This is a genomic window from Kribbella sp. NBC_01484 (genome assembly GCF_036227145.1).
In the GTDB taxonomy this organism is placed as follows: domain Bacteria; phylum Actinomycetota; class Actinomycetes; order Propionibacteriales; family Kribbellaceae; genus Kribbella.
Genome location: NZ_CP109437.1, coordinates 3,903,324 through 4,358,158, shown reverse-complemented (window position 1 = coordinate 4,358,158; position 454,835 = coordinate 3,903,324). Strand labels below are relative to the sequence as shown.

The following is a 454,835-nucleotide window of genomic DNA, read 5'->3' as shown; positions in this document are numbered from 1 at the left end:
GTCGCCGGAGTACACCTCGAGGACCCGGCCGCCGACGCCGGGCTCGATCCGCATCGCGGTCACCCGGCCGGAGTCCCAGAAGTTGATCGGGTTCCGCACCCACCACAGGTCGATCTCCTCGGTGAACACCTGGAACGCGGTGGCCGGGTCGGACGCGACCTCGACGGATGCGGTGGCGGATCGTTCGGTCATGACGACTCCTTCTGCTCGACGTGTCGTTTGAACGAGCCCAGCTGCTCGCGCCAGTGCGCCTGCACCTGGTCGAGCCAGGCCTGCACCGCGACCACGGGCTCGGGGTTGAGCCGGAAGACCCGGACCCGGGCGTCGTCGGGGACCCGCTCGTCGGCGACCAGCCCGGCCGCCAGCAGGATCCGCAGATGCCGGCTCATCGCCGGCGACGAGGCTCCGGTCGCGGCCGCCAGTTGCCCGGCCCGCCGCGGCCCCTGCCCCAGCAGCTTCACCACCTGCCGCCGGGTCGGATCAGCCAGCACCTCGAAGAACCGATCCACCTGATCTTCCACCATGCCGCAATAGTTAACCGTACACAGAACTATTGTCAACGGCATGAAGAACCACCCACCTGCCTCGATGGCCGAAGGGAGCGGCGCAACGTCAGGGTTGCCCCCCGACATGGAGGGTTGCCCCCTCGGATTCCGAGTGGGCAACCCTCCAACTCGGTGGTTATCCCCTCGCTTGGGGTTGGCCCGTGGCGGCTCGGCGGGCAGAGGTCGTACGGCGGTGTGCCGCGGGGTCAGGTGGTGGGCAGCCGGGACGAGGTGGTGGGCGACAGCCGGGACGAGGTGGTGGGTAGCTGGGACGAGGTGGCAGGCGATCTGGGGATCGCCGGCTGCCAGGGAGTGATCAGTGATCTTCTGTCGACTTGACTACACGATCGTGTAGTAGTTTGCTCTTATGTGTAGCGAGAGGAGCTGACGATGGATCGACCGGTCGACGACCTGACCGCGCGGGCCCGGATCCGGGACGCGGCGATCAAGCTGTTCGGTGAGCGCGGCATCGAGGGTGCGTCGATCCGCGACATCGCCGCCGAGGCCGGCGTCTCGTCCGGCCTGGTCCGGCACCACTTCGGTTCCAAGGAAGCCCTGCGGGACGCCTGCGACCAGTACGCGCGGGAGCGGATGACCGAGATCGGTGCGGAGCTCACCGGCCAGGACGGAGTGGCCGGCCTCGACCCGGCGGCGCTGCACCCGCGCGTCTTCCCGCTGCAGCTCTACCTGGTCCGCTCGATGATGGACGGCTCGGAGACCGCGACCGCACTGTTCCTGGACGCCGTCGACGCGGTCGAGCAGTGGAGCACGAGCTACGGCATCGAGCCCAGCGACCGGCGGGCCTACGCGGCCGCGCTGGCCGCGATCAAGCTGAGCATCTTCGTGTTCCGTGACCAGGTCTCGAAGGCGCTGGGCGAGGACATCACCTCACCGGCGGGGTATGCCCGGATCGGCCAGGGCCTGATGGAGGTCTTCACCATCCCGCTGGTCACGCCGGAACAGGCAGAACAACTACGCAAACGCTCTGAGGAGAAGTGATCATGCCGGCTGCGATCAGCACGGAAGGTCTGGTCAAGACGTTCGGGCGGACGCGCGCCCTGGACGGTCTCGACCTCACGGTGCACACCGGGGAGGTGCACGGATTCCTCGGCCCGAACGGCGCGGGGAAGACCACCACGATCCGGATTCTGCTCGGGATGACCCGGGCGACAGCTGGCACCGCACGCGTGCTGGACGGCGACCCATGGTCCGATGCGACCGACCTGCACCGCCGGCTCGCGTACGTGCCCGGCGACGTGACGCTGTGGCCGAACCTGTCCGGTGGCGAAGCGATCGACCTGCTCGGCCGGATGCGCGGCGGCGTGGACAAGAAGCGCAAGGCCGACCTGCTCGACCGCTTCGATCTCGATCCGCGCAAGAAGGCCCGTGCCTACTCCAAGGGCAACCGTCAGAAGGTGGCGCTGGTCGCCGCGCTGGCCTCCGACGTCGAGCTGCTGCTCCTCGACGAGCCCACCTCGGGGCTGGACCCGTTGATGGAGGAGGTCTTCCGCGAGGTCGTCCAGGAGGTGAGCGAGCGGGACGGCCGGACGGTCCTGCTGTCCAGCCACATCCTGTCCGAGGTCGAGGCGCTCTGCGACCGGGTCACGATCATCCGCGCCGGCCGGGCCGTCGAGAGCGGCACGCTGTCCGAGCTGCGGCACCTGACCCGTACGTCGATCCAGGCCGAGCTGGTCGGAACCATGGACGGTCTGGCTCAGCTGGACGGCGTACACGATCTGCGGGTGGACGACGGGCGGGTGCGGTTCGACGTCGACACGGACGAGCTCAACCCGGTGCTCCGCCGGCTCACCGAGATCGGCGTACGGAGTCTGGTCAGTCAGCCGCCGTCGCTGGAGGAGTTGTTCCTGCGGCTGTACGAGCCGGAGGCGGTTTCGCGATGAAGACTCTTGCAGGGACCGGCGGGCTGATCAGGCTGATCCTGCGCCGCGACCGGATCGTGCTGCCGCTGTGGATCGTGCTGCTGTGCGCGATATCGATCAGCTACGTGCAGACGTACGGCGATCTGTTCCCGACGCCGGAGTCGAGACTGAAGTACGCGAGCAACGCCGGCTTCATCACCTTGTACGGCGAACTGTCCGGGACCAGCCTGGGTGAGTTCGTCACCTGGCGACTGGGCTTCGTCCCGGTGATGATCGGTTTGATCAGCCTGCTCACGGTGATCCGGCACACCCGGGTCGAGGAGGAGACCGGGCGGCGCGAGCTGCTCGGGGCGAGTGTCGTCGGCCGGCACGCGCAGTTGGCCGCGGCGCTGCTGGCGACGTTCGGCGCGAATCTGGTGCTCGGCGTACTGCTTGCCTTCGGCATGCACAGTCAGGATCTTCCCACGGCCGGATCCATTGCCCTCGGCATCGAATTCGCCGGCACCGGGTGGATGTTCGCCGCAGTCGGCGCGGTGGCCGCCCAGCTGACCGCGAGCGCCGGGACCGCGCGGGGTATCGCGATCAGCGTGCTCGGTGCGGCGTACGTCCTGCGGGCCGCCGGGGACACCAGCGCGCACGCGGACGGACCGCTGGCCTGGCTGGCCTGGCTCTCCCCGATCGCCTGGGCCCAACGGATCCATCCGTACGGCGCCAACCGGTGGTGGCTCGCCATTCTGGTGCTCGCGGCAACCGTCGTACTCGTTGCCGTTGCCCTCTATCTGTCGGTACGGCGGGATGTCGGCGCGGGACTGTTGCCGGCCAGGCTCGGTCCGGCGGAGGGGCGGCTCGGATCGCCGCTGGCGCTCGCGTGGCGGCTGCATCGCGGGCTGCTGGCGGCGTGGACAGTCGGATTCGCCTTGCTGGGCTTGCTGTTCGGTGGCGTGGCCAAGGGCGTGGGCGACATGATGCGCGACGATGCCTCGGTGCGGGAGGTGTTTCAGCGGCTCGGCGGCGCGGCCGGGCTGATCGATTCGTACTTCGCCGGAGTGATGACGATCGTCGGGCTGATCGCGTCGGCGTACGCGGTCCAGGCTACGCTGCGGTTGCGCACCGAGGAGGCGAGTGGGCGGGCCGAGCCGGTACTCGCGACCGCGACGAGCCGGCTGCGGTGGGCCGGGAGCCATCTGGCCTTCAGCTTGCTGGGTCCGGCGCTGGCTCTGCTCGCCGCAGGTGTGGCCGAGGGCATCGCCTACGGCTTGGCGATCGGCGATGTGGGCGGACAACTTCCGCGGCTGATCGGTGCGTCACTGGCGCAACTGCCGGCCGTATGGGTGCTGGCCGCGATCGCCATCGCCCTCTTTGGGCTGTTTCCGCGCCTGTCACCGGTCGCGTGGGCAGGGCCGGCGATCTGCCTGCTGATCGGACTCGTCAGTGGCGGCGTGCAGTTGGACGACTGGGTGCGGGGTATCTCGCCGTTCAGCCATCTGCCGCAACTCCCCGGCGGGTCCACGTCAGCGGGTCCGCTGATCGCGCTCCTCGCGATCGCCGCCGTACTCGGAGCCGCCGGACTCGCGGGGCTGCGCCGACGGGACATGCCGGTGGGTTAGCTCAGCGGCGGGCGTTGCGGGACCAGACGAAGGCGTACACGCCGAAGGCGGCGATACCGAGGGCGAGGATGGTGAGCAGGACGGAACCGAAGGGCTGGTCCTTGATCGTGCGGAGCGCGGTGTCCAGGCCGCCGGCCTTCTTCGGGTCGTAGGCGATCGCCGCCCAGCCGAACAGGGCGCCGACGACGATGAACGCGACCCCCTTCGAGGCGTAGCCGATCCGCCCGAGCAGGATCGTCGTCTCCGAGACCCCACCGGTCAGATCCTCGGTGAACTTCTTCGTGATCGCCTTGTAGATGTCGCGGACACCGACGCCGATGATGACCAGACCGATCACGACGACCAGCACCCGGCCCGGTCCGTTCGCCATCAGCCTTGCGCTGAGTGACTCCTGCTGACTGGTGCTCGAACCAGTGGACCCGAGCGCGACCTTCACCGCGCTGATGCCGAGGACGAGGTAGACCAGTCCGCGCCCGATCGACGACACCTTCTTCTCGAGGTCCAGGTGACCGTAGGCGAGCTCGATGGCCCGCCAGATCACCAGCGCGAACAGCCCGATCGCGACGATCCAGAGCAGGACGTCTCCGAACGGCTTGTCGGCCAGTTCCTGGAGAGCGCCTTGTTGCGATGCCTCCTGCGACGACTTGCCCCAGGCGAGTTGCAGGGCGATCCAGGCGATCAGCAGGTAGACGACGCCGTACGCGATCAGCCCGACGGTGATCGCGATGCCGTACCAACGACTGTATCTGACCTCATTGGCGGTGTTGCTTTGGCTGCTCACTCCAGATCCGGTGCCCAGAGCCGAAACGCTCTATGCGGAGACCGGGGCCGTGGCTTCCCGGTCGGCCGGGTCGATGTCGCCGTACTCGCCGGCGCGGGCGGCGCGGCGGCCGAGGGTCCAGACGTAGACGAAGAACGCGACCTCGACCAGGATGCCGACCGCGATCCGGACCGGACCGGGCAGGAACGGTGTGACAAACGCTTCGATCAGGCCGGTGACCAGGAGTACGGCGGCCAGGCCGATCGCCATACCGACCGTGGCGCGGCCGGTCTGGGCGAGGGCCTGCATCCGGGTGCGCGCGCCGGGCGCGACCCAGGCCCAGCCGAGCCGGAGCCCGGCCGCGGTCGCGACGAACACGGCGGTCAGCTCGAGCAGGCCGTGCGGCGTGATCAGGCTGAAGAACAGGCCGCCCTTGTCGTGACTGATCATCAGTCCGGCGCTGACGCCCAGGTTGAGCGCGTTGTCCCAGAGGATGAAGATCGACGGGATCAGCAAGATGCCGAGCGCGAGTACGGCGGCACTCAGCGTGGCGTTGTTGATCCAGACCCGGAGGGCGAAGTCCTGGGCCGGGTTCTCCGAGTAGTAGGACTGGAAATCGTGGTCGACCAGTTGCTGGATCTGGGCCGGCGTTGCGATCGAGTCCACCACCTCCGGGTGGACGAGGATCCGCCAGGCCGCCCAGGCCGCGACCAGGTAGAACAGCAGTCCGATGGTGAGCCACCAGCGTCTGGACGCGTAGAGGGCGGCTGGGAAGCTCACCAGGAAGTACTTCGAGATGTCACGCCAGACGGGAGCCTGTGCACCGGTCACGGCACCACGCGCGTCGGCGATGAGGCCGGAGAGGCGTCCGATGGAGACCGGATCGGCACCTGCGGCTCTGAGCGCGGCCAGGTGGGTGCCGACACGCTGGTAGAGCGTGACGAGTTCCTCCGCCTCGGCACCGGACAGGCGGCGCTGGCGGCGGGTCAGGTAGGCCAGGCGGTCCCACTGCGGCTGGTGCACCGACACGAACGCCTCGACGTCCATAGCCCGCACCTCCTCCCCTGACTGGCTCTTTGCGCTGGCAGACTAGCCCGACACAGTGTCTGACCTGGAGGGGGGCGACAGAAGTGTCTCAGCTGGTCACCGGAGAAGCGGTTGTCCTTCAGGTGCGGATCGCCCGGATGCCGACGCGGGCGCTGGCGTGCGCGATCGACGTGGTGCTGCAGGGCATCGTGCTGGTCGTCCTGATCTCGCTGCTGGCCGGCTTCCTGATCGGTGGGCAGGCGAGTGAGGCGCTCGCGGCCGCCTTGATCTTCATCGTCGTCCTGCTCGTCGTGATCGGCTACCGCGTGGTGATGGAGACGCTGACCCGCGGCCGCACGCTGGGCAAGATGGTGCTCGGCCTGAAGGTGGTCCGCGACGACGGCAGTTCGATCCGGTTCCGGCAGGCGCTGGTGCGGTCGCTGCTGTGGTTCTTCGTCGACTTCGCGCCCTGGTTCGCGGCCTGCCCGGGGATCGTGGCGAGCCTGATGAACAAGCAGGGCAAGCGCTTCGGCGACATGGTCTCCGGCACCGTCGTGATCCGCGAACGCCACCAGCCGATGGCGTCACCCCCACTCTTCGTCCCCGGCCACCTGGTCCAGTGGGCCCAGTCCCTGGAACTGTCCCGCCTCTCCGACGACCTCGCCAACGCCTCCCGCGACTACCTCGCCCGTTACACCGAACTCCAGCCCGACGCCCGGACGGACCTGGGCGACGCCCTGGCCTCCCGCATGGCTGTCGTCACCGCGCCGGCCCCACCGGTCCCCCTGATCGCGCCGGCCTACCTCTCCGCCGTACTGGCCGAACGCCGCCGCCGAGAACTCAACCGCCTGGCCACCCGACGCCCGCTCCACGCCCCGTCCTACGCCATCCCTCCAGGCCCCTTCGCCCCACCGACCCCGTACGGCGCTCTCCCGGCGCCCGCCGTCCCGGTCCCAGGACCTTTCACCGCACCACCGCCGTACGTCGACCCGCGCCCCGCCACCCTCAATCCCCAAGGCTGGGCCGCCCCAGGCAGCAACGAGCTGTAAAGCGAAGCGCCCCACCGCGGAACGGTGGGGCGCTTGCTGTGGGGGGATCAGTAGCGGTAGTGCTCCGCCTTGTAGGGGCCTTCGACGGGGACGCCGAGGTAGGCGGCCTGTTCCTTGCTGAGCTCGGTCAGCTTCACGCCCAGGGCGTCCAGGTGCAGGCGAGCGACCATCTCGTCGAGGTGCTTGGGCAGGACGTACACGTCGGTCGGGTAGTCGGCCGTCTTCACGAAGAGCTCGATCTGCGCGAGCACCTGGTTCGTGAAGGAGTTCGACATCACGAACGACGGGTGCCCGGTCGCGTTGCCCAGGTTCAGCAGGCGGCCCTCGGACAGGATGATGATCGTGTGCCCGTCGGCGAACCGGAACTCGTCGACCTGCGGCTTGATGTTGACCCGCTCGATGCCCGGGACCTTGTACAGCCCGGCCATGTCGATCTCGTTGTCGAAGTGGCCGATGTTGCCGACGATCGCCTGGTGCTTCATCGCCGCCATGTGGTCGGAGGTGATGACGTCCTTGTTGCCGGTCGTGGTGACGAAGATGTCGGCGATCCCGACCACGTCGTCGAGCGTGGTCACCTGGTAGCCGTCCATCGCGGCCTGCAGCGCGCAGATCGGGTCGATCTCGGTCACGATCACCCGCGCGCCCTGGCCCCGCAGCGACTCCGCGCAGCCCTTGCCGACGTCGCCGTACCCGCAGACGACCGCGACCTTGCCGCCGATCAGTACGTCGGTGGCCCGGTTGATGCCGTCGATCAGCGAGTGCCGGCAGCCGTACTTGTTGTCGAACTTCGACTTGGTCACCGAGTCGTTCACGTTGATCGCCGGGAACAGCAGCGCGCCGGCCTTGTGCATCTCGTACAGCCGGTGCACGCCGGTCGTGGTCTCCTCGGTGACACCCTTGATGCCCTGGCCGATGGTCGTCCACAGCTGCGGGTCCTCCCGCAGCGTGCGGGTCAGCAGCTTCAGGACGACGCCGTACTCCTCGGAGTCCGCGGTCGACGGGTCCGGCACGACACCGGCCTTCTCGAACTCGGTGCCCTTGTGGACGAGCATGGTGGCGTCGCCACCGTCGTCGAGGATCATGTTCGGGCCGTCAGCACCGGGCCACTTGAGCGCCTGCTCGGTGCACCACCAGTACTCGTCCAGCGTCTCGCCCTTCCAGGCGAAGACCGGCACCCCGGCGGGGTTCTCGGCCGACCCGGTCGGGCCGACGACGACCGCGGCGGCGGCGTGGTCCTGGGTGGAGAAGATGTTGCAGGACACCCAGCGCACGTCGGCGCCGAGAGCCACCAGCGTCTCGATCAGCACCGCGGTCTGGATCGTCATGTGCAGCGAGCCCATGATCTTCGCGCCCGCCAGCGGCTTGCTCTCGCCGTACTGGGCCCGCATCGCCATCAGGCCGGGCATCTCGTGCTCGGCCAGCCGGATCTCCTTGCGCCCGAACTCGGCCAGGCCGAGGTCCGCCACCTTGTAGTCGAACGTCATACCGGTTCCCGCTCCCCTGAAGACTGTGATTGCTTCCTGCTTGCCAGAGCCTAGAGGGCCGAGCCAGGCGGTTTGATCGCGGGGGAGGTGATTTTGACACTGAAATGTCAAGATTGCCGTATGCGCATCACCGAGGCCGCGCGCCGACTGGGCACCACCCCGCGCATGCTGCGCTACCGGGAGGCCCTCGGCCTGCTGCCGCGCTCACGCGCCGGGCACACCGCACAACGCCAGTACGACGACCGCGACCTGGCCGCCGTCCAGCTCGCCCTGGACCTCGAACGCCGGTACGACGTGACCCCGGCCGCGCTGGCGTTCGCACTCAGAGCCCTGGCCGAACCGTCCGTCGCCGCCGACATCCGCAACCTCGGCTACCGCACCGGCCGCCTCACCGCACCGCCCACGCAGTCCCAGATCGACCGCGACCGAGCGTTGCGCTGGCTGGGCCGTTCCGGCGTCCTCCCACCGAAACCGCGCTGACCCCTCGCTTCGGCGGTATCGTTCGGACTACGCTCCACTGATTCGTGAGCGGTGCTCCCCAGTCCCTGGCGCACTCCAACGGTGAACATCCGGGATGTCGACCATGACCGCAGCACCAGATTCCGACAGCTCGGCGTCGGACGAATTCCAGGCCGTTGGTGGCAAGCTCGAGCGCGGGCTGATCTGGGTGTTCATCGTCGTACCCACGCTCGCGCTACTGCCGGGGATCTTCTTCGCCTGGGGCGGCTGGATCAGCTGGCGCGACATCGTCCTCCTGGTCGTGTTCTACGTGATCACGACCACCGGCATCGGCGCCGGCTACCACCGCGGGTTCACCCACGGTTCCTTCAAGAGCAAGCGTGGCCTCAAGATCGGACTCGCGATCGCCGGCAGCCTGGCGCTCGAAGGACCGGTCGTCCGCTGGGTGGCCGACCACCGCAAACACCACAAGTTCTCCGACCGCGAGGGAGATCCGCACTCGCCCTGGCGCTACGGCACCACCGCCTGGGCGGTGACCAAGGGGTTCGTGTTCGCCCACGCCGGGTGGGTGCTCTGGGGGGAGGATCGCGCCGACCCCAAGCAGTACGCGCCAGACCTGATGAACGACCGCGACATGGCAACGATCTCGCGGCACTTCCGCGGACTGGCGGCGATCTCCCTGCTCGCGCCCGCGCTCATCGGCGGGCTGTGGGACAGGTCGTGGCACGGCGCCGCGACCGCGTTCTTCTGGGCCACCCTGGTCCGCATCGCCCTGATGCACCACGTCACGTTCTCGATCAACTCGATCTGCCATGTCACCGGCAAGAAGCCGTTCGAGGCCCGTGACAGGTCGGGGAACGTCTGGTGGCTCGCCATCCTGAGCCAGGGCGAGTCCTGGCACAACCTCCACCACGCCGACCCCACGTGCGCACGCCACGGCGTCCTCAGGGGCCAGGTCGACATCAACGCCTGGCTGATCAAGTGGTTCGAGCGATTCGGCTGGGCGTACGACGTCAGGTGGCCGAACCAGGAACGCTTGGCGAAGAAGCTCTCGGGCTGAGGGTCAGTGCGAGGGCGCCTCGGGGACGGCGGGGCGCTCGTCGGCGACGTAGTTCTCGTGGTAGACGTCCGGCTCGAGGTAGATGTGCACCGACATCGGTTCGGCGGCGCGGATGGCGCGCTCGGCCGCATCGATGGTCTCGGCGACGACGGCCGCGTCGGTGGTCGGCGCGACGCCGATCTTGGCCGCGATCAGCACCTCTTCGGGGCCGAGGTGCAGGGTCTTGATGTGGATCAGCCGCTGCACACCGGCAGTGTTCTCGATCGCGTCGACGATCCTCTGCTGGGCCTCCCGGGTCGCGGACTCGCCGAGCAGGAGCGACTTCATCTCGATCGCGAGGAAGATCGCCACACAGACCAGCAGCGCGCCGATCGCCATCGAACCCAGGCCGTCGAACACACCGTTGCCGGTGACAAGGGTCAGGGTGACGCCGATCAGCGCCAGCACCAGACCGGTAAGCGCGGCGAAGTCCTCCAGCAGGATCACCGGCAGCTCGGGAGCCCGGGCGTTGCGGACGAACCTGATCCAGGGCACCTGGCCGCGTAGCTTGTTCGATTCCGTGATCGCGGTCCGGAACGACAGCGACTCCATCACGATCGCGATCAGCAGCACCGCGATCGGGACCCACTTCCAGCTGTCGATCCCATGCGGGTCGTGCACCTTGTGGTAGCCCTCGTACAGCGCGAACAGACCACCGACGCTGAACAGCACGATCGCCACGATGAAGGAGTAGACGTACCGCTCCCGGCCGAACCCGAACTGGTGCAGGTCGTCGGCTTCACGCTGGGCCCGCTTGCTGCCGACCAGCAGCAGCACCTGGTTGCCGGCGTCGGCGAGCGAGTGGATCGCCTCGGCCAGCATCGAGGCCGACTGGGTCAGTGCCCAGGCGGCGAACTTGGTGACGGCGATCCCGGTGTTCGCCAGCAATGCCGCCACCACGGCCTTGTTACCGCCACCAGCCATTTTCTCCAGGTCCTCCGTACGAAATCAGCGCGCGGACACGACGAACGCCGTGCCGGAACCACGCAAGATACAGGGTCCTTCGGGTCCCGTGGCGAACGCGGACTGACCGGCGGACAACGTCACAGCGGAGTCTTTACCCAGAGCATCGACTGTCCCCGCGACGCAGCAGATGATCCGCGGCCCGACGCCGTCGATCGTCCGCTCGTCATTGTCCAGATCGACCCGGTGGACAGCGAAGTACTCACATCCGGTCTCGTACGCCGACACCCCGTCGGCCACCGGCGTCGCGGTCAGCACCGGATCGGCGAGCGGCTCGAAGTCGACCACCGACACCAACTCCGGTACGTCGACGTGCTTGCTGGTCAGCCCACCCCGCAGGACGTTGTCCGAGTTCGCCATCACTTCGAACCCGAGTCCCCGCAGATACGCGTGCACGTTCCCGGCCGGCAGGTACACCGCCTCGAAACGCTCCAGGCGCACCCGGTTCAGCAGCAGGGCCGCCAGTACGCCGGGATCGTCCGGGAAGTCCTCGCACAGTCGCGTCATCGTCTCCCGCTCCAGCGCGAAGGCCTCGCCCGCGTAGCTCGTGCAGGCCTCCGCCAGGGCCGCGACCAGTGGGCGGATGGAATCCCGGTCGCTGCTCATGAACTGCGTGAACGCCTCGCGGAGCTTCCCGTCCCGGAGCAGGTCGGTGAGCTCCTCGAACCCGATCGGTTGTAGCGCGTCCAGCAACGCCACGGTCGCCTCGAGCGGCCGGAACCCGACCAGCGCGTCGAACGGCTCGAGCGCGATCAGGATCTCCGGCTTCGGCCACGCGTCCTTGTAGTTCCGGTCGTCCGCGTCCCGCGGGATCCCGTCCGCCTCGTCCCGCGCGTACCCGTCGATCGCCTGCTCCCGCGACGGGTGTGCCTGGATCGACAACGGCTGCGCGGCCGCCAGCAACTTGGCCAGGAACGGGAACCGGCCCTCGAACCGCTCGGCCGTCTCCTCCCCCAGTACGTCGCTCGGCCCGGCGGACACCACGTCGTACAGGGAGTCGCCGGACGGGAGCACGGACGGCGCGGACTCGTGCGCACCCATCCACAGCTCGGCCTGGGGCTTGCCGTCCGGCTCCACCCCGGTCAGCTCGGGGATCGCGGTCCGCGACCCCCAGGCGTAGTCCCGGATGGTGTTCTGCAGCCGCGCTACCACGCTGGGTCCTCCGAGGGATTCCCCGGTTCGACAGGGTCCATGTCGCCGGCGGCGCCGTAGCGGCCGAGGCCGAGACCCAGGTACGCCGCGGCATAGCGGCCGTGCTGGGTCAGAGCGGCGTACCTGGCGATGTCGGTGCCGTCGGCCTGGGTCACGACGTTCACCCGCACGTCGTGAGCCTCCGCCTTGGACTCCAGCTTGCGGCGGTGCTCGGCGACGCCTGGGTCGTCCACACCGTCATCCAGGATGACCAGGGCCGGCCGCAGCTCCGCCGGCTTGTCGAAGGGATCCGCGAACAGGTCCCGCGGCGGCTGGTTGAGCACCGGCAGCAGGTGACCGGCGTCGGCGGCCAGAGCGGGCCGGCCACTCGCCAGCCGGAAGGCCTCGACCACACGCCGGGCAGCACGCGCGGCGAGGACAGAGCCACCCCACACCAGCGGCAAAGCGTCCGCCAGCACCAACGCCAAGTCCTTGGCCGGGTTGGACGCCACGTCGTTGTTGGGCGAGCACTCGATCGCCACCTCGTCCAGCAGCGCCGCGACCGCCTTGTGGTCCACCTCCGGACCGAGGTCCATCTGATGCAGGGCCTGCAGTACGGCGACAGCCGAGGCCAACTGGTCATCGGACTGGGACGGCAACCGGATGGCGTGCCGCAGACCGGCTGACGCGATCGCGACGGGCGAGTCGGCCGGCGTTGCCACCATCAGGCCACAACCCCGTCGTGCTGCCTCGCCGGCGGCCGACACCGCGTCCGAGTCCTCGGAGACGCCACTCAGGACGATCACCAGGTCCAGCGGACCGGCCCACCCGGGCAGACCGGGACCAGGCCAGGCGAGGAACGGCACCGGGCACACCGGCTCGAGCACAGCCCGGACCAGGCGGGCGTCGCGGCCGGCGGCAACGACAGCCCGCGGGCGGAAGCCATCGGACTCCAGCTTGGACAGCACGTCCGCGGCCGCTTCCAGCTCGGCCCGGACCCGGGCCCCGGCCATCGCCAGCCGGCGGAGCAGGTGGTCGGCCGCCCGGAGCGAGGCCGGGTCGTCCAGCCGCGTGTCGTCGAAGACGCTCATCAGTTGTCCGGGCTCTCGGACTGCTCTGCCCGGGTGTCCCGCGCCTCGTCGATCAGCAGCACCGGGATGTCGTCGCGGACCGGGTAGGCCAGCGCGCAGGCGATGTTGGTGCAGACCAGCTCGTTCGCCTCGTCGTCCACGCGGAACTCCGACCGGCACTTCGGGCAGACCAGGATGCTCAGCAGGTCCGGGTCCAGATTGACTGCCATTCAGTTCTCCTCCACCGATGCACCGGTGATCAGGGCCAGTACTTCATCGCGGACGCGTTCCATGGTGGCGCGGTCCGCGGCCTCGACGTTCAGCCGCAGCAGCGGTTCCGTGTTCGACGCACGGACGTTGAACCACCACTGTCCCGCCGACACGGTCAGACCGTCCAGGTGGTCAACGGTAATGCCGTCCCGACCGCCGTAGGTGTCTTCAATGGCCGCCACGGTGGCGGCGGCGTCGTCGACCTTGTTGTTCAGCTCGCCGGACGCGACGTACCGCTCGTACTCGGCGAACAGCTCGCTGGCCGGCTTGTCCTGCTCACCGAGCGCGGCCAGCACGTGCAGTGCGGCCAGCATGCCGGTGTCGGCCCGCCAGAAGTCCCGGAAGTAGTAGTGCGCGGAGTGCTCGCCGCCGAACACCGCGTCGGTCTCGGCCATCTTCTGCTTGATGTACGAGTGCCCGACCCGGGACCGGATCGGCGTCCCGCCGTGCTCGGTGATCAACTCCGGCACGGCCTTGGAGGTGATCAGGTTGTGGATGACCGCCGAGCCCGGGTGCTTGGCCAGCTCGCGAACCGCGACCGCCCCGGTGATCGCACTCGGCGAGATCGGGTCGCCCAACTCGTCGATCACGAAGCAGCGGTCCGCGTCGCCGTCGAAGGCCAGGCCGAGGTCGGCGCCGACCTCGCGCACCTTGGCCTGCAGGTCGACCAGGTTCTTCGGGTCCAACGGGTTGGCCTCGTGGTTCGGGAAGTTGCCGTCCAGCTCGAAGTACAGTGGGACGATCGTGACCGGGCCGGTGGCGAACACGGCCGGGACGGTGTGGCCGCCCATGCCGTTGCCGGCGTCGACGACGACGGTGAGCGGGCGGATCCCGCTCAGGTCGACGAGGTCGTGCAGGTGGTCGGCGTACGCGGTGAGCAGGTCCTTCTGCCGGACATGGCCCGGAGTGGCGACGGTCGCCGGGCCTTCGGTCAGGGTCTTGGCGACCAGGTCGGCGATGTCGCGCAGGCCCGAGTCCGAGCCGACCGGCGCGGCGCCGGCACGGCACATCTTGATGCCGTTGTACTGCGCCGGGTTGTGGCTGGCGGTGAACATGGCGCCGGGCAGGTCGAGCCGGCCGGAGGCGAAGTACAGCAGGTCGGTCGAGGCCAGGCCGATGTCGATCACGTCCGCGCCGGTGCTGGTGACGCCTTCGGCGAACGCGGCCGCCAGTCCCGGGCTGGACGGCCGCATGTCGTAACCGACCACGACCGCCCCCGGGCCACCGAGAACGTCCAGGACCTCGACGAACGCGGCGCCGGCCGCCCGGGCCACCGACTCGTCCAACTGGTCCGGGACGACGCCTCGCACGTCGTACGCCTTGAAGATCGCCGCAACGTCAGCCATGCGTGGACCCTATCCGGCCCACGGCGAGATTCGTATTTCAGGCTCTGTTCATGCTCGCTCGAACCAGCCGATGTCCTTGCGGTGGTGGACCTGCGGGAGCTGGCGCGGGCTGCTCGGGGCCGCCCAGCGAGCCGCGTTGGCGATGATCTGCTGGACCTCCGGCTGGTGGTAGGTCGGGAACTCCTGGTCACCCGGCCGGAAGTAGAACACCCGGCCCTGGCCGCGGCGGTAGCAGCAGCCGGAGCGGAACACCTCGCCACCGGTGAAGGAGCTGACGAACACCAGCTCGTCGGGCTGCGGGATGTCGAACAGCTCGCCGTACATCTCCTCCCGCTCGATCACCAGCGGGTGCGGGATGCCCTGCGCGATCGGGTGCCCGGCCGCGACCGTCCAGATCAGCTCGCGGTCGTTCTCGGCCCGCCAGTCCAGCGAGCAGGTGGTGCCCATCAGCCGGATGAAGATCTTGCTGAAGTGCGCCGAGTGCAGCGCGATCAGGCCCATCCCGGACAGCACGTGCCGCTGCACCCGCTCGACGATCGCGTCGTCGACGTCGCCGTGCGCCGCGTGACCCCACCAGGTGAGCACGTCGGTCTCGGCGAGCACCTCCTCGGTGAGACCGTGCTCGGGCTGCTGCAGCCAGGCCGTCCGGACGGCCACGTCCTCGCCGAGCTTGGCGCGCAGCGCCGCGGCGATCGTCTCGTGCATCGTGTCGGGGTAGATCTTGCGCACGGACTCGTCGCGGCCCTCGTGCACGTTCTCGCCCCAGACGGTGACGCGAATCGGATCAGTCATGCAGCACAACCTCTCGTCCCGCCTTCGCCGAGGCGTAGCAGGCGTCGATGACCTCGGTCCGCAGCAGCGCCTCGGACCCGTTGTGAGCGGCCCAGTCGCCGCTCCGGACGATCTTGACGAACTCCCGCACCACCGCGCGGTGGCCGAGCCCGGGCCCGGTGGCCGGTTTCACCTCGGCCGGTACGCCGGCGACGTCGGTGAAGATCCGCAGCGTGTCGACGGTGGTGTAGTTCTGTACCTCGATCTTGGCGCCGCCCTCGGTGCCGAACAGCTCGATGCCGAAGTTGTCGCCCGGCGCCCGGAAGGTGGCCCAGCTCGTCTCCAGCTGCAGCGCCCCGCCGCCCTGCAGCCGCAGGTACGCCGTGGCCAGGTCCTCGACCTCGAACTTCGAACCGAGCGTGTCGACCGTCGGCCGCTCCGGGCTGCTCACACTGCCCTTGCCGCGCGGACCGAGCTCGGCGAACGTGTTCGCCGAGACCGTGGTCACCTGCGGCTCGCCCAGCAGGTACAGCGCGAGATCGAGGATGTGCACACCCAGGTCGATCAGCGGGCCGCCGCCGGACAGCTCGCGGTTGGTGAACCAGCCGCCCATGCCCGGGATGCCGTTGCGGCGCATCCAGTGCGCCTTCGCGTAGTAGATCCGGCCCAGCTGGCCCTCGTCGATCTGGTGCTTCAGCGCCGCGACGTCGCCACGCTCGCGGTGGTTGAAGACCACCTTGAGCACCCGGCCGGCCTGCTTCGAGGCCTCGACCATCGCGGCGCCCTCGGCCACCGTCCGGGCCAGCGGCTTCTCGGACAGCACGTGCAGGCCCATCTCCAGTGCCTTCAGCGCGATCGGGGCGTGCAGCTGCGTCGGCGTACCGATGCTGACTGCTTCCAGTCCGTCGGTGTCGAGCAGGTCCTCCCACTTCTCGTAGAGATGCGGTACGCCGTGCTTCTCACCGAGGCTGGTCAGGAGGTCCTTCTCCAGCCCGGCCAGCGCCACCACCTCGACGTCCGGCAACTCGGAGAACGCCTCCAGCGCCGTCCGCCCGGCGAAGCCCAGCCCGACAACCCCGACCCGTAGTTTTTGATCGTTCACACTCACGATCCTCTCGCAATGACAACGAAGGTCACAAACCCCTTCCCACACTACGGAACATCTTCGAACACCAGCGAGTCGACTGGTTCCATCGTGGTCATGGGGCCTCCCGCCCTGGATTGAGGAGCGTAGGGAGCGAAGCGACCGGAGCGACGAGGGAAGGGCGGGAGCCAAGGCCCCATGACCCGCCGGCGCCGAAGGCCCGGCCAAAAGCTCAGTCGTCGTCTACGTCGAAGTCGGGGTCGATCTGCTCGGGGGAGAGCGCCAGTACGTCGGCCAGCTCGAGGACCAGCGCGGACCGGACCAGCCAGGCCAGGCCGGTGGCGGAGCGCTCGGCGCGGAGCTCGATCGGGCGGCGGAACACCACGATCCGGTACGGCTCGTGCGAGGTGCCGCCGGTGGAGTGGGTGAGCGGGATCTCGGTCGCGTCGAGCTCCAGGTTCGGCACGTCCTCGATGGCGAACTCGACCCGGGCGACGACCTGCGGCAGCCGTTTCTCCAGGCGGGTCACCTCGATCGCGACCACCTCGTCGAACTGGGCCGCGGCCGATCGCTGCAGCGGCAGACCGCGCGGCGCGAACTTGCTCGGCCGGCTGATCGGCCCGAGCATTCCGCGGCCGTGGCGGTCGATGTGCCTGCGATGACGGCGAGCCTCGGTCACGCGCTCAGCCTAGTGGGGGTAACGTCTGGTCGTGAGCATCGCCAGGATCTGTTCGCGCGCCGCCTGTCATAAGTCGGCGGTGTCGACGCTCACGTATGTGTACGCCGACTCCACCTGTGTGCTCGGCCCGTTGGCGACCTACGCCGAACCGCACTGCTACGACCTGTGTGCCGATCACGCCGACCGGCTGACCGCACCGAACGGCTGGGAAGTGATCCGGCTCGCTCCGGACCCGGCCGCGGCCGGACCGTCGTCGGACGATCTGGAAGCCCTGGCCAACGCGGTCCGCGAGGCAGCTCGCCCGCTGCCTCGCCAGGAGCCCGGCACCGGTGGTCCTGGTGCACCGGTCGAGATCGCCCGCCGGCGCCACCTGCGTATGCTCCAGGATCCCGGCGCGAACACCTCCGAGGGCTGACTACCTCAGCGCGGCCCGCACATCCGGCTGCGCGCCCAGCTGGGCCTGGAACACCAGCGACGTGCTCAGCGGCCATGCGGCGACCTGAGCCACGTCTTCCTTGTCCGCCTTGGCCGCCGGCATCAACGTGACCCCAGCCACGACCGTGCCCCGCGTCTGCTGGACCATCAGGTCCGTCGGCCGCGGCTGCGCCGGCAACGGGATCGCAGTGGTCGCGCCGCCGATGATGTCGAGCGCTCGGGTCTGCAGCGCCCGCCCGGCCAGGTCGCGCAGCTCGAACTTCACACTGCCCGTCTTACCCGGTGCGGTGACCTCCAGGACGGCCGGCTGCTGATGCGCCGGCAGAACCAGGTACGCCGGTCCCGTGAGCGCCTCGGCCGACCCGAGCGAAGCGAAGTCCGTCCCACTCGCGTCCGACATCCGCATCGACGCGGTCACCGGCTGGTCCGAGGTCACGGTGATCGCGCTGGGATCACGATTCAGCACCGGGTCCAGGATGACCGTCTTCACCGAGCCGGCGTCCACCTGCACAGTCTCCAGACCGGCCGGCTTGAACGGGCCGTTCGGCCCGTGCACGGTCAGGCTTGCCGTCGCCTGCAGATCCGATGGGTTCGCGATCGACAGGATCCGCGCTCCGGCACCCGGCGCCACGGCCGGCACGAACACCTTGGTCGCGGGCGGGGCCGAGGGGTTCAGCCAGTCCACACCGGCCGGCTTGGTGCCGTTGCTCGCGTTGTCCCGCAGCGCGGGCGAGACCCGGCCACCAGTGGACTCGACGTGCAGCGCGACGTCCCGCAGGTTGGTCGCGACCTGACCGAGGAACAGCTCGGTCGTCTGCCGCGCCCGTACGACGATCCCCCGCGCAGCCGGCAGGTCCTGCGGACCGGTCCGCGCATACATGGTGACGTTCACCTCGGCGTTGACGCTGTCCAGGTTCGTCAGCACCAGCACATCGCGCCGGCCACTCGCTCCGGACGCTCCGACGAACCAGAAGTCCGAACCGGGCGCCTGGCACGTCACGCTCGCCATACCCTGGTTCACGCCCTCGGTGGCGGTCGTCGTACTCGTGCCGACGGTGCCGGCGGCGAGCGGGCCGGTGCCCTGGATCGACAGCGGCTCCGGCTTCGTCGCCGGAGCGGTCGAACCGATCTTGCCGCGCACCAGCAGCGAGCCGACCGGGTCGGCCTTGGCCGCCAGTGGGGTGATCGACAGCGGCGCCTCGGTGCCGGACGCGGTCGGCGTGCCTTCGGGCAGCGTCGGCGACACCGCGTTCACCACGCTCGTCAGCTTCCCGCCGGTCGCGAGCACCGGGCAGGACAACGCCGTACGGTTCACCACCGCGGGCGCGGGGGCGACTGCGGCCTCCGGACTCGTCACCGGCTCCTTGGGGTGCGTCACCACCGCGAGCCCGCCGATCACGGCCATCGCCAGCACCACGGCTCCGAGCCGGACGAGCGGGTTCGCCAGCAACCGGATCACCGGTCCCTCCTCGCGTGGGTGCCGTGCGGGACGGCGACAGTACGGCGAACCGTCGGCAGACAGAAGACCAGCGCGATGATCCAGCCGATGATGCCGAGCAGCCGCCACAGCGTGTGGGTCTGGTCCTGCAACGGCGACGTGCCTTCGATCTTCGTCCGGTCCACCAGCCAGGACGCGTCTCCGTCCTCGGCACTGGCCCGGGTCAGACCGGGCAGCGAGTCGAGGGTCGACTGCAGCGTCGGATCCAGCGGTCCGGGCAGGTAGACGTAGTCGACCGCCAATCCGGCCAACTGCCGCCCTTCCTCACCGGTGCCACCGCCACCGAGGGTCGCCAGGACGTCGCCGATCGGCTTGGTCTGCTCCGCGGTCGGCGCGGCTTCCAGCGCCCCCATCCGCGGGCCACCGTTCTTCACCAGCGAGAACCGCATCTCGCCACCCGGCGCCTTGCGCACGACCAGGATGGACGCGTTGTCCGGCGGATCCTGCGACGACACCAGGTACGCCGGCAGGTCCTGCGCGGGTCCGCGCCACAGCGGCCCGTCCATCCCGCGGACCAGCCAGAACCCGGCCGTCACGATCGTCGTCACCAGCACGAACCCGAGCACGCCCTGCACGATGATCGCGGTGGACTTGCCGACCGAGTCCCAGGCGACCGCGACCGCGATGATCCATCCGGCCGTCATCAGGAACATCAGCGGCCCACTGCCACCACCCAGCCGGCTCGCGACCAGCGTCGCGGCCAGACCGGCCAGTGCGGCGAACCATCCGAGCAACTCGTACCGCTGCCGCGACGAACGCAGCAGACTGATCATCGCGACCAGAATCAGCGGTACGGCGAACCACCACGGTGCCGGCGCTCCGATCGGCGTACCGGTCAGCAGATGCGGCAGGCTGTCGCCGGGACCGACCGCGGCGGTCGGCGGTCCGCCGGCCTCCTGCCCCAGCCGCGACGGATGCAGCACAAGCTGGATCGTCCACGGCAACACGAGCAACAGACCCAGTACGACGGAGAAGACCAACTGGCGGCTCTGCCGGCGCCAACCGAGTCCGATCACCGCACCGAGGACCAGGAGGACGCTGACCAGCAGTCCGAGCGCCGGGGTGAACGCGAAGAGCACGGCCTGACAGATTCCGGCGAACCACGCGGCCCGCCAACTGCCTTGGATGACCACACGACGCCGCCGGGCGATGGTGTGCACGGCAGCACCGAGCAGCGGCAGCACGATCGCCGCCACGCACGTCCCGATCCGGCCCTGCGTGATCGCGCCGTTCGTGAACACAGCGATCCCGTACGCCGCGGCACCCCAGGCTCGTGCGACACGGTCGACGACGAACGAGCGCAGCAACGCCCACGCAGACAGAGCGGCCAGCGGAACAGCGCCGAGCAACAACAGGTTCGCCGCACCGGACGGGCCGAACATGACCGTCGAGAACGCCCAGAACTGCGCCAGCCAGGCCGGCGGCGTCACACCGGGCGGAGCTGAAGCGGCCGCGTGCCAGAGCGCACCGAGGCTCTCGTGCGCCGGCAGCAAGAGGTTGGACCGGAGGACACCGCCACCGATCAGACTGCGGCCCGCGACCAGCGCACCGATCGCCAGGACGACCCACGCCACCAGGAACGGGCGGCGGATCAGCTGACGACGCCAGCGCGGCTGGTCGACGGCGACCCGCGCCGTGGACTTGGCCCGGCGTGCTGTCGTGACGACCTGCTCTTCCGGCTCGTCCGCCCAGGCTTCGCGGATCCGCTCGGAGATCGTGCTGGTCGTCTCTTCCAGGTTGTGCCGCAGTGCGTTCACCGACCGGGAGAAGAGTCCCTTGATGTCGTCGTACGGGACCCGATCGAGGTTGCGGCGGTTCTTGCGGGCCTGGGTCCAGCCGCCGGCCAGCAGCGTGCCGAGCAATGCGGTCCACTCGTCGACCGCACCGGATGGTGTCTTGCCGAGGAGGAACCACACCGATCGCAGCACGGTGCCGAACAGGAAGCGCAGGATCAGTAGCGGCAGCAGCCTGCCGGGCGCGTTCGCGAGAACGGTGTAGTAGGCGTGTGCGCGGTCGAGCTGGTACGCGTGCCGACGGGTGCCGGCCAGCGCGCGCTCGCCGGTCGCCGCCGCTTGCGCGTGGTAGACGACCGCGTCCGGCGCGACGCCGACATGGAACCCGGCGCGGCTCGCCCGCCAGCCGAAGTCGATGTCGTCGCGGAACATCGGCAACCGCGGATCGAAGCCGTGCAAGGCCTCCCAGACGTCGCGGCGGACCAGCATGCCGGCCGAGCTGACCGCGAGGACGTTCCGCGGCTGATCGTGCTGGCCCTGGTCGAGCTCACCGATCTCGATGCCGGTGTCCCGGCGGCCGCCGAGCGAGGTGCTGACGCCGACCTCGAGCAGTTCACGGTCCCGCGGCCAGAGCCGCAGCTTCGGGCCCCAGACGCCGGTGGCCGGCGACATCGTGGCCTGGAGCAACAATTTCTCCAGGGCCTTCGGGGCCGGGGCGCAGTCGTCGTGCAGCAGCCACAACCACTCGACCACAGGCATGTGGCCGTCGTCGCCGTACGGGCCGACGGCCGAGGGGATCGGGGCGAACCCGACCGCCTCGAGACCGCGGGCCACGGCCACGCCGAAACCGGTGCGTGCGGAGACGCTGACGACGGGTTCGACGCCGGGCATCGCGGCCAGCAGTTCGGCCGTCTCGTCGGTGGATCCGGTGTCGACCGCGATCAGCCGGTCGGGCCGTGGGTTGAGCGCCCACAGCGCCTCGGACAGCCGGGGCAGCCAGGCGGCGCCTTCATGGCCGACCACCACCGCGGTGACGACATGCCGGACCCGCGGGCGACCCATCGGGTCGTCGATGTGATCGGTCGGGAAGTCGACGGAGTCGAAGAATTCCCAGCCGGCCGGAGCTTCTTGTTCCATGCGGAGCTGTGACACCTCGATGGTTACGGACGGTTCTCACCACAACCAGAGTCGCGGCGAGGACTCACCATACAGCCGTCACCCTGAGCCTCAACCCACTCACCCGCACGCGGAGGACGTACTCCGCTCTTCCCCGGGACAGCCGCGGGCCCCGGCGACGTGTTCGTCGGCGGGGCCTCGCGGAAAGTCCTGGATGAAGTTGTGTGCCGGGTTCTGACCGTCAGACGGCCTTTTTCTTCAGCTTGCGGCGTTCCCGCTCCGACAGGCCGCCCCAGATTCCGAAGCGTTCGTCGTTCTGCAGTGCGTACTCGAGGCACTCGCCCCGCACGTCACAACCGAGGCACACCTTCTTCGCCTCGCGGGTGGATCCGCCTTTCTCCGGGAAGAAAGCCTCTGCGTCGGTCTGGGCGCACAGTGCCCGTTCCTGCCAGTTCGGCTCCTCCTCGATCGCTTCACCGTCGACAATCGCCATCAGCTCTGTCACGGTACGACCTCCTCGACCCTGTTCGTTCCCCTGTACATGTGGGTTTGCGGTCCACATGCCTGACCTCGTCCGTCCTGCGCTCTGCAACGGTCCCCGATACCGAGTGTCCAACGAACGACACGGTTGAAATTACATTCCTGCAATCCACGAAAGTCAAGCCGTGGTCTGCTATTGGCACTATCCGCAACACGGCTGCAAAAGAACGAGAGGCCTGCGTGCACAGGCCTCTCGCACCGATCTACGCCCTCCCGAAGCGCCCCGAAACAGTTTCGGGACGACTTCGGCAAAGGCTTGCTGCCTTGTCAGGAAGGCTGCGACCACCAACCCTGCTGTTCCTGACCCTGCTGGTTCTGGTCGTTCTTCTCCGGCTCGGTCACGCGCGGGTCGACCCGGGTCTCGTCAGCGGCCTCGGTCTCGGGCTGCTCCGGCTGTGCGCTCGGCTGCGGCTCGGCGGCCGGAGTCTCCTCCGCCTGCCAGGCCTGCTCCTGCTGCCACGCCTGCTGAGCCTCGGGCTGCTCGTGTGAGCCTTCCTCGCGGGCGGCGTGCTCGCCCTGGCCGGCCCACTCCTGCTGACCCTGCTGGCCGTACTCCTGGCCGCTCCACTGCTGCTGCTGACCGGCGTCGCCACCGCTCCACTGCTGCTGCTCCTGCGGCCACTGCTGGCCCTGGTCCTGGCCGCCCCACTGCTGCTGGCCTTCGGCGCTCCACGCCTGCGTCGGCTCGACGCCCTGGCCTTCAGCGGACCAGGCCTGCTCGGCCGGCTGCTGCGGCTGCTCGCCGTGCTGCTGAGCCTCGGCATCGCCGGCGGACCAGGCCTGCTGCTCGCCCTGGTTCCAGCTCTGCTCCTGCGGCCACTGCTGCTGCTCGCCCTGAGCCGTCGCGTAACCACCGGCAGCGCCGGCCGCTCCGGCCGCGGCGCCATAGCCGCCGTACTGGCCCTGACCCTGGTCGTACTGACCGTATTGACCCTGCTGGCCCTGCGGCTGGCCGTAGCCACCCTGCTGGCCGTACGGCGCCTGCTGGCCGTACTGCTGCTGGCCGTACGGCGCCTGGCCCTGGGGCGCGAACTGACCCGGCTTCGGCGCGCGGACCGGCGCCGGCAGGGCCTGGTAGGTCTTGAGGATGTAGAGACCGGCGGCGCCGTACAGAGCCAGGCCACCGAGCGCGTAGATGAACCCGACGACCTTGATGCCGGCGCTGCTGGTCTCGTTGAAGCCGGCGAACGCCGTGATCAGGCCGATCAGCGCGGCCACACCGGTGATCACCAGCGCGGCCAGGGCCACGGTCCGGGCGTTCGGCGTCCGTTCACCCGCCTCGTTCACCAGCCAGACCGATCCCACCAGCGAGAGCAGGAGCAGCACTGCGCCGAAGGACGGCGGGGTGAGAATGCCTTGCACGCCTCCGGCGGCGGCAGTGAAGCCGGCGCCGCCGACGAACAGCCGGATCAGCGATGCCAGGACGATCAGGCCGGCGAATGCGAGCAGGATGTACGCGACCGGCTCTCTGAGCTTCTTGGTTGCGTCGGTGACCACGAGGGCTCCTCGGATGTTGGGGGCCGTACAACTGAGCTGTGCGGATGGTTCGGACCCACCGCAGCATAGTCGTGCGGTGGTCCGACCGATTGACGACTCGTGCAGACTCTTCCCATGCGATTGACAGTGCTCAGCGGTGGCATCGGCGGATCCACCTTCCTGCGCGGGCTGCTGAAGGCCCGCCCGGACGCCGAGATCACCGTGGTGGGGAACACCGCGGACGACATCACCCTGTTCGGGCTGCGGGTGTGTCCGGACCTCGACACGGTGATGTACACGCTCGGTGGCGGCATCTCGGCCGAACGCGGCTGGGGCCGGGAGGACGAGACCTGGGTGATCAAGGAGGAGCTCGCGGCGTACGGCGTCGAGCCGACCTGGTTCGGCCTCGGCGACCGGGACGTAGCGACCCACCTGGTCCGGACTCAGATGCTCGACGCCGGCTACGGGCTGACCGCGGTCACCGAGGCGCTGTGCGCGCGCTGGAAGCTCCCGGTCCGGCTGCTCCCGATGAGTGACGACCGGGTCGAGACCCACGTGGTGGTGGACGACCCGGAGCAGCCCGGGCGGCGCAAGGCGATCCACTTCCAGGAGTACTGGGTCCGCTGGCAGGCCCAGATCCCCGCGCACCAGATCGTCGCGGTCGGCCAGGAGAAGGCCAAGCCCGCGCCCGGCGTGCTGGAGGCTATCGCGGACTGCGACGTCCTGATCGTGCCGCCGTCCAACCCCGTCGTCTCGGTCGGCACGATCCTCGGCGTACCGGGGATCCGGGACGCGGTCCGGGAGACCGCCGCGCCGGTCATCGGGCTGTCGCCGATCATCGGCACCGGCCCGGTCCGCGGGATGGCCGACAAGGTGCTGGCCACCGTCGGTGTGGCCTCGACCGCCTCGGCCGTGGCCCGGTACTACGGTTCGCGCGCGTCCGGCGGCGTACTGGACGGCTGGCTGATCGACACGTCGGACGCGATCCAGGCGGATTCGATCGCCGGAGCCGGAATTCACGTCCAGGCGGTGCCGTTGTGGATGACGGACGAGTCCACCACCGCCGCGATGGCCGATGCGGCGCTGAACCTCGCGGAGGCCGTACGGCGATGAGGAAGCACCTGGAAGTCTTCCCGGTGACCGGACTGCCCGAGGTGGCGGCCGGGGACGACCTGGCGGCACTGATCGGCGACGGGACGGACCTGCGGGACGGCGATGTCGTCTCCGTCACGTCCAAGATCGTCAGCAAGGCCGAGGGACGCCTGACCCACGGCACCCGGCAGGAGGCGATCGACACCGAGCTCGTGCGGGTCGTGGCCCAGCGCGGCGAGACCCGGATCGTCCAGACCCGGCACGGCCTGGTCATGGCCGCGGCCGGCACCGATACGTCCAACACCGCCCCCGGCACGGTCCTGCTGCTCCCGGTCGACCCCGACGAGTCGGCCCGGCAGCTGCGGACCGCCCTGAAGCAGCGGTACGACGTCAACGTCGGCATCGTGATCACTGACACGTTGGGCCGCCCGTGGCGCACCGGACAGACCGACCTGGCCATCGGTGCGGCCGGAGTCCGCGTGGTGGAAGACCTTCGCGGTACGACGGACAGCCATGGCAACGTCCTCGCGGTGACGGAGCCGGCTCTGGCCGACGAGATCGCCAGTGCGAGCGAGTTGGTCAAGGGCAAGGCGGACGGCGTCCCTGTCGCGGTGGTGCGCGGGCTGCAGGACGCCGTACTCCCGACTGGGGAGCACGGGCCTGGGGCGCGGGCGCTGGTGCGCGACGCCGACCAGGACATGTTCAGTCTCGGGACTCGTGAGGCGGCGCGGGCCGCCGTACTGGAGCGTCTGGCGCCGACCGGTCCGCGTGAGGTCGACCCGGCGCTGTGGGCCGGACTGCTGGATGAGGTCGAGGACATTCACCTCGAGCTGCTGGACAACGCTGTCACGGTCTTCGGCGACGAGCCGGTCGCGGTCGGCGTGATCGCCGAGCGGCTCGCCGTACTGCTGCACGCCGAGGGGTACGGCGTCACCGTCCGGACCGGACCGGGCAGTGAGGCGACTGTCACGTTCGGCTCACGGTCCAGGTAGTTTTCTAGGCAACCTCTCAGGGTCACCTCGTACACTGCTCCCGCACGGCGGCGCGGTGGCCGCCCTGATCCGGGAAGACCAACACAGTGGGTAAAGCGTCGTCGCAGAAGCAGTCGCGTCGCGAGATGATCGAGAAGATGCAACGGGACCAGGCCCGAACGGACCGGAACCGGACCATCCTCATCGTGGTCGCGTCGATCGTGGTCGGCCTGGCCATCATCGCCTACCCGGCGGTCCGGCTGATCCAGGACTCCCAGACCAAGAACCAGGCCGCCACCGAGCTCGGCGTGGCCGCGTCGGCCGCGTCCTGCGAGGCGCCGACCAACGACGAGGCCGCCGGCACCCAGGACCACAAGCCCGACGGCACGGTGATCAACTACTCGGTGTCGCCGCCGTCGTCCGGCTCGCACTACGCGGTCTGGGCGCCGTTCAACAAGAAGTTCTACACACTCGACGACCGGCCGCCGATCCCGAACCTGGTGCACAACCTGGAGCACGGGTACACGATCCTCTGGTACAAGGACTCCCTGCCGAAGGACCAGATCGACCAGATCGAGAAGATCTCCAAGGCGAAGCTGCCGGACAGCTCGTCGGGCAAGTTCATCGCAGCGCCGTTCCGGGAGACCGACGGCAAGCCGTGGCCGGACGGGAAGAGCATCGCGTTCTCGCACTGGAGCGGCAACGCCCAGGGCCAGGACAAGGCCTTCGGCCACCGCCAGTTCTGCGGCTCCGTCAGCGGTGACGCCCTCAAACAGTTCATGGACAAGTACCCGTCCACCGACGCCCAGGAGCCCGCCGGCGGCTGAGCTCCCAACTCGTGTACATCGAACGCCCCCGCGGAGCCGCTTCCGCCGGGGCGTTCGTCGTACCCCGACCATTCGACGGATATCCGCCGCTCTCGTCGGTTCCGTGGGTGTTCCCGTGCCGTCGACCGGATCGCCAGGCCATCACAACGAGGCCAGGACGAAGACCTCCCACGGACGACCGCAGCGTCTCGGCGATTGTGATGGCCTGCAGGTCCGCCACACCCCAGGCAACCGACAGAACGAGGCCGACTGCCGGGACCCGAAGGAGGCGAACGAACCAAAACAGGGACCTGAGACACGCTGCGGGGGCCTGGGACAGGTTGTGAGGTGTCCCAGGTCCCGACAGGGTGTCCGCACCCCCGCCAGCGCAACGACCCCCGCCGGCCTCCGGGCGGTGTGTGGGGTCAGATGTAGCGCTCGGCGTGGTCGGATTGGACTTGGGCTACCAGGTCCTTGACGCGTTCGCCGTCGGCGAGGGGGCAGACCATGGTGACGTCCTGGGTGTGGACGATGATGTGGCTGCGCAGGCCGACCGCGGCGACCAGGTGGTCGGGGTCGTCGGTGACAACGATGTTGTCGTGGGAGTCGAGCAGGCAGCTGAGCGTCGTCCCGTCCGTACGGTTGCCGTTGGCATCGGCGTCGTACGTGCCGGCCAGTGCGGCCCAGGAGCCGACATCGAGCCAGTGCACCGGCATCGGTACGACTACCACGTCCGCGTCCACCTTGCCCTGCGAGGCCGGCTCCATCACCGCGTAGTCGACGCTGATCTTGCGCAGGTTCGGGTAGATCTCGGCCAAGGTCGCATCACGCGACGGGGTGTCCCAGACCGACGCGACCTGACGCAGCCGCGCGGCCGACTCGGGCAGCAGTTCGTCCAGCACGCTCAGCACGGTCTCGGCCCGCCAGACGAACATGCCGGAGTTCCACCAGAACCGCCCGGTGGCCAGGTACTCCTCGGCGGTCGCCCGATCCGGCTTCTCCCGGAACCGGTCGACGGCGAAGGCCCTGGTCCCCTCGATCGGCTCGCCGCGCTCGATGTACCCGAGCCCGGTGTGCGGATGGGTCGGCTCGATCCCGAACGTCACCAGCGACCGGGAACGTTGCTCGACGACGGCGAAACCGTTCTCGATCGCGGTCCGGAACTCGTCCTCCGGACTGATCAGGTGATCCGATCCGACGAACGCCACCACCGCGTCGGGGTCGTTGCGCGCCACCACCGCAGAGGCCAGGCCGACCGCGTTCGCGGTGTCCCGGCGGGCCGGCTCGCCGATGATGTTGTGCTCGCCGAGCTCGGGCAGCTCGGTGCGGACCACCTCGGTGTACGCGCCGACCGTGCACACATAGATGTTCTCCGGCTCGACCAAGCCGCGCAGCCGGTTGTACGCCACCCGGAGCAACGACTGTCCGGCTGCCAGCGGCAGCACCTGCTTCGGCCGGTCGTCTCTGGACAGCGGCCACAACCGTGTCCCCGAACCACCGGCCAGGATCACCACGTTTCGCATGAGGAGAGACCCTACCGGTCGTGACCAGACGGTGGCGGAAGCTTGAGGTGGGCGAGGTCCGGTGGGACAGGTGTGGTGGTCCGCCAGAACAGGTCGGACTCGCCGTCGAGGGCGGTCGCGGGCGCGTCGGTGAGCCGGAAGCGGTCCCGCAGCCGGCCGTAGAAATCGGTGGGAGCCAACCGGACCAGTCGCAGCCGCCGAGTCGAGCCGTAGACGCCGATCCAGTCGCCCGGATCGAGGACGCCGCGGAGCTGCCCGTCGATGCTGACCGCGGCCTGACCGGAGTGCGGGAGGACCCGGAGCGCGACCGGCTCGTCCGGCGCCGTGACAACCGTTCGATTGAAGGTCATGTGCGGTGCGACCGGAGTGAACACGATCGCTTCGGTGCTCGGCGACAGGATCGGCCCACCCGCCGCGAAGCTGTACGCCGTCGACCCGGTCGGCGTCGCCACGATCACCGCATCCGCGGAGTACGACGCCAGCAGCCGGCCGGCCAGATACACACCCAGCGCCACCTGATGGTCGCGCGCCAGCTTCTCGAGGACGACGTCGTTCAGCGCGGTCACGTCCAGCGCCACCCCCCAGCCGTCACCCTCGGCGGTCTCCGGGCGGACCGCCGGCGGCGGAAGGGCAGGGCCATGTCCGTAGCGCAGCAACGACTCGATGCCACTCGGGATCTCCAGTGGACGCGACGCCCGCATGGTCAGCGTCATCCGCTCCTCGTAGGTCGCACCGCCGTGGTGCACCGCCTCCAGAGCGGCCTCCACGTCGCGGCACGCGACCTCGGTCAGGAACCCGACCTTGCCGAGATCGACCCCGAGCACCGCCGCGTCGTTCTTCGCCGCGATCCGGGCACCGCGCAGGAACGTGCCGTCACCGCCCAGCGTGACCACGAGATCCGGGTTCCCGGCGTGGTGCAGCTCGTCCATCCCGCCGCGCCGTTCCTCGTGCGCCTTCCAGACGTCGATGTCGGTGCAGCCGATGTCGTGTCTGGTCGCCCACTGACGCACGGTCTCGGCGGTCTGCACAGCCACCGGACGCCCCTGATGAACGACAAGCCCAAGCCGCCTGATCGGCACGACGGTCCTCCTCCGGACGGTTCCTGCCTCCACCGTAGCCGCCCTAGCGATCCGGTGATTCCGCCTTCGCGGCTTTGACGATCGGGTCGGTCTCGTCGTCGAACTCCCCGATCACCTCCTCGAGCAGATCCTCCAACGCCACCACCCCGACCGGCCGATCCTCGTCCCGTACGACGGCCAGCTGCGAACGCCGATCGCGCATCGTCCGGATCGCGGTCGCCACCGGCGTACTCGCGGCCAGCTCGAGGGGCGCCGTCATCAGGTCCGACGCGCGCAACGTCGTACCGCCGCTCGTGGTCGCGCGCGCCGCGTCACGGACGTGCACGATGCCGCAGATCGTCGTACCCGAACTGACGACCGCGAGGCGGGAGCGGCCCTCGCGGCGGCTGGTCAGCTCGACGTCGCGGGCGGACGCGGCCGCGGGAACCGTCGCCAGCTGGGCGATCGGAGTCATCACCTGGGCGACCGTGGTGTTCTGCAGCGCGAGCATCGCGGTGAGCAGGTTGTGCTCTGGTTCGTCCAGCGTGCCGTGTTCCCGGGAGGACTCGATCAGCAGGCGGAGCTCGTCGGGCCCGTGCGCGTTGGCCAGCTCGTTCTGCGGGGTCACCTTCGCCAGCCGGACGCAGAGGTTCGCGAGCCAGTTCAGCACGATCAGCAGCGGGCGGAAGACGTACGTGAAGGCGCGGAACGGGAGAGCGAGCGCCAGCGCGGACCGCTCGGGATTGCTGATCGCCCACGACTTCGGCGCCATCTCACCGAGAAGCACGTGCAGCAGGGCGATCACGGCGACGGCGATGATCAACGCGATCACCTGACCGGCGCGCTCGGGGACGTGCGCCAGCTCGAACAACGGGTGCAGCAGACTGGCCACCGCCGGCTCGGCCAGCGAACCGAGTCCCAACGTGCACAACGTGATGCCGAGCTGCGCACCGGCGAGCATCAGCGACAGCTCACTCACCCCGGCGATCGCGGCCCGAGCCGAGCGGTTGCCGGCCGCGGCCGCCTCCTCGAGCCGATGCCGCTTCGACGCGACCAGCGCGAACTCCGCGGCGACGAAGAAGCCGTTCAGGGCCAGCAGGATCACCGAGATGATCAGGGCGAGCGGCGTACTCATGCCAACCGCTCTATCAGGACCAGACCCGGCACGTGGCGCTCGATGGTCTGGACCGTCAGCCGGACGAACTCGGCCGGGACCGGCCGGCCGTCATGGTCGATGCGGTGCCGCAGTTCCACCATGAGCTCGTCGCCGATCGCGGGGATCCGGCCGAGCCGGGCCATCACGAGGCCGGACAGGGTCTCGTAGTCGTCACCCTCGGGCAGCGCGACGCCGGTGGCCGCCCGGACCTCGTCGAGCCGCCATCGGGCCGACACCACCCACGATCCGTCGCCGCCCGGAACGAGGCCGCTCTCGGGCAGGTCGTCCTCGTCGTGGATCTCGCCGACCAGTTCCTCGGCGATGTCCTCGAGCGACACGATCCCGGCGAATCCGCCGTACTCGTCCACGACGATCGCGAGCTGACGGCGGGCGGTCCGCAGCCGTTCCAGTACGCCGGGCAACGGCAAGGTCTCGGGTACGACGACCGGCGGCGAAGCCAGCGAGCCGACCGCGATGTGCGCCCGGTCGGCCGGTTCGAGCTCGACCACGTCGCCGATCGCGACCACGCCGAGCACCTCGTCGACCGAGTCGGCGATCACCGGGAACCGGCTGTGCCCGGTGTCCTGCAGCTCGACCACCCGGGTGAGCGGCTCGTCCCGATGCATGATGATGACGTCGACACGCGGGACCATCGCCTCCCCGGCCGTCCGGCCGCGGAAATCGAGGCCGCGGTCGAGCAGCCGCATGGTGTCCTCGTCCAGCAACCCCTGCTCGTAGGACGTGACGATGATGCGGTCGAGCTCCTGCGCGGTCGCGCCCTGCGGCAGTTCCTCGACCGGTTCGATGCCGACCCGGCGCAGGATCCGGTTCGAGGCCGAGTCGAACACCCGGATCAGCGGGCCGGCGATGGTCAGGTACAGCAGCGTCGACCGGGCCAGCCGGAGCGCGATCGCCTCGGCCTTCGCGATGGCCAGGTTCTTCGGCGCCAGCTCGCCCAGCACCATCTGGATGATCGTTGCCAACAGCAACGCCAGGATGACCGAGACGGACACGCTCACGGCCTGTGGCACCCCGGCCGAGCCGAGCAGATCCTCCAGGCCCGCACCGAGATAGGGCTCGGCGAAGTACCCGGCCAGCAGCGCGGTGATGGTGATGCCGACCTGCGCGCCGGACAGCACGAACGACAGCCGCGACGTGACCTTCAGCGCCCGCGCCGCCGCCGGGTCACCGTCCTCGGCCAGCGTCCGCAGCCGGCTCCGGTCGACCGCGACGTACGCGAACTCCTGGGACACGAAGTAGCCAGTGGCAACGGTCAGCACCAGGATCAGAGCCAGGCCGCCCAGGATCAACATGTCCTGACCTTATGAGAACTCCGGCTGCTGGAGTACTGCGGGGTGATTTCACCGCGTGGACGGCTTCCACGGGAGGATTTTGCCGTCGCGGACGAGTTCGCCGTACATCGCGGGATCGGTGCGGTCGGTCAGGATGACGTCGACGATCGGCTTGACCGCCTCGGCCGGGGACTTCGCCTGGCTGAAGTCATCGAACCACGGCCGGGACGCGCGGGTGTCCACCAGCCCCGGACAGACCGACGCGACCAGCGTCCCGTCCTCGAGGTCCCGCGTACGGCGATCCGCGGCGACGGCCCGTACAGCGGCCACCTGAGCCACCTTCGACGGGAAGTTGATCCACTCCGGCCAGCCCTTCTCCTCGGCCGTCCCGTCGTGAATCGCGGCCCGCCAATCCTCGACCGCCTGCTCGACCTCGTCCAGCGTCACCCCGTCGAACCGCCCCCACAGCGGCTCCGGCAACTGCTCCAGCGTCCCCAGCGAACTGGCCACCACGATCAGCCGGCCACCCGGCCGCAGAATCGGCCCGAACTCCCGCAACACAGCCTGAGCCCCGAGGTTGGCGACATCGATGAACACATCAGCCTGCTCAGCCTGCGTCCGATCCGGGTGCAGCGGCCCGACGGCGTTGGAGATCACGATGTCGACCGCCCCCAGCTCACGGGCCAGCGCCGCCACGGCCTCCGCATCCGTCACATCCAGCACCCGCCCCTCGATCCGAGCCATCCCCGCCTCGGAGTCAGCCAGCTCGGCCACGGCGGTAGCTACCCGATCTGGGTCACGGCCGGTCAGAAGCACCAGGTCCTCTTCGTTCATGCGGATGGCTAGTTCTCGGACGAAGGCGTAGCCGATGCCTTGGTTGGCGCCGGTGACGAGTGCGATGCGTTGTTCTCTCATGTGACCAAACGTAGATGCGGTGCGAGTATGACTCCAACGAATCTTTGGCACACGTGGTATGCGTAAACATCATGGACTTCACCGATGTCTCACTGGTGGCGTTGCGAGTGTTCCGGGAGGTCGCGGAACGCGGCACGTTCACGGCGGCCGCGACCGCGCTCGGCTACACCCAGTCGGCTGTGTCGCGACAGATCGCGTCGCTGGAACGAGCAGCGGGCGCGCCGCTGCTAGAGCGGCGGCGAGAAGGCGTGCTGCTGACGGCAGCGGGTCAAGTCGTACTGCGGAATGCCGCCGGCGTGCTGGATCAGCTCGACGCGACGGCCCGCGAGCTCGCCGGGCTCCCCGCAGCCGGTGGAACTGTCCGGCTGGGCTGGTTCCCGAGCGCGGGCGCCGTTCTGTTGCCGCAGGCAATCAGTGCGCTACGCCGCGGCCATCCGGCGATCACGGTCACGACCCGGGAGGGATCCACCCCCGCGCTGGTCCGGGCGCTGCGGGCGGGAACTGTGGACCTGGCGTTGCTGGCGTCGGCACCGCCGTTCCGGCCACCGGACGCGGAGTCGCCGGCGTTGAAGCTGGAGACGCTGGCCGAGCGGAGTCTGCGGCTGGCGGTGCCGGCCAGTCATCCGCTCGCGGCCCACGACTCGGTGGACGTGGCCGACCTGCGGGGTCAGCGGTGGATCGCCGGGCCTGCGTCCGGCGAGGAGTTGCTGATGGGCGTCTGGCCCGGGCTCGACGAGCGGCCGGTGATCGCGCACACGGTGCGCGACTGGCTGGCTAAGTTGCAGCTGGTCGCGGCCGGTGCCGGGCTGACCACGATCTCCGCGTCGATGGCGTCGGCCGCACCGGCGGGTGTCCGCGTGGTCACCGTCCGCGGCGGACCGAAGGAGCTACGGCGCACCATCCTGGCCCGCCTCCCCGGCCGCCTCTCAGAGCCCGCGACGCTCCTCGCCAACGCCCTCCGAGCCGCCGCCCTCGACATCAACCCGCCCGACTGACTCGGCCGGCCCGTCCGACGGCGGCGGCTGAGGTGCGGTGACCTGCGCCGGCTTGTCGTCGTCGTCCTCGGATCTGGCCTTGTTGAACTCGTTCAGCGCGCGCGCCGCATTGCGCGACAGCTCAGGCAGCTTCTTCGCGCCGAACAGCAGAATGACGATGACCAGGATGACGATCCATTCGCCGCCCTGTGGCAGCTCGAGCTGTGGCACCATGACAAGCCTTCTTTCCGCGAATCCCCTCACCACGGTACGTCGGCGCCGGAAACGTAGGGTGGGCCATATGTCACGAGTCCTTCCCGAGCTGTTCGGAACCGCGGTCCGCCGGGATGGCGCCGGTCCCTTCCTCACCTACTACGACGACGCGACCGGTGAACGGATCGAGCTGAGCGCCCTCACCACCGCGAACTGGGTCGCCAAGACCGCCAACCTGCTGGTCGACGAGTACGACCTGGAGCCCGGCGAGACCGTCGCGATCGGCCTGCCGCCGCATTGGCTCGGCGTGGTCTGGGCGCTGTCGACCTGGTCGGTCGGCGCTGCCCTCACCAGCGGTACCGGCTCCCTCGCGATCACCGGCCCGGACCTGACCGTCCGCGGCGAGCGGGAGACCATCGCATCGGCGCTGCTCCCGCTGGGCGGCCGGTTCCGCGAGCCGCTGCCGGACGGCATCCACGACTACGGCGCCGAGGTCTACAACCACCCGGACGTGTTCGTCCCGTTCGACCCGCCGGCTCCGTCGTCACCGGCGTACGACGACCTCACCCACGAAGACCTGATCGGTACGGCGGAACCCGTCGCCGACCGGATCCTCGTCACCCGGGACCTGACCACGCGGGACGGGGTGGCACTGCTGGTCGGGGTGATCTCCGGAGGTGGTTCGATCGTCCTCTGCCGCAACCTGGATGCCGCCAAGCTGGAGCGCCGGGTCACGGACGAGAAGGTCGACCGAGTGCTGGAGGGATGACGTGCGGCGATTCGAAGGACGGGTGGCTCTGGTCACCGCGGGTGCGCAGGGGATCGGGGCCGCGGTGGCCCGGCGGCTGGCGGACGAAGGCGCCTCCGTCGTGGTCACCGATCTGCAGGAGGAGAAGGTCGCCGAGGTCGCGGCCGGGATCGGCGAGCAGGCGCTCGGCCTGCGCCTCGATGTGACCAGCCGGGACGACGTCGACGCGGCGGTGGCGGCCGCGGTGGATCGGTTCGGCCGGCTGGACGTCGTGGTGAACAACGCCGGCGGCTGCATCGTGACGTCCGTGCCGGAGGACGCGACCGCCGAGGAGTGGCACCGGCAACTCGACCTCACGCTGGTCGGCGCGTCCCGGTGCATCCAGGCCGCGCTCCCCCACCTGGTCAGGACTCGCGGCAACGTGGTGACGATCAGCTCGGTGAACGGCCTGGCCGCCTTCGGCAACATCGAGTACTCCGCGGCCAAGGCGGGCCAGATCGCGATGACCGTCAACTACGCGGCCCGGTACGGCGAGCTGGGCGTCCGGTTCAATATCGTTGCCCCCGGCACCATTCGGACGCCGAACTGGGACAACCAGCCGGGCACCCTGGAGCGGTTCTCGAAGATGTATCCGCTCGGCCGGGTCGGCGAGCCCGAGGACATCGCCGCCGCGGTCGCCTTCCTGGCCTCCGACGACGCCGCCTGGATCACCGGTCACACGCTCCCGGTCGAAGGCGGCGTACTCACCGGCCCCCGCGGCGAGATGAACCTGACCCCGTCCGGCTCCTTCAGGAAGGAGTACCCGGGGCTCTGAACAGCAGCTCGGCCTGGGCCAGGGCGGCGGGGTCGCCAGTGGTGCGGTACACACCGCGCAGGGCGTGCGCCTGCTCGAGTTTGTTGCCGAAGGCACCCCAGTCCGCGGCCGCCCGGGCGAACGCGGCGGCCGCCGCCTTCGTGTCGCCGCGGTGTTCGGCGAGCAGCGCCTGGGCGGTCGTCGCCGAGTACTCGCGCATCGGCAGCACCGGCTCCACGAAGTCCGTGAGCACAGCGCCCGCCTCGGCATGACCCGCGGCGAGCGCCGCCCGCACCAATGAGGGCAGCCGGGCGTCGAACTCGAGGCTGCCGCGCAGGTCGGACAATGACGCGAGCAACTGGAGAACCTCCAGTACGCCGTCCTGGTCGCCGTCCCGAGCCCGGGTGGTCACCGCGGGCGATCCCGCGACGACGATCAGGTCCGGCCAGCCCGCATCCACCGCCAGCCGGAACGCCTCCTCGGCCGGATCGCGCGCGCCCGCGAGACCGGACTCGGCTTCCGCCACCGCCAGGGCCGACAGCACTTCGATGCGCCGCAGGGTGGTGAACGCCGGTCCGGGGTGCTCCAGCTTGGCCCGGCAGGCCGCGATCGCCTCGTCCGGCCGGCCCGTCTCGATCATCAGCTGCAGAACCGTACAGCCGATCTGCTGCTCCATCTCGGCCAGCCGCCGCCGAGCGGCGAAGTCGCGAGCGGTGTCGAGCTCGCCCAAGGCGACGACCGGTCCCTCGATCTGCCACAGCACCCAGCCGTAGTTCAGCCAAGCCACCGCCGCGTCGCGCCCCTGCCCGAGCTCGAGCAGCGCGGCCAGCGCCTCCTTCACGTCGACCAGCCCGCCGGTGTCGCCCTGACCGACCCGGGCGAGCCCCCGGGCCTCGAGAGCCCGTTGCGGTACGGCGTACCCGTGCTCGGCGGCCATCCGCAGGGCACGGTCCGCCGAGGCGATCGCATCCTCACTACGGCTCGCGACCAGCCGGATGCTCGCCTGCCCGGACAGCAACTGCACGAGGTCCGCGCTCGGCCCGAGCTCCTCGAGCATCGCGACCGCCCGGTCGACCGTGGCCAGGCTCTCCTCCATGCTGTTCAGCGCGTACGTCGACGCTCGCAACGTGAGCGCGAGTCCGCGGATGTCGCCGATGGCCTCGAATCCGGCGATCGCCTCGCGGTAGGCGGTCCGCGCGTTGTCGAGCCGGCCGGCCAGGAACGCCGCCCAGCCCCAGCGCGCCAGAACCGCCGGACGTTCAGGATCGCCGGGTGGGGTGAGGCCGAGCGCGCGGTCGAGCAGGGCGATCGCCTCGCTGGTGTCCAGGTTCATCGCCAGCTCGGCGGCCATCAGCTGATAGCGGCGGGCTCGTGGCGCGATCGTCGCGACCGCATCCGTCTCGCCGAGTGCGGCGGCCAGATCGAGTGCGGTGGTGAGGTGATAGGCGATCAGGTTCGGGGTCTCGGCCTGGCAGGCCGGGCAGCGCAGCTCCAGCCAGCCGGCAGCGGCGAGGTGCCGCGCCGAGCGGGCCGCCCGCGGCACCTGGCTGTAGGCGACATCGCGGGTCAGTGCGTGCCAGAAGGTGTACTCGTGCTGGCCCAGCATCGACGACCGCCGGACCGGGCGCACCAGCTCCTTACGAGCCAACTCCTGCAGTGCTTGGACGACCTCCGCCGGGTCCCGGCCGGACAGGGCCGCGACGGCTTCGGCCCAGAACACCCGGCCGATCACGGCCGCATCCGCGAGCAGCGCCTTGCGATCGGACTCCAGCGTGTCCAGCCGAGCCGCGATCAGCGCGGCGATGCCGGCGGGCAGCTCGACGGAGGCGGCCCGGTCCGGGCCGCAGTCGGCGACGATCCGGGCGAGTTCTTCGGCATACAAGGGGTTGCCGTCGGCCCGCCGTACCAGGCGACGGCGGGTCTGGTCCGGGACGTCCTGACCGGCGAACATCTCGATCAGGAGTTGGTCGGTCTCGGCTGCCGTCAGCGGCGAGAGGCCGATGGTCAGCGAGTTCTGTACGCCGCGGGTCCACTGCGGTCCGCGTTCGAGCAACTCCGGGCGGGCGGTCACGACGACCAGCAGCGGCAGGTCGGTCAGCCACTCGGCCAGATGATCGACGAAGGCGAGCATCGCGTCCGTCGCCCAGTGCAGATCCTCGAACACCAGGACCACGGGCGACTGTTCGGCGAACGACTCCAGCAATTGGCGCCAGGCCGCGAACGACTCCTCCTGCGCCACCGACTCCGCCGGCGTGGAGCGCTCGACGCCGACCAGTGGTCCGACCCGGGCCCGCAACCAGGCCCGGTCCGCGCCGTCCGGAAGGATCGCATCGAGCTTCTCCGCCACCTGGGTCGGCAGGTCGGTGTCGAGGATCCCCGCCTGGACCTTGAAGATCTCCGCGATCGGCCCGAACGGCGTCTCGCCGTACGGCACTGATCGGCCCTCGCGCCAGCCGACGAGTTCGTCGTGCCGGTCCAGCCAGGCGCCGAGCTCCGCGACCAGGCGCGACTTGCCGATGCCCGGCTCGCCGAGGAGTGTGACGAACTGCGGCACCCGCTCCGCGACGGCCTTCTCGAACGTCGTGCACAGCAAGGTCAGATCGCGCTGCCGGCCGACCATCGGCGTACTGAGGTCGCGGATCACGTCCGCGCCGAACCGGGCCCGCGGCGGGCCGGCCTGCCAGCGGTCGAGCGGGTGGCTGATTCCCTTCGCCACAACGGGTTCCAGCGCCTCGTAGCCGAACACGCGACTCGTCGCGTCGTAGGTGCCGGGTCCGACCACGACCGCGCCGACCGGCGCCGACGCCTGCAACCGGGCGGCCGTGTTGACGACCATGCCGGTGACGAACGGTTCGCCGAGCTCGGGTCGCGCGGTCAGCTGGACCAGTGCTTCACCGGTCTCGATCCCGATCCGGACCTCCAGCGGCCCGTCCGGCAGTTCGCGTACCGCGTCGAGGATGGCCAAGCCGGCCCGGATCGCCCGCTCGGCGTCGTCCTCCCGGGTCCGCGGCGCACCGAAGACCGCCAGGATGGCGTCCCCGGCGAACTTCTCGACCGTCCCGCCGTACCGCTCGACGGTCTGCCGCAGCGTCGAGTGGTACGGCGCCAGCCACCGGCGGACGTCTTCGGGGTCGGCGGACTCCGACGCGGTGGTGAAGCCGACCAGGTCGCAGAACAGCACCGAGACAACCTTCCGTTCCTCGGTCATGGGGCCTCCCGGCCTGGACTGAGGAGCGCAGGGAGCGAAGCGACTGGAGTGACGAGGGAAGGCCGGGAGCCAGAGCCCCAGGACCCGCCGCGCCGGAGGCGTGGCATCAACACGGTCATCGCCGTTCCCGCGCGCTCGAACCTATCGGCTCAGTTGTCGGACTCGAGGCGGCGGATGCGGGCCGTCAGGGCCTTGAGCAGGGCCTGGGCGACGTCCGGGTTCTCCCGCACGACCGGCTCGAACGCCAGCGCGGACAGCGCGAACGTGCCCAGCCCGTCCGGCCCGGCGACCACGGTCGCGGACCGCGGCAGGCCGTCGATCAGCGAGATCTCACCGAAGTAGTCCCCGACCTTGAGCGGCTCGCGGACGACACCGTTGACCTCGACGTCGGCCGAACCCTCGAGCACCACCTGCAGGCCGGTGTCGTCGGCCCCCTGCTCGATCACGTGCTGGCCGGCCGGGACGGTCAGCCGGGTGCCACGCTCGATCAGGTCGGACAGCGTGTCCTCGGACAGCCCCTCGAAGAGATCGATCTTCCCCAGGAAATGCGGCAGGCTCTCGTAACTCATGGATCGCACCCCTCGATCGGTGCCCGCACCGGGCAGCTCAGTGAACTGCGCCACAGGCTACAACCGGCGGGCACCGCTCACCACGATCAGAGGTCAGCTCTTCGGCCAGGCTTCCCAGGCGGTGGCGAACATTTCGTCGACGGTGTAGGTGTTCTTCCAGCCCAGGTCGCGGGCGGCCAGTGTGCCGTCGGCGACGACGCGGGACGGGTCGCCGGGGCGGCGAGGGCCTTCGGCCGGGGTGAAGTCGATGCCGGTGACGCGGCGGGCGGCGTCCATGATCTGGCGGACCGACGTGCCGGTGCCGCTGCCCAGGTTGTAGACGGGCTCCAGGCTCGTCCCGGCGTCCAGCGCGCCGGCGGCGGCGACGTGCGCACGGGCTAGGTCGGCGACGTGGACGTAGTCCTTGACCGACGTGCCGTCCGGCGTCGGGTGGTCGTTGCCGTAGATCTGCGGCACCTTCCCCTGGGCCAGGAGGCCGCAGACGATCGGGAACAGGTTGTACGGGCTGGCGTCGTACACCTTCATGTCACCGGACCCGACCACGTTGAAGTAGCGCAGCGACGTGTGGTGCAGCTCGGTCGCGGCGGCCTGGTCCCGGAGCAACCACTCCCCGACCAGCTTCGACTCGCCGTACGGGCTCTGCGGGTCCGGCGGCGTCTGCTCGGTCACCAGCTCGTCCTTCGGCGTGCCGTAGACGCCGGCGCTCGACGAGAACACGAGGTTGCGGATCTCCTTGTCAGCCATCGCCTCCAGCAGTGACACCATCGCGGTCACGTTCTGCGTGTAGGTGTGCAGCGGGCGGTCGACCGAGACCCCGGCGTACTTGAACCCGGCCAGGTGCACGACCCCGCTGACCCCGTCCAGCGCACCGCGGACCGCCGTACCGTCCAGCAGGTTGGCCTGGACGAACGGGACGCCGTCCGGCACGAACTCGGCCTTCCCGCTGGACAGGTCGTCGATCACGACCACGTCGATCCCGTCGGCCAGGAACGCCCGCACCACATGCGCCCCGATATACCCAGCACCACCAGTCACAAGCCATGTCATGGTCACGATCGTGCCATCACATCGCAAGCCAGGGCGCGCAGACGGGCCGAAGCCGTACCATGGGCCATGATCGGACTGGTCCTCGCCGCCGGGGCGGGTCGGCGGTTGCGCCCGTACACGGACATGTTGCCTAAGGCACTCGTTCCGATCGGTCCTGATACGACCGTTCTCGACCTCACGCTGGCCAACTATGCGGCGGTCGGCATCACCGACGTCGCGATCGTGGTCGGCTTCGCCGCGGCAGCGATCGAGGCCCGCGTCACGGACCTGCAGCAGCGGTACGGCGTCACCCTCGAGCTGATCCGGAACGACAAGGCCGAGGTGTGGAACAACGCATACTCGTTGTGGTGCGCGCGCGATCACCTCGGCTCCGGGGCGATGCTGGCGAACGGCGACACCGTGCATCCGGCCTCGGTCCAGCAGGCGTTGCTCGACGCCCGCGGCAACAACCGCCGGATCATCCTCGCCGTCGACACCGAGAAGTCCTTGGCGGAGGAGGAGATGAAGGTGATCTGCTCAGAGCACGCCGGCGTCGAGCGCATCACCAAGCTGATGGACCCGGCCACCGCCACCGGCGAGTACATCGGCGTCACCCTGATCGAGCCCGCCGCCGCGACCGACCTCGCCGCCGCCCTCTGCAAGACCTGGGAGCGCGACCCGCATCTCTACTACGAGGACGCCTACCAACTCCTCGTCGACCAGGGCCTCAGGATCGACGTCGCTCCGATCGGCACCGTCGACTGGGTCGAGATCGACAACCACGCCGACCTGACCCGGGCGCGGGAGATCGTATGCCGCTCTTAGCCCGGATGATCCCGGCACCGCTCGTTGTGGACGTGCGGCGGGGAGCGCTGTGCGAGCTGGCGAAGATCCTGGCCGACCAGCGGATCTCGCCCTCCGGCCGGGTGGCGATCGCGGTCGGGCCGACCCATGGTCCGGTCATCCGGGAGACCTTCCAGCCCGGGCTCGCGGGCGCGGACTGGTTCACCGTGGACGGCTGCACGATCAACGCCGCGATCAGGCTGGTCGAGCAGATCCGCCCGCAGCAGTACGACGCGATCGTCGGGATCGGCGGTGGCACGGTGCTGGACGTGACCAAGTTCGCCGCGGCCCGGCTCGGGTTGCCGATGGTCGCGGTGGCCACGAACCTCGCACACGACGGCATCGCCTCACCGATCAGCACGCTGGACAACGACGCCGGTCGCGGCTCGTACAGCGTGCCTGCGCCGATCGCGGTGCTGGTGGACCTCGACCTGATCGGCCAAGCACCACCTCGATCGGTCCGCAGCGGCATCGGCGACATCGTCTCGAACCTGTCCGCGACCGCTGACTGGGAGGCCGCACACCGGCTGCGCGGGGAGGCGATCGACGGTTTCGCGGTCTCGCTGGCCCGGACCGCCGCACAAGCGGTGATGGATCATCGCGGCGGGGTCGGTGACGACGCGTTCCTCACCACTCTGGCCGAGGGCCTGGTGCTGTCCGGGATGGCGATGGTGGTGGCGGGCAACTCACGGCCGGCCTCCGGGGCCTGCCACGAGATCTCCCACGCCATCGATCTGCACTATCCGGGCCGACGGGCCTTCCACGGTGAGCAAGTCGGACTGGGGGCAGCTTTCGCGTGGTTCCTGCGCGGCGACGCGGACCACTTCAACGCGACCGTCGACTGCCTGCATCGCCATGGGTTGCCGGTACGACCCGCAGACCTCGGGTTCAGCCTGGACGAGTTCGCCGAGATCGTCTGCTACGCGCCGCTGACCCGCCCCGGCCGCTTCACCGTCCTCGAGGAGTCGGTCCTCACCCCCGAACGGACCGCGGCCAAGGTCGCCGAGTTCGACGAACACGTCTGCGCCCGGACCCGGGAGATCGTCCGGGGCTGACCGGTCCGGACCTTTCGACGGAGATCGACAGGCAGGCCGAGTCGAACGCTCTAGGAGATGGTCGCCAACCAGAAGTAGATGAGTTCGGCCCAGCTGACCTCACCCGGCGCCACGTCCGCGGCGAACTGCTCGGCGCTCGGGAAGTTCTTCAGTACCTCGAAGGTGCGTCCGTCGGACAGCCGCCGCGTCTGGTAAGTGTCGCCGTCCGGCATGGTCCGCGTGATCGGATGGTTGCTGCCTTCCACATACCGGTTGTCGGCGAAGATCACCACGCCACCGGGCTCGACGCGATCGATCAACGCTCGCGCGAACCGCCGTACGTCGGCCCGCGGCACATGTGACCAGAAGAACCCGGCGAAGATCGCGTCGAACCGGCCCGGTACGGCACCGAGGTCGTAGGCATCCGCCACGTGGAAGCGCACCTCGCCCGGCCCGTACGAACGGGTCCGGGCGACGGCGAGCGTCTCGTCGTTCACATCCGTCGCCAGCACCGACTGGGCCGAGGCCGACAGAGCCGTCGTCCAGTAGCCCGTGCCGGCGGCGATCTCCAGGACCGACCTGCCGGCCACCAACGGTGGTAGGAGGGCGCGCAGGCGAGCCAGGTCCTCCTGCCGTTCCGGCTTGTCGTAGACCGCGTCGTACTCGGTGGCGCGGTCCCGGTAGTAGTCGGCCAGGTCGCTCATCGGTCAGCTCCTCACCACCGCACGGACCTTCGGGGTCAGGAGGAAGGCGCCGGCGTAGAGCAGGGCGGCGACGATCAGGAGGCCGTCGAAGCCGATGATCAGCGCGGCGTACTCGAGGCAGCCGCCGAGCATGGCGCCGAGGAGGTTCGCACCGAACGACGCGGTGCCGTCGGCGGTGTCGGTGAAGCGCTTGGCGAAGATGACGTTCGCGGCGAAGATCGGCAGGAACGCGATCAGTACGGCGACCAACGCCCGCAGGCCGACCGGCATCCCCAGCAACCAGCCGTCCGGGAACACCCAGGCCAACGCGAGCCCACCGAACAGGACGCCGTACATGATCTTCACCGGTGGCGTCTTGAACCGTCTCGTCACTTCGACGGCGGCCAGCACGGCGACCAGCACCCCGGCGAACACGATCGCGTTCACCACCCACGTCGTACCGAAGAGCAAGGCGAACCCGGTGATGCTCTTCGTCTCCAGCAGCATGAAGCCGGCGCCGAGCAGGAACAGGTCGGCGTACGGGCGCATCCGCCGGTACGACGATCCCCCGCCGGCGATCCCGACTCCGATCAGACCGGCGACCAGGATCAGCCCGAGCGTGACCAGGTAGAGCGACGGGATCCGGTCCGTCAACAGATAGAGGAACGGCCGGTTGTCTGTCGCGGGCGGCGGCGTGATCGACGTCGGACCGGCCCACTCACCCTGGCAGGTCTGGTCGGCGGAGGTGAGCCCGACCGTCACCACGGCCTGCTGCAGTTCGTCGCCGACCTTGTCCACACACGGCTTGTGCCCGAACGCCTTCTGTGCGGTCGATGCGAGCCGATCGATCAGCCAGGTCTCGCGGTAGAAGTTGTACATCGCGAACGCGCCACCCGGATTGAGGTGGTCACGGGCGGACTTGAACGCCTGCTCGGTGAACAGGTAGCTCTCCAGTCGCAGCGAGCTCGCGCCGTTCACCAGCGTCAGCGAGTCCGGCAGTGCCAGCAGGATCAGGTCGTACTTCTTGTCCGTCCGGGACAGGAACGCCCGCCCGTCGTCGATGTGCGACGTCACCCGCGGGTCCTGGTACGGCCGGTCCGGGTGCAGCGCCTTCCCGATGTCGCGGATCCGCGGGTCGATCTCGACCGCGTCCACATGCGTCGCGCCCTTCTTCAGCGCGATCGCCACGTCCGACCCGGAACCGGCACCGATGATCAGCACATTCTTCGGCGTCTTGCCGACGTTGGCCCGCTCGTACGGCAGTCCGTACTGCGACTCCCACTGCAGCCGCGCGTCGGCCGGGATCGCCTGCTGGTGCGGTACGCCGTTCACCGTGATCGTCACCAGTGGCACACCCTCATAGCTGGTCTGCTTCGTCTGCACCTTGTAGTACGGCGACCAGCTGTTCTCCGGCCGGGTCGACTCGTGGAAGAGCACGCCGACCATCACCAGCAGCGGCGCGAGCACCATCGCGGCGCTCAGCCCGAGAGCGACGACACTACGACCGGTCGCGGCGACCCCGGATCGTTGCCGCGGGATCATCAGCGCGCCGAACATCACCGTGACGATCAGACCCCACCAGATCGGCGGCGCCCCCAGGAACGACAGCCCGGTGAAACTCGCGATCCCGACCAGGCTCCCGATCAGGTCGTACCGGTACGCCGTCAGTCGCGGCAACTCGGCGAAACACCGGCCGACCAGCTCGGCCGGACCGGCCAGCACCACCGCGGCGGCGACGAAGATGATCGGCAGGATCACCCAGGTCGGCGGGCCGGTGGTGTTCAGGCTGGTGAAGTAGATGACGCTGGACGAGGTGCCGCGGTTGACCGTGACCGGCTTCCAGGCGATCACCAGGACCAGCAGCCCGAGCATGATCGGTGAGTAGTAGGGCAGCCGTTTCGCCCGCCCGGATCGGAGGATGCCGATCCCGATGCCGAGGAACGAGCCGAGCAGCACGAAGTTCGAGAAGTAGCTCAGATGGACCACGTTCGAGCCGGTCCAGCGGATCAGCGCGAGCTCGACGAAGAGCATCAGCGCACTGGACGCGACGAGTCTGGTCCGAACCCCGAGGGGGCTCGGCCACTTCGACGTTGTGACCTGATCCGTAGAGGAGTCGACTGCCATGCGGGGCGACGTTACCGGATATCGAAGTGGTGTGCGTCACCCCGCACTCGGCAGTGACAGAGGGTCAGTGGCGGGCGGCGGGCTTCGGTAGCTCGCAGCCGGCCTTGTTCAGGTCGATGGTGCGGGTCGCGGTCAGGCAGGTGTAGAGCCACCAGGTCTGCTGGCCGTACGCCGCGCCCTGCTCGACCGTGACGTTGCCGTCGGTGTCGACCTCGCACGGGTTGTTCACCGTGCAGCGCTCGCCGTCCTCGTTACCGGTGTTGTTGATGCCGATCACCTCACCGGTGGACGTGCTGACGACCGGTGATCCCGACGTACCGCCGATCGTCTCGCAACCGGGCTGCTCGTACTTGATCGAGTTCTGCCAGGTCCAGTCGCCCTCGCGCAGTTGCGGGATGGTCGCCTGCACCGAGCAGGTGTAGATCCGCTTCCAGTAGCCGGAAACGACCGCCATCCCGGCGCCGTTCGCCGGGCCCTGCTTGGCCAGCGTGAGCGGCGAGACCTTGAGGCGGCTCTTGATCGAGGCGTAGGTCTCGTTCACCTCGTAGACGATCATGTCGGTCTTCGTCATCGTGCCGAACAGGATCCGCGCGGCACGGACAGTGCCGGCCCGGCTGGAGTCCGGCCGGAGCAGCGTGATCGAGCGGGTCGACGCACGGTTCACCAGCACCTGGCCGGGCTGCAGGAACCCGCCCTCGTAGCAGTGCCCGTTGGATGCTCCTATAGATGTCAAGCGGTGGCCGGTTGCTGGTTTGGTGTGGGCTGTGTTTGGCGGAGGGTGTAGTAGATCTCGCGGGCGATGAGTCGTTTGAGGCAGCGGATGGTGTCTTTCTTGGAGAGGCCGTCGGCGGTGCGTTTCGCGAGGTAGGTGTGGGTGCGGGGGTCCCAGCGGAGTCGGTTGATGACGATCATGTAGAGGGCTTTGTTGGCTTGGCGGTCGCCGCCGCGGTTGAGGCGGTGGCGCTGTGTTTGACCTGAGGACGCGGGGATGGGTGCGGCGCCGCAGAGCATCGCGAAGGCGCCTTCGGAGTGGATCCGTTCGGGGTTGTGGCCGGCGGTGACCAGGAGTTGGCCGGCGGTGTCGGGGCCGACTCCGGTGAGCTGGAGAAGGGCGGGGTTGATCGTTTCGATCAGGGTGGTGATGAGTGTGTCGAGTTCGGCGATCTCTTCTTGGGCGGTTGTGTAGCGGCGTGCCAGTGAACGCAGCGCCGTTTTGACGGCTTGTTCCGGGGTGCCGATCTGGGTGGAATCGGGCCTTAGGTTGTGGCAGGTGTGGATCAGGCGGGCGGTGGTGAGACCGCGCAGCTGGTCGCGCAGGGCGTGGGGTGCGGTCACGATCAAGGCTTTGATCTGGCGCATGCAGCCGGCACGTTGGTCGACGGCGCTGGTGCGGGCGACTCGCAGGTTCCGCAGCGCCTCGACCTGGCTGTCGCGGGATTTGGGGGTTCCGGTGCGTACTTTGCCCAGGGCGGCGCGGGCGGCGGCCTCGGCGTCGATCGGGTCGGATTTGCCGGCCCGGCGGCGGGTCTTGCGGTTCGGCCGATCGATCTCGACGACCGTGATGCCTTGTTCGCTCAGGTAGGTCGTGAGGCCGGCCCCGTAGGCGCCCGTGCCCTCCACTCCGGCCAGGACCAGCAGTCCGAACGACTGCAGCCAGGCCAGCAGCGCGGCATAGCCGGCCCGGGTGGTGGGAAACGTGGCATGGCCGAGCATCCGGCCGGTCTGATCGACCGCGGCCGCGGTGTGAGTATCCCGGTGGGTGTCGACACCACCGGTGATCTCGAGCTGAGGTTGGGCGCCTGCTCGTGGCATCGTGGTACTGCCGTCCTTCCACTGGCTAGGGATGAGGGCGGCACGCACCAGCCGAGGCGAGCGGACAAGACAGTGATGGGTGCCTGCTGGCACAGGCTCCTATGAAGTCACAGACCCTCGTCCGGTGAGTGCACGTGACCCCCGCAGCGGTCGACCGACATATCCAATTCAAGACCCGAAGTCAGTGAGTGGTCGAGTCAGGACGACCACTGCAGGGGACCACACCCATCATCCTCACTGTGAGTACGAGCGCCTTGTCGGTGCTGGCGGATTCGGCGTACCGGACCAACGAGGCGGAGCAGTTGCTGAGCGCGGCGATCCCGGTGAAGTCGGCACCGGGCGCCTGCACCGCAGGTTCGAATGCCTGCGCAGTACTGGTGCCGAGAAGGGTGACGGTGACGGCCGCGGTGGCAGCCAGAAGCGTACGGAACAGTTTCATGGGCGGTTTCCTGTCCTCACTGAAGGTGCGTGCAGCACTTCGTAACGCATCCACCCATCGACCACCATCACAACTGCGTGAAACCGATCGGCGACAGGGTGTGTGCACGGGTTTTCCTGCGCTGAGTGAAAGGGCTGCTACTCTTCGTCTCCGGATCCGCCTCGGCTCGAACCTTCACCGCCCCCGGCACGTCGTACCGGGCGAGGGTGGGAACCACAAGGTACGGTCGACTGCAGTATTGGCCGCCGTGCTGCGTGAATCTGCGAACGGAAGGACGTCATGCCGCAGGAGAAGCCTGACCTGCGCAATCTCGGCGAGCCGGTGCGGTTCAAGCGGGCGTTGACGCTGGTGCTGATGACACTGGTGCTGCCGGGATCGGCGCAGATCGCGGCCGGCAGCAAGCGGGCCGGCCGCTGGGCCTGGCGGGTGGTCGCCGGGCTGATCGCGATCGTCGTGTTCCTGGTGCTGCTGGGGCTGGTCTGGCGGTCCGGCACGATCAACCTGATGGCTCGGCCGGGCACGCTGCGGATCGTCCAGGTGCTGCTGATCCTGCTCGCGATCGGGTGGGCCGGGCTGTTCATCGACGCCTACCGGCTCGGCCGTCCGCTGAGTCTGGAGCGCAACCACCGGCTCGTCACCAGCATCCTCGACGGCGTCCTCATCCTGGCCGTGGTCAGTGCGCTGATCTACGGCAGCACGATCGTGAACGCGCAGCGCGACTTCGTCGCGAGCGTGTTCGGCAACGGGCAGAAGTCGAAGGCCGAGAAGGGCCGCTACAACGTGCTGCTGCTCGGCGGCGACTCCGGCGCGGACCGGATCGGCACCCGGCCGGACAGCATCACGCTGGCCAGCATCAACGCGGACACCGGCCGGACCGTCCTCATCGGCCTGCCGCGGAACCTGTCGAAGGTTCCGTTCCCGGCCGGTACGGCGATGGCCAAGCAGTTCCCGGACGGCTTCCATTGGAAGAACTGTGGCGCCGAGTGCCTGATCAACGCCGTCTACACCTACGCCTCCAACCACAAAGACCTCTTCCCCGGCGACCCGCACCCCGGCGTGACCGCGACCAAGCAGGCGGTCGAGGCGGTGACCGGGATGAAGGTCAACTACTACGTGCTGATCGACCTGGCCGGGTTCCGTGACCTGCTCAACGCGGTCGGCGGCATCACCCTGGACATCGGCAAGCGGGTCCCGATCGGCGGCGGCAGCTCACCGATCAAGGGCTACATCGAAGCCGGCCAGAACCAGCACCTGGACGGTTACCACGCGCTCTGGTTCGCCCGGTCCCGGGCCGAGTCGTCGGACTACGAGCGGATGACCCGGCAGAAGTGCGTGATGTCGGCCATGCTGAACCAGCTGTCTCCACAGACCGTGCTGACCAAGTTCCAGGGCATCGCGTCGGCCAGCAAAGAAGTGGTCCAGACCGACATCCCGGCCGGTGAGCTGGGCACTTTCACCGACCTCGCGCTGGACGCGAAGAAGCTGCCGGTGTCAAGCTTCTCCGCGGTCCCACCCTTGATCCACACCGGTGATCCCGACTTCGCACTGATCCGCACCAAGGTCGCGGAGGCCGTCGCGAAGTCGGAAGCGCTGGACAAGGCGGGCTCGGGGGGAGACGGTAAGACTTCGAACACTCCCCGTAGTACGACGAGCAAGCCGACCACCAGTACGACGAAGAAGCCGAGCACGCCGAAACCCGGCAGCTCACCGACCACACCCGCCACCGGCGTCGACGACGTCGCTTCGATCTGTAAGGCCTGACCTGATATGCCGCTGTCCCACTGGCCGCCCGTGTCCGTCGTGATGCCCGTGCTGAACGAGGAACGTCACCTCGAGGAGGCGGTCGGCCGCGTTCTCGACCAGGACTATCCGGGTGAGCTCGAGGTCGTGCTCGCCATCGGCCCGAGCAAGGACCGGACCCAGGAGATCGCGGACAAGCTGGCCGACCGCGACCCGCGGATCAGCATCGTGCCGAACCCGACCGGCAAGACCCCGGCCGCGCTGAACGTCGGTATCGCGCACGCCAAGCACGACATCCTGGTCCGGGTCGACGGGCACGGCGCCCTCACCGACGGCTACATCACCCGCGCGGTCGAGGTCCTCGACGAGAGCGGAGCCGACAACGTCGGCGGCGTGATGGCGGCCGAAGGCCGGACACCGACCGAGATGGCTGTGGCGTGTGCGTACCGGTCCCGGCTGGGTCTGGGTGCGTCGACGTTCCACCAGGGCGGCAAGGCCGGGCCGGCCGACACCGTTTATCTGGGCGTCTTCCGGCGGGCCGCGCTCGAGCGGGTCGGCGGCTTCGACGAGACCATGCACCGGGCCCAGGACTGGGAGCTGAACTACCGGATCCGCAAGACCGGTGGCCTGATCTGGTTCAGCCCGGACCTGTCCGTCACCTACCGGCCGCGGTCATCGCTGTCCGCGGTGGCGAAGCAGTTCTTCCACACCGGCCAGTGGCGCCGCGAGGTGATCCGCCGGCACCCCGAGACCGCGAACAAGCGCTACCTGGCGCCGCCGATCGCGGTGATCCTGCTGGCCATCGGCACGATCCTCGGCATCATCGGCCTGATCAGCGGCGTCAGCTGGCTCGACCTGGGCTTCCTGGCCCCGCTCGGCTACGCCGTGCTGCTCGTGGCCGGTTCCGCGGTCGAGGGCCGCTACCTGCCCTGGCGGGCCCAGCTCTGGATGCCGCTGGTCTGCGCGACCATGCACGTCTCCTGGGGCCTGGGCTTCCTGCTGGGCCTCCGCGAGCGGCCGCGGGCCTAGGGCGTGTCCCCTAGCTCCTGGTCTCCTTGATGTAGGCGTCGACCACTTCGTCCACGGGACCGTCGAGACGCAGTACGCCGGCGTCCAGCCACAGGGCGCGATTACACGTGTCGCGGACGACGTCCAGGCTGTGGCTGACCAGGAAGACCGTACCGGCCTGGTCGCGCAGCTCACGGATCTTGCGCTCGGACCGGATCCGGAACTCGGCGTCCCCGGTCGCCAGCGCCTCGTCCACGAGCAGGATGTCGTGCGTCTTCGCCGATGCGATCGCGAACTTCAGCCGCGCCGCCATCCCGGACGAGTACGTCGACATCGGCAGGTCGATGAAGTCGCCGATCCCGGAGAACTCGACGATCTCGTCGTACCGGCGCTGGATCTCGGCCGGTGACATGCCCATCGCCAGACAGCCGAGGACGACGTTCCGGTCGCCGGTGAGGTCGTTCATCATCGCCGCGTTGACGCCGAGCAACGACGGCCGGCCGCCGGTGTAGATCACGCCGTCCGCGGGCGGCAGCAGGCCGGCGACCGCGCGCAGCAGCGTCGACTTGCCGGAACCGTTGCGGCCGATCACGCCGATAGCGTCGCCCTTGTAGGCGGTGAAGCTGACGTTCTTGACCGCGTGCACCTCGCGGATCGTCGGCCGGTCCTGCCGCTTCAGGATCCGCCGGAACGCGGTCGCCGCCGTACCCTTGCCGCCCTGGCCGGAGATCACCTTGTAGACGATGTCGACCTGGTCGGCGATGACGGTCGGCTCAGCCTCGCCCATATCGGTCCTCCGCCCGCCAGAAGTAGACGAACCCGAAGGCCAGCATCACGAACGACCAGACGATCGCGATCGACCACGCGTGCGGCAGTTCGTTCTGCTTGTGCTCCTCCAGCAGGGATCGCCGGACGATGTCGATGTAGGCCGAGATCGGGTTGAACGCGAGCACCTGGACGACCCAGCCCGGCGCGTTCGCCTGCTCGAGCTTGGCGGGCAGCGAGAAGAAGATGCCGGAGGCATACAGCCAGGTGCGGGTGATGAACGGCAACAACTGGCTGACATCGGCCACGAACGTGCCGACCCGCGCGAAGACCAGTGTGATCCCGATGTTGAACATGACCTGCAGCAGCAGGGCCGGTACGACGAGCAGCCAGTGCCAGGCGAATCCGTCGGTGAAGCCGACGATCACGAGCAGGATGCCCAGTGAGACGAGCATCTGGTTCAGCTCGTTCAGCACGTAGGCCAGCGGGAGCGTCGCCCGCGGGAAGTGCAGCGTGCGGATCAGCGACAGATTCAGCGCCAGCGACCGCGAGCCTTCGGTCATGCAGCGCTGGGTGAACGTGAAGACGAAGATCCCGGTCAGCAGGAACGCGACGTAGTTGTCGATCCCGTTCTTGGTGCCGAGCAGCACACCGAACGCGAGGTAGTAGACCGCAGCGTTGAGCAGCGGTGTCAGCACCTGCCAGAGCGAGCCGAGGCGGGCTCCGGCGTACATGGCGTAGGTGCGTGCGGTGGCATAGCTGAGGACGAACTGGCGACGGCTCCACAGCTCGCGCAAGTACGAGCCGAGAGGAGGGCGGATCGAGCTCTTGGAGAGTCCGTGGCGTTCGGCCAGTGCCGCCGCCGGGTCGGTCACCCAGGTCGGCCCGGTCATGGGGCCTCCAACACTGCGGCGGTCGGCATTGCGCCAATGTACTGCGCTCTGTGATCCGCTCGTGACGCAGGTCAGCCCACTAAGCGGGTTCTCAGTTTCGCCAGCTCCGCGGTGGTGAGACCACCGTGCCGCAGGTATGCCTCCGGCCCGCCGTACTTTTCGTCGAGATGCCGCAGAATCGCGACCAGCGACTCGGCCCGGGTGTCGCGGAACTCGATCATCTCCGGATGCAACGCGGTGTCCGGCTCGGCGGCGAGTTGCTCCTCCAGCCACGGGGAGAGTCGCTCCTGGGTGCGGAAGTAGTCGGCGACGATCTCGTCCTCGGGTACGCCGGCGATGCTCAGCGCCAGCGCGACGACCATGCCGGTGCGGTCCTTCCCGCCGTGGCAGTGCACCACGACCGCGCCGTCCGGCTCGTCCGCGATCGCCTTGACCGCGGCCGCGAACAACTCCGGCCGCCGGTCGAGCATCCAGGTGCACGCCGCGACGATCGTCGGCTGCCCGTGGTCCGGGTCGGCCGGATCCTGCAGCGGCTGCCGGACCGCCAGCGGCGTCCCGGTGAACGGCGTCGGCGCGGTCGCCACCTCGCCGTCGCCGCGCAGATCCAGGATCCGGCTGACGCCGGAACGCCGTACCGCGTCGACGCCGTGGGGGGTCAGGTACTGCAGGCTCTCCGAGCGGATCAGCACGCCTTCGCGGATGGTGCGGCCGTCGGCGGTCGGCAGTCCACCGACGTCGCGGGCGTTGCGGCAACCGGGCCAGTCGAGGTCCATCAGCGATCCTGCGGGCGATCCGGGTTCGGGCCTGGGTTGTACGGCGGGGGTGTGGGGAAGGTGGTGTTCGGCGGCGGCGGGTAGTTGCCGGGGGCACCTGGTGGTGGCTGCATCGGGAACGTGCCGCCCGGGCGGTTGCGGCGGCGGTTCTTGACCAGGCCGATCGTGAGCAGGACGCCACCGAGGATGAAGAAGACCAGGAAGGAGCCGATGGCCCCGAAGATCGACAACACGAACTTGCCGACCGACATCCCCGGCCCGGCCGCGTACGTCGCTGAGGTCTGGTCGTCGGTGCACGAGATGCTGTAGTCGCCCGCCGGGACGGGGTCCACCGAGCGGGCGACGACGTACCAACTGTCGCCGTTGATCGTGATCGTCTCCGACCCGGTCGGCGGCTTGAGCGGCACGTCGGCCCCCGAGGAGTCCTGCGCCTTGCACGGCGGCGTGGGCACCGGCACGGACGCATAGATCGTCAGGCCGTCCTTCTTCAGATGGATCACGCCGCTCTCGATCGGCTGCGGCGACCTCGGCGCCGTCACGACGATCCGCCAGACGAAGAACCCGGTCAGCACGACACCGATCACGAAGCACGCGATCGCGATCCAGATCAGGGTCTTCTTCGCCGCCGGCGGCTGCCCGGGATAGGTGCTCATGCGAGCACGCTATCCGTTCCGGCTACGGTACGCCGAGGAGCCGCAGGCCGGCCGCGGTCGCAGCGGCTGCCACCACGACCAGCACGAACGGAGCCTTGCGCCAGGCCAGGATGCCGCCGACCAGCACGCCGGCCGGGCGAGCCACCCCGGCCGGGCCGTGGCCGTCCATCAGCGCGGAGGTCGCGACGAGTGCGGTGAGCAGGACGATCGCCGCCGCGGCCAGGATCTGCTGGGCCCGGTCGGGGATCTCGAACCGGCTGCGCAGCATCGGCCCGGCGAACCGCAGCGAAAAGGTGCCTACGGCAAGGATCATGATGGCCGCCAGTACGAGTGGGGTGTTGGTCATCATCGCGAGACCTCCAGTGCGGGCTTCTCTGTGCGGTAGAACAGCACGCCGACCAAGGCAAGCAGCACCGGAAGACCCGCGGGCAGGAAGGGCGTCGCCGCCAGCGCGACCACGGCCCCGATGAGTGCCGCCGTACGGGTCGCACGGTCGCGCAGGGCCGGCAGGACCAGTGCCAACAGGACCGCGGGGAAGGCCGCGTCCAGACCGAACACGTCGGTGTCGGTGATCACGGAGCCAGCCAGGCCGCCGATGACGACGCCGACGTTCCAGCAGAGGAAGATGCCGATCCCGCCGGCCCAGTACGCGGCCCGCTTCTGCTGTGGATCGTCCTGCCCCATGGCGAAGGCGACGTTCTCGTCGGTCATCACGTGGCTGCCCGGCAGGCGCCGCCAGCCGCCGCCGATCAGGTCGCTGACCGCCAGGCCGAACGCGACGTGCCGCGTGTTCACCAGGAGGCCGGCGATCATCGCCGCGATCGGATTGCCACCGGCCGCCACGATCCCCACGAAGAGGAACTGCGACGCGCCCGCGAACACCACGATCGACAACAGCACCGGCACCCACAACGGCAGGCCGCCGCCGACGCTGATCGCGCCGTAGGAGAGACCGACGACGCCGTCGGCCAGGCAGACCAGGCCGATGTCGCGGGCCAGTCCACGATCGAGTGTTCGCCAGATCGAACGCATGAGCATTATGATGAACAACCTTCCACCCGTTCGTCAAGCCGAACAACCAGACCGATGGAGCGAACACCGATGGATACCGAGCCTGCCTCCGGGGATCGCGGCACCAAGGCGCCGCTCGACGTGATCGCGGCCTCCCTGCGCCGCCACCGCGCCCGCGCCGGCCTGTCGCTGAGCGAGGTGGCCAAACGCGCCGGCGTCGCCAAGTCGACGCTGTCCCAGCTGGAGTCCGGCACCGGCAACCCGAGCGTCGAAACCCTGTGGGCACTGGCCGTCGCTCTGGACACGCCGTTCGCCGCGCTCCTCGATCCACCGCGACCGAAGGTCCAGATCATCCGCGCCGGGGACGGCCCGGTGATCTACTCCGACCAGGCCGACTACAGCGCGACACTCGTGGCCTCCAGCCCGCCCAACGCCCGCCGCGACATCTATCGCATCGCCGCCTCCCCCGGCCCGGGCCGGAAGTCCGACCCGCACATGCCCGGCGTGGTCGAGCACGTCATCCTCGGCTCCGGCCGAGCCCTGGTCGGCCCGGCCGACGACCCCATCGAACTGAACCCGGGCGACTACGTCGCCTACCCAGGCGACCTCCCCCACATCTTCCAGGCCCTCGAGGAGGGCACGATGGCGACGCTTGTTTCCGAGCACGTGTAACGTTAAGCGCTCGGCTACACCGGCATGCAGACCCACCGCGACGGCGTGGGCATGTTCATCTATTCGCTCTGGAACTCCACGGCCTGGCGGGTCGGCGACGCCGGCACCTACTGCATCCAGTTCCAGGAGGACGGCACCGGTGGCAGTTGCCGTCTCGACCAATCGCCGGTTGCCGGACACACCTACGCCTTCGCGGTCGCCAGTGAGGGCAGCGGCTGGTACGGCGTGACTGTCCGCGACCTCACCGCCGGTACGTCGTTCAAGCTCGGCAGCCTGCAGACCGGTAACGGCAACGCCATCAGTACGTCGGGCATGGTCAGCTGGACCGAGTACTTCGACTGGAACAACGACCAAGCCACCTGCGACGACGAGCCGTACTCGAAGCTGACGATGACCGCGCCGACGAGCGGCAGTCAGACGGCACACTTCACCGGCAGTTCGGAGAGCAGCGGCTGCGCGGCCGACAGTCAGGTGACGATCTCCGGCTCCACCGCCGTCCAGGAGAACGGGATCGGCAACTCGTCATCCGGCGAGATCCGCGGCAGCGGCGGATGCCTGGACGTGTCCGGCAGCGACAGCACGACGGTCCTGCTCTACAGCTGCACCGGCGGGAACAACCAGAACTGGGTGCACGCCGAGAACCACAGCCTGCACGCCCTGTTCAGTTGCCTCGACGCCAGCGCCACCCAGGCCGGCGCCGTCATCGTCTACAGCTGCCATGGCGGCACCAACCAGCAGTGGACCCAGCCCGGTGACGGGACGATCCGTTCGAACGGGCTCTGCCTCACCGCGCCAGTTGCCCTGGGCAACGCAGTAACTGTTGCCGCATGCAACAACTCTGCCAGTCAGCGCTGGACCACGCCGGCCTGAACGCGGGGCGCCCGGGACCACAGTGGTCCCGGGCCCCCCGTCGTACCGGACCGGTCAGAGTTTGCGGCCGACTCCGCCGGCGATGCACTCCTCGACCTGGTTGAGCGGCTTGACCCGCGGGCCGTCCGGCCACCAGTCGTCGCACAGCACCAGACCCGGCGGGACCAGCTCCTGGTCGGGGAACAACTCGAGCAGCTGCTTGCGGGTGCGGAAGACGCCGCTCTTCATCGGGCTGTGGACGAACTTCTCCTCCATCATCCGCGCGACCTGCGAGTGCTCCGGCGTCTCCGGGTCGAAGAAGTGCGCGATCACCGTGTACGACCCCGGGACGACCGCGTCGACGTACTTCTGCATGATCTGCGGGCCGTCGTTGCCGATGTAGTGATGCAGCGTGCCGTTCTGGATCAGGGCGATCGGCTGGCTGAAGTCGAGGAAGTCGTTCACCTCCGACAGGCTCAGGACGTCGTCGGGGTCGAAGATGTCGGCGCTGACGAACCGGGTGTTCTCGTTCTCCTCGAGCAGCGCGCGGCCGTGCGCGAGCACCACCGGGTCGTTGTCGATGTAGAGCACCTTCGCCTCCGGCAGCAGCCGCTGCACCACCTGGTGGGTGTTCTCCGCCGTCGGCAGGCCCGAGCCGCAGTCCAGGTACTGCGTGATGCCCGCCTGGCTGGCCAGGAACCGGCAGGCCCGGATCAGGAAGTTCCGATTCGACCAGGCCAGGTCGTTGACCTGGGGCGCGACCGTGGCGACCTGGCGGAGCACTTCGCGGTCGATCTCGAAGTTGTCCTTGCCGTTCAGCGCGGCGTCGTACACCCGGGCGATACTGGCGCGGGTGGTGTCGACGCCCACCGGGATCGAGCTGGGTGCCTTGGTGGCATCGGGCATCAGTGGGGCCTCGCAGATGATCGGGATGTCTGTAGTTCCGACTCTACTGACAGTAGGGTCGCGTGAACACATGGTGTTAGCGCGCCGGGCTGGACGAAATCACAATCTGTTGTGAAATGATCTACTGCTGCACCGGGACACAGGCTGCTGGGAGGCGAGGCGTGACGGAACCGGGCGCGTACGGCGGTCCGACCGCCCTGCGCATCATGCTCGGCGTACACCTGCGCCGCCTGCGCGAGGAAGCCGGGATCACCCGGACCGACGCGGGCTGGGCGATCCGCGGCTCGGAGTCGAAGATCAGCCGGCTTGAGCTCGGCCGGGTCGGGTTCAAGGTCCGCGACGTCGACGACCTGCTCACGCTCTACAAGCTGAAGGACGGCGAGGAGCGCGACCGGCTGCTCAACCTGGCCCGCGAGGCGAACAACCCGGGCTGGTGGCAACGGTACGACGACCTGACGCCGAACTGGTTCCACTCCTACCTCGGCCTGGAGATGGCCGCGGACCTGATCCGAACGTTCGAGCTCCAGTTCATCCCCGGCCTGCTGCAGACCCCCGACTACGCCCGGGCCGTGGTCCAGCTCGGCCGGCAGGACATGCCGTTGTCGCGGTCCGAGCAGGAGCGCCTGGTCACGTTGCGGATGAGCCGCCAGGAAGTGCTCACCCGGCAACGGCCGGCCCGGCTCTGGGCGGTCGTCGACGAGGCCGTACTCCGCCGGCCGATCGGCAGCAAGGCAGTGCTCAAAGGCCAACTGGAGTACTTGATCGAGGCCTCCCGGCGGCATAACGTCACGCTGCAGATCATCCCGTTCGACAAGGGCGGCTACACCGCGACCGGCGGCGCGTTCACGCTGCTGCGGTACAACGACAGCGACCTGCCGGACATCGTGTACATCGAACACTTGACCAGCGCCGTCTACCTCGACAAGCGCGAGGAACTCGACGCGTACGTCGTCACCATGGACGCGCTGTCCATCACGGCCGCCCAGCCCCGCGAGACCGAACGCATCCTCCGCGAGGCAATCGCCGTCCTGTAGTACAACGGCTGGGGTTGTGATGGTGGCTTCGGCGGCGACGAGTTGCCGAGGGGTGCTCGCTGACCTGGAGTGGGGAGCTGGGTCAGGCGGTGGGGGCCTTGAACACGTTATTTCGTGTTCAAGGCCCCTCTTTGGGGTCCACGGCCTCGCGTTTGTGACCGCTGCGCGGCGTATCGGCGGCGGCGTGATTCCAGTGGGGTTCGCCAGGTCTGACGTGCGGCGCGGACCGCTGCCACTCACCAATCTCCGTCGATGACCTCAACCGGCGAGGGCGCGTGGTTGTGCTCCGGGTCCGGGGCGCATGGCGACCTCGCGCGGTGCCGGCTGATGGCCCGCCTCGCAGCGGAGTACGACGCTCACGTGTTCACCGCAGTCGCCGCGGTGGCGGGGCTCGATCGGTGGACCGCCGTCGAGCGGGAGGTACTGATCGCCCCACTGGATCATCGCGACCAGCACCGGATAGAGGTCCAGTCCGGCCTGGTTGAGGCGGTACTCGTACCGCTCCCGCTGGCCGGGCAGGCGATAGGGCTGGCGGCGGATCAGGCCGCGCTCGATCAGCGCCGCGAGCCGATCGGTCAGCACCTGGCGCGGGATCCCGGCCCGGGCCCGGATGTCCTCGAACCGCCGGACTCCGACGAACAACTCGCGAAGCACGTGAAAGGTCCACTTGTCGCCGAGGATCTCCATCGTCCGGGAGATCGTGCAGTTCTCGGTCGACCAGCGCATCGCCTCGGGCACCTCGTCAGTCATGTGACGATGATAAGTCCGCTTGACAGACTCAGCCAAGTCCGGTCAGGCTGAATCCGTGAACCAGACTCAGAAGATCGACCGGACCCGCGATCCGCGGCCGCCGGCGACGCGGACGCCGCTCGTCCGCCGGGCCGGTGAACCGGACACGGACGAGCTGGCCCGGATGCTGATCGGAATGACGGACCTCAGCCTCCACTTCCGCTTCCAGACCGCGATCGGCCGGCCACTCCGGCCTGCGCTCCTGCTCCGGATGCTGTGCCCGACCGGCGCCGCGTTCGTCGCCACCCGCGACACCACGATCGTCGGCCACGCGATGTGGGCCTGGGCGCCCGGCGAGGCCACCGCCGAACTGGCCGCGATCATCGCCGAGGCCGACCAGAACCGCGGACTGGGGATCCGGATGCTGTCGATCGCGGCCGCGGACGCCATCGCGGCCGGCGCGCGGCACTTCCTGTTCGTCGTTGGCGCGGCCAACGACCGGACCCTCCGGATGGTCCGCCGCCGCTGGCCCGAGGCAACCGCGGAGCGCGACGGCACGCTCGTCAACTTCGTTGGCCCGGCCCGCCTACCGGACCAACCGGAAGAACGCACGGATGTCGTCGACGAGAAGGTCCGGCGCCTCGAGCGCGGCGAAATGCCCGCCCCGGGTGAACTCCGACCAGTGGACGATCCGGTGCCGGCGATCTAGCACCCGGCGGATCGCGGGATCCGTCGGGAAGACCGCCACCCCGGTCGGCACACCCGGCCTGAGGTCGTCGGCCGCGGCGCGATTCTCGTAGTACAGGCTGGCCGATGACGCGCTCGTGTTGGTGAACCAGTAGATGGAGACATCCGTCAGCAGATGGTCGAGCTCGACCGCGTCCTCGGGCAGCGCGTGCGCCGGATCCGTCCACTCCCAGAACTTCTCCACGATCCAGGCCAACTGCCCGACCGGCGAATCACTCAACCCGAACGACACCGTCTGCGGCCGGGTGCCTTGCAACTCCGCGTATCCCGTCCCGACCGCACGCAGCTGCTCGGCCGCCGCCAGTCGCGCGCGCTCGGCGTCGTTCAACTGCTCGACATCACCAGGCTCGAGCGCCGGATAGGCCAGTCCCCCGTTGATATGTACACCGACGACATGCGTTGGATCGACCTGCCCGACCAGCGGTGACACGACCGACCCGGTGTCCCCACCCTGCGCGCCGTACCGCTCGTACCCCAGGCGCGCCATCAGCTCGGCCCACGCCCGCGCGATCCGGTCGTGGTTCCAGCCGGTCGACTCGAGTGGTATCGAGAACCCATGCCCGGGCACGGACGGCGCCACGATGTGGAAGGCGTCCCGCGGATCCCCGCCGTACGACGCCGGATCGGTAAGCGGGCCGAGGATCGGCAGAAACTCCGCGATCGACCCCGGCCAGCCGTGGGTGAGGATCAACGGCAGCGCGTCGGCCTGCGGCGATCGCACGTGCAGGAAGTGAATCGTCTGCCCGTCGATCCGCGTCGTGTACTGCGGATACGCGTTCAGCCGCGCCTCCCACCGCTGCCAGTCGTACGCCTTCCACCGCTCCACGACCTGGCGGAGATAGTCGACCGGCACCCCGCGATCCCACCCGCCCCCAGGTAGTTGCCCCGGCCAACGAATCCGTCCCAGCCGCTCGGCCAGATCCACCAAGGCTCCGTCCGGCACCTCGATCCTGAACTCCCGCATGCACCGAACCTATGCGGAATAGCCCGGCCGCACCCGGGGTTGTCCAGAAGATGATCCTCGTGACGGGTGCGACCGGGAACGTCGGCCGAGCTGTGATGACCCAGCTGAACCCGGGTGAAGCCCGAGCACTCCTCCGGAGCACCGGCGCCGACCTCGCCCGGCCGGAGACCCTGACCACAGCACTCGACGGCGTCGACACAGTCTTCCTGGTCTGGCCGTTCCTCACCCCCGACGGCGCGGGCGAGACCCTCGACGTGATCGCCCGGCATGCGCGCCGCGTGATCTACCTGTCCTCGTCGGCCGTGCGATTCGGCCGCGACACCGACCCGATCACGCGACTGCACGCCGACCTCGAAGCAGCCGTCCAGGCGACCGGTCTCGAGTGGACGATCCTGCGGGCCGACACCTTCGCGTCGAACGCACTCGGCTGGGCCGCGCAACTCCGCGCCGGTGACGTCGTGCGCGGTCCGGGCAGCGCCGCGACCGCGGTGATCGATCCCGCCGACATCGCGGCCGCCGCCGTACGCGTCCTGCTCGACGCCCAGCCGGGCACCACGCACACCCTGACCGGCCCGGAGGTCCTGAGCCGCGCCGATCAGGTGCGCATCCTCGGTACGGCGCTGGGCCGCGAACTCACCTTCGCCCCGACGCCGTTCGACGACGCCCGGGCGCAACTGCTCGCGGACGGTCGCCCGCCGGCGCTCGTGGAGGCGCTCATCGACAGCGCCGAGAACCGGCCGCGGTCCGACCTCGTCACGAGTGCGGTGCAGGAGTTGACCGGCCGGCCCGCACGGAGCTTCCGCGAGTGGGCCGACCGGAACCTCAACGCCTACAGTTGATCAGTTCTCCCGGCAACCGGTCCAGACCGGTGCAGCGGCGCCGGCGCGGACCGCCGACGCGAGAGTTTCCTGATCGTGAAGATTCCCGGCGGCCAGGTGGCGCATACTGAAGGTGCTATGGATTCCTTCCGCGCGACGACGCGTCGTCACCTGTCCACGAGCCCGTTCAAACCCCGCGTGCCCGACCCGGTCAAGGTTTTCGAGGTCGGCCAGCGAGTGTCCCACGACAAGGAAGGCCTGGGCCGGATCACCTCGGTCGACGGCGGCTACGCGGTAGTCGTCGACTTCGGTGCCGGGAAGCTCATGCGCATCCTCGCCCCGTTCCCCAAACTCCACGCCCTCTGAGGAACCCGACCGCCCACACCGTCACGGTGTGGGCGGTTGCTGTCTGTCTGGCAGGCGTCAGCGAATCGGGTCGAGGAACGCGAGCGTCCGGCTGGTGAGCAGCTTCGCCGCGGCCTCGTCGTACCCGGGCAGTGACGAGTCGGCGAACAGGTGCTCCTTGCCGGGGTAGAGGAACAGCTCGGCCTCGTCGGTGGACGCGACCAGGGCACGGGCGGCGTCCAGGTCACCGCCTTCCTCGGTGAAGAGCGGATCCTCGTCCATGCCGTGCACCTGGACCGGGACGCCCGCAGGCCACCCACCGAACTCCTCCGCCGGCAGGCACGAGTAGAAGAACAGCGCTCCGGTCGCCCCGGGGCGGGTCTGCGCAAGCTGCTGGGCCGCCATCACGCCGAGCGAGAAACCGGCGTAGACGAGCCGGTCGCCGAGGCCCTGTGCGGCCTGGACGCCGCGCTCGTTGACGACCCCGAACCCCGTTGTCCTCGCATACTCCAGGCCTTCGTCGAGCGTCGCGTACGTATGCCCTTCGTACATGTCAGGCAGGTGGACGGTGTGACCCGCTTGGCGCAGTTCCTCGGCGAACGACTTCACCCCGTCGGTGAGTCCCTGCGCGTGGTGGTACAGCACGACCTCGGCCATCGTCAGCTCCAATGATCCAAATATCTCGAACAATCCGCGATGCTAGTCTATTCGGATCATGCCGATCAACAGCCCGGTGCCGGATTACGAGCTGGCAGACACCATCGAGCTGACCACCGCGGAGCAGGTGCGCGCGATCAGCGACCCGTTGCGGACGACGATCCTCGGCCTGCTGCACGAGCGGGCCGCGACCGTGACCGAGCTGGCCACCGCGGTCAAACGCCCGAAGAGCACGGTCGCGCACCACGTGAAGGTGCTGACCGACGCCGGCATCCTGCGCGTCGTCCGGACCCGTCGCGTCCGGGCGATCGAGGAGCGGTTCTACGGCCGGGCCGCGCGGATGTTCTACATCGGTCTCGGCCGCCAGGGCGGGGAACTGCCGCACGACTTCAACGACTTCGAGGTCGCGGCCGAGGAGTCCAAACCGGCGTACGACGCGGGCCAGATGTACTCGTTCATCCGGCACGCCCGGATCCCGGAGGAGCGGGCGGCCGAGTTCTGGCGCGAGGTCGACCGCCTGATCCACCACTTCGACAAGCTGCCGCGATCCGGCGACACGACGTACGGCTTCACCGTTGGCCTCTACCCGATCCTCGACTACCCGACCCTGCCCCCGGCCGCGGACGAGGAGCGGTAGCCGGTTGGGGTGACGCCGGCCAGTTGACGGAAGACGCGGGCGAAGTGCTGGCTGGAGCTGAAACCCAGGCTGAGGGCGAGTGCCGTGATGGTCACGTCACTGGTTTCGAGGAGTTGCCGCGCGCGGTCGATCCGGCGCTCGTTGAGGTAGCGGTGCGGGGGCTGACCAAGCTGGTCGACGAACAGTTCGGCCAGGTACGAGGGCGCGAGGCCGACGCGATCCGCCAACTGCCGCAGTGTCCACCGCTCGTGGAACTCCTGATCCAGTAGCCGTTTGACGGTCCGCACCGCAGGATGCATCGCGAGCTGCGGTACGGCGGTCGGCGTCATCGACCGTGCGACCGCAAGCACGAGCTGGTCGACCGCGAGAGCCAGGCCGGCGTCGGCGTACTCGTAGCGCGTGGTGAGCTCGCGGACCAGTTGCGCGAAGGCATACCCGAGTTCTCCCGCCTCCCGGTGCACCACGGTCTTCGGCCACGACATCGCCAGCGCCGGTTGGCGTCGTACGACGGGTTCGAGGTCGATGGCGGCGAAGTAGAAGTGGTGGTTGCCGGAGCGCCCGGCCAGGTGATGCTCGAGGTTCGGCGGTACGGCGAACAGGTGGCCGGGCTGGAGGACATAGCTCTCGGCGCCGGCCACCCAGTGTGTGATGCCGTGCAGTTGCAGGTAGATCTCCCAGACCGGATGGTCGTGCGGCTCGATCAGGAACTGTTCGGGGACCCACTGCTCGCCGGCGTGTACGAGGCCGCTGACCGGGTCCCGCACGTCGGCGTGGAAGCCGGCGCGCAGGCCGCTCGGCCGGGACAAGGACACCTGAAGATTGTGTCCAGTCGCCTGAACAACGGCAACGCTTCCGGCCGGTCGGCTATCTACGGTTCTCGCATGCTTCCAAGACCCGAAGACATCGCCTTCTACCGTGACCACGGCTACTGGATCTCGCCGGTGATCGTGCCGCCCGAGGTGCTCGACGCGGCCGAGCGCGGGATGGAGCGCTTCTACGCCGGCGACCACGATCACGCCCTTGCGGACCTGCCTGCGACTCGTGGCTGGCAGCCGTCCGACGGCGACGTACTGCGGAAGAACGACTACGCCTCGCTCCGGGTGGACGAACTGGCGGCGCTGGTCCGGCACCCCGCGATCGGCGCGACCGCGGCCGCATTGTCCGGTGCGGACGGGATCCGGCTGTGGCACGACCAGCTCCTACGGAAGCCGGTCGGCGGCTCGGCCCGCGTGGGGTGGCACACCGATCGGCAGTACTGGCAGTCCTGTACATCGGACGACATGCTCACCGCGTGGGTCGGTTTCCATGACGTGGACGAGGTCAACGGCGCCGTTTCGTTCCTGCCCGGCAGTCACCGCTGGGACATCACCGGCCTGGACTTCTTCTCCCAGGACGCGGCCGCCCTCGAGGCCTCGATCGTCGCCCAGGGCTTCGACCCGACCCCCGTCGTACCCCGCATGCGCCGCGGCCAGGTCAGCTTCCACCACTGCCGCACCGTCCACAGCAGCTCGGCCAACCGAGGTACGGAGCCACGCCGCTCACTCGCCATCCACCTCCAGCCCACCGACAACCACTGGCGCCCCGGCTCGACCCACCCGAACGACACCCTCGTTCGCCACAACCCCGACCCCGACTACACGGACCCGGCGATCCAGCCTGTGCTCTGGCCACGCTGAAGGGTCTATCGGCCCGGCTCCGACTAGACCTCCGGCTCTGCCGCTCGCCCGTACCGCCCCGAAGAGTGGAAGCGATGGGCTACGGCAGGCCCCCGGCGAAGGAGGTCAGTGATGGGCAGGCTTGACGATCGAGTGGCAATGGTGACCGGCGCAGCCAGCGGAATCGGGAAAGCGACAGTCTGGCGGCTGGCCGCGGAGGGGGCCGCGGTACTGCTGACGGACATCGCCGTGGAGGCAGGCGAGGCCGTGGCGGAGGCGTTGCGCGACTCCGGAGCACGCGCGGTGTTCGTCCGGCACGACGTCGCGAGCGAGGTCGACTGGGAGAACGCCTGCACCCGGGCCGCGGCGGAGTTCGGCGGGATCGACATCCTCGTCAACAACGCCGGTATCGGCGACCTGGCCACCATCGAGGAGACCACGCTGAAGGACTGGCAGCACACCATCGACATCGACCAGACTGGCGTCTTCCTGGGGATGCGGACGGCTGCGCCGTACCTGAAGGCATCCGGTCACGCGTCGGTGATCAACATCAGCTCGATCTTCGGCGTCAGCGGTGGCTTCGGCACCTCGCCGGCTTACCACGCGGCCAAGGGTGCGGTCCGGACGCTGACCAAGAACGCCGCCCTGCACTGGGCCGTGGACGGCATCCGGGTCAACTCGATCCATCCCGGGTTCATCGACACCCCGATCCTCGACTCGACCCGGAACACGCCGTTCTGGGACACCATGGTCCAGTTGACGCCGATGGGACGGCTCGGGCGGCCGGACGAGATCGCCGCGGGCGTGGCGTACCTGGCCAGTGACGACGCGTCCTTCGTCACCGGCCTGGAGCTGAGCATCGACGGCGGCTACCTGGCGCGTTGAGGTGACCGCGATCGAGTACCTGGCCGGCTGTGGCATCGCGGACATCACCGGTGAGCCGGCCGGGGCGGGCATGCTCGGGTACGGCAAGTCCTGGCAGCGCAGTGACGGGATCCAGCTGCGACTGCGGTCGCGCGCCTTCGTCATCGTGCATCCGGCGAGCGGCCGCCGGGTGCTGCTCGTCGTCAACGACCTGCCGATGATCTTCGACAGCATCCATCGCGCGGTGCTCCGCCGGCTGTCCGAGCGGTACGGCGATCTCTACACCGAGCACAACACCATGATCACCGCGACCCACACGCACAGCGGACCCGGCGGCTACTCGCATCACCGGCTGTACCACTCGAACACCGGCGGCTTCCGGCCGAAGACCTTCGCCGCGATCGTCGACGGGATCACCGAGGCGGCCGGGCTGGCCCACGACGATCTGGCACCGGCCACCCTCACCCTCGCGCACGGCGAACTGCGGGACGCCAGCGCCAACCGGTCGAAAGTTGCCTTTGACAACAACCCGGCGGCGGAGCGGGCACTGTTCCCGGACGGGATCGACCCACGGACCACGCTGCTGCGGATCGAGCGCGGCGGCGAGCCGGTCGCGGCGATCAACTGGTTCGGGGTCCACAACACCAGCATGACCAACGCCAACACCCTGATCAGCGGCGACAACAAGGGGTACGCCGCCTACCACTGGGAACGATTGGTGACCGGTGTCGACTACACCGACCGCCGGCCGGGCGACTTCGTCGTGGCCTTCGCCCAGACCAACGCCGGCGACCTGACGCCGAACCTTGACCTGCGCCCCGGTCACGGTCCGACCGCGGACGAGGTCGAGAACACCCGGCTGATCGGCCTCCGGCAGTATGAGGCCGCCGCGGCACTGATGACCTGCCCGGGCCGGACCGTGACCGGAGGAATCGACCATCGGCTCACCCATGTCGACCTCGGCACGCTCGTGGTCCGGCCCGAGTTCACCGGCGACGGGCGCGAGCACCGCACCGGCAACCCGGTCGGTGGCGCGGCCGCACTGGCCGGAAGTCATGAGGACGGCCCGGCGTTCGGCGGCTTCCAGGAAGGCCGGAATCCCTTCTGGGACGGGCTTTCCAAGCTCGTCTACACCTGCGCTCCCCGGCTTCGTGACGTCCAGGCGCCGAAGGGCATGGTGGTCGGCGGCCGTGCCCTCGACCTGCTCGGACCGTACGTCGCCCGGCGCGGGCCGATCCAGTTGCTGCGGATCGGGCCGCTGTACCTGATCGGCATCCCGGCCGAGGTGACGGTGGTCGCCGGCCTGCGCCTGCGTCGTACCGTCGCCGCCATCGTCGGCGCCGATCCCGCCGACGTGCTGGTCGCCGGCTACAGCAACGGCTACCTGCACTATGTGACCACGCCGGAGGAGTACGACACTCAGCAGTACGAGGGCGGCAGCACCTTGTTCGGGCGCTGGACGTTGCCCGGTCTACAACAGGTCGCCGCCGGTCTGGCTACTGCGATGCGGGAAGGTGTCCCAGCGCCGTACGGCGACCCCGAGCCGGATCTGAGCCATCGGCAGCGGGAGGCCCGGCCCCGGATCCCGCCCGACGTGCCCCCGCCGGGTCATCAGTTCGGCGACGTTCTCGTCGAACCACGACGGAGCTACCGCCCGGGCGATCTGGTGACGGCAGCCTTCGCCGCGGCGTACCCGAACAACGACCTGCGCCGCAACGGCACCTACCTCGAAGTGCTACGGCGTGACCGGGCCCGCTGGCGACGGGTCGCCGACGACGGCGACTGGTCGACCACGTTCCGGTGGCGTCGCGACCGGACCGGTCAGGTGGCCGTTGTCACGTGGACGGTGCCCGTTGACGCTCCGGCCGGCGAGTACCGGATCCGCTGCCACGGACAGGCCCTTCGGCCCTACTCGGGCACGTCCCAGGTGTTCAGGATCGAGACCGAGGGAGGACACCATGGAGCTGCGGGCCAGACTGCCGCGCCGGGACGGACGGCTGGTCGCTGACGTCCCCGACGAACGGGCCATCATGCCGTTCATCATGCGCGGCCGGACCGAGTCCACGGTGTACTTCGAGCAGGCCGTCGACTGCACCGCGGCCGAGGAATGGGTCCGGCGCTGGAACGCCGCCGGTGGGCCGCGGCTGAGCGTCTTCCTGCTGGTGCTGCACGCCGTGGCCCGGATGCTGCACGCGCGCCCGCGGATGAACAGGTTCATCGCGAGGCGACGGCTCTACGATCGCGACGGTGTCTACCTGTCGTTCGGCGCGAAGCGGGCGATGACCGACGACGCTCCGCTGGAGATGCTGAAGCGGCGGTTCGAGCCGGACGAGAGCCTGGCCGCGATGGTGTGCGGACTGACCGACGCGGTCGCCGGCGCGCGGTCGGGCAACGGCTCCGACGTCGACAAGGAACTCAAGCTGTTCCTGGCGCTGCCGACTCCGGTGCTGGACGTCGCCGTCAGCCTGTTCCACTGGCTCGATGCCCGCGGCGCCCTGCCGAGCGGGCTGACCCGCTCGGACCCGATGTACTCGTCGGCGGTGGTGTCCAACCTGGGCAGCCTGAAGACCGACGCCGCCTACCACCACCTGTACGAGCACGGGAACTGCCCGCTGTTCCTGGTCGTCGGCCGGATCCGGCCGACCCCGGTGGCCGAGGACGACGGTGCCGTCCGGGTCCGCGATGTGCTGCCACTGCGCTGGACCTTCGACGAGCGGATCGAGGACGGCCTGTACGCCGCCCGGTCCGCGGACTGGCTGCGCTGCGTGCTGGAAGACCCGTTCCACCACTTCGGCGCGCCGGAGGACGCCGTACGACAGGAGTCCGGCCATGCGTCAGGTTGACGACCTGGGTGCGATGTACCTGGCCGCGGAGAACAGCCGGGTGACGACGCACACCGCGGCGCTGGTCACCGTCGATCCCAGCGCGCTGCCCGACGGCCGGCTGACGGTTGGGATGGTGCGTGCCATGGTGCGCGATCGGCTGCACCTGATCGCGCCGTTCCGCTGGCGACTGGTCAGGGTGCCGCTCGGCCTCGACCGTCCCTACTGGGCCGAGACCGGCGTCGACCTCGACTTCCACGTCCGGGAGACGGCACTGCCGCCACCGGGCGACGAGGCACAACTGCGAGAGCAGGTCGCGCGGATCTTCTCGCGCCAGCTGGACCGGTCGCGCCCGCTCTGGGAGATGTACCTGATCCAAGGACTCGCGCACGGCCGTGCGGCCGTGCTGACAAAGGTTCACCACGCCGCTGCCGACGGCCGGACCGGAGCGCAGATCCTCTCCATCCTGACCGATCCGGTCCCGCATCCCGACCTGCCACCGGGTGCGGAGCAGGTCGTCACCTCACCGCCGCCGAACACCACGGCGATGCTGATCCACGGCTTGGTGGACCTCGTCCGCCAGCCGTTGCGGGCCTGGGCGGATCTCCCGGGAGTCCTGACCGGCCTGGAGGAGCAACCGATCTTCGGGGCACCGCGGACGTCGTTCAACCGGCGGGTGTCCCCGCACCGTCGGATCGGCCTCGCCACCATGACGCTGAATGACGTCAAGCGGGTCAAGAACCGCTTCACAGTGAGCGTCAACGACGTCGTCATGGCGATCGCGGCAGGCGCCCTGCGTCGCTGGCTGCTGGAACACGACGAACTACCCGCGGATCCACTGACCGCCGTCGTACCGGTATCGCTGCGCGGATCCGGCCCGAGCTCGTACGGCAACCAGCTCAGCGCGGTCGTGGTCCGGATCCCCACCGACGAACCCGAGCCGGACGGCCGGGTGAACGCCGCGCATCAGGCCATGCTCACCGCATTGCGTGATCACCGTGCAACCGCCCCGGATACGCTGGCCGACACGATCCGGCTGGTGTCGCCGGTGCTGGTCGGGCTGACCGCGCAACTGCTCACCGGCCTGAACACCTGGGCACCGCTCACGCCGGCGATGAACGTGAACATCTCGAACGTCCCCGGACCACCCGACCAGCTGTACTTCGCCGGCGCCCGGGTGGAGTCGATGGTTCCGCTGGCCGGGATCACCGACGGTCTCGGCCTGAACATCACGGTGATGAGTTACCACGGCGAGCTCACCGCGGGCATCGTCGCCGATCGCGATCAGGTGCCGGACGTCCAACGCATCGCGGACTGGATGGCGGAGGAACTGGCCGTCCTGCTCAAGCAGGTGGACGACTGACCGGCCGCAACTTCGCCAACGTCCCCGCCACGACGTAGTGAACGACGGGATCGGTCCCCATCCCGTTGTGAGTACTGCGAACCTCGACCTGCTCGGCCGCCGGGTCGAGGCACGCCCGCCAGTCCACCACCGCATCCTCGCGGGAGTACACCGACACGAAGGGCAACGACGCGGGCCAGGGCGACGTGAGCAGCGCCGACGTCCGCTCGGCGCACCCGCCGGTCAGGCAGTCGGGCGAGAGGACCCAGGGCCACGCGCAGACGTTGAGCCGGGCGATCAGATCGACCTGCGCGATCAGGGATCGGGTCGTCGGCAACTGATGCAGCAGCGGAGACGCCAAGGTGATCAGGCCGGCCACGAGGTCGGGCCGGCGGACAGCCAGCATCCGGGCGAGGGTGCCGCCCCGGCTCTGTCCGACGAGCGCGACCGGCCGGCCGGACTCGTCGGCCACCTCCTCGAGACGTCGCTCGAGCAGGTCCACCAGCATCTCGGTGCATCCGCAGTTGAGCACGAGCCCGCTGCCGAAGGTGGCGTGTCCGGCCCGGCGCAACTGCCGTGCGAGCGGAATCATCGACCAGTCACCGGCAAGGAATCCGGGCACCGTCAGCACCGGCACCTGCTCGGACTCGTGCGGGTCGACGGCCGGCACCGGCGGCGCGACCACCCGCGCGTACGTGAGCCAGCCCAGCAACTCGCGCCGGCGCCGGCCGGCCGGCGGCGTGAAGGGTTCCCAGCTCGAGACCACAGGCATCGTCGTTCACACTCCTGTCTCGAAGTGTAAATCGGCCTGAGCGGATCGAGGGCAGGCGCGATGTGGCCTTTGGTCACGGGACCTACGGCCCTGGGCCGCGCCGTGCCGCCGGAGCACGATCGTGAGCGGGACCACGGTGAGGAGGGATACGCCGATGACGCAGACGCTGCGGCCATTTCCCGCGTTCGCGACCTACCCGACCCAGCATTGTGTGACCGGGTCGCTGAAGCACATCTACGACCACCATGGCCATCCGATCTCCGAGGAGATGCTGCTCGGGCTCGGCCGTGGGCTCGGTTTCGTCTACTTCCACTTCAAGGACACCGATCCCTTCTACGGCGGCCGCGCCAACCACGCGAGCCCTCGAGAGGAAGGGCTGGAGAAGACCGCCGGCCGGCGCACCGGAGTCCTCGTGGAGTCCCACGCCACGACGAGTCCACGGGTCGCCGAGACCAAGCTGCGGGAGCTTCTCGACGCGGGCGAACCGGTCCTCGTGTACCTGGACATGGGCTTCCTGCCGTACTTCGACCTGCCCGCGGGCTACCACTTCGGTGGACATGTCGTGGTGGTGGCCGGCTACGACCCGGAGACCGGCCAGGTGCTCGTCGCCGACCGGGATCAGGAGTTGCACCCGGTCGACCGGGACGTGCTCGAGAAGGCGCGCGGCTCGGAGTTCAAGCCGTTCCCGCCGCGGCACACCTGGTACACCTTCGACTTCGCCGGTGCGCGGGACCCGGCGCCGGCCGAGATCGCGGCGGCGATCGACGAGGTCTGCCGCGGGATGCTGTCGCCGCCGATCGCGAACTTCGGCGTGCCCGGGATCCGGAAGGCGATCCGCGAGACCGTGCGCTGGCCCGACGTACTCGCGCCCGACGCACTGCGCCGTACGTGCTTCAGTACCGCGATGTTCATCGACCGTCGCGGCGGTACCGGCGGCGGCATCTTCCGCTATCTGTACGCGCGCTTCCTCGCCGAGGCGGCCGCGATCACCAGCGAGCCGCGGCTGGCCGTTCTGGGCACCGAGCTGACCGCAATCGGCGACCGCTGGGAGGAGGTCGCCGCGGCGTTCTCGCTGGCGGCGCAGGCCGGCGACCCCGCAGACCTGCTGACGGCGGCGATCCGCCCGATGAGCGACATCGCCGACCTGGAGCAGGACTTCTGGCAGCGCCTCGGCACTGTGAGGCCCTCGTCTTGATAAAACGGACCGCGGTCCGGTAACGTCCTGGGTATGGACATGGATCGAGGGCTCGACCTTGTTTCCGAGCTCGGCCGGCAGGATCACTGGCTGGCCGTGCTCGTTACCCGTCGCCGCTCTGGTGAGCCGGCCACCTCGGTGGTGAACGCCGGGGTGCTGGAGCATCCGCTCACCGGCGAGCGGGTTGTGGCGTTCGTCGCGCGCGGACGGACGGCGAAGCTCGCCAATCTGCGCCGCGACCCGCAAGCCACGTTGGTGTTTCGCGCGGGCTGGGAGTGGGTCGGGGTCACCGGACCGGTCGAGCTCGCCGGACCGGACGACGCCCTGCCCGGCCTCGACGCGGAGCAGTTGCGGTTGTTCTTGCGCGACATCTACCACGCTGCCGGCGGCAACCACCCGGATCTCGACGAATACGACCGCGCCATGGCGGCAGATCGCCGTACGGCGGTTCTGCTCAGGCCGGAGCGGTTCACCAGCAACCCGGCGGGCGCCGATCACGAGGAGGACGAATGACCGCGACGACGGCCGCACCGGGGACGATCCAGGTCTGGTCGGACCTGCTCTGCCCGTTCGCCCATGTCGCGATTCATCGGCTTCGGGCGGCGCGGGCGCGGCTCGGGCTCGATGATCAGGTGCGACTCGACCATCACACGTTCGCGCTCGAGCTGTTCAACGGGCCGCATTCCCGGCCGGGCACCGACAGCGAGGCGGTCGGCCTTGGCCAGTTGGAGCCGGAGGCAGGTTTCCGGCTGTGGACGAAGCCGGACTGGACGTATCCCTCGACAGTGTTGCTCGCCGCCGAGGCCGTGCACGCGGCCAAGGAGCAGGGGCTGCGGCAGTCGGAGGATCTCGACCACGCGCTGCGGCGGGCGTTCTGGCTGGAGTCGCGGTCGATCGGGCATCGCCAGGTCATCCTCGATGTCGCCGCGGAGGTGGACACGGTCGACAGTGTTGCGCTGGGCGCGGCTCTCGACGATGGTCGGGCCCGGTCCGCGGTCATGGCCGACCACGCGGTCGCCGTGACGGACGCCGTACAAGGAAGTCCGCACCTGTTCCTGCCGGACGGGAGCGGTGTCCACAACCCCGGCATCACGGTGCATTGGGTCGGGCCGTGGGCGTCCGGCTATCCCGTTGCCCAGGACAACGATCCCGGCTGGGCCGACCGGTTGCTGAAGCAGGTCGCGTGATCGACGAGGCCAACGGGGTGGAGCTTCGGCGCATCGTGGTGGGTTACCTGGACACCAATTGCTGGGTGGTGAGACCACTCGGCGGCCGCGAGGCGCTGATCGTCGATCCCGGTGACGAACCGCGCCGGATCGCCGCGGCGGTGTCCGATCTCGACGTGACCGGCATCGTGATCACTCATGCCCACGCCGACCACGTCCTCGCTGTCGCCGCGCTGGCCGGGGAGTTCGGCGTACCGATCGTCGGTCACCCGGACGAAGCCCGGGTCTGGGCTGCCGAGCTCGACTACCTCGCCCAGCACGGCCATTTGGACGCCGGCACCGCGACACCCGATTTCGTTGCTAGCGGCAACCTCCCGCGACCGTCCCCGGACCTGCGACTCTGGGACGGTCAGCTGGATCACTACAGCAGCAGGCTCTCCGTGGGTCCGTTGACGGTCGAACTGCTGCACACTCCCGGCCACACCCCAGGCAGCCTGTGTCTCAGCCTTCCCGGTCACCTACTCAGCGGCGACACCCTGTTCCCCGGCGGCCCCGGCCTCACCGGTCCCCAATGGCCGCTGTCCGACTTCACCGCGATCATCGCCTCGGTCCAGCGTCTGCTCGAGCTGCCGCCCGACACGGTGGTCCATCCCGGCCACGGCTCCGACACCACCGTCGCCGCCGAACGTCCCCACCTCGACGCCTGGCGGGCCCGCGGCTGGTAGACAGTCCTGGTATCGATCTCACCAGGAGGCAGTAGTGGAGACCGTCGAGTTGACCGGGGCCGGAATGGTCGTGTCGCGGATTGTGCTGGGGCTGATGCGGATCAAGCAGCTCAGCGACGGCGAGATCCGCGAGCTCGTCGGCGCGGCGCGGGACGCCGGGGTGACGATGTTCGATCACGCGGACATCTACGGCGGCCCGCACGGCTGCGAGCAGCGGTACGGCGAGGCCCAGCCGGTCCCGAGTTCGGAGCGGGACCAGGTGACCATCCAGTCCAAGGTGGGCATCCGGGCCGGCTTCTTCGACTCGTCCCGCGCGCACATCGTGTCGAGCGTCGAGCAGTCCCTGGCGGCGCTGCGGACCGACTACCTGGACCTGTTGCTGATCCACCGCCCGGACACGCTGGTCGAACCTGACGAGGTCGCCGCCGCGTTCGACGAACTCCACGCCGGCGGCAAGGTCGCGGCGTTCGGCGTCTCGAACCACACGCCCGCGCAGCTGGAGCTGCTGGCCAGGTCGGTCCGGCAACCACTCGTCGTCAACCAGCTGCAGTTCAGCGTGGCGAACGCCGCGCTCGTCGCGCAGGGCCTGGCCGCCAACATCACCGGCCTCGACCAGTCCGCCGACCGCGATCTCGGCGTCCTCGACTACAGCCGGCTGAAGGACATCACCATCCAGACCTGGGGATCCCTCCAGAAGCCGCCGCCGGGTGGGGTGTTCCTCGGCGACCGGGAGAACTACCCCGACCTCAACGACGCCCTCGACCAACTCGCCCACGACCACGGCACCACACCCACCGCGATCGCCGTCGCCTGGATCGCCCGCCACCCCGCCCGCATGCAGATCGTCGTCGGCACCACGAACCCCGCCCGCCTCCGCGAAGCCGCCGCGGGCGCGACCGTCGACCTCACTCGCGAGGAGTGGTACCGCTTGTTCACCGCCGCCGGTCACACGCTCCCGTAACAAATCCGCGCCGCCGGGCATCTGGTCAAGCAGAGGCCAAGGATGGTGCGAGATGTTCAAGGCAATCATCCAGTCGCTCGGCAAGGTCCCCGCCACCTTCGGCGACGACGTCTACTTCCGCGGCAAGGACCCGGGCGCCCCACTCACCGGCGAGTGACTCCGACTGTCCCCCGCGGACGGCGCGTGTCTCTCAGGTGATCGGAGCGAAGGTGTCGAGCCGGCCGGGGATCTCCCGGCGCTGCTGGTCGCGCTCGGCCGATGTGACGTGGTGGGCCACGATGGCGACCGGGCAGGGCAGCTCCGCGATGGTCCGGCGGGCGACGGGATCGCCGATGGGCAGCGGACCGGCGTGCGCGCCGACGATGATCAGGGCGGCGTGTTCACTCTCCCTGGCCAGCGCGGCCACGACCGGCCGGGTCGTGAGGAGGCGGGTGACCTTCACCTGCGGGAACTCCTCGTCCCATCCGGCCAGCGTCTCGGCGACCGTCAGGCCGGCACGCTCCGTCCAGGCGTCGTCGGCCGGCAGTCGATAGGGCAGGTGGTGGGAGTGGACCACCGTCAGCCCGGCGCGGCGGTCCGCGGCGGTCCGGAAGGCGAACTCGACGGCCGCGAGCGACAACGGTGTGCCGTCGATCCCCACAGCGATGCTGTGCTCGGCCGGATTCGACTTCCAAGGGGTCGGGACCACGATCACCGGGCACCGCAAATGTCCGGCCAGGGCGAGGTTGCCCTGCGCGGAGATCAGTGCGGCCGGTCCGTTGTCGTGGTCTCGCCCGACCACCAGGACCCGGGCCTCGCGAGCGGCCGTTCGCAGGACCTTGAGGCGCGACCCTTCCATCGCAATGTTCTTGATCACCAGGTCTCGGCCGTACCGGCGCCTCACCTGGTCGGCCGCATCCCGCAGCGCCGCCGCCGCGTCCTCCGAAGGCGATGCCTGCTGATGCGGAGGCGTCATCGGCGGGTAGGTGCCGTAGTTGTAGAACGGCGCGACGAGGACCAGGTCGGCGCCGGCATGAAGCGCGTCCTGAGCGGCGTAGTCGACTACGCGCAGCCCATCGCTGCTGCCGTCGACCTCGACCACGACCGGTCCGGTCCGTGTCCAGCTGTTCATCCTGCCTCCTCCCGGCTATCTAGAGCCTGTTCCGTCAGGAGCGCGCAGCGCAGAGTCGTCCGGCCCTCGGCGCAGGGGCCGGACGGCATGTTCGACCGGGCTCCGGCCGCTGCGAGCGACTCGCGGGGATTGACGGTCTACGTAGTGTGGGTACATGACCCACCCGGTGGCCGGCGGTCGGCATACGTGGGACGAAGGCGCCCTAGAGTTCACCGGGTTGTCCCGGGTGCGGCTCGACGCATTGCTCCAGGAACTTCTGGTCCGGGTCGACGAGATCCTGGCCTCCCAGGAGCGCCTGCGCGCGTTGCTCGACGCTGTCGTGGGGATCGGTGCGGATCTGGATCTGAACAGCACGCTGGACCGGATCGTCGCCGCGGCCTGTGAGCTGGTCGGCGCCCGCTACGGTGCGCTCGGCGTCGTGCGGCGTGACGGCGAACGACTCTCGCGGTTCATCACCCGCGGCATCGCCGCGGACCAGATCGCCGAGATCGGCCCCTACCCGGAAGGGCACGGGATTCTCGGACTGCTGATCGAACATCCCGAGGCACTGCGGCTGGACGACCTGTCCGAGCATCCGCAGTCCTACGGATTCCCCGCCAATCATCCGCCGATGAAGAGCTTCCTCGGTGTACCGATCCGGAGCGGGGATCGCATCTTCGGCAACCTGTACCTGACGGAGAAGGCCGAAGGCGCCGACTTCACCGACGACGACGAACACGCGGTGACGGCACTGGCCGCGGCGGCCGGAGTGGTGATCGACAATGCCCGCCTGTACGCCGACACCGAACGCCGACGCCGCTGGCACGAGGTGACCGCCGAGATCACCCAGCTGATGCTGGACGACTTCGACCCCCAGGAGGCGCTGCAGCTGATCGCGAGCCGCGCTCGCGAGGTGTCTCGCTCGCTGGTAGGGGTGATCCTGCTGGTCGATGGCGATGATCTGGTCGTCCAGGCCGTCGATTCTCCACCGGACTTCCAGCGCTACATCGGCCGCCGTTTCCCGGCGAACCTGCCGGTGCTGGCCGACGCGCTCCAGGGTGATGAGCAGGTCGTGATCGAGGACGTCGCCGAGCTGGCGAAGGAGGCCGGTCTGCTGACGGAGGTACCGGAGCTCGAACTGGTCGGCCGCACCATCCTCGCGCCCCTCCCACCAGGCAGCCACAGCACCGGTGGTCTCCTCGCCGTCGCAGCCGCCCAGGGCGCGGTGCTGGGGGTGACGCCGGGCACCGATCTGGTGCGGATGTTCGCCAACCAGGTCACTCTGGCCCTCGACCGCAAACAGGCCCAGCGCGATCAGTCGACGCTCGCCGTCCTGGAGGACCGCGACCGCATCGCGCGGGACCTGCACGACCTGGTCATTCAGCGGCTCTTCGCCACCGGTCTGCAACTGCAGGGCATGCACCGGCTGGTCGGTCCCGACGCCCAGCAACGGATCAGCCGCGCGGTCGAGGACATCGACTCCACCATCCATGACCTGCGCGGCGCGATCTTCGAACTTCACCACCAGCCCGACCAGAGCTCGTTGCGCGCCGACGTCTACGCACTGGTCAACGACTACACCCAACCGCTCGGCTTCCGTCCACACCTCACCTGCACCGGCCCGATCGACACCGCCATACCGGACGACGCCCGGCCCCAGATCCTTGCGACGCTGCGGGAATCGCTGTCGAACGTCGTACGCCACGCCCAGGCCTCCGACGTCAGAGTCGACCTGACCGTGACGGGCCAGGGCGCGACACTTCGGGTCGCCGACAATGGCATCGGCATCTCCGCGGCCGGCCGGCGAAGCGGACTCCAGAACCTCGAGGACCGCGCCACTGCCGTCGGCGGATCAATCGAGGTCACACCGAACCACCCGCACGGTACGGTGGTCGAACTTCACGCCCCGCTGTGAACCACCAGACGTCCCGTAACCCCGGCCGAGGCAAGGACGTCTACTTCGGCTGGGTGGACTGGAAGGCGGGCATCACGTCCCGGGCGAAGAGGCGCATCTGGTCGATCAGTTCGTCGACCGTGGTGCCGACGAACAGGGTCGCGCAGAAATGCTCCAGCCCGGCCTCGCGGTAGGCCTCGACCTTGGCGCACACCTCGTCCGGCGTACCGATCAGGTTCGCGTCGAAGTAGGCGTCCAGGCTTATCCCTTTGGTCATCGTCGTACCGAGCGACCTGCGGAACAGGTCGAACGCGGACCGTTCGAACCGCTCGCGAACTTGATCCCGGGTGTCGCCCAGGCAGACGACCGACTGCAGCGCGGTGACGATCTCCGACGGGTCACGTCCGGCCGCGCGGGCGTACGCCGCGACCTTCTCCCGCCCGGCGCGAATCTTGTCCGGGCCGACCTTCGCCGGAAGCCAGCCGTCGCACAGTTCACCCGCGCGGCGCAGCGAGCCCTCCACGTTGCCGCCGGAGTAGATCGGCAACGGGTTCTGCACCGGCTTCGGATACGACTCCACGTCGTCGAAGCGCCGATACTTGCCGGCGTACGAGAAGCGCCGGTCGTTCCACAGGCCCCGGAGCGCTTCGATGCCCTCCGCGGCCACCACGGCCCGCGAGGCATCGGCGAGGTCGGGGACAACGCCCTCGAACTCGTCGCGATACCCGCCGACCGCGACCCCGAGGATCACCCGGCCGTTGCTGAGCTGGTCGAGCGTGGCGACCTGCTTCGCGAGCAGGACCGGATCACGCATCGGCAGGACCAGGATTCCGGTGGTGAGCCGGATCACCGACGTCCTGGCAGCGATGTTCGACAAGGTGATCAACGGCTCGTAGAAGTCCGGCGGCTCCGTCCATGCCTCCCGGATGAAGCGCATGGTGCTCAGGTGATCGTTGCCGCCGACGTCGTAGTACCCGAGCTGCTCGGCCTCCAGCGCTACCCGGATCACGTCTTGAGCAGTCGCGAACGGGGTTGGATACATCATCCCGGCCAGGCAGGTGGGGGTTTCGACTCCGAACTTCAGGGACCGGACTTCTGTCGTCGCCGGCTGTTCTGGGCTTCTCCGCATGGTTGAGACGCTAGGGATCCGGTCGCTCGGAGGCATCTGCCGGATGACTGGTCCTCAGTCGTCCGGCGGCGTGTCGAGAGGCAAGTGGGTGAGTTCGATCCGGGACCGGATCGACAGCTTCCGGTAGACCTTCTGAAGGTGGTAGGCGACCGTGCGAGGGCTCAGGAAGAGCCGGGCGCCGATCTCCCGGTTGTTCGCCCCCTGCCGAGCCAACCGGACGACCTGCACTTCCTGTGGGGTGAGACTGTCGAGCAGCGGAGCTCGCACCGCACGGCCGGTGACCCCCGCTGCCCTGAGCTCGCTCGCGGCTCGATCGCTCCATGGCGCCGCACCGAGCTGATCGAACGTGCCGGCGGCGGCCCGCAACGGGATCCTGGCCTCGGCAGGACGACGTTGCCGTCGCAGCCATTCGCCGTACAGAAGCTGGGTTCGTGCTCGGTCGAACGGTCTGGGCTGACCCCCGCGGGTCGCTGCGTCGTGCATCTCCAGCGCCTGTTGGTACAGCTTGCCCGTGGTCGTGTCGTCGTCGGCCAGGAGTGCACGGCAGCGCAGCTCGACCGCACGAGCGGCGGGCCGGCCGCTGTCGGTCGCCCACGCGCTGAGCCGGGCCAGCCGGTCGATGACGTCCTCACGACGATCGATCCGGGCCGCTGCCTCGATGAGGTCGGGCATCTGCCGAACCGAGATCAACGGGTGCTCGGCCGTCCTGGTTTCCTGGAAGATCGGCAACTCCAGCGCTTCCTCGGGCCGGCCGCGACCGAGATCGCACAGGCACAGCGCCCACCGGCCGATCGCCACCACCGGCGCCACCCGGTGCACCTCGGCGTGGCCCAGCGCGTGGCTCGCCAGGTGCCGACAGCGTTCCGCATCGCCGGTCACCGCTTCCAGCCAGGCGAGCAGCGCCTCGAAGTGGCAGGTCCGGTTCTGCTGTCCGAGCACGGTCGACAACTCCAGGCCTTCGGTCGCGTTCGCCCGGGCATAGCGGTAGCGGCCGGTCAGCAGCTCGACAGTGGCCAGGATCTGCAGTGACAGCACGAGCAGACCGAGCTGACCGCTTGTCCGGCAGACTCGCACCGCGGTTTCGGCCGCGACGAGCGCCGCGTCGTCATCGGCCAGCGACAGGTCGGCGGCCGCTTGCAGCACCAACTCCGCCGGTGAGCGGCTCTCGGCAGCTGCGTCGTACGACGCCGGGAGGCCAAGCGGCTCGCCTCCGGTCAGGACCTCGAGCCGATCCGACAACTCGAGCACCACGCGCACAGCCGACCGCGTCGGGCTGCCGGCCGGAAGGTGCAGGGTATGCAGCTCACGGACGGCCTCCCGCGACCAGCCGCGGTCGTTGGCGAACCAGGCATTCCGCACCGCGTCGACCAGCAGCAGGGCTGCGAGTTCGGGGTCCGCAGCGGCGATCTCGCCGATATCCATCAGCAGCAGCGTGTGCGTCGTCATGGGCGAGCCGCTGTCGAAGCTGATGCTCGCGCTGACCCGGCGGTTGCGAGCCCGCAGCAGCGGATCGGTGGACAGCCGGTCCGACTGGACAACGAGTCGTTCGGCGCGGCCGGGCTGCCCGGCGAGGTTCGCGGCCTGTGCCGCCGCGGACAGGCGGCTCGCGCGCTCGCTCGTCGATTCGGTCAACCAGGCTGCCTTCTCGAAGGCAGTGGACGCGGTGCCCGGCCCGCCACGCTGCAAGGCCCGCTGCGCGCAGCGGTCGAGCTCCGCCGCAATCCGCTCATCGGGGCCGGTGACGGTCGCCGCAAGATGCCAGGCTCGCCGATCGGGCTCGAGTTCCGGGTCCAGCACGCCCGCAAGCCTGCGATGCGCGTCGATACGATCGCTCACCCTGGCTGCGTTGTAGACCGCCGCGCGCAGCAATGGATGGCGGAACACGATCCGCCGGCCGCTGACAGCATCCTCGGTCCGTACCAAACCGGCAGCCTCAGCCGGCTGAAGGGATGCCGGATCCAGGCCGCACCGGCGGGCCGCTCGCAGTACGACCGCGAGGTCACAACTCTCCTCCGCCGCACTGAGGAGGAGGATGGCCCTGGTCGACTCAGGCAGCTTGTGCAGTTGGCCCTGATAGATCGCCTGCAGCCGCTCGGGCAATGGCAGCGGCCCGGCAAGTGGCTCGATCCCGGCTCGCTGTGCGGGAGACAATGCGGCCGGGAGCTCCGTCAGCGCCAGCGGGTTCGCCGAGGTCTCCTCGATCACGCGCCGGATCACGTCGCCGGTCAGGTCGGGATGACGCTGCGCCAGCAGTGCGGTCGCGGCGGCGCTGTCGAGACCGGCCAGCCTGACCTCAGGCGCGGCCGGAAACCAGACCGTCTCCTGATCCCGAACGGCGAACAGCAGCCCGATCCGCTCGGCCACCAGCCGACCTGCGACGAACCGCAGCGTGTCGGCCGATGGTTCGTCCAGCCACTGAGCATCGTCGATCAGGCAGAGCAGCGGACGCTCTTCCACGGCCTCGGACAACAGGGTCAGCGCACCGAGTCCCACCAGCATCCGGTCCACCTCGCCGGAGGGGATCACACCGAAGGCACCACGCAGCGCCAGTGCCTGCGGCTCCGGCAGATCGTCGACGCGATCGAGCAGCGGGCGGAGGAGCTGGTAGAGGCCGGCGAAGGGCAGCTCGGCCTCGCTCTGTACGCCGTACCCGCGAAGCACCTGTACGTCGTCGCCACCGCAGCCGGCGGCGTGGTCCAGCAGCACGGACCTGCCGGAGCCGACCTCGCCACGAATCACCAGGTGGCCCGGAACTCCGTCCACCAGGTCCGCGACCAAGCGATCGATCCGTTGCAGCTCCCGGCTCCGGCCGAACAACATGATCGAAACCTACTGTGCCGCGGTCCGGGCCGGCTCGCCGCCGAGCGGGAGGGCTGCGGATGAGCGTCGTACGCGCGTGGCGAGGTGCTGCCGGAACGCGCCGAGCGAGAAGAGCGCGAGTCCGCCGAGGCACCAGACGCCCAGGACGATCAGCGGCCGCCCGGCGTCGGCGCCGTCGAAGAAGGCCACGGACCGCAGCGCCGAACCCGTCGCGCCGGGCGGCAGGAGCTGACCGAAGGCGCCCCAGCCCGCCGGCAGCAGCTCCGGCGCACTGGCGAGGCCGGACAAGGGATTGCCGACCAGCAGCAGGAACGCCGCTCCGGGACCGAACGACCGCAGCCCGCCGAGCCGCGCCAGGCCGAGCAACGTGAACACGATCGATCCGATGCCGAGGGCAACTACGCCGGCGTTCGCCCAGAACTCTCCGGTCAGAGCTCCGAGCCAGTACTGGTCGACCGTTGTCAGGGCGAGTCCGCCGAGGATGCAGAACGCCGTACCTGCGGCCAGTCGCTTCACCGGGGACCGCAGCAACCGCGACAGTCCCAGGCTTCCGGCGATTCCACCCAGGAGAAGGGGGAACGCGCCCGCCGACAGACCTCCGCCCCGAGGGTCGTCGGCCGGAGCGGGTACGACGTCGGTGACCTGCGGCGGGCCGGCCCTGGTACCGCCGAGCCGGTCGGCGAGCTGTGAGAGCAGTTGGGCAACCGCGGGGCTGGCCGCGCTGGCGGTGAGCACCTCGGTCCCACTCGGCTCGACGAGGATCGCGCCGTACGCGTCCCGGCCCGCGATCGCCGTCGTCGCTGCCTTGCGGTCGGAGACCACGGTCGGCTCGAACACCCCCGGTGCGTCGAGTTGGAGCGTCATGAGAACGAATCTGGTGGCCTCCGCGGATCCGGCCACGACGATCGGCACGTCTCTGGGCTGGGACCGTACGGCGGGCCAGGTGAAGGCGATGAGGACAACGGTCAGGGCGCAGACCAAGAGTGCGACGACCGCTGGGATCTTGGGCTGGCCGGGCAGTGCGGCGTGGCGGCCGTGGACGGTCATGACATACCTCCTGACTCCTGAGCGAGTGAGGGTGCGAGCACCGCCTGGAGACCGCTCTGCAGGGTCTGTGCGGTGACATCCGGCAGCATCACGCGCTGCAGGAAGAAGCCCGGCAGCAGCGCCATCATCGCCGCGCCGACCGCCTCGGCGGGAACGTCGGCTGCGAGCCGTTCCTCGCGGCGGTAACCGCGGGCCAGGCGGGTGAAGGCCTCGCGGATCAACGACAGCTGGGCCTGCACCAGGACCGCGAGCTCGGGCGAGCGGGCCGCCTCACCCCAGACCTGGAGGGCGAGGCGGGCCACGTCCATCGCGTCGTCGTGGTTCTGCAAGACGGTGAAGATCTCGCCGATCACCTGGTCCAGCGGGGGCAGCGGAGTCCGGTGCATCATCAGCTCGATGGTGTCGGCGACCGCGGCGAGGTTCTCCCGGGCGATGGCGGTGACCAGGTCGTTCTTCTTCGGGAAGTAGTGGTACACCGCGCCCGCCGACAGCTCGGCCTCCCGGACCACGTCACGCATGGAGGTGGCGTGGAAACCCTTACGGATGAAGCAGGCGCGCGCCGCCGCGAGGACTTCGCGGCGGCGCTGTTCGAGGTACTCCTCGGATACTCGTGGCATGTCTGGAAAAATATCGGTCGGACGACCGGTTTACTAGGAATCCGGACGAAGACTGGTCACTTGACGGATGCCGGCCGGCCTCACGCGGCCGGCGCGTCCTGCTCCTCGTCGCGAGGGAAGAAGGGCAGCTCGAGGTAGACGCGATCGGCGGCGGCGAGGATCTTCGCGGCGTCGTCGACCGGCGGGTGGATGGCCTGGTTGATGCCCTTCTTGACGGCCCCTCCCTCAGCGCCCGACGCCATCACCCTGCGATCCCAGCCCCGGGTGAAGACCCCACCGGCACCGCCGAGGTCCAGGCAGGTGACGTACGGACCTGGGGTGAAGTCGCGCAGCGGCAGGTCGAGCAGGTCGGCCGCCGCGTTGTACCCGGCGACCTTGCCGAGCGGAGTGGCGTGCTGGCAGGCCTGCATGACCGTGTGCTCGGCGTCGAACGCCGCCGCGGCCGTGTCCCCGGCGACGAACACCGCGGGAAGAGCACGCAGCCGGTGGTCCACCGGCACCCGGCCGAGGTCGTCGAGCTCGGCGGAGATCTGACGGGTCAGCTCGCTGGCCCGCATCCCCACGGACCAGACGACGGCGTCCGCCTCGACCCGGCTGCCGTCGGACAGTACGGCGTACCCGTCGCCGACCTCGGTCACGGTCGTCGCGAGCCGTCGTTCGACGCCCAGTTCGTCGAGCGCGGCCTCGATCACCTCGCGCGGTCCCGGGCCGAGCTGCGCTCCGACGACGTCCGACTGGTCCACCAGCAGCACCCGGCCGCGGGCGGCCAGTTCGGTCGCGGCCTCCAGGCCGACGAACCCGGCGCCGACGACCACGACGGAGTAATCATCGCGGTCGCGCAGCCGGCCGGTGAGCCGCCGGGCGCCGTCCAGGGTGTCGATGTCGAAGAGCCGTTCCGCGCCGGGCAGACCCTCGGGCTGAACGAGCTTGCTGCCCGCCGCCAGCACCAGCCGGTCGTAGCCGATCTCGTTGCCGTCGGCCACCACTACGCGGCGCTCGGTGTCGATCGTGCTGACCGACGCCCGCACGTGCTCGACGCCGATCGGGTCGAGGATCCGGCGGAGTTCCACCGTGGCCAGCTCCGGCTCCGGTTCGTACAGGCGAGGGCGTAGTACCAGCTGCTCGTTCGGCGCGATGAGCGTGATGCGCAGGTCCGCGTCGCCGCCTGCGAGGGCTGCGCCCGCCGCGCTCCACACACCCGCGAAACCGCCCCCGATGATCACAACGTGTGCCACTTTCTCGTCCTCTCCCAGCCTCGCTCCCCCCGCGGATCGGGGGTTCGGCAGGGAGACAACACGGCGGCGTCAGATGTGACCGAGCTGAGCCAGCTTGTCGGGATTGACCAGTCGCCGGAACGCCGTGATCCGCCCGCCGGCGAGCTCCACGGTGTCGAGCCAGACGATCCTGCCGCCGCGGTACGTCGCCAGCGCCGGCTGCCCGTTCACCTCGATGATCCGGGACTCGTCCGGACGCCTGAGCTCGATCTGCCTGGCCGTCAGCAGCGCGATCGTCTCGGCACCGGTGACCAGCTTCCGTGCGGCGGTCACCTTGCCACCGCCGTCGGCGGTGTAGACGGCCTCGGGGTCGAGCAACGCGACCAGCCCGGCCATGTCGCCGGCGTCGGCCGCTGCTTTGAATGCCTGAAGCACCCGTTCGGTCTCGGCCCTGGATGCCCGGGGCCGCTCCTCGACCGCGGCGACCCGCGCCCGCGCGCGGGAGGCGAGCTTGCGGCTGGCGGCAGGCGTCGAGCCGAGCACCTCGGCGATCCGGCCGAACGGGAGGTCGAAGACGTCGTGGAGCACCAGTGCGACGCGTTCGGCGGGGGTCAGCGTCTCCATCACCACGAGCATCGCGGTGCTCACCGACTCGTCCGTGAGCACCTGGTCGGCGGTGTCCGGCCCGGTCAGCAGCGGTTCGGGCAACCAGGGTCCGACGTAGGACTCACGCCGTACGCGCGCCGACTTCAGCACGTTGTACGACGTCCGGGCGGCCAGCGTGACCAGCCAGGCCCGCAGGTCGCGCACCTCGGACAGGTCGGCGTCAGCGGCCCGCAACCAGACGTCCTGCGTCACGTCCTCGGCCTCGGTCACGGTCCCGAGAATCCGGTACGCCGCCCCGAAGACCGCCGGCCGATGCGACACCCAGTCCGCTTCCGCCAACGTGCCGGTCAGGTCCACCCTCGACCTCCTGCCCCCGCTCAGACCAATAGTCAGCCTCCGATTCTAGGCAAGGCCGACCGGTGGGGCCTTGGAGCCTGACAACGGTCTGCCGGGGTGTCGGCTGACACCCCGGCAGCTTTCCGCGTGGTTCAGCTCCGCGCGGACGTGTTCCGGCCGGTCAGCGTGGATGCGATGACGACCAGAATGGCCGCGATCGCGATGGCCACGAGCCAGCGCACCCAGTCGACGCCGGGGCTGCCGTTGCCGCCGAACGCGGTGTAGACGAACCATCCGATGATCACCCCGCCGATCCCGCACAGGATGGTGAGCCAGATCGGGATGTTGTCCTTGTTGCCGGGCGCGACGAACTTTCCGAGCAGGCCGATGATGATGCCCGCGACGATGACTCCGATGATCTCCATGGTTCCGTTCCTCTTGTAGCTCCGGATCGCCGCGGTGATGACCGCAGCGACCACCCTGTGCCCAAGCAACAAACCGGCTCATCACAATGCACAGTGTCTTCGGTGCGGGGCGTCGGCGATGCACTTCAAGCCGTGGGGGCCGGCGCCGTTCCTGCCGATGCCCGCGGCCGGGCTGTGTGACCGGCCGGTGACGGGAGAGCAGGTTTGGGCCGACCAGGCCCACTTCGGGCACGAGTTCCGGGCGTTCACCGGGCTCACGCCGACCCGGTACGTCGAAGTCCGGCGGCGGTTCCTGCCCGAATATCCCGGCCACGCGCTGGACGGCTGGCCGCTGCCGGCCGATTGATTTCTTACAAGAGCGACAGCTCACAACACGCTAATTTGGGGGCACCCCAGAGCAGAGGAGAGCCCCGTGGGCAAGGTGGTCATGTACAGCTCGGTGTCGGTGGACGGCTTCGTCGCGGACGAGAACGACCAGCCCGGACCGCTGTTCGACTGGTTGTCCAGTGGTGACGTGCCGTTGGACGAGAGCGGCGTGCTGAAGGTGTCGCAGACGTCGTACGACTACACTCGGCCGTACTGGGACCAGATCGGGGTGACAGTCGTCGGCCGCCGCGTCTTCGACATGACGGACGGCTGGGACGGGAAGCCTCCGGGCGGGATGGACCACATGGTCGTCGTGACGCACCGGCCAGAGCCCGAGGGCTGGGACCCCGCGGCGCCGTTTCACTTCGTCGACGGCGTCGAGGCAGCCATGGCCAAGGCGCAGGAGCTTGCGGGTGACCGCATAGTCGAGGTCGCCGCCGGCGACGTCGGTGGCCAGGTGCTTGCCGCAGGTCTGGTCGACGAGGTGCGCATGGACGTCGTACCCGTCGTGTTCGGGTCCGGCAAGCGCTACTTCGGGTCGGTCCACGCGCAGCACCTGTTGGAGGATCCTGACGTGGTGATTCAGGGCAACCGGGTGCTTCACCTGCGCTATCGGGTGCGCCGTTGACCGATCTGAGTCGACTGTGAAGAGCCAACAAACCGACCTCGCGCCGCCCAGGAAGAGACCGGGACAGAACTGGTTGTCCTCGAATTGTCGAAAACCCTCTGACGGAAATTCTCTGATCCACTTTCCATCGCTCCGGGTTTTTGCTTCCTTGCTCACCGTGACACAGCACGACAAAATTCAATTACCCGCGAAATATGTGCGCACGGCCGTTTCGGCGCTAGCATCCTCCGCACTGTGGAAACTGTGATTGCATACGTCTCCGATCGATCCGACGACAATCAGCGAGCTGCCGCGGGCCTCCGACGGGTCGAGGCCTACTACAGCGGCCTCTGGCGTGAGGAGGCCGTCCATCAGGGACATGATGCGGAGACGGTCGGGCTGCACGTCTGGGATCGCCGCGAACGCGACTGCCTCTGACCCTCCTGGCAGGACAGCGGCGATCTCCGGGTAGCGAGTCTGCATGCGCCGCTCGGGTACGAGCGGATCGTCGGCGACGTCCCGCTGAACGACGCCCCTGGGCGGTTGGCGCGCGCAGTTCTCCAGGCGCCCGGCCGATTCCTGGATCTGGCCCCGCCGTTCACGATGGCCGTCCTGGACCCGGCCGACGAACGACTCGAGCTGTTCACCGACTCCATCGGAGTGGGCCGTCTGTTCCAGCTCCGGCTGCCTGACGGCTGGGTCTGGAGCAACCGGCCGGTCGCCGCGCTCTTGTTCGCGGGCGTCGCGGCCAGGGTGGCTGAGCGGGGTTGGCGCTACGCGGCCGCTTGCGGCTGGTTCATGGGCGACACCACGCCGTACGACGGGGTCCTGGCCGTGCCGGGCGCGACCCGGATCGTCGCCGAGGGCAGGCATCGCCGATGTACCGTCAGCCATGTCGAGATCAGCAGCGTCTGGTCGGGTGCAGGTCGAGCGCCGACGCCACCCCAGTCGAGTTGCAAAGGCGCACATGCCAGACTTGTACCGTGTATTCGACTTCCGATCGCCGGGATGCGGTCTTTCCGATCGCTGGGGAAATTGTTGAGGATTTGATCCAACAGGCCCAGGTGTCCGATCGATGGCTACGGCAGAGCGTCTTGCCAAAGATGTCCGTCGGAGCACTAGCCTGCCACCTGGGGCAGCAGCTGGTGCGCGCCGCAGAACTCCTCCAAGCTACAACCGACATCCCACCACTGAACTCGGTCGACGAGCACTATCATCGCGCTGCATGGGTGATGTCGAGCTCTCCGGATGACGCGGTCAACGACCGCACCACGGACGAGGCCGAGGCTGCGCTTGGCGTAGCTGCGCTCAGGACTCGAGTCGACGAGGCACTCGCGACGCTGCGGACGCTGCTCGCAAGCCGTACCGCTGCTGATGTGGTCCTGATTCCCTGGCAAGGTTGGTCCTTGCGCCGGGATGACTTCTTGCTTACCCGCATGCTGGAGATCGTCGTTCACACCGACGACCTTGCGCTGAGTCTTGAAGTCCCGACGCCGGCATTCCCGGAGGAAGTCTTCGCGCCTGTCCGCGACCTGCTGGTGCGCCTGGCCGAGCGCCGACATGGTCAGTCAGCGTTGATCAGCACTCTTACCCGCGGGGAACGCTCGCAAGTCATCTCCGCTTTCTAGCACCGCAGCTTCTCGAATTTCTCACACCGCAGGTTCTGGGACCGGTGGCGCCATTTGCTGACCATTTCCTGGTGTCTCCGCTACCCGACAGGACCTGGGCGACTTCGCGCGCCATGCGGCACGAGCAGACGTCGACCGCCAACGCTCGTTGCCACGGCTGTGTGTCAGAGGTTAGGCATCACCTGCTCGAAGAACGGGCGATCGGAGCAGAAGGTTGGCTGGAGTTGGGAGAACTCGCGGGCCGTGACCCATCTGGCGTCGCTGACCTCTCCGGGATGGGTGACCAGGTCGCCTTCTTCGGGTTCGGCGGTTCACCAGTGGAGGACGAACGCGGCGTCTTCAGTCTGTGATTCCCAAACCTTGGCGATGGGTGTCACCTTCAGGCCGACTTCCTCGCGTACCTCCCTGACCAGGGCTTCCGCCTGCGTTTCGCCAGGATCGAGCTTGCCGCTGAGTGGTACCCAGTAGCCCGGTAGCCGGGCGGCTGGGCCGCGCTGAATGACGAGCACCCGCTCGCATCGTCGCACCACAGCGACAATCGCCTCTCGCTGATCCATTACATACCTCCGGTGGCTGCTTCGAGGGTGTCGACAGTCCGTCCGGCACGGCTCGCCGCTCAGCGGATGAGCGGGGAGCCGGGAGTACGGACATCGGGTGTCAGGCGTTCGAGGATGTCGTCAGCTTCTGTAGGCAGTCGCTGATCAGGCGGGTCGTGTATCTGCTGTGGGTTGTTGCAGGCCGAAGGCCCGGGCGAAGGAGCGGGCTTCGCCGGCGAGCTTGAGGGGTGCGAGGGCGAGGGCCAACTCGATCCAGCGATCCAACGTCCTTTCGTCTCCCCATGCCTGCAGTGAGTCCACGTACGCACGCCGTACCGGACCGGTCAGGTGCACGAGCTCGGCATCTCGCAGCAGGCGGTGAAGTGAGAAGAACGGGCAGCCGACCATCGCCTCTTCCCAATTGAGGAGGACGATCGAAGCATCGTCGTCGCGGACCAGAGCGTTGGTGTCCTGTACGTCGGGATGGTCGATGCTCACGGGCGCCTGAGCGAGTTCCTCGGCCCGCCGGCGTGGGCAACGCCTCGACGAGAGCGGTGACAAGGCGTGGATCGACATCGCCCGTTCGGCCGACGTCGGGTTTGGCTTCCCCGGTGGACTGAGCCCAGTCGTTCGGCTGGGCTCAGTTCCTGTGGGCGGACCGGCTCGGTGTCCTAGACCTCGAACTGGCCGTGCTCCAGGAAGTACCGCGCCGCTTCCGATGTGCCCTCGTGGAGGGCCTGCTGGGCCGCCGCACGGACCGCTGCAGTGGTGGTCGGATCGGCGAGCATTCGCAAGATGGCGAACCTGTCGTCTTCGAACTGGGCGATGCGGCAGCCGGTCTCCAGGAAGGCGCGCAGGACAGTCGGCGTGCCGTCGTTGAGAGCCTGCTGCACCGCCGTACTGACGCCGCGGTCGTTGTACACGTTGGCAAAGTAGAGGGTTCTAAGGACGGCGAACCTGTCGTCCTCGGCTCGGGCCGGCCAGCGGTCGGTGGTCAGGAAGTTGCGCTGGTCCTCGACGGTGCCGTTCAAGGCCTCCTGCGCGGCGGCCTCGACCTCGTAGCCCGTGCTCGGGTCGCCGATGATGCGCAAGATCGTGATCCGCACATCGTCGTCGGACATCTCGTCCACCGGCGTGGTCACGACGAAGGTGTCCGTGGGCGCCTGGCAAGCGGTCGGGGCGCCGACCGGCTCGGCGGCGAACGCAGCGGTGGTTGTCAGAAGCACTGGCGTCAACGCGATTGCCGCGACAGCCAGGACAGCTTTGGTTCGTCTCACTTGTGGACCTTCCTTGTAAGCCTCGAGAGCACGAGAACTCTCTTCGTGCCGTCGACAGGTGCGTGGCGTTGGTTCCTGCGTGTGGCGGCCTGGTTTGCGACGGCCGCGGTTGCGCCCCGACCGTGGTCAGCTCGAAGTGGATCGCGAGTACGGCGTGAGGACTGTCGAGGCGACGTACGTGCGATCCCGCAGCGGTGAGCGTCCAGTCGCGGAGGAGTTCAGGCACTCGACAGTTGTGGCATCCGGAGCTTCCCGGCACCAGAGATATAGCGTATTGCTTCATGATCGAGTACGAGCTCGCGGGCAACGACCTCGGCGAAGTACGGTTCGCGATCTCACCGCTGAACGAGTTGGCCCTGTCCCTGCGGACCCTGCGCGACCCCGGCCGATTCCCGCTCCAGCTGCCCTGGCTACGGGCAACCGGGCCGGCCCGGGCCGGCCTCGACCTGCAACTGCTCCGCGCCCTGACCAACGAGTCGCTGTGGACGCCGGACTTCCTCACCCCACGGCCCTACACACCGCTGGGCAGGATCGACGACGAACTGGCGGCGCTCACGGGCACCCCGGCCGGCGTCGTACGCGCGGACCTGGCGCAGATCCATCCGGCCACGCTTCCGCCGGCACTACGGGGTCGATCAGACAAGGTACTCGACCGCGTGCTGGCAGCGCTGCGGGACTACTGGCAGGCCTGTTTCGAGCCGCACTGGGCGCGGATGCGGACAGTGCTCGAGGCCGACGTCGTCTACCGCGGCCGGGTCACCGCCCAGGCCGGTCTCGCGGCGATGTTCGCCGGCATCGACCCACATGTACGCCTGGACGGCACCGTCCTGCGGGTACGGCTGCGCAGCGACTACTCCTACCGCACCTCGACCGCCGGCCGCGGCCTGACGCTCACTCCCTCGCTCTTCAGCCGACGCGGATCGGTGCCCATCTCCCCCGACGAGCCGCCGCACCTCATCTACCCGGCACGCGGCCTGGGAACGCTCTGGGAGGCCGAGACGAGTACGCCGCCAGCGGCCCTGGTTGGCCTGGTCGGCCGTGTCCGGGCCCGCCTGTTAGGACTGCTCGAGACGCCGACGTCGTCAACCGAGCTTGCTGTGCGCCTGAAGGTCACAACGACCGCGGTCAACCAGCATCTGCGCGCACTGCGGGCAGCCGGCCTGCTGATCTCGGCGCGGCACGGCCGCTCGGTCCTCTACCGCCGCTCGGACCTCGGTGACCGGCTCGTCCGAGGGATGTAGCTGCAATCGCCTGTGAGTCGGGCGATGACGATCTTCGGCGAACCTGGCCACGACCCGGAGCACCTGGAGCAGAAGGTCGCGATGATCGCGGCAGTGAACCAGCCCGGCGCCGTCGGCATCAAGCTCCGCGGCCCGGTCAGCGAGCACGACCAGCAGGCATTGGCCGAAGGCGTCGCGGCGATGAACACGACCCGCAGCCGGCAGGCTTGGCTCAACCACCTCATCGAGGCGCAGCTGATCATCTGGCTGGCCGATGCCACCGGACAGAGCCGCGCCGACATCATCCAGCGCCTCGCGATTCAACTCGGATCCGTCATCCCACCCGAACCACCGGGTTGAGCGGCGCTGACCGGTGGGGTCCGAAGACCGCCTGACGAACGCCGGCGTAGCGCGTGCAGCCATCGAACGGGCCAGGACGTCCGACCGGCTCGCGCCGCGCGGACGAGACGATGCCGCTCCGCCTGAGCGAGCAGTTCGTCCTGCCGGGCTTCGGCCATCGCCTTGCCGATGTAGGGATGCATGAGTTCCTCCGTTCCGAGCGGAGCGACAGCCGCTCCTTGGACGAGCAGGCAGCGGTACGGCGGCGCGAATCGGCGTCCGGCGCCCATCTCGGCGAGTCGTCGCGGTCGGATGCCATCGCTGCCTCCTCGTCGGTCAATGCGTCTCAGCCGTCGTCGCCCTCCCGGCTCGCGGGCCGGTGCGGGCGCGTCGGCCGGCAGCCGCCGCAACTCCTCCCAGGCCCGCATCCCTCGCGCAGCCCGCGGACTCGGAAGAACTCGTTCGGCGCGTGCAGCCTCTCCATGGCCCGGTGCTGGCTATCGGCTGGGGAGCGATCGCGGTAGCCCGAACCACGGCAGCACGCTGGCCTCGAAGCGGGTCATGCCGCAGATCCGGCCGCCGGCAAGGGTGAGCACGTAGAAGGCGGTCGCGTGGCGGATTCCGGCCGGGCCGCGCAGGTATGCCCCGAACGCGGGCTGGCCGTTGGCTCGGGCCGGCACGAGGTCGAACCTGCGGCCCGCGGCGAACTGGCGGGCGCAGTAGCGGGCCACGAGTTCTCGGCCCTCGTATCCGAAGGGCTCCGGAGGCATCGCGATGAAGACGTCGTCGGTCAGCAGGGCCACCAGCGCGTCGAGGTCGGCCGACTCCCACGCGCGGGCGAACATGGCCACGACCGCGTCCTCGGCGGGCGAGCCAGCGGCGGGCGGCGGCTGGTGGCCGGCGGCCGGCTGCTCGCGGCGCTGCAGGCTAGCGCGGGCTCGTTTGAGGGCGCTGTTGACCGATTGGACGGTCACCTCCAGCATGCCGGCTACCTCGCTGGCGTGGAATCCGAGGACGTCGCGCAAGATGACGACGGCAACCTGGCGGGGCGGAAGCATCTGCAGGGCGGCCACGAAGGCCAGCGAGATGGCTTCGCTCTGCTCGTAGCGGGCCTCCGGCCCGAGCGGCTGGTCGACGGCGCCCTCGAGGAACGCGTCAGGAAACGGCTGCAGCCAGGCGGCCTCGTCGCGCGGGGTCGGCACGGGCGGTTGGAACTGCGACATATCCCACTCCCTGGCCGGGCGCCGGCTTGCCGCGCGGCGCGCGTTGAGGCACCGGTTGGTGGCGATCTTGTACAGCCAGGTGCGCAGCGATGCGCGTTCCTCGGTGAACCCGCCGATGCCTTGCCAGGCGGCCAGCATCGTCTCCTGGACGGCGTCCTCGGCGTCGGCGAAGGATCCGAGCATCCGGTAGCAGTGCACCTGTAGCTCCCGCCGGTGGGACTCGGCCAGCTCCCGGAACGCCTCGCCATCCCCGGCCCGCGCCCGTGAGAGCAGATCGGCTGTCACCATCCTGCACTCCTTCCTTCCGCACCTTGTCGTGCCTCTGCCCGGTATATACACCGCCCATGGCGCGAACTGGGCGGCTCGCGGGCGCCCAGTTTCCCGGTGCCGCGGTGTATGCACTAGCGACCGCCCGGACGATCCGCCCACCGGATCGTGCCGCGGCAGCTGGAAACGACCCTGGAGGTTGACGATGGAATCGTCCGCATCGGCCGGGCGCGTGGCGTTCGCCGTTCTCGATCGCCGCCGCCGCGGGCGCTGCTGAACGTGCAAGTCCCAGGCACGCATGGGAAAGCAGCCACCCGCAGGAACCACGTAAGCAGGACGCTCGCTCGTGTGTTCGCCGGCTGGCGGACGGGCCTGCCGCGGCCCGTCATCGTTCTTCAGGCTGGGACCGCGGTCAACTACTTCGGCACTGGACTGATCCTTCCCTTCGAGATCATCTACCTGCACCAGGCCCGCGGCTTCCCGACGGCGACGGCGGGGCTGGTGCTGGCGGCGGTCATGGGCACGGCGGCGGTCGTAACGCCCTTTTCGGGTGCGCTGCTCGATCGTTTCCGCGCGAAGCCGATCCTGATCATCGGCAATCTCGCGAGCGCACTGGGCTACGCGGGCTTCGCATTCGTCGACCGTCCCTGGCAAGCCTTCGTCTGCTCGGCCGTCGGCGGCGCCGGATTCGGAGTCGCGAGCACCGCGAACCAGGTTCTGAGCCTGACCCTGGTCTCAGCGGAGCAGCGCGCCTCCTCGATCGCGCTCCGCCGAGTCGCAGGCAACTTCGGTCTTGGCAGCGGCGCGACGGTTGCGGGCTTCATCGTCGCTTCCGCCAATGACCTCCGCGCGTTCCAGGCGCTCTACCTCTTCGACGGCGCCACGTTCGCTGTCTTCGCGCTGGTTGTGCTCGTGGGGATCCCGAATGCTCGCCTTGCGAATGCTGCGTCCGCGAGTGACAGGGGAACAGGCTTCCGATCAGTTGCTCACGATCGGCTCTTCCTCATCCTGATCGCCGCCAACATCGTGCTCATAATGACCGGCGGCGCGCTCTTTTCCAACATCCTCGCGCCGTTTGCGAAGGCGCACACGCCTGTCGGGCCGGACGAGATCGGCGTTGTCTTCTTCATCAACACCTTCTTCATCGTCGTCGCGCAGATTCCAGCCACACGGGTCGTCAAGCGGATGCGCCGCACACACGCTCTTGCCGCGACCAGCGCGCTATTTGCCATCGGCCTGCTCGCGGTCCTGCTCGCAACGCTAACGAGCTCGACGCTCAGCGCTACCATCGTCTTGGCCGGGGTCGCGATCGTGATCGCGATCGGTGAGTGCGCGCAGTTCATCGTGCTCGGCACAATCGTCGCCGACCTCGCACCGCCGCATCTGCTCGGCCGCTACATGTCGCTCTACGGCCTCAGCTTCACGGCAGGCGTGGCGCTGGGCCCCGCGGTCGGCGGCGCGCTGCTCGCAACGTCACCCAACGCCATCTGGTGGGGTGGCGCCTTGGCGGCAGCACTGATCGGAGCCGGCTTGCTGCGACTCGGCGACCGGATACCCGACCCGCTCTTGCAGGCGCAACGCCCTCCCCGCCTGCCACAGCTAGATGAATAGAACGGAGATGGAATGTCACTGGCGACCTGCTCGAGCTCGTCGCACGCGCCGCCAACGCAGCCAAGACGAGAACGCCCCAACCACCCAGCAAGCACGCCGACTAACCGGCAACCCGGACGAGATCATGAAGGAACTCATCGGCCCCGACCAGTGACCTCTTCCGTGTCAGAGAGAGCCTCCGCGGTGTGATCGGGCAACCCAGATCGCAACTTCCTGCAATCCGCGTAACGGTGGCGCGGCCACCTCGATACATGGGCGAGCGAGGACCTCTCCGGTTCTCGCCGTACCGATTCGAGGAACCTCTTGCGTGCGATCTTGCGAGCCATGGCACCGATCGTGCTGGCGGCCGTCTGCCTGACCTCGGCCCTACCGGCCACCGCGGTCCCCGTCCCGCGCGGCATCGCCCGGGCGGCGAAGCTCCCGTCGACCCCGCTGGACATCAAGCTGACCGGCACCCTCACGGGTGTCGACCTCAGCTGGACCGCGGCGCCGGACGCGAACGACGATGCCGTCAACGGCTACGTCATCCACCGCGTCGTCGACGGCGTCGACACCGTCCTGCCCTGGGAGCCCGCGTGGAACTCGAGCGGGTACGAGTGGCACGAGTCCGAGCGCATCCCCGGCGCGACCTACGCGGTCGCGGCGACCAACGCCGAGGGCGAAGGCCCGGCCAGTACGCCGATCATGCTGCCGCCGACGCACCGGGCGATCACGGTCGGCCACACGATCCGGCTGGAGAACGGCAACACCAGGACGTTCGCGGGCCAGATCGCCGTACCCGGCGGCAAGCAGGTCGTGCCGCTGGCACCGGACGGTCCGACCCAGGTGATCGGCGAGGTCGTCGCCGCCTCACTCGACGGCCGGGAGATCGCCTTCGCCAAGGGGCAGAACAGTCTGTGGCGAGTGCGGGCCGACATCCCGCACGCGACGCCGGTGCAGATCCTCGACGGTTCGTCCGGCATCATCCGGCTGGCCTGGTCGCCGGACGGGGCGCAGCTCGCTTTCGAGCGGCTCCAGCCCGACGGCGGCTCGTGCGTCGAGATCGTCGCCGCGACCGGCGGTACGCCGATCCGGGTCGGCTGCAACATGCTGATGCCGACCTGGCTGAGCCGCGCGCAGCTGATCGTCAAGGATCGCAACAGTGGGCTCCTCGAGTACGTCGAGGCCAAGGCCAACGGCGTCGTACTCGGCACCATCGCCGGCACCGCGCAGAGCACCATGCCGTCGGTGTCCCCGGATCACCGCTGGATCGCCTACCTCGACGGCAATGCGCCCGCACTCATCCCGGTCAGCGGCGGTGCGCCGAAGCTCGGCACCGCATCCGAACTCCGGCCGGACGGCATCACCTGGTCACCCGACGGCGCCGAGGTGCTGGTGGCTCAGCCCATCCGCTTCGGCGGCAGCGCACTCGTGACCCAGTCGGTCGGTGCCGACGGCTTCCTCGGAGCGGGCGAGACCATCTTCCGCACCCAGCCGTCGGACCGAATCGGATCGGCCGTCTGGCAGGGACCGCGCGTGGTCATCCCGCCGATGTCCGGCGCGGTGCGCCCCGACCTGAGCATCCCGTTCGGCACTACCGGGCTGGCCACACCCGTGACCACGACGTGTCAGTTCGACGGCTCACCGGCCGCTCCATGTTCTTCGCCGTACCAGACGAGTGGCGCCTGGGTCGGTGTGCACCAGTTCCTGGTGAAGGCGGTCGACGCTGACGGCCACGCCAGCGTCGCGCACCAGTCCGTGCTGGTCGACGTGACCGCACCCAACGTGCGGATAACCAGCCCGGTCCTCGACGTGACGAAGGCAGCGACCGCGACCGTGACCTACACCGCCACGGACAACAGTGGCCTGCCGGTAGCGTCGTACGACACCCGCTGGCGGATCGCACCGACGGCCGGGAACTTCGGCGCCTACGCCCCGGTCAAGTCCGGTACGACGGCCACCTCGGTGCTGATCGGCCTCGCGGCGGGATACGAGTACTGCGTGTCGGTCCGGGCGCGGGATGCCGTCGGCAACGTGTCCGGCTGGACTGCCGATCGGTGCGTCTCCAGGCCGTCGGACGACCGCGCCATGGGTGCCGCGACGGGCTGGACCCGCGCCAGCCATCAGCTGTACTACCTGGGCACCGCGACCGTCACCACGAGAAACGGAATCTCCGTCTCGCGCAGCAGCGTGCAGGCCAAACGCCTGTTCCTGATCGCGACGAAGTGCGGGACGTGCGGCAGCCTGAACGTCTACTACAACGGAAAGTCGGTCGGCATCGTCAACCTGAGCTACGAAGCGACCGTATACCAGGCGATCGTGCCGCTCCCGGTGCCGGCGAGCTTCCTGACCGGTTCGGTGCTGCTGACGACCCGGACTGCGGGCAAGGTCTACCAGATCGACGGCCTGGCTGTCCGTCGTACCTGAGTCGCGAGGCCCGGCGCTTCGGCTCCGGGCCTCTTGACTGTCCGGTGTCACCCTGCTCGCCGACGTACCGGACACCGGAGGCCACCTCACCAGCCATCGCTCGATCTTCAAGCCTCGGAACATCGCGCTCGAGCGCGCCGCGGTCACCGCCTCCGCAGTATGACTGTTCGGCTCTCTTCGCTTGGCTAGGTCCTGAGCCGGCTGTACGAGGGATTCGTGTTGGGAGCCAGGTACGCCCTCGGCCCATTCATCAATCTCGCGCCGTGCGGGGTGCCGGGTGCACCGCGGCGAGGCGGATCAGCATCTCGGTGACGGCGTGCAGGTCCCGTTGTGACCGGGCCCGGTCGTGGTCGCTGAGGTACTGCACGACGATCCCCATGACGCTGCCGACGAGGACCCGGGCGAGGGTGTCGAAGGGCACGGCGCAGACCTCGCCGGCGTTGCTCGCGGCCTTCTGGATCCACTCGGCCACGATCCGGGTGTAGCTCTCGATCTGCCACCGCGCCTGGTCTTCGAGGCCGGGGGTGCGCAGGGCGTAGACAAACAACTCGTGCCGCATGAGGGCCAGTTGAGGGTCGTTCACGACGAGCCGCCGCCAGTAGACGTCCAGCCCGTGCCGGATGGCGTGGTCGAGGCCGGCATCGGTTTCGGCCGCGCTGAAGACCGCGGAGACCTCGTCGGTGACGTCGCTGATCACCGCGGTGATCAGCAGTTCCTTGGACGGGAAGACGTAGTGCAGCGTCCCCAGCGGCACCTTCGCCTCGGCGGCAACAGCCCGCAGGGTCGCGCCGGAAACGCCGTCGCGGGACAGCACGGCTCGGGCCGCGGCCACGAGCTGACCGCGCCGCTCGGACGCCTTCACGTGCGCCATCATGCACCTCGCATCTAATTCGGTCGTTCGACCAAGTGTCGCAGATCACGCCCCGCCGATTTTAGCTCTGACCTTAGCAGACCGTACCATCAGACTTAGTCGGTCAACCGACCAACTTCCTGGGATCTGGGCCTACACCCGGCGCTGGCCCAAACCACATAAGGACACCTCACCATGAAGAAGATCTTCCTCGGCGCGGTCGCCGTGGCCGCCGTGGCCGTGCCGCTAGCCTTCGCCGGATCGGCCAACGCCGCCGTCACCGGCCCGTACACCACCGGCTTCACCGGGGTGACCATCGACAAGACCGCCGGGGCGAGCGACAGCAACTGGCGGATGACCGGTGGCTACGACGCCGCAATCACCGACGGCCGCGACTCGGCGCTGCGGATCAGCAACGCGGTCACGTCCGGCAGCTTCGGCGACCAGCTGTTCAGCCCCACGCTCGCGGTCCCGGCCACCGAGACCGGGCCGGCGCGAACGTTCACCGCGTCCTTCGTGCTCGAGCCGACCCCGTATCAGGACGGCCTGCGGGTGACGGTCAGTCCTGACAACGGCCAGGGCGGCCGGGGCGGCTTCCTCGCGATCGAGCACAAGAACGGCGCCATCGACCTGGTCAGCCAGGGGTCGTTCCTTAACGCCAATAACGAGGTCCAGTGGACAGAGACGACGGTGGCCACCGGGCTCGACCCGAGCAAGCCGCACACCGTGAAGCTCAAGCTCGTCAAGAAGCCTGACACGAAGAAGTCGACCAACAACGACGTGTTCTCGGTGCAGGTCGACGGCAAGCCGGTCAAGAACACCACGTTCGAGGCCTACTACAAGGCAACCGGCGAGGACGAGTACAAGACCGACACGCTGATGTTCCGCCTCAGCGGCACCGCAGGCCCGCAGCTCGTCAACGGCCACGGCCTGCTGATCGACGACGTCACCATCGCGACCTCCTGACCCCAGCGGCGAGTCGTTCGCCGGGTGGGTCAACCCGGCGCACCCGTTCGGCTACGTCACCAGCACTGGTGACCTGACGGTGAAGATCGGCGACAAGACCGCCGCCCTGCCGAACACCCCGCTCCGGCGCTCGCCGGCTGATCCATCCGCACCACAGCAGCCCCCGGCCCACCCGGGTCGAGGGGCTGCTTCATGCAGCGCCACCGACGTCGTACCGCCCCCGAGGCCTCACCCCGGTCTAGTCCGAGCAAGGACCGACCACCACGCATCATTCACGAGAGGGGAGACACCAATGTCTCCGCAGTATCCGCAGGACCCGAACCGACCACCGCCCGGCTACGTGCTCAAGAAGAAGACCCACAAGTTCCGTAACTTCGTCGTCCTGCCGTTCGTTGGCCTGATCGCTCTGATCGTCGTCATCTCGGTGGCCGCCAGCGGTGGGGGCGGTGGCACGAGCCCGAGCGCCTCGACCGACGACTCGTCCGTCGGTGCCCCGCAGACGCGGAACGACCCGCGTCAGGTCACCCCGGGCAAGGCGTTCACGATCGGCAAGCACACGCTGGCCAGAGGCTGGAAGGTCGACTACCAGGAGTTCGGCGGCTCGCAGGTCGTCGGCACGGTGACCAACACCAGCAAGTCGACGTCCACGGCGTTCTTCAGCATCAAGTTCCTGAAGGGCGCGACCGTCCTGGCCAACTTCAACTGCAGCACCGAGGAGCTGGAGCCGAACCAGTCCCAGGCGGTCGAGTGCTACAACTCGGTGACCACGACCAAGCGGGTGACCGGCTGGGACAAGGTCACGGCCGAAGCAACGCTCTGATCAAGGCGGGGCGCTGGCAGTTGGTAGCCAGGAGTAACGACCGGGTTCGATTCCCGGCGTCCCACGATCTGCACTCCGGCGAGGTGAGCCGATCGCTCAAAGACGCTGCCCGCACGCTGGCTCGACCCGTCGAGGCCACCCGTGAGCTGGTGGCCGACGGCCACCTACCGCTCGCCCCAGGTACGAAGTCCATGGCCTACCCGGCCGCACGTGCCGGCGAGCAGGCACGCGTTCGCTCACCCACCGATCCGCCGGCTACTACATCAGCACCAAAGACGCCGCGGAACGTCTCGGGCTCACCGCCCTCTACGTGAGTCAGATGTCCGCCGAGGAAAACTGCCGGCCATCCCGTGGACGAAGCGTTCGACACTGCCGTGGAAGCGCCCCGATGGCACGGTGCGGGCCGTGGAGCTCATGTTCGCCTGGACGGTTGGGAAGCAGATCCGAGGTCGGAACTACGACGAGACGATTTGGAAGCCCGCGCTAGCGACGGTCGGCGTCATCCCGCCACCTACTCGGGACAACCGCGGTCGTCGTCACTACATCACGGACCGCAAGACCGGCATGCATGCCCTGCGCCATCATTTCGCCAGCGTGGCGCTCCACAACGGCGTCAACATCAAGGAGCTCGCCTAGTACCTGGGTCATCACGATCCCGGCTTCACACTTCGCCTTTACACCCATCTTCTGCCGTCGTCACATGACCGTGCTCGCTTGGCCGTCGACCGTCGCTTGGCAGGGCTTCTCGTTCGGCTGACGGAGCAGGCACGGAGCAGCGGCGACTCCGCCGCAGCCTGACCTCCAGCGGACCAGGCCGCCCGCGGGAGCTCAATATGAGCCTGACCTGCGGAAACGTCGTCAGCCGAGACCCTTCAGCAGCTGCCGCGCCATGACGATGCGCTGGACCTGGTTGGTGCCTTCGTAGATCTGGGTGATCTTGGCGTCGCGCATCATGCGTTCGACCGGGTAGTCGTGGGTGTAGCCGTAGCCGCCGAGGAGCTGGACGGCGTCGGTGGTGACGGCCATCGCGACGTCGGAGGCGAAGCACTTGGCGGCGGCGCCGAAGTAGGTCAGGTCCTTGTCACCACGCTCCGAGCGGGCGGCCGCGGCGTACGTGAGCTGCCGGGCGGCCTCGATCTTCATGCCCATGTCGGCGAGCATGAACTGCAGGCCCTGGAACTCCGCGATCGCCTTGCCGAACTGCTTGCGCTCCTGCACGTACCCGAGCGCGTAGTCCAGCGCACCCTGGGCGATCCCGAGCGCCTGCGCGGCGATCGTCACGCGGGTGTGGTCGAGCGTCGCCATCGCGGTGCCGAACCCGGTGTCCGGGTCCCCGATCAGCCGCGACGCCGGGATCCGCACGTTGTCGAAGTACACCTCGCGGGTCGGCGAACCCTTGATGCCGAGCTTCTTCTCCGGCGCACCGAAGGAGACACCGTCGTCGGACTTCTCGACCACGAAGGCGGAGATCCCCTTCGACCGCGCGGCCGGATCGGTCACCGCGAACACCGTGTAGAAGTCGCTGACGCCGGCGTTGGTGATCCAGCGCTTCACGCCGTTCAGCACGTACGAGTCGCCGTCGAGCACCGCCCGCGTCTTCATCGAGACGGCGTCCGAACCGGCCTCGGGCTCCGACAGGCAGTACGAGAACATCGAGTCGCCCGCCGCAACCGGCGGCAGGTAGCGCTGCTTGACCTCCTCCGACCCGGACAGCAGCAGCGGCAGTGAGCCGAGCTTGTTCACCGCGGGGATCAGCGAGGTCGAGGCGCACGCCCGGGCGACCTCCTCGATCACGATCACGGTCGCGAGCGCGTCCGCCCCGGCGCCGCCGTACTGCTCCGGGATGTGCGGCGCGTGGAAGTCTGAGGCCTTCAAGGCGTCGTACGACGCTTTCGGGAACTCCGCGAGTTCGTCCACGTCACCGGCGTGCGGGGCCACCTTGGCGTCGCAGACGTCGCGGACGGCGTCCCGGATCGCCTGGTGCTCCTCGGACAGCGCGTACAGGTCGAATGAGTTACTCACGAGTCGCACTGTACGACGCAGGCCCGCCGCTCGGCAGCCGTCGGACGCCGAAAGTGACCAACAGCGCACGCCCTGGTGGGCCCTCGGACATGAGCCGGTCACCGGGTGATAACCGTGGTGGGTAGAGTCCCGGACATGAGTGAAGCGACCTCCCGCCCCCTGCGGATCGCCGTGATCGGTACCAGCTACCTCGGGGCGAACACCGCCGCGGGGATGGCCGAGTTCGGTTTCGACGTCGTCGGGGTCGAGATCGACGAGCACCGGCTGAAGCTGCTGAACGACGGCAAGGCCCCGCTGTACGAGCCCGGGCTGGACCCGCTGCTGAAGAAGCACGTCGACTCCGGCCGGCTGCGGTTCACCAAGGACTACCGCGAGATCGCGGACTGGGCCGACGTGCACTTCATCAGCGTCGGCACGCCGCAACTCGAGGGCAGCGAGGCGGCCGACCTGACCCAGGTCAACTCGGTCGTCGACATGCTCGCGCCGCTGCTGACCCGGCCGACACTGGTGGTGGGCCGGTCGACGGTCCCGGTCGGTACGGCGAAGCACATCGAGCAGCGTCTCCACACCGAGGCCCCGGCGGGCACGGCGGTCGAGCTCGCCTGGCAGCCCGAGTTCCTGCGCGAGGCCCACGGCGTGGACGACACGCTGCACCCGGACCGGCTCGTGTTCGGCGTGGAGTCGGCGACCGCGGAGGCCCGGCTGCGTGAGGTCTTCGCCACCCCGATCGCCGAGGGTTCGCCGGTGGTCGTGTGCAACCGGCCGACCGCGGAGCTGGTGAAGGGCGGCGCGAACGCCTTCCTGGCCACGAAGATCTCCTTCATCAACGCGCTCGCCGAGCTGGCCGACGCGGCCGGTGCGGATGTCACCCAACTCGCCGACGCGCTCGGGTACGACAGGCGGATCGGCCGCGGCATGCTGAACGCCGGCCCTGGGTACGGCGGCGGCTGCCTGCCGAAGGACCTACGCGCGTTCATGCACCGGGCCGGTGAGCTCGGCGTCGAAGAGGTGATCACGCTGCTGCGTGAGGTCGACGACATCAACCAGCACCGCCGCGCCCGGATCGTCGACGTCACCCACGAGGTGCTCGGCGGCGAGTGGGTCGGCAAGAACGTCACCGTCCTCGGCGCCGCGTTCAAGGCTGGTACGGACGACGTCCGCGACTCGCCCGCGCTCGACGTGGCCGGCCGGATCCAGCTGCACGGCGCGAACGTCACCGTCTACGACCCGGAGGCGATGGAGAACGCCCGTAAGGTCCGCCCGACGCTGCGCTACGCCGCCTCCGCCACCGAGGCCTGCGAAGGCGCCCACGCCGTCCTCCACCTCACCGAGTGGCCCGAGTTCCGCGAACTCGACCCCGCCGCCCTCCGCGGCGTCGTCGAACACCCCGTCGTCATCGACGCCCGCCTCCTCCTCGACGCCGCCCAATGGCGCGCCGCCGGCTGGACCTACCGAGCCCCCGGCAAGCCCTAGTGTCCCGTGACAGTTGCGTTGCGCAGGACGGGGCGGGTCAGGACGACGAGACCGGTGAGGGCGGCGGCCACGGAAATGCCGAGGCAGACACCGGTGATGCCTACCCCGCTCACATCCGAGAGACTGCCGAGCACCGGGTTCATCACGACGAGCGCGAGGCTCTGACACAGCACGACGACAGATTGCAGGCGGGACTGGTACTCACGCTCGACGGAGTTCATCAAGAGCGGCAGCACGTGACCGGTGAACGTGCCGACGCCGATCCCACTGAGCACGCCGGCCGCGAAGGCCAACGGCAACGGGTCGAGTACGGACAGACCTAGCAGGCCCGCGGCGGCTACCAGCAGGCCGATGCCTGCGAACACACCCGGCCGTGGAAACGCGCCACGCATGAGGATGCGCACCGCGATCACTCCCACCCCCAGACTCCGGCTCGCGACGAGCAGACCCGCGGTCGCCGCGTCCCAGCCGTGCGACCGGGCGAGCAGCGGGAACAGCAACGCATCCAGCGGTATCAGCAACCCGGCCGCCACCGTCATCGTGATCAGCAGCGCGCGGGTGAGCGGGCGCCCGAAAGCGACCCTGATGCCGGCTGCGATCGACCGCAGCATGCCGGACGGCATCCGTCCGGGCGGGGCGATCGTCCCGCGCAGCAGGATCAGGACGATGATCATGGCGAGGAAGGTGAGGGAGTCGAAGGCGGCGGCGGCCTTGAGGCCGGCCCAGCTGACCAGGACGCCGCCGACGGCGGTGCCGGTGACGGCGAAGACGACGCCGGTGACCTGGAAGCTGGCCAGTGCGCGCGGAACCTGCTCCGGTGGGACGAGCAGGCGCGGCATGGAGCGCGACGACGGCAGGAAGAACGCGTCGATCACGCCGACGACGAGGGCCAGCACGACCAGCAGCCAGACCGGCTCGCCCACGGCCAGCGAGGCCGGGACGAGCGCGGCGGTCACCAGGAACATCGCCGTACAGCTGGCCAGCAGGACGCGGGGGGCGCCGAAGCGGTCGCCGACCGCGCCGCCGACCAGGAGCAGGGCGGCACGGGGTGCGGCGGCGAGCAGCAGGATCAGACCGGCGACGCGGCCGCCGTGCTGGCTGGCCGACCATCCGATGGCGAACGTCATCGTCAGGTCGCCCAGGAGGGACACGGCAGCACCGAACAGCCAGATCCAGTAACGGACCGGGATGCGCTGCGTGTCCGGTTCAGTGGGCGGAGTCACGATCGACGACCTTAGACGACATCGGGTGGGATCTCATGACTACCCGTCCCCGGCTGTGGAAAACCAGTTACAAGACTAGCCTTTACGCAGCTCTGCCGCGCCGTCACGCACAGTACTGCCCTTCGCCCGGGCCAGGTCGGCCAGGGACTCCTGGAAGGCGATCATCCGGTCCCGCAGCTTCTCGTCGGACGCGGCCAGGATCCGGACCGCGAGCAGGCCGGCGTTGCGCGCGTTGCCGATCGACACCGTCGCCACCGGGACCCCGGCCGGCATCTGCACGATCGACAGCAGCGAGTCCATCCCGTCCAGGTACTTGAGCGGCACGGGTACGCCGATCACCGGCAACGGAGTCACCGACGCGAGCATGCCGGGCAGGTGCGCGGCCCCGCCGGCGCCCGCGATCAGCACCTTCAGTCCCCGCTCGTGTGCTGACCGTCCGTAGTCGATCATCTCCACCGGCATCCGGTGCGCCGAGATGACGTCTGCCTCAAAGGGCACGTCGAATTCGTCACACACCTCGGCCGCGGCCTTCATCGTCGGCCAGTCCGAGTCCGACCCCATCACGATGCCAACACTCATGGTCATTCCTATTCGTCGATGGTGCCGGTCAGATAGGCCGCCGCGTGCCGGGCGCGTTCACGGGTCTGCTCGAGGTCGTCGCCGTACGCCGTCACGTGGCCGATCTTGCGACCCGGCTTCACCGACTTCCCGTAGAAGTGGACCTTCAGCCCGGGGTCGCGGGCCAGGCAGTGCAACAGCCCGCGGTGCATGTCCTGGACGTCGCCGCCGAGCACGTTGACCATCACGGTGTACGGCGCTCGCGCGGCCGGCGATCCGAGTGGCAGATCCAGCACTGCCCGCAGGTGGTTCTCGAACTGGGACGTGATCGCGCCCTCGATCGACCAGTGACCGGTGTTGTGCGGGCGCATCGCGAGCTCGTTGACCAGCAGCCGGCCGTCGCGGGCCTCGAACATCTCGACCGCGAGGATGCCGACGACACCGAGCTCACCGGCGATCTTCAGCGCCGTCTGCTGGGCCTGCGCGGCCCTCTCCGGCGCCAGACCGGGCGCGGGCGCGGTGACCTCGACGCAGATGCCGTCCTTCTGGACCGACTCGACGATCGGGTATGCGACCGCCTGGCCGTGCGGCGAGCGGGCGACGATCGCGGACAGCTCGCGGACGAAGTCGACCTTCTCCTCGGCCAGGATCGGTACGCCGCTGCCGAACGCGACCGCGATCGCGTCGTCGTCCGGACCGTCCACGAACCAGACGCCCTTGCCGTCGTACCCGCCGCGGGTGGTCTTGAGGATGATCGGGAATCCGCCGACCCGCTTGGCGAAGTCCACGACGTCCGCTCGTGTCTCGACCACCTGGTGTTCCGGTGAGGGCGCGTCGAAAGTGTCGAGCCGGCGCCGCATCATCGCCTTGTCCTGGGCGTGCACCAGCGCGTCCGGACCGGGATGGACCTTGATGCCATCCGCCTCGAGCGCGTGCAGCAGGTCGGTCGGGACGTGCTCGTGGTCGAACGTGACCACATCACACTCCGCGGCGAACCGCCGTACCGTCTCCGGGTCCTTGTAGTCGCCGACGGGCGCGTCCGCGACCGCCTGGGCCGCGGACACAGTCGGGCCCTCGGCCAGCACGCGGAGCTGGATGCCGAGCGCGATGGCGGTCTCCTGCGTCATCCGGGCCAGCTGACCGCCGCCGACCATGCCGACGACAGGCGTACCGACGGGGAGGTCGTTTCGTTCGAACTTCACAGCCTGGAGCCTAATGTCCATACATCACCGCGCGAACGGCGGCCACCGTGACACCCCTGGCACGCGCGGTGGATTTCAGGGTCGGCCCGGTCGGCAGGTACCGTGGGAAGCTGCCCTCCCCGTTGCGGTGTGATCACAGAAGGTTACAGAGACCGTTGAAACTCGTCACCACGATGTATCGCCAGTTCGAACACCTGGTGCACGAAGTGGCCAAGTTCGGTCTGGTCGGTCTGCTGGGTCTGGCCGTGGACCTTCCGATCTACAACTGGCTGGTCTTCGACAACCCGCTGGTGCTCGCCGACTCCGGCGTGGGCATGCTGCACGACAAGCCGCTGACCGCGAAGCTGATCTCGACGACGGTGGCGACCGTCGCGACCTACTTCGGGAACCGGTACTGGACCTGGCGGCACCGTGAGCGCAGCGGACTCCGCCGCGAGTACGTGCTCTTCTTCGTGCTGAACGGCATCGGCCTGCTGATCGCGGCCGGCTGCCTGGCCTTCTCCCGGTACGTGCTCGACCTGCACAGCTGGCTGTCCGACAACATCGCCGCGAACTTCATCGGCCTGGGACTCGGCACCTTGTTCCGGTTCTGGTCCTACCGCAAGTTCGTCTTCCGCGAGGAGATCGCGCTCGACGAGGCCGAGCACACCCCGGTCCCCGAGTCCCCCGCTGCCCTCGACGACGAAAACACCGGCGACCTCCCCGTAGTCCGCTAACTGTCCTCGTCACTCTCCGAACGGCGGCGTGCTGCCGGCATTGCCGTCCGACCAGTGGAAGTAGACCGGGTCGGCGAAGGTGCTCGGGACCTTGCCGAGTGACTGGATGACCGTGGTCGCGCCGGTGGCATGGCCGACGGCGTACAGGTTGCCGGTGTGGGTGTCCCGGTCGATGCCGAGCAGCAGGGTGCCGTACTGGCCACACTTCTGCGCGATCAGCGTTTCGAAGCCCTGCCAGGTCTTACTCCGCACCTGCTTCACGATCGGTTTCATCGGCGCGCCGGCCGGGATGTGGATCGTGTACAGCGCACCACCCCGGGTGTTCGCGAGGAACGTGTCGTAGGTCTTGGTGGTGCTGATCAGCGTCATCGACTTCACGGCGGCGAAGCCGGCGGCCGAGACCTTGTTCCGCCAGACGCCGTTGCTGTCGACGGACCAGCGGAACAGCGTGCCGTCGTTGCGGAGTCCGTATGCGTTGGTTCGCCGAACCACCGTGTCGGCGTACGCGGTCGTGTCGAGGGCGACGAAGGTCCCCCAGCCGCCACCGATCCGCCTCACCCCACCGTCGATGACGGCGTCGTCCCCGGCCGAGTAGCTGGCGACATACAGCGCATCCCCCAGGACGCTGTAGCCCGACACGAAGACGACGCTGATCCCGTCATCGCCCAGCGACATCGAGGAGCTGATCCGGACTGCTCCATCGGGGTACACACCGCGCCCCAGGATGACGCCGGCCGAGGCCGTGGGCGGCGTTGCCGCGAACGCGCCCTGCTCCTTGTGGTCACCCCCGGCCGTCACCGACCCCACCGCCACCGGGCAGCCCCCCGCCGACGCCGCGCTTGGCGATGCAGCTGCGCTCGGCGTGGCGGCGGCCGTCCCGGGGATCAAGCCGGCCGCCACGAGCAAAGCTGCTGTTGTCGTTCCGAGGAGGTTCCTCATCGTGCACCGTCCCTTGTGTCTACCTGACCAGATGCTCGGTGGAGGACGTTGGTTATGCCAACTGGACGTGTGAAGATGCGGGCGTGACCGAGTTCGCCGTTCGTCCGGCCGTGTCCGAGGACTACGAAGAGGTAGCTGCCCTGTTCGGCGGGGCGATGATGTTCGAGCCGTCGCCCGATGACCTGCGCCGGAGACTGTTCGAACCCGACCGGGCGCTGGTGGCGACCGACGGCCCGGAGATCATCGGCACCACGCGGGCGTTGACCCGCGATCTGTCCGTGCCGGGTGCCGTGGTGCCCGCGGCGCACGTGACCGGGGTCGGCGTCCGGGCGACTCATCGGCGGCGCGGTGTCATGTCCGAGTTGATCACCCGGCAGCTGCGTGAGGTGCCGGAGGCGATCGCAGTGCTCTGGGCCAGCGAGCCCGGCATCTACGGGCGATTCGGGTACGGCGCTGCCGCATGGGGAACGTCGTACGAGATCGACTTGCACCGGGTCGGACCGCCCGACGTCAGACTTCGTCCGGGCGAGGTGAGCGAGCTGGCCGCGGACGCCGCGCTGAAGGAGCTCGCGCCACTCCTGCGGAGCATGCAGGAACGGCGACCGGGCGTCTCCGGTCGCTCGGAGCTCGAATGGCAGAAGCACCTCGAGGACAAGAAGGACGATCGCGACGGACGGACCGCCCGCCAGATCCTGGTCCACCGTGACGAGACCGGCGCCGTGGACGGGTACGCGCTGTGGCGCGGCAAGATGAACTGGACCGTGACCGGTCCGGCCAACGAGGTGCTGCTCGAAGAGCTGGTCGCGATCAACCCGGCCGCGTACGGCGCGCTGTGGCACCACCTGCTGACACTGGACCTGGCCGCCACCCTCGGATTCGGGTACGCCGCCATCGACGAGCCGATCCAGCAACTCGTCAGCACCCCGACCGCGCTCAACCGGCGAGTGAACGAGTCCCTCTGGCTCCGTGTGACGGACGTCGTCCGAGCCCTCGAACAGCGTCGGTACGCCGTCGCCGTGGACCTCGTGTTCGACCTGACCGACGACCTGATCCCGGCGAACGCCGGGCGCTTCCGCCTGACCGCCGACGGCGCCGAGGTGCATTGTGAACGCACCGAGGATCCCGCCGACCTGAGTCTCGCCGTGACCGAACTCGGCGCGGCCTACCTCGGCGGCCGCCCCCTCGCCGAATTCGCCGCCACCGGCCGCGTCACCGAACACACCCCAGGCGCCCTGACCACCGCCACGGCGGCCTTCGTCTGGCCGGTCGCCCCGCTCACCATCGAGATCTTCTGACCGACAGGCTCTAGCGGTCGTTGTCGTCTGAGCTGAACAGCGTCTGGCCGTCGTCCGGGCCAGGCTGCGGTTGCTGCTTCGGCTCGGCGCGGCGGCGCATGTGGTCCGGCGGCTCCTCTTCGGCGAGGATGCCGTCACCGGGCCGGCCCTCCGGACCGCCGAAGAGCAGGTCGGACATCTGCAGGTGAACGTGCTCGACATGCGGTACGTCGGGCAGGACGACCTGGCCACGCTCGCCGGCGGACTCGATGTGCAGGGTCCCGCAGCCGAGGATCCGGTCGATCAGGCCGTGCTCGTAGGACACGTCGTTGATCCGCATCAGCGGGATGTCCCGCCCGGTCCGGGTGAGGATGCCGTGCCGGGTGATCAGCCGGCGATTCGTCACCGTGTACGTCGAGAAGAACCAGTTCAGGAACGGCTTCAGCGCAAAGGCCGCCAGGATCACCACGCCGACCGCGAGAATCGCGATCCGGCCCGGCGTCTGCAGGGATCCGGACGGCACGATCGCGGCCAGGAAACCGCCCAGCCCCGCCACCAGCAGCAGCAGGAACACCGGGAAGATCAGCGCCTTCCAGTGCGTCCGGGTGCTGACGACGACGTACTCGTCCTCACCCAACAACTTCGCCGAGATCGCCATGCCCCCAGTGTCACAGTTCCCGGGTTCGGTTGTCCCCCCGCGACACGATGGTTGAAGCCTTCACAAAATGCATAGCCCGTTGTCCCGCCAGCTGCTGAGCCAGTACGACTCCGCGTACGACCCGGACGTCAGTTCCTCGGTGGCCGGCGGCGGTGCCCTGGTCGGGCTGTTCCTCACCCTCGGCATCGTCTACTTCGCGATCATGATGTTCGGGGTGTTCAACATCCGGGTGCCCGCCGAGGGCTGGGCGCCGGAGGGGTTCGATCCGGCGACGGTCAAGCAGAAGCCACTGATGACCACGGCCAATGTCTCGGCCGCGAACGCGATCAAGACCCCGCAGTTCTGGCTGCTGTGGGTGGTCCTGTTCTGCAACGTCACCGCAGGAATCGGCATCCTCGAGCAGGCCAGCCCGATGATCCAGGACTTCTTCCGCGGCGCGGACGGCAAGTCCAGCGTCGCGGTCGCGGCGGCGGCCGGGTTCGTCGGCCTGCTGTCGATCTTCAACATGGCCGGCCGGTTCGGCTGGTCCAGCACGTCGGACGTGATCGGCCGCAAGCCCATGTACACGATCTATCTGGGCATCGGCATCATCGCCTACTTCCTGCTCGCCACGGTCGGGCACAACAACACCGCGATCTTCGTGCTGCTGGCCGCGGTGATCATCTCGTTCTACGGCGGTGGGTTCGCGACGGTTCCGGCGTACCTGCGGGATCTGTTCGGCGGCTTCCAGGTGGGCGCGATCCATGGCCGGCTGCTGACCGCGTGGTCGGCGGCGGGCATCGCCGGGCCGCTGATCGTGAACGGCTTCCTGGACAAGGAGGGCAAGCCCGGCACGCTGACGGCCGCGGCGTACCGGCCGGCGCTGTTCACGATGGTCGGCGTCCTGGCCGTCGGCCTCGTCGCCAACCTGCTGATCCGTCAGGTGTCCGACCGGTTCCACGAGAAGTCCGAGTCCACGCTGGAGGCCGCGCGATGAGTCAGTCCGTACGCCTGGTGATCTCCTGGCTCCTCGTCGCCGTCCTCCTCGGGTACGGCGTCATCGAAACCCTGATCACCGCGGCGAAGATCTTCACCAGTTAGGCGAAAACGATCAAGCACGGCGAGCCTGGCGGCGGCACGATGGTCCTATGACTGACGTGTTCGCCGCCTTCGTCGACGTGCTGGCGGATGCGCTGGACGATCACGAGGCGACCGGGATCGATCTGGCCGCGCGGGTCCAGCTGTCCCGGTCGCAGCTCGACCGGGTGGTGACGGCCGCGGCGGGCGAGCGACCAGGCGCGTTCCGGCGCCGGATCCTGCTGGAGCGGTCCGCGTACCGGCTGCTGACCGCGCCGGGCCACATCCTCGACGTCGCAGTCGAGGCCGGCTACGGATCCCACGAGGCGTTCACGCGCGCCTTCAGCCGGGCGTACGGCGTCGCGCCGGCGGCCTGGCGGGGTCGTCCGGACCGGATCCGGATCGACGCGCCGAGTGGCATCCACTTCCACCCACCGAACGGCCTGCGGGTGCCGGCCAGGGACAAGGTGACCTCCATGGATCTTCTCCGCACGATGGTCGACCACCACGTCTGGCTGCTCGGCCAGATGTGCGACCAGGCGTCGACGCTGACCGACGACCAACTGGACACTCGGATCGAGATCTCCGTCGAGGGCATCGACGCCGACCCGACCCTGCGCTCGCTGCTGTCCCGCCTGATCGGTCAGCTGGGAATGTGGCACGCGGCGCTTGCCGGGCAGGAGTACGACTTCTCTGTGGAGCAAGGCGAAAGTGTCCAGAGCATGCGGCGACGTCTCGACGAGGTCGGCCCGGCGTTCGCGGCCGAGGTCGGTGAGCTCTGCGCCCAGAACCGTCTCGACGAACTCATCGTCTGCCCCGGCGAATCGGTCGAGGTCTACACCGCCGGCGCGATGATCGCGCACGTCATCACGTTCGCGTCGTACCGCCGTACGCTCGTCGCCGGTGCTCTGCACGACGCCGGCTGCGACGACCTCGACAGCGGCGACCCCATCCGCTGGATCACCCGGACAACCTGATGCCCGCCCGGCTGGTCGCGGTCAACGTCGTCCACGAACTCATCCGCGGACCGACCCGCTGGACCGCGATCGACAAGCGCCCGGTGAGCGGCCTGGTCGCCGTCGACGAGCTCGGCCTGACCGGCGACCGGCAGTGCGACACCCGGTACCACGGCGGGCCGGACAAAGCGCTCTACGCGTACGCCGAGGAGGACGCCGCCTGGTGGTCGACCGAGCTGGACCGCGACATCACACCGGGGCTGTTCGGCGAGAATCTGACCACCCGCGGCCTGGACATCACCAACGCCCTGATCGGCGAACGCTGGCGGATCGGCGGACCGAAGACCGGCATCCTGGTCGAGGTCCGGAGCCCGCGCACGCCGTGCGGGAATCTGGCGGCCCGGATGGGCATCCCGAAGTTCCACCATCGGTTCGTGGCGACGGGCCGGGTCGGGGCCTACCTCAAGGTGCTGTCCGCCGGCTCGGTCCGGGCCGGCAACCGGATCGTCGTCGACTACCGCCCCGACCACGGGCGGACGATCGGTGCGGTGTCAGGACGCGCGTAGGTGGGTCACGTCGCCCGCCGCCAACGGGCGCGGACCGTCGGCGGTGTCGACGATCAGCCGGCCGTCGTCGGCCAGGTCGCGGGCAGTGCCTTCGAGGAAGGTGCCGTCGGGCAGCTCTACCCGAACGGCGCGGCCCAGCGTGGCGGACAGCTCGCGGTACTCCGGGAGGATCGTGGCCGGGTCACCGTCCGCCTCGACCCACGCGAGGTAGCGCGTGGCGAGCTCCCGCAGTACGGCGCTCAGCACAGTGGCCCGATCGGTCGTGGCCGCCTTTTCGAGGGCCATCGAGGTCGCCGCGGGATGTGGCTTCTCGGCCTCGCGCAGGGTCACGTTGAGGCCGATACCGACCACAGCGGCCGGCCCCTCCACGCGCTCGAGCAGAATGCCCGCCAGCTTCCGGTCCTCGACAAGTACGTCGTTCGGCCACTTCACGAGAGCCGGGATCTCCCCCACCTGCCGTACGGCGGCGGCCACCGCCAACGGGACCAGGAGACCCAGCCACGGCCACCGAGCCGCAGCCACAGCTGTCGGACGCAGCAACGCGGACATCAGCAGGGCAGAGCGCGCCGGAGTGGTCCACGTCCGCCCCAGCCGCCCGCGACCGGATGACTGCAACTCAGCAGCCACCACCAACCCCTCGGCCGCCCCGTCAGCCGCCGCAGCCGCCACGACCGCATTGGTCGACGGTGTCTCCGCGAGTACGTCGATCTGCGTCCACAGCGAGCCGGGACGTACCAGGCGCCCTCGCAGGAACCGTGCGTCGAGTGGCGGCCGGTCCAGGTCGCTGAACATCAGCCGGTGTTCTGCAGGCCGGCGGCGACACCCGAGACGGTCAGCAACAGCAGCCGCCGCTGGCGGACGATCTGCTCCTCGTCCACCGAGTCATCGGTGCGCAGCGTCCGCAGCGCCCGCAACTGCAGGTAGCTGAGAGCGTCGACGTACGGGTTCCGCAGCTCGACGGCTCGGCCCAGCACGCGCCGCCCAGCTAGCAGCCGGTCCTGGTCGAGCACCTTGAGCACCCACTCCGTGGTGAGTGCGTGCTCGTCGAGCATCAACTGCGACAGGTCCGGCCGATCGCCCAACTCCAGATAGCGGCTCAGGATGCGCCGGTCCGTCTTCGCCAGCGACATCTCGGCGTTCTCCAGCATCACCTGGAACAGCGGCCAGTTCTGGTTGGCGTCTCGCAGTACGGCGACATCCCCGACAGCCGAGAGCGCCGAGCCGAGGCCGTACCAGCCGGGGGCGTTCACACGGGCCTGCGACCAGGCGAACACCCACGGGATCGCGCGCAGGTCCTCCAGCGACGACACCGCCACCCCACGCCGGGCGGGCCGCGACCCGAGCGGCAGCTGACCGAGCTCCTCCAGCGGAGTCACCCGGCCGAACCACTCCGCGAAGCCATCCGCCTTCACCAACCGGTGGTACGCCGTACGCGCTGCCTCGTCGAGGGTCTTCTCCACCACGGAGAACCGATCGGCCGCCGCGGCAGCCCGCTCCTCGACAGCCGGCGTGGACGCCAGCAAGGTCGCCGCGGTCACCTGCTCGATGTGCCGCTGTGCGATCGCCGCGTTGCCATAGCGCGCCGGGATCGCCTCACCCTGCTCGGTGAGCTTGAAGCGCCCGGCCACCGACCCAGGAGCCTGAGCCAGTACGGCGCGGTTCGCCGGGCCACCGCCACGACCCAGGGCGCCACCCCGACCGTGGAACAGGGTCAGCCGGATCGCATTGCGCTGTGCCCACGCGGTGATCCGCGCCTGAGCGTCGTACAGGGCCAGCGTCGCCGACACGGGACCGACGTCCTTGGCGGAGTCGGAGTACCCGAGCATGACCTCGAAGCGCCGGTCGTTGGCGGTGAGCCGGTGCCGGACCCGGGTGAGCTGGATCGCGTTGTCCAGCACCTCCACCGAGTTCTGCAGGTCTTCACCGGTTTCGAACAGCGGTACGACGTCCAGCTCGATCGGACGCCCGTCCAGTGCGGCATCCGCCAACTCGTAGACGGCTGCGAGGTCACCGGCGTTGCGTGTGAACGAAACGACGTACCGACGGCAGGCCTCGGGGCCGAAGCGCTGCTGGATCTGACCGATCACCCGCAGCGTCGCCAGCACCTCCTCGGTCTGGTCGGAAAGCTCGCCGCCGCCGAGCACCTCTTCTAGCGCCTTGGTGTGGACCGAGGAGTGCTGACGGACCTCCAACTCGGCCAGATGGAAGCCGAACGAGTTCACCTGCCAGATGAGCTGCTGAAGCTCGCCGTACGCCTGGCGTAGTGCACCTGCGGTCACCAGGGAGTCCTGCAGGACCTTGAGCTCGTGGAGGAAGTCGGAAGCCCGCGGGTAGCCGAAGTCCGCGTCGCGAGCCCGGGTCGCGGCGAGCCGGCGCGCGGCGAGGAGCAGGAGCTGCCGGTGCGGCTCAGCGGGCGAACGGGCCTCGATGTCCGCGATCAGCTCCGGGTTGACCGCCCGCGCGTCCTCTAGGATGCGGCGGACCGGTGCGGACGGCGGAGTGGTCGCCGCGTCCAGGGTGAGCGCCCGGCCGAGGACTTCGGTGGCCTGTTCGAGAGCCCGCAGGACGTGGTCGGCCTGGATCTGCATGGCCTCGCGGGTGATCGCGGCGGTGACGTTCGGGTTGCCGTCGCGGTCGCCGCCGATCCACGAGCCGAGCCGGACGAACGGCGCCACCACCGGCTGCTTCACCCCGGCTGCGTCGCCGGCCAGCGCGTCGTCCAGCCGCCGGTAGACGTTGCCGACGACATCGAAGAGCGTCTCCTCGAACACGGCCATCGCGGACCGGACCTCGTCCAGCGGCGACGGCCGGCTGGTGCGGAGCTGCGACGTACGCCAGAGGATGTCGACCTGCTCGATCAGGCGGCGGCGGTTCTCCGCCAGCTCGCTGTCGCCGGTCCGTGGGTCGCCGCGCTCGTCCAGCAGCGACGAGATGCGCCGGATCGTCGCCAGGACGGCGCGGCGCCGGGCCTCGGTCGGGTGCGCGGTCAGCACCGGGCGGAACTCGAGCCCGTTGAGCAGCGCGCGGGCCTGCTGCTCGCCGCTGTCGGTGGCGATCTGCTCGACCGCTTGGGCCAGCTCGGACACGGCGGGGGCGTCGCCGGACCGGTCCCGCGCGCGCAGTACCCGGGCGCGGTGCAGTTCCTCGCTGAGGTTGGTCAGGTGGAAGTAGCAGGTGAACGCGCGCGCGACGTCCTCGGCCCGCTCGTGCGGCCAGGAAGCGACGAGCTGCTCGGCCGCCGCCCCGTCGCCGGCGATGGTCAGCTCCCGGAGCTTCTCGACGTCGTCGAGCAGCGGTTGTCCGGCGTACTCGACCAGCACCTTGCCGAGAAGCTCGCCGAGCAGGCGGACGTCGGCCCGAAGTTCTTCGGGCACCTCGAACCGCGCGCGGGTACGGGTCTCACTACCGGTCTCGGTCACGTTCGCCCACCCTATCGGGGCGGACCCGTCATCGCCGCAGAGTCCGCCAGCTGGAAGCCCGATCGTGACCGTGCGCTCAGCTACTGCACAGTACGGCGGGGCTGGGGAGGATCCCTGCCCGAATCGGGTGTGCCCGAATCGGGTGCAGGATCCTCCCCACTCGGCGATCAGACGTTGCCGAAGCCGCCGCCGACGACCTGGGAGACGACCTTGGCCAGTTCCACTGGGGTGCGCTCGGTGCCGTCGACGACGAGCATCCGGGCGCAGGCCTCGGTCATCGAGGCGAGCAACTCGGCCAGGACCGGCAGGTTCGCATCCGGGTCGGTGACGCCGGGCAGGGACTGCAGGAGGGTCAGCCGCAGGCCCTCGACCAGGAAGGCACGGGCGGCCCGGACGCGCTCGGCCACCGCGGGCGCGGCGCCGTACTGGGCGCCGAAGACGATCCGCCAGGACTGCGGGTTCTTCGCCGCGGTGGTGAGGAAGGCGGTCAGGCCCTCGAGGACGTGCTCCTCGGGGGTGCCCACACTCGGGTCGGCGGGGAGCGCGGAGACGATCGAGGCGACCAGATGCTGCTCTTCCCGGGCGAGCAGGGCCAGGAGCAGCTCGTCGCGGTTCGCGAAGCTGTCGTAGACGACGGGTTTGGTGACGCCGGCCGCGTCCGCCACCGACTGCATCGTCGTACCGGCGTAGCCGTTCGCGGAGAACACCTCGAGGGCGGCGTCCAGGATCATCGGGCGCCGGCGCTCCGGGCCGAGATGCGCCGCCCGGCGGCGTTTCTCCAAGTCCCCGACCACTTGACAAACCTACCAGATCGTAGGAAATTCCTACGGTCTGGTAGGAACTGCCCGGGGGTGGTCGCGATGGCCGAGCGAGGCAGTGCCGGCTGGCTCGAGTCCGAAGGTCTCACCACCCTGGACGCGAGTGAGCTGGCCCGGATGGTCGACCGGACTTCGGAGCGGGAGCTTCGGCATCGGCTCATCGGGGGTGTGCGAGAGGTCGCGTTGCGCGAGATCTTTCGCCGGATGCCGGAGTACCTCCGACCCGCCCGTGCAGCCGGGTTCGACGCTGTGGTCGCCTGGCAGATCACGGGGGCGGGCGGGGACGGTCGGCCGGACGAGGTGGACGAACTGTGGATCCGGATCCGCGACGGCCGCTGCACGGTGCTCGCCGATCAGCCGGAGGCCGCGGACATCTCCATCCGCACCGACCCCGCCACCCTGCTGCGCGTCGTCACCGGCAACGAGGACCCGGTCCTCGCGGTCCTCAAACAGCGCCTCTCGGTCCGCGGCGACCTGGCCCTGGCCGCCCGCCTCACCAAGCTCTTCGCCGTCGGCCCGGCCTGACCGGTCTCCCCCGGCTTTCCACCGCCTGGGGTCACCTGCTCGGGACGTCGGTGGTGCGGGCGGTCGACTGCTCCGTCGCATGAGCCCCGCCGCGTCGGGCCGCGGTCGCCGGCCCCTGAGGTACTCGCGCGGCCCCGGCAGCAGGCGCCTGATGATCAAGCACAGCCCGCAACGCCGCCACATCCTGATCGGACGCCCGCCCCCCATCCCCCCGCCCAGCCGAACCCGACTGCCCCGCCTGCGGGTACCACGGCTGCTGCTGAGCCTGCTGCGGGTAATGCGGCGACTGCGGCTGCTGCGGGTACTGCTGCTGCTGCGGGTACTGCTGCTGCTGCGGGTACTGCTGCTGCTGCGGGTACTGCTGCTGCTGCGGGGACTGCGGTTGCTGCCACCACACCTGCCGCGCCTGCGATCGCGGAGCTTGCGCCTGCTGAGGCCGGTACTGCCCAGCCGCATGCTGCTGTCCGTGCGGCTGCGGCGGGTATTGCTGCTGCGGGGACTGCGGCTGCTGAGGCTGCTGGGTCTGCGGCTGTTGCCAAGGCTGCTGCGGTCGCGGAGGCTGCGCCGGCGACTGCTGCTGTGGCTGGTACTGCCCCGGCGTCTGCTGCCACTGCGGCTGTTGCGGGTACTGCTGGGGATGCGGCTGCTGCGGGTACTGCCCCGCCGCCTGCTGCCACTGGGGCTGCGGCTGGGCTTGGGCCTGCTGCGGATACTGCTGCTGGCTCTGCGGCTGCTGCCAAGCCTGCTGGCTCTGCGGCTGCTGCCAAGACTCATGCGGCCGCGGAGGCTGCGGCGTTGCGGCCTGCTGAGGCTGGTACTGCCCAGGCGGCTGCTGCCACTGCGGCTGCTGCGGATGCCGTTGCACCTGCGGTTGCGGCGGATGCGCTTGCTGCGAGTACTGCTGGGCTTGCGGCTGCGGCGAAGCCTGCGTGGGCTGCTGCCAGGCGGACGGCTGTTGCTGTGGCTGATACTGCCCAGGCATCTGCTGCTGTGGCCCGTACTGGCCCGGCGCCTGTTGTTGCGGCTGCCGAGGCGGGTACTGCGGACGCGGCGGAACCTGCGTGGGCTGCTGCCAGGCGGACGGCTGTTGCTGTGGCTGATACTGCCCAGGCCCCTGCTGCTGTGGCCGGTACCGGCCCGGCGCCGGTTGTTGTGGCTGGTGCTGGGATGGCGGGGGCTGCTGATGCCTGGGGGCTTGTTGCCACGGCTGCGGCTGGGCCGGCTGGTGCGGCTGGTGCGGTTGCTGTGGTCGCAGCGGTGGGGTTGGCGCCTGCTGCGGTTGCAGTATCGGGAACTGCCGCTGCTGGCCAGGTTGCTGTTGAGGGACCGCCTGCTGGCCGGGGTGCTGAGGGGCGGCTTGTTGACCTGGCTGTTGTAGGCGGGGCAACTGCAGGGTTGGTTGTTCGCGGGTGGCGGATTGTTGCCGGGTGGTTTGGAGTTGCTGGGTTTGCTGCTGTTCCAGGAGGGCGCGGTAGTGGTTCTCGGTGCTTCGGACGGTGTCTGAGGCGGCGTCGGCGATTTCGAGGCCGCGGCTGCGGGAGATGGATCGGAGGTTGGGGGCGGTGCTCGTACTCATGGACTGCAGGTCCGCGAAACCCCGGTCGATCTGAGTGGCGAGCTGCTGGCGGACCGCCTCCTCCTGATCGGCGGGGACCAGCTTGGGCAGGTCCGAGTGGTCGAACAGCACGTCGGCCGCCGCACGCGCCTTCGACCTCGGGGGCTGGCCGGCCATCCGGCTCAGCACCTCGTTGCCGGACAGGTTGGCCTCGGCGCCGACCTGGTCGGCGAACGCGCGCGCTGCCGGTTCGTACGCGGGGTACGAGTGCGGCCCGCGGACCGCCTTCACCTGAGCAGCCAGGTCCGGCGGCAGCACGCGGTCGGCGATCTGGTCGAGCTGGCCCTGGCTCCAGGCCTCGGTGACGCCTTCCTCGAGCGGCCTGAACTCCATCGGCCCCAGGTCGGCATTCCAGCGGGCGTGGGTGAAACCCTCCGGGCCGGCCAGATGGTTGAACTCGTGCGCGACCGTCTTCAGCGCGTTCCGGCGCTCGATCCACTGCTGCTCGGTGGCCGGCTGCCCCCTGGTCGCATACATCTGCTGCAGCGGCTCGACCACCAGTTCCCGGTTGAGCTCCACCTTCCCATTGGGGTACGCCGCACCGCGGTAGGTCTCCTCGGTGGTGTAGTTCAGCGTCCCGTTCCAGAGCGACGTACGCGAGCCCGACTCGGCCGAGACCGCGTCCCGGACACGTTCCCAGAGCCCGTTGCCGAGATCAGGGACCTCGCTGTCGGCGCTGCGGACCATCCGCTCCGCCATCTCAGTCCACCCCGGACCCCAGGTCGATCATCGTGATGATCTGAACCAGGGTCTCGTTCATCTCCAGGGCGGCGTCGCGCTCACCGACGGTCGGAGCGGCGCCCGCGATCCGGGCGATCTCGGCCATCCCGGCCTTCGCACGAGCGCGGCGCTCGGCCGGCGTACCGTCCGGCCGCGATGCCTCCAGCAGTACGTCGGAAGCCCGCCGGACCGCCTCGCTCTCCGGGGTCCGGGCTTCGGTGACCAGGTCGTCGAGCGTCGTCAGGTAGCGGATCGCCTTCGCCCGGTCGGCGTCGTCCGGTACGGTCGCCGCCTGTTCACGCAGCCATTCGACGGCCGCGGCCAGCTCGTCCGGATCCGTGAGCTCGCTTCCCCAGGCGCGAACGATCCGGCGGCGCTCGACGTCGAAGTCCCCGTACTCCATCCGGCTATTCTCTCATTCGTTTGATGAACCATCAGCGAGTGCCGACCTCGGTCGGCACGGTCAGCGGTCGCGGGCCGGCAGGTTCGGCCCGGACGAGCCGGCGGTGCGAGACGCCGGGGTCGTGCTCGGAGCACCGATCCGGCCCGCCGGCGCCATCGCGGGATCAGTGGCGAACCTGGCGTCCGCCGAGGCCACGATCGCGGCCAGCGACTCGTTCATCTCCAGCACCGCGTCACGCTCGGCGGCGGTCGGGGCCGCGGCGGCGATCCGCGTGATCTCGGCCATTGCGGCCTCGGCACGAGCCCGTCGCTCGGCCGGCGTACCCTCCGGCCCGGACGCCTGGAGCAGTACGCCCGAAGCCCGCCGGACCGGCTCGCTCTCCGGCTCCCCGGCCTCGGAGACCAGGTCGTCCAGCGTCGTCAGGTAGCGCATCGCACGGTCGCGGTCCGCGTCACCGGGGACGGTCGCCGCCTGCTCACGCAACCGCTCGACAGCCGCGGCCAGTTGCGCCGGGTCGGTGATCTCACGCCCCCACGCATGGACGATCCGGCGACGTTCGGCGTCGAACTCGGCGTACTCCACCCGCCAATGGTGGCACCCAGCAGGTTCGCTCGGTCAGCGGTCGTAGTCGTACGCCGTCTCCGCGACCGGTTCCCGGGGTTCGAGCACACCCGCGCACCCGGCAACCACCTCGGTCAGCGCCGCGCGGATCTCCGGCCGCGGGTCGTGCGCTCCAGGCGCCGGGGCCGGCCGGCCCGGAATGTCGAGGCCGGCTGCGAGCGGGCCGAGCCGCCTCTGATCGGACCACGTGACACGTGCCACGATCCGGTCGCCGGTCGCGAGTGACCTGGTGCCGGTGTCCTCGACCACGAGGTGGTTGATACTGCGGATGAGGTTCACCACATTCGCGTCCGCCACGCCGGAAACCTACCGATGACCCGGTTTCAGCGGGACCGTTGCGGTGGACGTCACAGCCCGCGAACGGCTACCGGACAGTTAGGCTGCCCGCTTATGGGAGAGACCGTGAACATCCACACCACCGCCGGGAAGATCGCGGACCTCGAGCACCGGCTCGACGAGGCCGTCCACGCCGGGTCGGAGCGCGCGGTGGAGAAGCAGCACACCCGCGGGAAGAAGACCGCCCGGGAGCGGATCGCCCTGCTGCTGGACGAGGGCTCCTTCTCCGAGCTGGACGAGTTCGCCAGGCACCGCTCGACGAGCTTCGGCCTGGACGGCAACCGCCCGTACGGCGACGGCGTGGTGACCGGGTTCGGCACCATCGACGGCCGCCAGGTGTGCGTGTTCGCGCAGGACTTCACCGTCTTCGGCGGCAGCCTGGGCGAGGTCTTCGGCGAGAAGATCGTCAAGGTGATGGACCTGGCCACCAAGATCGGCTGCCCGCTGATCGGCATCAACGACTCCGGCGGCGCGCGGATCCAGGAGGGCGTGGTCAGCCTCGGCCTGTACGGCGAGATCTTCCGCCGCAACGTCCGTGCCTCGGGCGTGATCCCGCAGATCTCCCTGATCATGGGCCCGTGTGCCGGCGGCGCGGTCTACTCCCCCGCGGTCACCGACTTCACCGTGATGGTGGACGAGTCGTCGTACATGTTCATCACCGGCCCTGACGTGATCAAGACCGTCACCGGCGAGGACGTCAGCCAGGAGGAGCTCGGCGGCGCCCGGACGCACAACACCAAGTCCGGCAACGCGCACTACCTCGGCAGCGACGAGGAGGACGCGATCGAGTGGGTGAAGGCCCTGGTCGGTCACCTCCCGCAGAACAACCTCGAGGACCCGCCGGTGTACGACGCCCCGGCCGACCTGGAGCTGACCGAGACCGACCTGGCCCTGGACACGCTGATCCCGGACTCGCCGAACCAGCCGTACGACATGCACACCGCGATCGAGGCGGTGATCGACGACGGCGAGTTCCTCGAGGTGCAGACGCTGTTCGCGCCGAACATCATCGTCGGCTTCGGCCGGGTCGAGGGCCGCCCGGTCGGCGTGGTCGCGAACCAGCCGATGCAGTACGCCGGCACCCTGGACATCGACGCGTCCGAGAAGGCGGCCCGGTTCGTCCGCACCTGCGACGCGTTCAACGTGCCGATCCTGACCTTCGTCGACGTACCGGGCTTCCTGCCCGGCACCGACCAGGAGTGGAACGGCATCATCCGCCGCGGCGCCAAGCTGATCTACGCCTACGCCGAGGCGACCGTCCCGATGATCACCGTGATCACCCGCAAGGCCTACGGCGGCGCGTACGACGTGATGGGTTCGAAGCACCTGGGCGCGGACATGAACATCGCCTGGCCGACGGCGCAGATCGCGGTGATGGGCGCACAGGGCGCGGTGAACATCCTGTACCGGCGCGAACTGGCCGGCGCCGAGGACCCGGAGTCCCGCCGGCAACAGCTGATCACGGAGTACGAGGACCACCTGGCGAACCCGTACATCGCGGCCGAGCGCGGCTACATCGACGCCGTCGTCAAGCCGAGCGAGACCCGCGCCGAGATCGTCCGCGGCCTGCGTCTGCTCCGCACCAAGCGCGACACCCTCCCACCCAAGAAGCACGGCAACATCCCCCTCTAGCGGCGATTACGTCCGAAGATCCGAGGCCTATAGGCCACACTTCTTCGGACGTAACGAGAAAGGAGTGCTCGATGAGCGAGCAGGTACTGCGGGTGGTCAAGGGCGATCCGACACCGGAGGAACTCGCGGCCCTGGTCGCCGTCGTCGCGGCCCGCGCCGCCGCTCCGTCCGCCACCGCAGAGCCCGAGCGCCCAAGCAACTGGGCCACGTACTGGCGCAACGCCCGCCACGCCCTCTATCCCGGCCCGAACCGCTGGCGGGCCAGCGCCCACCCGTGACACTGGACGTATGGCCAAGTACGAGGTAAACCCGGCGGCAGTCGAGCTGGCGCAGCGTCTGATCGAGGCACGGCAGTACGTGCTGGACAGCGACTGGGGTGAGGTGCAGCCCCGGGCGGACGACCAGAACGCGTTCCTGGACAAGCACAGCTGGGCGGAGTACGCCGCCTGGCACCTCGGACTGACCGAGGGCGCCGGCGACGAGACCAAGGCCCGCTATGCCTTCGTGCTCGGCGATTTCCGCCGGATCCACCGCACCGCGCTGATCGCCTGCGTCTACCGAGCGGCCGAGTGGCGCCACAAGTCCGTGGAACTGGCCGCGCACGACCTGCTTCAGCAACTGGACGCCCAGGCCGGGCTGACCGCCTAGGGGTACTCGGCCGCAAGTCACGGCCGGATCGAGAGCTCCGGCGCGCGGACAACGCCAGCCGGAACCGCTGAGCACCCCCGAGAGCCGTGGCCACAACCCCCGCAGTGGGGAACATTCCAGTCACCTACAGCACATTTGTTTCCCCACACCCGAAGCACAGCCACCCCGCAGCCGGGCACAGGCCAGTCACTGGTCAAAGGCGTCAGGTACGGCGGAATCGGACCAGCGGGTAGATCGGGATCTGGTCGGTGGTGCGGAGTGGGCCGGGGAACGTGGTCGCGCCGTCGAGGGTCAGGCCGTGGCGGGCGGCCTGGGCGACGAGGTGGGTGAGCGCGTCCTGGGCGCGGGACTCGTCCGGGACACGGCCGTCGGCGTACCGGCCGGCGTCGGACTTCTCGGTCGTCGTGATGAAGACGCCGCCCGGACGCAGCACCCGCGCGACCTCGGCGATGACCGGCTCGCTGTCGTCGAGCAGGTGCAGCAGCCAGATCGCGACGACCGCGTCGCAGCGGCGGTCAGCGATCGGGAGCTCCGTCGCGCTCGCGGCCGCGACGTGACCGGGTAGCCGGATCCGCGCCTGGCGCAGCATCGCGGTGGACAGGTCGACACCGTGCACGAGGTTGCCTCGGGCAACGAGTTCGGCGCCGACGATGCCGGTGCCGACGGCGAGTTCGAGGACGCGGCCGCCCTTCGGCAGCAGCGAGTCGACCGCCTCGGCGGCGGCCTGGGCGCGGGTGGCGCCGCCGCGGGTCTCGTCGTACGTCGCCGCCACGGACTCGTCGTACGTGAACGGGGTCGACGTCTGCCAGAGGGCGGGCCACGAGATGCCGACCTCGATGAGCATCCGGCGGAGCAGCGGCAGGGAGAGGCCGACGACGTTGTGGTAGTCGCCCTCGATGGCCGAGACGAAGGGACCGCCGAGACCGTCGACGGTGAAGGAACCGGCGACCACGAGCGGCTCGCCGGTCGCGACGTACGCGTCGATCTCCTCGTCGGTGAGCTCGGCGAAGTGGACGGTGGTGGACGCGAGCTCGCGGAGTTCCTGCTTCGAGTTCGTGTCGATCAGGCAGTGACCGGTGTGCAGTACGCCGGAGCGCCCGCGCATCGACCGGAGTCGTTCGCGCGCGACCTCCGGCGTACCGGGCTTGCCGTAGGCGACACCGTCGAACTCGAGGACCGAGTCGCAGCCGAGCACGGTCGCGTGGTCGTCCAGGCTCGCGACGACGGCGCGCGCCTTCAGCGTGGCCAGCAGGCGGGCGAGCTCACCCGGGGTCTCCGCGGTGATGTGGTCCTCGTCGACACCGGAAACGATCACCTCCGGCTCGACGCCGGCGCCGCGCATCGTCTGCAGCCGCGCCGGCGAGGCCGAGGCGAGGACGAACCGCGGCTTCACAACTTGGCCAGGGCCCGCCGCAGCGGGTCCAGCCCGATCGACCCCAGGTTCAGCGCGTCCGAGTGGAACGTCCGCAGATCGAACGCGGATCCCTTGCGCTGCTTGGCTTCCTCGCGCGCCTGCAGCCAGATCCGCTCCCCGACCTTGTACGACGGCGCCTGCCCGGGCCAGCCGAGATAGCGGTTCAGCTCGGCCCGCAGGAACTCGGTCTCCATCCGGCAGTGTGCGCGCAGGAACTCGAACCCGAGGTCGGCGTTCCACCGCTCGCCCGGATGCCAGCCGAACGGGTTGTCGCGCGGGATCTCCAGCTCCAGGTGCATGCCGATGTCGACGATCACCCGGGCCGCCCGGAACCCCTGCGCATCGAGCATGCCGAAGCGCGCGCCGGGGTCCTCGAGGTAACCCAGTTCCTCCATCAGGCGTTCGGCGTACAAGGCCCAGCCCTCGCCGTGGCCGGAGACCCAGCAGGCGATCCGCTGCCAGCGGTTCAGCAGGTCCGTGCGCAGCATCGTCTGCGCGCACTGGAGGTGATGCCCGGGCACACCCTCGTGGTAGACCGTGGTGACCTCACGCCAGGTGGCGAAGTCCTCGACGCCGTTGGGCACCGCCCACCACATCCGGCCCGGCCGGGTGGTCAGGTCCTCGCTCGGCGGCGTGTAGTAGATCGAGCCGTCCGAGGTCGGCGCGATCATGCACTCGAGCGCGCGGATCTCGGCGGGGATGTCGAAGTGCGTGCCGCCCAGCTCGGCCACGGCCGCGTCGGACATCTGCTGCATCCAGTCCCGGAACGCGTCCTTGCCGTGGATCTTGCGGCCCGGGTCGTCGTCCAGCAGCGCGGCGGCCGCCTCGATGCTGCGGTCGCCGCCGTTCAGGCCGGCCGCGATCGCCTGCATGTCCGTCTCGATCCGGGCCAGTTCCTCCCAGCCCCAGGCGTACGTCTCTTCGAAGTCGATCGCCGCACCGAGGAAGTCGCGCGAGGCCAGCTCGTACACCTCGCGGCCGCACGCGTCCCGCTGCGGCGCCCGCGGCGCGAGCTCGGCGGTCAGCCAGGCACCGAACTCCTCGTACGCCTTACGCGCCGACGCGGCCGCGGCCTCCACGGTCGCCTTGACCGCGTGGTCCGGCGCTTGCGCGGCGAGGCCGGCGAAGAAGTCGTCACCGTCGGCGCCGGTCCAGCTGGCGATCCGGGCGGCCAGGTCGTTCACCTGGCGCAGCGCCGACACCCGGCCCTTGCCGGCCTGCTCGAGCAGGGTGTCGCGGTACCCTTCGAGGGCCGTGCCGACCTGACTGAGCCGGATCGCGATCGTCTCCCAGTCCTGATCCGTTGCGGTCGGCATCAAGTCGAACACCTGCCGGATCTCGGCCGGGACCGAGGCGATCGCGTTCAGCTGGTGCTGCGGGACGCCGGCCTCGAACCGCTCGAGCTCCAGCCCGAGCCGCTCCAGGAACGCGTCCTTGGCGACCTCCTCACGCGGACTGCCGGGCTCGATCGCCTGCGCTGCGGCGACGGACCGCCGGGTCAACTCGGCCAGTGCCTCGAACCCGGACGGCGTGTAGTCCGGCAGTTCGTGGTCGTGGCCCGCGATCCCCATGAAGGTGGCGGCGGTCGGCGACAGAGCGACGTACTGCTCGAGGTGCCGGTCGGCGAGCTGGTCGATCGGGCTGTTCGGCGTACTGGCCGGGATGCTGGCTTCGGTCACCTGGCCGACCCTACCCCGCGGGGGGCCGCTGAGCTGACCTGTTTGTTGCCGATACTGTGGGCGGTCGCTGTCCACGTACAGCGTTGCTTCGAGAAGGGAACGGCGTTGAGCCAGACACCGTTCGGCGGACCGCCCGGCCAGAATCAGCCGTATCCGCCGTACCAGCAGCCGGGTCCGCCGCCTGGTCCACCATCTGGCCCGCCACCGGGGCCGCCGCCTGGTCCTTACGGTCCGCCGCCGGGCCAGTACGGCGTACCGCAGTACGGGCACTCGATGGCGCCACAGCAGGGACCCGGATTCAGCTGGGGACCCAACTTCGGGCCGCCGCCCGGTCCGGGTGGACCCGGTGGGCACGGGTTCCAGCCGGGCTGGCAGCCGCAGCGGCCGAAGAAGAAGTCCAAGGGCCCGCTGATCGCGATCCTCAGCCTCGTCGGCGTGGCCGTCGTCGGCGCGTGGGCCTTCGGCGTGATCAAGAAGAACGCCGACAACACCTACACGCCGCCGGTCAGCTCGCGCCGGTACACACCGGAGCCGACCACCACGTCGGAGCCGACCGAGGAGCCCACCGGTGAGCCGACCACGACGACCTCGACGTCCACGCAGGGCCCGTCCGACTCGACGATCGTCGCCAAGAACGCGCTCTACAAGGTCGGCCAGATGCGCACGGTCAACTGCAAGGAGCCCCGCGTCCGGCCGACCAACGCCCACAACGCGGCGGCGTACTGGGCCGCAATCGAGCCCTGCCTGGACAAGTCCTGGGCGCCGCTGGTTGCGAAGGCGGGCTACACCTTCCGGGCGCCGAAGATGCTCTACTGGTCGGGCACCAGCGTCCACAGCCCGTGCGGCGACGGACCGGTGAACGTCCCCTTCTACTGCTCCGGCAACCACATGATGTACATGAAGGTCGACGTCTTCGTGAAGACCTACAACGAGTACCCGGACGCGGAATCCAAGGCCTACGCCCGGATGTGGTATTCGCGGTCGATCGCGCACGAGTACGGGCACAGCGTGCAGTACATGACCGGGATCCTGCAGGCATCCAGCAAGATGCGGTACGAGCAGACCGACTACGCCGGCCAGATGCGGATGACGCGCCGGATGGAACTGCAGGCGAATTGCTTCGCCGGTGTCTTCCTGGCCGCGAACAAGCGCAGCTACCCGATCAACGGCCTGATGCTCAGCGTGTGGAAGAAGTGGGTCGTCACCGCCGGCGACAAGCCCGAGGAGGGCGACCACGGCAGCGTCGCCAGCCAGGCGCGCTTCATGGGCAAGTCCTTCACCAACGCGAATCCCGCGTCCTGCAACACGTTCGCGGCCTCACCGGCCAACGTCAGTTAGGTCAGCTCCGGCGGCGCGACCTGCCGCCAGGAGTCGAGCAGGATGTCGCGCAGTTCGCCGGCATCCTCGAGCGCGGCGAGGCGGGCTCGAACCCAGTTCGAACCCGCCTCGTGCGGCGGAACCCAGAACTTCTCGGGTTCCGCCGCGATCAGCTCTTCCCGCTCCAGCCGCGGGCACCGCACCGCGAACGACGTCTGATCGTCCGGGACCGTGATGAACATCCGGCCGGCCACGTCGAAGGTCGGGTGCCCCCACCGTTGCTTCTCCACCGTCTCCGGGAAGGACAGCGCGATCCGTCGTACGTCGTCAGCGTCGAGCACGCCGACACTTTAAGCGGTGCGCTTCCGGCCGGGTAGGAGGAGTGCGACGACCGCGCCGACGGCGACGATGGCGGCGCCGGTCCAGACCGCGGGGACCAGTCCGTCGGCGTACCGGGCCGGGGACTCGTAGGAGCCGGCCGAGGCGAAGACCGAGGCCAGGACGGCGACGCCCATCGCGACACCGACCTCGCGGATGGTGTTGTTCGTGCCGGATGCCACGCCACGGTCGGCGTCGGACGCACTCGCCATCACGACACTCGCCGCCGGCGCGAAGGTCAGCCCCATCCCGACACCGGCCAGGACGAACGGGATGACCATCTCGCCGTACTGTGTCGTGGCTGTCGTGATCAGAGCCAGCCAGCCGAGCCCCACGGCAAGGAGCACCTGTCCGGTCGTGATCAGGAGGCGCGGCCCGACCCGGTCGACGATCAGGCCGGCGATCGGTGCGACCACCATCGGCGCCATCGTCCACGGCAGGGTCCGGACGCCCGACTCCAGCGGGCTGTAGCCCTGCACGACCTGGAAGAACTGCGCCAGCAGGAAGACCGAGCCGAACACGCCCACCGAGAACGTGAACGAGGTGAAGTTCACGACGCTGAACGCCCGGACCGAGAACAACCGCAGCGGCAGCATCGGAGCCGCCGTACGCCGCTCCCAGCCGACGAACGCGGCCAGCAACGCCACACCGGCGACCAGCGAGCCCAGGACGCTACCCGACGTCCAGCCGTCGCCGGCACCGTGCACGACACCCCAGACGATCGACAGTACGCCGGCCGCTGCCAGGACCAACCCGATCAGATCCAGGCGCTTCGCCGGACCCTTCGACTCGGTCAGAACGCGCGCGGCGAGCAGTACGGCGACCACACCGACCGGCACGTTCAGCCAGAAGATCCACTGCCAGTTCAGGCCGTCGACGACGGCTCCACCGACGACCGGACCAACGGCCACACCGAGTCCGGAGATGCCACCCCAGATCCCGATCGCGGCACTGCGCATCTTGTCCGGTACGGCGCCGGCCAGCAACGTCAGCGACAACGGCATCACGGCCGCCGCGCCGACACCCTGGATCGCCCGCGACCCGATCAGCATCCACGGCTCGGTCGCCATCGCGCAGGCCGCCGAGGCCAGGGTGAACAGAGCGATCCCGGCCAGGAACACCCGCCGCCGGCCGAGCCGGTCGCCGATGGCCGCCATCGTCAGCAGCAAGGCGGCGAAGGACAGCGTGTACGCGTTCACGAACCACTGCAGATCGGACAGCGACGCGCCGAGCTCGGTTTTGATCACGGGCAGCGCGTTCGTCACGACCAGGTTGTCCAGCGTGACCATGAAGGTGGGAATCCCCACCGCGGCGAGAACGGCGCCAAGCCCGTAGCTGCGGGTTCGCCCGGTCCGCAGCGGCTCATCGAGAGCGGTCGACGACATCTCAATCTCCTAGTTGTAATTGACTGATAACAAGTTCGGTGAGACCAAAGTATGCATCCGCTGATAACATGTCAAGCGACGAGAGGAGCTCGCATGGCGACGAAGGTGCGACTGACCGCCAAGGAGCGGGGTGTGGAGGTGCTGGAGGCGGCGGTCCGGGCGTTCGCCGCATCTGGTTACGAGGGCACCAAGACGGACGAGATCGCGCGGATGGCGGGAGTCTCGCAGCCCTACGTGATCCGGTTGTTCGGGACCAAGCAGCAACTGTTCGTCGCCGCGGTCCAGTCCGTCTGCGAGCGGATCGAACAGATCTTCCGCGAGGCGGCCGCGGAGTCGCCCGACCTGCACCACCTCGGCCGCAACTACAAACGGCTGCTGTCCGAGCCCGAGCTCCTGCTGGTCCTCCTGCACGGCTTCTCCGCCAGCCGCGAACCGGCCATCGGCGACTGCGTCCGTGAACGCTTCGGCGGCATCTACCGCCTGGTCCGCGAACTCACCGGCGCATCGCCCGAGGAGGTCCGCGAGTTCCTGGCCACCGGCATGCTCCTCACCGTCATGTCAGCCATGCAGGTCCTCGGCCCCGACGCCATCAACCTCCCCTGGGCCAAAGAACTCACCGAAACCCTCGGCTCCGACTAACCCACGCCTGCTCCCGCGGCCACTCCTTCGTCGCGCCTGCTCCGCGCGCTCCCACCTACCCAGGTCGCGCACCACAGCGCTTCACCGACCACACCGTGGTCCCGGGCTCAGTGGTTGGCTCAACCCGACCGAGCGAGTGTCACGGTCTGTGGAGGGGAGTCGCGCCGACCCAGCGGTGGTAGGCGTCGAGGTCGACGTTGCTGCCGCACACGATGGTGACGACGTGCCGGCCGGCGAAGCGATCGGGGTCCTCGAGGATCGCCGCGATGCCGAGCGCGGCAGACGGTTCGACGACGAGGCCGGCGTGTTCGAGGAGCAGCCGCATACCCGTGATGATCGACGTCTCCCGGACCAGGACCGCGTCGTCAGCGACCACGAGGAGGTCGTCCAGGACGGCCGGGATGGGATACCGACCCGCGACGCCGTCGGCGATGGTGTCGGTCGAGTCGGTGGTGACCACACAGCGTTGGTGCCACGAGTGTGTCAACGCCGGTGCGCCCAGCGGCTGCACGCAGATCACCTGGACCTCCGGCGCCAAGGCCTTCATCACATGACCTACGCCGGTCGCCAGCGCACCGCCGCCGAGAGCAATCAGCACGGTGTCGAACGACGGCGCGGCGTCCACCAGTTCCATGCCGATGGTTGCCGCGCCCTCGCAGGTTTCGAGGTCCAGGCTGTCTTCGAGCAGCCGGATGCCGTCGTACCGCGCGATGGCCGCCGCACGCTCGCGAGCCAGCTCGTGGTCGCCGTCCACCAGCTCCAACTTGGCGCCCAACGCGCGAATGCGATCGAGCTTGGCCGCGGTCGCGAAGCGAGATGCCACGACGGTGACGTCGAGCCCGCGTCCGCGTCCGGACCAGGCGAGAGCTTGGCCGAGGTTGCCCGCGCTGGCGCACACCACGGCTCGCGAACCACGATCTGCGAGCTGGGTCGCGACCAGCTCGGTGCCGCGGGCCTTGAAACTGCGGACCGGGTTCGCGGTTTCGAGCTTGATGCTCACCGCGCAGCCGAGGGCGGGCTCCAGAGCCTCGCAGCGGTACAACGGAGTGTCGAGAAAGACCGGGTCGATCACCCGACGAGCCGCCCGGATCCGACCGGTGTCGAGTCGTGTCTCCTGCACGCGACGGGAGTGTAGCCTGAGCGGCGCTCACGCCGGGCAGGTCCCAGTACGGCGACGATCGTGCGCGAACACACCACCTGGTGGGGCTGAACCAACCACCGAGTCCGGGACCACGGTGTGGCCGGTGAAGCGCGACAGCGCGCAACCTGGGGTGGGTGGGGCGCGCGGAGCGGGCGCGACGAAGGAGTGTGGGCCACCGCAGGACGAGTGTGGTCAGCGCCGTCTCTTCATCACCACCACCGCCGCCGGCGAGCCGCAGTCGGGGGGCCGCGAGGTGGTGGGCCGGGACGGGATATTTCGGCTCTTCTGCTGGATGTGTGGGTGATGCGAGTGTGGGTCGGGTTGGGATGTGCAGGGTCGACAGGACGTGCCGGTGCAGGAGTGCGGCTCGGGCGAGGCATTCACGCCTGAGATCGGCTGGCCCGGCCAGGGCTGGGGCCGACACCTCCTGTCGACCTTGCACGTCCCAGCCTCCAATTGCGCCCCATCAGCCTCCGACCGCACCCAACCGACCGCACCGAACCGAACCGAACCGACCGCACTGACCGGACCGAACCGACCGCACTGGGGGGCCGGGCGGGGCGGGAGTCGGGGTGGGTTTCGTGGGGTTGACGGTGGGATCGGTGCGGATCTGCGGGACCTGGGACACCAGCTGGGGTCGTCGGACAGGTTGTGCCGTGTCCGCGGTCCCTGGCACCTGTCCGAGGTCGCACCGATCCCGCCGTCGGCCCGGGGGCCTCACACAGCACGTGGTGGCCGGGATCTGACATTGCAGATCCCCACCCACCACAAGCTGTCTCAGGTCAACCGATCCGGCCCCCGACGAGGACGCGGCACGTCGGCCACCACCCACACATTGGGCAGGAGAGCCGTCATTTCTTGTGCCAGCACCCTCAGAAGGTGTCCCAACCTCCGGGAGGTGGTCGGGTCGGCGTTCAACCGAATCGATGAGATCGCATTCGGCATCCTTGACTGTCCAAGATTCTTGACACAGCTCAGTGGCCGCGGGAGCACGCGTGAGCGACCACATCAAGCGGTGGGGTTGGGCCAACCACCACGCCCCGAAAACCACGGTGTGGTTGATGAAGCGCGATAGCGCGCAACCTGGGGTGGGTGGGAGCGCGCGGAGCGGACGCGACGAAGGAGCGGCCGCGGAAGCACACGCGACGAAGAAGTGGCCGCGGAAGCGCACGTGGCGAGCACAGTCCTCGGCATGACGATCCTGGTGACCGGCGCGACCGGGCCATCCTCGAGAACGGCGGCGCCGATCCAGTCGGCGCTCTGTCAGCGGGTGCCGGCGAGGTGGGAGTGGACTGCGGAGATCACGACTGAGCCTTCTCCGACGGCGGAGGCGACGCGTTTGACGGAGCCGGCGCGGACGTCGCCGACGGCGTACAGGCCGGGTACTGAGGTTTCGAAGGATCCTCGGGTTGTGACGAATCCTTTGTCGTCGAGTTCTACGCCGACGTCGGAGAGCCATGCGGTGCGTGGGACCGCGCCGATCATCAAGAACAATCCGCCTGCCTCGAGCCGGACGTCTTGTTGGCTGCGGTCGTCCCGCCAGGTCAGTTCGGTGACGCGGTCTGCACCGGCAACGGAGGTCAGCTGCGACTGGGGGTGGACGGTGATCCGTTCGTGGTGAGCGATCCGCTGCTCGAGGTAGGTCGACATGGTCTCGGCGAGGCTGTCGCGGCGAATGAGGATGTGTACCTGGTTGGCCTGCTGGGCGAGGAACAGTGCGGCTTGGCCGGCCGAATTGGCGCCTCCGACCACCACCACGTTTCGTCCGAAGCATGCCCGCGCTTCGAGTTCGGTTGCGGCATAGTAGACGCCGCGACCCTCGAACTCGGCGACACCTGGGATCCCCAATCGGCGGTACTGGACACCGCTCGCGATGACGACGGCCCGGGCTGCGACATCTTGCTCGTCATCGAGCCGGACCCGGAATCCGCCCGGGGTCTGCGAGAGCTCTGTCACCGATCGAGGTGAGACCAACCGGGCCCCGAACTTCACCGCCTACAGCATCGCCGACCGAGCCAGCTCACTGCCGGATATCCCGCGTGGGAATCCGGGGTAGTTCTCGATCCGCGACGACGTGCCGGCCTGCCCACCCAAAGCGACGTCTTCGACGATGACAACGTCGAGTCCTTCGGATGCGCCGTACACGGCAGCGGCCAAGCCCGCTGGGCCGGCGCCGACGATCAGCAGATCGCAACGTGCTTGGTCGGAGATCGCACACAGATCGAGACCGATGGCGGTAGCCAGTTCGCGCGTCGTCGGCTCGGCCAGGATCCGACGTCGGCCGGTCACCACGGCCGTCCCCTTGTCCGGGAGTGCACACGTCGCCGCGATCTCGGCCCAAGCGGCCGGGTTCGAGCGCAGCACCGTCCGATAGGGAACGTGATTGCGCTCGGCGAACTGCTGCAGCCGGTGCAGGTCGCGGTCGTCGTCGCCGGCGAGCACGAGGCCGCCCTCGCCGATACGGGTCAGCAGGCGTCGTCGCGCATCGAAGGCGGACAGCAGCACGTCACCCAGCTCGACGGAGGTCGCCACGAGCCGTCGCAGATCCTCGATCGGCACCCGCAACACCACACTGTCGGGCATCGCGACGCCCGCGAGGAAGGCCGGCTGTCCCATCAGCATGCCGAGTTCGCCGACGAAGTCGCCGGCTTCCACCACGAACACGACCCGGTCGTCCCGCCGATCCACGAGACCGACTCTACCCGCGAGTACGAGGTGCAGGTCGTAGCCGTCGCCGGCATCCCACAACACCTCGCCGGCCTCGGGACGGATCACCTCGCCGACCGACTCCAACAGCCCTCGGACCTGCTCGCCGAACTCGGGCCAAGCCTGATCGTCGACAGCATCCGCACGGTGGGAGGAGTATCGCGTCCGCTCGTCGGCCGCTGGAGTGGTGCTCATGTAGCTACCCCCAGTACTAGTCGCGGCCGAGTCTTTGGCCGGCGGCGAACCAGATGGTCACGGTTGCGAGGAGGAGTGCGCCGACGGTGATCAACAGTGAGCCTGGCACGTCTGCGCCCTGCACCAGCGCGGCCGCCACCGCGACCACCGGGACGATGAGCGCAGCGATTGCCCCGGGCAACCACCAGCGACGGAGGGCGTCCCGGTGGACCCGCGCGTACGACGGGACCTGGGCGGCGAACGCGGTCGCCAGATGCACCACCACTAACGCGATCGCGGTGACGGCGAGGCTCCAGCTCAGCTCGCCCGGCGCCCGCATCAACCAGCCGGCCGGGACGACCAGCAGGAAGATCAACCCGGCCGGCGAATCCGGCAACGCCACCGTTGCCACCAGCATCGGCACCGCGACCAGCGGGATCAGATCGGCCTGGTCCCACGACTGCACCGCCGGCACCACGAGCGCGACGGTCCCCGCGGCCGCGATCACCAACCGCACCAGCAGCACAGCACGCCCCGACGCACGCACCTGCGCCAACCACGAGCTGATTCTTTCCGCGATGCTCATCGACGTCCTCGCTTCGCTCCGGGCGCCGATGAGGCACGAAGCGGGCAGTGCTTGATGATGAACTCGCTTCGCTCGTTCATGATCTCATCCTCGGGGCCGAGGCCAGCCTGGACGCGTCCCGCAGTACCTCGTCCAAGGTCCCGGCGCCTCGCCACGGCACCGTCGGTACGCCGAGATCGCTGAGCCGATCGAGGTCGCGGCGGCGCTCGAGCAGGCGCAGTCGCCAAGCCAGCGGCCAGGTCCGCGAGTCGTGCTCTTCGAGGTCGATGATCGACGCGATGTCCGGCGGCAACGTGTCCACGGCGATCACCGTGCATCCCGAGTGGACGAGCGTCACGACGTACCCGAGCATCACCTGGCGGAGCAGCGGGCTGAGCACCAGCACCAGGCTGTCGGACCTGATCCGGTTCCGCCGGGCCAACTGCTGTTCGTCCTGTTGGCGGCCCTTGCGGTCGGCGTGGACGAGCGTGTCGAGGATCCGGCGCAGGTGCCCGCGACCGCTGCCGGAGCGTACGCCGCGGACCAGGTTCCCGGTGTCGATCAGCCGGACCCGGTCGCCGTGCCGCAGGTAGTGCTCGGCGATCGACGCGGCCGCGCGGACCGCGGTGTCGAGACTGCTCGACCGCCCGTCGATCCCTTCGCTGATCCCGATCTCGCCGCCGGTGTCGAGCAGGATCACCACCTCGGTGTCGCGGTCCGACCACGTCGAGGTCACATGCAGCTCGCGGGTCCGCGCGGACACGGACCAGTTGATCCGCCGCAACCGGTCGCCGGTGCGGAACGGCCGGACACCGGCCAGCTCGGTCCCTTCCCCCGGTCGCCGGGATCGGTGCAGTCCCACCAGTCCGGCCGGCCGCGGTACGGAGTCGATCGCCTCGAAGCCCTCACGCAGCGGCAGCGTGGTCACCGCCAGCGGCTCCGCCGACGTCACCTGGAGCCGGTACGCGCCGAGCGCCGATGTCGCCGCGACCGTTGGTCGCTCCAACGCACGCAGGCCCCACCGCTTCGACCGCAGCCCGACCTCGAGCGTCACCGCGCCGTCCGTCACCGGCTCCGCGATCGCCGCCTGCGGCGGGTCGTACTGGAACCACTCGGACCGGGGCAGCGCCGCCACGATCAGATCGATGTCCGGGTCAACGGTCCCGGACACCCGCAGCCGGTACGTCGTCGCCTGGCCCTCGAACAACACGTCCGCATCGAGTTCGGTGCGCACCTCGGGCTGTTCTCGTGGCCGGAAGTACCGCCCCCACACGGCGACGAATGCCAGCGGCAGCCCGAACACCGCCGCGTCCGGCCGCCGCAGCAACACCGCGATGGCGAGCAACACCGCGGCCGCGCAGATCGCGCGGACCTGCGCATGGGTCGGTCGCCACCTCATCAGCGGGAAGCGCCGACCACGGTCGGCGGTGTCGCGACTGTGCCGAGCACCGTGCGCACCACGGTCGCGCCGGTGACCTCGTGCAGCCAGAGCTCGGGCCGCACGGTGATCCGGTGCGCCAGGGCAGGTACGGCGACGGCCTTCACATCCTCTGGTACGACGTAGTCCCGGCCGTGGATCACGGCGTACGCACGGGCTGTCAGAAGCAGCGCCAGCGAACCACGAGGTGATGCACCGACCAGGACCTGCGAGTCCCGACGGGTCGCGGACGCGAGGTCGACGCAGTACTGACCGACGGTGTCGTCGACGGTGACCGACTCGACCGTGCGTTGGGCGGCGAGCAGTCCGGCCGCGTCGGTGACGGCGTCGACCGTCTGGTCCTCCTGCCGGCGGCTCATCCGGCGACGCAGTACCTCCCACTCCTCCGCGGCGCTCGGGTAGCCGAAGCCGATCCGCAGCATGAAGCGGTCGAGCTGCGCCTCGGGGAGCGGATAGGTGCCTTCGTACTCGACCGGATTCGCGGTCGCGAGCACGTGGAACGGCGTGGGCAGCGGGAAGGTCTGACCCTCGACCGTGACCTGGTGCTCCTGCATCGACTCGAGCAGCGCGGCCTGGGTCTTCGGTGGGGTCCGGTTGATCTCGTCGGCCAGTAGCAGGCCGGTGAAGATCGGACCGGGCCGGAAGACGAACTCCGAATCCTTCTGGTCGTACACGAACGCGCCGGTCACGTCCGACGGCAACAGGTCCGGCGTGAACTGCACCCGCCGGAACTCCAGCCCGAGCGCCTGCGCGAACGACCGGGCCGCCAGCGTCTTCGCCAGGCCCGGGTAGTCCTCCAGCAGCACGTGCCCGCCCGCGAGGATGCCGGCCAGCACCAGCTCCAGCGCCTCGGACTTGCCGACGACAGCCTGGCTCACCCGCTCCAGCACCCGCTGGCTCAGGTCGGACACCTCGCCGAGCGTCAGCTCGCGGCCAGTTCCCCCGAGCGGCTGCTCGCGATCAGTCACAGTTCCTCACAGGTTCTCGATGGTATGGATCGCGTACTCGATCTCGTCGAGGGACGCGGTACGTTTCTCGTCGCCGGTGATCAGGCCCCAGAGCCGGTCGCCGGTGATCGCGCGGGCGCGGTCCGGCTCGAACGTGGGATCGACGCCGTGGCGGTGGACCAGGCGATCGGTGGTGAGCTCGAGCAGCAGCGGACGGACCCGGCGGGCGAACGTCTGCGAACCCTCGCCGGCCCGGCGCTCGCGGCTGGACTCCTGCAGCCAGGTGGCGATGAACTGGGTCCGGTTGTCGTTGCTCCGGGCCCGCATCGCCGCCAGCTGCTCGTCGTGGCGGGTCGGCCAGCTGGTCTCGAGTACCTCCGGGGCGATCAGCCGGATCGCCAGCGACCCGAACCCGATCGCCAGGGCGGCGGCCACGAACCACAACGGCCGCGGCGCCATCCCCGCTGCCCCGAACACGCCGACCAGCAGCAGGCTCGCCAGCACGGTGATCCCGACATGCTGGACAAGCACCTTGTTCAGCCGCATCGACCGGCCCCGGCGCTTCCCGGGCTCCGGCGGCGGACCCTTCTCCTCCAACGGCGACCATCGGTACGACGTCATGACGTCACTTCCACGGTGTGTGCGACAGCCAACTCGTCCCGCAGCCGCAGAAGGGCAGCCCGGGCCTCGGTGCGGGCCGGTTCGGACGAACCGTGCGTGGAGTAACGAGCCTCGCGGTACAACTCACCGAGGCGGTTCAGCTGCGGCTCGGAGATCCCCCCGACACCCAGGACCCGGACGGTGAACTCGGCCGGGGTCTCCGACGGATCGCGGGCCACCCCCGCGGACGCGGCCGCCTCCTCCAGCGCGACCCAGCAAGCGATCACCGCATCGGTCGCCGTCCCGGAGTCGATCCGGGACAACCCCGTGTCGACCGCCTCGGCAAGCCGCTCGGCCTTCACCCGCTCCCACTCGGCGTCGGCCACCTCGGCCTGCGGCAACTCGACCTTGCGGATGACGCGGTAGATCCACCGGCCCAGGAACAGCGCGATCGCGGCGATCACCAGGTAGACCAGCGCCTGCCACAAGGCCTTCAGCCACTCCGGCATCGGCCGTGGCTTCACCTGACGCTGCCGCGGCGGCCCGATCGGTGTCGGCGCCGACACGGACTGGGTCGGCGTGAAGGTCGGCAGTGGACGCGGGCTCGAGCGCAGCGTGCTCTCGCTCAGCGGCCGGACCGGACCGCCCGCCGACGCAAGCACCACGAAACCGGCCGCAGCGACCCCGACGAGCAGGACTGCGGCCAGCGCGAGCGCGCCTCGACGCTGCGTCTGCATCTGGGAAGGCTAACCGATCAGAAGCCCGTGTCGAGGAACGGTAGGCGAGATGTGGAAAACGCTTCCGAGGTCGCGGCCAGTGCTCCGGCCGTGTGCTCCTCGACCAGTCCGGCCCGGCCGAGCCGCGCCAGCGATGGCCGGCCGAGGTAGACGGCCCCGAGCTCGCGGACATCGACGGTCAGATCGGCCGCGCGCGTGCTCGGCTCGCACGTGGCACCGTCCGGCCCTCCGGACAGCTGCCACTTGCCCACGTTCCACGGCAGGAAGCCGTCGGTGACGTCGAGAACGACGTCGATGTCCCGCGCGTACGTCCGCGCCGCGAGCGCACGGCCGACGTCGACCGTCCGCACCCACAGGCCGTCCCCGGTGCGCGGCGACGGTGCGCGAGGATCGAGCAGAAGATCGAGCAGCGGGTCGTCCGACGCGACCATCGCGCAGCGGGTCTCACTCAGCAGGTCGGGCTCGAGCAGGTAGCGCCAGAGCGCGGCATGCGACGCGAGGTCCACGGCATGCACGCGGTCGACCTGCACGTACCCCTTCTCGGCGCGCTTCGTCCGGTAGTGCGCGAACCCGGTCACCTCGCCGTCGCGCTCGGCCAGCACACACCGGCGCTTCGACCCGTTCGCCGGATCAATCATCACGTTCTCACTGATGACGTATTCGTTCCACCGATCGTCGTGCTGGAACATCCCCGGCCGCTCTTCCGCGAGCCGATTGCGCAACGCCGCGCAGGTGGCCAGCGTCTCGCGCACGTCGACGTACCTGATCCGTACGTCGTCGATTCCGGCCACCGGCCGCAGTTCGCGCGACACCTTCGGTACGACGATCTCCTGGTGATCGGCCGCCAGTCCGTAGCCGAAGCGGCCGTAGATGACCGCCTCGCTCGCGGTCAGCGCGGCCAGCGGCTCGGTCCCGGCCTCGTGGATCTCGGTCAGTTGCGCGCGCATCAGGTCGCGCAGGATGCCGCGCCGCCGATGCGTCGGCCGGACCCCGACCAGGGTCACCCCGCCCACCGGCACCTGCGCGCCCGGCACCGTCATCCGGAACGAGAACGCCCCGGTGTGACCGACCAGTTGGCCGTCGTCGGTCGCGGCTGTGCTCCGGTCGGCCTCCCAGACGCGCCGCTCCGCCTCTAATTGCGTCTCGGTCCAAGGCGCCGCGAACGCCAAGTCGAGGAGCTCCACGAGCTCGTCCCACCCACCCTTGAACCGCCCGATCTCGATCGCCATAACCCCTTGCCTACCAGACCGCAGATCCCCCGCCCACCGAATTCGCGGCCTGACGACAGGAGGTAGTGCCCCTCCGCCGCCCGTGGACCGGCCCGCTCAGGCTCACGATCCACCGGTCCGCCCGACTACCTCCTGTCGTTGAGGACCACTCAAGTGCGTTGTGTGCCGGCACCGGAAAATTCCTGTGGTGGTGGGAAAGTCGCGGCCGCCGGGCTCTGGACTGATGAAAATCGTTTTCATATACTCGGGGAATGACCGCCGCCCAAGGGAAGACTCCGTTGTCCCTGCTCGCCGGGCTCTCCACGACGCTCCGCGAGCCGGTGCTCGACGCCATGACGGAAGCACAGTGACCGTGGTCGTGCAGCAGGACGAGCTGCCTCGGCGAGGTGTGCTGATGCCGGATCGGCGCAACGTCGCGGAGCTGACCGCACGACAGATCGAGTACGCCGACGTGTGCGTACTCGCGAACGCTCATCGCGGCGCGGCACCCGAGCGACTGCACAACCTGCTGGCAGGACCTCGACGACCCGTTCGCCGGACTGCTCTAGCCCAGCAGAGGTAGACGGTCCGCGTGCGGGCCGAGCATGTCCACGTCGTCCTCGTCGAGCGGCAGCCGGCCGGTTGCCTTCAGGACGTACGTCGTGGTGTCCCAGCCGATCACGTCCCACGCGGCCGAGCCGAACAGGCCGTCCAGCGTCCGGGCCGTCACCTGCAGCGCCTCCGGATCCGGTTCGGGCGCGTCCGGCAGGCCGACGATCAGGTCGAGATGGTGAACCGTCGACTCGAGCACCAAAGTCGCGACGAAGTCCTTCGCGTTCAGCACATGGCCCTGCGTCTCGACCCGATGACCCTTCACGGCCAGTCCGACCGCCGCGGCCCGCACCGCCGCCTCGGACACCTCACGCCAGTGCTGGACCAGCAGGCCAGGCTTTCGGTACGCCGCCGCGACGCCACGGACGAACTTCGTATCCGGCTCCGCATCGCTCTCGGACCGGGGTGGGAAGTCCTGCCAGTACGTGACGAAATCCCGATCCGGGTCAGCGGTGGCCGGGCTGGCGAATGCGATCAGTGCCCGCTGAGCGTCGTACAGGAGATGGACCAGCAGTGGACCGACCGGCATACCGGCGCATCTGGTCTCCCGCTCGAAGTCCGCGTCGGCCAAACCCTGCACGGTCTCGGTCAGCCGCCCATAGGTCCGCCCCAGCGTCGCCGCCAGCCCCAACGGCAGTGCCCCTCGCTCGGGTGCCTTCATCCAGGCCCTCCTCGGTCTGTCCTCTCCGAACCTAACCCGAGGAGGCGCCTGCGTGTTCCTATGAACGAGCCGTGTCCAGGTGGGCAGCAGCGATGCCCTCGAGGTGGTTGAGGTCGGAGGAGACGGTGGCGAAGGAGTAGCCCTGGGCCAGCCGGCGCTTCGCGGAGTCGCCGTCGAAGGTGTGGATGCCGGCCGCGATCCCGGCCGCGGCGGCGGTCCGGGCGATCAGCTCGACCGCCTCCTCGAACGGACCGTCGATCTCCGGGTCACCCGGGAAGCGGGCACCCAGCGCGAGTCCGAGGTCCGACGGCCCGACGTACACGCCGTCCAGGCCGGGCGTCGCGCAGATCTCCGCCACGTTCTTCAGGCCGAGCGGCGTCTCGATCATCGCGAGTACGACGGTCGCCGCGTTGGAGTCGGCCGGGACCGGGCCGATGCGCAGGGACGCCCGCGTCGGGCCGAACGAGCGCCCGCCGACCGGCGGATACTTCGCCGCCTGGACTGCCCGAGCCACGTCGTCCGAGGTGTCGATCAGCGGCACGATCACGCCGGCCGCACCAGCGTCCAGTGCACGCCCGATCGGAGTCGGGTCGTTCGCCTCGACGCGCACCAGCCCGACGGTCTCGCCCGAGCCGATCGCCGCACCGGCGTCGATCGCGAGCAACCCGGTCAGCAGACCTTGGTACCCGATCAGGCCGTGCTGCCCGTCGAGCACGACATAGTCGTACCCCAGCCGCGCGATCCGCTCGGTCGCCGGCGGCGCATCCAGCGTCACCCAGTAACCAACCAGCTTCTCCCGGCCCCGGATCTTCCTCGCGAAATCGTTTGCAGTCACACACTTCACCCTAGCGGGCCACCGCCGGCAAAACCGCTCGCGTGACCGATCGGTGGACGAATGGATGAGCGCATGCCGACCACCGAGCACTTGGCGCAATGGTCTGGTCGCCTATCTCGCGGGCATCGGCCAACGGCTGAAGGATTTCTAGACCGGCGGGACGCCGTGGCGGCGGTGGGAGAATGTCCGGTCTTTGGACTGGGCGGCGGCGAGGCGGGCGATCAGCTCGTCACGGAGGTTCTCCGGCTCGACGATGGCGTCGATGACGAGGTCGGCGGCGAGGCGGAGGATGTCGATGTCGGTCTCGTACTCCTCACGCAGCCGGGACACGTACTCGACCCGTTCGCCCTCGTCCGCGATCTCCTGGATCTTGTTGTAGTACACGGCGTTGATCGCCGCCTCCGGACCCATCACGGCGATCTTCGCGGTCGGCAGTGCGATACACGCGTCCGGCGAGAAGCCGGGTCCACACATCGCGTAGAGCCCCGCGCCGTACGCCTTCCGCACGATCACGGACACCGTCGGCACGGTCGCCTCCGACACCGCGGTGATCATCTTCGCGCCGTGCCGGATGATGCCGGCCCGCTCGACCTCGCTGCCGATCATGAAGCCCGGTACGTCGCACAGGTACACCAGCGGCACGTTGAACGCGTCGCACAGCCAGATGAACCGGGCCGCCTTATCCGCCGAGTCGACGAACAGCACGCCGCCCTTGACGGCCGGCTGGTTCGCCACGATCCCGACCACCTGACCGGCCAGCAGGCCGAACCCGGTGACGAGCTCCGGCGCGTACGCCGGTTTGACCTCGAAGAACGTGTCCGCGTCGAGGAGCGCGTCGATCACGTCGTGGATGTCGAACCCGACGCTCTCCTCGGCCGGCACCAGATCCCGGGTGAAGTCGCGCGCCGGCGGCGACGCGTCGTACGACGGAGGCCGCGACTGCCACGAACCGGGCAGGTAGGAGAAGAACTGCTTGGCGAGGTCGATCGCCTCGGTGTCGTCGGTGGCGAGCAGGTCACCGCAGCCGGACACACTGGTGTGCATCCGCGCGCCGCCCATCTCCTCCAGCGTCACCTTCTCGCCGACCACCATCTCGGCCATCCGGGGCGAGCCCAGGTACATCGAGGCGTTGCCGTCGACCATGATCACGATGTCGCAGAACGCCGGGATGTACGCGCCACCCGCGGCCGATGGGCCGAACAGGCAGCAGATCTGTGGGACCTTGCCGGACAGCGCGACCTGGTTGTGGAAGATCCGGCCGGCGCCGCGACGGCCGGGGAACAGGTCGACCTGGTCGGTGATCCGCGCGCCGGCCGAGTCGATCAGCCAGAAGATCGGCAGCTCGTCGCGGAGCGCGACCTCGGTGATGCGAACGATCTTCTCCACCGTCCGGGCACCCCACGAGCCGGCCTTGACGGTCGGGTCGTTCGCGACCAGCAGCGCCGGGCGGCCGTCGACCAGCGCGCGGCCGGTCACCACGCCGTCGGCCGGCAGGCCGGGGTTCAGCGCGTTCGCGAGCTGGGCGTCCTCAACGAAGCTGCCCTCGTCGACGAGCAGTGCGATCCGGTCCCGGACGTACAGCTTGTTCTGACTCGCGAGCTTCGCCGCCGCCTTCTCCGGCGGCGCCAGCGTCGCCTCGCGCGCTGCCTTCACCTCGGTCCAGTGGTCCCTCATATCTGCCTTTCTACCTGTTACGTCCGAAGAAGCGAGGGTTATAGGCCACAGTTCTTCGGACGCAAGGGATCATTCGACCGGGAGGCCGAGGCTGCGGGCGATCAGCATCCGCTGGACTTCCGACGTACCCTCGCCGATCTCGAGGATCTTGGCGTCGCGGTAGAACCGGGTGACCGGGTACTCCTCCATGAAGCCGTAGCCGCCGAAGACCTGGGTGGCGATCCGCGTCGCCGTCACCGCGGACTCGGTCGCGTAGAGCTTGGCCACCGACGCGGCCTGCTTGAAGTCGGCCATCGAGGCGCCGGCGTCCTTCAGTGCGGCGGCCCGGTAGACGAGCAGCTCGGCCGCGTCGGCCATCACCTTCAGGTCCGCGATCTGGAAGGCGACGCCCTGCTTGCGCCCGATCGGACCACCGAACGTCTGCCGCTCACCGGCGTACTGGACCGACATCTCCAAGCACGCCCGGATGCACCCGAGCGCGACCGCCGCGATCGCGACCCGCCCGTCGTCCAGCGTCGCGAGGAACTGCGCGAACCCCTTGCCGCGCTGGCCGAGCAGGTTCCCCTCGGGCACCCGGCAGCCGACGAGGGAGAGCGGATGTGTGTCCGAAGCGTGCCAGCCGAGCTTGTCGTACGCCGCCTCGGCGACGAAGCCCGGCGTACCACTCGGGACGATGATCGTGGAGATCTCCGCCTTGCCGTCCGCCTTCTCGCCGGTCCGCGCGGTCACGGTCACGCAGGAGGTGATGCTGGAACCGGAGTTGGTGATGAACTGCTTCGAGCCGTCGATCACCCACTCGCCGCCGTCGAGGACCGCGCGCGTCTTGGTCGCGCCCGCGTCCGACCCGGATTCGGGCTCGGTCAGCCCGAACCCGGCCAGCTTCTGGCCCGCGACCAGGTCGGGCAACCAGGTGGCCTTCTGCTCCTCGGTGCCGAAGGTGAGGATCGGGTTGATCCCCAGCCCCACCGCCGCCTCGAGCGTGATGCCCATCGACTGGTCCACCCGGGAGATCTCCTCGATCGCCACGCACAGACTCGTGAAGTCGCCGCCCGCACCGCCGTACTCCTCCGGGGCGGTCAGGCCGAACAGGCCGAGCTTCCCCATCTTCTGCACGACCTCCACCGGGAAGTAGTGCTTGCGGTCCCACTCGGCGGCGTGCGGCGCGATCTCCGCCTCGGCGAAGTCGCGGACGCTGTGGCGGAACTCGCGATGTTCCTCGGACAGCTCGAACATGAGGCACTCCTTGTGCTTGACGCTTACGTAAACGTAAAGCAACCTGGGGTGTGTGCACAATATCCGGGTGCCCGCTGAGACCTGGTCGATCGCCGAACTGGCCGCCGAGTACGACGTCACGCTGCGGACGATCCGGTTCTACGAGGACCGCGGCCTGCTCACGCCCGAGCGCCGCGGCACCCTGCGTGTCTACCACCCCCGCGACAAGGTCCGCCTCGGCCTGATCCTGCGCGGCAAACGCCTCGGCTTCTCCCTCGACGAGATCGCCACCATCGTCGACATGTACGACGCCGAACCCGGCGAGGAGGGCCAGCTCGAGTACCTCCTCACCCAGATCACCCACCGCCGAGCCGACCTCGAACAACGCCGCCACGACATCGACGAAACCCTCCGCGAACTCGCCGAAGTAGAAGCCCGCTGCCACGCGGACCTGGACTCCCTCCGGTCGGCCGCCGGAGCAGGGGCAGCCCGGCCGGACGGCGTACCGACCAACGGGTAGTACCCCCGCATCGACCGAACACCGAGCGGCGTGGCAGACGGGTGGCAGGGGAAATAAGGCACCACTACCCGTTCGTCGGTACAGGCTCACGCCTGGTTTTCCAGGATCTCTTTCGCGCGGTCGAGGGCGGCGACCTCGGAGTTCATCGACTGCTGGACCGGCTTGGTCATCAGGAGTTTCTTCAGGCCGGACAGGCCGGCGGACAGTTTGAGGGTGACCTCGGTCCCGTCGTCCACCGCCTCGAACCGGTAGTCGCCAACCGGGCGCACCGGCCCGGCGGTGACCTCGAACGCCAGATGACTGTCCGGCTCGTACGCCGTCACCCGGAAGTCCGACGGAATCGGCCGGCCACCCGGCCCGGCGACCCGCTGCCGGTACGTCATCCCCGGACCGATCGGACCGTTCCGGGCGATCTCCTTGACCGCGGGACGCCACTGCGGGTCGTTCTCGCTGTCCGCGAAGTACGCGAACACGGCTGCCGGCGGCCGCTGGATCCGGACCGTGTGCTCAGCCTCAGGCATGACGCCTCCGAAACTAGGTGATCTTCCGCCGCCCGAACTCCAAACAGGCAAGTGGTGCACCCACACCTCCACGATGCTCCCCCTGCACCCGGCACGCAACCAGCCTCCTCACCGTCCGTGACCGGCTTAGGGCGACCTCAAAACTCTTCACGCCTGTTGACGACTTCGGTCGACTCAACGAGCGCGACTGGTGCAGGTTCGACAGGAGGTGTCTGCTCTTCACGGCACGACACGCCGGGACTGAGTGCTCGCCCGGGCTGAATTGACCGACATCTCCTGTCGATCTGCACACCCTTGGTTCGTGTAGAGGGCGAGAACACGGACCAAGGAGGCAGTTATGGGTGAGATCACGGTGGTTTGCAGTTTGACGTTGGATGGCGTGATGCAGGGGCCGGGGCGGGTGGATGAGGATGTGCGTGGGGGCTTCCAGTACGGCGGGTGGGGGACGCCGTACAGCGAGGACTCGATGGGGCGTGTGCTGCAGCGGCGGGCTGGGGTCCAGGGTGGGATGCTGCTCGGGCGGCGGACGTACGAGGACTTCGCGGGCTTCTGGCCGAAGCAGGAGGACAACCCCTACACGGACGCGCTGAACAAGCAGCAGAAGTACGTCGTCTCGTCGACGCTGACGGACCCCGATTGGGTCAACACCCACGTGATCGGTCTGGACGGCGTCGCGAAGCTGAAGAGCGAGCAGAACCTCATCGTCCTCGGCAGCGGCGAACTGGTCCGATCCATCCCGGAGCTGATCGACGTCTACATCCTGCTGATCCACCCGCTCGTGCTCGGCACCGGCCGCCACCTCTTCGGCAACCTGCACCAGCCCCTCACCCTCACCCACTCCGAAACCACCACCACTGGAGTGGTTATCGCCGAATACAAGCCCGGCACCGTACCGAGCAACGGGTAGTAGTCAGTGGTCAGCGCACCATCACGCCGTGGCCACGCATCCGGCCAGGCCGAATCGCCCACCACTACCCGTTCCTCGGTACCCAACGGCCTCGTAGCGGCGGAGGGCCAAGTCGGCCAGGCGGGGATCGGCACCTAGCGGCGGGGTCACCGGACGTCCGGCGGCCAGCCGGCGGACGCGGTCGGCGAAGAAGCCGGGCGCCAGCAGGTACGTCGCGACCGCCACCTCCCCCGGGGTCCGCGACAGGACCGAGGCGAGGCGTTCACCCGCACCGGAGACGTAGCCGACGGAGACCGGGCGGTCGACGCGAGCGGAGAGCAGATCCGCTGTCTCGGAGCAGTCGGCGAGGGCGCGGGGGTCCGAGGAGCCGGCCGCAGCGAGGACCACGTGGTCGACGCAACCGAGGTTGCCGAGGCGATCGGCGAGGATCTCCGCCAGGACAGGCGATGGTCCGAGGGCCGGCGCCGTGCGGACCCGGCCGGGATACCGATCCGCCTCGGCAGCTACGTCGACGTAGACGTGGTAGCCGCCGGACAGCAACAGTGGCACCACCACGGCTTGGTTGCTATCAGCAACAACACGGGCGACCAGCCCCGGCAGCGCGGGTACGTCGACGTCGACGAAGCCGAGCGAGACCGGTACGTCGGGACGCCGCCGGGCCATCATCCGGATGAGTTCGCGGACCTCGCGTATGCCCCGAGGGTCCGCCGTCCCGTGAGCCGCGGCGATCAGGTCCACGCCAGCCGCCCGCCCGGTCGGGCCGGCGACCAGGTCGACGCCAGCCGTCCGCTGGGTCGGGCCGGTGATCATGTCGGTACCCCGGCAGGTTCCACGGCGAGCCGGTAGCCGCGCCGCACCACGGTCCGCACCAGCTCGGGCCGGCCGACCGCCGTGCGCAAACGGTTAACCGTCACCTCAACCGCGTGGACGTCCTCGGCACCAGGGAGCACCGCCAGCAACGCGGGCCGCGACACCACATCGCCGCCTGCTGCGACGAGCGCGGCCAGTACGGCGCGTGGACCCGGACCGAGCGGCAACACCACACCGTCGAGCACCGCCGCTCCGCCGCGGATCACCAACTGCCCGAACTCCGTCTCGATCGACCGGGCGTTGTCATCGGTGAGCCGGTCGGTCACGATCCGGATCAGCGCACCCAGTCGGTAGCGGTCCGGCACCAGAGGCTCCAAACCCAACGCCACAAAGGGTCCAGCGGTCACCGGTCCGACGCAGGCGTTCAGCACCCGACCTGCCCGCAGCGACGAAATCAGAGCGTCGTACTGCCCAGTCAGGGCTGCAGCGTCCAGCATGGCCTGGGCACCCGGCGCAGATGTGTGCACCACCGCGTCCACGATCCCTGTGCAGACCTGACCGATCATCCGCTCGACAACGGCCGGGTCAGGCGCCGGACCCCAGCGGTACACCTCCAGCCCGCGGACCGACGCCCCGGCCGACCGCAGTGCGTCCTGCAGCGACGGGTCCGACAACCCATGCAGTTGTACGACGATCTTCCGGCCGTTGACCCCTTGGTCACGAAGCCACTGCACCACCTCGGCGGTGGTCTCCGACCGAGCGGACCAGTGCTCGACCAGTCCGGCGGCCCGGATCGCACCCCGGGCCTTCGGACCACGGGCGAGGAGGCGCGACTGCTCCAGGGTGCCGAGCAGATCCGCGGCCAGCCCGGCGGTGTCCGCGGCCTCGATCCAGCCGCGGAAGCCGACCGCGGTGGTGACGACGACGTCGTCCGGCGGGTTCGCGATCACCCGCCGGGACGCCTCGATCAGCGCGTGGTCGTCGGCGACCGGCACGATCTGCAGCGTCGGTGCGTGCAGCACCTTCGCGCCCCGCCGCTCGAACGAGGCGACCAGGTCCTCCGCCCGCCGATGGGCGGTGATCGCGATCGTGCAGCCACTGAGTGGCCCGGGCCTAGTCATCACCGAGATTCACCGTGACCTGTCCGTCGACCACGTCGACCTGGTACACCGGAAGAGACACCGACGGATCGTCGAGGCACGAGCCGGTGCGCAGATCGAAGACCTGCTTGAACATCGGCGACGCGACCGTCGGCACGTCACCGCGGCTGCCGACGATACCCCGCGACATCACGTTCGCCCCACTGAACGGGTCCTGGTTGCCGATGGCAAACACTTCACCGTCGTGCGTCCGGAACAACGCGATCTGCAGGTCCCCGATCAGGGCCGCGACACCGCGCTCCGGCAGCAGGACGTCGTACCGGCAGACGACCGTATGACTCATCGCAGTGACGCTCATCGGTGTCCTCGCTTCGCTCCGGGCGCCGATGAGGCACGGAGCGCGCTGTGCTTGATTGTGAACTCGCTTCGCTCCTTCACTGGCGTACCTCCAATCGGGGGCCGGCCAGCAGGACCGGCTCCAGCTGTCCGCGTTCGGCCGGGGTGGCGGGCCGCGGCTGGTTGCGCTCGACCACGTACCGCAGGTCGGCGTCGGGCTGGTCCGGCGCGTTCACGAACGAGACGAACCGGGCCAGCTTGTCGGGGTCGTTCAGGGTCGCCTGCCATTCGTCGACATACGAGTCGACGTGCCTGGCCATCGCGGCGTCCAGGTCCGCGGCGATGCCCAGGCTGTCGTTCAGTACGACGTCCCGCACGTGATCCAGGCCGCCTTCGAGCTCACGCATCCACACCGCGGTCCGCTGCAGCCGGTCGCCGGTGCGGATGTAGTACATGAGGAAGCGATCGATCGCCTGGAACAGCTCCGCGTCGGTCAGGTCGGACGCGAGCAGCTCCGCGTGCCGGGGTGTCATCCCGCCGTTCCCACCGACGTACAGGTTCCAGCCCTTCTCGGTCGCGATCACGCCGACGTCCTTGCCGCGCGCCTCGGCGCACTCGCGAGCACAACCGGAGACACCGAGCTTGAGCTTGTGCGGCGACCGCAGACCGCGGTAGCGAAGCTCCAGCGCGATCGCCATCCCCACCGAGTCCTGTACGCCGTACCGGCACCAGGTGGACCCGACACACGACTTCACGGTCCGCAGCGCCTTGCCGTAGGCGTGACCGGATTCGAAGCCGGCGTCGACCAGCCGCTTCCAGATCGCCGGCAGCTGTTCGATCCGGGCACCGAACAGGTCGACCCGCTGACCACCGGTGATCTTCGTGTAGAGGCCGAAGTCGCGGGCGACCTCGCCGATCGTGATCAGGCCCGCCGGGGTGATCTCGCCGCCGGGGATCCGCGGGACGACGGAGTACGTGCCGTCCTTCTGCATGTTGGCCATCACGTGGTCGTTGGTGTCCTGCAGCGTCGCCCGCTCGCCGTCGAGGACGTGACCGGCCGGGTCCAGGCTGGCCAGGATCGACGCGACCACCGGCTTGCAGATGTCGCACCCCCGGCCGGTCCCATGCCGCTCGACGATCTCGCTGAACGTGCGCAGTTCCGTCACCCGGACCACGTCGAACAACTCGGCCCGCGACAGTGCGAAGTGCTCGCACAACGCCTTGCTGACCTCGACACCGGCCTTGGTGAGCTCGGTGTTGAGCAGGTTCTTCACGATCGGCAGGCAGGAACCGCAGCTGGTCCCGGCGCGCGTCATGCCACACACCGATTTGATGTCGCTGCAGCCCTCGTCACGTACGGCGCAACGGATCGTGCCCGCGGACACGTTGTTGCACGAACACACCGGCGCGTCGTCCGGCAGCTCGAGCTGGACCGGGCCGGCACCTTCCGGCAAGAGGAACGCGGCCGGATCCGCGCCGAGCTCCCGGCCCACCATCGGGCGAAGTCCGGAGTACGCCGACGCGTCGCCGACCAGGATCCCGCCGAGCAGAGTGCGCGCGTCGTCGGACAGCACGAGCTTCTTGTAGACGCCGGCCACCGGGTCGGCGTACACGATGTCCAACGCGCCTTCGGTCGCGCCGAACGCGTCACCGAAGCTCGCCACGTCGACACCAAGGAGCTTCAGCTTGGTCGAGGTGTCCGCACCCGGGAAGGTCGCCTGGCCGCCGAGAAGCCGGTCGGTGACGATCTCGGCCATCGTGTAGCCGGGGGCAACCAATCCCCAGACGCGGCCTTCGATACAAGCGACTTCGCCGATCGCCCAGACCCCGGGGACCGACGTCCGGCAGGCCTCGTCGACCACGACGCCGCCGCGCTCGCCAATCTGCAGACCGGCCGCGCGGCCGAGTTCGTCGCGCGGGCGGACGCCGGTCGCGAAGACGACCACGTCGGCCGGGAGATCGGGGCCTTCGGCAACGGCCATCGCGCGGGCCGCACCTTGCGAGGTGAGCTTGACCCGGGTCGTCTGCGTCGAGGTCATCACGTCGACGTCCAGGCCGCGAATCAGCCGGGCAAGTGCGCTGCCGCCTCCCTCGTCGACCTGCAACGGCATCAGGCGGGGCGCGAACTCGACCACTTTGGTCGCGGCGCCGAGGGCCCGGAGCGCGCCGGCCGCTTCCAGGCCGAGCAGACCGCCACCGACGACCACACCATGGACGTCCTTGCCTTCGTCCTTGAGTCGCTCGACGTACACGCGCAGTGCGGCGACGTCGTCGACAGTGCGGTAGACGAAGCAACCCTGGGCATCACTGTTCTTCACCGGCGGCACGAAGGCCGACGAACCCGTCGCCAGGACCAGTTCGTCGTACCCGAGCTGCTCGCCCCGCGCGGTCGTCACGGTCTTGGCCACGCTGTCGAACGCGGCGACCTCCACTCCCTTGCGCAAGGTCACGGCCGGGTCGTCCCACAGTTCCGGGTCGCCGAGGGAGAGGTCGTGCGGGTCGCGGCCGGAGAAGTAGCTGGTCAGCGCCACCCGGTCGTACGGGAGCCGCGGCTCCTCGGCCAGCACGGTGATGCGGTACGTGATCTCGCTGTCGCGGGAACGCAGGGCCTCCACGAGCCGGTGCGCGACCATGCCACCGCCTACCACCACAACGTGCCGGGCCTTGTTCAGCTCTGCCATCGTCGCCCTCCTGCTCGGGACTGGTTCGGTCTCGCCGCGACGGAAGCGGTCGAGCAGATCGCCGACGGCGCCGGTGCAACTGCCGCACCCGGTCGTCGCCCGCGTCGTGGCGGCGATGCCGGCGACACTGTCGGCACCCCCACGCCAGGCCGCCTCGATCGCGGCCCGGGTGACGCCGTTGCACCTGCACACGGTCGCCACCTTCTTCTTCGGTACGACGGGTTCGGCCAGCAACCCGTCCGCCACCACCGGCGTCCCCCGATCCGCCAGCAACACCAGCTCCGCGGCCACCTCCGGCGCACCCACCGCCACGGCCGACCGGACGATCCCGTCTCGCAGGACGGCCCGCACATATCGCGTGCCGTCCTCCAGTCGCACCACCTCGCCGTCCTCGTCCTTGTTGCCGAGGACAAGCACGTCGAGTCCACCCGCAGTGAGCCGGACGACATCGAAGGCCGGCAGGCTCGGACCGGTGTCGCCGGAGAACCCCGGCGCGTCGCCGTCCCGCTCGCCGCTCAGCCGCGTCGCGAGCACCTCCGCGTGCGACCACGCCGACACGACGGTCCCGCTCAGTCGCCCGTCGACCTCGGCACAGTCCCCGATCGCGTGCACCCGTGGGTCGTCGGGGCTGGTCAGAGTCCGGTCGACCACGATCCCGGTCCGCACGGTCAGCCCGGTCGCCAGCTCGGTCCGCGGCTTCACCCCGCACGCGACCACCAGCAACTCGCCGAACACCTGCCGTCCGCTCCGCAGGTTGAGCGCCCGGAACCGCCCGTCGCGAACATCTGTCCCGGCGAGGCTCGTGTTGAGCAGCACCTCGACGCCCAACTCCCGCACCGCCCGCGTCAGCAGGCGACCGGCCGAAAGCCGAATGCTCTTGTCCAGCAGGGCTTCGCCGTCATGCACCAACGTGACCGCGACACCCCGCTCCCGCAGCGCACAAGCAGTCTCGATGCCCAGCACACCCCCGCCAAGCACCACCGCCCGCCGCGCCCGGCCGGCTGACTCGACCACCGCACGCGCATCTCCCACCGACCGCAACGTGAAGATGCCGGCCGCCTCGACCAGCTCGGGTGGCACCAACGGCGCCGCACCCGTCGCGAAGACCAACCGGTCGTACTCCCACTCGCGACCACCGGAATCCACCACCACCCGCCGGCCTCGATCCACGGCGACCGCAGCCACCGGCACCTCGTCCCCGACCACGGGTTCCGCGCGGCCGGCGACGTACTCGGTCAACCGGGTCCGGTTGTACGACGGTTCATCGCCCAGGACGGTCACGTCGTACGTCGGCAGCAGCTCGGCCAGTCGGCGACCCGACATCCCGCCGCCGATGATCACGACCCTTTCGGTCATGGGGCCTCCCGGCCTGGACTGAGGAGCGCAGGGAGCGAAGCGACTGGAGCGACGAGGGAAGGCCGGGAGCCAAGGCCCCATGACACTGCCGGCGCCGAAGGCCCGGCCAAAAGCACAGCGGTGACTTCTACGGCACACGCTTTGAATTCGGGCATCCGGGAGACTGGGTCGAGCGCATCGTTGGTGAGCTCGTTGACCGCGCCGGCACCACCGAAGTGGAAAGGCACGAAGACTGTGTCCGGCCGGACGTCGGCCGTCACCCGCGCCGGGAGCACCATTGACCCGCGATCCGTCCGCAACCGGACCGGAAGCCCGTCCGCGATCCCCAGCTGTGCGGCCACGCGCGGATGGATCTCCGCGAACACCTCCGGCTCCGCCTCGGCCAACTCCGGCACCCGGCGCGTCTGCGCCCCACTCTGGTAGTGCTGCAACAACCGCCCGGTCACCAGGTACATCGGCGCGGTCGCGTTCAGGTCGTCGGCAACCGGCCGGTGATCCACCGGTACGACGTGCGCACGGCCATCCGGTGTGGCGAAGCCGTCCGCGAACAACCGCGGCGTCCCTGGGTGCCCCTCGAACGGGACCGGCCAGAACAACGCCTCCCCCGCGTCGATCCGCTCCCACGTGATCCCCGAGTAGTCCGCCTTCCCACCCTGGCTGGCCAGGCGCAGCTCGTCGAACACCTCACCCGGATCGGTCGAGAACGCCGCACTACAACCAAGCCGCGAGGCCAAGCCGGCAAACACAGCTAGGTCGCTCCGCACCTCACCAGGCGGTGCGATAGCAGCCCGCCGCCGCAGCACCCGCCCTTCGAGGGACGTCATCGTCCCCTCTTCCTCAGCCCACTGCGTGACCGGAAAGACGACATCCGCCAACAGAGCGGTCTCAGACGGTACGACGTCCGCCACCACCAGCAGGTCGAGAGCTGAGAGCCGCTCACGCACGGAGGCCAACCGTGGCGCCGACACCAGCAGGTTGCTCCCGTGGACGAGCAGTGCCTTCGGGCCGCCCGTCGTACCAAGAGCATTGATGAGTTCGACCGCGCTCTTTCCGGGCCCGGGGAGTTCGGAAGGATCCACACCCCACACGCCGGCCACGTGCGCACGAGCCGCCGGATGGGCGATGCTGCGGTAACCGGGAAGTTGATCCGCCTTCTGCCCGTGCTCCCGGCCGCCCTGACCGTTCCCCTGACCAGTGATGCAGCCGTAGCCACTGCCCAGCCGTCCGGGCAACCCGAGAGCCAGTGCGAGGTTGATGCAGGCCGTCACGGTGTCGGTGCCCTTGCTGTGCTGCTCAGCACCACGACCGGTCAGGATGAACGCCCCAGCACCACCGTGCACCGGTGCGGCCGCCGCAAGCACCCGAGCAGCCCGGCGAATGGTTGCCGCCGGCACGCCAGTCACCCGCTCCGCCCGCTCGGGCCACCAGGACGCGGTCGAGCGGAACAACACCTCCGCGTCGTCGACCCGCTCGTTCAGGTACGCCGTGTCCGCCAGACCCTCCTGCAGTACGACGTGAGTCAGCGCGAGCATGAGCGCCAGATCCGACCCCGGAGTCGCCTGCAGGTGGATCCCGGCACCGTCCTCGGTCAGGCCGGCCGTCGCCGAGCGACGCGGGTCGACGACCAGAAGCCCACCCGCGTCCCTGGCGCCCCGCAGATGCGCGACCGCCGGCGGCATCGTCTCGGCGATGTTGCTGCCGACCAGCAGGACGGCACCAGCACCGCCCAGATCGGCCAGCGGGAACGGCAGCCCACGGTCGATGCCGAAGGCCCGGTTGGTCGCAGCCGCGGCGGACGACATGCAGAACCGGCCGTTGTAGTCCACGTTCGCGGTCTTCAGCGCAACCCGGGCGAACTTGCCCAGCGCGTAGGCCTTCTCGTTGGTGAGACCGCCACCACCGAACACAGCGACCGAGTCATGGCCATGGTCGCGCTGCAGCGATCGGATGCGATCGGCAACGAAGTCCAGCGCCGCGTCCCAGCTCGTCTCCACCAAGTTGCCCGCCGCGTCGCGCACCAGTGGCATGGTGAGCCGGTCCGGCACCGTGAGTACGTCGGAAGCCGTCCACCCCTTGCGGCACAACCCACCCCGGTTGGTCGGGAAGTCGCGTGGCCGTACCTCCACTGCACCTGGCCGGTCGACCGGGTGCAGGGTGGTCGCGCACTGCAGAGCGCAGTACGGGCAATGAGTGGGGACACCCTTCACACGCGCTCCCGGCTGAGCGGGCCACCCTTGCGCAGGTAGCAGAAGTACGTGACGGCCACGCAGAGGACGTAGAAGCCGCAGAAGACGTACAGCGCCGGGACCAGGGAGCCGAAGTGACTCGTCGACATCGCGAACCCACGCGGGACCAGGAAGCCGCCGTACGCGCCGACCGCGGAGGCAATCCCGATGCAGGCCGCCGCCTCCCGCCGGGCCCGGCCCGGATCGCCCGGCGTGGTCAGCCGGAACACCGCGGGGATCATCCGGTACGTCGATCCGTTCCCAGCGCCGCTCGCCACGAACAGGACCAGGAAGCTGATCAGGAACGCGGTGAAGCTGCCCGAGTTCAGCGACACGATCGCGGCCAGGATGCCGAGGCCCATCACCACGAACGCGCACACCGTCACCCGGGCGCCGCCGACCCGGTCCGACAGCTTGCCGCCGAACGGCCGTGCGACCGAGCCGACCAGCGCGCCGAGGAACGCGATGTGCGCCACCGTGATCTCGGGGAACGTGGTCTTGATCAGCAGCGGGAACGCCGCCCCGAACCCGATGAACGAGCCGAACGTGCCGATGTAGAGGAACGAGATGATCCAGGTGTGCGGCCGCTTCGCCGCCGCGATCGAGGCGCGGAACGACGAGGTCGCGGCAGACAGGTTGGACATCAGCTTCCAGGCCAGGAACGCCGCCAACAGGATCAGCGGGATCCACATCAGGCCGGCCCGGTTCAGCGACAGCCCGGCGCCGGCGACGATCACGATCGGCACCAGCAACTGGACCACGGCGACGCCGAGGTTGCCGCCGGCCGCGTTGATGCCGAGCGCGAAGCCCTTCTCCTTCTCCGGGTAGAAGAACGAGATGTTCGTCATGCTGCTGGCGAAGTTGCCGCCGCCGACACCGGCGGTGGCCGCGACCAGCGCCATCACCCAGAACGGCGTGTCCGGCCTGGTCATGAAGTAGGCCAGCCCGCTGGTCGGGATCAGCAGCAACAGCGCGGAGACGACGGTCCAGTTCCGCCCACCGAACCTCGGTACGGCGAACGTGTAGGGCAGTCGCAGCGTCGCGCCGACCAGACTGGGTAGCGCGACCAGCCAGAAGAGCTGGTTCGTGTCATAGCCGAAGCCGGCCTTGGGCATCGAGACCACGACGATGCTCCACAGCTGCCAGACCGAGAAGCCGAGGAACTCGGCGAAGATGGACGGCCACAGGTTGCGCCGCGCCACCGCGCGGCCCTTCGCGGCCCAGAATCCGGCGTCCTCCGGGTCCCAGACATCGATCCAGCGCCCGCGCCGCGGCACCTCGACGGTGCCCACCGCACCGGTCCGGTCGCGGGGAGTGACGACCTCCGGCCGTGTCTCGAGCGTCATCGTGCGTCTCCGATCATCCGACCTGTTCGATTAGGCCAGGACGCTATGACCGGGGTGTTTCCACGTAGTCATCTTGTTGTTACGCCGCCGAAACGGCTCCCGCACACCCGGCGCCGGGTGGTGAGAGAAGAAGGAACCGGCCTGGGTACTGTGCCGGTACCGACAGGCGGAGGGGACAGCATGAAAGAGGAGAAGAGCCGGGCCGGCGGTCGCTGGAAGTGGCGGGCGGCGATCGCGGCGGTGCTGATCGGCTGGCTGGTGCTGGGCGCGCTGGGCGGCCCGACGGTGGGCAAGCTCAGTGAGGTCCAGGAGAACGACAACGCCAACTTCCTTCCGAAACAGGCCGAGTCGACGTTGGTCGCCAACGAGTCAGCCAAGTTCGTCGACTCCAAGGCCCTGCCGTACTTCGTCCTGATCGTGCGCGACTCCGGAATCACCCCGCAGGACGTGGCCAACGCCAACGCGTTCCTCGCCAAGGTCCCGACGATGGAGCTCGGCGGCGGAAAGACCATCGGCGACTACCTCGCCGCGCCCGCCAAGACGGTGATCCCGTCGGAGGACAAGAAGGCGCTGCTGCTCACCGTCGAGATCGACGGTGAGCGCGCCGACGAGGTGGTCAAGTCGGGCGAGACCGTGCTGTTCGCGGTCGCCGACACGATGCGCACCAACATCAAACAAGACCTCACACCCACTGGTCTGACGGTCTACGTCACCGGCCCGGGCGGTGTCTTCGCGGACTTCGTCGTGGCGTTCAGCGGGATCGACGGGATCCTGCTCGGGGTCGCGCTCGCGGTCGTGTTCATCATCCTGCTGATCGTCTATCGCAGCCCGATCCTGCCCATCGCGGTCCTGCTGACCGCCGTCTTCGGTCTCGCTCTGGCCGCGCTCGTCGTCTATCCATTGGCCAAGCACGGCGTACTGGAACTGAACGGGCAGAGTCAGGGCATCCTGTTCATCCTCGTCGTCGGCGCCGCGACCGACTACTCGCTGCTGCTGGTCTCGCGCTACAAGGAAGAGCTGCACGACTACGAGAGCAAGTACCAGGCGATGCTGGTCGCCTGGCGCGCGGCGATCGAGCCGATCGCGGCCAGCGCGGCGACGGTCATCCTCGGGCTGCTCTGCCTGCTGCTGTCGCAACTCGGCAGCACCAAGGGCCTCGGCCCGGTCGGCGCGATCGGCATCGCCGGAGCGCTGATCGCGGCGATGACCTTCCTGCCCGCGATCCTGCTCGCGTTCGGCCGGCGGATCTTCTGGCCGTCCATCCCGCGTCTCGACCACGTGCACGCCAGCGACCAGGTCGGCGGCCGCAAGCTGTGGGGTCGCGTCTCCGGGCTGGTCGGCCGGCGCCCCCGCCGGGTCTGGGTGGTCAGCATGCTGGCGCTGCTCGCCTGCGCGGCGTTCCTGCCGACATTCAAGGCGAGCGGCATCTCCCAGGAGGACCTGTTCCTCGACGAGGTCGAGTCCGTCACCGGCCAGCAGGAGCTCGCCAAGCACTTCGACGCCGGCGCCGGTACGCCGGTCCAGATCCTGACCCCGGCCGCCCAGGCGGACCAGGTGGTGCAGACCGCGTCGAAGGTCGACGGCGTCGGTACGGCGTCCGCGTCGCCGGCCCCCGGCGTACCGCCGAAGGTTGTCGACGGCAAGGTCCTGGTCCAGGCGACGCTGACGGTGCCGGCCGACTCACCCGAGGCGACCAAGGTGGTCCAGCATCTGCGCACCGAACTGGACCATGTCAGCCCCGACATCCTGGTGGGCGGCAACACCGCGATCAACCTCGACGTCCTCGACGCGAGCAAGCGGGACCTGCGGGTGATCATCCCGGCCATCCTCGCGCTGATCTTCGTCGTACTGACGCTGTTGCTGCGCTCGCTCGTCGCCGCCGTCCTGCTGGTGGTCGCGAACGTGCTGTCCTTCGGCGCGACCGTCGGGGTGAGCGCGCTGGTGTTCAACCACGTCTTCAAGTTCCCGGGCGCGGATCCGAACATCCCGCTGTACGCGTTCGTCTTCCTGGTGGCCCTGGGCATCGACTACTCGATCTTCCTGATGACCAGGGTGCGGGAGGAATCCAAGGAACAGGGCACCAGACCCGGCATCCTGGTCGGCCTCGCGGTCACCGGCGGCGTGATCACCTCAGCCGGCGTCGTCCTCGCGGCCACCTTCTCCGCCCTCGCGGTGCTCCCCATCCTCTTCCTCGTCCAGATCGCCTTCATGGTCGCCTTCGGCGTCCTCCTGGACACCACCATCGTCCGCTCCCTCCTCGTCCCGTCCCTCGCCTACGACGTCGGCCCACGCGTCTGGTGGCCAAGCACCTTGAAAAACCAAGACTGACCCGCGCTTCGCCAGGGACCGTGGGACGGGCCGGGTGGGGTCTGTCGCACTGGTGCGAGGAGGGTTTTACCCCGGTTCGGGAGGAAAACCCTCCCCAAACCGGCAGAAAACCCTCCACCCGAACAGAACGGAGCGCGTCGGCAGTCCACCCCGTCCCACAGCGGGTGAGGCTGGGACCGACCAGGAGCACCACCCAACGCGCTCCGAAACGACCCACATCCGGCAGAAGAGCCGGAATAGCTTGTGTCAACCTGCCCCAGACCTCTACGTGGGTGACCTCTCCTCGTGATGCTCGCCTTCTCTCGTTCGCTTTGTAGCCTTTGGTTCATGGAGACGTTCGAGGGGACGATTGTGGTGAATGACGGGGGTGGGGCGTGGGTGGGGGTGCCTGGGGAGGTCGTTGCCGCGCTCGGAGGTGGTGGGCGGATTCCGGTGCAGGCGACGTTCGACGGGATCGCGTATCGGGGGTCGATCGCGTCGATGGGTGGGTGTATGGCGCTGGGGATCCTGAAGAGTATTCGGGGTGAGTTGGGGAAGGGGGCTGGTGATCCGGTGACCGTGACGCTGGTGCGAGACGCGGCCGAGCGGACGGTGGAGGTGCCGGCGGATCTCGCCGCGGCGCTGCAGGAGGCCGGGTTGCGGAAGGCATTCGATGCGCTCAGCTACAGCCATCGGCGGGAGCATGTGAACGCGATCAACGACGCCAAGAAGCCGGAGACGCGGGTACGGCGGATCAGCAAGGCACTCGAGATGCTCGAGTCTTCTTGAGCTCAGGTCTTCTTGAGTGATGCGAGTTCGGTGCGGTTGGCGACGCCGAGTTTCGCGTACACGTGTGCCAGGTGCGTCTTCACCGTGCCCCGGCTGATGAACAGCCGCTCGCCGATCTCCGGGTTGCTCAGCCCTTCCACCGCGAGCGCGACGACCTGCTCCTCGGTCGGCGTCAGACTCGCCCACCCACTCGACGGACGGCCCCTCGCTCCCCTGGTACGACGCGCATACGCAACAGCCTCGTCCAGCGACAACGGCGCTTCGTCGACCCCCATTGGCTCCGGTCCATCGGCCGGCGCAGGCAAACCGGCCGGGGCGGGTCGACCGGCCGGGGCTGTGTAGCCGAGGGCAGTGCGTGCGGCGGCGGCCGCGGCCGTCAGCCGGGTTGCGTCGGCGGGGCGGTTGGTGTGGTTTGCCAGCAGGGCGAGGGATTCGAGGCTGTCGACCAGTTGTGTGCGCAGGCCATGGTCGAGTCTTGTGGTCAGCGACTCGTGCAGGAGGTCGGCGGCCTTCTCGGGTTGTTCGGTGATCAGGCATCGCCCCAGTTGGTCGAGCGCTTCGGCGAGGATCTTCGGCAGGCCGTACTCCCGGGAAAGACTCACCCCACGGTCGGCGGTCTCGATCGCCTCCGCCGTGTGTCCACCCGCCTGCAGCGCGGCGGCGTACGTCGGGAGGAGCATCGCCGGCACATATGTCTGCGCCATCGGGCTGTCCGGATCCACAATGGGCCGCATCCACTCGACAGCGGTCTTGTGGTCGCCTTTCCACAGTGACAGCACGCCCATCACCTGACCGAGGTTCGGGACCACCGCCGCGTCGACCAGATCGAGGAGCGGCTGCATCAACGCGTACGCCTCGTCAAGCCGCCCCGACCGAGCCAGCAACGTCGCCAACTGACCGCGGGCCGTCCCGACACGATGGAAGTCGGCCAGCGGCTCGGCCGTTGCGAGGGCCTGTCCGGCCACCTCGATCGCCTGTCGCAGCTCGCCGGTCGACGCAAGGCTCTCGGACCGCACCAACAGCAACGTGGTTGCGATACCGCGCTCCCCGCGGGCGAGCAGGCCCGGCGTGACGATCTCGAGCATCGCACGCAGCTCGTCGTGCCGGTCCCACAGCGCCAGCAACACGCACTGGAGCGCGAGGTTGGCGTCGCGAGCGGCGTCGTCGCCGATCCCCTCGGCCAGGAGACGTCCTTCCTCGGTCAGGTCCCACGCGTCCTGGAATCCGGTGAAGAACTTGCCGACCGCAACCAAAGCGAGCAGCAACGACCGCAGCCGATCGGCACCGAGCTCGGTCGCCAACCCGAGACCCCGGCCGGCCGCGTCGTACCCGAACGGGTCGACGGTGTCGGCGACGGACGCGTATCCGTACAGCAAACGGGCCTGCAGCAACGACCTCTCGTCCGGCGCGGAGTCGATCGCGCACCGGAGAATCCCGATACCCTCGGAGCCCGTCGCCTGCAGGTTCCACATCCAGGGCAACGCGGCGGCCAGCCGGCGGCCGCGTTCGGTGTCGCTGCGGGACAGTCCGTGGTCCAGTGCCGCGCGGTAGTTCTCTCGATCGGGCTCGATCAGCGCTCGCCACTTGTCCCGATCGCTGTCCAGCAACGGCTCTGCCGCCTCGGCCACGGCGAGGTAATGATCGAGCTGCAGATCACGGACGGCGTCCTCCTCATTCGCGTCCCGCAGCCGCGCACCGGCGTACTCGCGGATGGTCTCGAGCAGCCGGTACCGTCCGGCCTCGGCGACAACAAGCGATTTGTCGACAAGCCGCCCGAAGATCTCCAGTACGCCGTCCCGTCCGCACACGGCCCGCGCTGCGTCCAAGGTGAACCCGCCGGCGAACACGGCCAGCCGGCGGAACACGTGCCGCTCGTCCGCATCGAGCAGCTCATGACTCCAGTCGATCGACGCGGCCAGCGTCTGCTGCCGGGCCGCGACACCACGGACGTTCTTCGTCAGCAGGCCGAACCGGTCGTCCAGGCCGGACTCGATCTGCTCCGGCGTCAGCGTGCGTACCCAGGCCGCGGCCAGCTCCAACGCCAACGGCATCCCGTCCAGGCGGACGCAGATCGATCGGATCGCCTGCTCCGACTCGGGAAACTCGGCTCCGGCTCGTTCCACGAAGAGTGTCCGCGCCTCGTCCGGCGCGAGGGCGGGCACGCGCCAGATCGCCTCGCCTGGGATGTCCAGCGGTTCGCGGCTCGTCGCGAGTACGGAGATCTCGGGACACGCGGTCTGCAGCGCGACCACGAACTCCGCGACGGCGTCGATGATCTGCTCGCAGTTGTCCAGGCAGATCAGGGCTTGCTTGATCCGCAACTGACCGATCAGCAGGCGGGTGCGATCGCCGGCCTCGACCAGCACGCCGACCGCGGTCGCGACCACCTCCGTGATCTGCTTGCCCTCGGTGACCGCGGCGAGGTCGACCCACCAGACGCCGTCCGGCCAGCGTTCTGCCAACTGCGCCGCGGACTGAGCGGCCAGCCGGGTCTTGCCGCTGCCGCCTGGGCCGGTCAGCGTCACGAGGCGGTTCCCGGACAGCTGCGTCCGCAGAGCGGCCAGTTGGGTCTGCCGGCCGACGAAGCTGGTGAACATCACCGGCAGGTTGTTCGGCACCCGATCCAGCGAGCGCAGCGGCCCGGTCGTCTCCGTGAGCTCGAAGATCCGCTCCGGCGACCCGAGATCCTTCAGTCGGTGAAGGCCGAGATCGGTGACGTCGGGCAGGCCGGCCGCGGCGGTTGCGGTCAGCAACGTCTGCCCGGGATTCGCGATCTCCAGCAGTTGCTCGGCATGCCTGACCGCCGCACCGGTCGCCGAGCCTGTGTGTACGGCGATCCGCAGCAACTCGGCCGCCGGCGCGCCGGATGCGGCCGCGCGCAACGTCCGCGCTGCGGAGACCGCGGTCGCCGGGTCATCGAAGACCACGATCGGCCCGGCGGCGTCACGCCGTACCAGCTTCTCGCCGTGCAGTTCGTCGACCAGCCCGGCCAGCCGGACGTAAGCAGGCGCACTCGCGGCACCGGCGTACGATGCGAGTACCACCGTCACCCCACTCATGTCCGGCAGTCTGCCATCCACCTGTGTCGGGTCGCCTGTGTCGGCAGTCTTCGTTAACCTCCGCAGAAAGGGGGCCGAGGAAGTGAGGAGCCGATGGCAGACATCACGACCACTGACCACGGAAAGTTCGCACTGCCCACCAAGAACCTGCCCGCACCGCAGGTCCGCGACCTCCCCGAACCGCCCACCAAGACCTGGAAGATCGTCGGCCCCGGTATGGTCGGCGCCGGGGTCGGGCTGGCCTCGGGTGAGTTCATCCTCTGGCCGTACATCTCCAGTCAGGTCGGACTGGTGTTCCTCTGGGGCGCCGTCGTCGGTGTGGTGATCCAGTGGTTCCTGAACATGGAGATCGAGCGGTACACGCTGGCCACTGGTGAGACAGCGTTGACCGGCTTCAACCGGTACGGCAAGCACTGGGGCCTGTTCTTCGCGATCATGACCTACTTCGCGAACATGTGGCCCGGCTGGGCGACCAGCTCGGCGGCGATGCTGACCTATCTGTTCGGCGCCGGCGACCCGCGCTGGATCGCGATCGGCATCCTGCTGGTGATCGGCGTGATCCTGACCTTCGCGCCGGTCGTCTACGTGATGCTCGAGCGGCTGATCGCGGTGAAGATCGCCGCCGTCGCGCTGCTCGTCGTCCTGGCGCTCGTCTTCGCCATCCGCGGCAAGACGTACAGCGCGCTCGGCGACGCGGTCACCCACCCGCAGTTCCCGGTCGACCAGCTCGGGTTCGCGCTGGTGATGGGTGCGATCGCGTACGCCGGAGCCGGTGGCGGCCAGAATCTCGTCCAGAGCAACTGGATCCGGGACAAGGGCTTCGGGATGGGGCAGCACGTGCCTCGGCTGACGTCTCCGGTCACCGGTGAGACCGAGGCCGACCCGACCGCGAACGGCTACACCTTCACCCCCGACGAGGCCAACATGGCCCGCTGGCGGCGCTGGTGGAAGTTCGCCAACATCGAGCAGGCCGCGACGTTCGTGGCGATCACCGTGCTGACGATCGTGTTCACCTCGATGCTCGCGCACGCGACGCTGTTCGGTAACCCCGACGTCAAGAACAACATCAGCTTCCTGAAGATCGAGGGCACGACCCTGCAGTCCCTGGTCGGCGGCTGGTTCGGCTACCTGTTCTGGGCGATCGGCGCGTTCGCGCTGTTCGCGGCCGCGGCCGGGATCGTCGACTACACGTCCCGGCTGGCCTCGGACATGATCAAGTCCCGCTACCTGCGCGAATCGAAGGTCACCGAGTCCAAGTTGTACTTCTGGCTGGTCTGGGGACTGGTTGCCTTCGGCATCCTCGTGCTGCTGGCCGGGCTGGACCAGCCGCTGGTGCTGCTGGTGATCTCCGCGTGCACCGCCGGCACGATGATGTTCGTGTACTCCGGCCTGCTCTGGTGGATGAACTCCCGGGCCCTGCCGAAGGCGATCCGGATCACGACCTGGCGCACCGCCGTGCTGTGGTTCTCGTTCCTGGCCTTCGGCTTCCTGGCCGTCTTCACTGTGATCGACCAGCTCAAGAAGCTGTAACCGGTGGGGCCCGGGGTATCGCCGTACCCCGGGCCTGCCGGCTCATCCAGCCAAGAAGTCCGTGATCGCCTGCTCGGCCGCGGTACGCCGTTCCACCGTGACGCCACTGCTGTCCCGGACCTTCCGGTACAGCTCCGCGGACGCGTTCAACGCCCGCAGGCAATCGCCCCGATCCGCGATCGCCACGGTCGCCCGGAACTCCGGGACCAACTCCGGCGCCAGCGTCTCCAACCGCCGTACGCGGGTAGGCTTCGACGTCCGGCCCAGGGTCGCGAGCGGCGCGATCGCGGCCGAGCGGATCGCGTCCAGCGCCTCCACCGCCTCGAAGAGTTCACCGCGGGCGATCTTCACCGCCGTGTAGTGCACCCACACCCAGAACCGGTCCTCGATCCACTGCGGATCGACCTGCGGCCACCTCGGCTGCGACGTGCTGTAGGCGCGATCGACCGTGCCGTCCCGCTGCCACAGCACGACACCGTCCTCGACCCGGTCCCGCAGGTCGTCCGCCGTGACGAACTTCAGATCGACGTGCACAAGCGGCGGCCCGAAGAGCGCGATCAGCAACCGCGGCTCACCGACATGCTCCCCGGTGAAGCTCGCCAGCAACGTCCCAAGCCGCCCGGCGAACTCCGGTGCTTCCGCCAGGCACTCCTGCTGTCCGTCCGCCGTGCACACCAGCACGAGATCCAGATCCGAATACTCGTCACTGGTTCCGGTCGCGATCGACCCACCGGCGATCACCGCCGACATCCGGCTGTCACCAGCGGCCGCAGCCACCACCGCATCGGCGATCTCACGCAGATGCTCCGGAATTCGATGCATGGCTCCTCCTCAGCGGCTGATCAGCAGGATCAGGCGGACGACGAACGACAGCGCTAGTACAGCGACACACGCGATCCGCCACGGGGTCGTACTCCGCCGCAACGGCAGGAACAGCGACAGCACCACCGGCAGCGCCGCGATGCCTTCCCACGTGTTCGAAATGTCGAGCGCGTGGTCGATTCGCCGGCCGCACTCAGGGTCGTCGAACAGACAGTCGTCGCTCACACCGCCGTAATGCTTGAGCTCCACGACACCGAGCACCACGTTGGCGATGACAACAGCGAACGCCGTCACCCGCCACACCCGGTCCTTCGTGCGTACGTCGTCCTCCGTCAGCACAGCCGCCCTCCTCATCGGTGGTCAGCAGGCCATCATCGCGTGCAGACCACCGAGTCGACGACCGAGTTTCCTCAGCGGCGAGGGCCGTAGGCCTCGGGCGCTCCGTTCGCGGTGGTGAACAGGGAGTAGACCGAGGTGGTCGCGGTGAGGAAGAGGCGGTTGCGTTTGGCGCCGCCCCAGGTGAGGTTGGAGACGGTCTCGGGGACGAGGAGCTTGCCGAGCAGCGTGCCGTCGGGGTGGTAGATGTGTACGCCGTCGGCAGCGGAAGCCCAGATGCGGCCCTCGGTGTCGAGCCGGATGCCGTCGAAGATCCCGTTGCCGCATTCGGCGAACAGTTCGCCGCCGGACAACTTGTCGCCGTCGACGGTGAAGACGCGGAGCGTCCCCTCCTCCGAGTCGGCGATGTAGAGCAACGATTCGTCGAGCGAGAACGCCAGTCCGTTCGGCCGGTTGAAGTCGTCGGCGACCCGGGTCAGCACCCCGTCCGGCGAGATCCGGTAAACGTGGCAACCACCCGTCTCGATCGCGCCCTTGTACCCCTCGTAGTCACTGTCGATCCCGTACGCCGGATCCGTGAACCAGACCGAGCCGTCGCGCTTGACGACCACGTCGTTCGGGCTGTTCAGCCGCTTGCCGTCGTACTCCGAAGCCAGCACGGTGACCGCGCCGTGGTGCTCGGTCCGGCTCACGCGGCGGTTGCCGTGCTCGCAGCTGACCAGGCGGCCCTCGGTGTCGCGGGTGTGCCCGTTCGTGTTCCCGGCCGGCTGCCGGAAGACCGAGACCTGGTACGACGTCTCGTCCCAGCGCAGGATGCGGTCGTTCGGGATGTCGCTCCAGAGCAGATAGCGGCCGGCCGGCGAGTACACGGGACCTTCCACCCACCGGCCGCCGGTCCACAGGCGTTCGAGCAGGCTGTCCCCGCGGATCCCGGCGAACCGGTCGTCCAGCGCCTCCCAGACGGCTGGTGCGGTCCCCGCCAACGGTTCGAGAATGCCCGTCATCACCACTCCTCGCGAACTCGGCTGCAAGTCATCGACGAGCCTATGCGCTTCCGGCGCGAGCCGCCCCCGCCCGCCCGCCGTTTGGACCTCCCACTGTGCTGATCAGTTGCCTGTTGCGTTGAGCAACCACGACCAGACCGAAGTGGTGGCGGTGATGAACAGGCGGTTGTTCTTCGGGCCGCCGAAGGTCAGGTTGGACACGACATCCGGCAGCAGGAGCTTGCCGATCAGCGTGCCGTCCGGGGCGAAGCAGTGCACGCCTTCGTGTGTCGCCGCCCAGACCCGGCCGGCGCTGTCCAGCCTGATGCCGTCGAACATGCCCGCCTCGCACGGCGCGAACACCTCGCCCCCGGTCAGCTTCTCGCCGTCCACGCCGAACCGGCGGATGTGCTTGCCCGGGGTGTCGACGACGTACAACTGGTTCTCGTCAAGGGAGAACGCGAGGCCGTTCGGGCGAATGAAGTCGTCCGCGACCACGGTCAGCGCGCCGTCCGGGGCGATCCGGTAGACGTGGCAACCGTCGATCTCCTGCTCGGCCGCGTGGCCCTCGTAGTTCGAGGTGATGCCGTACGGCGGGTCCGTGAACCAGATCGAGCCGTCGCTGCGCACGACCACATCGTTCGGGCTATTGAGGCGGTTGCCGTCCAGGTGTGAAGCGAGCACCGTGCGGCTCCCGTCGTACTCGGTCCGGATGACGCTGCGGTCGCCTTGGGAGCAGCTGATCAGGCGGCCGGTGCGGTCGATCGTGTTGCCGTTGATGTAGCCGGACGGATCACGGAACACGCTCACCTGACCGGAGACCTCGTCCCAGCGGAGCAGCCGGTCGTTCGGGATGTCGCTGAAGATCAGGCAGCGCCAGGCCGGTGTGTACACCGGTCCTTCCAGCCAGCGACCGCCGTCGTACAGGCACTCGACGTACTCGTCGCCGGCCACGGTGAACCGGTCGTCGAGCTTCACCAGCTCGGCCCGAATACGCGGTGGGGTAGGTGTGAGGATGATGGGCATGTTCAGAACTGTATCCTGTTACACTCGCGCTGAACAGGATGAGATTCGGAGAGAGCTATAGATGACCATAGATGATCTGGATCGCAAGCTCCTCGCCGCCTTGCAGGACGACGCGGGGCAGTCGTACGCCGCGTTGGGCCAGGCGGTCGGCCTTTCGGCGGGCTCGGCGCACGAACGGGTGCGCAAACTGAAGGCGGCCGGTGTGATCCGGCGGACCACGGTCGAGGTGGATCCGGCCGCTCTCGGTCAGGGCGTGCTGGCCTTTGTCCTACTCGACGCGAGCGCCTGGATGGGCGACGAGCCGACGCTGCACGCTCTTCGTACGATTCCGGCGGTCCAGGAGGCGCACATCATCGCCGGGCCGGCGTCCGTCCTGGTGAAGGTGCGGACGGCGACCACCGAGGACCTGCAGGCGACCCTGCGCGCGTTGCACCAGATCGACGGCGTGACCAGCACGCAGACGATCGTCGTCCTCGAGTCGTACTTCGAGCGCCCGCCCGCCGTGATGTGAGGAACGCCCTGTCTCCTTCGAAGGCTGGTTGACCCTAGACTCGGGCCAGCCGAAGGGAGTCAGCTGTGTCCGACAGCAAGCAGATCACCAAGGTGCTGGTCGCCAACCGGGGCGAGATCGCCGTCCGGGTCGTCCGGGCCGCCGCCGACGCGGGCCTGGCCAGTGTCGCCGTGTACGCCGACCAGGACCGGGACGCGCTGTTCGTCCGGCTCGCCGACGAGGCGTACTCCCTCGACGGGTCCACACCGGCCGACTCCTACCTGAACATCGCCAAGATCCTCGACGTCGCGGCCCGCTCGGGTGCGGACGCCGTACATCCCGGCTACGGTTTCCTGGCCGAGAACGCCGACTTCGCCCAGGCCGTCCTCGACGCCGGGCTGATCTGGATCGGCCCGCCGCCGTCGGCGATCGACTCGCTCGGCGACAAGGTGAAGGCGCGGCACATCGCCGACAAGGTCGGCGCGCCGCAGGTCCCCGGTACGCCGGACCCGGTCGCCGACGCCTCGGAGGTGATCGCGTTCGCCGAGGAATACGGCCTGCCGATCGCGATCAAGGCGGCGTACGGCGGTGGCGGCCGCGGGATGAAGGTCGCCCGCACGCTGGAGGAGGTGCCGGAGCTGTTCGAGTCCGCGACGCGTGAGGCCGTCAGCGCGTTCGGACGCGGCGAGTGCTTCGTCGAGCGGTACCTGGACAAGCCGCGCCACGTCGAGACCCAGTGCCTGGCCGATGCCCACGGCAACGTTGTGGTGGTGTCGACACGGGACTGCTCGCTGCAGCGCCGGTACCAGAAGCTGGTCGAGGAGGCTCCTGCTCCGTTCTTGTCGTCCGAGCAGATGGAGACTTTGTACTCGGCGTCGAAGGCGATCCTGCGGGAGGCCGGATATGTCGGGGCGGGGACATGTGAGTTCCTGGTCGGGCAGGACGGGCTGATCTCGTTCCTCGAGGTGAACACCCGGCTGCAGGTCGAGCACCCGGTCTCCGAGGAGGTCACCGGGCTGGACCTGGTCCGGGAGATGTTCCGGATCGCCAACGGCGAGGAGCTCGGGTACGACGATCCCGTCGTGTCGGGGCACTCGATCGAGTTCCGGATCAACGCGGAGGACGGCGGGCGAGGATTCCTGCCCGCTCCGGGCACGCTGACCCGCTGGCACGCACCCTCCGGTCCCGGCATACGGCTCGACGGCGGCTACGACCAGGGCGAGACCGTCCCCGGCGCCTTCGACTCCTTGGTGGCCAAGCTGATCGTCACCGGTCGCGATCGGACCCAGGCGCTGGAACGGTCCCGCCGGGCCCTGCGTGAGTTCGTCGTCGAGGGCATGCCGACGGTCATCCCGTTCCACGCGGCCGTCGTGTCGGACCCCGCCTTCGTGGGCACCGACGGCTTCAAGGTCCACACGCGCTGGATCGAAACCGAGTACGACAACCAGCTCACGCCGTACGAGGGTCCGACCGCCGAGGTCGAGGAGACCGGCGAACGCGAGCGGGTCACCGTCGAGGTCGGCGGCAAACGCCTCGAGGTCGTCCTCCCCGCCGGCCTCGGCGCAGGTGCCGCACCCGCCGCCGGCAAGAAGAAGCCGGCCCGCCGAGCCGGCAGCTCCGGCAAGGGTGCCGCCGCCTCTGGTGACTCGCTCACCTCGCCGATGCAAGGCACCATCGTCAAGATCGCCGTCGAAGAAGGCGCCACCGTCGCCGAAGGCGACCTCGTCGTCGTACTCGAAGCCATGAAAATGGAACAACCCCTCAACGCCCACAAGTCCGGCACCATCACCGGCCTGACCGCCGAAGTAGGCGCGACGGTCTCCGCCGGCGCCACCCTCTGCGAAATCAAGGACTGACCGCCGGCGGTGCGGCGGGCCTGGAAGCCGTCGAGGACGGTTTGCAGCCGGATTGACAGACAGTTCTCAGGTTGACGCTGTAGGTTCCCTGCAGGCATCTCGGTGAGGAGGGTACTGCATGTCCAAGAAGACCCATCAGCATCAGCTGGCGCAGCGGAAGGCCAAACGGCAGGCCGAGCGGGAAGCTGAGCGGCGACGGCAGCGGCGAAACCTGGGGATCACCATCACGGCGATCGCCGCGGTGGTAGTGGTCGTGGTCGGGGTCTTCGTGGTGATCGGGACCGGCGGCAGCAGCGATACTCCCGCGGCCGCGCCGACCGAGCTGCCCTCGTCGGCCGGGCCGGACAACAAGGCGACGAACATCCCGACCGCGCTCGCGGCGCCGCTGAAGCGGCCGACGCCGTTGCCGGCGCAGGTGAGCTGCGCGTACAAGAAGAGCGCCGAGCCGGCCAGCAAGCCGGTGAACCCGCCGGCCGACGGCAAGACCAAGGCGTCGGGCACGTCGAAGGTCAGCCTGAACACGTCGATCGGCGACCTGCAGCTCACGCTGGACAGCGCGCTGGCGCCGTGCACGGTGAAGAACTTCCTCAGCCTGGTCGGGCAGAAGTTCTTCGACAACACCAAGTGCCACCGGCTCACGGTCGGCGAAGGCCTCCAGGTCCTGCAGTGTGGCGACCCGACCGGCACCGGTGGTGGCGGTCCGGGCTACAGCTTCGCGGACGAGGTCTTCCCGACGCTGAAGTACGGCCGCGGTGTGCTCGCGATGGCGAACTCCGGGGCGAACACGAATGGCAGTCAGTTCTTCATCGTGTACGGCGATGCGTCCGGACTCGGCCCGCAGTACACGGCCTTCGGCACCGTCGACGAGGCCGGCCTCAAGCTGATCGACAAGGTCGCGAAGACGGGCGTCACCCCGCAGCAGGGTCCCACCGACGGAACCCCCATCACTCCGGTGGAGATCAAAACGGCAACAGCCGCAGCCTGACCTTCGTTACGTCCGAAGAAGCGAGCGCTATAGGCCTCACTTCTTCGGACGTAACTGCTTGGGGTCAGGCGAGGAGGCCGTACTTGGAGCGGGGCCAGGCGAGGAGGGCGTGGACTTGGGTGATGCCGGCTTGCTGGAGGAGTTCGACCGAGCCGTCCTTGAAGTGGTACAGGTTGGTGGCCGGGTCGCGGGTGGTGTTCCAGTTGTCGTCGGCGTACGCCTGCATGGCCTGCCGGTAACGCGGGTCCGGCGCCACCGAGTCGAGGATCAACAGGTTCTTGAACCAGATCGAGTTGAAGGCCGCACCCTGCTTGGCCAGCATCTCCGGCGTGCTGTAGAACGCCAGCGACGCCTTCGCGACGGACTTGGCGTCCTCCAGGTACTGCCGGTTGCCGGTCGCCTTGAAGAGCAGGACGCCCGCACCGAGCATCACGCCCTGGTTGTAGCTCCACTGGGTCTTCTCGACATTGCCGGCCAGGTCGATGTGGTCCCAGTACAAGCCGTTCGGCGCCAGCATGCAGTCCTGCGCCCACTTGTACATCGTCTGAGCCCACGTCAGGTACGACCGGTCCCGCGTCAGCAGGTACAGATGCGCACCGAGCTCAGCACCCGGCCCGTTCGACACCGTGTTGCGGTCCTGGCTCCACGGCGCCTGGGTCCAGTAGACGCCACCTGCACAGGGGTGTGACGGATCCGTGTCCCACCCGTGGACGACGAGCGTGAAGATGTCCTTGGCCCGAGCCAGCGCAGCGCGGTCACCAGTCCGCTTGTATCGCTGGATCAGGTTCAGTCCGATCCACTCGTTGTCGTCGTAGAACTTGTCCCCGCCCTGACCCAGCGGCGGGCGGACATACGAGTCGTAGCCCGTCGGCGTCGTACCGGCGTTCCAGTACGGCTCGTACGCCGCGATCCGCCGGTCGGCCTCGTCGGACGCCTTCCGGCCGGCACCCGGCACACCCGCCAGGTCCTCCGCTGCGATCGCCGCCTGCGAGTACGGCCAGACGTACGAGTACGGGTTGGTCTGGGTGTTCGGGTACTCCTCGAGCAACAGTCCGTTGCCCGCGTCGAAGTACTTGTTGATCGCGTCGTACGACGCCTGTGCACGAGCCGCCGGATTCGTCCCGGCGTCGGCCGCGGCCATGTTCAGCGAGCCGAGGACGGCGACCGCGAGCACCCCGGCCCCGATTCGAGTTGATATACCAATTTGTCGGCGCATCGACTGTGATCCTCCTGGGCGGTGGTGATTGACATCGATGTCACGTTCTAACCGGCCCAGGGATGCGCCGTCAATGGCTCAGCGATCAGCACCGACGACGAGATCAGTTGGCATATCAAGAGGACTGACCGGGAACGCGATCCAGCCCGACCGCAGATGCAGCCGGATCCGCACCTGATCGGCGGTCAGCACCCGCCGCCCCTTCGACCCGACCGCCTCCACGGTGAGGGCCCGGCCGCCCGACGGGCCGACGCCGGTCCGCTTCAGCACCCGCAGGCTCCGGATCGACCCCACATCGAAGACCGCCCGCACCTCCGCCGCCGTCCGGGTCACCGTCCAGGTCACGTTGGGATTCCCGTTGTTCGGATACGCGTCCCAGCTGTCCGCCTTCATCACCTGGTACGGCACCTCACCGGCCGCCGTCGCCCCGCCGTTCGAGGAGGAGAACTCCGCGATGATCGGCTTCCCCTTGTACAGCCTGATCTGCCCCGCGGTCGCCGCGACGGCCGTGTTCGTCGACGCCTTCTCCGAGTCGTACCCGCCGTACACCTGGCACGACGTGGTGTCACACAGGTCGTACGCCTTTCGCGCGGCCCGGCTCCGGTGGAACACCGAATAGGTGCGTGCGGCAACGGCCTGCGCCTGCAGGGCGGCCGGACGCCAACTGGACAAGGCTTCTCGCGGTACGACGCCACGCAGGTAGTAGTCGAGCGACACGACATTCACCGTGTCGAGGTGTGCACCGGAGACGTCGATGGCCCGGAGCGCGCCGCGATACCGGCGTACCGCTCCACTCGGCAGGATCAACCCGGTCACGGCGGCACCGTCGAACTGCGCCATGCCGCTGAACGTCTTCCACAGCGTCCATTTCCGGGTCTTCGCGTCGAACGAGCTGACCTTGGTGCCGTGGTCGCCGGACGGATCGATCGACCACTGGTTCCGGGTCGACGCCTTGGGCAACGTGTAGACCGTGCCGGCGGTCAGATCGCGGACGCGAAGGTGGTTGACCGTGCCGACCCGGACGCCGTCGGTGGTGTCCGCGCTGATCCGGACCCGGATGCTGCCGGTCGCCTTTCCGGTCGTCGTGCCGGGGTAGTAGAAGTCGAGGATCTGCCGGACCGACTTCCCGGCGATGGCCGCGCCCTGGGCGCCGTACTGCGACATCCCGCGGCCGTGCCCGAATCCACGGCCACTGATGGTCGTGCCGGCGGCAGCGGCTTTCGGATCGACCGGGCTCGCCTGCGCGCTCGCGCTGGTCAGGGCGGAGGACAGGACGACGGCGGCGATCGCACGCTTCTTCATGACGCTCTCCCGTACTGGACGTAGACCTCGCCCTGGGGTTGGTTGTAGATGAGCCAGCCGCGCTGGAACTTCTGCTTCAGGCCGCCCTTGACCGCGTACAGGTCGGTGACCGGCAGCCCGAGGCGCGCGCTGCCGCTTCCGGCTCACCATGGATGGCATCGGGTACGGCGCTCTGCTCGCCTCGGGCTGGATCACGCCGGACGCCTGAGGCTCGTCGGCGTCGCTGGCGAGTACGCCGGGCTGGATGAGGATCACCTTGGCGTCGCTGACCGTCGTACCGCTCCTGGTCACGGCACTCGCCTGTGGTGGCGGGGCGGGGAGAACCAGGGCGAGGCCTGTCGCCGCGAGGGTGAGGAGTCGGGAGGTCTTGCCCATGGAACAGCCTTCCGGCGGGGATACGACGGTTCGCTGGGCGGCGCTCATCGATTATGCGCGCAGGGTGACCGCTTTCCCGGCATTGCGTCACCCTGCGTGGCGAGACAGCCTTTGCGGAGTTGGATAGGCTCTCCGTAAAGCCATTGAGAGAGGCCCGACATGGACTTCATCCTGATCATCGCCATCGTGGTGATCGCGGTGCTGGCGTATCGCTCGTACCGTCGGACCCAGCTGCAGTCCCGCAAGCAGCACGAGATCACCGCCGGCGAACTCGAGTCGGTGAAGCGCACCGCCGATGAGGACATCACCCGGTTCGGCGAGGAGCTGCAGGACCTCGACCTGGAAATGGTCGGCAAGGACCTCGGCGACGGAGCGCGGCAGGACTACCAGCGCGCGCTGGACTCCTACGAGTCCGCGAAGCAGGCGGTCGGTCAGGTCACCCAGGCCGACCAGATCAAACACGTGATCGAGATCCTCGAGGACGGCCGGTACGCCGCGACCTGTGTGCGCGCCCGTGTGGCCGGTGAGCCGCTCCCGCAGCGTCGCCCGTCCTGCTTCTTCAACCCGCAGCACGGCCCGTCCGTGGCCGACGTGATGTGGGCGCCGCCGGGTGGCGCGCCGCGCGAGGTGCCGGCCTGTGCGGCGGACGCCGAGCGGGTCCGTGCCGGCGCCGAGCCGGACGTCCGCAAGGTCATGGTCGGCCCGCAGCGGGTGCCGTACTGGGAGGCCGGCCCGGCCTACTCGCCGTACGCGCAGGGCATGTTCGGCGGCATCGGTGGTATCGCGACCGGTCTGTTCCTCGGTACGGCGCTCGGCGGCATGTTCAACGGAGGCGGCTACGGCGACTACGCGGCCGGCTACGACGCCGGCATGGCCGACGGCGGCGATGGCGGTGGTGACGGTGGCGACGGCGGTGGCGACTTCAACATGGGCGACAGCGGCGGCGGCGACTCCGGCGGCTGGGACTTCGGCGGCGGGGGCGACTTCGGCGGCGGAGATTTCGGCGGCGGCGACTTCTGACCTGAAACCCCCGAGCCCCGGTGACCCGACGGTCACCGGGGCTCAGTCTTTCATCGGCCACGGCCGACGAGCCGGTCAGCAGTGCAAGGCTTGCAAGGTGACGGGAAGGACGGTGCTCGAGCCCGGGCGCAGGACCACATCGACCGACGCCGGCCGGAAGTCCGGCGCAGCCACCACGACCCGTGCCTTGACTCCCGCACCACGCACCCAGACGGCGTAGCCGCCGTCCATCCCGCTGGTTAACGTCCAGGAATCCGTCCGCCGGTCGATCGCGACAGTTGCCCCAGGCAACGGCGTCGCCTCGCCGGTGCAGGACCGGCCGGTCACGGTGCCGGAGAGCCGGGCCCAGTTCGCCGGCGCCCGCGCGGTCAGCGTGACGTCGACCGAGGGACCGGCGTACGGCGTGTCGTCGCGGACCGACAGCGCGGACCGGTAGATCCCTGGCTGGGAGAGCGTCGCGGAGTCGGCCGTCAGCGTGATGGTCGCGCTTGCCTTCGGGGCCAGCGTGCCGCTGCCGACCGACTCCGTCAGCCACGCCGCATCGGTGCCGTCCTCGGCACACTGGTCGTAGCCGGGCAGGACCTCGGAATAGGGGACCTGGCGAGCGTCGTGGAGTCCGCCGACGCGGTACAGGCCGCAGGCCGCGGCGCCGCGATAGAGGGCGTTGGTGGTGTTCGGCAGCGCCGTCCAGTGGTCGGTTCGGGGCGAGTACGCGAAGGCCTCGTTGGTCAGCACAGTCGAGTCCACAGCGACGCCACCGGTGACGGCCAGCACTCCGTTGGCAACCGTGTAGCTGCTCGCCCACAGATCGAGCGGCAGGTCCGCGACCCGTGTCCAGGTATTCGTTCCCGGGTCGTAGACGTAGCTGTGGGCGGTGCTCTGCGGTCCGGTGCCGGAACTGTCCATGCCCAGACCGCCGGCGCAGTACACCTTGCCGTCGATGCCGCCGCACGACGGCCAGGAGATCGACTCGGGGTACGGCGCGACTGTGTCGAACTTGTTGTGCGCCACGTCGTACGCCAGCACGTCGGTCGTGGAGCTCTGGCACTCGCCGGCACACCCACCGACCGAGTACACCTTGCCGTCGAGGACCGCCGAGCCGACCGCACCCCACGGCTTGGGGTTGGCGGCACCGGTGCTCCAGCGGTCGGCCGCCGGGTCGTAGATCAGCGTCGCAGCGGCCGCGAGATCCTGCGGCCCCCATCCACCGACCACATACAACTTGCCGTCGACGAAGCCGGAGGCGGCCTTGCGTCGCGACTCCGGCATGTCCGCGAACCGCTGCCACTGCAGTGTCGACGGGTCGTACACGTACGACGCCGCGGCGACCTGACCGGCGGCGAGTCCGCCGACCGAGTACACCAGACCGTCCTGGCTGGCGACGGCGTTGTCGCTCACCGCCACGGGATAGTTGGCCGTGGGCATCCACAACCCGGCCACTGACTGCTTCGGGGCCACCTGAGCACCGCCACGGGTTGCGGCACCACCGAGGGTGTGGCCGGGCTCGGGGTGGATCGGTTCACGGCGGACCGGCGTACCGGCTGTCGTCCGGCCGAATCCCGCGGTACGGCCCGCTCCTTGCAGCTCGAAACCACGCTGGACATCGGCCAGCGAGTACGACGCCGGCGCCGTGCCCTCGTTGGTGATGGTGAGCTCGCGCTGGGCCGACTTGCCGAGTTCGACCGTCACGTCGACCGCGGACTGGCGCACGGTGAGCAGGCCCGCCGGCAGCGAGAAGTTCAGCGGCTTCGCCCAGTCGGTCTGGACCGTGACCGGCTTCGTCTGCTGCTGGTAACCGTGCATCGTGGCGGCGACCCGCTCGGCGCCTACCGGTGCGAACAACCAGTAGAACCCGTCCGGCAGGGCGGGATCGTCCGGTGTCGTGACGGTCGTCGCGGTCTGCCCGGCGCGGGTGAGGGTCGCCCCGTTGACCGGCTGCTTGGTGTTCGCGTCCGTAACGAGGCCTTCCACCAGCCCACCGCGCTCCTTGTTGCACTGGGCGTCGTACCCAAGTGCCTTGCAGGTCTGGGTATCGATCGGTACGGCGACGTCCTGCACCAGGTCGTCAGTCAGCTTCACGTCCACGGTGGTCGAGGTGTAACCGCCGTACACGGGCTCGACCTTCAGCTTGTGGGTCGTCCCAACGGGCAGGTCGATCGTGTAGCGGCCGGTGGCCGGCTTGGTGAACCACACCCCGGGCACACCCTCGATCCTCAGCCTGGCGTAGAGCGGCCAGCCGTGACCCGAGCCGTCCCGGACCAGCCCGCTCAGGGTCGCCCGCGGAGTGACGGCGAGCTGGAGATCCTTCGTGATCGTGGTCTGCTTCTCGACCTGGACCGTGAAGACCTCGGTGTCGTAGCCGAAACCCTGCGCCGTCACGTCATGGTCGCCCGCGTCGAGATACAGCTGGTACCGGCCCGCGGCGTCGGTCGTCACGACGTTGCTGTCGGGAGCGCTGAGGCTGATGCCGGCAATCGGCTTCCCGCCGCTGTCGGTGACGGTGCCGGTGAGGAGGCCGGCATCCGGGCGTGGTGAGCCGGAGACCGCTGCGGCAACGTCCAGCATCCCTTCGCCGTACACGTTGTTGTCAGCCGCGGTACCGCCGCAACTGAGGTCGTCGTGGTCGTGCGCGGTCCGGTCGAGGACGGCCCGGGTCGCGGTCACGTCGCCGATCAGGGCCGGTGCGGCCGACCAGAGCAGCGCGACGGCACCGCTGAGGTGCGGTGCGGCCATCGACGTACCGCTGTAGTAGGCGTACCGATCGCCGGGAACGCTGGACAGGATCATCTGACCCGGCGCGACGATGTCGGGCTTGATCCCCTCGACCGCCGGGTTGCCGCGCGAGGAGTAGCTCGCCACCGCACCCTTGTTGTCCACCGCGCCGACTGCGTAGGCCTCCGGGTAGTCACCGGGTGAGCCGACCGTGGAACAGGCCGGACCGTTGTTGCCCGCGGAGTACGTCGTGAAGATCCCGGCGGCGACCCATTGCCGGACCCACTCCTCGAACCACGGGTCGCGGGCCGGACTGGACCAGGAGTTGTTGATGATGTTCGGCCGCTTCGACGGGTCGGGGTCGGAGCCGTCCAGCTTGGTCGGCGCCAGCATCCACTGCGCGCTCAGGGCCAGGGTGAGATCGTCGCACCCGTCCGTCGCGCAGCCCTTCGCCGAGATCCAGCGGGCGCCAGGAGCGACTCCGACCTGATGACCGGCGTGGTCGTCGCCGACCATGGTGCCGATGGTGTGTGTCCCGTGCCCGACGTTGTCGCACGGCGCGTCGGTGCCGCACGCATGCCCCGGGTCGTACCAGTTGTAGTCGTGGTCGAAGGTGCCATCGCCGTTGGCGCCGCGGTACGACGAGACCAGCGCAGGGTGGTCGTACTGCGCACCGGAATCGATGCTCCCGACCACGACGCCCTGGCCGGTCGCGTGGTAGCGGCTCCACACCTGGTCGGCATGGATGGCCGAGACACCCCACTCGACACCGGCGGTGACCGCGGCCTTCGGCTCGACCTGCGGCTCCGGGAGCGCGTACGTCGTCGGCGTCCGCAGGGACACCACCTTCGGATCGGCGGCGAGCTTCGCCGCGAGCTCCCTACTGCCGTTGCGGACGTAGATCGAGTTGTCGATGTAGAGCGGGATGTAGTCGGTCTTCGCGGCCCGCAGCAGCTTGGTCGCGCCGGCCTGATCGTCATCGGCCTTGGCGCGCAACGCGGAGACGACAGCCTTGCCGCGCTCGGTCCAGTCGGCGACCCGCGCGGCGGAGGTCAGCTCGGGCTGCCGCTCGAACCGGACCCAGAAGTCCGACCGGCCGTCCGCGAGCCTGACCGCGAGCTTAGGCTCGAGCTTGTCCGGCTGCACGGCGCGGGCGGCCGGGACGTTGACCGCTGACACGGCCAGCAGGACCGGCGACATCACCCCGATCAGGATGCTGCGAAGGCGTCGCCGGAGCGGCGGGGAGAAGGGCACGGGTCCTCCAGTGAACTGGGCGTAGCGTGATCCTCGCCAGCCGCCGGCCCCGGCGACAAGGCACTGCACTGGCCTGAATCCGCCATGTCGCCTCCCTGCCATGTTGCTCCCGGCAACCAATTGAGCAACCACTGAGCCGGCCCAGTACCGGCTGCGTGGGCCGGTACCGTTGCCAGGCTCCCCGGCAGCGCGGTGCATCGTGGCCGTGGTTGCGGCTTTGCGGAAATAAATCGTCACTGGGCGCACATTTGTTTCCGGAGATCGCCCAGCCCTGACCACCCGAGCCGGTTCGCGTGGCTTGGCGCAACTTTCTGGCCCGTGGCGGTATCGAGGTGATCAGAGACCCTCCCGAAAGGACCCTGCCCGACTATGAGCCTGAAGCGAACTTCCGCGGTGGCGACGTCCGCCCTGCTGCTGGGCGGCCTGGCCGCCGTCCAAGCCGGTACGGCGGAAGCGACGACGTCCGCGGCCTGCACGATGACCGTCGGATCCATCACGAGTGGCGGCGACATCGGCTCCTCGGCCATCACGGCCTCGTCGCCGGTCGCCGCCAAGCAGAGCACCGGGGTACACATATTCTCCCCCGGTATCGCGAAGATCAGCACCACCTGGACCCGGCGGCCGAAGTCGTCGTCCGGTGACCTGACCTCGGGTGAGGTCCTGCTCAACACGACGCTGTACAGCGCGTGGTACGGGACGGACACCACGGGCAAGCCGATCACCGGGCTGAGCAACGCCGGCAAGAACTACGGCGGCTACATCGTGGACGAGCGAACCTCGTACCTGCCGTCGGGCCCGGAGATGGCGACCTACCGGCTCCGGAGCGACGGAGTCCTGTACCGCTTCGACCACCACTGGACGAACTTCCCCTACGACACCGTCTACCACTACAACGGCTTCGCGGCCGTGAAGACGATGGCGCTGATCAGCGAGACCAAGACGTACGACACGTTCCTCGCGAACACCCGCGCCGGCGCGCTCTACACGATCCACATCCCGAAGAACGCCGCGCTCAAGCCGGTCGTCACGAAGATCCGCACGTCCACCTGGCAGACCTTCGAGTCCCTGGTCACAGAGCGGTGCGGCAACCAGAGCACGCTGCTGACCGCGATCGACAAGGACACCGGTTCCGCCTACCTGTACGCCGTCGGCCACGCCACCGGTGCGTCCACCGTGATCAAGGGCCTCGGCAAGGTCCCCGGCACCTACAAGGACTCCGTCTACTACCGCCACACCACCGAAGGGGTCGCACCGCTGAACGGCGAGTGAGCCGCCGGCCCTGATCGGCGCCGGCCCTGATCAGCATCGGCCCTGATCCGCGCCGGCCCTGACCCGCGCCGGCCTGATCCGTGCCGTTTGCCGGGCCTCCGCGCCGTACCGGGCCTTGCCGGGCCCGGGCGGCGCGGCCTACCGTCGAGAGCGTGCACGAGCTCGCCATCACGGAGAGCATTGTCGATGCGATCGTCGAGAAGATCGGCGACGGACCGGTCGCCGCCGTCCGGCTGGAGATCGGCCGGCTGTCCGGGGTGGTGACGGACTCGATCCGGTTCTGCTTCGGGATCGTGGCCGACGGCACCGGGCTGGCGGGGGCCCGGCTGGACATCGACGAGCCGCCGGGCCGGGCGTACTGTCGGGACTGCCGGCGGGAGTTCGCGCTCGACGATCCGATCATGCTGTGCGACTGCGGCAGTGCCGATCTCGAGATCCTGGCCGGCCGCGAGCTGCGGATCGTCTCGGTGGAGGTGCAGTGACATGTGCAGCACCTGCGGCTGTTCCGACGAGGCCGCCACCCGGGTATCCCTGGTCGACGGTCCTGAGCCGGTCCACACGCACGACCATCCACACGACCACGACCACCAGCACCCGCACCAGCACCAGCACCAGCACGAGCACGGGACCAGGACAGTGCTGCTCGAGCAGGACATCCTGGCGAAGAACGATCTGCTCGCCGCGGCCAACCGGCACCGCCTGACCGAGCACGCGATCACCGCGATCAACCTGATGAGCTCACCGGGCTCCGGCAAGACGACCCTGCTGGAGCGCACCGTCGGCGACCTCGCCGGTCGCCGCGAGACCCTGGTCATCGAGGGCGACCAGGAGACCTGGCTGGACGCCGAGCGGATCCGCGCGACCGGCAGCAGGGTGGTGCAGATCAACACCGGCGCCGGCTGTCACCTGGACGCGGAGATGCTCGACCGCGGTCTGCTCGAGCTCGCCCCGCCCGACGGTTCGCTGGTCTTCGTCGAGAACGTCGGCAACCTGGTCTGCCCGGCCCTGTTCGACCTCGGCGAGTCGGCCCGGGTGGTGATCATCTCGGTCACCGAGGGCGCGGACAAACCGGCGAAGTACCCGTACATGTTCCGCACCGCCGACCTCGTCCTGCTGAACAAGATCGACCTGCTCCCGTACGTCGACTTCGACATCGACCTGTGTCTGGACCTGATCCGCCGGCTGCAGCCGGACGTCGAGCTGCTCCCGATCTCCGCGACCCGCGGCGACGGCCTCGACGCCTGGCACAGCTGGCTGGCAGCCCGCTAACAGATCCTCGGCAGCTGCTCCCCGATCGGTGTGTCGACCACCCGAGTCGCACCGAAGGCCGTCTTCGTCACGACCATCCCCGGATGCGCCTCCACACACTCGCCGATCACCGCCGCGTCCGCACCCAGCGGATCCGCCCGCATCGCCTCGAGTACGGCGTCCGCGTCGTCCCGGGCCACGATCGCGAGCAACTTGCCCTCGTTCGCGACGTACAGCGGATCCAGCCCGAGGAACGCGCAGGCGTTGGCGACCGTCTCCGGCACCGGCAGCGCGCTCTCGATCAGCTCGATGCCGACCCCGGCCGACTTGGCGATCTCGTTCAGCGAGGTCGCCACGCCACCCCGGGTCGGATCGCGCAGGACATGCAGATCGGTGCAGACAGCAAGCATCGCCGCCACCAACCCGTTCAGCGGGGCGCAGTCGCTGACCACCTCGGTGCCGAACGAGATCCCCTCGCGCACGCTCATGATCGCGATCCCGTGCACCCCGATCTGGCCACTGACGATGACCACATCCCCTGGGGCCGCTCGCTGCGGCCGGATGTCCACGCCGGCCGGGACCAGCCCGACACCGGCGGTGTTGATGTAGACGCCATCGCCATGACCCGCGTCGACCACCTTGGTGTCGCCGGTCGCGACGGTCACGCCGGCCCGGCGCGCGGCAGCCCCGAGGTCTGTCGCGATCCGGCCGACCACCGTCAACTCGACGCCCTCCTCGAGGATGAAGCCGCAGGACAGGTACGCCGCCTGCGCGCCACTCATCGCGAGATCGTTGACCGTGCCGTTGACGGCGAGGTCTCCGATGCTGCCGCCCGGGAAGAACAACGGCTGCACGACGAACGAGTCGGTCGAGAACGCCAACCGGGCCTCGCCGAGCGTGAACACGGCAGAGTCCGTCAGGCCCCCGAGCACCGGATTCGCGAACGCGGGCAGGAAGAGATGCTCGACCAACTCGCCCGACATCTGTCCGCCGCCCCCGTGGCCCATCACGACCGCAGGGTGATCGCGTAACGGCAGCGGACAGGTCCATCCGTCGAAGTCCGGCGGATGGGGCATCGCGGGATCCGGCAACATCACCTGTTCAGCCACCGGTCATCACCACCTCTGCAGGCGTCTCCAGCCGGCGGTAGAGGTAGTACGCCGCACACGCGCCCTCACTCGACACCATCGTCGCGCCGAGCGGGTTGCGTGGTGTGCACAGCGTCCCGAACGCCGAGCACTCGTGCGGCTTGATCAGCCCTTGCAAGACTTCACCACTGCGGCACACCGTCGACTCCTGGGTGGTGATGTCGCGTACCTGGAAGCGGTACTCGGCGTCGTACTCGCGGTACCGCTCGGACAACCGCCAGCCGCTCTGCGGGATCATCCCGATCCCCCGCCAGGCCCGGTCGGTGGTCTCGAACACGTCGGCCAGCATCGCCTTCGCGGCCGGGTTGCCCTCGTCGCGGACCGCCCGCCGGTACGCGTTCTCGACCACGTGCTCGCCCTTCTCGAGCTGGCTGACCGTGCGCAGGATCCCGGCCAGGATGTCCAGCGGCTCGAACCCGGTGACCACGATCGGTACGCCGTACCTGTCCGCGAGCTCGGGGTATTCCGCCGTACCCATCACGCTGCAGACGTGGCCGGCGGCAAGGAAGCCCTGGACCCGGCAGCTGGGTGACTGCATGATCGCCTCGATCGCCGGCGGCACCCGGACGTGCGAGACGAGCAGGCTGAAGTTCGGGATGCCGAGTTTCTTGGCCTGGTAGACGGTCATCGCGTTCGGCGGCGCGGTGGTCTCGAAGCCGATGCCGAAGAAGACCACCTGCTTGTCCGGGTGCTGCTGGGCCAGCCGGAGCGCGTCGAGCGGCGAGTAGACCACCCGGACGTCACCGCCCTGGCTCTTGATCCGGAACAGGTCGCGCCCGCTGCCGGGCACCCGCAGCATGTCGCCGAACGAGCAGAAGATCACGCCCGGCTGGGACGCGATCTCGAGCGCCTTGTCGATGATCTCCAGCGGGGTGACGCAGACCGGGCAGCCTGGGCCGTGGATCATCTCGACGCCGTCCGGCAGCAACTGGTCGATGCCGTGCCGGACGATCGTGTGCGTCTGGCCGCCGCAGACCTCCATCATCGCCCACGGTTTCGTCGCCGTGGCGTGGATCTGGTCGACCAGCTTCCTGGCCAGGACCGGATCGCTGAACTCGTCGAGGTACTTCATCCCGTCACGTCCCCCATCTCGTCGGCGCGCTCCCACTCGGTCCCGGGCGGCCGGCGCTCACCGGCCTGCCGCGCCGCCAGTCCCCACTGGTCGCCGAACTCCTCCTCCAGCGCGCCGAGCTGGCGGTACAGCTCGAGCGACTGCATCGCGGATTCCTCGTCCAGGCGCTGCAACGCGAAGCCGACGTGGACGATGGTGTACTCACCCACCTCCAGATCGGGCAGATACTCCAGGCAGACGTCCTTCAGCACACCGCCGAAGTCCACCCGGCCCATCCGGGTACCGTCCTCCTCCCGGATCTCCACGACCTTCCCCGGTACGGCTAGACACATGATGTCCCCTCCCTGCGGGCGCGGGCCGCGACCGCCAGCTGTCCCAGCGCGAGTCCGGCGTCCGTCGGGGGTACCCGGCGGTGGCGCAGGACGGTGAAACCGGCCGCGGTCAGTGCCGCGGTAGTTGCCGATAGCAACACTCGGTTGACGAACACACCGCCGGACAGGGCGACGGTGGACAGTCCTCGGGCGGCGCGGGCCCGCTCGGCCAGCGTCACCATCAACTCGGCGAGGGCCTGGTGGAAGCGGGCGCCCACGACGCCCGGCGCCACCCCGGCCAGCACATCCCGGACGACGCCGGCCAGCACCGGCGCCGGATCGATCTCCTCCGCCGCGATCGCGAACTCGTACGCACCGAGCCCCCGATCGGCCGAGGTCAGTCCCTCCAGCTCGATCGCGGCCTGCGCCTCGTACCCGGCCCGGTGACACACCCCGGCCAGCGACGAGACCGCATCGAACAACCTGCCCATGCTGGACGTCGGCGCACACGCGATGTCCTTGGTCAGCTGGGCGTCGAGCAGCTCCAGCTCCGCGCCGCCACAGGCGCGCACCGACGGCAGACGCGGATCCCAGGGCAGCCTGGCGGCGCGCAAATGCGACAACGCCATCCGGCACGGATTGCGAACCCCCGCGTCGCCGCCCGGTAGCGGCACGTACTTGAGGTGTGCGTCCCGGACGAATCCGTCATAGTCGGCCAGCAGTACTTCGCCACCCCAGACCGCACCGTCGTCCCCGAACCCGGTCCCGTCGAAGGCGAACCCGATGACCTTGCCGAAGTGGCGATGCTCAGCCATCACCGACGCGAGGTGCGCGTGATGGTGCTGGACCCCGATCACCTCTCGACCGGCCGCGTTCAGCTGTGCCCACTGCCGGGACCGGTACGACGGATGCTTGTCCGTCACGAGCACCTCGGGCCGGACCCCGGTCAGTTGCTCGAGGTGCTGCTCAGCCCGTTCGAAGGCCTCCAGCGTGGCCAGGTCGTCCATGTCCCCGACGTGCGCCGAGAGCCAGGCGTACTGCCCGTCGCCGAGGCAGAACGTGTTCTTCAGATCCCCGCCGACCGCCAGCGCGGGCCGGACCGGGACCGGCAGGTCGATCGGGAACGGCGCATACCCGCGCGACCGCCGGATCGGCAGCTCTGTCCCGTCCACGCTCCGTACGACGGAGTCGTCGCACGGCACGTGGATCGGGCGGTCGTGACCGAGCCAGGCGTCCGCCAGGCCGGCCAGTCGGGTCTCGGCCTCGTCGTCGTTCGTGACGATCGGCTCACCGGTCAGGTTGCCGCTCGTCATCACCAGCACACACGGGCCGGGCTGGTCGAACAGCAGCTGGTGCAACGGCGTGTACGGCAGCATCACGCCTAGATCGGGGTTGCCGGGGGCAACGGCTTCGGCGACGGCCGCACCGGGCCGGCGCCGCAGCAGCACGATCGGATGCCGGATGCCGGTGAGCAGTTCCTCCTCCGCGGCGTCGACCAACGCGATCCGCCGGGCCGCGTCGAGATCGGCGGCCATGACGGCGAACGGCTTGTCACCACGGTCCTTACGCTTCCGCAGGGTGGTCACCACCGCCTGGTCGCCGGCGTCGCAGACCAGGTGGTATCCGCCGAGCCCCTTGACCGCCAGGATCGCGCCGTCGATCAGGAGCGCGTGCGCGGCTGCCAGCGCGTCCTCGTCGTACGCTGTCTCGAGGCCGGGCTGGACCAGCTGCAACTGGGGACCACAGGCGGGGCAGGCGATCGGCTGGGCGTGGAACCTGCGGTCGGCCGGATCGGCGTACTCGCGGGCACAGTCCGGGCAGAGCGGGAAGCCGGCCATCGTGGTGGCCGGCCGGTCGTAGGGCAGACCGGTGATGATCGTGAACCGCGGACCGCAGTTCGTGCAGCTGATGAACGGATGCCGGTAGCGCCGGTCGGACGGGTCGGCGAACTCGGCCAGGCAGTCCGCGCAGGTCGCGACATCCGGAGAGACCAGCGTCCGGCCCGTTCCGGCGATGGAGTCGCGGATGACAAACTCGGTCCCGCCGACCGGCGGCCACGCTTCCAGGGCCACGGTCGCCACCACGGCCAGGGGCGGCGCGTCGGTGCCCACGCGTTGCCCGAACGCGGTGACCGCGGCGGCCGGTCCCTCGACCTCCGCGATCACTCCGGCGGCGGTGTTGCCGACCTGGCCGGACAGCCCGAGCTCACGGGCCAGCGAATAGACGAACGGACGGAAGCCGACGCCCTGCACGACGCCGGTGACCAGCACGCGGCTGCGAACACGCTCTGAATCGTTCGTGAGGCTCACCCCGGCGGGCGAAGAAATGACGAATTCCACGATCAGCGGACAATTCGCACACTAAACCCGGACCCGGACGCACGCCAGATCACGGCCCGAAGATCTCGTGCACCCTGCGGAGGTCCCGCAGTCGCGGTTCGGTGTCGCCGCGCAGCCACCGGCTGATGGTCCGCACCGACACCCCGATCCGCTGCGCGGCCGCCTGTTGCGACAGTCCCTGACCGCGCAGGACCCCGTTCAGCCAGTCCGCGAAGGGCTCCGACGCGGGCTGCACCCGGCGGACGCCGGCGCCGTGCAGCACCTCGACCTCCACGCCGTCGGGGAAGATCCGCACGGTCACGTCGAAGACGCCGTCCTTCGGCCCGGCGGCGGCCAGCAGCGCGGTGGTGATCGCGTCGTACAGGGCCCGGTTCTCCTCGGGTTCGAGGGTGACCGGGTCGAGAGCCTCGCGGACGAACTGCTCGGCGTCCGGGATCGAGCCGGGCCGCGCCGGGAACGCGTGCGACACGACGACCACCGGCGAGACGAACACCTCGCGGGCGGCATCGTCCATTGACCAAGAATACCGGCGGAGCACCGCGAGAAAGCGCTCTCAGAATTGTCCGGGAATCCGGGAATCCGGGATTTCCGGACACCGCCATAAATACCTGACACAAGTGTCTGTCGGACCGATCGTGACCGACGTACGGTCGAAAAAGCGGCCGGGCCGTTCCCGGTCAGGGAGGGCGGGGTCGTGTCCACCACACTGGAACCGGATCAGGCGCAGGAGACCGACGAGGGTGTGGTGCACATCCTCTGGATGAACGGCGGACTGAGCTGCGACGGCGACTCGGTGGCCCTGACCGCAGCCACCCAGCCCAGTATCGAGGAGATCGTCCTCGGCGCCCTGCCCGGGCTGCCGAAGATCGCGGTGCACTGGCCGCTGATCGACTTCGAGTGCGGCCCGGAGACCGGCGCCGACAACTTCATCGCCTGGTGGCACAAGGCCGACCGCGGTGAGCTGGAGCCGTTCGTCCTGGTGGTCGAGGGTTCGATCCCGAACGAGGCGATCCATGCGGAGGGCTACTGGGCCGGCTTCGGCAACAACCCGGCCACCGGGCAACCGATGAAGACGTCCGAGTGGCTGGACCGCCTCGCCCCGAAAGCCACCGCGGTGGTTGCCGTCGGCACCTGTGCGACGTACGGCGGGATCCACGCGATGGCCGGTAATCCGACCGGCGCAATGGGCGTACCCGACTACCTGGGCTGGAGCTGGAAATCCAAGGCCGGCCTGCCGATCGTCTGTGTGCCAGGTTGCCCGATCCACCCCGACAACCTGTCCGAGACGCTCGTCTATCTCCTGTACCAGGTGGCCGGGCAGGCCCCGATGATCCCGCTCGACGCCGAACTGCGACCGCAATGGCTGTTCGGCCGGACCGTGCACGAGGGCTGCGACCGGGCCGGGTACTACGAGCAGGGCGACTTCGCCAAGGAGTACGGCTCGCCCAAGTGCCTGGTGAAGCTGGGCTGCTGGGGCCCGGTGGTCAACTGCAACGTGCCCAAGCGCGGCTGGATCAACGGCGTCGGCGGCTGCCCGAACGTCGGCGGCATCTGCATCGCCTGCACGATGCCCGGCTTCCCGGACAAGTTCATGCCGTTCATGGACGAGCCGCCCGGCAGCAGGGTCTCCACCGCCGCGAGCACGGTCTACGGCACGGTGATCCGCCGGCTGCGCAAGTTCACCCAGAACACCAGCAACAAGGAACCCAAGTGGCGGCGCAAGGGGTCCGACCTCGCCACCGGTTACGAGAAGGTCTGGTAACGCCATGACCACCACCGACCCGAAGGTCAAACCTGCCGCGAGTGACTCGAAGAGCTCCGACGTCGTCGAGATGGCGTGGGACCCGATCACCCGGATCGTCGGCAGCCTGGGCATCTACGCATCAGTCGACTTCAAGCAGAAGACCGTCCAGGAGTGCCACAGCACGTCGTCGATCTTCCGTGGCTACAGCATCTTCATGAAGGGCAAGGACCCGCGCGACGCCCACTTCATCACCAGCCGGATCTGCGGGATCTGCGGCGACAACCACGCCACCTGTTCGGTCTACGCGCAGAACATGGCGTACGGCGTCGCGCCGCCACACCTCGGTGAGTGGATCATCAACCTCGGCGAGGCCGCGGAGTACATGTTCGACCACAACATCTTCCAGGAGAACCTGGTCGGGGTGGACTACTGCGAGCGGATGGTGAAGGAGACCAACCCGGGCGTGCTGGAGCTGGCGAACCGCACCGAGGCACCGCACGCCGGCGACCACGGCTACCGGACCATCGGCGACATCATGCGCTCGCTGAACCCGCTGGAGGGCGACTTCTACCGCGAGGCGCTGCACGTCAGCCGCTACACGCGCGAGATGTTCTGCCTGATGGAGGGCCGCCACGTCCACCCGTCGACGCTCTACCCCGGCGGGGTCGGCACGGTCGCCACGATCCAGCTCTTCACCGACTACCTGACCCGGCTGATGCGCTACATCGAGTTCATGAAGAAGGTCGTGCCGCTGCACGACGACCTGTTCGACTTCTTCTACGAAGCGTTGCCGGGCTACGAGCACGTCGGCGAGCGGCGGATCCTGCTCGGCTGCTGGGGCAGCCTGAACGACCCGGCGATCTGCGACTTCAAGTACCAGAACATGGAGGCGTGGGGCCGGCGGATGTTCGTCACCCCGGGCGTGGTGGTGGACGGCAAGCTGGTCACCAACAGCCTGGTCGACATCAACCTCGGCCTGCGGATCCTGCTCGGCAGCTCGTACTACGACGACTGGGCCGACGGCAGTCACGAGAAGTTCGTCGACATCGACCCGCTCGGCAACCCGATCGACGTCCGGCACCCGTGGAACCAGCACACGCTGCCGAAGCCGCAGAAGCGCGACTTCTCCAACGCCTACAGCTGGACGATGTCGCCGCGCTGGTTCGACGGCAAGGACCACCTGGCCCTCGACACCGGCGGCGGCCCGATCGCCCGCCTGTGGTCGACGGCCCTGTCCGGCCTGGTCAACACCGACTACATCCAGGCCACCGGGCACAGTGTGAAGATCCAGCTGCCGCGGACGGCACTGAAGCCGGCCACGGAGTACGAGTGGAAGATCCCGCGCTGGAGCAACGCGATCGAGCGGAACCGGGCCCGGACGTACTTCCAGGCCTACGCGGCCGCGCTCGCGCTGCACTTCTGCGAGAAGGCGATGGCCGAGGTCCGGGCCGGCCAGACCGAGACCTGGACGCCGTTCAAGGTGCCTGACGAGGCGATCTCCTGCGGCTTCACCGAGGCGGTCCGCGGTGTGCTCTCGCACCACATGGTGATCCGCGACGGCAAGATCGCGAACTACCACCCGTACCCGCCGACCCCGTGGAACGGCAGCGTCCGGGACTCCTACGGCACGCCCGGCCCGTACGAGGACGCGGTCCAGAACACGCCGATCTTCGAGGAGAATCCGCCGGACCGGTTCAAGGGCATCGACATCATGCGTGCGGTCCGCAGCTTCGACCCCTGCCTGCCGTGCGGTGTGCACATGTTCGTCGGCAACGGACGGGAGAAGACCCACCTGCATTCCCCCTCGATCGCGGTCAAGCCTTACTGACCTGGAGCTGCTATGGACCGGCACGACGTCCAGGAGTTGAGTGAACGGATCGACGTCCTGCTGGACGAGGTCCAGCGGCGCGCCGATCCGGCCCTGGCCGCGAAGGTGGAGGAGCTGGTCCGCGCGGTGCTCGCATTGCACGGCGCCGGCCTCGAACAACTGCTGAACCTGCTGGACGAGCCGCAGGTTCGGCAGTTGGTCGGGGACGACCTGGTCGCGGGGCTCCTGTTGCTGCACGACCTCCACCCCGACGACGTCGCGACCCGGATCCAGGGCGCGCTGGACTCGGTCCGGCCGTACCTCGGCTCGCACGCCGGCGGCATCGACTACCTCGGCATCGACGACGACGGAGTCGTCCACCTGAGCCTGCAGGGCAGCTGTGACGGCTGCCCGGGTTCGACCGCCACCGTCCGGCTGACGGTCGAGAACGCCGTCCTGGACGCCGCGCCGGAGGCCGTCGCGGTCGACGTCGCGGGCATGGTCAAGGAGAAGCAGAGCCTTCTGACCATCGAGCCGTTCCGCCCCCACCGGGACGGCTGGCACCAGCTGGACCTGGTCCCACCCCTCGACCAGGTCCAGCACCTGACCGTCGGTGGCCTCGACGTGCTGGTGGCCAACCTGGCCGGCACGTTCTTTGCCTACCGCAACAATTGCCCGATGTGCTCTTCCGCCCTGCACCACGGGCAGTTGGACGGCGACCGGCTCACGTGTCCACGCTGCACCGCGGAGTACGACGTACGCCTGGCCGGGCGGGCGCTCGCACCTGAGGGGGCGCCGCCGCTCGAAGCGCTGCCGCTGCTGCCGGAAGGCGCGGGCTGGAAGGTCGCGATCCCGGGGGTGCAGCCGGCGTGAGGCCATCGCCGACGCTGCGATCACTCGCGCAGAAGAAGCAGCAGCCGACCGTCGATCCGGTCGCGGTGCTCCGTGAGTTCACCGGTGGTGTGCGCGAGCAGGCCGCGCCGGGTGAGCAGTGCGAGATGTGCGCCGTGCCGATCGGACCTGAGCACTCGCACCTGGCCGACGTGCCGGGGCACCGGCTGCTGTGCACCTGCCGGGCCTGCTACCTGTTGTTCACCGAGGGCGGCGCGTCGCACGGGCACTACCGCGCGGTGCCGGATCGCTACCAGTCCAACCCGGACTTCACGCTGTCCCCGGCGCAGTGGGACGCGATGGGGTTCCCGGTGAACCTGGCGTTCCTCTTCTACCAGTCCGATCAGTCCCGGTACGTCGCCTTCTACCCGAGCCCGGGTGGTGCCACCGAGTCGCTGCTCGACCTGGCCGGCTGGGACGAGGTCGTGGCCGGCAATCCCCGGCTGCAGAGTCTCGTCCCTGATGTCGAGGCCGTGCTGTTGCGCCGGCTGGACGACGGGTTCGCGTGCTACCTGGTCCCGATCGACGCCTGCTACGAGCTGGTCGGGATCGTCCGCCAGTACTGGGAGGGCTTCGCCGGCGGCGAGGACGTCTGGCGGCGGATCGACGACTTCTTCGCGCGGATCCAGGAGCGCAGCCGTGGTTGACCTGGACTTCACCTGTACCGACGCGGAGGCCGACCGCTACGCGGCCACCCCGGCCATCCGGATGCGACTGCGGATCGAGGAGACGACCGGTACGCCGGTGCACGCGCTGGCGTTGCGCTGCCAGATCAGGATCGAGCCGATCCGCCGCCGCTACAACGACGAGGAGGCCGAGGGGCTCGCGGATCTGTTCGGCGACCGCGCTCGCTGGGGCGAGACCTTGAAGCCGCTGCAGCTGGCGTTCGTCACCCAGATGGTGCCGGGCTTCACCGGCGCGACCGAGGTCGACCTGAATCTGCCCTGCAGCTACGACTTCGACGTCGCCGCGAACAAGTACCTGTACGCCGTGCGCGAAGGCGGCGTACCGCTGCTGATGTTGTTCAACGGGACGATCTTCACCGGCCGTCCCGGCACTCTCTCCGTGACGCCGGTCGCCTGGCAGAAGGAGGCGACGTACCAGCTGCCGGTGGCGGTGTGGCGGGACGCGATGGACCAGCACTTCCCGGGTGCCGCGTGGCTGCGGTTGCGGCAGGACGTTTTCGACCGCTTGTACCGCTATCGCGCCCGGGAGGCGTTGCCCGGTTGGGACGACGCGATCGAGCGGCTGCTGAAGGAGCAGCTGGAATGAACAGGTTCGACGCGGTCCAGCAGATCGCGGATGCGTTGTTGTTCGAAGGCTATGTCCTGTATCCCTATCGCGCGTCGGACGGGAAGAACCGGGTGCGCTGGCAGTTCGGCGTGCTGATGCCGCCGGACTACTGCGTGGTGGATCCGTCCGAGCGGGGCTGGTCGCAGACCGAGTGCCTGCTCGACGGCGACGCGGCCGTGCTCTCGGTGCGCGTACGGTTCCTGCAGGCGCAGCGCCGTACGGTCCTCGATGCCGACGAGGTCGAGGTCGCCTCACTGCAGACCGATCAGGCGACCTACCTGCCGTGGGACGAGGCCGTGGTGCGGACCGTCGATCTCCGGGCGGACCTGACAGAGCTGCCGCAGCTGGTGCCGTTCCGGATCCCCGGCGGCACCGAGACCGAGGCCGTCGGGACGGCCGGCTTCCTCCGCCGGACCCGGTTGCCGGTCACCGGGACCGTTGCCTTGACCATCAAACCGCTGCCCGGCCCGTACGGCGCCGCGCGGCTGCGGATCCGGGTCGAGAACAACACGCCGGACAGCAGCTCGGAACGCGTCGGAGCGCTACGGCAGGCGTTGATCGCCCACCACGTCCTGGTCGCCGCCGAGGGCTGCCGCTTCCTCTCGCTACTGGAACCACCCGAGTGGGCCACCGCGTATGCGGCCGGTTGCGACAACGTCGGCCTGTACCCGGTCCTGGCCGGCGACTTGCTGCTGTCCTCGCCGATCATCCTCTACGACCACCCGCGGATCGCGCCGGAGAGTCAGGGCGATCTGTTCGACGCCACCGAGATCGACGAGATCCTCAGCCTGCGCGCGATGACGCTGACCGACGACGAGAAGCGCGAGGTCCGCGGCACCGACCAGCGCGCGGCCGAACTGCTGGCCCGGGTCGACTCGATGCCGCCGGAGCTGATGGACCGGCTGCACGGCACGATCCGCTACCTGCGCAAGGTGACCGAGCCGGAGCCACCGCCGCCCGACACGCCGTGGTGGGATCCGGGCAACGACAGCACGGTTTCGCCGGAGACGGACACGGTGCTGGTCGGTGGAGTTGCCGTTGGCAACGGTTCACGGGTGCGGCTGCGGCCCGGGATCCGGCGGGCGGACGCCCAGGACATGTTCCTCACCGGCCGCCTCGGCACGGTGGTCGCCGTACTGTCCGACGTCGACGGCGAGACCCACGTCGCGGTCGCACTGGACGGCGAGGAGGGCGAGATCCAGCGGGCGCACGGCCGCTACCTGTACTTCAGCCCGGACGAACTCGAGCCCTTGGTAGGTGCAGGATGACGATTCTCGTGGCCGGACTGGGCAACGTGTTCTGCAGTGACGACGCCTTTGGTGTCTCGGTCGTCGAAGAGCTCGCCCGGCGCAGCCTGCCGGCCGGGGTCGAGGTGCGGGACTTCGGGATCCGCGGCATCCACCTGGCCTACCAGCTGCTCGAGCCGTACGACCTCGTCGTTCTGATCGACGCGGTCGAGCGGGGCGGCCCGCCGGGGACGCTGTACGTGATCGAGGCCGAGCCGGCCGCCGAGCCCGGGCCGGAGGTGAGCATGGACGCCCACGACCTCGGTCCGGACGCCGTGCTCTCGCTTGTACCGCGACTCGGTGGCACCGTGGGACGTGTGGTCGTGGTCGGGTGCGAGCCGGCGGGTATCGACGCCGGGATCGGGCTGTCACCGTCCGTGCAGGACGCGGTCGGGACCGCGGCGCAGCTGGTGATCGACCTGGTCACCGGGAAGGTCGCCGTACCGGCTGACGGGCCGGTCGGCGTGACGGAGGGGAAGTTGTGATGCGTTGGATGCTGGTGGCAGTCGTGGTCGTCGTCCTCGTCGTCCTGGGGTACTACGGCATCGAGGACATGCGGCGGTACTACCGGCTGAGGGGCATGTAGCCCGATGTGCCTGGGCATCCCGGGCCGGGTGGTGGACTGCCCGGAGGGCGCGGACCTCGGCCGGGTCGAGGTGGCGGGCGTCGTCCGGGAGATCAACCTGTCCCTGCTCGACGGCCCGTTCGTCCCCGGTGAGTACGTGCTGATCCACAGCGGCTTCGCGCTCGAGCGGATGTCGCGGGAGCGGGCCGCCGACGCGCTGGCGTTCTTCGGGGCCGAGCTGTGACCGGACCGGCGCTGTTCGTCCGGTACGCGTTCGCCCCCAACCGGCTCGGGTACTGCGGCCCCGCCGACGCCGGTGCCCTGCTCGAGTACGGCGCTCTGGGCCGGGTGGACAACGGCTTCCGCGCGCTGGCGCGGCAGTTCGAGGGCGCCTGGCCACAACTGCGCCGGATCGCCGCAGCCACCGGTACGGCGGATCCGCTCGACCGCGAGGTGGTCGAGGCGTACTGGATCGGCAACCGGCTGCTCGACCGGGCCGGCGACGCCGGAGGCGGGCTGCCACATCACAGCTTCGCGGTGTTCTGCCTGTACCCGTGGGCAGACCTGCTCGACGACGAACGCAGTACGGCGCAAGCCCTGCGCGTGCTCGACCAGTGCCGGATCCGCTGGGGACAGGTGATGGCGGACACCGGCGAGCAGGTCGTGGTCGAGTCGCGTCCGCTGGAATGGGACGGCCTGCGGCTCCTCCTCGGTTCACCACGCCAGGAGACCGCGATCCGTGGCTTCGACGGCGTCGACCTGATCGAGCCGCTGGCCCCGGGCGACTGGGTCTCGCTGCACTGGGGCTGGGTCTGCGACCGGCTGACGCCGGCCCAGTTGGTTGCTCTACGCCACTATTCGGCCCATCACCTGCGGCTGGTGAACGAGCGGTTGGGTCAACGGCGCGGGGGGCGCGCGGGGATATCCGGGCCGAGGATCCAGTGACTGTCCGGCTGGCCGACGACGCCCGCTGAGTTCAGCACGGCGGGCCGGGCCACCGGTCGGTTCGTCGGCAGGCCGGACCGGTCGGGCTCCCAGCGAGCCGGATCTTCGGTCAGGCCGAGCAAATAGGTGACCGTGCAATCGAGTGCCACGGCGAGCTCAGGCAGCCGGACCACGTCGACACCGGCGCCGTGCTCGAAACTGGACAGGGTCTTGTTGGTGGTGCGGATCCCGCGGCGGGCCAGTCGGCTGACCAGTTGCTTCTGGGTCAGGCCGAGTTGTAGCCGGCGGGCACGGAGCCGATGGCTGACGACCAGATGCCGGTCGACAGCGACCTCGCTGCGATCCTCGAACATGGGCTACCCCCTGCAGCCACGATCCACCGGCCCCCGCGACCGCGTCAATCGCCCGGGCGGCCGGAATCCATCTCGGCGAGGGCATGCACGGTGTAGCGGGCGAAGTTGAACACCGGCGCCCGGCCGAGCAAGCGCTCGAACTCCTCGTGCGAGTCCACCTCGTAGATCCACGCACCACCGTGCGATCCGACCACGTGATACCGCGCCAGCACCTTCCCCTCGCGCTCGAGGCGCTCGCCGTACTCCGGCATCGCGCCGACGGACCGGGCCATCTCCGGGGAGAGCAGGCTCAGCTCCATCTGCCAGAGCACCAGGAACTTCATGAGCGGAGGTGCAGCCTTCGGGCGGCCTCGGCGACCGAGCCGGAGACGGACGGGTAGACGGTGAAGGCCTGGGCGACCTGGTCCACGGTGAGGCGGGCACCGACGGCCAGCGAGATCGGGTGGATGAGTTCGCTGGCGCGCGGGGCGACCACCACGCCGCCGACCACGATGCCGGTGTTGGGCAGGCAGAACAGCTTCACGAAACCGTCCCGGACGCCCTGCATCTTGGCCCGGGCGTTGTCGGCGAGCGGCACCTTCACGACCATCGCCGTACTGCCGCCGGCGTCGACCACCGCCTGGGTCAGGCCGACGGTGGCGATCTCCGGGGCGGTGAAGACGTTCGCCGACACGGTCGACTGGTCCAGCGGGGTGACCGCGTCGCCGAGCGCGTGGGCCATCGCGATCCGGCCCTGCATGGCGGCGACCGAAGCGAGCATGAGTACGCCGGTGCAGTCGCCGGCCGAGTAGACGCCACGGGCCGTGGTCCGGGACACCCGGTCGACCTGGACGAAGCCGCCGTCGGTCAGCGACACGCCCGACTCGACGAGATTCATGTCGTCGGTGTTCGGCAGCGATCCGACCGCGAGCAGCGCATGCGAGCCCTCGACCGTGCGGCCGTCGGTCAGGGTCACCACGACGCCGTCGCCCTGCCGCTTGACCGACTCGGCCCGGGATTTGCTCAGCACGGTCAGGCCGCGCCGCTTGAACACGTCCTCCAGGACCGCGGCCGCGTCAGCGTCCTCACCGGGGAGCACCCGGTCCCGCGACGAGACCAGGACGACGTCACTGCCGAGAGCGTCGTACGCGCTGGCGAACTCCGCGCCGGTGACGCCGGAGCCGACCACGATCAGCCGCTCGGGCAGCTCGTCGAGCTCGTAGACCTGCTCCCAGGTCAGGATCCGCTCGCCGTCCGGCTCCGAGCCCTGGAGGATGCGCGGCCTTGCACCGGTGGCGATCAGGATCACGTCCGCGTCCAGCCGCTCGTCGCCGACGACCACGGCCTCGGGCCCGTCCAGCCGGCCGCGGCCCTTGACGATCCGGACCTTGTCGCGGTCCAGCCGGCGCTCGATGCCCTCCGACTGGGCGGTGGCCAGCGCCTTCACGCGCTTGTTGACGACCGACAGGTCGACACGGACCGCGTTGGCCGGGTCTGCATTGTCACTGGCCCCATCGCCTGTAACTCTGACCCCGAGCTCGCCGGCCGCCTCCACCTCGGTCATCACCTCCGCGGTGGCGATCAGGGTCTTGCTCGGGACGGCGTCGGTGAGCACGGCGGATCCGCCGATCCCGCCGGAATCGACAACCGTCACCTCGCCCCCGAGCTGGGCGGCCGCACTGGCCGCTTCGTACCCGCCGGGACCGCCTCCGATGATCACAACTCGCGCCACGGGAGGTCATTCTTCCGTATCCTGTGTCTCCGTGACCCTGTACGCCGCGTTTGCGTCGAATCTGGACCCGAACCTGATGGCCGAGCGGTGCCCGTACTCGCCCCTGCGCGGGACCGGCTGGCTCCACGGCTGGCGCCTCACCTTCGGCGGCGAGGAGCTCGGCTGGGAGGGCGCCATGGCCACCGTGGTCGAGGACCCGTCCGACCCGGCCAACCAGGTCTTCGTCGCGCTGTACGACGTCCATCCCAAGGACGTCGAGCGGCTGGACGAGTGGGAGTGGATCGACCACGACGTCTACAGCAAGATCCAGGTCCGGGTGCAGACCCTGGACGGCGAGCAGCTGGCCTGGATGTACGTCCTGAACGCCTACGAGGGCGGCCTGCCGTCGGCCCGCTACCTCGGCATCCTCGCCGAGGCCGCCGAGGCCGCCGGCGCCCCCGACGACTACGTGGCCGACCTGCGCGCGAGACCCTGCCAGTCGTCCGGGCATTAGCTATCGTGCGGAGGTGACCGTTGACCTCCGTAGTGCGGCCGAAGCCTGGCTGAGCGAAGATCCCGACCCCGACACTCGCGCCGAGCTCCAGCAGTTGCTGGCGGCCGGTGACACCGCCGAGCTGGCCGACCGGTTCGCCGGCACCCTCGAGTTCGGTACGGCGGGACTCCGCGGTGCCGTCGGGGCCGGACCGAACCGGATGAACCGGGTGGTCGTGATCCGCGCCGCCGCGGGCCTCTGCGCCTACCTGAAGGGCAAGGGCCTCACCAACGGCCCGGTCCTGATCGGGTACGACGCCCGGCACAAGTCGGACGTGTTCGCGCAGGACACGGCCGCGGTGGTCCGGGGCGCCGGGCTGGACGCCGTACTGCTGGATCGGCCGACGCCGACCCCGGTGATCGCCTTCGGGATCCGGCATCTGAAGGCTGTCGCCGGAGTGGTCGTGACGGCGTCGCACAACCCGCCGCAGGACAACGGCTACAAGGTCTACCTGGGCGACGGGTCGCAGATCGTCCCGCCCGCGGACGCGGAGATCGCGGCCGCCATCGCGGCGGTCGGCCCGCTGGACACGGTGCCGCGCGGCGACGACTGGCAGACGACCGGCGACGACCTGCTGAACGCCTACCTGGACCGGATCGCCGGGCTGGTGCCGGCGGACGCGCCGCGGGACCTGAGCGTCGCCTACACGCCGCTGCACGGGGTAGGCCGGCTGCTGGTCGAGGGCGCGGTCGCTCGCGCGGGGTTCGCCCTACCGGCGGTGGTGGCATCGCAGGCGGACCCGGATCCAGACTTTCCGACCGTCTCCTTCCCGAACCCGGAGGAGCCGGGCGCGATCGACGCGGCGCTCGAGCTGGCCCGGTCGATGAACGCGGACATCGCCGTCGCGAACGACCCGGACGCCGACCGGTGTGCGGTCGCCATCCCCGACGCCTCGGCCGACGCCGGTTGGCGGATGCTGCGCGGGGACGAGCTGGGCGCGCTGCTCGGTGAGTTCCTGCTGTCCGCACAGCCCGACGGGGTCGCCGCGTGCTCGATCGTCTCGTCGTCCCTGCTCGGCAAGATCGCGGCGTCGTACGGCGTGCGGTATGTCGAGACGCTGACCGGATTCAAGTGGATCGGGCGGGTGCCGGACCTCGTCTTCGGTTATGAGGAGGCGCTCGGGTACTGCGTCGACCCGGTCGCGGTGAAGGACAAGGACGGGATCTCCACACTGGTCCGCGTCCTGCAACTAGCCGCGCGGGCCAAGTCCGAGGGGCGCACGTTGCAGGATCTGCTGGACGACCTCGCGGTCAAGTACGGCCTGCACGCCACGGACCAGCTGTCCGCGCGGGTCGAGGACCTGTCGCTGATCAAGACCGCGATGGACCGGCTCCGCGCCACTGCGCCCGCGTCGCTGGGCGCCTACACGGTCGAGCGGATCGACGATCTCGGCCAGGGCTCGGAGTCACTGCCCCCGACCGACGGGCTGCGCTACACGCTGTCGGACGGCGCCCGGGTTGTCGTCCGGCCGTCGGGCACCGAGCCGAAGCTGAAGTGCTACTTGGAGGTGGTCGTCCCGGTCAGCACCGACGTGACCGCAGCGCGCACCGAGGCGGCCGTCGCCTTGGCCGGCATCAAGGCCGATCTGGCTGCCGCGGCAGGTATCTGAAAACGCGTGAAACGCCAGCCGCTGGCCGTCGTGGTCAGCGGCTGACGTTCGAAGGAACGAGAGCACCTGGCGGGTGGCTCCCGCGGAGGTCAGCGGGCGGCGGCCGCCGCGGCCTCGGCCTCTTCGGTGCGCAGCGAGCTCTGCAGCGAGGCGTGCAGGATCCGCAGCGTGCTGGTCGACTGCATCAGCGCGTCCCGCTCGTCCGGGTTCCGGTTGGCGAGGTTGGAGATCTCGTTGATGCTCGCCTCGATCCGGGCGATCCGGTCCGCGACCGAACCCTCCTGGCTGCTTGCCTTGCGGATCGCGTCGGACGTGACCGTCCAGACGTCCTCCTTGTCGTTGGTCCGCCGGGACATGTCGACCATCTGGGCCAGCGCGGCGAGGTCGTGGTCGACCTGGGTCCGCTCCACCGGCACGATGATCCCGGCAGTCGCCTGGCGCAGGCGGGTGACGTGACCGGACAGCTCCGACCAGCTGCACCGACCGCTCTTGATCTTGTCCAGCACCTTCGCGTACTCGGTGTTGAACTCGTCGTAGTTCACTGTCCTTGACTCCTGCCGTTCGACGCTCGACTCGGAAACTGTACGGCGTGCGATCCCGAAACAAGTAACCACACGATCGCAGATCGTGCAGGTGTCTCCAAAACGCAACAGCCGCCCGGTACGGCAACGCGTACCGGGCGGCTGGGTTACGTTACTGCTCCGACCCCGAGACTGCTCGGACCTCGAGCGTGCTGAAGGTCAGGCGACGTACGTCGAGGTCGCGTTGAAGGTGTTGCAGTTGCCCGCGACGGTGTAGGTGTGCCTCGCATTGAAGCCGGAAGTCGACCAGAACGCGTGGTTCTTCGGCGAGCCGTGGTCACGGACGCCACCCGGCTGGTCGCCCATGTGGCTGACCAGGTAGTTGAACTGCACCAGCAGGCCACCGCTCATCGGGTAGTACAGCTTGTTCGCGCCGATGTAAGCGGCGCCCAGGCAGGAGGCCTGCAGCTCGCGGCGACGGCTCTCCTCGAGCCGCGCGGCGTTGGTGCTGAAGGCGTTCTGGCGCGTCCAGGACGCGTTCAGGATGCCGGTCAGGAACTGGACGTGGTGACCGTACTCGTGCGCCATCATCTGCGTCGCCCACGCCCGTGCGTAGGTCGGGTTCGAATTCCACTGCGCGATGATCTGCGACGCCGGGATGTAGATGACGCCGCCGTTCCCGCTGCAGTAGTACCCGGTCGTGTTGTTCACGACACCGCAGAGGGTGTTGATCTTGGTGGCGGTGGTGACGACCAGCTTCGGCTTCACCTTGTACGCCGCGCCGGCCGCCTTCAGCGGGACGGCCCAGGCCGCGTACATGCAGTTCCACAGCTGGGTGTCGTAGGCCTGGACGCCCGCCAGGGTGCGGAGCGAGACGTTGACCTCCTTGCACTTCGACGGCGTGATCGCCGGCGTCTTGTAGAGCCGGTTGTAGCGGACGATGTTCGTCGTCGAGGACATGGTCGTCAGGGCGGCACCCGCCGGCGGCCTGCTGACCGCCTGGTTCGGGGTCTCGGCCGGCTGCGGCAGGACCGGGGTGGCTGCAGCCGCAGCCGGGGCGGCCTGCGCGTTCGGAAGTGCCAGGGCTGCGAACCCGGCCAGGGCAGCGACACCGGCCAGGCCACGCAGGGTGGTGCGGGAGAGGTTGAACATAGCTCCGCTCTCGATGATGAAGGGACCTGTCGTGCCCATCCTGGAGTGAACAGGGGTTCATGTCGGGGTGGACACGGGCTCTGACGCCGCGACCCGCGCCAGAGTTCCCCTCAATCGGCGAGTTTCGCCCCCAGAAACCGCAACTGGTCAGGAAGCATGCGCCGCCAGTAACCGGCGGTGTGCGCCCCCGCCTGCTCCCCACCCGCCGCGTGCAACTCCATCCGCAAGTCCTTCGCCGCCCCCGCGAACGGATCGTCCCGCCCACAATCGATGCGCACAGCAACATCCTTGAAGTCGTCCCGGCGACCCAGAACCTGGTTGTCACCGAAGTCACCTGCCCCGTCGAACGCACCCGGAGCAGCGTCGCCGAAGTGACGCCAGAGCGCCGGACTCAGCGCACCGACCGCAACCGCTGTTCGATCCACGGGGACCTCTCGCTGCAGGAAGTCGCGAGCGGCGAACAGCAGGGCGCCGTACCCGCCCATGGACCAGCCGAGCAGGGCGTATCGCTCGGTCCGCAGTCCACGTTTCGCCAGCAGCGGCAGCAACTCCTGGTCGAGCATGACGATCGGGTCGTCCCCGGTGAGCCGCTCATGCCAATAGTTGGCCTGCCCACCGTCCACGGTCGCGAGCGCGAACGGCGGCGAGCCGGCCTGGACGGCGGACGTCAGGTAGCGGTCGATGCCGAGGTCGTTGACCGCGGACGTGTGGTCGCCGCCACGACCGTGCAAAACGAGCACGACCGGCAACTCCGCCGACGGACTGACCCCGTGGGGATAGATGACGCTGTACCCAACCGTCGTACGGCGAGCAGCGGACGCGAAGGTGTCCGCCACAACCAGGCCTGCCGGGACGTCGGGGACGACGCCGTCGCGCCCGTTCAGGCCGAGGGTTTTGTGGATGCGCGCTCGGCCTGGGAGGGCTCCTGTTTCCAGGGCGGTGACTGTTGCGGCGCTGGTGACGGCAGCGGCGGCTGCCGTGCGGAGGAGCGCACGGCGGGACAGCAGCGGCATCAGCGCAGCAGCGCCGCCACTACGGCGACGACAGCGAGGACTCCGATGGCGATCAGCTCCGGGCGGGCCCAGCTGGTGACCACCTCGCCACCGGCCTGTTCGCCGTACTGGTTCATGTGGGCCTCGATCCGGTCGACGACGAAGTCGGCGCGGGAGATCGAGCTGTCTTCCGGGAGCCTGGCTCCGCCGACCCGTTGCTTGCGAACGTCACGCATGACGAGTACGACGCCGGGAGCCCGGAACTTGTTGTCGCCGGCGTGCACGCGCAGGATGTCGGCGACGTCGACCCCGGTCACCTCGGACCACGGGATCTCATGGTCGCGCAGATGGTTACGGAGCAGGATGTGCTCAGGGCTGAGAGTGACCGACGGGCGGATCAGGAAGACGTACGCGAGCACCATCACGATGCCGATCACACAAGCGACCAGGAGACCGCTGGCACTCCGCCACTCCACCACGATGTCGATCAGCGCCAGGACGCCGATCCCGACCACCAGGAACCCGGTGATCCGGTTCGACGTCGACAGGTACCGCTCGGTGTCAGATGACTTCGACTTCACCAGCACAAAGTAACCGGCATGGTGGAACGGCACTAGACTGCCCAGGGTGACCACTCTCGACAGCGGCGTCGACTCGTTGGCCGACGTGACCTCGTCCGAGGACCGGCTGCGCCGGTTCCTGCTCGGCCTGCCGGGCGTCGACCAGGTCGGCGCCGAGGCCAGGGCCGCCACCCTGAGCACCCGGTCGATCAAGACGACTGCCAAGGCCTACGCACTCGACCTGGCGATCCGGATGATCGATCTGACCACACTCGAGGGGCAGGACACCCCGGGCAAGGTGCGGGCCCTGTGCGCGAAGGCGAAACGGCCCGACCCGGCCGATCCGACCGCGCCGCCGGTCGCCGCGGTCTGTGTGTACCCGGACCTGGTGGCCACGGCCAAGCACGAGCTGCGCGGCTCGGGGATCAACGTGGCGAGTGTCGCAACCGCCTTCCCCAGTGGGCGTTCGAGCCTCCCGATCAAGATCCAGGACACCAAGGACGCGGTCGCCGCGGGCGCCGACGAGGTGGACATGGTGATCGACCGCGGCGCGTTCCTGTCCGGGCGGTACGGCCTGGTCTTCGACGAGATCGCCGCGATCCGCGAGGCGGCCGGCGACGCGCACCTGAAGGTGATCCTGGAGACCGGCGAGCTGGTCACCTACGACAACGTCCGGCGCGCGTCCTGGCTGGCGATGCTGGCCGGCGCGGACTTCATCAAGACCTCGACCGGCAAGGTGTCCCCCGCGGCGACGTTGCCGGTGACGCTGGTGATGCTGGAGGCGGTCCGCGACTACCACGAGTCCACCGGCCTGCACATCGGCGTCAAGCCGGCCGGCGGCATCCGGACCGCGAAGGACGCGATCAAGTACCTGGTCACGGTCAACGAGACGGCCGGACCGGACTGGTTGGACCCGGAGCTGTTCCGCTTCGGGGCGTCCAGCCTGCTGAACGACCTGCTGATGCAACGCACCAAGCTGGCCACCGGGCACTACCCCGGCCCCGACTACTTCACGCTGGACTGAGGCATGAGCAGATTCGAGTACGCACCGGCCCCGGAATCGCGGGCCATCGTCGACATCAAGTCGTCGTACGGGCTCTTCATCAACGGCCAGTTCGTCGACGCCACGGACGGGAAGCCGTTCAAGTCGATCAGCCCGTCCTCGGAGGAGGTGCTCGCGGAGATCAGCGAGGCCGGTCCGGTCGATGTCGACAAGGCGGTGAAGGCGGCCCGCAAGGCGTTCGAGAAGGTCTGGGGCCCGATGGCCGGGCGGGACCGGGCGAAGTACCTGTTCCGGATCGCGCGGCTGATCCAGGAGCGTGCGCGGGAACTGGCGGTGCTGGAGTCGCTGGACAACGGCAAGCCGATCCGCGAGTCGCGTGACGTCGACATCCCGCTGGTGGCCGCGCACTTCTTCTACTACGCGGGCTGGGCGGACAAGCTCGAGTACGCCGGAGTCGGCGACGACCCGCGGCCGTGGGGTGTCGCGGGCCAGGTGATCCCGTGGAACTTCCCGATGCTGATGCTGGCGTGGAAGATCGCCCCGGCGCTGGCCGCCGGCAACACCGTGGTGCTGAAGCCGGCCGAGACGACGCCGCTGACCGCGCTGGCGTTCGCGGAGATCTGCCAGCAGGCGGACCTGCCACCGGGCGTGGTGAACATCGTCACCGGCGCCGGCCGGACCGGGCAGGCTCTGGTCGAGCACCCGGACGTCGACAAGGTCGCGTTCACCGGATCGACCGCCGTCGGCCGGGCGATCGCGAAGTCGGTCGCGGGCTCGGACAAGGCGGTCACGCTCGAGCTCGGCGGCAAGGCGGCGAACATCGTCTTCGAGGACGCGCCGATCGACCAGACCATCGAGGGCATCGTCAACGGCATCTTCTTCAACCAGGGCCACGTCTGCTGCGCGGGCTCGCGGCTGCTGGTCCAGGAGAGCGTGTACGACGAGGTACTGTCCCGGCTGAAGCGCCGGATGGGCACGCTGCGCGTCGGCGACCCGCTGGACAAGAACACCGACATCGGCGCGATCAACTCGTCGGCCCAGCTGGCCAAGATCCGCGAGCTGTCCCAGATCGGCGAGGACGAGGGCGCCGAGCGCTGGTCGCCGGAGTGCGAGCTGCCGCCGCAGGGCTACTGGTTCCCGCCGACCGTGTTCACCGGCGTGTCCCAGGCGCACCGGATCGCCCGGGAGGAGATCTTCGGCCCGGTGCTGTCCGTGCTCACCTTCCGCACCCCGGCCGAGGCCGTGGAGAAGGCGAACAACACGCCGTTCGGGCTGTCCGCCGGGATCTGGACCGACAAGGGCTCCCGGATCCTGTGGATGGCCAACCAGCTGCGCGCCGGCGTGGTCTGGGCCAACACGTTCAACCGCTTCGACCCGACCTCGCCGTTCGGCGGCTACAAGGAGTCGGGCTACGGCCGCGAGGGCGGTCGCCACGGTCTGGAGGCCTACCTTGCCCACTAAGGACAACTCGAGGCTCGAGGTGCGCAAGACCTACAAGCTCTACGTCGGCGGCGCCTTCCCCCGCAGCGAGTCCGGCCGGTCGTACGTCGTGAACGATGCCAAGGGCAAGTTCCTGGCGAACGCGTCGCAGGCCTCCCGCAAGGACGCCCGGGACGCGGTGGTCGCGGCCCGCAAGGCGTTCGGCGGCTGGTCGGCACGCACGGCGTACAACCGCGGCCAGGTGCTCTACCGGATCGCCGAGGTGATGGAGGGCCGGCACGAGCAGTTCAGTGCCGAGGTGGCGTCGTCGGAGGGTCTGTCGATCAGCAAGGCCCGCGCGGTCGTGGACGCGTCGATCGACCGCTGGGTCTGGTACGCCGGCTGGGCCGACAAGCTGGCCCAGGTGGTCGGATCCAGCAACCCGGTGGCCGGCCCGTACTTCGACTTCTCGTTGCCCGAGGCAACCGGTGTGGTCGCGGTGCTGGCGCCGCAGGACTCCAGCCTGCTCGGCCTGACCAGCGTGATCGCGCCCGCGATCGTCTCCGGCAACACGGTCGTCGCGGTCTCGTCGTACGCGCGTCCGTTGCCGGCCGTGACGCTGGGCGAGGTGATGGCGACGTCCGACGTACCGGGCGGCGTGGTGAACATCCTCACCGGCTCCGCGTCCGAGGTCGGCCCGTGGCTGGCGTCGCACATGGACGTGAATGCCATCGACCTGTGCGGGATCGAGGAGCCGGACGAGGCCCGCGACCTGGAGGCCGCGGCGGCCGACAATCTCAAGCGGGTGCGCCGCCCGGCCGAGGAGGACTGGACCGAGTCTCCGGGCCTGTCCCGCCTCACGCAGTACCTGGAACTGAAGACCGTCTGGCATCCGATCGGCGTCTAAATCGATCCCGCCTGGGCCGGAAGCGTCGTACAGTCGCCGCATGGTGCAGCCTGGTGACAAAGTCGCGATCGTCTCACCGTCCCGTGGGCTGCCGGAGATCTTTCCCGGGCCCTACGAGCTCGGCCTGCGGCGGTTGCGCGACGACTTCGGCCTGATCCCGGTCGAGTATCCGACGACCCGTGTGCTCGGGGCCTCCCCGCAGGCACGGGCGGCCGACCTGCACGCGGCCTGGTCGGATCCGTCGATTCGCGCGGTGATCGCGACCATCGGCGGCGACGACCAGCTCACCGTGCTGAAGCACCTCGATCCCGGGGTTTTCCAGGCGAACCCGAAGCCGTTCTTCGGGTACAGCGACAACACGAATCTGCTCAACTTCCTGTACTCGTTGGGCTTGCCGGCCTTTCACGGCGGCAGCGTGATGGTCCAGTTCGGCCGCGGCGGCGCGATGCACCCCGACTCCGAGCGGTCGCTGCGGGCCGCGCTCTTCACGCCGGGCGAGTTCGAGCTGACGCCGGCCGCGGAGTGGACCGACCACGACCGCGACTGGGCCGATGCGGTCAACCTGGAGACCGAGCCGCCGATGTTCCCGGGCACCGGCTGGATCTGGCAGGGCACGGAGCCCGTCAGCGGGAAACTCTGGGGCGGCAACCTGGAGATCCTCGACTGGCAACTGTCCGCCAACCGGTGGATGCTGCCCACGGACTCCTACGGCGGCGTGCTGTTCCTGGAGACCAGCGAGGAGATGCCCGGCTCCGAGATGGTCTACCGGATCCTGCGCAACTTCGGCGAACGCGGCCTGCTCGAGCGTTTCGACGCGGTCCTCTGGGGCCGCCCGAAGTCCTGGTCGCTGGAGAACCACTTCACGCCCGAGCAGTCCGTCGCCTACATCACCGGTCAGTACCTCGCGGTCGACCGGGCCCTCGCCGAGTACAACCCGGACGCGCTCGTGGTCAAAGGCCTCGACATCAGCCACACCGACCCTCAACTGGTCCTCCCGTACGGCGGCCAGGTCCGGATCGACCCAGCCGCCGAACGGATCACCGTCACCTACTAACCGCACCTGCAGTCACAGACGACCGCGGGATCCCGGTCCACCGCCACCCACCGGTGAGATCGCGTACCGCGGTCAGCGTCGGCGCGGTTGGCGGGGCCGGGGCTGCTGTGGCGGTTGTTTCGGCGGCTGCCGACGCGCCGAGTGTGTTTTTGGAGGGTTTTGGGTGGAGGCAGGTGGTTTGGGGAGGGTTTTACCCCCGCAGAGGGACAAAACCCTCCCATGTCCACGCCGCGCCCGGGACCGCCGGCCTGCACGCCCGTACCACCCAACGGACACCTGCCCGGATCTGGTCGCATCTCACCGACCGAACAGGAACCAGCCTCCGACGCTTGCGGCCACGAACACCACCGGCAGCGAGAGTAGGAACCAGGCCCGGTTGCGGCGCCGGCGGCGTACCGGCGGGTCGGTGGCGACGGTCGTCGGGGGGGTGTCGTCGGTGATGCTGGTCCGCTCCTCGGCCCGCAGCGGCGCTTCCTGTTCGAGCCGGTAGGCCTCCGCCTCGAACCGCTCGGCCAGTGTGTCGGCACGCTCCCAGCGGTCGGGGACCCGGTACGCGAGGGCCCGGGTGAGGATGTCGTCGAGCTGACCGACCGCGCCGTGCAGCATCGGCCGCAAGCTCGGCGGCGGCAGGTCCGGATCGCGGTTGAGCACATCCCCGATCGAACCCGCGGAGTACGGCGGATGCCCGGTCAGCAGCGCATACGTCACCGCGCCGACCGCGTAGATGTCCGCCCGCTCGTCGAATCCACCGTCACCGCGACCCTGCTCAGGAGCCATGTACGACGGAGTGCCGACGGCCTGGGTCAGTCCGGAGGCCTCCGCGGCGCGCTTGGCCAGGCCGAGATCGGCGAGCACTATGCGGTGCGTACCGCCGCCGGACTCGTCACCCTGGTTGGGCCGGAGCAGCAGGTTCGCCGGGGTGACATCACGGTGGACAACACCCTCGCTGTGCAACGCGGCGACCGCCCGCGCCAGGTCCGCTCCCCACCACAACGCGTCGACGGCATCCAGCGGCCCATGCTGCAGCACGTCGCCTAGCGTGCCACCGCCGACGTAGTCCATCACGAAGTACGGACGCCCGTCCGGGAGCTTGCCCAGGTCGAAGACCCGGACCACCCGGTCGCTGGCGATCCGGCGCATCAGCCGCGCCTCGGACAGGAAGCGTTCCCGCACGTCGGCGCGCGACGCCCAGTTGTCGGCGAGGATCTTGACCGCCACGTCCACGTCGAGGTCGTCGTCGTACCCACGCCAGACGGTCGCGAACGCGCCCGCGCCGATCTTGTCCTGCAGCCGGTACCTCCCGATGGCATCCATCCCGGCTATTGTCGTGCACAGTCGAGCTAAGCGACGAAACATACACTCTGAGGGAGCATGAACGAGGATCTGGAACACCTGGCGGCACGCGCCGCCGCGGGGGACCAATCCCTGCTTCCGCAGATCCTGCAGGCGATCCGGCCGCAGGTGCAGCGCCGGGTGGCCAAGTTCCTGCCGTACCGCGAGGACGCCGAAGAGGCGGTCCAAGACACCCTGCTCCAGGTGGCCAACAAGATCCACACCTTCAGAGGCACCGGCAGCTTCGCCGGCTGGGTCACGATCGTGGCCACCAACCAGGCCCGGCAGACCTACCGATCGCTGAAGCGGCGCGCGGTCGAGCAGTCCGCCGAGGTCCTCCCGGAGTCCGTCGACCCGCGGACGACGTCGGTGATCGCGGGCTCCCGCCTGGACCTGCTCGAAGCGCTTGAGTCACTCGAGTCCAGCCATCCCCAGCTGGTCCAGCCGCTGGTCCTGCGCGACCTGGGCGCGCTGTCGTACGCCGAGATCGCCGACGAGCTCGATGTCCCGCTCGGCACGGTCAAGGCCCGCATCCACCAGGCCCGCAAGGCCGTCGCCGAACGCCTCACTGTGCGCTGACCCAACTCTGGCGGATCTAGCCGAAGGTACGGCGTACCTCCACCGCCCGCCGGAGATCGTCGAGGAAGTTCGCCGTCTGCCGGCGGATGCCCGGGACCACGCTCTCGTCCGCGATCAGCGCCTCGGCCGGCCCGATCAGCTCGGCGTCGATCGCGAACCGCGGCGCGATCCGGTGCACGGTCAGCGAGACCACCATGCCGGCCCGGATCTCCCCGGTCCGCGCGATGTCGGTGAAGAACCGCTTGACGTACGGCGCAGTGATCGCAGCCTGACCCGGATGCCAGAAGCCCTCGGCCGCGGCCAGCAGTTCCTTCACCCCGACCGACGAGTCGGTCATGATCCGCGTCCAGGCCGCTTCCTTGCCGTCGGGCAGAGCTGCCCGGCAGCGTGCGGCCTGGTTGACACCTTCGGTCGACTTGTCGCGCGCCAGCTCGGCATCGATGTCCTTCGCCCCGAGTTCGTTCAGCCGCACGAGTCGCAGGACCAGCGACCACCGCAGATCCGCGTCGATCTCCAGACCGGCCGGGATGCCGGCACCGTCGAGCCACGACTTCAGCAACTCCGCGTCGTCCGTGGTCACGATGAACCCGCGGGCGGTGACCAGCTGCAGACTGCTGCCCGGTGCACTGCTCGCCAGCTTGTTGCTCAGAGCATCAGCGACCGGAGCGCGGTACTCGTCGTAGTCCAGGTAGCCGCCGAGGACCCGGTCCTCCAGCCAGCGCACGAGCGAGCCGACGGCGATGTCGCTGTCCTCGTGCTGGATGGTGGCGAGGAACAGGTCGAGCGCCAGCCGCGGATCGAGCTCGGCGTCCGCGGTCGTGTCACGGATCGAGTTCCAGATCACGGCCCGCGTGGTGTCGTCGGCGATCTTCGGGAGCACCGCCGGGAGATTGGCCAGGCTGGTGGCGTCGAGCCGGATCTTGGCCCACGTGTCGTCGTTGGCATCCGGCACGATCACGGCGCTGTCGTTGCTGAGGGCAACTTCTACGGTGTCCTGGTCGAGCACGACGTCGACCAGGGTCGCCGCGCCGGTTTCGTCGTACCCACCGATGCTCAGCTTGTGCAGGCGGCGGGAAGCGTCCGGGCTCGTGCGGTGCAGGACGACTCCACTCGGCGTGCGTTCGACCGTGATCGTGTCCAGGCCGGACGTGCGCAACCACTGCTGGGACCAGTTGTCCAGGTCGTCGGCGCCGGCCTCGGTGAGCTTCTCGATGAATTCGTGCAGGTCGGCGTTGCCGTACTCGTGCGCCTCCAGGTGCGCGTTGACGCCCTTCAGGAACACGTCGTCGCCGAGGTACTTGGCCAGCTGCTTGAGGACGGCGGCACCCTTCGCGTACGAGATCCCGTCGAAGTCGTCGAGCGACTGGCGGGCGTCCTTCAGGCTGTCCGGCGCGACCGGATGCGTCGAGCTGCTCTGGTCGGTCTGCAGGCCCCACCACTTGCGGACGAAGGCGAAGTCGGTCCAGTTGCCGCCGTAGCTGGTCGCGTCCTCGGACACCCGGTGCGCCATGTACTCGGCGAACGACTCGTTCAGCCACATGTCGTTCCACCACTTCATGGTGACCAGGTCGCCGAACCACATGTGCGCCATCTCGTGCACGATGATCCGCGCCCGCGTGCTGCGTTCCGCCTCGGTGGCCTGGCTGCGGAAGACCAGGTGGTCGGCGAGCGTCACGCAGCCCGGGTTCTCCATCGCGCCGAGGTTGAAGTCCGGCACGAACGCCTGCCAGTACTCGCCGAACGGGTACCGCTGCCGGAACATCCGGTGGTACTCGTCGAACGCCTCCCGGGTGGTCCGGAACAGGTCCTCGGCATCGCGGTCCAGGTGCGGCTTCAACGACTGCCGGCAGGCCAATCCGAGCGGGATCCCGTCGTGCTCACTCCGGATCAGGTGATACGGGCCCGCGACAATCGTGACGAAGTACGTCGACAGCGGCTTGGTCTCCGCCAGCGTCCACTCCCCCGGCGCGACCTGCGTGGCGGCGCCGTTGCCCAGCACCACCCAGTCCTCGGGACACTTCACGCTGATCGTGTACGGCGCTTTGAGGTCAGGCTGGTCGAAACACGGGAAGTAGCGCGGCGCCGACTCCAGCGACGACATGCCGTAGGTGTAGACCCGCCCGTCGGCCGCGTCGACGGACCGCTGCAGACCCTCGCCATCCGCGGAGTACTTCAGTTCGGCGGTCACCACCAACTCGTTCTCCGCCTGCAGACCGCTCAGCGGAAACCGGCCGCCGTCCAGCAGACCGACGTCGAGCGAGGCGCCGTTCAGCTCGACCGCGCGCAGCCGTTCGGGTTTCACGTCCACCCAACTGCTGTCACTCGCCGCCCCGAAGCGGATCCGGCTGGTCGTCACGAACGTGTCACCCGATCCGGTCAGGTCGAACTCCACCTGGTACGACCGCACGGTCAGATCCACCGCCCGTCGCCGGGCCTCGTCCACAGTCAAAGCGCGCATGCGGAGAACGCTATCTCGCCGACCCAATCACTGGTTGCGAACCGCGGCCGCCGCCAGTGTCGCCACCGCCCGGATCTGCTCATCCTCGGTACTCTCCAGCACCCTGGCGATCAGCTCCGCATCCTCCGGCTCCGCCAAGCTCGTCAAGACATTCAACGCACTCAGATGATCGAAGCCGGCCCGGATCTCCTCGTCCGCTTCGACCGGTGGCCGGGACAGGATCTCCCGCGCGACCAACCGCACCTCACCACCGAGCGGCTCCAGCGGATTCCCACCACTCAACCGCGTGTACGACGCCGCCACCTGATACATGTTCAGCGCCCGGCACACAGTTGCCACGTTGTCGCTGTGCAACAACGCCGCAAACGCCTGCAGCGGAATATCCGGCCCACTCATGCCTGCACCGTATTCGACCGCTACCCCTGGAAGAACTTCAGCATCTGCTGCGCCGCGTCCGGTCCGCTCATCAGCCGCGCCACGGCAGCCGACCGCTTGGCGACCGCGGCGCAGCGGGTCTGCATGACCGGCTCGTAAACGGCCACCGCCTTGTCCAGGTCGTCAGGGTTCGCGGCGACGGCGCGGCCGAGCTCGGCCGCGTCGAGCATTGCCTGGTTCGCCCCCTCTCCCACCGGTGGCATCAGGTGCGCGGCGTCGCCGAGCAGAGTGATCCCGGGCCGCGGCGACCAGGTCATGTCGATCGGCAGCACATGGGTCTGACGGACCACGAACGGCAGCTCGCAGGCCTCGACGAGGCGGTGGAAGCGCGGATGCCAGCCGTCGAGCAGCGCGGCGATCGTCGCGGGATCAGCCTCGAGCACCGGCTCCGGGCGATGCACCACCAGACCGACCCGGATGGTGCCGTCGCCGTTGCGCTGGGCAGCCACGGTCTGGCTCGGACCAATGGCCCAGTAGTTCCCCCTTCCCACCATCGCCGCGAGCTCCGGCTGGGTCCGATCGGCATCGTGGATGGAACCCTCGATCGCCGTCGTACCGGCATACGTGGGACGTACGTCGGTGAGCAGGGCGCGGACGCCGGAGTTTGCGCCGTCGGCGCCGACGAGGAGGTCGCACTCGGCGGACGTGCCGTCGGCGAACCGGACGACGTACCCACCACCGGGTCGCGGGTCGGCGCCGGCGAAGCTTCGGCCCCAGGAGATCGCGCCGGCCGGAAGCGAGTCGAGCAGCAGGTCGCGCAAGTCGCTGCGATCGATCTCGGGCCGCGCCATCGGCGCATCGTCCGCAGTGTCCTCCTGCAGCAACAACGTGCCGGTGTGATCCAGCAGGCGAAAGTCCTGGCCTTCCCGGCGGCCGACGGCGAGGAACTGCTCTTCCAGGCCGGCTTTGCGGAGTGCGAGCTGGCCGGTGTCCGTGTGCAGGTCGAGCATCCCGCCTTGGGTCCGTGCGGCCCGGGAGGCGTCGCGTTCGTACACGACCGCGTCGACGCCGTGGACGTGCAGGATCCGCGCGAGGGTGAGGCCGCCGGGACCGGCCCCGATGATCGCGATCATGCCTACTCCGTTCGATACACCGTATCTGACCGATACACCGTATCGTACGATGCGATGTATCGTCTCCGATGTGACGAATGAACCGGTGTGGGAACGGCCCGAGCCGACCGAGCGGCGCGCCCTGAGCCCGTTGAGCCGGGAGCGGATCGTGCGCGCCGCGCTGAGCCTGGCCGACGCCGAGGGCCTGGAGGCGGTGTCGCTACGCAAGGTGGCCGCCGCCCTGGACGCCGGCCCGATGCGCCTCTACCGGTACGCCGGCACGAAGGAGGAACTGCTCGAGCTGATGGCCGACGCGGTGTACGCCGAGATCCCGGCACCGACCGGTTCGACCTGGCGGGACATCTTCCGCTCCATCGCCCACAGCAGGCGGCAGGCTGCCCTCCGGCACGAGTGGTTCGCGGACCTGCTCGGCGGCCGCCCGCAGCTCGGCCCCGCCGCCCTGGCCAGCCTGGAAGCGTCCCTCGCCGCTCTCCGCGCGACTCGGGCGTTTCCTGATTCGACCGCGGTCATGAATGCCCTCGAAGCCCTGTCCTGCTTCCTGGTCGGCGCCGTCCGGAAGGAGATCACCGCCCTGCGCGACGAACGTGCCACCGGCCTCGACGAACACGGCTGGCGGGTCTCGACCGGCCCCTACCTCACCCGCATGCTTGCCACCGGCAATTACCCGGCGCTGGCCGAGACGATCCGCGAAGCCGGCCACCTCGACGCCGCCGCGGCCTTCGACCTCGGCCTCGAATACCTCCTCGACGGCATCGAGGCCAACCTGCCCTAGGTCGTCGCGGCCGCGTGCAGATGGGTTGCGAGGAGGTATGCGGGCTCCGGAGTGTTCGCGGCGTAGCAGAGTAGGTGCTGGCGGGTGGACCAAGAGTCCTGGAGTGGACAGATGTCGAGTGCGGCGATCGCCGCGACGGCTCGGCGCGGAACGATGGCCAGGCCGGCGCCCGCCGTGGCCAGCGTGATCAGGGTGTGCAGGTTCGGTACGACGGTGCGGTAGCGGGGTGCCGGGGCGTGCGGGCCGAGGCGTTCGTCCATCCACTGGGTGAGTGGGGAGTTGCGGTCGAGACCGACCAGGGGATGTTCGGCGACTTCGGCGTACGCGATGGAGGTGCGGCCGGACAGGGTGCCGCCGGCCTGGCCGATCACGACCAGGGAGTCGTCGGCGAGCGGTTCGGTGCGGAGGTCGGTGGGTTCGTCGTCGAGGATGACGCCGAGGTCGGCCTCTCCGGCGGCGAGGATACGGACGCTGCGGACTGTGCGCCGTTCGCTGACGTTCACGTCGTACTCCGGATGGTCGCGGAGGAACGTGGCGAGCGCGACCGGCACGAGTTGGTGCATGGCCGAGCCACCTGCGACCAGGCGGATCGGCGCGGACCGCGAGACGGCGTACGACGCGACGGCGCTGTCCAGGCGGGTGGTCTCGGCGAGCACCTCGCGGGCGTGCCGGGCCAGGGTGGCGCCCGCGGGAGTGAGCCGGACGCCACGGCGCTCGCGGACCAGCAGGGGTACGCCGGCCTGCGCTTCGAGCGCTCTGACCCGCGCACTGGCCGAAGGCAGGCTGAGGTGCATCACCCGCGCGCCGCCGGTGATCGAGCCCTCTGCTGCGACGTGAGTGAAGAGCCGGAGGTCGTCCAGGTCGTACCGCATGGCCTCAGCCTACGTCTCCGCCTTAGGCTGACTACGGGGATCGCGCATTGTGGAGTGCCGACCGAGCCGTGATCCTCGAAGGGTGCTGCTGATCCTCCTGGCCGGTGTCGCGGCCGGCGCGCTGAACGCCGTCGGCGGCGGCGGGAGCTTCGTGGCGCTGTCCGCCCTGGTCGCGGCCGGGATGCCGCCGGTCACCGCGAACGCGACCACCACCGTCGCGCTGCTGCCCGGGAACGCGACCAGCGCGTGGGTCTACCGGCGCGATGTGGAGGGCTTCGCCCGGCCGTCCCCGCGCCGGCTGACACTGGCGAGCGTGCTCGGCGGGGCGATCGGCGCCGGGTTGCTCTTGTTGTTGCCGTCGGCATCTTTCGAGGCGGCAGTGCCGTGGTTGCTGGCGTTCGCGACCGTCGTCCTCGCGTTCGGCAGGCGGCTGACCCAGGCGCTCCGGCTCGGCACGCCCGGGCCGGCGGCGATCCTGGCCGGGCAGTTCGTGCTGTCCATCTACGGCGGGTACTTCGGCGGCGCGGTCGGGCTGATGATGCTCGCGTTCTGGACCGCGACGACGACCCTCGACCCGGCCCGCGGCAACCCGCTCCGCGTCATCCAGGTCGCGGCCGTCTACCTGACCGCGGCCGTCATCTTCTTGTTCGCCGCCGACGTCCTGGCCCAGCCCCTACAGCTGGTCGTGCTCCTGGCCGGCGCCATCCTCGGCGGCTACACCGGAGCTCACCTGGTCCGCAGGCTTCCGTCCGCCGTACTGCGTTCGCTCGTCCTCACCACGGCAGTCGCGATGACCGCGCTCTTCTTCGTCCGGGCGTTCCGATGAACCGGGCCCAGCTTGCGATGGCCTACCAGGCATGCGAAGTGGCCGACCTGGCCCGGGACGCCGTCAGGCTTGACGATCCCGCCGAGGCGATCGCCCAGGCGGAGCTTGTCTTCGCCGCCGCACAGCAGTTGTTGAGGGCTGCGACTCGGCTCGCCCAGTCCGGGCGTCCCACCGACGCCTTGCAGCTCTTCGCCTACGAGTACCCCGAGGAGGCGGCCGCCGACATCACCGACTGGCTCCGCCGCTCCCCGGCTCACGACCCGGCAGCCGGTCCCGCTCATGGCGGAGGTAGAGACCCGTCGCCGTCGACACACCCGTGAGCAGCCACACCGCCACGCCTGCGTCGTCGGCCACCCCGATGACAGGCAGCAGGTCCGGCAGGATGTCGATCGGCGATACCAGGTACACCAGGGCCAGCACCCAGAGGAACATCCGGCGCTGTGGCAACTCCCCATAGGTCCCGCGCCGCGCGGCCCGGATCAACCGCGGCAACGCCTTGGCCCGGTCGACCACGTTGCCGACCGGCACCGGCTCGCCGCGGGCGATCTTCCGCCGCCGCACCTGCCGCCGCCGCACGATCCCCAGCGCGCCGACCACCAGGCCCAGCACCAGCAGGCCCACTCCGACCACGACAGCCGGCAGCCCGACGACATCCCCGTCCTCGAACACGAGAGTCAGGACCCCGATCAAGGCCAGCAGTCCACCGAAGTACGCCATCCACCAACTGTAGGGGTCCTCGGCCTTACAGGCCCTTCAGGACGGAGACAGGGGCTTGAACTCAGGGAAGCCGGGAGAACCACAGGAGGGCGGCCAACGACCGGAAAGGAGAGCGAAAGTCCGCCGAAAGAGCAGGCCTGACCTCAAGGATCGCCTCGCCACCTTGGTTGCGTGCGACTACTGGTGGTGGAGGACGAGGAAGGCCTGGTCAGTGCGCTGCGCTCCGGACTCGGCCGGGCCGGGTACGCCGTCGACGCAGCGACGACCGGGGCCGAGGCGATGGAGAAGCTCGCGACCACGGCGTACGACCTGGCGATCCTGGACATCACGCTGCCGGACACCAGCGGCCTGGACCTGTGCCGCGCGGTCCGCCGCGGCGAGATCGAGGTCGCGTCCGGCCGGGAGCTGCGGGTCCTGATGCTGACCGCGCGCGCCTCGCTCGCCGACCGGGTCCGCGGGCTCGACGAGGGCGCCGACGACGACCTGACCAAGCCGTTCGCACTGGTCGAACTGCTCGCCCGGATCCGTGCGCTGCTCCGTCGCGACGTCACCAACGGCAGCACGCAGTTGCACGTCGGCGACCTCGTCCTGGACTCGTCCCGCCACCTCGCGACCCGGGCCGGCCGCGAACTCCCGCTGACGTTGAAGGAGTTCGGCGTACTGCGTTATCTGATGTCGCAGCCCGGACACGTCGTGTCGGCGGAGGAACTGCTCGAGCACGTCTGGGACGAGAACGCGGACCCGTTCACCCAGAGCGTCCGGGTGACCGTCGGCACGCTGCGCCGCAAGCTCACCCAGGACGGCGAGGAACCCGTGCTGGAAACGGTGATCGGCCGGGGCTACCGGCTCAGAGGTGACTCATGAAGCTCAAGCGACCGCCGTGGACCCAGACGATCCGGTTCCGCCTCACGCTGACGTATTCCGCCGTACTGATCGCGCTGTCGGCGTTGCTGCTGGGTGGGGTGTACCTCGCGCTGTCGCAGATCCTCGATCCGAAGCCGCTGAACCAGATCGAGGTCCAGAAGTACTACAAGGATCACCAGGGCAACCTCCATCTCAAGCAGGGTCAGGTGATCCAGGCCGCCGAGATCTCCAGCTTCCAGTCCGCGGTGAACTACCAGACCCTGCAGAGCCTGCGGAACTACTCGGTCGCGGGCATGGCCGGCCTGTTCCTGGTCAGTCTCGGCACCGGCTGGTGGTTGTCGGGCCGAGTGCTCCGGCCGGTACGACGGATCACCGCGACGGCCCAGGAGATCTCGGCGACCGACCTGTCCCGCCGGATCGCTTTGGACGGACCGCGGGACGAACTGCGGAACCTGGCCGACACCGTCGACGACATGCTCAGCCGGCTCGAGTCGGCGTTCGTGGCGCAACGCCAGCTGGTCGACGACGCGTCGCACGAGTTGCGCAATCCGCTGGCGGTGATCCAGGCGAACGTCGACGCCGTACTCGCGCACGACGACACGCCACCGGAGGATCGCGCGCAGGCGACCGCGATCGTGAGCCGGGCGATCCAGCGGATGACGCGGTTGGTCGAGGACCTGCTCGCGTCGGCGCGGCGGTCGTCGCCGGCGTTCGTCGACGCGGACGTGGACCTCGCCGCGATCGCGGGTGAGGCGGCCGAGGAGTACGAACTGCTCGCGGCCGATCGCGAGCTTCACGTCGTACGGCGGCTCGCCCCCGGACCGACCGCGGCCGGGGACGCGTCGGCGCTCCAGCGCGCGGTCGACAACCTGCTGTCGAACGCGGTCCGGCTCGCCCGCGGCGGAAGCGAACTCGTCCTCGCCGTGGGACGTCGCAACGGCTGGGCCTGGATCGCCGTCCGCGACGAGGGCCCGGGGATCGCCGCGGACGACGCCGATCGCGTCTTCGATCGCTTCTTCCGCGCCGGCCACCGGCAGCACCCGGCCACCGTCCCCTCCAGCGGCGAACGCCGATCGGGCCTCGGTCTCGCCATCGTCCGCCAGATCGCCGAATCCCACGGCGGCACCGTCGCCCTGCACTCCGACCTAGGCGTCGGCAGCACCTTCGTCCTCTGGCTCCCCGAACGCTCCCTCACCAACACGACCCACCGAGCCCCCACCCCACCCCCCGAAGACCCGCTCGGCCCACGCCCCTAACGCCCCACGCCGCCCCGCGCGCCCGCCGGCCGCCGCCCGGCCGACGTCGTGGCGACTTTGTGCACCGTTGCCGCATCGCGCGTCGGCGTGTCGCGCGGACACGGTGCACAAAGTCGCCAGCAGAGGGGCAGCCGCGGTCGCTGGCGCCGCGGCCGGCCGTCGGGCGGGGGTGGTAACGCTCGGGCGCGGGGGGCCGATAACCGGGGCAGACCGCCCGACCACCTGGAGATCGCGTGCCGAAGCTGAAGTTGGGTGCTGTGATCTACGGGCTCGTCGCTGTCGGCTTGGCCGTTGGTGTCGTCTTGACCCTTCGGCACTACGGCGCGTATGCCGAGGTCCACGGCGCACCCCTTGCCGCAACGGTCGTCGTGCTCGCGGCAACGGCCCTGCTCTTGGCGGTCGGCGCGGTGACCCGGCGTGGCCTCGTCGCCGACGACGGACCGTGGATCTGCCGGCACGGCTGGATAGTGCTGTTCGGGTTGACCGCCGCTGGTTGGGTCTCTGCGTTTCTCAGCAACCAGGACGTCCCGATGTGGCCGACAGGTCCTACCCCGTTCCTCCCCCACTTCATCCGCAGGCAGCAGGAGTCGTACTACGACGGTGTCGCCGAGGCGGAGCGGGAGATCGCGGCTGTCAGAGCAGAGCCTGACGAAGTGCGTCCCCCTGGGTCTTGAACCAGTGGTTGGTTCGGTCGGTGAGTTCGGCTTCGCCGGTCGTCCAGCGTTGGTGGAACCACGGGTGGCCGGTCTCGGCGCCGCGGCGGACGTAGTCCATGCACCAGATGTGGTTGTGCGCGGCCGCGAGGTGCCGGTGGAGATCCTCGAGGCGGCCTCGGTCGACGGCGCCTCCCTGAGCCGCACGCTCCGGTCCGTGGTCGCGCCGGTCGTCACGCCGGGGATCGCGGCGGCCGCCCTGATCTGCTTCATCTTCAGCTGGAACGAGCTGCTGTTCGCCCGGGTTCTGACCGGCACAGTGGCGCAGACGGCTCCGGTGTTCTTGACTGGGTTCGTGACCAGCCAAGGATTGTTCCTCGCCAAAGTCTGTGCCGCCTCGATCGTGGTGTCGCTGCCGGTGCTGATCGCCGGGTTCGCCGCCCAGGACAAGCTCGTCCAGCGCCTGTCGCTGGGGGCGGTCAAGTGACTGTGCTGACCATCGACGCTTTAGGTGCTGTCGGCAACGAGGTCGGCGTGCCCGGCTACGACCGTACGGCGGTCAGCCCCGGCATCGTGCACTTCGGGGTCGGCGGCTTCCACCGGGCCCACCAGGCGATGTACCTCGACCGGCTGATGAACGACGGCAAGGCGCTGGACTGGGGCATCGTCGGAGTCGGCGTACTCCCGCAGGACAAGCGGATGTACGACGTTCTGGAGGCCCAAGATCACCTGTACACGCTGGTGATCAAGCACCCGGACGGGACCTTCGAGCCGCGGGTGATCGGGTCGATCGTCGACTACCTGTTCGCGCCGGACGACCCGTCCGCCGTCCTGGATCGGCTCGTCGACCCGGCCACCCGGATCGTGTCGCTGACGATCACCGAGGGCGGGTACAACGTGAACCAGGTGACCGGTGAGCTCGACACCTCCGATCCCGGGCTCACCGCCGATCTCGTACCCGGCGCCGTGCCGGTCAGTGTCTTCGGGTTCATCGTCGAGGCGCTGGCCCGGCGGCGGGCGGCCGGGATCCCGCCGTTCACCGTGATGTCTTGCGACAACATCCCCGGCAACGGTCACGTCGCGCGGAAGATGCTCGCCGGCTTCGCCCGGCTCAAGGACCCGGATATCGCCGACTTCCTCGAGACCGAGGTGCGGTTCCCGAACTGCATGGTCGACCGGATCACGCCGGTGACCACCGACGCCGACCGGTCCGCGCTGGCCGAGCGGTTCGGGGTCGAGGACGGCTGGCCGGTGGTGTGCGAGCCGTTCACGCAGTGGGTGCTCGAGGATGACTTCGGCGGCGATCGGCCGCCGTACGAGGATGTCGGCGTACAGATCGTCGGTGACGTCGAGCCGTACGAGCTGATGAAACTGCGGCTGCTGAACGCGAGCCACCAGGCGCTGTGCTACCTCGGGTACCTGGCCGGCTACCGGTACGCGCACGAGGTGTGCCAGGACAAGCTCTTCGTCGACTTCCTGCTCGGTTACATGGACGACGAGGGGACGCCGACGCTGCCGCCGGTCCCCGGGGTGGACCTCGACCGCTACAAGCACCAGCTGATCGAGCGGTTCGCGAACCCCGAGGTCCGCGACACCCTCGCGCGACTGTGCGGCGAGAGCTCGGACCGGATCCCGAAGTGGCTGCTTCCAGTGGTCCGTGAGCAGTTGGCGGCCGGGCGAGAGATCAAGCGCTCGGTCCTGGTGGTCGCGTCCTGGGCCCGGTACGCCGAAGCCGTCGACGAGGACGGGCAGTCGATCGAAGTGGTGGACCGGTTGCGCGACAAGCTGGTCGAGCGGGCTCAGCACAACCGCGAGGACCCGCTGGTGTTCATCTCCGACCCGGATCTCTTCGGCGACCTCGCCTCCGACGATCGGTTCGTCACGCAGTACGAGGCCGCCCTCCAGTCGCTCCACGAGACCGGCGCCCGCGCCACTCTCGAAGCGATCCAGGCACGGCCTTAGTCTGGGAGCCATGACTGAGCAGAGACTGGTGGCCGGTGTGGACTGCTCCACCCAGGCGACCAAGGTCGTCGTATGCGATGCCGAGACCGGAGCCGTACTGCGGGAAGGCCGGGCACCGCACCCGGACGGGACCCAGGTGGACCCGGCCGAGTGGTGGAAGGCGTGGGAGATCGCGTCCGACGGACTGCTCGACGGGGTCGAGACGATCTCGGTCGGTGGCCAGCAGCACGGCATGGTCCTGCTGGACGAGGCCGGCGAGGTCGTCCACCCGGCGGTGTTGTGGAACGACACCAGCTCGGCGGACGCGACGGTCGAGCTCGTCGACGAGCTCGGTGGTCCGGGCGCGTGGGCCGAGGCGGTCGGTTCGGTGCCGGTGCCGAGCTTCACGGTGACCAAGCTGCGCTGGGTGCGCGACAAGGAGGCCGCTGCCCGTGCGGCGGCCGTCGTCCTGCCGCACGACTGGATGACGCACCGGCTGGCGGCCGATCGGCACGGTATCGAGGGCATCACCACGGACCGCGGCGACGCGTCCGGGACCGGCTGGTGGTCCCCGGCCACGAACAGCTACCGGCCCGACCTGGTCGAGCTTGCCTTCGGCCGGCAGCTCGCCCTACCGCGCGTCGCCGGCCCGGCCGAGATCGTCGGCCGGACCGCTTTCGGTGCGGCCATCGCGGCGGGCACCGGAGACAACGCGGCCGCCGCACTCGGTCTCGATCTGCAGCCCGGTGACGTGGCCGTCTCCCTCGGCACGAGTGGTACGGCGTTCGCCCGTTCGGCGCACCCGACCGCCGACCCGACCGGCCTGGTGGCCGGCTTCGCCGACGCCACCGGCGAGTACCTGCCGCTGGTCTGCACCCTGAACGCCGCCCGGGTGCTGTCCGCCACCGCGGAGCTTCTCGGCCTCGATCTCGATGCCTTCAACGACGCCGCCCTGGCGTCCCCCGGGAGCAACGGTCTGGTCCTGCTGCCCTACCTCGACGGTGAGCGCACTCCCGACCTGCCGCACTCGACAGGCCTGATCTACGGCCTCACCCGCGCCACGATGCAACCCGCGACGATGGCCCGCGCGGCCGTCGAAGGTCTGCTCTGCGGTCTGGCCGACGCCGTCGACGCGCTCCGTGCACAGGGACTGCCCGTCCAGCGGGTCCTCCTGCTCGGCGGGGCAGCCAAGTCACGTGCCGTCCAGGCGCTCGCTCCGGCGCTGCTCGGGGCCGAGGTCACGCTCCCTGAGCCGGCCGAGTACGTCGCCTTGGGCGCCGCCCGGCAGGCCGCCTGGGCGCTGTCCGGCGCGGACACCCCGCCGACCTGGCAGGTCCCGGTCGGCAAGCCCGAGCCCTCGGTCATGACGGACGCCCAGGCTGCCCAGGTCCGGGCCCTGTACGAACAGGTCCTGACGAACACCCGGCCCTTGCTGTCGGCGCCGTACAACCAGTAGCCGGGGCGAGTGTCAGAATGCTCCGGTGAGTTCACGGGTGGTGTTGCTGGCCGGGCCGTCGGGGGCGGGGAAGTCCCGGCTGGCCGAGCAGGTGGCGCTGCCCGTGGTCCGGCTGGACGACTTCTACCGCGACGGCGACGACGAGGCGATGCCGCGCTCGCCGCTCGGCATCGTGGACTGGGACGACCCGCGGTCGTGGGACGGTGACCGCGCCGTCGCCGCACTCGAGCAACTGTGTACGACGGGCACCGCGGAGCTGCCGATCTACGACATCGCCGCCGACGGCACCGTCGGTCACCGGCCGGTCACCACCGCGGGTTCCCCGCTGATCGTTGCCGAGGGCATCTTCGCCGACCAGATCGCCGGTGCGCTGCGCGAGCGCGGCCTGCTCGCCACCGCCATCTGCGTCCGGCACCACCGCCTGGTCACCTTCGTCCGGAGGTTCCAGCGCGACCTGCGCGAACACCGCAAGCCGCCGCTAACGCTGCTCCGGCGCGGTCTGCTGCTGCTCCGCGACGATCCGCAGGTGGTCCGCCGCTGCGTCGAGGCCGGTTGCGAACCCCTGCATCCCCAGGCCGCCCGCCGCCGGATCGAGACGCTTGTCACGCACGCCCGGTCGGGTTGATTCCGGATCGTTCTCCTGGTGTTCACCTTGCTCTGATGGCATCTGGCTCGCAACCAGCTGTGTTCTCGGGGCGAGTAGCCGGACGGAGAGGGACCGTGACGCGGACTGCGCCAGGAATCGCCGCTGTAGTGGCCGCGCTCTTGCTCGGCGCGCCGGCCTGCGGGAACGACAGCGGCGGCACGGGCGGCAGCCTGCAGAATCCCGCCGCGAAGAAGTCGGCCCTGGCCGCGCCGGCGGACAAGAAGCCGAAGAGCGCCCTCGCCGGCCTGGTCGTGCTGCCCCGCGGATACGTCGACGGCACCCAGAACTTCACCGGCCCGTTCACCGCGACCGCCTTCCTGGTCAACTGGTCCGCCGAGCCCGCGACCGACCGGGCGTTGCTGCTCAACGCCGCCTTCACCGAGGGCTACCGGGCGACCCGGCTCAGCCCGGACAAGAAGAAGCGGTTCACCCTGCAACTGTTCAAGACCGGCTCCGCGGCCAAGGCGAGAGTCCTGCAGCGGGGCTTCTGGAGCCAGGAGACCCACGAGCGCTCCTTCGACGTACCGGACGCGCTCAGCGACGCCCGCGTCGCGTACGACGGCGGTCTCAACCAGTCCGTGGCCATCGCCGAGGTCAGCTTCGTCGCCGGCGCCCTGGTCGCCGAGCTCGGCGTCCAGCAGACCGGTGCCCTCGGCACCGACCTCCGGCCGGACACCGGCCTGCTCACGAGCCTCGCCAAGGAGCAGCGCGCCCGCCTCACGGCGACCTCGAGCTGAGCTCAGCCGATCCGCTCGATCACCAACGGCCCGTGCTCGTACGCTGTCGACACCTCGACGGCATCGGTCAACGCTTCCAGGGCTCGTTCGAAGCGGGCTGGGTCATCCGCGTGCAGGGTGAGCAAAGGCTGCCCCTCGCGGACCTCGTCGCCCGGCTTGGCGTGCAACTCGACGCCTGCGACGGCGGACACGGGGTCCTCCTTGCGAGCCCGCCCGGCGCCGAGGCGCCAGGCCGCGACACCGACCGCGAGCGCGTCCAGCTTCGAGAGCACTCCGGAGGCAGGAGCCGGTACGACGTGCTGCTCGGGGGCAACCGGGAGTTCGGCGGACGGGTCGCCGCCCTGGGCCGCGATCATCGTGCGCCAGACGTCCATCGCCGTACCGTCGCGAAGCTTCTCGGCCGGATCCAGGTCGGTGACGCCCGCCGCGGCGAGCATCTCGGTGGCCAGGGCCAGGGTCAGCTCGACCACGTCGGCCGGACCGCCGCCGGCCAGGACCTCGACCGACTCGCGGACCTCCAGCGCGTTCCCGGCGGTCAGGCCGAGCGGAACCGACATGTCGGTGAGCAAGGCAACGGTCTTCACGCCCGCGTCGGTGCCCAGGGCAACCATGGTCCCGGCGAGCTCCCGCGCGTCGGCCAGGTCCTTCATGAACGCGCCGGAGCCGACTTTCACGTCCAGCACCAACGCGCCCGTGCCCTCGGCGATCTTCTTGCTCATGATCGAGCTGGCGATCAGCGGGATCGCCTCGACCGTGCCGGTCACGTCCCGGAGCGCGTAGAGCTTCTTGTCGGCGGGCGCGAGGCCGTCTCCGGCCGCGCAGATCACCGCGCCGACCTCGTCCAGCTGGCGCATCAGCTCGTCGTTCGAGAGCGCGGCCCGCCAGCCGGGGATCGACTCGAGCTTGTCCAGCGTGCCGCCGGTGTGACCGAGGCCGCGACCGGACAGCTGCGGCACCGCGACGCCGCACGCAGCCACCAAAGGGGCCAACGGCAACGTGATCTTGTCGCCCACACCGCCGGTCGAGTGCTTGTCTGCGGTCGGCCGGGACAGCTTGCCGAAATCCATCCGCTCGCCGGACGCGATCATCGCCGCGGTCCAGCGGGCGATCTCGCGGCGGTTCATCCCGTTCAGCAGGATCGCCATCGCCAGTGCCGACATCTGCTCGTCCGCGACGTCGCCGCGGGTGTACGCGTCGATCACCCAGTCGATCTGGCCGTCGCTCAGCTCGCCCCGGTCCCGCTTGGTGCGGATCACGTCGACAGCGTCGAAGCTCATCAGTTCTCCAGATCGTCCGGCCCGAACGCGTCGGGCAACAACTCACGCAGCGGCTTGCTCCCGGTCGCCGTCTCGATCAGCAACTCCGGTCCACCGTTCTCGTGGAGCAACTGCCGGCAACGCCCGCACGGCGTCAGTAACTTTTCGTTGTGGTCGACGCAGGTGAACGCAACCAACCGCCCACCGCCGGTCCGGTACAGCTCACTGACCAGCCCGCACTCGGCGCACAACGTCAGCCCGTACGACGCGTTCTCCACGTTGCACCCGGCAACGACCCGGCCGTCGTCCACCAGCGCGGCCGCCCCCACCGCATACCCCGAGTATGGCGCATACGCCCGCCGCATCACCTCAACCGCGGTCGCCCGCAGCAGCTCCCAGTCCACATCCACTCCCACAGCATCCCCCATCCCACGACCCCGTGCCGTCCCCACCCTGTCACCACTCTCGTGGGTCAGCCCACGAGATGGTGGGTTGACCCACCGGATTCCGATTGGCCAACCCACCCGCTGGTGGGCTGACCCACCAGACGAGTGCGGACGGCGGACGGCTGTGAGTTACTCGGTGACGTAGGGCTCACCATCCGCCTTCGGGGCTCGGACGCGGCCGACCAGTCCGGCGACCGCGATGATCGTCGCGAGGTACGGCGCCATCAGCAGGAGCTCGCCCGGGATCGGGGTCTGGATGATCTGGAGCTGGGACTGCAACTGGGTCGCGAAGCCGAAGAACAGCGCCGCGACCATCGCGCCGATCGGGTGCCAGCGGCCCATGATCAGAGCGGCCAGCGCGATGAACCCGTTGCCCGCGGTCATCTCCTTGCTGAACGAACCGGCGTACCCGACCGTGAAGAACGCACCGCCGAGCCCGGCCAGCACGCCGCCCCAGAGGACCGCGGAGTACCGGACGCGCTTGACCTTGATGCCGACCGTGTCGGCGGCCTTCGGGTGCTCGCCGACCGCGCGGACCCGCAGGCCCCACCGGGTCTGGAACAGCACGAAGGTGACCACCGCGACCGCGAGGTAGGTCAGGTAGACCAGGATCGTCTGGTTGAACAGGATCGGCCCGATGAACGGGATGTCGCCCAGACCGGGGATCTTGATCGCGGACAGCACGGTCGGTGTGTTCAGCTTCTCTGCGTTCGACTGCAAGAACTGGTCGAACAGATAGCCGGTGATACCGGTCGCGAACACCACCAGGACGACGCCGAGCACGACCTGGTTGACCAGGTACTTGATCGAGAACACCGCGAGCAGCCACGCCATCACCACGCCGGTCACGGCCGCCGCGATCAACGCCAGCGCGGCGCTGTTCGTCGTACTCGAGACCACCGCGGCCGTGAATGCGCCGACCAGGAACTGGCCCTCGATGGCGATGTTGATGACACCGGACCGCTCACACAGCACACCGCTGAGCGCACCGAGGATCAACGGGGTCGCGAAGTTCAGCGTGCCCTGGAACTGGTTGGCCAGCGGGAACGTCTTGCCCGCGGCGGCCCAGCACAGGAACGAGCCGATGAAGCAGATCCCGAGCAGGGTGGCCAGGTAGCCGGAGTACGACTGCGGGACGCGGCGCAGGAGGTACGCGCCTGCGGCGATCACACCGAGGATGCCGAGCACCAGTGCGGCGAACTGCGCGGGAATGCCGAGCAGGTTGTGCTGCAGGTCGCCGGAGGTCAGCTGGAACGTCGCCTTGCCGCCCTTGGTGAAGATCGCCAGGCCGAGCCCGATCAGCGCGAACACCACCATCAGGCCCCCGACGCGCAACCGCCGGGTTCGTTCGGCCGGCGCCTCGATGACCTGAGGCTTGGCCGGCGCCGCGGGTACCGCGTCGGGTGTGGTCTCGCTCATCCGTTCCAGCCTTTCGCGAGGACGGGGCCTGTTCCGCGTTCCTTCGGCAGGAACCGGAAGATCGAGCGCACCAGCGCCGGAGCTGCGACGAACAATACGATCACGGCCTGCAGCACCGTGGTCAGGGTGAGCGGGGTCTGGGTGATCAGCTGCATCTGCAGACCGCCCGCGTTCAGCGCACCGAAGAGCAGACCCGCCAGCACGGTGCCGACCGGCGTACCGCGACCGAGCAGCGCGACCGTGATCGCATCGAACCCGATCGACGCCGCGACGCCGTCGGTCAGCGGCAGGTCGGTGCCCAGCACCTGCTGGGTGCCGGCCAGACCGGCCAGTGCGCCGGCCACGACCATCGCGACGATGTACGCGCGGCCCACCGACATCCCCGCGGTCCGGGAGGCGTCCGGGTTCGAGCCCACGGCCCGCAGTTCGAAGCCGATGGTGGACCGGTTGAGCAACCACCAGACGAAGATCGCGGCGAGCACCGAGAGGATGAAGCCGCCGTGCAACCGGGTATCGCCGAACTGCGGGTACTGCGCGTTGTGGTCGACGATCGGCGAGATCGGGTCGGTCCGACCCGGCCGCCGGAAGGCCGTGGTGGTGAGCAGCCAGGCGAGCAGGTAGATCGCGACATAGTTGAGCATGATCGTCACGATCACCTCGTGCGCCCCGGTCCGGGCCTTCAGCAGGCCGACGACACCGCCCCAGAGCGCGCCGCCGAGCAGACCGGCGATGATCGCCACGATGAGGTGCAGGACGGGCGGCAGATGCCAGGCGAAACCGACGTATGCGGCGAGGATCGCGCCCATGATCAGCTGGCCCTGGGCACCGATGTTGAACAGACCGGTGCGGAACGCCAGCGAGACCGCCAGGCCGCCGCAGATCAGAGGTGTTGCCTGGGTCAACGATTCGCTGATCGGGGTGATCCCGCCCAGCGCGCCGACGGCGAGGGCCTTGTAGGCCTCGCCGACCGCGGACGCGGCCGCGGTGACCGTGTCCATCGGCGCGGCACCGAAGTACCCGACGGCCGCCTTCACGCCCTCGTCACCGATGATGATCAGCACGGCGCCGACGATCAGCGCCAGCACGATCGCGCTCAGCGAGACCAGCGCCTGGACCGCCCAGTTGGGCAGGCCGGAGAGCCGCTCCTTCGTGGAGGGTGCCGGCGCCGGGGCCGGCTCGGTGGTGGTGTCAGTACTCATCTAGATGGTTCCCAACGTGGTCGGGTTCTCGATCGCGACGTCGTGCGCCTCGGATCTGGAGGCGCCGGCCATCATCAGACCGAGCTCGTCGCGCGGGGTGTCGGCCGGTACGACGCCGACCACCTTGCCGCGGTACATCACCGCGACCCGGTCGGTGAGCGAGGCGATCTCGTCCAGCTCGGTGGACACGATCAGCACGGCGGTCCCGTTGTCGCGTTCCTTCACGATCCGGGCGTGCAGGAACTCGATCGAGCCCACGTCCACCCCTCGGGTCGGCTGCGACGCGACCAGCAGCTTCAGCGGCCGGGACAGCTCGCGGGCCAGCACCACCTTCTGCTGGTTGCCGCCGGACAGCGACGAGACCGGCAGTTCGATGCCCTGGGTGCGGATGTCGAACTCCTCCACCCGGGCCTGCGCGTTGCTGGCGATCTCGTCGGTCCGCAGGGCCAGCCCGTTGCCGAACGGCGCCTTGCGGAACAGATCGAGGACCAGGTTCTCGGCGACCGTGAACGAGCCGACGAAGCCGTCGTGCGCGCGGTCCTCCGGGACGTATCCGATCCCGGCGTCCAGCCGCTGTCTGGTCGTCCGCCCGGTCAGATCCACGCCGTCCAGCGAGATCTTGCCGGTCGCGATCTCGGTCAGCCCCAGCAGCGCCTCGGCGAGCTCGGTCTGACCGTTGCCCTGGACACCGGCCACGGCGAGGATCTCGCCGGCGCGCACCTCGAGGCTGACGTCGTCGACCGCGGTGAAGCCCCGCTCGTCGATCACGGTCAGGCCCTCGACCCGCAGGACGACGTCCTGCGGCTGGGCCGGCGCCTTGTCGACCACCAGATCGACCGCCCGGCCGACCATCAGCTCGGCGAGTTGCTCCTCGGTCTCGGACGGCTCGGCCTGGCCGACCACCTTGCCGCGGCGGATCACGGTGATCTTGTCCGCGATCGCCTTCACCTCTTTGAGCTTGTGGGTGATGAAGACGATCGAGGTGCCGTTCTCCTTGAGCTGGCGCATCACGCCGATCAGCTCGTCGATCTCGGCCGGGGTGAGCACCGCGGTCGGCTCGTCCAGGATCAGCACGCTGGCTTCGTTGGCGAGCGCCTTGATGATCTCCACCCGCTGCTGCACGCCGACCGGGATGTCCTCGACCAGCGCCTCGGGGTCGACCTCGAACCCGTACCGGTCGGACAGCTCGGTGACGAGCGCGTGCGCCTTCTTCCGGTCCAGGACGCCGCCGGCGTGGGTGTTCTCCCGGCCGAGCATGATGTTCTCGGCGACGGTGAACACCGGGACCAGCATGAAGTGCTGGTGCACCATGCCGATCCCCTGCTTGATCGCATCGCTCGGCGAGGTGATCCGGACCTTCTCGCCGTCGATCACGATCTCGCCCGAGTCGGGCTGCAGCAGCCCGTAGAGCATGTTCATCAGCGTGCTCTTGCCGGCACCGTTCTCACCGAGCAGACAATGGATCTCGCCCGGTTCGATGACGAGATCGATGTGGTCGTTGGCGACCAGCGAGCCGAAGCTCTTGGTCAGGCCGGACAGCTCCAGGTGCATGCGGGCAGCCTCCCCTTCAGACGGCGAGCCAGGCTCTTCACACCGCGAGCCAGGCTCTTCGAACCGCGAGCCAGGAAGGCGACCGTGGGTCTGCTGCCTTCCTGGCTCGCACCGTACTACGCGAATGCGCCGTGGTTCAGGACGCCTTGGGCTGTACCTTCGACTGAATCATGATCTTGCCGCTGATGATGTCGGCCTTGATCTGGTCCAGTTCGGACTTCACGTCCGCCGGGACCTTGCTGTCGAAGTCGTGGAACGGCGCGATCGCCGTACCGCCGTTCTGCAGCGTTCCGGTGAACTGGGTGTTGTCGAACTTGTTGTCGACGACCGAGAGCACCGCGTCCTTGACCGCGACGTCCATGCCCTTCTCGACGCTGCTCATCAGCACCGGGCAGTACTCTTCCGCGCTCACGCAGCCGTCGGTGTCGACCCAGATCGCGTTCACCTTGCCGTTGCTGGCCTTGGCCGCCTGCAGACCGCCCAGACCGGACGGGCCGGCCACCGGGAAGAGAACGTCGGCGCCCTGGGTGATCAGGTTCTGCGCGTTGTTCTGGCCCTTGGCCTTGTCCTCGAAGTCGCCGGTGAACAGGCCCTTCTGCTTGGCGTCGTCCCAGCCCAGCACCTGGACGTTCTTGCCCTTCTGCTGGTTGTAGTAGCGCACACCCTCGGCGAAGCCGTCCATGAAGATCGTCACGGTCGGGATGTTCAGACCGCCGAACGTGCCGACCTTGCCGGACTTCGTCATCGCGGCGGCCAGGTAGCCGGCCTGGAAGCTGGACTGCGCGGTGTTGAACAGCAGCGGCTTCAGGTTCGCGATCGGTGCCTTCGGTGCCGAGTCGACGATCGCGAACTTGATGTCCGGATTCGCCTTGGCGGCCGCCTCGGTGGCGTCCTCGAGCTTGAAGCCGACGGCGACGATGACGTTGCACTTGGCGTTGACCATCGCGGTCATGTTCGTCGTGTAGTCGTTGTCGGACTTCGACTCGGCCTTGACCTCGGTCAGGCCGCGCTCCTTGACGGCGTCCTGCAGACCCTTGTACGAGGTCTGGTTGAACGACTTGTCGTCGAAGCCACCCGAGTCGGAGACCATGCAGGCCTTGAAGTCCTTGTTGGCGCTGCTGCCGCCAGAGCTGCTCTCGGTCGGCTTGCTGCCACACGCGGCGACGGCGAGCGTCAGTACGCCCACGATCGCCGTACCCCGCACGTACTTCTTCACCGGATGTCTCCTTCGTCAACCAGAGTTGTTCCCGGCACGCCTTCCCCCACGTGCCGCATCCGCAGACTATAGGGTGCGGTCCGACCTTCTTTGAACGTCAAGAGGGCCTCGATACCGGAAAGTGACCGGCACTTCCGTCACATTTCGACAACTCCTCCGGTCTGGTCACCGCCTGCTGAGCGTACGTCACGGTGCGCACGTTCCGTGCTTGCGTTCACGGTCCGTGGTCGTCACGATCGGTGACCGGCGTGGACACCTCCCGGAGTACGTCGTCCGTGGATGTCACAATCGCGGGATGAGTCATCAGCTGCTGGTCGCCGACGTCCTCGCCCGCGTCGAGGCCGTGCGCGAGGAGATGGTCGAGGTACGGCGTGATCTGCACGCGCACCCGGAGCTCGGCTGGCGCGAGGTGCGTACGACGGAGATCCTCGAGCGGAGGCTGATCGAGGCGGGGCTGTCGCCGCGGGTGCTACCGACCGGGACCGGACTCATCTGCGACATCGGCTCCGGCGACAGCTGTGTCGCACTGCGGGCCGACATCGACGCGCTGCCGGTGCCGGACGCGGTGGAGGCTCCGTGGCGGTCGACGATCGACGGAGTCGCGCACGCGTGCGGTCACGACGTACACACCTCTGCTCTGCTGGGCGCGGGCCTGGTGCTGGCGGGGATGGCGCGCGACGAGCAGCTGGACCGGCGGGTGCGACTGCTCTTCCAGCCGGCCGAGGAAGTGATGCCGGGCGGAGCACTCGGCGTCATCGCGGCCGGCGGACTCGACGGGGTCCGCCGTATTTATGGCCTGCACTGCGATCCGCGCCTGCAGGTCGGACAGATCGGCCTGCGTGTCGGCGCCCTGACCGCGGCCGCGGACCGGATCCTGGTCCGGCTGACCGGGCCTGGGGGTCATACGTCCCGCCCACATCTGACCGGCGATCTCGTCTACGCGCTCGCGACCCTGGTCACCGAACTTCCGGCCGCCCTCTCCCGGCGTGTCGACCCCCGCGCCGGCATGTCCCTCGTCTGGGGCCGCATCACCTCGGGCTCCGCCGCCAACGCGATCCCCGCCCGCGGCGAGGCCGAAGGCACCCTCCGCTGCCTCGACGTCAACGCCTGGCGCCTCGCGGCCGAGCTCATCCCGTCGCTGGCTTCCCAGCTGGTCGCGCCGTACGGCGTCGAGGTCGACACCGAGGTCACCCACGGCGTCCCCCCGGTGATGAACGACCCGACCGCGATCGACGTACTCCACAACGCCGTCCACCAGACCCTCGGCGCCGGCGCGATCGCCCCCACCGACCAGTCCCTCGGCGGCGAGGACTTCGCCTGGTACCTGGAAGACACCCCCGGCGCGATGGCCCGCCTAGGCGTCCGCCGACCCGCCCAGGAAACGGCCGCCGACCTCCACACCCCCGGCTTCGACCCCTCCGAAGAAGTCATCTCGCTCGGCACGACAATCCTCACCTCGGCCGCCCTGCTGGATTGACTTGTCCACAGGACGAGCTCAGCGCGGTTGCCCGCGCGCATCTGCTCGGGCAGGCTGACGACACGATCAGCCGTGGTGGATGTTGGTGGGACAAGAGTAGGATGATGGTGTGACAGAGAAGAACAAGCTCTCGGTGACGGTTGACCAAGAGGTCGTGGAGGCCGCCCGGGTTGCTGTGTCTTCGGGGCGGGTTGGCAGTGTGAGCGCCTGGGTGAACGAGGCTTTGCACCGCCAGATGGATCACGAGCAGAGGCTTCGAGGGCTGGACCGATTCCTGGCCGCCTACGAAACCGAGCACGGGGAGATCGAGCCGGCAGAGCTGGCGGAGGCTGTCCGCTCGACGCGAGCCGGGGCGACCGTTGTCCGAGGCAAGCATTCGCACGGCGCCGCATGACCCTGATCCTCGACGCGGGCGCGTTCGCGGCCGTTGAACGTCGCGACCGGACCGTCATGGCTCTCCTCAAAGCCGAACTGCTGGCCGGGCGTACGCCGGTGACGCACGGCGGTGTCGTCGGACAGGTCTGGCGTGGAGGTTCCGGCCGACAGGCACCGATAGTCCAACTACTCGACGGCGTCCAGGTCGAGCCGTTGGACGACGGCCTCGGCCGAAGAGCCGGCGTACTCCTGAAGCTCACCGGTGGACGAGACGTGATCGACGCAGCAGTGATCCTCCTGGCACGTGACGGCGACCTCGTCCTCACGTCCCATCCCGGCGACCTCACCGCGCTGGCCGCCGAGGCGGACATCCACCTGGATCTTGCGACTGTCTGACTAGAAGGTGTCGGCGGGGACGTAGCTGCCCCAGACGTCTCGGAGGGTGTTGCAGACTTCGCCTACGGTGGCTCGGGCTTTGAGGGCTTGTTTCATGGGGTAGAGGCAGTTGTCGGCGCCTTGGGCGGTCTTCTTCAGGGCGGCCAGGGCTTCGTCGACGGCGGACTGGTCGCGGTCGGCGCGGAGAGCGGCGAGGCGGTCGACCTGCTGGGCCTCGATGGCGGGGTCGACGCGGAGCGGTTCGTACGGCTCCTCCTCGGCGATCCGGAACTTGTTCATGCCGACGACGACCCGCTCGGCCGAGTCGATCTCCTGGGCGATGCGGTACGCGGACCGCTCGATCTCCTGCTTCTGGAAGCCCTTCTCGATCGCGGCGACGGCACCGCCGTACTCCTCGACCTGGTCCATCAGCTCGACCGCGGCCGCCTCGACCTCGTCGGTCAGCGACTCGACGACGTACGAACCGGCGAAGGGGTCGACGGTCGCGGTGATATCGGTCTCGTACGCGAGCACCTGCTGGGTGCGCAGTGCGAGCCGGGCCGCCTTCTCGGTCGGCAGCGCGATCGCCTCGTCGTACGAGTTCGTGTGCAGGGACTGCGTGCCCCCGAGTACGGCGGCCAGCCCTTGGATCGCGACGCGGACGAGATTGATCTCGGGCTGCTGCGCGGTCAGCTGCACGCCGGCGGTCTGGGTGTGGAACCGCAGCATCAGTGACTTGGGGTTCTTGGCACCGAAGGAATCCCGCATCACCCGCGCCCAGATCCGCCGCGCGGCGCGGAACTTCGCCACCTCCTCGAGCAGCGTGGTCCGGGCGACGAAGAAGAACGACAACCGCGGCGCGAACTCGTCCACGTCCAGCCCGGACGCGACCGCGGCCCGGACGTACTCGATCCCGTCGGCGAGCGTGAACGCGATCTCCTGCGCGGGCGTCGCCCCGGCCTCGGCCATGTGGTAGCCGGAGATCGAGATCGTGTTCCAGCGCGGCAGTTCCGTCTGGCAGTAGGCGAAGATGTCGCTGATCAGCCGCAGCGACTCCTTCGGCGGATAGATGTAGGTGCCGCGGGCAATGTATTCCTTCAGTACGTCGTTCTGGATCGTGCCGGTGAGCTTGTCACCGGCCACCCCCTGCTCCTCGGCGACCAGTTGGTACAGCAGCAACAGCACCGAGCCCGGCGCGTTGATCGTCATCGAGGTGGACACCTGGTCCAGCGGGATCTTGTCGAACAGCACCCGCATGTCGTCGATAGAGTCGATCGCCACCCCGACCTTGCCGACCTCACCGTGCGCGATCGTCGCGTCGGAGTCGTACCCCATCTGGGTCGGCAGGTCGAACGCGACCGACAGGCCCATGGTTCCGTGGTCGATCAGCTGGTGGTACCGCTGGTTCGACTCCGCCGCCGTCCCGAAGCCGGCGTACTGGCGCATGGTCCAGGGCCGCTGGGTGTACATCGTCGGGTACACCCCGCGGGTGTACGGGAACTTCCCCGGCTCGCCCAGCTTCTGGTCCGGCGCGAACCCGTCCAGCGCCTCGGGTCCGTACACCGGCGCGATCTCGAACCCCGACTCACTCCGATGACTCATCCTCCCACCGTAGGCCGAACCACACCTCCACTGGTATGCACCAGCGCACGCGACCGATGTGTGCTCCAGCACAACCGGAAACGTTTTTGCGGCGTGGTGGGATTCCTTCTAAGCTGTGGCGGCTTCGGGGGAAGAGGTTTCCGCCTACCAACCCGGAGTTTTCTTGATGCGCGCGCGTGGACTCGCCCTCGGGGGCCTGGCTCTGATCACCCTGGCATCGGTCGGCATTGTGCTCGCCAGGCCGAGTTCGGCCGACGAGCCGCCGCTGGTGAAGAGCGTCGGCACCCAACTGCCGGTGCAGGACCTCCGCGCGATGGAACTCGACGAAGCGCGCGGCCGGCTGTACTTCGCGCAGGGCGCCGGCAGCACTCTCCCGCTCGTGATCACCGACCTGGACGGCGTGCTGCAGACGAAGCTGACTGCGGTGACCGGCGCCTCCGACGTGGTTCTCAGCAACGACCACCAGCAGCTCCTGGTGACTCAGGACTACGACCGCGTGACCGCTCTGGACGCCGACACATTGGTGCCATCGGCAACGTACGACGCTCCCAAGGGGGCCTGCGTCTACAGCGCCGAACCCGCCGGGGACAAGATCGTCGCCGCCTTCCTGGACTGCGGCCTCGGCACGTCCGGCCTGCTGATCTGGTCCGCGCCGGGCACCGCTGCGACGGTCTACACCGACGGCCCCAACTACCACCCGATCATCGCCGGCGCGGCCAACGGACTGCTGGTCGCCGGCGACACCGGGTACTCACCGGTCACGACGTACGTCATCGACGTCTCGGGCGCGACGCCGACCATCGTCAGCAGGCGCGCGGACACCGGCTCGAACCTGATCGACTACGCCATCAGCCCCGACGGCACCGAGGTCGTCGAGACCGTCGGAAACCCCTACGAGCACCACTCCTACAAGCTCCCCGACCTCTCCGACGCGACCGTGTACCCGAGTGGCGTCTACCCGGCCGACGCTGCCTGGTCCGGCGACAGCTCGACGGTCGCCGCCGGCCGCTCGAGCACCGCCTCCAACGACGCCGACGTGCTGTTCTATGCCAAGGGCACCACGACCCCGACGTACGCCGTCGACTTCCGCGCCGACGACGAACTCTGGAAGGGCACTCTGCTGCTCAACTCCACCGGCACCCGGGCCTGGGCGGTGACGTACGACGACACGTACCAGAATGTTCAGCTCCTCCACTCCTTCGGCCCGGGACACCCGCCGAAAGCGCCGGCGACCGACATCCACGTCGCTGCGCGCACCGGCTCCGGCAAGGACAAGTCCACGGCGTACGTCACCGTCACGTGGACGTCGCCGTACTCGCGCCCCGGAAGCTCCACCAACCAGCAGTTCATGCAGCTCTACGCCACTCCGGCGGGCTCGACCGCCCGTCTCATCGGCAACCCCGAGCTGACGACTGCCGGCACCTTCACCGCTACGTATGCCCTCCCGCGCGGAACCACCACGTTCACCGCCCGCTACAAGGACTTCGAGAACTGGTACCCGGAGGCCACCGTCACCACGACGCTCACCCGCTGACCGCGCTGTTCACGGGGCACTCACCAAGTACCGCCTCGTGGTCACGTGCCCGTCACCCGGCGGCCCTGCACGCGTCGACAGGGAATCGACGCGGTGTCACGAAGGTGTCGCCGAGGGTTCATGCGCGCTGGGGAACCTCCGAGGTGTGCGCATCGTGATGGTGGCTGAGACCTTCCTGCCGCAGATCAACGGCGTGGCGAACACGGCTCGCCACGTCGCCGATCGGCTGCGTGCCCGCGGGCACGAACTGCTGATCATTGCCCCCGGCCCCGGACCCGGCAGCTACGCGGGCGTGCCCGTGATCCGGGCCCGCAGCTTCCGGACCCCGGGCTACAAGGAGTTCCCGGTCGGTCTGCCCGATCCCTCGATCGAGCGGGCGATGGCCGAGTTCAGGCCGGACCTCGTCCACCTCGCGTCGCCGTTCATCATCGGCGCGTACGGGCTGCGCAGTGCGCGCAAGCTCGGGCTGCCGACGGTCGCGATCTTCCAGACCGACATCGCCGGCTTCGCCCGCCAGTACCCCTGGTTCGCTGCCGCGGATCGCGGGATCTGGCGCTGGGTACGGCGTACTCACTCGCGGGCCGACCGCACACTCGCACCGTCCACCGCGTCGGTCGACGCGCTGGTCCAGGGCGGCGTACCCCGGGTCCACCTGTGGGGCCGTGGCGTGAACCTGGACCTCTTCGATCCCGAGCACCGCAACGAGAACTGGCGCCGGGAGATCTCCCCTGACGGCAAGCCGATCGTCGGGTACGTCGGCCGGCTGGCCGCGGAGAAGAAGGTCCGCCGGCTCGCCGAGCTGACCGGCCTGGGCTGCCGGATCGTCATCGTCGGCGACGGCCCGGATCGCGCCTCCCTGGAGAACTCCTTGCCTGACGCAACCTTCCTGGGAATGCGCCGGGGCGCCGACCTGGCCGCGATCTTCGCCGGGCTGGACGTCTTCGTGCACACGGGCGAACACGAGACGTTCTGCCAGACGATCCAGGAGGCGCAGGCGTCCGGTGTCGCGACCGTCGGCCCGGCCGCGGGCGGCCCGCTCGACCTGATCAAACCCGGCGAGAACGGCCTGCTGTTCGAGCCGGGTCGGCCCGGATCGCTGCGGCAGGCGGTCAAAACCCTGCTCGACTACCCGACGGCCCGCGGCCGGATGGCGGCGAGCGGCCTGGAACGCGTGCAGTCCCGGACCTGGCCGGCGGTGGTCGACGATCTGGTCGACCGGCACTACGCCGAGGTCCTGCGCGAGGCCGCAGCCGTCCGGCGGGTCGCATGACCGGGCTGCGGATCGCCCAGCTGGCCAACTTCGTCGGCCCCACGTCGGGAGGGATGCGCACCGCGATCGAGCACGTCGGTCAGGGGTACGTCGAAGCCGGCGCCGAGCGGATCGTGATCACCCCGGGCGAACGGGACGTCGTGATCGAGACCGAGTTCGGCACCGTGGTCCGAATGAAGGCCCCGAAGGTCGGCGGCGGTTACCGCCTGATCACCGACCCCTGGAAGGTGATCGAGACCCTCGAACGCTTCCGGCCGACCACCGTGGAGATCTCGGACAAGTCGACACTCCTGCCGGTGGCCCGCTGGGCCCGCAAGAACGACATCGGCTCGATCCTGTTCAGCCACGAGCGCCTGGACGCGATGCTCTCCCTCCGCACCGGCCGCCAGCTCGGAGTGGCGGCCGGCGTCGGCGCGCTCTACAAACTTCTCAGCCGCACGTACGACGCGGTCGTGGTGACCTCGCGTTACGCGGCGGCCGAGTTCGACGAGGTGACCACTCCGCTGGTCCGGATCCCGCTCGGCGTCGACCTCGACACCTTCCACCCGTCACTCGCCGAGCCGGTCGACGACGGCGTACTCAAGCTGGTGCACGCCGGCCGGCTGTCCCGTGAGAAAAGCCCGCACCTCGCGGTCGCCACCGCCGCCGAGCTGTACCGCCGCGGCGTCAACCTGCGCATGGACGTCTACGGCACCGGCCCTCATCTCGACGAGCTCCTCGAGATCGCCGGCTCCGCGCCGGTCACGTTCCACGGGTACGTCGACGGCCGCCGGACGCTGGCCACGCACCTGGCCGAGGCCGACATCGCCCTGTCGGTGTGCCCGGGCGAGACGTTCGGACTGGCCGTACTGGAAGCCCTCGCCGCGGGCACCCCGGTCGTCACCGCGAACACGGGCGGCGCGCGCGAACTCGTCGACGAGACCTGCGGCCGCTGGGCCCCGGCCAACCCGGCCGCCCTGGCCAACGCCGTACTCGCCCTCGCGCAGCTCCCAGGCCGCAGAGCCGCCGCCCGCCACCGCGCCGAGCGCTACGACTGGAACTCCTGCATCCACCACATGCTCGCCCTCCACACCCGCCTCGCCGAGGGCCGCCTCGCGGCCTGATTGCACAAAGCTGCAGCCGGGTTGCGGTGAAGACCGCAATCGCGATATCTCTTTCCTTTCTCGTCGGTGTGTCTCGGGGCGCGCCGGAATCCCCTGCCAGGAGATTTGATGCGCCGCGCCCGCATGCCCGCCCTGTCCCGCCCTGCCCTCTTCCGCACCGCCCTGGCCGCCGCTCTCGCGGCCATCACCATCCCCTTCATCGCCCACGCCGCTTTCGGCGACGAGACCGTCATCACTCCGACCGCGCAGGTCTTCCCGACCAGCACCGGCATCGGCGTCACCTGGGACCCGGTCGACGCCTCCGCCTACCGCGTCGAACGCAAACAATCCACCACCGACTGGCAAGACATCAGCGGCACGCTGGGTTCGTCGACAACCACCTGGATCGACGAGTCCCTGGCCGCGGGCGCCACCGCCGACTACCGCGTAGTCGCCACCACCCCCGATCCGGCCACGAGCGCCGCCGTCACCGCCACCCGAGCCACCGAAACCCCATCCGTCGGCGACACCGACGTACTAGCCCTGGACGGCCGCCGGAGCGACGGCGTCACCTGGCTCCAGGACGAGACTGCCGGTCCCGTCACCGCCTCCGCGCCCGCCGACGGCACCCGGACGTTGACCGCCGGATCACTCAAGCTGAAGATGCCGGCTTTCCTGGCCGGGCCCGGGTACTACGAGGTGCCGATCGAGCTGACCCAGGGCGCGCGCACCTGCACGACCACGGGCGTGTTCCGGGTCAAGGAGCTGAGCTACACCCCTGACCTGCAACTCGAGACGTTCGCATCCTCCCTGGGTGCCTCATGCCCGGGCGCCGAGAGTACTGCGGTCCTCGAGATCCGCTTCAAGAGCACCCTCGGTTACAGCCTGCTGTCCATCGCGCCGGAGAAGCTCGACGCCGGCCGGGTGATGATCGGCAGCACCAAGAGCATTCCGCTCACACTGAAGAACACCGGCAACGAACCGCTCCAGTTCGGCCAGATCTACCTCAGCGGCAACGACGTGTGGAAGATCGCCGACCGGGACTGCTGGATGTCCCTGGCGCCCGGCGCGTCGTGCACCCTGACGCTGAAGTTCGAGGCGCTCGGGGACTACGGCAGAGGTGACTTCTCGGACCGGCTGGTGATCGTCACATCCAACTCCACCCAGGCGCACAACGTCCTGATGACCGGCACCTCGATCTCGCTGCCCAAGGCGCCGGACGCCTTCAACGTCGTTCCCACCTACACCGGCGTCTCGCTGAGCTGGCAGACGTGGAAGATCGCCGGCGGCACCCCGGTCCGCGGCTACTTCCTGCACCGGTACCTGAACGGCACGGAGACCACGCAGTGGATCGCCCCCGACCAGTTCCCCAAGGAGTGGATGAGCCTCAGCGAATCCGCTCCGAAGCCGGGCACCACCTACGCGCTCTCGATCGTCAACGAGGTGGGTGAAGGCCCGGCCGGGCCACCCAAGGCACCTGGGCGCGCGACGGACCAGATCGCTCTGACCGACGGCCGGCCGAGTGACCTGATGGCGGCGACCCTCGGGGGCTACATCGTGCCTTTCGCGAACAGCAACTCGGTCACACCGAAGGAATCCGTCGCCGCCGCACCGGACGGCCGTTCGCTCGCCTATGTGACGACCAACGGCGACAAGGAGCTGTGGACCCAGCGCTTCGACCCGAGCGGATCCGGTACGGCGGTCAAGGTGTGGACGACGCCGGCGGCGATCACCCACCTCTCCTGGTCGCCGGACGGAACCCGGATCGCCTTCCAGTCCCCCGAGAACGACCTGCCGTGTGTGTACACGATCGCTGCCACGGGCGGCACGCCGGAGAAGGTCGCATGTGACGTCACCAGCCCGAGCTGGATGCCGGACGCGCGGACACTGGTCGTGACCGATCGCCGGTTCGACGGTGACGACCGGTTCGCCCGGATCCAGGCGGCACCAGGCGGCACGCGAGTGGCGACGCTGCCGGCACCGACGGCAGCAGCGGACGGCTCGCCGGTGCGAGTGTCGCCCGACGGAAAGCTGGTCGCGTTCGGCTCCGATCGCACCATCAAGTTCGTCGACTTCTACTCCAGCAAGGTGTTGTCGAGTCTGCCGCTGGACGCCACGGTCCGCTCGATCAGCTGGAACCCGTACGGGGGCACTCTGCTGGCACTGACCGGGAGTGGGCAGATGTTCCAGCTCAACAGCGACAGACTGGACATCGATCCGTACAAACTGCAGAACGAGTATGTCGAGGGCCTGCGCCTCGACCTCGCCTGGCAGCAGCTCGGGCTGACGATCGGGCAGACGCCGGCGGTGGTGGGTCCGCAGACCTCCGTCACCTTCGACTCGTCGGCGCTGATGCCGGGGACGACGTTCAGCTGCGGCCTCCCGCTGCGGAACTTGGGCCCGTGCACCTCGCCCTTCACAGCAACGGACCTGCAGTCGGGCGACAACCTGCTGATCATCGCCGCCAAGGAGCCCGACGGCCGGGTGACCAGGGCGTTCCGCATCCTCACCGCGGACGCGACCGGGCCGGTCGCTCGGATGACTGGGCCGGCTTATCAGTCGTCGGTGGCGGCTACGGCGAAGCTCACCGTGGCGGCTACGGATGCCAGTGGGGTCGCGTCGTACGACGTACGATACCGGCGGGCGTCGTTTGCCGGGCCGTACAGCGCCTACATCCAGCCGTGGACGAACACGACCGCCACCTCGATGGATCTCGCGGTGGCGGCCGGTTACGAGTACTGCGCTTCGGTGCGGGCGAAGGACAAGCTCGGGAATGTGGGCGACTGGAGTGCCGAGCGGTGTTTCTCCCGGCCGCTCGACGATCGGTCCATGACGATGGCAACGACCGGGTGGGCGCGGGGTGCGTCCTCAAAGTTCTACTTCGGGACCGATACGCAGACCACCGCGTCCGGGAAGGCGCTGACGCGGACGGTGCAGGGCAAGCGGTTCTTCCTGATCGCGACCCGCTGCCCGAGCTGTGGATCGGTCGCTGTATATGCGGGCAACAAGTACCTGACCACCGTGAACCTCGCCTATCCGACGACGCACTACCAGGTCGTGCTCGGGCTGCCGGTGCAGAGCACACTCTTCAGCGGCACGCTGACCTTCAGGACGGTCTCAACCGGCAAACTCGTCCAGATCGACGGCCTCGCGGTCGGCCGCACCTGAGGTGCAGCTCGACAGGATGTATACGCCCACTCAGGCCCTTCGGCAGCGCATCCTGAGCGTGCCTGCCGGCGCAGTGGGCGTATACGTCCTGTCCTTGTGCACCGATCAGGTCAGGTGGTCGTAGTCGCCTCGGACCCAGGCGGCGTGGCGGTCGGCTGAGCGGCGTACGACTGCCTTGGCGTCGACCGGGATCACCGAGCCGAAGTTGTTGTAGAGGCGGTCGTAGGCGAAGGGGTCGAGGGAGCGGGCGACTCGGTCGACGACCGCGCCGGACAGTGGGATGCGGTTCGGGTAGCTGCGCATGAAGCTGACCGAGGTGCGGTCCGGGTTGGCGAAGATGGTGTCGCCGGACAGGATCACACCTTTGCCCTCGGCACCGTTCGCCCAGTGCACCACCGCGCTGCCCGGGAAGTGCCCGCCCGGCTGGATCACGGTCACGCCGGGCAGCGGGGTCAGCTTGCCCGACCAGGTCCGGATCACCGGGTCCTGCCGGGCCACCCACTCGGCATCCGCCTCGGACACGTAGACCGGCACGTCGCCGAGCCGGTGACTCCACTCGACCTGAACGCCGTACATGTGCGGGTGGCTGGCGATGATCGCGACCACGTCGCCCAGCTCGCGGACCCGGCGTACGGCGTCGTCGTCGACGTACCCGATCGGGTCCCAGAGCAGGTTGCCCTCGGCGGTCCGCAGCAGCATCGACTGCTGACCGATTCCGACCGGCGGCTTCGAGCGGACGCCGTACAGGTCCGGCTCGACCTCCTCGATGGTGACCTCGGTGCCGGCCGCGGCCAGGTCCTCGAGCGTGGTCCAGTGCTGGCCGTCGGCCGGCACCCACTGCCGCTCGTCGGCGCAGATCGCGCAGACCTCGACCTGCTCGGAGTGCTCGACCGCGCAGGTCGCACAGATCCAGAAACTCACCGTGTTCTCCCCTTCGTCGGACACCGACGCGACCGATCTCACACGGATCGCGATCGATGTCACATCTGTCAGGACATTTCACCTCACGCAGCGGGTCTAGCATCGAGACGATCTGGCGTTCTCGACAAGGAGGATCTGGTGCCCAGCAAACCAGCCGGCACGCTGTATCGCGGCCGGGAGGGCATGTGGTCATGGGTCGCGCACCGGATCACCGGCGTGGGGATCTTCTTCTTCCTGCTGGTGCACGTGCTGGACACCGCGCTGGTCCGGGTCTCCCCGGAGGCCTACAACGAGGTCATCGGCACCTACAAGAACCCGATCGTCGGCCTCCTCGAGGTCGGGCTGGTGGCGGCGGTCCTGTTCCACGCGTTCAACGGCATCCGGCTGATCCTGGTGGACTTCTGGGCCAAGGGCCCGCGCTACCAGCGGCAGCTGATGATCGGCGTCGGGGTGATCTGGGTGGTGCTGTTCGTGCCGTTCGTCATCCGGCATCTGACCCACGTGTTCGGAGGCTGAGATGGCTGAACCTCTTGGCACCTCAGGGATCGCGGCGCCCCGATCCAGCTCCCGCTCGCGCTCGCTGAAGGGCGGCGGTCGGAACCGGTCCGGCCAGACCAACTTCGAGCTGTACAGCTGGCTGTTCATGCGGCTGTCCGGGCTCGCCCTCGTCATCCTGGTGCTCGGCCACCTGTTCGTGAACCTGATGCTCGGCGGCGGGATCACCGCGCTGGACTTCGGCTTCGTGGCCGGCAAGTGGGCCAACCCGCTCTGGCAGGTCTGGGATCTGCTGATGCTGTGGCTGGCGATGCTGCACGGCAGCAACGGGCTGCGCACGATCATCAACGACTACGCCGAGAAGGACCAGACCCGGTTCTGGCTCAAGGCCCTGCTGATCACCGCGGCGCTCGTGATCGTCGTCCTCGGCACCCTGGTCATCTTCACCTTCGACCCCTGCCTCGACCCGAACAGCACGCTGTCGGTCTGTAAGTAAGGCTGCAATTTCTGGAAGGACTGGCATGCAGCAACATCAGTACGACGTGATCATCGTCGGCGCAGGTGGTGCCGGGATGCGCGCGGCTCTCGAGTCCAGCAAGCGCACCCGCACCGCCGTCCTCACCAAGCTCTACCCGACCCGCTCGCACACCGGCGCGGCCCAGGGCGGCATGTGCGCCGCGCTGGCCAACGTCGAGGAGGACAACTGGGAGTGGCACACCTTCGACACGGTCAAGGGTGGTGACTTCCTGGTCGACCAGGACGCGGCCGAGGTGATGTGCCGCGAGGCCGTCGACGCGGTCCTCGACCTGGAGAAGATGGGCCTGCCGTTCAACCGGACCGCCGAGGGCAAGATCGACCAGCGGTTCTTCGGCGGCCACACCCGCAACCACGGCGAGGCCGTCGTACGGCGTTCCTGCTTCGCGGCGGACCGCACCGGCCACATGATCCTACAGACGCTGTACCAGCAGTGCATCAAGCAGAACGTCGAGTTCTTCAACGAGTACTACGTCCTCGACCTGCTGATGACCGACGGCAAGGCGAGCGGCGTGGTCGCCTACGAGCTGGCCACCGGCGAGCTGCACGTGTTCTCGGCCAAGTCGGTCATCTTCGCGTCCGGCGGGTTCGGCAAGGTGTTCCGGACCACGTCCAACGCGCACACACTGACCGGCGACGGGATGGGCATCGTCTGGCGCAAGGGCCTGCCGCTGGAGGACATGGAGTTCTTCCAGTTCCACCCGACCGGCCTGGCGGGTCTCGGCGTACTGCTGTCCGAGGCCGCGCGTGGTGAGGGCGGCATCCTGCGGAACAAGGACAACGAGCGGTTCATGGAGCGGTACGCCCCGACCGTGAAGGATCTGGCGCCGCGGGACATGGTCGCCCGCGCGATGGCGAACGAGGTCCGTGAGGGCCGCGGCTGCGGTCCGGACGGCGCGTACGTGATGCTCGACCTGACCCACCTGGAGCCGGCGCACATCGACGCCAAGCTGCCGGACATCACGGAGTTCGCTCGGACCTACCTGGGCGTGGAGCCGTACACCGAGCAGATCCCGGTGTTCCCGACCGCGCACTACGCGATGGGCGGCATCCCGACCAACATCAAGGGCGAGGCGCTGGCCGACAACGACACCGTGATCCCCGGCCTGTACGCCGCGGGTGAGGTCGCCTGCGTGTCCGTGCACGGCGCGAACCGCCTGGGCACGAACTCGCTGCTCGACATCAACGTGTTCGGCCGGCGGGCCGGGATCGCGGCCGCCGAGTACGCCGAGACCGCGGTCTTCGAGGAGCTGCCGGATGACCCGTCGGCGTACGTCGTCGACCTGGTCGAGGGACTGCGCAACTCCACCGGGGGCGAGCGGATCGCGGCGATCCGGGGCGACCTGCAGGCGACGATGGACCTGAACGCGCAGGTGTACCGGACCGAGGGCTCGCTGAAGCAGGCGCTGGTCGACATCGAGGCGCTCAAGCTGCGGTTCACCCAGGTCGGCGTCCAGGACAAGGGCAAGCGGTTCAACACCGACCTGCTGGAGGCGGTCGAGCTCGGCTTCCTGCTCGACCTGGCCGAGGTGCTGGTCGTGTCCGCGCTGGCCCGCAAGGAGTCCCGCGGCGGTCACTTCCGGGAGGATTACGCGACCCGCGACGACGTGAACTTCATGCGGCACACGATGGCGTACCGCGAGATCGATGGCGAGGGCAACGAGAACATCCGGCTCGACTACAAACCGGTCGTCCAGACCCGTTACAAGCCGATGGAGCGGAAGTACTGATGGACGTCAAGGTCAAGATCCTGCGTTACAACCCCGAGGTCGTCGACGAGGCCGAGTGGAAGACGTACGCCGTCACCCTGCAGCCGACCGACCGGGTGCTGGACGCGCTGCACAAGATCAAGTGGGAGCAGGACGGCACGCTCACCTTCCGGCGGTCCTGCGGGCACGGTGTCTGCGGCTCGGACGCGATGCGGATCAACGGCCGCAACCGGCTGGCCTGCAAGACGCTGATCAAGGACCTGAACCCCGACAAGGAGATCACCGTCGAGCCGATCAAGGGCCTGCCGGTGCTCAAGGACCTGGTCGTCGACATGGAGCCGTTCTTCGACGCGTACCGCGCGGTGATGCCGTTCCTGGTCACCAGCGGCCACGAGCCGACCCGGGAGCGGATCCAGTCGCAGGCCGACCGGGACCGCTTCGACGACACCACCAAGTGCATCCTGTGCGCCGCTTGTACGACGTCCTGCCCGGTGTTCTGGTCCGACGGCCAGTACTTCGGCCCGCAGGCGATCGTCGGCGCGCACCGGTTCATCTTCGACAGCCGTGACGAGGGTACCGAGCAGCGGCTGGAGATCCTGAACGACAAGGAAGGCGTCTGGCGCTGCCGGACCACCTTCAACTGCACCGACGCCTGCCCCCGCGGCATCGAGGTCACCAAGGCCATCCAGGAAGTGAAGCGAGCGCTCATTTTCCGACGCGTCTGACGGGACGTAGACTTCACTGCGCAACCAGCCTCTGGCCCCGTGACGTCGAAGGGTCAGAGGCTGATCGCTACCCCGGGGGTGACATTGCTGCGTCTGCGCGCGTACTTCGACCGCTCCTACCCTCGCTTGATCGAGCGGTTGGAGCGTCTCGGCGTACCTCGGCGCTGGCCGCCGTTGCTCATCGTCGGCGTCGTGGCGGCCACGATGTCCGTCGTTCTCGCGGCCGTCGTCTGGATCACCGGCCGGAGCGGGCCCAGTGATCCACCGATCGCGATCCTGCCCGCGGCCGCCCTCAAGGACGGGAACTCCGTGGTGACCGCGGGGACCGCACAGCTACGCTCGGTCGCGATGGTGACGCGGAACCGGTGGGCGGCCGGCTGGGCCGAGTGCGCGACGGGTCCGCAGTGCCGGTACTCGGCGGTGATCGACCGGGACGGCGCGAAGGCGACCGCGCCGGAATGGCCGGTGCCGTACGCGACGCTGCGGACCGGGGACGAGGCGATCGCGGTCGCCCCGCCCGCGGAGGGCACCCTGACCGGGGACGCGACCTTGCTGTTCCGGTTGACGTACGACGGCCCGGTGACGTCGAGACTGCAGTACGTCCTGCCCACCCGGACCTTCCGCAGCGGCGAGATCCTCACCGACCAGATCGTGCCGGGCCGGATCGTCGTGGTGAACCTCGAGGACTCGACCGTCCGGATGCTGGAGACCTCGGCGACGAGGTCGCCGGCCTGCGACACCGGCGGACGGTGCTGGGCGCTGACCGGGATCGGCCGGACGGACATCGTCTGGACCGACGACGGCGGCGCGACCTGGGGCTCGGCGCCGCTGGACGCGACGAACCAGGGCGGACGGCTCGCGGTCAGCCCGGACGGCAAGACCCTCGTGGCGACCGCGGTCACCATCGGCAGTCTGTCCGAGACGGTCTCGACGATGCGGATCTCGACCGATCGGGGCGCCCGCTGGACGACGGTGCGGAACACTCCGTGGAGCCTGAACGCAGGCCCCGTCGTCTTGAACGACGGCACCGCCCTGGTGCTCGGCGGCCGCTCCGGCGACCCGACACCGCACCTGTACCGGATCAGCGACGGGCAGGGCCGCCCCGACCGCGGATCCCCCGGCGTGCTCGCCCACCTGTCCGGCGACGCCCACCTGCTCTACGGCCCCGAGGTCTCCAAGCGTCACACCACCCGCCTCGCCCTCAGCACGGACGGCGGCACCACCTGGGAGTACGTCGTACCCCGCTAGCTCAAGGGTGTTTGGTGGCGCCCTTGAGGACCTTGTCGACGGCGTTCTTCGGTCCGTAGACGGCGATCCCGACCAGGTCGAGCTCACCCGTGGACACTGCCTTCACGGCGGCGCGATTGTCGCGGTCGTTGCCGGTAGCAAACAAGTCCTGGGTGAACACCGAGTGTTCGATCTCCCGCTGGAGTGCCCGCTGATGCGCCGTCGCCATGAACTCCTTGCTGCCCTCGAACACCATCACCGGCTGCCGGAACATCGGCAGATACCGGGTCCCGTCGGCGTCCTCGTACGGCTCCCCGACCACCTCGGGACGAGTCCCGGCGATACCGCTCACCAGGAACGCGGCGACGTTGAGGCGCTGCCACACCGCCAGGTCGTCACGCAGTAGCACAGCGATCTTCGTGTCGAACCGGATCGGCTCAGCTTCGTCAGTCATGACACCAGACTGGCCCGGCACCCCACCGGTCGGCTTGTACGTTCTTGACCAGTTCAGCAGTACGGCGGGTTCGAGGTGACGGCGGTCGCCACGCGGAGGAAGAGGTTGAAGAGCCGGTAGAGGTGGAGCATGTCGCCCTCGACGGCGACCGTGCGGTCGTCGCGGCGGGTGACGCCGGGGATGGCGGTCAGGTGGGAGGCGACGGAGGCCGATTGCCAGCGGACCGCCAGGTGACGGGTCGTGGCCAAGTCGGTGGTGATGCCGGGGAGATTGCGGAGGGCTTCGGTGGTGGAGGCTTCGATCGCGGCGCGGGCCTCGGCGACGGGAACCAGTTGGGCGGCGAAGCGATCCCTGGCGAACTTGACCGGGACGGTGGCGACCGCCGGGTCCCACGCCTTCATCTCGGCGCAGGCGGTGTCGTCGCCGGTGAGGAGCGCGACCGGTACGCCGTACGCGGACGAGGCGGCGTGGAAGAGGCCGATCTCGCCGGTGGGGTCGTCGTCCAGCCAGATGTCCTCGATCTCGTGGCCCATGAAGCTGTGGCTGAGGACGCCGAGGACGCCGGCGCGGGCGTGGAAGCCGACACAGAGGACGGCGTCGTACTCGCCGGTCAGGCCCTCGATCATGCCCATCGGCTTCGGCCGGCCCTTGATCAGCGTGGCGCGCGGGTCGAGCAGGTCCGGGAGGATGTTGCGCATCGGGCCGTGGGCGTCGTTCACCAGGACGGCCGTCGCGCCCGCGTCGTACGCGCCCCGGACGGCGGCGTTCACGTCCTCGGTCATCAGCACGCGGCCGCGTTCGTAGTCCCGGCCGGGCGGCTGGACGTCCTCCGCGTCGACGAGTCCGGTGATGCCTTCCATGTCCGCGCTCAGGTAAACCTTCACGGGACGCAAGCGTATGTTCTTAGGTATGAGCGGCGGCGCTGAGGTCCGGGCGTGGCGGCCCGGGCTGAGTGGGGTCGTCGAGGTCCTGCACGCGCATTTCCGGTCGCATGCGTACCCGAGTCACACCCACGACGCGTGGACCGTGCTGATCGTCGACGAGGGCGTCGTCCGCTACGACCTGGACCACCGCGAGCACGGCCTGGCCCAGGCACAGGTCTCACTGCTGCCGCCGCATGTGCCGCACGACGGCCGGTCGGTCCGGCCGGAGGGGTTCCGCAAACGGGTGCTCTACCTGGAGCCCGATCGGCTCGGCGACGGTCTGATCGGCGCGGCCGTCGACCAGCCCGAGTACGTCGATCCGCTGCTCAGGCACCGGCTTCACCAGTTGCACGGCGTGCTGCTCGACGGCAAGGAGGACCTGGAGGCGCAGAGCCGGCTGACGCTGATCGAGGAACGCCTCACCCAGCACCTCCGCCGGAACGTGCTCGATCCGCCTGATCGGAGCGATCCCACGGTCGCCTCGCGGCTGCGCGACGTACTGGATGCCAACGTGCCGGCCGGGATCACACTGGATGACGCGGCCAAGTTGGTGCACGCGCATCCGGCCCATCTGGTCCGGGCGTTCAGCCGGGAGTTCGGGATGCCGCCGCACCGGTACCTGACCGGGCGGCGGGTGGACCTGGCGCGACGGTACCTGCTCGACGGCTTTCCGGCCGCCGAGGTCGCCGCGCTGGCCGGCTTCTACGACCAGTCCCATCTGAACCGGCACTTCCGGAAGATGCTCGGGGTCACACCGTCGAGTTTTGTGAAGCGTTGACCCGGGACGCCTTGTAGGCCCGGACACCCCAGGTGCCGAGCAGGGCAGCGATCAGCAGGTTGACGATGATCAGGATCGTGTGGGCGACGTAGTACCCGGTCGGACGGCCTTCGGTGTCGGCCAGCGCCTTGATGAAACGCAGGTAGGTGACCACGTTCCAGACCGCGATGCCGAGCAGGATCAGTGCGTGCTTGCGTTCGAGTTTCACCTGCTCATTGTCCCCGACCGTGAGAACGGGGCGGCCGCGCCTCACTCGGTCGCCCCGCCGGAGCGGAGATCTCACCCCACCGACCCTCGTCCATGGCTCGTCGAGCAGCAAGACATCGCAAGCTACTCACGGGTCACCACAAGGGTTTCCCTGCGGACTCAGGGGCTGGGGCGGTCGACCATCCGGAGGAGCTGGGTGCGGTTGGCGACACCGAAGCGGCGGTAGAGGCGGGTGAGCTGGGACTCGACCGCCTTCACCGACAGGTAGAGCGCGGCGGCGATCTCGCGGTTCGTGGAGCCGTCGCGGACCATCGCGACGATCTGCTGCTCGTTGTCGGTCAGCTCCGACGGCTGCCGGCTGCGGCTCGGTACGTCGAGGCGGGCGAGCTCGGTCTCGGCGACCTCGCGCCACGCGGGAGCGCCGTACGCCTCGAACTGCTCGATCGCGTCCAGGAACGCCGTCCGCGCGACCGAACGGCGGCGCGCCTGCCGGGCGACCCGCCCGCGGGTGAGCTCACAGCGGGCCAGGTCCAGCGGGTACACGCGGTCGCCCGCCGTACTGATCGTTTCCTCCAGCAGGTCCAGGGCCGCGGCCGGATCGCCCTGCTTGGCGATCAGCAGCGCCTCTGACCGGGCCAGCCCGACCCGCACGACCGCACGGTCCAGGTTGTCCGCGCGGGTCCGGATGTCGGCGATCAACGCGGCGGCGTCCTCCAGCCGGCCGGCCGCGACGAGCGCCTCCGCGTAGTCCGCGTGCCACGGGATCACCGCCGGGTCGAACGGCATCGCCGCCTCCCCCGACTGCGCGATCGCGTCGAACGACTCCACCGCACGCTGCGGATCCCCGGTCAGTACGGCGATCAGCCCGAGGCTGGCCAGCGCCGGGCCGGTCCATTCGTCGTTCCCGACCAGCCGGACACCCTCGAGCGCCGCCTCCGCCAGCTGGCGACCCATCGCCGCCGCGCCACCGGCCCACTCGGCGCGGCTCGCGATGATCATGCCGACCTCGGCCTCTTCGCCGATGTCCTGCATCAGCTGGTAGCACTCGTGCCCGGCGGCCAACGCGTCCGCGCCGCGCCCGCTGCGCTCGTAGATCGCGGTCGCGGAGATCAGTACGGACGCCAGCCACCGCATCGCGCCGTTGTCGCGGACCTCGTCGACCAGTGCGGTGATCGCGGCGATCGCCTCGTCCGTGCGGCCGCGGAACAGTTCCCGCATCGCGGCCATCTGCCGCGCGTTCACCACGGTCTTGGTCAGTGGCAGCCCACCGGCCAGCTCGGCGGCCTGCTGCAGCAACGCGTCCGCGGTCTGCTCGGCGTCGCGCGCGATCTGCACCGAGCTCGCGGCGCTCAGCGCGTCCACCAGCGCCTCGGTGTCACCGGACGCGCGGGCCAGAGCCTCGGCGACGCGCGCGTCCTCCTGCGCCTCGTCGAGCCGGCGATCGAAGTACTCGCTGTGGCTGCGCATGATCCGCACCCGCGCCTCGAGCCGCTGGTCGCCGAGTGACGCCTGGAAGGCCTCGTCCAGCAGCTCGACGCGACGGTCCCGGTCCGGCCAGGCCGCGTCCGCCAGCAGCAACAGCGCGAGCACCTTGTTCTCCGGCGTGGTCGCCGCCTGGACGGCGAGCCGCGCCATGTCGGCCGACTCGGCGAGATGACCGGCGGCCGCGGCGTCGTCAGCGGCCCGGGTCAGTCGTCGGGCCCGCTCGTCCGGCAGGGTGATCGGCGTACGCTCCGCCGCCAGGCGCCACAGCGTCGCGGCAGCACCGGGCGCACCCCGGCCGGCTGCGACCGTGGCGGCCTCTTCGATCGTGGCGGCAAGCTCGGGGTCGGCCTCCTGGGTCGCGAGCGCGCGGTGGGTCGCGTTCTCCACCGGTTCGTCGACCACGGCCGCCAGCTGGGCGTGGGCCTGGCGACGGGATGCTGACGTGGCTTCGGCGTACACGAACTCCCGGAGCAGCGGGTGGGAGAACCGCAACCGCTCGGAGGAGACGTCGATCAGTCCGAGCGCCTCCGCCTCCGCGAGCTCGGTGTCGATCGGCCGGTCCAAGGACTGTGCGAGCTGAGTCGTGGTCGGGCGTGGCGACGACGCTGCGTGCAGGAGGAGCTCGTGCGTGGCGGGGCTGAGGTCGGACAGGCGGTCGCCGAGCAGGGTCTTGAGCCGGCTCGACACCGGCAGCGGGTCGTTGGGCGAGACGCCTTCCGGATGACGCAGTACGGCGCGACCGAGCTCGAGCGCCATGAACGGGTTGCCGGCGCTCGCGGTGAAGATGCGCCGCGCCGTACGAACCGGGAGCGGGCTGGACAAGCGCTGCCGGAGCAGGCCGAGCACGTCGGGCTCGGTGAGCGGCGGGACCTCCAACTGGAGGACCGGCTCGGGGCAGGCCTCGGCCATCATCGGGAGGTCGCCGTCAGCCACCTGCTCGGTAGCGAGCATATGCACGCCCTCGGACAGTCGCCGGGCACAGAACGTCAGCACTTCCAGGCTCGACGGATCCACCCACTGGATGTCGTCCACGACGAGCAGGACCGGTCCGCCCGCGGCCAGACGGCGGAGGACATGCAGTACGGCGAGGCGCACGGCCAGCTCGTCACGGACGGTGTCGGGCGCGCTGGCCTTGAGCAGGGCGACCTCGAGCGGCTGGCGCAGGTGGTCGGGCAGCACCTGCCAGGCGAGCTCGAGCTGGTTGGAGAGGAGGTCGAGGAGGGTGACGTACGGGAGGCCGGCTTCGGACTGGGACGGTGCGGCGCTGAGAATCCGGCAGCCGGCCCGGGCCCGGTCCGCGACGAGGGCGCGGCCGAGGGCCGACTTGCCGATCCCGGTCGGGCCGTAGAGCAGCACACTGCCGCTGGTCTCGAGCTGCTTGTTCGCACGCTCGACCAGCCCGGCGCGCCCGACCAGCTCGTCGTCAGTCATCGATCCACCACAAACTCCTCGAAGGTTTACCCTCGCCGATTATCACAGTGAACGACCGTCCGACACGGCGAGTGTCACATGAGGAAACCATCCCGTCACCATCCTGTCACCCGTCGCTGCCCAGATCAGAGCAGTCAGGGCGGCACGATCGTGCCGGGGCACTGATGGCCCACGCGGTCGCGACAAAGTTCAACCGCCTGCCGCGCAAGACCACGACAAGCGGTTGAAAGTTGCTGGTCCACCTGGATTCGAGCCCGCGAACCTCGGACCCGACTCGCCCCGCTGCCAGCCGCCCTGCGGAGCTGAGCACCTGGCCGAGCGTCGGGGGCTCGGACAGGAAATGGTGGCCTGGGACTGGTTATTTCCTGTCCGAGGCCCCGACGCCCCGGCCTCACCCCCGACACCTGGCCAACCGCAGGCGACCAGCGGTCCGCCCGACCGAGGCCGACCTGGGCGGCCTGCGCGGCCGCGCTGGGCGGGCGGGGCCGGGCAGGGCCCGGCGTTGGGGGCTTGGACAGGAACTGGTGGCCTGCGACTGGTTATTTCCTGTCTCGGGCCCCGTTGTCCTGGCCCAGGTCCCGAGAGCCGGCCGGCGGGAACAGCAAACAGCCGCGCGAGGAACGTCGGAGGGGTTGTCGAGGAATCAGGCGAGGAAGGCTCTCAGCAGGGCGGCCGTCCCGGACAGGTGCTCCTGCATCGCGCGCCGCGCCGCCTCGGGATCGTCGGCGAGGATGGCGTCGACGATCGCCTGATGCTGGTCGTTCGAGTGCTGGATATTCCTTTCCAGCAAGGGGATCGCGTCCAGGAGTTCGTTCAGGCGCATGCGAACGTCGGCGGTTGCGGACGTCAGCGACGGTGAGCCGGTCACCTCCGCAATGGCCAAATGCAGCCGGGAGTCGAGGCGGCGGTAGTCGGCCAGTGTCGCGGCGGACGTCTCCGCCAGGCAGCGGCACAAGTGCTCCCGCTCGGCCTCCGACAACGCCCGCGCGGCGGCGGCTTCGGCGGCACCGGTTTCGAGCGCGGAACGCAGTACGAGCGCGTCGTCCAGCCCATCGCCCAACTCTCGAGCCAGACGTTTCGCGGGTGTACGTCGGGGCTTCGGCAGGTGCTCGTTGACGAAGGTTCCGCCGTACCGGCCGCGCCGGGACTCGACGTACCCGGCCTCGGCGAGCGCGTGGATCGCCTCGCGGAGGGTGACCCGGCTGACGTTCAGGCGGGCGGCCAGGTCGCGTTCGGACGGCAGCCGGTCGCCCGGGACGACGACGCCGAGCTTGATTGCCTGCAGCAACCGCTCGACCGCCTCCTCGAACGGGTTCCCGGTCCGCACCGGCCGGAACACCGCGTCGTCTGCCTGGCCAATCATGATCTCAGCCTAGAGCGGAGTCACATAGGCGCCTGAGATTCCTCCGTCGACGAGGAAGGTGTTGGCGGTGATGAAGGAGGCGTCGTCGCTGGCCAGGAAGGCGACCGCGGCCGCGATCTCCTCCGGCTCCCCGAACCGGCCCATCGGGACGTGCACCAACCGGCGCTGCGCCCGCTCCGGGTCCTTCGCGAACAGCTCGGTCAGCAGCGGCGTGTTCACCGGTCCCGGGCAGAGCGCGTTGACCCGGATCCCCTGCCGGGCGAACTCGACCCCGAGCTCGCGGCTCATCGCCAGTACGCCGCCCTTGGACGCGGAGTACGAGATCTGCGACGTGGCCGCGCCCATCACCGCGACGAACGACGCGGTGTTGATGATCGAGCCCCTGCCCTGCCGTTGCATGTAAGGGATCGCGGCCTTGCAGCACAGATACACCGAGGTCAGGTTGACCTCCTGGACCTTCCGCCACGCCTCCAGCCCGGTGTCCAGGATCGAGGCGTCGTCGGGCGGCGAGATGCCCGCGTTGTTGAACGCGATGTCCACGCTGCCATAGGTGTCGAAGGCCTGCTTGAACAAGTTGTCCACCGCGGCCGCGTCGGTGACGTCGGTCGCGACGAACAGCCCGCCGGCCTCGTCCGCAGCGGCTTTGCCGGCGGCGGGGTCGAGGTCGCCGACCACGACCTTGGCTCCCTCGGCGGCGAGCCGCCGTACCGTGGCCAGGCCGATCCCGCTCGCGCCGCCCGTCACCACCGCGACGCGACCCTCGAGCCGGCTCGCCTTCACGTCACTCATTCAGTCCTCCGTGCTGATGAAGATGTTCTTGGTCTCGGTGAACGCGGCCAGCGCGTCCGGACCGAGCTCGCGGCCGAGCCCGGACTGCTTGTAGCCGCCGAACGGCGTCGAGTACCGGACCGACGAGTTCGAGTTGACCGACAGGTTGCCGGCCTCGACGCCGCGGCTCACCCGCAGCGCGCGGCCGACGTCCCGGGTCCAGATCGAGCCGGACAGCCCGTACTCGCTGTCGTTCGCGATCCGCACGGCGTCCGCCTCGTCCGTGAACGGGATCACCGCGACCACCGGCCCGAAGATCTCCTCCCTGATCGCCCGGTCGCCGGCAGCTGCGAGGACGGTCGGTGGGAACCAGAACCCAGGGCCAGTCGGCGCCGTCCCTTGGATCGCTGGATTGTCGACAAACGACGCGACCCGCTCGAGCTGACCTCGGGAGATCAACGGCCCCATCTCCGTCAGCGGATCACTCGGGTCCCCGACCTTGAAGCTCTTCACCGCCGGCTCGAGCAACTCCATGAAGCGGTCGTACGCCGACCGCTCGACCAGGATCCGCGATCGCGCACAACAGTCCTGCCCGGCGTTGTCGAACACGCCGTACGGCGCCTGGGCCGCGGCCTTCTCGAGATCCGCGTCGGCGAAGACGATGTTGGCCGATTTCCCCCCGAGCTCCAGCGTCACCCGCTTCACCTGGTCGGCACAGCCCGCCATGATCTGCTTCCCGACCACGGTCGACCCGGTGAAAACCACCTTGCGTACGGCGGGATGCGTGACGAACCGCTGTCCGACGACGGTGCCCTTGCCCGGCACGACCTCGAACACACCCGGCGGCAGCCCTGCCTCCAACGCCAACTCGCCGATTCTCAGAGCGGTCAACGGTGTGAGCTCGGCCGGCTTGAGGACAACAGTGTTGCCAGCGGCAAGGGCCGGGGCGAAACCCCAGCCGGCGATGGGCATCGGGAAGTTCCACGGCACGATCACGCCGACCACACCGAGCGGCTCCTGGAAGGTGATATCGATGCCCCCGGCAACAGGTATCTGCCGGCCGAACAGGCGTTCCGGCGCGGCCGAGTAATACGTGAGCACGTCGCGGACGTTGCCCGCTTCCCAACGGGCGTTGCCGATGGTGTGGCCGGCGTTCTCGACCTCCAGCGCGGCGAGGTTCTCCAGATCGGCGTCGACCGCGTCGGCGAACCGGCGGAGCAGCCGGCCACGATCCGCCGGGGTGACGTCCCGCCAGGTTTCGAAGGCCTTGGCGGCACGGGCGATCGCCTCGTCCGCCTCCTGCTCGGTGGCCAGGGCGATCGTGCGGACCACTTTCTCGGTGGCCGGGTTGATCACGTCGTACGTCATGCTGTGCTCCTGGTTGCGGCGATCAGTGCGGTGAACAGCCGCAGATCATCGGGGTTCTCCTCCGGGTGCCACTGCACTCCGAGGGCGAACGCGTGGCCGTCCACCTCGACCGCCTCGACGGTCCCGTCACCGGCCCGGGCGGTGACGGTCAGGCCCGGCGCGAGTACGTCGATGGCCTGGTGGTGGTAGCAGCGCACGCCGGCGCGGTCGCCGAGGATCCGGCCTGCGAGCGAGTCGGGCTCGAGCTTGACCTCGGTCGTGCCGAAGACCGCGGGCGAAGGGCGGTGCTCGTCGTGCGTGATCACGTCGGGCAGGTGCTGGTGCAGCGTCCCGCCGAGCGTGACGTTGAGCATCTGCAGACCGCGGCAGATCGCGAGCAACGGGAGATCCCGGTCGAGTGCGCCCTGGATCAGCGTGCGCTCATGCTCGTCCCGGCCGGGCCTGGTGTCGACCGTTTCCGGATGCGGCGTCGCGTCGTACGACGCTGGATCGACGTCGCACCCGCCGGCGACGATCAGGCCGTCGAGGAGATCCAGGACGGTCGGATCGGTCCCGACTGGCGGCAGTAGCAGCGGCACCCCTCCGGCCGCGGCCACCGCATCCAGGTAGACGCGCGGCAGCAGCGCGGCGTCACGCTCCCAGATCCCCCAGATCGTCGGCTCCAGGTATGTCGTGATGCCGATCCTCGGATTGCCGACGGTCCTGTTGTCGACGGGTTGATTGTCGACAACAGGACGATCAGAGTCGTTCGAAGCCACGGATCCGCTCCCAGTCGGTGACGGCGGCGTCGTACGCGTCGAGCTCGACCCGCGCGGTGTTGGTGTAGTGGTCGACCATCTCGTCGCCGAACGCCTCCCGGGCGAGCTTCGAGCCGGTGAACAGCGCGGCCGCCTCGCGCAGCGTGGACGGGACGTGGTCCTTGTCGGACTCGTACGCGTTGCCCGCCAGCAGCGGCTCGAGGTCCAGCTCGTTCTCGATGCCGTGCAGGCCGGAGGCGATGATCGCGGCGACCGCGAGATACGGGTTCACGTCGCCGCCGGGGAGGCGGTTCTCCACCCGGAGCGAGTCGCCGTGACCGACCACGCGGAGCGAGCAGGTCCGGTTGTCCAGCCCCCAGGCGACCGTGGTCGGCGCGAAGCTGCCGCGGACGAAGCGCTTGTACGAGTTGATGTTCGGCGCGAGCAGATAGGTGAACTCGGGCAGGCACGCGAGCTGGCCGGCGATGAACCGCTCCATCAGCTCGGAGAACCCGTGGTCCCGGTCGCCCGCGAGTACGGCGTCACCGTCGGTGGAGCGGAAGCTGAGGTGGATATGACACGAGTTGCCCTCGCGTTCGTCGTACTTCGCCATGAAGGTCAGGCTCTTGCCGTGCTTCGCGGCGATCTCCTTCGCACCGGTCTTGTAGATCGAGTGGTTGTCGCAGGTCACCAAGGCCTCGTCGTACCGGAAGGCGATCTCGTGCTGGCCGAGGTTGCACTCCCCCTTCGCGGACTCGACGTACAGGCCGGCGCCGGTCATGGCTTTGCGGATGTCTCGCAGCAGTGGTTCGATCCGCGCGGTGCCGAGGAGGGAGTAGTCGACGTTGTACTGATTCGCCGGGGTGAGGTCGCGGTAGCGCTTGTCCCAGGCCGACTCGAACGTGTCGTCGAAGACGATGAACTCCAGCTCGGTCCCGACGTACGCCCTCAGATTCTTCTCGGCCAGGCGCTCCAGTTGCTTCCGCAGCACCTGCCGGGGCGAGGCCACCACGGGCGTCCCATCCAGCCACTGCACGTCACACAGCACCATCGCCGTACCTTCGAGCCACGGCACCAGCCGGAGGGTGTCGAGATCAGGCGCCATCACCATGTCGCCGTACCCCCGCTCCCAGGACGACATCGCGTAACCGCCCACGGTGTTCATGTCCACGTCGACCGCGAGCAGGTAGTTGCACCCCTCGGTCCCGTGCTTCAGCACCTCCTCCAGGAAGTACCGCCCCCCACACCGCTTCCCCTGCAACCGCCCCTGCATATCCGTGATCGCGACGAGCACAGTGTCGACCTGCCCGCGAGCCACGAGATCCCGCAACTCCTGCACACCCAACCTGCCACCGCTCACGACCACTCCCGGCATTCTATTGGTCTACCGTCAGTCCATTGACTCAAGCCTCAGCACAGTTGTCAACGCGGCGTGGTGGTGCCGTGGCACTGTGCGGACAGTGAACGGCTAGGCACTGTGCGGGATCGTGGGGAAGATCTCGGGATTCGGCCGCACCGCCCAAGCGGCCCGATCTCGGAGGACGCACTATGCGGTTTTCACTTCCTTCCCCGCCCCACCGCCCCGGTCCTTTCATCACCCGTCCCCGCGCCCTGGCCGTGTTGATCGCCGGTACGGCGCTCGCGTTCAGCCCACTCGGAGGCCAGGCGACCGCGCAGTTGCCAGCCGACCAGGTGGGGAAGCCGTGTCTCACGCCGGCCGAGGGTCCCTCGGCTCGTGGTGGGTTCGGCGCCGACCACCGGGAGTTGTCGGCGGCCGAGCAGAAGGCGATCGATGCCAAGACGGCGGAGATCCTCAAGGCCAAGGCGGCCCGTGGACTGGCTCCCAAGGCCGGCACGCTGGCTGCGGCGAGCGTTCCGGTCTACGTCCACGTGATGCGGAGCAGCTCCGGCGCCGGCGACGTGACAGCGACCCAGATCAACCAGCAGATCGCCGAGCTGAACCAGGACTACGCCGGCGGCGAGTCGTCGCAGGCCGCGAACACCGGCTTCACGTTCTACCTGGCCGGCACCGACCGGTACGACAACAGCACCTGGCACCGCGACGGCCAGAGCACGACGTACCGGTCACAAACGCGCAAGGGCGGCAAGAACGCCCTGAACATCTGGCTGGTCGACTTCTCCTACCTTGGCATCGCGACGTTCCCGTGGGACTACGCGAGCAACCCGTCGATCGACGGCATCCGGGTGCAGTACAGCTCGCTGCCCGGCGGCTCCGCGACCAACTTCAACCTCGGCAAGACCGCGTCCCACGAGGCCGGCCACTGGTTCGGGCTTTACCACACGTTCCAGGGCGGTTGCACGAGCACGAACGACTCCGTGGCCGACACGCCGGCCCAGAGCAGCGCCAGCAGCGGCTGCCCGACCGGCCGGGATTCCTGCTCACTGCCGGGCGTGGACCCCATCCACAACTACATGGACTACTCCTACGACTCCTGCTACAACCAGTTCACTCCGGGCCAGAGCACCCGCGTCAGCAACATGTGGACTGCCTATCGGGCATGAGACCCGACTGTGACATCTGCCCCAGGCGGCAACTAGAGTGCGGCCGATGCGTTTGCTTCTGACGGGCTGCGCGGCCGCCGCACTGGTGGTCACCGGACCTCTGACAGCGACCGCCGCCGACCAGGGCTCACAAGGCCCGGTCGGCGGCGACCTGCTGACCGCGAAGCCGACGGTCGTCGCCGACGGGGCGGCACCGCCGGCCGTCCAGGCGTCCGCGTACGTCGTCGCCGACCTCGACACCGGCGCCGTACTGGCCGCCAAGGCACCGCATGCCAAGCTGCGGCCCGCCAGCACGCTCAAGACCCTGACGGCCCTGGTCCTGCTGCCACGGCTGAAGAAGACCGACCAAGTAGTCGGTACAGATGCCGACGCCGGGATCATCGGCAGCAAGGTCGGTGTCTACCCGGGACTGACGTACACGGTCGACCTGCTCTTCCAGGGCATGTTCCTGGCCTCCGGGAACGACGCGGTGCACGCACTGTGCGCGCACGACCAGGGCGGCATACCGGCGACCATCCAGCGGATGAACCAGAAGGCCGCCGAGATCGGGGCACTCGACACCCACGTGACCGACCCGACCGGCCTCGACGCCGACGGGCAGTACTCCAGCGCCTACGACCTGGCCCTGTTCGCACAGAACGGCCTGGGCCGCCCGGACTTCGCGAAGTATGCGTCGACGAAGTACACGGCCTTCCCGAACGCAGGCAAGGGCAAGGGCACCTACCAGGTCGCGAACCAGAACAAACTGCTGTTCAGCTACGACGGCGCACTGGGCGTCAAGACCGGCTACACCACGCTGGCCCGCAACACGTTCGTCGGAGCGGCCCGACGCAACGGGCACACGCTGGTGGTGACCATGATGAACGCGCCGCACGGCATCACCGAGGACGCCAGCAACTTGCTCACCTGGACGTTCGACAACTACGGCAAGCTCACCCCGGTCGGCAGCCTGGTCAAGCCCGCGGTGAAGCCCAAGTCCGCACCCCAGCCCGCTGACGGCAAGAAGACCGAATCCTCCGGTACGACGCACCCGCCGCGCAGCCGCACAGTCCTGAACCCTGGCCAGGCCGTCCAATCCCTGGCCTTCCGCGTCCCCGCCTGGGCGTACGCCGGCCCGCCCGTACTGCTCCTGGGCCTCTTCCTCCGCCGCCCACGCACCCTGCGCCGGCGCCGGCACTGAGGCCTAACGCCGAAGCGAGCGAGCGGCCCTGCCGACCTGCGCGGCCAGAATGGACACGGTGACGCCCAGGACTGCACCGGCGGCGACCGCCACCGTGTCGGCTTTCCGCTGCGGCACCGGCACCACCTTGTAGCGCTTCCCAGGCGGCCCCAGCAGCAGCGGCTCCTCGACCGGCTCTGGCTCCACCGGCTCCGGCTCGGGCTCGACCTCGCCCGGAGCACGGGCGTCCAGGGTCGCCTCCTTGGTCCACGCCGCGATGACCATGATCGCGCGCGTCAGCAGGTAGATCCACACCAACAACGCCAGCGGCAGGGCCAGAGTGCCGTACGCCGCGTTCGTCCCGATGACGTGGGTCACATACAGACTGCCGAGCTTCTGCGCGAGGTAGTACAGGATGCCGCCGGCCAGTGCTGCGATCAGCGCGACCTTCCCCGGCAGGATGATCCCCGGCAGGGCCGTCTGCAGGTAGAGGATCAGGATGGCACCTGTCACGATGCCTAACACGACGCTGCAGACGGTCAGAAAGCTCCCGTCCAGATTCGTCCGGTCGACGATCCGCTGCGTCAGCGCGGACAGAACCGACGAGACACCGGTGGAAATCAAGGCGATCAGGCCCAGACCGACGAGGGCGACGAAGTCCCAGAGCTTGACCACCACGAAGTTGCCGGGCTGGTCGTCCAATTCGTGCATCGACCGGATCGAGGCCCGCATCGAGTCGATCCAGCCGAGCCCGGCGAACAGCAGCGCGACAGCGGAGATCAGTCCGATGGTGCCGGCGTGGGCGATCAGCGAGTCGATGTCGATCTGGTTGTCGATGCCGGGCAGGTTCTGGTGCAGAGTGTCCTTCAGCGTGTCGACCGCTTCGTCGCCGAGCAGCACACCGGTGATCGCCGCGGCCAGCACGATCAGCGGGAACATCGACAGGAACCCGAAGAAGGTCGTTGCCCCGGCCAACCGGTTGCCCCGGCAGTTGCCGTACCGCTGCCAGGCCCGCCACACCTGGGTCTTGCCGAACCACTGCCACGCCGCCTTGATGATCCCCATACCGCTCCTGTACCCGAGAGTGCCGGGCCTAGCCTGCCAGCCGGCTAGGTCGCCGTGGATTAGGTTGCCAGTGGGAAGGCACGCTGCGGCCGCCACACGCCGTCGGCGCCGTGCTCGTAGCGGCTGAAGAACTCGACGTCGAACGAGCAGTCGTATTCGGCCAGGGCGTCGTACGCACGGTCCAGCGCATCCTTGTCCAGGTCATGGGCGACGGTGACATGGGGGTGGTACGGGAACCGCAGCTCGACCTCGAGCGGGCCGGACCGGACCTGGGACTGCAGCACCTCGCAGGACGAGATGCCCTCGGCCAGCGGGACGAACACGACCGGCGAGATCGGCCGGAAGGTCGCCGTACCGCGCAGGCGGATCCGGAAGCTCGGGAACCGGGCGGCCACCGCGAGCAGGTGCTCGTCGATCCGGCGCAGGTCGGCGTCGTCGATCTCGGTCGGCGGCAGCAGGGTCACGTGGGTGGGGATCGACGCGGCCATCGGATCGCCGAACTCGGCCCGGTACTTCTGCAGCTCCGAGCCGTAGGGTTCCGCGATCGGGATCGCGACACCGATCGTCGCCATCCGGGGCCTACCGGCCCACTGCCGGACCGGGCACGAAGCCCAGCCGGTCGTAGACCCGTTGCAGGGTCGGCTCGGTGACCGCGCGGGCACGCTCGGCGCCGGCGGCCAGGATCCCGTCCAGCTGCGCCGTGTCGTCGAGATAGCCCAGCGTCTTCTCCCGGAACGGCGTGACGAACTCGACCACGACCTCGGCCAGATCCTTCTTGAAGTCGCCGTACCCGCGGCCGGCGTACTCGTCCTCGAGCTCGCTGATCTTGCGGCCGGTCAGGGCCGAGTAGATGGTCAGCAGGTTGGCCACGCCGGCCTTGTTCTCCGGGTCGAAGACGACGTCGCGGCCGGAGTCGGTGACCGCGGAGCGGATCTTCTTCGCGCTCACCTTCGGGTCGTCCAGCAGGTCGATGATCCCGGCCGGGGACGAGCTCGACTTGCTCATCTTGGCGCTCGGATCCTGCAGGTCCCCGATTTTCGCGGTCTCCTTCACGATGTACGGCTCCGGCAGCCGGAACGTCTTGCCGAACCGGTGGTTGAACCGCTGGGCCAGGTCGCGGGTCAGCTCCAGGTGCTGGCGCTGGTCCTCGCCGACCGGGACGCGGTCGGCCTGGTAGATCAGGATGTCCGCGGCCTGCAGGATCGGGTACGTGAACAGGCCGACCGTGGCACGGTCTGCGCCGCCCTTCGCGGACTTGTCCTTGAACTGCGTCATCCGGCTGGCCTCGCCGAACCCGGTCAGGCAGCCGAGCACCCAGGCCAGCTGGGCGTGCTCGGGCACGTGCGACTGGACGAACAGGGTCGAGCGCTCCGGATCGATGCCGGCCGCGAGCAGTTGCGCGACCGAGCGGCGGGTCCGCTCCCGCAGCGCCTTCGGCTCGTACTCCACCGTGATCGCGTGCAGATCGACGACGCAGTAGAACGCGTCGTGGTCGTCCTGCAGGGCCACCCACTGTCGCAACGCGCCGAGGTAGTTGCCGAAGTGGAAGGAGTCCGCCGTCGGCTGGATCCCGGACAGCACCCGAGGGCGACGCTGGGAACCGGCTGCGGAGGGGTCAGACGCAGCTAGGGACATGCACCCGATTCTGCCAGCGCCTCCAGTCCACGCCACACCGGGGCGGACCACTCGCCCCATAGACTCGGCCCTATGACTTCTCGTACGGCCGTCGTCCTCCCCGGCGGGCAGAACGGCCCGGCCGCTCCGCTGCCGATGTTCGCCTCCGACGCGGCCGAACACCGGGGTGCGAGCGTGCAGCCCGTGTGGTGGGACGAGCCCGATCGCCCGCTCAGCCTCACCGAGGCAGAGCGCGGTCCCTGGGTCCTGCCACAGGCTGCGAAGGCCCTGGCAGCCGCCACCGGCGACGTGCTGCTGATCGGCAAGTCGCTCGGCACTCACGCCTCCGTGCTGGCCGCCGAGCGAGGACTGCCGGCGGTCTGGCTCACACCTGTGCTGACGAGCGACTGGGTGGTCGACGGCCTCCGCCGGTCGACCGCGCCGTTCCTGCTGGTCGGCGGTACGGCGGACCCGTTGTGGGACTCGACTCTCGCTCGTGAGCTCACGCCGTACGTGCTGGAAGTGCCGGAGGCGGACCACGGGATGTATGTGCCGGGCCGGCTCGCGGAGTCGGCTGCCGTGCTGGGCCAGGTGGCCACTGCCGTGGAGGACTTTCTCGACCAGGTCGTCTGGCTCTAGGTCACCAGGACCAGCCGCGGGACGCCAGTTCCTGTTCCTCCAGCCAGCGTTTGGCTTCGCCGCGCTTCAGGTCGCCCTCTTCGGAGACGCCGGCCATCCGGCAGGCCTCGTCGAGGAGGTCGTCGTACGCCGCCTCGAGGGCCATCAGCTTGTGAGCCTTCGCGTACATCCGGGTGGCCTCGACCCGGCGGATCTCCCCGGCGAGATGACCGAGCCTGGTCTGCAGACGCAGGGTGTCGAACGGATCGGGCTCAGGGGCGGGCCGAGGGTGGATCCGCCCCGCGAGACCGTTCACCGACCGCTGCAGACGGCGGCGCCAGCGCGAGGGCGGCGGCTGCGGCAGCAGGAGGTTGAGCAGCACGCAGAGCCCCAGGAACACGAGCAACACCACTACCCACGCCATCGATCTCACCTGCCACCTTCGAGGGTAGTTCGGCGCGCGGCGGACGGCGATAGTGTTTTTGCCCTATCCGGTCGAAGTTAGATTGCCGTAACCCAATCAGTCCCGGTGGTACTTGGTGACTGCTTTGTCTTGTTTGGTTCGGTCGGCGGCGGACTGGATGCGGGCGGTCCATTCGGACAGTTGCAGGCCGCCGGCGAGGAATTGGCCCGTGACCTGGGCGGCGGTTTCGGCGAAGGCGGGGTACCAGCTGTCGAAGTACCACGTGATCACCTGGTCGCCGGCTGCGGTGAGCAGGTCGCGGGCCGAGCGCAGCGCCGTACCGATCTCCAGGCCGTCGGCCGCGCCGCGGACGATCGTGAGCTGGTTGGACTCCGAGGTGACCTGGGCCGCGACGTCCTTCGAGAGTGTGGCCCGCAGGTATTCCAGGCCGCCGGCCTTGTTCTTCGCCTGCTCCGGCACCAGGTACGGCGCGGTCGCCGCGACGTGGAGACCCCGGCCCAGCGCCGCCGACCCGTCCAGGGCTGGTACGCCGATCAGGGTCAGCCCGAAGTTCTGCGGGATCAGCGCCTTCATCTCGTTCTCGAGCCAGTTGCCGCACGGCAGCAGACCGGCCTTCGAGGCCAGGAAGCGCTTCTGCGAGCCGATGTGGTCGAAGCCGGCGCTGCCCGGCGCGATCAGCCCGCGTTTCACGAGCTCGCCGACCGCGGTGATCGCGCGGGTGACGCTCTCGTCCTTCCAGGCGCCGTCGTCGAGGTTGTCGATCCGCTTCACCACGTCGTGGCCGCCGGCCTTGGCGGCGAGGGTGAGCACCATTTCGAGCACGTAGTACGGATGCGCGCCCGCGTAGACGAACGGGCCGAGGCCGGCCGCCTTCATATCGGTGCCGAGGGCAAGCAGTTCCGGCCAGGTGCGGGGCACGTCCCAGCCGTTGCGCTGGAACAGACTGGCCGAGTACCACAGGCCGTACACAGTGGCGACGTAGTTGACGGTCCGCTGGGTCCCGTCGTACTGCCCGGCGTCCAGCATCCCCGGGAGCAGGCTGTCCTCGACCTTCGCGTTCGCGTTGTCCCAGGCCGGTGCGTTGAGCAACGATCGCAGATCCGCCAGCTGGTTCGCCTTCACCAGCCGGCCGAGCTCCAGCGCCTGGTCCCCGGCGCTCAGCACCACATCCGGCGGATTCCCCGCCGCGAACCGCGGCAACAGCGCATTCGCGAGCTGCGCGTTCACCGTCGGCGACACCGTGGCGCTCGCGTACTTCTTCCGGTACGCCGCGGCCGCGAAGCCGCCGTACTCCTCGCCGACCGCGACGTCGACGGGCGCGGATCCGTCGACCATGAACGGGTTGCCGGGCGACGCGGTCGGGGTGCTCGTCGTACCCGACGAGCACCCGCTCAGGACCGCTCCGGCCAGCGCGCTCTGCAACAACGTCCGCCGTGTCAGCATCACGGCACGCTACCTACTTCACGCCGCCGGCGGTGACGGAGACCTGCAGTTGACGCTGGAAGATGATGTAGACCACCAGAACCGGCGCCACAGTGATCACCACGGCCGCGAACAGGGCGCCGAAGTCCACCGCATAACCGGCTTGCGATGCGAACGAGGCCATGCCCTGCGAGAGCACGTAGTTCTTCGAGTCGGTGTTCAGGGCAACGGGGAGCAGGAACTGGTTCCACAACCCCAGGAAGTTGAAGATGGCGACCGACGCCATCCCCGGCCGCGCCATCGGCAGCATCACCGAGAAGAACGATCGCCACTCACCTGCCCCGTCGATTTGCGCCGCCTCGTAGACCTCGCCCGGCAGCGCCTTGAAGAAGCTGTGCAGGAAGAAGACGGTGAACGGCAGCGCGAACGCGACGTAGGTGATGATCAACCCGGGCAGGGTGTTGAGCAGCGCGAGGTTCTTCAGCACGAAGAACAGCGGCACGATCGCGAGGAAGACTGGGAACGTCAGCCCAGCCAGCATGGAGTAGTAGATCAGCCGGTTGCCGCGGAACGAGAACCTGGCGAGCACGTACGCGCACATGGCACCCAGGATCATCACCAGCACCAGCGCGGAGCCCACGACGACCACCGTGTTCGCGAAGTAGCGACCGATGCCGGCCGTCGTCCAGGCGCTGGCGTAGTTGCTGAATTGCAGTTTGCCCGGCAACGACAGTGGGTTGCCCAGGATCTCCTGCGTCGTCTTGAACGAGGACAGCAGCGTCCACAGCAGCGGCAGGATCACCAACAGCGACCACAGGATCAGCGCGATGTGGGCGGTCGTGGCAACGCGCTTGCCCTCCGGGGCCTGCTTGTCGGGCGCGCGGGACCCGGCGACGAATTCGGCCCGGTCGGCGGTGGTTGTCATCGGCGTACCTTCACCTTCCGCTCACGTCCGCCGGTCAGGGCGTTCACCACGAAGACCACGAGCGCGAACAGCAGCGTCACTGTGGCCAGGACCACGCCCATCGCCGTCGAGTAACCGAACTGCCCCTTGGTGAAGGCCGTGGTGAACAGTTGCTGGGGCATGACCAGCGTCGAGTTCTGCGGGCCGCCGCCGGGGTTCAGCGCCTGCATGTAGACGAAGGCGTCGAGGGCGGCGATGCCGAGATAGATGTAGGCCGTCTGCACGTTGTCGCGGATCAGCGGCACCGTCAGGAACACCGCGGTACGGAACCGGCCGGCGCCGTCGATCCGGGCAGCCTCGAACACTTCGGGGTCGATGCCCCGGATGGCCGCGATGAACAGCACCATGTAGAAGCCGACGAAGCCCCAGATCATCACGAACATCGACACCGGCATCGCGGTCCGCGCGTCACCGAGCCACGCGTAGTTCTCGAACTGGTGCAGCCCGATCTTCGACAGCACCGCGTCCAGCAAGCCCGAGCCCGGCGTGAACACCTGTGCCCAGATCAGGCCGATCACGATCGCGGGGATCACGTACGGGAAGAACGAGACGATCCGGTAGAAGCCGGAGTTGCGCAGTCCGCGGACGGTCCCGGTGCCCGAGCCGCCGATCGTCACCAGCGTGGCAAGGGTCAGCGCCAGCACGATCGTCACGATCGGCACGACGATCGCCAGCTCGATGTTGTTGCGCACGGCCTTCAGGAAGATGTCGTCGTGGAACAGCTTGACGTAGTTGTCGAAGCCGACGAAGTTCATCTTCGAGCTGAACCCGGACCAGTCGGTCAGCGAGTACCACAGCGCCTGCACGAACGGAGAGACCACGAAGATCACGAAGATCGCCAGCGGCAGGCCGAGGAAGACGACCATGAAGCTGACCCGGTCGAAGGTCAGCGGCCGGCGCCGCCGGGGGGCGGACCGCTTGGGTCCGCCCCCCGGCACGACATTGTGCGACACGGTCACGCCGTGACCGGGATCTTCTTGACGGAGCTGTCGTTGCGCACCTTGTCCGTGATCTCCTGCAGGCCCTTCGTCAGGCCAGCTGCGTCGAGCTGGCCGGACAGGAACGAGTTCCAGACCACGAGGTTGTCGGTGTTCATGCCGTACAGGCTGACGAACTGGTAGTCGAAGATGTTCGTGCCGGCGGCGTCCAGCATCGCGATCTGCGACTGCAGCGCGGTCGAACCGAAACCGTCCGCGGGAACAAGACCCTTGACGATCGTCGGCGCCAGCCGCGTCTTGGCGAAGTTGGTCGCCGCCTCCTTGGACAGCATGGCCCGCAGGATCTCCTTGCCGCCGGCAACGTTCTTGCCCTTGGACGGGACGATGAACGGCTCACCGGCCGCACTGCGCAGCGCCGCGTACGGCAGCTTCGGGCTCTCGGTCAGCGTGGGCTCGGGGATGCCCTTCATCTGGAACCCGCTCTTGGTGGCCTTCTTCATCTCGTTCTCGATCCACGAGCCCGAGGGGTAGAGGATGGCCTGCTGGTCGTTGCTCCACTTCGCCTGGGCGGCGGTGAACTGGGTGCCGGCGCCGCCGGGGACGAAGTAGCCGTTCTTGACCATGGTCTCCAGGGCCTTGAAGACGCTCTGGAGCTGCGGCTGCGACCAGCAGTTCTCCTCCAGGTTCCCCAGCGCCAGCCGGACCTCGTCGCCACCCTCCTTGATCGCGGAGTCGACGGCCAGGGTGTGGTAGTAGGTCGCGGCTTCCTTGCCCCAGACGAACAGGTACTTGCCCTTCGCCTTGGCCTTGGCGCCGAGGTCGAGCAGCGCGTCGTAGGTCTTCGGCAGCTCCCAGCTGTTCTCCTTGAACAGGCTCTCGGAGTACCACAGGCCGTAGAGGGTGAGCACGTAGTTCATGGCGACGAACTTGCCGTCGAAGGTACCGGGGACCTTGGCGCCGGGGTACAGGGTGTCGGCGATCTTCGTGCCCTCGTAGTTGTTGGCCTCGAAGACGTCGTCCAGCGGCGCGAGCTGGTCCAGGATCGTGCCGAAGCCGATCTGGGCCTTGCCGGAGTTGTCGATCAGGTCCGGCGGGTTGCCACCGACGAAGCGCGGCTGCAGCTGCTGGGCGATCTCGGTGGACGGAGCAACCTTGACCGTCGAGCCCGCTTGCTTCTGCTGAACGAGGTTGGCCGCGAACGTCACGTAGTCGTAGCCGTACCCACCATTGAAGATCACCGCCTCAACGGCCGACTTCTCCGCCATGCCGAACGGGTTGTCCGCGGTCTTGTCGGCGCCGCCACCGCTGGAACCGCTGTCGTTGCTGCCGCTACCGGCACAGGCGGCCAGAAGCGTGCTGCCGCCGGTCGCCAGCAAGGTGCCGACCGCTGCGCGCTGCAGGAACAGGCGCCGCGACAGGTTGTTGGGAGTGGTCATAGTCCTGCCTTCCAAGGAGTGTTTCACGCAGTACGCCGGATGCGACCGGCATACCGTGCTTCAAGGGCGTGGTTGTGTTCGTCGCCACCGGGGATGTTCGCGGACAGGTAGACCGGCGGCGTCTCGCCGGCGTCGGTCATCCGGCGCAGTACCTCGGCGACCAGCATCTGGGCGATCAGCGCGGCGGTGATGGACGACACCGCGCAGACCTTGCCACCGCCGTCGGGCAGGTCGAGCACGGAGTCGCCGTACGGCGCGTGGTTGTCCAGTACGACGTCGGCGAAGTCGATCAGCTTCTTGCCGGACGGGTGGCGCGAGTCCACCCCGCCGGTGTGCTGCAGCGAGGTGATCGCGATCAGCGGGTGGCCCTTCTCCTTCACCACCGACGCCAGCTCGACGATCGAACCGTTCACGCCGGAGTTGGAGGCGATCACAAACAGGTCCCCCGGCCGAGCCGCGGACAGCTCATAAAGCTTCCGGGAGTACGACGGGTCACGCTCGAGCTCAGCACTGCCGAGCAACTCGGCGGGCTCGCCGCCGAGCAGGACAAGATCGCGCAGCGCGATCCGGTTGGTCGCGATCAGGCCGCCGGCGCGGCCGGCGATCTCCATCGCCAGCGCCTCGGAGTGGCCGGAACCGAAGGCCTGGATGACGCCGTCGGCGCGCAGCGCCGTGGTCATCAGGTCCGCGGCCTGCTGGATCGGTCCGTCGATCTGCTCGGTGACCGCGGCCAGGATCGGCGTCAGCGTGTGTACATATGCCTGCGCGCTCAGACCACCGGACTCTGCCGGTCCCCCGTGCTTACTGCTGGCCATCAGCGGCCCCCACCCCTCGATTAACCTGTTCGCTACGACACTCCCGGTGCCGACAAGTGCGCAACTTTGCGGTTTGCTGGACAGAACTTTTCTTACCTGGCAGCTAAAGTCAAGGCCGATCTCACTCTTCTCGCCGGATCGGAACCGTTGCGTAACCTTGTTCTCTTGTGCTTGCTGAGAGGCTCTTTTGAGCAGTTTGGAGCATTGCGTATGTCGGTCGAACGCCCGCTGCGGGAACCTGCCGACCCAGTGGTCTTGATGCCAGCGACGGCACTGGTGCTGGGCGGCGACCTCGGCGGCACCTCCACCCGGATCGTGATCGCGGACCCTGACGGCAACGTAGTCGGCCGGGGTGCCGCCGCGGGCGGAAACCCGACCAGTCATCCCGCAAGTGCGGCGGCCAACTTCGGTCAGGCGCTTCACGCGGCACTGGCCGGACTGGACCCGACCGCGGTCAAAGCAGCGGTGGTCGGCGTCGCCGGCGGCTCGGCGCTGGCGCGGCCCGACGTGGCAGCCCAGTTCGACGCCGCCTGGTCCGGCGTCGGCCTGACCATCAAGCCCGACTTCATCGGCGATCTCGAAGTGGCCTTCGCCTCCGGTACGGCGGAACCGGACGGGACCGTGCTGATCGCGGGGACCGGGAGCAACGCCGGTCTGATGCGCAACCACCAGTTGGTGCGGACCGCCGACGGGCACGGCTGGCTGCTCGGCGACGACGGGTCCGGATTCTGGCTCGGCCGGGAAGCAGTGCGCAGTGTGCTGCTCGCACTGGATCTGGGCGAACCACTCGGCCTGCTCGGGCAATCCGTCGTACAGGCGATCCTGCCCGATCGGGACGAGCATGCGATCGCGCTGCGCGAGGGATACGACGTACTGCGTGACGATTTGATCCGCACGGTGAACAGCCGGCCACCGGTCCTGCTCGCAGAGTTGGCACGGACCGTGGTGGCGGCGTACGAGCAGAACGACGAAACGGCACGCGCTCTGGTGAAACGCGCAGCCGAACTGCTCACAGCGACAGTCGGCCGGCTCCGGACAACGTCGGACAAAGGCCCGATGGTGCTCGCGGGCAGTGTCGCGGGCGAAGCCTCACCGGTCGGCCGCCTGATCAGGGATGCCATCCATCAGCACTTCTCCGGTGAGGTCCTGACCGCCAGGGACGGGGTCGGCGGCGCCACCTGGCTGGCCCTCGGCGCCCTCGACCCCGCCCTCGCGACCGGGGAGAACCACACCCGACTGGTCAGTTAGTCGAAGACCGAGGCCGGGCGGACCTCCACCGCGACGAACTGAGCCTCCGGGATGGTGGCCGCGATCTCCTCCGCCCGCTCAGGGGTGGCGACGTCGATGAGGAAGACGCCGGCGAGTTGCTCCTTGGCCTCGGAGTACGGGCCGTCGGTGGTCGCCCGGACGCCCTTGCGGACCCGGACGACCCGCGTGCTGGACGGCGGCTCGAGCGGCACGGCCGTGACCAGCTCACCGGAGGTGTCCAACTCGTCGAGCAGGCTGTTCAGCTGAGCCTCCAGGGCATCGCGGGCCTTCTTCGGCAGCGCCTGGCCCTCGTCGGTGTACAGGAACGACGGGTGTCCCCAGGTGATCGGGTTGCTGTGGATGAGCAGCAGGTACTTCATGACTTGTTCCTTTCGGAGTCTGAGTGGATCTTCGCAGCAGAGGTCGGAGGCGGCCGGCAGGACTCGACATTTCACCTCCGGGCAAAACCTCGCGCCCGGCGGTGCCAGATGACGAACTCGCTCCGCTCGTTCGAATGTCGACTCCGTCCGCGGGCCTCCGACGTACCGCTCGCCAAGACCCCGACGAACCTAAGGTGAGCGATATGGACGAGACGGACCTCCGGCTGGCGGACGGCCGCACCCTGCACGTGTACGACAGCGCGCCCGGCGACACCGCCCGGCTGACGGTCGTCTGGCACCACGGCACGCCGAACCTGGGCGTCCCGCCGGAGCCGCTGTTCGAAGCCGGCGACTGGCTCGGCATCCGCTGGGTCTCGTTCGACCGGCCCGGGTACGGCGGTTCGACGCCGGCACCCGGACGCACGATGGCCTCGGTCGCGGCCGATCTGACCACAGTCGTGGACGCACTCGGGGTCGGCACTTTCGCGCTGATGGGCTACTCGGGCGGCGGCTCGTACGCCCTCGGCTCGGCCGCGGTCCTCGGCGAGCGGGTCGAGGCCGTCGCCACCTTCGCGGCCATCGCGCCGTACGACGCCGAAGGTCTCGACTGGTACGACGGGATGATCCCGTCCGGGCTGGCGTCACTCCGGGCCGCGGCCGCGGGGAGGTCGGCGAAGGAGCGCCACGAGGCGTCGGGAGTGGAGTACGACCCGGAGTTCACCGAGGCGGACCTGGCCATGTTCGACGGGCCGTGGGGCTGGCTGGGGTCGGTCGCGGGTGACAAGTCGATGCCGAACGGTCCGGACGGGCTGATCGACGATGACTGTTCCTACGTAGTGCCCTGGGGCTGCGCCCCGGCCACGATCACCGCTCCGACCCTCCTCGTCCACGGCACCGACGACGGCATCATCCCCAGCGCCCACGGCCGCTGGCTGGCCGACCACCTGCGCACCGCCGACCTCGACCTCCGTCCCGGCCTCGGCCACATCTCCGTCCTGGCCCACGCCGAGGACGCCCTCGAGTGGATCCGCGAACAGACCGGCTGACCGTACCGACGAACGGGTAGTGGTCGACCCCGGCCAGGCAGCCTAGGGCGCGAACCATCGCTCTCGGGCGAGGCGACGCCCACCACCACCCGTGCTTCGGTACACGCGACAACATTCCAAGCAACGGCTTGACATCCGATTCAGGCTGTCGCATATTCCAAGCATGTCTTTGGAGAAGGATCCACGGCGGACGCGGTTACTGGCCGATCCGCTGGCTATTCGGGCGATGGCCCATCCGGTCCGGCTGGACCTGCAGTCGCTGCTCGGGCGGGAAGGGCCGATGACCGCGGCCGACGCGGCCCGGCGGCTCGGCATCAGCCAGGCGCTGGCGTCGCATCACCTGCGGCAGCTGGCGAAGTACGACTTCGTCGAACCGGCGCCGGGCAAGGACAACCGGGAACGGCCGTGGCGGCTGGTGTCGACCTCGCAGTCCTGGCGAGACGCCGCCACGACGCCCGAGGGGGCGGCGGCAGCCGACGTCCTCGAGCAACTGCTGGCCGAGCAAGCGCTGGAGCGTCTCAGCCAATGGCAGCAGGAACGCACGACCGAGGACGCGGTCTGGCGGGACAACTCGGGCATCGGGCAGAGCGGGTTCTATCTGACCGCCGAGGAACTGTCCGAGCTCGTCACCCAGATCGACGCGTTGCTGCAGCGGTACGTCGACGAGCGGCCGATCGACGACAAGTCCACCCGCCCGCCGGGCAGCCGCCATGTCTCCATCACGCAGATCGTCACCATCACACCTGAGGAGCAGTGATGAAGGACCTGTGGAGTGTCCTCGCACGGCAGCGCGACTACCGGCTGATGCTGAGCGCCGGGCTGATCTCGCTGATCGGCGACTGGCTGCTGCGGACCGGGCTCGCGTTCCAGGTGTATGTGCTGACCGGATCCACGCTGGCCTCCGGCGGGCTGCTGCTGGCGTCGTTCGTGCCGCCGGTCGTGCTCGGCTCGCTGGCCGGAGTCTTCGTCGATCGCTGGGACCGGCGGAAGACGATGATCGTGACGAACGTACTCAACGCGCTGGTGTTGCTGCCGTTGCTCGCCGTCCGGGACGAGAGCGCGATCTGGATCGTGTACGGCGTCGTCCTCGCGCAGAGCTGTTTGCAGCAGTTCTTCAGCCCGGCCGAGCAGTCGCTGGTGCCGGTGCTGGTCGAGTCCGAGCAACTGGTGACGGCCAACGCCTTGAACGGTCAGATCCGCGACATCGCCCGCTTGGTCGGCGCCGCCCTGGGCGGCGTGCTCGCGGCGCTCGGTGGTCTCACCCTGCTCGCGTTGGCCGATGCCGGCACCTTCTTGATTGCCGTCGTTCTGGTCGCCGGCATGCGGCATCGTCGCACCCCACATGAGCACGACGAAGCGAGCGCGGCCGAGGAGGCCGGCGGGGCGATCCGCCGTCTGCGGGCCGAGTGGACCGAAGGTCTCCGGCTGTGCGTCGCGGGCCAGGCGATGCGGCTGTTGTTCGTCTTCTGCCTCGTCACCGGTGTCGGCGAAGGGATCATGAGCACGCTGTTCGCACCCTTCGTCAGCTCCGAGCTGGGTGGTGACGGTACGGCGTACGGCCTGATCGTCTCGTCGCAGGCGATCGGCGGCATCGTCGGCGGCCTGGTCGCCGCGGCCATCGGGTCACGGTTGCCTGCAGCAACAATGTGGGGCGTCGGTGCCTTCTTCTTCGGCCTGGTCGACCTGACGCTGTTCTGCTACCCGCTGATCTCGGACAGCCTGATCCCGGCCTTCGCCTGCATGATCGTCGTCGGACTCCCTGGCGCCTTCACGGTCGCCGGCATGATGACGGTGTTCCAGAACCTCACCCAGGACGGCACCCGCGGCCGCATCTTCGGCGCGATCACCGCCACCGAGTCCGTCGCCGTCCTGGTCGGCATCACCTCGGCCGGCTTCCTCGGCGACGCCGTCGGCATCATCCCCGTCCTGGTCTTCCAGGGCCTCGGCTACGTCGTCGGCGGCCTGGTCATCCTCAGTCGCCGGCAGGTGCTGGCTCCTCGGCCGGAACCGGCTCCTCCCCTGCCGGTTTGAGGCGATGGATCCGGACCCGGGCCACCCGGCGGCCGTCCATCTCGATGACGGTGAGCGTGTGACCGTCGACGCGGGCCTCGTCACCGGTGGACGGCACCTTGCCGAGTTGGGCGGCGAGGAAGCCGCCGACGGTTTCGTAGGGGCCGTCGGGCAGCTCGACGCCGGTCTCGTCGGCGAAGTCGTCGAGGTTGAGCAGGCCGTCGACCTCGATGTCGCCGCTGCGCAACCGGGTGGTCTCGCCGGACTCCTCGTCGTACTCGTCCTTGATGTCGCCGATCAGTTCCTCGACCAGGTCCTCCAGCGTGACGATGCCCGCCGTACCGCCGTACTCGTCCAGGACGATGGCCAGGTGGGTCGACACCCGGCGCATCTCGGTCAGCGTGGGCAGCAGCTTCGCGGTGTCCGGCAGCATCAGCACCTCGCGGGCCAGGTCGCCGACCCGGACCGAACGAGACGCGACCGCGGGGTCGAACAGGTCCCGGACGTGCACGAAGCCGACGATGTCGTCGGCCGAGCCGTTCATCACCGGGTAGCGCGAGTGCGGCCGCTCGGCGGCGAACTTGACCGCCTTGTACGCCGGCATCTCCGCGTCGACGAAGTCCACCTCGGTGCGCGGCAGCATCAGCTCGCGGAGCTGCCGGCCGCCGGCCTCGAACACGTCGTCGACGATCCGGCGCTCCTCCTCGCCGAGCGACTCGTGCGCGGAGACCAGGTCGCGTAGCTCCTCGTCGGACATCACCTCGCGGTTCGCGTTCGGGTCACCGCCGAGGGCTCGGACCACCAGGTCGGTCGACCTGGACAGCAGCCAGATGACCGGGCGGGCGCCGGAGGCGATCTTGTCGACCAGCGGCGCCAGGCCGAGCGCGAACGTCTCGGCCCGCTGCAGCGCGAGCCGCTTGGCCGCGAGCTCGCCGATCACGATCGAGACGTAGGAGATGCAGATCGTGATCAGCACCAGGGCGACCGTGTTGGCCACCGACTCGGGCAGGCCCAGCTTCTGCAGGTGCGGGGACAGGCCGTCGGCGAGCGTCGCGCCACCGAAGGCGGCGGACAGGAACCCCATCAGGGTCACGCCGATCTGGACGGCGGACAGGAACCGGTTCGGGTTGGCGGCCACCTTGGCCACGATCTCGCCGCGCCGGCCGCGGTGCGACAGCGACTTGAGCTGGCTCTCGCGCAGCGAGACGAGCGCCATCTCGGCCGCGGCGAAGACCCCGCCGATCAGCACGAAGACCAGGATCAGGGCGATGTTGAGCAGGGTGACATTCATGGTTCGGAGTTCCTAACGCCCTCTCGTCGTACGTCGAGAGGGCGTGCGTTGGGCGTAGTCGTCCATCCGACAAGCCTAGCGGTGGCCCGTACCATGCTGCATGTTCGAGTTTGTTGGTTTACGATGATTCCTGGCCGTCCACGTCGTACGGCCGGGAGGGTCAACCGATGAAGACACCGCGCGGGGTACGCCGGACCGACACCAGGCTGTCCGACGGACGCGAGCTGATCTACTACGACCCGGCCGACGCGCCGGTTCGGGTGCCGCTCGAGGACACCCGCGGACTGCCCGCCCCGCAACCACAGGTCGAGCTGCGGACCGACCCGCTGACCGGTGATGTGATCACCTACGCGACCCACCGCAACACCCGCACCTACCTGCCGCCGGCCGACCAGTGCCCGCTGTGCGCGAGCAAGCCGGGCAACCCGACCGAGATCCCGGACCACGACTACAACGTGGCCGTGTTCGAGAACCGGTTCCCCTCCTTCGCCGGCCCGGGCCGGACCGAGGTGGTCTGCTTCACCAGCGACCACAACCAGTCGTTCACGCACTTGTCCCAGGGCCAGGCCCGGCTGGTGGTCGACACCTGGGCCGACCGGACCGCCGAGCTGGGCGCCCGCGACGACGTCGAGCTCGTCTTCCCGTTCGAGAACCGCGGCCGTGAGATCGGCGTGACGCTCAGCCACCCGCACGGCCAGATCTACGCCTTCCCGTTCCTGCCGCCGCGGATGCGCACCCTGATGGCGCGGGCCCGGCAGCACCAGGAAGTTGCCGGCAGCAACCTGTTCGCCGACGTCCTGGCCGCCGAGCGGAAGGAGGGCAGCCGGGTGATCGCCGCGAACGGCAACTGGACCGCGTTCGTGCCCGAGGCCGCCCGCTGGCCGGTCGAGGTGCACCTCTACCCACACCGTCAGGTCTTCGGCATCGACGAGCTGTCGGTCGGCGAGCGCGACGACTTCGCCGAGCTGTACCTCGACGTACTCCAACGACTCGACGGCCTGTACGGCGATCCGCTGCCCTACATCGCGGCCTGGCACCAGGCCCCGGTCCGGATCGATCGCGAGCTCGGCTACCTCCATCTCGAGGTGTTGTCGATCCGCCGGGCCGCGGACAAGATCAAGTACCTGGCCGGCTCGGAGTCCGGGATGGGCGCGTTCATCAGCGACACCCGGCCCGAGGACGTGGCCGAGACCCTGCGGAAGGTGGGTTCGTGAGTTTCCAGGACGTTTTCGGTACGGCGCCGGACGGCAGTTGGCGCGCTCCCGGCCGGGTCAACCTGATCGGCGAGCACACCGACTACAACGACGGCCTGGTCCTCCCGATCGCCCTGCCGAACCGGATCGTGGTGACCGCCTCGCAGCGCGACGACGGCCGGATCGCGGTCGCGTCCACCGGGCACAAGGGCATCACCGAGTTCGCCATCGACGAACTGACTCCGGGCTCCGTCAGTGACTGGGCGGCGTACCCGGCCGGTGCGGCCTGGATCCTGCGCGAGTCCGGCTACGCGATCGGCGGCGCCAACCTCCTGGTGGACTCCGACCTGCCCTCCGGCGCCGGCCTCTCGTCGTCCGCGGCACTCCTCTGCGCGACCTCCGTCGCCCTGCTCGGCCTGCGCGGCATCGAGGTCGACCCCGCCGAGGTCGCGCGGCTCGCCCAGCGCGCCGAGAACCAGTACGTCGGCGCCCCGGTCGGCCTGATGGACCAGATGGCGTCCATGTGCTGCACCGCCGGTCATGCCCTGTACTTCGACATCCGCGCGATGTCCACCGACCAGATCCCGTTCGACCCGGTGGCCGACGACCTCGCGCTGCTGGTCGTCGATGTGAAGGCACCCCACCGGCACGTCGACGGCGAGTACGCCGCCCGCCGGAAGAGCTGTGAGCAGGCCGCCGCCGAGCTCGGCGTACCGGCCCTGCGGTCGATCGCGTACGACGACCTCGACGACGCACTCGCCCGGTTGAGCGACGACGTCGTACGGCGCCGGGTGCGGCACGTGGTCACCGAGATCCGCCGGGTCGAGGAAGCGGTGGCGTTGATGCGGGCCGGTCGGCTGCAGGAGGTCGGGCCGTTGTTCACCGCGTCGCACGCGTCGCTGCGGGACGACTTCGAGATCACCGTGCCCGAGCTGGACGTCGCCGTCGACACCGCGCTCGAGGCCGGTGCGCTCGGCGCCCGGATGACCGGCGGCGGCTTCGGTGGCTGCATCATCGCGCTGGTTGTGGCGGACGCGGCCGAGTCCGTCCTCGCGGCGATCGAGAAAGCCTTTGCGGAGCACGGTTTCACCGCACCCAGCGCCCTCGCGGCGACCCCGTCAGCCCGAGCGTCGCGCCTCAACTAGGAGGCGAGGATCAGCTCGCAGCCGGTGTCCCGCATGGCTTTGCGGGCGGCGGTGGACAGTCCGCTGTCGGTGACGATGACGTCGAGGTCGGCCCAGGTGGCGAAGGTGCTCAACCCGACCGTTCCCCACTTGGTGTGGTCCGCGACCACGACCACCTCGCGGCTCGCGGCGATGAAGGACCGGTTGGTCTCGGCTTCCATCAGGTTCGGCGTACTCAGTCCGTGCTCGGCGTCGACGCCGTGCGCGCCGAGGAACAGCAGATCGAGATGCAGCGACGCCAGGGCGGCGGTAGCGATCGGGCCGACCAATGCGTCCGAAGGAGTGCGGATACCGCCGATCAGGACCACCGTGCGATCCGAGCGGCTGTTGCCGTGGAACACATCCGCGATCCGCGCCGAGTTCGTGACGACTGTCAAGTTCTCCACCCGCAGCAACTGACGAGCCAGCGCGTACGTCGTCGTACCGGCACCGATCCCGATCGCGCTGTCCGGCTGGACCCGGCCGGCCGCCTCGGCCGCGATCGCCTGCTTGGCCGCGGACTCCTGCGTCAGCTTGGCGTCGAACCCGGGCTCGTGCGCGCTGCGCAGCCCGACCGACGTGGCGCCGCCGTGCACCTTGTGCAGTAACCCGCTGGAGTCGAGCGCGTCCAGATCGCGCCGGATCGTCATGTCCGACACCCCGAACCGATCGACCAGCTCGGCGACCGTGATCGCGCCGCGACTGTTGACCTCGGCAACGATCGTGGCCTGCCGCTGGGCGGCCAGCTGCCCACCCCGGCCCCGCGACGGCTCCGTTCCGGCTGCGTTCACGTCCACAGCCTAGTGTCGAAACCCGCCGCTGTCAGGGAAATGACGTTGCCTCGCCGGTGGCACCGCGTCACCCTGAAGCATGCGATTTCCCGAGGACGTTCCGGTCCTGACCGACGGCGTGGTGACGCTGCGTGCGCATACGACGGACGACATCGAGTGCGTGTACGACATGTGCCAGGACCCGGAGATGCAGCGCTGGACCACCATCCCAGTGCCCTACGACCGCCAGAACGCGGTGAACTTCGTGACCGAGATCGTGCCGATGGGCTGGCGGGACGGTGGCTCCTGGGCCTGGGCGATCGAGTACGACGGTCGCTTCAGCGGCACCGTCGACCTGCACGACGGGCAGGGCGGGGTCGGCGAGATCGGGTTCTCGGTCGCGCCCTGGGCCCGGGGTGCCGGGGTGATGACGCGGGCGGTCAAGCTGGTCGTACGGCACGCGTTCGACGTCTTCGGCTGGGACCGGGTGATCTGGCGGGCGTTCACCGGCAACTACGCGTCGCGCCGGGTCGCGTGGAAGTGCGGGTTCCGCGGCGTGGTCGTCGTACCGGGTGGTGGGCTGGCGCGGGACGTCCGGCGGGACGAATGGATCGCCACGATCGGCCGCGACGACGAGCTCGAGCCGCAGGGCAACTGGTGGTCGGTGCCGGAGCTCGAGGGTGGCGGGATCCGGTTGCGTGCGTTCCAGCCGGCGGACGCACCGCGGATCACGGAGGCGTGCAACGACGAGCGGACGCAGTACTGGCTGGCCGGCCTGCCGTCGCCGTACCAGCTGAGCGACGCCGAAGGGTTCATGCGGAGCCGACAGGACGCCCTCGCGAGTGGCGAAGGAGTGCCGTGGGCGATCGCGGACGCGGCTTCGGATCAGCTGCTCGGCTGCGTGAGTGTCTTCGATCTGAACAACCGGATCGACAAGACGATGGGCGAGATCGGCTACTGGCTGCACCCCGATGCGCGCGGCCGCAAGGTGATGTCGACCGCGGTCGGGCTGGTGATCGAGCATGCCTTCCGGCCGGTCGCCGACGGCGGTCTGGGGCGACGCCGGCTGGTGCTGTTCGCTGCCGAGGGCAACACCGCCTCGGCGCACGTTGCCGAGGTCAACGGCTTCACCGCGGTGAGCACCGAGCGACTGGCCTCGCCACGGCGCGACGGCGAGTTCCTGAACCTCCTCGGCTTCGACCTCCTCGCCACCGACCCCCGCCCCTGACCCTTCGACTCGCCACCGACCGGCCCCGCGCGACCCCGGCCATTTGAGGGGAGATCCCCTGAAGTTGCCCCTTCTCCCGTCGCATACCGACAGGCGAAGGGACCAGCTCAGGGGATCTCCCCGGAAGTTGCCCCTTCTCCCCTCGCGTACAGAGGGAGAAGGGACCAGCTGAGGGGATCTCCCCTCAAATGGCCGGGAGGTGGAGGGGGTGGGCGGTGGGTTGCGACGGGGCTGGTGGAAGCGGCAATGGTGACCCCTTGGAAACGACGGAATACGGCCAGTTGGTGACAGACGACACAAGTTCCCCTCGCCGTGGCGCGATCCGGCTGCTTGAATCGACGGGTGAGAGATCGTGAGGAGCTCGTCCGCCGCTGGCAGGCCGGGTGGTCGGTTTCGAGGGGCTGGACCACCGTGGAGGACGACAACGACGGCATTCTGACCGTCCGTGCGGGTGAGGAGAACCGCCCGACGGAGTATGTCGTTCTGGATGCCGATGACAAACCCGAACGGGTCGAACGGGCCGCCGAGCTGGCGCTGGCCGGCGGCGGCGGTCGTGGGGCCGGCTGGATCACGCTGGCCACCGACGACAAGGAAGCCCGGATCGAGCAGCTCGAGGATCTCGGTCTCGAGGTCCAGCAGGACCAGGACTGGCTGATGACGATCCAGCTGTCGGAGCAGCCGGCCCTGAAACTGCCTGAGCGCTATGCCCTGCACACCGAGCTCGAGTCCGACCTGATCATCACTCGCGCGACGCTGCACGGTGGTGTGGTGTCGAGCGGGCGGATGGCCGTGGTCGGCGAGGACGCGGTCGCGGACCGGATCGAAACCGACCCGGCGCACCGGCGGCGCGGTCTCGGCAGTGCCGTGATGGCCTCGCTGGTCGAGACGGCCGCGGCCCAGGGCGCCAAGCGCGGCATCCTGATCGCGTCGATCGACGGCCTGCGGCTGTATCGCAGTCTGGGCTGGAAGGTCGTCGCGGACATCGTCATCGCGCGCTCACGCTGATACGCAGGCGTTTCAAACGGCTGAGATAGTCAAAGGTTCGTGAAGTGCGGCCCGGCCCGGGAGTGCGCAAGCGCTGACCTGGGCAAGGCTGCTCACCATGACGAACCACAAGCGGTCACTCAGTAGTGGAGTGGCCGGACCTCTCATCGCTTCGTTGTCGGCCTTGGTCCTGCTGGCCGGCATCGGATGGTTCGTCCTGCGTGACACCGGCGGGCGTCAGGTCACCAGCCAGGAGAGCCCGGTGACGTCGGTTACCTCGGCGTCCGACGACGCCCCGATGTCGACCCCGGTGACCCCGATCCGTCCGACCACTCCGTCGTACACACCTCGTCGTGCGACGCCGACGCCGACACCGACGCGGTCGAGGACGAAGAGCCCGACGCCGGCACCGACCCGATCGAGTACGGCGCCCAGCCGAGGCGGCACGCGGTCCCCGAAACCGTCGCCGAAGCCGAGCCACACCGCCACCCCGGCACCGAAGCCGACCAACCCTTCCGGCGGGTCGGGGACCGCCGAGGCGCAGGTGCTTGCCCTGACCAACCAAGAGCGCGCCAAGTCCGGTTGTGGGCCGCTGCGGATGAACAGCGCACTGACGAAGGCGGCCGAGGCGCACGCGGCCGACATGGTCGACGAGCACTTCTTCGCCCACGACAGCCTGGACGGCCGCAGCCCGTTCGACCGGATGAAGGCGGCCGGGTTCAAGGGCGGCGCGATGGCCGAGAACATTGCCGTCGGCTACTCCAGTGCCGCCGCGGTCGTGAAGGGCTGGATGAACAGCCCGGGGCACCGGCAGAACATCCTCAACTGCACCTACACGCTGATCGGCATCGGCTACGACTCCGGCCAGGTGAAGCCCGAGTGGGGCAACGGAAGCTGGGTGCAGGACTTCGGCGGCTGACCCGTTCAGGACCCGTTCGTCAATCGTTTCCCGGAAACCTTCGGGGAACGTTAAGAGCCGTCGCGAACCTGTAACAGTGACCTTACCCATCGGTTAAGGTCACTGTTCGGTGACCAGGGGGGACCTGGCAGCAACCACGGGGAACGACGAAGAAGCACTCGGTACGACGAAAAACGAAGAGGATTCGCCCACCCATGACGGATTCGCCTACCCCCCGGCGACACCGCGGCAGCCGACGTGCTCCCCGACGCAGTCGTGGCCTGATCGGCCCGACCGTCAGCGCGCTGTCCGTGCTGCTCGCCATCGGCCCGGTGGTCTGGCTGATGTCTCGCGACCACTCGACCGTGGACGACGCGGCCAAGGTGCTGAACGTCTCTGAGGACACGCGCAACGACTCCGCCCCGTCCGGGGCCGACGGCACCACGACTGCCGCCGTACCCGGTGCGACCGTGACCAACACCTTGCCGAACGGCGTGGTCACCTCCGTCGTCGGTACGCCGGCCCTCGGGTCGGCGGCGTCCACGTCCACGTCGGGCACCCCGGCCACCAGCGGCTCCCCGGGCAACACCGCCACGAGTGCCGTCACCACCCCGGTCCCGACCGGTGGCGTGTCGACCATGACACCGACGGCGCCGCGGACCCCGAACAGCACCAGAACAAATCCGAAGCCGTCGCGCAGTACGCCGACGAAGACGCGGACCACCGAGCCGACGCCGAGGGACACCACGCAGCCGCCGACCAGTGGTGGCGGCACCAACGCGCAGGAGCGCCAGGTGCTCGACTACACGAACCAGATCCGTGAGCAGCAGGGCTGCGGCCCGCTCCGGCTGGACAGCGCGCTGGTCAAGGCGGCCGGGAAGCAGGCGTCGGACATGGTCCGTCGCCACTACATGGACCACACGAACCCCGACGGGCAGGACCCGGGCGACCGGATGGCGGCCGCCGGGTACCGCGGTTCCAGCTGGGGCGAGAACATCGCCGCCGGCTACGACACCGCACAGAAGGTCGTCGCGGCCTGGATGCAGAGCGACGGCCACCGCAAGAACATCCTGAACTGCCGGTTCACCTCGATCGGCATCGGCTACGACCCGGGCCAGGTCAAGCCGGACTGGGGACCGGGCAGCTGGGTCCAGGACTTCGGGCGCAGTTGAGTGCAGGCGCCCGATGAGACTTCGAGATCGTCATTGTGCCGAACACACCGAGTGTGGCGGAGATGTTGTCTCACGGCCACAATGTCCGGCCGGTTCATGGTCGGTCACTGCGGGTAGATCCGTCCTTGTCATGTCGCCGGACCGTCCTGGGGGGCTCCGGTGAGACGACTGACGAGGCACGTCTTGGGGGCGAGACAGTGAAGGGAACAACGACATAATGTCCGACTCCGGCAGCAGCCGGTACAAGCCACGCAGGAAGGCGACCCGCGCCGCCTCGCGCTCGTCGCGGTCCGGCAACCGGTCCACCCCTGCGGCGGAAACCCCGCCACCACCGGCCCCGCCCGAACCACCCCGGTACGCACCTCGCGGCAGTGACGAGTCCCCGTTCTGGGCGACCGCACAGTCCGCGGGCGCCGCCAACGAGTCCCCGTTCTGGGCCGATGCCCAGTCCCGCCCGGCCACCCCGCAGTACGCGCCGCGACCGTCCATCCCCAGCTACACCCCACCGGACGCGGACTCCGGCCTGGGTGCCCGCTCCCGCCCCGCCGGCGGTAGCCCCTCGTGGGTCGCTCAATCCATCGCCGGCACCGAGCCCGAGCAGGCCCCCCGCCCCGGCCGCCGAGCCGCCGGCCGCCGAAGCCGGGGATCAGCCGACGCGGACACCCCAGCAGACCTCGGCGAAACCGCCGGCACCTGGTCCTCGCGCCGCAGCACTACGGACGCCCAGTCAGCAACCCTCGGCGACACCGCCGGCACCTGGTCGGCCCGCCGCGCCAGTACGTCGGAGAACTCCGCGGCCGCCGACGCCCGGACCCCAGGGCGTGGCGACACCGCCGGCACTTGGTCCTCGCGCGGCGCAGGCACTTCGGACCCGCAAAGCACCGGCCTTGGTGACACGGCTGGCGCTTGGTCGTCGCGACGTGCTGGTGACGACGCTGACGGTCGGAGCTCGCGACTCGGTGGTGTGAGCGACGACTGGGCATCACTTGGTGGCCCGGCTGCTGGTGCTGCGTCGACGAGAGCGGCCGGCACGACCGATGGCCGTACGTCGGACTCGACAGGCGAACGCGGGACCTCAGGGCTCGGTTCGTCGGGTGACGCATGGGCTGCTGGGCTCGGCACTGCTGCCGGGACCGGAATCGCCGGTGCTGAGTCGGCCAGCGCTGCGGGTACGGCTGGACAGACGGCTGCTGGTTCGACTGCAGGTCCGGCGGGCGGCTCTGGTGGTCGCGCGGGTGGTCGTGGTGGGTCCGGCGACGGTTCTGGTTCCGGCGGGCGTGGGTCTTCCGGGCCCGGCCGGGGTGGATCGCGCGCGGCGGCGAGGTCGGCGGCGGCCGGGAAGTCGGCGCGGACCCGCCGGACCGTGGTCGCGATCGCGTCCGTGGTGCTGGTGATCACGCCGATCTCGTGGATTCTCCTGCACCAGCCGCAGAACGACCCGGCCGACGCCTCGGTCCCGATCGTCACCCGGACCGACGACACCTACATCACCCCGACGACCAAGCCGGTGGTCGCTCCCCCGACCGCCCACCCCAGCACCCCACCCACGGCGACCCGGACGCCAACCCCAACCCCGACGGACTCGGCCTCCCCCACCGAAACCCCGTCCACCGTCAGCCCGACCGACGACCCCACCGCGTCCCCCACCAAGGACGGCAAGACCACAGAACCAACCACAGCCCCAACCTCCCCAGGCCGCACCGTCAGCACAAAGCGGCCGACCACCCCACCAACCACCACGGCACCGCCGCCTCCGCCGCCCGTGGACGGTCAGATGACGGGCGACGAGCTACAGCTGTTCAACCTGATCGACAACGCTCGCGTCGACAACGGCTGCGCTCGCCTCAAGCAGGACCCGAACCTCACCGGAAGCGCACGCGCCGAGGCCGGCGACCGTGCTTCGTCCGGCAGCAACCTCAACTCGGGGACGGGCGCCGGCGGCGACAACATGACCGCGCAGCAGGCGTTCGACCGAATGATGAACAACAGCAGGAGCACGATCTTGAATTGCGGGCTCACCACGCTAGGTGTGGGAGCCCAGGGATCGCCCCACGACAGCGGCGTCCTGTGCCCACTGCTGTGTTCGAAGAAGACCCGTGTCGCGTGGGTGGCTGACTTCTCGTAAGACGCGGCGGCACTTTTGCAGGCGGGGGTGCGACCATGGGTGGACGGCTCATGGTCCACCTACCTGCGGAGGCTGGATGTTCGGGGAACGTGATGATCTGGATCCGGCTCTCCCCGCGCACTTCGGGATTCCGCCGGACGCATTGGCCGACGAGCGGCCGGATCCGCGCCCGGAGGAGGCCCGCAAGATGGGCCTGAGCCGGCACACCGAGGAAGGCGCCGTCCTGTACTTCGCGTCCTCGCTGAGCCGCGACAAGCCCCGGCACCGGATGATCGCCTGGATCCTCCTGATCACCTTCGCGGCCCCGGCCGTCTACATGCTGTTCCTGCTGCTATAGCGCCCCGAACTCCTGCCGATGCCGCTGCGGCGTCGTGCCCAGCAGCGCGTGGAAGTGGTGACGCAGCGCCGCGCTGCTGCCGAACCCGCTCTCGCCGGCGACCCGCTCGACCGGATGGTCGGTCGTCTCCAGCAACAACCGGGCCCGGTCCAGCCGCTGGCGCAGCAACCATGCCTGCCCGGAGATCCCGGTCCGCGCGCGAAACTGCCGAGTGAACGTACGCCGCGACAACGCCACCGCGGTCGCCCATTCGTCCAGCGTCACGGGCTGATCGAGCCGCGCGCGGGCCCACACCATCGCCTTCTCGATCACGTCGTCGCTGGGATCGGGCGGCACCGGAACCGGGATGTACTGCGCCTGCGAACCACTGCGATGCGGCGCGACCACGATGTCCCGGGCCAACCGCTCGGCCACCTCGACCCCGTGATGCGTCCGGACGAGGTGCAGACAGCAGTCGAGCGACGCCGCCGTACCCGCGGACGTGATGAGGTCACCCAGATCCGACCACAGCACGTCCGCCCGGACCGTGAGCTCCGGATGCCGTGCCTGCAACTCATCCGCCCACCGCCAGTGCGTCACCACCTCCCGCCCGTCCGCGATCCCACTCGCCGCGACCAGGAACGCCCCGATACACAGACCGACCACGGTCGCTCCCCGCGCGTGCGCCCGGCGGATCGCGTCGATCAGTACGGCGGACGGCTCGCGACCGGGATGCCAACTCGGCAGCACCACCACATCCGCCTCGTCCATCACGTCGAGCCCGCGATCGACAGTCACCCCGAAGCCGGCGTTCGTCCGCAGCGATCCCGGTTCCTCGGCACAGACGAGTACGTCGTACTGACTCGGCGGACCGTGGCGATCACCGAGGACCAGGCAGGGCACGGACAGGTGGAACGGACTGATCCCGTCGTACGCGAGGACGGCGACTGTGCGCATGGGACCAGTATGGCCCGATCTTCAGGAACTGTGGCTCGCGGGCCAATGGTGGATCGGCGCGCCGGAACCGAAGATCGTGGACATGAAGATCACGCACATCGGCGGCCCGACCGCCGTCGTCAGCCTTGGCGGGCTGACGTTCCTGACCGACCCCGCCTTCGACGAGCCCCGGGACTACCAGCTGCCCGGCCGGGTGATGACCAAGCTGACCGGCCCGGCGATCCCGGCCGCGGAGCTCGGTCCGGTCGACGTCGTCCTGCTCTCGCATGACCAGCACAAGGACAACCTCGACGACGCGGGCCGCGCCCTGCTCCCGTCGGTCCCGACGGTGCTGTCGACCCCAGGGGCGGCCACCCGGATTCCCGGCGTACGAGCGTTGGAGAACTGGGAGTCCATCGAACTGCCGCGTCCGGATGGCGGCGTCGTCACGGTGACCGGCGTACCCGCACTGCACGGTCCGGAGGGCGCCGAGGCGGTGCTCGGTGTCGTCACCGGATTCGTGCTGACCGGTGCGGACCTGCCGACCGTGTACGTGTCCGGCGACAATGCGTCGATCGGCCTGGTCAAGGAGATCGCCGATCGCTTCGCGCCGATCGACGTGGCAGTCCTCTTCGCCGGTGGCGCCCGGACCACGCTGCTCGACGGCGCGGCGCTCACGCTGACCTCGGAGGCCGCGGTCGAGGCCGCACACCTCCTCGGCTCCGCGACCATCGTGCCCGTCCACACCGAGGGCTGGGCGCACTTCACCGAGGGCCCGGACCAGTTCCTCAAGGCCTTCGGCGAAGCCGGCCTGGCCGCCCGCGTCAGGATGCTCGAGCACGGGGTCGCGACACCGGTCGGTTGAGCCCTTGACGAGCACGCAGCGTGACGACTACCGTGCGACGGCCGGGGGGAACCGGCAGCCATGTTGATCAGGCCCGGGGGGAATTCGGGCCCACTGCCCAGGGGGAATCTTTTGTTCGCACGACGCTTCAACCTGCTCGTTTCCGGGTTCGCCGCTGCCGCGGTGACGGTCGCCGCGGCGGTCGTCGCACCGTTGTCCGCGTCAGCGGCGATCACGGTCGTGCTGAGCGGGATCCAGTACGACCCGCCCGGTCCGGACTACCGCACCAACGCGCAGCTGAACCAGGAGTTCTTCACGATCCGCAACATCAGCAGCAGGCCAATCAACCTGTCCGGGTTCCGTGTGCTGGACGTTGCGAACCATGTCTTCGCCTTCCCGCGCGGCTACGTCCTCGCCGGCCAGACGACGGCGATCGTCCGCACCGGTAAGAACCGCAACCGCGCGCAGACCCTGTACTGGAACCAGGGCAACTACATCTGGAACAACACCGGCGACACCGCCCGGTTCCAGACGCCGGCCGGCAAGACGTTCGACACCTGCACCTACAAGGCCGTCACCGGCCGCGCCCGCGTCGCCTGCTAGTACCGCGTCAAGCACCATCTCGGACGGGTGGAGGCTGATGGTGGTGCCTCCCGCGCGAACCAGGTCGGACCGTGCGCGTTGCCAGGTAGCTCCACCTGGTACGACGGATGCGCCGAACCCGCGGGGCGTCGACAGTTCGCAGCCGATGCCGGCAGCGGCGAAAGTACCCGGCGCACAAGTCTGCGGGCTAACGGCGGTTGGGGGCCGGGTCGGGGCCGGCCGGGATCCATTCGTGCACGAGGATCTCGTCGCCGACGTGAAGGGTGCCTTCGGCAAGCACCGCGGCCTTCATGCCGAAGCTGACCCCGCCGCCGTAGTCGGGCTGCCGCCGGTACGACGCGAGCGTCCGGGTCGGCTCGGGACCACACTTCTCGCCCGTCGACTGGTCGACGGTCGGGACCGCGCAGCGGATCGAGCGGGCCGAGTAGCCGATCTCGACCGAACCCGCGGACATCCGCAGGACCCTGTCCTCGGTATGCGGTTCCGGCCAGCCGGCCACGACGATGTTCGGGCGGAAGCGGTTCATGGGGATGGCGTCGCCACCTCGCTCGACGATCCGCTCGTTCAGCCCGTCCAGCGATGACAGGGACGTGATCATCAGCGCGTGCGCATCGCCGAAGCCGGTCTGGCCATGATGCACACCCCAGCCGGGCCGATCGTGCTCGGGCGTCACCCGGACCAGCGTGGCCGGCTTGCCGAGCCGCTCGGTGAACCACTCGTCCGCGGCCGGGTCCTGGACGACACCTAGCCCGAACCATTTCCCGAACAGGCTGACGTCGCGCCGCTTGCCGTCGTACTGGATCGGGATCTCGAGGTCCGGCGCGCCAGGGCCGGACAGCCGGATGGCGTCGCCGGCGAGCTCCGCGCGCAGTGCTGCCATCGCGGGCAGGCTGCGTTGACTGAGGAAGGTGCCGTCGGGCTCGACGAGCATGAAGTTCCGGTCGTTCCGCAGTCCCGCCGGACCCACCTCGGCCTGATCCACGGACACCCCGGAGAGCCCCTTGACGGGGTAGTAGGTCAGTGCGGCAATCCTCGCGACGGACATTGGCCAATCGTAACTTGACTCCTGTCACTTGATTTGTTTGTTCATGTTGAATTATGTTTGATCGCGAGGAGGTCACCATGGACCTGGAAGCGTTCGCGGGCGCCCTGCAGCGAGTCCGGCGGCAGGCGGGTTTGACCTATCGAGAGCTCGCCGACCACGCGCACTACTCGCACGCGCACCTGGTCCGCGCGACCAGCGGCCGGCAGTTGCCGTCCTGGGATGTGACGACCGCGTTCCTGACCGGCTGCGGTGTGCCGGCTGAGCTGCTCCCGGTGTGGCGACGGTACTGGGAGGCCGCGAGCCGCGATCCACAGGACGTCGTCGAACTGCTGCAGACCGCCGAGACGCTGGAGGACCTGGGAGCGGCGCTGTCCGCGCTCGCCCGGCCGAGGTCCCTGCGCACGTTGGAGCGGCTCACCGGCATCCCCAGGACCACCATCCAAGGCTGGTTACAGGGCAGCCGGCTGGCCCGCCGGGATCGGCTCGACCACCTCGTGCGCGCGATCGGTGCGACGCCCGACGAGCGGGCGGCGGTTGCGCAAGCCCTCGACCGGCTCAGCTCCGGAAGACTGCGGGCGGCGCCTGCGGCGTGACGAACCCTTCCGCATCGCTCAGCGGCGCCGCCTTCCCGGCCAGCTCGCTCAGCGGCATCACGTCGTACGGCGGCTGGGCCCGGCCGCCGGCCGTGGTCAGGTCGGGGACGGGCTGGGGCGACGCGACCAGGATGACGTTCCCGAATCCCTTGCCTCGCAGGATCTTCCGCTCGGCGAGCACCACGCCGTCGCCGATCACGGCCCGCACGGTGGCCGCCGTACGACGGATGAACGGCAGGCCGGCGGTTCCGTCGATCAGGTTCGCGACCAGTACGCCGGAGGGCCGCAGGACGCGGGCGCACTCGGTGAAGAACTCGGTGGTGACCAGGTTCGCCGGGACCGCCTCGTGCTCGAACGCGTCCAGGATCAGCAGGTCCATCGAGTCGTCGTACAGCTCGGTGATGCCGGCCCGGCCGGTGACGCCGCGCACCTTGATGCCGGAGCGCTTCGGCAGCGGCAGCGCCTCGCGGACGAACTCGGTCAGGTCCTCGTCGGGTTCGAGGACGATCTGCCGGGAGCGGGGGCGCGTCGTGGCGACGTACCGCGGCAGGCTGAGCGCCGCGCCGCCCACGTGGACGACGGCGACCGGCTGACGCCGGGGTGCCACCGCGTCGACGACGTCACCGATCCGGCGCATGTACTCGAACGACAGATGGGCGGGATCCGCAAGGTCCACCTGCGACTGCAGAGATCCGTCGACCCGCAGCACGAACGTCCCGTCGGCCGCTGCCTCAACGCTCGCGATCCCAGAGCCGACCCTGTGTTCCACCCACCCATCCTCTCAACCGCGCACTCCCGCCTGCCGAGCGACCTTGAGAAGCCACCAACCAATTTGCCGGGCGAAAAATGGTCGGTGGATGCTCAAAGTGGAGTTTGAGGGGGTGTGAGGAAGTACTCGGTGCCCCAGCGTTGGGTCGGTGGGCGTGGCTTGCTAGCGTCCGAAGCACCCACAAGCACAGAAGGAGCGTGTCGTGAGCACTACACCGGTGAAGGTGGCCGTTACCGGGGCCGCTGGTCAGATCGGCTACAGCCTGCTGTTCCGGATCGCGAGCGGCGCACTGCTCGGGCCGGACACGCCGGTCGAGCTGCGGCTGCTGGAGATCACCCCGGCGCTGAAGGCGCTCGAGGGGGTCGTGATGGAGCTCGACGACTCCGCGTTCCCGACGCTGGCCGGCGTGGAGATCGGCGACGACCCGAACGTCATCTTCGACGGTGCGAACGTCGCACTGCTGGTGGGCGCGCGGCCACGGACCAAGGGGATGGAGCGCGGCGACCTGCTCGAGGCGAACGGCGCGATCTTCACCGTCCAGGGCAAGGCGCTGAACGAGCACGCCGCGGACGACATCCGGATCACCGTCACCGGCAACCCGGCCAACACCAACGCGCTGATCGCGAAGAGCAACGCGCCGGACATCCCGGCCGAGCGGTTCGCCGCGCTGACCCGGCTGGACCACAACCGTGCGCTGGCCCAGCTGGCGAAGAAGACCGGTACGCACGTCACCGACCTGAAGAAGATGACGATCTGGGGCAACCACTCCGCGACCCAGTACCCGGACATCTTCCACGCCGAGGTGGCCGGCAAGAACGCGGCCGAGGTCGTGAACGACCAGAACTGGCTGGAGAACGACTTCATCCCGACCGTGCAGAAGCGCGGCGCCGCGATCATCGAGGCCCGCGGCGCGTCGTCGGCCGCGTCCGCCGCGGCCGCCACCATCGACCACACCCGCGACTGGCTGCGCGGCTCGGCCGATGGCGACTGGCTGTCGATGGCGGTCGTCTCCGACGGCTCGTACGGCGTCCCTGAGGGCCTGATCTCCTCCTTCCCGGTCACCACGAAGGACGGCAACTGGGAGATCGTCCAGGGCCTCGAGATCGACGACTTCTCCCGCGGCCGCATCGACGCCAGCACCGCCGAGCTCGGCGAAGAGCGCGACGCAGTCGCGGCTCTCAACCTCCTCGGCTGACCCCAACCCCCGCGAAGGCCCCCGGGACCACGTCCCGGGGGTCTTCGCGCGTCCTAGTGGAGTTAAAGCGCCGCGGGCGGCGCGACCGACGCGTCCGCCTGGCCTGAACGGACCAGCGCGTCGGCGACGAAACCGTTGGCCTTGAGCTCCTCGACCACACCATGCAGGTAGGCAACCGTCTCGGGGCTGCGCGTCTTCGTGGTGCCGACGGCCTGCCGGATCTCCATGAAGCGTTCGTCGATCAGCCGGACATCGGGGTTCTCGGCAACGAACCGCGCGATCGGCTGCCGGATGCCGGCGGTCGCCTCCAGCCCCTCGGCGCGGAAGATGTCGACGCCTTCGTCACCTCGCACAACCGTTGCCTGCTGCAACGTCCGGGTCAGGTACAGGTCGTACGCCGATCCCTGCTTCACGCCGATCCGGACACCCGGGCCGTCCACCTCGTCGACGGTGGTAAGCGGTGAGTCTGCCGGAACGGCGAAGACCCCTTCGATCACGACGTAGGGCGCCGTGAACGCGACCTCACCGGCCCGCGCCGGGTCGATCGCGAGGAAGCAGATGTCCGCCTGCCCGGAGGTCATCGCCTCGAAGGACTTCCGGGCCGCGTCGAAACAGACCAGCTCGGGCGGCACGTCAAGTCGCCGCGCAAGCTCCCGCGCAATGTCGACGGTTACCCCGGCCGGCTCCTCCGGCGTCCCTTGGGCCAGCACCGGATTCCCCAGATTGATAGACGCCCGCAACACCCCAGTCGGCGCCAAATCCTCACGAACACTCGTCATACCCGCGACCCTATGTGTGGTTCCAGGAGAAGGTGAACCGGTACGACACCTGGTGGCCGTTGTCGCGGGTGTTGCTGTCGGGCTGCCAGCCGGTCGATGCGTAGAAGCGTTGGCCCCGGTCGTAGTCGGCCAGGGTCCAGAGGATGGCTTCCGGGTAGCCGGCGGCCAGTTCGTCGAGGGCTTTGTGCATGAGTGCCGTACCGATGCCGGTCCGCCAGTACGTCGGATCCACGGCGATCGTGTCGAGCTCGCCCAGCTGTGGATCCAGCGGATCCCGGCTCGGGCCGACGCCGACCAGCCCGGCGACGACACCATCGTATTCCGCGACCCACCAGTTGCCCTCCGCCAACTCTCCTGCCCACCGGGCGACCCGGCCCTCGTCGAGAGCGATCGGCGGCATCAGCCCGACGAACCCCGCATTCCATGAGTCGACGTAGACCTCGACGACCCGTAGCGCATCGTCGGCTGACGCTGGACGGATGGTGATCGGCACCAGGCCGATTATGCCGGGCGCGCGAGTCAGTTCGGGACGATGAGGCCGAGGGTGGCGATGGACAGGCCTACCAGGACGAGGAGCGTGGTGTCGAACATGCGGCCGCGGACGCGGAGGAGGCCGGCTGCGTTGTCGCTGAGGAACGCGCGGAGGAAGCCGGCGAGGACGACGCCGGCGGCGAACACCAGCACGCCGTTGCGCCAGTCATAGAACGTGAGTACGACGAGGCCGGTCAGGCCGACCAGCAGCGACAGCACGAGAGGCCATTCGCTCCGGCGTCGAGCCTCTCCCGCCATCAGCACGTCACGCCCGCTTCGGCCGGCCGGGTCATCAGGCCAGGCTCGCTTCGGCGGCCTCGACGACGTTGGTGAGCAGCATCGCGCGGGTCATCGGGCCGATGCCGCCGGGCATCGGGGCGATCCACGCCGCCTGCTCGCGGGCGGCGGGCTCGATGTCGCCGACGATCTTGCCCTCGGCACTGCGGCTGGTGCCGACGTCGAGCAGTACGGCGCCCGGCTTCACCATGTCGGCGGTGATCAGGCCGGCCGATCCGGCCGCTGCGATCACGATGTCGCCGGTGCGGACGACCGCGGCGAGGTCGGTGGTGCCGGTGTGGCACTGCGTCACGGTCGCGTTCTCGGACTTGCGGGTGAACAGCAGCCCCATCGGCCGGCCCGCGGTCACCCCGCGGCCGACGACGACCACGTGGGCTCCGGCGATCGGTACGTCGTACCGCCGCAGGATCTCAACACAGCCCTTCGGGGTGCACGGCAAGGGACCGTCCTGGCCGAGCACGAGCTTGCCGAGGCTGACCGGGTGCAGACCGTCGGCGTCCTTGGCCGGGTCGATCAGGCCGAGGATCTCGTTGGTGTCGACGTGCTTCGGCAGCGGCAGCTGGACGATGAAGCCGGTGCACTCCGGGTTCTCGTTGAGCTCGCGGACCTTCGCGGCGATCTCGTCCTGGGTCGCGGTGTCCGGCAGCTCGACCTGGATCGACGAGATCCCGACCGCCGCGCAGTCGCGGTGCTTGCCGGCCACGTAGGCCCGGCTGCCCGGGTCGTCTCCGACCAGGATCGTGCCGAGCCCGGGCACCACACCCTGCTCGGCCAGCTTCGCGACCCGGACCTTCAACTCGTCCTTGATCGCCGCCGCCGTGGCCTTACCGTCCAGAATCTGCGCCGTCACGCCACCAGAGTCTGCCATGCGGCGGCAGGGTGGGGACCGCCAGGCCATCACAATCGGCGCTCGGCCGGGCGCCCACGCGGGACACCCGACCGAGCTGTGCAGTTGTGATGGGCTGGCGGTTCGTCAGCTCACCAGTTCGTACACGGTGGTATTGCCCACCGTGGTCGCCGTGAAGTTGGCGGCGACCCAGGACTGGATCTGGCTGGCGGCGGAGGAGTTGCCGCCGGCGCCGCCGCCGCTTTGGCCGCCGGAGATGTAGTAGGCGATCTTGCCTTCGGCGACCCATTCCCTGAACTGGGCCAGAGTCGGGGCGTCGTCGGTGCCGCTGAAGCCGCCGATGGCGATGACGGACTTCCCGGTGGCGAGCTCGAGCGACGCCGCCGACTGGGACCCGCTGGTCGCGGCGGCCCAGGTGGTGGTCGTCTTCGCCAGCAAGGCAGTCAGCGCGCTGCTCGCAGAGGCATTACCGCCCATCCCGCCACCACCCTGCTGCTGGGTCGTTGTGGTTGGACCTGAGCGGCTGGGTGGGGTTCCGCCAGATCCGCCGGGGCCACCGCCGTCGCCTGTGCGCATGCCGCCACCCATAGCGCTGGTGCTCGGGCCTGAGGTCGGGATCGAGCCGCTGTGCGTCTGCGAAGCCGTCGACACCGCGTATGCCGTACTCCCGAGACCGAGCGACACCACGAGCGCGAGCACCACAGCCGGGAGCAACCGTCGCACGTACCGGCCGCCGATCACGAGCGCTGCACCGATCACGCCGGCCGCGAGTACAACGTACTTCGCCCACGGCATGAAGTCCGCCGTACGGGCGAGCAACACGTAGTCCCACGCGCCTGTCGCCAGCACCATCGCGGCCAGCGTCAGCCGCGCCGACAGCGAAGCCCGTTGCTGCCAAGCGATCCACACACCAATCGCCACCAGCCCGGCGATCGCCGGTGCCAGCGCGATCGCGTAGTACGGATGCACCGTCCCACTCATGAAGCTGAAGACCGCCGCGGTCACGAGCAACCACCCGCCCCACAGCACGAGCCCGGCCCGCAAGCGATCCGTCCGCGGCGCGCGACGCGTCAGCCACAACCCACCGACCAACGCGATCAAATGCCGCAGGCAACAACCACGAGATCTCGGTCCCGAACGCGTCTCCGAACATCCGCGTGATCCCCGCACTCCCGCCGAAGCCGGTAGTCCCGTTGCCACCACCACCGCCGTTGCCCGAACCGCCCAGCAGTCGCCCGAGCCCGTTGTAACCAAGGGCAAGCTCCAGCATCGAATTGTTGGTCGACCCACCGATATCAGGGCGACTCGACGCGGGCCACAGTTCCACCAGCGCGACGTACCAGCCGGCACTCACGATCACCGCGCCCAACGCACCCAGCAGATGCAGCAACCGGCGGCGCAGCGACGTCGGCGCCGCGATCAGATACACCAGCCCGAACGCCGGCAGCACCAGGAACGCCTGCATCATCTTGGTCAGGAACGCGAACCCGATCGCCACCCCGGCCAAGGCGAGCCACCGCGCCGACGCCTTGTCCAGCGACCGTACGACGAAGTACGCCGCCGCCACCATGAGCAGCACGAGCAGCGCATCTGGGTTGTTGAACCGGAACATCAGTACGGCGACCGGAGTCAACGCGAGCGTCGTCCCGGCGATCAGCCCGGCCGCCGGCCCGGCGAGGCGCTTCACCGTCAGATAGAGCAGCCCGACGGCAGCGATCCCCATCAGCGCCTGCGGTGCCAGCACAGTGAAGCTGTTGAACCCGAAGATCCGCGCGAAGGCGGTCGCGACCCACAGCGCCGCCGGCGGCTTGTCGACCGTGATCGCATTTCCCGCATCGAGCGATCCGAACAGCCACGCCTTCCAGCTCTGCGTCCCGGCGAGCTCGGCCGCGGCGTAGAAGCTGTTGCCCTCACTGGAAGCGGTCAGATTCCAGAGGTAGAGGAAGGCCGTGCCGATCAGGAGGCCGAGTGCGGCCGGCCGGACGTACGCCGCTTGTCCGGCCGGCCCGCGGATGACCCGACGGACGCGACCCGGTGGACGCGCCGGCGGGTCGGGGCTCACGCTGTGGGTGCGGGGTGGGTCGAGCAGGCTCGTCATCGGTCGTCTCCAGTCACGTCGAGGGGTTCCACTGGAACGATGGCAAGCGGGTCTTCGGTCACCCTGCGCGTTCGCTGGGAGGTCGCTGTGAGCCGGGAATGCCCACCGTCTTGCCGCGGTTGGGCCATATAGTTTATTCTTGAACTACCCGAGCGAGGAGAAGACATGCCCGCCGTGACCGTCAGCGACATCACTGTGCTGCCCCGCGTCCATCAGCCCGATCCGGCCGTCGCGAACGAGCGGGCGGTGAAGTCGGTGACGTCGGCGCCGAGCGGCTTCGAGGGCGAAGGATTCCCGGTCCGGCGGGCGTTCGCCGGAGTCGATCTGCGAGACCTCGACCCGTTCATCCACATGGACCAGATGGGAGAGGTCGAGTACGCGCCGGGTGAGCCCAAGGGCACACCGTGGCACCCGCACCGGGGCTTCGAGACCGTCACGTACATGCTCGACGGGATCATGGAGCACCAGGACTCCAACGGCGGTGGCGGTGTCATCTCCAACGGCGACACCCAGTGGATGACCGCCGGCAGTGGGCTCCTGCACATCGAGACCCCGCCGGAGCACCTGGTGCTGAGCGGTGGCCTGTTCCACGGCATCCAGCTCTGGGTGAACCTGCCGAAGGCACTGAAGTGGGCACCGCCGCGCTACCAGGACATCCGCGGTGGTGACTCGGCCCTGCTGTCCACCCCCGACGGCGGTGCGCTGATTCGCGTGATCGCGGGCTCGGTCGACGGCCACGACGGCCCCGGCTCGACCCACACCCCGATCACCTTGGTGCACGCGACCGTCAGCCCCGGTGCCGAACTGGTGCTTCCGTGGCAGCCGGACTACAACGCGCTCGTCTACGTCCTCGCCGGTCAGGGCACGGTCGGCGCCGAGCGGCGCCCGATCCGCAAAGGCCAGCTGGCCGCCTTCGGCCCCGGCGACACGATCCGCACGGCGGCCGGTACGACGCAACCGCAGGCCGAACCGAATCTCGACGTACTGGTCCTCGGCGGCCGCCCGATCCGCGAGCCGGTCGCGATGGCCGGTCCGTTCGTGATGAATACCCGCGCCGAGGTCATCCAGGCCTTCGAGGACTTCCAGGCCGGCAAGCTCGGCAGCATCCCCGCCGTCCACGGCGCCCCGACGGAACTGCGCAGTACGGACTAACCCTCGGGATAGAACAAGAACAGGGTGCAGCCCTGGGTCGTCTGCGGGACGTGGGTCGACCCGGCCGGGCAGTGGATGAAGGAGCCGGCCGGGTAGTCGCGCGTACCGTCGTTGAACACCCCGTCCACGACGAAGACCTCCTCGGGTCCGGGGTCGTGGACGTCGATGCCCTCCCAGCTGGTCCCGGGGTCCATCTGCAGGACATACGCCGCCGCGACCGGACCGCGCCACAACGGCCGCAACCGGATGCCGGGGAAGAGCTCGCGCACGGGCGCATCGTGGACAGAGGCCGATTCGAAGGTCTGCATACCTCGATCATGCAGTTGTCCACAGGCTTGTCCCCAGTGTCTGGATAGTCCTGATCGGGTACTTTTCTGCCATGAGTCCGCATCGCGTCGTCGCCCTCGTGACGGCACCCCAGGCGAGCTTCGAGCTGGGGTGTGCGGCCGCGGTGTTCCGCGACGAGCGCTACCGCTTCAGCGTGTGCACCGACCGGCCCGGCGCGATCCGGACCACCGAGGGTTTCGACATGCTGGTCGGGTCCGGCCTGCGCGCTCTCGACCGCGCGGACACGATCATCGTGCCGGGCTGGCTGCCGATCGACCGGGAGCCGTCCACCGCCGTACTCCGTGCACTCGGCCGGGCGCATCGACGCGGCGCGCGACTGGTCAGCATCTGCTCGGGGGCGTTCGCGCTGGCCGCGACCGGGTTGCTCGACGGCCGCCGGATCACCACCCATTGGCGGATGGCCGACGACCTGCAGCGCCGGTTCCCGGCCGTCCAGGTCGATCCGGACGTGCTCTACATCGACCACGGCGACATCGCCACCAGCGCCGGCTCCGGCACGGGGATCGACCTGTGCCTCCAACTCGTCCGCAACGACCACGGCGCCGCGTACGCCGCGCAGGTCGCGCGGCGGATGGTGATGCCGCCGCATCGCGAGGGTGGCCAGGTCCAGTACCGGACCGAGGCTCCGCAGTCCACCCAATCCCTGGGCGTCGTGCTCGACTGGGCAACGGACCACCTCGCCGACCCGATCACCGTCGACGACCTGGCGGCGCGGCTCAACGTCTCACCACGCACTCTCGCCCGCCGCTTCGACGAGCAACTCGGTACGGCGCCGGGCCAATGGCTCCTCGCTCAGCGCATCGCCAGAACCCGTGTCCTGCTGGAGGAAACCGAGCTTGCGGTGGAGACCATCGCAGCCCGCGTCGGGTTGTCGTCGGCAACCAACCTCCGCCGCCGCTTCCGGACCGCCCTGCGGACGACGCCGAGTGCGTACCGTCGCGCCTTCCAGGAGGCTGGTCAACTCGGCAGACGCTGAACGGGCCGGCTGGTCCGGGGTCCGGTCAAGGTGGCGATCGTTCGGGCCGTGTCGTCGTACAAGGAGCGCGCGTGGTCGGGTGACAGGCCGATCGCGGTCAAGCCGAGGCGGCCGTCGATCGCGAGGCAGGACAACATGTGCAGGACCACGCCTGTTCCGCTGCGCCGGTCGAACTGGAGTCCCGCGTCGGAGACCGCTCGGATCACGTCCACCGGCGAGAGACCGAGCCAGTTCGGGTCGATCAGGTTGTCGGTCGCGGTGTAGCACCTGGACGTTCCGTCGACGGCGCGCCAGCTCCCGTGTTCAGGCTGGTACTGCCCGGGTACCAGGTGTCGCAGAGCGCTGTAGGGATGGGTCGTACCGCCTTTGCGGAGATTGATCTCCAGCGCGTACAGGCTCCATCGCCCGGCCTCGTCGGCCGCCGCCATGAAGTCGGCGCCCAGCCTGCCGACCACGCCGTGGTCGGCGAGCGATCGTCCGATCGCGAGCCCGTGCGCCGCGAGGTCCGGCGAGTACGCCGGGTTCGCGGGGAACCGGCAGCCGGAGTAGATCTGATGCGTCGCGCCACCCAGCACCTGCTCGTGTGTCGACACCACCACTACGTCGCCGTACGGCGAGATGTCGAGCTGGACACTCGGACTGGCCGCGGCCGCGCCGGTGACGAGCTCCTCCACCACCGCGCCGTGCGCGAGGTCGGCCTGGTACCAGGCCGGGGTCGCCTCGAGCTGGGACCGGATCTCCGCGTCGGTCAACTCGCGGCCGGTGGCGTCGCACAGGTCGACGACGACGTTGCCGTCGCCTGCGCCGCTGTCGTCGTGCTTGACGACGACCCCCAACGCGTCCGGCCGCTGCGCGCGAATGCCTCTGACGGCCGCGCAGACGTCATCGATCGAGCACACCCCTTCGCAACCGGCCAAGACCGGCACGCCCGCCTCCCGGAACAGCCGGCGCCCCGCACTCTTGAACCCGAGCGGCCACAGCCCGGGCATCGTTCCGTTGATGGGGGTGTCGAGCCGGATCGCGATCTCGATCTCGTGATCGGTCACGTTCCACGGCTCGATGAAGGCCGGCCGGCCACCGATCAGCGCACGGATCCGGCGCAGCAGGTCGGGCCGGTCCAGCAGCTTCTCCGCGACCGAGCGGTGGCTGAGGTCGTCGACAGCGAGGATCCGGAGACGGTCCCGGTAGTCGATACGACGCGACACCGGCACGAGGCTGACGTAGTACTCGAGCACCTCCCGCGACGGTGCCTCGGAACAGACGAAGACCATCTCGCAACGCTCGACGCGCGGCAACATCAGCGACGCGAGGAGATAGCGATGCTCGAGCGCGGGAAGCCGGGAGGCGTAGTGCGACAGGAACGACTCGCCGAGGCTGAACGACGGAAGGACAACGAGGACGTGTGGTGGTCCGCCCGGGCGGTTCATCGACCAAACCGCCCCGAGCCCACGCTGCAGCTCCCTGATGTCGCTCATCACCGCCCACCCCACGGCCAGCGTACGCCGGGTCTGTGGGCCCTAGGAGGCGTTGTCGAGGTCGATGTAGTAGGCGATCCGCGGGTCGTCCGGGTCGGCGCCGTACGTCTCGACGAAACGGCGGGCGGCCGGCGGTCCGCCGTACTGGGGATTGAGTTCACCGCGGAGGCTCTTGAACATCAGCGCGAGGTCGATGTACCGATCACCGGTGCCGAGGCGGCTGAGGTCGAGGATGCCGGTGAAGCGCAGCGTCGCCGGGTCGATGAAGACGTTGGGCGCCGCGTAGTCGCCATGCGTGACGGCGTCGCCTGCACCCGGGAACGGCGACCTGAACGGGCAGTCCGTCAGCTCGTCCAGCGCGCGCAGCCCGTCGGCGATCGCACTCAACACACCCGGTCGATCGCGCGCCGGCCACGGCTGGGACGCGTCGCGGCCGGTGAGTTCGGTGGTCAGCAGCCAATTGTTGCCACGATCAACTATCCGGGGGCAGGGGAAGCCGGTCGAACCGAGCCAGGCGAGCCGGTCGGCCTCGGCGTCGATGCCCGGTCCGGCCTTGTAATACAGGCGTTGCGGGCCGCGATCGAGCCGGACGACGGTCGCCGCGGAGTTACCGAGGTGGATCGGCTCGGCACCGTCAGCACCGAACCGATCCACCAGCGCATCAAGATCCACTCACCGAAGGTTACGGTGCAACGCCGAGATCAGCTCCCCATTTCCGGTGTCGCCGTCGAGCGACCAGATCATCGCGCCGCCGAGATCGCGCTGCGAGATGTACTGCGCCTTGCGCTGCATCTCGACCGGGTCGTCCCAGGTCCAGAACGTCGTACCGTCGAACAGCCAGGCGAACCCGGCCTTGTTGTCCCGGTAGACGCTGTAGTTGGATAGTGTCGCCTTGAGCAGGCGGTAGTCCTCCGTACCGGCTTCGTACGTTGCCGGCGCGGGGCCGGTCGAGGGCTGGAACAGGCCGTGGTTCTGGTCCGTGACGCCGGTCCAGCCGTGGGAGTAGAACGGCACCCCCATCACGAGTTTGCTGCGCGGCGCACCCCGGGACAGATATGAGTCGATCGTCACCTGCGAGCTGAACTCCGGTGTGGTCGGATCACCCTTGGGTCCGTCGATCGCGGACTGCTGGTTCGTCAGCTGCTCCCACGGACCGTGGTAGTCGTAACCCTGCGTCGTACCGAAGGTCAGGTCCTTGAACAGCTGGCGGACCTCGAAACCCTTGTCGATCATCGTGGGATTCGCCGGCAGGAACGCGGTCAGGTTGTAGCGACCGGGCCGCGACAAACGGTCCAGTTGCTTGCGGTACTCGTGCACCAGGGCGGTGAAGTTCTGCTTGTCCTCGGGCCGGATCACGTTGCCCGGGTTGCCCTCGCTGGCAGGCCACTCCCAGTCGAGGTCGACGCCGTCGAAGATCCCCTTCGCCGCGCCGGCGGGCAGGCCGGGCAGGTTGCCCTTCAGCCACATGTCCAGGCAGGACTTCACGTGCGCGGCTCGCGAGGCAGGCGTGAGGGCGGCGTCGGAGAAGTGCGCCGAGCCGGTCCAGCCGCCGAGTGAGATGCTGATCCGCAGCTTCGGGAACTTCTGCTTCAGCTGCTTGAGCTGGTTGAGGTTGCCGTTGAGCACCTGACCGGGCTCGTCGGCCGTGCCGTTCACGCTCTGCTCGGCGCTGAACGGGCGCTGGTAGTCGGCCCACGGATCGCTGCTCACGCAGTTCCCCTGGGCGTCGAGGAATCCGAACGCGTAGTTGATCTGGGTCAGCCGGGCGGCGGACCCGTTCTTGACCAGATCGCTGACCAGGAAGTTCCGGTCGTACCCACTCCAGTTGGTGTAGTACCCAACCACTCGCTTGCTGCTGTGCGCTTCGGCCGGTACGGCGATGGCCCCCGCCATCACGACCGCGGCCGTCACCAGCAGCCCCACACTCCGACGCTTCATCGAACCCCCAGCGGACCACCTCAGCGGGACAGATGCGGTCACCCTAGGCCCGTTCCGGCGATTTACACAATGTCTCTGCGAAAACTAATCTGGCCTCGTGATCAGACCCGCCACCGAGGCCGACGCCGACGTCGTCACAGCCATCGCCCAAGCGGCCTTCGAGCACTACATCCCGCGCATCGGAGTCCCGCCGATCCCGATGCTGCTCGACTACCCGGCCGCGATCCGCGCCGGCAAGGTCTGGGCCGCGACCGACGACGCTGTGGTCGTCGGCTTCGTCCTACTGGAAGACGAGCCGGACGCCTTGCTACTCGACGTACTCGCAGTCTCCCCGGCAGCCCAGGGCCGTGGCATCGGCTCGCACCTGCTCACCTTCGTCGAGACCGAGGCACGCCGCCGTGGCTACACCCGCATCACCCTCTACACCAACGAGGCCATGACCGAGAACCTCGCCTACTACCCCCGCAACGGCTACGTCGAAACCACCCGCGAAACCGTAGCCGACCGCCACCGCGTGTTCTTCCAGAAGACCCTGTGATGCCTTTGAGTTAGTGGAAGAAGTGGCGGGTGCCGGTGAAGTACATGGTGATGCCGGCCTTCTGGGCGGCTTCGATGGCTGCTTCGTCGCGGATGGAGCCGCCGGGCTGGACCACTGCTTTGACGCCGCCTTCGATGAGGACCTCGAGGCCGTCGGGGAACGGGAAGAAGGCGTCGGACGCGGCGACGGAGCCGGTGGCGCGGTCGCCGGCGCGGGAGACGGCCAGGCGGCAGGAGTCGACGCGGTTGACCTGGCCCATGCCGACGCCGACCGAGGCGCCGTCGGAAGCCAGCAGGATCGCGTTGGACTTGACCGCACGGCAGGCCTTCCACGCGAAGGCCAGGTCCGCCAGCACCTCGGGTGACGCGGCCTCGCCGGCCGCGAGCGTCCACGCGGACGGGTCGTCGCCGGGAGCCTGGAACCGGTCGGTGTGCTGCAGCAGCAGGCCGCCACTCACCGCGCGCATCTCCACCTGCTCGGCCGAGGACAGAGCCGGCGCGACCAGCAACCGGATGTTCTTCTTGCCCTGCAGGATCTCGACCGCACCGTCCTCGTACGCCGGCGCCACCAGCACCTCGGTGAAGATCTCCGCGACCTGCTTGGCCATCTCCACCGAGACCGGCCGGTTCGTCGCGATCACACCGCCGTACGCCGAGACCGGGTCGCACTCGTGGGCCCGCCGGTGTGCCTCGGCGATGTCCTTGCCGACCGCGATGCCACACGGGTTCGCGTGCTTGATGATCGCGACCGCCGGCTCGCTGAAGTCGTACGCCGTACGGCGAGCAGCGTCGGCGTCGACGTAGTTGTTGTACGACATCTCCTTGCCGTGCAACTGCTCCGCGGCCGCCAGACCACCCCGGCCGTTCACGTACAACGCGGCCGGCTGATGCGGGTTCTCGCCGTACCGCAGCACGGCCGCCTTCTCCCAGGTCGCGCCGACCCACTCGGGGAAGCCGGTGCCCTCGGAGGTGTCGGTCAGCGCGCTGCCCATCCAGGACGCAACGGCAACGTCGTACGACGCCGTGTGCACAAAGGCATCCACCGCCAGCCGCTGCCGCTGCTCCAGCGAGAAGCCACCTGCGGCCAACGCCTCCAGAACCTCGCCATAGCGCGACGGAGACACCACCACCGCGACGTTGGCGTGGTTCTTCGCGGCACCGCGGACCATCGAGGGACCGCCGATGTCGATCTGCTCGATGCACTCATCCACCGACGCGCCGGATGCGACGGTCTCGGTGAACGGGTACAGGTTGCTCACCAGCAGATCGAACGGCTCGACCCGCATCTCGGCCAACTGCTCGACGTGCTCGGTCTTGCGGACGTCGGCCAGCAGACCGGCGTGCACCTTCGGGTGCAGCGTCTTGACCCGCCCGTCCAGGCACTCCGGGAACCCGGTCAGCTCCTCGACCTTGGTCACGGGTACGCCGGCCGCCGCGATCCGGCCCGCGGTGGAACCGGTCGACACGATCTGGACGCCGGCCTCGGACAGCGCCTTCGCGAGCTCCTCCAGACCCGTCTTGTCGTAGACGCTGATCAGCGCCCGGCGGATCGGCCTGCGGTCGGTGCTCACTTCAGTCGAACCTTTCGTCCAGTGATGGTCCAGCCCTCGCGGACCAGGCGGCCGACCCACTCCACCAGCTGGCGGCGTTCGACCTCCTTGATCCGTTCGGTCAGGGTTTCTTCGGTGTCGTCGTCCTCGACCGGTACGACGACCTGCGCGATGATCGGCCCGGTGTCGACGCCGCCGTCCACGAAGAACAGCGTCGCCCCGGCCACCTTGACGCCGTACTCGAGCGCGTCCCGGGGCCCGTGGATCCCGGGGAACGCGGGCAGCAGTGCGTTGTGGGTGTTGATGTACCGGTCGCCGAAGGCGGCCAGGAAGTCGTCACCGACCAGCTTCAGGAACCCGGCCGACACCACCAGGTCGGGCTTGTGCTCCGCGACCGACGCGGTCAGCGCGCGGTCCCAGTCGGACCGCTCGGCGTACTCCTTGACCTTGTGTACGAAGGTCGGCACCCCGGCGTTCGCGGCCCGGTCCAGCCCGGCGATCCCGTCCCGGTCGGCGCCGACGCCGACGACCTGAGCGCCGTACGCCGGATCGGCGCAGGCATCGAGCAGGGCCTGCAGGTTCGACCCCGAGCCCGACACGAGCACGACGAGGCGCGCAGGATCGGGAGTGGGCGCAACGGGGTCTGTCACGCGGGAAACCTTATCGCTCGGCGTCGGCCTCGCTGTCGGCCGGTCGGCGGGACGCGACCACCGCGGCCGTGATCGAGGCCCCGATCGCCATCCCCGCGGCCAGTACGCCGGCCGCCGCCAGCGCCCCCGGGATCCCGACAGCAGCCATCCGGCCAGGCCCCGCCGAGCCGCCGGACATCGCCATCAGCACGTAGAGCAACACGGCGGCGAGCAGGGCTGCCATACCGCCACGCAGGGCGAACGCATCCCAGCCCAGCGCCTCAGCGTCCTGATCCGCGAGTCCACGCCGCACCACGACCAGTCCGGCGACCGCGCCGGCGACCAGCGGCACCACAGCCGTCAGGACGAGCAGGTACGACGGTGTCGCCCCATCCGCGGGTACGGCGGCCAGCAGCGGAAGCGCAGGCAGGTTCCCGACATCCACTCCGGTCGGAGCGATCGTCGTACCCACTCCCAGCTGGAATCCGGGTCCGGCGAGGAAGGCGACGACGTAAAGGATCATGTTCGGCACCAGCATCAGGCAGATGGCGAACAGCACCACCGACCCGATCACGCCGGCGTCCAGGAGCTCCAGCATCCCGGTGATCCGGGAGAAGTGGATCGCCAGCAGTACGGCGTACAGGATCGAGGCGATCGCTATCACGGTCAGTACGGCGGCGATCGCGGCCGGCACGGCGTCCCGCAGACCGCTGGGAGTCGCGTCGGCGAGGTCGGCGCCCGCACCGGACTCGACCAGTACGCCGAGGGTCCCGGCCACCAGCGCGATCGACGCGGCACCGAGGAACGCGGACAGCGGACTGACCTTGAGCGGACCGTCCGCCGTGAGCAACGCCACCACGAGCGCACCGAGGCCGTAGACGACGGCGAAGGTCCCGGACAGCAGGATGAGGTCCCGGGTCCGGTCCGCGGCGCTGGTGCGGGCGGCGGACTTGCCACCGCGATACAGACACCAGCCGAAGAACAGGGTCAGGCCGAGCGGCGCGACGGTGAGAGAACCGGTGCCGAGTGTCACACCGGCCTTGTGAGCGACCAACCAGGCCGATGCGCCCGCGCGGATCGCTCCGGAGGCGCCGCCGAAGGTCGCGGCCAGCCAGCCGATCACAGCGACCGCGGCACAGGTGAGCAGGCCGGTCAGCAGGCAGGCGCCGGCGGAGATCACGGCCGACACGACCACCGGCTTGGTCGGGGCGGCGACCGGATCCGAAGCGGGGGCGGGCCCGGGCGCCTGGTGTGGTCCGCCGTCACGGGCGCCCGGACGGCTCAGCATGTCGGTCATCTGACTCCCATCGTCCCCCCGGCGCTGGACACCACTCGTCCTGACACGCCGGATATGGAAGACTTCAGCCCGCTTGCTCACGCTCGGTTCGCAGGCCCTCGCCTGCGAGTAGCTGACGGTGGGCGGTGTGGGCCCACCGGGTACTGTCGGGTGGAATCAGTCAGGAGGTCGAGCTTTGGCCGGTTCCCACCGCGCACAGCGCGGCGGCGGTCGCGCCGCTGCACGGGAAGCGCGCCGGCAGAAGGCGCGCAAGCGGAACCAGACGATCGCCGCGGGAGCAGCGGTCGTGGTGCTGGTCGGCGGCGGCGGAGTCGCGGCGCTGAACGCGTTCGGCGGCGACAACTCGCCCGGCCAGAAGGTCGGCAGCGGCCCGTCCGACGACAAGTCGTCCGACGCGAACGTGCTCGCCGACGACAAGGTGCTGCTCGACGCCGCCACCGCGAAGCCGCTGGCCGCGACCGGCACCTGGGCGGTCGCCAAGACCTCCGACGGCAGCACCGCGCCGGAGAAGGCGTTCGTCTGCCAGTCCCAGCGGTTCGCCGACCCGGCCGGGCTGCGCACCTGGGTGCGCACCTTCCAGAACGCGACCACCAAGGACACCGCGGTGCAGTACGTCGAGGTGTCCAACGACAAGGCCGCCGCCGGCAAGGCGTACACCTCGGTCGTCGGCTGGCTGAGCCAGTGCTCGGTCCCGAAGACCCGGCTCACGACCAGCTACGTCACAACCGGGGTCGGTGAGCGCGGCGTGATCGCGGTGTTCGGCCAGCCGTCCGGCACCAAGACGCGGTACAAGACGATCGCGGTCACACTGGCCGGTCAGGCCACGATGGTGCTCGAACACGACACCCTCGCAGCCACGCCGCCCCCGCCAGGTCCGATCCTGGCCACGGCGAACGTCGCGGCGAAGCGGATCTGCGCCCAGTCCGGCGGCTGCGGCGCCGGGGCGCCGGTGGCGAGACCGGGCCTGCTGCCGAGCAGCGAGGCGCCCGGGTTCATGGCGCCGGTCGACCTGCCGGTGCTGGACGAGATCGACAAGCCCTGGGTGAGCGCACCGGCCAAGACCGGCGGCGGCACCGGCTGCGAGCGGATGAACTTCACGAAGGCGAAGGCGACGAAGTTCGGCTCACTCACCTACGTGACGCCGGAGGCGGACGTGCCGACCGTGTTCGGCCTCGACGACACGATCGCGAAGTTCGCCACGCCGACGGCGGCGGGCGCGTTCGTCGCGCAGGTCCGCAAGAACGTGGACGGCTGCGAGAAGGACGTCTCGACCGCGAAGGTGAAGTCGACCGGCACGATCGCGTCCGGCACGATCAAGGGCGAGAGCTGGCAGGCGTCGTACGACACCGGCGGTGGGAACAAGTTCACCTACCGGATCGGCATCGCCGGGTCCGGCGACCGCGCGGTCTACCTGGTGTTCCCGGTGCTCAAGGACCTGGACATCTCGGACACGGCGTTCAACGAGACGCTGACCCGCGCGGCCGAGCGCTCCTCGACGTACAAATGAGAACGGGACCCGTGGCTGCGGGTCCCGTTCTCTGAACGCCTGGGTTACTTGGTCAGGCCCTGCATGATCTCGCGCATCAGATTGGCGGTCTCGCTCGGCGTCTTGCCGACCTTCACACCGACGGCCTCGAGCGCCTCCTGCTTCGCGGCCGCGGTGCCGGACGAACCGGACACGATCGCGCCCGCGTGACCCATCGTCTTGCCCTCCGGCGCGGTGAACCCGGCCACGTACCCGACGACCGGCTTGGTCACGTTCTCCTTGATGAACGCGGCCGCCCGCTCCTCGGCGTCACCACCGATCTCACCGATCATCACGATCGCGTCGGTGTCCGGGTCGTCCTGGAACGCCCGCAGCGCGTCGATGTGCGTCGTCCCGATGATCGGGTCACCACCGATGCCGATCGCGGTCGAGAACCCGAAGTCCTGCAACTCGTACATCATCTGGTAGGTCAGCGTGCCCGACTTCGACACCAGGCCGATCCGGCCCTGGCCGGCGATGCTGGCCGGGATGATGCCCGCGTTCGACTCGCCCGGCGTGATGATGCCGGGGCAGTTCGGCCCGATGATCCGGGTGGTGCCGGACGCCTGCGCGGCGGCGAAGAACGCGGCGGTGTCGTGCACCGGCACGCCCTCGGTGATCACCACGACCAGCGGTACGGCGGCCTCGATCGCCTCCAGCACCGCGTCCTTGGTGAACTTCGGCGGCACGAAGACGACCGACACGTTCGCGCCGGTCTCCTTGACGGCGTCCGCGACGGTGCCGAACACCGGCACCGGCTTGCCGTCGAAGTCCTGGCTCTGGCCCGCCTTGCGCGGGTTCACGCCGCCGACGATGTTGGTGCCGGAGGCAAGCATCCGGGTGGTGTGCTTGGTGCCCTCGGAGCCGGTCATGCCCTGGACGATGACCTTGCTGTCCTTGGTCAGGAAGATAGACATTGTTCGGCGATCCCTTACTTCGCAGCCAGCTCGGCGGCGCGCCTGGCGGCGCCGTCCATGGTGTCGACCCGCTCCAGACCGGCCAGGCCGGCCTCGTCGAGGATCCGGCGGCCCTCCTCGGCGTTGTTGCCGTCCAGCCGGACGACCAGCGGCTTGCTGACGTGCTCGTCGCGACTGGCGAGCAGCTCGAACGCCTGCACGATGCCGTTCGCGACCGCGTCGCAGGCGGTGATGCCGCCGAAGACGTTGACGAACACGCTCTCCACCTGCGGGTCGGAGATGATGATCTCCAGGCCGTTCGCCATCACCTCGGCGCTCGCACCGCCGCCGATGTCCAGGAAGTTCGCCGGCTTCACGCCGCCGACCTCCTCACCGGCGTACGCGACGACGTCGAGCGTGGACATGACCAGGCCGGCGCCGTTGCCGATGATCCCGACCGAGCCGTCGAGCTTGACGTAGTTCAGGCCCTTGGCCTTGGCCGCGGCCTCCAGCGGGTCGGCCGCCGCGATGTCCTCGAACTCGGCGTGGTCCGGGTGCCGGAAGTCCGCGTTCTCGTCCAGGGTGACCTTGCCGTCCAGCGCCTCGACGTTGCCGTCCTCGAGCTTGACCAGCGGGTTCACCTCGACCAGCGACGCGTCCTCGGCGAGGAAGACGTCGTACAGCTTGACGATCTCCGGTACGACGGCGTCGATCACGTCGGCCGGGTACTTCGCGGCCACGGCGATCTCGCGGGCCAACGCCTCGTCCACCCCGGTGGCCGGGTCGATCGAGATCTGCGCGACCGCGTCCGGGTTGGTGTGCGCGACCTCCTCGATCTCCATGCCGCCGGCGGCCGACGCGATGCAGAGGTAGTTGCGGTTCGCCCGGTCGACCAGGAAGGAGAAGTAGTACTCCTCCGCGATCGCCGCGGCCGGGACGATGTTCAGGATCTTGACGACGTGACCCTTGATATCCAGGCCGAGGATCTCGCGGGCCTTCTCCTCCGCCTCGTCCGGGCTGCTCGCCAGCTTGACGCCGCCGGCCTTGCCACGGCCGCCGGTCTTCACCTGGGCCTTCACGACCACCCGGCCACCGATCTTCTCGGCCGCCGCGCGGGCTTCCTCCGGAGTCGTCACGACCTCACCCACGGTCGTCCGCACTCCGTGCTTGGCGAAGACCGTCTTCGCCTGGTATTCCATCAAGTCCACGACTGTGGTCCCTCTCTCGCACCTGTTCGAGTAGGCCGCGGCAGGCGGGCTGTTCCCGGAAGAGGGCACGGTCGCCGGCGCGTTCCGTCGGCCTGAGACTAGCCACCCCGGCGGCCCCGGCAACAGGCGGGGTACACGCTGAGACGACTGTCACAGGTCCTCGTGCCCGCATGTCAGGCTAGTGCGCATGACCGATCCAGTAACCAGACCAGCTGACGAGTGGTGGCGTAGCGCCGTCGTCTACCAGGTGTACCCGCGTTCCTTCGCCGATGCCAGTGGTGACGGGACCGGCGACGTGAACGGGATCCGGGCCCGGCTGCCGTATCTGGCCGACCTCGGCGTCGACGCGATCTGGATCAGCCCCTGGTACCCGTCCCCGCTGCTCGACGGCGGGTACGACGTGTCCGACTACCGGGACATCAACCCCGAGTTCGGCACCCTGGCGGACGCGGACGCCCTGATCACCGAGGCACACGCGCTCGGGCTGCGGATCCTGATCGACCTGGTGCCGAACCACTGCTCCTGGGAGCACCCGTGGTTCAAGGCCGCGCTGGCGGCCGGCAAGGGTTCCGCGGAGCGCGACCTGTTCTGGTTCCGCGACGGCAAGGAGGGCGGGCTGCCGCCGACCAACTGGCCGGCCGCGTTCGGTGGCGGCGCCTGGCAGCAGATCGAGGACGGGCAGTGGTACCTGCACCTGTTCGACATCTCGCAGCCGGACTGGAACTGGGACAACCCGAAGGTGATCGAGGAGTTCGACTCGATCCTGCGGTTCTGGTTCGACCGCGGCGTCGACGGCTTCCGGATCGACGTGGCCGACTCGATGGCGAAGGACCGGGCGCTGCCCGACGTACCGCTGCACAACGGTCAGCCGACGCGGGAGAAGTACGTCGGCAACCCGTTCTACGACCAGCCGGGCGTGCACACCATCCACCAGCGGTGGCGGGCCATCGCCGACGAGTACGCCGATACTCCGCAGGGACCCCGGGTGTTCGTGGCCGAGGCGTGGTTGTCGCCGGCCGAGCGGCTGGCGCGGTACGTGCGGTCGCACGAACTGCATTCCGCCTTCAACTTCGACGTACTGCAGTGTGCCTGGGACGCGAAGGCGTTGCGCGAGGTAATCGACCACACCACGGACAACCTGTGGGCGGTCGGGGCACCGGCGACCTGGGTGCTGAGCAACCACGACACGATCCGGCACCGCACCCGGTACGGCCGGGACCAGCGGGACGCGTTGGAGGGTGCGGGCGTCGTACCGACCGATCTCGAGCTCGGCCGCCGCCGCGCCCGGGCCGCCGCGCTCCTCGAGCTCGCTCTTCCGGGCGGGGCCTACATCTACCAAGGCGACGAGCTCAGCCTGCCCGAGGTCGAGGACCTGCCCGAAGACGTCCTCGACGACCCCACCTGGGAACGCTCGGGCCACACGGTCCGCGGTCGCGATGGATGCCGCGTGCCCATCCCGTGGTCAGGCTCGGAGCCGCCGTTCGGCTTCGGCCCCGGCACCGGACAGCCCTGGCTCCCCCAGCCGTCCGACTGGTCCGCCCTGACCGCTGAGGCGCAGGCACCCGAGCCGGACAGCCACCTCAACCTCTACAAGTCGGCCCTCCGCATCCGTCGCGAGCACCCGGCCCTGGGTGAGGGCCGCCTCGCCTGGGACCAGGACGCCGCCCCCGGCGTCCTCTCCTTCACCCGCGACCCAGGCTTCCGCTGCGTGGTCAATCTCGGTGACACCCCCATCGAGCTCCGCGCCCACCAACGGATCCTGCTCAGCAGCGAGCCGGTCCCCGACGGGCAGCTGCCAACGGATGCCGCCGCCTGGCTGAAGCTCTGAAAACACTCTGAGAAACAAGGAAACGGCCGGAGGGACCCGGCCGTTTCTTGTAGCTGCTAGCGGAACCGAGCGCGATCCTGACGATCCCATCGGTCCCGGTCCTCCCGGTCGCGGCGGTCCCGCTCCTCGCGGTCCCGCCGATCCCGGTCTTCGCGATCCCGCCGATCCCGGTCCTCCCGGTCCCGGCGGTCCCGCTCCGCCGCCTGCCGGCGGAACCAGCTCACTTCACGCCACCTGCCGTGAGGCCGGCCACGATACGGCGCTGGAACAGCAGGACGGCGATCACCAGCGGAATCGTCACCACCACACCGGCGGCCATCTGGCTGCCGAACGGTTGGTCACGTCCCGACGCACCGGTGAACTGCGAGATCACCACGTTGGCGGTCTGGAACTCCTTCTTGTTCACCATGCTCAGCGCGATCAGGAACTCGTTCCAGGCCGCGATGAAGGTGATGATCGCGGTGGTGAACACACCCGGTGCGGCCAGCGGCAGGATCACCTTGCGGAACGCCTGGGCCGGCGTACAGCCGTCCACCATCGCGGCCTGCTCGAGCTCTCGCGGCATCTGCCGGAAGAACGCGGTCAGGAGCCACACCGCCAGTGGCAGCGCGAACGACAGGCTGGGCACGATCATCGCCTGGTAGGTGTTGATCCAGTTGATGTTGACGAACAGCTTCTTCAGCGGGATCACCAGCGAGATCCCCGGGAACATCGAGGTGATGATGATGATCCCCAGCACGAAGTTCTTGCCCCGGAACTCCAGCCGGGCCAGTGTGTAGGCCGCCACCATCCCGATGACCAGCGTCAGGACCGTCACCGTCCCGGCCACGATCAGGCTGTTCAGCAGACCACGCTGGAACCCGGTGCCGGGCTTGAACACGTCCGAGTAGTTGGTAAACGAAATGGGCGACGGGATGGCCGAGTTGTCGAACTGGTCGGTCGGCCGGCGCAGCGACGACACCACCATCCAGAAGAACGGCAGCAGGCAGTAGAGCACGATCACCGCGACACCGAGCAGCGGCAGCCAGCGCCGGTACCACGGCGCCTCGGCCGCCTTGACGTCGATCACCCTTGGGGCCTTGGCCTTCTCAGCAACAACAGTCATCATTCACCTCCTAAGCCGCCACCGGCGGTCAGTCCGGCCACCGGAGCGCCTGGGTCCGCCTGCCTGGCCCGGCCTCGCCCGTTCCTCGCGTTCTTCTTCGGCTTCCGCTGGATGTTGTCACCGAACACGTCGGCACCGAGCAGCTTCACGAACACGTACGCGACCACGGCGACGTAGATGAACAGCAACGTCGCGTACGCCGCCGCCGGCCCGTACCGGGTCTGGTTGGCTTCGAGGTATGCCAGGATCGACAGCGTCTCGACCGACTCCTTGTTCGGGCCGACCAGCACGAACGGCAGGTCGAAGATCCGCAGCGTGTCGAGGATGCGGAACAGCACTGCCACCAGCAGTGCCGGCTTCACCAGCGGCATGGTGATCCGGCTGAACGTCTGCCAGACGGAGGCGCCGTCCACCTTCGCCGCCTCGTACACGTCGGTCGGAATCGTCTGCAGGCCCGCGAGCACCAGCAGCCCGATGAACGGCGCGGTCTTCCAGGTGTCGGCGACGATGACTGACGCCACCGACTGCCAGCCCTCGGTGGACCACAGGATCTGGGTGCCGAGCACGTTGTTGGCGATACCGTCGGCCTGGAAGATCCACTTCCACAGGATCGCCGAGACGACGGTCGGGATCGCCCACGGGACGAGGATGCTGGCGCGCACGACGCCGCGGCCCCTGAACGCCTTGTGCATCACCAGGGCCATCGCGACACCCAGCACGGTCTCCAGGACCACACACGCGACGGTGAAGAACGTGGTGTTCCAGAAAGCGTTCCAGAATCGGGCGCCGGTCTCGCCGGAGAAGATCGCCGTGTAGTTGTCGAGACCCACGAATTTGGAGCCCTGGACGATGAAGCCCGACGCGTCGATCTGTTGACCGCTCGTGTACAGCGACTCGCGCAACGCCGCGATGATCGGCAGACCGACGACGAGGATCAGCACGATCATGGTCGGCGACAGCAGCAACGCGGCCAGCCGGCCGGTGCCCTCGTTGAACGAGCTCCGCTTGGGCTTCTTGGTGGTCTCCGGTGTCGGTCGCTCTGCGACCGGGACGGATGTACTCACCTCTGCCTCCTTCTCTCCGCCCACCTGCGGCGGGCAGCGACAGGCCGGGGCCGGCACGTAGCTGTGAAGCTGCGCGCCGGCCCCGCCGCTTCGGTCATTGCGTGATGAGCGAGCTCAACTTGGTCTGCAGCTGGGTCAACGCGTCCTTCGGCGTCGTCGTGCCGGTCAGAGCGCCGTACGCCGCCTCCTGGATCGCGGTGGTGACGTCGCCGTACTTGACCACCTTCGGCCGCGACTTCGCGCCCTCGATCGAGGCCTTCAGCGGAGCCAGGTACGGGAACTCCTTGTTCAGCGTGGGGTCGTCGTACAGCGAGGCCCAGGTCGGCGCCTGCGACGTCTTCTCGATGTTCGCCTTCTGCCGGTCCTCGCTGGACATGAACTTGATGAAGTCCGCCGCGGTCGCCTTGTTCTTGGCGAACTCCGAGATCGCGTAGTTGTGACCACCCAGGGTGGACACGCCCGGACCGGTCTGGCCCGGCAGCGGCGCGACCGCGAACTTGCCGGCGACCTTCGACGAGCCGTCGGTCTTGCCGGCCAGCGCGTACACGTACGGCCAGTTGCGGTGGAAGAGCAGGTTGCCCTCCTGGAACGCCCGGCGGCCTTCCTCTTCCTTGTAGGTGATGGCGGCCTTCGGGATGAAGCCCGTCTTGAAGCCCTCGGTCAGCGCGGTCAGACCGGCCAGCGCCTGCGGGGTGTCCACGTTCGGCTTGCCGTCGTCACCGACGACGACCCCACCGGCACCGTTGACGGCCTCGGAGAAGTTGACGGTCAGGCCTTCGTACTTCTCGAACTGGCCCGAGTAGCAGCCGATGTTCTTAGCCTCCGGCAGTGCCTTCACCTTGGCACAGGCGGAGACCATCTCTTCCCAGGTCTTCGGCGGCTTCAGACCGACCTTGTCCAGCAGGTCCTTGCGGTAGTACAGCAGACCGCCGTCGGACGTGACCGGAATGCCGTACAGCTTGTCGCGGTACTTGGCGGTGTCGACCGTTGACGGCAGCAACTTCCCCAGGTCCGGGAACTGGCTCGGCTGCAACTCGGTGACCCAGCGGTTGGCCGCGAACTCGGCGGTCCAGACCACATCCATGTTCAGCACGCTGAACGCGTCGGACTTGTTCTGCGCGTTCGAGATCATCTGCGCGCGCTGCTGGTCCGCGGACTCAGGCAGCTCCGACACAGTGACCTTCTCGTCCGGGTGCTGCGAGTTCCACGCAGCGACCTGGTTCGTCAGGTTTCCGGACGTGTCCTTACCGGTGGCAAACGTGATCGGGCCGCGACCCTCAAGCGCTCCCCCGGTCGAGGTACCTCCGCTGCTCTGATCGTTCCCGCCACCACACGCGGATGCGAGCAGCACCAGGCCGCCGGCGACGGCCAATGCGACCGCCTTGCGTGTGTGTGATCGTTCAAACCTCATCGTTACCTGCCCTCTCCCGATTGGGACATCGCTTGGTCCTGCGTCAGCGGGTCACAGTCCCCCACCGCGCTGCGATCCCGCATGTCCGGACAGTAACCGACAACGGGGGTGATGTGTCCTGAGCCACACCCCTGCCGCTGGACAGCCTCTGAAACGGACAGCCGCATGGCTGTATGCGACCGCGATTCGACAGTCCGCACAACCGGGTGGTTCTTAACGATTCGGTATTACCGGGCAGTAACCTACCTGAACGGACAGTACTCGTTCAGATCGACTCCAGGCAGTCGCCATCACGCTCCGGAGCGAATCCGCGCCTCAGGAAGTGGAGGCCGATGCGTCGCCGACGTTGCCGCGGACCCACTCGACGATCTCGGTGGTCGTGGCGCCCGGGGTGAAGATCTTGTGCACGCCGAGCTCGGCCAGCGGCACCAGGTCGGCATCCGGGATGATGCCGCCGCCGAACACCACGATGTCCTCGGCCTCGCGCTCGACCAGCAGCTCGCGGACCCGCTTGAACAGGGTCATGTGCGCACCGGACAGCACCGACAGCCCGATCGCGTCGGCGTCCTCGGCGATCGCGGTCTCGACGATCTGCTCCGGGGTCTGGTGCAGGCCGGTGTAGATGACCTCCATGCCGGCGTCTCGCAGCGCCCGGGCGACCACCTTCGCGCCGCGGTCGTGGCCGTCCAGGCCAGGCTTGGCGACGACGACGCGCAGAGGACTCGTAGCAGGCATGTTGGCAGGCTAACCGGTCCGTACCTCACGGATAAGACACGGAGGTGTGTGTTCCCCGCCACGCGCGAAGGGATCCGGTTACCTTGGAAGAGATCGGACCGTTCGGGGGGTCTGGTTTTGGTGTGAGGAGTCGCCCATGACTACCTGGCAGGACGACGTCCGCGGCGCGCTCGACGGACTCGCGTACGGCGCCCGCTCCGCCCTCTCGCCGCGCGTGCTGCACGGCGCGGCCGTGGAGATCGGCTGGCTCACCACCCACCTGGCGATGTATCCGCTCGGTCTGGTCGGCGGCTCCGGCGCCCCGGCCCAGCGACTCACCCTGGCCGGCCTGACTCCGGCCCAGCGCAGCCTGCTGGTCAGCGACGTCCGCGCCGCCGGTACGCCGATCCTGCTGGCGCACGGGATCATCGACAACCACACGATCTTCGCGCTGATGCGCCGGCAGCTCCACCGGCGCGGTTTCAGCAGCATCCACACGTTCTCGTACTCACCCCTGACGCTGGACGTACGCCGTACCGCCGAGCGGATGGGTCAGGAGATCGAGGCGATCTGTGCGGCCTCCGGGTCGGACAAGATCCACGTCATCGGGCACAGCCTCGGCGGACTGATCGCGCGGTACTACGCCCAGCGGCTCGGCGGTGACGAGCGAGTGCACACCTGCGTCACGCTCGGGACGCCGCACCAGGGCACGATGGCGGCCCGGCTGCTGCCGTGGCCGCTGGTCAAGCAGGTGCGGCCGGACAGCGACCTGATGGCCGAACTGGCCGAGCCGGCGCCGGACTGCCGGACCAGGTTCGTCGCGTTCTACAGCGACGTCGACCAGTTGATCGTGCCGCAGCGGCGGGCCCGGATCCGGCACCCGGATCTGGTCGCGAGTAACGTGCGGGTCCGCGGCGTGGGCCACCTGTCCCTGCCGTTCCACGGCGAGGTCGTGCACCAGATCACCGCGGCGCTGGCCCACCTGGACGAGGCCGAGGCACCTGACCGAACCGCCTGAGACCAACCTGCCTGACCGGGCAGCTAACCAGACGCCCAGAGCCGATGCACGTGCAGGCGCTCATGCAAAAGTTTCGTGAAGGTGGCGAGGAAAAGTGGGTGGCGGGGTTTGTGGCCTCGTGACTGATCCGTTATCGTGCGTGAGTCCCCAGCGGGAATAAACCCCCGCCGAGGACGGACGAAGCCCCTCCCCTGTGACCGAAAGGCCACGTTGTGTCCCAGCACGGTGTCGCGGGAGACCGCGTCACGCCCGGCAACGCTGCGCGCAAACCCGGCGCAGGACGTCATAGTGCCAAGCATCGCGTCGCCAGGCGTAACACTCCGAGTAGTACCCAGATCGTCGGTCTGACCGCAGCGCTTGCTGCAGCGGCGGGAGCTGTCGGTTTCAGCCACAGCTCGCTCGCCTCGCCGACCCAGGCGAACTCGGCGGTGAACCTTGCCGCATCGAGCTTGGACAACGGGCAACTGTCCGGCATCACCACCGCGCGGATCCAGGCCCGTCAGCTCGCCACCCGGGACTCCTCCCGGGTCCAGCTGGCCGGCAACGACACGAACAAGAAGCAGGCCGCGGCCGCCCAGCTGGCGAAGGCCCGGGCCGCCAAGCTCACCGCCACCCAGGCCCTCACCACCAAGCGCGCGACCGCGCTGGCCGCCGCGAAGGCGAAGGCCGACGCCGACGCGAAGAAGGCCCGCGAGTCGGCCACCCGCTGCGAGATCATGGTCACCGGCTACCACATCACCGCCACCTTCGGTCAGGGCGGCACCCGCTGGGCGCACAACCACACCGGCCTGGACTTCGCCGCGCCGATGGGCACGCCGATCCACAGCGTGATGAAGGGCGTGGTGATCTTCGCCGACTGGGCCGGGCCGTACGGCCGCCAGGTCCAGGTCCGGCACGAGGACGGCACCGTCACCTGGTACAACCACATGTCGAAGTTCAGCGTGTCGGTCGGCGAGACCGTGTACGCCGGTGACCAGGTCGGCGCGATCGGGATGACCGGCAACACCACCGGCCCGCACCTGCACTTCGAGGTCCACCCGGACGGCGGCGAGGCGATCGACCCCACACCGTGGCTCCGCAACCACTGCGGGCTGGACCCCTACACCGCGGGCTGACCCGGTAAACCTCAGCACCACCACGTCGTACCTGACTAAGCTGCAGCGCATGCGTCCGGCACCTGGCGAGGTCCTGCATTTCTCCGAAGACCCGACCATCGAGGTCTTCCGGCCGTACGTCGCGAAGACGGCCGGACAAGTCACTCCCTACGTGTGGGCCGTCGGCCACGACCGGGCCCCCGACTACTGGTTCCCGCGGCAGTGCCCCCGCGCGATGGCGTGGGTGGGCCTCTCGACCACTCCCGAGGACCGCGACCGCATCATCGGCGCTGGCTCCGGCACTCGTGTGCACGCGGTCGAATTCGGCTGGTTGGACGCGATGCGATCCGTCGACCTGTACGCCTACCGCCTCCCCGCGGACGACTTCGAGGAACATGACGCCGCGGTCGTCGCGACCACCGAGGTCCGGCCAGTCGGCCCACCCGAACGCGTCGGCGATCTGTTCGAACTGCACGACGAGGCCGGTATCCAGCTGCGCCTGCTGAACCGGCTGCACGACTTCTGGGCTGAGACCGTCGCCAGCACCCTCGAGTGGAGCGGCATCCGGCTCCGCAACGCCCGGCCATGACGTCGTACGCCGGACTCGCCGAAGTCGCGTGGACCTGGGTGCTCGACCAGGTGCAGTGGGACGACGACGGCCCGTGGATCCCGGAGGCGGCCGGTGGCGAGAAGCCGGACGAGTACCGCGACGGCATGCACAGCGGCATCGGCGGGCTCGCCCACACCCTCGCGGAGATCAGACTCACCCGCCCGTGGACCCCCGACGAACAACACCTGGCCGACGCCATCGCCGACCGCATCCGCACCACCATCCCGGGCGAAACGAGCATCACCTACTTCGACGGTCTGATCAGCGCGAGCGGCGTACTGACCGCGCTGAACGAGCCCGGCTCGGCCGCAGCCGTGGAGCGGGCCGCCGAGATCGCCACTCCCGACGGCTGGCCGGAGAGCTTCCTCCAGAAGGACGCGTACCTCCCGGATGCCGTCGCGAACGACGCGACGCTCGGCACCGCGGCCGCATTGCTCGGCGCTCTCTGGGCGCACCGCCACGGCGAGGACGCACAGCCGCTGGCCGATCGGGCCGCCGACCTCCTGCTGGGTGAGCAGGAGGAGTTGCCGACCGGTCTCAACTGGCAGTTCGTGTCTCGTCGGTTCCTGCAGGAGCAACCCCTGCAGATGCCGAACTTCTCGCACGGGTTGGCGGGGATTGCGGCTGCTCTGGCGGTGGCTGGTGTGGAGTTCGAGCGGCCGGAGTTGGTGGACGCGGGGCGGCGCGGGGCCGAGCACCTCGTCACGCTGGGGATCCTTGACGACAAGGGGTTCCGGGTGCCGCGGGTGATTCCGTGGTCGGAGCGGCACGGCGACGAGTTCACCTACAACTGGTGCCATGGCGGCGCTGGTACGGCGTTGCTGTTCAGCGCACTCGAGTACGCCGGAGTCGACCAAGTGGCTGGTGATTCGCCGCTGACCTGGCGCCGGCGCTGCCTGGACGGCGTCCGGAACTCCGGGATCCCCGAACGCCTCTACCCCGGCTTCTGGGACAACGACGGACGCTGCTGCGGTACGGCGGGAGTCGGCGATGCGTTCCTGGACGCGTGGCATCGCGACGGCGATCCACAGGACCTGGAGTTCGCCGTACGGCTCGCGGATGCCGTGGTGGAGCGGGCGATCCACGACGGCCCGTCGGCGTACTGGCGTTTCATCGAGCACCGCAATGACGAGCCGCTGTTGCCGCCGGGCGTCGGGTGGATGCAGGGCGCGGCCGGTATCGCGGCGTTCCTGTTCCGGATCGAGCGGGTGCTCGACGGCAGCCACGAGGCGGTCGAGCGGATGGACAACTGGTGGGCGCTCAGACGGTGAGGACCACCTTGGCCCGGGCGTGCTCGGCTTCCAGATAGCGGAGCGCGTCGGCCGCGGCTGACAGTGGGTAGGTCCGGTCGATGGCCGGCACGAGCTTCCCGGACTCGGCCAGTTCGGACAGCGCCATGAGGTTGGCCTTGTTGATCGTCGGCTTCAAGAGGACCACGCGCTGGCTGACGAACGGGGCCGAGACCATTCCTTTGACCATCAGGCCGACCGGGCCGAACAGGCTGCCGCCGGTGAACACGCCACCGCCGGACAGCACGAGGGTGCCGTTCCGGACCAGAATCCGCCGGAGGGCGGTCAGGGACCGATTGCCGACGAGATCGAGCACCACGTCGTACCGGCGGCCGGTGCGGCTGAAGTCGGCGGTGGTGTAGTCGATGACGTCGTCGGCACCGATCGACCGGATGAGCTCCACGTTCCTGGTGCTGCATACGCCGGTCACCTCGGCACCCAGTGCCTTGGCGATCTGGACCGCAAAGGTGCCGACGCCGCCCGAGGCACCGTTGATCAGGATCTGCTGCCCTGGCTGGAGCTTGGCGACGTCACGCAGGCCGACCAGCGCGGTGGTCGCGGCCAGCGGGATCGCCGCCGCCTGCTCGTAGCTGAGGTTGGCCGGCTTCGCCGCGACCGCATCCTCCGGTACGGCGAGGTACTCGGCGAAGGCGCCGATGGCATCGCCGTAGACCTCGTCGCCGACGCGGACGCCGGTCACCGACGGGCCGACCGCCTCGACCCGGCCGGCGAAGTCGGTCCCCCGGATGCGGACGTTCGGCCGGCGCAGGCCCAGGTCGGCTGACGGGCGGGCGACGTACGGGTCGCCCCGCAGGACATGCCAGTCGCGGGCGTTGAGCGCCGCGGCGTGAACCCGGACCAGTACCTCCCGGTCGCCCGGTACCGGCTGGTCGACGTCGGTGAACTCTAGGACGTCGGGTGATCCGTACTGGTCCTGAACGATGGCCTTCATGTCCGCCCCTTACGTTGTAAGTCTTACGGCGAGGCTGACTTACGGCGTAAGAATCGTCAAGGGCTCAAGGGATGGGAAGTCAGCGGAGCCGGTCGAGACCGTCGAGGATGAGATCGAGGGCGAACTCGAACTCGGCTTGATCGTCACACCAGCCCAGGGTGGAGTCCGGATCGTCGTGAGCGACCTCGCTCAGCATGCCGACCAGGTTCGGGAGCTGATCGGCCAGGTCCACGAGCATCCGGTCGGACTCCGCTCCGGCGCCGGCGGACGGATCGAACAGTTCCTGCGAGAAGCCCAGAGCCCTGCTGCCCAAGGCATGCAGCGCGTGGTGGACGAGGTCGTAGGAGAAGCCGCCGGCGTGCATCAGCCCGACCAGCCGGTCGTGGTAGCGGACGACCTCCGGACTCATCGTCGTCCGCGTCTCGAAGAGGCGTGGGGCCCACGGGTGCCGCAGCATGATCTCGCGCGCGGACAGGATCCGCCGGCGCATGGCCGTCTTCCACTCCGCCGCCGGAAGGTCGATCCGGTCCACGACGTCGTTGATCTCCGTCATCACCAGCTCGACGATGCCGTCCAGCAAGGCTGCCTTGCTGGACACGTGGTAGTACAGCGACATCGCCTCGGCGCCGAGCGCGTCACCGATCCGGCGCATCGTGACGGCGTCGAGCCCGTCGGTGTCGGCGATCGCGACCGCGGCCCGGAGCACCCGGTCCCGGCTCAGCGGAGTGCGCGGCTCAGACGCCTGGGTTGCCACCTGTATCCCCTTCCCACGCTGGATTCGTACAGCGTAAGGCAGGGTCAGCGCTGCCAGACCTCGGCGGTGGTCAGGAACGCGGACGAGCCGGGCTTGTCCGGGGACCCGTCGACCTGGACGAAGCCGGGGACCGAGGCGCCGCCGATCGAGACCGTCGCGGAGCGGACCGGAGCGATCACCAGGCTCAGGCTGTGGTTGCCCTCGGCGAGCGGGAAGTTCTCGGTCGCGAACAACCGGCGGTCGAGGACACCGCCCATCTCGATCTGGATGTCGGCCGCCTTGGCGCTGAGGCCGTCGGCGAGGTTCATCGAGACCTGGACCAGGTCGCGCTCGACCGCGGGCTCGTGCCAGGGCAGGCCCTGCACCTCGAGGAACGAGCGGACGAAGTACCGCTCCAGCCAGGACGCCAGGTCGACGTCCTCGGACACCACCCGGACGATCCCGTCGAACCAGAGGACCACCGCCGTACCGGAGCCGCGGATGGACCAGTCGACCATCCAGATCGACGCGTACGCGGTGACCTTGCCGGTCTCGTCGAACAGCCGCAGCCCAGGGTTGGCCCCCGCCAGGATGATCCGGCGGTTGCTACCCGAGGACTTGGACATGAGGGAGGACGCTTCCGGGAGGGGCCGAAGAGCCTTGATTGTCTCAATCTCCGGCCGGGACGCAATGTAAACGTCCAAAACCTTGACGGAGATATGGCCCGGCCGTCAGATCTTCTCTACCGGTGCGTAGCGCAGCAGCAACCTCTTGACACCCTCTGAGCCGAAGTCAATGTCTGCCTGGGCTTGCTGACCGTCGCCGCGAACGACCACGACCGTGCCCATGCCGAAGGTGTCGTGGACCACGCGGTCACCCGGGTTGAGGCTGATCACCGGCTTGTCGGACGCCGTCCGCCGCGGTGGCTCGTAGCGACTCGAGATGCCGCTGCCCCGGGTCGTCCCGGTGCCGGACCAACGGGTAATCGCGGACTCGTCGCGGCGCCAGTCGAGCAACTCGGCCGGGATCTCCTCGAGGAACCGGGACGGCGGGTTGTGCTGCGGAGCGCCGTACGCCGAGCGCACAGCGGCTCGCGAGATCGCCAGTCGCTGCCGGGCCCGGGTGATGCCGACGTACGCGAGCCGGCGCTCCTCCTCGAGCTCCTTCAGGTCGGTCAGCGACCGCGAGTGCGGGAAGACGCCGTCCTCCATCCCGGTCAGGAACACCACCGGGAACTCCAGGCCCTTCGCGGTGTGCAGCGTCATCAGCGTGACCACGCCGCCGTCGTCGGCCGCGTCCGGGATCTGGTCCGCGTCGGCGACCAGCGCGACCCGCTCCAGGAACGCCTGCAGGTCGGCTGCCTCGCCGGCCGCGGTCCGCTCCTCGACGAACTCGCGCGCGACCGAGATGAATTCGTCCAGGTTCTCCAGGCGGGTCTCGTCCTGGGGATCCGGTGACTTCTGCAGCTCCTCGTAGTACCCGGAGCGGTGCAGTGCGACGTCCAGGATGTCGTCCGGGGGGGCACCCGAGTCGACCATCGCGGTCAGCTCGTCGACGATGTCGATGAAGGACTGGACGGCGTTCACCGAGCGACTCGCCATCGCCGGGGCGTCCTGGGCACGACGGAGCGCCTGGGCGAACGAGATCCGGTCCCGGGCGGCGAGCGCCTCGACGGCGGCCTCGGCCCGATCGCCGATGCCGCGCTTGGGCACGTTCAGGATCCGGCGCAGCGAGACGGTGTCCTCGGGGTTGGTCAGGATGCGCAGGTACGCGAGCGCGTCGCGGACCTCCTTGCGCTCGTAGAACCGGACGCCGCCGACCACCTTGTACGGATGGCCGGTGCGGATGAAGACCTCTTCGAAGACCCGGGACTGCGCGTTGGTCCGGTAGAAGACCGCGACATCGGACGGCTTCACCCCGTCGGCGTCGGTCAGCCGGTCGATCTCGTCGGCGACGAACTGCGCCTCGTCGTGCTCGTTGTCGGCGACGTACACCGCGATCTGCTCGCCCTGGCCCTGGTCGGACCAGAGGTTCTTCGCCATCCGGCCCTCGTTGCGGCTGATCACCGCGTTCGCCGCGGTCAGGATGTTCTGGGTGGAGCGGTAGTTCTGCTCGAGCAGGATCGTCTCGGCGCCGGTGAAGTCCTCCTCGAAGGCGAGGATGTTGCGGATCGTCGCACCGCGGAACGCGTAGATCGACTGGTCGGAGTCGCCGACCACCATCAGCTCGGCCGGCGGCGCGGTCGGGCCGTTGTAGTTCGGCTCGTCCTCGCCGCAGAGCTCGCGGATCAGCGAGTACTGCGCATGGTTGGTGTCCTGGTACTCGTCGACGAGCACGTGACGGAAGCGGCGGCGATAGTACTCACGGACTTCGGGGAAGGCCTGCAGCAGGTTGACCGTGGTCATCAGCAGGTCGTCGAAGTCCAGCGCGTTCGCCTGGGCCAGCCGCTCCTGGTAGATCCGGTAGCACTCGGCGTACGTCTCCTCGAGGTGGTTCGAGGTCTTCGCCGCGGCCGTCTCGTGGTCGATCAGCTCGTTCTTCTGGGTGCTGATCCAGTTCAGCACGGCCCGCGGGTTGTACCGCTTCACGTCCAGGTCGAGCTCGCGGCAGACCAGCGTCATCAGCCGGCGCGAGTCGGTGTCGTCGTAGATCGAGAACGTCGAGCTGATCCCGAACCGCTTGATGTCGCGACGCAGGATCCGGACGCAGGACGAGTGGAAGGTGGAGACCCACATCAGCTTCGCCCGCGGACCGACCAGCTCCACCACACGCTCGCGCATCTCGGCGGCGGCCTTGTTGGTGAAGGTGATCGCGAGGATCGATCCCGGGTGCGCGTCGCGGGCCGCCAGCAGGTAGGCGATCCGCCGGGTCAGCACCCGGGTCTTGCCGGATCCCGCACCGGCCACCACCAGCAGCGGCTTGCCGGCGTGCACGACGGCGGCCCGTTGCTGCGGATTGAGCCCGTCCAGCAGCGATTCCGGGTCGGTCCGATGCTTGGTGGGCTCCTCCAGCGGCACCGGGAGCTCGTCAGGCGAGAACAGCGTAGTCATCACCCAACACCTTAGGCGCTCGCTCCGACACTTACCGAACGCCGGTTCGAACCGCGCGTCACACCCTCTATCGTGGGTGGTCATGGCGCACCCGGTTTTCGCTCGGTTGTACGCGCGAGTGCGGCCGACGCTGGACCAGCAGGGCGTGGCCGAGCACCGGCGGCGGCTGCTGCGCGACCTGGCCGGCCGGGTGCTCGAGGTCGGCGCCGGCGACGGCGGCAACTTCGCCCACTACCCGCCGGAGGTGACCGAGGTGGTGGCGGTCGAGCCGGAGGCGTACCTACGCGCCAAGGCCGTGCGACACGCGACCACCGCGCCGGTCCGGGTGGAAGTCGTCAACAGTACGGCGGAACGGCTGCCGCTCGACGACGGCGCTGTCGATGCCGTCGTCGCGTCGCTGGTGTTGTGCTCGGTCCCGGACCAGGCGGTTGCGCTCGCCGAGGCCTTCCGGGTGCTGCGACCAGGTGGCGAGCTGCGGTTCTACGAGCACGTCGTCGCCACATCCGGCCGGCTGCGCGGCGTACAGAAGGTCCTCGACGCGACTATCTATCCACCGCTGTCCGGCGGCTGCCACCTGCACCGCGACACCGCCGCCGCCATCACGACGGCCGGCTTCACCATCACCACACTCGACCGCTTCAACTTCCCACCCACCGGCCCCAACCCGGCCGCCCCTCACATCCTCGGCCGCGCACTCCGCCCGGACAGCTGAGCGGGATCTTCTGTGGGCAGACTTGCCGTCAGCAGAAAAGCTGGGGTGAGGCCGGTCCGCCCGGTCAGGGTTGAGGACATGGCAGAAGACAACAAACCACCGCTGTTCAACGAGGCGGCCCGGCAACGATTGTTCGGGCAGCGGATCGTCGTACTGGACGGAACCCTCGACGACGACAACGGGACCTTGCTGGCGACCCAGATCCTGACCCTGGCCGCCGAGGACCCGGACGCCGACATCGCCTTGTGGATCCACTCGCTCGGCGGTTCGGTGCCGTCGATGCTCGCGATCCGCGACGTGATCCGGCTGGTGCCGTGCGACGTGTCGACGCTGGCGATCGGACTGGCCTGCAGCGCCGGGCAGTTCCTGCTGTCGGCCGGTACGCCGGGCAAACGCTACGCACTGCGGCACGCCAGGGTTCTGATGCACCAGGGATCGGCCGGCATCGGCGGGTCCGCGGTGGAGATCGAGATCCAGGCCAACGACCTGCGGCACATCCGGGACACCGTCCTGGCGCTGATCGCCGAGGACACCGGGCAGCCGTTCGACGTCGTGCACGAGGACTCCCTGCACGACCACTGGTACACCGCCGAACAGGCCCGTCAGTACGGCTTCATCGACCACATCGTCGAGTCGTTCGACCAAGTGATGCCCCAACCGAAGGCGGCCGCGTAATGAACGAACGAAGTGAGTTCACCATCAAGCACAGCGCATCTCGTGTCTCATCCGCGCCCGGAGCGAAGCGAGGACGTGGATGAGCAGCTACACGATTCCCAACGTGATCGCCCAGCACCCGCGGGGCGAGCGGATCATGGACGTCTACTCGCACCTGCTCAGCGAGCGCATCATCTACCTCGGTACGGCGATCGACGCGGGCGTCGCGAACGCGTTGATCGCCCAGCTGCTGCATCTCGAGGTGGACAAGCCGGAGCAGGAGATCAACCTCTACATCAACTGCGAGGGCGGCGACATGACCGCGATGCTCGCGATCTACGACACCATGCAGTACATCCAGTCGCCGGTCGCGACGTTCTGCGTCGGTCAGGCGATCGCGGCCGGTGCGGTCCTGCTGGCCGGGGGTGCCACCGGGCGTCGCGCCGTACTGCCGCATGCCCGGGTCGTCCTGCACCAGCCGGCCGCGCGCGGGCAGGGCACGATCCCGGACCTGATCCTGCAGGCCGACGAGGTGGTCCGGGTCCGCGGGCAGGTGGAGTCGATCCTGGCGCGCCACACCGGGCAGACGGTCGAGCAGCTGCGGCACGACACGGACCGGGACCACGTGCTGACGGCTGAAGAGGCACGGCATTACGGCATCATCGACCATGTGATCGTGGAGCGGGCGCCGATCGCGGCGCTCGCGTGATCATCCGGCGGCCGGCGTGATCATCCGGCGGCGGCGATGACCTTGTCGGCGACGGCGGCGTGGTGGACGTGGTCAGCCTGCGGGCGGCCGACGCGGTTGGTGAGGTAGGCGTAGGCGATCCGCCGGTCGGGGTCGGCCCAGCCGATGCAGCAGTAGCTGCCGTTGTGACCGAACGTCCGCGGGCCGCTCGTCGTCCCCAGCGGTGTGGTCCCTCCGGGGACCGACCGCGGGCCGCCGAGCTGGAACCCCTGTGACCACCGGACCGGTGCCCGCGCGGTCCGGTCGATCTCACCGTCGCTGCTGGGCTCGACAGCGAGCGCGATCGACTCCGGCCGCAGGATCCGGCCGGCCGGCCCGACTCCGCCGTACAGCAGGGCCTGGTACAGCGCGGCCAGGTCCCGTGCGGTGGCGGAGATCCCGGCCGAGGGTATGACGGCCGCGCGCGTGCTGTAACGGTTCACCACCGACTGGACGAATGGGCCGACGGGTCCGCCGGCCCGCACCGGGACATGCCGGGGCCACTCGTCGGCGGGGAGTCCGAGGAAGGTGTCGGTGACGGCGAGTGGTTCGAGCACTGAGCGCCAGAGCAGCTCGTCGATCGGTTGGCGGCTGCAGCGCTGGGCGACTTCGCCGAGGATGAACCCGAAGGCCAGCGGGCTGTACGCGACCGTGTCGATCGGCCACTGCGGGCGAGCCTCCTCGATCCGCTGCAGTGACCGATGCCAGTCGGTCATCGCGCGGGCCTCACCCAGGTACGAGCCCGCGTGGGACACACCGGAGCGGTGCCGCAGCACCTGGCGCACGGTGATCTCCCGCTTGCCGTTGTCCGCGAACTCGGGCCAGTACGCCGCCACCGCGTCGTCCAGGTGGAGCAGACCGGACTCGACGAGCTGGTGGATCACGATCGCGACGTACGGCTTGCTCGCGGAGAAGAGCCAGAACAACGCGTCCGGCGGACAGCCGAAGCTCCGGTCGATCACCACCTGCCCGTCGCGGAGGACACACAGTTGGGCGATCGCGCCACGGGCCTCGACCAGCTCGATCGCCTCACCCAGCCGGGCAGCGTCCAGCCCGACGTCTTGTGGTTCGCACGCGCCGCCGAGTTCCATCGATCCCTCCCACGACCAGCTTGCCGTGCCAGGCAAGAGGCTAGGGTCGGTGCTGTGAGTGTGCCTGAGGGGAATCCGCGACCGGACCACGAGATCGAGCGAGTGCTGGCGGTGGTCGCGCACCCGGACGACATCGACTTCGGCGGGGCCGGCACGGTCGCGTTGTGGACCAAGGCCGGGATCGAGGTGCACTACTGCATCGTCACCGACGGTCAGGAGGGTGGCTTCGAGCCGGAGCGGGACCGGGCCGAGATCCCCGCGGTCCGCCGGGCCGAGCAGACCACGGCCGCCCGGCACGTCGGCGTCACCGACCTGCACTTCCTCGGGTACGCCGATGGATCGGTCGAGCCGACGCGCGACCTGGTCCGCGACATCAGCCGGCTGATCCGCCAGGTCCGGCCGCAGCGGCTGCTGACCCAGTCACCGGAGCGTTGGTGGGCCCGGCTCCCGGTGTCCCACCCCGACCACCTCGCGACCGCGGAGGCGACCGTACGCGCGTTCTACCCGGCAGCCGGGAACCCCTACGCCTTCCCCGAGCTCACCGAGGAGGCCTGGAACGTCGACGAGCTCTGGATGTTCGGGCACCCCGAGCGCAACCACTACGTCGACATCACCGACACCTTCGACCAGAAGCTCGCCGCCCTGATGTCGCACACCAGCCAGCACCGCGACCCCGACACCCTTCCCGGCCACATGCGCACCTGGTCCGCCCAGATCGCCGCCGGCGCCGGCCTCCCCCCGAACCACTACGCCGAAGCCTTCACCGTCATCCGCCTGCCCTAATCCCATTTGCACACGTACGCCGGACCAGCGAGGGTGCGTGCATGACGATTTCTCATGCGGTGGTTGGTGACGGGCCGGCGGTGTTGCTGGTGCATGCCGGGGTGGCGGATGCGCGGATGTGGGCTCGGCAGGTGGCGGAGCTGCAGCAGGACCACCGGGTGATCACGGTCGATCTGCGGGGGTACGGCGAGACCCCGTTGGAGGCCGGCGCCAAGTACTCGGATGCGGGTGATGTGCTCGCGCTGCTCGACGAGTTGGGCGTCGACTCGGTACAGGCCGTGGGAGCGTCGTTCGGCGGGTACGTCGTGCAGCAGATGGCCAGCCGGGCGCCGGAGCGGTTCAGCCGGCTGGTGCTGATCTGCGCGCCGACCGACAACGTCGAGCCGACCGAGGACCTGCGCGCGGTCTGGGCCGAGGAGAACAAGCTGATCGAGGCCGCCGATGTCGACGGCGCGACCGACCTGATGGTGCGGAGCTGGATCGGGCCGGACGCGGATGACGACGCGCGAGAGCTGCTCCGGACCATGCAGAAGCGGGCCTACGAACTCCAGCTGGCCGCAGGTGACGACGTGGAGAACGAGGAGTACGCCGTCGAGCCGGAGAAGATCAGCGCGCCCGTGCGATTGATCACGGGCGCGCATGACTTCCAGTTCTTCGCGAACTGCGCGACGTACCTCGCCGAACGCCTGCCGGACGTCGAGCGGATCGACCTCCCGTGGGCCGGCCACCTGCCGACCCTCGAGCGTCCGGCGGCTGCGCCCGGGCTGATCCGCGCGCATTTCTGAGTAATCACTGAGAAGGTGCGCCTGAGTAGACGCTGAGTTTCCATTGACGGCCCCGCCTACAATTCTTGTATGCGCGAAAGAGCCGTACTCGCGATCACCAAGTTAGCGGCCGCGATGTGTCGCCTGCTCGGCAGCGGCGGCCAGTCACTGCCCGGGACGATCGCCGATCGACTCGATCCGCAATTGCTCGGAAGATTGTCCGCGAAATTGCCGAACGGGATCATTCTGGTCACCGGCACGAACGGAAAGACCTCAACCACCAAACTGATCGCCGCGGCATTACGCAGCAACGGCGAGCAGGTGCTGACGAACAGCACCGGCGCAAACCTGCGCAGTGGTGTCACGTCGGCCTTGATCGGGGCGGCCGATCTGGACGGACGGATCGGCGCGACGATCGGTCTGTTCGAGGTCGACGAGGCCTGCCTGCGCCTCGTCGCACCCGAGGTCCGGCCGCGGCAGATCGTGGTACTGAATCTGTTCCGCGACCAACTCGACCGTTATGGCGAAGTGGACACCACTGCCGCACTGCTCGTCGAGGGAATCGCCGCGACCGACGCGCGAGTCTGCCTGAACGCCGACGACGCATTGGTCGCGAGTCTGGCCGATTCGGCGGCCGACCCGGGAATGGCCACCTACTTCGGGATCGAACGACTTCCGAGCCGGCCGGAGACGGCGCCGAAAGCCGTCACCGACTCCGACCGCTGCCCGAAGTGTGGCACTCGGCTACGGTTCAGCCGGACCTTCTACAGCCACCTCGGGCATTACGCCTGCCCGCGCGGCGACTTTTCCCGGCCGACTCCCGGCGTCGCGGTCACCAGCGTCGAGCACACCGATCCCGAAGGCACCGACTTCACCGTGACCGCCGACGGCGTACCGGTGAAGATGAGGTCCGGACTGTCGGGAACCTACAACCTCTACAACGCGGTGGCGGCCGTCAGTGTGACGACCGGACTGGGTCTCGACCCGGTCGTGACCGGGCGCGCACTCGAGACCACCGAAGCGGCGTTCGGCCGGGTGGAGAAGGTCGACGTCCAGGGCAGAACCCTGTGGCTGCTGCTGATCAAGAACCCGACCGGATTCACCCAGGTGCTGGACACGTTCCTGATCGGGCGGCGGCGACCGCGGGTGATGATGGCGGTCAACGACCTGGCCGCGGACGGCCGCGACGTCTCCTGGTTGTGGGACGTGCCGCTCGAGGCGCTGGCCTCCACACGACCCGAGGTCGTCACGGCGGGGAGCCGGGCGCAGGACATGGCGCTGCGGATGCACTACGCCGGCACCGAGGTCTCGGTGGCGGCCAGCTTCGACGACGGGATCGCCAGCCTGCTGACCGGCTTGCCGCCCGGGGGCGACGCCTACATTCTGCCGACCTACACCGCGATGCTGCAGATCCGCAAGGTGCTCGGCCGGCTCGCACCCCTTCAGGACGCGCACGCATGAGATCACTACGGATCGCCCACCTCTATCCCCGCGACCTGAACGTCTACGGCGACCTGGGAAATGTCATCACGCTGGTGAAACGACTGGAATGGCGCGGTTACCGGGCCGAGGTGCTACCGGTCGAGGCCGGCCGGCCGGTGGATTTCTCCAGCGTCGATCTCGTCTTCGGCGGCGGTGGCCAGGATTCCGGGCAACTGGTTTCCGCCGGAGATCTTCTGGAACGCGGCCCGGAATTACACCGGATGGTCGACGACGGCGTTCCGATGTTGTTGGTCTGCGGCAGTTACCAACTCTTCGGCCGGGAATTCACCACCAGCGACGGACGACATGTTCCGGGGCTCGGAATTTTCCGGTCGGCGACCGTCGGCGGCCCGCACAGAATGATCGGGAACATTGTCCTGGAAAGCCCGTTCGGACGGCTGGTCGGATTCGAGAACCATTCCGGCCGGACCGTGCTCGACCCGGGCCAGGAGGCGCTGGGCACGGTTGTGCAGGGATTCGGGAACAACGGCTCGAGCGGCGAAGAGGGAGCGGTCACCGGCAACGCCATCGGCACGTACCTGCACGGCCCTGTCCTGCCCAAGAACCCGGTCCTCGCGGACCACCTCCTGCTAACCGCGCTGAGGCGGCGGTACGGCGTCGAGGAGCTGCGGCCGTTGAACGACGAGCTGGAGCTGCGCGCGGCGAACGTCGCAGCCAGCCGCCCGCAGGGACGGGCGGCGACGCTCCGGCCCAGGCACCGGCCGCTCCACCGCATTGTCGCGGCGCTGCGGAGCCTCTGAACGACACGACGTCCCCGGACCCGGCCCGGGGACGTCGTCAGGGAATCGTCAGTCGGCCAGCGCGCCCATCGGGTCCCAGGCCGGGAGCACGATCGGCTCGTCGTCGAGTCGCGCCTGCAACTCGGCCGGCAGGGCGGACCGCCGGACGGCGATCTCGAAGACGTGCTCGCCGAACCACGAGTCGTTCATGGTCCAGAAGCCGCTGTCCGCCTTCTCGTCACCCCAGCTGTTCTCCACCCGCCAGCGCCGTGGCTCGCCGTCGACCACGTCGACACCGGTCAACAGCATCGCGTGCGTCATCAGCGTCTCGTGGTGCACCAGCCGCTCGGCCTTGTTCAGGCTGAACTCGGTGTCGTAGACCGAGCCGTAGTCGTACAGCTTGGCGTCCCAGTAGCCGAGGTCGGCGTTCATCTGCTTGCCGACGTCGCATCCGAACCAGACCGGCTCGCCGCCGACGATCGCGTCCTGGGTAAGCCGCTTCATCAGGTCGATGTCGACGTTCAGGTACACCACCGGCGGGGCGTCGATGACGTTGCCGAGGTAGTCGACGGTGAAGGTCCGGCCGACCGGGCTGGTCTCGCGCGGGTCGTGCACCAGGCAGACGTACTCCTCGACCGGGAGCTGCACGTACGCCGCGGCGAACTCGGCCGGCGTGGTCCAGCCGTCGCGGTGGAAGCCCTTGTCGCTGTCCTTCCACTGCCACAGGAACTTCTGCGGCGGCGTGCCGAGGTGGATGCTGAGCACCCGGTGCACCGTGGTCAGGATCTCCTGCTTGCGATCGCGTCGCGCCTCCGCGCCGTCCAGCGCCCGGAGGTCGCGAGCGCCCTGCCGGAGCACCTTGCGCAGGATGTCGTTCATCTGCCCGGTCGAGGACGAGCTCTCGGTCTCCGGCATCGCCGTCTTCGGCACCAGGCCGTGCTTGCGGACCACCGCGATGAACATGTTCCACTGGCCGCCGTCACCGATCGGGTCGGACAGCAGGTGCGCCACCGTCCGGTCGTCGGCGTCGCGGTCCGCGGTGTCGATGATCGCCTCGAGGAAGAAGTTGGCCCGCTCGAACTTGTCCCAGAACAGCACGTAGTTCTGGGAGAACTCGAAGTCCTTGACCCCGAGCTTCGCGGCCGCGCCGGCGCGCAGCAGGTTCAGCCCGGCGAACAGCCAGCAACGGCCGCTCTTCTTCTGGTTCGTCACCTTCCAGTCATCCAGCAGGTGGGACACCGAGTGGTCGATCGAGGTGACCACCTGTCGGTCCAGGGCGATGGCGTTGACCGGCGTCTGCGTGACGGCGTTCTGCATCACCCGGTACTGCGGGTTCGACGCGAACTCCTTCTCGAAGAGCGCGAGCTGTTCGGCTGTGAGATTCCGCTCCATAGCAGTCGACGGTATAACAGCGACCAAGCCGGTACCGCCTCAGCCGGGGTGGCGAATCCACGCCCTGTCCGGAATCCGCCACCGGCGAGCCCTTGCGTTATGCTAAATGAAAACGACATTCAACAAAGGAGAGGTGTCCCATGCCTCGTCGTCCGGCCCCGACCGGCAAGCGCAAGCCGAAGCAGAATCCGCTCGATCGCGACGGCATCACCTACATCGACTACAAGGACACCGCGCTGCTGCGGAAGTTCATCTCCGACCGCGGCAAGATCCGGTCCCGCCGGGTGACCGGGTTGTCGGTGCAGCAGCAGAAGCAGATCGCCCGCGCGATCAAGAACGCGCGCGAGATGGCGCTCCTGCCCTACACCTCGGCGAACCGCTGACCGGTCAGACCAGCCGGCGGTCGGTCGCCCAGCGGGTCAGTTCGTGGCGGTTGGAGAGCTGGAGTTTGCGCAGCACCGAGGAGACGTGGGTCTCGACGGTCTTCACCGAGATGAAGAGCTCGCGGGCGACCTCCTTGTAGGCGTAGCCGCGGGCGATCAGGCGCAGGACCTCGCGCTCGCGCTGGGAGAGGCGGTCGAGGTCCTCGTCGACGGAGGCGATGTCGATCGCGCCGGAGAAGGCGTCGAGGACGAAGCCGGCCAGCCGCGGCGAGAAGACCGCGTCACCGTCGGCCACGCGGTTGATCGCGTCGACGAGCTCGGTGCCGCTGATGTTCTTCGTCACATAGCCACGCGCGCCGGCCCGGATCACGCCGATCACGTCCTCGGCCGCGTCCGACACCGACAGCGCCAGGAACTTGATGTCCGGGTGCCGCTGGTGCACCTGCTTCATCACCTCGATGCCACCGCCGCCGGGCAGGTGCACATCCAGGAGTACGACGTCTGGCTCGGTGCCCACGATCGCCTTCACCGCGGTGTCGACGTCTGATCCCTCCCCGACGATGTCGACCGACGCGCCGATCTCGCTGCGCACCCCGGCCCGGAACATGTCGTGATCGTCGACGACGACAACGCGCCTGCTGCTCATCTGTCCATCTCCAGTCGCACTTCGGTCCCTGTCTCCGGATCGGACCGCACCGTTGCGCGGCCGCCGTGCCGTTCCATCCTGCCCATCACACTGTGCCGCAGTCCGAGCCGATCGTCGGGCACCTCGTCGACCTCGAAGCCCTTGCCCCGGTCCCGGACGAACATCTCCGCCCGGTCCCCGTCCACCTCGACGAACACGTCGATCTTCGCCGCACCCGAGTGCTTGGCCGCGTTCACCATCGACTCCCGCGCGGCCCGGACCATCGCCGACAGTCCTTCGGTCAGGTCGCAGTCCCCGACCGTGACCACCTCGACCGGTACGCCGTGCGAGTCCTCGACCTCGGCAGCGGCCCGCTTGGCGGCGCCGGCGAGTGTCTGGTCGGTGTTGTCGTCCTCGTCGTACAGCCAGGACCGCAGTTCACGCTCCTGCGAGCGCGCCAGCCGGGCCACAGCGCGGGGGTCGTCGGCCTGCTTCTGGATCAGCGCCAGCGTCTGCAGCACCGAGTCGTGCAGGTGGGCGGCCATGTCGGCGCGCTCCTGCGACCGGACCCGCTCGGCACGCTCCGTGTTCAGGTCGCGGGTCAGCCGGTGCACCCACGGCCCCGCGATGACACCGATCCCGACCACGGCCAGCAGCAACGCGACCAGTACGTCGCCGACCATCGAGAGCCGGCCGTTCTGCACCAGGAACACGGTGATCGCGGTGCCGATCAGGATCAGGCCGACGGCGATCCGGATCAGCGACTTCCAGCCGCCCTTGCCGAGCACGACGCCGAGGATCGGGACGCGGACGTCCCGGGCCCACTGGGCCTTCTGGCTCTCGTCGGCCTGCCGCCAGATCAGTGCCAGACCGGTGCCGGCGAACACCAGTGGCCAGAACAACTTCCCGGCGATCCCGAGCCCGGCGACCTGCAGCAGGAGCAGCAGCCCGATCCCGATCGCCACCAGGGCCGTCACCTGGCCGCGGCTCTTCTCCCGCTTCCGCGCCTTGGCCTCGGTCACCGGCGGTGGCTCGTCGGAGCGCATTCCACTTCGGGTGTGCGCGGCCAGCCCCGGCGCGGCCGGCACGGTCGCCGGCGCGAGCGGCATCAGGAACCACAACGCCGCATAGATCAGTACGCCGAACCCACCGAACACCGTGGTCGCGATCAGCACCAACCGGACGACGGTGTCGGACACACCCAGGTGATCCGCGACCCCGCCGGCCACACCGGCGATGACCCGTCCCTCCGTACGGCGGTACGCCCGGCGGACCGGTGGCGCCTCGGACGGCTGCCGCGGCTGCCCGGGTTGCCCGGCCGGACCGGAGTACGCCGGCCCAGTCGGCCCGCCGTTCGCCGGCCCGGCGGATCCCTGTCCGGATTGGCCGCCGAAAGCCTGACCACCGGCACCTTGTCCCGTCTGAGCGCCGGCTGCGGCCTGGCGGGCGGCGTACGCTGCGTAAGGGCCTTGATACTGCCCGGGTCCCTGCGGACCCCACCCCTTGTACTGCCACGGGCTCCCGTCAGACGTGCCCTGCCCAGGCGGCGACGCGGGAGGGCCTCCGTTCGCGGAGGTCCCGCCCGGAGGCGCGGCTGCTGGCTGGCTCATCACAACGATCGTCACACGCCACGAGGGCCGACACCAGCAGGCTTGTCCCCGGCTGTCTCCTCAGCACCCGTCCGGCGCGGTCAGGGTCCCCTCGGGGAGAACCCCGAGCCGAGGGCCTCGTGGCACCCGTCAGGCCCGAGGACTCCGGGGTGCTCAGGGGGCATCCCCGATGTGATCAGGCCGCCGAACGCGCCACTATCGATGACATGGAGCAGAACCAGAATGAACCCGGTGGGTTCGACCGCAGCCGCCTGCAGAACATGCAGAGCTGGCAGCGGAGCCGGTCGGACCGGTGGGTGGCCGGCGTCTGCGGCGGTATCGGCCGCGCGCTGAACATCGACCCGGTCCTGGTCCGCGTGGTGATGGCGGTCCTCATCATCAGCGGTCCCGGGGTCATCTTCTACATCGCCGCCTGGGTGCTGATGCCCGACGAGGGCAGCGAGCGCTCGGCGGCGCAGGGTCTGCTCGGCGACCGGGTCCGGCCCGACCACCCGTGGCTGTGGCCGATCGTGATCGGCGTCTGTGTGTTCGTCGCCATCGCGATGATGTCGTCGTTCAACGTCGGCCGGTTCGTCCCCGGCCCGCTGATCGTGCTCGCCGTGATCTGGCTGGCCGCCAAGCATCGCAAGGGCGAGCGCCGGCGCGGCCAGGGGAACGGTCCGGGCACCACTTGGACCGCTCCTGGGACGAACTGGACCGGCCGCCCGCAGGACACCACACCGACGACCGGCGCCTCCCCGGCTGGTCAGCAGCCGGCCGCATCGGCGTACATGCCTCCTCAGACCGGCCCGTCAGCTCCCCCGGCGGGCCCGTCGTCCTCGGCCACGCAGAGACCCCAGGACCGCACCGTCGAACCGGTCCAGGCTGTGTGGACCGAGGACGACCCCCTCGGCCTGTACGTCGACGAGCCGCCGACCGCACCGCCGACGCAGGCGAGCACCGCCGAGCCGCCGGCGAAGGGTGTCCGCGGGATCAAGTCGATCATCGTCGTACTGACCGGGATCGCGATCGGGATCGCCGCGCTCGCTGGTGCTCCGACGGCGACCATGCTGGTCATCGGCGTGGCCACGCTCGGCGCGGGCATGCTGATCGGTGGATTCGTCGGCCGCACGCTGGCCCTGCTGCCGCTGGGCATCCTGCTCGCGATCGGTGCCTTGGTGAGCACCGTGTTCCCGAACGTGCCGCGAGACTTCGCCGATGTGAACTTCACCGCGACGAGCACGGACACGGTCACGGCGACCAGCAACAGTTACAACTTCGACGCCGGGCAGGTGACGCTCGACCTGACCAAGGCGACTTTCGCACCGGGTGCCAGGGTCGACGTGAACGGCGGGGTCGGCGAGGTCATCGTCAAGGTCCCGCAGAACGTGGACGTCCAGGGCACGATGTCGACCGAGATGGGCGAGGTCATCGGACTCAACAACGCGAAGCAGGACGGGCATAATGCCCAAATGACGGTCAACGACCTGGGCGCGGACGCGAAGGCCGGTCCGTCGACTCTCACCGTCGACCTGCACCTGAAGCTGGGCAGCATCACAGTGGAGCGCGGATGAAGCAGCCTCGACGCAAGGCGAAGCCGGATGTGCCGGGGGTCGTTGCCGGCACCGTCCTGACCGGCGCCGCGACCATCTGGATGCTGAACGACAGCGGCGTCCTGCAGACCGACGACCTCGGCGTCACCGGCGCCCTCCTGCTGGTCACCGCCGGCGTCATCGGCCTGGCCGCCTCGCACCGCGGCTGAGGCCGGCGCCCGGCGCGTAGTTGCCAGCGGCATCTTGTCGCCGGCAGCCTCCGGACCGGTCGGGCCAGGGCCCTCGGCTAGGCTTGTGGACTGTCTGCCGGCGTCTGCCGGGGGGCGAGTACCCGAGGGGTCCGGGTGAAGCGGGCCCCGTGGTCAAGGAGTTTCGATGGTGCGCGGCACCGTGAAGTGGTTCAACGCCGACAAGGGCTACGGCTTCCTCGCCGTCGACGGCCAGGACGACGTGTTCGTCCACTGGAGCAAGATCGTCTCCGACGGTTACAAGACCCTGGAGGACGGCCAGCAGGTCGACTTCCAGATCGTCGACGGGCCGAAGGGCCGCGAGGCCGACACCGTCACCCCCGTCTGACCGGCCGCCGGACCCGGGTTTCCGGACTGCACCGGGAGTCGCCAACCGGTAGCCTGTCGTCTCACCGTGTGAGGGGTTGAGATGTGACAGAGCCGGTACCCGTGATCCGCAAGCTCGAGCAGGCGCTCGCCGACGACGACTTCGCCTGGTCGCTGCTGCTCGTCGGCGAGGACCAGACCGACAAGCTCGCCACGCTGACCGGCGACCTGCGCGGACCGTTCTCGAAGACCGGCGACGGCAAGCAGATCACCTCCGGCTTCTCCTACTGGGGCATCGGCCCGACGATCGCCTGGGCGAACGCCACCAACGACCCGTTCTACCTGGTCATGAAGGCCGGCGCGGAGTCCTTCCTGCGGCACTGGCGCAAGGTCCGGCCGCACGTCGAGAACGGCGGCTTCCACCTGGTCAGCCTCGGCGTCGGCACCGGGGTCAAGGACCGCACGATCCTCGGCGACATGCGCCGGCAGAACCGGGAGATGTTCTACATCCCGGTCGACATGAGCTCGGAGATGCTGCGGATGGGCACCCTGGAGCCGGTCCGCGGCGCCCGGTTCCCGATGTCCCAGGTGCTGCCGGTGCAGCTCGACTTCTCCATCGCCGACAACATCGACGAGCTCGCCCAGCTGCTGTCCCGGCTGATCGGCGACGACCCGATCCTGTTCACACTGACCGGCAACACGCTGGCCAACTTCGAGAGCGACGAGGAGCTGCTCAGCACGCTCACCCGGGCGCTGCGTCCGCAGGACCGGCTGCTCCTCGAGGTGGCCACCACCAGCAGCCTGGACGCCGACGCCGCGAAGGCGGCCGCCGACGAGTACCACCAGACCCGGGCCTTCGCGGAGTTCGTCACCAGCGCGCTGCGCTACAACACCGACCTGACCATCGACAACGACCGGATCGACTTCCGCGGTGAGGTCGAGACCGACGACGCCCTGCGGGTGAAGATCGTCTGGCAGAACAACACCGGCGAACCGATCGTGATGGGCCTGCCCGACCACACCGAGGTGGTGCTCGAGCCGGAGGACACGATCCTGCTCTACACCACCCGCAAGTTCTCCACCGAACGGCTGAAGAAGCTCACCGCCGCCTGCGACCTGACGCCGATCGAGCACGCCCACTCCGGCTTCCGCCACACCCGCCGCCCGAGCCCGTTCGGCCTCGACCTGCTCCTGCTCGCCCCCGGCACCGCCGAGGTCACCACCGCCACCACCCTCGCCGACGACATCTGGTCGACATGACCTCAGCCGGCGCGCCCGACCCCGGCCTGCCGAGAGAGCGGCGGCGGGTCCTGGCCCGGCTCCGACGGCTACGGCTGGTGTTGCCGCCGGTGGACTCGCGGTGGGTGGCGAACCGGCGGATGATCGTCACCGCGGTCAGCTACGGCCTGCTCGCCCTGGCGTTCGTGCTGGGCGTGGTCTGGTTCATCTCGCCGGGCAACTCGCGGTGGGAGCCGGCGGTCAACTCGCTCACCCTGGTCGCCGGGCTGACCGGCATCTTCGTCGAGCGGCTGACGGCCGAGGCGGAACGCCGTACCGAGGTGCTGCGCGCGGTTGCGGACGAGCTGCGGGACAACACCCGGCTGCTCGGCGACGAGCGGTTCTCGCCGAACACGCCGACCACGCGGCAGGTGTACCCACGGCTGGTCGTGTCCGCGGTCGACCTGGCGCTGGTCTCGGGTGCGCTCGGGCTGCATCGCGACGCCGAGCTGGTCGGCCTGCTGCACCGGTGGCGGGACACCGTGCACCTGTTCAACCGGCGGCTCGATCTGACCGAGATCAGTACGTTCTCCAACACGATCTCGGCAGCCGAGCTGGCCGCGTTCCACCGGGCCCTCCACCGCGAGAACAGCTACTTCGCGGCCACCCGGGAGATGCTCGAGAACCTGCTCACCCGGCTGCCCACCACGTAACGGCCGACGCCGTAACCTGGGCTCGTCCTGCCAGTACCGGCAAATCCGGCTGAGCGGTTGACTTCGTCGCGCCGGGAGGGATTCACTTTCGGACAGGACCGTAAATACGGCACCCCGGAGGCACTCGCATGCGACCAGTCCGCTCCCTCGTCGCGGTGGCGCTCGCCGCCGTTCTCGTCACCACTCCGACTACTCCTGCCCAGGCTGGGCACAATCCACCGGTGGGCACGCTCGTCTCACTCGGCACCCCGCTGTCCGACGTACTCCTGATCGGTGGCACCGTCGCGCCCGGCCCGAACGGCAAGACCGCGATCTGGAACGTGTCGACCGGCAGCCCGGCGTACCTGAACGCCATCGACCCGGCCACCGGCGCCAGCCTGCTGTCCGCCGCCCTGCCCGGCGCCGACGGCAGCTACGCGGTCGCAGCGACCCCGGACGGCACGATCTACGCCGGCACCTACAACAACGGCCACCTCTACCGCCTGCGCCCCGGTGGCACGGTCGAGGACCTCGGCCGGCCGATCGCGAGTGAGACATTCATCTGGCGCATCACGACCGATGACCAGGGCAACGTGTACGGCGGCACGTTCCCGAACGGCAAGGTGTTCCGGTACGACGACAAGACCGGCGCCGTCCGCGACTACGGCACGGTGAAACCCGGCCAGACGTACGTCAAGAGCATCGACTACGCGGACGGCAAGATCTACACCGGTTCGCTGCCGGATGCGCACATCATGGAGGTCGACGCCACGACAGGCGCGATCACCGAGCTGCCCTCGCCACCCGGGCTCGGTGACCCGGCCGACAAGGTCGTCTACGACCTGAACGCCCGCGGCGGCCGGGTCTACGCCCGGATCAGCACCGCGTTCCCCGGCCCGCTGTACGTCTGGGACATCGCGAGCCGGACCTGGGTCGACGAGATCCCGAACGCGCACGGCCTGGACATCTCGCCGATCGGCGCGGACGGCTCGTTGTACCTGATCCAGAACAGCGAACTGAAGAAGTACGACCCGGCCACCAAGACCCTGACCGGCACCGGCCTGACCTTCACCGGCCGGATCCAGAACACCCGCTCGATCGGGTACGCCGACCTCGGCCTGCCCGACTACCCGGGCACGAGCGTGGTCGGCACGCTCTGGCGCGGCGAGGAGTTCCGCTACAACCCGCAGACCGGCAAGTCCGAGATCTTCCAGACCCAGGTACGGCGGGAGCCGATCGAGATCCTGTCCGTGGCCGGAGGCAAGGACAAGATCTACGCCGGCGGCTTCCTCAACGGCGGCGTGTCTGTGGTCGACCCGTCCACCGGTGCGGCCACCTTCAACCGGTTCTCGCAGGTCGAGGCGCTGATGGAGGGCTCCGACGGCAAGCTGTGGATCGGCGCCTACCCCGAGGCCCGGCTCTACGCCTACGACCAGACCCAGCCCTGGAGCAGCCCGGAGTACTCCCCCGGACCGCCCGGTACGCCGGACAACCCCACGCAGCTGCTCAACCTCAAGCCAGACCTCCTGCAGACCCGGGCCCGCGCCCTGGCCGAGGTGAACGGAAAGATCGCGGTCGGCACCGTCCCCGACGGCGACCGGCTCGGCGGCGCACTGGTCATCTACGACCCGAAGACCAACACGGCGCAGAAGTACCGCAACGTGGTGCAGGACGAGTGCGTCTTCGGCCTGACCGCCCGCCAGGGCATCGTCTACGGCGGTACGTCGATCGTCGGCGGACTCTCCACCACGCCGCCGACCCGGGACGCGGGCACCGTGTTCGCCTGGGACGTGGCCAAGTCCAAGAAGCTGTGGGAAACCGTCCCCGTGCCCGGCGCGGCCACGGTATCCTCCGTGACGTTCGGCCCGGACGGGCTGCTCTGGGGCGTGGCCGGCAAGACCGTCTTCGCCGTCGATCCACACTCCGGCAAGATGCTCACATCCTTCGCGCTCGGGACCACCAACTCCAGCGGCGACATCGTCGCGACCCCGGACGCGGTGTACGTGAGCATCGACCTGAACAAGATCTACCGGATCGCACCGGGGAAGAAGCAGACCCCGACGCTGTTCCTCGAGCACGCGCACCGGCGGCTCGGGGTCCGCGGCGATCACCAACTGCTGCTCACCAGCGGCTCCGAGCTGTTCCGAGTTGATATCAGCCGTTGACAGCCCAAATTCGACCCGGCTACTTTCGGTCCTGACCGTTATTCGGTGCAACACTTTCCGGCCCTGACTTCCGGACACCCTGGGGGTGTGATGATTTCGACCGTTCGCCGCATCGCGGCACCACTCATGGCGCTCGTACTCGCCGCCGCGCTCAGTTCCTGCGGCAACGACGACTCGGGCTCCTCGTCGGAGAAGAAGAGCGTCACGCTCTGGATGTACCCGGTGATCGCCGATCAGGCGACGAGCGACGCCTACTGGAAGAAGGTCGAGACCGACTTCGAGGCGGCCAACTCCGGGATCGACCTGAAGATCGAGATGCAGCCGTGGGCGAACCGCGAGGAGAAGCTCACCGCCGCATTCTCGGGCAAGAAGGGTCCGGACGTGCTGTTGATGATCCCGGACCAGATTCCGCAGTACGTGAACAGTGGCTCGCTGGAGCCGATCGACGACGTGGTCGAGCCGGAGAAGGACACCTTCCTGCCGGCCGCGGTCCCAGGTCTGACCGTCGACGGCAAGGCGTACGGCGCACCGATCTACCACACCGTCACGACCACGATGTACAACAAGGCGATCCTGACCAAGGCCGGGATCAGCACGCCGCCGGAGACCTGGGACGAGATCAAGGCGGCGGCTCCCAAGATCAAGGCCGCCGGGTTCTCCACGCTGGACTACTCGGCCTCGCCGGAGGCGACGCTGAACCTCAGCTTCTACCCGCTGCTGTGGCAGGCCGGCGGCAAGGTGTTCGCCGACGACGGCAAGAGCGTGGCGTTCAACCAGGCCCCGGGGCTGGAGGCCCTGACCTTCCTGAAGGGCCTGTGGGACGAGGGCGCGATCTCGAAGACCGCGCTGAGCAGCGTGAACACGATCGCCGACTCGGCGCTCGGCAAGGGGCAGGTCGCGATGGCGTATACCAGCGTCCCGGCGGACGCCGCCACGGTCGGCAAGACGTGGGGTGCGGCCAACGTCGAGATCGGCGCGCCGCTGACCGACAAGTTGCAGGTCGGGTACGGGATCCCGGGTGGTCTCGTGATGAACGCCGCGACCGGCAACCCCGACGCCGCGAAGAAGTTCCTGTCGTTCATGATTCAGCCGGCCCAGCTTGACGCGCTCAGCAAGGCGTCCGGCTACTACTCGCCGCGCAAGGACGGGAAGTACGAGTCGACGGACCCGAACGCCGCGAAGTTCAAGGACGCGTTGCAGTACGCCGTACCGGGTGAGGCGAACCCGTCGGCGCGCCAGGTGATGTCGATGTTGAGCACCGAGATCCAGGCCGTGCTGACCGGCAAGAAGCAGCCGCAGCAGGCGCTGGACGACGCCGCCAAGCAGGCCAACGACCTGCTCTCGAGGCAACGTTGACGAACACTCTGCCGACAGCGTCGGCCGCGGGTCGGGCGGGACCCGCGGCCGGCCGGTCGGCACGGACGTCCCGCTCACGCGGTGGACCCCGGCGCAGGCCGTGGATCGGGTTGCTGTTCGTCGCCCCGATGCTCCTGCTGTTCCTGCTGTTCCGGTTCCTGCCGACGATCGGCGCCCTGCTGCTGTCGCTCACCGACTACCGGATCAGCGGCAAGTGGGATTTCATTGCCTTTGACAACTACACGCGGCTGTTCTCGGACCACGTGTTCCACGAGGCGCTGGTGGTGACGATCACCTACACGGTGATCTTCGTCCCGCTGACCGTGCTGCTGTCGCTCGGGACCGCCGTACTGCTGCACCAGGTGGTCTGGAAGCGCGGCTTCTTCCGGGGCGTCTTCTTCCTTCCGTACGTGACCAGCATCGTGCTCGCCGCGGTGATCTGGAAGTGGATCTACGACGCCCAGGACGGCCTGCTGAACGCCGTCCTCGGGCTGGTCAGCGTCGGGCCGGTCGATTTCCTCGGTCAATCGGGCACGGTGCTGCCGTCGATCGCGGTGACGTCTGCCTGGAAGGGCTTCGGCTACTCGATGCTGATCCTGCTCGCCGGGCTGCAGGCGGTGCCGAAGTCGTACCTGGAGGCCGCGATGATCGACGGCGCCGGCACCTGGCAGCGGTTCCGCTACATCACGCTGCCGCAGCTGCGTCCGGTGTTGTTCTTCGTGCTGGTGATCGAGACCATCGGCGCGTTCCAGGTCTTCGACGCGATGTACGTGATGACCGGCGGCGGCCCGGTCCGCTCCAGCTATTCGCTCGTCTACTTCCTGTACGACAGCGGATTCAAGTACTTCGACTTCGGCTACGCCAGCGCGATCGGCCTGGTCCTGTTCCTGATCGTGCTGATCGTCTCGCTCGTGCAGCGCCGGCTCGTCGGGAGGGACGACTGATGGTGAACGTGCTCGAACGACCGCCGGTGCGCGAGCTGACCGAGGCTCCGACCGCCGCGCGGCGTCAGGTCGCCCGCCTGACGCTGCCGACCTTGCTGGCGCTGACCGCGATCGTCACGATCGTGCCGTTCGCGGCGATGGTCCTGGTCGCGTTCGCGCCCCCGAGCGGCCAGACCTTCCCGGACGCGCTCAACCCGGCCCACTGGACCTTCGAGAACTTCTCCAAGGTCTTGTCCAGCTCCGACATCCCCCGCTGGACGGTCAACTCGCTGCTGTACTCGCTGGTCTCCGTCGTCTGCGTGCTGCTGTTCGCCTCGATGGCCGGCTACGCGTTCGCGAAGAAGAAGTTCCCCGGCCGGGAGATCCTGTTCTGGGCCTTCCTGGCCACGCTGATGGTCCCGTTCCAGGCGACGCTGATCCCGTCGTACATCCTGGTCTCGCGGCTCGACTGGGTGGACAGCTACTGGGGCCTGATCGTGCCCACGCTGGCGAACTCGCAGGCCGTGTTCCTGATGCGGCAGTTCATCAGCCAGTTGCCGGACGAGCTGTTCGAAGCCGCCGAGATCGACGGCGCCGCGGAGTGGCGGATCTTCACGATGATCGTGCTGCCGCTCATCCGCCCGGTGCTCGCGACCCTCGGGATCTTCGTGTTCCTGTGGCACTGGAACGACTTCCTCTGGCCGCTGGTGATCGGCCAGTCCGGCACGATGCAGACCCTCACCGTCGGCCTGGCCACACTGCAGACCCAGGCAGTCCCGATCAACCAGATCATGGCCGGCGCCACCATCACCGTCGTACCAAGCCTGCTGGTGTTCGGCCTGCTACAGCGCTACCTCACCGACAGCATTGCCATGAGCGGCCTCAAGGCCTGAGGCCGCCCACGCATGCGCGCCGACGAGTCTCAGTCGAAGAAGTAGGGGTACGGAACAGATTCGGGCAGGCTCGCGACATCGAGGCGTTCCATCTGCTCGGTGGTCAGCGAGAACTCCGCGGCGCCAACGAGATCGTCGAGGTACGCCGACGTACGCGGACCGATGATCGGTGCGGTGACGCCCGGGCGCTGCATCAGCCAGCGGACCGCGACCTGCGGGAGGGTACGGCCGGCCTCCGCCGCGACCGCGGTCAGTTCGTCGATCACGTGCCAGGTGTGCTCGTTGCCATACCGGTCCCAGGAGTGCGTCCCGGGAGTGGAGACCTTGCTGTCCGCGGGCGGCGCGGTCATGCCGCGCTGGAACGCGCCTGACAACCACCCCGAGCGCAGAGGGGACCAGGTGATGACGCCGAGGCCCTCGTTCCGGCAGACCGGGAGCAGCTCCCACTCAGGAGAGCGATCGAGCAACGTGTAGAGCGGCTGGAGGCTGGCGAGCGGCTCCCAGCCATGCTGGGTGCACAGGTCGACGGCCTTCTGCAGTTGCCAGCCGCGGAAGTTGCTGACCCCGATGTAGCGGACCTTGCCGGACCGCACGAGACCGTCGAGGGTCGACAAGCTCTCGGTGAGCGGAGTGCTGTCGTCCCAAAGATGGAGCTGGTAGAGGTCGATGTAGTCAGTACCCAGTCGCCGCAGGCTCGCGTCAACGGCATCGAGAATGTGCTTGCGGGACAGGCCCCGATCAGTCGGCCGTGGTCCGGCAGGCCCCCAGACCTTGGTCGCGATGACGTAGTCCGCACGCCGCTGCGTCTTCAGCCACCGTCCAAGAACCTCCTCCGACGCGCCGTCGCCGTACACGTTGGCGGTGTCGATGAACGTACCGCCCGCATCGGTGAACACCTGCAGGATCTTCCGGCTGTCGCTCTCGTCCGTCCGGGAGCCGAACATCATCGCGCCCAGACACAGTTCGCTGACCTTGAGCCCGGTGGCTCCGAGGTTTCTGTAGTCCATTCCCCCGACGCTAGGTGCTGGAGTGCACTCCAGCTCAAGTCGCTATTCCATGGAGGGCGGACGTGGCCGCGATCACCGTGGTGTGCCGCCTGCGGACTTGCGCTCGAGCATGACGCGCATCTCGTCGCCGTGGACGGTGAGGGCCCAGATGACCAGGACGTCGACGGCGATCGTGATCGTCGACCAGATCGGGTACGCCGCGAGGAAGGCGATGTTCACCAGGATGCTCAGCACCGCGACCACCACCCCGACGATCCGCCCCCAGAGGCGGCCGTTGAGCAGCGCGATCCCGGACCCGAGCACGAGCAACGCGACGACCAGATGGATCCAGCCCCAGACCGTGTAGTCGAGGTGGATCGCGAGACTTCGTTTCCGCACCAGGAAGTACGTGTCGTCGAACAGCGCGATGAACCCCTGAAACGCGTGGATCATCCCCAGCACGATCATCATCACGCCGGCGAACAGGATCCACCCGACCCAACGACTCGGCCACTCGGGAACCTCGACCTCCCCCGGCCGCCGGTGCGTTCCGAGGTTGTCCTCCGGCTCCGACATCGCGACCTCCTCCGAGTGGAACCACCCTCTCCGATCCCTCAGGCTACGACGATCAGGCCGCCCCGCGCGTCCCCGAGACGACTGCGGTCACATTGACTGCGCACAACGGCATCTCCCGGGCGGCGGCGCCGACCAGCACCCATCTCCCGGGGCTTCGGACAGGGCCCGGTGGGCTTGAACAAGCTATTTCCTGTCCTCACCCCCGAGTGGATGTCCCAAGCCCCACGAGCCGGCGGCCGCCCGCGGGGGGCGACTACAACAGTTCGCCGAAGGATTCGATTGCTTTGAGGGCGTCTGATTGGGGCATGCCGGGTGGTTGGATGCGGAGGATGATGCCGTCGGCGCCCATCTCCTCGTAGTGCGCCAGCCGCTCAGCACACTCGGCGGGCGAGCCGATCACGCTGCGGGCGGTGATGTCGTCCCAGCCCTGGGTGTAGCGGCTCGCGTCCGCCGACGTACGTTTCCAGCCGGTGTAGGCGTCGTACAGGTCGCGCAGCGGCTCCTCGAGCGCCTGCCGCGCGTCCTGCGACGTCGGCGCGCAGAAGCCCTCCCGGCAGAGGATCACCTCGGCGCCGAGCGTGCCCTCGCCGCGCGGGTGGGAGTGGTACTCGGCGATCTTGGCCGGGAGGTCGGAGTCGAGTTCGTTGAACGACGTGGTCCAGCCGTCGCACATCCGAGCGGTGCGCTCGAGCATCGCGGACACCCGGCCGCCGTTCCACAGCTTCGGGCGCGGGCTCTGCAGCGGTCGCGGCGACAGGAACGCTTCCCGGATGCTGGTGAACTTGCCGTCGTACGTAACCTCGTCCTCAGTCCACAACCGCGTCAGGATCGTCAGGCACTCCTCGAACCGCGCGACCCGCTCGGCCTGCGTCACGCCGTACAGGGCGAACTCCTCCGGCCGGTAGCCGAGCACGAAGCCCGCGGTCAGCCGGCCGCCCGACAGCACGTCGATGTGCGCAAGCATCTCGGCCAGAACGACGGGGTCGTACAGCGGCGCGACGATGCCGGCGGTGGCGATGCCGATCCGCTCGGTCCGGGCGGCGAGCCAGGTCAGCGACGTGAGGATCTCGTGGTACCCGGGCCGGTGCAGGTGCCGCTCGCCGAGCACGATCCACTCGAAGCCGGCCTGCTCGGCCAGCCGCGCCTGCTCGACCGCGTCCTCGAGCGACGGCCGCTCGTCGGGGGTGCCGTAGAGGTTCAGATAGAGACCCAGCCGCATCGGCGGTGCCGCCTTCCGTTGACAGAGAGCGCTCCCGGTATTTACGGTCTTGACCGTAAATGCTTTCGGATCAGATTGCGACCCTAGGAGCCGGAATTGAGTGTTGCATCGCATCCGGTCGGGTTGCCGACCGGCCCAGAATCAGCCGCAGGGTCAGCGGCCGGGCGGATCAGCGCGATCGAGACCCGGGTGGTCAGCGCGCGGTACCGCCGGCCGTTCCAGATCAGCAGTGGGATCAGCACCGAACTGGTCAGCCTGGTCGTCGCGATCCACACCGCCGACGGCGCGATCGGGATCGGCGAGACCTCACCGATGACGGCGTACACCGGCGAGACGCTGGCCGGGGTCACCGCCGCCATCGAGGAGTACCTCGCGCCCGCCCTGATCGGTCGTGATCCGCTCGACCGGGCCGGTGCGCATGTGGTGATGGACACCGTCCTGCGTGGCCAGCAGGTGGCCAAGGCCGGCCTCGACATCGCGCTCTACGACTTGGCCGGGCGCCTGAGTGGCTGGCCGGTGCACGCGCTGCTCGGTGGCAGCATCAGAGAGCGCGTGCAGACGACCTGGGTGGTCGGGCTCGGCACGCTCGACGAGATGGCCGCCGAGGCAGCGCAGTACGCGGCTAAGGGCTTCCGGCATCTGAAGGTCAAGGGCGGCCATGAGCCGGCCAAGGACCTCGAACTGATCCGTGCGGTCCGTGCGGTCATCCCCGCCGACGCAGAGCTCTGTTTGGACGCCAACGAGGGGTACGACGCGACCACTGCGCTGCCGTATCTCGCCAAGATGACCGACGCCGGCCTGACACTGCTGGAGCAGCCGCTGCCACGCTGGGACCTTGCCGGGCTCGTGCGGCTGCGTGAGCGTCTCGACGTACGCGTCATGGTCGACGAGAGCATGCACTCGCTGCATGACGCTCTGGAGATCGCGCGGCGCGGCGCGGCCGACGTACTGAACATCAAGATCCTCAAGGTCGGCGGACTGCATCGCGCCCTGCAGATCGCGAACGTTGCCGAGGCGGCCGGGCTCGCGGTGAAGGTAGGCTCCATGCCGGAGCTGGGCGTGGCCACACTGGCCGCGGTGCACCTGGCCGCCGCCGTACCGGGCGCCACCGTCGCGGCCGATCTGGTCGGGCCGTTGATGGTCGACGAGGACCCGCTGGCCCCGAGCGTGTTCGCCGACTGCGACGGCTGGATCGACGTACCGAAGCGCCCAGGCCTCGGCCACGACGTCTGAGAGGTCCACATGCACCCACTCGTCGAGCAACTCCGCGGCACACTGCTCCCCGCGGTCGTCACCCCGATGGACTCCGACGGCGTCGTCGCGTACGACGCTCTGACCGCGTACGCCGGTGCTCTCACGGCAGAGTCCATCGGTGGGCTCGCGGTGTGGGCCCATACCGGGCGTGGGCTCTACCTGTCTCCGGCTGACCGGTCGAAAGTGCTGGAGACGTGGCGGGAGGCTACTGACGTCCCGATTGTCGCGGGAGTCGGCGTACCGCGGTCTTCTTCGGCGCAAAGCCTGCAGGAGGCGGCAGACGCGACAGTGACGATGGCGCTGCAGGCCGCTGCGGGTGGGGCCGACGCGGTGATGGTCTATCCGCTGGCTGCACTGGGTTTGTTGCCGGACGGGCATGCACAGGCCGTGGCGCTGCACGAGCGGGTGGCGGCGGAGAGTGGGCTGCCACTGGTCGGCTTCTACCTGCATGGCGAGGCTGGTGGGTATCCGTACCCGCCGGCGCTGATCCGCGATCTGTTGAGCCTGGACTCCATGCTCGGGGTGAAGACTGCCACGCTGGATCGCGCTATCGGGTGTCAGGACGCCATCTGGGCGGGACGCGGGACTGGCAAGCTGCTGATCACCGGTGAGGACCGGATGTACGGGCCTTCGTTCATGTGGGGCGCGGATACGGCACTGGTTGGGATCGCCGCAGCGCAGGTCCCGCTGTCGGCCACCGTGCTGTCGGCTTGGACGTCAGGAGACCACGCTGGCTTCCTGACCGCGTCCGACCGGCTGGACCGGTTCGCGGCCGCGACCTTCTACGCACCCATCGAGGGCTACGTCCAGCGCATGCTCTGGGCGGCAGTCTGGGAGGGGCTGATCCCCGAAGAGGCGTCGTACGACCCCTACGGACCTCCGCTGCCAGCCGGCGAGCGCGACGTGGTGATCCGCTGCCTCGAGGAGCTCAATAGCTAGGTAGTGGGGTGGCGCGCTCCCTCCACGCTCCACCACACCGACGCCGTCGCGACCGCCTCCGGGTGGCGGCAATTGTGGTCTTGACCGAAACTAGGAGAGACCGGCTTGAACGTCAAGTGCCCGGGGTCGGCTGCGCTATTCTGCGAGTTGAGGGCCAGACCAGAAGTCGAAGGAGTGCCGTGCAGATCAGCTCAGCCTCGGGCGCGGTGGCCTGATGGCACTCATGGTCGGCGTCGTCGGCCCGGAGGACCTGGTGCAGCGCGTGATCGCGGTCGGCCCCCCGAGCGGCGCGACCCTGCTCCCACTTCCCTACCGCCACGAGACCGAGGCCGTCGAGCTGGTCGAGCAGGCGCACGAGCAGGTCGACGCCCTGCTGTTCACCGGCGTCGTGCCGTACACGATCGCCACCGAGGCCGGCGTGATCGACCGGCCGGCGATGTACGTGTCGTACGACGGCGCCACGCTGCTCCGGGCCCTGGTCGAGCTGCTGCGGCTCGGTCACAACGTCACCCAGTTCTCGATCGACACATTGCGCCGCAGTGAGGTGCTGGAGACGCTGATCGAGGCCAAGCTGCCGACCGACCAGATCCACGTGCTGCCGTACCGGCCTGGCCTCACCTCCGACGACATCGTCGCGTTCCACCGGATCGCGCGCGACAAGCACGACACGAAGGTCGCAATCAGCTGCCTGGGCTCAGCTTTCCACCTGCTCGAGAACGAGATGCCCTCGGTCCGGCTGGCCCCGTCGCGATACTCGATCCGCTCGACCCTGCAGGCCCTGGTCCTGACCACGACCGGGCAACACGTCGGGGACGCGCAGGTCGCGCTCGGCGTGATCGCCCTGCCCGAGCCGGACGACGCCCTGGCCGGCGACCTGATCACGCTCGGCGGCAGCCTGGCGGCGCTGCCGGACGGGCGGCACCTGGTCGTCACCACCCGCGGCCTGCTCGAGCAGGCGACCGAACAGTTCACGCGGATGCCCTTACTCGACCACCTCGCGGCGCGGCACAGTACGGCGTACGTCGGTTTCGGCGTCGGACGTACGGCGGCGGAGGCGGAAGCGCTCGCCCGTCGCGCAGTCAGCCGGGCCGAGTCGATCGGCGCGGTCGCCGGCGTCGTGTCGATGTCCGACGACGTCGAGATCGTGATCGAACCCACCGGCGACCAGCCCGCCACCACCCGCGGCACCGAAAGCCTCCCGCTCCTGGCCCGCCGCGTCGGCCTCAACACCCAAACCCTGGCCCGCATGCGCGAACTCACCGCCACCCTCCCCGACGGCCTCACCACCCAAGACGTCGCCGACCACCTCGCCGTCCAACTCCGGACGGCGCGACGCGTCCTGAAACGCCTGGAACGAGCCGGCCTGGCCGCCCCCACCGGCACCCAACAACACGGCCGCACCGGCCGCCCACCCACCGTCTACCTCATCCGCCTCTAACCGCATCCGTCCCCTCTGATGGGCCTCCACCACCATCTGATGGGTAGACCCATCCGGCGGTGGGTTCACCCAGCGGAATTCGGTTGGCCAACCCGCCCGGAGATGGGTGAGCCCATCAGAGGGGGTGGTGGGGGTGGATGACGGTGACGCCGGCGGGGGTACCGTGCGAGAGGGCGGCGAGGGCCGCCGGGGTTTGTTCCAGCGTGATGGTGTGGGTGATCAGGTCGGCCGGCTTGAGGTTGCCCTGGGCAACTAGGTTCAGGAGCTCCGGGTAGGCGTGGGCGGGCATGCCGTGGCTGCCTAGCCATTGGAGTTCCTGGCCGATGAGGCGGCTGACGTCTAGCTGGACGCCGGAGGGGAGGAGGCCGACCTGGAGGTGGCGGCCTCGGGGGCGGAGGGCCTGCAGGGATTGTTGGACGATGTCGTTGGAGCCTAGGGCGTCCATCGTCACGTGAGCGCCGCCGGCGGTGAGGTCGCGGATCTCCTGGACGGTGTCCGGTGACGCCACCAGCAGGTCGGTGGCGCCGTACTCGCGGGCCAGCTTCAACGCCGACGGGTTGGTGTCGACTGCAATCACCCGGGCGCCCAGGGACGCGGCGATCATCACGGCGGAGAGGCCGACGCCGCCGCAGCCGAAGATCGCGACGGTTTCGCCGGCGGTGAGCCGGCCGACCTGGCGGATGGCGCGGAACGACGTGGCGAAGCGGCAGCCCAGCCCCGCCGCGGTGGCGAAATCCAGCTCATCGGGCAGGCGGACCAGGTTGACCTGTGCATATGGCACGGCGACGTACTCGGCGAAGGAGCCCCAATAGGTGAAGCCTGGCTGTTCCTGCCGAACGCAGACCTGCTGGTTGCCCTCACGGCACTGCTCACAGGACCCGCACGCGCAGATGAACGGCGTCGTCACCCGGTCGCCAACCTGCCACCCCGTGACTCCCGCACCGACGGCGGCGATCGTCCCGGCGAGCTCATGACCAGGCACGTGGGGCAGCACGATGTCCGCGTCGTGGCCCATCCACCCGTGCCAGTCACTCCGGCACAGCCCGGTCGCCTCGACCTTCAGGACGACCGCACCCTCCGCCGGCTCAGGCCGCGGAACCTCGTGTACGACGGGCAGAACGCCGTACTCCTCGATGACGACAGCGCGCACCAAGGCATCGTAGTCAGCCGACGCAGAACTCGTTGCCCTCGGGATCGAGCATCACAATGTGGCCGAGGACGTCGGGACCGTAGAACTCCTCGCGCACCTGCACAGCACCGAGCCCCACCAACTCGACCGCCTTCCTCCGCATCCGGTCGGCGGTCACGTCGTCACGGGTCGGGCCCGCCACGCGGATGTCGATGTGCAGCCGGTTCTTCGAGGTCTTGGGCTCGGGCACCCGGAGGAACCCGATCGCCGGCCCGACGTCGTCGGGGTCCACGATCGAGGCTCCGTCCGGGTCGTCGTACCCGGGCTCGAAGATGTAGCCGAGTGCCGCCGCCCAGAACTCCGCCAGCCGCTGCGGCTCGGCCGCGTCCCCACCAAGGGTCCAGTTGGTCGCCATGGCGGGAACGCTAGCGCGCATTCCGGACGATCCACGCCCGGATGAACAGATCAGCCGCCGGCGACCGCCGGGATGATCGAGACCTGCCCGCCGTCCTTGATCGACGTCTGCAGGCCGTCGGCGAAGCGTACGTCGTCATCGTCGACGTACACGTTCACGAACCGGCGCAGCTCGCCCGACTCGTCGAGGACCCGGCCCTTGATGCCCGGGTACGAGCCGTCCAGCGAGTCGAGCACCTCGATCAGCGTGGAGCCCTCGGCGGACACCTCGGACACGCCCTGGGTGTAGGGCCGCAGGATGGTCGGGACGCGAACGCTCACACTCACTGCAGGCCTGCCTTCACGAAGGCGTCGTACGACGCGGGGATGGTCACCTTGGGGCCGACCCGGTCGGCCACGGCGTCGAGCGTCTTCAGCCCGTCACCGGAGTTGATGATCACGGTCTCGGCCTCGGGGTCGAGCTGCCCGGTGGCGATCAGCTTCTTCAGCGTCGCGACCGTCACGCCGCCCGCGGTCTCGGCGAAGATGCCCTCGGTCCGGGCCAGCAACTGGATGCCCTCGATGACTTCCTCGTCGCTGACGTCCTCGATCGCTCCACCGGTACGGCGGGCGACGTCGAGCACATACGGTCCGTCAGCCGGGTTCCCGATCGCCAGCGACTTGGCGATGGTGTCCGGGCGAACAGGCTTGACCACGTCGTGGCCATCCCGGAACGCCTGCGCCACGGGCGAGCACCCGGTCGCCTGAGCGCCGTACACCTTGTAGTCGGTGGCGTCGACCAGGCCGAGCTTGCCGAGCTCGGTGAAGCCTTTGTCGATCTTGGTCAGCTGCGAGCCGGACGCGACCGGGATCACGATCTGCTGCGGCAACCGCCAGCCGAGCTGCTCGGCGATCTCGAAGGCCAGGGTCTTCGAGCCTTCGGAGTAGTACGGCCGCACGTTGACGTTGACGAACGCCCAGCCCTCCTCCTCACCGGCGATCTCGGAGGCCAGCTTGTTCACGTCGTCGTAGTTGCCCTCGACGGCGACCAGGGTCCCGCCGTACACGGCGGTGGTGATCACCTTCGGGCGCTCGAGGTCGTGCGGGATGAACACGACCGAGCGGATGCCGGCGCGGGCGGCGGCCGCCGCGACGGCGTTGGCCAGGTTGCCGGTGGAGGGGCAGGCGAAGACCGTCATGCCGAGCTCGCGGGTGGCGCTCAGGGCGGACGCGACCACGCGGTCCTTGAAGGAGTGGGTCGGGTTGCCGGAGTCGTCCTTCACCCACAGCTTGCGCAGCCCCAGCTCGCGGGCCAGGTTCTGCGCGTCGACGAGCCGGGTGTAGCCGGGCTCGGTGTTCGGGAAGCTGGCCACGTCGACCGGGACGGGCAGCAAGGGCTGGTAGCGCCAGATGTTCTTGGGACCGGCCTCGATCTGCTCCCGCGTGATCGTCGGGTACTCGTACCCGACCTCGAGCGGACCGAAGCACTCCATACAGGCGTAGAACGGACCGAGCGGCGACTTCGCCCCGCAGGCGCGACAGCTCAGGTGCGTACCGTTGCCGAAGGCACCTTCGCGGATCGTGTGGGTGGCGGCGGTCAGGCTCATGAGTGAGGTTCCCCTCTCATCTTCCCCGGAACCGGATCTCGGCACGGGACGGATTTGGCACCGTTCCGCCGCGAGGGCCCCGGACTGGGACCTCAACGGGGAGGGTTGCCGGGACTTCAACGGGCCGTTTCCCTCAGTCCCTCTGGATGAGCTCCCCCGAGATTACCCAATAGGGTCCATATTGTGTCTTCCGTTCCCACTATCCGAGACGCTCGATCTCAGCCCTGCAGCTCCGGGAAGGCTCGAGCGCTCAGGGAGTCCGGCCCCGGCGCTGGTCGAGCATCCGCATCATCGGCGTCGCCGCGACACCGTGAACGACCACGCTCAGTACGACGGTGAAACCGACCGTCGCCCACAACCAGGGCAGGTCGGTGTGGAACGCGGCGCCGGCGTACGCCAGATAGAACACGGACCCGACACCACGCACTCCGAATGCGGCCGTCACCCATCGTTCGGAGCGGCGCATCGGAGTCCCGGCCAGCGCGACCCACGCGGTCACCGGTCGGATCACCAGCACCAGCAGCAGTCCCAGCGCGGCGCCGGCCACGGTCAGCGGACGGAGCAGTCCAGCCGTGATCGCCGATCCGAGCAGCAGCAGAATCCCCCAGGTCAGGATGTGCTCGAGTTGCTCGACGAATCCGTGCAGTTCCTCGTGGAAGTCGTGCTGCCGCTCGGCCGCCCGGAGCGCCAGCGCCGCGACGAACACGGCCAGGAAGCCGTAGCCGTGGAGCACCTGGGCGAGGCCGTAGACACCTAGTGTCATCGCGAGGGCCAGCACGGGTTCGCGTGAGTCGGCCAGGCGGAAGGTCCGCGAAGGCGCGGAAAAGGCCATCCGGCCGAGCAACCAGCCCACGCCCGCACCTACCGCCACGCCGATCGCGATCCGGCCGACCAGGTCCCAGGCGAACCACTCGAGCGCCCAATTGCCTACAGATCCCTTGGTGACGGCGAACACCGCGGCGTACACGAACGGGAAGGCCAGACCGTCGTTCAGACCCGCCTCCGAGGTGAGTGCGAAGCGGACCTCGTCGTCCTCCTCCTGCTCGGCGCCCGCGCCGGTCGACGGCCCCTGCACCTGGACGTCCGAGGCGAGCACTGGATCGGTCGGGGCGAGGACTGCGCCCAGCAGCAGCGCGGTCGCCGGGGCCAGCCCGAGCAGCCAGCCGGCGCCGGCCACGGCGGCGATGCAGGCGGGCATGGCCACCAGCAGGAGGCGCCAGGTCACCATCCACCGGCGCCATCCGATCGGCCGGTCGATCGCCAGTCCGACGCCCATCAACGCGACCAGGATCGTCAGCTCGGCGAGATGCTTGACGATCCCGGTCTCCACGATCGGGCTCAGGTGGGTACGGTCGACGGCCAGGCCCAGCAGTACGCCGGCGCCGAGGAACCCGATCGGCGCCGAGACGGCGTACCGGCGGAGCATGCGGGGCAGGATCGCCCCGAGCAACAGGGCCAGCCCCGCCACCAGGTAGAGCCCGTCCCCGTTGATCGTCATGGTGGCGATCCTGTGCCCCTGGCGGAGTTACCTCAAGCGATGCGTTGCGCCGGGCGTGTGCGTGGGCAGCGCCATGCGCGGGCCGTAGCGGGGATGGCCGATGCCGGTGAGCTCCAACAGGCGCTGGACGCGGAAGCGATGACCGCGGTAGGGCTCGATGAGTTCGGCGCAGCCCTCGTCGTCGAGCTCTTCGCCGATGAGGGCGTAGGAGACATCGCGGGACACGTGATAGTCCGCGAACGAGAACGCGTCGGCGTCGCCGTGGGCGCGCTGCCGCACCTCGGCCGCGGTCCACACCCCGACGCCCGGGAGTGATCGGAGCCGCCGCTCGATCTCGGCCGAGTCGGTCAGCTCGAGCGTCCGCTCCAGCGCCTTTGCTCGCGTCGCCGCTGTCACGACCACGCGGGACCGGCGGTTCTCCACGCCGGCCCGCAGCCACTGCCACGACGGGATCAGCCGCCACTCCTCCGGCGCCGGCGGCACCATCATCACGCGGCCGTCCGGCGCAGTCGGGCCCGGCGCGGGTTCGCCGTACTCACGGAGCAGGACGCGCCAGGCGCGGAAGGCCTCCTTGCCAGTGACGACCTGCTCGATCCCGGCGGCGGCCATCGCCTCGAACACCGCCCGCGTCCGCGGCACCCGGACATGCGGGAACCGCCGCGCCGCGTCCACCAGCGCGCGGTGCTCCGGCAACGGCTCGAACCCGTCCCAGCTGTCCGCGTCGCCCAGCAACTCCGGCACCCCCTCGAGCGCCCACGCAGCCCCCGGCCCCCAGGCCTCGGCCTCCACTTCCCCGGCGTACGGCGTCAGCCGCAACAGCACCGGTCCATCCGGCGTCCGAGTAGCCCGCCACACGGTCCGTCGCCCCGGATCGAACACGTACGCCGGGTCGCCCGGCCCCTTCCGCAGCCCTCCGATCACCGAATGCGGATCCACCACCCGCCCAGCCCGCCAGACCCGCACCACCGAACTCACCCGCCAAGTCTTACTCACCCCACGGACAACTAGCGGATCGGCGTCGCCACCCCGGCCAACCGCTCGCGCATCCACGGGTAGGGATCGACCAACGGCTCGCGGGTGGAGAGTGCGTTCTGCACGAGTTCGGCGAGGCGATCACCCATCACGTAATGCCGCCCTTTGGTCTCACCGACCGAGCGCAGCAGCCCCAGTTCGGTGAGCCTCGCCAGGTCGCGGCTGGCTGTCCGCTCCTCGATGCCCGCTCGGCGGACGTACGTCGAGCGGCGCATACGGAAGCCGAGCGACGCGTCGAACAGCTCGTCAGCGACGCGCTCCGCCAAGCCGAACTGCGAGATCAGCTCATCGAAGGCCAGCCACAGCTTGCCCGCCTCCCGGTACCGCCGCCGTACCGTCTGCGCCTGGATGTGATGCGCGCGCAGGTTGAACTTGACCCAGAGTGCGGCCGACCGCTCGGGATGCCACGCGCCCGCGCCGGTCGCGGCCAGCACTCGGTAGTAGTCCTCGGTGTTGCCGCCCAGCCACTCCTCGATGCTGGAGAATGCCGGCTCGCCAATTCCTCCGCGGGACAAGACAAGCGTCTGCAGGGCTCTGGCCATCCGGCCGTTGCCGTCCCGGAACGGATGGATCATCACCAGGTTCAGGTGCGCCATCGCCGCGTCCACGAGGGGATCCACCGCTCCGTCGGCGTCCAGCCCGGCCATCAGCTCGGCCACGAGATCGGGCACCTCGTCCGCGGGCGGACCCTCGTAGACGTTCTCGCCGGTGGTCTCGTCATGCACGTAGACGACACCCTGCCGATAGCTGCCCGGACTCTTGGCCAGGTCGTGGCTCAGCATCATGAAGTGCATGCCACGGACGGCGGACACGTCCAGCCGGAAGTCCGCGTCCTTCGCCATCGCCAGCACGTAGCCGAGCGCCTGCCGGTATCCCCGGATCTCGGCGAACGTAGGTTCGTCAGTGCTCAACGCCTCCTCGTCATCCAACGCGGCCACCGCGTCGTCGAGCTTGACGTCGTAGCCCTCGATGCTGTTGGAGCCCTGGATCGCCCGCGCGAGCATGCTCCGCCGCAGCCCGCCGGCCCAGCGCCGAGGCACGCGGAGGATGTCCGTGAGCTCGGATCGGAACGCGTGGATCTGCTCGAGGACCTGTCGATCCTCGAGATCCGGCTCCGGCGTGCTGAAGATGGTCACTGTCCGCGATGTCTCAATGTCTTAATTCTTAGGACATCGTACGCCGAGGTCCTAATGATTGCGACATCGAGACAAAGCGCAGTCACCGAGCCGATACTGAGGCCCATGACCGGGTGGCAGCGCGTGAAGGTGGTGGGGAACTTCGTCAACCTGACGACCTTGGTGGGGCTTGCGGTCGGGGTGATCGGGCGGGCCCGGGTCAGTCGGGGGCCGCGGGGGTTGTACTTCGCGAACGGGTACAAGCTGGGGTTTCCGATCGCGGGGGCGTTCACGATCGGTAACGTCGTCCTGAGCAAGAACGAGCGCACGTACTTCGACGACGCGGCGCTGGTGCGGCACGAGGAGCGGCACTCGTGGCAGTACTTCTGCCTGCTCGGGTTACCGATGTTCCCGCTGTACGTCGTCGGCGTGGTGATCTCGTTCCTGCTCACCGGCGACCCGGCCTCGCGCAACCCGTTCGAGCGACTGGCCAGCCTCAAGGACGGTGGCTATGTCGAACGGCCGATCCAGCCGATCGGCAAGACCGTGACGCAGGCGTTCAGCGTGCTGCGATCGCGTCCGAAAGGGCCGTGAGGACAGTCACCACACCCGTGGGGTCGTCCACCACGATGTCCGCGGCCTGGATCAGCTCGGTCGCGTTGGACGAGCGAGTGGCCAGCAGTACGGCGCGCAGCCCGGTCTTGCGATGCTCTTCGACCGCCCGGAACGCAGCCAGGTCGCCCAGGTCGTCACCGGCGTACAGGATCGACCGGGCACCCGTGGACTCGATCAGCCGTCGGAGCGCGATGCCCTTGTCGATACCCGGTGGCCGGAGCTCCAGGACCAGGTTGCCGGGCTCCAGGCGCAACTCGGTCGACTCGGCCAGCTCGGTCAGCGGCGTACGCAGTCTGTCCAGCGCACCGGTCGGGTCGGCGAGCCGGCGCGTGTGAACGGCCAGCGAGCTTTCCTTGTCCTCCACGTGGGCGTCCGGCACGCCTGCCTGGCGCAGCAGCTCCGGCAGCCGGGAGCGCGCTTCGGCAACACCGGCCGGGACCGGGTCACTGGTCACCATCCCGGTCGCCGCGTCCCACCGCTCCAGCCCGTAGTGCCCCAGTACGACGAGGCTCCCGAGGCCGGGATGGCCCGTCACACCGGTGAGCTCGGTCGCCACGAGCGCCGGACGGCCGGTGACGATCGCCACCTGCTTCACCGAGCGGGCCAGCCGGGCCAATGCGTCGAGGGAGCCCTCGACCGGCCGGGACATGGCCGGATCCTCGACCAGCGGCGAGAGTACGCCGTCGAAGTCGGCGGAGATGACCGCGGTGGCCGGGTCGGCGACGATCGCCTCCCACCCCTCGCGACCGGCGTCGGTCTGGATGACCGGAGTACTCATCCCGCGTAGTCCGAGGTCAGGATCACGGTGAGGCGGTCCTTCTTCATGTTGTCCAGCGCGCCCTTGGTCCGGCTGACGCCGATGTCACGGGCGAGCTGGTTGGCGGCGTCGAGCATGCCCGGCGGGTAGTAGACGGTGCTCTCGGCGATCTTGCCGTGCCAGTTGTCGGCGCCGGCCACGGTCCAGCCCGCCTGCCGGGCGCGGCCCGCGACCGAGTCGGCCAGGCCCTTCCGCGGGGTGTTGTTGTAGATCTCCGCGGCCGGTCGCTCAGCCGGCGGGATGGTCGTCGGCTGGGTTGCCGGAGGTTGGGTCGCCGGCGGCTGGGTCGGCTGCGAGCTCGGCTCGGTGGTCGGCGTGGACGACGGGGCCTGTGTAGGCGTGGTGGCCGGCGCGGTCGGCTTCGACGACGGCCCGGGGATGCTGGCGGCGATCGTCGACGGCCCGGACGTGGGCTTCGTGCTCGGCTTCGGGGTGGTCGCGCCCGCCGGCTCGTCGGCCAGGCTGTCGTGTCCGCGCGTACCGAACAGCACCAGGAGACCGGCCACGATCGCGACGACCGCGGCCACAGCGACGAGCGACGAGAGCACCTGCCCCCGGTCGTCGCCCTTCGGGCGGAACATGGTCAGACCTCGATACCCAAGCGGCGTGCGGAGCGGGCGCGCTGACGGGCCGCGCGGAGGCGGCGCAGGCGCTTGACCAACAGCGGGTCGTGAGCGAGAGCCTCGGGCCGGTCGATCAACGCGTTCAGGACCTGGTAGTAGCGGGTGGCCGACATCTGGAACTGGTCCCGGATCGCCTGCTCCTTGGCGCCGGCGTACTTCCACCAGTGCCGCTCGAACGCGAGGATTGCCCCGTCACGCTCGGAGAGTCCGGCAATGACCGGCGGCGCAGCTTCGGCGGGGCCGGGAGAGCTGGCGTTGGCGCTGTCCATTTGCTGGTAACTCCTGTGCGGTCGGTGATCGTCCGTCCGCGCTCCACACTACGGGTTGAACAACAGCGATGTCATTCACCGTCGAACGACACGAAGCGTGTCGTTGAGCGGACAGCCGGGCGCGGTCAACTCTGGCAGGATGAAAGGGGTGAGCTCAACTCTCTCCAGCGTGGCGCTGGTGGAAGAGCTGCAGGCCAAAAGCCGTGAGGTGGACCCGCTGGTCAACGCCATCTGCACGCCCAACCCCGCCGCTCTCACCCATGCCGCCCAACTCGACACGGAGCGTGGCGAAGGCCGGGTCCGTGGCCCGCTGCACGGCGTACCGGTCCTGGTCAAGGACAACATCGACACCGCCGACCTGCCGACCACGGCCGGCTCCCTGGCGCTGGCCGATCAGCCACCGCCACCGGACGACGCCCCGCTGGTAGGGCGGCTCCGTGAAGCGGGCTGTGTCGTCCTGGGCAAGACCAACCTGAGCGAGTGGGCCAACTTCCGCGGCTCGGCGTCCTCCTCCGGCTGGAGCGCGTACGGCGGTCTGACGCGCAACCCGTACGCCCTGAACCGCTCGGCCGGCGGCTCCTCGAGCGGATCGGGCGCAGCGGTCGCCGCAGGGCTCGCCGACTACGCGATCGGCACCGAGACCAACGGTTCGATCGTCTGCCCGGCCGCACTGAACGGCATCGTCGGCCTGAAGCCCACAGTGGGCCTGATCCCGCAGCAGGGCATCGTTCCGATCTCACACTCGCAGGACACCGCCGGACCGATGACCAGGACCGTCACCCAGGCGGCAGCCCTGCTCTCGGTGATGACCGGTAGCAGGACCGACTACACCGAGCATTGCCGTGGTGCCGACCTCCGCGACATGCGGATCGGCGTACCGCGCGGTCCGCTCTGGGGCTACTCGATCGGCCTCGACCAGGTCACCGAGCAGGCGCTGGAGACGCTCAGCCGCTGTGGAGCCACCCTGGTCGACCAGCTGTCGTTGCCGACGCCTGGTGGCGACGAGGACCAGCTCCAGGTGCTGGCCCACGAGCTCAAGGTCGACATGACGGCGTACCTGGCCACCCGGGCGCCCGGCGGTCCGCGCACGCTGGAGGACTTGATCGCGTTCAACCGGGAACATGCGGACGTCGAGCTGCAGTGGTTCGGCCAGGAGCTGTTCGAGCGGGCCGCAGCCACGGAGGGGCTGAGTTCCCCGATCTATGTCGCCTCCCGGTTGACGGCTCTCCGGGCCGGCCGGGACGGGATCGACGGCCTGCTCCGGGACAACCAGCTCGACGCGCTGGTCTGCCCGTCGTACTCCCCGGCCTGGACCATCGACCTGGTCAACGGAGACCACGTGCTCGGCAGCTCGTCCTCCCACGCCGCCCTGGCCGGCTATCCGCTGCTCTCGGTGCCGTCCGGGCTGGTTGCCGGATTGCCCGTCGGGATCACGTTCAGTGGCACCGCGCGGAGTGATGCCACGCTCATTCGCTTGGCTCACGCCTTCGAAACAGCGAGAATCGCAGCAGACGGACCGTTCCCGACCCCGGAGTTAACCCAGTGGGTGTAGATCGCGTCAGGTGGGGCATCGTTGCTACGGGCAACATCTCCACGTCGTTCACGAGGGATCTGAAGCTACTCGCCGACGACGCCGAGGTGACCGCGGTCGCGTCCCGTTCCCAGACCAGCGCGGACCGGTTCGCCGCCGAGTTCGGCGTCGAGCAGGGGTACGGCGACTACCGCCGGCTGATCGACTCGGGCACCGTCGACGTGATCTACATCGGTACGCCACACCCACAGCACTACGCGATCGCCCGTGCCGCGTTACAGGCCGGAGTCGCAGTGCTCTGCGAGAAGCCGGTCACGCTGACCGCCGAGCAGGCCCGCGACCTGATCGCGGTCGCCACCGAGCACAAGACGCTGTTCGCCGAGGCGATGTGGATGCGGACCAACCCGGTCATCCAGGCCTTCTTCAAGGATCTGGACAGCGGTGTGATCGGCGAGCCGCAGCAAGTGGTCGCGGACTTCGCCTTCTACAAGCCGTCGTTGCCCACCCGCCTGCTCGACCCCGCGCTCGGCGGTGGCTCGCTGATGGACGGCGGCATCTATCCCATGACGTTCGCCTATATGGCTCTGGGGCGCCCGGCCGAACTGAAGGCCGTCGGCTCGCTCAACGACGACGGCATCGACCTGAACGTGGCGATGGCCTGGCGCTACGACTCCGGCGCGGTCGCCGCGCTCACCTGCGGGCTGCGGTCGCAGAACCCGTGGGTGGCGTCGGTGAGTGGCCCCGAGGGCAGTCTGCAGTTGCCACACCGCTTCCACCACCCCGAGTACTACGTGCGCAGTACGGCTGCCGGGGCGGAGCGGATCGACGTACCGGTGCATGGCCTTGGGTACCACTACGAAGCCACCGCAGTGATGCAGGCGCTGCGCGACGGACGGACCGAGGTGCCGTCGCTGCCCCATGCCTCGACACTCGAGATCCTCGAACTGCTCGACGAGACCCGGAGCCAGATCGGGGTCCGCTACCCCGGTGACGACGACGACCTGAGTGGATGACGCTGATATGCCGAACGGACGAAGTTCCTTCGTGGTGGTGGCCAACCGGCTACCGGTCGACCGGATCGAGATGCCCGACGGCAGTACGGCGTGGCGCCGCAGCCCTGGTGGACTGGTCACCGCCCTGGCGCCGGTGATGCAGCGGCACCACGGCGCGTGGATCGGCTGGACCGGGAGCGCGGACGAGAAGGTGGACCCGTTCGAGGCCGACGGGATGCACCTGGTGCCGGTGATGCTGTCGGCCGAGGACGTGCAGTTGTACTACGAGGGCTTCTCCAACGCCACGCTCTGGCCGCTGTACCACGACGTGATCGTGGCGCCGGAGTTCCACCGGGAGTGGTGGGAGTCGTACGTGGCGGTGAACCGCCGGTTCGCCGAGGCCGCCGCGGACGCCGCCGACGACGGCGCGGACGTCTGGGTGCACGACTACCAGCTGCAGCTGGTTCCGGCGATGCTGCGCCGGCTGCGGCCCGACGTACGGATCGGGTTCTTCCTGCACATCCCGTTCCCGCCGACCGAGCTGTTCGCGCAGATGCCGTGGCGGCGGCAGATCCTGGACGGGCTGATGGGCGCGGACCTGGTCGGCTTCCAGCGACCCGGCGCCGCTTCGAACTTCGCCCGTCTGGCCCGCAACCGGATGGGCCTGCGGACTCGCGGCGACCGCATCCACCTGCCCGACGACCGGATCGTCCGGGCCAAGGCGTTCCCGATCTCCATCGACGTCGGCGAGCTGGAGAACCTCGCCCGCAAGCCGGAGACCGCGGCCCGCGCCGCCGAGATGCGCCAGGAGGTCGGCAACCCCGCGCACATCCTGCTCGGCGTCGACCGGCTCGACTACACCAAGGGCATCCGGCAGCGGCTGCGTGCGTTCGGCGAGCTGCTGGACGAGAAGCGCGTGTCGGTCGACGATGCCGTGTTCATCCAGGTGGCGACGCCGTCGCGGGAGCGCGTGGAGCAGTACCGCGTACTTCGGGACGAGATCGAGCTGCTGGTCGGCCGGATCAACGGCGAACACGGCCGGATCGGCACGCCGGCGATCAACTACCTGCACACGTCGTACTCGCGGACCGAGATGGCCGCACTGTTCCGGGCCGCGGACGTCGCCGTGGTGACCCCGCTCCGCGACGGCATGAACCTGGTCGCCAAGGAGTACGTCGCCACCCGGTACGACGACACCGGCGCACTGGTGCTGAGCGAGTTCGCCGGCGCGGCGGACGAGTTCCGGCAGGCGTTCCTGGTGAACCCGCACGACATCAACGGCATGAAGGACACCATCGTCGACGCGATGAACACCGACGACCGCCAGCTCGGCCGCCGGATGAAGGCGATGCGCAAGCACCTGGCCGCGCACGACGTGAACGTGTGGGCGGCGAGCTTCCTGAAGGCGCTGCATGACGAAGACTGAGCATGACGAAGACTGACGGCCGGGTGCTCGCGCTCGATCTCGGTACGTCGTCGTCCCGCGCCCTCGTGTTGTCCGCCGACGACGCAGCACCGCTGCCCGGTGCTCTGGCCCGGCACAAGATCTCACCCACCTACGCCACCGGCGGCTCGGCGACCCTGGATCTGCACGAGTACGTCGAGGGCCTGCTGGGCTGCCTGGACGAGCTCCAGCAGAACGGTCACCTTGACGGCATCGCCGCGATCGTGCTGTCCTCGCAGTGGCACTCGATCGTTGCCCTCGACAACAAAGGTGACGCGCTGACGCCGGTGATCACCTGGGCGGACACGCGATCCGTCGACCTCGACCTGGGCTCGTCGTTCGACGAGCACGCCTTCCACGCCCGCACCGGCGCCTGGCTGCACCGGCTCTACTGGACCCGGCGGATCCCTTGGCTGTTGTCATCGTCGTCCCCGGCGACGTTCGCCGGCCTGCCCGACCTGGTGCTGGAGCGGCTGACCGGCGAGCGCGTCACCTCGGTGTCGGTCGCCTCCGGGACCGGCACGCTCGACCTCGCCACGGGCTTGTACGACGACGAGGCGCTCGAGATCGCCCAGGTCAAGGCCGACCGGCTGCCACCGATCGTTCCGACCGGATGGACCGGGACGTTGTCCGCCGAGTACGGACGCCGCTGGCCCGGGCTGGTCGGCGTACCGGTGCATCCGCCGACCGGAGACGGCGCCGCGTCGAACGTCGGGTCCGGTGGGTACGACGAGACCACTGCGGCGGTGACCGTGGGGACGTCGGCCGCCGTACGTGTTGTGCATCCGATCGACGATGCACCGGAGCTGCCCTGGGAGCTCTGGCGCTACCGGGTCGACGACAAGCGGGCGGTGACCGGGATGGCGTTCTCGGCGGCTGGGAACGTGTACGCCTGGCTGACCAGCCTGCTGCGACTGGAGTCCGACGAGCCGGTCGGCGTACCGATCGGAGCGTCCCGGGTGATCGCGATCCCGTTCATGGCCGGGACCAGGCCGCCGGCGACCGTGCCGAGCGGGTCCGGGGTGTTCTTCGGCCTGTCCTTCGACGACGACGCCTCCGGCGTGCTGGCCGGGGCATTGCAGGGCGCGGCGCTGGAGGTCGACCGCGGCCTGCGGATGCTCGATGCGGTGTTCGGGCGGCAACTGGACGTCGTACTGGGCGGCGGCAGCATCGACGCATCCGCCTGGTTACGCCGCTGCGCGACCGCGACGTTCGCCCGCCCCACGACGGTCTGTGCCGAGGCCGAAGTCGGCGCCCGCGGCGCGGCAGCCGTGGCCCTCGGGTTGTCTCCCGCGCCTGGCGGCGCACACCTCACCCCGGTGGATGCCGAGGTCGAGCGAGTCGCGGCGCTGCGGTCGCGGTACGAGCGCCTGCGCGAACTCGCAATCCAGGCCTCACACGTCTAATACCGCGTCTGGTACCGCGTCTGCGTCGACTGGGGAGGGAAATGTGCCCTCACGGGGGTAAAACCCTCCCCGGACCGGCCCGGGGCCGGGCAGGTGACGGTCGCCACTGACAGGGTCGGGGGCCAGGCTGGATCATGGCGCGCATGCTGCGGGAGATGATGAAGTCGAAGGTGCACCGGGCGACGGTGACGCAGGCCGATCTGGATTACGTCGGGTCGTGCACGCTGGACGCCGAGCTGATGGCGGCGGCCGACCTGCTGCCCGGCGAGAAGGTCGACATCGTCGACATCACCAACGGGAACCGGTTGTCGACGTACCTGATCGAGGGGCCGCGGGGGTCCGGGGTGGTCGGGATCAACGGGGCCGCGGCGCACCTGATCCATCCGGGCGATCTGGTCATCCTGATCGCGTACGGGATGTTCGACACCACGGAGGCGAAGGTGTTCGAGCCGAGCGTAGTCTTCGTGGACGAGCACAATGCGATCACCCGCATCGGCTCGGACCCCGCCGAGGCGCTGCCCGACAGCGGCACGCTCCGCGGTGACCATTTGCACACCAAGCGCTGAACGCAGACCGCGCGCCGAGATGAGGACTGGTCGACCATGACCGACACGACTGAGACGACCGCAGCCGAGAACGCCGCGACCGAGAGCGCCGCCCCGAAGACCGCGTCCCACGACAACGAGCCGAGCCCGAAGCTTCGCGCGTTCATGAACTCGGGCTGGGCCGATTCCGAGCGGCAGGACGTGACGCTCAGCGACGTGGGCGTGTGGGCGGCGAAGCGGCGGGATGCGCTGTCGCAGGCGTTCCCCGGGGAGCGGCTCGTCGTCCCGGCGGGCACCTACAAGGTCCGCTCGAACGACACCGACTACGTGTTCCGCCCGCACACCGACTACGTCTGGCTGGCCGGCGACCAGACCTCGGACGCCGTGCTGGTGCTGGAGCCGAACGGCACCAGCGGCCACGACTCCGTCCTGTACTTCCGCCCGCGCGCCGACCGTGGCGAGGGCGAGGAGTTCTGGCGCGACCGGATGTACGGCGAACTCTGGGCCGGCCGGCGTCCGTCGCTGACCGAGACCGCCAAGGAGTTCGGCATCGAGACCCGGCACGTCGACCGGCTCGCGGACGCGCTCAAGAGCGATGTGCCGACCCGCGTCCGGCGAGGTGAGGACGCCTCACTCACGTCCGTGCTCAGCGGCGCGAAGACCGACGCGGACCGTGACCAGGAACTCGCCGCCATGCTGTCCAAGCTCCGGCTCGTCAAGGACCCGTTCGAGCTCGAGCAGCTCCGCGACGCGGTCGCGATCACGCACCGCGGCTTCTCCGACGTACTCGCGGAGATGGACAAGGTCCGCGAGTACGGCGAACGCTGGATCGAGGGCACGTTCTGGCGCCGGGCCCGGGCTGAGGGCAACGACGTCGGGTACACCTCGATCGCCGCGGCCGGACCGCACGCGACCACGCTGCACTGGATCGAGAACGACGGCGCAGTGGCCGACGGCACGCTGATGCTGCTCGACATGGGTGTGGAGAACCGCCGGCTCTACACCGCGGACATCACCCGCACGCTGCCGGTGAACGGCGAGTTCACCCCGCGCCAGCGCGACCTCTACCAACTGGTGCTGGACGCGCAGAACGCGGGCATCGCCGCGGTCCGGCCGGGCGCCGCGTTCCGCGCCGCGCACGAGGCCGCGATGGAGGTCATCGTGCACGGTCTCGACGCGATGGACCTGCTGCCGGTCTCGGCGGAGGAGGCGCTGGACCCGGAGAGCAGGCTGTACCAGCGGTACACGCTGCACGGGGTCAGCCACATGCTCGGTCTCGACGTCCACGACTGCGCGGCGGCACGCAGCGAGTTCTTCGGCAAGGGCGAGCTGGAGACCGGCTATGTGCTGACGGTCGAGCCGGGCCTGTACTTCCAGGCCGACGACCTGACCGTGCCGGAGGACCTGCGCGGTATCGGCATCCGGATCGAGGACGACATCCTGGTCACCGACGACGGTGCCGAGAACCTCTCCGAAGCCATGCCCCGCGACATCGAAGGCCTCCAGAACTGGATGGCCTCCTAGCCAAGCACCAGCAACTACCCGGCAGCTCGCCGCCCAGGCGGCGAGCTGCCGTTCGTTTGTCACCAGATGCGGACGCGGTTCTCGGGGGACAGCCACATGCCGTCGGCCTCGGTGATGCCGTAGGTCTGGTGGAACTCGTCGATGTTCTTCACCACCGCGTTGCAGCGGAACTCCGGCGGCGAGTGCGGGTCGATCGCCAGCCGCCGCGCCGCCTCTTCGGGCCGCGTCTTCGTCGACCAGGCGTGCGCCCACGACACGAAGAACCGCTCGCTCCCACGCAGCCCGCCGACCTCCGGCGCCTCGCCACCGTCCAGCGACAGCTGGTAGGCGACGTACGCGATCGACAGCCCGCCCAGGTCGCCGATGTTCTCGCCCAGCGTGAGCTTGCCGTTCACGTGCTGCCCGGGCGTCTCGTCCGGCGACAGGACGTCGTACTGCGCGACGAGCTTGTCGGTGCGCTGCTCGAACGCGGCGCGGTCCTCGTCGGTCCACCAGTCGTTCAGGTTGCCCTCGCCGTCGTACCGCGAACCCTGGTCGTCGAACCCGTGGCCGATCTCGTGCCCGATCACGGCGCCGATCGCGCCGTAGTTGACCGCGTCGTCGGCGTCCAGGTCGAAGAACGGCGGCTGCAGGATGCCGGCCGGGAAGACGATCTCGTTCATCCGCGGGTTGTAGTACGCGTTGACCGTCTGCGGCGTCATCTTCCACTCGTTCCGGTCCACCGGCTGCCCGAGCTTGGCCAGGTCGCGCGCGGTCTCCACCGCGACCGACCGGCGTACGTTCCCGAACAGGTCGGCCGGGTCGACGTCGAGCGCGCCGTAGTCCTTCCACTCGTCCGGGTAGCCGATCTTCGGCACGAACGTCCCAAGCTTGTCGAGCGCCCGCTGCCGGGTGTCCGGACCCATCCAGTCCAGCGCCTCGATCCGCTGCCGGTACGCCTCGACCAGGTTCTGGACGAGCTCGACCATGCGGGCCTTGGCGGCCGGCGGGAAGTGCTCGGCGACGTACAGCTTGCCGAGCGCCTCGCCCAGCGCGGACTCGACCGCGCCGACGCCGCGCTTCCACCGCTCGCGCAGCTCGGGCGCACCGGTCAGCGTCTTGCCGTAGAAGGCGAAGTTCTCATCGACGAAGGCCGTGCTCAGCAGTGGCGCCGCGCTGTGCACGATGCGCCAGCTCAGCCACTCCTTCCACCGGTCCAGCTCGATCTCCTGCAACGCCGCGGCGGCCGCGGTGAAGAAGTCGGGCTCGCGAACGACGACCTCTGCGAAGGCGCTCTCCGGTGCGCCGGCACCCGTCAGCCACGTCGACCAGTCGAAGCCGGGGGTCAGCTCTTCCAGCCCGGCCCGGTCGACCTTGTTGTAGGTCAGCTGGACGTCGCGGTTCTTGACCCGGTCCCAGTGCGCGCCGGCGACCCGGGTCTCCAGCTCCATGATCCGCTCCGCGGCACCGGCCGGATCGGGCAGCCCCGCGAGCTCGAGCATCCGCGTCACGTGCGCGACGTACGCCGTACGCACCTCGGCGAAGCTGTCTTCGCGGTAGTACGACTCGTCGGGCAGGCTGAGACCGCCCTGGGTGAGGTAGACGATGTTCTCGTCGGACTTCTTGGCGTCGGCGTCGACCCAGTAATGGAAGACTCCCGGCACGCCCTGCAGCTCGAGCTGTCCGAGGGCCGCGACCAGGCCGGGCAGGTCCTCGACCCCGCGGACCAGGGCGAGCTGCTCGGCGATCGGCTCGGCGCCGAGTCGCTCGATCGCCTCCTCGTCCATGAAGCTGCTGTACAGATCAGCGATCTTCCGCGGCTCGCTGCCCTCGGGATGCCCGGCTGCGACGGACTTCTCCACGATCGCGCGGACGTCCTGCTCGGCGGTGTCCCAGAGCGCGTGGAAGGCGCCGTAGATGGCCTTGTCCGCCGGAATCTCGTGCTCCTCCAGCCACGGCCCGTTCGCATAGCGGTACAGGTCGTCCTGCGGCCGCACCGTGCCGGACAGACTCGAACTGTCGATCCCTGCTGTCATCCCTGCCCCTTGTCGCGTGTGGAGTATCTGCCAGCGAACATACCCGGTTGCCGCCCGGGCTGTTATGAACTTTCCACAGGCCCGGCTCGTTGTCCTGGTAAAGGACCGGATCAGGAGGACCCCGCCATGTCGCACCTCGTCCGCCGCCTCGCCACGCTGGTGAGCGTGCCCGCACTGATGCTGGGTCTGGTGAGCACCTCGGTCGCCACCGCCGCGCCCACAACCGGAGCGCCCACCAAGCTCAACCTGCCCGACGGGTTCCAGCCGGAAGGCATCGCGATCGCCCGCGGTACGGCGTACTTCGGCTCCCGCGCCGACGGGGACATCTTCGCCGTCGACCTGAAGACCGGCACCGGCAAGGTGATCAGCCAAGGGCCGGGCACCGGCTCGCTCGGAATGAAGGTGGACCACTTCGGCCGGCTGTTCGTCGCCGGTGCCGGCGGTGGCAACGGACGGGTGATCGACACCCGGACGGGGCGCGTTCTGGCCAGCTATACCTTCACCACGTCGGCGGACACGTTCGTGAACGACGTGATCCTGAGCAAGAACGCGGCCTGGTTCACCGACTCGCGGCAGCCGGTGCTCTACAAGCTCCCGCTCGGCCGGCACGGCAAGCTGCCCGCGAAGGCCCAGACCCTCCCACTGAGTGGCGACTACCAGCACACCGCGGGCACCAACGCGAACGGCATCGCCCTGACCCCGGACGGCCGCGCGCTGATCATCGTGCAGTCCTCGACCGGCTTCCTGTTCCGGGTCGACCCACGGACCGGAGTCACCAGGCGGATCGACATCGGCGACGCCGTGATGACGAACGGCGACGGCCTGCTGCTGATCGGCCGGACCCTGTTCGTCGTCCAGAACCTACTGAACAAGGTCGCCGTCCTCACGCTGAACCAGTCCGGCACCAAGGGCACGCTGGTCCGGGAGGTCACCAGCCCGGACTTCGACGTACCGACGACCGCCGCGGCCTTCGGCGACCGGCTCTACCTGCCGAACGCCCGGTTCACCACGCCGCCGACGCCGACCACGGCGTACTGGGCCACAGCGATCTCAGCGACGACCAAGCCGATCAAGCACGCGGTCGACGAAGGCGAGTGCGACCGCATCCGGTTCCTGGCGCCGGCGCAGTAGTCAGGAGACAGTGCGGAGGTCGCCCCGGGCCGCGGCTTTGAGGCGACTTCCGCAGGACAGGCGGACGGAGTAGTTGGCCGGGATCGAGAGGGGCTCACCGGTCTGCGGGTTGCGGCCGGTGCGCGGGGCGCGCAGCACGCGCTCGATGCTCAGCAGGCCGGTCAGCGAGACCTTGTCGCCCTTATGTACGGCTTCGGTGACGACATCGCCCAGCGCGTCGAGGACCTTCTCGGCCTGGTTCCGTGGAATGCCCGCCTTCTGCGCCACCCCGGCGACCAACTCGTTGCGGTTCACAGCTCTCCTCAGACTCGACCAACCCTTCGATCGGCACCTTAAGCCGAAATGATTGTCGTTAGCGAGAAGCATCCGCATTCCGGTCAAACCCGGAGCCGAGGGAACTTTGCCGCCGGAGTGACCGTCTTCAGAGGCCGTCCTGATCGTGCCAGTGGTTCTGCCAGCGCCCGTCGATGGCGTCGTCGGCGAACTGGTAGCGGATGTCGGTCGACAGCCGCATCTCAGTCGACACGTTGTCCAGGGCCGCGTGGATCGTGTGGGCGGTGTGGATGACCACGTCACCGGCCGCGTAGTCGGTGACCAGCCAGTTGGCGTTGTACTGCACGGCCAGGCCGGGCAGGTCCGCAGTCATCGAGGCGGCGGGTCGCTTGAGCGTGCCGGCGGCCTCCTCCGCGAGCACTCGGTGGTGGCTGCCCTCCAGATAGGTCAGACCGCCTCTGCTGACCGGACAATCGCCGAGCGGGATCCACGCCGACAGCACTTGGTCGCTGCCCCCTCTGAGGTACACCAGGTCATAGTGCGCCTGCGTCGCCGTACCGATGCCGTTCTCGCCCGGCGCGGTCTGCCGGATGATCTTCCGCTTGTGCAGAAACGGCTCCCCGCCGAGGAACCACTCGAACCACCCCTTGAGCGCCGGCTGCGCACAGAAGGCGGCGTACTCCGGTCCCGGCACGATCTGGTCGAAGAGCACCTTCCGGTACGACGGTCTATCGGCAGCAGCACCGGTCAGCCCGAAGTAGTACTCCCGGAAGCCCTGCACCACCTCAGCGTCCAGCAACCCCGTCAGGTACAGGTATCCGTCCCGCCGCAACCGCTCCCGCAACCCGTGCAGCTCACCCCGCTCCCTCTCCGGCACGACGCTCAGTTCCCCGACCCGCCGTTCATCCAGCACGTACCCATTCGAAGTCAGCACGTCCACAATTCCACCGCACGCCGTCAACCATCGGAATGGACATCGGCGATCACTTCTTGGACTCTTGTTCCGTGCCGAACTGGTCGATCTACCTGACTCCAGGTGCGACTGAACGCCAACTTGGACTCTGCTGCCTCGGTGCCGGCGAGCAGGACAACCGGCCTGGCGCCACGCCGGAACGCGCCCTCGGTTGCCATGCCCTGGTCTGGCTCAAGGAGGGCCGCGGCCAGTTGCTGCACGGCCCCGATCGTCAGCTCTACGAAGTGCGAGCACCCGCGATGCTCTGGCTCTACCCCGGCGTTCTGCACGGCTATCGGCCGACGACTCGCTGGCGACAAGTGTGGACACTCTTCAGCGGTCCCGCGACCGCAGCGCTCACAACACTCGGCCATCTGGACATCAGCCAACCGGTCCGCCGGTTCGCCGACCCACGGCCGGTCGATCGCGCTTTCACTCGACTCCTACGCGTCAGCACGACGCACAACGCAGTACAGACCGTCGCAGCGTTGTATGACCTCATAGCTCGGGCGGCGCCTTCGTCTGGTGACGGGGTGGCTGCGCAACTGGCAGAGCTCGCTTGCACCCCGATGACCGTTCAGGACTATGCCGCCGAGCTCGGACTCAGCGTGAAGGAGTTGCGCGAGGCGGTGCGCCGTACCACTGGCTCAACACCGCAGGAACTGGTCTTGACCACAAGACTCAACACTGCAAAGAGTTTGCTCGCCGAGGAGGACCTGTCGGTCGCCGCGATCGCCCGGCAGGTCGGGTACGACGATCCCGCCTACTTCACCCGCTTGTTCACCGCACGAGTAGGGGTTTCGCCGCGCGCGTTCCGGCGGTTTGGTTCGGTCTCGGGGCGAAAATCCTCCTTCTGAAGGAGGCGGTGCCGACTTTCCGACGTGTAAAACCGTTCAGTGGGGTGACGTGCGCAGACGCCGGCACCGATACGGTCGTGGGTATGAGTCAACCGCAGCCCATCGACCCGCGATACGCGAACCGGCCGCCGCAGGCCCGCCCGAAGAAGCGGCGCAACTGGTTCCTCCGCACCGTCGGACTGATCGTCCTGCTGTTCATCCTCATGCTGGTCGCGGTCCCGCTGTACGCGTGGAGCCGGATCGACAAGATCGACGCGATGCCGACCGGCAGCAGGCCGGCCGAGACGTCCGGTACGACGTACCTGATGGTCGGATCGGACGCCCGCGAGGACCTCACCCGCGCCGAGCGCGCGCGGCTCCACACCGGCTCGGACGCCGGGCCGCCCCGGACCGACTCCATCATGGTGATGCACGTCCCCGACTCCGGGCCGACGGTCCTGATCAGCATCCCGCGCGACAGCGCGGTCAACATCCCAGGGGTGTCGGGCAAGCAGAAGATCAACGCCGCCTTCAACAAGGGCCCGGCGCTGCTGATCGAGACGATCGAGAACGTGACCGGGCTCCGGATCGACCACTACGTCGAGGTCGGCTTCGGCGGCTTCGCCTCGGTGATCGACAGCATCGGCGGCATCAACATGTGCTTGCCCAAGGCAATGAAGGACCCCCAGGCGCACATCAACCTGCCGGCCGGCTGCCAGCAGCTCAACGGCGTGAACGCGCTCGGCTACGTCCGCTCCCGGCACGCCGACGGCAACAACGACTTCGGCCGGGTCGAGCGGCAGCGCGCGATGGTCGGCGCGGTGGCGAAGAAGGCCAGCTCGCCGACGACGTTCCTGAACCCGATCCGCTACTACAGCGTCGCCACCAAGGGTGTGGACGCGCTGACCGTCGACAAGGACATGAGCCTGTTCGACTTCATCCGGTTCGCCCGCGGCATGCGGGCCGTCTCCGGGAGCGGCGGCATCACCCTGACCGTCCCGATCAGCGATGACAACTACCAGTTGGGCCAGAACCGGGGTGTCGCGGTGAAGTGGGACACCGCCAAGGCCAAGGCTCTCTTCAACGCCCTCAAGTCCGGCAACACGACAGGTCTGAAGAGCAGTTGACCGTCCTTGTCCATGCCGTGGTGAGCCTGGGCATGCTCGTCGTCGTACCGCTCGGGCTCACCCTCCTGCCGACGCGAACCACCAGCCCCCGCTGGTGGTTCGCGTTCGCTGTGCCCGGGGTGATCTCGCTCTGGCTGCCGCGCGGCGCCGTGTCCATCACACTCGCGGCGATCTATCTCGCGGGTACGCTCGTCCTGATCACCCTCGCTGCTCGTCACTTCCTTCACTACAAGGTGATCCGGCCCCGCGAGATCGCGCTCTACACCGCACTCGCCACTCCGTCCATCGCCGCACTCGCACTGGTTGCCGAGCGATCGTCGTACGAACTGTTCGGCTTCAACCTGACGGTTCTGTCCCTCACAGTCGCCCACTTCCACTTCGCCGGCTTCGCGGCCGCGCTCATCGCCTATCTGGTGGCGGACTCACTGACTCCCGCAACCACTGCGGCCGCAATCAGCGTTCCCCTCGGCACTGGCGTCGTACTGCTCGGCTTCTTCCTGGGTGACCCGGTGGAACTCGCGGGAGCCGCCGTGCTGACGACTGGCATGTGGCTGGTCGGCTGGAATCTCTGGCGACGGTCACATCAAGCAGACCGAGCCACAGCGGCCCTCCTGATCGTCTCGGCGTCCGTGCTCGTGGTGACGATGCTGCTGGCACTCAGTTGGGCCTTGGGGCATGTCGTAGACACGCCTTATCTACCGTTGGAGTGGATGGCCGCCACGCACGGGCTGGCGAACGCGATCGGGTTCGCGCTCTGCGGGCTGCTGGCCTGGCGACGACTTGGGGAGGGTGTTCGATGAAGCTCGACGACTTGGCGGCACTGCGGTTCAACTACGACGTGGTCGGCTCCACCCGGTACGACGAGACGCCGCCGGGCTACCACCGACTCGAGTACCGGACCCGGATCGGTGCGGGGGGTGAGGTGTTCGCCCGAGCCGGAGAGGCGCTGCTGAACTGGCGCATGCACCGGGCTGCTGGCTTGCCGATGACGGCGACCGACACACCCCCGACGATCGGCACCAACAGCCTCGGCCGCCTCGGCGCCGGCATGCTGATCGGCCGCCTCCGCACCATGACCCCGCTCGGCATGGTCGGCCTCCCGGTCCCCTGCCGGGTCGTCTGGACCGTGGACGAGCCCGACCGCATCGGCTTCGCGTACGGCACCCTCGAAGGCCACCCGGAGTCCGGCGAGGAGTCCTTCGTCGTCACCAGCGACCCCGACGGCATCCACTTCACCATCCGCGCCTACAGCCGCGCCGCCACCTGGTACACCCGCCTGGCCGGCCCCGCCACCCGCACAGCCCAACAACTGGCCGCCCGGCGCTACGCCCGCGCCCTCCAAACCCTCTCCACTCCCTAGCAAAGGCCCCGCAAGCTCATACCTTTGCGGGGCCGGGTCCTTTGTACCAGTCGCTTCAAATGGATCAGATGACCAACACGCCAACAAAACAAGACGATCGGCCACCCTCCCATCGACCGTGGACTCGCTCGCTGGCTGGCTAAGGGGTCGACGCGTAGGTAAGGTCGCCGGAGTGTCGACATGGACCACGCCCGAGCGACCCGAGCCGCCGAACAACCCGATCGACGAGCGGGCCGCGCTCGAGGACCGCCTCGAGTTCCAGCGCACGACATTACTGCTGAAATGTGGCGGGCTGACGCCGGAACAACTGGCGCTGCGGTCGGTGCCGCCGTCGACGCTCTCACTGCTCGGCCTTGTTCGGCACCTTTCTGCAGTCGAGGCATGGTTCCATGCGTACGATGGCCAACCGGACCACATGTACTTCTGGGACTACGTGCCGGGATCGAGAGAAGGCTCCGACGCGGTCGACAGCGCGCGTGCCGCCGACGACCTGGCCAGCTACCAAGCGAGTGTCGCCCGGTCGCGTGAGGCCGTGGCCGGCCGCAGTCTCGACGAAGCCATGCCCGGCGAGGACTACACGCTGCGGTGGATCTACCTGCACATGATCGAGGAGTACGCGCGCCACAACGGCCACGCGGACTTCCTCCGCGAACGCATCGACGGCGCCACGGGCGAATAGCCTGCCGCGGAGGCTGACCGACACGCGAACGCCAGAGGACCACCCTGGATGCACCGCGGTGCGGCGTGCTGCGAAACTGTGGTGGGTGAGCCCGAAGACGTTGTCGGATCTGGTTGCCCCGGACTGGGCGGAAGCACTCTCGCCGGTCGAGGACACAATCACCAAGATGGGTGAGTTTCTGCGTGGCGAGATCGCCGCCGGCCGCCCGTACCTGCCCGCGGGTGAGAACGTCCTCAGGGCGTTCAAGAGACCGTTGGGGCAGGTGAGGGTGCTGATCGTCGGGCAGGATCCGTATCCGACGCCGGGGCACCCGGTCGGGCTCAGCTTCTCGGTGGCGCCTGATGTGCGGCCGATCCCGCGGAGCCTGGCCAACATCTACCGCGAGTTGATGGCGGACGTCGGCGTGCCGGCTCCGTCGAACGGCGACCTGACGCCGTGGACCGAGCAGGGCGTGCTGCTGCTGAACAGAGTGCTGACCGTGCAGCCGGGCAAGTCGGGCTCGCACCGCGGCAAGGGCTGGGAGACCGTCACCGAACAGGCCATCCACGCACTGGTGAAGCGCGGCGGCCCACTCGTCGCGATCCTCTGGGGCCGCGACGCCCAGACGCTCAAGCCGATGCTCGGGAGTACGCCGTACGTCGAGAGCGCGCACCCGAGTCCGATGTCCGCCGATCGTGGCTTCTTCGGCTCCCGCCCGTTCAGCCGGGTCAACGCCCTCCTGGTCGAACAAGGCGCCACCCCGATCGACTGGCGCCTCCCGTAGTCAGTGCCATGCTGCGGGCATGGCACGTTACGTGATAGACGCCCCCACTCTTCTGCACCTCGTGGCCGATGGCTCGACCATCGATCCCACTCATCAACTGGTCGCACCCAACGCGATCCGGTCGGACGCCCTGCAGTTACTGCTGCGTGAGGTCCAGCAAGGGGCGCGCTCCGTGAAGGAGGCGCTGCAACTGCACGAGCGCATGACGGAGCTCAAGATCCGCACGCTGGGCGACCGGGTGTCCCGGCGGACCGCGTGGGACATCGCCCTCGAGCGTGACTGGGACACCCTCCGGGACGCCGAGTATCTGGCCGTGACCAAACTCCAGGCCGACGCCCTGATCACCGTGGATCCCGAGTTGGCCGCCAAGGCGGACGGCGCGGTCCCGCTCGCCGATCTCCGGGACCTGCTCAGCGCCGGGTAACCGCTCTCCTAAGGAGTCCCCTTGAAGTATGCCGCCGCCTGGGCCGCCATCGCCTGTGAGGTGCTCGAAACCCCGTACCCGTACGGCGCCGCGCACGCGTCCAGTGGTCCGGACGACGTCGACGTGACCCCGCAGCGCCTCCACCCGGCGTTCCACGGGTCCTACGACTGGCACTCCAGCGCACACATGCAGTGGTCGCTGGTCCGGTTGCTCACGCTGGCACCGGACCAGGCCGGCCCGCGCCCGATCGAGGTCCTGGATCAGCGCCTCACCCCCGAGGCGATCGCGACCGAGGTCGCGTACCTGCGCGAGCGTCCGGCGTACGAACGCCCGTACGGCTGGGCCTGGGCGGCGATGCTGGTCGCCGCCGCCCGTAAGTTGCCTGGGGCAAAGAACTGGGCGGCAGCCCTCAGTCCGCTCGGCGACGTCATCGCCGACCTCGTCCTCGGCTGGCTGCCACGCCAGGCGTACCCGGTCCGCCACGGCGTCCACCTCAACACCGCATTCGCCATGGCCCTGCTGCTGGAGGCGTACGACGACCTGCACCGGCCGGACGTGGTCGACGCGATCCGGTCCCGTGCGCTCGAGTGGTTCGGCCAGGACACGGCGTACGACACGCGCTTCGAGCCGTCCGGCACCGACTTCCTGTCGCCGGCGCTGACCGAGGCGGAGTTGATGCGCCGAGTCCTCCCGGCCGACGAGTTCAGCACCTGGCTGTCCGCGTTCCTGCCAGGTCTCGGCGTCGATGCACACCAGCATCTGCTCGAGGTGCCCGTCACCGACAACTCCGGCGATGGTCAACTGGCACACCTGTCCGGCCTGGCCTTGTCGCGGGCCTGGCAGCTTCGCACCCTCGCGCCGGCACTACCCGACGTCGCAGAGGTATTGCGCGAGGGCGCCGACCGTCAGATCAAGGCAGTGCTGCCGATGGTGACCGGCGGAGACTTCATGTCGACCCATTGGCTGGTGTCGTTCGCCCTGCTCGCCGATCAGGCGTAGACACTCCGCACCAACTGGTACTGACTCACCCTCGCCGATTGACACCCGCGTCGGTCCGCCGTACGGTCTCGCCTTAATAGGAAACCTTCCTAACAGTTCGGGACGGACCGCGAGCCGACCACGCGAGGGCGACGGCGGGAGGCAGGGTTAGCTCATGGCAACGACACCCGGAACGCCGCGCCTGCTCCGCGCGATGAACGACCGCGCCGCCCTCGACCTGCTGCTCAGCCAGGGCCCGCTCTCCCGCACCACCCTGGGCAACCTCACCGGCCTGTCCAAGCCCACCGCGTCCCAGCTGCTCGCGCGCCTGGAGGCCGCCGGCCTGGTCCGCGCCAGCGGCACCTCCGCCGGCCGTCCGGGCCCGAACGCGCAGCTGTACGAGATCAACGGCGGTATCGCGTACGTCGGCGGCCTCGACGTCACGCCGGCCCGGATACGCTCGGCCGTCGCGGACCTCACCGGCAAGGTCGTCGGCACCTACGAGCTGCCCACCCCCGGCCGGAGCGCCAAGGGCACCGTCGACCGCGTGCTCAAGGCGCTCGACGGAGCGGCCGGCGAAGCGGGCCTGAACCGGGAGCGGCTGCACCGCGTCTCGATCGGCACTCCGGGTGGCTTCGACCCGACCACCGGCCGGCTGCGGTACGCGACCCACCTGCCCGGCTGGCACGCCCCGCACCTGCTCGAGGAGCTGGCGGCGGCGATCGCCGTACCGCTGGAGGTCGAGAACGACGTCAACCTGGCCGCCGTCGCCGAGCAGCGGGTCGGCCATGCCCGCGACAGCGACAACTTCGTGCTGTTGTGGGGCGAGGAAGGCATCGGCGCGGCGATCGTGATCAACGGCCGGCTGCACCGCGGAGCGACCGGCGGCGCCGGCGAGGTCGCGTTCCTGCCGTTGCCCGGTACGCCGCTGGTCCGCAACGTCGGCCGCAGCAACGCCGGCGGTTTCCAGGAGCTCGCCGGTGGCGAACCTGTGCTGGAGCTGGCCCGCGCGCACGGCTTGAAGGCACGTACGCCGGAGGCCGCGATCGCAGCCGCATTGCAGACCGAGGGCGCCGGCGATGCGGTGCTGAGCGAGTTCGCACACCGGCTGGCCGTCGGTCTGGCCGCGATCGTCGCGGTCGTCGATCCGGAACTGATCGTGCTGGCGGGCGGCGTGATCACCGCCGGCGGCGAACGCCTGCGCAGTCTCGTCCAGGACGAGCTGGCCGATCTCGCCGTACCGCGGCCGCGGTTGCTGATGACCGCGCTCGGCACCGACCCCGTGGTCTCCGGAGCACTCCAGTCCGCCCTGAGCACCACCCGCGACGAAGTCTTCGACACCGCGGGTCCACCGATCCCCTAGGAGTCAAACGGTGAAACTCACAGTCGTTGGTGGCGGATCCACCTACACGCCGGAACTCGTCGACGGCTTCGCGCGGCTGCGGGACACGCTGCCGGTGTCCGAGCTGGTGCTCGTCGATCCAGCGGCCGATCGGCTCGAGCTGGTCGGTGGCCTGGCCCGCCGGATCCTCGCAAAACAAGGGCATCCCGGCCGGGTGATCACCACGTCCGACCTCGACGCGGGCATCGACGGTGCGGACGCAGTACTGCTGCAACTGCGCGTTGGCGGACAGGCCGCGCGCAACGAGGACGAGACGTGGCCGCTCGAGTGCGGTTGCGTCGGCCAGGAGACGACCGGGGCCGGTGGTCTGGCGAAGGCGCTGCGCACGGTTCCCGTCGTACTGGACATCGCCGAGCGGGTACGGCGTACCAACCCGGACGCGTGGATCATCGACTTCACCAATCCGGTGGGGATCGTGACGCGGGCGCTGCTGTCGCACGGACACAAGGCGGTCGGGTTGTGCAACGTGGCCATCGGGTTCCAGCGGAACTTCGCGCGGATGCTGGGGGTGACACCGGAGGAGGTGTCGCTGGACCACGTCGGACTGAACCATCTGACCTGGGAGCGCGCCGTCCGGGTCAACGGCGAGGACATGCTGCCGACGCTGCTCGCCGAGCACATGGCTGAGCTGTCTGACGACCTGTACATGCCGCCTGAGTTGCTGCGGCAGCTCGGCGTCGTTCCGTCGTACTACCTGCGCTACTACTACTCACACGACGAGGTTGTGCAGGAGCTGCTGACCAAGCCGTCTCGCGCGGCTGAGGTGGCAGCACTCGAGAAGCAGTTGCTGGACCTGTACGCCGACCCGATGCTCGACGAGAAGCCCGCACTGCTGGAGAAGCGAGGCGGTGCGTACTACTCCGAGGCGGCCGTCGCACTCGCGTCGTCACTGCTGAACAACACGGGTGACGTGCAGGTGGTGAACACACTCAACAACGGCACGTTCCCCTTCCTGCCTGATGATGCTGTCATTGAGGTGCCGGCGACGGTCGGCGCCGAGGGTACGACGCCTGAGCCGGTCAGCGCTCTGGAGCCTTTGTACGCCGGTCTGGTCAGTCATGTGACTGCTTACGAGGACCTGGCGCTCGAGGCTGCCGTGAAGGGTGGATCGGAGCGGGTGTTCGAGGCCCTGCTGGCGCATCCGCTGGTCGGGCAGATCTCCATCGCGCGCGAACTGACGGACAAGCTCCTGGCCCACAACCGGGCGTACCTGCCATGGGCGTGACGGTTCCCGGAGGCGTGCTCGCCTTCGACGCGGGGAACAGCAAGACGGACGTGGCCCTGGTGGCGGCGGACGGGACAGTCCTCGGTACGGCGCGTGGTGGTGGGTTCGAGCCGCAGAAAGTTGGACCCGACGCCGCGGTGGCGGGCTTGGAGCCGATGATCCGGGCCGCGGCCGCGGAGGCCGGCCTGCGGCTCGACTCGGTGCCGCTGGTGCAGCAGATCTCCGCCTGCCTGGCGAACGCGGACATGCCGATCGAGGAGCAGTGGCTGACCGCCGCCTTCGAGGCGCGCGGTTGGGCGGAGTCGGTGTACGTCACCAATGACACGTTTGCTTTGCTGCGCTCGGGTGTGGACGAACCGCGGGGTGTCGCGGTGGTGTGTGGTGCGGGGATCAACTGCTCCGGGATGCTGCCGGACGGGCGGACCGCCCGGTTCCCGGCGTTGGGCAAGCTGACCGGCGATTGGGGCGGTGGAGCCCAGTTGGCCGAGGAGGCGTTCTGGTCGGCGTCCCGCGCTGATGACGGCCGTGGTCCGGCGACCGCGCTGCTCACCGCACTACCGGCGCACTTCGGGCTCCCTTCGCTGGCCGCGCTGATCGAGGCGTTCCACTTCGGTGAGCTGCCGGAATCGCGACAACTGGAGGCGGCGCCGGTGCTGTTCGAGGTCGCGGCAGCCGGAGATGTTGTTGCCCTTGGCATCATTCAGCAGCAGGCCGAGGAGATCGTCGCGATGGCGCTCAGCGCGTTGCGCCGGCTCGAGCTGCTCGGCGAACCTGTCCATGTGGTCCTCGGTGGCGGGGTGCTCGCCGGCGGACACTCGGTCCTGCTCGATCGCGTCGTACGCCTGCTGGCGGAGGTGGCACCGAAGGCGATCCCGCGGGTGGTCGACGTACCGCCTGTCGTCGGGGCGGCTCTGCTGGGACTCGACCACACCGCCGCCGGGTCCGCGGCCCAGGCCCGGCTGCGGGCCACCTTCGTCGTCCGGGTGGCTTGAAAAGGGGCTTGGTCGAGGTGTAATCATGATTACATGAGTACAGAGCATGAGAAAGTGCGGGGCTGGCTGACCGGCCGGCTGCCGAAGGAGTGGTTCGAGGGCGAGCCGGAGCTGAGCGTCGACCGGGACGAGATCCTGATCGTCGGACGGATCCTGGCGCCGGAGCAGGCCGACGGCGTGAGCGACGCCGAGCGGTCGGCGGCCGAGGACGGCCGGATCAAGCAGTTCCGCGAGGACACCCGGGAGCGCCGGATCGAGATCGCCCGCGAACTCGAGCACGCCACCCGCCGCAAGGTCGCCTGGGGCGTCCGGTGCGGCGACACCAAGACGGTCTTCACGTCCCTGTCCGCCCCCGTGATGACCCGCCTCCGCCAGCCCGAACGCCAGGTCCTCGACACCCTCGTCGACGCCGGCGTGGCCCGCTCCCGCAGCGACGCCCTCGGCTGGTGCGTCAAACTCGTCGCCCAGCACAGCGAAACCTGGCTCGCCGACCTCCGCGACGCCATGACCAAAGTAGAAACCGTCCGCCAAGCCGGCCCCGACACCCAGAGCTGACCGCGAAGAGGCGACGGGCGGCAACCCTGGGATTGCCGCCCGCCTGGCTGGTGCACTTGTGGTTACTGACCGCCCGGCCAGTTGCCGTTGGAGGGAGTGCCGTTGGACCAGCCCTGGGAAGCGCCGTGGGTGGCCGGCGGCTGGGGGTCGGCCGGGTAACCCGCCGTACCGTTCGAGGCCGTCTCGTTGCCGGTGGCACCGCGCATGATCGCGGCCAGGAAGTTCGCGAACAGCGCGGCCAGGCAGATGATCACGATCGCCGCGAAGATCCGCGGGATGTAGCCGAGCATGTCGCTCATGAAGTTCGAGATCTCCGGTACGCCGAGCGCGGAGGCGAACATCGTGAAGCTGATCAGGAACACGAACCAGAACACGACCTTGCCCAGCATCGCCGAAGCGGTCAGCCCCGTGCCGGACCGCTGCAGCACGCCGGACACGCCGGCTCGTTCCATCCACTGGTCGAACCCGACCCGGCCGAGCAGCTTGCCGACGAGCTTCCCGAGCACCTTGGCGACGAAGTAGCCGACCACCAGGATGACGAGACCGCCGAGCAGGTTCGGGATGAACGACAGCAGTTTGCTGAAGGCATCTTCGAACGGTTGGGTGAAGTCGATCGCTAACGCGAACATCGGATCTTCCTTCCGGACTGGGCCCGCATCCGCCGCCGCGCAACACCGCACACGACCCCGGCACGGGCGGATGCAGTGGTGTCCAGTATCACTCGTACCCTTCGTTGCATACGGCAAACAGTCGCCTCCGGCGCGTATTCCAGCGGAAAGTGTTTGCATAAGGCAAGTACCGTCGAGGTGCTTCGGTAGTTACCCCGGTCGCTGAACCGCGTCAGCCACTTGAGATCCTGGTGTCATGACCGATGTTGTGATCCGCCGCGCCACCGCCGCCGACGTCGCCGGGATCGTCGCGATGATCGCCGACGACCAGCTCGGCGCCGTCCGCGAGTCCGTCGACGACCTGACACCGTACCTGCACGCGTTCGAACTCATCGACGGCGACCCGAACCAAGTCCTGGTGGTTGCCGAACGCGACGACGAACTGATCGGCACGCTCCAGCTCACGATCATCCCCGGCCTGTCCCGCCGCGGCTCCTCCCGCGGCCTGATCGAGGCCGTCCGCGTCGCCGCCCCGGCGCGCGGCTCCGGCCTCGGTACGACGCTGATCGAGTGGGCGATCGAAGAATCCCGCACCCGCGGCTGCACCCTGGTCCAACTGACCTCCGACAAGACCCGCACCGCCGCCCACCGCTTCTACGACCGCCTGGGCTTCACCAACTCCCACGAGGGCTTCAAACTCAAGCTCAACTAACCTGCTTCGCCGGCGCCGCCCAGGTGTTGCACGCCCCGGGACCCTCAGCCTTGAAAGCGGCGCGTGCCCACGTCCTGTTGGTCTTCGGAGATCCGTACCCGCGTTCCGTCGCGGGCGCGTCGGCGTCGTCACCACTGAACGCGTGGTACTCGTAGTCTTCGAGTCGTTCGCCGTACACCTGGAGCGTCTTCTGGTTCGCCCCGAAGAACGCTGCCGCGAAGCACGAGGCCTGCAACTCGTTCCGCCGCGACTCCGCGACCCGGGCCGTCTCGGACTTCGCCGCGAAGAAGCGATCGTCGTACGCGGACGACATCCCCGACGTCGCTTGCAGGTGATGTCCGTACTCGTGCGCCATCGTGTACTCGACCGCGACCCGCGACGACTCCTGGCTGTCCGCCGACTTCGCGATGTACTGGGTCCAGTCGAGATAGATTCCCCGGTCGTCGTCGCAATAGAAGGCCACGGTGTCCGTATCCATCGGCCCACAGGGTGATGGGGTTCCGCGCGGGGCAGCGTGGACGGCATTGACCGGAAAGAGTTTGAACCCCGCTCGCTCCACCGCCGGCGTCCACGACCTGGTCAAGCAGCCGACGATCGACGACGCGTAACGCATCACCGCCTGCTTGGTTGCCAGCCGGGCGCTGGAGCGTGGGCACCGCACCGCAGCCGCCTGACCGCCGTCGTACAACTGGTTCCGCCGCAGTACTTGCTCGGTCTCCATCGCCAATCCGTCGTCGTCCGTGGGGACAGCAACCGTGGGAGTTGGTCTGACTGCGGGTCTCGGTGTGGGCGAAGGGATTGGCGTCGGGGTCGGCGTGGTGACGGACGAGGGTACTGGGTTCGCGGCGGCGGGAGTGGTGTGGTGTCCGCAGGCTGTGGTGACGGATGCGGCCAGTACGGCGAGCAGCACGAGTGTGGCTGGTTTGGGCATCAACTGACGCGCTTTGGGGGTGCCGTGAAGGTGTTGCAGGCGGCGGGGGTGGTGGCGGTGAAGGCTTTGAGCGTCCAGTAGGCGTGGCTTTTGCGGGATCCGTGGTCTCGGATGTGGGCGTCGTTGTACTCGTCACCTACGTGGCGGACGATGTTCTGCCAGATGGCCAGGCGGCGGCCGGTGAGTTGGAAGGTGGATTTGTTAGCGCCCAGGAAGGCGGCGCCCAGGCAGCTGGCCTGGAGTTCCTTGCGGCGTTGGACTTCCAGTTGGCCGGCTTGGGTCCTGCCGCGGTACAGCTCGTTGTACAGCGTGAGGATGCCGACCGAGTGCTGGACGTGATGTCCGTACTCGTGCGCGAGCAACTGCTCGAAGTCGATCAGGTTCTCGACCGGGTCGTCCGCGCCGAGGAAGGTGTCGTAGTCGAAGCAGATCTGTCCGGTCAGGCCACCCTGGCGGTAGAACGCGTCGACGTTCGCCAGGGGATTCGCACACTCGGGCGTGGCGGACAGGTGGTGCAGGCTGTAGGCGAAGATCTTCGGCGGCACGAGGTACGCGTCGGAACGCTCGACCACCGGCGCCCAGGCCTTGTCCATGCAGGTGACGAACACCCGGGCGTACGCGAGCATCCCCGCCTTGGTGGTCAGGTTCGGCCGCGGCAACACACACTGCACCGCCGGCACCTTCCCCGCCAGGTACAGCTTGTTCTTCAGCACCCCGTCACTCAGATCCATCGTCCGCGGATCAGAAGGACTCGCCACCGAAGCGGTCGGCGTGACCGAAGGCGTCGGTGTCGGCGTAGAAGCGACCGAGTGCGCAGCGTCCGCCACCACAGGCTTGTTGGCCCGTCCACACCCCCCAGTCACCACCACAGCCAGTACGGCGACAACGGCCAGCCCTGCCCGCTTCGCCGTACCAGACATCAACTCACCTTTTTCGCGGGCGCGCTGAACGTGTTGCAGGAGGCCGGGCTGGCGGACTTGAACGCCGGCTCGGACCACAGCCAGTGGCTCTTACGGGAACCGTGGTCGCGGACCTTCTTCGGGTTGTACTCGTCGCCGGTGTGCTGGCTCTCCCACTCCCACAGGTTCAGCTTCTCGCCGCTGAGACCGAGCGACTTCTTGTTCGCACCGAGGAACGCCGCGCCCAGGCAGTCCGCCTGCAACTCCTCGCGACGGCTCCACTCGAGTTTCTCCGCCTTCGTCTTGGCCCACCCTCCGCGGGACCAGGCCGCCGTGAGGATCTCGGTCATGTTCTGGACGTGGTGGCCGTACTCGTGCGCCATCGTGTCCATCATCCAGATTCTGGCGGCCAGCGGACTGTTCTTGTAATACGCGAGATCCTCCTTCCAGCTGATGTTGATGGTCTCGTCGGAGGGGCAGTAGTACGCCACGCTCTCCTCGCCGGTGCAGTCGTTCGCCGCCACCTGGTTGGTTTGCAGGAGCACCTTCGGTGAGCGGAACTCGTAGCCGGCCTTCTTCACCACCGGCGCCCAGGCGTTGTTCAAGCAGGGGAGGAGAGCCTTGTAGTAGTTGAGGATCGCGGACTGGGAGTTCGGCTTGATCGCCGGCTCTTTGCACGTCACGGCGGGAAGCTTGCCGACGGTGTAGAGCTTGTTCTGGCGGAGGCGGACCAGGTCGGGAACCACCGGGACCGTGACGGTCTTGGTGGGGTCCGGCGGGATCGGCATGGGGAGCTGCGACTTCTTCACCGAGGGTTGCGCCAGGGGGTTGTCGACGGTGTTGCCGTAGGAGTCGATGAGTTTGAAGCCGGCGACGGTGGCGCCGGTGAGGATGATCAGGACGAGCGCGGAGAGGCCGGCGATGACGGCGCGCGAGTAGTGGCGCGGAGGTTTGACCGGCGGGGGTTCGGCGGAGAACTGGGCGGCCGCGCGGGTCGGATTCGAGTGCCAGCCGACCGGCCGGGGGCCGCCGGTACGGCGGGTGCCCTTCAACGGGGTCCGGTGAGCACCCGTGAGCGGTGCCATGGGCGGTCCGCTGTAGTCGCCGGTCGCGTCGGGGTCCGTCGGGAGCGGGCGGGCCTTGTGACGAAGGGTCGAGTCGGGTGCGGAGATCGAGCGGGCCTTGCCGAGGCCGAGGGGCTGCTGGCGGTTCGCGGCGAGTGGGCGCGCCGCGGCCAGGTCGCTCTCGGTCAGCACGTCACCGGCTCCACCCGGCAGGAAGTGTCCCGGTTTGGGCGAGCCTCCCGCCGTACCCACGCCGGTGTCCGCGTTCTCCTCAGGCATCGGTGGTCCTCATCGTCGTCTCGTCAGCTGACCTGGGCGGGTGCCGCCACGAAAGTGTTGCAGGTCGCGGGATCGGTGCTGGCGAAGCCCCGGTTCATCCACAGGGTGAGGCTCTTGGCGGAGCCGTGGTCGCGGACCTTGTCCTTGGTGTTTTCGTCGCCGCCGTGCTGGATCAGCGAGGTCCATTGCCGGAGCAGCTCGCCGCGCAGCGGGAAGCTCGCCTTGGCCGCGCCGAAGAAGACGGCCGAGAAGCAGTTCGACTGCAGGGCCCTCCGCCGGTCCTGCTCCAGCTGCCCGGCCGGGTTGGCCGCGGTGTCGCGGAGGTTGTCGGAGGCATCGAAGATCCCGGTCAGGTTCTGCAGGTGCGCGCCGTACACGAACCCGAGCGACTGAGCCATGTCGGCCCGGGCCAGCGCCTTGTGCGTCGGGTAGTGGTCCATCAGGTCCTGCCACGGCATGGTGACGCTGCCGCCCTGCTCGTCCGGACAGTACGACGAGACCTCCTTCTGTACGCCGCACGCCGTCTCCTGGCCTTCGTCGAAGACGATCAGCCGCGGCGACCGGAACTCGAAGCCGGCCTTGGTGACGATCGGCTCCCACACCTTGTCCATGCAGGCGATCAGGGTCTGGTAGTACGAGCGGACGTTCTCCTTGGAGGTCGGCCGGTACGCGGGCTCCTGGCACCTGACCACCGGCAGCTTGCCGGCCGTGTAGAGCGGGTTCTTCGTGACCACGTCGGCGTCCGGCGTGACCTTGCGCGTCGGTTCGGTGGTGGCCCCGTCGCTCGGGCGGACGGACGGCGAACCCATCGGGTTGGCGACGAAATCGTCGTACGACGTGAGCACCTTGGCGGCGAACGCGACTCCGCCCCCGACGATCAGTAGCGCCGCGACGACGACCGCGGCGACCAGCGCCTTCGACCGCTTCTTCGGGACGAACGGGATCGGCTCGGGGTGGAAGACGGCCCGGTACGCCGCGGCCGCCGGGTCATCGGGTGGCGGCGGACCGAGGCGGGTGCCGGACAGGCGCTTCGAGTCGATCCGCGAGCCGGACAACTGCGGGGGCGTCGGTGGCGCCTCCCCACTCAACCGCCGCGTCGGCGCGGCCAACGGCGCCGCCACTGCCGGCTTGGATTCGGCGCTGTCGGCTCCTTGCTCACCCTCGCCGCCCGGCAAGAAATGGCCGGGCTTGGGCGCCGGCTTGTCCGCCATCATGTCCCCGCTTCTCCCCAGTACCGGACTCCGCCGGTTCCACCCACATGTCAACCTGGCCGGGGACACCCCCTGTCCCGGACCGACGCAAGATGCTAAGCCCTCGACCGGCATCCGGGATACCGCTTGCAGCTATTGACATCGTTCCGCTACCCAACCCGACCGAGAACCTACTCCCAGTAACCACACGCAGGAGCCGCGCATGAACGTCTTGGAAACCTTTGCCCTGACAGGCAAGCGGGCGCTGATCACCGGCGGGAACCGCGGTCTCGGTCGCGCGTTCGCCCTCGCGCTGGCCGAGGCCGGCGCCGACGTCGCGATCGCCGCCCGCGACACCGACCGCAACGCGGCGGTCGCCGCGGAGATCGAGGCGCGCGGCCGGCGTGGTCTCGCGCTCCAGGCCGACATCACCGACCCGGACGACGTACGCCGTCTCGTCGCCGACGTCACCACCGAGTTCGGCGGGATCGACATCCTGGTGAACAACGCCGGGATCGCGATCCATCGCCCGTCGCTCGACGTGCCGCCGGAGGAGTGGCAGCAGGTCCTCGACCTCAACCTGACGGCGCTGTGGAACTGCAGTACGGCGGTGGCCCGCGAGATGATCGACGCCGGCGGCGGGGCGATCGTCAACGTCGGCAGCATGTCCGCCCAGATCGTGAACCGTCCGCAGTGGCAGGCGTCGTACAACGCGTCCAAGGCGGCCGTACATCACCTGACCCGCAGTCTCGCCGCCGAGTGGGCGCCGTACGGGATCCGGGTGAACGCGTTGGCTCCTGGCTACGTGAAGACCGATATGTCGCCGGTCGACGAGCCCGAGTTCCAGCAGCACTGGATCCTCGACGCGCCCCAGCAGCGCTATGCCACGCCCGAAGAGATCGCTCCGTCCGTCGTCTATCTGGCCAGCCCGGCGTCATCCTTCATGACTGGCTCGGTGCTTCTGGTCGACGGCGGCTACTCGGTCTACTGACGCCGGCGGTGCGACTCTTGGAGTGTGGAACCGGCAGAGGCACTGGCGTTGTGGGACGACTTCCCGGTTGACCGTCAGCCGCGGCCGATCGTGTTGATGAGTTATGCGATCGGGCCGGGCGCGCTCCCGATGGTGGAGGACAAGGTGTCCGTCCTCCACCATGCGGCGGTCGTGTCGGACGTCGAACTGCCGCCTGGCCTGCTGGAGGCGCTCCAGCCGAACCCCGCGCCGCACTGGCACGTCGATCCTGTCCGGGTGCGCTCGGTTCGGCGGGTCTACCCGGAGTTCCGAACGGACCGCGGGCACCGGCCGCTTCCGGCGTACCGCATTGAGTTCGAGGGCGTCGCAACCCGGCGCTCACTGGAGCCGAAGTTCAAAGGATCCGGGGTCCGCTCGATGCTCGCACTCGATCCGGACGTCGAGGCAACCACCTGGTGGCCGGCGGTTTTCGATTCGTCCTATCGCGGTGGACTACGCGGCCTTCCACCCGCCGTCCTGACCGATGGCGGGCGAACGATCAGACTGATCGTCCACGGGTCCCCGCCGGCCTACACCGACGTCCAGGTCTCCGCAGTCCTCGAAACTCCCATCGCCGTACTCCTCCAAATCCAGTCCACCCCCTACGACTGGGTCGAGGTCATCCCCGCAGTCGCCGTCGGACGCCTGGTCACCGCCACTCTCACCAGGCCGCTGGGAGCCCGAGTACTCCTCCAAGCAGACGGCATCCCCATCAGCGTCGTCCCCGGGTGACGACAGATGCCGGGGGCAACCATCGGGGGCGCGGAAAATGCCAGGACCATCCGGTTTTGCTGGGTCTAGGGTGTGGCAATGGTGGAGTTGAAGCGGCACGGGTATCCGCGGTCCAACGGGTATGACGCCGAGTGGGTGCTGGCCGGGGACATGGGCCCGCATCCACTGTGGTTGTTGGAGGACCTGGCGCGGGACCTCGAGTTGCGGCCGGGGATGCGGGTACTGGATCTCGGGTCGGGGAAGGGGACGACGTCGGTGTTCCTGGCCCGCGAGTACGGCGTACACGTGTGGGCTGCGGATCTGTGGGTCGACCCGACCGAGGCGGCCGCGCACATCGCGGCGCAGGGCGTCGACGGGGTCGTGACGGTGAAGGCGGAGGCGCACACGCTGCCCTTCGCGCACGGGTTCTTCGACGCGATCGTGTGCATCGACGCCTACGAGTACTTCGGGACCGCGGACGGCTATCTCGCCTACATCACGCAGTTCCTCAAGCCGGGCGGCCAGCTCGGCGTCGCCACCCCGGCACTGCGGAAGGAGATCCGCGAGCTCGGCCACATCCCGGGCCACATCAAGACGCTGGTCGGCTGGGAAGCGCTGGCTTGGCACACGGCTGACTGGTGGCGGTTCCAGTGGGAGATCACCGAGCTCGTCGAGGTCACCGCGGCACGACTGCAGGAGTCCGGGTGGGCGGACTGGCTGGCCTGGTCGCACGCGGTCTCGGAGTACCGCGGCACGCGCAAGGGCGCACTCGACATGCTCGAGGCCGACCAGGGCGAGTTCCTGACCTTCGCCATCCTCGCCGCGCGCAAACCGTAGCCGCCTGTCGCCCGTAGGCCCGCAGTGAGGGATGCTGGGGGCATGAGTTGGGCTGTGTACGCGGTGCGAGGGCCAGGAGGCGTACGTCGCCTCGACGACATGCCGGTCGACTACGAGCCACCATCGGTCGGTACGGCGACCGACGTGATGGCCGTGGTTCGCGAGCTGGTGCCGGACGTGGATACGAGCAAACCGTCCTGGCTGGCGCTGCGGAGCCCGGAGTACGACGTCGAGATGACCATCGGCAAGGGCGTCGAGGTCCGCGACATCACGTTCTACCTGAACGACGGCCCGCGCTCGATCCCGATCGTGATGGAGATCAGCCGGCGGCTCGGCGTCACGCCGTACGACACCGAGTCCGGCAACTTCCTCACCGAGGAGTCCCGGCCGCCGGTGCCGCCGCCGCTCAGCGACGACGAGATCAAGATGAACAAGCCGAAGTGGTGGAAGTTCGGCCGCAAGTAACGCTCACCTGCGGTTCCCGACGGGCTTTCGCGGGAGCTAGTATCAGGGCGATCGTACAGGGCGATTGCCCGAGAGGATCGGCCCGTGACGTCTCCAGCAGCTGCTCGTGGGCACGAGGTTCGGCAGCGGTTGCTCGCGGCCGGGGCGGAGCTGATCCCGGAGCGCGGCTGGTCCGCGGTGAGCACCCGGATCCTGGCCGACCGCGCCGGCGTCACGCCGAGCGTTGTGCACTATCACTTCCCGTCCGTGCAGGCGGTGCTCACCGAGTCGGTCGTCACCACGATGCGTCAGATGCTGGCCGACACCGACGAGGTCTTCGGGTCCGCGGAGACTCCGGCCGAGGCTGTCGACGCCATAGTCGCGTCGGTCGAGCAGTACGACGGCACCGACCCGATGTCGCTGCTGTTCGTCGAGGCCTACCTGGCCGCCACCCGCGACGAGCGGCTACGCGAGCAGCTCGCGGCGATGGTGGCGGACTTCCGGGGCCGCCTGGAGGACTGGCTGCGGATCCGTCAGGTGCCCGACCCGGCCGCGACCGCCGCCGTACTCGCGGCCGCCGTCGACGGCCTGCTCCTGCATCGGGCTCTCGGCTCGAGAAGCGACGGCACGGCCCACGTCCTCCGAAGACTGGTGAGTTGATCTGCGCCGCGGGCATCGCTGGCCTCGCTCTCGCCCACCGACTGGCGACCGTCGGCCGGGAGGTGACCGTGCTTTGACCACACCACGGGTCTCCGCGCCCGGGGCCACCTGATCTTCGGGCCTGGGTACGACGCGATGGGCGTGCTTCTCGCCCTCGAAGAGGTCGCGTACCGCACCAGCGAAGCCGTCCTGGTCGACGAGCAGGACCGCCGACGGGCCGGGATCGACATCCTGCAGGTCGCCGAGGTGACCTGCTCAGCGTCATCCGCCGCCCAGACCTCGAGCGGGTACTGCGGGAGCTCTTCTCACCCGACCGGCACGAGGAGCACGTTCCGGCCGACCTCGACCTCCGGCACGGCGCGACCCTGACCAGCATGACGAATCGGCCTGACGGCGTACGCATCGGGCTTGCGGAGGGGGCGACGCTGGACGCGTACGTGCTGATAGGTGCCGACGGCATCGATTCCGCCGTACGCCGGCTGGTCTTCGGGCCGGAGACGTCGTGCCTGCGGCATCTCGGCTTCCCTACAGCCGCTTAGACCTTCGACGCACCGCACATCCACGCCGAGGTCGCGGGCGGTTCTGCCTGACCCGACACGATCGGCAGCCAGTTCGGCTTCTGCTGCGGGACGGCGGGTCGCGTCCTTCGCCGTCCACCGTACGGCGGACCCGTCGCCGCCGGCGGACTCACGGGCCGCGATCAAGGCGGCGTACCGGCAGCGTGGGCACGCGCCGAGACCGTGTCCATGTCGAGTGCGATGCGTCCAGATGGTGTCGCGATGCCGACCTGGAAGCGGGTGCCGGCGCCGACGTCCACGAAGTCCCGCTCGGATCGCTTGATGACGAGATCAGCACCCAGCCTTGTCCGTTACCGCGAGGCCCTGCGGCTGGGCGCCGACCTCGGCTGGGTCGCGCCGGAGGCGCTGTGTCCGGACGAGGACGAGATCTACTGGAACCAGGTCGCGCGGATCGTGATGCCACGGTGGAGCTCCGGGCGGGTCGGGCAGAAGCGGCGGGCGCAGCAGGAACGGCAGGCGCAGCAGGAACGGCAGGCGCAGCAGGAACGGCAGGCGCAGCAGGAACGGCAGGCGCAGCAGGAACGGCAGGCGCAGCAGGAACGGCAGGCGCAGCAGGAACGGCGGGCGCAGCAGGAACTGGTGGGGATGCGAGCTACGCGGTCTCGCTGCTCGCCGGGCAGGGCGTGTCGCGGGGGACCGCAGGCGCTTGCGTACTCGCGGACCTGCTGGTGAACACGGAAGCCGATCGAAGCCGGGCCGACCGAGTACGAGCAGACCCGGCGGCCGGTCATCGAGGAGAAGAAACGCGTCGGCCGCTAAGCAGCACGCTGGTTCCTGCGAGACTCGCGGACGGAACTGCCGGCCCGACGTGCGCTCCTGCTGATTCTTCGCCCGCGAGGTCTCCGCATGCTCCTCCCGGCCGCGATCACCGGCAAACCGACCATACTGATCCAGGACCTCCGGCCGCCCCGGTGAACCTCAGCTCGGCTTACCCAACTCCGCAGTCGTTCCGATGTGATGTTTCCCCTTGTGGATAAGGGCTTTCGGGGTCTCGTCGGATTTGCCGCAGCCTCATGGCGGTGCGTAGAATCGCACACATGTTCGAAGGAGACCTGGCGACGCTTTCGACGGCCGACCTGCTGGCCTCGGCCGCCGACCACGACGCCGAGGCCCGGCGGGTCGACGCGCGGCGCCTGGAACATGCCCAGGTCTATGCCGATCGTTTCCATCCTGACGCGTGCCCGGTCCGCCCGGGCCGCCGTGCCTGCGACGGCCGCGAACGGGCGGTGGTGCTGGGTGGCGACGGGTGCCCGGAGATCTTGGAGTTCGCGATCGCCGAGTTCGCGGTCATGCTGGGGATCTCACCCCGGGTCGCGGCGAACTACATCGGTCAGGCGTTGGCGTTGCGGCACCGGTTCCCGTTCACCTGGGCGCGGGTCCTGGCCGGTGAGGCGACTGCGTGGAAGGCGTGCCGGATCGTGGCCGAGTGCGTGAAGTTGTCCGAGGACGCCGCCCGGTACGTCGACCGGCGGGCCGCATCCCTGATCGATTCCATCACCCCGTACCGGCTGAACAAGATCGTCCAGGCCGCGAAGATGCACGCCGATGCCGACCTGGCGCGGGCCGAGGCCGCCGAGACGGCCCGCGAACGGGGCGTGTTCGTCGGCCGCGCGGATGAGCACGGCACCAAGACCATGTACATCAAAGCCGCCGCCGGTGCAGTCATCCGCACCAAGGCGACCCTCGACGCGATCGCCGACGCCCTCAAAACCTTCGGCGACACCCGGTCGGTCCAGCACCGGCGCGCCGACGCCGTCGGCATCATCGCCGACCCCCGCTACGCCCAAGAACTCCTCACCCAAGCCCGCACCCACCGCCTCGACACCACGACCCCAGATACCACCAGCGCCGCCCCGGACACCACCGCTCAGGACAACACGGCCCCGGACGCCACCGGCGCATCAGACACGACCGCTCCGGGCACCACTGTCCCGAGCACCGCTCGTGGCACTAACGCTTCGCGCACCACCGCTCCAGGCACCACCGCTTCGCGCACCACCGCTCCAGGCACCACCGCTTCGCGCACCACCGCTCAGGACGCCACCACCTCGGGCGCCACCAACCACAGCGCCGCCCCGGCCGATGCCCGCGCCGACTACCCTGACCACGCCGGCCGTCGCATCGACCCCGCGGCTCCGGCCGCGGCGCGCAGAGATGGTGCGGACCCCGGCGTGGGATCCAGTGCCGGACGGGATGACGAGGACCTGCTCGACCATCCAGCCAATGATTGGGGCGAAGTCGGCGCGGAGGACGAGGCCGACCGCGACGCACCCCACCCAAGCGCCAGCGACCTGCCCGACCCCCTCGACGCACCACCCCAGAGGGTTGTCGAACGCTTCGACCCGTCCGACCCCGGCCTGCACCTCGACCCCGACGACGGCGAACCCCTGAACGCCGCCGCCCAACGCGCCCTGCACACCCGCCTCGCCCAAATCAAGCACGACGCCTACACCAACCCCACCAGCCGACGAACCCGTCCGGGCCAGACCCAGATCTACGTCCACCTCACCGACCACACCCTCGCCACCGGCACCGGCACCGGCGTACTCCGCGCCGAGGGCATCGGCCCGCTGCTCGCCGACCAGCTGGCCGAACTCATCGGCTACGGCCCGTACACTGTGAAGCCGGTCATCGACCTCAACGACGCCGTCAGTGTCGACGCCTACGAGATCCCCGACCGGATCCGCGAACGCATCAAACTCACCCACCCCGTCGAACTCTTCCCGTTCGGCACCCAAGAAACCCACCCCGGCATGGACCTGGACCACCTCCAGCCCTACGACCCCCTCGGCCCACCCGGCCAAACCAGCACCACCAACCTCGCACCGCTCGGCCGCTTCGGCCACCGGGTCAAAACCCACGCCCACGGCTGGACCGTCCACCGCCTCGACCACCAGACCCTGGAATGGACCACACCCCACGGCTTCACATTCCACGTCGACCCCACCGGCACCCACCGAGTCCAGGTCACAGAGGATGGGTAGCGACCAGGGTGCCGATCTTGTTGATGCGGTGTTCGGGGTTGCCGAGTTCGTCGTGCCAGAAGTTGCCCGCGGCGTGATCCTCGGGCGTCGCACAGGTGGAGATCGTGATCATCGCCCGAGTCGGCGTCACGCCTGGACGGCCCGGCACGGCGGCGTTCTGCTGGGCCAGCTCGGCCGACTTGCGGAACGAGATCGTCATCGTCCGGTTCACCACGTAGTCGTACACGGTCCCGCCCGCGGTGATCAGGATGTGGTCGCCGTTCACCAGCTCGGTCGCCCGGCCGAGCGGCCGCCCATGACTCGTCCGATGCCCGGTGATGATGAAGTTCCCCACGTCGCCCGGCCCGACGCCGCCCCTCGGCCCGCGCGGACTGGCGGCGACGCCGCGATTCTGGATCACAGTCCCAGGCCCGTCATCCGCCGTACCCACGTAAGCAACGACCCGCAGTCCACGGACGCCGATCGCCGGAATCGTCATGGTCGTCACACCTGAAACCGTGGGCTTCGACGTAGGTGAAGGCTTGGGTGAGGGACTGCTGGGCGCCGCGGTCGGCGTCGAAGACGAGCGGGTGGGCGTGGCAGTAGGCGACGCCCCGCCGGCCGGCGCAACATCACTGCACCCCACCAGCCCGGCCGCCGCGACGAGCAACCCCACCACCAGCCTCACCCTCCGACGGTAAGCCGTCAGACCGAAAGCCGCGCGAAAACCTCAGAGGACGGTAAGCACGGCCGGCCCGAGCCGGAGGGTGCCGGAGGTCAGCGGGGTGGTGCGTATGCCGCCGTGGCCGCGGAGAGCCCGGAACGCGCCGGGAGCGAGGACAACGTCCATCCAGCCGCACGGATTGGCGGGACGGTTGGCCTGGAAGGTGATCGCGCCCGCGCCGGAGTCGAGGGTGAAGCGGCGGCCGTCGACGCGCGTGCCGTCGGGCGTCCGATGGGCGGCGAGGGTGTCGATCGGGAAGCCGCGAACCACGATGTTGCGGCGCATCAGCAAGGGATCAGGCGCCGCCGGCAGTCCCAGGTCGCGAGCCAGCTCGTCCAGCGAGGCGGCGTCCAGGAAGGTGACCGCCGCGTTCCGGTGCACCTTCTGCGCGAAGTAGCGATCCCCCACGATCCCCAGTTCCGCCCGGATCTCGACCTCCGCCCGCCCCACCGGCTCCGGATCCGGCTCTGGACCGTCCTGCGGCCGCCCCTCGAAGGCGTGCACAGGCGAGACCATCAACGCGACGATCTCGACCGGGATGCCCACGCGGTCAACGGTACGGCGGTCAGCCCCAGGTGAGCGGGTCGAGGAGGCGGTAGAAGTACAGACGGCGCTCGTCGGGCTCCGGAAGTCCGTACGCCGCGAGGAACGGCGCGGGATCGGCCGACCACTCGTCGTGCAGCTGGATGGTGGTGAGCGCCAGGTCGGAGTAGCGGTCTGCGATGCCGAGGCGGCCGAGGTCGATCAGGCCGGTGACGTCCAGCGTCACCGGGTCGAAGAAGACGTTCGGGAGGCACGCGTCGCCGTGGCACACGACCGGCTCCGCGACCGACTCGACATAGGGGCGCTCGGCAACTACTTGCGCCAGGAGCTCGGTCGGCTTCAGTAATCGCCACTCGTCGGTGAGGAAGGCCGGGTTCACCGCGTCCCGCCGTACGACGTCCTCGGCCAGCGCGATCACCGACGACAGCGGGCGCTCGAACGGGCAGTCGGTCAGCGAATGCAGGTCGCGCAGGACGCGACCCAGACTCTCGGCAGCCGCCAGATGAGCCGCCGGCGGGAGTGAATCGCCGGGAACACCAGGCACCGCGGTCGTCATCAGGCGCGCCCCATCCGCCGACTCCACCCAATCCACCACCGTCGCACCGGGCAGACCCGTGCCGGCGAGCCACTCCGCCCGGTCACGCTCGGCCCGCAACTCGGCCACATCGGCCACCCCGCAGCACTTCGCGAAGACGTCGCCGCGCCGGTACACCGACATGGCGGACTCCCCCGCCGGCACCGGCTCCCAGCCGATCAAGCGGGGTCGACCCTGGAGGAGTCGCGGACGATGAGTTGCCAGGGGAAGTCGAAGGTTTCGCCGGGGGCGCCTTCGCGGTCTGTGAGGCGGCCGACGATGATCCGGGTCAGCGCGTCGTTGAAGCCGACCGGGCCGACCGTCGACAGCGACGGATCCAGATGCTCACCCTCAGGCGTGTTCCCGACGCCGACCACGGCCAGATCCCGGGGTACGTCGATCCGCAGTCGATGGGCTGCCCGGACGGCGGCGATCGCGGCGAAGTCCGTCGTACAGTAGAGCGCCGTCGGGCGATCGGGCCTGCTCAGCAACGCCATCGCGGCCCGGTAGGCGCCCTCCGGGTGCGGTTCGAAGACCTCGATGTCGTCATTGCGGATCGGCTTGCCGGCTGCCCGGAGCGTGTTCAGATACGCGTCGAACCGAGCGGATCCGGACGTCCGCGACGTGAGCGCGCCGACCCGGTCGTGGTGCTCGAGCAGGTGTTCCACAGCAAGGTGACAGCGCGGCTCGGCGCCGGACCGGATCACGTCGAAGCCACGCGGCTCGAGCGTCTCACTGAAGGCGACGATCTGAACACCCTGCGCCGCGAACGCCTCCAGTTCCGCGATCTGCGCCGGATCCGTACTGACGCTGTCGATGAAGATCACGTCGGGCGTCCGGTTCGACAGCACTGTCCGCCAGTCGCCGTCGGCCACGATCAGCGCGGTCTTACCGAGCGGGCTGACCGCGGCGCTGACGGTCTCCGCGACCGCCTGCGACCAGGGGTCGGCCAGCACGCTCAGTGACAGCAGGACCAGGTCGGACTTGCCGGTCCGGATCGCGCGGGCCGCGTCGTTGCGGCGGTACCCGAGCCGCGACGCCGCCTCGCGGACCCGCTCCGCGGTCGAGTCCTTGATGGTGTGGCTGCGGTGCCGCCCGGACAGCACGTAGGACACGGTCGCGACCGAAACGCCCGCTTCCTTCGCGACCATCCGGAGAGTCGGCCGGTCCTGTGTGTGCCCCATCGACATACGGTCGATTCTCGCAGACGGCATCAGCCCTTGACGGCTCCCGTGATGACGCCCTTGGTGAAGTGTCGCTGCAGGAACGGGTAAACCATCGCGATCGGGACCAGCGCGACCACCACCACGGCCATCTGCAGCGACTGCGGCTGGGGCAGCGGTTCCACCCCGAGCTGATCCGCCGAGAGCGACTTGCCTTGCAGGACGTAGGTCCGCAGGATCACCTGCACCGGCCACTTCGACGTGTCGTTCAGGTAGAGCAGCGCGTTGAAGAAGGCGTTCCAGAACCCGACCGCGTAGAACAGCCCGACGACCGCGATCACCGCCTTCGACAACGGCATCACGATCCGCCGGAGGATGGTGAAGTCGCTCGCGCCGTCGATCCGCGCGCTCTCCAGCAACTCACCCGGCACGTTCATGAAGAAGGTGCGCAGGACAACGAAGTTGAACGCGCCCAACGCGCCCGGCAGGATCAGCGACCACAGACTGTCGAGCAGCCCGAGTTGCTTCACCACCAGGAACATCGGGATGATCCCCGGCGCGAACAGCAAAGTGAACAACACCATCAGCAGCACCGGCCGGCCGAACAGCACCGGCCGCGAGGTCGCGTACGCCAACGCGATCGTGACCGCCAGTGCGATCGCCGTACCGACGAGCGTCACGAAGACGCTGACCAGGATCGCCCGGCCCATCAACCCGCCGCTGAACAACGTCTGGTACGCCTTCAGCGTCGGATGCGACGGCCACAACACATAGCCGCCCGCGTCGATGATGTCCTTGTCACTGGCCAGCGACGTCGAGATCACCACCAGGATGGGGACCACGATCACCAGCGCGAATCCGCCGAGTACGACGCCCTTGATCGACTGGTAGAACGGCGCCGGCTTCTCTTTCCACACTGGTCTCACGAGTCACCACGCTTCTGGAAGATCCCTGGTTCACCGAGCCGGTGCGCGAGCGAGTTCGCACCCCACAACAGCAACGCCCCGACCACGCCCTTGGCCAACCCGGCCGCGGCTCCACTGCTCCAGTCGCCGCCGACGACACCCGCGTAGTACGTGAAGGTGTCCAGTACTTCGGCCGCACCCGGGCCGACCGAGTCACGCTGCAGGATGAACTGCTCGAACCCGACGCTCAGGATGTCGCCGATCCGCAGGATCAGCAGCAGCACGATGACGGTGCGCAGCGACGGCAGCGTGATGTGCCACAGCCGCCGCCAGCGGCCGGCGCCGTCCGCGGCGGCCGCCTCGTACAACGAGACGTCCACGGTGGTCAGCGCGGCGAGGAAGATGATCATCGCCCAGCCGGCGTCCTTCCAGACCAGCTGTGCGACCACCAGCAGCGGGAAGGTGTCCGGGTTCGTCATGAACGGGATCGGGTTCAGGCCCGCGTTCCGCAGCAGATTGTTGACGAACCCGGCTCCGCCGAGCGACTGCTGGAAGAGCGTGACGACCAGCACCCAGGACAGGAAGTGCGGCAGGTAGGCGATCGTCTGGAACCACCGCCGGAACCGGTTGCTGACCAGCGAATCGACGATCAGCGCCAGCCCGATCGGCACCGGGAAGAACAGCAGCAGTTGTACGGCGGCCAGCAGCAGCGTGTTCCGCAACGCGTCCCAGAAGTCCGGGTTGCCGTACAGGTTGACGAAGTTCTGCAACCCGTTCCACTCGCTGTGCATGATGCCGAGGTACGGCTGGAAATCCTGGAACGCGACCACGTTGCCGAGCACCGGCAGGTAGAAGAACACCAGCAGGAACACGACACCCGGGATCATCAGCAGCACCATCTGCCAGTCCCGGCGCCACTTCGCCGCGAAGGGCAGACCGGCCTTGACCGGCCTGGTCGAGGCAGCTCGCTTCAGCATCGATCAGGACACCGGCACGCTGGCGGGCAGGACGGCGGCGAACTCGTCGCGCATCTTGTCGCCGCCACCGGACTTCCAGCGCTTGAGGGCCGCGTCGTACGCGTCGATCTTCTGCCGGCCGGTGACGATGTCGACAATCGTGTCGCGGAACGCCGCGGTCAGCTTCGGGCCGAGCTTGCTCGACGTGTCGGAGTACGTGCCGGCGGTCGGGTTGCGCATCGCGTGCTCGAGCAACTTCTGCTCGGTCGCGTAGATCTTCTTGGTGTCTTCCGGGTATGCCGGGTTGAAGATCACGCTCTCCGGTGCGTTCATGATCTGCAGCGCGCTGACCAGACCGGGCGCCTGCTGGGTGCCGGCCTTGGTCAGCACCGGGTTCTGCTGCGCGTCCAGCTGGTACTGCTGGCCCTCGACGCCGAAGTTCTTCTGCAGGTACTCCTTGGTGCCGAACGGTGCGGACAGGTAGTCCATCAGCGCGAGCAGTTCGCGGATCCGGCCCTCGTCGGTCTTCTTGAACGGCGTGAACCCGACCGTCCCGTAGCCCATGTCGTAGACCGGCTTCGCCTTGCCGTCATGGCCGAACGGGATCATCGTGTCGACGAACAGCGTCGGGTCCAGCGCGCGGAAGTCCGACGTCGCCCGCGGGCCGACCGTGACCTGCGCGGCGATTTGACCGTTCACGGTCTTCGGGGTGGCGTCGGCCAGGTTGAGGTCCGGGTAGAACACCTTGGCCGCCCACAGCTTGGCGGCGTACTCGACCGCGGCCCGGTAGTTGTCGGTCTCGTACAGGTGGGTCAGCGAGCGGTCGGAGTTCACCCGCCAGCCGTTCGGGGCGCCGAACCACTCGCCGAACATGTGCAGCATGTTGATGATGGCCGGCTCGAGCGCGTAGTTGGTGCCGTTCGTCAGTTCCTTGCACTTGGCAAAGAACTCGTCGGCGCTGGAGCACTGCAGGCCGCCGACCTTCTCCCAGGTGCGCGGGTTGCCCATCATCACCTGACCGAACGGCGTCGACGGGATCGGCGCGCCCCAGATCTTCCCGTTCACCACGGCGGTCCGCCACGAGGCCGGCTTCAGCGCGGCCAGGTTCGGGTACTCCAGGACGGCGTCGCCGGACAGGTACTTGGTCAGGTCCTGGAACTTCGCCTCGAGCATCGGGCCGATGTTCGGAATGCCCTGGTTCGGCGGCAGCCACATCAGGTCCGGCAGCGAGTCGCTGGCCAGCAGCGTGGCGAACTTCTCCGGGTAGCCCGGGTCTGTCCCGATGGTGAGCCGCAACTCGGCGCCGAGCGCCTGGTTCAGCGACTGCCACATCCGGTTGCTGCCCATCGGCGGCGGGGGTGTCGCGAACGTCTCGGTCAGCGCGGTCACCGCGTTCTTCAGCGGCGGCGTCTTCACGCTCGAGATCGCGTCCGCCGGGAACTTCAGGAACCCCGGCTCGAGCCCCGACTCCGCGCCCGGCAGATCGGGCCGCAGCCCTTCGAAGGGCTTGTACGTCGGGAGCTTCAGCTCGCTGGACGCCTTCGCACCGCCGTTCGCCGTACCGCCGTCACCGCAGGCAGCGAGTGTGGGCCCGGCAACCACGGCGGCCCCGGTCACCTGCAGGAATCGCCGACGACTGATCATAGCTGCTCCAAGTCATGTGAAAGTGCTCACTAACACTCACTTAAACGTTAACCGGGACCGTAAACCTGACCCGCCCCTCGATGCAAGGCGCAGGCACGAACTGTGTTGTTTTTGTCGGCCACGCCAAAAACCGACGGCCGCGGGTCCGAGAACCCGCGGCCGCCGGCCGGTTACTACCTCAGTACGTCGTCAGCAACGCACCAGCAGGCTGGTCAGCGCCGTGCAGGTGTGGCTGTCGCTGTTGTTGCCCGCGACCGGGTCGTTCGGCAAGCTCGCCGAACGCTGAGCCGACGCGATCAGCCGGCCGACCGTGAGCAGTCTGGCGTCGGCCGTGAACGTCCGGGTGACGCTGGCACCACTGGCCAGCGACGGGATGTCACAGTTGACCGACCTCGTCGTCCCGACCCGGGCGCACGTCGTCCCGACGTACACCAGCGGGGACGGGAAGGTCCCGACCACCCGGATGCCGGTCGCATCGGCCGGCCCGTTGTTCTTGATCGTGACCGTGTAGGTGATCCGCGAGACGACGAGCGACTTCACCGATGCGCTCAGCGACACCGCGACGTCGGCGTCCTGGTGGGCCGGCTCGATCGTCAGCGACGGTCCGTCGATGATCTCGAACGCGTAGTTCTCCCCGATGAATTGGTGCTGCAGCTGGATGGTCCCGGCCGGAGCGTCGTCCTTCACCCGGAACGTCCAGTTCAGCGTCACGGACTGGCCGGCCTTCACCTCGTGGAAGCCGCCCCGGATGCTGCTGCCCAGGACGTCGCAGGCGTAGGCCTCCGGGCAGGACACGATGTCGATCAGGCTGGGCAGCGACGCCGGCTCCTTGGCGTACAGCCCCGCCTTCGCGCCGATGATGTCGAAGTCGCGGTCGTTGTTCAGTGTCTGCGTGATCGTGAAGGTCTGCCCCGGAGCGACCGAGGTTGTACTGACCGAGATCACACTCGACGGTGGCGCGGCCACCGCCATCTGTGCGCCGGTCACCAGACCGGCCCCCACCAGCGCCGTTACCAGCGCAGCACGAAACGTCCTCAAAGCATGCACAGTAAAGCCCCCCAGTTCGATGAACCCCAGTTAAACTTCTACCCCCACAGACCGCCGATGGCGGTGAGAGCAGTATGGAGTCCCCTCACGGCCTGCACAACCGCTCGGCGGGTCCGATCCTTGCGGGAGGCAAGGATCACGCCTGGCTCAGCCGACCGGGAGGCGGTTGAGGAGATCCTCGACCCGCTCGGAGCGGCCTTCCCGCCGGTGCCGCTCCCACTCCTCGCGGGTCAGCGCGTCGCCGACGAGCTCGAGCGCCTCCGCCAACTCCTCCTCCAGATAGGGGTTGGCAATCTCCAGGCGCTCACCCATCGCCTCCTCCGCGCCGAACAGGTGCGCGGCTCCGACTGGATCCCCTTTCCGCACGAGGATGCTCATCATGGTGTTGGAGAACGCCATCGTCAGGCTCGGACTGCCCAAGGCCACGACGGTCGTGACCAGCCCACGGGCCAGCTCGCTCGCCTCGTCGACCCGCCCCGCGAGCGCGAGGAGGTAGGCCAGGTTCTGCCCCTGCAAGGCGATCTCGTGAACGTCACCGATCGACTCGTTGATCGCGAGCGACTCCCGGAGCAGCGTCTCCGCCCGATCGAGTCGGCCCAACTCCTCCTCGACCCCGCCGAGGTTGCCCAGTGCGCGAGCCAGCCTGCCTTTGTCATCGAGACCGCGGTGTAGCTCCACAGCCTCCGACAGGGTGCGTTGCGCCGCCTCGAGATCGCCTTGGTGGCGTTGCGCCGTACCGAGGAGGCTCATCGCGAACGCGACCCCGGATCGGTCGCCCAAGGTCTTGGCCATCTCGAGGCTTCTGGTGGCCAGCTCGTGGGCACGGCTGGTTTCCCCTTGCAGGAGCAGGAGATTGCTCAATCCTCGCAGGCAGGCGGCGAGGTCCGTGGACGGTGTGTCGCCGACTCGGGCAACGAGTTGTTCGTGCCATTCCCGGCTCTCGGCGATGTACCCGCCGAGGAGCCAGACCCAGCCGAGCGCTGCGCAGAGGCGGAGACCGGTCTCGAGGTCTTGCCGGACTGCCCAGCCGAGTGCGGCACGGCAGTTGTCCAGGTCGGTCTCGGCGAGTTCGAGCGCCGTGTAGTACGTGGATTCCTTCAGGGCTTGGAGATTCTCGGCGAGCTCGGCGTAGTACGACGCGTGGGCCCCGCGCATCGCGTCGGCCTCGTCCGTGGCTGCGAGCTCGTCGGCGGCGTACTGCCGGATCGTCTGCAACAACTCGATCCTGGTGATGCTCTCAGGGCCTTCGGACAGGCTGACCAGATGGGCGTCCTGGAGTTCGGCGATCGCGTCGAGCGGGTCGGTGCCGGTGGCAACGGCTTCGACCGCCGCGAGATCGGCGCCGCCGGAGAAGACGGCCAGCCGGCGGAACAGCTGCCGATGCTCGGGACTGAGCAGGTCGTAGGACCAGGCGATCGTCCCGCGCAGCGTGCGCTGCCGCGCCGGCGTCACGCTGCTCGTCGAGGCGATGTCGAGGGTCTGGTCGACGCGGGCCAGCAACTCCTTGACACTCAGCACCCGGATCCGGGGCGCACACAACTCGATCGCGAGCGGGAGCCCGTCCAACCGGCGGCAGATCGCGACCACGTCGGCCACGTTGCCCGGCGTCAGCGTGAATCCGGGCTGTACGGCCTGCGCGCGCTGGACGAAGAGCTGGACGGCGGCGGAGTTCTCGGCCAGCGTCTCGTCGTACGGCACAGTGAGGGGCGCCACGGAGTGCTGATGCTCGCCGACCAGCCCGAGCGGGCGCCGCGAGGTCACGACGACCTTCACGTGCGCCGCGCCTTCGATGATCTCGGCAACGATCTTGTCGGCACCCGCGAGTTGCTCGAGGTTGTCGAGAACGAGCAGCAGCGTGCGTTGGGCCAGGTAGGCGACGATCCGCCCACGCTCCCGTGGCGGTATGTCGAGCGCCTCGGCGATCGACGTCCACATCACCTGCTCGGACGTCACGGACGCGAGCGGGACGAAGTACACGCCGCCTGGGAACCGGTGTGTCAGTCCGCCTGCGATTCCCACCGCCAGTCGCGTCTTGCCCGAGCCACCCGGGCCGGTCAGCGTGACCAACCGGACGTCCGGTTGGTCGAGGAGGTCCATGACGCGGGTCAGGTCCGACTCCCGGCCGAGGAGTGGAGTGGCCGGGACCGGAAGGCTGGTCGCCGTACCGAGGCTGCGCGGTGGCGGGAAGTCCGCCTGGAGTCCGGCGCCGGTGACTTGGAGCAGGTGCTCTGGTTCGGGGATGTCCTTCAGGTGGTGGGTGCCGAGATTGCGGAGGGTGACGCCGTCGGGGAGTTGGGTGAGCTGCCCAGTGACCGCGGACACGATCACCTGCCCACCGTGCGCCGCGGCCGCGATCCGGGCCGCGAGGTGGACGTCCATCCCCCAGTAGTCGCCGTCGTGCACCCCGGGCGTACCGGTGTGAATGCCCATCCGCACCCGCAGCCGCTCACCACCTGGCCAACACTGCGCCTCGAGCCCGCGCTGCCCCTCCACCGCCGCCGCGACCGCGTCCCCAGCACGCGGAAACACGACAAAGAAGCTGTCCCCCTCGGTCCCCTGCTCGACCCCGCCGTACGCCGTCCACACGGCACGCAGAATCCGCCGATGGCTCTCCAGCGCGTCCAGATACCTGTCCCCCAAGCGCCGCAGCAACACGGTCGATCCCTCGATGTCCGAGAACAACATCGCCACCATCGCCCCACCCATGCCGCCCAGTCTCAACGGTCAGACCACCGCCGTCGAGAGTCTGCGCTCTGCGTACGCCGCACAACTTCACGTCACCGCAACAGCCGGGCAACTTATCCCGGTCACGCTGGAGGCATGGAACCGTTGCGTACGGCGCTCACCGGCGGGCTGGCGTGTGATGTGTGCGGGCGACTTCCGCATCCGCGACGACTCCGGTTGACGGTGGCCAAACGGCTGGCGATCTTCCCCGTCGAGTTCGCACTGCACGCGATCGTCCTGGCGCTACACCCGTCGTACCTAATCGCGGTGAGCGCCTTGGTGGTCGTGACGACCGCCCTGGTGATCTGGGTGATCGAGCCGTCCACGATGCGGCTCCTGCGGTCCTGGCTGCACGCGCCGCGCACCCGGCCGGCCGCGGGACTCGGCGCGCTGTGGCGGATCCGCGTCACGCTCGACGACCGGACCGGCGCGTTGGAACGCCTGACGCACCACCTGACCGATCTGGACGCGAACATCCTCGGCCTGCACGTCCACCCGCTCGACGACGGCGTCCGCGACGAACTGGTCGTCTCGACCCCGGATCCGATCGACCCAGACTCGTTGCTGACGGCAATCGAAGCCGCCGGTGGCCGGGACGCCCACGCGTGGCCGACCACCACCCTCGCCCTGGTCGACGGCCAGACGAAGGCGCTGAGCTTGTCGGCCCGCGTGGTCGGCGACCCGGGCGAGCTCCCGCACGCGGTCGCCGAACTCCTCGGCGCCCGCCTCGTCACCGACCACGTCACGTTGGCCGCGCCGCTCCCGGCCGACGGCACCGTCCTCAAGATCCCGTCCCCCTGGACCGGCCTGTTCGCGTTCACTCGCGCAGGCGAGCCGTTCACTCCGGCCGAGTCGGCCCGAGCCCACCGCCTGGCGGAGCTCGCCGAGCTCGCGCTCACTAGGCGTTGAGCGGGTTGGTCGCCTTGCCGTCGAGCCAGAGGACGTTGGTGGGGTCGCCGTGCGGGCCCTTGCGGCCGACGTGCTTGTCGCTGATGCCCGGACCGTTCTTGATCACGTGGACGATCGCCATCGCGTGCCCGCGGCCGAGGTCGTAGTCCTCCTTGAGCCAGTCGCAGATCACACCGGCCTTCACGCCGGCAGCGTCGTACCCGCGCGCCTTCGCCTGCTCGACCAGCTCCCGCGGCGTCAGGCCGGTCTTCTCCTCGATCTTGTCCAGATACGCCTGAAACGACATCTCGCTGCCTCTCCCTGGTGGTCGTCGTACACACCTGCGTCGAGCGACCACCCCGGAAATCGACAGGCCCGGTCAAGAAGTCTGCAGGCCGTACTTCTTCAGCGCCGCGGTCAGCCGTCCCGAGTCCTGCGCCTCCACCAGCTCGGTCGACACCTCCCGGAGCTTGACGTTCGCGTCCATCGAGCACCGCTTCAGGACCTCGAACGCCACGTTCGACGCGAGCCCGTATCGATGCATCAGGATGCCTTGGGCCTGACCGATCACCGTCCGGGTCGTGATCGCGGACCGCAACTGGTCGACTAGAGTCCGGCTGTCGTTGAACAGCTGCACGTTGTCGAACGCGACCCCGGCGTGCAGGGCGAACAGCAGCACGACGTCGTACGACGTACTCCCGAAGGCATCCGGCGTCGCCGAGAACAGGCTGAAGGCGGCCGCGGCCCCGGTCTGCGCGGGCAGCGGGAGGAACAGGCAACTGCGATAGCCCGCGTTGATCGCGCTCGCGGCGAACTCCGGCCAACGGTGGTCCGACGCCAGGTCACCGATCCGGTGCGGTTCGCCGTACGCCATCGCGTCGTACACCGGACCGTCCGCCGCGATCAGCCGCTCGGCGAGGGCGGCCCGGGCCGGCTCAGAGAGCTCATCCGCGGTGCTGTGGTAGCGCGCGACCATCTCCGCCGTACCGTCGACGAGCACGCTGATGCATGCCTCCTCGCAGTCGGGCACGGTCCGCACCACCCGGTTGACGAACCGGCCCAGCGTCGTGGCGACATCGTCGTCCTCGACGAGTCGACTGACCTCGGCCAACTCTTGCGCCAGTTCCAGAATCCCCTCCGCCATGACCCCATCATGGGCCATCCGGGCCGTTCTGGGTCCGACGCCCCAAACGGCGCGTTAGTGTCGATGAATGGCCGACCATCGACTGACTGCGAAGGGGCACGCCACCCGAGCCCGGATCCTCGCGGCCGCGGCGGACCTGGTGCATCGGCGCGGCGTCGCCGGTACCCAGCTCGAGGACATCCGGCGGGTCGCCGGGGTGAGCGGTTCGCAGCTGACGCACTACTTCCGCGACAAGCCGACGCTGATCGACGACGTCATCGGCTGGCAGGCGGAAACCCTGCTGGATCGGGAGCCCGCGCTCGACTCCATCGCGGCCTGGCATCGTTGGGCCGACCGCGTCGTGGCGCGGCAGACCGCCCGCAGGTTCGAGGGCGGCTGCGATTTCGGCTCACTCGCCGGTCAGCTCGCCGAGTCGCGCCCCGAGACCCGCGCCCGCCTCGCCGCCGGCTATCAGCGCTGGCTCGACCGTTTCCGGACCCATCTGCGGACCATGCGCGACAACGGCATACTCCGGCCGGACGCCGATCCCGATTACCTGGCCAACACGATCCTCGCCGCGATGCAGGGCGGCGCACTGCTGACCCAAACCCTCCGCCGCCCTGAACCGCTCCGCGATTCACTCAACGCGGCGTTGGTGACGCTCGACTCCTTCAGCAGTCAGTACAGCGGCAGCTGAGCGATCGATGTCCGACTCGTCGGTGGTCCAGTTACAGACCGAGATGCGCATCGCGGCCTTGCCCTGCCAGGTGGTGCCTGACATCCAGCACGTGCCTTCCTGCTGCACCGCGCTGACCACTCGCCGGGTGAGCGCGTCGTCGTCGCCGAAGCGGACCAGTACTTGGTTGAGTACGACGTCGTTCAGTACGGCGACCTCGTTCGCGGCCAGCGTGTCCGCGAACCGGCGAGCCATCGCGTGACACCGATCCACGATCTCGGCGATCCCGGATCGGCCGAGCGCGCGGATCGCGGCGTACACAGGGAAACCGCGCGCCCGCCGGGAGAACTCGGGGTTGAAGTCGAGCGAGTCACGCTGCCCGTTCTCGTCCTGGATCAGGTACGCCGCTCTGATCGACATCGCCGCGCGGTGCGGCTCCGGATGAGCGCAGAGGACGAGGCCGGAGTCGTACGGGACGTTCAGCCACTTGTGCGCGTCGGTCGCCCAGGAGTCGGCGCGGTCGATGCCGGCGACCAGCGGCCGCAGCTCGGGACTGACCGCGGCCCAGAGACCGAAGGCGCCGTCGACGTGGACCCACGCGCCGGCCGCGTGCGCCAGGTCGCAGATCTCGGCGATCGGGTCGAAGGCACCGGTGTTCACGTTGCCGGCCTGGGCACAAACGATCTGCGGTCCTTCTGTTTCCAGCGCGGCCGCCAGCGCGTCCGCCCGCATCCTGCCCTGATCGTCGACATCGATCGGCACGATGCAACTGGTCCCCAACCCGAGGAAGCGCAGCGCCCGGTCGATCGTGTCGTGCCGCTCGGCGCCGGCGAGGACCCGGATAGTTGGTGCACCGATGAGGCCTTGGCTCTCCACGTCCCAGCCCGTGCGCCGCAGTACTTCGTGGCGGGCAGCCGCCAGGCCAGTGAAGTTGGCCATCTGGGCGCCGGTGACGAAGCCGACCGACGTACCTGCGGGCAGGCCGAACAGCTCGACCAGCCAGTTCGCCGCGACTTCCTCGACCACGGCCGCGGCGGGTGCGGCGGCGTACAGGCCCGCGTTCTGATCCCACACCGTGGTGAGCCAGTCGGCGGCGAGCGCCGCGGGCGTCGCGCCGCCGAACACGAACCCGAAGAAGCGGCCGCTGCCACTCGGCAACAGCCCGTCCTCGACCCCCTTCGCGAGGTGCGCGACCACGTCCCGGGGATCGCTCGGCCCGGTGGGCAGCGGACCGCCGAGCGCGTCGTGCAGCTCGGCCGCCGTCGCCCGCGGGCCGACCCGGCGCTCGGGGAGCCCGGTCAGGTACGTCGTCGCCCGCTCGAACGCTTCCGTGAGCGGCCCTTCCCAATCCACCATGCCTCATTTGTACGCCGGGATCGTGTGATGCAGCGTGTGACGGCATTACAGTTCGCTCAGGCGTTGGGAGGATGCGTATGGCGCGGGTGGTCACGGGGAGTCGCTGGACGGCGATTGCCGGTTATGCGCTGGTCGGCGCGGCGACCCAGCTGGTCTGGCTGAACTTCGCCGGCGTGACCACGGTCGCCGCCGCCCGGTACGGCGTCTCCGAAAGCGCGATCGGCTGGCTCGCCCAGGTCTTCCCCCTGCTGTACGTCGTACTCGCGATCCCCTGCGGTCTGATCCTGGACCGCTGGTTCCGGGCCGGCCTGATCGCGGGCGCCGTACTGACCGCGCTCGGTGCCTGCGTACGGCTGATCGGTGACGACTTCGGCTGGCTGCTGGCCGGGCAGATCATCGCCTCGATCGCCCAGCCGCTGGTGCTGAACGCGGTCACCGGTATCACCGGCCACTATCTGGCCGAGAAGGACCGCCCGACCGGCATCGCGGTCGGCACCGCCAGCATCTTCTTCGGCATGGTGATCGCGTTCCTGCTCTCCGCGGTCTTCACCACGGCTTCGTCGCTGCCGACGATGCTGGCCGTGGCCGCCGTGTTCTGCGTGGTGGCAGCGCTGCTCCTCATCGTTGCCCTGCGCAAGCAAGGTCCGTTCGAGATGGGCAGGCACCGACCGGATCGCGGCGCGCTGCGAGTCGCCTGGGGTGATCCGCTGATCCGCCGGCTGTGTGTACTGGCGATCTTCCCCTTCGGCGTCTTCGTTGCCATGAGCACCTTCGCGCAGGCGCTGCTGGAGCCGGCCGGGGTGAGCGGCGGTACGGCGAGCACGATCCTGCTGGTCAATGTCATCGCGGGTGTCCTCGGCTGCGCGGTGATCCCGATCCTGGTCGTACGGCGCCGCGCCGAGTCGGCTCTCCTCGTCGTGAGTCTCAGCTGCACCGCGGCCGCCTGCGTCCTGCTCGCGCTGGCGCCCGGCGTCGTGACGGGCTTCGCCGCCATCACGCTGATCGGGTTCCTCCTGCTCCCCGCTCTCCCGATCGTGCTCGAGCTCGTGGAACGCCGTACCGGGGAGGCCGAAGGCACCGCGGCCGGCCTGATCTGGATGGCCGGCAACCTGGGCGGCCTGCTGGTCGCGGTCGTGGTCGGGCTGCTCGTCGACCACCCGTCCGCGGCGTTCCTGGTGATGGCGGCCATCGCGCTCATCGCCGTACCCGGGGCTCGCGCTCTCCGCCGGCCGATCGCCGAACTCCGAGCGCTGTCGCAGTCGTAGCCAGCAGTCCACCGACGCCTGCGGCTACGAACGTGACACGTGCATTCGTGTGCTGAAGGAGGAGGCCGCCGAAGACATACGAGATCCCGGCTGCCAGGCCGATCGCGCCGTACAGGTTGCCGAAGACGCGGCTCCGGAGGTGTGGGGGGACGACCCGTTGCAGGTGCGTGTTGATCCCCACGTCGACGCCGGCGATGCCGAGTCCGCGGATGACCTGGAACGCGAGCGCAGCCCAGATCGCCCAGGCGAGGCCGGTGAACAGGTTGCCGATGCTGCTCACGGCGAACCCTGTGACCATCAGTGCAGGCATGCTGAATCTAGTCGCGTACTTCGCCAGGAGGGCGAACCCCGTCACGAGCCCGATGCCGACTCCGGCGTACAGGATCGCCGCGGCCGAGTCACTGCCGTGCAACTCGTCCTTGCCCAGGAACACCATCGCGACGTCGTCGACCCCACTGAACGCGACCACGGCGAAGAACCCGAGACCGATCACGCGAATCGCCTTCGTCCGCCAGATGTACCCCAGGCCGTCGCGCGCATCTTTGAGGAGGCTGTGGCCCGACAGCTCTGCTTTTGGCATCTTCGGCAATCGGCTCAGCAGCACCGCCGACACGAAGAACGTCGCCGCATCGATCAGCAGGATCCCGCGCACATCGGTGATCAGGAACAACGCCGCCGCGATCAACGGCCCGACGGCCTCCAGCCCATTGGTCCCCGCCCCCAGCGCCGAGTTGGCCGCCTCCAACTCCTCGTCCTTGACCAACGCCGGCACCGCACTCCGCGAACTCGCCTGGAACACCTGCGCGGTGATGCTCCGTACGGCGACCAGCACCAGCAACACCGGTAACGGGGGCAACACCACCGCCATCACCACAACCAGCGCCCCTTGCACCAGATCGCACGAGACCATCACCCTCTTGAGGTCGAACCGGTCCCCGATGGCTCCCGCGAACGCCCCGAACAAACCCGGCGTGAAGTCCCCCGCCAACAACAGCAACGCCACCGCCAGCGCCGCGCCCGTAGCCCCCTCGACGTATAGGAGCAGGGCCACCAGCCCGAGCGAGTCTCCCAAGAAGGACACCGACCGAGCCACCCACAGCACCCGAAACCCCACCGACCCCCGCCACACCCCCCACACGATCCCTTACTATGGTCCGGCACAACACCCGCCGGTGTGGCGCAACTGGCAGCGCACCGCTCTTGTAAAGCGGTGGTTAGGGGTTCGAGTCCCCTCACCGGCTCTCTGACCTGGGAAGATGCGTTGCGGGGCAGGCTCGTGAGGGGTTCAAGTGACCGCTTACTGACCGCTTTGACATCCTGATCACTCCATCGCAGGGCGTTCCGTCGGTTGCCGATCCTGCTCATGAATGCCCCTCAATGCGTCGTCCAGGAGGCTCGCTGCCTCCGGATTTCGAGCCCGCCGACCGACGTACTCGTCGACTGTGGTCGAGATCCTTGAGTGCCCAAGCTGGTCCGCAATCTTCCGCGGCGTCTGACCAGAGTCCTCGAGGATCGTCGCGGTCGTCTTCCGGAAGACATGGGCGGTGACCCAAGCCATCTCGTCTGCCAGTGACCGCATGCCGGCCAGCTCGGTCAGCTCCAGCAACACTGCACGGTCGCGCGTGTTCAGCCGGTACGCGTCGGCCAAAGCGACCGCTTCCTCCGGCTCCAGTCTCACCCGGCCGGTCTCGATCAGGCTGATCCGTGTCTTCCGCCAGCCGAGCTTCTCGACGATCTGCGTTTGCGCGAAGCCAGCGTGCCGCCGATGCGCTTTCAGCGTCTGCCCCAGTTCCGTTCGTCGCTGACCACCGACTGGCCGCCGGGCGTTTCGCAGCGCACGCTGGACGTTGTGCGAGTCCCGGAATCCGCCCTTGGAGTCCGGAAACACTGGGGAGTCGAGGGCCGTCCCGGGCTTCCAGCGCGCGAGCACCATCTCCAGAGCCCATCGCGGCAGCACAAGAACCCGCTCACCAGCGGCGGACTTGACCCGACGGCGAACCAGCCCCTGCCCCTTCAGCCGCTGAACCTGGTAGCTGCAGTCGACCTGTCCCGTCTCGCGATTGATGTCGTTCCAGGTGACAGCCAACGCCTCACTGATCCGCTCACCGGTTGCCAGCATGAACTTGCACAGATCCACCAGATCAGCTCGAACTGCCCGCTCATCCTGTCGCAGCAGCTCGAACCAAGCCTCCCTCTCGTCCTCCTCCAACGCCCGCGGCGCCCGACGCCGCGTCTTCCCCCGAATCTTGATTTCCCGAACAGGATTCGCCGCCAATGCCCCATGCCGGACCGCCATAGACAATGACCCCGACAAGATGCTCTTGCAGGTCTTGGCGCTAGCCACGCCGACCTCGTTCCGGATCGCCTGAATCACGTCGTTCACCCGCGGCGTCGTCAACTCAACCAGCCGAATCTCGGCAATCCGAGGCACGAGATTCTTGTCGCACTGATACCGGTACGTCTGATGCGTCCCTGGCGCCAGAACGTCCTGCTCTCCAAGCTCCTTCACCTCAGCGAGGAACAACTCAACCGCCACCGCAACCCGACTCTCAGGCTTGATCTCCGCAGACCCGCTCAGCCGCGTACGAGTCTTCAACATCGCCCGGAGCTTGTTCTCCGCCTCAGTCGCGGACTTCCCCCATGCAGCCACCCGCCGAGTCCGACCATCGACGTCCCGATACCGGGCCTTAGCTTCGAACTTCTTCGGACGCCCCCTACCATCGCTGCGTACGGCCCGCGAAGAAATCTTCCCCCAGGTCCCCAACGGCAACCACTGCTTCGCCACGCACACCTCCACCTCACATCGGCACGCCACCCGTCCGAGGTCATGCCTGCGGAGGCTCAACGAATGACGCGACGCGGCGCGACTAATGGCTGCGCCCAGGTCGATCCATCCTCGGGATCGACGGCGGCGGCCTGATACGGCCCCTGGGCCGTCACTATCCGGGCTGATGTCCAGGGCTCCTGGACGTCACGTTCTGGTTTCGGCTCCCACCCAGTACGCCGACGCTCACGCAGGGAAGTTGTCGTCGGCAACAGGAGAAATGAGAGACGACGCTGGATCGACAGTTCGGTGCACCGGAACACGATCCTGCTGACCGGTAGTCAGACGATCCCGTCGACGCCGATCCACGGTGCGCAGTGGAGCCTGGTCAACCAGGCCGCCGTGCCGGGCGCGGAGGCGTACGGGCCGCAGGTCACCGATCCGGACGGGCTGCGCCGCTGCTTCGCGCATTCCCCGGTCGGTGCGGTGTTCGCGTTCAACAACTTCATCGCGGCGATGTCTGCGCCGGACGACCCGACGGGCGCCAAGACATTCCCGGTGCTGCAGCGCATCATGACTGCCGGCGAGAACCGTGACCGCTACATCGAGTGGCTGAAGACGGCCGACGACCCGGGCAGCAGCGGCGGTGGTGTCCAGCTGGTCGGGTTCAAGGTCCTCGACGCCACCACGGACCGAGTGACCATGCTGGTCGCTGGTGAGGCCGGTGGCGGGTTCGCATCGTCGACCTGGACGCTGGTGTGGCAGACCGACGACTGGAAGGTCGTCGCGCCGCAGCCTGGGGAGAAGGCCGGCGACCCCTACACCACCTTGCAGGACCTGACCGGCTTCGTGCCGTGGCGGGGCGCCTGATGCTCCCGCTGGTTCCGAACCCATTCGACAACCTGAAGAACGCGGCCGCGAACGTCGCCGAGAACTGGCTGATCGACCTGGCCGGGAAGACCGGGCAGTCCGCGCAGGTGTTCCTGGAGAAGTCCGCGACATTCTGGGTGACCGGCCTCAAGACGCCCCAGTTGACATATGAAACCGCGCAGAACCCCTACACCCCGGCCAGCACGGTCGGCTACTTGTGGTCGCATCTGCACTGGTACGTCGCGGGGCTGGCGATCTTCTCGATCCTGTTCGCGGCCGGGAAGATGGCCTGGCAGCGCAACGGCGCCCCGGCCCGGGAGCTGCTGCAGTCGATCCTCACCCTGGTCGTGGTCTCGGGGGCCGGAGTCGCGGCGATCTCGCTGGCGACAACGGCCAGCGACGAGGCTGCCTCGTACATCCTCAGCGACGCGACCAAGACACCAGACGGGAAGCCAACGACCTTCCAGGTCGCGTTCGGGCAGATGTTCACCCAGCCGAACCCGACCAGCCCCACCGCGGTGCTGCTGATCATCTTGTACGGGCTGATCCTGGTCAGCACGTTCATCCAGATCGCGCTGCTCCTCATCCGCGGCGGCATGCTGTTCCTGCTCGCCGGCGTCTTGCCGTTGACGGCCGCGGCCACCAACACCGAGACCGGGCGGCAGTGGTTCCGCAAAGCGGTGGCGTGGACGATCGCGTTCGTCCTCTACAAACCCGTGGCGGCGATCGTCTACGCGACGGCGTTTCAGCTGACCCGCGAAGGGACCGACACCGTCCCGGCCGGGGCGCTCGCGCCTGCGGCCGGTGATCAGCTGATGAAGATCGTCACCGGCCTGGTGATGTGCCTGCTGGCGGTCTTCGCGCTGCCCGCGCTGATGCGGTTCACCGCCCCGGCCGTCGCGGCCGCGGCCGGTGGCGGCGGCGGCGCGGTCGCCGCACTGGGCGGCGCGCTCGGCATGGGCGCGAAGGCTGCCATGAGCCGCTCCGGCGGCCGCAGCAGCGGAAGCAGCAGCGGCGGCGGCCGGTCGGGTGGCGGCAAGGGTCAGTCGGAGTCGTCGGCCAGAAGCGGCCCGCAGGGCAACAGCAAACCTGCCGGGACCGCTGCGTCGTCGAGCCAGGCAGCGGGCAAGGCCACGAAGGCCGCGGCCGGTGGACCGGCCGGTGCGGTCGCAGCTGCCGTTGCGGAAGGCATCAAGAAGGCACCGCAGGCGGTGAACAACGCCGTCAGCAGCTCTGCCGGCGAAGACACCGCCGGCGCCTCGTCGCCGCGGACGCCGAGCAAGCCCGGCCCGGGTCGTCAGGGTCCGCCACAGTCGGGACCCAGCGGCGGACAGAACGGCAAACCTCCATCGAACCCACCACCATCCACCCCTCCGACCACGGAAGGACCGTCCGGTGGCAAACGTAAGTAGCGCTCCACGGACCTACGGCAACTGGCGCAAGCCGCTGTCCACCGGCCTGGGCAAGCTCGGTCTGCTCGGCACGATCGCGCTGCTGATGCTGTGCGTCGTGATCGTGCTGACCCAGCAGGTCGCCGGGCTGTTCGCCGCGATGTTGGTCGCGATGGTCGGCGGCCTGGTGCTGCTCGGCCTGATCCTGAAGGACAAGCACGACTTGTCCGCCGCGCAGCGGATCGGTCCCCGGGTCGGGTACCGGATCGCCGCGCGCACCCGGGGCCGGCTCTACCGGTCCGGGCCGATCGGCCGGGCCGGCTGGGGCACCTACCAGCTGCCCGGTCTGCTCGCGGCGACCCGCCTGATCGAGGCCAAGGACTCCTACGACCGGCCGTTCGCGATCGTGTGCTGGCCGCGGCTCGGGCACTACGCGGTCGTCATCTCCTGCGAACCAGACGGTGCCGGCCAGGTCGACCAGGAGCAGGTCGACAACTGGGTCGCCGGGTGGAGCGCGTGGCTGACCAGCCTGGGCCACGAGGACGGCCTCGTCGGCGCCTCGGTGACCGTCGAGACCACCCCGGACACTGGGTACCGGCTCGGCGCCGAGGTCCGGCACAACACGACAGCGGACGCGCCCGCCGTGGCGCGGCAGATGCTGGCCGAGGTCGTCGACACCTACCCGCGCGGTGCCGCGCAGGTGAAGGCGTGGATCACGCTGACGTTCTCCGCACAGACCCGCTCCGGTCGCCGCGTCGACGCCGACGAGATGGTCCTCGAGCTCGGCACCCGGTTGCCGAACCTCACCCAGGGCCTGGCCAGCAGCGGCGCCGGCAGCGCCCGTCCGACGACCGCGCAGGAGTTGTGCGAGGTCATCCGCACCGCCTACGACCCGGTCGCCGCGACGCTGATCGACGAGGCCAAGGCGATGGGGCAGCGCACGAAGCTGCGGTGGAGTGACGTCGGCCCGGCAGCACACCAGGTGTTCTGGGACAAGTACCGCCACGACGCCGCCTGGTCGGTGTCGTGGGCGATGACCGTCGCACCCCGTGGCGAGGTCTACGAGACCGTGCTGCAGCCACTGCTCGCACCCCATAAGGCGATCGACCGCAAACGCGTCACCATCCTCTACAAGGTCCTCGACCCCGGACTCGCGGCTCGGATCGTCGAGGCGGACATCCGCTCCAGCTCGTTCCGGGTGAACTCGACCGACCGGCCCTCCGCGCGGCTGCAGAACGACCAGCAGGCCGCAGAGAAGACTGCGCAGGAAGAAGCCCGCGGCGCCGGCCTGGTCGACTTTGGGCTCGTCGTCACCGCGACCGTCACCGACCCCGCCGCGCTCCCGGACGCGGTCGCCGCCGTCGACCGGCTCGGGTCGCAGTCCCGGATCCTGCTGCGCCCGGTGTACGGGTCGCAGGACTCGGCCTTCGTGACCGCGCTGCCGCTCGGCATCGTCCCCGAGTCGCACCTGATGGTGCCCGACACCATCCGCGGGGCACTGTGAAGGCCGACCGCCGACGCGGCGGCAGAGCCCGCACCGAGCGGCTCGACCTGGTCGCGAAACCACCCCGACGCCCACTCGACCCCGGCGCCCGCGGCTGGTCGACGCCAGGCGGGGGAGCAACGACCTACCTGCAGCCGCCACCGCGGTGGCGCGGCACCTCGATCCAGGTGTGCGGGCTATGGCCGTTCCCGGTCGGCAGCGGCGCCCCCATGATCGGCGTACCGCTCGGGCGCAGCCTCAGGAACGACGCGACGATCTGCTGCGACCCGATCAGCTGGTTCATGCGCGCCAAGCTGATCCTCAACCCGTCGGCCACCATCCTCGGCAACCCCGGCCTCGGGAAGTCCACCGTCGTACGCCGGATGGTCCTCGGCCTGGCCGGATACGGCGTCCAGCCGCTCATCCTCGGCGACCTCAAACCCGACTACCGCGACCTGATCGAAGCCCTCGGTGGCCAGGTCATCGACCACGCGCCCGGCCGCGGCAACCTCAACGTCCTCGACCCCGGCGAGGCGATGGCCGCCGCCGAGCGCGCGGTCGGGTCACAGCGCACCTGGCTGATCTCCGGCCCGGCAGCGCCGCGCGAACACCGTCAGCGGCCTCATCACCATCCTGGGCGCCGGCAGCCCACCGACCGACCGGGAAGAGGCCGTGATCGGCCGGGCGATGGAGATCCTCGACAGCCGCCACCACGGCGTACCGGTGCTGCACGACCTGCTCCAGGTCGTGAAGGACGCCCCCGAAGACGTCCGCGCCGCCGCCCTCGACCGCGGCGACATCGCCCGCTACCGCGACCTCACCGAAGGCCTCGAAGCGACCCTGACCAGCCTCGCCGAGGGCACCTCGAAACTCGGCACGATCTTCTCCCGCCACACCACCCAGCCGATGCGCCGCGACAGCCCGGTCGCGTTCGACCTGTCCGGCATCGACGACGGCCAACTCGACCTCCAGGCCGCCGCATTGCTCGCGTGCTGGTCGAACGGGTTCGCCACCGTCAACGTCTCCCAGGTCCTGGCCGACGCCGGCCTCGAACCCCGCCGCAACTACTTCGTCGTCCTCGACGAACTGTGGCGGGCGCTGCGGTCCGGGCGCGGGATCGTCGACCGGATCGACGCCCTCACCCGGCTCAACCGGCAACGCGGCGTCGGGCAGGTGATGGTGTCCCACACCATGTCCGACCTGCTCGCCCTGCCGGCCGAGGAAGACCGGATGAAAGCCAAGGGTTTCGTCGAACGCTCCGGCATGGTGATCTGCGGAGGCCTGCCCCGCTCGGAGATGGACCAGCTGACCGAGGTCGTGAAGCTCACCGAGGCCGAGATCGACATGGTCTCCAGTTGGCAGGACCCGGCCGCCTGGTCCGCGCACGAGGACGGCGAGGGCGATCCGCCCGGCCTGGGGAACTTCCTGATCAAGGTCGGCGGCCGTACCGGGATCCCGATCCACGTCGACCTGACCCCGGTCGAACGCGCCCTCAACGACACCAACAAGCGCTGGCGCGACGCCGACGCGGTCGCCGAACTGACCGATGAGCTGGCCGACACCCTCACCGAAGGTGCCGGGGTCAGTCTGGACGGCACGCTTGAGGAGGTGTACTGACCCGTGGTGCAACGCGAACGCGACCCCAACAGCCTGCTCGCACCACAAAACGTCGCCGCGATCATCCTCATCGGCGTCGTCTTCGCCGCCGGCGCGATCGCCTGGGGGTCACTCAAGCTCGGGATGGCCTGGGCCGGTACGACGGCCGACGTACCGAACAACCCGCTCAACCTGCTCCTGCTGCTGTTCGCCGGCCGGATCCTATGGCCGCGTGAAGCGACCTATTCCGCCGGAATCATCGCCGCGGCCGTCGTACTGCTCACGATCGGCGTACTGGTGCCGGTGACCCGGCTGCGGAGCCGCCGGACCCGGGTCGATCCCGCGTCACGGCACCTCGGCCGCGGCCGCGACATCGCCGCCACCTCGAAGACCAGTGTGGTCGCCACCGCGCAGCGGCTCGGCGTCATCGCCGACAACCCAGGGGTGTTCCTCGGCCAGACCGTTGCCTCCGGCGCCGACGTGTTCGGCGCCTACGAGGACATGATCGTCGACATCGCCGGCCCCCGGACCGGGAAGACCACCTCGCTGGCCGTACCGGTCATCGCCGACGCACCCGGCGCGGTGATCGTCACCTCCAACAAACGCGACATCCTCGACGCCACCCGCGGCCTGCGCGAAGGCGACGACGAGGTGTGGGTGTTCGACCCCCAGCAGGTCGCCGCCGAGCAACCGACCTGGTGGTGGAACCCGCTCAGCTACGTCGTCGACGACGACACCGCCCGCGAACTCGCCCAGCACTTCGCCTACGCATCCCGGCCCGCCGACGCGCGGGCCGACGCGTTCTTCGACAACGCCGGCCTCCAGCTACTCGCCGGCCTGCTGCTCGCCGGCGCCCGCGGCGGACACCCGGTCAGCCGGGTCCACTCCTGGCTGACCAACGTCAACAGCACCCAGCCCGAGCAGCTGCTGCGCGACCACGGCGACATCACCATGGCCGAAGCCGTCGAAGCCATCCGCACCGCCCCCGAACGGCAGCGCGGCGGCGTGTTCGGCACCGCCCAACAGATGGCCAGCTGCCTCGGCTCCAGCCGGATCGCGCCCTGGGTCAACCCCCGACCCGCCCCGCGCCCGGAGTTCAACCCGCACCACTTCGTCCGCCGCGGCGGCACCCTCTACAGCCTGTCCCGCGAAGGCGCCGGCAACGCCGGGCCGCTCGTCACCGCGCTCACCGCCGCCCTCGTCAAAGCCGCCGAGGACTACGCCACCACCCGCCCCGGCGGCCGCCTCCCCGTCCCGATGATCGGCGTCCTCGACGAGGCCGCGAACGTCTGCCGGTGGAAAGACCTGCCCGACCTCTACAGCCACTACGGCTCCCGCGGCATCGTGCTCATCACCATTCTGCAGTCCTGGGCCCAAGGCGTGGGCTGTTGGGGCGAGCGCGGCATGGAGAAACTCTGGTCGGCCGCGAACCGCCGCATCTACGGCGGTGGCGTCGACGACGCCGCGTTCCTCGACCGGCTCAGCAAGCTCATCGGCGACCGCGAACTGCTGCGCTCCTCGACCTCGACCAGCAAGCAAGGCACCTCGGTCAACCGGCAGCTGCAGCGCGAACAGATCCTCGACATCGCCGAGCTCGCAGCACTGCCCGCCGGCCGCGCGATCGTGTTCTCGTCCGGGGTCGCGTGCGACCCTGATCAGGTCGATCCCCTGGATGGACCGGCCGTACGCCGACCGCGTCCGCGCCTCCCTCGCGCGGCACGACCCCGGCGCACGGAACGTCATCAACCCGACCATCGCGCCGACAGGAGAGCCCTCGTGACGCTGCCCGACACCGAATGGGACGACCCGGCGTACGGCGACGACGCCCACGTCGCTCCCGAGGACGCTGGTCCCGTTGACCGGCGGCGGTTCGGTCGGCGATCTGCCGCATCAGTCGCCTCGGGCACCTGATGTGCTGCTCGAATGACATTGGTCATCAGAGGGTGAAGGAAGGCGTGAGGAGTCACCAGCTGGACTCGGAGTTCGGCGTCGACGAGCTCTGTCCGGAGACGATAGAACTCAGCCCGTGCGCGGCGCTGCGATTCCTCACCCGCGTTCTCATCGCGCCGGTGCCACACATCGATGCCAGCCACCCGGAACCGAACCGCTGCACCGCCGAACGATGCATAGGCATCTAGTCGCTCCTGCCGGGCCCGTTCTCGAGAACCCAGCGTGTACATGTGCTCATTGGTGCGGCGCTGGAAGATGTATGTGAGAGCTGATCCCGTCAGCGTGCCGAGCACGGCGATGATCGCGGCAAATGCAGGTTCCACCCCAGGGATTTCAACGCCCAGCCAGCACCCTTGTACAGAACGACGCCCCACATTCACCGACTCGAACCGAGCCGAGATGCTGTGTGCAGTATCGCCACGGACCCGCCAACGAGAGCATCCACGCTCGGGGAACGGCGCAATGGCACACGACAAGTCCGAAGGCGCGAGGATCGCTTGTCATGAGCGCGCGAACCACACACGAGAGCCCAGCTGAGTCCGTCCTAGTGACGCCGGCGCCAGGCACGGCGCCGGTTTAGGGCACCGCTGGGGCGGTCTCTTCGAGGACATCGAACCGCAGCGCCCGGCTGGGCGGCCGCAGGAACGGGCTGCGCTGGCGCTGCGACCACAGCACTGGGTTTCCAAGGATGTCGCGGGCCAGCCGGTGGCGGCGCTGCAGGACGACACCGATGGACGGGATGGTGGCCGGCTCGATCTCGTGGATGAGCTCGCCACCATCGGTGGTCCGCACGCGCAGCACCTCCGCCGCAGCGGCGGCCGTGAGCTTCGGCTCGACGCCGGACAGGTCGGCCAACCGACGTTGGACGAATCGGCGGCGACCGTCCCGGTCGACTACCTCGTACGGATGCCAGAAGGGCGCCACGTTCCTGCCCGGCCGATAGGCGTACGTAGGCGTCTCCGCGGGTTCCCCTGAGCGCTCCTCGGGGTCCGAGGTCACAGATCCGCTCACCTCTTGCCCGTCGACCCGACACTCGACGGCCCAGAGGACGTTGGAGTACTCGTCCAGCCCCAGCAGCACCTCCTCGACGGGCTGACCCTCGATCGGGCTCATGGCCCGCAGCCAGACCACCAGCGAGGACGTGGTGAAGCCACTCGTTCGGAAGAGATTCCAGTCTGCGGGCGGGGTCACCGGATAGACGTCGCCGAACGAGTCGGTCACGGTCACCGACGACAGCGTGACAACGGAACCGACAGAGCCGTCAACGGGGAACAGGAACCAGTCGTCGCCGTGCGTCGAGATCAGCTCGATCAGCAGCGTCGTCGCGAAGTGGCTGCTGTCTGGCGGGTAGCCAGCGATGTCGACCGCTGCGTCCTCTATCTCCCACCAGCGGCTGTTCGGCGCCCCGGGGTAATGCAGTGCGATCGGGTACGCCTGGCCGGGCAGGACTTCCCCGCCTGCGAGCGGACCGGTGGCGGAGGCGGAGAACCAGTCGACCCTCCCGCCGCGGTGCCGCGACAGCTCCAGCGACGCAGCCTGCCCCGCCAGGGGGAACGCCGCCGCGTACACCAGCTCCGCCGGATCCCACCGCGACGGTCGTTCTGGCGGGGTCCCGAAGCCGGCGAGGTCGGCGGCCGAGAGCCCCAGCCCGCCGGGCGAACGCCAGGCCGCCAGGCCGTCCAACGCTCCGGCCAGCTGCTCGTAGGGCGGCGGCGGATGGGTCAGCAGGTACTTCGGGTCGACGAGCTGCAGGTCGACGGCGTGATCGCGAGCCACTGCGGCGCCGACCCGGATCCGTCGCCCGATCGTCCACCAGCTCTCGACCTCGGCCTCGACGATTGCTTCAGCCGGTACGACGGTCGGGTCATCGAGCGGCAGGTCCGCCGCCGGCAACAATGAGGTGTGGACGCTGTCGTGGTTGACCAGCACGGGAGTCGTCGCGTTCTCCCCTTGGTGCTCGCCCATCTGCCACTGCCGGGAGAGGAACCAGACTGGATCGTGGATCGCAGCGGCGAACCCGGCAGCCAGGCTCCGGCGGGTCGGGTCCGGCTCCAGCCGGAAGTAGGTCTCGTAACGGTCGGCCATCAGAAGACCGTCCCGTCGAGCCTGATGCCGGTGTCCCCGGTCGACGGCAGCATCGACGTCGGTACGGCGGCGAGCAGCTCACCCAGGTCTTCCGGCCGAGCCGCCCGGGCGTGGGCGAGCTGACGGGTCTCGGCCAGCACCCGCACCAGCCCGGCCGTGTCGGCGGGAGCGCCATAGGTCTCGGACAGGTCGTGCGGCACGGCAAGCAGGATCGCCTGCGGCGGCCGGGCCGCGGGTGCGTTGAAGCCGAACGCGGCGGTGGTCGCCTGTCGCCGCCGCGGCACCGTCTCGCTCCAGCTGTCGATCAGGCCGACTGCGGCGTCTGCGCCCGGTCCGGCATCCCAGACATCTACCAACCCGTAACCCGCGACAAACCGGGGCAGCGTCTCGCTTGGATCGCCACCAGGTGCGGTCCGCCGGATTGCGAGGGCAGCCAGCGCCGCCGTGCGCCAGTGGTCGTCGGGTGCGCTGGACGTCGGGGTGAACCCGGAGCCGTCGCCCACGAGCGCGGACAGCTGCAACGCCTCCAGCCGAGCGAGCTGCGGGCGGACCGCGGCAACGACCGGCAGCCAGCCCGCATCGAGTGCATCGTCTGGAGCAGCCGAAAGGCCGGTGATGCCGAGCAGCGATGCAAGCGGCATGCGGCCGAGCACCGCGAGCTGCCCCTCCGGAGCCGCGAGCTCGGCGATCGAGCGGCCGATCGGTTCCCGGGCGTCCGCCGCCGGCGCCGCCCGCAACCGTGCGCCGAGCGCCGCGGCGGCCTGGATGGTCAGGCCGGGCAGGAGGGCCGGATCTTCCGGCTGGACCCCGTCCAGCAGCGCCGCGTACAGGGCAGGTCGCTCGGCCTTGCTCACCATCGGGGTGATGCCGAAGCGCAAGGCCGCCCGCAGCGCGACGATCTCAGCGGCCGGATCGGCTGCGGCCGCCAACAGGTCCAGCGTCGACTGCGCCAAGGCGCGCAGGGCCGCGTACCGGTCCTTGAGCTCCGCCAGCATCGCCGCGTCCAGAGCGGCGATCACCGCGGGGTCATCGGCTGGGACGTTGCGGGACAGATCGCTCGCCAGCGCCGGCTGGGTGCCGCAGGCGCGCACCAGGCTGGCCGCCCTTCGGTGGAACTCCGGACCGGTGCCAGACGACGGCGCAGCGCCGAGCCGGTGCCCGGCCATCCCGCTGAGCAGTTCTGTCGAGAGGGCGAGCGTGTCAGCCGGCTCCAGCCCGAGGTCGGCCAGCGTAGCGACCGCCGCGCCATCGGACCAGGTCCACGCCGCAGCCGGGCCGATCGTCGAGACGAGCGCGGCGGCGATCGACGCGTCCGCGAGGACCGCCGGCGACGCATTTGGTCCCGCCGGGACGTACGGCAGCGCGCTCAGCACCGCTGTCGTCAACCCGTCGCCGCCGAGCGGGGTCTCGGTGAACGCGAGGCTCGGCGGCCCGGCCAGTCCGGCAGCGGCATCCATCGCAGCGCCAGCCAGATCCGCCCGTCCACTCACCACCTGGTGCACGCCCTCGGCCACCAGCAGGTCTCCGTACGCGTCAAGACCGTCACGCAACGCCTCCAGCGCCACCCGCTGGTCTCCGGACACTGGCACCGGAGGGCCGGCCGACAACAGCGCCGGCAAGGCCGCGAACCCCGAGCAGACCCGGCCAGCCTCGTCCTGGCCGGTGTGCATCGGGAACATCGACCGCAGGGTCCGGACTGGTTCGGCCGCCCCGATCACGCGCTCGACCTGCCGACCAACCACTTCGTGGATGTGTGCGCCGATCCGCACCTCCTCGGCCAGCTCCTCGGCGAGCCGGACCCGGTCCGAGTCGAGCTGCATAGACCACTGGTCCCGCCCGCCCGGATCCACCAACCGGTCGGTGACCGCCTTATCGCGCAGGATCACCGCGGTGAGCGCCTGCGCGTGCGAGGGCGCATGCAGGAGTCCACCTATGGTCGGTCCCGGTGAGCCGAGGATCGGGCCGTCCACCCACCCATAGACGCCGAGGCGGAACCTGGTGTCCGGTCGGCCGGCGAGATAGGCCAGCCGCCGACCAGCCATCCCGACCAACCAGGGGTCGGCCCGGTGCGTCGCGGTGTCCAAGGTCGCACGCAGCGCCCGCTCGAGCTGGGCGACGACGTCCGGCGGCGACTCCGACATCATGATCTTGTACAGCACTTCCAGGCCATCCCGGTGCACCCGCCGGAGAAAGCCGGCCGGATGATCGTCCGGGTCGCCGTCGGCCCACGTACGTCCCAGCTCGCGCAGCCGGGTGGGGAGTGCCGTGTCCCCGAGTGGCTCCTCCAGCAGCGCATCGGCCGACCCGGTGTTCACAAGGACGTTCGTCGCGGTCGCCAGGAGCGTCGACAGCAGCAGCAGTCGGACCAGCAGGCTGTCCGGCAGGACGTCGTGCCACTCCTCACGAGCGGCGTCATACGGGAAGAACGGCGCGCGCACCAGCACGTCGAGTAGCTGGGCCAGTCCGGCCTCGACGGACATCGCCGGAACCGGGTTGCCTTCGTCGTCGACCCGACCCTCGTCCCAGAACCAGGGCGGCCACACGGTTGGCGCGACGAGGGGGATCTTGACCGGGTCGACTTCGTCGGCAGACAAGTAGAAGCGCGCGGGCTCGCGACTAAACAGCTCCTGGGCGACGCGGTAGACCTCGCGGACCGTGTCGTTGAACAGATCCGCATCGGTGCCAGTCGTCGCGTCGTAGAGCGCGGCCCACAGCTGGGTCGGCAGGAACAGCCGGTACGCATAGCCCGCCGACCCGGCGTCGCGACCAAGCAGCTCCATCAGGCCGTCGGTGTCGGCGCCGACGGCAGTGCCGCGGGCCAGTGCCGCAGACGCCGACGCGGTCCGCATCGTCAGGAGCGTCGGCAGCATCCGCTCCTCGCAGGCCGCGAGGTCGCCTTCTTCGGTTGCCGGCCGCCATGCGCTCATCTGGGCGGTCGGCAACAAACCGTACGGCTGGTCCGCGATCCGTACCGGTGGCAGCGGACCCTCCGGGCGCAGCAGATCGGCCGCCCACGCGCCGAGCCGCTCGGCCTCTTCGCCAAAGCCCCAGACATCACGCAGGTGGTGCCCCCACAGCGCGGGCCACAGCGCTCGCACCAGCACCTGGTCGAGCCCGCTCAGCCCCGCCTCGGACGGGATCGAGGGAAGCGCCGCGTCGTCCCCGGTCAGGTGTCGACCGAGCTCTCGAGCCGGTATGCCGGACAGCCGGCGCGCCGCGACACTGCGCCAGCCACCCGCGTCGTGGCCGAGGCTGACGGCTTGCGTGCCGTCCACGGCGTTCGTCGGGACGCCGAGGGGCAGCGTGGCGAGTTCGCCGGCATCCACCTGGGCGCGGAAGTGCTCCGCCGGGTTTTCTGCGGTCAGGCCGACCGCGTAGACCACCGCGATGTCCGACGGCCCGCGACCGTCCGGGAGGATGATCTCCAGTCCGAGGCCGACCTCGCGAGCAGCTGCGAACGACACCCACCACCGGTCGGCCTGGTCGACCAGGGTCCCGTCGTCCAGCACCCGGCGTCCGACCACGTCAAACACCAGCGCCGACGTGTCGACCGCCGAGGTCGCGAGCAGCGTCGGAGGCTGTCCGGTGAACGCGCACCAGATCTCGATCTCCGTGGGGTAGCCACCGATCCGGTTCGGCGGCGACTGGTGGTCCACGCCGGTCGCGCCGACCGCCACCGCGTCGTCCACGACCGAGGGTGGCGCAGCGCCGACGAGCCACGCGGCCCGGGCCGGCGACACCTGCGTGCAGAAGGTCTCCCAGGCAGTCGGCACGAGATCGCGGGACAGCCAGTCGGCGGGCGGCAGCGCCCGGTCAGCCGGCCCGAGGGCGTCGTAAGTGTCCTGCCACATCGCGGTGAGCAGCCGGATCTCGCTCGGGGTTGGGTCCGGGTCGTCCCGCCGCACCGACGCCTCGTCCGGGACGATCCGCAGCAGCATGGTCCAGTCCGCGCCGGCCTGACGGAACAGCGTCTCGAGCCGGAGCGGCAGCAGCACAGCGACGTCCCGAACCAGCGCTGGTCGGTCCTCCGCCGAAATCGACAACCGTGCTCGTACGGCGGACGCGACTAACTGGTCGAGCGTGTCGTCGCCGACGATCGTGCGAATCGCGGGCAGCTCGGACGGCCCCGGCCGCCTGCCGGCCATGGCCGCCAGCACGAGCTCGGCGGCGCCGGCGCTGAGCGGGGCACCGGACATCGCCCGCCGCACCGGGTCCGCCGCCACGACCGCCACGAGGTCGTCGGCGTTGAGCGGACCGGACAGCCACGCCAGGAGGGTCAGCTCGGCATCCAGGTCGGGGAGGTCCGTAGCTGCGGCGAGTAGAGCAGCTTCGTTGGCGGCTTCCGGGCCGACGGCATCCCACGATGCCAGCTCGGCCTGCAACGCAGGGACGCCAGGGTCGTCCGGGTGGAGGGCGTCCAGCTGCGCCTGGAGGTCGGCCCGCGTGGCCGTGATCTCGGCGACCGCGTCGGAGAGCGCCTGCAGCCGGCGGCTGAGGTAGCTCACTGCAGCTCCAGCCCTTTAGATTTGAGAAAGCTCCCAGACGTCGCCACCCGGGTCGGTTTGTCGATGGTGTCGAACGCGAACTGCGCTGCGGGAGTGAGCCCGCCTAGCGCCGCGCCGGACGGGGCGACCCGCCGGAACCGCAGCTCGGAGGGCGGCTCGTCCAGGACCAGCCAGTACTGGTCAAGCTTGGCCGGGTCTATGTCGAACGCGAAAAACACGACGTCCGGGGCCAGCGCACCCTGGAAGATCGGCCCGAGGAACTGCCGGTCAGCCTTGTCCGCCGCGGCGAAGCTAAAGGACGGCGTGGCGGTCAGCGCATCGTCCACGTCCGCCGTCGCAGGTCCCGGGGGTTTCACCAGGTAAACCATCGTCCTCGGATAGCGGCGGAACAGGTCGGTCCGGAAGACGATGACGAGATCACGCTTGCCGGTGGTGTCGCCCGGTTGCAGCACCTGATGGTCCAGGTCCCCGAGCTCCGAGCCCGCCCGCCAGGTCGCCAGCGGGCGGATCTCCGCCTCGGGGAGCCCGGTCTCGAAGTTGATGTGCCGCCAGAACATCAGGAGCGGCGTGGCCCGCCGGTCGATCGGCATGTTGCGCCAGTGCAGCTCGTTCTGCAGCTGCGTGTTCAGCCCGACCAGGTAGGCGTCGATGAACGTCGGGTTGGTCTGCATGGCCACCACGGAGTGCTTCTGCAGGGTGCCGATCCCCGGCAGGATCCACTCCTTGGCGCGGTCTCGCAGTAACGTCCAGGTGGGGAAGTCCAGCCCGACCGGCACCTCGAGCGGCCCGAGGTCGTCGAGGGCGATCCCCGTGATGCGGGCCTGGATCCGGCGCAGCGCCGGAGGTTCGGCACCGTAGGGGTCGATGGCTGCGGCGACGGCGTCGGAGATCAAACCGAGGTCCGCTGGCGCACAAGGCAGCGGCTGGGGTGGACGCAGCACTTCGGCGAGGAATTCTCGGATCGAGTCCATGTCGAGGCGGCGGTCTGGTCCGACGAGCGGTGGGTCGCGGACGATGCCGGGCGGCAGCTCGGCCAGCGGGGGTAGGCGGAGTGACCTGGCGACCGAGTCGACGTGCGGTGTGCCCGCTGGGGTGCCGGCTGGAGGTGGGCATCGGTTCGCCGCTGCGATCAGAGCTGGCCGACTGACGAACCCGGTCGTGGTGTGCCGGGTCCAGGCTGCCCCACGGCGGAGCAGCCGCCGGGCGGCCGATGAGAACAGCGCGGCCTCGAGCGGGCTGGCCCCGCCGACCAGTGCTCCCAAGGCGCTGCCGGACGGCGTCCGCAGGCGGCGCATCAGGGGGGCGAACGTGTCCAGCCGACGGATCGGGTCGGCTGGCAGCCGGCGGCTCCACAGCGACCGTGCCGCAGAGAGGCCGAGAGCCAGCTGCCCGATCAGGTGACCGGCGAGGTCGAGTCCACCGAGCTGCCGGGCGGCGGCGTCCACGAGCTCGTCCTGCGCCTCGAGGCCCATCCAGAGCCCGAGCCCGGCGGTGCCGCGGAAGCGGGGATCGGCGTTCAGCGTGGCGGTCCACGTCGTCGCGTCAAGGTCGGCCACCCATGGTCGGCCGTATGACGGCATCGTGAGGATCGAGCGTCCCAGCGGGTCCGACAGCGCCCGGGCCGCCGCGACGAAGAGCGCCAGGTCAGCCCGCGCCGCTGATTCCGGTGCCCCGTCCGGGTCCGTGCCGAGCGTGGTGATCGCTCCGCGTACCTCCAGGTCGGCCTGGACCTCCCCGCGCGCGTACGTTAGCGGGGCGCGACCGAGCTTGCCCACCGACCGCGGTGTGATCTGGAACGCGAGCGTCTCGAAGTCGCCCGCCTCGGCGGTCCAGAACCGCCAGGAGTAGAGCACAGGCAGTGCGGCCGGCTGCCTGCCGCGATCCGGGTCCCACGCCGGCTGTCCGGTGTCGTCGTAGGCGGGCACCACGACCGCGACGTACTCGGTCGCCGGGTAGAGCTCGCGGCGTGACAACAGGCGGGACGTGCGCCGACGACCGTCGTCCTGCACGTGTGCCCAGCGGTGAGAGTCGGCGAGCGGGTGCGCGGTGAGCACCGACGGCTGCAGCACCGCGACGGTCGTCCCGGCCAGCCGGAGCTCCGCGGCCGTCCCCACGAGCACGACCAGCCACGGCGACAGCCGGTCCGCGGCAGCCGTCGCCGGGGTGTACCGCCAGGGCAGGTCCGGATCGCGGAAGTCGACGTGGACGAACTTGGTGGTCTCGGCGTCCCGGGCCAGCGGTCGTGGCGCGACCCCAAGGACGGACCCGGGCCTGAGGGCGGCGACGTCGCGCGCGGCGACGAGATGGAAGGGCACCGCCCCGGCTGCGACGTCGGGTCCGTGTAGGTCCCGCAGGGTCAGCGGCAGTGACCCCACCAGGCGCCCGTCCTTGGGGGTCGGGTCGGCGACGAGGTCGTACATCGGCGACCGCTGCCAGCTGAAGAAGGTCAGGTCGCTCACAGCGGGACCACCACGTCCGCGCTAGGCACCGGCATCGAGCCCGGCTGTTGCCGGGACAGCTGGAAAGCCTGGAACGGCGTCTGTGCTGACGCGGTCACCGAGCCCGTCGCGCTCACCAGGTCGAACGTCTCCGATGTCACGGCCACAACGGCCGGTGTCACAGGCATCGGTGGCGTGCCCTCCCGGGCCTGCAGCGCCGCGGAGAGCGCTTCGGTCATGTACGACCCTACGGTGGCCGTGAGCTTCAGCCCCTCGACCGGCCGCTTGATCAGATCGATCTTGGGGGGGTACGGCGTGGGGTTCGGGGCGATCCGGTCGCCGGCACTCCCTAGCCGTACACCGGACCGCAGCTCCTGGAAGGTGGCGTTGTTCAGCGACTGCGACGCCTTGAGGTCGAGCGAGGTGAACCTGCCCGGGCTGAACCAGTCCCGCTCCTCGGTGATCGTCCAGCCCGGAGGTGCCTCGAGTTGCAACTGGTGCGAGCCGGCCAGCGGGGCGCCCTCGAACCGGTCGACGAGCGTATCCAGCGGCGCCCGCTTCTGCTCCCAGATCAGGCTGCCGAGCGGTGACACGAGGACGCCAGCGACAGGTGCTTCAGGCTTCAGCACGACGCCGGCATCGAAGCCGTCCGCCCGCAGGTTCTCCAGCTTGGCCAGCTCGGGCTCCATCGCCCGGACGATGCTCAGCACCGGATCGATCTTGTCCCCGACCGAGCCGCCGAGTTCGACCGTGATGCTGCCGGAGACCTTGAGAAAGAGCAGCCGGACAGTCGCCTCGCCATGCACCACCAGCGGTCCTGGCCCACTCAGCCGGCCGCGGATGTCCACACTGCACAGCGAGACGTCGAAGACCTCGACCGAGAAGCCGGCCGCGAACTCGATGTCGAACATGAAGGGGCGGAATTGGATCAGCGCGTCGAAGGTCAGGTAGCCGTGTGCACTGATCGGGCCGAGCTCGAGGCCGGCCTCCACGTGCGCGCCGAGCTGCAGCGTGTTGGAGGTGAATGCGGTGTAGAGCTCGAGCCGCAGGTAGACCCGGGCGACCACGCTCACATCGAGCACTGCGCCGACACGCGGGATCGCCGGCAGGTTCAGCGGGCCAGGGTCGAACCGCGGGTGGAAGCCACCGATCGACAGCAAGATGTACGGGTTGTCGCCGTACGACAGGCGAAATGCCATCCCACCGGTGAGTCGGAAGATGCCGAGCGCGTGGGAGTTCACCAGGTAGGCGTCCAGCGACAACAGCCGCTGTTCGAAGTCCAGGACGCCGAGGAAGTCCATCCTCAAGTACAGCAGCGCGAATGTCTCATCGGCGCCGATCAGCACCTTGATCGAGCCGAGGATGATGATCTTGGAGGGACCCGGCAGCTCGATCAGGACTGCCACATCGAGCCGGACGATGGGTGCCAGCCAGCCGATCTGGAAGGTAGGCCCGACGACGAACGTGTCGGCGGCGACGGGGAAGAACGCGTCCAGGTCGCCGAGCAGCGTCGGTGCGTTCGCCACCGGGTCGTCGCAGAACAGCACGTTGCCAGCCGCCCCGCTGGCCAGCCGTTCCCGCAACAGATCGGTGTTGGCGCGTCGGTTCAGCCCCACCAGCCCGCCGATGCCGGTGACGGCGAAGCCGAACCCGAGCTGGATCCCCGGCCAGAACCGCACACCGAGCACAGCGACGAATGACATACCCGCGCCCGGCGCATGCTCGACGATGCCGTACGCGGTCACGCCGAGAAACGAAAGCTTGAAATGCAGGACGCCGGCGTACCGGTCACCGGCCAGGTCGACCGAGAGGTATCCACCGCCCTGCATGACTCCTGCGTCCATCTCGACGCCGAGCCCGACTGGCGGGCGGAACCCTAGGTCCAGCTGTGCCGGGCCGAGGTTGCCGCCGCCGCCTGGAAAGTCCAGCGTCGCCGACAACCCGATGCGCTCGATGAGCACGTCCAACGGCCCGAGTCCGACGTGAACCGTGGCGGTGAGCTCGACGGGGATCCCGCCACGCGCGCTGGGTGCGAGCCCGATATAGACGGTCTGCAGCTCGATCGGGCCGAGCCAGCGGTTCACCGGGAACCGCGCGGTCAGGTCGTCGCTGCCACCCAGGTAGGCCTGGCCGCCGGCCCAGCCGATCCTGAGGTCGACGTCCGCCTGGACCGCATCCTTCGGGATCAGCGCTCCGATCAACGCGCCGGCTTCGCTCACGTCGAGCAAGAATGTCGCGCCAGTCAGCCCGATCTCGACGAAGGGCTGCGGTGCTGCACCCGTACCGGGTCGTACGCCGATGTCGAGCGTGAGCGCGGTGTACTCCACCCGGGATCCGCCGGGAATCGACAACAGCGTCGTGGGCTGGTCGCCGCCGGCGATGGTCAACCGCAGCGAGACCCGCCTCGTCAGCGCGCTGAGCGGACCGTCGCCGAAGACGCCGACCTTGACGTCGACCGAGCCTGGGCGGACGTTGACAGCAACCCCGGCCTGCACGTCAGCGAGGCCATCGACGTCCAGCCCTACAGACTCGGAGACGGCGAACTGTGCCTTGGTGCTGCCGCGGACGTACGGCACGAATCCGACCCCTCCATCGGCACCTGCCGATGGGCGCAGGCCGTAAACCGAGACCCCAACGTCGACGGCTGCGGGGCCGAACCCCTTGAGCAGGCTGGCGAACAGCTGCAGCTTGGGGTCGGCGTCCGCCTCAGGCAGCGACCGCCCCGTAAGTCGCTCCTCGGCCCGTCGCGGCAGCGGCCGGGTCTGCACCGGCAGACCGACCAGTCCCAGCAGGCCGCCGATCGTTAGTGCCAGCGCGTCTACGGCGAGGTCGGGCGTCCCCCAGCCGAAGGTCTCCCGCACCAGCCGCACGGGATCGGTGAGCAGCAGGGCGAGGCGGTCCCAGCGAACGATATGACGCAGGTGTGCGGTCCGGAAGTTCGTTGGATCTGCGTCGAACGGCTGCAGCACGAAGATGCCGGCCATCGCGCCGACGGCGAACGCCGGCGGAGCGGAGGTCGAGACCGTCCGCATCACGACGAGGTCGAAGAGTCGGGGGAAGAACTGCCCGGCGATGTCCGTGCGGGCTAGCCAGTCGGGGCTCGCCTCGAAGCCCGCCGCGACGTTGCGCAGCCGGGACACGAGGTCAGGCACGGCCGTCGCCAACCCGGCGTACGCGGCTCCGACCTCGATCGACGTCCCGGAGACCCGAGCAGTGGTCAGCGCATCGAGCCGGTCGAGGACGGCGGAGAAGTCGATTCCACCGAGACCGGGGTCAGCGATGCCGGGTGGTGGCGCGAAGCCGAGCGCGGCCAGCAGTCGTTCCGCGCCACTCGGTGAGGCGATCGTGGCCTGGAGATCATCTAGACCTCCGGCGAGGACGGCGAGCGCCTGCTCCAACGTGCTGGCCACGTCACACGTCCAGCTTGGTCGTCGAGTCCTCGGTCCATTCGCCGTTCATGAAGTCGAAGCTGCGCGTCTTCTTGACCACACCCAGCTCCGGTGCCTTTCCGAGGAGCGCGGTCAGGTGCTTGCGCGGCTTGTCCAGCACCTTGTCGACGGTCGGCCAAGGCAGGATCGACCCCTGCCCCTCAATCGAGGGGTCGGTTTTCAGCTGGTCCAGCTTGGCCTGCGCCCGTCCGGTCCACAGTGGCAACCAGCCGCCGGCCGGAGCCGGCCCGGCGAGGTTGAGCGCATCCGGGTCGGGCGCTCCAGCGTCGTTGTCGAAGCCGAGATGCTCGGCCCACAGCCGCCGGCGGAGTAGATCGACGAGGGGATGCTGCAGCATGCCGGGCTCGGGCAGGACGACGAGGTTGACCTCGGTGTTGCGCACGTCCTCGGGCTGCGCGTCATGAAGCAGCTGGAAGAAGTCCAGCGAGGCGCCGTCGAGATTGGCCGATCCGGCGGTGGCCCACCGGTCGTCGATGATGCCGACCTTCGTGTGCACGTAGTTCGGGACGATGCGCGGACGCGGCTCGCCCGCCTGGGTGGGCTCGTGCGTCCATCGGGTGAAGACTCCCAGCCGCTGCAGTGCCGGTGGTGCCAGGCTCTTGCGCATCCGGGTGATCAGGGCGGTCTGCCAGGTCGGGTAGAACGGGACGTCCGGGCCGATGTTGATCAGCATGATGACCTCGAGCGCGGCGCGCTGCGGGTCTTTCAGCGCGAGGATCAGGGCGTTGGCGATCGCATCGTTCGTGAAGTACTGGTTCTCGAGATAGATGTAGCTCTCGGCCACCGCAATCGCCCGCAGGTACGCCTCCAGCACACCCTTCTCCCCGGCCGCCGGATCAGGGAAGCGGCCACCGTCCAGCGTGCGAACCACCTGAAGCGTGGCGGTGCCGTCGCCTCCAACGGCCGGGCCCGGCCGCGCGATCGCCGGGATGGGTGCGTCTGGCTGCACGAGGTTCCAGTGCAGCCGGAACGCCTCGTGCAGATCGGCGACCGCGGGCCCGCGCACAGCCGCGCTCACGTCGTGGATCGGAGTCGCGTCCGCCGCTCCGCGGCGCGGGTCGTTGATCGGATGGCTGCCGTAACCGCCGAAGTAGGATTGCATGAACGGCGAGCCCAGGTTGACGGCCTCCACGCCATCGACGATCGCGATCTTGGCGTGCGTCGGACCCATCGCGGCGGTCGGCGTGCCGTGCGGCTCGATGGTGGGTTGACCCGCCTGCTTGAAATAGCGCTTCACCTCGTCGGCGGTGGTGGCCACGCCCCACTCTTGAAGCAACCCGAAAACGAGCAGGACAAGAATTGCTCCCACCACCGGGATGAGCAGCAGACCGAGCACCACGAGGTGGCGCTCGACGACCGGCTGACTGATCAAGATCCTGACCTTGACGCCTCCGGTCCGCGCCTTGAGCTCCAAGATCCGCTCCGGGCGTGCGTCGTCCCACCGGATGCTGCGAGGCGAGTCAGCGGTCGGCGGCGGACTGGCGAACTCGAACACGATCACCGGCGTCTCGTCGCCCGGGTCCGCGTGGAACCTCTTGGGAACGTCGTACTGCATCTGCATGAACTCGATCGAGGACGTCGCCCGATCGAGCAGCCTGCCGAGGTGCCGCCACGCCTCGACGTTGTCGACCAGCCAGCTGACGGCGTTCCCCGAGCTCACGAACGCCGCCGTGCCCGTGCCGAGGGTCACTTGGAGACCCTCGGCCTCCGCGGGTGGGACGATGAAGTCCGGGAGGGCGTGCACGGGCACCGCCTCGTCATCGAACGCTGCGCGGGCGAGCTCCCGGCCGGCCCGGTCGGTCACCTGGACCAGCAGGCGGCGCGCCGGCAGCCCGAGAGTTCCATCTGCGCCGTACACCAGTGCGAAACGACCGTCGGCATCGGTGATCTGGCTGGTCAGCAGGAGATCGGCAAGCACCGCGGACAGGTCCGTGACCGTCACCCGCAAACCCACCCATGGCAGGCCACCCACGCCCCGCAGGACGCGGCCCGTCGTCGACGTGCTCACGCTCGCCCCCACACCGTCGAGTTAGCCAACTGGCACTCTCGACATAGCAACTCTCACTGACCATTGACGACGCGTCAAGGTCAAGATCCCGCGTGGCCGCAACGCCGCGCCGGTCTCCCGCGGGCCAGTCGATGACCACGCAACCAATTCGGGTGTCGGCGTCGCCGGTAGCAGCGCCATGAAACCGCGCGCGCCCACGCCAGTCCATGAATGCAGCGCCATCAGAAAGTCGAGCGGCTGCCGCATCCCTACCCCCGAAGGAGATGAGCCTCGACCTGCTCACTTCCGGATCGCCACACCGACACTCGGGCGCCCTCAGCGGCCACCCTCAACCAGGCTTAGATCCGCAGACCCAGATTGTTGGCGTCACTCCCCGCTGGCTGCGGCATCATGGTGATCATGCCACTCGCGTCCCGGCTGTTCGCAGACCCTCGCAATGCTGAACTCGAGACATGCCTCGTCGAGGATGCCGCGCATATCCTCGTGGGTGCGCGCGGAGCCCATGTCGCGTGCATCCAGATCGCGCTTAGCCTTCTCAGCGACGGTGCCGTCTTCCTCGTTATCGACGGTGTGTACGGGCAGGCGACGGCCGCTGCAGTCTTCGACTACAAGGACGCCCGCCACATCCTCGGCACAGGTCAGGTGACCCCTGACGAAATCGTCGGCAAACGAACGCTGCAGAGCCTTGACGATGAGATGTCGATCTTCGAGGAACAGGCAACTGCGACCGACGAGTTCGTCTCGACGACCGTTCTCGGTGCGCCGCACGATCACTCGTCCTGCGCCTTGTCCAGCTTCTCGGCGCCGGGCTCCGGCGGTCGCGTAAACCACTTCGGCCTTCCGGTGAATCCTCTTCCAGGGCGGAGCATCAACATCGGCGGCGAACACGAGACGGACTACCTCGGGTTCGAGGACTTCGTTACGGATCCAGCAGTCATCGGGCCGCCGAGGCCGCTCACCAGAACACTGCGCGACCATTCGGTGCAGAACATCTGCCTGCGGGATACGCCCATCTCGATGAACCAGTCGACGGCCGCGGGTCGCGACGAGATACTCCGCATCGCAGCCCCCGGCTGCCGCGTCACGTTCTGCGGGGACGTGCAGCAATTCCGTCCAGAACTGCAATCGCTGGGCAGAGTCGACCTTCAATTCCTGATGGCGGATCCGCGCTTCCTGACCCCGCCGACAGCGACCGCGGACGCACTGGTCATCACAACTCCGTGAGCAGGCAGCAATCCTCTGCCCCTGACGCTGCCGTCAAACGCGTCCACCACAAGGTCGCATCTAGTCTCCGATGACTCTGTCGTGACGCCCCTGCCGTGCGTGAAATCGGGGTGGTCACGCTGCGAGGCGTTGGAAATCCCATCTGAACGGCGACGGGGTGCCGCAGGCGGACGAGATCTCAGCGAACGTGGACAGGTTCTTCTTCACCTGCCACTAACCGGTGGGAGCTCCGGTCGTAAAGCCTGGACTCGAAGAGTGTCGTCAAGCGCGGGTTTTGAGCGGATCGCCCCCAGCAACTGTTGGGCGCGGGCTCGGCCGGCAAGTCGCCCGGTTAGGGTGTCGATAGCCGCGTTATGTAGAAACAAATGAGCGTTTGCTAATTACGTGCGATATGGCGGGCCTACGGCTCGAGCTTTGGTACGGAACCAACGGCGAAGCCGAAGCGTCTACAGAACATGGCTGAAGAGTCCGAATTGGGCGCCCTTGGCGTGCTCTACGCCGCCGAGCGAGCTGATCTAGCCGCGGCCAGCAGCACTGGCGTAAGCCTTCTGGCCTTGGGACTCACATACTTCCTTGCAACGCTCTCCCTGCTGTCCGGTGAGATTGCGAAGAGTGCTGGTGCGTGGGCCGTGGTGCTGTCGCCGTTGCCCCTATTCCTGTTGATCCTTCACGGACTGATCCAAGGCTTCATGCAGTCGACACGATGGCGATCGGCGCTGATCCTCGAAGCGCGCCTCGCTCAGCACCTCGGCAGAGTCCAACCGGGATCGACGTCTGACATCGCGATGAGGTCGGGCTGCATGCGAGCCGTCGAACGACCGATCTCATGCCGATCAGCCTCGTGATGACTGTGGTCTTCCTCGGGTTGTACTTGCTCGTTTTCGGCCAGACCGCTGTGATGCTCTCTCGTGCGGCGAGCCTGCCTGGTGATGGCACAGTGCCGGTGATCGTGGGCGTATGCGTCTATGCCGCTTTGATGGTCGTCGCAGCCGGCGTGTCGACCAGCGTCTTTCGCATGCCTGCATTCCCAGAAAGATCAGCGCCGGCGAACACGCCTGCTGGGCCGCAGTCGACGAAGCGCCGCTCGCGGAAGGGGGCGCACGGACCCAGTAAGAGTTGATGACCACCGGTGTCCAAGCGTCTCGTCCTGCGATGCCAGCGACCAGGTGTTGAAAATCGATCGATTCTCAACACACCCGATGGTGCGCGGCGATGGCTGGCGCCGTCACGGAGCTGCGCTTTGCTCGTTGCTGATGACAACGTCGCGAGGTACGCACGCGCGAGTCCGCGCCGGTGAGGTCCACGCCGGCTCACACCTCGTGCGCTGACCCGCGATGTCCGTCTGGCGGCGCCGTCTCCTGCCCGGCGGCTCGGGCGTCATCTGAGGCCGCACTCACGTGCCGCGATCTGACAAGTGGAGGTCAGCGGTTCAAGACCGCCCCAATACTTCTGACCTGGGCCTTATGACTCAGGGGCTCATCTGAACCTTGAACAACCCTCGGACACTGCTCACTACAAGCGTCCCGTCGAGTCCGACCGTGATGCCAGTGACGGGGACCCCGGTGCCTATCTCGACCGCGAGGGTGACGTTGGGTGTGAGCGTCCAGACCCGCACGGTCGCGTCGTCGCCGCCGGTGACCACGATGGGCCGGCCGTCCAGCTCGCCGACTGCGACCGCGGTCACCGGCCCGACGTAACCCGTCAGGAGTTCGCCGTACTGGTCGCCGGTGCGCAGATCCCACACCCGCACCGTCCCGTCGAAGCCGCCTCCACCGGTGACCGCGATGGGCCGGCCGTCCAGCTCGCCGACTGCGACCGCATACACCGGCCCGACGTGGCCCGTCAGGGGATCGCCGTGTTGGTGGCCGGTGCGCAGATCCCACACCCGCACCGTCGCGTCGTCGCCGCCGGTGACCGCGATGGGCCGGCCGTCCAGCTCGCCGACTGCGACCGCGGTCACCGGCCCGACGTGGCCCGTCAGAGGGTCACCGTGTTGGTGGCCGGTGCGCAGATCCCACACCCGCACCGTCGCGTCGTCGCCGCCGGTGACCGCGATGGGCCGGCCGTCCAGCTCGCCGACTGCGACCGCATACAGCGGCCCCACGTGGCCCGTCAGGAGATCGCCGTACTGGTGGCCGGTGCGCAGATCCCACACCCGCACCGTCGCGTCGCCGCCGCCGGTGACCGCGATGGGCCGGCCGTCCAGCTCGCCGACTGCGACCGCATACACCGGCCCCACGTGGCCCGTCAGGAGATCGCCGTACTGGTGGCCGGTGCGCAGATCCCACACCCGCACCGTCGCGTCGCCGCCGTCGGTGACCGCGATGGGCCGGCCGTCCAGCTCGCCGACTGCGACCGCATACACCGGCCCCACGTGACCCGTCAGAGGGTCACCGTGTTGGTGGCCGGTGCGCAGATCCCACACCCGCACCGTCGCGTCGCCTCCGCCGGTGACCGCGATGGGCCGGCCGTCCAGCTCGCCGACTGCGACCGCGGTCACCGACCCGACGTGGCCCGTCAGGAGATCGCCGTACTGGTGGCCGGTGCGCAGATCCCACACCCGCACCGTCGCGTCGCCTCCGCCGGTGACCGCGATGGACCGGCCGTCCAGCTCGCCGACTGCGACCGCATACACCGGCCCCACGTGACCCGTCAGGAGATCGCCGTACTGGTCGCCGGTGCGCAGATCCCACACCCGCACCGTCGCGTCGCCTCCGCCGGTGACCGCGATGGGCCGGCCGTCCAGCTCGCCGACTGCGACCGCGGTCACCGGCCCGACGTGGCCCGTCAGAGGGTCACCGTGTTGGTGGCCGGTGCGCAGATCCCACACCCGCACCGTCCCGTCGAAGCCGCCGCCGCCGGTGACCGCGATGGACTGGCCGTCCAGCTCGCCGACTGCGACCGCGGTCACCGGCCCCACGTGACCCGTCAGGGGATCGCCGTGTTGGTGGCCGGTGCGCAGATCCCACACCCGCACCGTCGCGTCGCCTCCACCGGTGACCGCGATGGGCCGGCCGTCCAGCTCGCCGACTGCGACCGCACGCACCGGCCCCACGTGGCCCGTCAGAGGGTCACCGTGTTGGTGGCCGGTGCTCAAATCCCACACCCGCACCGTCCCGTCGCCGCCGTCGGTGACCGAGATGGGCCGGCCGTCCAGCTCGCCGACTGCGACCGCGGTCACCGGCCACGCGTCGCCCGTCAGGGGATCGCCGTGTTGGTGGCCGGTGCGCAGATCCCACACCCGCACCGTCGCGTCCCAGCTGCCGGTGGCCGCGATCGGCCGGCCGGCCAGCTCGCCGAGTCCGATCGAGCTCACGGGCCCTTGGTGACGGCCGAGGATCAGGTGGCGGGCTTCGGGCGAGGACTGCGCCCAGGGAATTGTCCACGGCATTGCGTAGGGCAGTTCAGTGATTCGGTCCCCGAGGGCTGTGGCACCGCGTTGCCGGGCGGCGAGTTGTAGTTGGGCGGCGGCCCGCCCTGGGGTCTGGCCGTCTAGCAGGTGTAGTGCAGTCTGATAGGCGGCGGCCGCCAACTCCGCGGCAGGGTCAGCGACGGTGGACAGGGCGGGGAGCAGCCGTTCGGGTGCGGCGGCGAGCAGGAAGCCGGGGTCTTGGATCAGGTCGTCCAGTGCTCCGCAGGCCGCGGCGTGGGTGGCCAGGTGGGTGCGAATGTACGGGTGGGCTGCGGACCAGTCGTGAACGGTCCCTGGCGCGGCCACAGGTACGTGTCGTATGAGGGCAGCGGTGATCGCCTGCTGGGCGGCGACCGCGTTATCGGTGCGCAGGTGGTCGGTGAACTCCTGGTGGTACAGCCGGTAAACCGACCGGTCCTGCTCGACCGCCTCCGCGATATAGGCGCCAGCCTGTTCAAGCGCCCAGGCGACGTCGCCGTCGGTGTAGTCGTGACCGGCCAGCGCGCTGGCGAGGGCTGGCCATAGCTGACGGGGCAACCCTGCCCCTTCAGTCCAGGCCAGCGGCGTCAGCAGGGCACGCACTCGACCTTCCTGATCGCCATAGCGGGCAAGGTCGCGATCGAAGGCCGTACCGACATCGCGCCATCGGTGCCTGTCAGCCCACACCTGCTCCGCGGTAAGGATGTGGGAGAAGTTTGCCAGGGTGCGGGCCGCGACCTGGGCGACCAGGAAGCTTGGCCCGGCGATCTTTGCCACCTCCACTGCGGCGGCCCGGGCCGCGTCCAGGTGACCCCGGTAGGGGGTAGGGGATGCCGGATCGTCAGCGGCCAGCAAGACGCTGGTCACATAGTCGGCGACGTCGTTTGCTTCCAGATGCACCGGATCGTCAAGGTCGATCTCAACCCGGTCTGAGGGGAGCGCCGCCAGCCATGGCCGCCGAGTTGCAACAATCAGCCGCGGACCGGTGCCTGTCGCTGCGGCGGCCTGGAGCGGCGTGACGAAGTCGGCGATGACCGCGTGCGGGTCGGCCGCCTCGTCAAGGGCGTCCAACACAAGAACGGCCTGAGGTCGGCGCGACCTGATCGCCGCAATCGGGTCGTCTCCGGCAGCGCATCCGAGTACGTCCGCGAGCTCGGACCTGAGATCGGTGGCCGTCTTTGCGCGAGCCAGCAGGGCCGCGGTGATCGACCCCAGTGGCGGGACCGTGTCAGGCGCGCCATCGTCCACGGGAACCATGGCTTGAGATTGGGGGTCGGAAAGCATCACCAACCGGCCCAGCAGCGCTGACTTGCCCGAGCCTGGGTCCGCAGTCACTACCCGCAGTCGGGTGTCGGCGGCCGGATCCGCCAACCATGCCGCCAGCTCCCCTAGGGCCTGGGCGCGGCCGGTGAAGTACCAGCCGGCCTGGGCCGCGACCTCCACGCCACGGGCCTTAGGCCCCCAATGCGCGGACAGCTCCTCGGCGCGACGTTGCAGCCAGGCCCTCGTCTCCAGGGTCACTCCGATGGGCGCGGCGGGCTCGTATCTGGGGTTAGGCAGGAACGGCGCCAACCCCCTCGCCAGATGCGTGGGAGTCTGACTGGCCTGTTGCCGAAACCCCCGCTCCTCCAGGATCGTGTTGATCCGGTCGACCAGATCCTCCAACCCGATGTAGCGCTGAAGCGCGCCGGCCGCCTGCTGTAGATCCTGGGCCGCCTGCACAAACGCGGAAGCAAACGCTGCCTGATCGGCCTCCTCCCGGCTCCGTGAGGCCGTCAAGACCCAAACTCCTTCGTACCGGCCATCCAGCCTCTGCGTGGCCGCCATCCGCGCGCCCACCTCCACGGCGTTGAACGCACCCTGCCCGGCGTAGCAGGTATCTAGGATCATCAGCAGCCGCCGGACCTTAGGCTCACCCCCCAGTGCCTTGACCATGAAATCGGCAGGCAGCGCAGTGGCCTCGTAGCTGCCCTGCACCGTGTTGGCCGCCAGCAGGTAATGGAAACTGGCGTCGGTGTCGCCGTGGCCGGAATAGTAGAAGACCGCGGTGTCGGAAGCCTGACGTTGATCGTTGTTCAGCCATCCACCCAGCAATGCCCGCAACGCATCGCTGGTCGGGTCGTGACGCAGCTCGGGAAGCTGCTCCAGGTACCCCTGGCCGGTGAAGAACTCGACCATCGTGCGCAGATCCGCGGGCACCGACTCCAGACGATCCTCCTTCAGTCTGTAGTTCTCGGTGCCGGCCGCGATCAGGAACCGTCGCCCGGGATCGACCGTCATCGGAATCCTGCCGCGATCGCCCGCCCGGTCTCGGCAGCGGTCAGGTACGGCGACACCTCATGCGCCTTGCTGCCGTTGTGCACCGCGACATCAAGCACCCTCCCCCCGAACAGGGGACTCAACTGCTTGACCAGCGCCACGACATCGCCGCCGTCCGCGATGTTGGTCCACGACACCGCCCCCGCCGGGAACAGACCTCGACCGTCCACCGGAGCCGGCCGCAGCCGGTCGAAAACGAGGTTGCGGATGCCCAACGGGCACCCCAGCGTCACCAAGGCGACGTCGGCCCCGGGCCGCGCGCACAACGCCTCATAAGCCACCACCGACCCCAGCGAGTGACCCACCAACACCCTGGTGTCCTCGCCCATCATGTCCGTCACACGAGCCTGCACCTTTGCACGAACCGCATCGTCGGTTAGGTACAGGTGCACCTGCTTGATCAGCCCGATCAGCAGCGACTCAGCCACACCAGTGAAGAAACGGGAGTAGCTCAACGCGTTCAGCGCCCGTTGCACCGCTCGAGGTGTGCGCAGCTTGGTCTGGTCGTCAGGGCCAGCCACTGAAGCATCGGTCTCGGCAGCCTCCCGCCACCACGCCTCCAACAACTCCGACTCGAACCCATTCTCGACATCGCCGGCTCCGTACCGGGCTTCGCCCGATCCTTTCCGCCCCGCCTGGCGGAAGACGTCGCCGTAAAACGCAACCCCGATGTCGGACTCCGCCGGCCGTTGCCCGCCAGCCAGCGCGACCCCATCGCGCAGCGCCGGCACCCACACCTGCCGCAAGACATTCGGGCCGCGGACCTGTTGGCCGATTCCATGCACCGCCACAATCCGAGGCATCCACCCCACCCATTTCCTGCAAGCTCAAGCACCGTACGGATTGGTCACTAACTATGCCACCGACGCGGTCGTAGTAGGCGTCGATGAAATCGCAAGGCCCGCTGCGCCGAGCCAGTTCGCCAGATCGCTACGACGTCTTGGATCAAGCGGACGGCACCGGGGAGCCCTCTAGCGTCCTGCTTCTGAAGTTCGTTGCGTAAGTTGACAACGCACGTCGGCAGGATTCTCTCTATCCCAACATGACAACTGTGTAGCCGCCGAAGATTTGGCCTTGTTGGCTTGCGGTTACTCGGTAGACGTGGGCTTCGCCGGGGGCGGGTGGCTCGTCCGTGGTATGGAAGACGACCTGCTGATGATCGTCGGCCACCTCGTGCTGGGCCGCTCCGCCGTCCAGGCCTGTGCCGGTTCCGATCGGCCGCGGAGCGCCGAGTAGTGCCACGCCGGTCGGCGCGGCCTGGCCCGGGAACTGTCCTCTGACGCCGGTGCGCAACTGCAACCAGGCCATCTCGTGCGGTGCGGCGCGCTGGACCGCCACACTGGCCGGCTCGCCGTACAGGGGGCCGACCTCGAGCGTCATCGGGGCTGGCAGGATCAGCGCTCCCGGCAACGCCCGGTTCTGCTGTCCGGCGGCGATGACGTGAATGTTGCGCTGGGCAACGTGGCGGTTGAGGGCGGCGTCCCACTCCGGCGTACCGATCCCGTCCGACGTCTCGTCCCAGACGCGAACCACCAGACACTCGTGCCCACCGTTCACGAAGGTCGGCACCCAGGCATCCGGGCAGCGCACCACCGCATGGGATCGGGCGCTGCCGCGGGCACCCAACGCGACTGTCGCTTGACCGATCAGGTGAGCACTTCCCGGTCCGATCCCGAGCGTCGGATCGCACCAGTAGAACTCCACGACGACACCGGGAGCCTGACTGATTCCGAAGTTCCACACGTGGGCGTAGAGGGTGTTCGGTTGACCGGCCAGCGCGGTCTGCCCGAGCTGTGGCGGCACCGGGGGCGCCTGGCCGGGCTCGACGCCGGCCAGCAACAGGATGTCCGGGCTCTCCCAGAACGGCCCAACCACGGGACGGGCGCCGAGATCGCCGGGGTTGGCTCGCATGAACAGGAACGGCAGGTAGAGGTCCCCGCGCTGGCCCGGCCACTGGTTGGGTGGCTTGTCGTCGAAGTTCCCGGGGTTGAGGTAGCCGCCGGGCACCTGACCAGTCGAGGTCCCACAGTGCCTACCCGGACGGTTCGGGTTCCTCCAGCCGACATCGGTGCCGTCCTTGCCTCCGTGGTCGCCGTCGTCCGGGCAGTCTGGCTTGTCGTGGTCCGGATGGCACCGCTGGCAGTCGTGGTGGCGGTCGCAGCAACAGTGGTCGCCGTGCTGGTGCTGGTGGTGGTGATCCCAGTGATCGTGATGGTGCTGGTGGTGGCCGCAGTCGCAGTGCCGGTGCTTGCTCATTGGGGCTCTCCGTCCGGGTCGTCAGCTCGGCCGATGATGATCGGCGGGCTGGGCGGATCGACATACCGCAACTGCAACGGAGTGGTGCCACCGTCCCAGCCGACTGTGTCGCCCTGCGGCGGTACGACGGGTTTGCGGTATTTGATCCCCATCCCCGCGGTGCCGAGCTCCTCGCCGCGAATCCAGTCCCAGGTCAGATACGCGTACGCGCGGTCGGAGTCGAGGTTGAACTGAGTGTCGTACTCGGTCGGGTTCGCCAGCCGGCCGATCAGGTACGCCGAGAACGGCACCGGATCGCCGAGCGGGCTTCGCCGTACCTGGGCCTTGCCGATGTGCTGCTCGTTCAGGAGGTCGGTCTGCCAAGGAGTTTGCGCGTGCTCGTAGTTGTACCGACCGTTCGGATCGTGCCCGGCGTCGGTGCGGAAGAAGACCTGGTCCGGACGTGATCCCTCAGGGTAGGGACCGGGGCGCATCGGACGGTAGGCCTGAGAGTTCACCGACGGATCGGACTTCGACGGGTCGTAGGTCTCCGTCGGTGTCGGTACCTCGAAGTTCACGCCACCGCTCTCGAACTCCGAGATCAACGGGTAGGCCCACGGGCGCCGGTACTCCCACTCGTCCGGCGTCGAGCCGTCGGCGTGGTATTGAAGCACCGGGTAGAACGGCATTCGCGGGTCGCGGACCGAGTGGCTGACGATCACATCCTCTGCCGTGTCGAGGTGGCCGAGCGGGTCGATCGCGTCCGCCAGGGCCTGCGCGAAAGCGCCGTCGATGGTGCCGCCGAGCGTGATCAGTGGCAGGTCGATCTCGTTCGGCAGCCGCAGTTCGCCGTCGGGGTAGCGCTGCTCGGAGTGCGGCATCAGCAGACCCGTGTGAGTCATCACGTTGTGGGTCTTCATTGCGATGTCCCAGACCATCATCGCGAGCTCGTAGAGGCCGAGCCGGAGCGGATAGGTGAGCGGGCTGAGGGCCATCTTGATCAGGTCACCCACGAGCTCGATGGCCGCGCCCACCTCCTTGATCACCCATTCCACCAGCGCGACGAACACCGCGCAGACATCCTCGATCGGGTTGTCGCCGGTCACACCAGAGAAGTCGGGCGGTTGCAGCAGATTGGTGAAGTCCGAGGCCGGCGGCATGATCACGAAGTCCGGCTTGCGTGGTTTCTGCAGCTCCCAGGACCCGTTGAAGTTGAGCTTGTACAGCGTGATCATCAGTCGGTACGCCGTACGCACCTCCCAGGGCAGCGGGAAACCGCGTGGTACGTCGAACGGCGGTGGTGGCGCGATCCCGTCCAGGATCTCCTGGAACGGCCGGTCGAGACCGTGTCCGGTGACGGTCCGGACAACGTTGGTCAGCATGCCTTGATCGATCTGCTGCTGGAACGCGTCGCCGAGATAGATCTGTGGATGCGGATGGTCCTCGAACGTCTCCTTCAGCGCCGCCACGATCGCCTCCGCGAGCCACAGCGGCATCTCCCCGTCGACGTCGAGCGCCTCGTCTCGTTCGTCCGGGTCGGTGGGCAGTGGCGCGGGCCGCTGCTCGCCCTGCGGGTCGTCCGGCGTGAGCTGGACCGCGAACCAGAGCGCCGACATCGACAGATCGGGGTAGTCCTCGGTCTTGCCCCAGGGATCTTCGGGGATCGTGCCGCCCGGCCCGCTCTGGCTGTAGTTCCAGGCGTCGATGTGATTCTCGATCAGGTGATGCCGGGTCGCGTGGTCGCGGTACGGGCCGCCGCACTGCTCGTTGACGAACGAATGCGCGATCGTGTCGGTGCCCACGTGCACGATCCAGCCGAGCGCGAACGCCAGCATCTGCTGGAACCGCTCACCGCCGTACTCCGAACCGTCGTGCATCGCCTCGGCCTGCCTCACCAGAGCCTGGCAAGTCGTTGACGTCCGCCGGTAGTGGCTCATGTCGCTCCACAGGAACGAGTCCTCGGACCACCCCTTCTGGATGCAGGTGTTCATCATTCCCCAGATGTCGACGAAGGTGCTGAGCTCCTGTTCGCCGATGTTCACGATCGCGAGCTTCAGCTCCTCCAACGCGACCTTGAACTGGCTCAGCAGACCGCCGGTCAGGTCGTCGAGCACCTCGGACGCTGCGTCAACGAGCGGGCCGATCGTCTTGTTCCAGGCCTTGACGAAGTCCTGCCAGATCTTGTCCAGCTTGATCAGGAATCGGATGATCCCGGCCATCGTCGAGGAGACCTCGTCGAGGATGATCAGCAGCGGCTCCCAGTCGTTCTCGGCCGCCATGTCGAAGTAGTAGAAGGTGGCCAGCGCCAGCATGATCTGGTCTGAGCGCGGCCCGAGCAGATCGTTGCTCCAGTCCTGGCTGAAGAAGAAGAGGTCAGGCCCGATCGCCCCGATCGCGGTGAACTTCTCCCAGTCCCGCATCACCTGCCCGCAGAACTCCGGTGGGTAGTGACCGACGGCCACGCCACCCTCGCCAAGGTCCGGCCAGTCATCGAATTCCCCACTGAGCAGCAGATCCGAGACGCGCCGCGCCGCATAGATATGAGTGAAATGCCCAGGCATCGTGCCCCCTCGCCGAGCGTCGACATCGCCCGGCCACATGTCCTACGCGGCACCCCTACCGCCGGACCCTTCCGCTCAGCTTGCTCCGGCAGACCAGACCACACAAGTCCTGCGCGCCTCATTTAGCAACCGATTCGTCCAGCGGTCAAATTCACCTCGTAGTTGGTTCACAGAAGGCAGACAACGTCGAGCCCGGCCTGACGGTGGTTATTCTCAATTGCGACCGTGGACGGTTCTCATTCCAACTTGAGCCCGGCGAACTTGTTGTTAGCTGCCTTGGAGCCGGCTTTGACGAGCGGCTGATGATCCAAGGCCGGTCCGGCGACAATCACGAAACGAAGCCACGATCGCGCAGGTGACGAGGGAAGCTGAGGTGGGACTGGTTCTGTGGCGGAGGCCCTCAGCGATCCTCTGGCCGCTGGTCGAGCTGAGTGGTCCCCGTAAGGAGTGACGGTGCAGCAAGGTCGGTGTCGTCCAGGGTTTGGGTGCCGATAGACGGCGTTATGTTAACTACTCGGCATGTGCCCTCTTGCCCACTTATGCAGTGATGATAGTGTAGGTTTATGGCAAGGTATCGCGACATCGCCCAGGACCTCAAGGCCCGGATCGCCAGCGGCGAGTTCGCTCCCGGCGATCAGCTCCCGTCGATCGCTGCGCTGCAGGAGCACTACGACGTGCCCGGCCTCAACACAATCCGGCAAGCCCAGCAACTTCTGGTCGACGACGGCCTGGTCGAAACCCGGCAAGGCATCGGCTCGTTCGTACTGCGCGCTGAACCGGTCCCGCGGCCGGTCGACGTGCTCGCCGAGTTGCGGGCCGCACGATCCGGGCTCAACCGCGCGATCGCCGCGCTCGAAAAAGCCGAGGACGCGTGATGACCCCAAGGTCGAGCTGGGCCGACGGTCGCGTCGACGCGCTGCTCGCCGCGCTGGACGAACTCGGCATGTCCGTCTCCCGTGCAGCCGCGACGGAACTCATCCAGGAACGCGTGCAATGGGTGTCATCCCAGATGAGGATCTCCCCCACCGCCGGACGGCGCTACCTCGCCGACGACGCGCTGGCCGACCTCGCCCGCACCATGGTCGTCTCGTTCGCGGACGAGACGCCTGGCGCCGAGGTCATCGAATCTGCCCGCACCGCCGCCGTGCCGCTACCGATCGTCGGCCACTGCATCGCCGGTCTCGCCGAAGCCATCCAGATCCGACTTTGCGAACTCGACGACATCGAGCACCTGCGCACGACCGTTGCCCATCTGGCCCAAACCCTGTCCGCCTTCGGCCAGGTCACCGCCGATCAGGCACCCATCCCAGCAGACGGTGCAGCAGTGGTCATGATGCCGCCGGGACTGGTCAACCGGGCCGCTCGCTACCTCGAGGCCGCCGCCAGCCTCGTCAACGACGGCGTGCTACCAGAGAACTTCAGCGCTACCCATGCAGGCCAACTCGCAGCCACGTTCACACAAGACGCCGCAGCCTTGCGCTACTACGCCAGCGAGCCGCCTGGCATCTGACGCACTTGCCGTTCGGTTCCGCGACCGATAAATGAGCGCATGTCTCTCGACCTGGCTCAGGGGAGAGCTGTCATCTACGGCGAACAGCCCAACGCAGCGGTCTGACTCTGAACCTTCTTGAGCTCATCCTGGCATTTGCGGATAGCGGCTGCGATGCCACCTTTGTCCCCCGGTGCCGCATCGTGGAGTTGCTTCTGGAGATCAGCAATGTCTTGCTTCAGCGCCTTCTCTGATGCTCGCAGCCCGGCGCATGCGGTTGGATCGGCGGAAGTGATCGTGACCAGTGGTGAGCGCTGCCCGAACCACCCGTCGTTGTACTGGGCCATCTGCCATTCGAACGCCGAAGGGCTTGGCGGTGCTGCGATGGTGAACGTGAAGGGGAACGACTCCCCTGGTTTCACCGGCTGCGTCAGCTCACGGCGTGGGCTGCCGAAGGCGTAGCCGACCGCGCCGAGACGGTAACCGGTGTCCTGCGTCCACGTTGTCGTGCCGTTGTTCTTCATGGTCACGGTGACCGCGACAGTATTGCCGCGCGGGATCGAGGTGGATACCCCGACCTGCTGGACGCAGGCAGCGTCGTTGACGAGAAGCGCAATCTGGTGGACCGGTGAGGTCTCACCGAACCACTCGCGATCGCCCGCGTGATCTTGGACCATGCGCCAGCTGAACGTCATGCCCTCAGCGGCCGGCGCATCGAACCTGATGGGGAACGATATGTCTTCACCAGGGAATACGTCATGGGGAAGTTCCTCGAACCTGGCGCCCAACGGTTGAGCGAGACCGAGTTTGTACCCACCCACAGATGTCCAGGTGGCCGCGCCAGTGTTCCGCATGACGACCATGATCATCGCCGACGCTCCGTGCGGGAGGCCGGTAGGGATTACGCCCATCTCGGTGACGAACTCTGCGGCGTTGACCGGGACTGGGGCGCCGGCCAGCACGAACCAGGTGGGTTCCGCGTCTTTCCCGGGAGTGCTGGTGCGGTCCTGTCCCGGTTTGGGGACGGCGTGCACCGCCGCGGTGACGGTGGTGTAGCCCGGACGTGCTCTGGCCACGATGGACAACGGGTGCTCGTTGGAAGCGGTGGTCGTCGAAGAGCCGCCGGCCAGTTTGGTCAGCAGATCCACCGTGCCGGTGTCGGCGGAGGAGACGAAGGCGAGGTGTCGTGTGCCAGGCAACTGGGTCAAGGTGTCGACTGTGCTGGTGTCGGTGGCGACCGCGATCAGGGCTTGACGGTCCAACGCCAATACTCCGGGGAACCGTTCGCCCTCTGCGCTCTTCTTACGCAGAACCGGGGGAATGAACATCTCTTCCGTCAGCGCCAACAGTGGCTGGTCGCGGACTATCGGGCTGGTCAGGAACCGGGCAGGGTCTTCTTCAGCCGTGCTCTGAGACGACTGTTGTGCAGCGATTCCGTGGACGGCGCCCAGCAGAGGCGAAATTCCTGTGCCGTGCGTCCCCTGCTGCGGAGACATCGCCACGACGCCCTCGCTGATGAATGGATGCGGCGCAGGCAGCGACGGGTCCGCGAGGATCACGAACCAGCCGCGCAGGGTGCCGTCGCCGTCGAGACGCCAGGCGGCGCTGTCGATGGGGACCGGCCATCCGCCGACCTCGACCCGCACGAGCGAATGGTTGCCGTCTACGAACTCTCGGCCGGCGCCGGTGATGGCGACCTGGAACCTGGTGAGCGCGCCGGTGGCGGACTCGCGTTCGATTCCCTCGATCCTGATACCGAACACGAAGCCGGTGTCTCTTTGCTGCGCAGCGAGCCGAGCCTCGAGCGCTGTCTTGGCGGCCGTGGCTTCGGTGACGTTCGGCATGAGCAGGGTGACGGCCTCCCTGGCGGTGTTGGCCTGCGTGACCGCGCGGGTGTGGAAGGTGCGGATCGTGTCGCGGACGTCGCTGTTGGCGAATGCCGCGTTGGTGGCCATGGTGGCCAACTCGGCATGGCTGAGGTGCACCTGCCCGTCGAGCAGGTCGGTCCCCGGTTGCCCGGGCAGCCCGAGCGTGCGTTGGCGGACCGCCTGCCCGAGGGTGCCGAGGTCGTCCCCGCTCCCGGTGTCGAGGACGCCGACGTCCTGGGCGACGGCGATCATCGCCTCGATGAGCGCGTCGGTGAGCTGGTCGAGACGCTTCTTCGCCTCGTCGACGAGCCAGTCGGCGCCGGCGAAGAAATCGTCGAACTTCTTCCGAATGGCCGGGATGGCGCCGAGGCCCGCGGTCGCGGTGAGAAACGCCGGATACGTGAAGACCTTGATGAGCTCGATGACGTCCTTGACCAGGGCGTCGGTGTCCCCGATCAACTTCTTCAGCGACTTTCCGAGCTCCAGGAGCTCTTGGGCAGTGACCTTTCCGTCGCCGAGGGAGGTGATGACGTCGCCCACGGTTTTCGCCACGCCGGCCAGGTCTGTTATTGCTGCCGCGGTGCTCACGCCCACCTGCTCGGCGTCGGTGTACAGGGTGACCAAGGGAAGCGGTCCCTGGTCGATTGCGATCAGCGTACTCATGTGGAGCGACGGGATGATCATGCCGAGCGCGAACTCGGTGCTGTCGACGAACACTGCCTCCAGAAGCTCACTTTGCAACTGGCCCTGGCTGATGCGCGCCTCGTCGGTGCCGGACAGTCGGGCGAGCTGTGCGCGGCGCTCGGCACTATCCGCAGGGAGCAGCACGAAGGACCTCATCAGCTTTACCCCGCTGTCGAACGCGGAGTGCTCGGCCAGGTCGAGGATCCCGGCGATCTCCCGCAGGCTCGCGCTGACGATCGCGGGGCTGATCCGGAAGACGACGTCGACCTCGTTCGCCGCCTTGAAGAAGTCCGCGAACGCTGGGTCGTCTCGGTCGATGTGATCGGCGAGCTCGGTCAATTGCACCTCGGCTTCGCTGAAGAACGGACGGATGACTGCATCCATGCAGCGCACCACGATTGCGCCGAACATTCCGGTGAGCAGTGTGTCGAGCTCGTCGCGGACCCGCGCGGCTTCCTTCTCGTCGGTCGCGGTGAGCGCCGGCACGAGTGCCTCCTCGACGACTGCCAGGAGCGGCTCGATGAACGTGGCAACGTCCTGCAGTTCACCGTCGGGGAGGCGGTCGATGAACGGGCGTAGGTTGTTGGTTAGCTGACTGGTGAGGCCGTGTACCAGGTCAGTGGCCAGCTGGGTGCGGGCCGCGGGGTCCGGGTGCTCCTCACCGAGGCTCCACAACAAGGAGATCAGGTCGGGGGCCGCGCAACCCGCCACATCGGCAAGCCACCCCACCGACGACAGCGGCGACTCACCGAGCTTGCCGATGTCAACCGCTATGTATGCAGCCAGGTCCGCGACCGTCAGGGTGCCCGTCTTGCTGAGCCGGGCCCCGATCCGTTGCGCGGAGCTGATGGGGAAGACTGACATCGGCTCCCGGCCAAGTATCTGCTGCAGGACACCGGACGCGGCTGCGGTGACGGTGAGCCCGTCAGCGACGTCTGCGAAACCTTCCACCTCCGAGGCTGCTCCGGCCGCGAACGTGGCAAGCCGGTCGCACAAGTCGGCGATGTGCGGCAGTGCGTCGGGCAGCGACCCGGCACCGTCGAGCGCGTCCAGGATCGCCTTTGCGTCGTCGAGGGCGGCCTTCCCGGCAGCCCGGACATCATCGGTGAGGCCGATCGAGTCGAGGCTTCGGTTCACCAATTCGGATACGGCCGCCATGCCTGCGTCGAGGACGGTGTTGAGAACTAGGGTGAGGCCGTGGATGCGCAGCTCCTCGAGGAGTGCGTCGGTGACGGTGTCGCCGCCGGCCGGTCCCGACCCGGTCTCCGCGGGTTGGGGGGCGCCGAGTGCCTTACCGACGGCCACCGCGGCGGACGCAGCGAGCGGAACGACCATGTGGAGCAGCGAGTCGACCAGTTTGGGTGTGCCGGCCGGAAGGAGGCGCACCACCTCGTCAATCACGGCGTCGGCGACGACCGTGACTATGCGCGACGCGTCGGGAACGTCCATGTCGAGGTAGCCGGAGACACCGGCACCCCAGATGTAGGCGTACCCGTAGTCGAATGCGACGGTGAACCCGGCGGCGCGGTCCTCGTCCGCGCGGGGGATCACCGAGCCGCCGACCATCAGCCGGGCGCGGGCTCGCAATGCGAAGTAGGCCTCGGCGTACACGCCGGCTCGGACCTCAACCTCTTTCAGCAACGCGATGGCAGGCACGAGCGCGCCAGCCGGAAGTAGTTCGTCGGCATGGAGAGCGTCGAGCAGCAGTTGCCCGGTGACCTCGATATCGCCGCGGATCTGGGCTCTGGCTTCGGCGGCTGCGGAGAATTCGGCCCACAGCCCGTTCACGTCCAGCTGTGCGGCCATTGCAACACGGGCGGCGACGCCGACGCTGGCTGAAACTGTCGCGGCGGCCGCCGTCCCGCTCGGACTGGCGGACAGCTTCTCTTGGAACTCACCTTCGATCTTCGCGCGCGCTTCAGCCGACAGGCGCAGGCCTCGGCGAAGGTCGAACTGGGCGACCGCGTCGGCGTCAGCCTCCGCAGCCAGGTGCCCCGTGGTCTGGCCATGGGTGAATGTGACAAGCTGGGTTTTGGCCGTGACCACGAGTCACCTCTCATAGGGAGAAGGTCAGGACTGTTAGCGGCTTCTAGAGCGTCTGGGCAAGCTGTTGGAGCCGCATCCGCAACCCCTCAGAGCTGACCAAGCCGATGAGGGCCGCGATGACTTCGAATGGCAATGCGACGAGCTCCACCTCGAAGAGCACCACCAAAACGGCAGCCACAAGGACAAGCCCCAGCAGAAGCGTCACGGGGTTCATCGCGTCCACATTGCGGTAGAGGTCTCGGAGCGCGTCGACAAGCCGCCTGGCAATCAGGGCGGCCATCGCAGCGACGGCCGCCGCCGCGGCTGCTGCCTCGAGGCCGGCCTTCACCTCGACACTCAGGTAGCCGATGCACCCGGGTGGCACCGTGACCGCGGCATACACCCGCATCGGGGTCAATGTCCTGAGCAGCTTGCACAGCGGCGGCTGCCACGTGCCCGGCTTCCCGGTCCACTCAGGAAGATTGTGCGTGACCGCATCGGAGTCGTTCCACAGCCGCAGGTAGTAGGAGAACAACTCCTCGAACGCTCGCGCCAGAGAGTGCATCGGCTTGATCTCGAACCAGCCCCAACCCTCCTTCGGGTTCACCCCGCTGGCCGCATCGTGCAGGTCCGCGATATCGGGACGGACCCGAGCGCCTGTCTCTTCGTCATGCATCGCTGCCCAGTAGGCCGCTAGCTTGGCTTTGTTCTCGTCGGGCCAATTCTCGATCACCGTGTCGGTGAAGAGTCGGCTGATCAGCAGCGTGCCGTCCTTGGCGTCGTCCTTCTTGCGACTTTCTATCGTGGCGCGGCTGTCGACCACGATGCAGTGGTCCGGGAAGTCCCTCGCGTAGACAGCCATCAGGTCCTTATGGACCGCCTGCCCGATCGTCCGGTCGCTGACTGAGGTCCCTCCCGGGATATTGGTACTCACGAGTCTCACAATCTTCGCGACCCAGTCAGGGGGCGTCCCCTGTTTCAGCCAAACTTCCTTTACATCGTCGTAAGACGGGAACTCCTCTGGAATGTCCTCAGCGACGTCCGACTCGACCTTGCCTCCATTCGGGGTGAAGAACTCCTGCACCGCCTTCGCCAGCTGCTTCGCACTGTCCAGCGCCGTGGCCTTCTCCCTGATGCCGAACATCCATCGCACCCACGTCTCGGGGTCGATCCCGATCTTCGTGGACAGTGCAGCGAGCGCCGTGCCGACAGGATTTGCAACCGAGGCTTCGATCACACCGTTGGTCGCGAGCGTGTTGGCGACCTCGACAAAGAACCCGTGCAGCGTCGCCTGGTTCGGTCCGGGTGCCTGCCCATCGGGGACGATGAACCTGTCGGTGTCGGCCGGCGCAGCAGCACCCAGGCTGGGGATGGTGGTGAGCAGCTCCTTGGTCATCAGGCCGATTGCAGCGGCTGCGGCCGCCGGGTCGACCGGGCCCGTCGGGCCGGTGACGTACGCCTCAAGTACCGCAACGATGCCGCGGGCCTTCTCCTGGAGCGTCTCAAGGACCGTCGTAGGTGCTTCCCTAACTGCTGGCATGCTGCCTCCCCCGGCGGCGGAACCTGCCGTCGCCGTCCGCTGCAACGTGGCGGCAACACCGTCAAGGTCTGCGGCGGCCGGTTGCGGAACGACGCGCCACGGCCTACCGGTGGACGCTACTCCTAGGGCCGGAGACCGGCTAGGCCCAAGGCCCTGCATGGACAGACTGGCCTATCCCTCATTTCCGACGCACACTGAAGGTCCGCCCGCATACCAGGAAAGTCGCCAAAGTGGTCACAACGGTGCGGCGGCCCGGCGCGGAATTTAAGGGGTGCCCATGAGCTACCCGGTCGAGATCAAGGCGAACGTCGAGCCGAGTGCCATTGACTCGGCCTTGTCCACGCTGAAGTTGGCGGATAGCGACGCGGAGGAGCGGTCGATCTACTTCCTCGACACCAGCCGCGCCCACGAACCTCTGGTCTTGTACGCCCAAGGGGTCATCTTGCGAATCAGATGTGGCGTGGGTGGGGACAATGACTGCACGGTGAAATTCCGACCGTGCCGCCTCGCCCAACTGCCGACTGCCTGGAAGGAGCCGTCCACCGGTGACGGCTGGGAATACCGGCTCGAAGAAGACTGGACCGGTGACCATCGGGTCCTGTCAGCATCCCTGGTGGTGGACCGCGAGGACGCTCAGGTGGAGCCTGCGGTGCGCGGCGAGGATCCGTCAGCGGTGTTCGCCGACGACCAACTCGAGTTGTTTCATGGGTATACCTCTCATGACCTGCAGCCAAAGCACTTACGACTCTTGGGCCCGGTCCGCGCACGCAAGTGGAAGACCAAGGTTAGGGGTCACAAGATCTACTGTGAGGAATGGGACATTGACGCGCGACTGCGGTTCTTGGAGCTTTCGGGTCGCGCAGACGACGCAGATGCTGCCCAGGTGAGCCAGCAGCAACTGCTCGACCTGTACGAGTCGCTGGGCGTGCCCATCAGCGCAACCCCGGAACTGAAGACAAAACTCGTCCTGGACCACTTCTCCAAGACGGCACACCCTTCCTGACGGCTTCCCAGGCTGTCGCTTCGCGCAGTCCGCAGTGGGCGTCGGAGGTGATGAGCCGGACGCCGGTCAGGCCGCAGACGACCCGGTCGGCGAAGAACTCGTTCCACGCCGGCCCTGTTTCACTGCTGGACCGAGGGTGCGGGATCACAACCGTCACCACCTGTCCGAGCAGATGGTTCCCCACCTGGATGCGTTCGACGTCGCGCTCGGCGATCTTCAAAGGCTTGGGTGCGGGTATCGTTGGCCTCCAACTCGGGTTTTACTGACGGATGGTCTTCCGGCCGTCACCATTCCGCCACCCTGAGGACGATCTCGCGACTATCCGGCGGCCTATCCGCGTCAGCTACAGCGCAATCGAACGCTTGTAATGCCGATAGACAAGCAAGGTAGTTCCTGGGGTGCTGCTGATAACCCATTTGGCGCGGAAGGGATCCGAGCATTGACGTGAGAGGACCGCGCGAGGAGGGTGGCAAGGGAGGG

Annotated in this window: 430 protein-coding genes, 1 tRNA gene, 2 pseudogenes and 1 riboswitch (1 of these 434 only partly in view); of the genes and pseudogenes, 205 read left to right on the top strand and 228 right to left on the bottom strand. The window is 68.9% G+C overall.

Annotated elements, in window-relative coordinates; all coding sequences use genetic code 11:
* Both OG555_RS21365 and OG555_RS21360 read right to left on the bottom strand, forming a co-directional pair.
* Positions 1 to 192, bottom strand: the 5' end (the start) of a protein-coding gene (locus OG555_RS21365) for a VOC family protein (protein WP_329484693.1). The gene continues 609 nt to the left of window position 1, outside the view; the window shows 192 of its 801 coding nt (coding positions 1-192); it begins with the start codon at positions 190 to 192; its stop codon lies off the left edge, out of view.
* Positions 189 to 524 carry an ArsR/SmtB family transcription factor gene (locus tag OG555_RS21360; protein ID WP_329484692.1) on the bottom strand — a complete coding sequence of 112 codons (336 nt, stop codon included), beginning with the start codon at positions 522 to 524 and terminating at the stop codon, positions 189 to 191. The genes OG555_RS21365 and OG555_RS21360 overlap by 4 nt, the downstream gene beginning before the upstream one ends.
* A gap of 411 nt (positions 525 to 935) precedes the next feature.
* On the opposite strand from OG555_RS21360, the gene OG555_RS21355 reads away from it, so the two are divergent.
* Genes OG555_RS21355 through OG555_RS21345 form a run of 3 tightly spaced genes read left to right on the top strand, consistent with a single transcriptional unit; the run spans position 936 to position 4,032 of the window.
* On the top strand, positions 936 to 1,544 hold the full coding sequence (locus OG555_RS21355; protein ID WP_329484691.1) for a TetR/AcrR family transcriptional regulator: 609 nt from the start codon (positions 936 to 938) through the stop codon (positions 1,542 to 1,544).
* Between the two features lie 2 nt (positions 1,545 to 1,546).
* The gene (locus OG555_RS21350; RefSeq protein ID WP_329484690.1) at positions 1,547 to 2,446 is read left to right on the top strand and encodes an ABC transporter ATP-binding protein; all 900 of its coding nucleotides are present in this window, start codon (positions 1,547 to 1,549) and stop codon (positions 2,444 to 2,446) included.
* Positions 2,443 to 4,032 (top strand): ABC transporter permease, encoded by a 1,590-nt coding sequence (locus OG555_RS21345; protein WP_329484689.1) that lies wholly within the window; start codon positions 2,443 to 2,445, stop codon positions 4,030 to 4,032. The genes OG555_RS21350 and OG555_RS21345 overlap by 4 nt, the downstream gene beginning before the upstream one ends.
* Position 4,033: 1 nt before the next feature.
* On the opposite strand, the gene OG555_RS21340 is transcribed toward OG555_RS21345, so the two are convergent.
* Both OG555_RS21340 and OG555_RS21335 read right to left on the bottom strand, forming a co-directional pair.
* A complete protein-coding gene (locus OG555_RS21340; protein ID WP_329484688.1) occupies positions 4,034 to 4,813 on the bottom strand; it encodes a DUF1206 domain-containing protein in 780 nt (259 codons plus the stop codon).
* A gap of 30 nt (positions 4,814 to 4,843) precedes the next feature.
* Entirely contained in the window at positions 4,844 to 5,839 is a 996-nt protein-coding gene (locus OG555_RS21335; protein ID WP_329484687.1) for a stage II sporulation protein M, read from the bottom strand.
* 83 nt (positions 5,840 to 5,922) lie between these two features.
* Here OG555_RS21335 and OG555_RS21330 point away from each other — a divergent pair, with 83 nt between their 5' ends.
* Positions 5,923 to 6,867: an RDD family protein gene (locus OG555_RS21330; protein WP_329484686.1), complete on the top strand. Its 945-nt coding sequence runs from the start codon at positions 5,923 to 5,925 to the stop codon at positions 6,865 to 6,867.
* A gap of 47 nt (positions 6,868 to 6,914) precedes the next feature.
* Here OG555_RS21330 and ahcY read toward each other — a convergent pair whose 3' ends face one another.
* Positions 6,915 to 8,351 carry an adenosylhomocysteinase gene (gene ahcY, locus OG555_RS21325; RefSeq protein WP_329484685.1) on the bottom strand — a complete coding sequence of 479 codons (1,437 nt, stop codon included), beginning with the start codon at positions 8,349 to 8,351 and terminating at the stop codon, positions 6,915 to 6,917.
* A gap of 120 nt (positions 8,352 to 8,471) precedes the next feature.
* Between ahcY and OG555_RS21320 the strand changes: the two genes are divergently transcribed.
* Positions 8,472 to 8,831: a MerR family transcriptional regulator gene (locus OG555_RS21320; RefSeq protein ID WP_328523646.1), complete on the top strand. Its 360-nt coding sequence runs from the start codon at positions 8,472 to 8,474 to the stop codon at positions 8,829 to 8,831.
* A gap of 103 nt (positions 8,832 to 8,934) precedes the next feature.
* Positions 8,935 to 9,870 carry an acyl-CoA desaturase gene (locus tag OG555_RS21315; RefSeq protein WP_329484684.1) on the top strand — a complete coding sequence of 312 codons (936 nt, stop codon included), beginning with the start codon at positions 8,935 to 8,937 and terminating at the stop codon, positions 9,868 to 9,870.
* A gap of 3 nt (positions 9,871 to 9,873) precedes the next feature.
* Here the strand turns inward: OG555_RS21315 and OG555_RS21310 are convergent, their stop codons facing one another.
* The 8 genes from OG555_RS21310 to OG555_RS21275 all read right to left on the bottom strand — a co-directional run bounded on the left by OG555_RS21310 (position 9,874) and on the right by OG555_RS21275 (position 17,223).
* The gene (locus tag OG555_RS21310; RefSeq protein WP_329484683.1) at positions 9,874 to 10,833 is read right to left on the bottom strand and encodes a cation diffusion facilitator family transporter; all 960 of its coding nucleotides are present in this window, start codon (positions 10,831 to 10,833) and stop codon (positions 9,874 to 9,876) included.
* Positions 10,834 to 10,857: 24 nt separating this feature from the next.
* On the bottom strand, positions 10,858 to 12,024 hold the full coding sequence (gene manA, locus OG555_RS21305; RefSeq protein ID WP_329484682.1) for a mannose-6-phosphate isomerase, class I: 1,167 nt from the start codon (positions 12,022 to 12,024) through the stop codon (positions 10,858 to 10,860).
* Positions 12,018 to 13,094, bottom strand: a complete 1,077-nt coding sequence (locus OG555_RS21300; RefSeq protein ID WP_329484681.1) for an SIS domain-containing protein — start codon at positions 13,092 to 13,094, stop codon at positions 12,018 to 12,020. The genes manA and OG555_RS21300 overlap by 7 nt, the downstream gene beginning before the upstream one ends.
* Positions 13,094 to 13,303, bottom strand: coding sequence for a Trm112 family protein (locus OG555_RS21295; protein WP_329484680.1), 210 nt, complete (start codon positions 13,301 to 13,303; stop codon positions 13,094 to 13,096). Before OG555_RS21295 ends, OG555_RS21300 begins: the two co-directional genes overlap by 1 nt.
* Positions 13,304 to 14,689: a phosphomannomutase/phosphoglucomutase gene (locus tag OG555_RS21290; protein ID WP_329484679.1), complete on the bottom strand. Its 1,386-nt coding sequence runs from the start codon at positions 14,687 to 14,689 to the stop codon at positions 13,304 to 13,306. It lies immediately after the preceding gene.
* A gap of 48 nt (positions 14,690 to 14,737) precedes the next feature.
* Positions 14,738 to 15,481 carry a ThuA domain-containing protein gene (locus OG555_RS21285; protein ID WP_329484678.1) on the bottom strand — a complete coding sequence of 248 codons (744 nt, stop codon included), beginning with the start codon at positions 15,479 to 15,481 and terminating at the stop codon, positions 14,738 to 14,740.
* On the bottom strand, positions 15,474 to 16,562 hold the full coding sequence (locus OG555_RS21280) for a Gfo/Idh/MocA family protein (RefSeq protein WP_329484677.1): 1,089 nt from the start codon (positions 16,560 to 16,562) through the stop codon (positions 15,474 to 15,476). Before OG555_RS21280 ends, OG555_RS21285 begins: the two co-directional genes overlap by 8 nt.
* A 214-nt stretch (positions 16,563 to 16,776) precedes the next feature.
* Complete coding sequence (locus OG555_RS21275; protein ID WP_329484676.1) at positions 16,777 to 17,223, bottom strand: metallopeptidase family protein; 447 nt, start codon at positions 17,221 to 17,223, stop codon at positions 16,777 to 16,779.
* A 31-nt stretch (positions 17,224 to 17,254) separates the two neighbouring features.
* Here OG555_RS21275 and OG555_RS21270 point away from each other — a divergent pair, with 31 nt between their 5' ends.
* Positions 17,255 to 17,638, top strand: a complete 384-nt coding sequence (locus OG555_RS21270) for a DUF3499 domain-containing protein (protein WP_329484675.1) — start codon at positions 17,255 to 17,257, stop codon at positions 17,636 to 17,638.
* On the opposite strand, the gene OG555_RS21265 is transcribed toward OG555_RS21270, so the two are convergent.
* The 4 genes from OG555_RS21265 to OG555_RS21250 all read right to left on the bottom strand — a co-directional run bounded on the left by OG555_RS21265 (position 17,639) and on the right by OG555_RS21250 (position 24,042).
* Positions 17,639 to 19,117 carry a DUF5719 family protein gene (locus tag OG555_RS21265; RefSeq protein ID WP_329484674.1) on the bottom strand — a complete coding sequence of 493 codons (1,479 nt, stop codon included), beginning with the start codon at positions 19,115 to 19,117 and terminating at the stop codon, positions 17,639 to 17,641.
* On the bottom strand, positions 19,114 to 22,026 hold the full coding sequence (locus OG555_RS21260; protein WP_329484673.1) for a glycosyltransferase family 2 protein: 2,913 nt from the start codon (positions 22,024 to 22,026) through the stop codon (positions 19,114 to 19,116). Before OG555_RS21260 ends, OG555_RS21265 begins: the two co-directional genes overlap by 4 nt.
* A 220-nt stretch (positions 22,027 to 22,246) precedes the next feature.
* Positions 22,247 to 22,498, bottom strand: a complete 252-nt coding sequence (locus OG555_RS21255) for a WhiB family transcriptional regulator (protein WP_442914534.1) — start codon at positions 22,496 to 22,498, stop codon at positions 22,247 to 22,249.
* Positions 22,499 to 22,812: 314 nt separating this feature from the next.
* Positions 22,813 to 24,042: a hypothetical protein gene (locus OG555_RS21250; protein ID WP_329484671.1), complete on the bottom strand. Its 1,230-nt coding sequence runs from the start codon at positions 24,040 to 24,042 to the stop codon at positions 22,813 to 22,815.
* 114 nt (positions 24,043 to 24,156) lie between these two features.
* On the opposite strand from OG555_RS21250, the gene cofD reads away from it, so the two are divergent.
* From cofD to OG555_RS21235, 3 genes are all read left to right on the top strand, one after another.
* Positions 24,157 to 25,134 (top strand): 2-phospho-L-lactate transferase, encoded by a 978-nt coding sequence (cofD, locus tag OG555_RS21245; RefSeq protein ID WP_329484670.1) that lies wholly within the window; start codon positions 24,157 to 24,159, stop codon positions 25,132 to 25,134.
* Positions 25,131 to 26,105, top strand: coding sequence for a coenzyme F420-0:L-glutamate ligase (locus tag OG555_RS21240; RefSeq protein WP_329484669.1), 975 nt, complete (start codon positions 25,131 to 25,133; stop codon positions 26,103 to 26,105). Before cofD ends, OG555_RS21240 begins: the two co-directional genes overlap by 4 nt.
* A gap of 125 nt (positions 26,106 to 26,230) precedes the next feature.
* Positions 26,231 to 26,911, top strand: coding sequence for a DUF3105 domain-containing protein (locus OG555_RS21235; RefSeq protein ID WP_329484668.1), 681 nt, complete (start codon positions 26,231 to 26,233; stop codon positions 26,909 to 26,911).
* Between the two features lie 404 nt (positions 26,912 to 27,315).
* On the opposite strand, the gene OG555_RS21230 is transcribed toward OG555_RS21235, so the two are convergent.
* From OG555_RS21230 to OG555_RS21210, 5 genes are all read right to left on the bottom strand, one after another.
* Positions 27,316 to 28,413: a mannose-1-phosphate guanylyltransferase gene (locus OG555_RS21230; protein WP_329484667.1), complete on the bottom strand. Its 1,098-nt coding sequence runs from the start codon at positions 28,411 to 28,413 to the stop codon at positions 27,316 to 27,318.
* 11 nt (positions 28,414 to 28,424) lie between these two features.
* Positions 28,425 to 29,447: an NAD(+)/NADH kinase gene (locus OG555_RS21225; protein ID WP_329484666.1), complete on the bottom strand. Its 1,023-nt coding sequence runs from the start codon at positions 29,445 to 29,447 to the stop codon at positions 28,425 to 28,427.
* An 88-nt stretch (positions 29,448 to 29,535) separates the two neighbouring features.
* Positions 29,536 to 30,606: a hemolysin family protein gene (locus OG555_RS21220; protein ID WP_329484665.1), complete on the bottom strand. Its 1,071-nt coding sequence runs from the start codon at positions 30,604 to 30,606 to the stop codon at positions 29,536 to 29,538.
* Positions 30,603 to 31,940 carry a hemolysin family protein gene (locus tag OG555_RS21215; RefSeq protein WP_329484664.1) on the bottom strand — a complete coding sequence of 446 codons (1,338 nt, stop codon included), beginning with the start codon at positions 31,938 to 31,940 and terminating at the stop codon, positions 30,603 to 30,605. Before OG555_RS21215 ends, OG555_RS21220 begins: the two co-directional genes overlap by 4 nt.
* Before the next feature lie 48 nt (positions 31,941 to 31,988).
* Entirely contained in the window at positions 31,989 to 32,834 is an 846-nt protein-coding gene (locus OG555_RS21210) for an SDR family NAD(P)-dependent oxidoreductase (protein ID WP_329484663.1), read from the bottom strand.
* A 71-nt stretch (positions 32,835 to 32,905) separates the two neighbouring features.
* Between OG555_RS21210 and OG555_RS21205 the strand changes: the two genes are divergently transcribed.
* Positions 32,906 to 33,829 carry a LysR family transcriptional regulator gene (locus tag OG555_RS21205; protein WP_329484662.1) on the top strand — a complete coding sequence of 308 codons (924 nt, stop codon included), beginning with the start codon at positions 32,906 to 32,908 and terminating at the stop codon, positions 33,827 to 33,829.
* Here OG555_RS21205 and OG555_RS21200 read toward each other — a convergent pair.
* On the bottom strand, positions 33,761 to 34,042 hold the full coding sequence (locus tag OG555_RS21200; protein ID WP_329484661.1) for a twin-arginine translocase TatA/TatE family subunit: 282 nt from the start codon (positions 34,040 to 34,042) through the stop codon (positions 33,761 to 33,763). The two genes, OG555_RS21205 and OG555_RS21200, sit on opposite strands and share 69 nt — an antisense overlap.
* A 67-nt stretch (positions 34,043 to 34,109) precedes the next feature.
* On the opposite strand from OG555_RS21200, the gene OG555_RS21195 reads away from it, so the two are divergent.
* Positions 34,110 to 34,790 (top strand): TIGR03089 family protein, encoded by a 681-nt coding sequence (locus OG555_RS21195; protein ID WP_329484660.1) that lies wholly within the window; start codon positions 34,110 to 34,112, stop codon positions 34,788 to 34,790.
* A 1-nt stretch (position 34,791) separates the two neighbouring features.
* Positions 34,792 to 35,583: an SDR family NAD(P)-dependent oxidoreductase gene (locus OG555_RS21190; protein ID WP_329484659.1), complete on the top strand. Its 792-nt coding sequence runs from the start codon at positions 34,792 to 34,794 to the stop codon at positions 35,581 to 35,583.
* Here OG555_RS21190 and OG555_RS21185 read toward each other — a convergent pair.
* The 3 genes from OG555_RS21185 to galE form a co-directional block, all read right to left on the bottom strand.
* A complete protein-coding gene (locus OG555_RS21185; protein WP_329484658.1) occupies positions 35,558 to 38,770 on the bottom strand; it encodes an ATP-binding protein in 3,213 nt (1,070 codons plus the stop codon). The genes OG555_RS21190 and OG555_RS21185 overlap by 26 nt on opposite strands.
* A 149-nt stretch (positions 38,771 to 38,919) precedes the next feature.
* Positions 38,920 to 39,339: a cyclic nucleotide-binding domain-containing protein gene (locus tag OG555_RS21180; protein WP_329484657.1), complete on the bottom strand. Its 420-nt coding sequence runs from the start codon at positions 39,337 to 39,339 to the stop codon at positions 38,920 to 38,922.
* A gap of 93 nt (positions 39,340 to 39,432) precedes the next feature.
* Complete coding sequence (gene galE / locus OG555_RS21175; protein WP_329484655.1) at positions 39,433 to 40,386, bottom strand: UDP-glucose 4-epimerase GalE; 954 nt, start codon at positions 40,384 to 40,386, stop codon at positions 39,433 to 39,435.
* Positions 40,387 to 40,452: 66 nt separating this feature from the next.
* On the opposite strand from galE, the gene OG555_RS21170 reads away from it, so the two are divergent.
* A complete protein-coding gene (locus OG555_RS21170) occupies positions 40,453 to 41,190 on the top strand; it encodes a phosphocholine cytidylyltransferase family protein (RefSeq protein WP_329484654.1) in 738 nt (245 codons plus the stop codon).
* Positions 41,178 to 42,263, top strand: coding sequence for an iron-containing alcohol dehydrogenase family protein (locus tag OG555_RS21165; RefSeq protein ID WP_329484653.1), 1,086 nt, complete (start codon positions 41,178 to 41,180; stop codon positions 42,261 to 42,263). Before OG555_RS21170 ends, OG555_RS21165 begins: the two co-directional genes overlap by 13 nt.
* Before the next feature lie 50 nt (positions 42,264 to 42,313).
* On the opposite strand, the gene OG555_RS21160 is transcribed toward OG555_RS21165, so the two are convergent.
* From OG555_RS21160 to OG555_RS21140, 5 genes are all read right to left on the bottom strand, one after another.
* Entirely contained in the window at positions 42,314 to 42,946 is a 633-nt protein-coding gene (locus tag OG555_RS21160) for a class I SAM-dependent methyltransferase (RefSeq protein WP_329484652.1), read from the bottom strand.
* Between the two features lie 3 nt (positions 42,947 to 42,949).
* Positions 42,950 to 44,956 carry a spermidine synthase gene (locus tag OG555_RS21155; protein ID WP_329484651.1) on the bottom strand — a complete coding sequence of 669 codons (2,007 nt, stop codon included), beginning with the start codon at positions 44,954 to 44,956 and terminating at the stop codon, positions 42,950 to 42,952.
* 157 nt (positions 44,957 to 45,113) lie between these two features.
* Entirely contained in the window at positions 45,114 to 45,782 is a 669-nt protein-coding gene (locus tag OG555_RS21150) for a trypsin-like peptidase domain-containing protein (protein WP_329484650.1), read from the bottom strand.
* A complete protein-coding gene (locus tag OG555_RS21145; RefSeq protein ID WP_329476941.1) occupies positions 45,779 to 46,861 on the bottom strand; it encodes an IS110 family transposase in 1,083 nt (360 codons plus the stop codon). Before OG555_RS21145 ends, OG555_RS21150 begins: the two co-directional genes overlap by 4 nt.
* Positions 46,862 to 47,042: 181 nt before the next feature.
* On the bottom strand, positions 47,043 to 47,300 hold the full coding sequence (locus OG555_RS21140; protein WP_329484649.1) for a hypothetical protein: 258 nt from the start codon (positions 47,298 to 47,300) through the stop codon (positions 47,043 to 47,045).
* A gap of 279 nt (positions 47,301 to 47,579) precedes the next feature.
* Between OG555_RS21140 and OG555_RS21135 the strand changes: the two genes are divergently transcribed.
* The gene (locus tag OG555_RS21135) at positions 47,580 to 49,061 is read left to right on the top strand and encodes an LCP family protein (RefSeq protein ID WP_329484648.1); all 1,482 of its coding nucleotides are present in this window, start codon (positions 47,580 to 47,582) and stop codon (positions 49,059 to 49,061) included.
* Between the two features lie 6 nt (positions 49,062 to 49,067).
* Positions 49,068 to 50,069: a glycosyltransferase family 2 protein gene (locus OG555_RS21130; protein WP_442914512.1), complete on the top strand. Its 1,002-nt coding sequence runs from the start codon at positions 49,068 to 49,070 to the stop codon at positions 50,067 to 50,069.
* A gap of 10 nt (positions 50,070 to 50,079) precedes the next feature.
* Here the strand turns inward: OG555_RS21130 and OG555_RS21125 are convergent, their stop codons facing one another.
* The 6 genes from OG555_RS21125 to OG555_RS21100 all read right to left on the bottom strand — a co-directional run bounded on the left by OG555_RS21125 (position 50,080) and on the right by OG555_RS21100 (position 54,164).
* Complete coding sequence (locus OG555_RS21125; protein WP_329484647.1) at positions 50,080 to 50,835, bottom strand: ABC transporter ATP-binding protein; 756 nt, start codon at positions 50,833 to 50,835, stop codon at positions 50,080 to 50,082.
* Positions 50,822 to 51,706, bottom strand: coding sequence for an ABC transporter permease (locus OG555_RS21120; RefSeq protein WP_329484646.1), 885 nt, complete (start codon positions 51,704 to 51,706; stop codon positions 50,822 to 50,824). The genes OG555_RS21125 and OG555_RS21120 overlap by 14 nt, the downstream gene beginning before the upstream one ends.
* 71 nt (positions 51,707 to 51,777) lie before the next feature.
* The gene (locus OG555_RS21115; RefSeq protein WP_329484645.1) at positions 51,778 to 52,479 is read right to left on the bottom strand and encodes a tyrosine-protein phosphatase; all 702 of its coding nucleotides are present in this window, start codon (positions 52,477 to 52,479) and stop codon (positions 51,778 to 51,780) included.
* Entirely contained in the window at positions 52,479 to 53,132 is a 654-nt protein-coding gene (locus OG555_RS21110) for a hypothetical protein (protein ID WP_329484644.1), read from the bottom strand. The genes OG555_RS21115 and OG555_RS21110 overlap by 1 nt, the downstream gene beginning before the upstream one ends.
* A 22-nt stretch (positions 53,133 to 53,154) precedes the next feature.
* Entirely contained in the window at positions 53,155 to 53,481 is a 327-nt protein-coding gene (locus OG555_RS21105) for an AzlD domain-containing protein (protein ID WP_329484643.1), read from the bottom strand.
* On the bottom strand, positions 53,478 to 54,164 hold the full coding sequence (locus OG555_RS21100; RefSeq protein WP_329484642.1) for an AzlC family ABC transporter permease: 687 nt from the start codon (positions 54,162 to 54,164) through the stop codon (positions 53,478 to 53,480). Before OG555_RS21100 ends, OG555_RS21105 begins: the two co-directional genes overlap by 4 nt.
* Before the next feature lie 69 nt (positions 54,165 to 54,233).
* Between OG555_RS21100 and OG555_RS21095 the strand changes: the two genes are divergently transcribed.
* Together OG555_RS21095 and OG555_RS21090 are read left to right on the top strand one after the other, a co-directional pair.
* Entirely contained in the window at positions 54,234 to 54,815 is a 582-nt protein-coding gene (locus OG555_RS21095) for a helix-turn-helix domain-containing protein (RefSeq protein ID WP_329484641.1), read from the top strand.
* A 24-nt stretch (positions 54,816 to 54,839) separates the two neighbouring features.
* A complete protein-coding gene (locus OG555_RS21090) occupies positions 54,840 to 55,685 on the top strand; it encodes a ricin-type beta-trefoil lectin domain protein (RefSeq protein WP_329484640.1) in 846 nt (281 codons plus the stop codon).
* 54 nt (positions 55,686 to 55,739) lie between these two features.
* Here OG555_RS21090 and OG555_RS21085 read toward each other — a convergent pair whose 3' ends face one another.
* The gene (locus OG555_RS21085; RefSeq protein ID WP_329484639.1) at positions 55,740 to 56,570 is read right to left on the bottom strand and encodes an SAM-dependent methyltransferase; all 831 of its coding nucleotides are present in this window, start codon (positions 56,568 to 56,570) and stop codon (positions 55,740 to 55,742) included.
* Positions 56,571 to 56,731: 161 nt separating this feature from the next.
* Here OG555_RS21085 and OG555_RS21080 point away from each other — a divergent pair, with 161 nt between their 5' ends.
* Complete coding sequence (locus OG555_RS21080; protein WP_329484638.1) at positions 56,732 to 57,604, top strand: helix-turn-helix domain-containing protein; 873 nt, start codon at positions 56,732 to 56,734, stop codon at positions 57,602 to 57,604.
* 258 nt (positions 57,605 to 57,862) lie between these two features.
* Here OG555_RS21080 and OG555_RS21075 read toward each other — a convergent pair whose 3' ends face one another.
* Complete coding sequence (locus OG555_RS21075) at positions 57,863 to 58,354, bottom strand: winged helix-turn-helix transcriptional regulator (RefSeq protein WP_329484637.1); 492 nt, start codon at positions 58,352 to 58,354, stop codon at positions 57,863 to 57,865.
* Between the two features lie 163 nt (positions 58,355 to 58,517).
* Between OG555_RS21075 and OG555_RS21070 the strand changes: the two are divergent.
* Positions 58,518 to 58,790, top strand: a pseudogene (locus OG555_RS21070) (GNAT family N-acetyltransferase); the annotation flags it as partial.
* Positions 58,791 to 58,919: 129 nt separating this feature from the next.
* Here OG555_RS21070 and OG555_RS21065 read toward each other — a convergent pair.
* Complete coding sequence (locus OG555_RS21065; RefSeq protein ID WP_329484636.1) at positions 58,920 to 60,044, bottom strand: epoxide hydrolase family protein; 1,125 nt, start codon at positions 60,042 to 60,044, stop codon at positions 58,920 to 58,922.
* Between the two features lie 50 nt (positions 60,045 to 60,094).
* On the opposite strand from OG555_RS21065, the gene OG555_RS21060 reads away from it, so the two are divergent.
* Together OG555_RS21060 and OG555_RS21055 are read left to right on the top strand one after the other, a co-directional pair.
* Complete coding sequence (locus OG555_RS21060) at positions 60,095 to 60,883, top strand: NAD(P)H-binding protein (protein WP_329484635.1); 789 nt, start codon at positions 60,095 to 60,097, stop codon at positions 60,881 to 60,883.
* A gap of 117 nt (positions 60,884 to 61,000) precedes the next feature.
* On the top strand, positions 61,001 to 61,228 hold the full coding sequence (locus tag OG555_RS21055) for a hypothetical protein (RefSeq protein ID WP_328523693.1): 228 nt from the start codon (positions 61,001 to 61,003) through the stop codon (positions 61,226 to 61,228).
* Between the two features lie 57 nt (positions 61,229 to 61,285).
* On the opposite strand, the gene OG555_RS21050 is transcribed toward OG555_RS21055, so the two are convergent.
* A complete protein-coding gene (locus tag OG555_RS21050) occupies positions 61,286 to 61,864 on the bottom strand; it encodes a dienelactone hydrolase family protein (RefSeq protein WP_329484634.1) in 579 nt (192 codons plus the stop codon).
* 58 nt (positions 61,865 to 61,922) lie between these two features.
* Between OG555_RS21050 and OG555_RS21045 the strand changes: the two genes are divergently transcribed.
* A complete protein-coding gene (locus OG555_RS21045; RefSeq protein WP_329484633.1) occupies positions 61,923 to 62,501 on the top strand; it encodes an ArsR/SmtB family transcription factor in 579 nt (192 codons plus the stop codon).
* On the opposite strand, the gene OG555_RS21040 is transcribed toward OG555_RS21045, so the two are convergent.
* Entirely contained in the window at positions 62,462 to 63,313 is an 852-nt protein-coding gene (locus tag OG555_RS21040; RefSeq protein ID WP_329484631.1) for a helix-turn-helix transcriptional regulator, read from the bottom strand. The two genes, OG555_RS21045 and OG555_RS21040, sit on opposite strands and share 40 nt — an antisense overlap.
* Positions 63,314 to 63,382: 69 nt before the next feature.
* On the opposite strand from OG555_RS21040, the gene OG555_RS21035 reads away from it, so the two are divergent.
* From OG555_RS21035 to OG555_RS21015, 5 genes are all read left to right on the top strand, one after another.
* Complete coding sequence (locus OG555_RS21035) at positions 63,383 to 64,177, top strand: phytanoyl-CoA dioxygenase family protein (RefSeq protein ID WP_329484630.1); 795 nt, start codon at positions 63,383 to 63,385, stop codon at positions 64,175 to 64,177.
* A 111-nt stretch (positions 64,178 to 64,288) separates the two neighbouring features.
* Positions 64,289 to 65,041 carry an SDR family NAD(P)-dependent oxidoreductase gene (locus tag OG555_RS21030; RefSeq protein ID WP_329484629.1) on the top strand — a complete coding sequence of 251 codons (753 nt, stop codon included), beginning with the start codon at positions 64,289 to 64,291 and terminating at the stop codon, positions 65,039 to 65,041.
* A 1-nt stretch (position 65,042) separates the two neighbouring features.
* Positions 65,043 to 67,028, top strand: a complete 1,986-nt coding sequence (locus tag OG555_RS21025; RefSeq protein WP_329484628.1) for a neutral/alkaline non-lysosomal ceramidase N-terminal domain-containing protein — start codon at positions 65,043 to 65,045, stop codon at positions 67,026 to 67,028.
* Positions 66,979 to 67,863, top strand: a complete 885-nt coding sequence (locus OG555_RS21020; protein WP_329484627.1) for a 2-oxo acid dehydrogenase subunit E2 — start codon at positions 66,979 to 66,981, stop codon at positions 67,861 to 67,863. Before OG555_RS21025 ends, OG555_RS21020 begins: the two co-directional genes overlap by 50 nt.
* The gene (locus OG555_RS21015) at positions 67,850 to 69,205 is read left to right on the top strand and encodes a WS/DGAT/MGAT family O-acyltransferase (RefSeq protein ID WP_329484626.1); all 1,356 of its coding nucleotides are present in this window, start codon (positions 67,850 to 67,852) and stop codon (positions 69,203 to 69,205) included. Before OG555_RS21020 ends, OG555_RS21015 begins: the two co-directional genes overlap by 14 nt.
* Here OG555_RS21015 and OG555_RS21010 read toward each other — a convergent pair.
* Positions 69,186 to 69,956 carry an esterase/lipase family protein gene (locus tag OG555_RS21010; protein WP_329484625.1) on the bottom strand — a complete coding sequence of 257 codons (771 nt, stop codon included), beginning with the start codon at positions 69,954 to 69,956 and terminating at the stop codon, positions 69,186 to 69,188. The genes OG555_RS21015 and OG555_RS21010 overlap by 20 nt on opposite strands.
* 154 nt (positions 69,957 to 70,110) lie before the next feature.
* Here OG555_RS21010 and OG555_RS21005 point away from each other — a divergent pair, with 154 nt between their 5' ends.
* The 5 genes from OG555_RS21005 to OG555_RS20985 are packed head-to-tail and all read left to right on the top strand — an operon-like array spanning position 70,111 to position 74,003.
* Positions 70,111 to 71,151 (top strand): BtrH N-terminal domain-containing protein, encoded by a 1,041-nt coding sequence (locus OG555_RS21005; protein ID WP_329484624.1) that lies wholly within the window; start codon positions 70,111 to 70,113, stop codon positions 71,149 to 71,151.
* Between the two features lie 33 nt (positions 71,152 to 71,184).
* The gene (locus OG555_RS21000) at positions 71,185 to 71,664 is read left to right on the top strand and encodes a TIGR03618 family F420-dependent PPOX class oxidoreductase (protein WP_329484623.1); all 480 of its coding nucleotides are present in this window, start codon (positions 71,185 to 71,187) and stop codon (positions 71,662 to 71,664) included.
* On the top strand, positions 71,661 to 72,338 hold the full coding sequence (locus OG555_RS20995) for a DsbA family oxidoreductase (RefSeq protein WP_329484622.1): 678 nt from the start codon (positions 71,661 to 71,663) through the stop codon (positions 72,336 to 72,338). Before OG555_RS21000 ends, OG555_RS20995 begins: the two co-directional genes overlap by 4 nt.
* Positions 72,335 to 73,042 carry an MBL fold metallo-hydrolase gene (locus tag OG555_RS20990; protein ID WP_329484621.1) on the top strand — a complete coding sequence of 236 codons (708 nt, stop codon included), beginning with the start codon at positions 72,335 to 72,337 and terminating at the stop codon, positions 73,040 to 73,042. The genes OG555_RS20995 and OG555_RS20990 overlap by 4 nt, the downstream gene beginning before the upstream one ends.
* A gap of 34 nt (positions 73,043 to 73,076) precedes the next feature.
* Positions 73,077 to 74,003, top strand: coding sequence for an aldo/keto reductase (locus OG555_RS20985; RefSeq protein ID WP_329484620.1), 927 nt, complete (start codon positions 73,077 to 73,079; stop codon positions 74,001 to 74,003).
* Positions 74,004 to 74,193: 190 nt separating this feature from the next.
* Here the strand turns inward: OG555_RS20985 and OG555_RS20980 are convergent, their stop codons facing one another.
* Entirely contained in the window at positions 74,194 to 75,114 is a 921-nt protein-coding gene (locus OG555_RS20980; protein ID WP_329484619.1) for a universal stress protein, read from the bottom strand.
* A 154-nt stretch (positions 75,115 to 75,268) separates the two neighbouring features.
* Here OG555_RS20980 and OG555_RS20975 point away from each other — a divergent pair, with 154 nt between their 5' ends.
* The gene (locus OG555_RS20975; protein ID WP_329484618.1) at positions 75,269 to 77,008 is read left to right on the top strand and encodes a sensor histidine kinase; all 1,740 of its coding nucleotides are present in this window, start codon (positions 75,269 to 75,271) and stop codon (positions 77,006 to 77,008) included.
* A 40-nt stretch (positions 77,009 to 77,048) separates the two neighbouring features.
* Here the strand turns inward: OG555_RS20975 and OG555_RS20970 are convergent, their stop codons facing one another.
* The 7 genes from OG555_RS20970 to OG555_RS20940 form a co-directional block, all read right to left on the bottom strand.
* Complete coding sequence (locus tag OG555_RS20970) at positions 77,049 to 78,116, bottom strand: LLM class flavin-dependent oxidoreductase (RefSeq protein WP_329484616.1); 1,068 nt, start codon at positions 78,114 to 78,116, stop codon at positions 77,049 to 77,051.
* A 54-nt stretch (positions 78,117 to 78,170) separates the two neighbouring features.
* The gene (locus tag OG555_RS20965) at positions 78,171 to 80,936 is read right to left on the bottom strand and encodes an AAA family ATPase (protein WP_329484615.1); all 2,766 of its coding nucleotides are present in this window, start codon (positions 80,934 to 80,936) and stop codon (positions 78,171 to 78,173) included.
* 9 nt (positions 80,937 to 80,945) lie between these two features.
* On the bottom strand, positions 80,946 to 81,983 hold the full coding sequence (locus tag OG555_RS20960; protein WP_329484614.1) for a hypothetical protein: 1,038 nt from the start codon (positions 81,981 to 81,983) through the stop codon (positions 80,946 to 80,948).
* Positions 81,980 to 82,600: a TetR/AcrR family transcriptional regulator gene (locus OG555_RS20955; protein WP_329484613.1), complete on the bottom strand. Its 621-nt coding sequence runs from the start codon at positions 82,598 to 82,600 to the stop codon at positions 81,980 to 81,982. Before OG555_RS20955 ends, OG555_RS20960 begins: the two co-directional genes overlap by 4 nt.
* Positions 82,601 to 82,680: 80 nt before the next feature.
* A complete protein-coding gene (locus OG555_RS20950) occupies positions 82,681 to 83,835 on the bottom strand; it encodes an NAD(P)/FAD-dependent oxidoreductase (RefSeq protein WP_329484612.1) in 1,155 nt (384 codons plus the stop codon).
* A gap of 69 nt (positions 83,836 to 83,904) precedes the next feature.
* Positions 83,905 to 84,777: an RNA polymerase sigma factor SigJ gene (gene sigJ / locus OG555_RS20945; RefSeq protein WP_329484611.1), complete on the bottom strand. Its 873-nt coding sequence runs from the start codon at positions 84,775 to 84,777 to the stop codon at positions 83,905 to 83,907.
* A gap of 131 nt (positions 84,778 to 84,908) precedes the next feature.
* Positions 84,909 to 85,181 (bottom strand): GlsB/YeaQ/YmgE family stress response membrane protein, encoded by a 273-nt coding sequence (locus OG555_RS20940; protein ID WP_328523705.1) that lies wholly within the window; start codon positions 85,179 to 85,181, stop codon positions 84,909 to 84,911.
* Positions 85,182 to 85,299: 118 nt separating this feature from the next.
* Here OG555_RS20940 and OG555_RS20935 point away from each other — a divergent pair, with 118 nt between their 5' ends.
* The 5 genes from OG555_RS20935 (at position 85,300) to OG555_RS20915 (ending at position 87,782) form a co-directional block, all read left to right on the top strand.
* Positions 85,300 to 85,527, top strand: coding sequence for a hypothetical protein (locus OG555_RS20935; RefSeq protein ID WP_329484610.1), 228 nt, complete (start codon positions 85,300 to 85,302; stop codon positions 85,525 to 85,527).
* A gap of 66 nt (positions 85,528 to 85,593) precedes the next feature.
* Positions 85,594 to 86,175 (top strand): dihydrofolate reductase family protein, encoded by a 582-nt coding sequence (locus OG555_RS20930; RefSeq protein WP_329484609.1) that lies wholly within the window; start codon positions 85,594 to 85,596, stop codon positions 86,173 to 86,175.
* A gap of 234 nt (positions 86,176 to 86,409) precedes the next feature.
* Positions 86,410 to 86,592, top strand: a complete 183-nt coding sequence (locus OG555_RS20925; RefSeq protein WP_329484608.1) for a hypothetical protein — start codon at positions 86,410 to 86,412, stop codon at positions 86,590 to 86,592.
* A 105-nt stretch (positions 86,593 to 86,697) separates the two neighbouring features.
* Positions 86,698 to 87,204 carry a hypothetical protein gene (locus OG555_RS20920; protein ID WP_329484607.1) on the top strand — a complete coding sequence of 169 codons (507 nt, stop codon included), beginning with the start codon at positions 86,698 to 86,700 and terminating at the stop codon, positions 87,202 to 87,204.
* Positions 87,138 to 87,782: a maleylpyruvate isomerase N-terminal domain-containing protein gene (locus OG555_RS20915; RefSeq protein ID WP_329484606.1), complete on the top strand. Its 645-nt coding sequence runs from the start codon at positions 87,138 to 87,140 to the stop codon at positions 87,780 to 87,782. Before OG555_RS20920 ends, OG555_RS20915 begins: the two co-directional genes overlap by 67 nt.
* Before the next feature lie 311 nt (positions 87,783 to 88,093).
* Here OG555_RS20915 and OG555_RS20910 read toward each other — a convergent pair whose 3' ends face one another.
* The 3 genes from OG555_RS20910 to OG555_RS20900 form a co-directional block, all read right to left on the bottom strand.
* A complete protein-coding gene (locus OG555_RS20910) occupies positions 88,094 to 88,339 on the bottom strand; it encodes an NUDIX hydrolase (protein WP_329484605.1) in 246 nt (81 codons plus the stop codon).
* Positions 88,340 to 88,483: 144 nt separating this feature from the next.
* Positions 88,484 to 88,816, bottom strand: a complete 333-nt coding sequence (locus tag OG555_RS20905) for a hypothetical protein (RefSeq protein ID WP_329484604.1) — start codon at positions 88,814 to 88,816, stop codon at positions 88,484 to 88,486.
* Between the two features lie 173 nt (positions 88,817 to 88,989).
* Complete coding sequence (locus OG555_RS20900) at positions 88,990 to 89,595, bottom strand: ALF repeat-containing protein (protein WP_329484603.1); 606 nt, start codon at positions 89,593 to 89,595, stop codon at positions 88,990 to 88,992.
* 281 nt (positions 89,596 to 89,876) lie between these two features.
* Between OG555_RS20900 and OG555_RS20895 the strand changes: the two genes are divergently transcribed.
* Both OG555_RS20895 and OG555_RS20890 read left to right on the top strand, forming a co-directional pair.
* The gene (locus OG555_RS20895) at positions 89,877 to 90,836 is read left to right on the top strand and encodes an ArsR/SmtB family transcription factor (RefSeq protein ID WP_329484602.1); all 960 of its coding nucleotides are present in this window, start codon (positions 89,877 to 89,879) and stop codon (positions 90,834 to 90,836) included.
* A 24-nt stretch (positions 90,837 to 90,860) separates the two neighbouring features.
* Entirely contained in the window at positions 90,861 to 91,175 is a 315-nt protein-coding gene (locus OG555_RS20890) for a hypothetical protein (protein WP_329484601.1), read from the top strand.
* A 476-nt stretch (positions 91,176 to 91,651) separates the two neighbouring features.
* Here the strand turns inward: OG555_RS20890 and OG555_RS20885 are convergent, their stop codons facing one another.
* Positions 91,652 to 92,665, bottom strand: a complete 1,014-nt coding sequence (locus OG555_RS20885) for an RNA polymerase subunit sigma-70 (protein ID WP_329484600.1) — start codon at positions 92,663 to 92,665, stop codon at positions 91,652 to 91,654.
* 327 nt (positions 92,666 to 92,992) lie between these two features.
* Between OG555_RS20885 and OG555_RS20880 the strand changes: the two genes are divergently transcribed.
* Both OG555_RS20880 and OG555_RS20875 read left to right on the top strand, forming a co-directional pair.
* Positions 92,993 to 94,255 carry an MFS transporter gene (locus tag OG555_RS20880; protein ID WP_329484599.1) on the top strand — a complete coding sequence of 421 codons (1,263 nt, stop codon included), beginning with the start codon at positions 92,993 to 92,995 and terminating at the stop codon, positions 94,253 to 94,255.
* Between the two features lie 324 nt (positions 94,256 to 94,579).
* Positions 94,580 to 96,661 (top strand): hypothetical protein, encoded by a 2,082-nt coding sequence (locus OG555_RS20875; protein ID WP_329484598.1) that lies wholly within the window; start codon positions 94,580 to 94,582, stop codon positions 96,659 to 96,661.
* Positions 96,662 to 96,911: 250 nt separating this feature from the next.
* Here the strand turns inward: OG555_RS20875 and OG555_RS20870 are convergent, their stop codons facing one another.
* A complete protein-coding gene (locus tag OG555_RS20870; protein ID WP_329484597.1) occupies positions 96,912 to 97,535 on the bottom strand; it encodes a TetR/AcrR family transcriptional regulator in 624 nt (207 codons plus the stop codon).
* 171 nt (positions 97,536 to 97,706) lie between these two features.
* Between OG555_RS20870 and OG555_RS20865 the strand changes: the two genes are divergently transcribed.
* The 3 genes from OG555_RS20865 (at position 97,707) to OG555_RS20855 (ending at position 99,933) form a co-directional block, all read left to right on the top strand.
* Positions 97,707 to 98,477 carry a hypothetical protein gene (locus OG555_RS20865; RefSeq protein WP_329484596.1) on the top strand — a complete coding sequence of 257 codons (771 nt, stop codon included), beginning with the start codon at positions 97,707 to 97,709 and terminating at the stop codon, positions 98,475 to 98,477.
* Between the two features lie 292 nt (positions 98,478 to 98,769).
* A complete protein-coding gene (locus OG555_RS20860) occupies positions 98,770 to 99,297 on the top strand; it encodes a hypothetical protein (RefSeq protein WP_329484595.1) in 528 nt (175 codons plus the stop codon).
* Positions 99,298 to 99,702: 405 nt separating this feature from the next.
* Positions 99,703 to 99,933 (top strand): hypothetical protein, encoded by a 231-nt coding sequence (locus OG555_RS20855; protein ID WP_329484594.1) that lies wholly within the window; start codon positions 99,703 to 99,705, stop codon positions 99,931 to 99,933.
* 222 nt (positions 99,934 to 100,155) lie between these two features.
* Here OG555_RS20855 and OG555_RS20850 read toward each other — a convergent pair whose 3' ends face one another.
* Entirely contained in the window at positions 100,156 to 101,319 is a 1,164-nt protein-coding gene (locus OG555_RS20850) for an acyl-CoA dehydrogenase family protein (protein WP_329484593.1), read from the bottom strand.
* A 135-nt stretch (positions 101,320 to 101,454) separates the two neighbouring features.
* On the opposite strand from OG555_RS20850, the gene OG555_RS20845 reads away from it, so the two are divergent.
* Positions 101,455 to 102,792 (top strand): UDP-glucose dehydrogenase family protein, encoded by a 1,338-nt coding sequence (locus OG555_RS20845; protein WP_329484592.1) that lies wholly within the window; start codon positions 101,455 to 101,457, stop codon positions 102,790 to 102,792.
* Here OG555_RS20845 and OG555_RS20840 read toward each other — a convergent pair.
* From OG555_RS20840 to OG555_RS20830, 3 genes are all read right to left on the bottom strand, one after another.
* Entirely contained in the window at positions 102,789 to 104,015 is a 1,227-nt protein-coding gene (locus OG555_RS20840) for an MFS transporter (protein WP_329484591.1), read from the bottom strand. The two genes, OG555_RS20845 and OG555_RS20840, sit on opposite strands and share 4 nt — an antisense overlap.
* Positions 104,016 to 104,090: 75 nt before the next feature.
* On the bottom strand, positions 104,091 to 104,594 hold the full coding sequence (gene purE, locus OG555_RS20835; RefSeq protein ID WP_329484590.1) for a 5-(carboxyamino)imidazole ribonucleotide mutase: 504 nt from the start codon (positions 104,592 to 104,594) through the stop codon (positions 104,091 to 104,093).
* Between the two features lie 8 nt (positions 104,595 to 104,602).
* Positions 104,603 to 105,775 (bottom strand): 5-(carboxyamino)imidazole ribonucleotide synthase, encoded by a 1,173-nt coding sequence (locus OG555_RS20830; RefSeq protein ID WP_329484589.1) that lies wholly within the window; start codon positions 105,773 to 105,775, stop codon positions 104,603 to 104,605.
* A 155-nt stretch (positions 105,776 to 105,930) separates the two neighbouring features.
* Here OG555_RS20830 and OG555_RS20825 point away from each other — a divergent pair, with 155 nt between their 5' ends.
* Positions 105,931 to 106,491, top strand: a complete 561-nt coding sequence (locus tag OG555_RS20825) for a GtrA family protein (protein WP_329484588.1) — start codon at positions 105,931 to 105,933, stop codon at positions 106,489 to 106,491.
* Between the two features lie 9 nt (positions 106,492 to 106,500).
* Here OG555_RS20825 and OG555_RS20820 read toward each other — a convergent pair whose 3' ends face one another.
* On the bottom strand, positions 106,501 to 107,289 hold the full coding sequence (locus OG555_RS20820; protein ID WP_329484587.1) for a hypothetical protein: 789 nt from the start codon (positions 107,287 to 107,289) through the stop codon (positions 106,501 to 106,503).
* 224 nt (positions 107,290 to 107,513) lie between these two features.
* On the opposite strand from OG555_RS20820, the gene OG555_RS20815 reads away from it, so the two are divergent.
* Positions 107,514 to 108,725 carry a GNAT family N-acetyltransferase gene (locus tag OG555_RS20815; protein WP_329484586.1) on the top strand — a complete coding sequence of 404 codons (1,212 nt, stop codon included), beginning with the start codon at positions 107,514 to 107,516 and terminating at the stop codon, positions 108,723 to 108,725.
* Positions 108,726 to 108,735: 10 nt separating this feature from the next.
* Here OG555_RS20815 and OG555_RS20810 read toward each other — a convergent pair whose 3' ends face one another.
* The gene (locus tag OG555_RS20810) at positions 108,736 to 109,362 is read right to left on the bottom strand and encodes a PH domain-containing protein (protein ID WP_329484585.1); all 627 of its coding nucleotides are present in this window, start codon (positions 109,360 to 109,362) and stop codon (positions 108,736 to 108,738) included.
* A 67-nt stretch (positions 109,363 to 109,429) separates the two neighbouring features.
* Here OG555_RS20810 and OG555_RS20805 point away from each other — a divergent pair, with 67 nt between their 5' ends.
* From OG555_RS20805 to OG555_RS20795, 4 genes are read left to right on the top strand one after another with little or no spacing between them, the layout of a single operon-like run.
* Complete coding sequence (locus OG555_RS20805) at positions 109,430 to 110,338, top strand: MFS transporter (RefSeq protein ID WP_329484584.1); 909 nt, start codon at positions 109,430 to 109,432, stop codon at positions 110,336 to 110,338.
* Positions 110,335 to 110,442 (top strand): MFS transporter small subunit, encoded by a 108-nt coding sequence (locus OG555_RS42890; protein ID WP_442914511.1) that lies wholly within the window; start codon positions 110,335 to 110,337, stop codon positions 110,440 to 110,442. Before OG555_RS20805 ends, OG555_RS42890 begins: the two co-directional genes overlap by 4 nt.
* A 47-nt stretch (positions 110,443 to 110,489) precedes the next feature.
* Positions 110,490 to 111,395: a helix-turn-helix domain-containing protein gene (locus OG555_RS20800; protein ID WP_329484583.1), complete on the top strand. Its 906-nt coding sequence runs from the start codon at positions 110,490 to 110,492 to the stop codon at positions 111,393 to 111,395.
* Entirely contained in the window at positions 111,395 to 111,940 is a 546-nt protein-coding gene (locus OG555_RS20795) for an MOSC domain-containing protein (RefSeq protein ID WP_329484582.1), read from the top strand. Before OG555_RS20800 ends, OG555_RS20795 begins: the two co-directional genes overlap by 1 nt.
* Here OG555_RS20795 and OG555_RS20790 read toward each other — a convergent pair.
* The 3 genes from OG555_RS20790 to OG555_RS20780 all read right to left on the bottom strand — a co-directional run bounded on the left by OG555_RS20790 (position 111,926) and on the right by OG555_RS20780 (position 116,153).
* Positions 111,926 to 112,732, bottom strand: a complete 807-nt coding sequence (locus tag OG555_RS20790; RefSeq protein ID WP_329484581.1) for a biotin--[acetyl-CoA-carboxylase] ligase — start codon at positions 112,730 to 112,732, stop codon at positions 111,926 to 111,928. The genes OG555_RS20795 and OG555_RS20790 overlap by 15 nt on opposite strands.
* Positions 112,732 to 115,359, bottom strand: coding sequence for a phosphoenolpyruvate carboxylase (locus tag OG555_RS20785; protein ID WP_329484580.1), 2,628 nt, complete (start codon positions 115,357 to 115,359; stop codon positions 112,732 to 112,734). The genes OG555_RS20790 and OG555_RS20785 overlap by 1 nt, the downstream gene beginning before the upstream one ends.
* 167 nt (positions 115,360 to 115,526) lie before the next feature.
* Complete coding sequence (locus tag OG555_RS20780; protein WP_329484578.1) at positions 115,527 to 116,153, bottom strand: TetR/AcrR family transcriptional regulator; 627 nt, start codon at positions 116,151 to 116,153, stop codon at positions 115,527 to 115,529.
* Positions 116,154 to 116,219: 66 nt separating this feature from the next.
* On the opposite strand from OG555_RS20780, the gene OG555_RS20775 reads away from it, so the two are divergent.
* The gene (locus OG555_RS20775; RefSeq protein WP_329484577.1) at positions 116,220 to 116,702 is read left to right on the top strand and encodes an SCP2 sterol-binding domain-containing protein; all 483 of its coding nucleotides are present in this window, start codon (positions 116,220 to 116,222) and stop codon (positions 116,700 to 116,702) included.
* A 31-nt stretch (positions 116,703 to 116,733) separates the two neighbouring features.
* On the opposite strand, the gene OG555_RS20770 is transcribed toward OG555_RS20775, so the two are convergent.
* Genes OG555_RS20770 through OG555_RS20755 form a run of 4 tightly spaced genes read right to left on the bottom strand, consistent with a single transcriptional unit; the run spans position 116,734 to position 120,358 of the window.
* On the bottom strand, positions 116,734 to 119,016 hold the full coding sequence (locus OG555_RS20770) for a hypothetical protein (protein WP_329484576.1): 2,283 nt from the start codon (positions 119,014 to 119,016) through the stop codon (positions 116,734 to 116,736).
* 1 nt (position 119,017) lies between these two features.
* Positions 119,018 to 119,440: a hypothetical protein gene (locus OG555_RS20765; RefSeq protein ID WP_329484575.1), complete on the bottom strand. Its 423-nt coding sequence runs from the start codon at positions 119,438 to 119,440 to the stop codon at positions 119,018 to 119,020.
* Between the two features lie 60 nt (positions 119,441 to 119,500).
* Complete coding sequence (locus tag OG555_RS20760) at positions 119,501 to 120,022, bottom strand: hypothetical protein (RefSeq protein WP_329484574.1); 522 nt, start codon at positions 120,020 to 120,022, stop codon at positions 119,501 to 119,503.
* A 33-nt stretch (positions 120,023 to 120,055) separates the two neighbouring features.
* Positions 120,056 to 120,358, bottom strand: a complete 303-nt coding sequence (locus tag OG555_RS20755) for a hypothetical protein (RefSeq protein ID WP_329484573.1) — start codon at positions 120,356 to 120,358, stop codon at positions 120,056 to 120,058.
* A gap of 93 nt (positions 120,359 to 120,451) precedes the next feature.
* Between OG555_RS20755 and OG555_RS20750 the strand changes: the two genes are divergently transcribed.
* From OG555_RS20750 to OG555_RS20740, 3 genes are all read left to right on the top strand, one after another.
* Positions 120,452 to 122,029: an acyl-CoA carboxylase subunit beta gene (locus OG555_RS20750; protein WP_329484572.1), complete on the top strand. Its 1,578-nt coding sequence runs from the start codon at positions 120,452 to 120,454 to the stop codon at positions 122,027 to 122,029.
* Between the two features lie 71 nt (positions 122,030 to 122,100).
* A complete protein-coding gene (locus tag OG555_RS20745) occupies positions 122,101 to 122,307 on the top strand; it encodes an acyl-CoA carboxylase subunit epsilon (protein WP_329484571.1) in 207 nt (68 codons plus the stop codon).
* Positions 122,308 to 122,317: 10 nt separating this feature from the next.
* Complete coding sequence (locus OG555_RS20740) at positions 122,318 to 122,677, top strand: hypothetical protein (RefSeq protein ID WP_329484570.1); 360 nt, start codon at positions 122,318 to 122,320, stop codon at positions 122,675 to 122,677.
* 202 nt (positions 122,678 to 122,879) lie between these two features.
* On the opposite strand, the gene OG555_RS20735 is transcribed toward OG555_RS20740, so the two are convergent.
* A complete protein-coding gene (locus tag OG555_RS20735; RefSeq protein WP_329484569.1) occupies positions 122,880 to 124,070 on the bottom strand; it encodes a Maf family nucleotide pyrophosphatase in 1,191 nt (396 codons plus the stop codon).
* On the bottom strand, positions 124,067 to 125,770 hold the full coding sequence (locus OG555_RS20730; protein ID WP_329484567.1) for a DUF885 domain-containing protein: 1,704 nt from the start codon (positions 125,768 to 125,770) through the stop codon (positions 124,067 to 124,069). The genes OG555_RS20735 and OG555_RS20730 overlap by 4 nt, the downstream gene beginning before the upstream one ends.
* A gap of 105 nt (positions 125,771 to 125,875) precedes the next feature.
* Between OG555_RS20730 and OG555_RS20725 the strand changes: the two genes are divergently transcribed.
* The gene (locus OG555_RS20725; protein ID WP_329484566.1) at positions 125,876 to 127,108 is read left to right on the top strand and encodes a neutral zinc metallopeptidase; all 1,233 of its coding nucleotides are present in this window, start codon (positions 125,876 to 125,878) and stop codon (positions 127,106 to 127,108) included.
* Here the strand turns inward: OG555_RS20725 and OG555_RS20720 are convergent.
* Positions 127,105 to 127,428 carry an MmcQ/YjbR family DNA-binding protein gene (locus tag OG555_RS20720; RefSeq protein ID WP_328523738.1) on the bottom strand — a complete coding sequence of 108 codons (324 nt, stop codon included), beginning with the start codon at positions 127,426 to 127,428 and terminating at the stop codon, positions 127,105 to 127,107. The genes OG555_RS20725 and OG555_RS20720 overlap by 4 nt on opposite strands.
* Positions 127,429 to 127,437: 9 nt before the next feature.
* Positions 127,438 to 128,850: an MFS transporter gene (locus OG555_RS20715; RefSeq protein WP_329484565.1), complete on the bottom strand. Its 1,413-nt coding sequence runs from the start codon at positions 128,848 to 128,850 to the stop codon at positions 127,438 to 127,440.
* A 93-nt stretch (positions 128,851 to 128,943) separates the two neighbouring features.
* Between OG555_RS20715 and OG555_RS20710 the strand changes: the two genes are divergently transcribed.
* Positions 128,944 to 129,489, top strand: a complete 546-nt coding sequence (locus tag OG555_RS20710; RefSeq protein WP_329484564.1) for a TetR/AcrR family transcriptional regulator — start codon at positions 128,944 to 128,946, stop codon at positions 129,487 to 129,489.
* Between the two features lie 139 nt (positions 129,490 to 129,628).
* Here the strand turns inward: OG555_RS20710 and OG555_RS20705 are convergent, their stop codons facing one another.
* The 9 genes from OG555_RS20705 to OG555_RS20665 all read right to left on the bottom strand — a co-directional run bounded on the left by OG555_RS20705 (position 129,629) and on the right by OG555_RS20665 (position 139,026).
* On the bottom strand, positions 129,629 to 130,609 hold the full coding sequence (locus tag OG555_RS20705) for a threonine ammonia-lyase (protein ID WP_329484563.1): 981 nt from the start codon (positions 130,607 to 130,609) through the stop codon (positions 129,629 to 129,631).
* A 1,284-nt stretch (positions 130,610 to 131,893) separates the two neighbouring features.
* Positions 131,894 to 132,586 carry an NAD(P)/FAD-dependent oxidoreductase gene (locus tag OG555_RS20700; RefSeq protein WP_329484562.1) on the bottom strand — a complete coding sequence of 231 codons (693 nt, stop codon included), beginning with the start codon at positions 132,584 to 132,586 and terminating at the stop codon, positions 131,894 to 131,896.
* A gap of 39 nt (positions 132,587 to 132,625) precedes the next feature.
* Complete coding sequence (locus OG555_RS20695) at positions 132,626 to 133,531, bottom strand: Crp/Fnr family transcriptional regulator (RefSeq protein ID WP_329484561.1); 906 nt, start codon at positions 133,529 to 133,531, stop codon at positions 132,626 to 132,628.
* A gap of 16 nt (positions 133,532 to 133,547) precedes the next feature.
* A complete protein-coding gene (locus OG555_RS20690; protein ID WP_329484560.1) occupies positions 133,548 to 134,096 on the bottom strand; it encodes a hypothetical protein in 549 nt (182 codons plus the stop codon).
* A 76-nt stretch (positions 134,097 to 134,172) separates the two neighbouring features.
* Positions 134,173 to 135,474, bottom strand: coding sequence for a DUF58 domain-containing protein (locus tag OG555_RS20685; protein WP_329484559.1), 1,302 nt, complete (start codon positions 135,472 to 135,474; stop codon positions 134,173 to 134,175).
* The gene (locus tag OG555_RS20680; RefSeq protein ID WP_329484558.1) at positions 135,474 to 136,481 is read right to left on the bottom strand and encodes an AAA family ATPase; all 1,008 of its coding nucleotides are present in this window, start codon (positions 136,479 to 136,481) and stop codon (positions 135,474 to 135,476) included. Before OG555_RS20680 ends, OG555_RS20685 begins: the two co-directional genes overlap by 1 nt.
* 6 nt (positions 136,482 to 136,487) lie before the next feature.
* Positions 136,488 to 137,081 (bottom strand): hypothetical protein, encoded by a 594-nt coding sequence (locus tag OG555_RS20675; RefSeq protein ID WP_329484557.1) that lies wholly within the window; start codon positions 137,079 to 137,081, stop codon positions 136,488 to 136,490.
* Positions 137,078 to 137,797, bottom strand: coding sequence for a DUF4129 domain-containing protein (locus OG555_RS20670; protein ID WP_329484556.1), 720 nt, complete (start codon positions 137,795 to 137,797; stop codon positions 137,078 to 137,080). Before OG555_RS20670 ends, OG555_RS20675 begins: the two co-directional genes overlap by 4 nt.
* A 17-nt stretch (positions 137,798 to 137,814) precedes the next feature.
* Positions 137,815 to 139,026, bottom strand: a complete 1,212-nt coding sequence (locus tag OG555_RS20665; protein ID WP_329484555.1) for a GNAT family N-acetyltransferase — start codon at positions 139,024 to 139,026, stop codon at positions 137,815 to 137,817.
* Positions 139,027 to 139,372: 346 nt separating this feature from the next.
* Here OG555_RS20665 and OG555_RS20660 point away from each other — a divergent pair, with 346 nt between their 5' ends.
* Positions 139,373 to 139,588, top strand: coding sequence for a hypothetical protein (locus OG555_RS20660; RefSeq protein ID WP_329484554.1), 216 nt, complete (start codon positions 139,373 to 139,375; stop codon positions 139,586 to 139,588).
* Here OG555_RS20660 and OG555_RS20655 read toward each other — a convergent pair.
* From OG555_RS20655 to OG555_RS20640, 4 genes are all read right to left on the bottom strand, one after another.
* Positions 139,571 to 140,278, bottom strand: a complete 708-nt coding sequence (locus OG555_RS20655) for a maleylpyruvate isomerase N-terminal domain-containing protein (protein ID WP_329484553.1) — start codon at positions 140,276 to 140,278, stop codon at positions 139,571 to 139,573. The genes OG555_RS20660 and OG555_RS20655 overlap by 18 nt on opposite strands.
* A 58-nt stretch (positions 140,279 to 140,336) precedes the next feature.
* The gene (locus OG555_RS20650) at positions 140,337 to 141,113 is read right to left on the bottom strand and encodes an HpcH/HpaI aldolase family protein (RefSeq protein WP_329484552.1); all 777 of its coding nucleotides are present in this window, start codon (positions 141,111 to 141,113) and stop codon (positions 140,337 to 140,339) included.
* A 147-nt stretch (positions 141,114 to 141,260) separates the two neighbouring features.
* Positions 141,261 to 142,787 (bottom strand): acyl-CoA carboxylase subunit beta, encoded by a 1,527-nt coding sequence (locus OG555_RS20645; RefSeq protein ID WP_329484551.1) that lies wholly within the window; start codon positions 142,785 to 142,787, stop codon positions 141,261 to 141,263.
* A gap of 69 nt (positions 142,788 to 142,856) precedes the next feature.
* Positions 142,857 to 144,020 carry an acyl-CoA dehydrogenase family protein gene (locus OG555_RS20640; RefSeq protein WP_329484550.1) on the bottom strand — a complete coding sequence of 388 codons (1,164 nt, stop codon included), beginning with the start codon at positions 144,018 to 144,020 and terminating at the stop codon, positions 142,857 to 142,859.
* 67 nt (positions 144,021 to 144,087) lie between these two features.
* Between OG555_RS20640 and OG555_RS20635 the strand changes: the two genes are divergently transcribed.
* On the top strand, positions 144,088 to 144,519 hold the full coding sequence (locus OG555_RS20635; RefSeq protein ID WP_329484549.1) for a MerR family transcriptional regulator: 432 nt from the start codon (positions 144,088 to 144,090) through the stop codon (positions 144,517 to 144,519).
* 86 nt (positions 144,520 to 144,605) lie between these two features.
* Here OG555_RS20635 and OG555_RS20630 read toward each other — a convergent pair whose 3' ends face one another.
* Positions 144,606 to 145,040, bottom strand: coding sequence for an SRPBCC family protein (locus tag OG555_RS20630; protein ID WP_329484548.1), 435 nt, complete (start codon positions 145,038 to 145,040; stop codon positions 144,606 to 144,608).
* A gap of 337 nt (positions 145,041 to 145,377) precedes the next feature.
* On the opposite strand from OG555_RS20630, the gene OG555_RS20625 reads away from it, so the two are divergent.
* On the top strand, positions 145,378 to 145,947 hold the full coding sequence (locus OG555_RS20625; protein WP_329484547.1) for a dihydrofolate reductase family protein: 570 nt from the start codon (positions 145,378 to 145,380) through the stop codon (positions 145,945 to 145,947).
* 21 nt (positions 145,948 to 145,968) lie between these two features.
* On the opposite strand, the gene OG555_RS20620 is transcribed toward OG555_RS20625, so the two are convergent.
* The 6 genes from OG555_RS20620 to OG555_RS20595 all read right to left on the bottom strand — a co-directional run bounded on the left by OG555_RS20620 (position 145,969) and on the right by OG555_RS20595 (position 155,801).
* Positions 145,969 to 146,757: a sirohydrochlorin chelatase gene (locus tag OG555_RS20620; RefSeq protein ID WP_329484546.1), complete on the bottom strand. Its 789-nt coding sequence runs from the start codon at positions 146,755 to 146,757 to the stop codon at positions 145,969 to 145,971.
* On the bottom strand, positions 146,754 to 147,878 hold the full coding sequence (locus OG555_RS20615; protein ID WP_329484545.1) for a uroporphyrinogen-III synthase: 1,125 nt from the start codon (positions 147,876 to 147,878) through the stop codon (positions 146,754 to 146,756). Before OG555_RS20615 ends, OG555_RS20620 begins: the two co-directional genes overlap by 4 nt.
* Positions 147,871 to 148,200 (bottom strand): nitrite reductase small subunit NirD, encoded by a 330-nt coding sequence (gene nirD, locus OG555_RS20610; RefSeq protein ID WP_329484544.1) that lies wholly within the window; start codon positions 148,198 to 148,200, stop codon positions 147,871 to 147,873. Before nirD ends, OG555_RS20615 begins: the two co-directional genes overlap by 8 nt.
* Before the next feature lie 91 nt (positions 148,201 to 148,291).
* Positions 148,292 to 152,230, bottom strand: coding sequence for a nitrite reductase large subunit NirB (gene nirB, locus OG555_RS20605; RefSeq protein WP_329484542.1), 3,939 nt, complete (start codon positions 152,228 to 152,230; stop codon positions 148,292 to 148,294).
* Positions 152,227 to 154,437 (bottom strand): molybdopterin oxidoreductase family protein, encoded by a 2,211-nt coding sequence (locus OG555_RS20600; RefSeq protein WP_329484541.1) that lies wholly within the window; start codon positions 154,435 to 154,437, stop codon positions 152,227 to 152,229. The genes nirB and OG555_RS20600 overlap by 4 nt, the downstream gene beginning before the upstream one ends.
* Positions 154,434 to 155,801 (bottom strand): MFS transporter, encoded by a 1,368-nt coding sequence (locus OG555_RS20595; RefSeq protein WP_329484540.1) that lies wholly within the window; start codon positions 155,799 to 155,801, stop codon positions 154,434 to 154,436. The genes OG555_RS20600 and OG555_RS20595 overlap by 4 nt, the downstream gene beginning before the upstream one ends.
* A 180-nt stretch (positions 155,802 to 155,981) precedes the next feature.
* On the opposite strand from OG555_RS20595, the gene OG555_RS20590 reads away from it, so the two are divergent.
* Together OG555_RS20590 and OG555_RS20585 are read left to right on the top strand one after the other, a co-directional pair.
* On the top strand, positions 155,982 to 158,129 hold the full coding sequence (locus tag OG555_RS20590) for an MMPL family transporter (protein WP_329484539.1): 2,148 nt from the start codon (positions 155,982 to 155,984) through the stop codon (positions 158,127 to 158,129).
* Between the two features lie 327 nt (positions 158,130 to 158,456).
* Entirely contained in the window at positions 158,457 to 158,897 is a 441-nt protein-coding gene (locus tag OG555_RS20585) for a YdeI/OmpD-associated family protein (protein ID WP_329484538.1), read from the top strand.
* Between the two features lie 2 nt (positions 158,898 to 158,899).
* Here the strand turns inward: OG555_RS20585 and OG555_RS20580 are convergent, their stop codons facing one another.
* The gene (locus OG555_RS20580; protein WP_329484537.1) at positions 158,900 to 161,956 is read right to left on the bottom strand and encodes a helix-turn-helix transcriptional regulator; all 3,057 of its coding nucleotides are present in this window, start codon (positions 161,954 to 161,956) and stop codon (positions 158,900 to 158,902) included.
* Positions 161,957 to 162,049: 93 nt separating this feature from the next.
* Here OG555_RS20580 and OG555_RS20575 point away from each other — a divergent pair, with 93 nt between their 5' ends.
* Positions 162,050 to 163,486: an Nramp family divalent metal transporter gene (locus tag OG555_RS20575; RefSeq protein WP_329484536.1), complete on the top strand. Its 1,437-nt coding sequence runs from the start codon at positions 162,050 to 162,052 to the stop codon at positions 163,484 to 163,486.
* A gap of 42 nt (positions 163,487 to 163,528) precedes the next feature.
* Here the strand turns inward: OG555_RS20575 and OG555_RS20570 are convergent, their stop codons facing one another.
* From OG555_RS20570 to OG555_RS20555, 4 genes are all read right to left on the bottom strand, one after another.
* The gene (locus OG555_RS20570; RefSeq protein ID WP_329484535.1) at positions 163,529 to 164,308 is read right to left on the bottom strand and encodes an aminoglycoside 6-adenylyltransferase; all 780 of its coding nucleotides are present in this window, start codon (positions 164,306 to 164,308) and stop codon (positions 163,529 to 163,531) included.
* A gap of 9 nt (positions 164,309 to 164,317) precedes the next feature.
* Positions 164,318 to 164,647, bottom strand: a complete 330-nt coding sequence (locus OG555_RS20565; RefSeq protein ID WP_329484534.1) for a hypothetical protein — start codon at positions 164,645 to 164,647, stop codon at positions 164,318 to 164,320.
* Positions 164,648 to 164,718: 71 nt separating this feature from the next.
* Positions 164,719 to 165,648, bottom strand: a complete 930-nt coding sequence (locus OG555_RS20560) for an SMP-30/gluconolactonase/LRE family protein (RefSeq protein ID WP_329484533.1) — start codon at positions 165,646 to 165,648, stop codon at positions 164,719 to 164,721.
* Between the two features lie 102 nt (positions 165,649 to 165,750).
* Complete coding sequence (locus OG555_RS20555; protein WP_329484532.1) at positions 165,751 to 166,653, bottom strand: SMP-30/gluconolactonase/LRE family protein; 903 nt, start codon at positions 166,651 to 166,653, stop codon at positions 165,751 to 165,753.
* Positions 166,654 to 166,714: 61 nt separating this feature from the next.
* On the opposite strand from OG555_RS20555, the gene OG555_RS20550 reads away from it, so the two are divergent.
* From OG555_RS20550 to OG555_RS20540, 3 genes are all read left to right on the top strand, one after another.
* Positions 166,715 to 167,164, top strand: a complete 450-nt coding sequence (locus OG555_RS20550; RefSeq protein WP_329484531.1) for an Lrp/AsnC family transcriptional regulator — start codon at positions 166,715 to 166,717, stop codon at positions 167,162 to 167,164.
* A gap of 65 nt (positions 167,165 to 167,229) precedes the next feature.
* Positions 167,230 to 168,999, top strand: coding sequence for an acetyl/propionyl/methylcrotonyl-CoA carboxylase subunit alpha (locus OG555_RS20545; protein WP_329484530.1), 1,770 nt, complete (start codon positions 167,230 to 167,232; stop codon positions 168,997 to 168,999).
* A gap of 118 nt (positions 169,000 to 169,117) precedes the next feature.
* Complete coding sequence (locus OG555_RS20540) at positions 169,118 to 169,984, top strand: peptidylprolyl isomerase (RefSeq protein WP_329484529.1); 867 nt, start codon at positions 169,118 to 169,120, stop codon at positions 169,982 to 169,984.
* A 64-nt stretch (positions 169,985 to 170,048) separates the two neighbouring features.
* Here the strand turns inward: OG555_RS20540 and OG555_RS20535 are convergent, their stop codons facing one another.
* Both OG555_RS20535 and OG555_RS20530 read right to left on the bottom strand, forming a co-directional pair.
* A complete protein-coding gene (locus OG555_RS20535; protein ID WP_329484528.1) occupies positions 170,049 to 171,200 on the bottom strand; it encodes a glycoside hydrolase family 76 protein in 1,152 nt (383 codons plus the stop codon).
* Positions 171,201 to 171,278: 78 nt separating this feature from the next.
* The gene (locus OG555_RS20530; RefSeq protein ID WP_329484527.1) at positions 171,279 to 172,502 is read right to left on the bottom strand and encodes a SpoIID/LytB domain-containing protein; all 1,224 of its coding nucleotides are present in this window, start codon (positions 172,500 to 172,502) and stop codon (positions 171,279 to 171,281) included.
* Positions 172,503 to 173,036: 534 nt separating this feature from the next.
* Between OG555_RS20530 and OG555_RS20525 the strand changes: the two genes are divergently transcribed.
* Positions 173,037 to 173,897 (top strand): hypothetical protein, encoded by an 861-nt coding sequence (locus tag OG555_RS20525; RefSeq protein WP_329484526.1) that lies wholly within the window; start codon positions 173,037 to 173,039, stop codon positions 173,895 to 173,897.
* A 75-nt stretch (positions 173,898 to 173,972) separates the two neighbouring features.
* Here OG555_RS20525 and OG555_RS20520 read toward each other — a convergent pair whose 3' ends face one another.
* The gene (locus tag OG555_RS20520; protein WP_329484524.1) at positions 173,973 to 177,863 is read right to left on the bottom strand and encodes a S8 family serine peptidase; all 3,891 of its coding nucleotides are present in this window, start codon (positions 177,861 to 177,863) and stop codon (positions 173,973 to 173,975) included.
* A 369-nt stretch (positions 177,864 to 178,232) separates the two neighbouring features.
* Here OG555_RS20520 and OG555_RS20515 point away from each other — a divergent pair, with 369 nt between their 5' ends.
* The 3 genes from OG555_RS20515 to hypB all read left to right on the top strand — a co-directional run bounded on the left by OG555_RS20515 (position 178,233) and on the right by hypB (position 180,401).
* Positions 178,233 to 179,132, top strand: a complete 900-nt coding sequence (locus OG555_RS20515; RefSeq protein WP_329484523.1) for a hypothetical protein — start codon at positions 178,233 to 178,235, stop codon at positions 179,130 to 179,132.
* 152 nt (positions 179,133 to 179,284) lie between these two features.
* The gene (locus OG555_RS20510; protein ID WP_328523785.1) at positions 179,285 to 179,614 is read left to right on the top strand and encodes a hydrogenase maturation nickel metallochaperone HypA/HybF; all 330 of its coding nucleotides are present in this window, start codon (positions 179,285 to 179,287) and stop codon (positions 179,612 to 179,614) included.
* A 1-nt stretch (position 179,615) separates the two neighbouring features.
* Positions 179,616 to 180,401, top strand: a complete 786-nt coding sequence (hypB, locus tag OG555_RS20505) for a hydrogenase nickel incorporation protein HypB (protein ID WP_329484522.1) — start codon at positions 179,616 to 179,618, stop codon at positions 180,399 to 180,401.
* Here hypB and hypE read toward each other — a convergent pair.
* The 5 genes from hypE to OG555_RS20480 form a co-directional block, all read right to left on the bottom strand.
* Positions 180,398 to 181,489, bottom strand: coding sequence for a hydrogenase expression/formation protein HypE (gene hypE / locus OG555_RS20500; protein ID WP_329484521.1), 1,092 nt, complete (start codon positions 181,487 to 181,489; stop codon positions 180,398 to 180,400). The genes hypB and hypE overlap by 4 nt on opposite strands.
* Positions 181,482 to 182,600 (bottom strand): hydrogenase formation protein HypD, encoded by a 1,119-nt coding sequence (gene hypD / locus OG555_RS20495; RefSeq protein WP_329484520.1) that lies wholly within the window; start codon positions 182,598 to 182,600, stop codon positions 181,482 to 181,484. Before hypD ends, hypE begins: the two co-directional genes overlap by 8 nt.
* Entirely contained in the window at positions 182,597 to 182,932 is a 336-nt protein-coding gene (locus tag OG555_RS20490; RefSeq protein ID WP_329484519.1) for a HypC/HybG/HupF family hydrogenase formation chaperone, read from the bottom strand. The genes hypD and OG555_RS20490 overlap by 4 nt, the downstream gene beginning before the upstream one ends.
* Complete coding sequence (gene hypF, locus OG555_RS20485; RefSeq protein WP_329484517.1) at positions 182,923 to 185,220, bottom strand: carbamoyltransferase HypF; 2,298 nt, start codon at positions 185,218 to 185,220, stop codon at positions 182,923 to 182,925. Before hypF ends, OG555_RS20490 begins: the two co-directional genes overlap by 10 nt.
* Positions 185,221 to 185,299: 79 nt before the next feature.
* A complete protein-coding gene (locus tag OG555_RS20480; protein WP_329484516.1) occupies positions 185,300 to 185,764 on the bottom strand; it encodes a helix-turn-helix domain-containing protein in 465 nt (154 codons plus the stop codon).
* A 180-nt stretch (positions 185,765 to 185,944) separates the two neighbouring features.
* Between OG555_RS20480 and OG555_RS20475 the strand changes: the two genes are divergently transcribed.
* From OG555_RS20475 to OG555_RS20435, 9 genes are all read left to right on the top strand, one after another.
* On the top strand, positions 185,945 to 187,012 hold the full coding sequence (locus OG555_RS20475; protein WP_329484515.1) for a hypothetical protein: 1,068 nt from the start codon (positions 185,945 to 185,947) through the stop codon (positions 187,010 to 187,012).
* A 4-nt stretch (positions 187,013 to 187,016) separates the two neighbouring features.
* Positions 187,017 to 188,822: a nickel-dependent hydrogenase large subunit gene (locus tag OG555_RS20470; RefSeq protein WP_329484514.1), complete on the top strand. Its 1,806-nt coding sequence runs from the start codon at positions 187,017 to 187,019 to the stop codon at positions 188,820 to 188,822.
* Between the two features lie 12 nt (positions 188,823 to 188,834).
* Positions 188,835 to 189,674, top strand: a complete 840-nt coding sequence (locus tag OG555_RS20465; protein WP_329484513.1) for a NifU family protein — start codon at positions 188,835 to 188,837, stop codon at positions 189,672 to 189,674.
* Positions 189,671 to 190,339 carry a DUF5947 family protein gene (locus OG555_RS20460; protein ID WP_329484512.1) on the top strand — a complete coding sequence of 223 codons (669 nt, stop codon included), beginning with the start codon at positions 189,671 to 189,673 and terminating at the stop codon, positions 190,337 to 190,339. Before OG555_RS20465 ends, OG555_RS20460 begins: the two co-directional genes overlap by 4 nt.
* Positions 190,332 to 190,964 (top strand): DUF6084 family protein, encoded by a 633-nt coding sequence (locus OG555_RS20455; protein WP_329484511.1) that lies wholly within the window; start codon positions 190,332 to 190,334, stop codon positions 190,962 to 190,964. Before OG555_RS20460 ends, OG555_RS20455 begins: the two co-directional genes overlap by 8 nt.
* Positions 190,961 to 192,253, top strand: coding sequence for a hypothetical protein (locus tag OG555_RS20450; RefSeq protein ID WP_329484510.1), 1,293 nt, complete (start codon positions 190,961 to 190,963; stop codon positions 192,251 to 192,253). Before OG555_RS20455 ends, OG555_RS20450 begins: the two co-directional genes overlap by 4 nt.
* On the top strand, positions 192,250 to 192,756 hold the full coding sequence (locus OG555_RS20445; protein ID WP_329484509.1) for a hydrogenase maturation protease: 507 nt from the start codon (positions 192,250 to 192,252) through the stop codon (positions 192,754 to 192,756). The genes OG555_RS20450 and OG555_RS20445 overlap by 4 nt, the downstream gene beginning before the upstream one ends.
* Positions 192,757 to 192,861: 105 nt before the next feature.
* Positions 192,862 to 193,080 carry a HypC/HybG/HupF family hydrogenase formation chaperone gene (locus OG555_RS20440; RefSeq protein WP_329484508.1) on the top strand — a complete coding sequence of 73 codons (219 nt, stop codon included), beginning with the start codon at positions 192,862 to 192,864 and terminating at the stop codon, positions 193,078 to 193,080.
* Positions 193,077 to 193,781, top strand: a complete 705-nt coding sequence (locus OG555_RS20435; RefSeq protein ID WP_329484507.1) for a DUF6390 family protein — start codon at positions 193,077 to 193,079, stop codon at positions 193,779 to 193,781. The genes OG555_RS20440 and OG555_RS20435 overlap by 4 nt, the downstream gene beginning before the upstream one ends.
* Here OG555_RS20435 and OG555_RS20430 read toward each other — a convergent pair.
* From OG555_RS20430 to OG555_RS20420, 3 genes are read right to left on the bottom strand one after another with little or no spacing between them, the layout of a single operon-like run.
* Complete coding sequence (locus tag OG555_RS20430; protein WP_329484506.1) at positions 193,733 to 194,134, bottom strand: helix-turn-helix domain-containing protein; 402 nt, start codon at positions 194,132 to 194,134, stop codon at positions 193,733 to 193,735. The genes OG555_RS20435 and OG555_RS20430 overlap by 49 nt on opposite strands.
* A 44-nt stretch (positions 194,135 to 194,178) precedes the next feature.
* Positions 194,179 to 194,457 (bottom strand): muconolactone Delta-isomerase family protein, encoded by a 279-nt coding sequence (locus tag OG555_RS20425; protein ID WP_329484505.1) that lies wholly within the window; start codon positions 194,455 to 194,457, stop codon positions 194,179 to 194,181.
* Positions 194,454 to 195,845: an NAD(P)H-quinone dehydrogenase gene (locus OG555_RS20420; protein WP_329484504.1), complete on the bottom strand. Its 1,392-nt coding sequence runs from the start codon at positions 195,843 to 195,845 to the stop codon at positions 194,454 to 194,456. Before OG555_RS20420 ends, OG555_RS20425 begins: the two co-directional genes overlap by 4 nt.
* A 31-nt stretch (positions 195,846 to 195,876) precedes the next feature.
* Here OG555_RS20420 and OG555_RS20415 point away from each other — a divergent pair, with 31 nt between their 5' ends.
* Together OG555_RS20415 and OG555_RS20410 are read left to right on the top strand one after the other, a co-directional pair.
* Positions 195,877 to 196,338, top strand: coding sequence for a gamma-glutamylcyclotransferase (locus tag OG555_RS20415; protein WP_329484503.1), 462 nt, complete (start codon positions 195,877 to 195,879; stop codon positions 196,336 to 196,338).
* Between the two features lie 13 nt (positions 196,339 to 196,351).
* The gene (locus tag OG555_RS20410; protein WP_329484502.1) at positions 196,352 to 197,986 is read left to right on the top strand and encodes a phospho-sugar mutase; all 1,635 of its coding nucleotides are present in this window, start codon (positions 196,352 to 196,354) and stop codon (positions 197,984 to 197,986) included.
* 89 nt (positions 197,987 to 198,075) lie between these two features.
* Here OG555_RS20410 and OG555_RS20405 read toward each other — a convergent pair whose 3' ends face one another.
* The 4 genes from OG555_RS20405 to OG555_RS20390 form a co-directional block, all read right to left on the bottom strand.
* Positions 198,076 to 198,528, bottom strand: coding sequence for a hypothetical protein (locus OG555_RS20405; protein ID WP_329484501.1), 453 nt, complete (start codon positions 198,526 to 198,528; stop codon positions 198,076 to 198,078).
* 198 nt (positions 198,529 to 198,726) lie between these two features.
* Positions 198,727 to 199,659, bottom strand: coding sequence for a neutral zinc metallopeptidase (locus tag OG555_RS20400; protein WP_329484500.1), 933 nt, complete (start codon positions 199,657 to 199,659; stop codon positions 198,727 to 198,729).
* Between the two features lie 110 nt (positions 199,660 to 199,769).
* Positions 199,770 to 200,672, bottom strand: a complete 903-nt coding sequence (locus OG555_RS20395) for an alpha/beta hydrolase (RefSeq protein WP_329484499.1) — start codon at positions 200,670 to 200,672, stop codon at positions 199,770 to 199,772.
* A complete protein-coding gene (locus OG555_RS20390; RefSeq protein ID WP_329484498.1) occupies positions 200,672 to 201,232 on the bottom strand; it encodes a PH domain-containing protein in 561 nt (186 codons plus the stop codon). Before OG555_RS20390 ends, OG555_RS20395 begins: the two co-directional genes overlap by 1 nt.
* Before the next feature lie 46 nt (positions 201,233 to 201,278).
* Here OG555_RS20390 and deoC point away from each other — a divergent pair, with 46 nt between their 5' ends.
* The 4 genes from deoC to OG555_RS20370 are packed head-to-tail and all read left to right on the top strand — an operon-like array spanning position 201,279 to position 205,594.
* Positions 201,279 to 202,235 carry a deoxyribose-phosphate aldolase gene (deoC, locus tag OG555_RS20385; protein WP_329484497.1) on the top strand — a complete coding sequence of 319 codons (957 nt, stop codon included), beginning with the start codon at positions 201,279 to 201,281 and terminating at the stop codon, positions 202,233 to 202,235.
* Between the two features lie 3 nt (positions 202,236 to 202,238).
* A complete protein-coding gene (locus tag OG555_RS20380) occupies positions 202,239 to 203,675 on the top strand; it encodes an aldehyde dehydrogenase family protein (protein ID WP_329484496.1) in 1,437 nt (478 codons plus the stop codon).
* On the top strand, positions 203,665 to 204,540 hold the full coding sequence (locus OG555_RS20375) for an aldehyde dehydrogenase family protein (protein ID WP_329484495.1): 876 nt from the start codon (positions 203,665 to 203,667) through the stop codon (positions 204,538 to 204,540). Before OG555_RS20380 ends, OG555_RS20375 begins: the two co-directional genes overlap by 11 nt.
* A 40-nt stretch (positions 204,541 to 204,580) precedes the next feature.
* Positions 204,581 to 205,594: a S66 family peptidase gene (locus OG555_RS20370; RefSeq protein WP_329484494.1), complete on the top strand. Its 1,014-nt coding sequence runs from the start codon at positions 204,581 to 204,583 to the stop codon at positions 205,592 to 205,594.
* 297 nt (positions 205,595 to 205,891) lie between these two features.
* On the opposite strand, the gene OG555_RS20365 is transcribed toward OG555_RS20370, so the two are convergent.
* A complete protein-coding gene (locus OG555_RS20365) occupies positions 205,892 to 206,908 on the bottom strand; it encodes a serine/threonine-protein kinase (RefSeq protein ID WP_329484493.1) in 1,017 nt (338 codons plus the stop codon).
* Positions 206,909 to 206,965: 57 nt separating this feature from the next.
* Here OG555_RS20365 and OG555_RS20360 point away from each other — a divergent pair, with 57 nt between their 5' ends.
* On the top strand, positions 206,966 to 207,505 hold the full coding sequence (locus OG555_RS20360; RefSeq protein WP_329484492.1) for an RNA polymerase sigma factor: 540 nt from the start codon (positions 206,966 to 206,968) through the stop codon (positions 207,503 to 207,505).
* Between the two features lie 16 nt (positions 207,506 to 207,521).
* Here the strand turns inward: OG555_RS20360 and pepN are convergent, their stop codons facing one another.
* Genes pepN through OG555_RS20345 form a run of 3 tightly spaced genes read right to left on the bottom strand, consistent with a single transcriptional unit; the run spans position 207,522 to position 211,471 of the window.
* The gene (gene pepN, locus OG555_RS20355; protein ID WP_329484491.1) at positions 207,522 to 209,963 is read right to left on the bottom strand and encodes an aminopeptidase N; all 2,442 of its coding nucleotides are present in this window, start codon (positions 209,961 to 209,963) and stop codon (positions 207,522 to 207,524) included.
* A gap of 27 nt (positions 209,964 to 209,990) precedes the next feature.
* Positions 209,991 to 210,359, bottom strand: coding sequence for a hypothetical protein (locus OG555_RS20350; RefSeq protein ID WP_329484490.1), 369 nt, complete (start codon positions 210,357 to 210,359; stop codon positions 209,991 to 209,993).
* Between the two features lie 20 nt (positions 210,360 to 210,379).
* Positions 210,380 to 211,471 carry an FAD-dependent oxidoreductase gene (locus OG555_RS20345; protein WP_329484489.1) on the bottom strand — a complete coding sequence of 364 codons (1,092 nt, stop codon included), beginning with the start codon at positions 211,469 to 211,471 and terminating at the stop codon, positions 210,380 to 210,382.
* A gap of 70 nt (positions 211,472 to 211,541) precedes the next feature.
* Here OG555_RS20345 and OG555_RS20340 point away from each other — a divergent pair, with 70 nt between their 5' ends.
* Positions 211,542 to 212,243 carry a TetR/AcrR family transcriptional regulator gene (locus OG555_RS20340; protein WP_329484488.1) on the top strand — a complete coding sequence of 234 codons (702 nt, stop codon included), beginning with the start codon at positions 211,542 to 211,544 and terminating at the stop codon, positions 212,241 to 212,243.
* Here the strand turns inward: OG555_RS20340 and OG555_RS20335 are convergent.
* A complete protein-coding gene (locus OG555_RS20335) occupies positions 212,240 to 213,115 on the bottom strand; it encodes a LysR family transcriptional regulator (RefSeq protein ID WP_329484487.1) in 876 nt (291 codons plus the stop codon). The two genes, OG555_RS20340 and OG555_RS20335, sit on opposite strands and share 4 nt — an antisense overlap.
* An 82-nt stretch (positions 213,116 to 213,197) precedes the next feature.
* Here OG555_RS20335 and OG555_RS20330 point away from each other — a divergent pair, with 82 nt between their 5' ends.
* Positions 213,198 to 213,941 (top strand): sulfite exporter TauE/SafE family protein, encoded by a 744-nt coding sequence (locus OG555_RS20330; protein WP_329484486.1) that lies wholly within the window; start codon positions 213,198 to 213,200, stop codon positions 213,939 to 213,941.
* Between the two features lie 225 nt (positions 213,942 to 214,166).
* On the opposite strand, the gene OG555_RS20325 is transcribed toward OG555_RS20330, so the two are convergent.
* Positions 214,167 to 214,658 (bottom strand): YkvA family protein, encoded by a 492-nt coding sequence (locus OG555_RS20325; protein WP_329484485.1) that lies wholly within the window; start codon positions 214,656 to 214,658, stop codon positions 214,167 to 214,169.
* 171 nt (positions 214,659 to 214,829) lie between these two features.
* On the opposite strand from OG555_RS20325, the gene OG555_RS20320 reads away from it, so the two are divergent.
* The 8 genes from OG555_RS20320 to OG555_RS20285 all read left to right on the top strand — a co-directional run bounded on the left by OG555_RS20320 (position 214,830) and on the right by OG555_RS20285 (position 222,211).
* The gene (locus OG555_RS20320; RefSeq protein ID WP_329484484.1) at positions 214,830 to 215,522 is read left to right on the top strand and encodes a response regulator transcription factor; all 693 of its coding nucleotides are present in this window, start codon (positions 214,830 to 214,832) and stop codon (positions 215,520 to 215,522) included.
* Positions 215,519 to 216,778, top strand: a complete 1,260-nt coding sequence (locus OG555_RS20315; RefSeq protein ID WP_329484483.1) for a sensor histidine kinase — start codon at positions 215,519 to 215,521, stop codon at positions 216,776 to 216,778. The genes OG555_RS20320 and OG555_RS20315 overlap by 4 nt, the downstream gene beginning before the upstream one ends.
* 233 nt (positions 216,779 to 217,011) lie before the next feature.
* Entirely contained in the window at positions 217,012 to 217,452 is a 441-nt protein-coding gene (locus OG555_RS20310) for a hypothetical protein (RefSeq protein WP_329484482.1), read from the top strand.
* 64 nt (positions 217,453 to 217,516) lie between these two features.
* The gene (locus tag OG555_RS20305; protein ID WP_329484481.1) at positions 217,517 to 217,918 is read left to right on the top strand and encodes an ABC transporter permease subunit; all 402 of its coding nucleotides are present in this window, start codon (positions 217,517 to 217,519) and stop codon (positions 217,916 to 217,918) included.
* Positions 217,915 to 219,393 carry a mannitol dehydrogenase family protein gene (locus tag OG555_RS20300; protein WP_329484480.1) on the top strand — a complete coding sequence of 493 codons (1,479 nt, stop codon included), beginning with the start codon at positions 217,915 to 217,917 and terminating at the stop codon, positions 219,391 to 219,393. The genes OG555_RS20305 and OG555_RS20300 overlap by 4 nt, the downstream gene beginning before the upstream one ends.
* Positions 219,394 to 219,403: 10 nt before the next feature.
* Entirely contained in the window at positions 219,404 to 220,828 is a 1,425-nt protein-coding gene (xylB, locus tag OG555_RS20295) for a xylulokinase (protein ID WP_329484479.1), read from the top strand.
* A 25-nt stretch (positions 220,829 to 220,853) separates the two neighbouring features.
* On the top strand, positions 220,854 to 221,453 hold the full coding sequence (locus tag OG555_RS20290; protein WP_329484478.1) for a uridine kinase family protein: 600 nt from the start codon (positions 220,854 to 220,856) through the stop codon (positions 221,451 to 221,453).
* A 95-nt stretch (positions 221,454 to 221,548) separates the two neighbouring features.
* On the top strand, positions 221,549 to 222,211 hold the full coding sequence (locus OG555_RS20285; protein WP_329484477.1) for a hypothetical protein: 663 nt from the start codon (positions 221,549 to 221,551) through the stop codon (positions 222,209 to 222,211).
* A 2-nt stretch (positions 222,212 to 222,213) separates the two neighbouring features.
* Here OG555_RS20285 and OG555_RS20280 read toward each other — a convergent pair whose 3' ends face one another.
* The 6 genes from OG555_RS20280 to OG555_RS20255 all read right to left on the bottom strand — a co-directional run bounded on the left by OG555_RS20280 (position 222,214) and on the right by OG555_RS20255 (position 229,298).
* Complete coding sequence (locus tag OG555_RS20280; protein WP_329484476.1) at positions 222,214 to 223,488, bottom strand: thymidine phosphorylase; 1,275 nt, start codon at positions 223,486 to 223,488, stop codon at positions 222,214 to 222,216.
* Positions 223,488 to 223,877, bottom strand: coding sequence for a cytidine deaminase (locus OG555_RS20275; protein ID WP_329484851.1), 390 nt, complete (start codon positions 223,875 to 223,877; stop codon positions 223,488 to 223,490). Before OG555_RS20275 ends, OG555_RS20280 begins: the two co-directional genes overlap by 1 nt.
* Before the next feature lie 165 nt (positions 223,878 to 224,042).
* Complete coding sequence (locus OG555_RS20270; RefSeq protein WP_329484475.1) at positions 224,043 to 225,332, bottom strand: ABC transporter permease; 1,290 nt, start codon at positions 225,330 to 225,332, stop codon at positions 224,043 to 224,045.
* Entirely contained in the window at positions 225,329 to 226,531 is a 1,203-nt protein-coding gene (locus OG555_RS20265; protein WP_329484474.1) for an ABC transporter permease, read from the bottom strand. The genes OG555_RS20270 and OG555_RS20265 overlap by 4 nt, the downstream gene beginning before the upstream one ends.
* A complete protein-coding gene (locus tag OG555_RS20260) occupies positions 226,532 to 228,082 on the bottom strand; it encodes an ABC transporter ATP-binding protein (protein ID WP_329484473.1) in 1,551 nt (516 codons plus the stop codon).
* Positions 228,083 to 228,218: 136 nt separating this feature from the next.
* Complete coding sequence (locus OG555_RS20255; protein ID WP_328523843.1) at positions 228,219 to 229,298, bottom strand: BMP family lipoprotein; 1,080 nt, start codon at positions 229,296 to 229,298, stop codon at positions 228,219 to 228,221.
* Positions 229,299 to 229,593: 295 nt separating this feature from the next.
* On the opposite strand from OG555_RS20255, the gene OG555_RS20250 reads away from it, so the two are divergent.
* From OG555_RS20250 to OG555_RS20240, 3 genes are all read left to right on the top strand, one after another.
* Positions 229,594 to 230,775: an amidohydrolase gene (locus OG555_RS20250; RefSeq protein WP_329484472.1), complete on the top strand. Its 1,182-nt coding sequence runs from the start codon at positions 229,594 to 229,596 to the stop codon at positions 230,773 to 230,775.
* Positions 230,776 to 230,884: 109 nt separating this feature from the next.
* Positions 230,885 to 231,169 (top strand): hypothetical protein, encoded by a 285-nt coding sequence (locus OG555_RS20245; RefSeq protein WP_329484471.1) that lies wholly within the window; start codon positions 230,885 to 230,887, stop codon positions 231,167 to 231,169.
* On the top strand, positions 231,166 to 231,546 hold the full coding sequence (locus tag OG555_RS20240) for a hypothetical protein (protein ID WP_329484470.1): 381 nt from the start codon (positions 231,166 to 231,168) through the stop codon (positions 231,544 to 231,546). The genes OG555_RS20245 and OG555_RS20240 overlap by 4 nt, the downstream gene beginning before the upstream one ends.
* Here the strand turns inward: OG555_RS20240 and OG555_RS20235 are convergent, their stop codons facing one another.
* A complete protein-coding gene (locus OG555_RS20235) occupies positions 231,547 to 233,127 on the bottom strand; it encodes an acyl-CoA mutase large subunit family protein (RefSeq protein WP_329484469.1) in 1,581 nt (526 codons plus the stop codon). It lies immediately after the preceding gene.
* A 166-nt stretch (positions 233,128 to 233,293) separates the two neighbouring features.
* Here OG555_RS20235 and OG555_RS20230 point away from each other — a divergent pair, with 166 nt between their 5' ends.
* The 4 genes from OG555_RS20230 to OG555_RS20215 all read left to right on the top strand — a co-directional run bounded on the left by OG555_RS20230 (position 233,294) and on the right by OG555_RS20215 (position 240,181).
* Positions 233,294 to 234,661: a hypothetical protein gene (locus OG555_RS20230; RefSeq protein ID WP_329484468.1), complete on the top strand. Its 1,368-nt coding sequence runs from the start codon at positions 233,294 to 233,296 to the stop codon at positions 234,659 to 234,661.
* A 157-nt stretch (positions 234,662 to 234,818) separates the two neighbouring features.
* On the top strand, positions 234,819 to 235,931 hold the full coding sequence (locus OG555_RS20225) for a glycosyltransferase family 4 protein (protein ID WP_329484467.1): 1,113 nt from the start codon (positions 234,819 to 234,821) through the stop codon (positions 235,929 to 235,931).
* Positions 235,928 to 237,034, top strand: a complete 1,107-nt coding sequence (locus tag OG555_RS20220) for a glycosyltransferase (protein ID WP_329484466.1) — start codon at positions 235,928 to 235,930, stop codon at positions 237,032 to 237,034. The genes OG555_RS20225 and OG555_RS20220 overlap by 4 nt, the downstream gene beginning before the upstream one ends.
* Positions 237,035 to 237,142: 108 nt before the next feature.
* Positions 237,143 to 240,181, top strand: coding sequence for a TolB family protein (locus tag OG555_RS20215; protein ID WP_329484465.1), 3,039 nt, complete (start codon positions 237,143 to 237,145; stop codon positions 240,179 to 240,181).
* 105 nt (positions 240,182 to 240,286) lie between these two features.
* Here OG555_RS20215 and OG555_RS20210 read toward each other — a convergent pair whose 3' ends face one another.
* Positions 240,287 to 241,102 (bottom strand): MBL fold metallo-hydrolase, encoded by an 816-nt coding sequence (locus OG555_RS20210; protein ID WP_329484464.1) that lies wholly within the window; start codon positions 241,100 to 241,102, stop codon positions 240,287 to 240,289.
* A 138-nt stretch (positions 241,103 to 241,240) separates the two neighbouring features.
* On the opposite strand from OG555_RS20210, the gene sdhC reads away from it, so the two are divergent.
* Genes sdhC through OG555_RS20185 form a run of 5 tightly spaced genes read left to right on the top strand, consistent with a single transcriptional unit; the run spans position 241,241 to position 245,813 of the window.
* Entirely contained in the window at positions 241,241 to 241,618 is a 378-nt protein-coding gene (gene sdhC / locus OG555_RS20205) for a succinate dehydrogenase, cytochrome b556 subunit (RefSeq protein ID WP_442914510.1), read from the top strand.
* Position 241,619: 1 nt separating this feature from the next.
* A complete protein-coding gene (locus tag OG555_RS20200) occupies positions 241,620 to 242,093 on the top strand; it encodes a succinate dehydrogenase hydrophobic membrane anchor subunit (protein ID WP_329484463.1) in 474 nt (157 codons plus the stop codon).
* A 25-nt stretch (positions 242,094 to 242,118) separates the two neighbouring features.
* A complete protein-coding gene (sdhA, locus tag OG555_RS20195; RefSeq protein WP_329484462.1) occupies positions 242,119 to 243,861 on the top strand; it encodes a succinate dehydrogenase flavoprotein subunit in 1,743 nt (580 codons plus the stop codon).
* Positions 243,861 to 244,565, top strand: a complete 705-nt coding sequence (locus OG555_RS20190) for a succinate dehydrogenase iron-sulfur subunit (RefSeq protein ID WP_328523854.1) — start codon at positions 243,861 to 243,863, stop codon at positions 244,563 to 244,565. The genes sdhA and OG555_RS20190 overlap by 1 nt, the downstream gene beginning before the upstream one ends.
* Before the next feature lie 39 nt (positions 244,566 to 244,604).
* The gene (locus OG555_RS20185) at positions 244,605 to 245,813 is read left to right on the top strand and encodes a sialidase family protein (protein WP_329484461.1); all 1,209 of its coding nucleotides are present in this window, start codon (positions 244,605 to 244,607) and stop codon (positions 245,811 to 245,813) included.
* 1 nt (position 245,814) lies between these two features.
* On the opposite strand, the gene OG555_RS20180 is transcribed toward OG555_RS20185, so the two are convergent.
* Both OG555_RS20180 and OG555_RS20175 read right to left on the bottom strand, forming a co-directional pair.
* Positions 245,815 to 246,246 carry a DUF2000 domain-containing protein gene (locus tag OG555_RS20180; RefSeq protein WP_329484460.1) on the bottom strand — a complete coding sequence of 144 codons (432 nt, stop codon included), beginning with the start codon at positions 246,244 to 246,246 and terminating at the stop codon, positions 245,815 to 245,817.
* 53 nt (positions 246,247 to 246,299) lie between these two features.
* Positions 246,300 to 247,130 carry a M55 family metallopeptidase gene (locus tag OG555_RS20175; protein ID WP_329484459.1) on the bottom strand — a complete coding sequence of 277 codons (831 nt, stop codon included), beginning with the start codon at positions 247,128 to 247,130 and terminating at the stop codon, positions 246,300 to 246,302.
* Between the two features lie 25 nt (positions 247,131 to 247,155).
* On the opposite strand from OG555_RS20175, the gene OG555_RS20170 reads away from it, so the two are divergent.
* Positions 247,156 to 247,947 carry a helix-turn-helix transcriptional regulator gene (locus OG555_RS20170; protein WP_329484458.1) on the top strand — a complete coding sequence of 264 codons (792 nt, stop codon included), beginning with the start codon at positions 247,156 to 247,158 and terminating at the stop codon, positions 247,945 to 247,947.
* Here the strand turns inward: OG555_RS20170 and OG555_RS20165 are convergent.
* The 7 genes from OG555_RS20165 to OG555_RS20135 all read right to left on the bottom strand — a co-directional run bounded on the left by OG555_RS20165 (position 247,919) and on the right by OG555_RS20135 (position 256,666).
* Entirely contained in the window at positions 247,919 to 248,155 is a 237-nt protein-coding gene (locus OG555_RS20165) for an SCO4848 family membrane protein (RefSeq protein ID WP_329484457.1), read from the bottom strand. The two genes, OG555_RS20170 and OG555_RS20165, sit on opposite strands and share 29 nt — an antisense overlap.
* A gap of 158 nt (positions 248,156 to 248,313) precedes the next feature.
* Positions 248,314 to 251,070 carry an AAA family ATPase gene (locus tag OG555_RS20160; protein ID WP_329484456.1) on the bottom strand — a complete coding sequence of 919 codons (2,757 nt, stop codon included), beginning with the start codon at positions 251,068 to 251,070 and terminating at the stop codon, positions 248,314 to 248,316.
* Positions 251,071 to 251,713: 643 nt separating this feature from the next.
* Entirely contained in the window at positions 251,714 to 252,433 is a 720-nt protein-coding gene (locus OG555_RS20155; RefSeq protein ID WP_329484455.1) for a FadR/GntR family transcriptional regulator, read from the bottom strand.
* A 9-nt stretch (positions 252,434 to 252,442) separates the two neighbouring features.
* The gene (locus OG555_RS20150) at positions 252,443 to 253,222 is read right to left on the bottom strand and encodes a 3-oxoacyl-ACP reductase (protein ID WP_329484454.1); all 780 of its coding nucleotides are present in this window, start codon (positions 253,220 to 253,222) and stop codon (positions 252,443 to 252,445) included.
* The gene (locus tag OG555_RS20145) at positions 253,223 to 254,569 is read right to left on the bottom strand and encodes an aldehyde dehydrogenase family protein (RefSeq protein WP_329484453.1); all 1,347 of its coding nucleotides are present in this window, start codon (positions 254,567 to 254,569) and stop codon (positions 253,223 to 253,225) included.
* The gene (locus OG555_RS20140; protein ID WP_329484452.1) at positions 254,566 to 255,327 is read right to left on the bottom strand and encodes a gamma-glutamyl-gamma-aminobutyrate hydrolase family protein; all 762 of its coding nucleotides are present in this window, start codon (positions 255,325 to 255,327) and stop codon (positions 254,566 to 254,568) included. The genes OG555_RS20145 and OG555_RS20140 overlap by 4 nt, the downstream gene beginning before the upstream one ends.
* On the bottom strand, positions 255,308 to 256,666 hold the full coding sequence (locus OG555_RS20135; protein WP_329484451.1) for a glutamine synthetase family protein: 1,359 nt from the start codon (positions 256,664 to 256,666) through the stop codon (positions 255,308 to 255,310). Before OG555_RS20135 ends, OG555_RS20140 begins: the two co-directional genes overlap by 20 nt.
* 188 nt (positions 256,667 to 256,854) lie before the next feature.
* On the opposite strand from OG555_RS20135, the gene OG555_RS20130 reads away from it, so the two are divergent.
* Positions 256,855 to 257,829, top strand: coding sequence for a zinc metalloprotease (locus OG555_RS20130; RefSeq protein ID WP_329484450.1), 975 nt, complete (start codon positions 256,855 to 256,857; stop codon positions 257,827 to 257,829).
* 46 nt (positions 257,830 to 257,875) lie between these two features.
* Positions 257,876 to 259,009, top strand: a complete 1,134-nt coding sequence (locus OG555_RS20125; protein ID WP_329484449.1) for a D-alanyl-D-alanine carboxypeptidase family protein — start codon at positions 257,876 to 257,878, stop codon at positions 259,007 to 259,009.
* 3 nt (positions 259,010 to 259,012) lie between these two features.
* Here the strand turns inward: OG555_RS20125 and OG555_RS20120 are convergent, their stop codons facing one another.
* From OG555_RS20120 to trpS, 3 genes are read right to left on the bottom strand one after another with little or no spacing between them, the layout of a single operon-like run.
* Positions 259,013 to 260,053, bottom strand: coding sequence for a YihY/virulence factor BrkB family protein (locus tag OG555_RS20120; RefSeq protein WP_329484448.1), 1,041 nt, complete (start codon positions 260,051 to 260,053; stop codon positions 259,013 to 259,015).
* 59 nt (positions 260,054 to 260,112) lie between these two features.
* A complete protein-coding gene (locus tag OG555_RS20115; protein WP_329484447.1) occupies positions 260,113 to 260,625 on the bottom strand; it encodes a 2'-5' RNA ligase family protein in 513 nt (170 codons plus the stop codon).
* A gap of 7 nt (positions 260,626 to 260,632) precedes the next feature.
* Positions 260,633 to 261,688 (bottom strand): tryptophan--tRNA ligase, encoded by a 1,056-nt coding sequence (gene trpS, locus OG555_RS20110; RefSeq protein ID WP_329484446.1) that lies wholly within the window; start codon positions 261,686 to 261,688, stop codon positions 260,633 to 260,635.
* Positions 261,689 to 261,760: 72 nt separating this feature from the next.
* Between trpS and OG555_RS20105 the strand changes: the two genes are divergently transcribed.
* Positions 261,761 to 262,306, top strand: a complete 546-nt coding sequence (locus OG555_RS20105; RefSeq protein ID WP_329484445.1) for an alpha/beta hydrolase — start codon at positions 261,761 to 261,763, stop codon at positions 262,304 to 262,306.
* A gap of 1 nt (position 262,307) precedes the next feature.
* Here the strand turns inward: OG555_RS20105 and OG555_RS20100 are convergent, their stop codons facing one another.
* The 6 genes from OG555_RS20100 to OG555_RS20075 form a co-directional block, all read right to left on the bottom strand.
* On the bottom strand, positions 262,308 to 262,709 hold the full coding sequence (locus OG555_RS20100) for a hypothetical protein (protein ID WP_329484444.1): 402 nt from the start codon (positions 262,707 to 262,709) through the stop codon (positions 262,308 to 262,310).
* Positions 262,710 to 262,805: 96 nt separating this feature from the next.
* The gene (gene ngcE / locus OG555_RS20095; RefSeq protein WP_329484443.1) at positions 262,806 to 264,152 is read right to left on the bottom strand and encodes an N-acetylglucosamine/diacetylchitobiose ABC transporter substrate-binding protein; all 1,347 of its coding nucleotides are present in this window, start codon (positions 264,150 to 264,152) and stop codon (positions 262,806 to 262,808) included.
* 13 nt (positions 264,153 to 264,165) lie between these two features.
* The gene (locus tag OG555_RS20090) at positions 264,166 to 265,056 is read right to left on the bottom strand and encodes a carbohydrate ABC transporter permease (protein ID WP_329484442.1); all 891 of its coding nucleotides are present in this window, start codon (positions 265,054 to 265,056) and stop codon (positions 264,166 to 264,168) included.
* Positions 265,053 to 266,054 (bottom strand): carbohydrate ABC transporter permease, encoded by a 1,002-nt coding sequence (locus OG555_RS20085; protein WP_329484441.1) that lies wholly within the window; start codon positions 266,052 to 266,054, stop codon positions 265,053 to 265,055. The genes OG555_RS20090 and OG555_RS20085 overlap by 4 nt, the downstream gene beginning before the upstream one ends.
* Positions 266,051 to 267,469 (bottom strand): N-acetylglucosamine/diacetylchitobiose ABC transporter substrate-binding protein, encoded by a 1,419-nt coding sequence (ngcE, locus tag OG555_RS20080; RefSeq protein WP_329484440.1) that lies wholly within the window; start codon positions 267,467 to 267,469, stop codon positions 266,051 to 266,053. The genes OG555_RS20085 and ngcE (OG555_RS20080) overlap by 4 nt, the downstream gene beginning before the upstream one ends.
* 23 nt (positions 267,470 to 267,492) lie before the next feature.
* Entirely contained in the window at positions 267,493 to 268,284 is a 792-nt protein-coding gene (locus OG555_RS20075; RefSeq protein ID WP_329484439.1) for an SIS domain-containing protein, read from the bottom strand.
* Between the two features lie 258 nt (positions 268,285 to 268,542).
* Between OG555_RS20075 and OG555_RS20070 the strand changes: the two genes are divergently transcribed.
* Entirely contained in the window at positions 268,543 to 269,532 is a 990-nt protein-coding gene (locus OG555_RS20070; protein WP_329484438.1) for an N-acetylglucosamine kinase, read from the top strand.
* Here OG555_RS20070 and OG555_RS20065 read toward each other — a convergent pair.
* The gene (locus OG555_RS20065) at positions 269,529 to 269,912 is read right to left on the bottom strand and encodes a YciI family protein (protein ID WP_329484437.1); all 384 of its coding nucleotides are present in this window, start codon (positions 269,910 to 269,912) and stop codon (positions 269,529 to 269,531) included. The two genes, OG555_RS20070 and OG555_RS20065, sit on opposite strands and share 4 nt — an antisense overlap.
* Before the next feature lie 203 nt (positions 269,913 to 270,115).
* On the opposite strand from OG555_RS20065, the gene OG555_RS20060 reads away from it, so the two are divergent.
* The 3 genes from OG555_RS20060 to OG555_RS20050 all read left to right on the top strand — a co-directional run bounded on the left by OG555_RS20060 (position 270,116) and on the right by OG555_RS20050 (position 272,989).
* Entirely contained in the window at positions 270,116 to 270,958 is an 843-nt protein-coding gene (locus OG555_RS20060; RefSeq protein ID WP_329484436.1) for an alpha/beta fold hydrolase, read from the top strand.
* Positions 270,959 to 271,121: 163 nt separating this feature from the next.
* Positions 271,122 to 271,715 carry an ArsR/SmtB family transcription factor gene (locus OG555_RS20055; protein WP_329484435.1) on the top strand — a complete coding sequence of 198 codons (594 nt, stop codon included), beginning with the start codon at positions 271,122 to 271,124 and terminating at the stop codon, positions 271,713 to 271,715.
* Positions 271,715 to 272,989 carry an MFS transporter gene (locus OG555_RS20050; protein WP_329484434.1) on the top strand — a complete coding sequence of 425 codons (1,275 nt, stop codon included), beginning with the start codon at positions 271,715 to 271,717 and terminating at the stop codon, positions 272,987 to 272,989. The genes OG555_RS20055 and OG555_RS20050 overlap by 1 nt, the downstream gene beginning before the upstream one ends.
* On the opposite strand, the gene OG555_RS20045 is transcribed toward OG555_RS20050, so the two are convergent.
* Positions 272,931 to 274,259: a hemolysin family protein gene (locus tag OG555_RS20045; protein WP_329484433.1), complete on the bottom strand. Its 1,329-nt coding sequence runs from the start codon at positions 274,257 to 274,259 to the stop codon at positions 272,931 to 272,933. The genes OG555_RS20050 and OG555_RS20045 overlap by 59 nt on opposite strands.
* Before the next feature lie 167 nt (positions 274,260 to 274,426).
* Here OG555_RS20045 and galT point away from each other — a divergent pair, with 167 nt between their 5' ends.
* A complete protein-coding gene (gene galT / locus OG555_RS20040; protein ID WP_329484432.1) occupies positions 274,427 to 275,473 on the top strand; it encodes a galactose-1-phosphate uridylyltransferase in 1,047 nt (348 codons plus the stop codon).
* The gene (gene galK, locus OG555_RS20035) at positions 275,470 to 276,597 is read left to right on the top strand and encodes a galactokinase (RefSeq protein WP_329484431.1); all 1,128 of its coding nucleotides are present in this window, start codon (positions 275,470 to 275,472) and stop codon (positions 276,595 to 276,597) included. Before galT ends, galK begins: the two co-directional genes overlap by 4 nt.
* Here the strand turns inward: galK and OG555_RS20030 are convergent.
* Positions 276,594 to 277,406, bottom strand: a complete 813-nt coding sequence (locus tag OG555_RS20030; protein ID WP_329484430.1) for a DeoR/GlpR family DNA-binding transcription regulator — start codon at positions 277,404 to 277,406, stop codon at positions 276,594 to 276,596. The genes galK and OG555_RS20030 overlap by 4 nt on opposite strands.
* A 79-nt stretch (positions 277,407 to 277,485) precedes the next feature.
* Between OG555_RS20030 and OG555_RS20025 the strand changes: the two genes are divergently transcribed.
* Together OG555_RS20025 and OG555_RS20020 are read left to right on the top strand one after the other, a co-directional pair.
* The gene (locus OG555_RS20025) at positions 277,486 to 278,613 is read left to right on the top strand and encodes a GNAT family N-acetyltransferase (RefSeq protein WP_329484429.1); all 1,128 of its coding nucleotides are present in this window, start codon (positions 277,486 to 277,488) and stop codon (positions 278,611 to 278,613) included.
* 342 nt (positions 278,614 to 278,955) lie between these two features.
* Positions 278,956 to 279,618, top strand: coding sequence for a GNAT family N-acetyltransferase (locus tag OG555_RS20020; RefSeq protein ID WP_329484428.1), 663 nt, complete (start codon positions 278,956 to 278,958; stop codon positions 279,616 to 279,618).
* Between the two features lie 216 nt (positions 279,619 to 279,834).
* On the opposite strand, the gene OG555_RS20015 is transcribed toward OG555_RS20020, so the two are convergent.
* A complete protein-coding gene (locus OG555_RS20015; RefSeq protein ID WP_329484427.1) occupies positions 279,835 to 280,086 on the bottom strand; it encodes a hypothetical protein in 252 nt (83 codons plus the stop codon).
* A gap of 109 nt (positions 280,087 to 280,195) precedes the next feature.
* Here OG555_RS20015 and OG555_RS20010 point away from each other — a divergent pair, with 109 nt between their 5' ends.
* The 4 genes from OG555_RS20010 to OG555_RS19995 all read left to right on the top strand — a co-directional run bounded on the left by OG555_RS20010 (position 280,196) and on the right by OG555_RS19995 (position 284,129).
* Entirely contained in the window at positions 280,196 to 280,516 is a 321-nt protein-coding gene (locus OG555_RS20010; protein WP_329484426.1) for a CAP domain-containing protein, read from the top strand.
* 194 nt (positions 280,517 to 280,710) lie between these two features.
* Entirely contained in the window at positions 280,711 to 281,667 is a 957-nt protein-coding gene (locus OG555_RS20005) for a CAP domain-containing protein (protein WP_329484425.1), read from the top strand.
* Between the two features lie 217 nt (positions 281,668 to 281,884).
* On the top strand, positions 281,885 to 283,792 hold the full coding sequence (locus tag OG555_RS20000; protein ID WP_329484424.1) for a CAP domain-containing protein: 1,908 nt from the start codon (positions 281,885 to 281,887) through the stop codon (positions 283,790 to 283,792).
* Positions 283,793 to 283,868: 76 nt separating this feature from the next.
* Complete coding sequence (locus tag OG555_RS19995) at positions 283,869 to 284,129, top strand: hypothetical protein (RefSeq protein ID WP_329484423.1); 261 nt, start codon at positions 283,869 to 283,871, stop codon at positions 284,127 to 284,129.
* Here OG555_RS19995 and OG555_RS19990 read toward each other — a convergent pair.
* Positions 284,124 to 285,065 carry a GlxA family transcriptional regulator gene (locus tag OG555_RS19990; RefSeq protein ID WP_328523897.1) on the bottom strand — a complete coding sequence of 314 codons (942 nt, stop codon included), beginning with the start codon at positions 285,063 to 285,065 and terminating at the stop codon, positions 284,124 to 284,126. The two genes, OG555_RS19995 and OG555_RS19990, sit on opposite strands and share 6 nt — an antisense overlap.
* An 82-nt stretch (positions 285,066 to 285,147) precedes the next feature.
* On the opposite strand from OG555_RS19990, the gene OG555_RS19985 reads away from it, so the two are divergent.
* Both OG555_RS19985 and OG555_RS19980 read left to right on the top strand, forming a co-directional pair.
* Complete coding sequence (locus tag OG555_RS19985) at positions 285,148 to 285,909, top strand: MBL fold metallo-hydrolase (protein WP_329484422.1); 762 nt, start codon at positions 285,148 to 285,150, stop codon at positions 285,907 to 285,909.
* A 111-nt stretch (positions 285,910 to 286,020) separates the two neighbouring features.
* Positions 286,021 to 286,491, top strand: coding sequence for a lamin tail domain-containing protein (locus tag OG555_RS19980; RefSeq protein WP_329484421.1), 471 nt, complete (start codon positions 286,021 to 286,023; stop codon positions 286,489 to 286,491).
* Positions 286,492 to 286,678: 187 nt separating this feature from the next.
* Here OG555_RS19980 and OG555_RS19975 read toward each other — a convergent pair whose 3' ends face one another.
* Positions 286,679 to 287,536, bottom strand: a complete 858-nt coding sequence (locus OG555_RS19975; RefSeq protein WP_329484420.1) for an MOSC domain-containing protein — start codon at positions 287,534 to 287,536, stop codon at positions 286,679 to 286,681.
* 77 nt (positions 287,537 to 287,613) lie between these two features.
* On the opposite strand from OG555_RS19975, the gene OG555_RS19970 reads away from it, so the two are divergent.
* Positions 287,614 to 288,129 (top strand): helix-turn-helix domain-containing protein, encoded by a 516-nt coding sequence (locus OG555_RS19970; RefSeq protein WP_329484419.1) that lies wholly within the window; start codon positions 287,614 to 287,616, stop codon positions 288,127 to 288,129.
* Here the strand turns inward: OG555_RS19970 and OG555_RS19965 are convergent.
* Positions 288,092 to 288,898: a spermidine synthase gene (locus OG555_RS19965; RefSeq protein WP_329484418.1), complete on the bottom strand. Its 807-nt coding sequence runs from the start codon at positions 288,896 to 288,898 to the stop codon at positions 288,092 to 288,094. The two genes, OG555_RS19970 and OG555_RS19965, sit on opposite strands and share 38 nt — an antisense overlap.
* A gap of 202 nt (positions 288,899 to 289,100) precedes the next feature.
* Here OG555_RS19965 and OG555_RS19960 point away from each other — a divergent pair, with 202 nt between their 5' ends.
* Positions 289,101 to 290,093: a malate dehydrogenase gene (locus OG555_RS19960; RefSeq protein ID WP_329484417.1), complete on the top strand. Its 993-nt coding sequence runs from the start codon at positions 289,101 to 289,103 to the stop codon at positions 290,091 to 290,093.
* A gap of 62 nt (positions 290,094 to 290,155) precedes the next feature.
* Here the strand turns inward: OG555_RS19960 and OG555_RS19955 are convergent, their stop codons facing one another.
* From OG555_RS19955 to OG555_RS19930, 6 genes are all read right to left on the bottom strand, one after another.
* On the bottom strand, positions 290,156 to 290,872 hold the full coding sequence (locus OG555_RS19955) for a transporter substrate-binding domain-containing protein (RefSeq protein WP_329484416.1): 717 nt from the start codon (positions 290,870 to 290,872) through the stop codon (positions 290,156 to 290,158).
* Between the two features lie 10 nt (positions 290,873 to 290,882).
* Positions 290,883 to 291,365: a GNAT family N-acetyltransferase gene (locus OG555_RS19950; RefSeq protein ID WP_329484415.1), complete on the bottom strand. Its 483-nt coding sequence runs from the start codon at positions 291,363 to 291,365 to the stop codon at positions 290,883 to 290,885.
* 26 nt (positions 291,366 to 291,391) lie between these two features.
* Complete coding sequence (locus tag OG555_RS19945; protein WP_329484414.1) at positions 291,392 to 291,622, bottom strand: DUF3017 domain-containing protein; 231 nt, start codon at positions 291,620 to 291,622, stop codon at positions 291,392 to 291,394.
* Between the two features lie 73 nt (positions 291,623 to 291,695).
* A complete protein-coding gene (locus tag OG555_RS19940) occupies positions 291,696 to 292,550 on the bottom strand; it encodes a bifunctional methylenetetrahydrofolate dehydrogenase/methenyltetrahydrofolate cyclohydrolase (RefSeq protein ID WP_329484413.1) in 855 nt (284 codons plus the stop codon).
* Positions 292,551 to 292,673: 123 nt separating this feature from the next.
* Positions 292,674 to 293,024 (bottom strand): hypothetical protein, encoded by a 351-nt coding sequence (locus OG555_RS19935; RefSeq protein ID WP_329484412.1) that lies wholly within the window; start codon positions 293,022 to 293,024, stop codon positions 292,674 to 292,676.
* Positions 293,014 to 294,645 (bottom strand): ArnT family glycosyltransferase, encoded by a 1,632-nt coding sequence (locus OG555_RS19930; RefSeq protein WP_329484411.1) that lies wholly within the window; start codon positions 294,643 to 294,645, stop codon positions 293,014 to 293,016. The genes OG555_RS19935 and OG555_RS19930 overlap by 11 nt, the downstream gene beginning before the upstream one ends.
* A gap of 165 nt (positions 294,646 to 294,810) precedes the next feature.
* Here OG555_RS19930 and OG555_RS19925 point away from each other — a divergent pair, with 165 nt between their 5' ends.
* Entirely contained in the window at positions 294,811 to 295,797 is a 987-nt protein-coding gene (locus OG555_RS19925) for a pirin family protein (RefSeq protein ID WP_329484410.1), read from the top strand.
* Here the strand turns inward: OG555_RS19925 and OG555_RS19920 are convergent.
* Positions 295,794 to 296,105: a cupin domain-containing protein gene (locus OG555_RS19920; RefSeq protein WP_328523911.1), complete on the bottom strand. Its 312-nt coding sequence runs from the start codon at positions 296,103 to 296,105 to the stop codon at positions 295,794 to 295,796. The two genes, OG555_RS19925 and OG555_RS19920, sit on opposite strands and share 4 nt — an antisense overlap.
* A gap of 71 nt (positions 296,106 to 296,176) precedes the next feature.
* Between OG555_RS19920 and OG555_RS19915 the strand changes: the two genes are divergently transcribed.
* Positions 296,177 to 297,121, top strand: a complete 945-nt coding sequence (locus OG555_RS19915) for a helix-turn-helix domain-containing protein (protein ID WP_329484409.1) — start codon at positions 296,177 to 296,179, stop codon at positions 297,119 to 297,121.
* On the opposite strand, the gene OG555_RS19910 is transcribed toward OG555_RS19915, so the two are convergent.
* From OG555_RS19910 to OG555_RS19900, 3 genes are read right to left on the bottom strand one after another with little or no spacing between them, the layout of a single operon-like run.
* A complete protein-coding gene (locus OG555_RS19910) occupies positions 297,103 to 298,596 on the bottom strand; it encodes a peptide ligase PGM1-related protein (RefSeq protein WP_329484408.1) in 1,494 nt (497 codons plus the stop codon). The two genes, OG555_RS19915 and OG555_RS19910, sit on opposite strands and share 19 nt — an antisense overlap.
* 42 nt (positions 298,597 to 298,638) lie before the next feature.
* The gene (locus OG555_RS19905; RefSeq protein ID WP_329484407.1) at positions 298,639 to 299,268 is read right to left on the bottom strand and encodes a phosphotransferase; all 630 of its coding nucleotides are present in this window, start codon (positions 299,266 to 299,268) and stop codon (positions 298,639 to 298,641) included.
* On the bottom strand, positions 299,269 to 300,534 hold the full coding sequence (locus tag OG555_RS19900) for a glycoside hydrolase family 18 protein (RefSeq protein WP_329484406.1): 1,266 nt from the start codon (positions 300,532 to 300,534) through the stop codon (positions 299,269 to 299,271). It abuts the gene before it with no gap.
* Positions 300,535 to 300,631: 97 nt separating this feature from the next.
* Here OG555_RS19900 and OG555_RS19895 point away from each other — a divergent pair, with 97 nt between their 5' ends.
* The gene (locus OG555_RS19895) at positions 300,632 to 301,072 is read left to right on the top strand and encodes a GNAT family N-acetyltransferase (protein WP_329484405.1); all 441 of its coding nucleotides are present in this window, start codon (positions 300,632 to 300,634) and stop codon (positions 301,070 to 301,072) included.
* A gap of 10 nt (positions 301,073 to 301,082) precedes the next feature.
* Here the strand turns inward: OG555_RS19895 and purH are convergent, their stop codons facing one another.
* The 3 genes from purH to OG555_RS19880 are packed head-to-tail and all read right to left on the bottom strand — an operon-like array spanning position 301,083 to position 304,547.
* The gene (purH, locus tag OG555_RS19890) at positions 301,083 to 302,642 is read right to left on the bottom strand and encodes a bifunctional phosphoribosylaminoimidazolecarboxamide formyltransferase/IMP cyclohydrolase (protein ID WP_329484404.1); all 1,560 of its coding nucleotides are present in this window, start codon (positions 302,640 to 302,642) and stop codon (positions 301,083 to 301,085) included.
* Entirely contained in the window at positions 302,639 to 303,271 is a 633-nt protein-coding gene (gene purN / locus OG555_RS19885; protein WP_329484403.1) for a phosphoribosylglycinamide formyltransferase, read from the bottom strand. Before purN ends, purH begins: the two co-directional genes overlap by 4 nt.
* Positions 303,272 to 303,281: 10 nt before the next feature.
* Positions 303,282 to 304,547, bottom strand: a complete 1,266-nt coding sequence (locus OG555_RS19880) for a cell division protein PerM (protein ID WP_329484402.1) — start codon at positions 304,545 to 304,547, stop codon at positions 303,282 to 303,284.
* 175 nt (positions 304,548 to 304,722) lie between these two features.
* Between OG555_RS19880 and OG555_RS19875 the strand changes: the two genes are divergently transcribed.
* Positions 304,723 to 306,054, top strand: a complete 1,332-nt coding sequence (locus OG555_RS19875; RefSeq protein WP_329484401.1) for a hypothetical protein — start codon at positions 304,723 to 304,725, stop codon at positions 306,052 to 306,054.
* A 44-nt stretch (positions 306,055 to 306,098) separates the two neighbouring features.
* Here OG555_RS19875 and sucD read toward each other — a convergent pair whose 3' ends face one another.
* Together sucD and sucC are read right to left on the bottom strand one after the other, a co-directional pair.
* Positions 306,099 to 306,989, bottom strand: coding sequence for a succinate--CoA ligase subunit alpha (gene sucD / locus OG555_RS19870; protein ID WP_328523920.1), 891 nt, complete (start codon positions 306,987 to 306,989; stop codon positions 306,099 to 306,101).
* Between the two features lie 14 nt (positions 306,990 to 307,003).
* A complete protein-coding gene (gene sucC / locus OG555_RS19865) occupies positions 307,004 to 308,176 on the bottom strand; it encodes an ADP-forming succinate--CoA ligase subunit beta (protein ID WP_329484400.1) in 1,173 nt (390 codons plus the stop codon).
* A gap of 187 nt (positions 308,177 to 308,363) precedes the next feature.
* Between sucC and OG555_RS19860 the strand changes: the two genes are divergently transcribed.
* Positions 308,364 to 310,004, top strand: coding sequence for a glycoside hydrolase family 13 protein (locus OG555_RS19860; protein WP_329484399.1), 1,641 nt, complete (start codon positions 308,364 to 308,366; stop codon positions 310,002 to 310,004).
* Positions 310,005 to 310,060: 56 nt separating this feature from the next.
* On the opposite strand, the gene OG555_RS19855 is transcribed toward OG555_RS19860, so the two are convergent.
* The 5 genes from OG555_RS19855 to OG555_RS19835 form a co-directional block, all read right to left on the bottom strand.
* Entirely contained in the window at positions 310,061 to 310,228 is a 168-nt protein-coding gene (locus OG555_RS19855) for a hypothetical protein (protein WP_329484398.1), read from the bottom strand.
* On the bottom strand, positions 310,225 to 310,971 hold the full coding sequence (locus tag OG555_RS19850; protein WP_442914533.1) for a carbohydrate ABC transporter permease: 747 nt from the start codon (positions 310,969 to 310,971) through the stop codon (positions 310,225 to 310,227). The genes OG555_RS19855 and OG555_RS19850 overlap by 4 nt, the downstream gene beginning before the upstream one ends.
* A gap of 137 nt (positions 310,972 to 311,108) precedes the next feature.
* The gene (locus OG555_RS19845) at positions 311,109 to 312,173 is read right to left on the bottom strand and encodes a carbohydrate ABC transporter permease (RefSeq protein WP_329484396.1); all 1,065 of its coding nucleotides are present in this window, start codon (positions 312,171 to 312,173) and stop codon (positions 311,109 to 311,111) included.
* A 94-nt stretch (positions 312,174 to 312,267) separates the two neighbouring features.
* Positions 312,268 to 313,584, bottom strand: a complete 1,317-nt coding sequence (locus tag OG555_RS19840) for an ABC transporter substrate-binding protein (protein ID WP_329484395.1) — start codon at positions 313,582 to 313,584, stop codon at positions 312,268 to 312,270.
* Positions 313,585 to 313,899: 315 nt separating this feature from the next.
* A complete protein-coding gene (locus OG555_RS19835) occupies positions 313,900 to 314,319 on the bottom strand; it encodes a cobalamin B12-binding domain-containing protein (protein WP_329484394.1) in 420 nt (139 codons plus the stop codon).
* 136 nt (positions 314,320 to 314,455) lie between these two features.
* Here OG555_RS19835 and OG555_RS19830 point away from each other — a divergent pair, with 136 nt between their 5' ends.
* The 4 genes from OG555_RS19830 to OG555_RS19815 all read left to right on the top strand — a co-directional run bounded on the left by OG555_RS19830 (position 314,456) and on the right by OG555_RS19815 (position 318,291).
* Positions 314,456 to 315,316: an esterase/lipase family protein gene (locus OG555_RS19830; protein WP_329484393.1), complete on the top strand. Its 861-nt coding sequence runs from the start codon at positions 314,456 to 314,458 to the stop codon at positions 315,314 to 315,316.
* A gap of 428 nt (positions 315,317 to 315,744) precedes the next feature.
* On the top strand, positions 315,745 to 316,431 hold the full coding sequence (locus tag OG555_RS19825) for a M23 family metallopeptidase (protein WP_329484392.1): 687 nt from the start codon (positions 315,745 to 315,747) through the stop codon (positions 316,429 to 316,431).
* A gap of 49 nt (positions 316,432 to 316,480) precedes the next feature.
* On the top strand, positions 316,481 to 316,999 hold the full coding sequence (locus tag OG555_RS19820) for a DUF6886 family protein (RefSeq protein ID WP_329484391.1): 519 nt from the start codon (positions 316,481 to 316,483) through the stop codon (positions 316,997 to 316,999).
* The gene (locus OG555_RS19815) at positions 316,996 to 318,291 is read left to right on the top strand and encodes a lanthionine synthetase LanC family protein (protein ID WP_329484390.1); all 1,296 of its coding nucleotides are present in this window, start codon (positions 316,996 to 316,998) and stop codon (positions 318,289 to 318,291) included. The genes OG555_RS19820 and OG555_RS19815 overlap by 4 nt, the downstream gene beginning before the upstream one ends.
* Here the strand turns inward: OG555_RS19815 and OG555_RS19810 are convergent.
* The 4 genes from OG555_RS19810 to pcrA all read right to left on the bottom strand — a co-directional run bounded on the left by OG555_RS19810 (position 318,281) and on the right by pcrA (position 323,044).
* The gene (locus OG555_RS19810) at positions 318,281 to 319,261 is read right to left on the bottom strand and encodes an NAD(P)-dependent alcohol dehydrogenase (protein ID WP_329484389.1); all 981 of its coding nucleotides are present in this window, start codon (positions 319,259 to 319,261) and stop codon (positions 318,281 to 318,283) included. The genes OG555_RS19815 and OG555_RS19810 overlap by 11 nt on opposite strands.
* A gap of 79 nt (positions 319,262 to 319,340) precedes the next feature.
* On the bottom strand, positions 319,341 to 320,015 hold the full coding sequence (locus OG555_RS19805) for a TetR/AcrR family transcriptional regulator (RefSeq protein WP_329484388.1): 675 nt from the start codon (positions 320,013 to 320,015) through the stop codon (positions 319,341 to 319,343).
* Positions 320,016 to 320,059: 44 nt separating this feature from the next.
* Positions 320,060 to 320,620: a hypothetical protein gene (locus tag OG555_RS19800; RefSeq protein ID WP_329484387.1), complete on the bottom strand. Its 561-nt coding sequence runs from the start codon at positions 320,618 to 320,620 to the stop codon at positions 320,060 to 320,062.
* Between the two features lie 105 nt (positions 320,621 to 320,725).
* The gene (gene pcrA, locus OG555_RS19795; protein ID WP_329484386.1) at positions 320,726 to 323,044 is read right to left on the bottom strand and encodes a DNA helicase PcrA; all 2,319 of its coding nucleotides are present in this window, start codon (positions 323,042 to 323,044) and stop codon (positions 320,726 to 320,728) included.
* An 82-nt stretch (positions 323,045 to 323,126) separates the two neighbouring features.
* On the opposite strand from pcrA, the gene OG555_RS19790 reads away from it, so the two are divergent.
* From OG555_RS19790 to OG555_RS19780, 3 genes are all read left to right on the top strand, one after another.
* Complete coding sequence (locus tag OG555_RS19790) at positions 323,127 to 323,756, top strand: class I SAM-dependent methyltransferase (protein WP_329484385.1); 630 nt, start codon at positions 323,127 to 323,129, stop codon at positions 323,754 to 323,756.
* Between the two features lie 78 nt (positions 323,757 to 323,834).
* Complete coding sequence (locus tag OG555_RS19785) at positions 323,835 to 324,431, top strand: ClpP family protease (protein WP_329484384.1); 597 nt, start codon at positions 323,835 to 323,837, stop codon at positions 324,429 to 324,431.
* Positions 324,432 to 324,510: 79 nt separating this feature from the next.
* Positions 324,511 to 325,119, top strand: a complete 609-nt coding sequence (locus OG555_RS19780; protein WP_329484383.1) for a ClpP family protease — start codon at positions 324,511 to 324,513, stop codon at positions 325,117 to 325,119.
* 20 nt (positions 325,120 to 325,139) lie between these two features.
* Here the strand turns inward: OG555_RS19780 and OG555_RS19775 are convergent, their stop codons facing one another.
* Complete coding sequence (locus OG555_RS19775; RefSeq protein ID WP_329484382.1) at positions 325,140 to 326,228, bottom strand: serine hydrolase domain-containing protein; 1,089 nt, start codon at positions 326,226 to 326,228, stop codon at positions 325,140 to 325,142.
* Positions 326,229 to 326,282: 54 nt separating this feature from the next.
* Here OG555_RS19775 and OG555_RS19770 point away from each other — a divergent pair, with 54 nt between their 5' ends.
* From OG555_RS19770 to OG555_RS19755, 4 genes are all read left to right on the top strand, one after another.
* Entirely contained in the window at positions 326,283 to 327,011 is a 729-nt protein-coding gene (locus OG555_RS19770) for a PIG-L deacetylase family protein (protein WP_329484381.1), read from the top strand.
* Positions 327,012 to 327,052: 41 nt separating this feature from the next.
* The gene (locus OG555_RS19765; protein WP_329484380.1) at positions 327,053 to 327,796 is read left to right on the top strand and encodes an alpha/beta fold hydrolase; all 744 of its coding nucleotides are present in this window, start codon (positions 327,053 to 327,055) and stop codon (positions 327,794 to 327,796) included.
* A 69-nt stretch (positions 327,797 to 327,865) separates the two neighbouring features.
* Positions 327,866 to 329,236 (top strand): Mur ligase family protein, encoded by a 1,371-nt coding sequence (locus tag OG555_RS19760; RefSeq protein WP_329484379.1) that lies wholly within the window; start codon positions 327,866 to 327,868, stop codon positions 329,234 to 329,236.
* Complete coding sequence (locus tag OG555_RS19755; RefSeq protein ID WP_329484378.1) at positions 329,233 to 330,018, top strand: type 1 glutamine amidotransferase; 786 nt, start codon at positions 329,233 to 329,235, stop codon at positions 330,016 to 330,018. Before OG555_RS19760 ends, OG555_RS19755 begins: the two co-directional genes overlap by 4 nt.
* 48 nt (positions 330,019 to 330,066) lie before the next feature.
* On the opposite strand, the gene OG555_RS19750 is transcribed toward OG555_RS19755, so the two are convergent.
* Entirely contained in the window at positions 330,067 to 331,389 is a 1,323-nt protein-coding gene (locus OG555_RS19750; protein WP_329484377.1) for an aminopeptidase C, read from the bottom strand.
* A 140-nt stretch (positions 331,390 to 331,529) separates the two neighbouring features.
* Here OG555_RS19750 and rpsR point away from each other — a divergent pair, with 140 nt between their 5' ends.
* On the top strand, positions 331,530 to 331,772 hold the full coding sequence (gene rpsR, locus OG555_RS19745) for a 30S ribosomal protein S18 (RefSeq protein WP_328523942.1): 243 nt from the start codon (positions 331,530 to 331,532) through the stop codon (positions 331,770 to 331,772).
* A 4-nt stretch (positions 331,773 to 331,776) separates the two neighbouring features.
* Here rpsR and OG555_RS19740 read toward each other — a convergent pair whose 3' ends face one another.
* Both OG555_RS19740 and OG555_RS19735 read right to left on the bottom strand, forming a co-directional pair.
* Complete coding sequence (locus tag OG555_RS19740) at positions 331,777 to 332,418, bottom strand: response regulator transcription factor (protein WP_328523943.1); 642 nt, start codon at positions 332,416 to 332,418, stop codon at positions 331,777 to 331,779.
* Positions 332,415 to 334,007 (bottom strand): ATP-binding protein, encoded by a 1,593-nt coding sequence (locus tag OG555_RS19735; RefSeq protein WP_329484376.1) that lies wholly within the window; start codon positions 334,005 to 334,007, stop codon positions 332,415 to 332,417. Before OG555_RS19735 ends, OG555_RS19740 begins: the two co-directional genes overlap by 4 nt.
* 206 nt (positions 334,008 to 334,213) lie before the next feature.
* On the opposite strand from OG555_RS19735, the gene OG555_RS19730 reads away from it, so the two are divergent.
* From OG555_RS19730 to OG555_RS19690, 9 genes are all read left to right on the top strand, one after another.
* Positions 334,214 to 335,560 (top strand): PspC domain-containing protein, encoded by a 1,347-nt coding sequence (locus tag OG555_RS19730; protein WP_329484375.1) that lies wholly within the window; start codon positions 334,214 to 334,216, stop codon positions 335,558 to 335,560.
* Positions 335,557 to 335,748, top strand: coding sequence for a hypothetical protein (locus OG555_RS19725; protein WP_329484374.1), 192 nt, complete (start codon positions 335,557 to 335,559; stop codon positions 335,746 to 335,748). The genes OG555_RS19730 and OG555_RS19725 overlap by 4 nt, the downstream gene beginning before the upstream one ends.
* Before the next feature lie 166 nt (positions 335,749 to 335,914).
* Entirely contained in the window at positions 335,915 to 336,115 is a 201-nt protein-coding gene (locus tag OG555_RS19720; RefSeq protein WP_131352941.1) for a cold-shock protein, read from the top strand.
* An 83-nt stretch (positions 336,116 to 336,198) separates the two neighbouring features.
* Positions 336,199 to 337,353 (top strand): L-histidine N(alpha)-methyltransferase, encoded by a 1,155-nt coding sequence (locus tag OG555_RS19715; RefSeq protein WP_329484373.1) that lies wholly within the window; start codon positions 336,199 to 336,201, stop codon positions 337,351 to 337,353.
* Positions 337,350 to 338,024, top strand: a complete 675-nt coding sequence (locus OG555_RS19710; RefSeq protein ID WP_329484372.1) for a hypothetical protein — start codon at positions 337,350 to 337,352, stop codon at positions 338,022 to 338,024. Before OG555_RS19715 ends, OG555_RS19710 begins: the two co-directional genes overlap by 4 nt.
* Positions 338,025 to 338,245: 221 nt before the next feature.
* Positions 338,246 to 340,168, top strand: coding sequence for a hypothetical protein (locus OG555_RS19705; RefSeq protein ID WP_329484371.1), 1,923 nt, complete (start codon positions 338,246 to 338,248; stop codon positions 340,166 to 340,168).
* 90 nt (positions 340,169 to 340,258) lie between these two features.
* The gene (locus tag OG555_RS19700; RefSeq protein WP_329484849.1) at positions 340,259 to 341,524 is read left to right on the top strand and encodes an extracellular solute-binding protein; all 1,266 of its coding nucleotides are present in this window, start codon (positions 340,259 to 340,261) and stop codon (positions 341,522 to 341,524) included.
* A 110-nt stretch (positions 341,525 to 341,634) separates the two neighbouring features.
* Complete coding sequence (locus tag OG555_RS19695; protein ID WP_329484370.1) at positions 341,635 to 342,468, top strand: carbohydrate ABC transporter permease; 834 nt, start codon at positions 341,635 to 341,637, stop codon at positions 342,466 to 342,468.
* Positions 342,468 to 343,340, top strand: a complete 873-nt coding sequence (locus OG555_RS19690) for a carbohydrate ABC transporter permease (protein ID WP_329484369.1) — start codon at positions 342,468 to 342,470, stop codon at positions 343,338 to 343,340. Before OG555_RS19695 ends, OG555_RS19690 begins: the two co-directional genes overlap by 1 nt.
* A gap of 29 nt (positions 343,341 to 343,369) precedes the next feature.
* Here OG555_RS19690 and OG555_RS19685 read toward each other — a convergent pair whose 3' ends face one another.
* The 3 genes from OG555_RS19685 to OG555_RS19675 all read right to left on the bottom strand — a co-directional run bounded on the left by OG555_RS19685 (position 343,370) and on the right by OG555_RS19675 (position 346,121).
* Entirely contained in the window at positions 343,370 to 344,347 is a 978-nt protein-coding gene (locus OG555_RS19685) for an aldo/keto reductase (protein ID WP_329484368.1), read from the bottom strand.
* 72 nt (positions 344,348 to 344,419) lie between these two features.
* Positions 344,420 to 344,902 (bottom strand): DUF7144 family membrane protein, encoded by a 483-nt coding sequence (locus tag OG555_RS19680; protein ID WP_329484367.1) that lies wholly within the window; start codon positions 344,900 to 344,902, stop codon positions 344,420 to 344,422.
* Between the two features lie 253 nt (positions 344,903 to 345,155).
* A complete protein-coding gene (locus OG555_RS19675; protein WP_329484366.1) occupies positions 345,156 to 346,121 on the bottom strand; it encodes an LLM class flavin-dependent oxidoreductase in 966 nt (321 codons plus the stop codon).
* A gap of 96 nt (positions 346,122 to 346,217) precedes the next feature.
* On the opposite strand from OG555_RS19675, the gene OG555_RS19670 reads away from it, so the two are divergent.
* The 3 genes from OG555_RS19670 (at position 346,218) to OG555_RS19660 (ending at position 349,752) form a co-directional block, all read left to right on the top strand.
* On the top strand, positions 346,218 to 347,354 hold the full coding sequence (locus tag OG555_RS19670) for a mandelate racemase/muconate lactonizing enzyme family protein (protein ID WP_329484365.1): 1,137 nt from the start codon (positions 346,218 to 346,220) through the stop codon (positions 347,352 to 347,354).
* 9 nt (positions 347,355 to 347,363) lie between these two features.
* Positions 347,364 to 348,314 carry a dihydrodipicolinate synthase family protein gene (locus OG555_RS19665; protein WP_329484364.1) on the top strand — a complete coding sequence of 317 codons (951 nt, stop codon included), beginning with the start codon at positions 347,364 to 347,366 and terminating at the stop codon, positions 348,312 to 348,314.
* Positions 348,315 to 348,528: 214 nt separating this feature from the next.
* On the top strand, positions 348,529 to 349,752 hold the full coding sequence (locus tag OG555_RS19660) for a hypothetical protein (protein WP_329484363.1): 1,224 nt from the start codon (positions 348,529 to 348,531) through the stop codon (positions 349,750 to 349,752).
* A gap of 115 nt (positions 349,753 to 349,867) precedes the next feature.
* Here the strand turns inward: OG555_RS19660 and OG555_RS19655 are convergent, their stop codons facing one another.
* The 7 genes from OG555_RS19655 to OG555_RS19625 form a co-directional block, all read right to left on the bottom strand.
* Positions 349,868 to 350,902 (bottom strand): zinc-dependent alcohol dehydrogenase family protein, encoded by a 1,035-nt coding sequence (locus OG555_RS19655; RefSeq protein WP_329484362.1) that lies wholly within the window; start codon positions 350,900 to 350,902, stop codon positions 349,868 to 349,870.
* A 13-nt stretch (positions 350,903 to 350,915) separates the two neighbouring features.
* On the bottom strand, positions 350,916 to 351,296 hold the full coding sequence (locus OG555_RS19650; protein ID WP_329484361.1) for a VOC family protein: 381 nt from the start codon (positions 351,294 to 351,296) through the stop codon (positions 350,916 to 350,918).
* 50 nt (positions 351,297 to 351,346) lie between these two features.
* Positions 351,347 to 351,622 carry a ubiquitin-like small modifier protein 1 gene (locus OG555_RS19645; RefSeq protein WP_328523962.1) on the bottom strand — a complete coding sequence of 92 codons (276 nt, stop codon included), beginning with the start codon at positions 351,620 to 351,622 and terminating at the stop codon, positions 351,347 to 351,349.
* Positions 351,619 to 352,881 carry a threonine synthase gene (thrC, locus tag OG555_RS19640; protein WP_329484360.1) on the bottom strand — a complete coding sequence of 421 codons (1,263 nt, stop codon included), beginning with the start codon at positions 352,879 to 352,881 and terminating at the stop codon, positions 351,619 to 351,621. Before thrC ends, OG555_RS19645 begins: the two co-directional genes overlap by 4 nt.
* A 13-nt stretch (positions 352,882 to 352,894) precedes the next feature.
* A riboswitch (SAM riboswitch) is annotated at positions 352,895 to 353,034 on the bottom strand.
* 97 nt (positions 353,035 to 353,131) lie between these two features.
* On the bottom strand, positions 353,132 to 354,379 hold the full coding sequence (locus OG555_RS19635) for a cation:proton antiporter (RefSeq protein WP_329484359.1): 1,248 nt from the start codon (positions 354,377 to 354,379) through the stop codon (positions 353,132 to 353,134).
* 27 nt (positions 354,380 to 354,406) lie between these two features.
* A complete protein-coding gene (locus OG555_RS19630) occupies positions 354,407 to 355,354 on the bottom strand; it encodes a DNA-3-methyladenine glycosylase family protein (RefSeq protein WP_329484358.1) in 948 nt (315 codons plus the stop codon).
* A 29-nt stretch (positions 355,355 to 355,383) separates the two neighbouring features.
* Positions 355,384 to 356,547: a Fic family protein gene (locus OG555_RS19625; protein ID WP_329484357.1), complete on the bottom strand. Its 1,164-nt coding sequence runs from the start codon at positions 356,545 to 356,547 to the stop codon at positions 355,384 to 355,386.
* A gap of 105 nt (positions 356,548 to 356,652) precedes the next feature.
* On the opposite strand from OG555_RS19625, the gene OG555_RS19620 reads away from it, so the two are divergent.
* Positions 356,653 to 357,120 carry a hypothetical protein gene (locus tag OG555_RS19620; RefSeq protein WP_329484356.1) on the top strand — a complete coding sequence of 156 codons (468 nt, stop codon included), beginning with the start codon at positions 356,653 to 356,655 and terminating at the stop codon, positions 357,118 to 357,120.
* Here the strand turns inward: OG555_RS19620 and otsB are convergent.
* Genes otsB through OG555_RS19605 form a run of 3 tightly spaced genes read right to left on the bottom strand, consistent with a single transcriptional unit; the run spans position 357,086 to position 358,850 of the window.
* A complete protein-coding gene (gene otsB / locus OG555_RS19615) occupies positions 357,086 to 357,919 on the bottom strand; it encodes a trehalose-phosphatase (protein WP_329484355.1) in 834 nt (277 codons plus the stop codon). The genes OG555_RS19620 and otsB overlap by 35 nt on opposite strands.
* A complete protein-coding gene (locus OG555_RS19610; RefSeq protein ID WP_329484354.1) occupies positions 357,916 to 358,539 on the bottom strand; it encodes a LytR C-terminal domain-containing protein in 624 nt (207 codons plus the stop codon). The genes otsB and OG555_RS19610 overlap by 4 nt, the downstream gene beginning before the upstream one ends.
* Positions 358,540 to 358,541: 2 nt before the next feature.
* Positions 358,542 to 358,850: a DUF3263 domain-containing protein gene (locus OG555_RS19605; RefSeq protein ID WP_329484353.1), complete on the bottom strand. Its 309-nt coding sequence runs from the start codon at positions 358,848 to 358,850 to the stop codon at positions 358,542 to 358,544.
* Between the two features lie 139 nt (positions 358,851 to 358,989).
* Here OG555_RS19605 and OG555_RS19600 point away from each other — a divergent pair, with 139 nt between their 5' ends.
* The 6 genes from OG555_RS19600 (at position 358,990) to OG555_RS19575 (ending at position 366,292) form a co-directional block, all read left to right on the top strand.
* The gene (locus tag OG555_RS19600) at positions 358,990 to 360,402 is read left to right on the top strand and encodes an amidase (RefSeq protein WP_329484352.1); all 1,413 of its coding nucleotides are present in this window, start codon (positions 358,990 to 358,992) and stop codon (positions 360,400 to 360,402) included.
* On the top strand, positions 360,393 to 361,394 hold the full coding sequence (locus tag OG555_RS19595) for a Gfo/Idh/MocA family protein (protein ID WP_329484351.1): 1,002 nt from the start codon (positions 360,393 to 360,395) through the stop codon (positions 361,392 to 361,394). Before OG555_RS19600 ends, OG555_RS19595 begins: the two co-directional genes overlap by 10 nt.
* A 7-nt stretch (positions 361,395 to 361,401) precedes the next feature.
* Entirely contained in the window at positions 361,402 to 362,799 is a 1,398-nt protein-coding gene (locus OG555_RS19590) for an alpha,alpha-trehalose-phosphate synthase (UDP-forming) (RefSeq protein ID WP_329484350.1), read from the top strand.
* Positions 362,800 to 362,801: 2 nt separating this feature from the next.
* Positions 362,802 to 364,223, top strand: coding sequence for an FGGY family carbohydrate kinase (locus OG555_RS19585; RefSeq protein ID WP_329484349.1), 1,422 nt, complete (start codon positions 362,802 to 362,804; stop codon positions 364,221 to 364,223).
* Positions 364,224 to 364,366: 143 nt separating this feature from the next.
* Positions 364,367 to 364,789 carry an aspartate 1-decarboxylase gene (panD, locus tag OG555_RS19580; RefSeq protein ID WP_328523975.1) on the top strand — a complete coding sequence of 141 codons (423 nt, stop codon included), beginning with the start codon at positions 364,367 to 364,369 and terminating at the stop codon, positions 364,787 to 364,789.
* Between the two features lie 36 nt (positions 364,790 to 364,825).
* Positions 364,826 to 366,292, top strand: a complete 1,467-nt coding sequence (locus tag OG555_RS19575) for an aminopeptidase P family protein (RefSeq protein WP_329484348.1) — start codon at positions 364,826 to 364,828, stop codon at positions 366,290 to 366,292.
* 59 nt (positions 366,293 to 366,351) lie between these two features.
* Here OG555_RS19575 and OG555_RS19570 read toward each other — a convergent pair whose 3' ends face one another.
* Positions 366,352 to 368,307: a M13 family metallopeptidase gene (locus OG555_RS19570; RefSeq protein WP_329484347.1), complete on the bottom strand. Its 1,956-nt coding sequence runs from the start codon at positions 368,305 to 368,307 to the stop codon at positions 366,352 to 366,354.
* Positions 368,308 to 368,433: 126 nt separating this feature from the next.
* On the opposite strand from OG555_RS19570, the gene OG555_RS19565 reads away from it, so the two are divergent.
* Entirely contained in the window at positions 368,434 to 369,438 is a 1,005-nt protein-coding gene (locus OG555_RS19565; protein WP_329484346.1) for an SMP-30/gluconolactonase/LRE family protein, read from the top strand.
* Here OG555_RS19565 and OG555_RS19560 read toward each other — a convergent pair whose 3' ends face one another.
* Both OG555_RS19560 and OG555_RS19555 read right to left on the bottom strand, forming a co-directional pair.
* Positions 369,439 to 369,732 (bottom strand): HU family DNA-binding protein, encoded by a 294-nt coding sequence (locus tag OG555_RS19560; protein ID WP_328523980.1) that lies wholly within the window; start codon positions 369,730 to 369,732, stop codon positions 369,439 to 369,441. It lies immediately after the preceding gene.
* A gap of 127 nt (positions 369,733 to 369,859) precedes the next feature.
* Positions 369,860 to 370,645 carry a phytanoyl-CoA dioxygenase family protein gene (locus tag OG555_RS19555; protein WP_329484345.1) on the bottom strand — a complete coding sequence of 262 codons (786 nt, stop codon included), beginning with the start codon at positions 370,643 to 370,645 and terminating at the stop codon, positions 369,860 to 369,862.
* Positions 370,646 to 370,716: 71 nt separating this feature from the next.
* Here OG555_RS19555 and OG555_RS19550 point away from each other — a divergent pair, with 71 nt between their 5' ends.
* From OG555_RS19550 to OG555_RS19495, 12 genes are all read left to right on the top strand, one after another.
* Positions 370,717 to 371,520 (top strand): helix-turn-helix domain-containing protein, encoded by an 804-nt coding sequence (locus tag OG555_RS19550; protein ID WP_329484344.1) that lies wholly within the window; start codon positions 370,717 to 370,719, stop codon positions 371,518 to 371,520.
* Between the two features lie 83 nt (positions 371,521 to 371,603).
* Positions 371,604 to 372,626 carry an LCP family protein gene (locus OG555_RS19545; RefSeq protein WP_329484343.1) on the top strand — a complete coding sequence of 341 codons (1,023 nt, stop codon included), beginning with the start codon at positions 371,604 to 371,606 and terminating at the stop codon, positions 372,624 to 372,626.
* A complete protein-coding gene (locus OG555_RS19540; protein WP_329484342.1) occupies positions 372,623 to 373,426 on the top strand; it encodes a YndJ family protein in 804 nt (267 codons plus the stop codon). Before OG555_RS19545 ends, OG555_RS19540 begins: the two co-directional genes overlap by 4 nt.
* Positions 373,423 to 373,986, top strand: a complete 564-nt coding sequence (locus OG555_RS19535) for a DUF1990 family protein (RefSeq protein WP_329484341.1) — start codon at positions 373,423 to 373,425, stop codon at positions 373,984 to 373,986. The genes OG555_RS19540 and OG555_RS19535 overlap by 4 nt, the downstream gene beginning before the upstream one ends.
* 172 nt (positions 373,987 to 374,158) lie before the next feature.
* Positions 374,159 to 374,665: a DinB family protein gene (locus OG555_RS19530; RefSeq protein ID WP_329484340.1), complete on the top strand. Its 507-nt coding sequence runs from the start codon at positions 374,159 to 374,161 to the stop codon at positions 374,663 to 374,665.
* An 85-nt stretch (positions 374,666 to 374,750) separates the two neighbouring features.
* On the top strand, positions 374,751 to 375,428 hold the full coding sequence (locus OG555_RS19525; RefSeq protein WP_329484339.1) for a uracil-DNA glycosylase: 678 nt from the start codon (positions 374,751 to 374,753) through the stop codon (positions 375,426 to 375,428).
* Between the two features lie 19 nt (positions 375,429 to 375,447).
* On the top strand, positions 375,448 to 375,852 hold the full coding sequence (locus OG555_RS19520; RefSeq protein ID WP_329484338.1) for a hypothetical protein: 405 nt from the start codon (positions 375,448 to 375,450) through the stop codon (positions 375,850 to 375,852).
* 21 nt (positions 375,853 to 375,873) lie between these two features.
* Positions 375,874 to 376,851 (top strand): DUF2891 domain-containing protein, encoded by a 978-nt coding sequence (locus OG555_RS19515; protein WP_329484337.1) that lies wholly within the window; start codon positions 375,874 to 375,876, stop codon positions 376,849 to 376,851.
* Positions 376,852 to 377,005: 154 nt separating this feature from the next.
* The gene (locus tag OG555_RS19510) at positions 377,006 to 378,193 is read left to right on the top strand and encodes an ROK family transcriptional regulator (protein ID WP_329484336.1); all 1,188 of its coding nucleotides are present in this window, start codon (positions 377,006 to 377,008) and stop codon (positions 378,191 to 378,193) included.
* A 10-nt stretch (positions 378,194 to 378,203) separates the two neighbouring features.
* Positions 378,204 to 379,457 carry a 6-phospho-beta-glucosidase gene (locus OG555_RS19505; protein WP_329484335.1) on the top strand — a complete coding sequence of 418 codons (1,254 nt, stop codon included), beginning with the start codon at positions 378,204 to 378,206 and terminating at the stop codon, positions 379,455 to 379,457.
* Positions 379,454 to 380,449, top strand: coding sequence for an N-acetylglucosamine kinase (locus tag OG555_RS19500; protein WP_329484334.1), 996 nt, complete (start codon positions 379,454 to 379,456; stop codon positions 380,447 to 380,449). Before OG555_RS19505 ends, OG555_RS19500 begins: the two co-directional genes overlap by 4 nt.
* A 33-nt stretch (positions 380,450 to 380,482) precedes the next feature.
* Complete coding sequence (locus tag OG555_RS19495; protein ID WP_329484333.1) at positions 380,483 to 381,004, top strand: hypothetical protein; 522 nt, start codon at positions 380,483 to 380,485, stop codon at positions 381,002 to 381,004.
* Positions 381,005 to 381,066: 62 nt separating this feature from the next.
* Here the strand turns inward: OG555_RS19495 and OG555_RS19490 are convergent, their stop codons facing one another.
* Positions 381,067 to 381,633, bottom strand: coding sequence for a mechanosensitive ion channel family protein (locus OG555_RS19490; protein WP_329484332.1), 567 nt, complete (start codon positions 381,631 to 381,633; stop codon positions 381,067 to 381,069).
* A gap of 235 nt (positions 381,634 to 381,868) precedes the next feature.
* Between OG555_RS19490 and OG555_RS19485 the strand changes: the two genes are divergently transcribed.
* Positions 381,869 to 382,324: a GNAT family N-acetyltransferase gene (locus OG555_RS19485; RefSeq protein ID WP_329484331.1), complete on the top strand. Its 456-nt coding sequence runs from the start codon at positions 381,869 to 381,871 to the stop codon at positions 382,322 to 382,324.
* Here OG555_RS19485 and OG555_RS19480 read toward each other — a convergent pair.
* A complete protein-coding gene (locus tag OG555_RS19480; protein WP_329484330.1) occupies positions 382,317 to 383,045 on the bottom strand; it encodes a neutral zinc metallopeptidase in 729 nt (242 codons plus the stop codon). The two genes, OG555_RS19485 and OG555_RS19480, sit on opposite strands and share 8 nt — an antisense overlap.
* A 64-nt stretch (positions 383,046 to 383,109) precedes the next feature.
* On the opposite strand from OG555_RS19480, the gene OG555_RS19475 reads away from it, so the two are divergent.
* On the top strand, positions 383,110 to 383,262 hold the full coding sequence (locus tag OG555_RS19475) for a hypothetical protein (protein WP_329484329.1): 153 nt from the start codon (positions 383,110 to 383,112) through the stop codon (positions 383,260 to 383,262).
* Here OG555_RS19475 and OG555_RS19470 read toward each other — a convergent pair.
* The 3 genes from OG555_RS19470 to OG555_RS19460 are packed head-to-tail and all read right to left on the bottom strand — an operon-like array spanning position 383,255 to position 386,711.
* A complete protein-coding gene (locus tag OG555_RS19470; protein ID WP_329484328.1) occupies positions 383,255 to 384,175 on the bottom strand; it encodes a neutral zinc metallopeptidase in 921 nt (306 codons plus the stop codon). The two genes, OG555_RS19475 and OG555_RS19470, sit on opposite strands and share 8 nt — an antisense overlap.
* Complete coding sequence (locus OG555_RS19465) at positions 384,175 to 385,497, bottom strand: neutral zinc metallopeptidase (RefSeq protein WP_329484327.1); 1,323 nt, start codon at positions 385,495 to 385,497, stop codon at positions 384,175 to 384,177. Before OG555_RS19465 ends, OG555_RS19470 begins: the two co-directional genes overlap by 1 nt.
* Before the next feature lie 23 nt (positions 385,498 to 385,520).
* A complete protein-coding gene (locus OG555_RS19460) occupies positions 385,521 to 386,711 on the bottom strand; it encodes a neutral zinc metallopeptidase (protein WP_329484326.1) in 1,191 nt (396 codons plus the stop codon).
* A 199-nt stretch (positions 386,712 to 386,910) separates the two neighbouring features.
* On the opposite strand from OG555_RS19460, the gene OG555_RS19455 reads away from it, so the two are divergent.
* The 9 genes from OG555_RS19455 to OG555_RS19415 all read left to right on the top strand — a co-directional run bounded on the left by OG555_RS19455 (position 386,911) and on the right by OG555_RS19415 (position 393,910).
* On the top strand, positions 386,911 to 387,678 hold the full coding sequence (locus tag OG555_RS19455; RefSeq protein WP_329484325.1) for an SDR family NAD(P)-dependent oxidoreductase: 768 nt from the start codon (positions 386,911 to 386,913) through the stop codon (positions 387,676 to 387,678).
* 24 nt (positions 387,679 to 387,702) lie between these two features.
* Positions 387,703 to 388,428 (top strand): hypothetical protein, encoded by a 726-nt coding sequence (locus tag OG555_RS19450; protein WP_329484324.1) that lies wholly within the window; start codon positions 387,703 to 387,705, stop codon positions 388,426 to 388,428.
* A 78-nt stretch (positions 388,429 to 388,506) separates the two neighbouring features.
* A complete protein-coding gene (locus OG555_RS19445) occupies positions 388,507 to 389,244 on the top strand; it encodes an SAM-dependent methyltransferase (protein WP_329484323.1) in 738 nt (245 codons plus the stop codon).
* A gap of 42 nt (positions 389,245 to 389,286) precedes the next feature.
* A complete protein-coding gene (locus OG555_RS19440) occupies positions 389,287 to 389,709 on the top strand; it encodes a hypothetical protein (RefSeq protein ID WP_329484322.1) in 423 nt (140 codons plus the stop codon).
* A gap of 84 nt (positions 389,710 to 389,793) precedes the next feature.
* The gene (locus OG555_RS19435) at positions 389,794 to 390,348 is read left to right on the top strand and encodes a TetR/AcrR family transcriptional regulator (RefSeq protein WP_329484321.1); all 555 of its coding nucleotides are present in this window, start codon (positions 389,794 to 389,796) and stop codon (positions 390,346 to 390,348) included.
* A 135-nt stretch (positions 390,349 to 390,483) separates the two neighbouring features.
* Complete coding sequence (locus OG555_RS19430; protein WP_329484320.1) at positions 390,484 to 390,717, top strand: hypothetical protein; 234 nt, start codon at positions 390,484 to 390,486, stop codon at positions 390,715 to 390,717.
* A gap of 5 nt (positions 390,718 to 390,722) precedes the next feature.
* Positions 390,723 to 390,887, top strand: coding sequence for a hypothetical protein (locus tag OG555_RS19425; RefSeq protein ID WP_329484319.1), 165 nt, complete (start codon positions 390,723 to 390,725; stop codon positions 390,885 to 390,887).
* Positions 390,888 to 391,187: 300 nt separating this feature from the next.
* A complete protein-coding gene (locus tag OG555_RS19420; protein WP_329484318.1) occupies positions 391,188 to 391,598 on the top strand; it encodes a hypothetical protein in 411 nt (136 codons plus the stop codon).
* A gap of 365 nt (positions 391,599 to 391,963) precedes the next feature.
* Entirely contained in the window at positions 391,964 to 393,910 is a 1,947-nt protein-coding gene (locus OG555_RS19415; RefSeq protein ID WP_329484317.1) for a hypothetical protein, read from the top strand.
* Here the strand turns inward: OG555_RS19415 and OG555_RS19410 are convergent.
* Positions 393,894 to 394,388, bottom strand: a complete 495-nt coding sequence (locus OG555_RS19410; RefSeq protein WP_329484848.1) for a class E sortase — start codon at positions 394,386 to 394,388, stop codon at positions 393,894 to 393,896. The genes OG555_RS19415 and OG555_RS19410 overlap by 17 nt on opposite strands.
* Positions 394,389 to 394,431: 43 nt before the next feature.
* Here OG555_RS19410 and OG555_RS19405 point away from each other — a divergent pair, with 43 nt between their 5' ends.
* Positions 394,432 to 394,590 carry a hypothetical protein gene (locus OG555_RS19405; protein ID WP_329484316.1) on the top strand — a complete coding sequence of 53 codons (159 nt, stop codon included), beginning with the start codon at positions 394,432 to 394,434 and terminating at the stop codon, positions 394,588 to 394,590.
* 29 nt (positions 394,591 to 394,619) lie between these two features.
* Here the strand turns inward: OG555_RS19405 and OG555_RS19400 are convergent, their stop codons facing one another.
* From OG555_RS19400 to OG555_RS19365, 8 genes are all read right to left on the bottom strand, one after another.
* On the bottom strand, positions 394,620 to 395,159 hold the full coding sequence (locus OG555_RS19400) for an MOSC domain-containing protein (RefSeq protein ID WP_329484315.1): 540 nt from the start codon (positions 395,157 to 395,159) through the stop codon (positions 394,620 to 394,622).
* A 19-nt stretch (positions 395,160 to 395,178) separates the two neighbouring features.
* Positions 395,179 to 395,874, bottom strand: a complete 696-nt coding sequence (locus OG555_RS19395; protein ID WP_329484314.1) for an aminoglycoside 3'-phosphotransferase — start codon at positions 395,872 to 395,874, stop codon at positions 395,179 to 395,181.
* 35 nt (positions 395,875 to 395,909) lie between these two features.
* Positions 395,910 to 396,914: a LacI family DNA-binding transcriptional regulator gene (locus OG555_RS19390; RefSeq protein ID WP_329484313.1), complete on the bottom strand. Its 1,005-nt coding sequence runs from the start codon at positions 396,912 to 396,914 to the stop codon at positions 395,910 to 395,912.
* Between the two features lie 29 nt (positions 396,915 to 396,943).
* Complete coding sequence (locus OG555_RS19385; RefSeq protein WP_329484312.1) at positions 396,944 to 397,819, bottom strand: carbohydrate ABC transporter permease; 876 nt, start codon at positions 397,817 to 397,819, stop codon at positions 396,944 to 396,946.
* On the bottom strand, positions 397,816 to 398,775 hold the full coding sequence (locus tag OG555_RS19380; protein WP_328524014.1) for an ABC transporter permease: 960 nt from the start codon (positions 398,773 to 398,775) through the stop codon (positions 397,816 to 397,818). The genes OG555_RS19385 and OG555_RS19380 overlap by 4 nt, the downstream gene beginning before the upstream one ends.
* A 3-nt stretch (positions 398,776 to 398,778) precedes the next feature.
* A complete protein-coding gene (locus tag OG555_RS19375) occupies positions 398,779 to 400,398 on the bottom strand; it encodes a sugar ABC transporter substrate-binding protein (RefSeq protein ID WP_329484311.1) in 1,620 nt (539 codons plus the stop codon).
* A 189-nt stretch (positions 400,399 to 400,587) separates the two neighbouring features.
* A complete protein-coding gene (locus OG555_RS19370) occupies positions 400,588 to 401,436 on the bottom strand; it encodes a DUF11 domain-containing protein (protein WP_329484310.1) in 849 nt (282 codons plus the stop codon).
* A gap of 156 nt (positions 401,437 to 401,592) precedes the next feature.
* On the bottom strand, positions 401,593 to 404,151 hold the full coding sequence (locus OG555_RS19365) for an ATP-binding protein (RefSeq protein ID WP_329484309.1): 2,559 nt from the start codon (positions 404,149 to 404,151) through the stop codon (positions 401,593 to 401,595).
* Positions 404,152 to 404,265: 114 nt separating this feature from the next.
* On the opposite strand from OG555_RS19365, the gene OG555_RS19360 reads away from it, so the two are divergent.
* The gene (locus tag OG555_RS19360; protein ID WP_329484308.1) at positions 404,266 to 405,078 is read left to right on the top strand and encodes an ACT domain-containing protein; all 813 of its coding nucleotides are present in this window, start codon (positions 404,266 to 404,268) and stop codon (positions 405,076 to 405,078) included.
* Here OG555_RS19360 and OG555_RS19355 read toward each other — a convergent pair.
* Complete coding sequence (locus OG555_RS19355) at positions 405,068 to 405,364, bottom strand: DUF4287 domain-containing protein (protein WP_329484307.1); 297 nt, start codon at positions 405,362 to 405,364, stop codon at positions 405,068 to 405,070. The genes OG555_RS19360 and OG555_RS19355 overlap by 11 nt on opposite strands.
* A 72-nt stretch (positions 405,365 to 405,436) precedes the next feature.
* Positions 405,437 to 406,201, bottom strand: a complete 765-nt coding sequence (locus OG555_RS19350; RefSeq protein WP_329484306.1) for an ANTAR domain-containing protein — start codon at positions 406,199 to 406,201, stop codon at positions 405,437 to 405,439.
* A 67-nt stretch (positions 406,202 to 406,268) separates the two neighbouring features.
* Here OG555_RS19350 and OG555_RS19345 point away from each other — a divergent pair, with 67 nt between their 5' ends.
* Positions 406,269 to 406,877 (top strand): TetR/AcrR family transcriptional regulator, encoded by a 609-nt coding sequence (locus tag OG555_RS19345; RefSeq protein ID WP_329484305.1) that lies wholly within the window; start codon positions 406,269 to 406,271, stop codon positions 406,875 to 406,877.
* Here the strand turns inward: OG555_RS19345 and OG555_RS19340 are convergent.
* Positions 406,818 to 408,212: a pyridoxal phosphate-dependent decarboxylase family protein gene (locus tag OG555_RS19340; protein ID WP_329484304.1), complete on the bottom strand. Its 1,395-nt coding sequence runs from the start codon at positions 408,210 to 408,212 to the stop codon at positions 406,818 to 406,820. The two genes, OG555_RS19345 and OG555_RS19340, sit on opposite strands and share 60 nt — an antisense overlap.
* A gap of 77 nt (positions 408,213 to 408,289) precedes the next feature.
* On the opposite strand from OG555_RS19340, the gene OG555_RS19335 reads away from it, so the two are divergent.
* Positions 408,290 to 409,477 (top strand): MFS transporter, encoded by a 1,188-nt coding sequence (locus tag OG555_RS19335; protein ID WP_329484303.1) that lies wholly within the window; start codon positions 408,290 to 408,292, stop codon positions 409,475 to 409,477.
* On the opposite strand, the gene OG555_RS19330 is transcribed toward OG555_RS19335, so the two are convergent.
* Positions 409,407 to 410,558 carry an MFS transporter gene (locus OG555_RS19330; RefSeq protein WP_329484302.1) on the bottom strand — a complete coding sequence of 384 codons (1,152 nt, stop codon included), beginning with the start codon at positions 410,556 to 410,558 and terminating at the stop codon, positions 409,407 to 409,409. The genes OG555_RS19335 and OG555_RS19330 overlap by 71 nt on opposite strands.
* Before the next feature lie 87 nt (positions 410,559 to 410,645).
* Here OG555_RS19330 and OG555_RS19325 point away from each other — a divergent pair.
* Positions 410,646 to 410,718 (top strand) — tRNA-Thr (locus tag OG555_RS19325).
* An 80-nt stretch (positions 410,719 to 410,798) separates the two neighbouring features.
* Here OG555_RS19325 and OG555_RS19320 read toward each other — a convergent pair.
* Positions 410,799 to 412,262 carry a helix-turn-helix domain-containing protein gene (locus OG555_RS19320; RefSeq protein ID WP_329484301.1) on the bottom strand — a complete coding sequence of 488 codons (1,464 nt, stop codon included), beginning with the start codon at positions 412,260 to 412,262 and terminating at the stop codon, positions 410,799 to 410,801.
* Positions 412,263 to 412,550: 288 nt separating this feature from the next.
* On the opposite strand from OG555_RS19320, the gene OG555_RS19315 reads away from it, so the two are divergent.
* Genes OG555_RS19315 through OG555_RS19305 form a run of 3 tightly spaced genes read left to right on the top strand, consistent with a single transcriptional unit; the run spans position 412,551 to position 416,006 of the window.
* Positions 412,551 to 413,111 carry a hypothetical protein gene (locus OG555_RS19315; RefSeq protein WP_329484300.1) on the top strand — a complete coding sequence of 187 codons (561 nt, stop codon included), beginning with the start codon at positions 412,551 to 412,553 and terminating at the stop codon, positions 413,109 to 413,111.
* Positions 413,111 to 414,523 carry a hypothetical protein gene (locus OG555_RS19310; RefSeq protein ID WP_329484299.1) on the top strand — a complete coding sequence of 471 codons (1,413 nt, stop codon included), beginning with the start codon at positions 413,111 to 413,113 and terminating at the stop codon, positions 414,521 to 414,523. The genes OG555_RS19315 and OG555_RS19310 overlap by 1 nt, the downstream gene beginning before the upstream one ends.
* A complete protein-coding gene (locus OG555_RS19305) occupies positions 414,507 to 416,006 on the top strand; it encodes an SCO6880 family protein (RefSeq protein ID WP_329484298.1) in 1,500 nt (499 codons plus the stop codon). Before OG555_RS19310 ends, OG555_RS19305 begins: the two co-directional genes overlap by 17 nt.
* Positions 416,007 to 416,130: 124 nt before the next feature.
* On the opposite strand, the gene OG555_RS19300 is transcribed toward OG555_RS19305, so the two are convergent.
* The gene (locus OG555_RS19300; RefSeq protein ID WP_329484297.1) at positions 416,131 to 416,409 is read right to left on the bottom strand and encodes a hypothetical protein; all 279 of its coding nucleotides are present in this window, start codon (positions 416,407 to 416,409) and stop codon (positions 416,131 to 416,133) included.
* 248 nt (positions 416,410 to 416,657) lie between these two features.
* On the opposite strand from OG555_RS19300, the gene OG555_RS19295 reads away from it, so the two are divergent.
* Together OG555_RS19295 and OG555_RS19290 are read left to right on the top strand one after the other, a co-directional pair.
* The gene (locus tag OG555_RS19295) at positions 416,658 to 417,602 is read left to right on the top strand and encodes a hypothetical protein (protein WP_329484296.1); all 945 of its coding nucleotides are present in this window, start codon (positions 416,658 to 416,660) and stop codon (positions 417,600 to 417,602) included.
* 6 nt (positions 417,603 to 417,608) lie between these two features.
* A complete protein-coding gene (locus OG555_RS19290) occupies positions 417,609 to 419,492 on the top strand; it encodes a type IV secretory system conjugative DNA transfer family protein (RefSeq protein WP_329484295.1) in 1,884 nt (627 codons plus the stop codon).
* A gap of 615 nt (positions 419,493 to 420,107) precedes the next feature.
* Here OG555_RS19290 and OG555_RS19285 read toward each other — a convergent pair.
* The 5 genes from OG555_RS19285 to OG555_RS19265 are packed head-to-tail and all read right to left on the bottom strand — an operon-like array spanning position 420,108 to position 434,016.
* Positions 420,108 to 421,616 carry a hypothetical protein gene (locus OG555_RS19285; RefSeq protein ID WP_329484294.1) on the bottom strand — a complete coding sequence of 503 codons (1,509 nt, stop codon included), beginning with the start codon at positions 421,614 to 421,616 and terminating at the stop codon, positions 420,108 to 420,110.
* Positions 421,616 to 426,121: a hypothetical protein gene (locus OG555_RS19280; RefSeq protein ID WP_329484293.1), complete on the bottom strand. Its 4,506-nt coding sequence runs from the start codon at positions 426,119 to 426,121 to the stop codon at positions 421,616 to 421,618. The genes OG555_RS19285 and OG555_RS19280 overlap by 1 nt, the downstream gene beginning before the upstream one ends.
* Positions 426,118 to 428,580, bottom strand: coding sequence for a hypothetical protein (locus OG555_RS19275; protein ID WP_329484292.1), 2,463 nt, complete (start codon positions 428,578 to 428,580; stop codon positions 426,118 to 426,120). Before OG555_RS19275 ends, OG555_RS19280 begins: the two co-directional genes overlap by 4 nt.
* The gene (locus tag OG555_RS19270; RefSeq protein ID WP_329484291.1) at positions 428,577 to 431,969 is read right to left on the bottom strand and encodes a DUF6603 domain-containing protein; all 3,393 of its coding nucleotides are present in this window, start codon (positions 431,967 to 431,969) and stop codon (positions 428,577 to 428,579) included. Before OG555_RS19270 ends, OG555_RS19275 begins: the two co-directional genes overlap by 4 nt.
* Position 431,970: 1 nt before the next feature.
* Positions 431,971 to 434,016: a phospholipase D-like domain-containing protein gene (locus OG555_RS19265; protein WP_329484290.1), complete on the bottom strand. Its 2,046-nt coding sequence runs from the start codon at positions 434,014 to 434,016 to the stop codon at positions 431,971 to 431,973.
* 399 nt (positions 434,017 to 434,415) lie between these two features.
* On the opposite strand from OG555_RS19265, the gene OG555_RS19260 reads away from it, so the two are divergent.
* Positions 434,416 to 435,240, top strand: a complete 825-nt coding sequence (locus OG555_RS19260) for a peptidoglycan-binding domain-containing protein (RefSeq protein WP_329484289.1) — start codon at positions 434,416 to 434,418, stop codon at positions 435,238 to 435,240.
* Positions 435,241 to 436,708: 1,468 nt separating this feature from the next.
* On the opposite strand, the gene OG555_RS19255 is transcribed toward OG555_RS19260, so the two are convergent.
* The 4 genes from OG555_RS19255 to OG555_RS19240 form a co-directional block, all read right to left on the bottom strand.
* Entirely contained in the window at positions 436,709 to 440,911 is a 4,203-nt protein-coding gene (locus OG555_RS19255; RefSeq protein ID WP_329484288.1) for a caspase family protein, read from the bottom strand.
* Positions 440,908 to 441,753, bottom strand: a complete 846-nt coding sequence (locus OG555_RS19250) for a hypothetical protein (RefSeq protein ID WP_329484287.1) — start codon at positions 441,751 to 441,753, stop codon at positions 440,908 to 440,910. The genes OG555_RS19255 and OG555_RS19250 overlap by 4 nt, the downstream gene beginning before the upstream one ends.
* Before the next feature lie 229 nt (positions 441,754 to 441,982).
* Positions 441,983 to 442,957, bottom strand: a complete 975-nt coding sequence (locus OG555_RS19245) for a hypothetical protein (protein ID WP_329484286.1) — start codon at positions 442,955 to 442,957, stop codon at positions 441,983 to 441,985.
* A gap of 245 nt (positions 442,958 to 443,202) precedes the next feature.
* Positions 443,203 to 445,746, bottom strand: a complete 2,544-nt coding sequence (locus OG555_RS19240; RefSeq protein WP_329484285.1) for a hypothetical protein — start codon at positions 445,744 to 445,746, stop codon at positions 443,203 to 443,205.
* Positions 445,747 to 446,309: 563 nt separating this feature from the next.
* On the opposite strand from OG555_RS19240, the gene OG555_RS19235 reads away from it, so the two are divergent.
* Positions 446,310 to 446,621: a winged helix-turn-helix domain-containing protein gene (locus tag OG555_RS19235; protein WP_329484284.1), complete on the top strand. Its 312-nt coding sequence runs from the start codon at positions 446,310 to 446,312 to the stop codon at positions 446,619 to 446,621.
* On the top strand, positions 446,621 to 447,256 hold the full coding sequence (locus OG555_RS19230; protein ID WP_329484283.1) for a hypothetical protein: 636 nt from the start codon (positions 446,621 to 446,623) through the stop codon (positions 447,254 to 447,256). Before OG555_RS19235 ends, OG555_RS19230 begins: the two co-directional genes overlap by 1 nt.
* A gap of 74 nt (positions 447,257 to 447,330) precedes the next feature.
* Here the strand turns inward: OG555_RS19230 and OG555_RS19225 are convergent, their stop codons facing one another.
* Positions 447,331 to 451,833, bottom strand: a complete 4,503-nt coding sequence (locus OG555_RS19225) for a hypothetical protein (protein WP_329484282.1) — start codon at positions 451,831 to 451,833, stop codon at positions 447,331 to 447,333.
* Between the two features lie 43 nt (positions 451,834 to 451,876).
* Positions 451,877 to 453,352, bottom strand: a complete 1,476-nt coding sequence (locus OG555_RS19220) for a hypothetical protein (protein WP_329484281.1) — start codon at positions 453,350 to 453,352, stop codon at positions 451,877 to 451,879.
* Positions 453,353 to 453,629: 277 nt separating this feature from the next.
* Here OG555_RS19220 and OG555_RS19215 point away from each other — a divergent pair, with 277 nt between their 5' ends.
* Positions 453,630 to 454,355: a hypothetical protein gene (locus tag OG555_RS19215; protein WP_329484280.1), complete on the top strand. Its 726-nt coding sequence runs from the start codon at positions 453,630 to 453,632 to the stop codon at positions 454,353 to 454,355.
* A 10-nt stretch (positions 454,356 to 454,365) separates the two neighbouring features.
* Here OG555_RS19215 and OG555_RS42885 read toward each other — a convergent pair.
* A pseudogene (locus tag OG555_RS42885) lies at positions 454,366 to 454,485 on the bottom strand (transposase); the annotation flags it as partial.
* Positions 454,486 to 454,835 lie beyond the last annotated feature (350 nt).

What these genes read in the sequence shown, in the direction of transcription:
- OG555_RS21360 (WP_329484692.1), bottom strand. Translation starts at nt 524, where the DNA reads ATGGTGGAAGATCAGGTGGATCGGTTCTTCGAGGTGCTGGCTGATCCG.
- OG555_RS21355 (WP_329484691.1), top strand. Translation starts at nt 936, where the DNA reads ATGGATCGACCGGTCGACGACCTGACCGCGCGGGCCCGGATCCGGGAC.
- OG555_RS21350 (WP_329484690.1), top strand. Translation starts at nt 1,547, where the DNA reads ATGCCGGCTGCGATCAGCACGGAAGGTCTGGTCAAGACGTTCGGGCGG.
- OG555_RS21345 (WP_329484689.1), top strand. Translation starts at nt 2,443, where the DNA reads ATGAAGACTCTTGCAGGGACCGGCGGGCTGATCAGGCTGATCCTGCGC.
- OG555_RS21335 (WP_329484687.1), bottom strand. Translation starts at nt 5,839, where the DNA reads ATGGACGTCGAGGCGTTCGTGTCGGTGCACCAGCCGCAGTGGGACCGC.
- ahcY (WP_329484685.1), bottom strand. Translation starts at nt 8,351, where the DNA reads ATGACGTTCGACTACAAGGTGGCGGACCTCGGCCTGGCCGAGTTCGGG.
- OG555_RS21320 (WP_328523646.1), top strand. Translation starts at nt 8,472, where the DNA reads ATGCGCATCACCGAGGCCGCGCGCCGACTGGGCACCACCCCGCGCATG.
- OG555_RS21315 (WP_329484684.1), top strand. Translation starts at nt 8,935, where the DNA reads ATGACCGCAGCACCAGATTCCGACAGCTCGGCGTCGGACGAATTCCAG.
- OG555_RS21310 (WP_329484683.1), bottom strand. Translation starts at nt 10,833, where the DNA reads ATGGCTGGTGGCGGTAACAAGGCCGTGGTGGCGGCATTGCTGGCGAAC.
- OG555_RS21300 (WP_329484681.1), bottom strand. Translation starts at nt 13,094, where the DNA reads ATGAGCGTCTTCGACGACACGCGGCTGGACGACCCGGCCTCGCTCCGG.
- OG555_RS21295 (WP_329484680.1), bottom strand. Translation starts at nt 13,303, where the DNA reads ATGGCAGTCAATCTGGACCCGGACCTGCTGAGCATCCTGGTCTGCCCG.
- OG555_RS21290 (WP_329484679.1), bottom strand. Translation starts at nt 14,689, where the DNA reads ATGGCTGACGTTGCGGCGATCTTCAAGGCGTACGACGTGCGAGGCGTC.
- OG555_RS21285 (WP_329484678.1), bottom strand. Translation starts at nt 15,481, where the DNA reads ATGACTGATCCGATTCGCGTCACCGTCTGGGGCGAGAACGTGCACGAG.
- OG555_RS21260 (WP_329484673.1), bottom strand. Translation starts at nt 22,026, where the DNA reads ATGGAACAAGAAGCTCCGGCCGGCTGGGAATTCTTCGACTCCGTCGAC.
- OG555_RS21255 (WP_442914534.1), bottom strand. Translation starts at nt 22,498, where the DNA reads ATGGCGATTGTCGACGGTGAAGCGATCGAGGAGGAGCCGAACTGGCAG.
- cofD (WP_329484670.1), top strand. Translation starts at nt 24,157, where the DNA reads ATGCGATTGACAGTGCTCAGCGGTGGCATCGGCGGATCCACCTTCCTG.
- OG555_RS21240 (WP_329484669.1), top strand. Translation starts at nt 25,131, where the DNA reads ATGAGGAAGCACCTGGAAGTCTTCCCGGTGACCGGACTGCCCGAGGTG.
- OG555_RS21235 (WP_329484668.1), top strand. Translation starts at nt 26,231, where the DNA reads ATGATCGAGAAGATGCAACGGGACCAGGCCCGAACGGACCGGAACCGG.
- OG555_RS21230 (WP_329484667.1), bottom strand. Translation starts at nt 28,413, where the DNA reads ATGCGAAACGTGGTGATCCTGGCCGGTGGTTCGGGGACACGGTTGTGG.
- OG555_RS21220 (WP_329484665.1), bottom strand. Translation starts at nt 30,606, where the DNA reads ATGAGTACGCCGCTCGCCCTGATCATCTCGGTGATCCTGCTGGCCCTG.
- OG555_RS21215 (WP_329484664.1), bottom strand. Translation starts at nt 31,940, where the DNA reads ATGTTGATCCTGGGCGGCCTGGCTCTGATCCTGGTGCTGACCGTTGCC.
- OG555_RS21210 (WP_329484663.1), bottom strand. Translation starts at nt 32,834, where the DNA reads ATGAGAGAACAACGCATCGCACTCGTCACCGGCGCCAACCAAGGCATC.
- OG555_RS21205 (WP_329484662.1), top strand. Translation starts at nt 32,906, where the DNA reads ATGGACTTCACCGATGTCTCACTGGTGGCGTTGCGAGTGTTCCGGGAG.
- OG555_RS21200 (WP_329484661.1), bottom strand. Translation starts at nt 34,042, where the DNA reads ATGGTGCCACAGCTCGAGCTGCCACAGGGCGGCGAATGGATCGTCATC.
- OG555_RS21195 (WP_329484660.1), top strand. Translation starts at nt 34,110, where the DNA reads ATGTCACGAGTCCTTCCCGAGCTGTTCGGAACCGCGGTCCGCCGGGAT.
- OG555_RS21185 (WP_329484658.1), bottom strand. Translation starts at nt 38,770, where the DNA reads ATGACCGAGGAACGGAAGGTTGTCTCGGTGCTGTTCTGCGACCTGGTC.
- OG555_RS21180 (WP_329484657.1), bottom strand. Translation starts at nt 39,339, where the DNA reads ATGAGTTACGAGAGCCTGCCGCATTTCCTGGGGAAGATCGATCTCTTC.
- galE (WP_329484655.1), bottom strand. Translation starts at nt 40,386, where the DNA reads ATGACATGGCTTGTGACTGGTGGTGCTGGGTATATCGGGGCGCATGTG.
- OG555_RS21170 (WP_329484654.1), top strand. Translation starts at nt 40,453, where the DNA reads ATGATCGGACTGGTCCTCGCCGCCGGGGCGGGTCGGCGGTTGCGCCCG.
- OG555_RS21165 (WP_329484653.1), top strand. Translation starts at nt 41,178, where the DNA reads ATGCCGCTCTTAGCCCGGATGATCCCGGCACCGCTCGTTGTGGACGTG.
- OG555_RS21160 (WP_329484652.1), bottom strand. Translation starts at nt 42,946, where the DNA reads ATGAGCGACCTGGCCGACTACTACCGGGACCGCGCCACCGAGTACGAC.
- OG555_RS21155 (WP_329484651.1), bottom strand. Translation starts at nt 44,956, where the DNA reads ATGCTCTTCGTCGAGCTCGCGCTGATCCGCTGGACCGGCTCGAACGTG.
- OG555_RS21145 (WP_329476941.1), bottom strand. Translation starts at nt 46,861, where the DNA reads ATGCCACGAGCAGGCGCCCAACCTCAGCTCGAGATCACCGGTGGTGTC.
- OG555_RS21140 (WP_329484649.1), bottom strand. Translation starts at nt 47,300, where the DNA reads ATGAAACTGTTCCGTACGCTTCTGGCTGCCACCGCGGCCGTCACCGTC.
- OG555_RS21135 (WP_329484648.1), top strand. Translation starts at nt 47,580, where the DNA reads ATGCCGCAGGAGAAGCCTGACCTGCGCAATCTCGGCGAGCCGGTGCGG.
- OG555_RS21130 (WP_442914512.1), top strand. Translation starts at nt 49,068, where the DNA reads ATGCCGCTGTCCCACTGGCCGCCCGTGTCCGTCGTGATGCCCGTGCTG.
- OG555_RS21125 (WP_329484647.1), bottom strand. Translation starts at nt 50,835, where the DNA reads ATGGGCGAGGCTGAGCCGACCGTCATCGCCGACCAGGTCGACATCGTC.
- OG555_RS21120 (WP_329484646.1), bottom strand. Translation starts at nt 51,706, where the DNA reads ATGACCGGGCCGACCTGGGTGACCGACCCGGCGGCGGCACTGGCCGAA.
- OG555_RS21115 (WP_329484645.1), bottom strand. Translation starts at nt 52,479, where the DNA reads ATGGACCTCGACTGGCCCGGTTGCCGCAACGCCCGCGACGTCGGTGGA.
- OG555_RS21110 (WP_329484644.1), bottom strand. Translation starts at nt 53,132, where the DNA reads ATGAGCACCTATCCCGGGCAGCCGCCGGCGGCGAAGAAGACCCTGATC.
- OG555_RS21105 (WP_329484643.1), bottom strand. Translation starts at nt 53,481, where the DNA reads ATGATGACCAACACCCCACTCGTACTGGCGGCCATCATGATCCTTGCC.
- OG555_RS21100 (WP_329484642.1), bottom strand. Translation starts at nt 54,164, where the DNA reads ATGCGTTCGATCTGGCGAACACTCGATCGTGGACTGGCCCGCGACATC.
- OG555_RS21095 (WP_329484641.1), top strand. Translation starts at nt 54,234, where the DNA reads ATGGATACCGAGCCTGCCTCCGGGGATCGCGGCACCAAGGCGCCGCTC.
- OG555_RS21090 (WP_329484640.1), top strand. Translation starts at nt 54,840, where the DNA reads ATGCAGACCCACCGCGACGGCGTGGGCATGTTCATCTATTCGCTCTGG.
- OG555_RS21085 (WP_329484639.1), bottom strand. Translation starts at nt 56,570, where the DNA reads ATGCCCGATGCCACCAAGGCACCCAGCTCGATCCCGGTGGGCGTCGAC.
- OG555_RS21075 (WP_329484637.1), bottom strand. Translation starts at nt 58,354, where the DNA reads ATGACTGACGAGGTGCCCGAGGCGATGCGCTGGTCGACCGAGAACTGC.
- OG555_RS21065 (WP_329484636.1), bottom strand. Translation starts at nt 60,044, where the DNA reads ATGCGGGAGTTCAGGATCGAGGTGCCGGACGGAGCCTTGGTGGATCTG.
- OG555_RS21060 (WP_329484635.1), top strand. Translation starts at nt 60,095, where the DNA reads ATGATCCTCGTGACGGGTGCGACCGGGAACGTCGGCCGAGCTGTGATG.
- OG555_RS21055 (WP_328523693.1), top strand. Translation starts at nt 61,001, where the DNA reads ATGGATTCCTTCCGCGCGACGACGCGTCGTCACCTGTCCACGAGCCCG.
- OG555_RS21050 (WP_329484634.1), bottom strand. Translation starts at nt 61,864, where the DNA reads ATGGCCGAGGTCGTGCTGTACCACCACGCGCAGGGACTCACCGACGGG.
- OG555_RS21045 (WP_329484633.1), top strand. Translation starts at nt 61,923, where the DNA reads ATGCCGATCAACAGCCCGGTGCCGGATTACGAGCTGGCAGACACCATC.
- OG555_RS21035 (WP_329484630.1), top strand. Translation starts at nt 63,383, where the DNA reads ATGCTTCCAAGACCCGAAGACATCGCCTTCTACCGTGACCACGGCTAC.
- OG555_RS21030 (WP_329484629.1), top strand. Translation starts at nt 64,289, where the DNA reads ATGGGCAGGCTTGACGATCGAGTGGCAATGGTGACCGGCGCAGCCAGC.
- OG555_RS21020 (WP_329484627.1), top strand. Translation starts at nt 66,979, where the DNA reads ATGGAGCTGCGGGCCAGACTGCCGCGCCGGGACGGACGGCTGGTCGCT.
- OG555_RS21015 (WP_329484626.1), top strand. Translation starts at nt 67,850, where the DNA reads ATGCGTCAGGTTGACGACCTGGGTGCGATGTACCTGGCCGCGGAGAAC.
- OG555_RS21010 (WP_329484625.1), bottom strand. Translation starts at nt 69,956, where the DNA reads ATGCCTGTGGTCTCGAGCTGGGAACCCTTCACGCCGCCGGCCGGCCGG.
- OG555_RS21005 (WP_329484624.1), top strand. Translation starts at nt 70,111, where the DNA reads ATGACGCAGACGCTGCGGCCATTTCCCGCGTTCGCGACCTACCCGACC.
- OG555_RS21000 (WP_329484623.1), top strand. Translation starts at nt 71,185, where the DNA reads ATGGACATGGATCGAGGGCTCGACCTTGTTTCCGAGCTCGGCCGGCAG.
- OG555_RS20995 (WP_329484622.1), top strand. Translation starts at nt 71,661, where the DNA reads ATGACCGCGACGACGGCCGCACCGGGGACGATCCAGGTCTGGTCGGAC.
- OG555_RS20980 (WP_329484619.1), bottom strand. Translation starts at nt 75,114, where the DNA reads ATGAACAGCTGGACACGGACCGGACCGGTCGTGGTCGAGGTCGACGGC.
- OG555_RS20975 (WP_329484618.1), top strand. Translation starts at nt 75,269, where the DNA reads ATGACCCACCCGGTGGCCGGCGGTCGGCATACGTGGGACGAAGGCGCC.
- OG555_RS20970 (WP_329484616.1), bottom strand. Translation starts at nt 78,116, where the DNA reads ATGCGGAGAAGCCCAGAACAGCCGGCGACGACAGAAGTCCGGTCCCTG.
- OG555_RS20965 (WP_329484615.1), bottom strand. Translation starts at nt 80,936, where the DNA reads ATGTTGTTCGGCCGGAGCCGGGAGCTGCAACGGATCGATCGCTTGGTC.
- OG555_RS20960 (WP_329484614.1), bottom strand. Translation starts at nt 81,983, where the DNA reads ATGACCGTCCACGGCCGCCACGCCGCACTGCCCGGCCAGCCCAAGATC.
- OG555_RS20955 (WP_329484613.1), bottom strand. Translation starts at nt 82,600, where the DNA reads ATGCCACGAGTATCCGAGGAGTACCTCGAACAGCGCCGCCGCGAAGTC.
- OG555_RS20940 (WP_328523705.1), bottom strand. Translation starts at nt 85,181, where the DNA reads ATGGAGATCATCGGAGTCATCGTCGCGGGCATCATCATCGGCCTGCTC.
- OG555_RS20935 (WP_329484610.1), top strand. Translation starts at nt 85,300, where the DNA reads ATGCACTTCAAGCCGTGGGGGCCGGCGCCGTTCCTGCCGATGCCCGCG.
- OG555_RS20910 (WP_329484605.1), bottom strand. Translation starts at nt 88,339, where the DNA reads ATGGATCAGCGAGAGGCGATTGTCGCTGTGGTGCGACGATGCGAGCGG.
- OG555_RS20895 (WP_329484602.1), top strand. Translation starts at nt 89,877, where the DNA reads ATGATCGAGTACGAGCTCGCGGGCAACGACCTCGGCGAAGTACGGTTC.
- OG555_RS20890 (WP_329484601.1), top strand. Translation starts at nt 90,861, where the DNA reads ATGACGATCTTCGGCGAACCTGGCCACGACCCGGAGCACCTGGAGCAG.
- OG555_RS20885 (WP_329484600.1), bottom strand. Translation starts at nt 92,665, where the DNA reads ATGGTGACAGCCGATCTGCTCTCACGGGCGCGGGCCGGGGATGGCGAG.
- OG555_RS20875 (WP_329484598.1), top strand. Translation starts at nt 94,580, where the DNA reads ATGGCACCGATCGTGCTGGCGGCCGTCTGCCTGACCTCGGCCCTACCG.
- OG555_RS20870 (WP_329484597.1), bottom strand. Translation starts at nt 97,535, where the DNA reads ATGATGGCGCACGTGAAGGCGTCCGAGCGGCGCGGTCAGCTCGTGGCC.
- OG555_RS20865 (WP_329484596.1), top strand. Translation starts at nt 97,707, where the DNA reads ATGAAGAAGATCTTCCTCGGCGCGGTCGCCGTGGCCGCCGTGGCCGTG.
- OG555_RS20860 (WP_329484595.1), top strand. Translation starts at nt 98,770, where the DNA reads ATGTCTCCGCAGTATCCGCAGGACCCGAACCGACCACCGCCCGGCTAC.
- OG555_RS20845 (WP_329484592.1), top strand. Translation starts at nt 101,455, where the DNA reads ATGAGTGAAGCGACCTCCCGCCCCCTGCGGATCGCCGTGATCGGTACC.
- purE (WP_329484590.1), bottom strand. Translation starts at nt 104,594, where the DNA reads ATGAGTGTTGGCATCGTGATGGGGTCGGACTCGGACTGGCCGACGATG.
- OG555_RS20810 (WP_329484585.1), bottom strand. Translation starts at nt 109,362, where the DNA reads ATGGCGATCTCGGCGAAGTTGTTGGGTGAGGACGAGTACGTCGTCGTC.
- OG555_RS20805 (WP_329484584.1), top strand. Translation starts at nt 109,430, where the DNA reads ATGCATAGCCCGTTGTCCCGCCAGCTGCTGAGCCAGTACGACTCCGCG.
- OG555_RS42890 (WP_442914511.1), top strand. Translation starts at nt 110,335, where the DNA reads ATGAGTCAGTCCGTACGCCTGGTGATCTCCTGGCTCCTCGTCGCCGTC.
- OG555_RS20800 (WP_329484583.1), top strand. Translation starts at nt 110,490, where the DNA reads ATGACTGACGTGTTCGCCGCCTTCGTCGACGTGCTGGCGGATGCGCTG.
- OG555_RS20795 (WP_329484582.1), top strand. Translation starts at nt 111,395, where the DNA reads ATGCCCGCCCGGCTGGTCGCGGTCAACGTCGTCCACGAACTCATCCGC.
- OG555_RS20790 (WP_329484581.1), bottom strand. Translation starts at nt 112,732, where the DNA reads ATGTTCAGCGACCTGGACCGGCCGCCACTCGACGCACGGTTCCTGCGA.
- OG555_RS20775 (WP_329484577.1), top strand. Translation starts at nt 116,220, where the DNA reads ATGGCCGAGCGAGGCAGTGCCGGCTGGCTCGAGTCCGAAGGTCTCACC.
- OG555_RS20770 (WP_329484576.1), bottom strand. Translation starts at nt 119,016, where the DNA reads ATGGCGGAGCGGATGGTCCGCAGCGCCGACAGCGAGGTCCCTGATCTC.
- OG555_RS20765 (WP_329484575.1), bottom strand. Translation starts at nt 119,440, where the DNA reads ATGGAGTACGGGGACTTCGACGTCGAGCGCCGCCGGATCGTTCGCGCC.
- OG555_RS20750 (WP_329484572.1), top strand. Translation starts at nt 120,452, where the DNA reads ATGGGAGAGACCGTGAACATCCACACCACCGCCGGGAAGATCGCGGAC.
- OG555_RS20745 (WP_329484571.1), top strand. Translation starts at nt 122,101, where the DNA reads ATGAGCGAGCAGGTACTGCGGGTGGTCAAGGGCGATCCGACACCGGAG.
- OG555_RS20740 (WP_329484570.1), top strand. Translation starts at nt 122,318, where the DNA reads ATGGCCAAGTACGAGGTAAACCCGGCGGCAGTCGAGCTGGCGCAGCGT.
- OG555_RS20715 (WP_329484565.1), bottom strand. Translation starts at nt 128,850, where the DNA reads ATGTCGTCGACCGCTCTCGATGAGCCGCTGCGGACCGGGCGAACCCGC.
- OG555_RS20710 (WP_329484564.1), top strand. Translation starts at nt 128,944, where the DNA reads ATGGCGACGAAGGTGCGACTGACCGCCAAGGAGCGGGGTGTGGAGGTG.
- OG555_RS20695 (WP_329484561.1), bottom strand. Translation starts at nt 133,531, where the DNA reads ATGAGCACCACTCCAGCGGCCGACGAGCGGACGCGATACTCCTCCCAC.
- OG555_RS20690 (WP_329484560.1), bottom strand. Translation starts at nt 134,096, where the DNA reads ATGAGCATCGCGGAAAGAATCAGCTCGTGGTTGGCGCAGGTGCGTGCG.
- OG555_RS20685 (WP_329484559.1), bottom strand. Translation starts at nt 135,474, where the DNA reads ATGAGGTGGCGACCGACCCATGCGCAGGTCCGCGCGATCTGCGCGGCC.
- OG555_RS20675 (WP_329484557.1), bottom strand. Translation starts at nt 137,081, where the DNA reads ATGACGTCGTACCGATGGTCGCCGTTGGAGGAGAAGGGTCCGCCGCCG.
- OG555_RS20670 (WP_329484556.1), bottom strand. Translation starts at nt 137,797, where the DNA reads ATGCAGACGCAGCGTCGAGGCGCGCTCGCGCTGGCCGCAGTCCTGCTC.
- OG555_RS20665 (WP_329484555.1), bottom strand. Translation starts at nt 139,026, where the DNA reads ATGGCGATCGAGATCGGGCGGTTCAAGGGTGGGTGGGACGAGCTCGTG.
- OG555_RS20655 (WP_329484553.1), bottom strand. Translation starts at nt 140,278, where the DNA reads ATGAAGGCACCCGAGCGAGGGGCACTGCCGTTGGGGCTGGCGGCGACG.
- OG555_RS20645 (WP_329484551.1), bottom strand. Translation starts at nt 142,787, where the DNA reads ATGAGGGACCACTGGACCGAGGTGAAGGCAGCGCGCGAGGCGACGCTG.
- OG555_RS20640 (WP_329484550.1), bottom strand. Translation starts at nt 144,020, where the DNA reads ATGTTCGAGCTGTCCGAGGAACATCGCGAGTTCCGCCACAGCGTCCGC.
- OG555_RS20630 (WP_329484548.1), bottom strand. Translation starts at nt 145,040, where the DNA reads ATGCCTGAGGCTGAGCACACGGTCCGGATCCAGCGGCCGCCGGCAGCC.
- OG555_RS20625 (WP_329484547.1), top strand. Translation starts at nt 145,378, where the DNA reads ATGGGTGAGATCACGGTGGTTTGCAGTTTGACGTTGGATGGCGTGATG.
- OG555_RS20620 (WP_329484546.1), bottom strand. Translation starts at nt 146,757, where the DNA reads ATGATCACCGGCCCGACCCAGCGGACGGCTGGCGTCGACCTGGTCGCC.
- OG555_RS20615 (WP_329484545.1), bottom strand. Translation starts at nt 147,878, where the DNA reads ATGACTAGGCCCGGGCCACTCAGTGGCTGCACGATCGCGATCACCGCC.
- nirD (WP_329484544.1), bottom strand. Translation starts at nt 148,200, where the DNA reads ATGAGTCATACGGTCGTCTGCCGGTACGACGTCCTGCTGCCGGAGCGC.
- nirB (WP_329484542.1), bottom strand. Translation starts at nt 152,230, where the DNA reads ATGACCGAAAGGGTCGTGATCATCGGCGGCGGGATGTCGGGTCGCCGA.
- OG555_RS20595 (WP_329484540.1), bottom strand. Translation starts at nt 155,801, where the DNA reads ATGACGCTCGAGACACGGCCGGAGGTCGTCACTCCCCGCGACCGGACC.
- OG555_RS20590 (WP_329484539.1), top strand. Translation starts at nt 155,982, where the DNA reads ATGAAAGAGGAGAAGAGCCGGGCCGGCGGTCGCTGGAAGTGGCGGGCG.
- OG555_RS20585 (WP_329484538.1), top strand. Translation starts at nt 158,457, where the DNA reads ATGGAGACGTTCGAGGGGACGATTGTGGTGAATGACGGGGGTGGGGCG.
- OG555_RS20580 (WP_329484537.1), bottom strand. Translation starts at nt 161,956, where the DNA reads ATGAGTGGGGTGACGGTGGTACTCGCATCGTACGCCGGTGCCGCGAGT.
- OG555_RS20575 (WP_329484536.1), top strand. Translation starts at nt 162,050, where the DNA reads ATGGCAGACATCACGACCACTGACCACGGAAAGTTCGCACTGCCCACC.
- OG555_RS20570 (WP_329484535.1), bottom strand. Translation starts at nt 164,308, where the DNA reads ATGCATCGAATTCCGGAGCATCTGCGTGAGATCGCCGATGCGGTGGTG.
- OG555_RS20560 (WP_329484533.1), bottom strand. Translation starts at nt 165,648, where the DNA reads ATGACGGGCATTCTCGAACCGTTGGCGGGGACCGCACCAGCCGTCTGG.
- OG555_RS20555 (WP_329484532.1), bottom strand. Translation starts at nt 166,653, where the DNA reads ATGCCCATCATCCTCACACCTACCCCACCGCGTATTCGGGCCGAGCTG.
- OG555_RS20550 (WP_329484531.1), top strand. Translation starts at nt 166,715, where the DNA reads ATGACCATAGATGATCTGGATCGCAAGCTCCTCGCCGCCTTGCAGGAC.
- OG555_RS20540 (WP_329484529.1), top strand. Translation starts at nt 169,118, where the DNA reads ATGTCCAAGAAGACCCATCAGCATCAGCTGGCGCAGCGGAAGGCCAAA.
- OG555_RS20535 (WP_329484528.1), bottom strand. Translation starts at nt 171,200, where the DNA reads ATGCGCCGACAAATTGGTATATCAACTCGAATCGGGGCCGGGGTGCTC.
- OG555_RS20530 (WP_329484527.1), bottom strand. Translation starts at nt 172,502, where the DNA reads ATGAAGAAGCGTGCGATCGCCGCCGTCGTCCTGTCCTCCGCCCTGACC.
- OG555_RS20525 (WP_329484526.1), top strand. Translation starts at nt 173,037, where the DNA reads ATGGACTTCATCCTGATCATCGCCATCGTGGTGATCGCGGTGCTGGCG.
- OG555_RS20515 (WP_329484523.1), top strand. Translation starts at nt 178,233, where the DNA reads ATGAGCCTGAAGCGAACTTCCGCGGTGGCGACGTCCGCCCTGCTGCTG.
- hypB (WP_329484522.1), top strand. Translation starts at nt 179,616, where the DNA reads ATGTGCAGCACCTGCGGCTGTTCCGACGAGGCCGCCACCCGGGTATCC.
- hypD (WP_329484520.1), bottom strand. Translation starts at nt 182,600, where the DNA reads ATGAAGTACCTCGACGAGTTCAGCGATCCGGTCCTGGCCAGGAAGCTG.
- OG555_RS20490 (WP_329484519.1), bottom strand. Translation starts at nt 182,932, where the DNA reads ATGTGTCTAGCCGTACCGGGGAAGGTCGTGGAGATCCGGGAGGAGGAC.
- OG555_RS20480 (WP_329484516.1), bottom strand. Translation starts at nt 185,764, where the DNA reads ATGGACGATGCCGCCCGCGAGGTGTTCGTCTCGCCGGTGGTCGTCGTG.
- OG555_RS20470 (WP_329484514.1), top strand. Translation starts at nt 187,017, where the DNA reads ATGACCACCACCGACCCGAAGGTCAAACCTGCCGCGAGTGACTCGAAG.
- OG555_RS20465 (WP_329484513.1), top strand. Translation starts at nt 188,835, where the DNA reads ATGGACCGGCACGACGTCCAGGAGTTGAGTGAACGGATCGACGTCCTG.
- OG555_RS20450 (WP_329484510.1), top strand. Translation starts at nt 190,961, where the DNA reads ATGAACAGGTTCGACGCGGTCCAGCAGATCGCGGATGCGTTGTTGTTC.
- OG555_RS20445 (WP_329484509.1), top strand. Translation starts at nt 192,250, where the DNA reads ATGACGATTCTCGTGGCCGGACTGGGCAACGTGTTCTGCAGTGACGAC.
- OG555_RS20440 (WP_329484508.1), top strand. Translation starts at nt 192,862, where the DNA reads ATGTGCCTGGGCATCCCGGGCCGGGTGGTGGACTGCCCGGAGGGCGCG.
- OG555_RS20430 (WP_329484506.1), bottom strand. Translation starts at nt 194,134, where the DNA reads ATGTTCGAGGATCGCAGCGAGGTCGCTGTCGACCGGCATCTGGTCGTC.
- OG555_RS20425 (WP_329484505.1), bottom strand. Translation starts at nt 194,457, where the DNA reads ATGAAGTTCCTGGTGCTCTGGCAGATGGAGCTGAGCCTGCTCTCCCCG.
- OG555_RS20400 (WP_329484500.1), bottom strand. Translation starts at nt 199,659, where the DNA reads ATGTTCAACCTCTCCCGCACCACCCTGCGTGGCCTGGCCGGTGTCGCT.
- OG555_RS20395 (WP_329484499.1), bottom strand. Translation starts at nt 200,672, where the DNA reads ATGCCGCTGCTGTCCCGCCGTGCGCTCCTCCGCACGGCAGCCGCCGCT.
- OG555_RS20380 (WP_329484496.1), top strand. Translation starts at nt 202,239, where the DNA reads ATGAGCAGATTCGAGTACGCACCGGCCCCGGAATCGCGGGCCATCGTC.
- OG555_RS20370 (WP_329484494.1), top strand. Translation starts at nt 204,581, where the DNA reads ATGGTGCAGCCTGGTGACAAAGTCGCGATCGTCTCACCGTCCCGTGGG.
- OG555_RS20365 (WP_329484493.1), bottom strand. Translation starts at nt 206,908, where the DNA reads ATGGATGCCATCGGGAGGTACCGGCTGCAGGACAAGATCGGCGCGGGC.
- OG555_RS20360 (WP_329484492.1), top strand. Translation starts at nt 206,966, where the DNA reads ATGAACGAGGATCTGGAACACCTGGCGGCACGCGCCGCCGCGGGGGAC.
- pepN (WP_329484491.1), bottom strand. Translation starts at nt 209,963, where the DNA reads ATGCGCGCTTTGACTGTGGACGAGGCCCGGCGACGGGCGGTGGATCTG.
- OG555_RS20350 (WP_329484490.1), bottom strand. Translation starts at nt 210,359, where the DNA reads ATGAGTGGGCCGGATATTCCGCTGCAGGCGTTTGCGGCGTTGTTGCAC.
- OG555_RS20345 (WP_329484489.1), bottom strand. Translation starts at nt 211,471, where the DNA reads ATGATCGCGATCATCGGGGCCGGTCCCGGCGGCCTCACCCTCGCGCGG.
- OG555_RS20335 (WP_329484487.1), bottom strand. Translation starts at nt 213,115, where the DNA reads ATGCGGTACGACCTGGACGACCTCCGGCTCTTCACTCACGTCGCAGCA.
- OG555_RS20325 (WP_329484485.1), bottom strand. Translation starts at nt 214,658, where the DNA reads ATGGCGTACTTCGGTGGACTGCTGGCCTTGATCGGGGTCCTGACTCTC.
- OG555_RS20315 (WP_329484483.1), top strand. Translation starts at nt 215,519, where the DNA reads ATGAAGCTCAAGCGACCGCCGTGGACCCAGACGATCCGGTTCCGCCTC.
- xylB (WP_329484479.1), top strand. Translation starts at nt 219,404, where the DNA reads ATGACTGAGCAGAGACTGGTGGCCGGTGTGGACTGCTCCACCCAGGCG.
- OG555_RS20280 (WP_329484476.1), bottom strand. Translation starts at nt 223,488, where the DNA reads ATGAGCTTCGACGCTGTCGACGTGATCCGCACCAAGCGGGACCGGGGC.
- OG555_RS20270 (WP_329484475.1), bottom strand. Translation starts at nt 225,332, where the DNA reads ATGAGCGAGACCACACCCGACGCGGTACCCGCGGCGCCGGCCAAGCCT.
- OG555_RS20265 (WP_329484474.1), bottom strand. Translation starts at nt 226,531, where the DNA reads ATGAGTACTGACACCACCACCGAGCCGGCCCCGGCGCCGGCACCCTCC.
- OG555_RS20260 (WP_329484473.1), bottom strand. Translation starts at nt 228,082, where the DNA reads ATGCACCTGGAGCTGTCCGGCCTGACCAAGAGCTTCGGCTCGCTGGTC.
- OG555_RS20250 (WP_329484472.1), top strand. Translation starts at nt 229,594, where the DNA reads ATGAGTCATCAGCTGCTGGTCGCCGACGTCCTCGCCCGCGTCGAGGCC.
- OG555_RS20240 (WP_329484470.1), top strand. Translation starts at nt 231,166, where the DNA reads ATGACCCTGATCCTCGACGCGGGCGCGTTCGCGGCCGTTGAACGTCGC.
- OG555_RS20235 (WP_329484469.1), bottom strand. Translation starts at nt 233,127, where the DNA reads ATGAGTCATCGGAGTGAGTCGGGGTTCGAGATCGCGCCGGTGTACGGA.
- OG555_RS20230 (WP_329484468.1), top strand. Translation starts at nt 233,294, where the DNA reads ATGCGCGCGCGTGGACTCGCCCTCGGGGGCCTGGCTCTGATCACCCTG.
- OG555_RS20225 (WP_329484467.1), top strand. Translation starts at nt 234,819, where the DNA reads ATGGTGGCTGAGACCTTCCTGCCGCAGATCAACGGCGTGGCGAACACG.
- OG555_RS20220 (WP_329484466.1), top strand. Translation starts at nt 235,928, where the DNA reads ATGACCGGGCTGCGGATCGCCCAGCTGGCCAACTTCGTCGGCCCCACG.
- OG555_RS20215 (WP_329484465.1), top strand. Translation starts at nt 237,143, where the DNA reads ATGCGCCGCGCCCGCATGCCCGCCCTGTCCCGCCCTGCCCTCTTCCGC.
- OG555_RS20200 (WP_329484463.1), top strand. Translation starts at nt 241,620, where the DNA reads ATGGCTGAACCTCTTGGCACCTCAGGGATCGCGGCGCCCCGATCCAGC.
- sdhA (WP_329484462.1), top strand. Translation starts at nt 242,119, where the DNA reads ATGCAGCAACATCAGTACGACGTGATCATCGTCGGCGCAGGTGGTGCC.
- OG555_RS20190 (WP_328523854.1), top strand. Translation starts at nt 243,861, where the DNA reads ATGGACGTCAAGGTCAAGATCCTGCGTTACAACCCCGAGGTCGTCGAC.
- OG555_RS20180 (WP_329484460.1), bottom strand. Translation starts at nt 246,246, where the DNA reads ATGACTGACGAAGCTGAGCCGATCCGGTTCGACACGAAGATCGCTGTG.
- OG555_RS20170 (WP_329484458.1), top strand. Translation starts at nt 247,156, where the DNA reads ATGAGCGGCGGCGCTGAGGTCCGGGCGTGGCGGCCCGGGCTGAGTGGG.
- OG555_RS20160 (WP_329484456.1), bottom strand. Translation starts at nt 251,070, where the DNA reads ATGACTGACGACGAGCTGGTCGGGCGCGCCGGGCTGGTCGAGCGTGCG.
- OG555_RS20155 (WP_329484455.1), bottom strand. Translation starts at nt 252,433, where the DNA reads ATGATTGGCCAGGCAGACGACGCGGTGTTCCGGCCGGTGCGGACCGGG.
- OG555_RS20150 (WP_329484454.1), bottom strand. Translation starts at nt 253,222, where the DNA reads ATGAGTGACGTGAAGGCGAGCCGGCTCGAGGGTCGCGTCGCGGTGGTG.
- OG555_RS20145 (WP_329484453.1), bottom strand. Translation starts at nt 254,569, where the DNA reads ATGACGTACGACGTGATCAACCCGGCCACCGAGAAAGTGGTCCGCACG.
- OG555_RS20130 (WP_329484450.1), top strand. Translation starts at nt 256,855, where the DNA reads ATGCGGTTTTCACTTCCTTCCCCGCCCCACCGCCCCGGTCCTTTCATC.
- OG555_RS20125 (WP_329484449.1), top strand. Translation starts at nt 257,876, where the DNA reads ATGCGTTTGCTTCTGACGGGCTGCGCGGCCGCCGCACTGGTGGTCACC.
- OG555_RS20120 (WP_329484448.1), bottom strand. Translation starts at nt 260,053, where the DNA reads ATGGGGATCATCAAGGCGGCGTGGCAGTGGTTCGGCAAGACCCAGGTG.
- OG555_RS20115 (WP_329484447.1), bottom strand. Translation starts at nt 260,625, where the DNA reads ATGGCGACGATCGGTGTCGCGATCCCGATCGCGGAACCCTACGGCTCG.
- trpS (WP_329484446.1), bottom strand. Translation starts at nt 261,688, where the DNA reads ATGTCCCTAGCTGCGTCTGACCCCTCCGCAGCCGGTTCCCAGCGTCGC.
- OG555_RS20105 (WP_329484445.1), top strand. Translation starts at nt 261,761, where the DNA reads ATGACTTCTCGTACGGCCGTCGTCCTCCCCGGCGGGCAGAACGGCCCG.
- OG555_RS20100 (WP_329484444.1), bottom strand. Translation starts at nt 262,709, where the DNA reads ATGGCGTGGGTAGTGGTGTTGCTCGTGTTCCTGGGGCTCTGCGTGCTG.
- ngcE (WP_329484443.1), bottom strand. Translation starts at nt 264,152, where the DNA reads ATGCTGACACGGCGGACGTTGTTGCAGAGCGCGCTGGCCGGAGCGGTC.
- OG555_RS20090 (WP_329484442.1), bottom strand. Translation starts at nt 265,056, where the DNA reads ATGACAACCACCGCCGACCGGGCCGAATTCGTCGCCGGGTCCCGCGCG.
- ngcE (WP_329484440.1), bottom strand. Translation starts at nt 267,469, where the DNA reads ATGACCACTCCCAACAACCTGTCGCGGCGCCTGTTCCTGCAGCGCGCA.
- OG555_RS20075 (WP_329484439.1), bottom strand. Translation starts at nt 268,284, where the DNA reads ATGGCCAGCAGTAAGCACGGGGGACCGGCAGAGTCCGGTGGTCTGAGC.
- OG555_RS20070 (WP_329484438.1), top strand. Translation starts at nt 268,543, where the DNA reads ATGCCAGCGACGGCACTGGTGCTGGGCGGCGACCTCGGCGGCACCTCC.
- OG555_RS20065 (WP_329484437.1), bottom strand. Translation starts at nt 269,912, where the DNA reads ATGAAGTACCTGCTGCTCATCCACAGCAACCCGATCACCTGGGGACAC.
- OG555_RS20060 (WP_329484436.1), top strand. Translation starts at nt 270,116, where the DNA reads ATGGACGAGACGGACCTCCGGCTGGCGGACGGCCGCACCCTGCACGTG.
- OG555_RS20055 (WP_329484435.1), top strand. Translation starts at nt 271,122, where the DNA reads ATGTCTTTGGAGAAGGATCCACGGCGGACGCGGTTACTGGCCGATCCG.
- OG555_RS20050 (WP_329484434.1), top strand. Translation starts at nt 271,715, where the DNA reads ATGAAGGACCTGTGGAGTGTCCTCGCACGGCAGCGCGACTACCGGCTG.
- OG555_RS20045 (WP_329484433.1), bottom strand. Translation starts at nt 274,259, where the DNA reads ATGAATGTCACCCTGCTCAACATCGCCCTGATCCTGGTCTTCGTGCTG.
- galT (WP_329484432.1), top strand. Translation starts at nt 274,427, where the DNA reads ATGAAGACACCGCGCGGGGTACGCCGGACCGACACCAGGCTGTCCGAC.
- OG555_RS20025 (WP_329484429.1), top strand. Translation starts at nt 277,486, where the DNA reads ATGCGATTTCCCGAGGACGTTCCGGTCCTGACCGACGGCGTGGTGACG.
- OG555_RS20010 (WP_329484426.1), top strand. Translation starts at nt 280,196, where the DNA reads ATGAACAGCGCACTGACGAAGGCGGCCGAGGCGCACGCGGCCGACATG.
- OG555_RS20005 (WP_329484425.1), top strand. Translation starts at nt 280,711, where the DNA reads ATGACGGATTCGCCTACCCCCCGGCGACACCGCGGCAGCCGACGTGCT.
- OG555_RS20000 (WP_329484424.1), top strand. Translation starts at nt 281,885, where the DNA reads ATGTCCGACTCCGGCAGCAGCCGGTACAAGCCACGCAGGAAGGCGACC.
- OG555_RS19995 (WP_329484423.1), top strand. Translation starts at nt 283,869, where the DNA reads ATGTTCGGGGAACGTGATGATCTGGATCCGGCTCTCCCCGCGCACTTC.
- OG555_RS19990 (WP_328523897.1), bottom strand. Translation starts at nt 285,065, where the DNA reads ATGCGCACAGTCGCCGTCCTCGCGTACGACGGGATCAGTCCGTTCCAC.
- OG555_RS19985 (WP_329484422.1), top strand. Translation starts at nt 285,148, where the DNA reads ATGAAGATCACGCACATCGGCGGCCCGACCGCCGTCGTCAGCCTTGGC.
- OG555_RS19975 (WP_329484420.1), bottom strand. Translation starts at nt 287,536, where the DNA reads ATGTCCGTCGCGAGGATTGCCGCACTGACCTACTACCCCGTCAAGGGG.
- OG555_RS19970 (WP_329484419.1), top strand. Translation starts at nt 287,614, where the DNA reads ATGGACCTGGAAGCGTTCGCGGGCGCCCTGCAGCGAGTCCGGCGGCAG.
- OG555_RS19955 (WP_329484416.1), bottom strand. Translation starts at nt 290,872, where the DNA reads ATGACGAGTGTTCGTGAGGATTTGGCGCCGACTGGGGTGTTGCGGGCG.
- OG555_RS19935 (WP_329484412.1), bottom strand. Translation starts at nt 293,024, where the DNA reads ATGGGCGGTAATGCCTCTGCGAGCAGCGCGCTGACTGCCTTGCTGGCG.
- OG555_RS19930 (WP_329484411.1), bottom strand. Translation starts at nt 294,645, where the DNA reads ATGACGAGCCTGCTCGACCCACCCCGCACCCACAGCGTGAGCCCCGAC.
- OG555_RS19925 (WP_329484410.1), top strand. Translation starts at nt 294,811, where the DNA reads ATGCCCGCCGTGACCGTCAGCGACATCACTGTGCTGCCCCGCGTCCAT.
- OG555_RS19920 (WP_328523911.1), bottom strand. Translation starts at nt 296,105, where the DNA reads ATGCAGACCTTCGAATCGGCCTCTGTCCACGATGCGCCCGTGCGCGAG.
- OG555_RS19915 (WP_329484409.1), top strand. Translation starts at nt 296,177, where the DNA reads ATGAGTCCGCATCGCGTCGTCGCCCTCGTGACGGCACCCCAGGCGAGC.
- OG555_RS19910 (WP_329484408.1), bottom strand. Translation starts at nt 298,596, where the DNA reads ATGAGCGACATCAGGGAGCTGCAGCGTGGGCTCGGGGCGGTTTGGTCG.
- OG555_RS19900 (WP_329484406.1), bottom strand. Translation starts at nt 300,534, where the DNA reads ATGAAGCGTCGGAGTGTGGGGCTGCTGGTGACGGCCGCGGTCGTGATG.
- OG555_RS19880 (WP_329484402.1), bottom strand. Translation starts at nt 304,547, where the DNA reads ATGACCGACATGCTGAGCCGTCCGGGCGCCCGTGACGGCGGACCACAC.
- sucD (WP_328523920.1), bottom strand. Translation starts at nt 306,989, where the DNA reads ATGTCTATCTTCCTGACCAAGGACAGCAAGGTCATCGTCCAGGGCATG.
- OG555_RS19860 (WP_329484399.1), top strand. Translation starts at nt 308,364, where the DNA reads ATGACCGATCCAGTAACCAGACCAGCTGACGAGTGGTGGCGTAGCGCC.
- OG555_RS19850 (WP_442914533.1), bottom strand. Translation starts at nt 310,971, where the DNA reads ATGGTGGTGTCGTCGCTGCGCCGGCCGACCGACCAGTTCGACAACTCG.
- OG555_RS19840 (WP_329484395.1), bottom strand. Translation starts at nt 313,584, where the DNA reads ATGAGGTTTGAACGATCACACACACGCAAGGCGGTCGCATTGGCCGTC.
- OG555_RS19835 (WP_329484394.1), bottom strand. Translation starts at nt 314,319, where the DNA reads ATGCCTGCTACGAGTCCTCTGCGCGTCGTCGTCGCCAAGCCTGGCCTG.
- OG555_RS19830 (WP_329484393.1), top strand. Translation starts at nt 314,456, where the DNA reads ATGACTACCTGGCAGGACGACGTCCGCGGCGCGCTCGACGGACTCGCG.
- OG555_RS19820 (WP_329484391.1), top strand. Translation starts at nt 316,481, where the DNA reads ATGCGTCCGGCACCTGGCGAGGTCCTGCATTTCTCCGAAGACCCGACC.
- OG555_RS19815 (WP_329484390.1), top strand. Translation starts at nt 316,996, where the DNA reads ATGACGTCGTACGCCGGACTCGCCGAAGTCGCGTGGACCTGGGTGCTC.
- OG555_RS19810 (WP_329484389.1), bottom strand. Translation starts at nt 319,261, where the DNA reads ATGAAGGCCATCGTTCAGGACCAGTACGGATCACCCGACGTCCTAGAG.
- OG555_RS19800 (WP_329484387.1), bottom strand. Translation starts at nt 320,620, where the DNA reads ATGTCCAAGTCCTCGGGTAGCAACCGCCGGATCATCCTGGCGGGGGCC.
- pcrA (WP_329484386.1), bottom strand. Translation starts at nt 323,044, where the DNA reads ATGACTACGCTGTTCTCGCCTGACGAGCTCCCGGTGCCGCTGGAGGAG.
- OG555_RS19790 (WP_329484385.1), top strand. Translation starts at nt 323,127, where the DNA reads ATGGCGCACCCGGTTTTCGCTCGGTTGTACGCGCGAGTGCGGCCGACG.
- OG555_RS19785 (WP_329484384.1), top strand. Translation starts at nt 323,835, where the DNA reads ATGGCAGAAGACAACAAACCACCGCTGTTCAACGAGGCGGCCCGGCAA.
- OG555_RS19780 (WP_329484383.1), top strand. Translation starts at nt 324,511, where the DNA reads ATGAGCAGCTACACGATTCCCAACGTGATCGCCCAGCACCCGCGGGGC.
- OG555_RS19775 (WP_329484382.1), bottom strand. Translation starts at nt 326,228, where the DNA reads ATGGAACTCGGCGGCGCGTGCGAACCACAAGACGTCGGGCTGGACGCT.
- OG555_RS19765 (WP_329484380.1), top strand. Translation starts at nt 327,053, where the DNA reads ATGACGATTTCTCATGCGGTGGTTGGTGACGGGCCGGCGGTGTTGCTG.
- OG555_RS19760 (WP_329484379.1), top strand. Translation starts at nt 327,866, where the DNA reads ATGCGCGAAAGAGCCGTACTCGCGATCACCAAGTTAGCGGCCGCGATG.
- OG555_RS19755 (WP_329484378.1), top strand. Translation starts at nt 329,233, where the DNA reads ATGAGATCACTACGGATCGCCCACCTCTATCCCCGCGACCTGAACGTC.
- OG555_RS19750 (WP_329484377.1), bottom strand. Translation starts at nt 331,389, where the DNA reads ATGGAGCGGAATCTCACAGCCGAACAGCTCGCGCTCTTCGAGAAGGAG.
- rpsR (WP_328523942.1), top strand. Translation starts at nt 331,530, where the DNA reads ATGCCTCGTCGTCCGGCCCCGACCGGCAAGCGCAAGCCGAAGCAGAAT.
- OG555_RS19740 (WP_328523943.1), bottom strand. Translation starts at nt 332,418, where the DNA reads ATGAGCAGCAGGCGCGTTGTCGTCGTCGACGATCACGACATGTTCCGG.
- OG555_RS19735 (WP_329484376.1), bottom strand. Translation starts at nt 334,007, where the DNA reads ATGAGCCAGCCAGCAGCCGCGCCTCCGGGCGGGACCTCCGCGAACGGA.
- OG555_RS19730 (WP_329484375.1), top strand. Translation starts at nt 334,214, where the DNA reads ATGGAGCAGAACCAGAATGAACCCGGTGGGTTCGACCGCAGCCGCCTG.
- OG555_RS19725 (WP_329484374.1), top strand. Translation starts at nt 335,557, where the DNA reads ATGAAGCAGCCTCGACGCAAGGCGAAGCCGGATGTGCCGGGGGTCGTT.
- OG555_RS19720 (WP_131352941.1), top strand. Translation starts at nt 335,915, where the DNA reads ATGGTGCGCGGCACCGTGAAGTGGTTCAACGCCGACAAGGGCTACGGC.
- OG555_RS19710 (WP_329484372.1), top strand. Translation starts at nt 337,350, where the DNA reads ATGACCTCAGCCGGCGCGCCCGACCCCGGCCTGCCGAGAGAGCGGCGG.
- OG555_RS19700 (WP_329484849.1), top strand. Translation starts at nt 340,259, where the DNA reads ATGATTTCGACCGTTCGCCGCATCGCGGCACCACTCATGGCGCTCGTA.
- OG555_RS19690 (WP_329484369.1), top strand. Translation starts at nt 342,468, where the DNA reads ATGGTGAACGTGCTCGAACGACCGCCGGTGCGCGAGCTGACCGAGGCT.
- OG555_RS19685 (WP_329484368.1), bottom strand. Translation starts at nt 344,347, where the DNA reads ATGGACTACAGAAACCTCGGAGCCACCGGGCTCAAGGTCAGCGAACTG.
- OG555_RS19680 (WP_329484367.1), bottom strand. Translation starts at nt 344,902, where the DNA reads ATGTCGGAGCCGGAGGACAACCTCGGAACGCACCGGCGGCCGGGGGAG.
- OG555_RS19675 (WP_329484366.1), bottom strand. Translation starts at nt 346,121, where the DNA reads ATGCGGCTGGGTCTCTATCTGAACCTCTACGGCACCCCCGACGAGCGG.
- OG555_RS19665 (WP_329484364.1), top strand. Translation starts at nt 347,364, where the DNA reads ATGCACCCACTCGTCGAGCAACTCCGCGGCACACTGCTCCCCGCGGTC.
- OG555_RS19660 (WP_329484363.1), top strand. Translation starts at nt 348,529, where the DNA reads ATGGCACTCATGGTCGGCGTCGTCGGCCCGGAGGACCTGGTGCAGCGC.
- OG555_RS19650 (WP_329484361.1), bottom strand. Translation starts at nt 351,296, where the DNA reads ATGGCGACCAACTGGACCCTTGGTGGGGACGCGGCCGAGCCGCAGCGG.
- thrC (WP_329484360.1), bottom strand. Translation starts at nt 352,881, where the DNA reads ATGAGCCTGACCGCCGCCACCCACACGATCCGCGAAGGTGCCTTCGGC.
- OG555_RS19635 (WP_329484359.1), bottom strand. Translation starts at nt 354,379, where the DNA reads ATGACGATCAACGGGGACGGGCTCTACCTGGTGGCGGGGCTGGCCCTG.
- OG555_RS19620 (WP_329484356.1), top strand. Translation starts at nt 356,653, where the DNA reads ATGACCGGGTGGCAGCGCGTGAAGGTGGTGGGGAACTTCGTCAACCTG.
- otsB (WP_329484355.1), bottom strand. Translation starts at nt 357,919, where the DNA reads ATGAGTACTCCGGTCATCCAGACCGACGCCGGTCGCGAGGGGTGGGAG.
- OG555_RS19610 (WP_329484354.1), bottom strand. Translation starts at nt 358,539, where the DNA reads ATGTTCCGCCCGAAGGGCGACGACCGGGGGCAGGTGCTCTCGTCGCTC.
- OG555_RS19605 (WP_329484353.1), bottom strand. Translation starts at nt 358,850, where the DNA reads ATGGACAGCGCCAACGCCAGCTCTCCCGGCCCCGCCGAAGCTGCGCCG.
- OG555_RS19600 (WP_329484352.1), top strand. Translation starts at nt 358,990, where the DNA reads ATGAAAGGGGTGAGCTCAACTCTCTCCAGCGTGGCGCTGGTGGAAGAG.
- OG555_RS19590 (WP_329484350.1), top strand. Translation starts at nt 361,402, where the DNA reads ATGCCGAACGGACGAAGTTCCTTCGTGGTGGTGGCCAACCGGCTACCG.
- OG555_RS19585 (WP_329484349.1), top strand. Translation starts at nt 362,802, where the DNA reads ATGACGAAGACTGACGGCCGGGTGCTCGCGCTCGATCTCGGTACGTCG.
- panD (WP_328523975.1), top strand. Translation starts at nt 364,367, where the DNA reads ATGCTGCGGGAGATGATGAAGTCGAAGGTGCACCGGGCGACGGTGACG.
- OG555_RS19575 (WP_329484348.1), top strand. Translation starts at nt 364,826, where the DNA reads ATGACCGACACGACTGAGACGACCGCAGCCGAGAACGCCGCGACCGAG.
- OG555_RS19570 (WP_329484347.1), bottom strand. Translation starts at nt 368,307, where the DNA reads ATGACAGCAGGGATCGACAGTTCGAGTCTGTCCGGCACGGTGCGGCCG.
- OG555_RS19565 (WP_329484346.1), top strand. Translation starts at nt 368,434, where the DNA reads ATGTCGCACCTCGTCCGCCGCCTCGCCACGCTGGTGAGCGTGCCCGCA.
- OG555_RS19545 (WP_329484343.1), top strand. Translation starts at nt 371,604, where the DNA reads ATGAGTCAACCGCAGCCCATCGACCCGCGATACGCGAACCGGCCGCCG.
- OG555_RS19535 (WP_329484341.1), top strand. Translation starts at nt 373,423, where the DNA reads ATGAAGCTCGACGACTTGGCGGCACTGCGGTTCAACTACGACGTGGTC.
- OG555_RS19520 (WP_329484338.1), top strand. Translation starts at nt 375,448, where the DNA reads ATGGCACGTTACGTGATAGACGCCCCCACTCTTCTGCACCTCGTGGCC.
- OG555_RS19510 (WP_329484336.1), top strand. Translation starts at nt 377,006, where the DNA reads ATGGCAACGACACCCGGAACGCCGCGCCTGCTCCGCGCGATGAACGAC.
- OG555_RS19495 (WP_329484333.1), top strand. Translation starts at nt 380,483, where the DNA reads ATGAGTACAGAGCATGAGAAAGTGCGGGGCTGGCTGACCGGCCGGCTG.
- OG555_RS19490 (WP_329484332.1), bottom strand. Translation starts at nt 381,633, where the DNA reads ATGTTCGCGTTAGCGATCGACTTCACCCAACCGTTCGAAGATGCCTTC.
- OG555_RS19485 (WP_329484331.1), top strand. Translation starts at nt 381,869, where the DNA reads ATGACCGATGTTGTGATCCGCCGCGCCACCGCCGCCGACGTCGCCGGG.
- OG555_RS19480 (WP_329484330.1), bottom strand. Translation starts at nt 383,045, where the DNA reads ATGGAGACCGAGCAAGTACTGCGGCGGAACCAGTTGTACGACGGCGGT.
- OG555_RS19470 (WP_329484328.1), bottom strand. Translation starts at nt 384,175, where the DNA reads ATGTCTGGTACGGCGAAGCGGGCAGGGCTGGCCGTTGTCGCCGTACTG.
- OG555_RS19465 (WP_329484327.1), bottom strand. Translation starts at nt 385,497, where the DNA reads ATGCCTGAGGAGAACGCGGACACCGGCGTGGGTACGGCGGGAGGCTCG.
- OG555_RS19460 (WP_329484326.1), bottom strand. Translation starts at nt 386,711, where the DNA reads ATGATGGCGGACAAGCCGGCGCCCAAGCCCGGCCATTTCTTGCCGGGC.
- OG555_RS19455 (WP_329484325.1), top strand. Translation starts at nt 386,911, where the DNA reads ATGAACGTCTTGGAAACCTTTGCCCTGACAGGCAAGCGGGCGCTGATC.
- OG555_RS19445 (WP_329484323.1), top strand. Translation starts at nt 388,507, where the DNA reads ATGGTGGAGTTGAAGCGGCACGGGTATCCGCGGTCCAACGGGTATGAC.
- OG555_RS19440 (WP_329484322.1), top strand. Translation starts at nt 389,287, where the DNA reads ATGAGTTGGGCTGTGTACGCGGTGCGAGGGCCAGGAGGCGTACGTCGC.
- OG555_RS19430 (WP_329484320.1), top strand. Translation starts at nt 390,484, where the DNA reads ATGGGCGTGCTTCTCGCCCTCGAAGAGGTCGCGTACCGCACCAGCGAA.
- OG555_RS19425 (WP_329484319.1), top strand. Translation starts at nt 390,723, where the DNA reads ATGACGAATCGGCCTGACGGCGTACGCATCGGGCTTGCGGAGGGGGCG.
- OG555_RS19420 (WP_329484318.1), top strand. Translation starts at nt 391,188, where the DNA reads ATGACGAGATCAGCACCCAGCCTTGTCCGTTACCGCGAGGCCCTGCGG.
- OG555_RS19415 (WP_329484317.1), top strand. Translation starts at nt 391,964, where the DNA reads ATGTTCGAAGGAGACCTGGCGACGCTTTCGACGGCCGACCTGCTGGCC.
- OG555_RS19410 (WP_329484848.1), bottom strand. Translation starts at nt 394,388, where the DNA reads ATGACGATTCCGGCGATCGGCGTCCGTGGACTGCGGGTCGTTGCTTAC.
- OG555_RS19395 (WP_329484314.1), bottom strand. Translation starts at nt 395,874, where the DNA reads ATGTCGGTGTACCGGCGCGGCGACGTCTTCGCGAAGTGCTGCGGGGTG.
- OG555_RS19390 (WP_329484313.1), bottom strand. Translation starts at nt 396,914, where the DNA reads ATGGGGCACACACAGGACCGGCCGACTCTCCGGATGGTCGCGAAGGAA.
- OG555_RS19380 (WP_328524014.1), bottom strand. Translation starts at nt 398,775, where the DNA reads ATGCTGAAGCGAGCTGCCTCGACCAGGCCGGTCAAGGCCGGTCTGCCC.
- OG555_RS19375 (WP_329484311.1), bottom strand. Translation starts at nt 400,398, where the DNA reads ATGATCAGTCGTCGGCGATTCCTGCAGGTGACCGGGGCCGCCGTGGTT.
- OG555_RS19365 (WP_329484309.1), bottom strand. Translation starts at nt 404,151, where the DNA reads ATGGGTGGGGCGATGGTGGCGATGTTGTTCTCGGACATCGAGGGATCG.
- OG555_RS19360 (WP_329484308.1), top strand. Translation starts at nt 404,266, where the DNA reads ATGGAACCGTTGCGTACGGCGCTCACCGGCGGGCTGGCGTGTGATGTG.
- OG555_RS19355 (WP_329484307.1), bottom strand. Translation starts at nt 405,364, where the DNA reads ATGTCGTTTCAGGCGTATCTGGACAAGATCGAGGAGAAGACCGGCCTG.
- OG555_RS19350 (WP_329484306.1), bottom strand. Translation starts at nt 406,201, where the DNA reads ATGGCGGAGGGGATTCTGGAACTGGCGCAAGAGTTGGCCGAGGTCAGT.
- OG555_RS19345 (WP_329484305.1), top strand. Translation starts at nt 406,269, where the DNA reads ATGGCCGACCATCGACTGACTGCGAAGGGGCACGCCACCCGAGCCCGG.
- OG555_RS19340 (WP_329484304.1), bottom strand. Translation starts at nt 408,212, where the DNA reads ATGGTGGATTGGGAAGGGCCGCTCACGGAAGCGTTCGAGCGGGCGACG.
- OG555_RS19335 (WP_329484303.1), top strand. Translation starts at nt 408,290, where the DNA reads ATGGCGCGGGTGGTCACGGGGAGTCGCTGGACGGCGATTGCCGGTTAT.
- OG555_RS19310 (WP_329484299.1), top strand. Translation starts at nt 413,111, where the DNA reads ATGCTCCCGCTGGTTCCGAACCCATTCGACAACCTGAAGAACGCGGCC.
- OG555_RS19300 (WP_329484297.1), bottom strand. Translation starts at nt 416,409, where the DNA reads ATGAGCGGCTGGACGCCGTATCCGGCCAGGCCGAGGACCATCCGGCGT.
- OG555_RS19285 (WP_329484294.1), bottom strand. Translation starts at nt 421,616, where the DNA reads ATGGCCGACCGTTACGAGACCTACTTCCGGCTGGAGCCGGACCCGACC.
- OG555_RS19260 (WP_329484289.1), top strand. Translation starts at nt 434,416, where the DNA reads ATGCCACTCGCGTCCCGGCTGTTCGCAGACCCTCGCAATGCTGAACTC.
- OG555_RS19255 (WP_329484288.1), bottom strand. Translation starts at nt 440,911, where the DNA reads ATGACGGTCGATCCCGGGCGACGGTTCCTGATCGCGGCCGGCACCGAG.
- OG555_RS19250 (WP_329484287.1), bottom strand. Translation starts at nt 441,753, where the DNA reads ATGCCTCGGATTGTGGCGGTGCATGGAATCGGCCAACAGGTCCGCGGC.
- OG555_RS19240 (WP_329484285.1), bottom strand. Translation starts at nt 445,746, where the DNA reads ATGCCTGGGCATTTCACTCATATCTATGCGGCGCGGCGCGTCTCGGAT.
- OG555_RS19235 (WP_329484284.1), top strand. Translation starts at nt 446,310, where the DNA reads ATGGCAAGGTATCGCGACATCGCCCAGGACCTCAAGGCCCGGATCGCC.
- OG555_RS19230 (WP_329484283.1), top strand. Translation starts at nt 446,621, where the DNA reads ATGACCCCAAGGTCGAGCTGGGCCGACGGTCGCGTCGACGCGCTGCTC.
- OG555_RS19220 (WP_329484281.1), bottom strand. Translation starts at nt 453,352, where the DNA reads ATGCCAGCAGTTAGGGAAGCACCTACGACGGTCCTTGAGACGCTCCAG.
- OG555_RS19215 (WP_329484280.1), top strand. Translation starts at nt 453,630, where the DNA reads ATGAGCTACCCGGTCGAGATCAAGGCGAACGTCGAGCCGAGTGCCATT.